Consider the following 442,659-nt stretch of genomic DNA (forward strand, 5'->3'; position numbering starts at 1 on the left):
CCGTCCTCGCTGGACAGCATGGCGCGTGCGCAACCTATCCTGCAGACCACGGCTTTCGGGGAAGGGCGCAACAAGATCTTCATCCGTGGCATTGCCGACAGCAGCTTCAACAGTTGGACGCAGCCCACGACGAGCATCTACTTCGGCGACGCGCTGTTGGGCTTTGGTAGCCCCACGCCCAACCTCAAGCTGCATGATATCGCATCGGTGGAAGTGCTGGAGGGACCGCAAGGCACGCTCTATGGCTCCGGCTCGATTGGCGGCGTCATCCGCATCATGCCGAACGCGGTCGATCTCGATCGCTATGCGGGATCGGTCACGGGAGGTGTCAGTGTTTCCCCGGATGCCACCACGGGCTGGGATGGCTCGGCCATGCTCAACCTGCCCCTGCTCCGTTCGGAAGCGGGCGTGCGGCTGGTGGCCTATCGCGAACGGGATGGTGGCTACATCGATGTGCCGGGGCTGGGGCACAACCGCAACGTGGTCGATGTGGCGGGAGGGCGCGGCGCGCTTGCGGCCCGGCTGGGCGATGGCTTCCGCGTCGAGGGCAGCGGGCTGTATCAGCGCACCGATGCGCGGGATGCCCCTTATGCCGATGCATCCGGCGCGCTTTCGCATCGTGCGGCGATCGCGCAACCCTATTCCAGCGAATTGGGGCTTGGCCGCCTCTATGTGGAATACAGCGCGCCGAACGGGATGCGGCTGACATCCACCGCCAGCCTCGGGGCGCGGACGGCGCTCGATACGTTTGACGCCACCACGCCGGGCTCCCCCCGGCGCGCGTATCAGACACAGCGGTCAACCCGCACGTTTTCTTCGGAAACGCGCTTGTCAGGACCGCTTGATCGGCCGGTTACGTGGGTGCTGGGGCTTGCCTATGAACGGGTGCGCGATGGCCAGTCGCGCTCGCTGGGCATGCCCGAGGCGCCGCCCGAACTGGACGAGCTGACTAATGTTACCCGCAGCGGATCGCTGTTCGGACAGGTGACCTTCCCCTTGCTGGGCGCGATCAAGGCGACGCTGGGCGCGCGTGCCACCACCGCGCGCACCGACAGCGAACCATCGCGCGGCGGCGTTTCCTCACCGATCAAGGGCAAAGGCGCCTCGCGTATCGACCCCACGGTGGCGCTGCTCTGGCCGGTCCTGCACGATCTTTCGCTCTTTGCCCGGTTCCAGACCAGCTACCGCAACGGCGGCGTTTCCGTGGCGCGCGGGGTCGGCAAGGTGTCGGAGTTCCAGGCGGATTCGATCGTGATGGGGGAGGTGGGGCTTCGCCGTTCGCGATCAGGGCCGACCGGGCTCTCGTTCTCCGCTGCGGCATCCTATGCCCGGTGGCAGAACGTCCTGGCCGAACTGGTGAGCGCGAAGGGGTTGCCCTATACCACCAACGTTGGCGACGCGAAGATCTTCGCGCTGGAAGCGATCGGAAACTGGGTGATCGTGCCGGGGCTGGAAGCGGAAAGCTCGGTGTTCTTCACCTCGAACCGCACGACTGGCGCGCTGCCCGCCCAGTCCGTCGGCCGCGACCGGCGGTTGCCGGATACGCCACCGTTTTCAGCCGCCGCCAGCCTGCGTTACGGCTGGGGACGTGGCATCACCACCTATCGGGCTGGATTGGACATGCGCTACGTCGGGCGATCGGTGCTCGGGCCGGGGGCCTTGTTCGATGTCTCGCAGGGCAATTATGCCGTGGCGGACCTCCATGCCGGGCTGCGCCGGGGGCCGGTCGATTTCTCTGTGGCGGCGACCAACCTCTTCAACACCCGTGCCAGCCGCTTCGCGCTGGGCAACCCCCTGCTGCTGTACAGGCGCGATCAGTCGGTGCCCGTGGAGCCGCTGACCGTGCGGTTCGGCGTGTCGGTGGCCTGGTAGGGGCGAAGCCGCGAAGGCGTTGGCTTTCGCGCGGTGCGGATTACCGCCATCGTGGCGCCATCTCTGGAAATTAACCGCAATTCTTCGCGGCTCCTCAATCGCTATTCCCCATGATTTTCCTGACACTTGGGGGATTTCACCATGCGCTCTACCATCGTGGCGGCGTGTGCCGCGTTCGCTGTTCTTCTGCCGGCTGCCGCCTCGGCGGAACCTGTGTTGCAGCCGATCCAGATCGGCGCGGAAACGCTGCGTTTCGACCAGGGCGTGCCGACGCTCGATCTGCAACGGCAGCAAGGCAGCGTCCAGATCCGGCCGCTGCCACTGGATCACGGCAGCCCGGCCTTCAGTGTCGCGGTGTTCAACGCTAGCCCGCGTTCGGCAAATTTCGGGATCGAGAACCTGACCGTGCAGGCCGGCGACAAGCCGGTCAGCGTATTCTCCGTCGACCAGCTTGTCAGAAAAGCGAAGTCCCGCGCGCGGTGGACGCAGATCGGCATCGCCATGCTGGGCGGAATCGCCGCCGGCGTGGCAGCGAGCCAGACCGATACTTATCACGGCTACATCCGCACGCCACGCGGGTCCTATGTCAGTTCCTACAGTGGCCCCAGCGCATTCGGGCAGCTTCAGGCAACTGCGCTCACCGCCGGCGCCGCGCATGGCATCGCGGCCGTACAATACAATCTGGACCGGACGCGTGATGTCCTGGGCGATTCGATCGTGCAGACCACCACGCTCTATCCCCAGCAGAGCTATGCCGGAAAGATCGTGCTCGAGAAGATTCCGCTGGATGAGCGGCCCGTGCGAATTTCCATCGTGGTGATGTGGAACGGCGAACAATATCCATTCGCTTTCCAGTTCGCCAAGGCGGGAACCGCTGCGCCCGTATTCCATGCCGTCGATTCGGCACCTGCCCAAGCATCCGCAGAGCCTTCCATGGCGGCAGCCGCCTACCCGGCCCGTCAGCCCCGGCCCGCACCCGCACCCGCATCCGCAACGGGCGGCGCCCGTTCGCAGGACATCAACGCGTTAATCACCAAGACAGCGCTCTACATGGAACGCCCCACCGAATTGGATGACGGCACCGTCATTTCGGAATTCGCCGTATCCGGAAGCGAGCTGCGTCTGACGGCCGCGCTGCCAAAGGGCATGGCCGAATTTTCCGATGGCACCCGCATGTCCGCAAGCCGGGCCATCTGCGGACGCCGCGCGTTCGTTCCGCTGTTGCAAGGCGGCGCCACGATACGGGCGACCTATTCTGCCAGCAGCAAACGGCGCGCCGAAGAAATCATCGTGACATCGAGCGATTGCGTCAGCTGAGGTGTCGGGGCCGGAATATGGTAGGCGGTGTCGGCTCGAATAAATTACATAACGTGCGGAAATAACATCGTTTTTGGACAACTGCTTTTGAGTGAGCCCCCATCGACCCACCCTAAAATTGTTGAAATGCGAAGGTGGAACAGAGGGCTCACATTTCCGCCGAGGCTGGCCAGCGGCCCAGATTTGTGGCCGTTGCTGATCTGATGCCGGCGCGCCGCGCCTTTACCTCGGTCAGGGCATGACGGGTTCGGGTGGCTGCGCAAGCCGCCAGTCATTGCCATGCCGGACCATGCCTTCGAAGGTGAAGAGATCGCTGTTGCGATAGCCACGCGCGGGCGGTTCGGCATCGGCGTTCATGGCCAGGCCGAGCATGACCTTGCGGAATTCGAAGATGGCCCGGTCGCTCGATCCCAGCCTGTCGTGGCTGCGGTCCGCGATCGGCCCCATCGATTCCCACATCGCCATGTCCTGCGTGGGGATGCCCTTGATGCCGGTGAAATCCCCGGCCTTCATCGCCGCGCGATCCTGCAGGTAGCCGTTCTGCGCGTTCCGGAACTTACGGAAGGTGACCGGATCGACGTCCACCCCGGGCACCGCGTCGCAGAACCGGCGCCAGTCTTCGGACGAGATGCCTTTCGTCTCGTGCCAGGCGATCCAGTAGAACATGCAGTTCACGTCATCGATCGGCACCAGCATTTGCGCCAGCTTGTAGCGGTCGGTCGGCGGGATCATCACCGTGAACGGCGCGACGAACAGCGTGGTGCGGACGTAGTCCTGCTGCTCGGGATCGTGGATCGGCGTGCGGATCGCGGCGTAGCGGAAGCCGAACGGCGCGCGCTCCACCTGCAGGCGTGGGGACTTGTCGGCCGAAGGGCGCAGCCACTGGCTGGCGGTGGCGGTCGATCCGCTGACGTCGGTTGCGGTCGGCATGTTGGAGGAATGCAGGCTGCTGCTGTGCGCGGAATCGATCGATCCTTCCAGCACTTGCGCCCAGTTGCATTCGGCGTGGATCTTCACGATGGCGATCCGGTCGTCCGGTGCCTTGGTCCACACCGGCGGGTCGAACGGCGCGGGGTTCTCCGGATCGCCCATCCAGGCCCAGACGAACCCGCCGGCCTCGCGCGCGGGATAGGCGCGTGTGCGTACCGCCGTGCGCAGGCGCGCATCGGCCGGCTCGGAAGCCATGTCGGTGACCTTGCCGTCCACGTCGAACTTCCAGCCGTGGTAAAGGCAGCGCAGCCCGCATTCCTCGTTGCGGCCATAGACCAGCGAGGCGCGCCGGTGCGGGCAGCGCTCGTCGAGCACGCCAATGCGCCCTTCGGTATCGCGGAACACCACCATGTCCTCGCCCAGCAGGCGGGCGCGGCGCGGGGTGCCGTCCGGCTCGGCCACTTCCTCGCTCATGCAGACCGGCATCCAGTGGCGGCGCATGACCTTGCCCATCGGCGCGTCGCCCTCGACGCGGCAGAGCAGGTCGTTCTGTTGTGGAGTCATGGCAATTCCCGGCAGGCATTGAGGCGCGCGGCGGCGCGAAAGGAGATATACTTTTAATACTAAGTAATTTGCAATTCAAGAGCGTGCCGGATATGATCCGCGCCGGGAGAGCGGCATGGGCTTGCGGGTGGCGGTGATAGGGTTGGGGCGCGGCGCGGTGTTAACCGTGCCCGCACTGGCCGCGCAGGCGCGGATCGAACTGGTGGCCGGCTGCGATCCCGACTCGGCGGCGCGGGCGGGGTTTGCCGCCCGCCACGGCGTGCCCGCCTGCGAGACGGTCGAGGCGCTGCTGGCGAATGCCGATTTCGACGCCGCCTATATCGCGTCGCCGCACGAGTTCCACGCCGCGCATACCCTCGCAATGGCTGGTGCGGGAAAGCACGTGCTGGTGGAAAAGCCCATGGCGGTGACGCTGGTCGAGGCGGCATCGATGATCCGCGCGGCCGAAACCGCCGGCACCGTGCTGATGGTCGGGCCGAGCCATGGCTATGATCCCCCAGTGGAGGCGGCAGCGGCGCTGGTAGCGTCCGGCGCGGTGGGGGGCGTCAGGCTGATCCATGCCTTCAACTACACGGATTTCCTCTATCGTCCCCGGCGCCCGGCCGAGCTGGATACCGAGCGGGGCGGCGGCGTGATTCTCAGCCAGGCGACGCACCAGATCGACATGGTGCGGCGGATCGCGGCCAGCCCGGTCACGTCGGTGCGGGCGTGGACAGGCGGCTGGGGCGCGCGCGCGACGGAAGGGGCGTTCACTGCGCTGCTGTTCTTCGCCAACGGCGCGGTCGCGAACCTGACCTATTCGGGCTATGCGCGGTATGACAGCGATGCGCTGGCTGGCTGGGTGGGCGAAATGGGCAGCGCGAAAAGCCCGGCGGCGCATGGGCAGGCGCGCGCGCTGTTGGCGGCGATCGACGAGCGGCAGGCCAAGGCTGCCCGCACGTTCGCGGCGGGCGCGGTATCGTCAGGCGCGTCGAAACATCACGAGCGGTTCGGCTCGGTGTTGATAACCTGCGAACAGGCCGACCTTGCCCTGACGCCATCAGGCCTCGACATCCACGCCGACGACGGCGTGCGCCGCGTGGCGGTTCCCTTGCCATCCATCCCGCGCGCCGGCGTGGCCGAAGCGTTCGCACACGCCGTGCTGGATGGCTGGCCGGTGCCGTTCGATGGCCGCTGGGGGCTGGAAAGCCTGGCGATATGCCACGCCATTCTCCTGTCCGCGCGCGAGGGCAGGGATGTCACGCCGTCCGAACTTCTTCCGAAAGTATCTGAAAGAACGCTATGAGCCGTCTATCGATCTCGCTCGCCTGCTGGAACTACGATCGTACCCAGGCGCTGGCCGACGGCACGATCCGCCCCGATGGTATCGATCTGAACATGCAGACGCTGGATGTGGAAGAGACGTTCTTCCGCATGCTGCGGCACCGCGAATTCGATGCGGCGGAAATGTCGCTGTCATCCTATTGCGTGTCGCTCGGCCGCGCCGATCCGGGGTTCGTGGCGATCCCGGTGTTCCCGTCGCGCCTGTTCCGGCACAGTTGTATCTTCGTCTCGGCGAAAAGCGGGATCGAGCGCCCGGAGGACCTGGCGGGCAAGCGCATCGGCGTGCCGGAATACCAGATGACCGCGCCGGTGTGGATTCGCGGCATCCTGGCGGACGAGTACGGGGTCGATCCTGCCAGCGTGACCTATCACACCGGGGGCGAGGAGCAGCCGGGGCGCGACGAGAAGCTGAAGCTCGATCTGCCGGAGCGCTTCCATCTGCGGCCGATCGGTCCCGGCCAGACGCTGTCGCGGATGCTGGCCGATGGCGAGATCGACGCGCTGCACACCGCGCGCACGCCCAGCACGTTCTACAGCGAACCGGACAAGGTCCGCCGCCTGTTTCCCGATTTCGTGCCGTTGGAGCAGGACTATTACCGCCGCACCGGTATTTTCCCGATCATGCATGTCATCGCGATCCGGCGGGACGTGTACGAAAAGAACCGCTGGATCGCGCGGTCGTTGCAAACGGCGTTCGAGGCGGCACAGGCGAAAGTATATGAGGAACTGCTGGTCACCGCCTCGCTCAAGACGATGCTGCCCTGGCAGATCGCGGCGGTCGAGGAAGCGGTGGCCCTGCTGGGGCGCGACTGGTGGCCTTATGGCTTCAAGGCCAACCGTGCCGTGATCGATACGTTCCTTCGCTATCACCACGAACAGGGCCTTTCGCCGCGCCGGTTGCAGCCGGAGGACCTGTTTGCGGAGGAATGCTTCGAAGCCTTCCGGATATGAAAAGTCGTGCCCTCGCGTGGCGTCGTCATCCGAAACGGACTTGTCCCGGTTTGCCGGCATTCCTATAAAGTTAGTAATCGAAGTATTTCAGCCGTTCCATGCGGGCGTTTCGGGGAGCTTGCGTTTGCGTATTGGAATCAGGGCTATGCGGCGGATTGGTGACATCCGATGACCAGTGCGCGCACGCTCTATGACAAGATATGGGACGCGCACGCGGTTGCGGCGGACGACGGCGATACGCTGCTCTACGTCGATCTGCACCTGCTGCACGAGGTCACTTCGCCCCAGGCCTTTGCCGGATTGCGCCGGGAAGGGCGGGCGGTGCGCCGGCCGGAGCGGGCGCTGGCGCTGTCCGATCACAATGTGCCGACCGAAGGGCAGTCCGCCGGGGTTGCCGCCGTCACCGACGTGCAGGCGCGCGCGCAGCTTGCGGCGCTGGCGGAAAACGCGGGAAGGCATGGAATCGAGCAGTTCCCGATGGGCGATCCGCGCAACGGCATCGTCCATGTGGTTGCGCCCGAACAGGGCCGCTCGCAGCCTGGCATTACGATCGTCTGCGGAGACAGCCATACCTCCACGCACGGCGCGTTCGGCGCGCTGGCGTTCGGCATCGGGACGTCCGAGGTCGAGCACGTGCTGGCGACCCAGACCGTGCGCCAGCGCCGATCGCGCAACATGCGGATCACGATCGATGGCCGGCTTGCCCCTGATGTCCAGGCAAAGGACATGGTGCTGTTCCTGCTCTCGCGGCTGGGGGTGGACGCGGCGTCCGGCCATGTCATCGAATATGCTGGGCCGGCCGTGCGCGCGCTGTCGATGGAAGGGCGCATGACGCTGTGCAACCTCAGCATCGAGATGGGCGCCCGGGCCGGTCTGGTCGCGCCCGACGAGACGACGTTCGCCTATCTGCAGGGGCGGCCGGCGGCTCCTGCAGGTGCCGCGTGGGACGCGGCAGTGGCGCGCTGGCGCGCCCTGGCGAGCGACGCGGAAGCGCGGTTCGATCGCGAGATACGATTCGACGCGGCGGAGATCAGGCCGATGGTCAGCTGGGGCACCAACCCCGCGCAGACCGTGGCGGTCGATGGGCACGTGCCCGATCCGGCGGGAATGGGCTCGCCGGCGGACGCGGCGGCGGCTGCCCGCGCGCTGGCCTATATGGACCTCGCGCCGGGCCAGCCGATCCGGGGTCTGCGCCTGGACCGCGTGTTCATCGGCAGCTGCACCAACAGCCGGATCGAGGACTTGCGTATGGTCGCCGCGATCGTGCGCGGCCGCAAGGTTGCTCCGCATGTGCGAGCGATGGTCGTTCCCGGCTCCGGGCTGGTCAAGCGGCAGGCCGAGGGCGAAGGGCTAGACGCGATCCTGCGCGAAGCCGGCTTCGACTGGCGCGAACCGGGCTGCTCGATGTGCGTGGGCATGAACGCGGACCGGTTGCAGGCCGGCGAGCGGTGCGGCGCCACATCGAACCGCAATTTCGAGAACCGGCAGGGCAGGGGTGGCCGCACCCACCTGATGAGCCCGGCCACCGCCGCCGCCAGTGCCATTGCCGGCTGCATCACCGATCCCGCAAGCCTGCCGTAGCAGCGGGGGGCGGGGTCAGGCGCCCGCTTCGAACCGGGTGATCGCGCGTTCGTGCCGCAGCGTGCGGGCAATGTCGTCCAGCCCTTCCAGCAGGGTGCGGCGGTCGTCCGGATCGACGTCGAACGGGATTGTCTCGCCCGAGGCCAGCGTGATCCGCTGTTCGCCAAGATCGACGGTGACCGGCGCGAGTTGCGACAGCGCGATCTCTTCGCGCAGGCGTTCGCAGGTGCTTTCAGGCAGGCGGATCAGCAGCAGCCCGTTCTTGCGCGCGTTGCCGGCGAAGATATCGCCGAAGCTGGGAGCGATCACGCAGCGGATGCCGAAATCGGTAAGCGCCCAGACGGCATGTTCGCGCGAGGAGCCGCAGCCGAAGTTGCTGCCGCCGACGATGATGCGCGCCTTGCGCCCTTCGCCGCGGTTGAGGATGAAGTCCGGCCGCTCGGCACCGTCGGGGCTGTAGCGCAGCTCGCGGAACAGATGGGTGCCCAGCCCGGCCCGGTCGAGCGCCTTCATGTAGCGCGCCGGGATGATCATGTCGGTATCGAGGTTGGCGAGAGGCAGCGGGATGGCAACGGCGGTCAGCCGGTCGAACTTTTCCATGGAGCCTTCCAGATAATTAGTATGCTAATTATAAGGCAAGGCGCGCATTGTCCATGGATAATGCGGCAGTGAAGCATTGCGGCGGGATTCCTGCCCCCTTAAGGACAGGCGTTCGCCGGAGTGCGTGCAACCCTGCAGGCTTGGGCTTTCGGGTTTGGCGAAGAGGAAGACGGCATTGGCCAGGAAGAACCAGACCTATCGGTATCCCGCGGAACATTACACCGTGCCGGAAAACAGCATCGGCTATCTGGCGCGCATCGTGTTCCGTTCGTTTTCGCGCCTGCTCGAGCGCAAGACGTTGATGCACGATGTTTCGGCAGGTCAGTGGCGGTTCCTGCGCCAGCTGTGGCGTGAGGACGGCATCACCCAGCGCGAGTTGAGCGAGCGCGTGGGCATGCGTGAGCCGACCACGGTGGTTGCCTTGAAGGGGTTGGAGAAAGCCGGGTTCATCACCCGCAAGAAGACCGCAGACGATCGCCGCAAGACCTTCATCCACCTGACGCCGCACGCCAAGGAACTGGAACTGATCCTCGCGCCGATGAACGCGGAAGTGCATGACGTGGCGACGCGCGGGATGACCGACGAGGAAGTGGAAACGCTGCGCGCGCTGATGCGCCGGGTGATCGACAATCTGGCCGAGGAAACATCCAAGCTTTCGGTCCTGACCGACGTGAAGGCCTGACTCGCGCGGCGATCAGCTCCCGTTTGCGACGTTGCTTCCCCAATCGGCCTCAAGCGCGGCCAGCATGTTCTCGAACCGGTCCTGGCCCAGCGCGCCGGCAATCTGTTCGGAAAGCGCATCCATAGCCTGTTGCGCGTCCTGCCGCATACGCTTGCCGGTTTCGGTGAGCGACACGACCATGTGGCGGCGATCGTCGGGATCGGGCTCCAGCGTGACGATGCCCAGATCGATCATCTGGCTCAGCGTGCGGTGAATCGCCTGCCGGGAAATGCCCAGGTTGCGGGCTATGTCGGAAGGGCGCACGATCCCGCTGACGATATTGGTCATGACCATCGATTGCGGGCGATTGACGTCTGGCCAGCCGCGTTCGTGAAGGCGCGCCTGAAGACCTTCATCGAGCCAGCAAAAGCGCTGGAACAGGGCGATGATAAGCTGGTTCGTGAGCATGGAGAGTGGTGGAAATCCCGAAAATTCGCCGTTTTGGCAGCGGCCGCACGCTAGGCGGCGTGGACAAATTCCGCAACGCCACAGTTGCCCTGAGACAGGCCCTGGCAAGGCGCGAGGCCGCAGGAAGAGGGGCCTCTTTCAAGGCCGCGCAACGCGGCCGGGGCCTGTCTCAGGGCAACCCCTTCGGGGCTGGACCAAAAGCCGCCATTTCAGCGTCGGCTCGGCTCGAAATATAGCCGATATTCCTTCGCCTCGCCTCCTCGAACTGGCGGCTTTTGCCTCCAGCTGTGGCGATGTGGAATTTGTCCACGCTGCCTAGAAGAACGATCCTGTGCAGGCAAGGCACGGTACTGTTGCATTCGCAATGTACTTAGGATACTAACTTTCTTGCGAAACAGCCCCGCTAGCATGGCGGGAACGATCGAGGGAGAGGCAGGGCCGGCATGGACGGGCTGATGCAGAATGTACCGCTGACGGTGGATCGCATCATCGATCACGCGGCGATGTGGCACGGCACGCGCGAAGTGGTGTCGCGCGATGCCGATGGGCATGTCAGCCGATCCAGCTATGCCGCGATCCATGCTGATGCGCGCCGCGTGTCGAACGCGCTGGCAGCGGCCGGGATCGCGCCGGGCGATCGCATCGCGACGATGGGCTGGAACAGCGGCCGCCACCTTGCCGCCTGGTATGGTGCCGCCGGGATGGGGGTGGTCCTGCATACGCTCAATCCCCGGCTGTTCCTGGAACAGATCGCCTATATCGCCAACCATGCGGGCGACCGGCTGCTGATCGCCGACCCGTCCACCGCCGATCTGGTGGCGCAACTGCTGCCGCAGGTGCCGTCGATCGAGCGGGTGATCTTCTTCTGCGATCGCGCGACCCTGCCGCAAACCGACTATCCGGCCATCGCCTTCGATGACTGGATCGCGGACCAGCCGGCCGAATTCGCGTGGGGCGGGTTCGACGAAAACGCGGCCTGCGGCTTGTGCTACACCTCGGGCACCACCGGCAATCCCAAGGGCGTGCTCTATTCGCACCGGTCGAACTACCTTCACGCCCTGATGACGCTGCAGCGCGACGCGCTGGCGCTGTCCGCGCGCGATACCGTGTTGCTGGTGGTGCCGATGTACCACGCCAACGCCTGGGGCGTGGTCTATTCCGCCCCGGCCGTGGGGGCGAAACTGGTCCTGCCCGGGCAGCGGATGGACGGCGAATCCATCTACAACCTGATCGAACAGGAAGGCGTGACCTATTCCGCCGCCGTGCCCACGGTATGGCAGATGCTGCTGCAATACGTGCAGGAGAACGGCAAGCGGTTCACCACGCTGGAACGCGTGACGATCGGCGGCTCGGCCTGCCCGGAATCGATCATCCGCACCTTCCGCGACGAATACGGCGTCGACGTGATCCAGGGCTGGGGCATGACCGAAACCTCCCCGCTCGGCACGGTTTCGGTGCCCAACGCCGCGGTCGCGGCGAAGCCGGCGGACGAACAGATGGCCTACAAGCTCAAGCAGGGCCGCCTGCTGTGCGGGCTGGAGATGAAGCTGGTGGATGATGCCGGCGTCCGCCTGCCGCACGATGGGCGCACGCCGGGCCGGCTGATGGTGAAGGGGCCGACGATCGCGTCCGCGTACTTCGGGGGCGATGGCGGGGATGTGCTGGACGGGGAGGGCTTCTTCGACACCGGCGATGTCGCCACGATCGACGGCGAAGGCTACATGCGCATCACCGATCGCGCCAAGGATGTGGTGAAATCCGGGGGCGAATGGATCAGTTCGATCGAGATCGAGAACATCGCCATGGGGCATCCGGCGGTCGCCAATGCGGCGGTGGTGGGCATCGCCCATCCCAAGTGGGACGAACGGCCCATCCTGCTGTGCCAGCTCCTGCCCGGTGCCCGCGCCGACGGGGACGATCTGCGCGCCTGGCTCGACGGGCGCATCGCGCGCTGGTGGATGCCGGACGATGTGCTGTTCGTGGACGAGATACCGCTCGGCCCCACTGGCAAGATCGACAAGAAGGCGATCCGCGCCGGCCTGACTGGCTATACCCTGCCGTTCGAGGTCACACGCTGAAAGCGCTGCACAACAAGACAACCGGGAGAGAAAACGATGGACCCCAACGGGATCGAGGGACTGGACGCTCACTTCATCGGCCTTGCATCGCCGACCGCCCCGCGCATCCAGGCGGGCGGGCATCCCTGCCAGGGCATCTACTGGACCGAGGCGGGCAAGCGGCCGAAGGTGGCGATCATCGCCACACACTACAACGTGGATTTCTCCGAGCACTACATCGCGCCCTATTTCGCGCGGCAGGGGTTCGGTTTTCTCGGCTGGAACACTCGGTATCGCGGGTTCGAGGATCAGTTCCTGCTGGAACATGCGGTGCTCGACATCGGTGTGGGGATGCGCTGGCTGAAGGAGGAGGCCGGGGTCGAGGCGATCGTCATCCTCGGCAATTCGGGCGGCGGTTCGCTGATGGGTGCCTATCAGGCCGAAGCCATCGCGCCGACCCTGACCGACCGGCTGCCCACTGTGGGGCAGGATGCGCTGGCGCAACTGGTGAAGGGCGATCTCTACATCTCGTTCAACGCGCATCAGGGGCGCCCCGAAGTGCTGACCGACTGGATGGATGCCTCGGTGATCGACGAGAACGATCCTGTCGCCACCGATCCGGAACTCGATCCGTTCAATCCCGATAACGGGCCGCCCTATTCCGAGGAGTTCGTCGCGAAGTACCGGGCGGGCCAGCGCGCGCGCAACCAGCGGATCACGGACTGGGCCAAGGCGGAACTGGCGCGGCTCAACGCTGCCGGCATTCCTGACCGCATTTTCCCGATGTTCCGCTGCTGGGGCGATATCCGTTGCGTCGATCCCGCGCTCGATCCCTCCGAGCGCAAGCCCAACTGGTGTTACCGGGGCGATCCCGCTGTGGCCAACCGCACGCCCAGCATCGGCCGGGCGAACACGCTCAAGACGTGGCTCAACATGTGGAGCCTAGAAACCTCGCCCTGCCAAGGCGCGCCGCACCTTGCCAAGCACGATACGCCCGCGCTGGTGGTGCAGGGGCTGGCCGATACCGGGGTGTTCCCCAGCGATGCGCGCAAGATCTTCGATTTCCTGGGAAGCAAGGACAAGACGATCGAACTGATCCCGGGCGCGCACTATTTCGAGGATTCGATAGCCGAGCGCCAGAACGCGGCCGATCTCGTCGGCGCATGGATTCGCGAAAAGCTGTGATGGAACCGGCGGTCGCGAACATCGTCGACGGGTTGCAGGCCGCCGGGTTGATCGGAGGCGCTGAGACGCCGGTGTTCCAGCCGCTTGCCGGTGGCGTCTCGTGCGATGTGTGGAAGGTCGATACGCGGGACGGGCCGATAGTGGTCAAGCGGCCGCTGCCGCAATTGCGCGTGGCGGCCGAATGGCTTGCCCCGGTCGAGCGCGGGACGAGCGAGGTGCGCTGGCTGAAGCGGGCGGCGTCGGTCGATCCCCGGATCGTGCCCGAGGTTCTGGCGGAAATGCCTGCCGATCACGCCTTCGCCATGCGGTTCCTGCCGGATTGCCCGGTGTGGAAGGACGAGCTTGTCGCTGGACGCGTGGATGCCGGGTTCGCGGCAGCGGTGGGGCAGAGCATCGCCGCCGTCCACGCCGCGACTGCCGGCAGCGCCTCGGACCAGGCCATGTTCGCTACCGACGCCATGTTCCGCGCGCTGCGGATCGATCCGTTCCTGCTGCATGTCGCGGCGAAGGAGCCGGCGCTGGCCGGGGCGCTGGAAGCCATGGCCGCCGATCTTGCGGCCAGCAAGGTGGCGCTGGTCCATGGCGATGTCAGCCCCAAGAACATTCTGGTCGGGCCGGATGGACCGGTGTTCCTCGACGCGGAATGCGCCGTATTCGGCGATCCCGCGTTTGACCTGGCCTTTTGCGTCACGCACCTGCTGCTCAAGACCGTATGGCGGGACGACGAGCGGATGCGGCAGGCGGCGGCCGCGCTGGTCGATGCCTATCACGCCGGCGTGAACTGGGAAGACCCCGCCGGTCTTGCGGCGCGGGTGGGGCGGCTGACGGCCGCGCTTTTGCTGGCGCGAGTCGAGGGCAAGTCGCCCGCTGCTTATCTCACTGACCCCAAACATATTGCCGCCGTGCGGGAACAGGCGAGGGCGCTGGTTGCCGCGCCCCGGCCCGTTGGCGCGCTGGTGGCCGACTGGAAAAGGACTGTTGCATGATTTCGCGTATCGTCTCCGTCACCGGTCGCCAGCTCTGGGATTCGCGCGGCCGCCCCACCGTGGAGGCGGAAGTCGCGCTCGCTTCGGGCGCGGTCGGCCGGGCGATCGCGCCCGCCGGAGCCTCGCGCGGGGCGCATGAGGCGATCGATCTGCGCGACGGTGGCAGCGCGTTCGGGGGCTTCGGCGTGAATCGCGCCGTTGCCGGAATCGGGGCCGAGATCGCGGGCGCCATGATCGGCATGGATGCGCGCGATCAGGCTGCGGTAGACCGCGTGCTGTGCGAACTGGACGGCACGCCAGCCAAGGCGCGGCTGGGCGCCAATGCCATCGTCGCGGTTTCGATGGCGGTGCTTCACGCGGCGGCGGCCGATGCGGGCGTGCCGCTGTGGCGCTACCTTGCGGACGGAAGCACGGTGCGCGTGCCCTTGCCGGAAATCCAGATATTCGGTGGCGGCGCCCATGCCGGGAGGCGGACCGACGTGCAGGACTTCATGATCATGTGCCCCCGCGCCGGATCGTTCCGTCGCGCGCTGGAAATCACCGACGAGGTCTATCGCGCAGCGGGCCGGCTGATGGAAGCGAAAGGACCGCTGACGGGCGTGGCGGACGAAGGCGGCTGGTGGCCGAACTTCGCCTCGAACGAGGATGCGCTGGATACGCTGACGAAAGCGATCGAGGCCAGCGGTCATCGCGCCGGCGAAGACGTTTTCATCTCGCTCGATATTGCCGCCAACGAACTGGGCGACGCTTCCGGCTACACGCTGGCGCTCGACGACCGGCGGCTTTCGGGCGAGGAGATGGGCGCGCGCATCGTGGAATGGACCGGGCGCTATCCGATCCTTTCCGTGGAAGACCCCGCCGGGCAGGACGACTGGGCCACGATGGCCGCCGTGACTGCCGCGATCGGAGACAGGGTGCAGGTTATCGGCGATGACGTGCTGGTGACCAATGCTGACCGCGTCGCGCGGGCGGGAGAGGCGGGCGTGTGCAACGCGGCGCTGATCAAGGTGAACCAGGTAGGCACCGTGACGGAGGCGAAAGCGGCGCTGGACGCGGCGCAGGCGCGGGGCTGGGGCGCGCTCGTCTCCGCGCGGTCGGGCGAGACCGAGGACGTGACGATCGCGCACCTGGCGACGGGTTGGAATGCCGGGCAGCTCAAGGTCGGCAGCTTCACCCGGTCCGAACGCATGGCCAAGTGGAACGAGGTGCTGCGGATCGAGGAGGCGATGGGCGGCGATGCGGTTTTCGCCGGCGCGTCCGCTTTCGCCGCGCCGATCGCGGCGGCGCTCGCATGATTGTCCTGCACGCCCGGCCCAGCCCCGGCTTCCGCGCGGCGGTGGATGCGGTGTTCGGTGCCGGCGTGGTGGTGCACGTCGACGAGGCCGAGGCGCTGGATGGCGTGGCCGATGCCATCACCGTGCTGTTGCATGTGCTGACGCCGGTGACGCCGCCGTTCATCGCCTCCGCGCCGAAGCTGCGGCTGATCCAGAAACTGGGCGTGGGCGTGAACACTATCGCGCTCGATGCGGCGCGCGAACACGGCGTGGCGGTGTGCAACATGCCCGGCACCAACAGCCAGGCGGTGGCGGAAATGGCGCTGTCGCTGATGCTGGCGGTGCTACGCCGGACCTGCTTCTTCGACGCACGCACCCGCGCGGGGGAAGGGTGGACGGCCGATCCCGCGGAACTCGACAGCGTGGGCGAGATTGCCGGGCGCAAGGTGGGCCTCGCCGGTTTCGGCAATTCGGCGCAGCGGTTGGCACCGGTGCTGGCAGCCCTGGGGGCGGAGGTGGTTTATGCCGCGCGCGCCCCGCGCGATGTGCCCTATGCCTTCTGGCCGCTGGAGCGGGTGATCGCGGAGTGCGACATCGTGTCGTTGCACATGCCGCTGACCGAGGAGACGCGCGGCGCGATCGATCCGCTGGCGATGAAGGCCGGGGCGGTGCTGGTGAACACCGCGCGCGGCGAACTGGTGGACGAGGCGCGGCTGGTGGAGGCGCTGCGATCGGGCCATCTGCGCGGCGCGGGGCTGGACGTCTTCGCGCAGGAACCGGTCGCGCCCGATACTCCCCTGCTGGCGCTGCCGAACGTGGTGCTGGCGCCGCACATTGCCTGGCTGACGCCGGAAACGCTCGTGCGCTGCCTTGAAGTCGCCCGGGAAAACTGCCGCCGGCTCGCCACCGGCGAGGCCCTGCTGCACAAGGTGGCGTGATGCCGGTTCCCGTCGTTCTCATCACTGGCCAGTTGCTGACCGAGGCGGTCTGGCAACCGCTGCTGGAGGCATGGCCCGATCGCGCGGTGATCGTGGCGGACAATCGCCGCGACGATACGATAGAAGGCTTCGCGCAGCGGCTGCTCGATACGGCGCCGCCGCGTTTCGCGCTGGTCGCGCACGCGATGGGCGGCTTCGTCGCCTTCGAGGTCATGCGCCGCGCGCCGCAGCGGGTGGAGCGGCTGGCGCTGCTCGCCACGCTGGCTTCGGCCGATGGCCCGGCGCAGACCGCACGGCGGCAGGGTTATATCGATCTCGTGGAAAGCGGCCGCTTTGCCGATGTGGTCGAGGAACGCATCCCGATCCTGTTCCCGGAAGGCCGTCGCGACGACGCGCGACTGCTTGGCATCGCTAGACGGATGGCGGCCGATACCGGCGCGGAAACCTTCCTGCGCCAGCAGCGCGCGATCATGGCGCGGATCGATAGCCGGCCGCGCCTGCACGAGATCGCGGTGCCGACGCTGCTGGTGTGGGGCGATGGCGACGGGATTACCAGCCGGGCGCAGCAGGACGAGATGCTGGCGGCAATCCTCGGGGCGAGGCTGGCGGTGGTGCCCGGCGCTGGGCACCTTGCCACGATCGAGGCGCCGGACGTGGTGGTGCCGCTGCTGACCGGCTTTCTTGACGGCACGGCTGGGTGATCGCAGACCGGATGCGAAACAAGGGGAGAGCGGAATGATCGATCTGGAAGCGATCCGGACGCTGGCGGATATTCCGACGGCGCAGGCGCGCCGGCGTGGCGAGGCCATCGCGGTGAAGTTCGGCGAGCGGGAGACCAGCTATGCCGCGCTCGATGCCCGCTCCAACCGCATCGCCAATGCCCTGATCGCTTCGGGTATCCGCGCCGGTGACCGGGTGGCCGTGCTGACCCGGAACCACGATTCATGGTATCCCCTGTTCTTTGGTGCGGCCAAGGCGCGGGCCTGTCTCGTGCCGGTCAACTGCCGTCTGGCGACGGCGGAGATCGCGTTCATTCTGGAAGACGCCGCGCCCCGCATCCTGTTCGTGGGTGAGGATTTCTGCGATGCGGCGCGGGCCGCCATCGGCGATCTGGAAAACCCGCCCACCGTGGTGGCGCTTTACGGCGCGGGCGCTGGTCTGGTCGCGCTGGAAGAATGGCTTGGCGCGGCGACCGACAGCCGGCCGGGCGATGCGCCGCAGCTCGATGACGACGTGCTCCAGCTTTACACCAGCGGCACTACCGGGCGGCCCAAGGGCGTCGTGCTGGCCAATCGGAACTATCGCAGTTTCCTGGAGATGGCGGCGGAGGTCGATGGTTTCGCCTATGGCGAAGACGAGACGGTGATGATCGTCATGCCGCTGTTCCACGTCGCGGGCACCAATATCGGGTTTTCCGGGCTGGCGCAGGGGGCGCGGCTGGTGCTGGTGCGCGATTTCGATGCGGCCGGGATCATCGGCCTGATGCAGCAAGAACGGGTGGCCCACGCCTTCCTGGCCCCAGCGATGATCCTGATGATGCTGCAGCGGCCGGAGGCGGCGGCGGCAGACTATGCGGCGCTGCGTACCATTGCCTATGGCGCGTCGCCCATCGCCGAGGACGTGCTGCGCCGCGCGCGCGCCACGTTCGGATGCGGTTTCGTGCAGTTCTACGGATCGACCGAATCGACCGGGGCCGGTTCCTGCCTCTCCCCGTCCGCGCACGATCTGCCGGGCAAGCTCACCTCGTGCGGGCGGCCGTGGCCCGGCATCGAGATGGCCATTCTCGACGCGGAAGGCCAGGCGCTGGCGGATGGCGAGATCGGTGAAATCGTGATCCGGGGCGGCATCGTGATGCAGCGCTACTGGAACCGCGAAAGCGCTTCGGCGGAAACGCTGGCGGGCGGCTGGCTGCATACCGGCGATGCCGGCTTCCGCGATGCCGATGGCTTCTATTTCGTGCACGACCGGATCAAGGACATGATCGTTTCGGGCGGCGAGAACGTCTATCCCGCCGAAGTGGAAAGCGCGATCATGGGTTGCCCCGGCGTGGCCGATGTGGCGGTGATCGGCGTGCCCGACGACAAGTGGGGCGAGGCGGTGAAAGCGCTGGTGGTTCCGGCGCCGGGTGCCGAGCCAGACCCCGCCGCGATCGTCGCCTGGGTGCGCGATCGCATCGCCGCCTACAAGGCGCCCAAGAGCATCGATTTCATCGCGGCGCTGCCGCGCAACCCTTCGGGCAAAGTGCTGCGGCGCGAGTTGCGCCAGCCGTTCTGGGAAGGCCGCGCCCGCGCCGTGGGGTAGCAAGGGCGATTGGCTTGAAAACTTGAGCGCGTGGAAGGCCCACCCCCAGCCCCTCCCGCAAGCGGGAGGGGAGAATATGGGGCAGCCCCTCCCGCAAGCGGGAGGGGAGTGAGACTTGCGCCGCCTCGGGCGGCGTTAGTCGCAGCGGGGTGGGCTTCCTGCGCTCAGTTCACCGGCACCGGCGTCCGCCCCACGATCATGCCTTCGCGCTTGGTGCCATCGGCCTGCACCGGATCATGCGCCACGTCGCTTTCGTCGAGCTGCTTGGTCCAGGCCGCGAATTCGAGGCAGACGCCGTCGGGGTCGAAGAAATAGACCGAGCGGACGAAGACATCGTCGTGCATTTCCGCCGAGGCCTGCATTGGCGAATTGTCGTGGTTCAGGATCGGCGTCACTTCCACGCCCTTGGCGATCAGGCGCTGGTAGTATTCGTCGAACTTTTCCGCGCGCACATTGAACGCGATGTGGTTCATCGATCCGTGCGCGGAAACGAAGCTGCCGCGCGTGGGCAGCGCGGCCGGGGCGGACACGCCGGGCGCGGCTTCGGGCGCATCGGGGAACCAGAAGAAGGCCAGGCTATCGCCATTGCCGATATCGAAGAAGAAGTGCTGGCCCCGGCCCATCGGCAGGTCGATGGTCTTGGTAAGCGGCATGCCCAGCACGTCGCGGTAGAATTCCACCGTTCGCGCCATGTCCTTGCACACCAGGGCAAGGTGGTTGACGCCCATGAAATCGAATTCCGAATTGGTCGAGGCCATCATCCTTCTCCTTTGGTTTTCTAGCCGGCACTGGCGCTGGGGCGGGCCTTCACCCGTTCGAACCAGCGCAGGATATTGGCGTTGGCGGGATCGAGCGGCTGCCCCACCGACACGCCGAAATCGAGGAAAGCGAACAGCACGATATCGGCCAGCGTAAGCGTGTCGCCGGCGATGAAATCACGGTCGGCGATCAGCGCGTCGAGCCATTTGAGGCCGTCCTGCGCAAGGGCCTTCAGGCCGGCGGCGGCTTCGGGCAGCACGCGCATGCGGGGTTCGAAGAACGCCAGACCCTCGGCATAGCGGAAGCCATTGGTCAGCGGCTCGCAGATCTTGAGATCGACCCGGCGCGTCCACATGCGGGTATTGGCGCGTTCTTCCGCCGTGGCACCGATCAGCACCGGATCGGGGAAGCGCTCTTCCAGATATTCGCAGATCGCGGTGATTTCGGCGATGGTCGCGCCGTTGTCGAGTTCCAGCGCGGGCGTCTGCCCCGCCGGATTGACGTCCGCGTTATAGGGCGCGCGCCGGTTCTCGCCCCCACGCAGGTCCACCGTGACCGTGGGGATCTCGATGCCCTTTTCCGCCATGAACATCGTCACGACGCGGGGGTTGGGGCCAATGGAATTGTAGAACTTCATGGGCTTCCTCTCGTCCGAATATATGCAATTAGCATTCTAAATGTCAACTATGTTGACGAATATGCCAGCTTCAGGCCCGGTCGCGGCCAGCGGACGCGGATGAGCGTTCCACTGGTCGAGGCCGTGATGAAGGCGTCGCGCAAGTCGGCGCCTCCAAAGGCGATGTTGGTTATGCCCACATCCGGCAAAGGGAGGAACTCGGAACCGCCCTGCGTTCCAAATATGGTGATGCCGCCTTCGATCATCGTGCCCACGCAGATGCGGCCGTCCTGTTCGATCGCCATGCTGTCGAGCAGCCGGAAGGCGGGGGGTGTTCCCACGAAGTGGCCGGGTGCCCATGGCGGCGGCGGCGCGAGCACGCCGGGGGCGATGACGTCCATCGCCCAGACGCGCGCCGTCATCGTTTCGCTGACGTAAAGCGTGCGGCCATCCGGAGACAGGCCGATCCCGTTCGGCCCCATCATGTCGGCGCGCTGGCGGGTGATTCTCGATCCGTCCGCAAGCGCGTGATAGATCGCGCCGTGATCGCGGCCTGTCGGACGCACATGCCCGTGGTCGGTGAACCAGAAACCGCCGTGCGCATCGAAGACGATGTCGTTGGGGCCTTTCAGGGGCTCGCCTTCGAAACTGTCGTAAAGCGTGCTGACGCGCCCGGTGGCGAGGTTCACCTTCTGGATCGAGCCGCAGGCCCGCGCATGGGCGGCATGGCCGGGGAACAGCAGCGGTCCGGCCTCGGTCCATTCGAAACCGCCGTTGTTGCAGACATAGGCGGCGCCGTCCGGCCCGATGGCCAGGCCGTTGGGGCCGCCACCCAGCTCCGCGACCGTGGTGGCGTGGCCGTCCGGTGCGATCCGCGTCAGCGTGCCGCGCGCGATTTCCACCAGCAGCACCGAACCGTCGGCCATGACCAACGGGCCTTCCGGGAAACGGAGGCCCGTGGCGACGGTTTCAGGTTCGCCGTAAGCGCTCATTCCCCGTTCGGGCGGGGCGCGCTGAGGAAGTCCGCCGCGCTGAAGCCTTCGGGCGCGGCCACTTCCACGATCGGGTCTTCGCGCGCATCAAATTCCATGCGCAGCGCACGGGTGATCACCGCGTGCATGTCGTAAAGGCACGTAATGTATGTGAATTCGAAGATCTGCTCGTCGTCCCAGAAGGTCTTGAGCTTGGCGAACACTTCCAGCGGCACGCGCCCGCCCGCCTGGCTGAGGCAATCGGCATAGGCGAGCACGGCGCGCTCCTGCTCGTCGTAGCAGTCCGCGACCGTCCAGAAGGCGATGGAGGCGATCTTCTCCTCGCTCACGCCCAGGCCGCGCAGCGATTTGCAATGCTGCGAGAACACGAACTGGCTGCCCTTGACCCATCCCGCGCGCGTCTGTCCCAGTTCGCGCAGGACCGGGTCGATCCTGCGGGACGGATGGCGATAGACAGCAAAGCCATCCACCGCGTGCTTGAAGATGTCCGGTGCCAGGGCATAGACCGTCCACCAGTCGCCCGGCGTGCCGGTGGCCGTGCCGGGTTCCGCAACGGGATCGCGATCGCCGAACAGGCGGTTGTAATAGGCGATGACGGTTTCGTCGTTCACTTCGGAACGGGGAACCTGGCGCAGCACGGGCATCGGGCTTCTCTCCTCAGGCGTTCGCGAACTTGCGGAAGGCGGCGACGTGGGCGGAATCGAAATATTCGTCCAGCCGGGTGATCTTGCCGTTTTCGACTTTGCACACGATGGCGCAGGGCAGGCGGACTTCGCCATCGTCGTGGGTGCGGCGGCCCTTCAGGACGTGCTGCTGCACGAAGCCGCCGGGAAAGGTCGTCAGCCGCCGTTCGGCATATTCGCGATCCTTGATCCGCGCGACCATGCCGGTCAGCGTCTGCGCGGTCTGGTCGCGCGTGACGATCAGTTCGTCAGTATTGTGCCAGATTTCCGCGTCCGGCGTGAAGCTGTCGCGCATCGTCTCGATGTCACCCGCCTCGATCGCGTCGAAAAAGCGCTGCGCCATGGCGCGGATGTCGTCCTGTTCAGCCATCGTTCTCTCCTGGTTTTCCGGCGCCGAACATGCGGCCGCCGTTCGCGGCGATCAGGCCGTCTATATCGTCGCCCTTGTAAGCCGGATCGGCGGATTCGCCGAAGGCGGACAGCATGTCGCGCGTGACGAGTTCGGCCATCGCCTTCCATTCCGGATGCGTGAATATCCAGAACTCGCCCGCTTCCACGGCGCGGACCACGCGCTCCCCTATGCGATCGGGCGGCATGCCGCCGGCCAGCACCCCCTGCATCGCCTGGCTGGTCGCCGCGGCCTTGCCCACCTCGCCCACCGCCGGGCGCAGATCGCGCGTGGTCTCGACGATGCGCGTGGCCGCCATGCCGGGCATCAGCACCGAGGTGCCGACGCAGCTATCGGCCAGTTCGTTGCGCAGCGCCATGGCGATGCCGAGCGTGGCATACTTGGAGCTGATGTAGGCGACCGAGATCGGCGGCGGCACGATCGCCACCATCGATGCGGTGATGACGAGGTGGGACGCCTCGCCCGAAGCCTTCATCTCGCCCAGGAACGTCCGGCAGGCATAGAGATGCGCGTGCGCGTTGACGGCATAGTTCCAGCGCCAGACATCGGTATCGTATTGCTCGAACGGACCCGAGCCACCGCCCACGCCCGCGTTGCTGAACAGGATGCGCACCGGACCGAAGGCGCGTGCCTTGTGGCCGGCTTCGGCCCAGCTTGCCTCGTCGGTAACGTCGAGCTGCAGGCCCATGGCGCGGGCGCCTGCGCGGGACAGCGCTTCGGCGGCGGTGGCAACGCGATCGGCATCGATGTCGGCCAGCACCACCGAGGCGCCCTTTGCCGCCAGCGCGCGGGCGGTCGCCAGCCCCAGGCCGCTGGCGCCGCCGGTGATGAAGGCCGTCTTGCCGGCTATGCTGGTCATGCGCGGAAATCCCGTTCGAGGTGGCGTGTCATCGCCAGTTGGGCGAAGCCGGCGGCGAGCGCGAAGGGCAGCAGCGCCATGAGCGCCCAGCGCAGGCTGTCCGCGCCGTGCAGCGTCTTCAGCCCGTCGCTGGCGATGCCGACGAACAGCGGACCAAGGCCGAGGCCGACGATGTTGAACATCAGCATCAGCACGGCGGCCGCCGTGGCGCGGGCGCGGGGCGGGGCAAGGTTCTGCACCAGCGCCAGCGCGGGCGCGACATAGGCGGTGCAGGCGGCCATCGGCAGCAGCAGCAGCGCCAGCGAAACCTGCCAGCTTCCCGCCAGCAACGCGGCGGCGAAGCTGGGCACGGTGACAAGACTCGCCAGCGCCGGAACGATGCCATAGGCGCGGGGCGAACGCCGCGCCGCCTGGCTGACGAGCCATCCGCCGCCGAGAATGCCGATGGCGAAAGTCACGCCGGCGGCCGGGGCGAACCATGTGGCCATGGCGGCAAGGGGCATGCCCTGCGTGCGCATCAGGAACGCGGGAATCCAGTTGAGCATGCCATAGCTGACGAAGGCCGCGAGACCGCTGCCGATCATCACCATCCGCAGCGATCGCCGGTGGACGAACAGCGCCAGCGTCTGGCGGACGGGCAGGGCGGCGCTGGGCATGTCGCCCTCCGCTCCATCCATCCTGCCGCGTGCGGGTTCGGGGACGGTCCAGATCAGCAGCGGCGCCACCACGATGCCAACCAGGCCGATCAGCAGAAAGGCATTGCGCCAGCCGATATGCGCTGCCGCCCAGGCGCCGAACGCCGCACCCACGAACACGCCGAACGGTCCATTGCAAGTGAACAGGCCGATCGCCAGAGGGCGCCTGTCGGGCGGGTAGAGATCGGCGATGACCGACAGCGAGGGGGCGGTTCCGCCGGCCTCGCCCGATCCCACCCCGAACCGCATCAGCGCAAGCTGCCAGAAGTTGCCGACCAGGCCGCAGGCCGCGGTGAACGCGCTCCATACCACGCAGGCGATGCCGATCAGTTTCACGCGCTGCCAGCGGTCGGCGATCATCGCCACGGGAACGCCCATCGCGGCATAGAACAGGGCGAAGGCAAGCCCGGTCAGCAGCCCGAATTGCGTATCGGTGAAATGGAGATCGGCCCGGATCGGCTCAACCAGCACCGACAGCAGCTGCCGGTCGACGAAGTTCACCGTGCCGATCAGGAACAGCATGGCCAGCGCCGTATTCCGGCGCAGGGCGGAAGGCTGCCCCAGCGGCGCGGCGCGCGCATCAAGAGCGGCGGCTTTCGTCAATGGCTCTCCCCAGCGGGCCGAGATTCTTCTCTTGCGAAAATACTTAGATATGTAAGTTTAACTGTCAATACGCTTTACGGTAAGTGGAGCCACTTGGGAGAAAAGGCATGGAGATCAAGGGTAAGTCCGCCATTGTGACGGGTGCTGCCAGTGGCATTGGCCGAGCCACCGCGGTCCTGCTGGCGCAGCACGGAGTCGCGCATGTCGCGCTGGCCGATGTCAACGGGGCCGGGCTGGAGGAAACCGCGCGGCAGGTGCGCGCTCTGGGGACGCAGGCCGGAGTCCACCGGCTCGATCTGGCCGACATGGCGGCCGTGGAGGCCTGGTTCCGGAACCATGGTGATGTCGATATCCTCCACAACAACGCCGGCGTGGTTTCGGGCGAGCCGCAGTTTCCGGAGGTCGACGTGGACCGGCTGCGCTGGATCGTCGATGTCAACCTGACCTCGCTGATCACGGCGACCCAGATCGTGGCGCAGGCCATGCGCGAGCGCGGCGGCGGGGTGATCGTCAACACGGTGTCGACGGTCGCATTGGGCACGGGCTTCCACGACGTGATGTACGCCACAACCAAGGCGGGCGTGCTGATGTTCACGACGGCCTGCGCCATGCTCAAGGACAAATGGAATGTGCGCGTGGCCGGGGTGCTGCCGGGGCTGACCGAGACGCCGATCCACGACACCACCGGAGCGAACGGGAAATCGGACTGGATGAAAGCGGTGCTCGCCAGCAACGAAAGCTGCCGACCGGAGGATATTGCCGAAGGCGTGATCGATCTGATCGCGGACGATGGTCTGCCGGGCGGGGACTGGGTGGCGATACGCCGGATCGACGGCCGCATCGAACGCGAATGGGCGCACGACCGGCCCGCCTGACCGGCCCGCCTGACCGGCCCCCCTGACCGGCCCCACCAACCGGTCTTCGCGTCAGCGCGCGGGGGCGTTCAGCATGTTGCGGCCGAACAGGTTGGACCACTGCTCCTCGTTCAGCACCGGTCGTGCGCTGGAAAGGTTGGCGGGATTCTCGACGCTGGTTCCGGCGATGACACCGGGCCGGGCCGCGATCCGGTCGAACCAGTCCTGCACCGCCGGATAGTCTTCCAGCGCAAGCCCGATCGCCCGGACCGCGCGCGCCCAGGGCCAGGTGGCGATGTCCGCCACGGAATATTCGCCGGCCAGGTATTCGGCCTCGGCCAGCCGCCCGTTGAGCACGTGCAGCAGGCGGACCGTTTCGTTGCGATAGCGTTCGACCGGGTAGGTCTGCCCTTCGGGCGCATAGCGGATGAAATGGTGCGCCTGCCCCTGCATCGGGCCGAAGCTGGCCATCTGCCACATCAGCCATTGCTGCGCCTGGCTGCGTCGGCGCGGGTCGGCGGGGAGCAACTGGCCGCTCTTTTCGGCGAGATAGAGCAGGATGGCCCCGGATTCGAACACGGGCAGCGGCGCGCCTCCGCCGATCGGGTCATGATCGACGATCGCGGGCAGCCGGCCGTTCGGGTTAATGCGGCGGAACTCGGAAGTCAGGTGATCGCCCGCCAGCACGTTCATCCGGAGCAACTGGTGCGGCAGGCCCGTTTCGGCCAGCATGATCGATACCTTGTGCCCGTTGGGCGTGGGGGTGAAGTAGACCTCGATCATCAGGATGCCCTTTCTTGATGCGACAGGGGTTCTTGATGTGACAGGGGCCGCCGCGCCCCAAGGAGAAACGCGGCGGCCCCTGTCAGCTGTGCCGGATCGTCAGAACTTGATGCCAGCCTCGACCGCGATGTTCCGGGGCGGTTCGAGATAGAGGATAGCGCGCGGTACGGCGGTGATCGGCGCCGGCAGGTTGAACGCGCTGCCGGTGGTGAGCTGGTTGGTCAGGTTCTTGCCGATGAAGGCAATGTGCCAGCGGTTTTCCTGATCGGCCAGTTGTACGCGCAGGTCGAGCTTGGCGTAACCCTTCTGCACGCCGAAGATCGGGCTCTGGTTGTCGGAGTCGAAGTATTTGGAACGGCCCGCGACCACTCCGGTCACGTCGAGCCGCAGTGCGTCCGATAGATCGAAGCGGGCATGGGCGGTCACGCTGCCGGTGAACTTGGAGGAATAGGCCACCGGATACCCCTTGAGGTTGTTGGTGGCGGGGGTGCAGGTCGTCGGTTGCGATGCCAGGCAGGCCGCGCCCGGATAGTCGTCGTACTTGATATCCTGGTAGGCGGCCGACGCGTTGATGTCGAAGTTGTCGATCGGGTAGAACGTGAACGATCCTTCCACACCCTTCGACGTGGCACTGGCGGCGTTGCCGGTCAGGTAGCTGGACGTTGCCGGCTGATAGACCGAGACCTGCAGGTTCTTGAACTGCGTGTGGTAGCGCGAGACGTTCGCTACCACCTTGCCGTCCAGCATCGTCGATTTCACGCCAGCCTCGAAATTCTCCGAGCGTTCCGGCTTGAACTGGAAGGTGGCGTTGGTGGTGCCCAGCGTGTTCGACACGAATCCGCCGGACTTCGAGCCACGGCCCCAGGTGCCATAGACCATGACGTGGGGCGCCACATCGTACTGCACGGTGATCGACGGATCGACGTTGCCTTCGCTGCGCTTTCCGGCCGCGCTGGAAATCGGGCGGATGGCGAAAGGACCATAGACGAGCCTGGACGCGAAATCGGCGTCCTTGCTGACATGGGTATAGCGCAGGCTGCCAATCACGCGCAGCGCCTTGGTCACGTTCACCGTGCCCTGGCCGAAGACCGAGAACGAGTCCGCCTTCTGGTTGAAGCGGCTGTCGATCCGGCCGAAGTAGGGGCTGCCGAACAGGTTGGCGATGTTGAAGCCCTGCAACTGATCCAGCCGGTAGGTCGAGTGGTCATAATAGGCGCCGACGATGAAATCGAGGAAGCGCCCGGTCGGCGAAAGCAGGCGCACTTCCTGCGAGACCTGATCGAAGCGTTCGGGGAAGCTGTTGTACACCGAATTGTTGGTGAACGCGCCGCCGCTGTTCGGGATCGTCTGGTCGAAGCCGTTGACGATGTTGGCCTTGAACCAGCTGTAGCCGGTGACCGAGGTCAGCGTGTAATCGCCGAGCTTGAGGTTGCCGGTGCCCGAGATCATGACCGACTTGGTCTTGGTCCCTTCATCGCCCAGCGCCGAACGATCGAGGTAGCGCGTGAGATGGGGCGCCTGCGCGCTTGTCAGCGGGCTGGAAACGGTGATCCCGCCGATCACGTCGCGGTTGGCGTATTCGGCCTTCACCGTGTAGTCGAAATTGCTGCTCGGTTCCCACTTCAGCGTCAGGCGGGCGACCTGCTGCTTGATCTGCGGATCATCGTGGTTGGTCGCCAGGTTGCGGATATAGCCATCCTGGTTGATGAACTTGTAGGCAAGGCGCGCGCTGAGCGTGCTGGTGATCGGCCCGGACACGTAGCCGGAAACGTCAGGTCCCTTGAAATCGAAGTTGTAGCTGGCGGTCAGGCTCGTTTCGAAGTGGCTGGTCGGCCCGGCCGAAACCACGCTCACCGCGCCGGCGGCGGTGTTCTTGCCGAACAGCGCACCCTGCGGGCCGCGCAGCACTTCGACGCGGGCAAGGTCGAAGAACGGAGCCTGTGCCTGCCGCGAACGGCCGGCATAGACGCCATCGACATAGAGCGAGACGGACTGGTCGAACGCGAAGTTGGCCGGCGGCGAACCGAAGCCGCGGATGTAGATCACGTCGTTGCCGGCCGTGGACTGCACGAACACGTTCGGCGTGTAGTTCATCACCGACTTGATGTCGTTGGAGTTGAATTCGGCCAGGCGCTGGCCGCTGACCACTTCCATGGAAATCGGCACGTCCTGCAGGTTCTGGGCGCGTTTCTGCGCCGTGACGATGATTTCCTTGGCGTCGGTCACGTCGCCCGAAGCGGTTCCTTCCGCTTCCGCCATCGCGGGCGTGGCGGCAGCGAGCATCGCCGTCACGGCGACCCCAGAAAACAGGAACTGTTTTTGAGCCTTCATGTTCACCCTCTCCCATTGAGGTTGTTCCGATCCGTGTCGTCTGGACCGTGAATCTGATTGACCCTTAGCATACTAATGTTTTATCGGTGTCCACCACATTTGAAAGAGAGGATTCGCGGCGTGACGCGGGAAACACAGACGGAAGTTCGCGGAATTCTGGCCAGCAAACCGCTTTGCACGGCGGAGTTCGAGGTTGCCGGCGGGTTGATCGCGATCGGTGCTTCGCCGTTCGGCGATCAACGCATGGGCTATGTGACCGGGGGAAGATTCTTCGGTCCGCGAATCGCGGGGACGATCCTTCCGGGCGGCGGCAACTGGTCTCGCGCCGGACGCCTGGGAGAAGACGCGTCCGTCGGCACGTTCGATGCGCGCGCGGTATGGCGCACGGACGAGGATGAGCTGATCTACCTGACCTACACCGGCGCAGCGTCATTCCCGATCCGGTGCGCGCCGCCTTCGCCGATCCGGCCGCGCCCGATGTCGATCCGGCGCGCTACTACCTGCGCATCGCCATGGTGTTCGAAACCGCGAGCAAGCGCCTGGAATGGTTGAACGGGGTGCTCGCGGTCGGCGTGGGGGAACGCACCGCCTTCGGGGTGCGGCACGTCATTCACGAAATCGGGTAGGAGGAAGCGACCGCCGCGTCAGGCTTCGCGGCCGAGCCAGCGCCGCAGGACGTCGGCGGTATCCTGGCCGACGGCGAGCGGTGCCGGGCGGCGAATGCTGCCGGGCGTGTCGGACAGCTTGGGGAACACGCCCTGCATGGTGACTTCGCCGAATTCGGCATCGTCCACTTTCACCAGCGCGTCACGCGCGGCAAAATGCGGGTCCGCCATCATGTCCTCGGCATCGTAAACGCGGCCGGCGGGCACCCCCGCCTCGATCATTCTCGCTTCCAGCTCCGCGATCGTCAGCGTTTTCGTCCATTCGCCGATCAGGCCATCTAGCTCGTCTTGCCGCGCGCCGCGCGCCCGGTGCGTGGCATAGCGTTCGTCGCTGGCCAGTTCGGGGCGGCCCATGGCGGCGGCCAGCCGGGCGAACACGCCATCCTGATTGGCGCCGATCAGATATTCCCCGTCGCGGCAGGGATAGACATTGGACGGCGCGATGCCGGGCAGCGCCGATCCGGTGCGCTGACGCTTGGTGCCGCTGACCGAATAGTCCGACACCGTCGATTCCATCACTTGCAGCACCGCTTCGTACAGCGCGGAATCGACGATCTGCCCTTGGCCGGTCTGGTTGCGATGGTGCAGGGCGGCCAGTGCGCCCAGGCAGCCATAGGTGGCGGCCAGCGTATCGCCGATCGACACACCCATGCGGGCGGGCGCGCGATCCGGATAACCGACGATCCCGCGCCAGCCGCCCATCGCCTCGCCAATGCCGCCGAAACCGGCGCGTGTCGAATAGGGGCCGGTCTGGCCATAACCCGAAACGCGCACGATGATCAGGCCCGGATTCGCCGCGCGCAGATCCGCGGGGGCGAGGTTCCATTTTTCGAGCGTGCCCGGCCGGAAGTTCTCGATCAGGATGTCCGCCCGCGCGATCAGGTCGCGGGCCAGATCCTGCCCCTCCGCCGATCTCAGGTCGGCGCCCACGGAATACTTGTTGCGGGCGATGACGCGCCACCAGCTCGGCTTGTCCCCCTGGCCCCAATGGCGCATCTGGTCACCGGTTTCGGGCGGTTCCAGCTTCACGATTTCGGCGCCCATATCGCCCAGCAACTGTCCGCAGAACGGCCCGGCGATGAGCTGGCCCATTTCGACCACCCGGATTCCCTCCAGTGCGCCAGCGCCGATGATCATGCTTATTCAATCCTTCCGTCCGATCCGACTGGTAGTGCAACCTGATCTGTGCTGAATATACTTAGAATACTATGTATTTATCAACCGTTTTTTGAAGGCGTTCCGGTCCGTCCAGTTCGGACATGTGAAAGCGATCGCTCCGCCATGATTGCTGCGGGAAAGCGCTGCTCCTGGGGGCAGGACGCATTGCTGGTGCGGTCGAGGCGTCCAAATCGCTAAGCCGAAAGCTGCTCGCGCAACGCGCCGCAACTACGGAATTTGTCCACGCCGCCTAGGAAGCAAGCAGGCCCCGTCAACCCTCGGCACATATCCCGGGAAAGGCCGGCGCCTGCGCGACCATGCTCGGCAGCTTGCGCCCCATCAACGTGGTAAGCCACGCGTTGGCCTCGACCATCTTCGCCAAATCCATGCCGGTGCGGATGCCCGCGCGCTTGAGCATGTAAATCACATCCTCGCTGGCCACGTTGCCCGCCGCGCCCGGCGCGAACGGGCAGCCACCCAGGCCGCCTAGCGCGGCGTCGACCACGCTGGCTCCCGCCTCGATCGCCGCCCAGACGTTGGCAAGCCCGGTCCCGCGCGTGTTGTGAAAATGCACGCGGACCGGCAAGGGCGCGATCGCCGCCGCCACCCGGCGGACGAGCCGTGCGACATGGGCCGGATCCGCCACGCCGATGGTATCGGCCAGCGCCACCTCGGCAGGGCTGGCTTCGGCCAGTGTGGCAGCCATGGCGACGACACGGTCCTCAGCGACCTCGCCTTCGAACGGGCAACCGAACGAGGCGGCGATGGTAACCTGTCCCTTGAGGCCCGCCGCCTGCGCCATGGCGACGATCGCGCGGGCGGCGTCCAGCGATTCCGCGCTGGTCTGCCCCTGGTTGGCGATGGCAAAGCGTTCCGAGGCGACGCAGACCGCGCCGAGTTCATGCAGTCGGCCGGTTGCGATGGCGCGCTCCGCCCCGCGCGCGTTGAGGACAAGGCCGATATAACTGGCACCCTCCACTTGGGGTAGGCCGGCGCAGACCTCTTCGGCATCGGCCATCTGCGGCACCCGCTTGGGATTGACGAAACTGGTCACTTCTATCCGGCGTGCGCCGGCATGCAGGCTGCGGCGGATCAATTCGAGCTTGTCCGCGGTGGTGACGAGCGCCTTTTCGTTCTGCAGGCCGTCGCGCGGACCGACTTCGACAAAATCAATCGCTGCGGTTGTCACGCCTTTCTCCCAACTTGTCTCGGCAAGGCCGTCTTCTTGGCCTCCGCAATTGTCAAGGCGTCGGCCTCTTCGTTGTCAAGCGCGCGGCGGTGAAGCCATTTCTCAGCCCCGCCGAGGGCGCGGAACACGTCCACCTGTTCGTCGACATTCCGCCGCATGTCTCGGTCAGCGAGTTCGTCCAGCGGGCCTGGCTAGGCCGAGTGTAGCTCGAATTTGCTGGATTTTCAGGGATGGTGGGAGGCGCTGTGGAGCGTGGTTCTGGTGGGCGGTGACGGGCTCGAACCGCCGACCCTCTCGGTGTAAACGAGATGCTCTACCAACTGAGCTAACCGCCCTATTTGACCGAATTCCTTGAAAACTAACGACAATCACTACGTTTCGTAAGTGCTATCGGGTGCCCTCGGATCGGGGTGGTCCGCAGATGGTCCGCAGACCATCTCGACGCGCCGTCCTCTACACTACGGAACAGCTTGGTCAACACCCGTTTTGCCTTTGGACAGTTACGCGGGTTGTAGTGAAGATAATTGCGGCTCGTCGTCCGAGCGAGTCCCCGGTGGCTGGGTAAGTGACCGGCGATTGCTGACAATTGCGAACCGGGGACGCCTTCGTCGTCCATGTAGGTCGCAACTGTGTGACGGATGGTATAAGGATTCACATCGTCACCGAGGCCGAGAACTCGACGCATATTCCTCCACCATGTTTTTCTGGATTTGACCGCTTCGTGGGGATTGCGGACCCAGTCTTCCAAGATTGGCACCAAGGGCTCAATCACGGGCACGACCGCGTTGCGTTTGTCGGTCCTGGCAGCTCCGTCCGGATGCAGGTCGATTATATCGGACAGCCATTGCTTTGCCGGGTCAAATGCCAAAGCTGGCCCCGGGCGCGACGCTGTCGCGATCATGAGCGCGATCCAGCGATAGGCTCCGAGATCTTCCGCCGCGTAGCCAAGCATGGCGCCAAGTTCCTTCGCTGTTAGCACCCGACTCCGCGGCGCGGAACGCAAGTTCCTATGGACCGAATGAATCTTAGGGACCGTGATTCGGCCCGCGTCTTCAGCATGATGGAGGGCGGCTCGCAGATCCTCGATATTCCTCTGAACGGCTTCGCCGCTCACACCCTTGGGATTGCGGTTGTGGTAGGCCTTGCCTCCCCAGTGCACCGTGTACTCGTGGACACCCATGCGCCAGCGCCGAAATCGATCGATCACGAGCTTGTTGAGGTCTGCAACCCTCACACCGGTCGTCAGTTCGTCCTGCTGAAAGAAGCCGATCCATGCCCGGAAGCTGCTTTTGATGGTATCCAAACGCTTCACGTCTGGTCCACGCTCCAAGATATAGTGACGGAAATGGGGTAGAAGTTCCGCATCGGCGCTATCCTGCTTCTGCATTGAGCGTGATTCGGCTTCAAATGACCGCAATACCGCCTTGGCTTTTTCTAGATCCCTGCACTTAGTGCTTCGATAGACAACGGAGCGCGCCTTCGTGGAGTAGCTGGCAATCTGCCAGACATCTGGCGATTTTCCATCTCGCCGCTTGGTGAGCCAATAGTCGCCGATGGTGTAGGCGCGATCCTCGGTTGCCATAGTTCTTGGTTCTCGATCTTTGCCAGTATGTCCAGTATGCCGAACTCAGCAAGTTGTTGTATTTGCTCGACTGAGATCGTTGCTCCTGTTTGGTTGCGAAGGGCACGCCTGAATTTCTGGGCGATGCTGTGCGCACTCACGCTGCATCTCCTTCCACTTCAGAGCGGGGGTTGGATTGGCTTTGAATTTCGCGACCGCCCCTGGGTTCGGAAGCGGGTGACACGATGTTCTTGGCTACGAAATCGTCGATGGCGTTCGCCGGCAGCAGCAGGCGCCCGTTGACGCGAATGTGCGGCAACTCGCGATTGGCGACCATGCGCCGCACGCGCGTCACCGACCAACCGCTTTGCTCAGCCAATTTTGGAAGGGTGAGGAATTGCATATGCTGCACCTCTGTAGTAGTTTTCAGATGTTGATATGATTTGATTCACGATTGTTGGAGTAACTCATGTTTGTGAGTTTCGTCAAGCCGGATTCTTGCGCAGGTGACGCTTGAGCATCGGCGGACGCTTTCTAGAGATCCGAAAAGCCCGCGGGCTGAACCAGGTAGACGTGGCCGCGGCCATCGATGTGTCGCACGGTGCCTTGGTGAACTATGAAAAAGGCCTACGTGAGCCGCCAGCTACCGCGATCATCGCCTTCAGCAGGACTTACAATGTCAATCCGAGCTGGCTGTTACTGGGCGAAGGCCGCCCAGAACAGAGCAGTCTGGATGACCTTCACAGCCGCTCGATCAACATCGCCTGGGCGTATCTGACGCGCGGAGGGGATACGGTCGAACGGGAGCATCTGATCAAACTGAGCAGCGCCCTATTCCAATACCTGATGGAACATGGCGATATCAGCGACACCATGTCCGAGAAGCTCCTATCGTTGAGTGCATGATATGAACAACGACAGTCGATTGCCCATTGCTGACGCCCGGGTGTTAGCCGCGATGCGCGCCGTCAATCCGCCGATCGAAAAATTGATGACCGATCGGCTATCGCTGCGCATCGAGGTTAGACGGACACAGCAGGAATTGGAAGCGGTTGATCGCCAGATAACCGAATTGCGGTACTTTCGAGAAGTGCAAATCCCGCGGTACATCGCCGTCGCGAAGCTTGTCTCTCTCGCTGCCGCCAGCATCCTGCTCGTTGCGCTGATCAATGCACTCTTTTTTGGCCTCATCGAGGTCAAAATCACCGGCTTCCTCCTTGCCTCTCTTATCTTACCGCTATGGATAACTGACCAAGCAGAACGGGCATTTGGGCGCTGGCGCTTGTTTCTTGGCCGCCCTCCTATGTTTTTTCCGGCGTCGGCAAATATCTGACTGTAGCTACGCCTTGCCGACTGGCGAAGGTGACGACTTGCCCCGTGGGAAATATTGACGCAGGTTGACTCAGCGATAACCGGACCTAGCCCGATCGAAAGATAGGGACCGTGTCTAAAACACTTTTGCTGCTTGCTACCGCCATTGTTGCGTCGGCTTTCCCGTCGCTGCTTGCCGCGCAGAGCATAACTTTCGAAGATTCCGGCGGTTCAAATGGCAAAGCCCAGCCATTTGCCCTCCGCATTCCTCTCCCTGAGCGAAAGCCCATACAGGATGGTCTCCCTAAGGAGGTGTCATTGCTGCCCGACTTCACCAGCATGGCAGACAGCATGCCTCAAGCGACCACCGCATTCGCAGCGGCCGGCCAAGCCATATGGACACCATGCTGATTCCGACGATCCCGGCCGCCCATTCCGATCTGATCCCGGTCACTGTTCCGATATGATGCCGGCCGGGTGAAGCCAGATCGTGGGTAATTATTGGCATGCAGGTTTTGAGTGGGTCAAGCGGCTTGAGCGTGGAGATTTCGGCGCATGGATTCGCCGGAGAGTTCTAGGCGATGGGCGTTGTGAACGAGGCGATCGAGGATGGCATCGGCGTAGGTCGGGTCGCCGATCAGATTGAACCAGCTGGCTACTGGGAGCTGGCTGGTCACCAACGTTGATCGACGGCCGTAACGGTCTTCGAGGATTTCGAGCAGGTGATGACGGGCATTGCCGTCGAGCGGCTCAAGCCCCCAGTCGTCAAGGATGAGCAGGTCGACGCGCGCCAGGCTCTTCATTCGGGCCGCGATGCGGCCGTCACCCTTGGCCAGCGACAAGTCATCGATCAGGCGCGGTAGGCGGGTGTAGAGCACCGAGCGATTGTCCCGGCAAGCCTGGTGGCCGATTGCACAGGCAAGCCAACTTTTGCCGACGCCTGCTGGCCCGATAATCGCGCAGTTCTCGTGGGCGGCGATCCAGTTGCCCTTGAGCAGCATTTCGAACAACCGGCGGTCGAGCCCGCGCGCAGCGCGGTAATCGACGTCCTCGGGAACAGCGTGGTGCCGTAGCTTGGCGTGTCGCAGGCGCAGCGCGAGGCGCCGGTCGTTACGCCAGGTAGCCTCGTGATCGAGCAGCAACGCCAGCCATTCGGCGTGGTTCAGGCTGGCGGCATCGCCGTTGTTGTCGAGGTCGGCGAAGGCGTGCGCCATGCCGGTCAGGCCGAGCTGGTTCAATTGATCAAGGGTTGGGTGTCTGAGCATCATTGTTCCTCTCAATGGTAGTATTGGGAGCCCCGGATGTTGTCGTGCAGGATCGGCTCGCGCTCCGGGGCTTTGGACACGGGCACCTTGTCGAGCCCCTTTTCGAGGATCGATTTGACGGAAGGATAATTGCGCGCCTGGATCTCCAGAGCGCGGACCGCGGCGGCTTCAAGCCGATCGGCGCCGAAGCGCTTGGCCAAGCCGATGATGCCAAGGCACGAGCGGTATCCCTGTTCGGGATGCGGCCGATCGTTGATGATGCGCTCGACCAACAGCGACAGCATCGGCCCGATCCGGGCCGCCTCGTCGCGGATCTTCGCGGGCGTCCATTCCAGATAGCGCCGGTGGCTCGAGGGCATATGCTCGGGCACAGTCGTGTGCCGGCCATTTCCGCTGCCACGCATGTGAACGGCAATGCGCTCGCCGCCCAGGAAGATCTCGACAGTGCGTGCGGTAAAGCGGGCTTCTACCTCACGGCGGGCGAAGCGATGCGGCACCGAGTAGTGATGCTGCTCGAGCGCGATATGGTAGTCGAGCCCGACCCGGCAGCGCTTCCACTGGGCATGGACCCAGGGCTCGGCAGGCAGCGGTTTGAGGTTGGGCGCGTCAACCTCATCGAACAGTTCGCGCCGGGTCTTCTGGAACTGGCGTAGCACGCGCCGGTCGTTGAGATCGGCAAGGCACTCGGCAATGCCCGCATTGACCTCGGCCAGACTGTAGAAGATCCGGTTGCGCAGCCGGCCCAGCACCCATCTTTCGACGATGCCGACGCAAGCCTCCACTTTCGCCTTGTCTCTCGGCTTCCGGCTTCGTGTCGGGAGCACCGCCGTACCGTAATGGCGGGCGAGGTCGGTGTAGCTGCGGTTGACCATTGGATCGAAGTTGCAGGCCTTGATCACCGCGACCTTGGCATCGTCGGGCACCAGCAACCGCGGCACGCCGCCGAAGAACGCGAACGCGGCGTTGTGGGCCTCGGCCCAGTCAGCAAACTGCTCCGTCCAGGTCGCGCACGCGAACGACAGGCTCGAGCCGCCCAGCACCGCCACGAACAGATGCGCGGCGCGGATCTCGCCGGTCCGGCGGTTGATCACGACCGGGACAGTGTCGCCCGCGTAGTCGACGAACAGCTTCTCGCCGCCGGCATGGCTCTGGCGCATCACCAGCGACAACCGGCCTTCCCAGTTGCGGAACAGCTCGCACCAGCGACTGTACCGATAACCGTCGGGATGAGCGGCGATGTATTCTTCCCACAGGACCTGCAGCGTCACGTGCTTGCGCTTCAGCTCGCGTGCCACCACCGACCAGTCGGGCTCGGATTGCTTGCGTCTGCCCGGCTTTACCCCGGCAGGCCCATAAAGCCGGGCTTCCAGTTCCGCGTCGCTGATCTCGGCCGGAACCGGCCAGGAAAGCCCCGAGCGCTCGAAGCGGACCACCATGTCTCGCACCGTCGAGCGTGCAATGCCCATCATACGGGCCACCTCGCGCATCGGGACACAGCCTTCCCGGTGCAATCTCAATACTTCGCGCACATCGCGCATCTTCGGCCTCCTCGTCGGCATCCAGTCCTCCCGGCTCACACGCAGCCGCAAGGATGGCCCAACGATCAGGCTTCTCATCCCCCGGCAGGTGGCCGGGAATTAATCGGAATGCCGGCCGGGATCAGGTCGGAATGCCGGCCGGGATCAAATCGGAATGGTGGCCGGCATGACCTCGGAATCCGCAGACACCACGATGGATGAAGAACTCCACTGCTGACGCAAACGCTGAAGCGCTATCTTGCCGGGCAGAGCCTTATGCCCCGAGCCCTCAACTAACTGAGCAAGCGGAACGCCGCAGGGCCACATGGTATTCCACCATGGTGCTCGCCGCATGCGAAGCGGGAGTGCCCACTCGCCTTTTCGATGCGCTCGTCATTCAGGAAAGCCGATACAACCCGGTGGCCGTCAGCCCCAAAGGCGCGGCTGGCCTTGCACAACTCATGCCCGCAAGCGCCCGTATTCTCGGCGTGCGCAACATTTGGGACCCGCGTGAGAACATGCGCGGTGGCGCACACTATCTACGGTCTTTGCTCGATGAATTCGGCCGCTTCGATCTGGCCCTCGCCGCCTATAACGCAGGCGCTGGCCGGGTCCGTGTCAAGCACCAGGTGCCGCGCATCGCCGAGACGGTCCATTATGTCTCGAACATTTTGGTGACGATGCAGCGCCAGATTTCAAGGTCGATGGAGGACCAAGGCTGGGGCCAGCACGAGTGAATTTGGATGGACTGTTGCGACCCGAAGGATGCAGTCCTGTCGTCGATTATGGTTTGATGACGGTCGATCAGAGCGTCGGCAGCTTCACGAAGTCATCCCGGCGCTTTCTGATCTGCTCTTGGTTGGCGACGAGTATATCAGCGAGCCAGTTCGCGAATTTCTCCTCGGCCGCCGCCGTGAGCGGTTCGATCGGAAAATCGGCCCCGGCGTCGACCTTGGAGCAAACCGGCGCGAACAGCCGCATGAGGATGCACAGGACAGGATCGTCATACGCGGTCCAATCGCCCAAGACATCAATGGCGATGACCGCTCGAGCGCGGTCAATGCCGAGCGCCTCGGACAATTGCTTGAGATCGACGAGGCGCAACGGTTTCTGCCCTGCGATGATCCGACCGAGCGCGCGGCGGCTCATTCCGGCAATCGTCGCGATTTCAACGAGTGAGCGCCCATCACGCTCGATCCGATCGCGGATCAGATCGCGCACACAGGCTGAATGAGGGTCATCCGGTGCAGCGAGCGGTTCGGTATTATATACTATAGTATAGCCATCAGTCGGAGGGATGTTTTCCGTCATGGTCGTCCTCAGCGCGCTGCGGCGTTAAACATAAACGGCGCGGCGGGGCGACTTTTGTCAAGTAGGTGGCGAAGTCCTTGCTTTGGCTCAAAGACCCTCATTCATCACATGGGCACAGGCGTAAATTGCCTCGATGACGCTGACAGTTCGTCCGAGGCGGTTACTGGCTTGGTCACGAAATTCCCGCAGCCTGGCATTCACAACCGAATCGACGCGGATGTTGACCTGTACTTCGCCGATCAAATTATCGAGATGGCAGATCGCATCCAACTCATTGTGCGGAATATGAAAAAGTTGATGCCTCGGTTCTGCCAAGACGGTTGTGAGCAGGCGTCGGGGCGAACACAGCTCCAACTCTCTGCATGACAAATTGTGCAGTGCAAGGCTGAGCGTCTTGAACGCTGTAGGGTTCATTTTCAGACGATGAGCCGTCTGCGACTTCGCTTCCTTACCGACCTCTGAATGTTCCTCGACCATTTTTACCCCCGCCCTCGATATCCCAACTCCCAACTGAAACGGCCCAATCATGGGCGCTTAGCGCCCCATGATGCGCATGTTCTGTATCCTACCCGTTCCGTTTGCGCCCGCCAGTGGGCGCTATCGAAACGCGTGTGGGCCGAATCGGGTCAACGATAGCGCCAGAAGCCCCATTTTCCTTGATTTATCGCCATTATGGCGAGACCTCACTTGTCGGTGAGTCCCCGACTGGCGGAGCTTTCGGATCGGCACAGGAACACATCACGTCCTGGCCTTCTCGAAAGGACTTACCCCATGACGTCCCTTGCTCTGCCCGCGCCCAAACGCGGATCGATCCTGCCCTACCTCGGCGTCGCCGTTGTGGCCGCCGCCATACTCGGCCCGGGCGCCGCCCTTGCGGGCACCGACACCTCGTTCAACACCGCGCTCACGCAGTTCACCAACTTCCTGTCCGGTTCGGGCGGCAAGGTGATCACCGTGCTGAGCCTCGCCGGTGGCATCGTCGGTCTGGCCTCGGGCCGCTTCTCTCTGGCGCAGGTCGCTGTGCCCGTCGGCACGGGCGTTGCCGCTGGCACCGGCGTGCCGATCGTCACCGCGATGGTCACCGCGACCATCTGACGAGAAGGCCGGCTGCGCGGGGGAATTGCCCCTCCCACACCCCCGCGCAGACCGGTCCGATCCCCCACAACCTCTTGTGACGGCGGGCAGCGATGGAACGCTATGCGATCCCCAAACATCTGGATGATCCCGAACTCATCGGGTTCTGGACGCTGGACGAGTTCCTGGTGATGGTCACCCCCTTCATCTGGGGCATTCTGGCTTCGCATATCGTCATCGGGCTGGTGTTCTCCACCGTGGCCTGGTTCGGTTATCGCAAACTCCGCGCCGGACGCTCGATGGCCTGGATCCTGCATTTTGGATACTGGCACCTGCCTGGCGAGTTTTTCGCCATGAAGAGCTTCCCGCCGTCCCATCTTCGCGTGCTGGCGGGCTGAGATGGACATCGATCTCGCCCACGACAAATCGCAAGGCATCCTGCGCCAGCGCAACGGTCTGGCGCTGCTCTCGCTGGTTCTCGGCCTCGTTGCGGTCGGCAGCGTGGTCTCTGCCGGCCACAAAGACCGCGAGGTCGTGCTGGTGCCGACCCTGCGCACCCCGCTCACACTGACCAGTGCCAAAGTCTCGCCCGACTATCTCGAGATGGTGACCCGCGATGTGGCGATGGTCGCCCTCAACCGTTCGCCCCAGAGCCTGACCTACTGGATGGATTCCATCCTCGAGGTGACTGACGATCAGGCCCGCGGCGAGGTCAAGAAGGCGCTGATGAAGGTGGTGGCCGAGCAGCAGGGCTCGCAGATCACCCAGTTTTTCACGCCCGATGCGATGCGGGTCGATCCCGACAAGCTGACCAGCACGGTCGGCGGCACGCTCCACACTGTGGTCGCCTCCAAGGAAGTGACCTCGGAGCATCGCACCTTCCGCTTCACCTGGACCTACAACGGCGTCTCCCTGAAGCTCAAAGGCTTCGGGATGATCGCCAAGCCGGAGGAAACGCCATGAGCGGTCCATTTCCCGGCGCCATCCCACAAGGGTTTTCCTTCATGGCCATTCTGGAATTGTCGGCAGGGGCAAGCCTTGCCCCGCGTCTTTGGTGGGCTGAGCGCGCCCTTGGCCTCGCCCTAATCGGTGTCGGCCTTGCGAGTGCGCCGCCCGCTTATGCCGATCAGACGCTGCTGGTGGCCGATAATGGCACGGTCCACTGCGAGGCCTCAGCCAAGGATCTGACCCGCATCTCGTTGAAGGATGACCAATTCGCTTCGGTCTCCAAGGTGCAGGCAGCCAATCCTGCCGACGACTTCCAGGTGGTCAACGAGCCGTTGCGCGGGGACATCTACCTCTCCGTCGCCAATGGCTTTTCCAAGCCGACGATCTCTTTCTTCGGCACCACACGCAAAGGCTTCGTCTACAAATTCATCTGTGCGGTCGGCGGCACCGATGCGCGGCAGGTCTTCATCGCCAATGCAGATGTCGAGCGCCCGCGCTCCATCGGGGAAGCATGGCCTGCTGGCCTATCGCCCCAGGATGCCTCGGCGCGGCTGATCGCGGCCATGTATGCCCAAAAGCCGGTCGAAGGCTTTGACATCACCTGGCGCACCCTGGTGCCGGTCAACATCGACACACTCTCGGTCCAGATGGTCGGGCAATATGTGGGGGCGAGCTACACCGGCAAGCTGCTCAAGATCACCAACCGCAGCGCCAAACCCTTAGTCCTGACCGAGGACAAGGTCGCGCCTGCCGACGCCATTGCCGTCAGCATCACCAATCCTCGTCTGGCTCCCGGTGAAGAGACCACCGCCTTCATCGTCCAGCGCAGCGGCCAAGCGGGAGAACACCCGTGAACACGCAAACCACGCAAAGCGGCGCTGTCACGCCTGCCTCGGGCGCTGACGATTTGGCCCGCAATACCGCCACCCGACGCCGCCAGCAGATCGCCATGTGGGGCATGGGCGGCGTATTAGTGGTGGCAGGCATGTGGTGGATCCTTGCCTCGCCCACACCCCAGACCGGCGGCGTCGACAAGAAGGACGATCCCAAGGCGATCAAGATCTCGACCGATGACATGGTCAACCGCTCGATGGCCGACAAGGAATGGATGGCCCTGTCGGAGAACCAGCTTTCGACGCAGGGCAACCAGATCAAGTCGCTGCAAGGCGATTCCGTCCGGCTCGACCAGCTCCAAAAGCAGATCGAGGATCTGCAGGGCCAGAACCAGTCGCTCAAGACCGACGGCTCGAAGGTACTCTCGGCCTATCAGACCGAGAACGACCAGCTTCGCTCGCAGATTTCCGCGCTCTCGACCCAGATGCAGCGCGCGACCGCCGGGCCGAGCGCGCTTTATGGTGCGGGTGCACCGCCGACCTATCAGCGGTCGTCCTCCATCCCCAGCGGATCGCCGCTAACGCCGCCATCCGGCGATCCGGCTCGCTCCGCGGTCGATCCTGCCAGCGGCCCTCGACCCAATGAGGTGAAGCTGCTCTCTTTCGGTAGCGATGCAGGCGGCACTGGCACACGCATCGTTCCGGGCAAGACGACCCAGCCCATCGTCTGACGAACGGCCTGCATGTGGGCTGCAAGCAAGCGCTCATCGCCCGCGACATAGGCCAACACACTGGCTGACTTGGGCATCGAGAAGGTCAGGTCGAGCCCCGCGCGCCGTCGCTCGGGATCGCCGATCTGTTCACCGTCGGGCAGCCTGCCCTTGAGGAGATCCTCGAAGACCTGTTTTTCCACCTCACCGGAAAGGCCGAGTTCAGCCGCTCCCCGGCCGCCCCAGCCACTCACCTCACTGGCGTGCTCGCCGACATAATAGTCGTCCTTGGCGAAATAGTTTGCGGCACCGCCTGCCGAGCGAACCGACGCAACCGACAGCACCGGTCAGAACCCCATATCCATGTCGTCACCGAGGTCGGGCGTCGGGTCGCGATCCACTTGGGCCGGGCGGTGGCTGTGCCTCTCGGCAGGGTCGGTGAAGGACTGGCCTGTGCGTTCCTCGATGGTGATCTGCTGTTCGCGGCGTTGGGGTGATGAGGCGCCGGTGGGCCTGGATCCAGATGTCTGGTCCTCCTTGCCCTTGTCATCACGAGCCGTGCCCGAACTCTCACGTCCCCCTGACGACCTCGAACCCCGCAGGCTGTCACGAAGACTGCTCCCGTCGCTGGAGGCAGTCGGGGCATCGTCATCGGTTTTGGCCGGGGAATTCCCATCAGCGCGCGTGTCGGCCTGAGCCTCTGCCGAGGTCATTTCGCGAGGATCAGCAACGTCAGGGGCCGGGCGCTCTGCGTCCGCATCCGGCTCACTGGCTGCCGATTCCGGCTCGGCCATGGCCTGTTCGCCCGCGCCAACGACAGGCGCCGGCCCACCATCACCGCCCGCATCCGCTGCCTCGTCATTCTCGCCGCCTCGGGGAACGTAAGCAGCCAGTTGCATGTCGGTCTTGCGCAGGAAGGGTTCAGCAATCTTGGGATAATCACGCCAGAGGAGGCGGATGCGTGCTGCCGGAAAGCCTTCAGGAAACTTCACATAGCCGTGGAGCGACGGCAAGTTCATGATGTCATCCGGGATAACCAGCGGTTTGACCTCAGTGCGCGGCGTGATGGTGGCCGCATCGCGTGACCGGCTTGCGCCGATCGAATAGGCCTCGTCCGTCTCGCGCACTTCACGGAAACCGATGAAGTTCGAGCAGACCTCGGCGGTGTTCTTGTCGGCGGTGGCGAGAATCAGCTTGGTGCGGGCGAGCGAGGCAAGATTGATCGCGCCTTCCTCACCATAGGTTTCCGCCAGTTTGTCGAAGCTGTGCATCCCCAGCACGAAGGCCCCGCCAAAGCCGCGGGCCGTCTGCAAGCCATGCTCGATCGCCGGCATCCGGTGGAGCGCGTGGACCTCGTCAAAGAGATACCACATCCGCAGATCGCGGGTGCGCGGCATCCCCATCAGCGCATTGACCGCCAGATCCATCCAGAGGGTGAGCAGCGCGCGGTTGAGCGTGAGATCGGTATGGGTCGAAGTGATGAACAGGATCGAGCCTGGCACCGGCTCTTCCTGAACCCAGCGCCGGATCGAGAACGGTGCTGGGCCGCCCGGTACAGGGTCGGGCAGGAAGCGGATGGCCTGGGCATTGGTGTTGAAGACCGCGCGGATCGATTCCGCCATGCGCGCCGCCTCGACCGCCGTCAGCGGACTGGCGATCGTGTTGGCGAGCTTGGCATGGACAGCCTTGAGGTCGGCCGACATGAGATGATGGGCGATGGCGCCATTGGTGGTCTCGCCCGAGGCCGCCAGCTTCACGCACATTTCGACAAAGAGTGTGCGCGCCGCCATCGCCCAGAAGGGCTCGGCATTGCCGCCGTCGCTGGGGATCAGGGCAGCCGCCGCCGAGATGTAATCGGCGTAGTTCTGGCAGTCGTTGAAGATGGTCCAGGGCGGGCAGCGCTGGTCCATAGGGTTGATTATGTGGTCGCGCCCTTCCTCATAGAAGGCCTCGACGAAAGCCCCGGTGAGGTCGAAGACCACGCAGCGCTGGCCCCGCTCGCGCGCCTCGGTCACCAGCTTGCGGAGCTGGGTTGTCTTGCCCGCGCCGGTGGTGCCGATCAGCATGGCGTGGGTCTGTTCGAGCCGCCAAGGATAAGCGATGCCCGCCATGGCGTAGGGAACGTGCAGCCCCAGCGCGACACGCTCGGCAATGGTGGCCGCAGCGACACGTTCCGCCACCATGGTCGGGTGACGCTCGGCCAGTTCGAGGGCGAATTCAGCTGCATTATGTGCGTCGATCTCGCCCGCCAGCACCTCGGCGCTGACCAGCATCGCACCGCGCTCGTGCCGCTCCTTGAGGATGTCCACGCCGATCTTCTGCGACAGGCGGACGAACCAGGTCGCCAGTGGGCCGCTGAAGAACAGCGAACCGGCCAGAGCCACGATCATGCAGCGGACGAATTTGGTCCAGGCTTGGGCGACATCGGGATAGCCCGGCACATCGCCGATGGTCATCGGTACGATGCTGTCGTCCGGCAGCGTCAGATTAACGCTGTGGCCGGGATCGAGGTCGACAAGGTTCCAGAAGTCAGCGAAGAGCCGCATCTCGACGAGTTGCACCTCATGCTCGCGCATCAGGAGGGCCAGAAGTACCGCCAGCAACAGGCTGAAGCTGAGCAAGGCCGCCAGCATTGGCCAGCGCAAGCCCTCCATCATCATCATGTAGCGCAGGCGAATGAGCTGCGATCCACGGGTGAAGGCCCCGACGTTGCGGACAATCTCGCCGCGCGCCGATTCATGCTCGACCGCGACAGGGCGCCGGTCGAAGCGGATGTCCCCGTCACGCGGCATGGTATTTCTTCGCGTGTTCGATGGCGAGGTCGAGAAGGCGATCGGCGTCCTCGGGGGCGGCCTTCTGGACTAGCGTATCAAGTGCCAGACTGCTGAATTCCAGGATGGTCACCAGTCGCGCGAAATCGAGCCCGTGGCCGCGCTCCGCGAAGGGCAACGCGATGTTGACGAGGTTGCGGATCGTCTCAGAAAACGAAGTCCCTTGTTTCTCGGCAAGGGCCTGAATGCGCTCGGCCTGACGGGTCGTCAGGCTCACGCCGTTTTGAATGTAGTCGGCCATTCTGCACCTCATTGGGCAGTGGCCTGATCCAGTTATCGCGTAGACAACTTACCCGTGAAAGGGCTGAATAACAAGGTATTCGGGCGCATTGCCGCTCTTCTGACACAGCACCATGGTGCATCACAATGCATCAAGAAATTTGTTCCTATAGAATGGGTTAGAGGTCGAATGCATCTCCATGCATGGTTTGCGCTGCCTAGGGGGTCGGCTGCATTCCGATGCATCCGGCGCTGCATCGATACAGCAGTATGCATGAGCGCATAACGCCATGATAAAACTGCCGATATTGACGTAAGGCGCCGCTGCAAATTTTGCGGTTAACCCGCGTACGGTGTGCCCAAAATTCCATCAGGAACTGGGCATTCAAGATTGTCCGTGGACGCTTGAGGATGTCTGCTGGTCACCGGGTTCCTGGCTGCGGCCTAGGCGCCGACCAGCCATCCGCATCATGGCAATTCAGACCAAGGACAGCCGGTCACCGAGCCGTTGAATGAGGTCCATCCGCTCGTGCAGGATGGCGACAATCAGCGGTGGATCGATGTCGCGCTTAAGGCAGAAGGCATAGTGATGCTCGCAGCGGGCCATCCACAGGCCGGGATGCATATCGCTCATGTCACGGTAGGAGCCCAAGCCTTGCGCGAGACGAGCGATGCCTTGCTCGAGCTTGGCCATATAGGCGCGAACTTGCGCATCGCCCCAATGCTGGCGGGTGTAGCGGACGATCGACCGGACATCAGCCTCGGCCGCCGCTGTCAGGACGTAACCGTGGCTCAAGAGGCTTGGCTCGTGCCCAGTTCCTCATCGACGATGGTACTGATGCTCAAGGCCGAGGTCTGACCAGCCAAACCTTGCTCGATGCGTTCGCCCAGCAGCGTCTGCAATTCGCGCCAAGCCTGATCGCCACTCGCATCAGCGGGGAACAGACGCTCGAGCGCATATTGCTTGATCGTCTTGCCTTGCAGGGCAGCCAGCGCCTTCAGGCTCTGATGCTGTTGACTGGTGATGTCGATGGTCAGGCGGCTCATGACGACCTCTTGGCGGCTACAACAAAGCATCATTACCGCAAATGTGGGTTTGTGGCCAGCCTCATCACCAGTAGATTTGGATCAGGCGCGCCGCACGGATAGACCTCTGGCCCTCGACAAGAGTTCAGGTGGCTTGCGGAATGGGGCAAGATCATCTATCTTACTTTCGTCTTACCAAGGGATAATGCCATGGGCATACAGGATCGGATTACGACCACCGTGTCCACCAAGGGGCAGGTTATTCTGCCCAAGGCGATCCGTGACCAGCGGTATTGGTCCGCTGGTACCAAGCTGATCGTCGAGGATACGCCCGACGGGGTTCTGCTAAAATCCATGCCGGTTTTCGCGACAACCAGCATCGAGGATGTTTTTGGCAGGTTGCATTCCAGCAAGCCTGCTTTGTCGGTTGACGATATGAATGCCGTGATTGCCGAGGAGGCCAAACGGCGTGCGCGCGATTGATACCAATGTCGTGGTGCGCCTGCTGGTGGCTGACGATGCTGATCAGGCTCAAGCCGCCCGCCAGATTGTGTTGGGTGGAGAGACGTTTCTGGGCGTGAGTGTTGTGCTTGAGACAGAATGGGTATTGCGTGCCGGATATGACTTTACCGCTCCGCAGATCGTGGACGCCTTGCGCGCGCTGGGCGGGCTTCCGGGCCTGACCATGGAAGAGCCGGAACAGGTTGCCATGGCGCTTGAAGGACTGGAACAAGGCATGGATTTTGCCGATGCTCTCCATCTGGCAAGGTCTGGTCATTGCCGCGAATTTGTGACCTTTGACCGTAAACTGGCCAAACGCGCCAAAGGCCTTTCCCGGGTCCCTGTCCTGCTGCTTTGATCGCACGATCAGGCGCGTGGGCCCGGGGTGGGGCTTGCCCCGCCCCTACGTCCGCGTGCCTCCTGCCATCGGAAAAAGAGAAGGAGGACGCCGCTGATGCGGCGCCCTCCCCCGGATTACTGGCGAAACGTCAGGCAGCGGCGCGCTGGTGACGCTGGGCGAAAGCGTGATGGGGCAGGTTTGCCTCACGCACGCGGCTCAAGAGGTTGGACTGGAGGCCCGAACCTTCGCAGATGATGGCGTGGACCGGTTTCAAATTCAGCAGTTGTTCGTTGCGAACGAAGCCTGCGCGCTTGCCCAGTGCCCGGTTGAGGGTGAAGCGGACGGTCTTGACGCCGCGCGCGGCAGCCCAGGCGTGAGCGATCTGGTCGCAACCCTTGTGCTGGGCGGTGGTGGCGAGGAGCATGTGGGGCACGCGGGCGTGGGTTTCATCAAGAGCCTGCCAGAGAAGTTCGTGGTCGTGCCAGTCGGTGCCGCTGGAGAAGATCACCACCGGGCCAGTGGGCGCGTGGTCTTCGCGGCGCTTGGCAGCGCGGGCGGCGAGGAAATCGCGGGCCTCGATCTGGCTGGCGGTCAGGCCGGAGGAAACGCGGGTGCCTTTGACGGTCGAGAACGGGCGGCCGGTTTCGACACGGTAGATCTCGCCGGCGTAGTCGCGCATGGCCTCCATCGCCTCGCGGCAGTCCATCAGGGTCTGGGCGATGCGCTGGGTTTCTTCCAGTTCGACGGCGTAGATTTCGGAAGGGTCAAAGGCGCGGGCCATGTCGCCCAGCTTCCTGGTGGCTTCGTCCTCCCGCTTCTCGATGCGCTGGGAGGTGACGTGGAAGCTGTTGACGATGCCCCATACGATGTCCTGGCCGAATTCCTCCATGCGGGTGCCGCGGAAGAGATCGAAGACGGTGCCGATGACCATTTCCATCGCGCCGCGCGCGGCCTGCGGGTCGGGCATGTCGGTGGCGGCGGGTTCGTCGTGAACCGAGAGTTGCGCCATGCTGCCTTGCTCGGTGAAGGCAGTGTCAAAGCCGGGGACTTCGATCTGCTCACGGTAGAAGGCAGAGAGGGCTTCGAAATTGGCGAATGCTTGCGTCATGGTGACCTCCAGAAGGCTTCTTGTTCGTCATCCTCGTGATGACGGGAGGTCAGGGGGCGAGCTGGACCAGCTTGTCAGGGACGTTGGCCGGGAAGCTGGCTGCGCCGGAGCATCGCGCCAAAAAGTGGGAACCGGTTTTTGGCATCAGCGATGCGACCACAAAGCGCTGCCAGACCCCGGTTGACGCCGCGCCAGCGGGGCGTGGGGGAGCCGATTTTGTGGTGGGCTGGCCCGCCGCAAAATTGGGGGCACCGCGCATCCTTGCACAAGCGCCCGGCCAGCTTGCCAGACTCGGACTACGAGAGAGAGAGATTGTTGGTTTCAGGGGTACGCTACGGTGCCCCAAGCGCCCCGCGCCAGTCGATCGTCACCCGAATGGGCCGAGACCCAAACGGGGCTCGGTGGAGCCCGCCTGCGGGCGGAATAGAGCGCGGTGACCGTGCCGCAGGCGCGGGCGCGGGCAGGCGCCTAGTGACATTCACGCCTTGCCGCTATTAGTCGAAAAATGCCGGCCTCGCCGCATCCGCTGAGAACGCAAAGGCTGCTGCTATATCGCTCTCGATGGTCCGCGCCCGCGAGAGTGGTGGCAAATCGTCAATGGCGAAGAAGCGAGCCTCAACGGTTTCCGCGCCCGGCCGGGTATCGCCGTAGCCATTCCGATCGCACAGGAAAAACATCTTGTAAAAATCGCGAACATCCGGCGGATAGCCCAATCCGGCCTTGTGCCGCACACCATAGAGCCTTCGCGCGGCAACTTGCAGCCCTGCCTCCTCGAGAATTTCCTTCTCGACATTTCGAGCGGGGGAAAGGCCAACATCGGCGAAACCGCCGGGCAAGGTCCACAACCCATCGCTACGTTCGCGGACCAGGAGAATTGAATCATCTTCAATCACCGCGCCGCGAACATCAACTTTCGGTGTCGCGTAGCCTCGCGCGAAATCCGAAACCAGCCCCTCGATCCGCTCGACTGGAACATTGCCCAGCGTGGCAAGCATTTCATTGGCAATCTGAGCGATCTCTTCATACCGCTCTCGGTCGAACTCATCACGTGAGTAATGGATCCCCGTCGATGCGATGGCTTGAAGTCGCTTGCCAAAGGTTAGCCATTGCGGTTCCATAATACCCTCCAGATGCAGCGGTTGAACATGGCATGTTTCGGGTCACGCGCAAGCTGGGATAGGCGTTCGCAAATCTCTGGAGCTCGGCGAGGACATCTCGAACAAGGTGTGGCAACGCCGTCACGGAAGTAGGTTGGGCACCTGTCGGTGCCCAACCGATCAGCATTCAATGCACCACCACATCGATGAGCAAACCGTCGAGGCTGTCGATCCCGCGCTCGCTGGCCACCAGGCTCCAGGCGGCGACCAGGTCGTCGAAATATTCCGCATCGACAAGGGTTTCGGCGCGAGCTTCGCCGAACTGGCTCTGTTCCCAGGCGAGGCCGTGCGCGGCGTCGGTGGACGAGGCTATGGCGTTGCCGAGATGCGCGGCGATATCGTAATCGGTGAGATGAGCCGATTGCGCCCGGATGCGGGCGACCATGGCGGGGTTGGTGACGGTGATGCCGCAGGGGACGCAGGCGAATTCATCGAAGGCCGAGGTGTAAAACATGGGCTTGCTCCCGAAAGGTGCTTGTCCGATTTTTGGGGGCGGCCCGCCATTGTTTCGCGATTTCTGCGAAATCGCTGGGGCGGCCCGCCCGTCTGGGTCAGATGAACTCGATCTCGTCAGCGACGATCTCGGTGTTGTAGTAGGTCCGCCCGTCCTTCTCGTTCCTGGTGTAGCGGATCTCCCCGGTGACAATCAGCTTGTCGCCCTTCTTCTTGTGGTTGGCGATCGACTTGCCGAGGCCGTTGAAGGCCTTGATGGTGTGGAACTGGTCGTAGGTTTCGGCGTAGCCATCGTCGCCCTTGACGACCTGGCCGTCCTTGATGACCGGCCTGCTGGTGACGAGGGTGAAGCTGACGCCGCCCTTGCTGTCGGTGCCGAAGCGGCTGATGTCGGAGGTGATGCGGCCGGACAGGAAAACCTTGTTCATTTCGATGTCTCCAGATCTTACCGGCGAGCCTTTCCCGCCGGGATGAACTGAAGCGCAGCCCGCGATTGAGGGGCCGCCGCACCGGAGCGCAGCGCAGGGAAACCTCCATTTTTCGAGTGGTGCGGGCGCCGACCGCAGGGAGGTAACTCGGTCGACAATTGGGGGTTGCGACGGTCCCGCGCGGGCGTAGTGTTCATCCCTTTTCTGGCGGGATGGCTTGCCGGTCAGATTGCCCGGAGATGTTCGACCAAGGTTGTGTTTGGCTGTCGGGCCGCCCTGAAATCAGGTGCCTTGCTTGGCGCTGCCAAGGGCCTGCTTGCCCGCACTCGCTTCATGCCACCGTTTCATGGTCGCCAGGCAAGAGGTCCAGAGCATGGCTTGGCTCCGACCCACAGGATTACACCCACGGCGTAGAGTCCGGCAGGCGTTCGCCAGCCACCGCAGGGCGACTGGTTGTCACCGGCGATGCTGCACTCATTCGAGACGAAGCGGACCCGCCACAACAGGCGTATAAGCTGAGTGCTGATCGTTCAGGCCTGAGCGGCAGCCTGCTGGTTGAGGGGGTTTTCGGGATCAAGGCATTGCAGAGCATGATCGATGTGCATGGCTGCCAGCAGATCTCCGGCGTCCAAGAGCCGTGCCTTGATCTCGGCCAGTGTCGCGGTAATCGCCTGATACTCGTCCCGGTCAAGCGATTGAAGATGATCGGTCATTGAAGGATGCCTTTGGCAGATCGGTCGAGGAAACACCGGTTATCAGACAAGCGTGACAAAACTTGCGCAAGCGGAGCTGATGATGATCGTCGGCCCGTGATGAGACGAAATGCCCAGAGAGGCTTGATTACATATTATAGTTGATAAACTCAAAGTGTGTAAATCGCGATCCTTGCATGCATGGACATGCGTAAACTGGTTGGCCGGAATTTCGCGCGCCTGCGTCGGGATCAAGGTCTGACTCAGGAGCAGGTCGAGGAGCGTTCTGGCTTCAGCCAGCAATATCTCAGCAGCTTGGAGCGTGGACGGCGCAATCCGACCGTCATCACGCTCTATGAGCTGTCCTTGGCGCTGGGCGTCAGCCATGTCGATCTGGTTCGCCCCGACCTCGAAGATCCCACCGAGCATTGAACGAAAATAGGCGACCCGTCGTGAGACGGGCCGCCCATAGGAACAAGCATCCTGGAGGTTGGCGTCAGGCCGCCTTGGCAAAACCCGGTTCGAGATCGCCGAAGGGCGAAGCGTCGCGGCGGTCATCCGCACCGGCGGCAAAGCCATCATTGGCTGCGCCCATCACGGCCGTTTCGGCGAAGCCAGCCTCCGCCCGACGACGCGGGCGCGACCAGGCGATGTTGAGCGCGCCATCGGCTTGCGAGAAGAGCGCGATCGACAGCGGGGCTTCAAAGCTGGGATCATCGATCTGGCCCTGAAGGAAGGTGTCACCGCCATTGTTCGCGGTCTTCTCCCACAGGCCACCGACGGGGATGAACTGGCCATTCTTGGCGCGGACCATCACGTCATACTTGGGGGCGGCGGCGTTGCTGGAATTGACCGGGCGCAAGCCCACCACGAGGTCGAGCGTAGCGGTCTGGATCTTGCCCATGTAAACGCCAGCGCCGTTGAGCTTCAGTTCACCGATATTCATGGCCGTATTCTCCTCTGGCCCGACACCCTCTTGCGTCCTGGGTGCCGAAGGTTGGTTCGCGTCTTTGGCCCCTTGGCCCCAGACACCCATCCTCAATCCCCTCAACTCCTCCCCGCCCGGTGGCCGCCCAGCGCCGCGCCGACGGAGCCGAGCAAGGCCTGCAACCCGACATGACGCCAAGCGCCGCAGGCAGGAGAATGATGCCCCCGAGCGAACATCGCCCGAGGCTTCGCAGCCAAGCCGTCAGGCCGCGTCGAGATAAGTGGGATTGTCGTTCGCCGAGGCCGACACACGAAAGCCGGAACGGCGCTGGGGGCGCAGCCAGGCGACGCTGTAGCTGCCGTCGCTCTGGCGAAAGGCGCTGATCGGCAGCGGCCGCGCCATCGAAGGATCATCGATCCGGCCTTGCAGGAAGCATTCGCCGGTCGTCTTCGAGGTCTGCTCCCACAGCGCGCCGATCTGGACGGCGGCGCCCGCTGGGCTGCGCGTGTAGATTTCGTAAAGCGGGGCATTGGGATGGTACGAGGTAACGCCGCGCAGGCCGAAGCTCATGGCAACGGTGAGCGTGGTGATGCTGCCGGTCAGCGCGCCGCGATCGTTAGCGCGAATGGTGCCGATGTTCATGCAGGTTTTCCTTTAGTGCCTGACTCGAAAGATCACCAAGCGTAGCAATATCTTGCGGTTCTGCGGGTGAGCATGCGGATGGAGGCGATTGTGGCCCAGGCGGTGGACGAGGCGATGGTTGTTTCCCAATCCTTGGCCAAGCGGCGGCATCGACCGAGCCATGCGAAGGTGCGCTCGACTACCCAGCGGCGCGGCAGAACCTGAAAACCCCTGGCCTTGTCGGACCGCTTGATGATCTCGATCGTCCACTGGCCCGAACCGGCGATGGCATCGCGGAGTTTGTCGCCCGCATAGCCGCCATCGGCAAAGACATGGCGCAGCCAGGGGAAGCGCCGCCGCACGGCCTTGAGCACATCGACGGCGCCATCGCGGTCCTGAATATCGGCGGTATGCACGAGAATGAAGATGAGGAAGCCGCAGGTGTCGGTCAGGATGTGCCGCTTGCGGCCCTTGATCTTCTTGCCTGCGTCATAGCCGCAAGGGCCACCACTTTCGGTGGTTTTGACCGACTGGCTGTCGACCACACCGGCACTTGGGCTTGCCTCGCGTCCTTCGATCTCGCGCAGGTTCATGACCAGTACCGTGTTCATCGCCTCGAGCAAGCCTGCGTTGCGCCAGACGTAGAAGTAGCGTTGGACCGTCGAAACCGGCGGAAAGCATTTGGGCAGAAGCCGCCACGCGCAACCGCTCGCCGCAATGTAGAGCAAGGCGTTCAGGACTTCGCGCATGTTTGTTGTCCGGCGCCGACCTCCCCGCTTGGCCGCAGGGATGAACGGCGCTGCCAAAGCCCACTCCCGGTCGGTCATATCGCTGGAATAACGCAATCCTTTTCGGCTATGCTCCTGCCGGGCAATACCAGTCCATGCCATCGTTCACTCCATCTCTTCGCAAAGAGGCGTGAATCACAACATACTGGTATTGCTCAACAACTTTCGGGGCGGGCTCTTAGCAAGGGCCCCGTCTTACATTCCAGTGGGCCGCAGGGTTGGATGCGTCTCTGGGCGCCTGCGCCCATGACACTCATCCTCCATCCGCTTCACTCGCGGGCTGATTTTATGGCTGTTTCTGATTGCCAAGTGAAACTTGGAACGACAAGATAGCAGCCCAATGACTGGTCTAGAAACAGGCCGGAACTAAAGCACTTATCGATGGAACTGTGTTCCATATAAGAAACAAAGGGTATCGTAGTGACTGCATCAAGCCCAGATTCGCCCCCTCCAGAGCAATCTCTCGAACAGTATGTCCAGGAGCTTGCCGAACGGGATGATCCATATCCCTCACATTTTATCAATAGCTTAAATGAACCTGGCCCTGCCTTATACGTACTATTGAGGGCAGAAAAGGCACAACTTAGCCCGGCTTATTCATGAGCCCGCTGCACTGGGGCGTGCCGGGTTTGATGTGTCGGTGGCCGCGTGATCCGGGCGCGCGGTTTCGGCGGCGTTTTTCGCCGCAGCAAAACCGATGGCTTTTCGAGGTTGATGGGCGATGGCTCGGGCTTTGTGCGGCACAGCCGCGCTGGCTATGTCGGCGCTGGCCGGAGACTGGTGGCGATGGCTTTGAACACGCCGGCGTCGGGGCATGCTGACGCGAAGGCGACACGGATGCGCGAGGCGGTCTCGATGACGCGGGCGGCGACCTTGAGCAGCCGCAGGCGCAGCGTTGCGAACTCGGCAGTGGCCAGAGAGGTGGCCTTGGGGATGGCCTGCTGGACGCGCCACATCAGCCAGTAGGCGGCGGTATGCAGGATGAGGCGCATCTGGTTGGCATTGGCCGAGCGGCACGAGGTGCGATCGCTGGCCAACTGGGTCTTGTGGCGCTTGATCAGGTTTTCGGCTTGGCCGCGCGCGCAATAGAGCGTGTCGTAAATGTGCTCGGGCGAGCCTTCTGTCAGCGAGGTGACGACATAGCGGATGTCCATGCCCAGCGTGCTGGCCTCAATCCGGGCGACGACGCGGCGTTGGCTCTTCCAGCTTTTGGCGCCGTAGCGGGTCTCGACATAGTTGCGCAGGACCGGATGTTGGGCCTGGGCCCGCTTGACCGCGCAGGCATCGGCGACGGCAACGATGGCCGGATCGGCCCGCAGCGCGGCGTTGGTCGGCAAGCCGAACACGTAATCGACCCCGGCCGCCTCGCAGAACGCCATGATCTCGGGACGGGCGTAGTGCCCATCGCCGCGGATGGTGATGTGGGTATCGGGCCAGTGCTGGCGGATATGACGCACCAGGCGCCGGATGTGGCCGGCACCTTCGGCACCCGACGGCGTCTTGCCAGTGCGCAGCAGCATCGCCACCGGCCGCCCGCTCGCGGTATCGTACACATGGATCGGCAGGAAGCAGCGCTCACCGTGATGTCCGTTCCAGAACGAGAGCTGCTGATAGCCGTGCACGACATCACACGTGTCATCGATATCCAGCGTCACCGCCGCCGGTGGGGCCGGATAGCTGGCACAGTAAACGCCGATCATCGCGACCATCATCCGGGCCAGTTCACGCGTGGTCGGTGCATTCTCCCAGCGGCTCATCGTCGGTTGGCTGGCCAGCCCCGCGCCCGATCCCGGCAACTTGCCCAGCGCCAGGCGGAAGCCCGGATCGTCGCGCAGGGCATCGAGATCATCGGCGTCCTCATAGCCACACGTGATCGCGAACACACGGGCACGCAGAATGTCATCGAGGCGATGGATCACCCGCGTCGGGTCACGCGGATCGGCGATGCACGCAGCAAGCTGCCGGCAGATCCCCATCGCGCGCTCGGCCTGCGCCAGCAGCAGAACGCCGCCGTCAGAGGTCAGCCGGCCACCGTCGAACGCGGTTGTGACCTTCTTGCCGCCAACCGCTGGAAACGAAAATCCCGGTGCGCTATCATCGCTCCCGGCGGGTGTGGTCCGTGGCATAAATTGCCTCGCTGAAGGACTGGTCTAGCCCGGCCTATTCATGAGACTGAGGTTCCGGGCTTGTTGGGTGGCGATGCGTTTTCGGTGATGTGATCCGGACGAGCGCCTCTGGCGGTGTTTTTCACCGCGGTGGGATCGATGGGCTTTTCGGGGTTAATGGAGGGGGGCTTGCGGTTCGGCGGCACGGCCGCGCGGGCTATGTAGGAGCAGGCCGAAGGTTGGTGGCGACGGCCTTGAACGTGGCGGCATCGGGGCATGCTGACGCGAAGGCGATGCGGATGCGCGTTGCGGATTCAATGACGCGGGCGGCGACCTTGAGCAACCGGAGGCGGATCGTTGCGAACTCGGCGACGGCAAGCGCGGCAGATTTTGGGATTTCTTGCTGGATCCGCCACAGGAGCCAGTAGGCGGCGGTGTGCAGAATGAGGCGCATCTGGTTGGCATTGGCCGAGCGGCACGAGGTGCGATCGCTGGCGAGCTGGGTCTTGTGCCGCTTGATCAGGTTTTCGGCCTGGCCGCGGGCACAGTAGAGCGTGTCGTAGATGTGCTCGGCCGAGCCTTGGGTCAGCGAAGTGACGACATAGCGGATGTCCATGCCCAGCGTGCTGGCCTCGATCCGGGCGACGACGCGGCGCTGGCCCTTCCAGCTTTTGGCGCCGTAGCGGGTCTCGGCATAGTTTCGCAGGATCACACGCTGCTCCTCGGCCCGCTTGACCGCGCAGGTATCGGCGACGGCGACGATGGCGGGATCGGCCCGCAGCGCAGCGTTGGTTGGCAGGCCGAACACGTAATCGATGCCGTACGCCTCGCAGAACGCCATGACCTCGGGGCGGCCATAGTGCCCGTCACCGCGGATGGTGAGGTGGGTATCGGGCCAGTGCCGGCGGATGTGACGCACCAGACGCCGGATGTGGCCAGCAGCTTCGGCGCCAGATGGCGTCTTGCCGGTGCGAAGCAGCATCGCCACCGGCCGGCCACTGGCGGTGTCGTAGACGTGGATCGGCAGGAAGCAGCGCTCGCCATGGTGCCCGTTCCAGAACGAGAGCTGCTGATAGCCGTGGACGACATCGCAGGTGTCATCGATATCCAACGTCACCGCCGCCGGCGAAGTGGGATAGCTGGCGCAGTAGATATCGATCATGGCGGCCATCAACTTCGCCAGTTCGCGCGTGGTCGGCGCGTTCTCCCAGCGGCTCATCGTGGGTTGGCTCGCAAGCCCGGCACCGGAGCCCGGCAGCTTGCCCAGCGCCAGGCGGAAGCCGGGATCGTCGCGAAGGGCGTCGAGATCGTCGGCATCCTCGTATCCGCAAGCGATCGCGAACACCCGGGCGCGCAGGATGTCGGGCAGCGCATGGATCACCCGGCCAGGGTCACGCGGGTCGGCTATGCAAGCGGCAAGCCGACGGCAGATGCCCATCGCGCGCTCAGCCTGTGCCAGTAGCAGGACGCCGCCGTCCGAGGTCAGCCGACCACCATCAAAGGCGGCTGTGACTTTCCGGCTGCGCACTGCTGGGAATCGGAATGGGTTTGCAGTATCGTCGGTCATGGCGGGGTGGCCTGTGGCATCTTCTGCCCTGCGGCAGGTTCGGCTTAGACACCCAGTTCCTAATTCAGATCAGAGGCTTATGCCACTCCCGCCAACCCTCTCGGCCCAACGCGGTGAATAAGCCGGGCTAGACACCCATTTTCCTACTGCAAAGCAATCGCTTACGCCACTCCCGCCAACCCTCTCACCCGCCGCGGTGAATAAGACAGGTTAGCAACCCTGCCCCTGCGCTCATTTCATTTGGCAAAGTCATTGAGGTTGAGAATCAGCACGCCTGTGTCAATCCAGACGACATTATCGATCTGATTGAGACACGATACGCGGACAATGACCCCGAGGCGATTGTCGAGCAATTCAACGACGCAATGAGCAGCGACGAAGACGATTATTGAAATTCCTGAAGCTCATTGATTGGAAATGGGCGCATAATAGTGGGGCGTGTGCAGCCCGCAAATGTTCTCTGGCGACCAGCGCAGATGTCCGCCGGACAGGAAGCGCCCGTCCTCCGGTTTCACGGTCACCGGCCCGTTGGCCGACACGTCGAAGAAGGTGCCATTGGTCGGGTCCATTGTTGCCACCCAGCATTTCTCGAAGGTCACGGGGCGGCTGAGGTCGAGCGCAATCAGCTCCGGGATCGGCACGATTGCGTAGAGGCAGAAGAGGAATGAGGTCGAGCAGGCATTGTCGATGATTTCGGCAAGCTGCTCGTGGCTGATGATCGGCGTGCGCCGCCGCCTTGCGTTGCGCGGCAAGGCGCTGTGAGCCGGATGGCGGTTGCCGCTGGCCTTGCGGAACTCGCCGATAGTGTAGCCGAGGTTGTTCAGCGCGAATTGCAGATTGGCGGTGATGGCCAGCTCGCTCGTCTCGGGCCATGGGCGGTGCGAGAAGACCAGAGCATCATCGAGCCAGCGCTCGGCGCTGAAGCGGAACAGCAATTCGCACCGGTCATAGCTGGCGAAGAGATCGGCCACGCTGCTGTCATCACGCTCGGCGGCGTGATCTTCCCAAGCATAGCGGACGGCGTCGATGGCATCGTCATCGTCATCCAGCCCAGCCTCTGCGAGGTTCGAGCGCAACTGGGGCGCGACCTCGTGATACCAGGTCTGGCCGAACTCCGCGGGCGGGAACTCGGCCTCCATGACCTCCTCGACGGCATTGCCGTCATAGCGGGCATCGATGATCTTCGCAGCCAAGGCGTTGAGGCTTTTGAGCGACCAGCAATCGGATCGATCCCGCCAGTAGCGAGTGTGCGGGAATTTCTCGGCCAGCGCCCCGATCCAACTTTCGCCAGCGGCGCTGGCCAGAAAGCCGGGATCGGCAAGCGAGCCCGGCGCGGGTAGTTCGGGAACGGTGAACATGGGTCTTGGGCTCCTTTCGGGTTCACCCAGCCATTTCCCTCTCGCCTTTGGTACCTGCTGATTGCCGCCAAGGACTTCAACGAGATCGCCCGGCCATGCTCTCGGCTACCGCGATCATATCGTGCCATTCCTGGCTACCCGGAGAAAACGCCCAGACTTGAGGCTTCTGATACCATGCAATGTCCTGGCGGAGGCGTTGCCGGTATGTCTTGGGGTTAAGCCCGAAGTGAGCAGCAATGGCCTCGGCACTGTCCAGGCTCGAACGAATTGGCGATGGGCGCCGCTCGGCCTGAATCGGCATGCTGATAGGCGAGCCTGATGTTGGCTCATTAGCAGATAAAGGATGGGCTACGCCCTCCAGCCTCGCGAGCACATCGGCACGGGCAGCCGAGATCCGCTGATGTTGCGCCGATTGCAAACAATTGGCGAGATTAAGCGGTGGGGCAAAGCGCCCGATCAATTCTGTCTCGAGGGGCTCCGGGTAAGAGCAGTGGTAAGGCGCCAGTTCCAGGTTCTCCAGCATCCAAGCCGTCAGCCGTTGCTCGGAGGCCGGCGCCAAGCTCCAGGTGTTTCGAGAAGCGGGCTTCACTACCAAGACAGGCTCGAGCGTCAATTTCTCCATGAGCAGAACCGCCAAGCTCTTTCGCGGAGAGTGATTTCGTGTCGACGCATTGAAATGGCAGCGACCTTTGAGGCCCTTACGGTTCGCTGCAAGACCGATGTAGAGCAAGCCCTCTTCACCGGGGGTGATGCCTTTCAGTTCAGCACCGTTGCGTAAGAACAGCGCATAAAGTCCATGGTCGTGATCGAGATTGAACTGCGATCTCGGTCCGCGATGCCAAGTCAGTGGAGATAGGGGGCGGTCGGGTTCCATAGTTTTTCAGATTAGGCCAAAAGGGGCGTATTTTCTATGGTCTGCGCTTGCTGCGCATCATGCTTGCAGCAATGGCCAGCCACAGGCAATGTTGAGTTATGTCCAAGCCTTATGATCCCTACGCCTACATCATTCGCGTCGAAGCCCGGATTGTCGGCATCGAGCCCGAGATCACTCGCACGCTGGAATTGCCTAGTGATCTCAATTTTGCGCAGCTTCACGAGGTGTTGCAGGCAGCCTTCGGGTGGACCGACAGCCACCTGCATCAGTTCCATGTCGGGGGCCTGACCATCGGCGCGCCCGAGGCCATCGAGGATTCCTCCTACGGCCCTCGGGTGTTCGAGGCGACCGAAGTCCAGCTCAAGGATCTGACCTTTCCCTATGAGGTCGATGCGACACTCACGATCACCTACCAGTACGACTTTGGCGACGATTGGCAGCACAAGCTCGTATTGTGCCGGGCCGAGCAGGAAGACGGCGTCAAGTATCCGCGCTGCACCACCGGCGAGCGGGCAGGCCCGCCAGAAGATGTGGGCGGATACCCCGGCTATGCCGACTTTTTGGAGGCATGGCTTGACCCCGAGCATGAAGAGCACAAAGCCATGCGTCTCTGGGCCGGCAAGAAGTTTAATCCAGAGCGTTTCGACCTTGAGGCGACCAACAAAGCCATCGGCAAAGCCATGCGTGCCTGCCGCGGCGATTACCGCCAGCGGCAAATTTGACTTGATGGTCAGGCCGCAGTCCTGGCTCCGCCACCCAGACGAAGCGCATCCGCCCAATCGTTGAAACCAGAAGGGCAGCGCTCAAGCCTGGAGGGCTGCTGGGGCGATTGCCGCGCCGCGATCGCAGCGCCTGCCGCCTGCATTCCCTCTTGATCGTTGTCAGGCAGGAGGACGACCTGCCGGATGCCAGAACCGACGGCGAAGCCAGCATAGTTGCGCAGACCAAAGCAGGTGCCAGCCTCGCGGCCTGTAAGTTGGCGATAGGCGCAGGCTGTCTCAAAACCCTCCGCGATACGCATGGTGTCGCCCGCGAAGCTGGCAGGCCAGGTTCCGCCACGCGAGTTGCCCAGCATCATGCGATGCGTGCGCTGGCCAGTTGCAGGGTCCAGAAACAAGCGTTGAATGGCAATCAGGCGCTGCGCTCGGAAGACGCCGACCAGCAAGGCTGGCAGGCGTCTGGGCGATGGGCCGCGCCCCATCGGGCAAGCAGCGTGAAACCGCACATCAGGCGGCTTCAAGCTGATGCCCCGGATCTCGAACAGATAGCGGTGAGCCAGTGTCCCCTCGATCGCCACCCCTTCGGACCATAGGTGCTGAAACGGCGCGGGCCGGTCATTGGCTGGCACGGGCAAGGCCCGCTGGCTGCCGACTTTATGCCCCAGCACATGCCGGACGGCCCGCATGACATCCGCGCCATCGCATCCGGCAAAGCAATGGACGAGGATCGAATGCCGCCCTTGCCGAATCGACAGGCTAGGCGTGCGATCCTCATGCGCCGGGCACGGCACCAGCGCATAGCGACCATTCCAATGACCTCCGAGGCGGGCGACGATGGCCAGCGTCTCAGCGGTGGGTTGAAAGCGCATGATCGAAGGCTCCTGAAAGGATAGGCTCAGCCGCGGCAATGGCGGCAGCCAGAGCCGTCGCAGCAATCGGCCCAGGCGCTGATGTGGAGGGTCGAGCCGTCCTTGAAGCGCGCCGATACACCCGTGGCATATTCCAACGTGCTGGCATCGCGATCGAGCTCGAAACGCCAGTCCTCCTCAAGTCGCGCCCAGACCTCGTAGATGTGGACGATGTTGCAGTTGAAGTCGGGAAAGGAATGGCGCGCGAGGTCGGCGATGGTGACCTCGGCGCCGAACCTTTCGTGGGCGCGGTCAACGACAAGCTGCCCGCACATCAGTAATCCTCGGGAAGCAGGATGGTCATCACCCGCGTGGTGATCGAGGCATCGGCAGGATCCTCCGAGCCGAACTCCATCGCCGCGTCGTAATAATCGATCTTCATCCACACCTTGCGGCCGAGAAACTCGATAGCGGCAAAGTCCCGCTCGGGGCTGTCTTCCGAGAAGGTGCAATGCCGAAAGGCCGCCATCAGGCGGGCTTGCAGGACAATGGTCTCCTCGGGCGCCCCTTCGGCCTCAGCCAGGCGTTCGAGGCAATTGCGGGTGATGACTACGCGAGCGCTGCGGTCGAGGCCAAGGCGGGTGCGGTCATTGAGCCGGGCAATCTGTTCCAGGCGCGCGTCAGCGCCCGCCGGCGTAGCGGTGGTCAGCATGATGGTTCTCCGGTGGATGGGCGTCAGGCGATGGGCGCGATGAGCGCGGCCAGCGCGGGATCGATGGCGAAGCCGAGCGCCATGGCAAGCGCAATGGCGGCTTCGATGTCGGCGGTGTTGATGTTGAAAGCAGCAGCGAAATCGCCCAGCGCTTCATGCGCCTTCGGCTGAACGCCGTGGAGTTTGCCCGTCATTTGCGTGACGGCGAAGGGCCAGCAATGGGCCACGCCGACAACGCCCTCGGGCAGGATCAGCAGCGTGTCGCCGCTGGAGATCCGATCATCGGTCTGGGTCGCGTCATAGGCATTACCGGTGCTGGCAAAGCCGTGAATGCGCCGGGCTGTGAAGGCGAAGCGTTCGCTGTCGGTGAGCATGAGGCGTAACCTTTCGGGCGAGCGGAATTGCTCGCACCGCCGCCTCCACCTCCACTCTTTGACACCCTGATTGTCCGGCGGATTGAACGCACCTTGCGAGAAAGGGTGCAAGCGCAGATTGGTCCATCAATTCGAGAGGAACCCCAATCTATTTATGGGGGATTTCTGGATGCCGGATCATCGCGATCACATAAAGTTGCGCTATGAAACAATTGTCACCGAATGGATGAGGGCGTTATTTTTATGGCCGACGAAACGCTGCTGACCCTGGCTGCCGATATTGTATCCGCCCATGTCAGCCACAATGCCGTTGCGGCTGACCAACTACCCCTGCTGATCCAGTCGGTCTATGCCTCGCTTGCGGGCTTGGGTCAGACCCCCGCGCCGGTGGAGGAGAAACGCGAGCCTGCCGTTTCGGTGCGCTCGTCGGTCAAGGCCGATGCCATCGCCTGCCTCGAATGCGGCGCGAAGATGAAGATGCTCAAGCGGCACCTGTCGACGGATCATGGCCTGAGCCCGGCCGAATACCGCGCCCGTTGGAACCTGGCCGCCGACTACCCCATGGTCGCGCCCGACTATGCCGCCAAGCGCAAGGAACTGGCGGTGAAGATCGGGCTTGGCCGCAAGCCGAAGGCGGTGGTCGAAACCGCGTCTGCGCTTGCACCCAAACCGAAGGCAACACGGCGCAAGAAACTGACTGTAGCGATTGACGGCTAACGCAAATCGGAGTCGCATGACGCGTCACTCACATCATTGACTGCCACAGGCACTTGCACAGTCCTGAATTCGTTCAGCAGAGCCCGCAAGGGTTCCTGCTGCTCAAGCAGCGCATCAAGGCAATCCGCGGCGCTATCGACAAAGGCATCGTGGTCTGGATCGCTCATGTCTAGCACTTGGGTGACAGCTTGCAGTATCCGGAACATGGCGGGCGCTCGGGTCATCAGGCGCAGGTTGGATAGCGCCTCGTCGTAGCGGCGGGTTCCGGCCTGCCGGACCGTGGCTATGCAGGTGTAGCTGTGGGTCAAAGGGTCGATCGCCGTGATTTCGGCAACCCAATCGAAAGGCCAGTCAGCAGTGGTGCGGCCAAGGCTGCCTTCGCGCCATTTGCCAGAGGTAGGCAGTCGGGGGGACATAGGGATCTCCTGAAGGAACGCGATCAGGCGGCTTCGAGCCAAGGCTGATCGATGGGTGTGTCGATGGGGACAAAGCCAAGGCGCTCGGCGCAGGCCGCAAAAGTCGGCGCGATGCTGGCGAGCCAGTGACGGGCCGGCACAGAGACATCGCTCCATTCGCAGCGGATGCGGTAGTCACGGTCGATCCGCTCGCCGATCCAGACAGCGGCTTGCTTGTCGAAGCAGGTCAGGCCGATGTCGGCATAGGGATTGCGCAGCAGCACCCTTTGCGCCGTCCCGCGCCAGCGGTGGACGGGCGCGAAGGATCGCATCTCTCGAACCATGCCGGTGCGGATCGACGCCACCATGGCTGTGTAGGCCCGAAGCCATTCGGCAGGCGGAATGCCTGACAATGGACGACAAGCAACCTGTGCGCCATCGGGCCAGAGGCGCGCGGGCGCTGTAGCCCGCCTCATGCAGCAATCGCCAGAGGCGCAATCGCAGCTTTGTGCGCCGCGTGGATCCAGTCGGCGGCGGCCTGCGCCTGCGCGGCGGCGTTGAAAATTGCCTTGGGATCGTGACGCAAGGCGCTCAGCCAACTTGCAAGGTAGGCGGCATGATCAGGCCGAGGCGTATAAGTGATGCCCAGATCCGCCATCAGGTAGCTGGCGCCTAGCTCGGCCACGAGTTCTTCGCGCGCGCGAATGCTGCGCTCCTTATGATAATCGCGCAGCGTCTCACGGGCTAACCTGTCCACATGTCCACTCGCGTGCGTGACCTCATGTGCGAGTGTGGACACGAGGTCGAGGTCATGGTCGAAAGCCGTGCGTTCGGGCATGAAGACCTTGTCGATGTCGGGGCGATAATAGGCGTCGTGCAGGCCGTATTCGACCGGGACGCCGAGCCCTTCGAGGAAGATCAGCGCATCGGCGACCGAGGTGCTGATGGGCGCGACCTCCTTCTCGGTGGCCTCCTCGGCGCCGTCCACCTGATCGAGGTTGAAGACGACGAAGCTGCGCGCGAAGAAGCGGGCGCGGCTGTCGCCTTCGCTGCCAGCTTCCACGGCGGCATCGCCGCGCTCGACCTTCTTCCAGAGGATGACGTGGGTGCCGATCTCACCCTTTCGAACCTGTCCGCCATGGGCGCGCCACTGCTGATAGGTCGCCCAGATGCCCGAGGCATAGCCGCAGGCATCGGCCGTGGCCCAGAGGACAAGGCGGTTGATGCCGGAATAGCGCCGGCCAGCCACGCTGGTCGGGCGCATGACCGGCGCGCCGGAATGGTGCCAGGGCATTCGCCATTCGCCCGCGCCGGATTCGATCGCGGCGACAAGCTGGGCGGTGACGGTGGCGTAAATGTCGTGACGGGGCTTCATGGAATGTTCTCCTCCTGATCCGAGCTGTGCTCACGGACAAGCGATCCTCCTCCCGCTCTGACGCGGATGGAGGATCGGTTCGGTGACTGTTTGAGGTTGAGGGTTAGGCCGCTTGATTGAGCGGGTCGTCGACATCGTTCTGGTTGGCCGCGTCGAGCGGCATGTCCCCGGCATCCTCATACCCGTCGTCGAGGGCTATCCCGCTGTCGATCAGATCACCCGCAACGCCGTCAAAGCGCATCGCATCGGGAACCCATGCGAGCGCCTTGGCCTTGATCTCCGGCTCGATGATCGTGTCGCCCGAACACAGGCGCGCGGCAGCCGTCGCCAGTTCAGACTTCTTCGCCGCCGCATAGCGCAGGGCGATTTCGGGATCGAACTGCCCGAGGATGCTAAGGATCTGCGCCTTTTTGATCCGGTCAAAGAAGTTTTCCGCACCCGGCCGCCAGTGCTGGGCCATGTCGATGCCGATCTCGGCGCCCAAGCGGCTTTGGAAGGTGCAGGCGTGCATGCCGCTCGCAAGGCTCGCCTTGAGGCTCTGACTGACGGCATAGGCGAGCCAACCCGCCTTCACGCCATCGTCCAGCGACCGGAAGGCGAGGAAGGAGGCGAAGCTGTCCTCCTCGCTCGCCCAGTCATTGGGCAGGCTGGCGCGCTGCTGTTCGAGTTCGGTCACAGCGGGGCCCGCCGGAATGCCGGTCAGGCCCGATGGCTCGTTGCGGTCGGTGATGCGGATGGTGCAGCCCGTGTCCGAATGGCCGAAATGGCCGGCGTGGTCGCGGGCCAGGCTGAAGATCGCGAGATCGAGCGCCAGCGCCGGATCATGGGCGATGTGGAGCGCCAGCACGTCGCGGCGATCCTTGGCCATCTGCTCTTCGAGCGAGCGTGGCAGGCTGGCCGAAGGCGCGAGTTCGTCGCCCTCGATCTCGTCGCCGCCCACGGGCTCGCCCGAAGCGGAGGGCCGCCGCGCGGGCTTGGCCGAGGTGTAGTAGGTTTCGAGGAGGCGCGGCTGCCCATCCTTGCCCAGCACGAGGAAGGTGCCGACGTTGGGCTTGTCCTCTTCGGGGATGAGCAATTCGGTGTCGGCAAGCCGATCATGCTCGGTATCGAGCGCATTGTATTCCGCCTCCAGCGCCTCGACATCATCGCCGTCATCGGGCGCGTCGAGGATCTCGGCGATCTCGGTCATCCGATCCGAGATTTCGTCCATGCGGGCCTGTGCTTCAGCGCTGGGCTCGGCCCGGCGCGGCCAATAGGCATGGAGATCCTTGGTTTCGTCATAGGTGACATGGGTGGCCAGCGTGGGCTTCACCCAGGCGAGCTTGGAGCCGAGTTCGGCGACCTCGGCCTCATACGCCAGCTTCTTGGCGGCGAGGTCCATGGCGAGATCGCCATCGAGCCACCAGCCTTCGCCCTCCGCGGCGAAAAGATCGCGCTCGATCCGGCCACCGCAAGCGACATACTCGGCCTCACCGAGAAAGCGCGCGATGGGATGATCGGCCGAGAGGCTTTCCTCAGCAATCGCGCGGCGGATCGCTTGGGGATTGTCGGCCTGCCAGCTCGTCGACAGACGCTCCCACGCCGCTGCCTGCCGCTCGCGGTCGCCGGTCGAACCATAGGCCATGGCGACATCGAGCGTGATGTCACCATCGGCGAGCGCCGCGAAGATCGGCTCGGCCAGATCGGCAAGGCGCAAGCGGCCCTGCACATGGCGAACGGTGACGCCGAAGCGACGCGCCACAGCTTCGGCATCAGCACCGCTATCGACGATGTCGCGATAGGCCCGCGCCTCATCCGCCGGCGTCATGGCTTCGCGGATCAGGTTTTCCGCGAGGCTGATTTCGCGCGCGACGGCATCCTCGTTCTCGCAAAGACGCACGTCGATGGCGTAATCCTTGGGAAGCACGCCGCGTTCGATCAACCGGCCGATTGCCCGCCAGCGGCGGCCACCGGCATGGACATCGTAGAGCGTCTTCTTACCCGCCGAGGGGCTGACGATCAGCGGCTGCAACAGGCCGTGTTCGGCAATGCTGGCGGCCAGGGCCTCAAGGCCCGCGTCGCCATTGGCCTTGCGAACATTGTTCTCGGAAAGACGCAGCTTGGCGTGCGTCAGGGTGGTGGACTGCATGATAGGGTCTCCCGCGCTGGGGTCGAGAGGCCCGGATCATGGAGACGCTTTCGCCTCCAGGGGGCCTCGCCCCCATGGCTTTCCCCTTTTCTCTGGGCGTTTGTTTCCTCACGGCGCGTGGGGCGCTAAGGCAGCAATCCGAACAGTTTGTATGGCCGATTCCCCCGTGCAGCCTTGCAAATGCGCCTCTTGAAAAATGACCTTTAAGGTGTATTAGAGATGCCGGTAAAGCGGACCCCGCACCATGACCTCAAAGCGATCCAGGCCAAGTTCGCCGATGTGGACACGCTTGAGATCACGAGCAAGGCGGCCCGCGATGCCCAGAAGATCGGCTATTCGCTCGAGGATATTGTCGATGTCGTGCAGGCGCTGGAACCGGGCGATTTCATCAAGTCCGAGACAGCGCACAACCCGCCGAACCATCGGCTGTGGCACGACACCTACAACATCCCCTGCGATGGCCTGTGGCTGTATCTGAAGTTTGCCGGCGAGACGCTGATCGATGTCGTGCTGACATCCTTCAAGGAGGTTTGAGATGAGCGAGACGCGAATTCACCCCGAGACGGGGCAGGAACTGCGCCGCGACACGCGCCCGCAGACGGTGTGCGTCGGCTCGCTCTCGCGCGTCGTCGAGGTGCCGGGCTGGTATCCCGAAGGCGATGGCGATGCCATTCATAGTGGCGAGGATCTGCGTGCCTATAACGAAGCGTTCAAGGAACTGCGCGAGGCCTATGCCGCCCGCATCAAGACCGTGCGCAAGAAGCTGGGCCTGACCCAGGAAGAGGCTGGCGTCATCATCGGCGGCGGCAAGCGGGCGTTCCAGAAGTATGAAAGCGGGCGCACGCCGCCGAGCGACGCGGCGGTAGGCCTGATCGAAATTCTGGCCCGTCATCCTGAGGAGGTCGCAACTCTGCGATCATTCCGCATGACGGCCCCGAAAGCCATTGCGCAGGATACGCGGCACGAAGGCTCGGCATTACCTGTTGGCAAGCGCATCAAGCGCGGCGTGCGCAACGCCGCAGCTTGAAGGCTTCTCTCTGAGCAGCCGCTAAGCCGCCAGTGCCGCCACGATGTCGCAGGCGCTGTTCACCGGCATGAACAGCCGGGTCTGATAGGCGATGATCTCGGTGAAACAGCCTTTGGCCTTCCACGAAGGCAAAGCGCGGGGATCAAAGCCGATGACCTCAAGCCGCTGTTCGCCATTCACACGCGAACGCTTGAGGCTGGTGCCAGACAAGGCATCGATAGGCACCACCTTACCTGCCAGCGCGGCCTCCACCAGTTGGTCGGGCGACAGCGCAATCCGATCACCGATACCCAGCTTGTCGAGCAGCATGTTGACCGCCTCGGCGGGCACGATGCGGCCGAGCAAAGACCGGCCATCCTGGGTGACGAGGCGGCGGACCTGCGCCTCATCGCCCAGCAGGTTCCAGATCGGCAGAAGGCGGCCGGTCGCAAGATAGAAGCGCTCGGTATAGGGTTTGGCCGCCAGATCATCGGCCTCAGTCTGCCAAGACTGCTCGAAGACCTCACGCTCGCAATCGTCCCAATGGCTCTCGGCAAGTTCGTCGGCGGTGAGCCAGCTTCGCCCACTAGGCCGATGCAGCGTGAAACTGGCAACTGGTGTGCCATCGTCCATCAGGCGCGTGCGATCTGGCATCAACAGCGCCACGCGCGAAGAGCGGCCATTGCGCAGCAGCCGGGTCTTGGGGCCGATGCGCTTCACGATCTCGGCAAGCGATGTGACCTTGGGCGCCCACTGCGCTTCGAGGGTCAGAAGCTGGGTCAAGGCGCCATTGGCATCCTCACGCAGGATCCGCTCCTCGATGATGGCCAGCTTGTCGGCCACCAAGGTCTCGACGCCGGCATCGAAGGTGCCTGCCTTGCGAGCCGCATCGATCCGCGCCTCAACCAGCCCCAGGAATTCATCGAAGACGGCGTTCTGGAGCGCGATGGGCAGCGCCAGAATACGGTTGAGCCAGCGCTGGATCGGCGGGCGATGGTCGAGATGAAACGCCGTTCACCACGACAATCGGTGGTGACGGGACGAAACACCGGAGCCGACGCCTGATGCGTTCGGTTGGTCCGGCCAAGCCCCTGGATGGCGCGGTCGGCGCGCCAGCCCGGCTCTAGCAGGAAGTGCATCCGGCGCTGCTGGTTCTTGGCATCAAGGCTCGCATGGTAGGAGCGCCCCGTGCCACCGGCATCTGAGAAGACGAGGATGCGCTTGGCTCTACCCATGAAGGCATTGGCATCGGCAAGCGACTGGTTGGCGGTGCGCGATTCAAGCCGCTGGCTGCCGTCGGGCAAGGTCACCAGGCGGCGCGTGCGACCGGTGATCTCGGCCACGGCATCGGTGCCGAAGCGAGAGATGATCGCATCGAGCGCGGGGACGATCGGCGGCAGTGCGCCCAGCAGTTCCAGCGTTTCAGCCTTGATCCGCAAGGCCTCCTGCGAATGCACCGGATTGCCCGCCTCATCGACCATCGGGCGTGAACGCTCATTGCCGTCCTCGTCCCAGTAGCTTTCCATGGCGCGGGTCGGGAACGCATTGTCGAGATAATCCGCCACGATTTCTTTGCAGTCGCAGTTTATGTCGAGCGTGGCGGCGAGAGACGCAGGTTTCCTTCGGTTTTCCATGATTTCACTCCAGATAATATGCGGGTTAGAGGGAGTGTTCGAAGACGGGTCAGGCCCGCCTTCGAACGTCGGTGAGCATTGTGATCAAGGCGTCGGAAGGCGGCTTGAAGCGCCCCGGCTTGATCGCAGGGGCACCGTGGGCTGCGAGAATCTGCAGCTTCTCTTCGGGATCGGCGCGCAAGTAGGTCTCGGTGCTCTGGATACTGGCGTGGCCGAGCCATAATGCGACCTTGCGAATGTCCCCCGTCGCCGCGAGCGTGTGCATCGCGCAAGAATGACGAAGCACGTGGGGTGTGACGCGCTTCCCAAGGATCGACGGCTGCTTCGTCGCTGCCGTCTTGACGTGCTCGGCCAATCGGAACGCAAATCCGTCGCGGGTCATCGGCTGCCCGTTGGCATTGAGGAAAATCTCGGTGACCTCAACTTGAGGCCGGATCGCAAGCCATGCGCGCAATGCGATCTGGGTCTCCTTCCACAGCGGCAGGACCCGTTCACGTCGCCCTTTGCCCATGATGTGCATGGTGGACAGGGAGCGGTCCGGGAAATCGCCCAGTTGCAGCGTTACGAGTTCCGACACCCTCAGTCCGCCAGCATAGGTAAGATGCAGCATCGCGCGATCACGGGTGCCGAGGCGTGTCCGGGGATCGGGTGTATCGAGCAAAGCCTTGATCTCGGCCCGGTCGAGGTAATCGATCAGCGCCTTGTCTGTCTTCTTGGTCGGGATTGCTCTGACACGGAGTGCCTGATCGAGGCAGGCTGGAATCCGGTACTCGATGTATCGGAAGAAGGATCGGATCGCGGCGAGCCTGCCATTGCGGGTCCGCACGCAGCTGCCGCGGCCGATCTCCACATGATCGAGGAAGGCCATGATCATGTCTGTGCCGAGATCCTCAACCTCGAGATCGGTCGGTCGGCGCTTCAGCCGATCGGCAGCGAACTGGACGAGGAGGACGAAGCAGTTGGCATAGGTCTTCACCGTGTGCGGGCTGACGGCGCGTTCGCGCGGCAGATGTTCCCGCAGATATGCCGAGAGATGGAGAGCAAGCGCCGTCATGCCGCTTCTCCTTGAAAAAGTTGCTCGCTTGCAGCCGCAATGTCGCGCAGCAGCACTGGCGTGGCTTCGAGATACCAGTACGTGTTGGCGATCGACGCGTGCCCCAGGTAGACACTGAGACCGGCCATGTGGTGGGCAATGGCCTCCCTGTCACGCGGGCAGGACTCAAGCGAGCGAACAGCGAACGTATGTCGCAGATCGTGGAGTCGCATGCCTGCCGTACCGGTTGCTCCACGATATCCGAGAAGCCGGGCCAACCTGACGAACACGACGTGGGCGCGCACCTTGTGCGGCGCCCGCCCCCGGATAGTGACGAACAGGTCATTACACTTGGCCGGGTGCTTCGCGCGGATCGCAATGTAGGCTTCGAGTGCTTGGCGCGTCGATGGCTGCAAGGCGATCAGTCGCTGCTTGCCGAACTTGCCGTTGCGGACGACCAGCCCATCCTCGACCAGATCGTTGCACTGTAGCGCGAGAGCCTCGGAAATCCGGAGACCTGTCGCCGCGAGCAGGCCGAACAGGTAATGGTACGTGTATGGGCTAATCGTGCCATGGGGCGGAACGTTCAATGCCGCCGCCATGATCGCCCGCACCTGGTCCGCTTCGATTATGGTCGGAGTGGGACGTGGCCGCTTCCCCCGGCCGAAAACGCCGACAGGCGGGACTTCGTTGTCTGGGTCCTCGGCATGAGCGAAAAGGCTGAAGTTACGAGCAGCGTCGTACCTATGGCGAGCCACGTTTTGCGAGCTTGCCGTGTGGCACCAGTCGTAGATGCGCTGCACTCGGGTGTGCCGGTCACCGAAGCGTTCAGCGAAAGCGGCGTATTGGCGCAGCAGTCGTTCCTGTTCCGAGAACTTCCGCCCCAAGCTGCGATACAGCGAGACGTATCTGGCAATCTGCGTGCTCAGCATGACGGTTCTCCCGGCCATGGCTGCGCGATTTTCATGAGCATCGGCAGGTCGACCTTGGCGTAGATGGCGGTGGTCTCGGGCGAGCTGTGGCGCAGGATCGTTCCAACGGACTCCAGCCCTGCGCCCGCGCGCAGCAAGTTGGTGGCAAGCGAATGCCGGAAAATGTGCGATCCGGTCGGCACGCCTTCGATCCCGCCGCGCTCATGCGTGCGTGCAACGATGCCGGCGATCTCCGCCGATGAGCGGAACGAACGGAACGGGGCTTGCGCGCGCACGAACAGATGCGGATCGGCGGTCTTGGGACGCGCCGTGGCAATGTAGTCCAGGATCGCGTCACCGACGTCCTGAGGCAATGGCAGGCGATCAGGCCGACGCGTCTTGCCCTTGACCGTCAGGTGGCCCGAGCGCCAGTCGATATCGTCGAGGTGCATATCCCGAATATCACCGGCACGCAGGCCAAGCCGGGCGAGCAGGAGAATGATGGCCTTGTCCCGAACTTCCACCGGGCGATCAGTCGGACATGCGCCGATGATCTGCTCGATCGTTGCCGGGTTAACGTGCCGGGGCAGCGTCGAAAGACGGTAGCGTTGCACTGATGGGATCGCGTGCAACAAAGCTGGACGGCAAATACCCTGCACGACCAGGAACCGAATATAGCTCCGTATTATCGTGACGAGCAGTGATGCCGAACCCGGCGTCTCCTTGCTTCGTTGTTGAAACGCCCGTCTGAGGACGGCTGCATCCCATTGTGAAGGCTCGCCGAGCATAGGCGCGAGCCGCCTGATATCGGCCCGGTAGCGCCGGATCGTCTCATCGGTCGCGCCGCGGTGTTGCTTGAGCCATGCCAGATATGCCGCCATGTGCGGGTCGTCATCCGACACCAGTTCGACTGAAGGGATGACACCGCGGTCGCGCAAGAACTCGACGAAGTGCCGAGCGCCTCGCCGCCGCCGCTTCGCGCCCGAGGCAACAAGCTTGCCTCGCTTGCGCCAGACCGGACATCGACAATCATGCGCGCCGTACTGGTCGATGATCGTGTCATCGATATCGGCCCATTGTCGTCGCGCAATGCGAAGCCAGGCCGCGAAATGCTCGGCCTCGGATCGATAGGACTGGGCCGGTCCTTGCGCGAGTTGCAAGCGATCGATCCCATCGAAATAGTCGGCGAGGTGCCGTGGCAGATCGTCGATCCCGTCGTCGACACCGACGTAGCCTTGATCCTCCAGGAAGCGGACGAAGCGCCTGACTCGCGCTGCAATGTCCGCCTTATAGACTGGCTGCTGCGCCGAATACCGGTGGCAACGGCACCGATGCTTCTCGAACCGCCGAACGGTCCGATCGTCGATCGTGCGGATCGCGATCCCATGCAGTTCCATCCAATGCAGGAAATGACGGGCCGCAGCGCCAAACAGAATCGCACTGCCTGACCTCTCGTCGAGCGACAGAGAGGAGAGGAATGCGGTGAGTAGAGCGTCGTGACTGGGCGGGTCTTCGACCCGGAGCCGGGCCGCTCGAAACGACAATAATGATCTTGATCGCATGTTGGTTCCTTCGACTTGTTCAGGTCGAGGGAACCGTAATTATCTGGAGTGAAATCATGGAAAACCGAAGGAAACCTGCGTCTCTCGCCGCCACGCTCGACATAAACTGCGACTGCAAAGAATATGTGTAATGTGGAGCTCCACATTACACATACTCGCGGGGCGAAAGGTCGAGCAGGATCTCGGCACGGTCCTCGGCGGAGAGATCGGCCAGGCGGCGGTCGAGCAAGGCCTCGGCGGTCGAGACCAGTTGGATGACGACGCTGTGGTCGGTAGCCAGCGCCTCCTCGATAGCGGGCAGCAGCGAGAGCAGCTTCATCGACAGTAGGAGCTGGCCAAAGAAGCGCTTCGAGCTCTCGAAGCGCGAGCGGGCTGCCGACAGCGCCTGGCCATTGAGGGTCTTGCCTTCGAGCGGATCGGTGACGCCCGACGCGCCCAGCGCAGCCTCAAGGTTGCGGTGGATGATCGCTTATCGCGAGGTCGCGATAATGCGCAGGAACGTGGCGAAGGCCCGCAAAGCTGCTGAGCATTTCGCCACGTCCTTCACATTATTTCACAAGGCATCGAGCCACTCCATCAGGCTGGCTTCTCGTTTCCACGAAGGTGGCACGTTGCTCGCCGCCGGCGCCCCTACCTGCTCGAGCGCCTTTCGTTTGGTCTCCAGATTGGCCTGTGCGTAGTGGTTGGTTGTATCGAGGCTGACGTGTCCCAGCCAACTGCGGATGACGGTGATGTCGACCCCGGCAGCGACAAGGTGAACGGCAGTCGCGTGCCGGAAGCTGTGCGGCGTCACATTTTTGGACCGAAGCGACGGCACGGTTTCTGACGCCTTTCCTACATAGGAGGCGAGTTTGAACCGCACTCCCGAGGCGCCCAGCGGCTCACCATATCGATTGACGAAGATCCGCTGATCTGGCGCGCGCGGGTGACGTTCCAACAACTTCCTGAGCAACGTCACGGTTTCCGGCCAGAGTGGACAGATACGTTCCTTGCGACCCTTGCCGTAAAGACGCACGAAGTTCGGTGCGTCGAACCGGATCGCCTCGGGACAGAGGTCGAGGGCCTCCTGGATGCGCGCGCCGCTGTTATATAGGAACGAGAGTAGCACGTGGTCGCGCATTCCCTCGATTGTCGACCGGTCGGGCTGAGCAAGGATCGCTTCGACCTCCTCCGGCTCGAGATAGCAGGGTGCAACGGTAGGCTCCCGCTTGAGCGGGACGGTCAGGATCTCGGCGCATTGCGCGATGTATTCGGGATCCTTGTCAGCCACGAAGCTGAAGAAGCTGCGGATCGCGGCGAGCCGGCAGTTGCGTGTACCGATCGTGCCCCTGCGCCCATGCTCGGTGTGGTGGAGGAACGCGCGAACCTCTCCGGCCGAGACGTCGGCCAGCATGATCCGCGCGACCCCGCCGCCCTTTCGCTCCGCGATGAACCGAAGCAACAACCGCCAGGTGTCGCGGTAAGACCGGATCGTATGGACAGATGCACTGCGTTGCTCAGCCAACCATTCCTGAAAGAACGCCCGCAACAATGCGGGGAAGAGATTGCCCTTCGTCATGACCGCGCCTCCATCGTGAGGCATCGGGCGCCGACGGTCCGGAACCGCTCGCTTGCTTCCTGCAGCAGGTCCTGCGTGACGGTGATGTAGACCAGCGTGGAGTTGATGTCCCGGTGGCCCATGTAGGTGGAGAGGAAGCGCAGTTTGTCCTGCGGATTGACGCCGGATCGATACCATTGAAGGATCCGGTTCACGACCATCGAGTGGCGCAGGTCATGAACACGCGGCCCTGTCCGCCCGGTCGGGGCCTTGAACCCGGCACGGCGCATGACGTTGGTGATCATCGTTGAGACCGTCACCGGGGTATAGCGATCATTGAAGTGCTCGTGCCAGAAGAGCCCGGACCGAGGATCCTGTGGGGCGCCAGCGCGCCGCCTTGCATCGATATAGGCCCGTAATTCGGCCATGACGCTGCCGGTTAGCGGCAATATCCTGGTCTTGTAGAACTTCGTTTCCCGCACTGTGATCGTGTCTGATTGAAGATCGACGTCACCCAGATCGAGCCCGGCGAGTTCACTACGGCGCAGTCCGGCACAATAGGCCAGAACCACCATGGTGTAGAGAACCATCGGCCGCAGCGGCGCGTCCGGCGACGGATAGGAGCGGGCAACGTCGAGCATCTGCCGAACGTCGGCCGGGCTGAAGATGTGCGGTCGTCGATGCTCTCGTGCCACTTCCCGCTCGGGACGGGCGTTGAAGCGTTTCGGTGGGATGCTGGGATCAAGGCGATACCGCGCCTTAGTCAGGAGGCGCCCGAGCTTCTGGCATTCAGCCGCGTGATTGCGGGTCAGCTTGGCAGTTGCCCAGCGCGCCAGCATCGTCTCAAGCGATGCCCCTGTCAGTTCCGGGGTCGCCTGGAGGAACCGATCGAACCGCAATAACCAGTGAGCCTGAGTCTCATACTGATACCCCCGGCTCCGCATCAACGCGACATGCTCACGCATGAAGTCCCCCAGCGAGCTGCCGAAGGGCGCGGGGCGTCGCAATGCGGCCAAGGCTCCGTCGGGATTTGCGGAAGCCAGCGCTCGCCAGATCGGCTTGCTTTGTTTGACGTTGTATTGACGGCGAAGCACGGCAACGGGATTATCTGCGATCAGCCCGATTTCGACGAGGTGGTCGAGGAAGCGATCGACAATGCAGACCTGGTTGAGCAGCGTCGGCATTCGCCAACGTTTTTCCATTTCCTTCAGCCAGACTTCGAGCATCTGCCGGTCGACCGCCGGATGACGCTGGGCTACATTCTCGAAGCTGCGAAGGAACCAGCGATAAGTCGGCCTGCTTCCCTGCCGGAACTGCGATTTTTCCAGGAAGGCGTCGATGACCGTGCGATCGGGATCGTGCCAGGCGCTCATGGCAGCACCTCCGATCCGGGCACGTCGAGCGCCACGGCTCGGAGATCATCTGTCGCCAGCTTGAGATAGGCGTTGGTGGATTCGGTGGATCGATGTCCGAGCACGTCGCCGATGATCTTTTGCGGGACCGACGCCCGCAGCATTTCGACCGCCCGCGCGTGGCGAAAGACATGCGCTCCTCGCTTTCCCGGCGGCTCGACGCCAGCGGCTGACAACCGCCCGCGGATCATGCCATACAGGTTTGTCATTGCGATATAGGGCGCGCAGGACCGGATGAAGATTTCCCGCCCCTCAACCTGGGGGCGCCCATTACGCAGATAGTCGAGGAGCGCCTCACCAACGGGCGCCAATAGCGGCAAGTAGGAGTACGCATTGGTCTTGGTGTGACGGATACGCAGGGCTTCTCCGCGCCAGTTCACGTCTTCAAGCCGAAGGCGACAGATCTCACCTTCGCGCAACCCATATGTGGCAAGCAGTTGAAGTACCGCAAAATCGCGCAGTCCCCGCGGCGATCCATCCTTCTTCGTCGCCGCCAGCACCGCGGCGATTTGGCGCCTGTCCAGCGTCGAGGGCACGTCTTCATAGGCGTAGAGCATGGGGCCGATGATGTGCGGCGTGAGATCCATCGGGATGCGCCTCGTCCGATGCAGATACCGCACCACCGACCGGAGCCGCTCAGCGACATCGGCCAATGATTTGCGCCGTAATCCAGGGGCGCGCATGTCCATGTAGAGATCGACCTCCCCGATGCTCAAGGTGTCGAGGCTGGCCGCCCCGCCCCGTTCGAACTGCCATCGCAGGAAGTTCCGTGCCTCCCACAGAAGCGCCGAGATGGAAGCGCTTGCCAGACCGCGCTCGTCGCGCAGCCATGCCTCGTATTCGCAGCAGATCGCCTGCCGATACGCGGTTTCCGGTTCGGTCATCTCTGGCTCGGGCGGCCATTTGCCTTGGGCAAGCCGGAGCAGTTTGTTGATCGATGTGCGGGGCAACATCTGCCAGCGCGCACAGGGAGGCCGCCCGTACTGGGCTTCGAAATCCTGAACTGCATAGGCAAGATACTGATCGACCTGCGCCAGCGTCACAGTTTCCACCTGCACGCCGCACTCGGCCAGATAATCGAGAAACGCGCGGGCGTACAGGCGATGGTTCGCTACGACCACCGGGTTATAATTCTGCGTCGTGAGCAAATTCGAGAGTTCGGCGATCAACTCGTCGTGCAATTTCAACATGCTTTTATCCTCAGCTGGTCCAGAGACCGCCGAGGTTCGCAATCAAAATAATGCGCAGCAACATCGCCCCGCATTAGGAGAATCCACGTCGCTGCCGCGTTCCTTCACATTATCGCGACCTCGTGATAAGCGATCTTATGCGCAGCTGCGCATAAGATCGCCCAGGCATCGGCATAGGCATCGAAATCCGCGATCTGGCGCGGGGTTAGCGCGTGTTCCAGGATGTTATATTCGACGCCAGCGTAGGAAAGCGCGCGCGCCGTATAGACGCCCATCGCCTTCAATTCGCGGGCGACCAGTTCCATGGCAGCAATGCCACCCTCGCGGATGCGGGCGATAAAGGAGTTGCGATCAGGGAACGCCGTGCCTTCGCCCCACAGCCCAAGCCGGACGGCATAGGCCAGATTGTTCACGTCGGATGCCCCCGTAGCCGAGGCATAGATAACCCGGGCGCGCGGCAGGCGGTTCTGCAATTCGACGCCAACGATGCCCTGCTGCGATCCCTTGGTCGCACCGAACCGTCCTTCACCACCTGCGACACCGCCCATCGCATGAGCCTCGTCGAACAGGATCACGCCATCGAAATCCGGGGTGAGCCATTCCAGCAATTGCTGGAGACGGGTCTTCTCGCCGGTGCCGCTGCGCAGCGTGGCATAGGAGGCGAAGAGGATGCCATCAGCCTGCCTGATCCTAGCCTCGGGCTTGATTTTGGAAAGACGCTGAATGTCGAGCGCAATGCCGCCCAGTGCCTGCCAGTCGCGGCGGGCATCCTCGATCAGGGCATTGCTCTCGCTGATCCAGAGATGGCGGCGGCGGCCGCGCAGCCATTGATCCATCAGGATCGAGGCGAGTTGGCGGCCTTTGCCAGCACCCGTACCGTCGCCGAGGAAGAAGCCGCGCCGGTAATTGGCGCCATCAGCATCCGGCACCAGCTCAAGCCCACGTTCTGGCACGCGATAGCGGCCGGGGAGATCAGACGATGTCGCATCGAGCGCGTGGACCAGCGTTTCAAGCTGGGCGCGGCTGAGAACATGGCCACGGACCACTTTGGCTGGAAGCTGGGGGACATAGTTCGGGGCCGGCAGCGCCACCGAGGCCATGGCCGCCGATTCCACCAATTGAGTAGGATGGTCAGCCGCATTCTCGAAGATCAGGCGCTGGGGCCGATAGGCGACATAGACGCCTACCGCCTGTTCGGCATCGGCGATTGTGTCGCGATGGGTGTAGGCCAGAGAAATGGCGTCAGTGGCATCGCTGGTGCAATTGGCTGCGGCCAGTTTCGGTGCGGCTGAGCGGAATCCGCCCAGTAAGGTGGGCGTGATTTTGGCAGGCGAAACTGGAAGTGTGGCCACGAGTGCCAATTCAGTTGCGACCCGACGGCGCGGTGGAACCTTCGAGAGGAGGGGCACCAGATCAGCAACAGTAGCCCGGTTGATCACGGCGGTGCTTTTGGGACCGGCGCGCTTGTCGATCACCAGCAGGCACACCGCGATCGAGGTGCCTTGTTTGGCAAAGGCTCCCTCAAGCCGGGCATGGAAGGCCACGCTCGCGCCTTGCAACGCGCGCTGGAACAGTTCCGCGCGGCGGCCAGGTGCCGCACTGCCGTGGTGGGATCATCCATCCCGGCAACATTGCGAGCAAAGGGTGGGTTCATCAGCACCACGCTCGGCCGATTAGCTAGATGGGCGCCAATGCGCGCGGCATCAGTCTGTCATTCAGCAAAACGCAGGGCACGCGCAGGGAAGCGGGCGCGGCGCTGGCGAAGGACGGATCATCCTGGCTTTCGGCGTCGCGGTCATTTCGAGATCGCCGACAAGATTGCGAATGGCGTTCCTCTGGCATCGGGCCTGATGCTCGGATTTGGCAGCGCCGCGCTGGTTGCGAACTTGATTTGCCTGGCGCTGCTCTGGTGCTTCCGCTGCGGAAATGTGAACATGTTGAGCATGTTCGAGTGCTCGCGCAGTGATGTCGCGTCGAACGTCGGAGTTCTCGCCGCTGCCGAATTGGTCGGCCTGACCGGCTTGGCTTGGCCGAACATCATCGGAGGATTGATCGCCGTGATCTTCCTGCGCTCGGCATGGCGCTTGTTGCGGGAAAGCTGGCCGGCATGGCGTGCCACAAAGGCACCGGCTCGCGAGTTTTTGCAATGACATGGAAACCTCTCCGTGGTAACAATATGAATCGTGCGAGCCTTTTTGCCTCTTCTAACATGCCTGATGCTGGTCCTCACCAGCTTCTCCGGTATGGCTCATGCTGCCGATTTGGCGGGGGGAAGCATCGCGGGCGTTGAGTTTACCGTTCATACCGCCGGGGACATCGACGAGGTGCCGTCGGATTCCGACAAGAACGTCCCGCACCATCACAATTACTGTCATGGGCATGACGTTGGTACCCCTGCGCGCACGACGATGGAACAGACCCACGTACTCACGGCGCCCAAGCCGACAATCTCCACCTCTGCGTCGCTCGATGGCCGCACTGGCATGGTTCATTTGAGGCCCCCTCAAGCCTGACGTCCGATTTGGGCGCGCGTTGGCGCGCCCCTTTCGATCATCGTCAGGAGTTTCATTTATATGCATCGTATCCTCGCGGCCATGCTGGCCGCAGCGTCGTGCGCCACTATGGCGCATGCGCAGGTCGGACCGTCCGCGCCTTCTGCGCAGGACGCGCCGGTCTACACGCTTGACCAAGCGGTCAGTGCAGCGGGCGGTTCGGCCCCTGCTGCCGAAGCGGCGACAGCCGCGATCGATGCGGCCCGTGCGGGCCGCACGGTCGCCGGACTGCGGCCCAACCCGGTTGTCCAGGGCCAGGTCGAGAACGTCATGGGCTCGGGGCCGTATCGTGGGGTCCGCAGCGCGGAATCCACGGTCGGCTTTGCAATCCCGATCGAGCTAGGCGGCAAGCGCGGCGCCCGCGTCGCGGTCGCCAACGCGCAATTGTCCCGGGCCGAGATTCAGGCCGCGATCATCGCGGCGGACGTCCGGCTTCAGGTGACACAGCTCTATGTCGAGGCGGTCGCGGCCGATCGACGGGTGGCGACGGCACGCGACCAGGCCCGGATTGCCAGCGACGCGCTGCGCGCCGCGAGTGTCCGCGTGCAGGCGGGGCGTGCCTCCCCGCTCGAACAACAGCGTGCTGACGTCGCTCGGATCAATGCTGATGCCAATGTCGAGCGGCAGGTACGTTTGGCGGAAGCGGCGCGAGCCAATCTGGCGCGCCGGATCGGTCGGCCGATCGACGGCGCGCTCGATGACACGCTGCTCGATCGGCTTCCGGGTACAAACGTCTACGGCCCGGTGGCGCCGGTCGATACGACCGGCACCTTGGCGTTGGCGGCTGCGAACGCGGATTTCTCCATCGCAGAAGCTGGTGTGCGGCTCGCGCGCGCCAATCGCGTGCCTGACCTCAATGTCGGTCCTGCGATCCGCCGCCTGGAAGCCACCAACGACATGGCGGCGGTGTTCACCGTGTCGATTCCGATCCCGGTGTTCAACAATGGTCGCGCGGCGATCGCACAGGCGACCGCGCAGCGGACCCAGGCGGATGCGCAGCGCCGCGTGACCGCGCTCGACATCGAACAGGCGATCACGGACGCGCAGGCGCAGGCGGCCAATGCCGCAACGACGGCTCGTGCGGCGTCGGGGCCAGCGCTCGCGGCTGCCCAGGAGGCCGCCCGCATCGCACGGATCGGCTATCGCGAAGGCAAATTCGGCCAGCTCGAATTGCTCGATGCGGAACGCACACTCGCCGACACGCGGGTCGCCGCGATCGACGCGCTCGCCAACTACCAGAATGCCCGCGCGCAAGTGGAGCGACTGACCGCTCGTGCGCCCAATGGGGGGAATCAGTGATGAAGAGCTTTTATCTCGCGGGCGCGGCGTCGCTCGCCCTGCTCTTGGCTGCCTGCGGCGGCAAGGATGGCGGAAACGAGGCAACTGCCGAAGGCGCAGCTGCCAATGAGACGGCAGCGGGCACGGAAAAGGGCGGTGCTGAAGGCGGTCATGCCGGTGAAGGCGTCGTCACATTGGGTGCCGACCAGATCGCCACAGCGGGCGTCCAGGTCGGACGGCCGATCATCGGCGGGGCCGGGACGATCGAGCTGCCCGCGATCATCGAGGGCGACCCACAGGGAACGCAGGTCGTCTCGGCCGCAATTGCGGGACGCGTGGTCGCGCTCACCCGTAACCTCGGCCAATCGGTCGGACGCGGCCAGACCATTGCGGTCATCGAAAGCCGCGAGGCGGCGCAGATCAAGGGCGAGGTCGAGGCGGCGCGGGCGCGGCTTCAGCTCGCTAATTCGAACCTCGCGCGCGAACAGCGGCTGTTCGCGCAGAGAGTCTCCCCTGAACAGGATCTGATCGCCGCCCGCACAGCGGCGACGGAGGCGCGGATCGCCCTGACGCAGGCGCAGAGCATGGTTTCGGCGGCGGGTGTCGGCGGCGGCGGGCTCAACCGGCTCGGCATTGCCGCGCCGATCTCGGGCCAGATCATTGCGCGCCCCGTGACGCTGGGACAAACGGTCGCGGCGGATGCCGAACTCTATCGCATCGCCAACCTGAGCCAGGTGTCGATCGCGCTTAATCTCAAGCCCGAGGATGCGGGCCGGGTGCGTCCCGGCAATACGGTGCTGGTGAAGGCGGCAGGCCGTCAGGCGACCGCCCGCGTGACCTTCGTGTCGCCGGCGCTTGATCCGCAGACGCGGCTCGTGCCTGCGCTCGCCACCCTCGACAATCGCGGTGGCGAATGGCGGGTCGGCGAGCCTGTGACGGCAGCCGTGCAGCTCACGGGCAGCGGCGGGAGCGGGGCGGTCCGCGTGCCGACGACGGCGGTCCAGAGTTTCGAGGGCAAGTCGGTCGTGTTCGTGCGCACGCCCACCGGCTTCAAGGCGACCCCGGTCCAGCTCGGCGATGCGTCGGGCGACACGGTGATCGTCCGGTCGGGCCTGACCGGCAACGAACAGATCGCCACCACCGGAAGTTTCACGCTCAAGGCCGAGATCGGCAAGGGCGAAGCGAGCCACGAGGATTAAGCCATGATCGCCCGTATCGTAACCTGGGCGGTCGAGAAGCGCTGGCTAGTCCTGCTCCTCACCGTCATCGTCGCCGCCATCGGCGCCTTTTCCCTCTACCGGCTACCGATCGACGCGGTGCCGGACATCACCAACAATCAGGTCCAGATCAACGTCCGCGCGCCTGCCCTCTCGCCCGAGCTGGTCGAGAAGCAGGTGTCGTTTCCAATCGAAACCGCGCTCGCCGGCACCCCCGGCCTGGAATATACGCGCTCGTTGAGCCGCAACGGCTTCGCGCAGATCACGGCGGTCTTTTCGGACGCGACGGACATCTATTTCGCCCGCCAGCAGGTGGGCGAGCGTCTGCGGGGCGTGCAAGAGAATCTGCCCGACGGCGTGAACCCTGAAATGGGTCCGATCGCGACAGGCCTGGGCGAGGTGTACATGTACACCGTTCGTCTCGATCATCGCGAGGACGACAAGCACAAGCCCGGTGAACCGGGCCAACAGCCCGATGGCAGCTACATCACGCCAGAGGGCGAGCGACTGACGACCGAAGAGGACAAGGCGACCTACCTGCGCACCGCGCAGGACTGGATCGTGACGCCGCTTCTGAAGACCACACCGGGCCTCGCCGGTGTCGACTCGATTGGCGGTTACGCCAAGCAGTTCCTCGTCGTGCCCGACGTGCAGAAGCTGGCCTCGCTCGGCATCACGCTGACGGACCTGGGAAATGCGCTGGAGCGCAATAACACCAGCGTCGGCGGTGGCTTCGTCAATCGCAATGGCGAAGGTCTGGCTGTTCGCTCGGATGCGCTCGTTCGCAATGCCAGCGAGTTGGCCAGGACCGTGATCGCGACACGTAACGGCGTGCCGATCACGGTCGAACAAGTTGCGACTGTGAAGACGGGTCAGGCGATCCGCATGGGTTCGGCATCGGAGAACGGTACCGAAGTCGTCGTCGGCACGGCGATCATGCGGATCGGCGAGAACAGCCGCATCGTGTCGACCGCGGTCGCTGAGAAACTGAAGACGATCAACGCTTCGCTGCCTCCTGACGTCGTAATTCAGCCGGTGCTGAACCGCACCGAGCTGGTCAATTCGACGATCAAGACGGTCGCGAAAAACCTGTCCGAAGGCGCGGTGCTGGTCATCGTCGTGCTCTTCCTGCTGCTCGGCAACTTCCGTGCGGCCCTGATCGCGGCGTTGGTCATCCCGATCACCATGATGCTGACAGGCTTTGGTATGCTGCGCGCTGGGGTCTCGGCCAATCTGATGAGCCTTGGGGCTTTGGACTTCGGTCTGATCGTCGACGGCGCCGTCATCATCGTTGAAAACGCGCTGAGGCGGCTTGCCGAACAACAGCATCATGAAGGTCGCTTGCTGACCGTCAAGGAACGGCTTGCGACCGTGGCAGCCGCCGCTCGCGAGATGATCCGCCCCTCGGTTTACGGGCAGGCAATCATCATCCTCGTCTACGTACCGCTGCTCACGCTGACCGGCGTGGAGGGTAAAACGTTCGGACCGATGGCGCTGACCGTCATCATCGCGCTCGCCTTCGCCTTCATCCTCTCTCTCACCTTCGTGCCGGCGATGATTGCGATCTGGCTGTCGAAGAAGGTCGAGGAGAAGGACGGCCGCATCATCACGTGGCTGAAGAAGCGCTACGAACCCGGTCTCGACCGGGCCATGAAGCGCCCGACGCTGACGATCGGGGCGGGTGTCGCGAGCCTTGTGGTGGCGGCGCTTGCCTTCACCACGCTCGGCTCGGTGTTCCTGCCGCAGCTCGATGAAGGCAATCTGCTCATCCAGTCGCTCCGCATCCCGGCAACGTCGGTCCAGCAGAGTCAGGCGATGCAGGTGCCGATCGAGCAGATGATGTCGAAGCAGCCGGAGGTGGCGTTCGTCTATTCCAAGACGGGCACCGCCGAGCTGGCGGCCGACCCGATGCCGCCGAACGCGACCGACATGTTCGTCATCCTGAAGCCGCGCAAGGATTGGCCGAATCCTGAGCTTCCCAAGGAGGAGCTGGTCAGCCGGATCGAGGGTAATCTCGCGAAGATCCCGGGCAATGCCTACGAGATCACCCAGCCCATCCAGATGCGCTTCAACGAGCTGATCGCCGGCGTGCGCGGCGACATCGCGGTGAAGGTGTTTGGGGACGACTTCAACCAGATGAACCGGACGGCCGAGCAAATCGCTGCGGTGCTTCGCAAGACGCAGGGCGCAGCGGACGTGAAAGTCGAGCAAACGACGGGTCTCCCCATGCTCGACATTCGCGTCAATCGTGACGCGATGGCGCGCCTGGGCGTCACGGCGCAGGACGTGCAGGACACCGTAACTGCCACGATCGGCGGTCGGACCTCAGGCCAGATCTTCGAAGGCGATCGGCGCTTTCCGGTCGTGATACGGCTCTCTGAAGCGCAACGGGCGGACATCGGCCTTCTCGAACAGGTGCAGGTGCCGTTGGCGGGGGGTGGCTATGTGCCGCTTTCCAGCGTCGCCGACATCAAGGTCATCGATGGCCCCAACCAGATCAGCCGCGAGAACGGGAAGCGGCGTGTGGTGGTGCAAGCCAACGTGCGTGGCCGCGACGTTGGATCGGTGGTTGCGGATGCGCAGGCAACGATCGCCAGCCAGGTTCGGCTGCCTGCCGGCACCTATCTCGAATGGGGCGGCCAATTTGAAAACCTGCAATCGGCGAGCGAACGGCTTAAGCTAGTCATTCCGGCCTGCTTCATCCTGATCCTGTTGCTGCTCTATGGCGCATTGGGATCGGTGCGAGATGCAGCGATCGTGTTCACCGGCGTGCCCTTCGCGCTGGTGGGCGGCGTCCTGCTGCTCTTCTTGCGAGGCATGGACTTTTCGATCTCGGCGGCGGTGGGCTTCATCGCCTTGTCGGGCATCGCGGTCCTCAACGGCCTCGTGATGGTCAGCTCGATCCAGGATCTGATCCGGTCGGGGCTATCTCGCGAAGAGGCGGCCCATCTCGGCGCAATGCAGCGCCTGCGGCCCGTCGTCATGACCGCGCTCGTCGCAAGCCTCGGCTTCGTGCCGATGGCGCTTGGCGAGGGCGCGGGTGCGGAGGTACAGAAGCCCTTGGCGACCGTCGTCATCGGCGGCCTGGTCTCGGCGACGCTGCTGACGCTGTTCGTGCTGCCGACGCTTTATGCCCGGTTCGGGCAGAAAATGATCAAGAAGCTCGATCACGACAATGAGAAGCATGAAGGGGATGACCACGGTCAGACCTTCGTGAACAACTTGGCCTGATGGGTGGGCGGGGAGGTCCGCGATCGCCCCGCTCATCTCTGGGAGATGGGGATATGCCTCGCACCATAACCAGCTCAATGCTTCACGGCGGGCCACTGCGCATCTGGTCGGCACTCACCGATCCGGATCATCGCCGGGCGTGGAGTCCGCTCGTATTTCTCGATGACCCGTCCCGGCTCGGCGACACGGAATGCACCTTCGCGATCCAGGGCATCACCCGGCCAATTCGGACGCCGGCCCGGGTCGATCAATCCGATAAACCGCACGCCTTCGCTTGGTCCTGCGGAATCCCCTATCTGTTCACGCTCGAAGAGCGGTACGAGCTGGCAGGGGACGATGGCGGCACCAGGCTAACGCATAGCTGCACGCTACGCGGGGCACTTTCCCTGCCGTTCGCGGCGATGATGTTGCGCCGCCTGCGGTCCCTGATGATCGAGGCTGACGAACGTCTCGCAACCTATCTGCGCTGGCGGGTGGGTCAGCCTGCCCGTGGGATCAATCGTCAGCGCGTTCCCTCTCGCTACAGGAGGAAGGCGCGATGATGAACTGGAAGCGGGCGCTGTCCGCCCTGGTCTTCGTTGGCGGACTCGTGGCTTGCTCGGAAAGCAAGCCGCCGGCCCCGCCGACCGAGCAGCAAATTCATTCGTCCGACAGCGCTGTGGCGACCGGGGAAATGGGCCGGCACCCGTATCGCTGTTCGGACGGGGAGCCGCTGTTCGTCGACTACAAGGATAGCGGACTGCAGATCGACTTGCGGCGCACCAACAATGGGCCGGCGATGACGCTGACCGCACCGGCGCAGGGCCTGCAATATGTCGGCGAGACGGCCACCGCGACCTTCAAGGGGTCGCAGCTCACAATTGTGGAAGGCGATGGCCGCACCCGGACCTGCGAGCGGGAGGGCACCCGATGAGCCGTTCCGTTCTCCGACGCATCGCACTGCAACGGGAGAGGAGCGATGTCTGACAGGTCGATCTCGAATGTGATGGCCATTCGCGCCGAAGTGATCGCGCGAAGCCGCGCCTTGCGCGAGCCGCAGCCCACGGTGCCGCCCGGCGTGACGCCGACCGCTCCGGCGTCGAACTTCGCCGACACCCTCAATGCTGTGGTCGCGAAGGTCAACGAGACCCAGGAGCAAGAGGATGTCGTCACCGAAGCATATGAGCGTGGCGAAACCACCGACATTGCAACCGTCGCGCTCATCCAGAGCCGCGCATCCATCACTTTTGAGGCGACCCTGCAAGTCCGAAACAAGCTGCTGTCCGCTTATCGGGACATCATGAACATGCCGATCGGATGACGATTGCAGGGAGATTAGGGCGTAACTGATATGATTGTTGGCACAAGGCCACGATTTAGACAAATCATTATCGAGGTTTGGAAGCCGCTCACGATCTTGTTCGTGTGGGACGTAGCCGTGACGGCATTCCACATGATGACCCCGATCAAGGAACCGCCTTTGCCGACGGCGCTGTTCGGCACTGCCATCGCGCTCTTCATGGGATTCCGGACCAACGCTGCTTATGCGCGTTGGTGGGAGGCGCGCACCTTGTGGGGCGCGCTCATCAATGCGTCGCGCAGCCTGGCCCGGATCACGCGCAGCCTGACCAAGGGGGAACCCGAGGGCAGTGAGATGCGGCACAACATCATCCTGCGGCAGATCGCCTTTGCGCACTCGATGCGCTGCCAGCTTCGCCGACAGTCGCCCTATGAAGAGATTGCCCGGGTCGCCGGAGCGGACGTCGCCGATATGGCGGTCGCTCGCCTGAACCCTGCCAACGCGCTCTTGGAGGACATATCGGGCATCTACGCCGACGCGCTCGCGGAAGGTCGGATTACCGAGATCCAGCAGGCAACTGTCGAGCGCGTCCTGATCGACATCGCCAATGCCGAAGGCGGCATGGAGCGGATCAAGAACACGCCGCTGCCCAATGGCTTTAGGTTCTTCCCGAACCTTTTCACGCGCGTGTTCTGCGTGCTGCTCCCGATCGCGCTGGTCGAATCCCTGGGCCTTGCCACGCCGATCGGATCGACGTTGATCGGACTCGTCTTCCTCGCGGTGCTAAGCATCGGCGAGGATCTGACCGATCCGTTCGCCAATAGCGTTCACGATGTCCCACTCACGGCCATGTGCCGCACGATCGAGATCGACCTTCTTCAGACGGCGGGACTGCCAGCCCCTGATCCGCTGACGCCCGATCACGGCGTACTGTGGTGAGGGCGATGTGCGCCTTGCGGCACCTGCCTAGCCTGACAGCCACGCGCATCGGCGCCGTTCTGTTTGCGGGTATGGTCGTAGGGGCGTGCAATCCCGCGCCGAGCGAACCTGTCGAGCCGGCACATGAAAAGCATCTGACGCCTCGATTAATCGCGCAGCGCATCATGTATTGCGACGATGGATCGCGCGCCGATGTCGACTTCATCGACGATGGCCTGAAGATGGCTGTCACTTGGCTGCCCAAGGGCAGAACCGAGATCCTGCGCGCCCAGCGAACCGGCGAAGAATTTCGCGGCGACCAGTCGCGGGCAGTCGTGGCGGGCGGGTCGATCGCCTTCATGCAGCGCGGGAAGATCCGCGTTTGTCACCGAACCCCGGAGGAAACATAGGATATGCAGGCATTGCTCTACACGCTTGCGCCTGTGTTGGCGGTCGTGCTCGGCGCGATCATCGCGAGCCGCACCAAGTTGAAGCCCAACCTTGTGGCCGGCCTCCAGCATCTCGCGGCGGGGGTCGTGTTCGCGGCGGCCGCGACTGAAATCCTGCCGCAGGTCAAGCATGAGGCGTCGCCCAGCGCGACGTTGATCGGCGGGGCGGCGGGCGTTGCGACAATGCTGGGGCTCAAGACATTCGAAGCCCGCTTCAAAGGACCGATGGCGCTGCTCGCCGCGATCGGCATCGACATTCTGGTCGATGGTCTGGTGCTCGGCCTCGCCTTCGTAGCGGGTGAGAAGGCGGGTTTCCTGCTGACGATCGCGCTGACGTTGGAAGTCTTGTTCCTGGGGCTGACGCTGACCGACGAGCTGGCGGAAACCTATCGCTCGCGCCTGCGCATCATCGTGATCGTCTCGGCATTGGCGCTGCTGCTGCCGCTCGGCGCGCTCGCGGCCGTGCCCGTCGCCACGCTGTCGCCGGTGATGGTCGCCGGCTTCCTGAGCTTCGGGCTGATGGCGCTGCTCTATCTCGTCACGGAGGAGCTGCTGGTCGAGGCGCACGAGAAACCCGACACCCCGCTCATCAGCTCGATGTTCTTCGTGGGGTTCCTGGCCCTGCTGACGCTTGAGGAGATTATGGGATGATCTCGAGCAATGACAACAAAGGCGGACAGGAGCGCCGCACCCTCTGGATCGTCCTGCTGCTGAACGCGGCGATTGCGGCAGGCTTCTTCGTCTCGGGCTTCTTCGCGGATTCGAGCGCGCTGATCGCCAACGGCGTCGACAACCTGTCAGACACCGCCGTGTACGCGCTGAGCCTTGTGGCGCTCACCCGGGGCCAGACATGGAAGACACGCGCCGCGGTCGCTTCGGGCGTCATGCTGCTGATCTTCGCGGGCGGTATCCTGATCGACGTTGGCCGGCGCTACCTTCAGGGCAGCGAGCCGATCGGACCGACCATGATGGTCATGTCGGCGATCGCCGGCGTCGTGAATTACCTCTGCCTGCGGCTGCTCCAGCGGCTCAAGGATCCGGACGTCAACCTACGGGCCGCCACCACCTTCAGCTTCAATGACTTCATTTCCAATGGCGGCATCCTGATCGCGGGCGTGCTGGTGCTGTGGCTGGGCACCAACTGGCCGGACCTTCTGGTCGGCTTCGCTACCGCCCTCATCGCCATCAAGGGCGGTGTCGAAATCCTGCGCGACGCGCGCGCCGAAACCAAGAAAAGCGAAAGGAGGTCGTCATGAACGACAAGCTCGAACTCGATATTCCAGTGCTGTTGCCGGACCTTCCTGACGCGGCCGATGCTTGCTTGGATCGTCTCGTATCAACCCTGTCGAAGCGCGAAGGCGTCGAGCGGGCGCATGTGATCTGCCTCGACGGCGACACGCCGGCGGCCCTGTGCATCCATTTCGACGCTGCCAAGCTGCCGCTGCCGCGCTTACGCGAGATGGTGCGCGCCGCGGGCGCCGAGATCACCGAACGCTACGGCCATGCGATCTGGCAGGTGACAGGGATCAGTCACGAACGGCGGGCGCGCACGGTCAGCGATGCGCTATGCGCGTTGCCCGGGGTGGTACAGGCAAGCGCCAGCACCAGCGGGTCGGTCCGGGTCGAATATGATCGCCGAGAGACCACAGAAGAGGAAGTGCGCGCTGCTCTTCGCAAGCTGAAGGTGAGGGTTGGCAAGCGGGTCGCCGCCGATGACCATGCCGGCCACGACCACGGCCCCGGGGGCCACGACGCGGGCGAAGAGAAGCACGGCCCCGGCGATGGTCACGACCATAGCCACGCCGAATTTCTCGGCCCCAATACCGAGCTGATCTTCGCGCTTGCCTGCGGCGCGCTGCTGGGGATCGGCTATGCGATCGAGAGGCTGGTTGCCGGCGCACCGGAGTGGCTGCCCACGGCCTGCTATGTCGCAGCCTATTTCTTCGGCGGATTCTTCACGCTGCGCGAGGCGATCGACAACCTTCGGATGAAGAAGTTCGAGATCGACACGCTGATGTTGGTCGCTGCCGCCGGCGCCGCTGCGCTGGGCGCATGGGCCGAAGGCGCGCTGCTGCTGTTCCTGTTCAGCCTTGGCCATGCGCTTGAGCATTACGCAATGGGACGCGCCAAGAAGGCGATCGAGGCGCTGGCGAAGCTCGCGCCCGAAACCGCGACCGTGCGACGCGACGGCCAGACCAGCGAAATCCCGGTCGAGCAAATGGTCGTTGGGGACGTTGCCATCGTCCGCCCGAACGAGCGCCTGCCTGCTGACGGCTTCGTCATCAAGGGCACCAGTGCGATCAACCAGGCCCCGGTGACGGGTGAAAGCATTCCGGTCGACAAGGTGCCGGTCGCGGACGCTGCGGCGGCGCGCGCCAAGCCCGACGCGGTAGACGCGGAAAGCCGGGTCTTTGCCGGTACAATCAACGGCGGCGGCGCGATCGAGATCGAGGTGACGCGCCGTTCCAATGAAAGCGCGCTCGCCAAGGTCGTGAAGATGGTGAGCGAGGCGGAGACGCAAAAGTCGCCGACGCAGCGCTTCACCGACCGGTTCGAACGGATCTTCGTGCCCGCTGTCCTGATCCTGTCGGTGTTGCTGCTGTTCGCGTGGGTGGTTGTCGATGAGCCGTTCCGCGACAGCTTCTACCGTGCGATGGCGGTGCTTGTGGCAGCAAGCCCGTGTGCGCTCGCGATCGCAACGCCGAGCGCAGTCCTGTCGGGCGTTGCCCGTGCAGCGCGGGGCGGCGTGCTGGTGAAGGGCGGTGCGCCGCTCGAAAACCTCGGATCGCTGAAGGCGATCGCCTTTGACAAGACGGGCACGCTGACCGAGGGGCGTCCGCGTATCACTGATGTCGTGCCCGTCGATGGCACCGACGAGGGTGAGTTGCTGGCGCTGGCCGTCGCCGTCGAGGCGCTGAGCGACCATCCGCTGGCCCAGGCGATCGTCAAGGACGGCCGCGAACGTCTGAACGATCGTGCCGTGCCGACTGCCGGCGACCTCAAGAGCCTGACCGGTCGGGGCGTCATCGCGCGCGTGGATGGCGAGACGGTGTGGATCGGCAAGGCCGAGATGTTTGGACGTGAGGGCATTCCGGCGCTGGGGCAGGTGGCGCAGGACGCGATCGCGAAACTGCGCGAGAACGGCCGCACGACGATGGTGGTCCGCAAGGGGGACCGCGACTTTGGCGCGATCGGCCTGATGGACACGCCGCGAGAAGCCGCCAAGACTGCGCTGCGCCGGTTGCACGAGATGGGCGTGTCGCGGATGATCATGATTTCCGGCGATCACCAGAAGGTCGCCGAAGCGATCGCCAACGATGTCGGGATCGACGAGGCGTGGGGCGATCTCATGCCGGACGACAAGGTTGCCGCGATCAAGAAACTCGCCGGCGAGGACAAGGTCGCGATGGTGGGCGACGGCGTGAACGATGCCCCGGCGATGGCAAGCGCTACGGTCGGCATCGCGATGGGCGCGGCGGGGTCGGACGTGGCGCTGGAGACGGCCGACGTCGCGCTTATGGCCGACGATCTGACCCACCTGCCGTTCGCGGTCGGCCTCAGCCGGCATACGCGCGGCATCATCCGGCAGAACGTCTTCGTCAGCCTCGGTGTGGTCGTCTTCCTCGTGCCTGCCACCATCCTCGGCCTCGGCATTGGGCCAGCGGTGGCGGTCCATGAGGGGTCGACGCTGCTCGTCGTCATCAATGCGCTCAGGCTGCTCGCCTACCGCGACCCGGTGGGGAAAACGGCATGACCTTGCTCACCATCGACCTCTATGGCGCGCTTCCCGAAAGCGAGCGACCGGCATCGGTGGATAAGACTGTAACCCTCATGTCCGTCGACCCGAATATCCCCTTCAGCCTCCAATCTGGATCAGGCGCGTAGAATAGGCAGGCGGCATGTTTGAAAGCTCATTCTAGGAGATGATGCCCCATATCGTCAGTCTCGCCGTTGCGTACGCGCTAGCCCTGCCGGTTGGTTGGGATCACGAAAGGGACGTTCGCAGCATAAGCATCCGAACGTTCTCGCTGGTTGCCATCGCCAGTTGCGGCTTCGTGCTGGTGGGCATCGCGATCCTCAGCCGCACGTCTCCGGCGCAAGCCAGGTTTCTCGAAGGGCCGATTACGGGTGTCGGTTTCATTGGCGGTGGCGCGATCCTGAAGAACGGCAGCAAGGCCGTCGGGCACGGCGACTGCGGCCAGCCTGTGCGCGACCGGCGCGCTCGGCGCGGCCGTCGGCTGCGGCCTGTATGATATCGCCGCCATCTTGAGCGCTATCACGTTCCTCACGCTACGGTGTTCTCGTCCGCTCACCTCTCGAAACTCAGCCTCGCCTTCTCGCGTGATCAGGGCTGGTTTATGGCGGTCTTCGTGGCCAAGATCGGTCTGGGCCTTGTCGTGTTCGCCTGGAAGCCGTGGCTGGGCCTCGCCTTCCTTGCCGCCTATGCGCTCTATGTACGGCAGGAAATGGCCGCGCCCGGCGACACCGAGGACGAGGCGCTTGAACCGCTCAAGTTCCAGCCCGGCCGCGCGGTGCCCACTACCGGCATGGCGCTGGCCCAGACGCTAGCCGCGCTGCTGGTGATCTTTGTCGCCTCGCGGGTGTTTTTTTCACAGCTGGAAAATCTTGGCCCCGCGCTGGGGCTTCAGCCGCAATTGCTGGCGCTGCTGCTCAGCCCCATCGCCACCGAGCTTCCCGAAACGATGAACGCGATCATCTGGGTGCGGCAGGGCAAGTATCCGCTGGCGCTGGCCAATATCTCGGGCGCGATGATGATCCAGGCGACGATCCCCACCGCTTTCGGCATTTTCTTCACCCCTTGGCATCTGAGCACGCCGCTGCTGGTGGCCGCCGGGGCCACCATGCTGGCCATTGGCGTGATGTATCTGGCGTTTCGGCGCGGCTATGTCGCGCGCTGGCTGCTGGCGAGCATGGCCGGGCTTCATGCGGGTTTTGCCGGGCTGCTGATCGCGCTTCACATCACCTGAATATGCTTGTGGGCGGTATCGTCGCGCTTGCCACATCCCCCCCTGGGGGATATGCGGGGACCATGACTGATCTTACCGCCCTGCTTGCCCAGAATACCGCTAATGGCTGGCTGTTCATCCCCAGCGCCATCGTTCTGGGTGCACTCCACGGGTTGGAGCCAGGCCATTCCAAAACGATGATGGCCGCCTTCATCATCGCGGTGAAGGGCACGGTGCGTCAGGCAGTGCTGCTGGGACTGGCAGCCACGCTGTCGCACACGCTGGTGGTATGGCTGGTAGCGATGGGGGGCATGTGGGCTTTCGGATCCTTCCGTGCCGAAGACACAGAGCCTTATTTCCAGTTGGCCTCGGGCGTGGTGATCGTCGGCATGGCCCTGTGGATGCTATGGCGCGCGCGGGCCGATTTGCATGCCGCCCATGCGCATGGGCACCATCATCATGACCATGACCATGGCCACGATCACCACCACAACCATGAAGCCAGCGAAGAGACCGTCCACGAATTGGAACTCGCCACGGGCGGATATGTCGATGCTCACGAAGCGGCGCATGCAGAGGATATCCGCCAACGCTTCGCCGGGCGTGCGGTTACCACCGGGCAGATCGTGATCTTCGGCCTGACCGGTGGCCTTGTCCCGTGCCCGGGGGCGATCACCGTGTTGATGCTGTGCCTGCAACTCCATCAGGTGGCGCTGGGGGCGGTGCTGGTCACCGGCTTTTCGGTGGGGCTGGCGCTGACCATGGTCACGTCGGGCGTGCTGGCGGCGCTGTCCCTGCGTCATCTGGAAAAGCGCTGGAGCGGCTTTGGTGAGGCGGTGCGCAAGGCACCGCTGATCTCTGGCGCAGTGATCCTCGTCATCGGATGCATCGTCGCGCTTGACGGGGCGCGCCATCTGGTCTGACTGGTGCCATGAGCCACGCCACCGACAAGGATCTCGTCAACCGCCTCAAGCGTGCCAATGGTCACCTTGCCAGCATCGTTACCATGATCGAGGAAAACCGCAGCGCGCTTGATGTCGCGCAGCAATTGCAGGCGGTGATCGCCGCGCTCGACAAGGCCAAGAGCAAGCTGGTGGCCCATCATATCGAGCATCACTTGACCGAGACGCTGGGCGATCTCTCGCCGGACATGCGCGACAAGCTCGCGCAATTGTCGGAGCTGGCCAAATACCTCTAAGGTCTACCAGCGCGAGCGCAAATCCTGTCCTTGATAACCGCGCCAGCCTCGTTCGCGTTCTGGGCCATGGGCTGCACCGCCCATTCATTGGGCAATATGATCGTAGCTCCAATCTGCCAATTGCGTAGGCAGACGAACGCCAGATCATCAGCGGTCAGGCGGCCTTTTCTGCCGCCTCACTGGCCTGGGCCTCGGCACACACCATCGCCACCAATGCCGACCAGCGCTTTACCGGATCGGTTGTTGTTGCGTGGCGCGCTGGCCTTGGCGGCAGTCAGTTGCAATGGAGCGCAAAGCGCAGCATGTTCATCGGGCTGGAGCAGGCGCTCTAACCGTGAAAGCAACCATTTGGCGCCGCCGAAAACGACTGAATGCGCCTGATACAATCATTCCCCGACCGGGCTTTGGCCATATTTACGCAGCACATCATCGAAAGCCTCGGCCATCAGTTCTTGAAGGCTAAGTCCATGTCTGCGGGCGCAGACATGCATGGATAGCGACATTTCGCGCGAGAAGTAGGCAGCTATGGCCTTGCGACCTGTGCGGCTGTTAGATTTGGCTGGGGTGTTGGTCGGTATGGATGTAGCGCCAGCCCCTCCAATGCCAAGCACATCGACCTTAGATTCCGGCTCTGGACTGGCTTTTGGCTTGTCGGCAAGATTCGCAAAGCGGCTCATTTGCTCACACTCCCTCATGTGCGGCGGTGGACATTGTCACATGTGTGATGGTCCACAAGTGTAGAGCGGTGATCTCGGCAGCAGCCTTGCCATTGGGTTCGAACTCAATCACCGAAGCGCCCGCTGCACTGGCATGGCGATAAACAGCCCGGTCCGGCAGGATGTACAGGCAAGCCTTGATGCCGAAACCCTGCACCAGTTCAACCGCCTCCTCATACATGCGCGGTGCATGAGGCGGACCAGCGGTAAAGACCACATAGGCAGGCTTGTCGAACAATCGCACCAGGCTCACCGTGGTCTTGATTGCTGCCAGATCAAAGGCGCTGGGACGGCAAGGGACTAGCACCAGATCGGCCACCTCGACCGCTCTGCTGGCTGCGCTATCGGCATGGGGCGGCGTGTCGATCACGATAAAGGTCGCGCCTTGGCGCTGGGCGGCCTCGGCCTTAGCCTGGATACGTGGCGGGGCGCTGTCGATCACCTCAGGCGCCTTGTCGGCGCGCCATGCGCCCCATTGGCTGGCAGTGGCCTGCGGATCGGTGTCAATAATGAGGGCAACGGCGCCAGCGGCTTCAGCGGCGGCGGCTAGGTTCACGGAAAGGGTGGTCTTACCCGAACCGCCCTTCTGGCTGACGATGGCTATAATGGTCATGGGGATTTCCTTGCCCGTTCACATGTGGACGTTTGGACAGGTGAGAGGCTGGACAGCATCACCCGTCAGGTGTGACGCGCCGCTCCACGCTGGCCATCAGCCTCGCGGTCAGATGGGCCATTGGGCCAGCCTGCGGCTCGGTAGTCTGCTTAGGCGCAGGGGATTGTGATGGCGCCTGCTGGGCGCTGCGCTCGGTGACACGGAACAGACCAGCGAGATTCACGCCTGCCGAGCCCGCCCGCCGCACCATGCCCGCCAAGCAGCGCGCTGGAGAGCCCACGCGATAGCGATGGCCCGGCGGCAGTTCGGCATTCCGGTCGATCAGCAACACACTAAGTGCTGCCCGTTCCCGGCCGAACTGCTGGCAAGCCCGGCCCCAGGTGCTCTGGGCGATGCCAAGCCGACCACAACTGCGCCACGACGCCTCGACGAGGTTGGGCCAGGTCGGCCTGCCCAGCGCCTCGACGATGCCACGATAGCTCTCGGTGGCCACCACCAGCGCGGTCACGGGCCGGATGCGCTCGAGTGGATCGCGTGCTGGCGCGGTACGCTTTCGTGGTGAGTTTTGGTTCTGTATATTGGGTGCGCAATTTTCTTCCGGCGCGTCGGAAGTTTTCAGTGCACGGGGATCGGGTTCCGGCCCAGAATCCGAACGATGTTCGATGGCTGCGAGCATGGCGGACAAGGCCTCTCGGATGGCGATTAGGCGGTCGATGTTGCTGATCCGCGCCGTGCGGCCGTCTGGCAGGATGGTCTCGGCCCGCTCACGCAGATCATCGTCACCCGCCTCGCGGATGCGCTGGCCCAACTGGCGGATCTCGGCACGACATTGTTGAATGGAGCGTGCTTGCAATTCCTGCGCCTTGGCCTTGGCTTGCATCTCGGCAAAGCGTTCGACCAGCGGGGCCAGATTGATGCCCGCAGCCCAGACCACGATCCCGTCCTGCCGGTCGCCAGCGCGCTCGCCGTTGATGCCGGCATTGCGGACGATGAAGCCTACCTTCTCCAACTCCCGCTCGGCGGAATTGATCGACCGTGGCGTCAGCCCCAAGGCTTCGGCAAAGCGGCAGGCTTGCGTCCAGACCGCGCAGATGCGGCCCGACAAGTAGTCGCCATCCATCGTCTTGAGGACGTAGTGCCGAACCAAAGCTACGGCTGTCGAAGAGAGCCCAAAGCCTGGCCTCGCCACCTGCTCAAACAGACGCAGCAGATCGAACCTGCCAACGCCTGATGGCAGGCCCCTATGGGAAAGGGTGGTACTCATAGCGCCCCTCCCCCACCAATGGCGCTTGCCACCGAGTCACGGGAGCGATAGGATTCCGCCATAACCGAACAGCTATTCCAACAGCCGCTGCGAAAGGTTGCCGCCCTTTCAGCGGTTTTTTGCTGACCTGACGGCGGCCCCTCACCCGGATCATGTTTGGGCTGTCCGTCGTCAGAACATTTGGCACAGATCGCGGCGTAAATTAGCGGAGAGCGGGCCTCGTCTGGGGTTTGATGTTAGGCGGCGAGCTTGCGGTGCTGCAAGCGGCGATATTCGATTGTTTGTTGCTTGATCCTTTCGCGCAGTTTGATGATGGCCGGTGCTCTGCCGAAGTAGGCGTCGGCGGGCGTCACGTTGGCCAGGCTTTCGTGGTATCGCTGGTGGTTGTAGTGCTCGACGAAGGCCTTGATCTGGGCTTCGAGATCGCCGGGCAGGAAGTAGTTTTCCAGCAGGATGCGGTTCTTCAGGGTCTGGTGCCAGCGCTCGATCTTGCCCTGGGTCTGGGGATGACACGGGGCGCCGCGGACATGGCTCATCTTCCGGGCCTCGATATATTCCGCCAGTTCGCCCGCGATGTAGCTGGGGCCATTGTCGGATAGCAGCCTGGGCTTGTGCAGCACCGTGGCGCTGTCGCAGCCGGAAGCAGCCAGGGCGAGGTCCAGCGTGTCGGTGACGTCCTCGGCGCGCATGTTGGTGCACAGCTTCCAGGCGATGATGTAGCGCGAGAAGTCGTCGAGCACGGTCGACAGATACATCCAGCCCCAGCCGATGATCTTGAAGTAGGTGAAGTCGGTCTGCCACATCTCGTTGGGCCGGGTGGTCTGGGTATGGAACTGATCGGCCGCCTTGATCACCACATAGGCCGGGCTGGTAATCAGGTCGTGGGCCTTCAACAGGCGGTAAACCGTGGCTTCCGAGACGAAGTAGTGCCTCTCGTCGGTGAAGCGCAACGCCAGCTCGCGCGGTGACAGCTCGCTGTGCTCCAGTGCCATCTCGATGATCTGGTCCTGCACCTCGACCGCGATACGGTTCCACACCCGGCTCGGTGCCGATGGCCGGTCTTCCAGCGCCTCCGGGCCGCCTTCGAGGTAACGGTCGTACCAGCGGTAGAAGGTCCGCCGAGCGACGCCGAGCTGATCCAGCGTGCGCTTGGCGGGCAGGTGCGACTGCTCGACGATCCTGATGATCTCGAGCTTTTCGGATGCGGGATACCTCATTCGCCGTCTTCCCCATCCGCGATCATGCTTTTTTTCAGCAGACGGTTTTCCAGCGTCAGGTCGGCCACGCATTCCTTGAGCGCCCGGGCCTCTCGGCGCAGGTCCTGCACCTCGCCGGTGGTCGCGGCACGGGCGGTGTCGCCGGCCAGGCGGCGCTTGCCCGCTTCCATGAACTCCTTCGACCAAGTGTAGTACAGGCTCTGGGCGATGCCCTCCTTGCGGCACAGCTCGGCAATGCTGTCATCGCCACGCAGGCCTTCGAGCACGATGCGGATCTTGTCCTCGGCTGAGAAGTGGCGCCGGGTCTGGCGCCGGATATCCTTCACCACCTGCTCTGCAGGGGCCTTCGCCGCCGATCTTGCATTGGAGGTTCTGGGCTTCATCTTCGTTCCTTCGTCACTACGACGAAGCCCAGAACCTCCTTAAATCACAACCTCAAATCTGTGCCATTGGCGCTGACGGGGGACAGTCTTGGCTGACCAGATTGCCGTACCACTGCGCGTCTCCGTCATAGAGGATCGGTACGACGTCCACGTCCAGCCCCGTTCCGCGAAACGAAACGGTGACTGAATAGGTCTGAGGCTGGACCTGATCAGGTGAAAAGTTTGGGAATGCCTTCCGAAGGCGCTCGGCAAGATAGGTTAGGAGCGCGCTGACAGAATGCGGTGCATCCGCCCCGCTAATGTAACAGGCCACATCGATGTCGTTGAGTGAGCGCAGGGCAGTGCCCTTTGCCAGACTACCCGACAGCATCATCTTGCGCAGCGTGAAGTCGGGATGCTCGTCGACGTAGGCCTCCAGCTTGTCGCGAAGCCGCTTCGCCTGTGCGCGATATTCCCTCGCTTTGTCCTGAGGAAGGTTCACTCGTTCTTCGGCAAAGCGCAAGATGTCGCGGTGCCCAACATGTTCTCGGGTCATCGAATCGTCTCCGGAGGCCCACGGTTCTTGACGTGGGCGGTCAGATGCGCGACTCGGGTTGCCGACCCGCTAGAAACAATATGGGTATAGATTTAATACCCGTCAAGGAACTATACATATGGCCGAGGATGAAAAGCGCCCTTGGACGCAAAGCCGTCGCTTCGAGTTCATCGAATGGAAGCTGTTCTGGGAAGGCGCGCTCAACCGGAGCGACCTGGAGGACACGTTCGAGATCTCGACGCCTCAGGCGTCCGTGGATCTTCGGCGCTATCGTGAGCTGGCTAGCGACAACATCGAGTATGACGCCACGAGCCGATCGTTTCGGCCAACGCCCGATATCAAGCCTGTATTCTTGAATGCCTCGGCGAATCGCCTACTGCTCCAGCTGAAAGCATGGCTGACAGGAGCCTTGCCGCGCCGCGAGGTTTGGTTCCGCGATCTGCCATCGATCGACATGGCGCCGGATATCGCCCGGAACGTCGATGTCGAATGCCTGCGACTGATCCTCGATGCCATTCGCAGCAAGCGCTCCGTGGAGGTCCGATACCAGTCGCTGACCAACTCGCGCACCCGGCGGATCGCACCCCATGCCCTGGCGTTCGATGGCTACCGCTGGCACGTTCGCGCATGGGCGTGCGATCGAGATGACTTCCGTGACTTCGTTCTTACTCGAATCGACAAGATCAGCGTTGGCCCCAAGGTGGACTTCGATCCTGCAGACGATCTGGAATGGAATACGAGAATCACGTTGGACCTTCGACCGCATCCCGGCCTTACAGAAGAGCAGGAACAGGCCATCCGACGCGATTACGCGATGGAAGGTGGAAGGCGTGAAATCGATGTGCGGCTATCCATGGCATACTACTTCATTAAGCGCATGAACCTTGATCTGGTTGATCTTCCCCCGGCAAGGGCGCAAATCTACCTGAAAAACTTGGCTGAAATAAATAAGGCCGTTGAAGAAGCTAGGGCCCAGGCGAAACAGCGGGTCACAGAACGAGCTGGCGGTCGAACGTCGATAGGAGAATAGCGACGATAAACCGCAGGTTTCAAGACGAACCGCCGCCTGATTCCTTCAACGCGGATACAGCGGACGTGCGACCCCATAGGTGGGACCGTCGAAATCGGCCGCTGATTCAGTCGGTTGGGTGCACCATTGTGGCAAGGTTTAGCGCTGTGCACCGGGTCTGCTTCGGGGAGCCGGACCGAGATAACCTGACATTTGGAAGCATTTGCTTTGATGGCCGCATCGCCTCAAATCCGACTTCTCGCCCCTGTGGTGGTCCAACTGAGATGCCTTCGCAGAAGGTGCTCGTGTAGGCTTAAATTCCCAACGGTGCGACATCATGAATATCGTCGGTGTCCGTCCCGCTGGATTGCTCCCACGGCGCGCAGCCGTGGGCCATGCTCAGCTAACCCTGAGGCTCTACGCAGCTGTGGTCAGCGTGCGTACTGGCATCGGGAGAATGTCCTCTTGGGTGACTACGTCTCCACTCGAGATCCCGTCGATATCTATGATAACGCGGCGCCCCATCTGCGCACCAGTGCTGACGAGTCGGCGGCACAGCAGGTCAGCTAGGGCTTCGTCCTCGACCGCGCAGATTATCTGGCGACCACCCTGCCGGATTGCCGCCAGTACTTCGACCAAGTGGAGCGCCCGGAAGTCATCGATGTGCTGCACCGGATCATCGAGAACTAATGTTGACCAACGGGACCAGGACCTTGCGAGATACACCGAGAGCAGGAAGGCAAGCCCCGCAGCCCGGCGCTGACCACTGCTGAAGACGAATTGCGGATTGAGATCGTCTCCGACCTTTAGCCTGTCTTATTCACCGCGGCGGGTGAGAGGGTTGGCGGGAGTGGCGTAAGCGATTGCTTTGCAGTAGGAAAATGGGTGTCTAGACCAGTCCTTCAGCGAGGCAATTTATGCCACGGACCACACCCGCCGGGAGCGATGATAGCGCACCGGGATTTTCGTTTCCAGCGGTTGGCGGCAAGAAGGTCACAACCGCGTTCGACGGTGGCCGGCTGACCTCTGACGGCGGCGTTCTGCTGCTGGCGCAGGCCGAGCGCGCGATGGGGATCTGCCGGCAGCTTGCTGCGTGCATCGCCGATCCGCGTGACCCGACGCGGGTGATCCATCGCCTCGATGACATTCTGCGTGCCCGTGTGTTCGCGATCACGTGTGGCTATGAGGACGCCGATGATCTCGATGCCCTGCGCGACGATCCGGGCTTCCGCCTGGCGCTGGGCAAGTTGCCGGGATCGGGCGCGGGGCTGGCCAGCCAACCGACGATGAGCCGCTGGGAGAATGCACCGACCACGCGTGAACTGGCCCGGATGATGGTCGCGATGATCGGCGTTTACTGTGCCAGCTATCCGGCCCCACCGGCGGCGGTGACGCTGGATATCGATGACACGTGTGATGTCGTGCACGGCTATCAGCAGCTCTCGTTCTGGAACGGACATCACGGTGAGCGCTGCTTCCTGCCGATCCATGTGTACGATACCGCGAGCGGGCGGCCGGTGGCGATGCTGCTGCGCACTGGCAAGACGCCGTCGGGTGCCGAAGGTGCCGGCCACATCCGGCGCCTGGTGCGTCATATCCGCCAGCACTGGCCCGATACCCACATCACCATCCGCGGCGATGGGCACTACGCCCGTCCCGAGATCATGGCGTTCTGCGAGGCGGCCGGGGTCGATTACGTGTTCGGCTTGCCGACCAACGCCGCGCTGCGGGCCGATCCGGCCATCGTTGCCGTCGCCGATGCCTGCGCGGTCAAGCGGGCCCAGGCCCAACATCCGGTCCTGCGCAACTATGTCGAGACCCGCTACGGCGCCAAAAGCTGGAAGAGCCAACGCCGCGTCGTCGCCCGGATTGAGGCCAGCACGCTGGGCATGGACATCCGCTATGTCGTCACCTCGCTGACAGAAGGCTCGCCCGAGCACATTTACGACACGCTCTATTGCGCGCGCGGCCAAGCCGAAAACCTGATCAAGCGCCACAAGACCCAGTTGGCCAGCGATCGCACCTCGTGCCGCTCGGCCAATGCCAACCAGATGCGCCTCATCCTGCATACCGCCGCCTACTGGCTGATGTGGCGCGTCCAGCAGGCCATCCCCAAGGCCACCTCTCTGGCCACTGCCGAGTTCGCAACGCTGCGCCTGCGGCTGCTCAAGGTCGCCGCCCGCGTCATCGAGACCGCCTCGCGCATCCGTGTCGCCTTCGCGTCAGCATGCCCCGACGCCGGCGTGTTCAAAGCCATCGCCACCAGTCTCCGGCCAGCGCCGACATAGCCAGCGCGGCTGTGCCGCACAAAGCCCGAGCCATCGCCCATCAACCTCGAAAAGCCATCGGTTTTGCTGCGGCGAAAAACGCCGCCGAAACCGCGCGCCCGGATCACGCGGCCACCGACACATCAAACCCGGCACGCCCCAGTGCAGCGGGCTCATGAATAAGCCGGGTTAGGCCGAAGGGCGGCAATTCGCCGCGCAGCGTCAGCAGCGCGAACACCGGCATTGGCAGCATCGACATTGGGCGATGCCGAGCCTGCAAGCTCGAGCACTTCAGGCAGCGTCAAGACAGAAGCGTTTGCGGGTGCGGACGTCTCGGCGCGAGCAGTAGGGATGCCCCCACCCGAAACGAGGATTGCTGCAGCGAGCGCACAGCCTAAGGGGTTCAACAGAGGTGGCATGAGACCCAAGAATTCAGAGGGTGAGGTTGAGTTCGGTCCGCGCGCGGCGGGCGAGCTCACACGGGCCAATGGCGAAGTTGAAGGCGAGACAGACCGTCAGCACCCGTCGCAGGGCGATATCGTGCTGCGTGCGTATCTCGTCGCCATTACACGCGTTGAGTGAAGAGGCGGATTCGGTCATGAAGCGCTTCTACAATCTCCAGCCACTGTAGAAGCAACCGCTAAACGCACACTCGAGGGTATGCTAGATTAGAGATTATCTCAGCAGGATGTGGAGAGCGACCGAGAGGACCAGCAATGCAAATCCGAAGGGCGACCCTGACTCGTTAAACCGGCTTGCACGTGACGCTTCTCGGAAGGCAAGTTGCCTCAAAGGCTTTCGATCACGCTGCGAAGCTTCTCGCGGACCATTTCTGCGGCGTGCTTCAGTTCCGGATTCTCGATGGCCATCATTGACGCGACAGGATCAATCGCAGCGACTTCAACCTTGCCTCCACCTACGTCCTGAACAACGACGTTGCATGGCAACATAGTGCCAACCTTGTCCTCAATCTGGAGCGCCTCATGCGCCAATTGCGGATTGCAAGCTCCCAATATGTGATAATTGCGAAAATCGACCCCGATCTTGTTTTTGAACGTATCCTTGACATCGATCTGGGTGATGATTCCGAAGCCATGCGATTTCAACGCTTCGGTGGCGTGTTGCACACCACTTTCGAAATTCGTCTCCAGGGTCTTGGAAAAATAATAGCTCATCAAGCTTTCCTCAACAGAAACAGGGAGACCAGGTTCTCCACTGGCGGCCTGAATATCAAGATTCAGGGCGTGCTGGACAGGAACTCGGCAATCGCCTGCCTGTCGGCGTCATCCAGGCTCGCGGCCATTCGGTTCATGACTGTTCCCCGGCGCTCGCCAGTGGCAAAGCGGTTCAACTGATCGACAACATAGGCCGCACGCTGGCCCTCGAGATTGGGAACATTTGCCGTACCTGGGCCCATCATTTCGCCCATGCCACCACCCATCATGCCGCCGCGGCTCATGCCCCTCATGGGCGTGCCGCGTGCGCTACCCGAGGTGTGGCACATCGCGCAGGAGGGCATGCGGGAATAGAACAGGGATTGACCTTCAGCGACCCGCCTTTCGTCCTTTTGTTCATCGGGCTTTCGAGTCTGTTTACTGAAATAGGTCGCAATATCGGCAATGTCGTCATATGCGAGCGCAGTTGCAGTCGGGCCCATAATGTCGGATTTGCGCGTTCCTTCCTTGAAGGCGCGAATTTCCCAGTAAAGATAGGGAAGGCTTTGTCCTGCCAATTTCGGAACATGGGGGTCTGGCCCGCCGTTCCCATCGGCTCCATGACAGGCGCCGCACTTTTCCTGTGCGATCTGTTGGCCTCGGGTGGCATTGCCAGAGATGGTGCCTGCCGCCTGTGTATTGCCCCCGCTCTGGCGTTCAGCCAACGCTTCGGCAGTCCCTTGGCGCGAGTCACAACCACTCACGAACGCGCTCAGAGCCAGCACGAGCCACAGCGAGTGACTGTTGCGGCGGTCGAAATCGCCCATTATCGTTTTGATGTTTATAGGAAGCACTGTCATAGGATTCACCCCAATCCCGCAATCCTAAGCCCCGAAATCGGCCTTCTTTTGCAGATATTCCTCCCGATCAATCTCGCCACTCGCATAACGCCGTTCGAGAATTTCGAGACTAGCGGGCAGATTTCTTGAGTCGGAGTTGTTGGACCAAAGCTTCAGGCCCAGGCGAATGAGGGCAACAACACCGGAAATCGCCAAAAGAAGCAGCAGAAGGGAGAAGATACCATGGAACATCATCCAGGTCCCCCAACTTGCATTCTGGCAGGCACCATTGGCCCACATCATGTCACTTGCCGCCAGGTACCAGTGCGTCGATTAACCTCAAAGCGTTGTACGAGTCCTTCCTTATCGACTGTCACGATATCCGCGATGATGATCTCGGGTGTGCTCATAACCACTTTTCCGGGTTTAAGACGTGGATTACCCATCATCGCAATGGAGCGCTCGATCGAACTCCTGACATCGTCGACAGAAAGATTGAGATTGGTTTGTGCTTGGCCATGCTGGCCCATCATGCCAGGCCCCATCGGCCCAGACCCCATCATGCCCATCATCCCGGATCCCATCATCATTCCGGATCCCATAGGGCATGGACTGACAGGAGGAGCTGACTGAGCAAAAGAGGTGCTCGCCAGAATGGCCGAACCGATGACAACTACGAGGCCAATTCGGCCAATTACGCTCACGCTTGGCATCGTATCACTCCTTCGCATCGCAACATCCGACTCCTGACGCAATGCCGACGCTACAACCTCCAGTCGCTGGAGGAGCAAGCATTGAATCCGTGCTTGAAAGATAGTCTTGAGAGTAGGGCACCGCGATTGTGGAAACACACAATGTGAAAAACCCACTCACATCGCGAGGTTTTGTGTCTCACTCCGTGTTGGGTAGGATAACACCGGCGATTGCCTCGATAACGCGGCAATCTGCGGCGCGGCCGCCATCACAGGAAGCAGCGACATCCACCAGTGCGCTGCGAAGCGTTTGCAGGCGGGCAATGCGCTCTTCTATGTCGCACAAATGCTGGCGCGCAATTGCCGCCGCTTCGCCGCAGTCGCGTTCAGGCTGATCCGATAGCGCCAGCAGTGAGCGGATTTCGTCGACTGAAAATCCCAGGCTGCGGCCATGGCGAATGAACGAGAGCCGCCGGACGTCCGCTGCATTATAGGTCCGCCTTCCAGATGCGGTCCGCATCGGACTCGGAAGCAGGCCGATGTCCTCGTAAAACCGTATTGTGTTGACCTTGGTGCCGGTTTGCCGTGCCAAGTCGCCAATTGCGAAACGCGCGGGGTCACTCATCTTAAGGCTCCATATTGCGAGCGGCTCGCAAAAACTGCTTGCTTCTATAGTAGCTGTAGATTGTATCGGAGAGGGATGAGCAAGCCCGAATTCGCGAATCACGCCCCGAAATCCATCAAGACCGCCGCCCGCATGCTGCGTCTGGCCGTCTTGGCAGTGTCGCTTCTGGTGGCGGGAACGGCCCCCGCCTTTGCCAACCCGAGCGATGAGGATGTCCAGACGGCCTGGCGGCTGCTCGACTATGTCGCGGTCGATTATGCGGGAGCAGTTGCCGACGGAAAGGTTAAGAGCCCGCAGGAATATGCGGAGATGACCGAGTTTGCCGGCGCGGTCGAAGCCAAACTTGCTGCCCTGCCGCCAGCAACGCAGAAGGCTGAGCTCTTGTCCGAGGCGAAAGCGTTTCGGGGTATGGTGGCGCAGAAAACCGCGCCGAATGATGTCGCGAAGTCCGCGCGGACGCTCGCCGCGCACCTGTTGACGGCCTATCCCGTCCCGCTCGCACCCGGCAAAACCCCTGATTTGGCGCGCGGCAAAGCGCTCTACGCGCAAAACTGTGCAGGTTGCCATGGCTTGAGCGGGGACGGTCACGGACCCGATGCAGCCAAGCTCAACCCCGTGCCGGTTGCCTTTGTCGATGCGTCGCGCGCCCGCGAAAGAAGCCCCTTTGCGCTCTATCAGGTGATCGGTCAGGGACTCGATGGCACTGCCATGCGCAGTTTCTCCGAATTGCCCTCACAGGACCGCTGGAATCTTGCCTTCTACATCGGCCGCTTCGCTTTCCCCGATGCCGGCAAGGGCGAGCAGCTCTGGAAAAGCGATGCCGCCTTGCATGGTCAGGTTCCCAATCTTGCTGCCCTCGCCGGGATGACGCCGTCCGTGCTCGGACGGCAGATCGGTCCCGACAAGGCTGATGCGGTCCTTGGCTATCTGCGGGCGCATCCCGAAGCCGTGAGCGAAGCCAAGGCCGGGTCGCTGACAGTTGCTCATGAAAAACTCCAGGCAAGCCTTGCCGCTTACGAGGCCGGCGACAGGGAGGCAGCCAAAAAGCTCGCGCTGTCTGCCTATCTCGACGGGTTTGAGCCCGTCGAGCCGGCGCTTGCGGCGCGTGATGCGACGCTGATGGGACGGATCGAGACCGAAATGGGCAATCTTCGCGCCGCCATCGGCCGCGGCGAACCTGTCAGTGCGGTCAAGGATCGCATGGCCGTCCTTGATGGGCTGTTCAGCGATGCCGAAGAGGTGCTGTCGCCCGATGCCGCCAGCACGGCGTCCACCTTTCTCGGCGCATTCACCATCCTGCTGCGCGAGGGCGTGGAAGCGCTGCTGATCGTGGTCGCCATGATCGCCTTTCTGCGCAAGGCGGATCGTGGCGAGATGGTTCGTCATGTCCACGTCGGTTGGGTCGCTGCCCTTGCCGCAGGAGCGCTGACTTGGGCTGTTGCAACCTTCTTCATTGGGATCAGTGGTGCAAGCCGGGAACTGACCGAAGGCTTCGGCTCTCTGTTCGCCGCCGTCGTCCTGCTGTCCGTCGGCATCTGGATGCACGGCAAGTCGCAGGCTGGGGAATGGCAGCGCTATATCAACGAGACACTCGGCAAGGCGCTGTCGCGGAGTTCAGCTTGGTTCCTGTTCGGCCTCACCTTCATTGTCGTCTATCGCGAGGTGTTCGAGACCATCCTGTTCTATGCAGCGCTAACCGCACAGGGGAACGGCGCGGTCATTTTGGCAGGAGCGGTCTCGGCGGTCGTCGTCCTGGCGTTGATCGCCTGGGCCATGCTGCGGTTCAGTGCCCAACTCCCGGTGGGCAAGTTCTTCAAATACAGCTCCTGGCTGATCGCCGTGTTGGCGGTCGTCCTCGCCGGCAAGGGCGTCTCCGCATTGCAGGAGGCGGGTATCATCGACATTGCCCCGCTTGCTCATACGCCCCGCATCCCGGTACTAGGCCTGTTCCCGACTTGGCAGTCGGTTGGCGCGCAACTGTTGACGATCGCAGTCATCGTGGCAGGGGGATGGTATAACGAAAGGCTGCCCCGCAAGGCGGTGGCGGCATGACGGAGTAGTCTCATGACCGATACTTGCTGCGGTTCAAGTTCAGCGCTCGTTTCCCGGGACGAGACAGTTCCGTCCGTGCTTTCGACTGCGCCTGAGTGTAGCAGCATCACTCGTCTGCGCATTGTGCAGATGGATTGTCCGACCGAAGAAGCGCTGATCCGCAAGAAGCTCGGCACCTTGAGCGAGGTTCAGGGGCTCGAGTTCAATTTGATACAGCGCATGCTGACGGTTGCCCATCGCACCGGGGCATTGCCCGCCGTCCAGACAGCCATTCGCGAACTCGGGATGGACGCCGAACTCTTCGAGCCGGCGGGCGATGAGGAGCCTCACGAGGAAGCCACCAAGCCGTGGTGGCCCTATGCCGGGGGCGGCCTTGCGGCGTTGGTCGCGGAGATTATTCACTGGTCCGGCTTGCCCGAATGGACAGTCGCGCTGGTCGCCTTGCTCGCCGTCGCCGTCTGCGGGCTCGATACCTATCGCAAGGGCTGGATTGCCCTGCGCCACGGCAATCTTAACATCAACGCGTTGATGAGCATTGCGGTGACTGGCGCGCTTCTGATCCGCCAGTGGCCCGAGGCGGCCATGGTCATGGTGCTGTTCGCCATCGCCGAGCTGATCGAAGCGAAGTCGCTTGATCGCGCGCGCAATGCCATTCGTAGCCTCGTCGACCTTGCCCCGGACCATGCCACCGTTCGTCAGCCGGACGGCTCATGGATCGATCGGCCCGCAGCGACGGTGGTGATCGGCGACCTAGTCCGGATCAAACCGGGACAGCGCATCGCACTCGATGGCACCGTCGCCAGCGGCCATTCTACGATCAATCAGGCGGCGATCACAGGCGAGAGCATGCCGGTCGAAAAGGCACCAGGCGATCAGGTCTTCGCCGGCACCCTCAATGAAGCTGGCTCCTTCGAATATGAAGTGACCGCCGATGCCGGTCACTCGACGCTGGCCCGGATCATCGAGGCCGTCGAATCCGCCCAAGGTGCCCGCGCACCGACTCAGCGTTTTGTCGACCAGTTCGCGCGCATTTACACGCCGGTCGTGTTCCTGGTCGCCATTGCCGTGGCCCTCGTTCCACCGCTGCTATTCGCTGCCAACTGGCTGGACTGGATCTACAAGGCACTGGTCCTGCTTGTGATCGCCTGTCCTTGCGCTCTTGTCATTTCGACTCCCGTGACGATCGTCAGTGGCCTCGCGGCAGCGGCACGCCGTGGCATCCTGATCAAGGGCGGCGTCTATCTCGAACAGGGGCACAGGCTTGCTGTGCTCGCGCTCGACAAGACCGGGACGATCACCCACGGCAAGCCTGCGTTGACCGATACCGTGCGGTTCGGCGCTGCAGAGGCGATCGATAGCCTAGGCATTGCTACCAGTCTCGCAGCGCGCTCGGACCATCCTGTTTCATTTGCAATTGCCGAAGCGGGCCGTAAGTCCAGCATCGCTTTGCTCGAAGTGACCGACTTTGCCGCGCTGCCGGGGCGCGGCGTGAAGGGCACGATTGGCGGCATCGACTATCTGCTCGGCAACCACCGCCTGATCCACGAAACCGGGGCATGCTCGCCTGCGATTGAGGCACAGCTCACCGAACTCGAAGCACAAGGCAAGACGGTCATTGTCCTGACCGATGGCAAGGAGCCGCTCATCCTCCTTGCCGTTGCCGATACCATTAAGGGCAGCAGCCGTGTTGCCATCCGGGACTTGCACGAACTTGGCATCGAGACGGTGATGCTGACCGGCGACAACTCCCGCACTGCGGCAGCCATCGCGCAGGAGGTGGGGATCGACAAGGCACTGGGCGACCAGTTGCCTGAAGACAAGCTCCAGGCGATTGAACGCTACATCCGAAATGGCCGATACGTCGGCATGGTCGGTGACGGCATCAACGACGCGCCGGCGCTTGCGCGCGCCGATATCGGCTTTGCGATGGGAGCCGCCGGTTCCGATACTGCCATCGAGACGGCCGACATTGCCTTGATGGACGATGACCTCAACAAGATCGCCCGCTTCGTGCGGCTTTCACGCAAAACGCGGGCCGTACTGATCCAGAACATCACCCTGGCGCTTTGTATCAAAGCTATCTTCCTGGCGCTGACGCTTGCGGGATACGGAACGATGTGGATGGCCGTATTCGCCGACATGGGAGCCAGCCTTCTCGTCGTTGCTAATGGCCTGAGACTGGTTCGTCAGTAGCACACACAGCAGCACCGCTTCGGGCTCGGCCATCTCCGCCAAAGGAATAGCACTGACATGACCGTTCCTTGCACAACAGGCATCGACACAGGCTTCATGACACTGGGCTATGCCAAGGTTGCCATATTGGGGGTTGTTCAGGGGATCACCGAACTCCTGCCGATTTCCTCGACGGCCCATATGCGCGTCGTCCCCGCCCTGCTGGGGTGGCGAGATCCCGGCTCGGCGTTTTCGGCTGCGATGCAATTGGCCGCGCTTGCCGCGGTTATCAGCTTTTTCTGGCAGGATGTGCGCAGCTTGGCGGTCAGTTCTGTATCAGCAATCCGTCAACGGCGGTTCAAAGATCCCGAGCTTTGCCTCGTAATCTGGATCGCTTTGGCGACGGTCCCGATCACGTTCGCAGGGGTTCTGCTGTCAGGCATCCTGAATACATGTAGTTCACCGCTACGCGCCTTGCCTGTGATTGGCTGGGCATGCATCGCTATGGCAGTGTTGATGGCCCTCGCGGAAATTCTATCACGCCACCGTCGCAGCGTTGAAAATGCATCACTGGTCGATGCACTGCTGGTCGGACTCGCGCAAGTCGGCGCCCTCATTCCAGGCGTCTCGCGTTCTGGATCCACCCTGACCGCAGCGCTCGCGCTCGGCTTCAGGCGCGAGGAAGCGGCGCGCTTCTCGTTCCTGCTGGGCATCCCGGCGATTGCTCTCGCCGGATCGAAGGAACTTTGGGAGCTCCACAAAGCCAATCTCGATATGCACGGTTGGTCGATTTTGGCGCTGGGCCTGATCGTCGCATCGATTTCGGCCTTCGCAGCAATCTGGGCGCTGATGCGCGCCCTCGAGCGTTTCTCGGCGTGGCCATTTGTTGTCTATCGCGGCCTGCTTGGCATCCTTTTACTCATCGCCTCGTCGAAAGCGTGGCTGATTTAACGCTGTTGCCCGTGATTTTGGCGGCTTGATCGTGCAGACGCCAACGCCGCCTTGCGGAGCGATCGTCACAACAGGATTTCCGCATCTCGGTTGATAGGCAAGCAGGACTCAGCCCAAGTGCAGAATCACGATGATGCTTGCAAACACAACATAGAGTAGCCCCATCGCGGCGAGGAGCCAGCGCGAAGCGTTACCCCGCCGAAACACGACATACATGATCAGGATTGCTGTCATTGTCGCCGCTGCTGCAACCAGGAGCGGCGGGGTCAGCAGCCAGGGCGTGAAGAACAATCCCAGCGCAGTCGGAACCGTCGCCTGGATCATCATCGCACCGGAGATATTGGCTAGCGCAAGCCGGTACTTGCCCTGCCGCACCCAGATCACCGCGTTCATCGTCTCGGGCAGTTCGGTCGCGATCGGGCTCAGCAGCAGCGCAAGCAACTGCGGCCTCAGGCCCAATACCGGCCCAAGAACCTCGAGCTGCGCCACGAAGGTGCGCGAGGCGTAGAAGATCACCACCAGCGCTACCAGGGTTTGCAGCACGGCTATGCGGGTATCAGGCTCCGCGCGACCTAGCTGAAACTTGAGAGGTTCGAGGCCTTCCTCGGCGTCGTCACCCTCGCCGCCAAGCTCCTGCCGGACGTAGAGCGCATAAGCGGCGAGGAACAGCAGGCCGAGCCATGGCTTCCATGTGTGCAGGGCGGTGACAAAACCAGCCACTGGAACGCCAGCGAAGTGCTGAGCGTGGCGGAGTAAAAACCGGCCAGTGGTAAGGCTGCCCTTTTGAGGGCGGCCGGGATGTATGCCGTGGAAGTTTACGCGAGTGTTCGGCAGTTTGTGTTTGTGCAGGGGCGCAGCCAGCGAGAGGCCGCGCGGGTCTTTGGATTAAGCCGGGAGACGATTGGCAAGATCTGCCGATTTTCACTGCCACCTGGCTATACGCGCACGAAGCCGGTGGAGAAGCCGAAGCTGGGGCCTTTGCTGCCGGTGGTTGACGCGATTTTGGAAGGTGACCGGACGGCGCCGGTCAAGCAGCGACACACGGCGAAGCGGATCTTCGAGCGGCTGCGCGATGAATATGGCTATGGCGGCGGCTACACGGTGGTGAAGGACTATGTCCGGCTGAGCCGGGTGCGTGGCCGCGAGACATTTGTGCCGCTGGCGCACCCACCGGGGCATGCGCAGGTGGATTTTGGCGAAGCGGTGGGCGTGATTGGCGGTGTGGAGCAGAAGATCCACTTCCTGTGCATGGATTTGCCGCAGTCCGATGCCTGTTTCGTGAAGGCTTTCCCGCGCGAGACGACCGAGGCATTTCTGGATGGGCATGTATCGGCCTTCGACTTCTTTGGCGGCATTCCCCAGTCGATCCTCTACGACAACACGACGATTGCGGTGGCCAAGATTCTGGGGGACGGCAAGCGTGAGCGCACACGTGCCTTCAGCGAGCTGGTCAGCCACTACCTGTTTTCTGACCGCTTCGGCCGACCCGGCAAGGGGAATGACAAGGGCAAGGTCGAAGGGCTGGTCAAATACGCGCGCCGCAACTTCATGACGCCCAAGCCGCAGGCGGCGAGCTATGACGCACTGAACGCGGCTCTTTTGGAGCGCTGTCATGCGCGGCAAGGCGAACGTGCTGGCCGCCATGCCCAGACCATCGGTGAGCGCATGGTTGCTGACGTTGCGGCGCTACGCCCACTACCGCCGGTGCCATTGGAGCCATGCGAGAGGCGCAGCGCCCGTGTGTCATCGACGGCGCTGGTGCGGTATCGCGGCAATGATTACTCGGTGCCCACAAGGTTTGGGTTCCAGGATGTGGTGGTGAAGGGCTTCGTGGACGAGGTGGTGATCCTGTCCGGCGCCGAGGAGATCGCCCGCCATGTGCGCAGTTATGGCAGCGGCGATTTTGTGGCCGATCCGCTGCATTATCTGGCGCTGATCGAGACAAAGCCGAATGCTCTCGATCAGGCGGCTGCACTGCAGAATTGGGCCTTGCCCGATGTCTTTGCCCACCTGCGGCAATTGCTGGAGGGACGCATGGGCCGCAAGGGCAAGCGCGAGTATATCCAGGTCTTGCGCTTGCTGGAAGCGATGCCCATGGCCGTGGTGACCCATGCTGTCACTCAGGCGATCCACATGGGCGCGATCAGCTTTGATGCGGTGAAGCAGATCGCACTGGCCAGGATGGAACGGCGGCCCGCCAGGCTTGACCTGACGACCTATCCCCACCTGCCAAGGCTGGATGTGAAGGTCACGCAGGCGGCTGATTATGCGGCTCTGATGCCCCAGGTCTCGAAGGAGATGGCAGCATGAGCCGGGCGCCCGATGACAACCTGCCCACCGGCACCACCGCTGGTGCGCCACAGGTGCTGCTGGCCCACCACCTCAAGCAACTCAAACTGCCGACCGTTTTGCGCGAATATGAGAAAGTAGCCCGGGAGTGCGCGCGTGATGGTGTCGATCATCCCCGCTATCTACTGCGCCTGATCGAACTGGAACTGATCGACCGTGAGCGGCGCACTGTCGAACGCCGGATCCGTGCTGCCCGGTTCCCGGCCGTCAAAAGCTTCGATACCTTCGACTTCACCGCCATCCCCAGCCTCAACAAGATGCTGACGCTGGATCTGGCGCGCTGCGAATATATCCTGCGGCGCGAGAATATCATTGCGCTGGGCAATAGCGGGACGGGCAAAACCCATGTGGCGCTCGCCCTGGGGCTGGCCGCCTGCCAGAAGGGCTTCACCGTGACCTTCACCACCGCCGCGGCGCTGGTGAACCAGTTACTGGAAGCCCGCGACGAGAAGCGGCTGCTCAAGATGCAGCGCGAGTTGGCTGCAGTGAAGCTGCTGATCATCGACGAACTGGGTTACGTCCCGCTCTCGCCCACCGGCGCGGAGCTGTTGTTCGAGACCTTCTCCCAGCGCTACGAACGCGGCTCCACCATCGTTACCTCCAACCTGCCGTTTGAGGACTGGACGCAGGTGCTTGGGTCCGAGCGCCTGACCGGCGCATTGCTGGATCGTTTGACCCACCACGTCAGCATCCTGACCATGAATGGTGACAGTTACCGCCTAAAGCAGTCAGCCAGTCGCCGTCGCGCCACTGCCAGCGGGGCGGAGCAAAACCAGGCCACCGTCGACGAAAACTGACCCATCAAAACGGCCAAAAGCAAAGGGCCCCGATCGGGGCCCTTTGCTTTGCACCTGCCGCAACATCAGTGGCCTACTTTTACTCCGCCACAGTGGCCGGTTTTTGCTCCGCCGTTGACATCCATGCAAACGCCAACATGCCCAGACCAATCTTGGCCAAGAAAATGGCGAGAAACCAGCCCTGGTCGGTGCTGAGCCGCTGGAACACGTGACGAATTCCGGGCGTGTCAGTCAGTTGCTTGCCCGTCAGCAACAGCATGATGCCGACGGTCGCATAAGCGATGGTAGACAGCGCCAATGGCCCGCCAAGCGCGGCGCCCACACCCAATTCTTTGGCCGCAGCGCTCGTGCCGAATGCCACCGCGACGAGGGTGACGACACTTTCTGGCAATGCCGTGCCGAAAGCTGCGAGGATCGTGCCAGTCGCCTTCTGGCCTACGTCAAATTTCTCGCCCACCCATTCGACGCCGTTCACGAAATACTCGCAGGCGAGATAGATGACGATTGCTGACCCGAGTAGCAGCGCAATCGTGAGCGGTGAGGCAGGCATTGCAAATTCCCGGGGCCGGATGCTGAGCACATGAACCGTGCACGCGCCCGACCCAGGCGCACGCCGATCCATGGTCTCGCCGAACCTGTAAGGCCGCACATGCCATGGCCGAAGCCAAGTTTGTTGACATGTGCTCCGCTGCGAATGCGGATGGCTACTCCCCAAGAGAACTATCCCTATGCGCACGCAAGTACGGGCTGTCAACCGCTCAAAGAGCGCGAAGACCCTTGCAGTTCCGGCCTAATGGAATAAGTATCTCACCTTATAATTTCTTTATTTAATTGTATAACTTCTAATTTATTGTAATTTTAATTGAAATTAAATGCAAATATGAAAAATATAGTCAATAATTAATTATTGAGATGCGTAAAATATAATACTTATGAGGATGGTGCCGGTTGACCACGCTCCACCCGCTCGGAATAGCGGTCGACCAACTGGTCGGCGTGCGGGCGCAGCAGCACCGTGAAGCGCACCAGTTCCTCGCACACATCGACGATGCGGTCATAATAGGCTGAGGGCTTCATCCGGCCCGCCTCGTCGAACTCCTCGTAGGCCTTGGCCACCGAGGACTGGTTGGGGATGGTGAACATGCGCATCCAGCGCCCCAGAATGCGCAAAGTGTTGACCGAGTTGAACGATTGCGATCCTGCGCAGACCTGCATCACTGCCAGCGAGCGCCCCTGCGTCGGGCGCATGCCCTTCATCGCCAGCGGCAGATGGTCGATCTGGGTCTTCATGATGCCGGTGATCTGGCCGTGACGCTCGGGGCTGCACCACACCTGTCCTTCGGACCACAGCGAATGCTGACGAAGCTCAGCCACCGCCGGGTGATCGTCGCCAGCCACCTGATCGGGTAACGGCAAATCCGAAGGGTTGAAGATCCGCACCTCACAGCCGAAATAGATCAGCAGACGCGCCGCTTCCTCCACCACAAGGCGCGAATACGACCTTTCCCGCAAGGAGCCGTAGAGTAGCAGGATGCGCGGCGGTGGGTTCATCGCGCCCAACCCCTCGGCGGGATGGCGGTGAGCATATTCAGGCTTGAGCGCAGGCAGGTGATCAGGATCGGACAGATCGAGCAGACGGGTGAAAGTCATGTCGATCATGACTCAAGCCTCCGCCGGCACAGTATCGGCAAACCAGCGACGGCCGAACCAGAATGCGACATTGACCAGCAAGATCAGCACCGGCACTTCCACGAGCGGACCGATCACCGCAGCAAAGGCGACCGGCGAGGCCAAGCCGAAAGCGGCAATGGCCACCGCGATCGCCAGCTCGAAATTGTTGCCCGCTGCCGTGAACGCCACAGCGGTGGTGCGCGGGTAATCGGCCGCGATCAGCTTGCCTATGAAGAAGCTGATTGTGAACTGCACGGCGAAATAGATGGTCAGCGGGATGGCGATGCGGATGCAGTCGCGCGGCAGGGTAAGGATCTCCCCCCCCTTCAGGCTGAACATGGCAACGATGGTGAACAGCAGCGCCACCAGTGTCACCGGCCCGATCCGCGGCAGGAATTGGGTTTCATACCATTCCACCCCCTTGGCCGAGACCAGGACGCGGCGCGTCAGGAAGCCCGCGGCGAAGGGAACACCCAGATAGATCAGCACGGCCTGCGCGATGGTGAGGAAGCTCACGTCGATGACGTGCCCGGCCAAGCCCAGCAGCGGCGGCAAAAATGCGAGGAAAAACCAAGCATAGACGCTGAAGAACAGCAATTGGAACACCGAATTGAACGCCACCAGCGCGGCAACATACTGGTTGTCACCCTTGGCCAGCTGGTTCCACACGATGACCATGGCGATACAGCGCGCTAGGCCGATCAGGATCAGGCCGGTCATATATTCCGGCTTGTCCGAGAGGAACAGCACCGCCAGACCAAACATCAGCACCGGGCCAATGATCCAGTTTTGCACCAGCGAGATTGCCAGAATGCGCCTGTCGGCAAAGACCTTGGGCAATTCCTCATAACGCACACGCGCCAACGGCGGATACATCATCAGCACGAGGCCAATGGCGATGGGGATGTTCGTGGTTCCGACGGACAATGCATTGATGGCATGAGGCAGACCGGTGAACGCGGAGCCCAGCCCAACCCCCAACGCCATGGCGAGGAAGATCCACAAGGTGAGGTATCTGTCGAGAAATGACAAACGGGGGCGACGGGATTGGGTCATCGATGATTTCCTTCGCAGCCCGACCGCATTGACAAGCGAAAGGCCGCAGTTGTTTTAGAGTCTCGCTTCTGGGAGGAACCCCTCCGACTTCAGTCGGATACTGGCTTCAGCCTTAGACTCGCTCGATAGCCTGTAACCTCGGAAAAAATGAGACAGCCCGTAGGGCGTTGAGTCTCATTTTTTCCGAGGTTACAGGCTATGGGCTACAAGAGCGGTTGTCACACGACTTTTCATCATCGCTACCATCTCGTCTGGGCACCGAAGTACCGTTACAAGGTGCTCATCGGCGATGTGCGCCTCAGGGTGCGCGAAATCATCAAGCAGGTATGCGACGAAATGGGCGTGACCATTGTCAACGGCGCACTGTCTCGCGATCACGTCCACATGTTCGTCGAAATCCCGCCGCACGTCTCGGTCAGCGACTTCGTGCGCCGTGCCAAGGGCCGGTCATCGCGTAAAATCCAGCAGGAGTTCGAACACATCCGCAAGCGCTATTGGGGACAACGCTTCTGGCAACGGGGCTACTTCTCGACCACCTCCGGCAACATCACCGATGACATCATCATCCGTTACCTGGACCGACATACCCACAAGGACGGCTTCAGCCCCTCCACGTGATCCTACCGGCGTCAGCCGGTTAGTCATTCAGAGTCTCGCTTCTGGGAGGAACCCCTCCGACTTCAGTCGGATACTGGCTTCAGCCTTAGACTCGCTCGATAGCCTGTAACCTCGGAAAAAATGAGACAGCCCGTAGGGCGTTGAGTCTCATTTTTTCCGAGGTTACAGGCTATGGGCTACAAGAGCGGTTGTCACACGACTTTTCATCATCGCTACCATCTCGTCTGGGCACCGAAGTACCGTTACAAGGTGCTCATCGGCGATGTGCGCCTCAGGGTGCGCGAAATCATCAAGCAGGTATGCGACGAAATGGGCGTGACCATTGTCAACGGCGCACTGTCTCGCGATCACGTCCACATGTTCGTCGAAATCCCGCCGCACGTCTCGGTCAGCGACTTCGTGCGCCGTGCCAAGGGCCGGTCATCGCGTAAAATCCAGCAGGAGTTCGAACACATCCGCAAGCGCTATTGGGGACAACGCTTCTGGCAACGGGGCTACTTCTCGACCACCTCCGGCAACATCACCGATGACATCATCATCCGTTACCTGGACCGACATACCCACAAGGACGGCTTCAGCCCCTCCACGTGATCCTACCGGCGTCAGCCGGTTAGTCATTCAGCTGGAAGAGATCGACCGAAGCCCCTCTCTCACGTCGATAATCAGATCAGGCAGCGCCTTCCATCTGGCCAATCTCGGACAGCTTCGCCTGAAGCTCTGCCTTGTCCATCGTCTCGAACGGCAGGGCCAGCAAGGCCTCGGCGCGCATCGATAGCCAGCGCCACGTATCCTCGAAGGCTGCGTCCTCGGCCGCCTCGCCTACCTCATCCGCTGGATCGCTCAGCCCCCAATGGGCCCGCAGCGGCGTGCCGGGAAACACCGGGCAAGCTTCGCCCGCGGCATTGGCGCAAACCGTGATGACGAGATCGATATGCGGCGCATCGGGCGCGGAGAACTCAAGCCAGCTCTTCGAGCGGAATGTGCTGGTGTCGATGCCGCGTCGCGCCAGCAGGCGCAGGGCACCGGGATGCGGCACGCCCTTGGGCTTGCTGCCTGCGCTGTAGGCCTGAACGCGGCCCGGTGCGAGGTGGTTGAAAATCGCTTCGCCCAGGATCGAGCGCGCGGAATTGCCGGTGCACAGCACCAGAATCGAAAACACAGGCTTGGTCATAGGTTCTCTCTCAGGCGCTGACGATGCGGTTGCCGTCGGCGTCGACCACCTGCTCCCCATCTTCCTTGGCAAAGGCGCCACGCTGGGATGCCGGGATCAGATCCAGCACCTCTTCCGAAGGACGGCACAATTTCACGCCCAGCGGCGAGACCACCAGCGGCCGATTGATCAGGATCGGATGCGCCATCATGGCATCGATCAGTTGCGCGTCGGTCAGATCGGCATTGCCAAGCCCCAGTTCGGCAAAGGGCGTGCCCTTCTCGCGCAGCAGCGCACGAGCCCCAATCCCCGCCCGCGCGATCAGGCTTTCAAGCATTTCGCGCGAGGGCGGGGTCTTGAGATATTCGACCACATGCGGCTCGATGCCGGCATTGCGGATCATCGCCAGCGTGTTGCGCGAGGTGCCGCATTCCGGGTTGTGGTAGATGATGATGTCAGTGATTTGCGTGGTCATTGTGCATCCTTGGCCATCTGGGTGGCGCCTTCTTCCTTGCCAATCTTGCGCACGCGCTGCTCGAGTTCGAGACGGGCGAGGCCAGAAGTCGGCAGCGATACAAACAGTTCGATACGGCGGCGCAGGTGGCTCATCGCCTTGTAGAAGGCGAGTTTTTGGCCCGGACCTTCAACCTGCGCTGGATCCTCGATGCCCCAATGCACGGTCATGGGCTGGCCGGGCCACACCGGACAGGTTTCGCCGGCCGCATTGTCACAAACCGTGATAACGAAATCCATCTCGGGCGCGCCCTCAGCCTCGAACTCGCGCCAATTCTTGGAACGGAAGCCCTCATGCGGGAAATCGTATTCCTTGAGCAGTTCGAGGGCCATCGGGTGAACCTCACCCTTGGGGTGGCTGCCGGCGCTGAAGGCGCGAAACCGGTCACCGCCCAAATGCGTGAGCAGGGATTCCGCAAAAATCGACCGGGCCGAATTGCCGGTGCACAGGAACAGCACATTGAATACACGTTCAGTCATGCGACATCCTCCTCTGGGTCATTGGCTGTAGCCATTGGCTGTGGGCAGCACATTTCTTCCGTTGTGCAGGGAACCCCGCCGCAGCAATTCTCGGTCAGATAGCCCATCAGAGCGTTCATCACGCCATAGTTGGCGCTGTAGATGATCAGGCGGCTTTGACGGCGCTGGGTTACAAGCCCGGCGTTCGCCAAGGCCGCCAGGTGGAAGCTCATCGACGACGCCACCAGACCCAACTTCTCTGCAATGGCCCCAGCGGGCATCCCTTCATCGCCAGCCTGCACCAGCAGGCGGAAGGCAGCGAGGCGATGCTCCTGAGACAAAGCGCCCAAGGCGCGAATGACCATTGCAGAATCCATGTCACATTCCTATATTTTGACTGTTATAGAAATATGACATTCGTTCGCACAGTCAAGAGGGCTTGGATCGCTTGCCCCCTTGATGGCCAAGTCGAGGATACCGCGATGAAGAAGCTTGAAGTCTACGATCCCGCCATGTGCTGCTCGACCGGCGTTTGCGGTCCTGACGTTGATCCGGCGTTGGTGACGTTTGCGGCGGACCTCAAGTGGGTGGCCGCACAGGGCGTGAGCGTGCAGCGCTATAACCTCGGGCAAGAACCGCAGGCGTTCGCCGCCAACCCGGCTGTGGTGAAGGAAATGGAAGCGGGCATGGACCGCCTGCCGATCATCGCTGTCGATGGCAGGATCGTCTCGACCGGCGTGCATCTCTCGCGCGAGCAACTGGTACGCAAGCTTGATCTGGGCACTGCCGCCGCGCCTGCCGATCAGGCTTCGTCTTGCTGCTCGCCCAAATCCGGTTGCTGCTGAGGAAATCTCCCATGCCCCTGCCTGTTCTTGAAACGCGCTACTCGTTCTTCACCGGCAAGGGAGGGGTTGGAAAAACATCGCTGTCCTGCGCTTGCGGCCTGGGTCTGGCCGATTCGGGCCGCAAAGTGCTGATTGTCAGCACCGACCCTGCCTCGAACCTGTCTGAAGTGCTGGGCACGGAACTCGGCTCTGATCCGACCGCCATCACTGGCGCCCCCGGCCTTTACGCGCTCGACATCGATCCGGAAGCGGCGGCGCGCGACTATCGTGAGCGTATGGTGGCGCCCTATCGCGGCATTCTGCCTGAAGCTGCAATCACCAGCATGGAAGAGCAATTCTCCGGTGCGTGCAGCGTGGAAATCGCCGCCTTCGATGCCTTTGCGAAACTGCTGGGTGTGCCCGGCGCCACCAGCGCCTTCGATCATGTCATCTTCGATACGGCCCCCCCACCGGCCATACCTGCGCCTGCTGACGCTGCCTTCGGCGTGGAGCGAGTTCATCGCCTCTTCCACTGGCGGTGGCTCGTGCCTCGGGCCACTCGCCGGACTGGAGCAACAGAAGGAACTCTATGCGGCAACGGTGGCGCATCTGGCTGACCCGACGATGACGACGGTGGTATTGGTCAGCCGCCCTGAACGCGCCGCGCTGCGTGAGGCAGAGCGCACGAGGGGCGAACTGGCGGAGCTGGGCGTCAGTAACCTTCGCTTGGCCCTGAATGGCGTATTTGTTGCGGAGGTGGCTGGTGACGCCATCGCCGATGCCATGACGGCGCGGGGGCAAGAGGCTCTCGCGCAGATGCCTGCTGGCCTTGCCGCTTTGCCGACAAGCGAGACGCCGCTGATGGCACTGGGCACTGTCGGGCTGGACGCACTGCGCATGTTGTCGAAGGGCACCACGTCTACACCAGCCCAGATGGGCGCGCTGGAGCCGATTGATTTGCCCGGGAGCCTCGATCCGCTGATCGATGAAATCGCCGCCTCGGGTCATGGCCTGGTGATGACAATGGGCAAAGGCGGCGTAGGCAAGACAACCGTCGCAGCACACATTGCCGTCGAACTGGCCCGCCGTGGGCACAAAGTCACGCTCTCCACCACCGATCCTGCCGCCCATGTGCACTATGCCGTGGCCGAGGACATTCCCGGCTTGACGGTAACCCGTATCGATCCAGTCGAGGAACTGGCCACCTATCGCGAGGAAGTGATGGCCAAGGCGGGAGCCAATCTCGATCCCTCCGGCCACGCCATGCTGGAAGAGGATCTGCGCTCTCCTTGTACCGAAGAAATTGCCATATTTCGCGCCTTTGCCCGGACGGTCGACGAGGGCGCTGGTCAGTTCGTCGTGCTAGACACTGCGCCGACAGGCCACACGATCCTGCTTCTCGACGCGGCGGAATCCTATCATCGCGAGGTCCTGCGCACGCAGACCGAAATGCCCGAGAGCGTGAAGGCACTACTGCCTCGGCTGCGCGATCCAGCTTTCACCCATGCGATCATCGTGACGCTGGCCGAGGCAACGCCGGTCCACGAGGCCGAGCGTTTGCAGAAGGATCTTGTCCGCGCGGGCATCAAGCCCTTTGCCTGGGTCATTAACCAGAGCCTGCTGGCAAGCGGAACTGCGCATCCCCTGCTGATGCAACGAGGTGCGCAGGAGCGAGGCTTTATCGAGCAGGTCAGGTTCGGTCTCGCAAGCCGCTGTGTGTTGATTCCGTGGGGGAGCGTGGGTTTAACGCAGTAACTTGACGGGTATCCTGCCTCAGGGATGACAGGGTAATGCCAGGCCGAAGGTTGCGCTTCAAATCGCAGTTGTAACGGTTATTCCCGAGCGTGGCACCTATCTGACATCGTTCGTAATCGAGAGCCGCTTCTCAGCGGGACCAACGAAGGCTGGCGCGGGCCGACCTCCGGCAGGAAGACGAAAAACTGGATTGCCTTCATTCCCCCACCGGGCTCTGCCCATACTTGCGCAGCACATCATTGAAGGCCTCAGCCATCAGTTCCTGAAGGCTGAGGCCATGCTTGCGAGCGCAAACGTGCATGGCCATCGACATCTCGGGCGAGAAGTACGCGGCGATGGCCTTGCGCCCAGCGCGGCTGTTCGATCTGGGAGGGGTGTTGGCCGATATGGAGGCACGAGCATCCGCTCCAATACCGGGAGTGGAAGGTTGGGCGTCCACCTTTGGCTTGTCAGCGAGATTGGCAAATCGGCCCATATGTTCACACTCCCTCTCGTTCGGTTGTGGACATGTTCACATGCGCGATGGTCCACAAGTGAAACGCGGTGATCTCCGCAGAGGCCTTGCCCTCAGGCTCGAACTCGATGACCGAGGCGCCTGCTGCGCAGGCATGCCGATAGACTGCGCGATCAGGCAGGGTATGCGGGCAAGCCTCGATCCTAAAACTACGAACCAATTCTGCCGCTTCCTCATACATGCGCGGCGCTTGGGGCGGGCCTGCGGTGAAGACCACAAAGGCTGGCTTGTCAAACAGACGCACGAGACTGACCGTGGTCTTGATGGCCGCGAGATCAAAGGCGCTGGGCCGGCAAGGGATCAGCACCAGATCAGCCACCTCCACCGCTCTGCTGGCCGCACTGTCGGCATGGGGCGGGCGTGTCGATGACGATGAAGGTCGCGCCTTGGCGCTGGGCCGCCTCGACCTTGGCCTGGATGCGTGGCGGTGCGCTGTCGATCACTTCGGGAGCCTTGTCGGCGCGCCATGCACCCCATTGGCTGGCGGTGGCTTGGGGGTCGGTGTCGATGATGAGGGCAACAGCGCCCCGCCGCTTCGGCGGCGGCAGCCAAATTTACCGACAGCGTGGTTTTGCCTGAGCCGCCCTTCTGGCTGACGATGGCTATGATGGTCATGACAATTTCCTTGCCCGTTCAAATGTGGACGTGTGGTCTTGTGAGGGTGTGGTCGTTTGGACAGGCGAGATGCTGGACAGCCTTACCCGTCAGGTGTGACGCGCCGCTCCACGCTGGCCATCAGCCTCGCCGTCAGGTGAGCCAACGGGCCGAGCGGTGGCTCGATGGCCTGCTCAGGTGGCGCGACAGGCGGTGGCGCCTGCTGGGCGTTGCGCTCCGTCGCCCGGAACAGCCCAGCGAGGTTCACCCCTGCCGAGCCTCCCCGTCGCACCATGCCCGCCAGACACCTTGCCGGTGAGCCCACACGATAGTGATGACCTAGCGGCAATTCGGCGTTCCGGTCGATCAGCAACACGCTAAGCGCCGCACGTTCCCGCCCGAACTGCTGGCAAGCCCGGCCCCAAGAGCTCTGGTCGATCCCGAGCCGCCCACAACTGCGCCAAGACGCCTCGACAAGGTTGGGCCAAGTCGGCCCGCCAAGCACCGCAACGATGCCGCGATAGCTCTCGGTGGCCACCACCAGCGCGGTCGCGGGCCGGATGCGCTCGAGCGGATCGCCCACCCGCGCCGTACGTCTTCGTGATGAGTTTTTGTCCTGTATATTGGGTGCGCATTTTTCTTCCGGCGCGTCGGAAGTTTTCAGTGCACGAGGATCAGGTTCCGGCACAAATTCAATGGCAGCGAGCATGGCGGACAAGGCCTCGCGGATGGCGATCAGGCGGTCGATGTTGGTGATCCGCGCCGTGCGCCCATCGGGCAGGATGGTTTCGGCCCGCTCGCGCAGATCTTCGTCGCCCGCCTCGCGGATGCGCTGGCCCAACTGGCGGATTTCGGCGCGGCATTGTTGAATGGCGCGAGTTCGCAGTTCCAGCGCTTCGGCCTTGGCCTGCATCTCGGCAAAGCGCTCGACCAGCGGGGCCAGATTGATGCCTGCCGCCCAGACCACGATCCCGTCCTGCCGGTCGCCAGCGCGCTCGCCGTTGATTCCGGCGTTGCGGATGATGAAGCCAGCCTTCTCCAGTTCCCGCTCCGCCGAGTTGATCGAGCGTGGCGTCAGGCCCAAGGCTTCGGCGAAGCGGCAGGCCTGTGTCCAGACGGCGCAAATGCGGCCCGAGAGATAGTCACCGTCCATGGTCTTGAGGACATAGTGCCGGACCAACGCTACGGCTGTCGAAGACAGGCCAAAGCCCGGCCGCGCCACTTGCTCGAACAGCCGCAGCAGGTCGAACCGGCCGACGCCGGCGGGCAGCCCCTTATGCGAGAGGGTGGTGCTCATGAGGCACCTCCCACGAAGACTGAACTTGCGCTGGAGTCGCGCAGAAGGTAGATTCCCGGAATAGCCGCACAGCTATCGATAACGCCGCTGAGAAGGGTTGCCGCCCTTCCAGCGGTTTTTCGTTTCAAAGGTGGCGGCTCGGGCCTGCTAACGGGGCGCAAAGAATGCGCCTCAGTTCGAGGGGGGTGGATCGCTGCATCGACCACGATGGATCGCCTTGTGATGCGAGTGCCCGCTGAATTAAAAGTGGTCCGCAGATGGTCCGCAGGGATGGCTTTGTTCGCCATATGAACCGGCTCCGTTCTTCAATGAAGAAACGGAAAACAGCCAAATTTTGGGTCTAATCCTCGGTGTAAACGAGATGCTCTACCAACTGAGCTAACCGCCCTTCGCGGGAGCCGCGCTCATGCGCGGTTTGCCCGGGGTAGTCAATCCCGGTTGGAGCGCCCGGTTTGGCGGTTTGACCCTAAAGGCGGATACGCGTTTCGAGAAAATCGAGGAATGCGCGGATGCGTGCCGACAGGCGATCGTGCCCGACGTGCAGCGCGTGGATGTCCTCGCCATCGCCGGGGTTGAAGGGGTTGAGCAGTTCGATCAGCCGGCCGGCCGCCAGATCGGCCGCGACATGGAAGCGGGCGAGCCGCGCGATGCCGCCGCCGGCCAAGGCCATCATGCGCACCACTTCGCCAGAGTTGCCCAGAAACCGGCCATCCATGACCTGATGCGCGGTTACGCCGTCGGTCCGGAACGGCCAGGAATCGACCGAGCGGCGGAAGCTGAAGCGCAGGCAGGTGTGGTGCTCGAGGTCCGCGGGAACACGCGGAGTGCCGTGGCGCTCCAGATAGGCAGGGCTTGCCACCACGGCCATCGTACTGTGCCCCAGCTTTCGCGCGCGCAGCGCGGAATCGCGCAAGGGGCCAACCCGGATCGCGATGTCCGCGCGTTCGTCGACCAGATCGACCATCGCGTCGGTCAGCGCCAGATCGAGCGTTATCGCCGGGAAGGCTTGCTGGAATTCCGGCAGGACCGGGATCAGGCAATGCACACCGAACGGAACCGAGGCGTTGATCCGGAGGCGGCCCGAAGGGCTTTGCCCGGTGGCCGGAAAATCGCGCTCCAGCTCGTCGATTTCCTCCAGCAGCCCGGCCACGCGCACGCGATAGGCCTCGCCTTCGGGCGTCAGGGCGAGGGCGCGGGTGGTGCGCGCGATCAGTTGTACGCCCAGCCGCGCCTCAAGGCGCCCCAGCGCCCGGCTGACGGCAGACGGCGTAAGCCGCAGTTCCCGCGCCGCGCCGGCCAGGCTGCCCTGTCGCGCCACCGCGAGGAACGTTTCCATTTCGCCGAGACGGTTGTCCATGAAACGACACTCGTGAATTGAAATCAATTCTAAAATACATCAGTGATGTCTAATCACAAGTTGTTCTAGCGCTTATGTACCATGCAACAATCCCGTTTCATGGAGACGCATGATGGATCTTAACCTTGCCGGAAAGACGGCTCTCGTCACCGGTGCCACGGCGGGCATCGGCCTTGCCATTGCCGAAAGGCTTGCCGCCGAAGGCGTTGCGGTTGCGATCAGCGGCCGCGATTCCGCAAAGCTGGAGCGCGCGGTACAGGCGATCGGCGCGAAGGGAGCGCGCGGGGCGTGCTGGCCGATCCGGCGACGGCCGAAGGTGCGGCCGCGCTGATCGCGGCGGTTCCCGACGTCGATATCCTCGTCAAACAATCTGGGGATCTACGAAGCCAAGCCCTTTGCCGAGATCAAGCGATGCCGATTGGCATCACATTTTCGAGGTCAACGTGGTGAGTGGCGCGCGGCTGGCGCGGCATTATTTCCCGCAAATGCTGGCGCGTGGCACCGGGCGCGTGATCTTCGTGTCCAGCGAAAGCGCGCTGGCCACCCCGCAGGAAATGATTCACTACGGGATGACCAAGACTGCGCAGCTGGCAATCGCGCGCGGGCTGGCAGAGCAGACGCGCGGCACCGGCGTGACGGTGAATGCGATCCTGCCCGGACCGACGCGCTCTGAAGGGATCGTGGATTTCATCCGCTCGGTCGTGGACAACAAGGATGCGCCCGAAGCCGAACGCGAAGCCGAGTTCTTCGCCCGGTTCCGCCCGCTTTCGCTGATCCGGCGGCTGATCGAACCCGATGAGATCGCGGCGCAGGTCGCGGTGCTCGCCAGCCCGCTGGGCGCGATCACCAATGGCGCTGCCGTCCGCATGGAAGGCGGGATCATTCCAACGATCGCCTGAAGCGCAATCCCGTGCCGTCGAACGGATTCGCGGCACGGGAAGGCGGATTATCGTCAGACGGCTTCGTACTGCGTTGCCTTTTCCTTGCGGACGGTGCGGCTGCTGCGTCCGTCGATCGCTACAGGCACTTCGCCGGCGATCGTCGCACGGCGCAGCGTGCGACGCTGGAGGCCGAAATCGGCGACGGCCCCGGTGCTGGGTGGACTGGTTATCCCAGAACGCCACATCGCCCGGCTGCCAGCGCCAGCGCACCACGTTTTCCGGTTTGGTGATGTGGTCCTGCAGGATCTGGAACAGGCGCTGCGAATCCGCCTGGTTCAGCCCGACAAAGCCTTTCACGAAATGGCCGAGCAGCAGGCTGCGCTGCCCTGACACCGGATGGACGCGGACCACCGGATGTTCGGTTTCGTAAACGGTGGAGGCAAAGACGTTGCGGTGCTGCGCGATGCGCTCTCGCTGCACGCTGTCTTCGCTGCCGCGCGCGGGATTGCCCAGCGCCGCCGCATAGTCATAGAGATTGGTGTGCGTGGCCCAGAGGGTGTTGACCAGTTGCCGCAAGGGTTCGGGCAGGCCTTCGTAGGCGGTTTCGCCATTGGCCCACACGGTATCCCCGCCGGCCTCCGGAATGGTGATCGAGCGCAGGATCGATCCCTTGGGATAGGCGTCGACGAAGGTTACGTCGGTATGCCAGCTGGACGCGGCGTAGCCTTCCTTGCTGTCGAGTTCGAGCAGGTAGCGCGATCCTTCGGCCACGGGCACGGTGGGGTGCGCCACCGGATCGCCGAACAGCGCGGCGAAGGCCTCGTGCCGGGCATCGTCCAACTCGTGCTGGTTGCGGAAGAACACGACCTTGTGGCGCACGACGGCATCCTTGATCGCCTGCACGGTGGCGGGATCGAGATCGCCGGACAGGGTCACGCCCCGGATTTCCGCGCCGATCGTGCCGGTGACGGGCACGATGTCGAGCGGGGATTTGGGATCGCGGGCGTTGGTGTAGGTGGTGATGGCATTCATGATGCAGTCTCCTTGAAACAGGGGGCAGGAGGGATCATTCGGCGGGCACGAGGGAGGCGGCGCTGGGTGCGGTCCCGCGCCTCGAGTTGTCGGCGAATTTCGGAGTGACGCTTCCCGTCGAGCGGGAAGCCAGCGACGAGCGCGGCCGACACTGCGTGAGCAATCGACGGACCGAGCGCGAAGACGAGCAGCAGGCCGTTCAGCGCCTGCGGCGTGTTGGTGGCGCTTTTGGGATCGAAGCCGAACCCCGCGACCAGCGGTAGAGCCAGGCCCACGGCCAGTGCGCTGCCCAGCTTTTCCGAGACGCTGAATACGGAGTAATAGAGACCGACACGGTCCTCGCCGGTTTCGGCGCGATGCTTGTCGGCGATGTCCGCCACCATCGAGCGGAGCATGATGTTGCCCGATCCCTGCGCCAACCCTTGCGCGAAGGCGAGGAACAGGACGAGGCCGAAGCGGTCGGGCGTGGTCAGCAACAGGCCGGCGTTGATGGCGGCCTGGACCAGCTCCGCCAGCACGGCCGTCCGATTTTTGCCGAGCCTGAGCGAGATGCGCAGCCAGATCGGGCCGGCCGCCATGCCGAAGATGTACTGGAACAGAAACAGCCCCGCCGCCCATTCCGGCCGTCGCAGATAGTAGGTTACGTAGAACACCAGCAGCACACCGCGGATGCCCTGTCCGGTGCGGACCGAAGCGTCGGACAGGATCACGCGGACCAGCAGGCTATTTCCGAACACCGCGCCCAGCGTCGTGCGCAGCGAAAACGGCGCCCGCGCCACCAGCTCCGCCGGGCGATCCGGTGCGGCGGTCAGCGTCAGCCACAGGCCGGGCAGGGCGGTGACGAGAACGAGCGCGCCGAACAGCGCCAGCCGCATCCGTCCGTCGCCCTGGAACAGGCGGTCGCCCACGGCGGCGACGGCCAGCGTCACCACCAGCGCCACCGCGACCAGAACGGTGATGTAGGCGGTGATCCGCGTGCGCTGATGATAATCGCTGCTGAGTTCGCCCGACCACGCGAGCAATGGTGTCTGTACGGCGGATGTGCCGGCATAGAACAGGAGCAGGCCGGTTGCGAGCCAGACGATGCTGCCGCCGGGCGGCGGGAAAGAACAGCAGGACGGCGCCCGCGGTGAAGGTCAGCCCACCCGCCGCGATCCATGTCCGCCGCCGGCCGAACCGCGCGCGGGTGTGGTCGCTCAACGTCCCGATCACCGGATCGAGCACCGAATTGATGATCTGGCCGGCCAGCATCAGCAGGCCCAGCGTGCCCAGCGACAAGCCGAAATCCTTGGCCATGATCGCCGGCAGATAGGCCACGACGGGTTGTGCCGCGGCGTAGATCGGCACGGCGATCGCGGCAAAGCGGATCAGGCGCCACGCCGATGGAGCGGATTGCGGAGAGAGTGTCATGCCGGGCCGTCCCTGGTTCAGGCCGCCGCTTCGGTGACAGCGGTGGCGGGGGGCGCGGCGACGGCGGGTCGCGCCAGCCTCAGATGATCGCGCAGGGTCGTGCCTTCGTACTCGGTGCGGAACAGCCCGCGCCGGCGCAGCTCCGGCAGGACGAGATCAATGAAGTCGGTCAGCCCGTCGCGCAGCGTGGGCGCGAGGATGTTGAAACCGTCGGCGGCGCCTGCCTCGAACCATTCTGCAGCGTGTCGCGATGTCGGCGGGCGTGCCGACCAGCACGAGATGGCCGCGCGCCGCGCTGATCCGGCCGACCAGCTGGCGCACCGACAGGCCTTCGCGCAGCGCCAGATCGTAGAGCAGCCCGCTGCCGGCTTTGCCAGCCTTCGGTGAAGGGTGGGGAGGGGGGCGGGCGCATCCAGATCGACCTCGCTGAGGTCCCAGTCGAGGAACGTCTTGAACCCCTGCGCGGCGGCCTTGACGTCGACGAAGCGCTGGAGCGCGTCGAACTTGGCCTGCGCTTCCTCGCGTGTGGGGCGACGTAGATGCTGGCACCAGGCATCACCAGCAGGCTGTCGCGGCTGCGCCCGGCGGCTTCGGCCTGGTCTTTCACCCCCTGCGCGAAGGCGACGGCCTCCTCGAGGGATTGCTGCGCGGTGAACACCACTTCGGCTGTAGCTGCGGCGAGCTTCTGTCCGTCGGCGGACGATCCCGCCTGCACGATCACGGGATGGCCCTGCACCGGCCGGCCCGATTGGAGCGGCCCGCGCACGCTGTAATTAGGGGCCTTGGTGGTTCAAGAAGCGGACCTTGGCGGGATCGGAAAAGCGCCCGCTTTCCTTGTTCCAGCACCAGCGGATCGTCATCCCAGGTGTCCCACAGGCCCCTTGACCACGCTGATATGTTCGGCCGCACGGTCATAGCGTTCGGCGTGGGCAAGCTGGTGCGACAGGCCGAAGTTGGCCGCTTCGGCATTGGTGCCCGACGTCACCAGATTCCAGCCCGCGCGGCCGCCGCTCAACTGGTCGAGCGCGGGCGAACTTCCGCGCCACATGGTAGGGCGGCATGTAGGTGCTGGATACCGTGGCGATCAGGCCGATCCGGCTGGTATGCGTGGCCAGAGCGGCCAGCAGGGTCAGCGGCTCCCAGAAATAGACCGGCGGGGCGTAGCTGATCGCCTCGGCGGACCCGCCCAGCAGGCCCACGTTGTCGGCGAAGAACACCGCGTCGAACTTGGCGGCTTCCGCCTTCTGCGCGAGTTCGCGGTAGAACTCGAAGCGGAAGGCGTCGTGCGGATCGACATCGGGATGGCGCCAGGCGGCGACATGGTGGCCGATGCTGTAGAGGAATGCGCCGAGGCGCATTTGACGGGGTTCGGCCATGGTCAGAATTTCCCGGAAAGGGTCACGCCCCAGGTGCGGGGTTCGCCCAGGATGGTGGATGATGGGGGTGTTGGCGCTGGCCGCGCCGAATGCCGCGGCGTAGCGCTTGTCGAACAGGTTCTTCGACCACAGCAGGATCGAATACCGATCGTCCTCGGTCCGCAACCCGATGCCGGCGTTGACCAGCGCATAGGCGTTCTGCCAGCCGTAGATCGAACGCGGATTGATCAACGCGGTGCGGCTGCGATAGCTGACGGTGGCGTAGCTCGTCAGCTTGAGGTTGCCGCCGATCGGCTGCTCGACGTTATAGCCGCCCTGCAGCACCCACTTGGGCGCGTTGGCGATCTGGTAGCCGGTGAGGCTGAGCGTCGAGGTCGCGCCGCCCAGCGCGGCCTGGAATTCCAGCGGCGCGGGGCGCGTTCGCATAGTTGAGGTACTTCGCGTCGTTATAGGCGCCGTTGAAGTTCAGGGTGAGGCCCGGAACCGGCGCGATCGTGGTTTCGAACTCCACCCCGCGCAGCCGCACCTTGCCCACGTTGGCAAGGTAGGAGCCGAGCGTGGGCCGCTGCGTATCGACTTGAGCGGCTTGATAGCCCTTGATCGTGTTGTTGTAGAAATTGACGTTGAGCGTCAGCTTGCGGTCGAGCCAGGTGGTCTTGAAGCCGGCTTCGAAGTCGAGCGACTTTTCCGGCTGGGTGATGATGACCGACTGCGTGAGCGTGGAGGCGGTGGTGTTCGCCGCGCCCGATTTCTCGCCATAGCTGGCCGAGCCATAGAGCAGGATGTTGTCGCTGACCTTGAACGACGGGTTCACCAGCCAGGCGACAGAATTGCGCGTATTGGCCGCGCTCACGGTGAAAAGGCCGCCTTCCGCTGCCGTGGTGCCGCCAAGACTGGCAAGAATGGTTGAACGGGCGGTGTTCAGCGCCGGCAGGGGCAGGGTGGCGCCGCCGGTGTAGGAACCTGTCACGTTTACCTGCTTGCGTTCGCGGGTGAAGCGCACGCCGCCGGTCAGCGAGAAGGCGTCGGTCAGGTGCAGCGTGGCCTGTCCGAACACCGCCCCCGCTGTCGATCTTGAGCTTGCCGCGCTTGCTGTAATCGACGCCGTCTAGGATCGCGGCGGGGGGTGGCGTTGCTGCCGGTCAGGAACGCGGCCGCGCCCGAATAGAAGATCGTGCGGTAATCGCTGACCAGGTCTTCGTGCAGGTAATAGGCACCCACCTGCCAGTCGAGCAGGCCGCCCTTGTTCGAAGCGAGCCGCAGTTCCTGCGAATACTGGTCGACATCGACGTCATAGCCGGCGCGGAAAATCGGCAGCGGCGTCAGGTCGCTGTCGTTGTAGGGGCGGAAATAGAGCTGCCGCCAGGCGCTGACCGAGGTCAGCGTTGCGCCGCCGAAGTCCCAGTTCAGCTCGTTCGAGATGCCGTTGGTGCGCGAGACCAGCCGCTGCTGCGAATTGAGATTGGCGTTCTTGGTGATGTCGAAGCTGGGCGTGTAGCCGAACAGCGTCTTCAGCTTGTTGGTCAGCTTCCGGCACGGACGGATCGCACCGTACCATCGAGGTTCAGGTTGGCGTTCACGTCGGCAGAGGCCGGGTAGAAGTTGTTGTATTCGCGCGTTTCGTAGTGCTCGACGATCAGGCGGCTGCTGATGTTGCTGGCCGGCGTGAACAGCAACTGGCCGCGCACGGACCAGCGGCTGTTGTCGAGATACTTGGCCCCGTCATAGGCATTGCGGATCCAGCCGCCGCCCTGATCGGTGGCGAAAGTGACGCGATAGGCCAGCTTGTCGGCGATGATCGGCCCGGTGGCATTGGCGCGCACCTGGAAGCGGTTGCGGCCACCATACGTGGCGTTGATGTTGAGTTCGGGATCGAACTTGGGCTTGGCGGTGCGCACGATCACCGCGCCGATGGTAGTGTTCTTGCCGAGCAGCGTGCCCTGCGGCCCGCGCACGACCTCGACGCCTTCCAGATCGACGAAATCGAGCCAGCTGAAGCCGACGTGGGTGAAGAACACATTGTCCACGATCAGGCCGACGCCGCCTTCGGCGCCGTCGTTGTTGGCGTTGCCGCCCACGCCACGGATGTAGAGGCCCGAAACGCGCGTGTTCTGCTGGATCGCGCCGAAGTTGGGGACTTTCACCGTATAGTCCGCCACGCGGTCGAGATGCTGGGCGTTGAGTTCGCCGCCGGCGATCGAGGAGATGGCGAGCGGTACGTCCTGCAACCGCTCCTCGCGGTGGCGCGCGGTGACGATGATCTCGTTGCCGGCATCGGCGGCTTCCCCGTCCGGCGCGGCGGTGCTGTCCGCGGGCGCATCGGCACCCGGGGCATCGGCGGCGGTTGCCCAGGCAGGTGCGGCGGCGAGCGCGATGAGGCTGACCGAAGCTGTGGCAAGGGCGCGCGAAAGGCTTCCGCGAAGCGCGGACGAAATGAAATCGGACATAGTTGATCCCTGAAACCTGAAGATGGAAACGGGCGTGCCGCACGCATGCGTCCGGTGGACCGGAACGCGGGGCATGGTGACCGCGTCAGTTATAAAGCGACGGTTGTATGGTTCGTGAGGGGCGCAACCGGCCGGGCGATCCGGCTCCCTCCGCGCGCAGGGCGCGGCCGGACACGGCGGGTTACGTCAGATAAAGCTCATGGCACGCATCGTATCACCTCATCACTTGGCGTGAGGGAACACGATGCCTGGCGCTGTCGCCCCAGCATCGCGCGCTTTAGCGGTTGGTAACGCGGAGCAAGCTGCTTCCCGATCAAATGCCGCGGACCAGGACCCTCTGAAGACACGGCCGGCCTGGTCACCGGAACCCGTGAGGGATGAATGTCTACTTATTTGGTTGAGTCATAAGCGTCAAGCGCAAGCTTTGCTTTTGCGCCGGACAGACAGGCTTTAGCGCCGCCTTGACAGGTTCCGACCTCAGGCCGGCGCGGCAAGGCTCTGCATACGCTTGAGATAGCGCGCGAGCACGTCGATCTCGAGGTTAACCTTGTCGCCGGGGGCAAGGCGCCCAAGCGTGGTGACCTCGGCGGTGTGGGGGATGATGTTCAGCGCGAAGTGCGCCGTGCCATCGGGCTGGTCGGCCACTTCGTTGACGGTCAGCGACACCCCTTCCACCGTGATCGAGCCCTTCGGCGCGATGAACGGTGCGAGTTCCTTTGGTGCGGAGATGCCGATCCGGTGCGAGGCGCCTTCGGGGCAGATGCCCACGACTTCGCCCACCGCGTCGACATGTCCGGTCACGATATGCCCGCCAAGTTCGTCGCCCAGCTTCAGCGCGGGTTCCAGGTTGATCGGCCGCCCCGCCTGCCATTGCGCGGGCGCGGTGCGGGACACGGTTTCGCCCGAGACGTCCACCGCGAACCACGCTTCGCCGGCCACGCCGCCCTTGTCCACCACGGTCAGGCACACGCCCGAACAGGCGATCGAAGCGCCCATCGCGATCTTCGCCGGGTCCATCGCGCAGGATACCGTCACACGACGGTCGCCGCGATCCTCGATGGCGATGATGTTGCCGATTTCGGTGACGATACCCGTGAACATGCGCGCGGCTTTCAGGCTGGAAGGGTGGGACGGAGACGGTGGTAGACGTCGAGCGTGTCGCTGCCAAGCTGGCGCCGTTCGGCCAGTTGCCAGCGGCCGTGCGCGTCGGGCAGCGCGGCCAGGCCGATATCGCCGATCGCCGCAAGCCCGGTGCCGATCACGATGGGCGCGCGGTAGAGCAGCATGCGGTCGACCATGTCGGCGGCCAGGAACGCGGCGGCGGCACCGGCCCCGCCTTCGACGAACAGGTATTGCGCCACGCCAAAGGCATCCGGCGCGGCAATGTCGGCCACCGCGCGCCACCCGTCCGGCGCAGCGCCGCGCGTCAGCACCCAGCGTTCCGGGCTGCGATCCTCCAGGCCGGGCAGGCGCACGTCCAGCCGCGGCGCATCGGCGCGCAAGGTGCCGCCACCGGCGAGGATCGCATCGGCGCAGGCGCGTTCGGCATGGACATGCGCGCGCGCCTGGGCGCCGGTGATCCACTGGCTGGTCCCGTCCGCCAGCGCGATCCGCCCGTCGAGCGACGTGGCGAGCTTGAGCGTCACGTGCGGCCGGCCCAGCCGGCTGCGAGTGAGGTAGCCTTCCAGTGAAGCCCGCGCGGCCGGGGACGAGAGCAGGTCCACCGCGATGCCCGCCTCCCGCAGCGCGGCCATGCCGTTGCCGGCCGTGCGCGGATCGGGGTCTTCGCAGCCGACGACCACGCGGGCGAGGCCCGAGGCCAGCACCAGCGAGGTGCAGGATGGGCCGCGCGCGCTGGCGTGGGCGCAGGGTTCCAGCGTGACGTATAGCGTTGCGCCGCGCGCGGCGGTGCCGGCCTCCGCCAGCGCCATCGCCTCGGCATGGGGGCGACCTCCCGGCTGGGTCCAGCCGCGCCCGACCACGCGCCCGTCGCGCACGATCATCGCGCCGACGGCGGGGTTGGGGCGGCTTAGCGGACGGCCGCGCGCGGCGATCGCCGCTGCCGCGTCCAGCCAGTCCTGGTCGGGCCGCTCAGCGTCAGGGCTGGGGGCTGGGCTGGGCACGATGCTGCTGGATGATCTTCTCGGCACGTTCCTGCTCGGCCTTCTTTTCGGCTTCGCGCTCTGCCTTGCCTTCCTGATACATCTTTTCCGTATCGATGCCCGTTGCCGCGCCGACGGCCTTGTACATCTGGCGGATGTTTTCGGCGTGGCGCTCCTCTTCCGCCTCTTCGGCGCGGGCCTTCTTCGTCGCGGCGATGTTGCCCGCGATGATCTCCTTGTCGGAGCGGTCCGCGCGCCAGCTTTCGAAGTAGAGCACCTTCGGCGGACGGGGCAGGCCGCGCCCTTCCTGCTGGACCATCAGGTAGAATATTCCGCCCGTCACGCAGGCGGCCAGCAACAGGCCGCGCGTGCGGTATTCGCTGGGCGCGCCCATGATCTGCCACAGATCCATGATCGCGCGCCGGGGCGAGACGTTTCGGAAGAAGTCCTTCATCGCCGCCTAGATAGGCGGTGGCCGCCGATTCCGCCAGTGCCCTGCGCCAGGATCAGCCGAACGGGCGGTAGAGCCCGCGTCCTTCGCGCTTCAGCCAATGGTTCGCCTCGGCGACGTTCCCTTCGAACAGGCGATCGAGTTCGGCGTGGAAGGCCGGGCTGTGGTCGAAGTGGCGCAGATGCGCGACCTCGTGCGCCACGACCGACCGCCGGACGAAATCGGGGGCCATGACCAGCCGCCAGTTGATCCGGATCGATCCGTCGGCGGCGCAGCTGCCCCAGCGCCGTTGCGCGCGCGACAGGGCGAGGCGCGGCACCGGGTGGCCTCCGCGCGCGCAGTAATGCGCCAGATCGTCGGCAAGCAGGGCAAGCGCTTCGCGTTCCAGCCAGCGGCGCAGCCGGCTTTCCAGCCCCTCGCGCGGGCCACCGAGGATGATCGCGTCTTCCCCGATGGATGGCCTGCGGGGGCCGTTGCATGCCAGTCGAGCCGACGCGCCACGCCCCGGAACGGCACCGGCGCGCCAGGTTCGAGCGTCTGCTGCGCGGGCAGGCGCGTCAGTTGCTGCGCCAGCCAGTCGGCGCGGTCCCGCGCGAAAGCCTCGGCATCGCCGACGCGGCCCCAGGCGGGAATGGAAACGCGGATTTCGCTGCCGTCGGGCGAAAGGCGCAGCGTCATCCGTTTTGCCTGCCGCAGCCGCCGGATCACGAGCGGCAGATCCTGCCCGCCGATCCGCAGGGTGCGCGGCTTCACCACGCGCGGCGCGGCGGGGCGGCGCAGCCAGTCGATCATCCCCCCGACGCCTGCCATACCTCTTCCGGCACGATATGTTCTTCCAGCGGCCCCGCGAGCACCTCGCTGACGGCCTTGCCCACGACGGAGACGCCCGCGCGGTGAACCGCATCGCGATCGCCCGAAATCAGGTAGTGCCACGCCGGCAGGGGCAGGCCATCGGCGCGCAGGCGATAGGCGCACGTCGCCGGCAGCCATGGCACTTCGGCCACGATGCGCGGGGTCAGCCGCAGGCAATCGGGCACCATCGCCTTGCGGTGGCGATAATCGGCGCAGCGCGCGGTCGAAAGGTCGAGCAGCCGGCAGGCGACGTTGGTGTGATAGACCGCGCCGGTGTCTTCGTCTTCCAGCTTGTGCAGGCAGCACTTGCCACAACCGTCGCACAGCGCTTCCCATTCGTCACGGGTCAGCGTTTCGACGGGTTTTTCCCAGAAGCGGTCGGCCAGCGCGGCCATGTCAGCGGACCCATTTCACAAGGTCGGCGGCGACGGCCTTCCCGTCCTTCTCGCCGGGCAGCAGCGCGATCGGCTTGCCGTCGGGCGCCATCAGATAGACGCCGCGGCTGTGGTCCATCAGATAGGCATCGGGCGCGGTGCCGGGGCGCTTCTGATAATAGACGGCAAAAGCCTTGGCCGCTTGCGCGACTTGAGCCTCGCTGCCGGTCAGGCCTAGCAGTTCCGGGCCGAAATTGGCGGCGAACTGGCCGACGACCTGCGGCGTATCGCGCGCGGGGTCGATCGTCACGAAGATCGGCTGCACCTTCTTCGCCAGGTCGGCGTGATCCTTCGCGAACAGGTGATAGCCCTGCATCACGTGCTGGAGATCGAGCGGGCAGACATCCGGGCAGAAGCTGTAGCCGAAGTACACGATGCGGTACTTGCCGGCGAAATCGTTGAAGTGAACGGTCTTGCCGTCCTTGTCGACAAGCGTGAAATCGCCGCCGATCGCCGCGCCTTCCAGCGGCGGGGTTTCGGTGGGGGTGGAACTGCCGCACGCGGAAAGCGTGGCGGCCAGGGCGGTTAGCGCTGCAAGGAAGATCGGTCGGGCCATGGCGGGACGGTTCATGCTCTGCTAACACGGGTTCCGCAAGGGGCGAGTCTGGCAGGCTCGCAGCAGAAGGAACAGGGACGTGAACACGCGGCGGCACAACGGGCTTCGATCGGCTTTCGCGGGACTGGCGATGATCGCCGGGCTCGGGCTGGGTTTGGGTCTCGCCGCGCCCGCGCAAGCGCAGTTTTCGGAAAGCTACAAGTTCCTCGAAGCCGTGAAGAAGAAGGACGGCGAAAAGGTCCAGAATGCGCTGAACGAGCCCGGCACCCAGATCGTCAACACGCGCGACGTCACCTCCGGCGAATCCGCGCTGCACATCGTGACCGCCCGCCGCGATCTGACCTGGATGCAGTTCCTGGTCGCCAAGGGCGCCAATGTGAACGTCCGCGACGTGAAGGGCACCACGCCGCTGGTGATGGCGGTCGATCTGGGCTTTGCCGAAGGCGTGGATTTCCTCATCAAGAGCGGCGCGCGCGTCGATGAACCGAACAACACCGGCGAAACCCCGCTGATCAACGCGGTGCATCGCCGCGACATGGCGATCATCCGCATGTTGCTGAAGGCGGGGGCCAACCCGGAGCGGCCTGACAATTCGGGCCGTTCCGCGCGGGATTATGCCGCGCTCGACGGCAAGAACAGTGCCGTGCTGGAAGAGATCGACAACGCCATGAAGGCCGCCAAGGCCGCCCCTCAGAAGCCCACCTACGGGCCTTCGTTCTGATCGGGCCGTGGCGATGACATCCGCTTCTGAATCGACGCTCGACGCTATCCGCCTGCAACTGGCGCCCCACGTGGCCGAAGCCGCCGTCTTCGATGGATGGGGCGAGGCCGCCGTGGCCAGCGCGGCCGATGCGGCCGGGGTGGACCCGGCGGTTGCGGCGTTCGCGTTCGGGGGCAAGCCCATGGCGATGATCGCGGCGTGGATCGCGCGCGTCGATGCCGACATGGCCGAAGCCCTGCCGACCGCCCGGATCGGCAACCTGCCGATCCGCGAGCGCATCCGCACGCTGGTGCAGTTCCGGCTCGATGCGCTGGCCGGCCGCGAGGAAGCGCTCCGCCGTGCGCTGGCGATCATGGCCATGCCGCAGAACGTGCCCACGGCCATGAAGCTCGGCTGGCACAGCGCCGATGCGATGTGGCGGCTCGCCGGCGATACCGCGACGGACTACAACCACTATACCAAGCGCGCCACGCTGGCGGCGATCTATGCCGCCACGCTGGCGGTCCATGCCGAGGACAAGAGCGAGGGCCATGCCGATACGCGCGCGTTCCTTGATCGGCGGATCGAGGGCGTGATGCGTTTCGAGAAGGCCAAGGCCCGGCTGACCCGCCCGCGCGAGGAAACCTTCAGCGTGATGCGCCTGTTCGGCCGCCTGCGGTATCCCGCGCGATAAGAGCCACTTGACCGGCGTCAATGCGCGCGGTGGCAAGGTCGCGCCAGTAGAGCCATGCTAATTTCAGGCTCCTTATTGCGAATGCCTTGCAAATGCTTTCGGCCTATGGCAGCGCCGTGAGCGTGACACTCGACCAGATCCCACTTGGAACGCCCGCGCGAATCGATTCCGTCGATTGGGACTTGCTCGTGCCCGAAGAGGCGGAGCGGCTGCGCGCGCTGGGGCTGGATGCCGGGGCGCATGTGCGCCTTGCCTATCGCGGCGTATTTGTGTCGCGCGATCCGCTGGCGGTGGAGATCGGCCGGATGACGGTGGCGCTGCGGCGCGTGCATGCCCGGGCGATGCATGTCGAACTGATCGGAGCAACGGCATGAGCCGCAACGCCTGTGTCGCTGCGCTGGTCGGCAATCCCAACGCGGGCAAGAGCGCGCTGTTCAACGCGCTGACGGGCGCGCGCCAGAAGATCGCCAACTATCCGGGCGTCACCGTCGAGCGAAAGGCGGGGCGCCTGATCCTGCCCAGCGGCGAACCGATGGAACTGGTCGACCTGCCGGGCAGCTATGGCCTCAACGCCACCAGCCCCGACGAAGAGGTGACGCGCAAGGTCATCATGGGCGAACAGGTGGGGCAGGCCCAGCCGGACGTGCTGGTTATCGTGCTCGATGCCTCGAACCTCGAACAGCATCTGGTTTTCGCGCAGGAAGTGCTGGAGCTTGGCCGCCCGACCGTGGTCGCGCTCAACATGGTGGACCTTGCCGAGCGCGATGGGCTGACGCTCGATTCGGCCGCGCTCGAAACCGCGCTGGGCGTGCCGGTGATTCCCACCGTGGCGGTACGACGGCGTGGACTGGCAGAACTGTCCGCCGCGATTGCGCAAGCACGCGATCGCGTGTCTGGCGAAACCGCGCCGCGCGCGCATGTCACGCTGCCCGAACGCCGGCTGCTGGCGCACGAGATGGCGCATGGCGCGATCCTTTCGGAAACCGCCAAGCATCGCATTCACGCCCGGATGGACCGCGTGCTGCTGCACCCCTGGCTTGGTCCACCGATCCTGCTGGCGCTGCTGTTCGTGGTGTTCCAGGCGGTGTTCAGCTGGGCTACGCCCTTTGCCGACGTGCTCGACGCGGGCGTTTCGGGCATTGGCGATCTGGTGAAGACCGCGCTTCCGCCCTCGCTTGCGCGCGATTTGCTGACCGATGGCGTGATCGCGGGCGTGGGGGCCGTGATCGTGTTCCTGCCGCAGATCCTGATCCTGTTCTTCTTCATCCTGACGATGGAGGCGACCGGCTACATGGCCCGCGCCGCCTTCCTGATGGACCGGCTGATGGCCACGGTGGGCCTTTCGGGGCGCAGCTTCATCCCGCTGCTGTCGAGCTTCGCCTGCGCCATTCCGGGCATCATGGCCACGCGCAGCATCACCGATCCCAAGGACCGGCTGACCACGATCCTGATCGCCCCGCTGATGACCTGTTCGGCACGCCTGCCGGTCTATGCCGTGATCATCGCCGCGTTCATTCCCCACCGCACGGTCGGCCCCGGCTTCGGCCTGCAGGGGCTGGTGCTGTTCGGGCTCTATGTGTTCGGCGTGGTGGGGGCGATGGTGGTGGCGCTGGTGCTGCGCCGGTCGGTGACGAAGGGCGCGGCCAGCGGCTTCATCATGGAACTGCCCAAGTACCAGCTGCCCACGGTGAAGGATCTGGCGCTCGGCCTGTTCCAGCGCGCGTGGATTTTCCTGCGCCGCGCCGGCACGATGATCTTCACGGTCACGGTGGTGCTGTGGTTCCTGCTGAACTTCCCCCGCGCGGGCGAGGGGCAGAGCCAGGTGGACGCCTCTATCGCCGGGCACATCGCCAACGGGCTGGCCGTGGTGGTGGAACCGGTGGGCTTCAACCGCGATATCGCGCTGGCGATCATCCCCGCCATGGCCGCGCGCGAAGTGGCGGTCAGCTCGCTCGCCACGACCTATGCCGTGGACAACGCGAATGACGAGGATGCGCAGGCGAACGCGCTGGAGGATCAGCTCAAGGAGCACTGGACGCTGCCGACCGCGCTGGCGTTCCTGGCGTGGTTCGTGTTCGCGCCGCAGTGCATGTCGACGATCGCGGTCACCCGGCGCGAAACGAACGGGTGGAAATGGCCGGCGTTCATGCTCGCCTACCTGTTCGGCCTGGCCTATCTGGCGGCGGGCGTGACCTTCTGGACGGCACGGGCCTTCGGGTTGGGTTGAAGCCCTTCCCGTTGTGGAAAGGACGGGGGGCGGACTCGCCCTGCCGCCGCGCATTGGCTAGGCCAGCCTCCACATTCACACGGGACACGATTCGATGGCAGGCAGCGTCAACAAGGTCATTCTGGTCGGCAATCTGGGGGCTGACCCGGAAGTGCGCTCGTTCCAGAACGGCGGCAAGGTCTGCAACCTGCGCATCGCCACGTCGGAAACGTGGAAGGACCGCAATTCGGGCGAGCGGCAGGAACGTACCGAATGGCACAGCGTGGCGATCTTTTCCGAAGGTCTGGCAGGCGTGGCCGAACGCTTCCTGCGCAAGGGCAGCAAGGTCTATATCGAAGGCCAGCTCCGCACCCGCAAGTGGCAGGACCAGTCGGGCAATGACCGCTACAGCACCGAAGTCGTGCTGCAAGGCCCCGGCGCGGTGCTGACCATGCTGGATGGCGCGCCCGGTGCCGGTGGCGGTAGCGGTGGGGGCGGCGGCTTCGGCGGTGGCCAGCGCTCGGGCGGCGGCGGTGGCGGCTGGAACGAAGGCGGCAGCAGTGGCGGCTCCTCGCGCGGGGGCGGATCGTCCTCGGGCGGTGGCTGGAACCAGGGCGGCGGCGGATCGTCCGGCGGCGGCTTCTCCGACGATCTGGACGACGATATCCCGTTCTGACCTTCCGAACCTCCCCGCTTCCGGGGAGGTTTTGCTATGTCCCGCGCGTATCGCCGTAGAGGTGGATGTGCAGCCGGTCGGTGAAGCGCCAGCCGGCCTTCATCGCGGCTTCGGCCAGCCAGGCGGACCGTTCGCGCAAGGGGGCGCTGGCGGTGCCTTCGGGCATCACGAACAGGCGGTCCGACGGAATGGCGTAATGCGCCTGCAGCGCCGCGATCTCATCCAGATCGTCGGGCGTGGCGACCACGAACTTGAAGAAGGCGCGCGGTTCGATGGCCCAGTGCGCCAGCCGTTCTGGCACCAGCGCCAGATCGGCTGGATTGCCCGAATGGGCGAGCTTGGGGCTGACGTTGTACTGGTCCACCAGCGCGTCCAGCGCCTGCGTCGGGGGCACGCTGCCGTTGGTTTCGATCTCCACATGCAGGCGGGGCCGCGCTTCCTTCAGGATCGTCAGCAAGCGGATGAGGGCGGGGGCCTGCAACAGCGGTTCGCCGCCGGTCACGACCAGCCGGTCCTGCGGATGGGCCAGCAGGCGCAGCGCCACGTCGCGCTCGTCCAGCGTGATCTGGTTCTCGCCGCGCTCGAAGGCGATTGCGTCACGGTGCGGCCGGTTGTCGCCGGTGAAGCGCCAGGTGTAGGCGGTATCGCACCAGCGGCAGGCAAGATTGCAGCGCGACAGGCGCAGGAACACCGAAGGGCGGCCGATCGACGGCCCTTCACCCTGCAACGAGGCGAAGATTTCCGGTTCGCCCGGCGTGGTGGTGGCAAGTGTCAGCATGGCGCGGGCCAACGGACGCAATCCAGCCTCCGTTCGGTTCGAGCGAAGTCGAGAACCGTCGCGCGGAGTGTCTCGACTGTGCTCGACACGAACGGAGCAGGCATCACATCACCCCAGCCGCGCCAGCGCAGACGCCAGTCGCTCGGCCTCGGCGCTGTGGTGCGCGTGATCGGCGCGGGCCTTCTCGACCGCCTCGGGCTTGGCCTTCTCGACGAACGCGGGGTTGTTCAACCGCCCTTCGAGTCCCTTCGCTTCCTTCTGCGCGGCGGCGAGCGCCTTTTCGAGGCGGGCCTTTTCGGCGGCGATATCGATCACACCTTCCAGCGGGATGACGATGTTGGCATCGCCAGCACCGATCTGCATCGCGGCACCGGCAGGGACCGGTTCGAAGCGGATCGACGAAAGCCGCGCCAGCCGGTCGATCGCCGGGCCGTTCGCCTCGATGATCGCGCGCGTGGCCGCGCTGGGTTCGGGCAGATAGGCGTCCAGCTTGGCCCCGGGCGCGATGCCGAGCTCGTTCTTGGCGGTGCGCAAGGCGGAAACCAGCGCGATCAGCCATTCGACCTCACGCTTCGCCGCCGCATCGACCGCCGTCTTGGGCTGGGGCCAGGCCGCCACGATCAGCTCGCCGGTGCGCGTGCCCGTCTTGTTCCACAGTTCCTCGGTCACGAAGGGCATGAAGGGGTGGAGCAGAACGAGGATCTGGTCGAGCACCCAGCCGGCGACGGCCTTGGTCTCGTCGTCGAACGATCCCTTGATCAGTTCGATGTACCAGTCGCAGAACGTGTCCCACACGAAGTGGTAGATCGCGTTGGCGGCGGCGTCGAAGCGCAAGTCGGCCATCGCCTTGTCGAGTTCGGCCACGGTGTCGACGACTTCGCCGATGATCCACTGGTTGACGGCAAGCTGCGGCACGATGCCGGGGCCGGTGTGATCGCCGATGCCGCCGGTGATGCCATTGCTCTGGCAGAAGCGTGCGGCGTTCCACAGCTTCGTGGCGAAGTTGCGATACCCCTCCACGCGCTTTTCATCCATCTTCACGTCGCGGCCCTGGCTTTCCATGGCGCACATGAAAAAGCGCAGCGCGTCCGCGCCGTACTGGTCGATCAGGCCCAGCGGATCGACCACATTGCCCTTGGACTTGGACATCTTCTGCCCGTCCGCCGCGCGGACCAGCCCATGCAGGTAGAGCCGCTTCCACGGCACTTCCTTCATGAAATGGAGGCCCTGCATCGCCATGCGCGCATCCCAGAAGAACAGGATGTCGAAGCCCGAGACGAGCAGGTCGTTGGGGTAGTGCTTCTTCAGCAGCGGCGCATCTTCATCCGGCCAGCCGAGCGTGACGAAGGGCCACAGCGCGGAGGAGAACCAGGTGTCGAGGACGTCGGGGTCGCGAGAGATTTCATACTTGAACGGGGCATTGGTGAGGCCGGGTTCACGCTCACTGCCATCGCTTTCCAGCTCGACGATGGCGTTCTGGAACAGCGGATGACTCGTTGCCTTCAACTCATCGAGATAGGCCTGTGCCTGCATGAGCGCCTGTTCTTCGGTTTCGGCGACAAAAGCTTTGAGGCCGACGGATGCGACCCTCGTCGCGCTCGCTTCGAATTCCGGCCCATACCAAGCCGGAATCCGGTGTCCCCACCACAACTGCCGCGAAACGCACCACGGCTGGATGTTCTCCATCCAGTTGAAGAAGGTCTTTTCCCAGGTCTTGGGCACGATCTCGATCGCGCCGGAGCGCACGGCTTCCATGGGTGCCTTGGCGAGCGTTTCGGCATCGACGTACCACTGGTCGGTCAGCCAGGGTTCGATCACCACGCCGCCGCGATCGCCGAACGGCGTCTGGATCGTGCGCGGTTCGGCGTCGTGGAGGACTTCGTTGCCTTCCTTGTCCTTGGTCACGTGCGGGATCAGGAAGCCGGCTTCCTTCATCCGCTCGACCACCAGCTTGCGCGCGTCGAACCGGTCCAGCCCCACAAATTCGGCGGGCACCAGCCCGTCCGTCGTCTGCACCACCTTCGCTTCGGCATCGAACATGTTGAGCATGTCGCCCGCCTTGATGCCGGCGCGGCGGCCGACGTCGAAGTCGTTGAAATCGTGCCCCGGCGTGATCTTCACCGCGCCGCTGCCCAGCTCCGGGTCGGCGTGTTCGTCGGCCACCACCTTGAACCGGCGGCCGGTCAGCGGCTGGACGATGTCCTTGCCGATCACGCTCTTGTAGCGCGGATCATCCGGGTGGACCGCCACGGCCATATCGGCCAGCATCGTTTCGGGGCGCGTGGTGGCAACCTCGATGTAATCCAGCCCGTCGTCGCGGGTCACGCCGTCAGCCAGCGGATACTTGAAGTGCCAGAACCCGCCCTGCACCTCGCGCGTTTCCACTTCGAGGTCGCTGATCGCGGTCTTGAGCTTGGGGTCCCAGTTCACCAGCCGCTTGTCGCGGTAGATCAGCCCCTGATTATAGAGGTCGACGAACACTTTCACCACGGCCTTGGTGAAATGCGGGTCCATGGTGAACTGCTCACGGCTCCAGTCCATCGAGCAGCCGAGGCGCCGCAGCTGGCGGGTGATCGTGCCGCCGGATTCGGCCTTCCATTCCCACACCTTCTCCACGAACTGTTCGCGCGTGTAGTTGGTGCGCTTGTCCTGCCGCGCTTCCATCTGGCGTTCGACCACCATCTGTGTGGCGATGCCGGCATGGTCGGTGCCGACCACCCACAGCGCATCCTTGCCGCGCAGCCGCTCGTAGCGGATCACCACGTCCTGCAGCGTGTTGTCCAGCGCGTGGCCGATGTGGAGCGATCCCGTGACGTTCGGCGGCGGGTTTACGATCGTGAACGGCACCGCTTCGGGCCGTTCGGGGCGGAAAAGCCCGTTCGTTTCCCAATGGCTGTACCAGCGCGCCTCGATTTCGGCGGGCTCGAAGGTCTTGTCGAGAGTCTGTTCGGTCATGGCGGGCGCTTTGCCAGCCGTTCCGCCCGCCTGCAAGCGCCGGGGCGCCAAACGGGATGCCATCCTGAAACCGAAACCACGCTTGAAACGTTGTGTCGCACGTCATGCACTTGTCGCCCCTGCCATTTTCCCGCATGAAGCGCATCCTATGCGGGCGTTAGCCGACTTCACGATCCAGCCCGGCGATGCCGGAACCGAAGAAGCCGGGGGCGCCACGCTGGCGTTCAGCGGCGAGATGCTGGTGTCCTCGGTCGGCGCGATCGATGCCCGGCTGCGCGCGCTGGACGAACCGATCGCCCGCATCGACCTTTCCGACGTGGAGCGCATGGACACCGTGGGCGCGTGGACGGTGTGGCGGCTGGCGCAGGAACAGGGCGCGGAGATCGTCGGCGCCCGCAGCGAAGCCGAACGCCTGATCGCCGCGGTGGGCCAGGCGGGCGAGAACGATTCGGGCGTCAGCGCCCCGCGCCTGCCGCTGTTCGAGCGCGTGCCGGGCAAGGTGGGCGATGCGGTGGTCGGGCTGGCCTGGGGCTCGCTGCAGGTGCTGGGCTTCCTGGGGCAGGTGGTGCAGGTCACCGGCACGCTGCTGCGGCATCCCGGGCGTTTCCGCGGCAAGGCGATGATCCACCAGATGGAGCTGGTGGGCGTGAACGCGCTGGCGATCGTGGGGCTGATGAGCTTCCTGGTCGGCATCGTCATCGCGCAGCAGGGCGCGGTCCAGCTCCGCCAGTTCGGCGCGGAAATCTACACGGTCAACCTTGTCGGCCGGCTGACGCTGCGCGAACTCGGCATTCTGATGACGGCGATCATGGTCGCGGGCCGGTCCGGCTCCGCCTTCGCCGCGCAGCTCGGCACGATGAAGCTGACCGAGGAGGTCGACGCCATGCGCACGATCGGCGTTTCGCCGATGGAAGCGCTGGTGCTGCCCCGCATTCTGGCGACGATGCTGATGCTGCCCTTGCTGGGCACCTATTCGGCCGTCGTCGGCATCATCGGCGGCGCGTTTCTTTCGGCCACGACGCTGGGCATTCCCTTCCTGACCTTCCTGGCGCGCATTCAGGAAGTGGTGCCGCTGCACGACGTGTGGGTCGGGCTGGTCAAGGCGCCGGTGTTCGGCCTGATCGTGGCCGTGGCCGGCTGCTATCAGGGGATGCAGGTCAAGGCCAATGCCGAGGAAGTGGGCACGCGCACCACGGCGGCGGTGGTCATGGCGATCTTCATGGTGATCGTGCTCGATGCCTTCTTTGCGGTGTTCTTCACCAAGGTCGGCTGGGGATGAGCGATCCCGATATCCTCATCCGCGTGCGGGGCCTCAAGAACGTGTTCGGTCCGCATGTGGTCCACGAAGACCTCGATCTCGATGTCCGGCGGGGCGAGATCATTGGCGTGGTGGGCGGTTCGGGCACGGGCAAATCGGTGCTGATGCGCGCTATCATCGGCCTCCAGATCCCCGAAGCGGGCGAGATCGAGGTGCTGGGCAGCTCGATCACCGACGCGCGCGACGATGACGATATCGACATCCGCTGCCAGTGGGGCGTGCTGTTCCAGGGCGGCGCGCTGTTCTCCACGCTGACCGTGGCCGAAAACGTCGAAGTGCCGTTGCGCGAATTCTATCCCGAGCTCAGCGACGAGCTGCGGCACGAGATCGCGCGCTACAAGGTGATCCTTTCCGGCCTGCCGGCGGAAGCGACCGCCAAGTATCCGGCCGAACTTTCCGGCGGCATGAAGAAGCGCGCCGGCCTGGCGCGCGCCCTGGCGCTCGATCCCGAACTGCTGTTTCTGGATGAACCGACGGCGGGGCTGGACCCGATCGGCGCGGCGGCGTTCGATCAATTGATCGCCAGCCTGCAGCAGACGCTGGGGCTGACCGTGTTCCTGATCACGCACGATCTCGATACCCTTTACGAAATCTGCGATCGTGTGGCCGTGCTGGCCGATAGGAAGGTGATCGCGGTGGGAACGATCCCGGAACTGCTGGCGCTCGATCATCCGTGGATTCAGGAATACTTCAATGGCCCGCGCGGCCGGGCCGCCAAGGCCGCGCAGGATCGAATTGCACCGCCGGGGATTGCCGCTCCGGTGGACGATACGGCGCTGGACGAGGCATAGGATACGGGAACACAGCCGATGGAAACGCGCGCAAACCATATCTGGGTCGGGGCCGTTACCCTCCTGCTGCTGGCCGGCATCGCCGCGCTGACGGTGTGGATCGCGCGCCTGAACCAGGGCGAACAGGATCACTACGACATCTTCTTCAAGCAGTCGGTGGATGGTCTGGCCAAGGGATCGGAAGTCTCGTTCTCGGGCGTGCCCTCGGGTCAGGTGGAAGACATCGATCTGTGGGAGAAGGACCCAGAATTCGTCCGGGTGCGGATCAAGATCAACAGGAAGGTGCCGATCCTGCAGGGCACGACCGCCAGCCTGCAGGGCAGCTTCACCGGCGTAACCACCATCCAGTTGCAGGGCGCGGTCAAGGGCGCGCCACCGATCGAGGAAAAGGGACCGGAAGGCGTGCCCGTGATCCCGACCAAGCGCGGCGGTCTTGGCGAGATTCTGGCCAACACGCCGCTGTTGCTGGAACGGCTGGCGACGCTGACCGAACGGCTGACGATGGTGCTGTCCGACCAGAACCTGAAGTCGTTCGAAAACATCATGCGCAACACTGACAAGATGACCGGCAACCTTGCCGCTGCCTCGCCCGATGTGAAGCGGGTGCTGTCCGAATTGCAGGCGACCTTGCGGCAGGCGAACTACACGCTTTCCAGCTTCGAGAAGCTGGCCGGATCGACCGACGCGATGATCAACGACGAAGGTAGCGGCCTCGCCAAGCAGTTGCGCCAGACGCTGAAATCGGCCCAGTCCGCGGCGGACGCGCTCCAGGCCACGCTGGATGATACGCGCCCGGCCGCGCGCCAGCTGAACGAACGCACGCTGCCTGCTGCCGAAGCCGCGATCCGCGATCTGCAGGCGACGACGCGGTCGCTGCGCGAAGTGACCGACAAGATCAACGACCGTGGCGTAAGCGCCATCGTCGGCAGCCCGAAGCTGCCAGACTACAAGCCATGAAAGGGACCATCGCGATGATCCGCAAACCGATCCTTGCCGCGCCGCTGCTCGCGTCTGCCCTCGCTCTGGCCCTTTCCGCCTGCGTCAACATCGGCACCAAGGTGCCGGGCACGCTGATGAGCCTGACGCCCGAAAGCGCGCCCGCCGCCGGCGCCGGCGTGTCGGGCAGCCTCTCCGGCGCGACCGCCGTGCTGGAGCCGGCGGCGGAGGCGCGGCTGGCGGTGCTGCGCATTCCGGTGCAGATCGACGATTCCAACGTCGCCTATCTCAAGGGCACGCAATGGGTCGAACGGCCGACGCGGCTGTTCCAGCGCCTGCTGGCCGAAACGCTGCGCGCCAAGGGCGGCAGGCTGGTGGTGGAGAACGACCTGGGCGTCAGCGGGCCGCGCCTTTCGGGCCGCATTCTCGACCTGGGCTACGACGCGCGCAGCCGGCGCGTGATCGTCCGTTTCGATGCGGTGAAGGAACTGCCCGGCGGCAAGATCGAGACGAAGCGTTTCGAACAGGACGTGCCGGGCGTCGCGCCGGAAGCGAGCGAGGTGGGGCCGGCGCTGAACAAGGCGGCCAACGCCGTGGCGAAGGACGTGGTCGACTGGTTCGGCTGATCCTGATTGGCAGGAAGGCGGTTTAAGCCCGCGCAAGTTCCGCGAAGCGGGTTGCCGCGCGGAACGCCGCGAAGCGCTTGTCGCGCCGGTCCTGCGCCTCGGCATCCTTGCCCCAGAGTTCGGCCTGCCAGTCTTCCTCGAGATTGGCGGCGTTCCACAGCGCTTCCACGTCCGCGCCCGGCGCGATCGCGGCAAGGCCCAGCGTAAGCGACGCGGCCAGGCTGGCGGTGTTGCGCAGCGCCGCCAGCGCGAAGGCGTCCAGCCCCTCCAGTTCGCCGGCGATGCGCTCGATCGCCTCGGGCGGCTGCGGCCGGTGCATCACGCCCGAAACGCGGTGGAAGCTCACGCCGATGCGCGTTTCCATGGCGGAGAGCAGCGGTTCCCACACCGCGCGCTGGCGCGCCGCCAATGGCTCGTCCGGCTCGGCGCGATAGCACAGCGTATCGGTTTCGGCATAAGGCAGCAGTTCGCCGATGGTGCGGGCGCGTTCGGGGGCGACCACATCCAGCGCGAAATCGGCCATGTCGCGCAGGTGGAAGCGGGTGCTGTCGATCTCTTCGCCCTGATCGGCCCACTCCGCTGCCATGGCCTCGGCCAGCGCGCGGGCGGGGACGATCTGGGGGCGTCCGCCGACGGTGCGGATGCCGCGCCCGTCCAGCGCCACGCGAAAGCCGCCATCTTCGGCGACAACGGTCACGTCCTTGTAGAAACGCTTCATTCGGGGCTCCGCCAGCGCTTTGCCAGCAGGGGTGGCAGCGCGAAGAAATCGGCAAGACCGGCGGCCATCAGGACATAGCCCGCCGCTTCGGGCAGGCCCGCCAGCCACCCGACCTTACGCGATGCGACAAGCGCGCCGGCCAGCACCAGCAGTGTGCCGGAAAGGCGGACCAGTTGCAGGATGGCGAAACGGGCGATGGCCGGGTCGCGCTCGGCGCTCATTCCATGCCTTTCAGCAGGGCGCGCAGTTCGACCATGGTGGTGGCCACCGCTTCGGCGCCCGCGTCGAACAGTTCCGCCGGATCGTGATAGCCCCAGTCCACCCCGAATGCCCGGATGCCCGCATTGCGCGCCATTTCCATGTCATAGGCGGTATCGCCGATCATGGCGGTGTGCGCGGCGCTGGCGCCGGTGGCTTCAAGGCAGGCTTCCACCATCGAAGGATGGGGCTTTGAGGGATGCCGGTCGGCCGTCTGCAGCGTAACGAAGTGCCCGGCAAGGCCATGGGTGGCCAGGCAATGGGCAAGGCCCCGGTCGCTCTTGCCGGTGGCGACGCCCAGCAGCCAGCCAGCGTCCGCCAGTTCTTCCACCAGCGCGGCGATGCCTTCGTAGAGCGGCTCAGCCGCGGCGCCGGCCTCGCGCCGGGCGCGGAAGGCGTCCTTGTAGTATCCGGCCAGCGCGGCGTGATCGCGGTCCCCGCCTTCAGGGTGCAGGCGGCGCATCGCCTCGTGCAGCGAAAGGCCGACGATCCTGCGGGTTGCCGCGCGATCGGGTGGAGTCAGGCCGGCGGTGGCAAAGGCCGCGTCCATGGCCGCGCAGATATCGGCCTGGCTGTCGACCAGCGTGCCGTCGCAATCGAAGATGGCAAGGCGCAAAGGCGCGTCGGACGTCATGGCACCAGCCTCCTCATCAGTTCGGCGATGGCGGGCGATCCTTCCGCCTCAAGCCCCGCCGCCACGCGGGTGCGTTCGTCGGCCGGCTTGTTCTGCGAAAGCTTGAACGTGGGCCGCCAGGCCAGCACTTCCATCTCGAAGCCCACGATCGCGCCCATCATCTGCCGCAGTTGCGGTTCGGGTATCTTGTCCATCGTCCAAGGCGTGGCATCGGCGATGCGCGCCTCATGCCGCGCGGAAAGCCCTTCCAGCAGCGCGCGCAGGCCATCCTGATCCATGCGCCGCACGCGCCCTTCCAGTTCCAGCGCCACGTAGTTCCACGTCGGCACCTGCGCGGCATCGGTATACCAGCGCGGGCTCACATAGCCGTCCGGCCCGTTGACCACCGCCAGCGCCATGGCGCCATCCAGGTGGCGGGTCAGCGCGTTGCCGCGCGCGAGATGGAACTGCACCGCGCCGTCGCCGGTCGAAAGCAGCGGCGTATGCGCCACGCGCGGCCCGTCCGGCGTGGTCAGGAACACCATGCCGAATCCGATTTCCGCTATCAGCGCTTCGTGCAGATCGCGATCGTCGCTGCGGAAGGCGGGGTTGGGATGCATCAGCGCTTGGGCGTGCGGGGCGATGGCGTCTTGCGTGCCGCCGGCTTCTTTGCGGCGGGCTTCGCGGCGGCGCGCTTGCCCGTCGGCTTGCGGCCGGTGGGCCCATCGGCCCGCTTGCGCCGTTCGCCGCGCCGCTCCTTGCGGTACTGCTTGGCATGGGCCTTGGCCGCGCGCTTCTGTTCGTCCTTCTCGTCGACCAGCTTGACCGGTTCGAGCGGGAGATCGCCATCCGCTTCGTCAAAGCCCAGCTGCGCCATGCTGGCCGCGAAGTGCTCAGGCAGCGGCGCGGTCACATCGATCAGGTCGCCTTCGGGATGCTCGATGCGCAGGCGGCGGGCGTGGAGGTGCATCTTGCGGCTGATGCTGCCGGTCAGGAACGCCGCCTGTCCGCCATATTTGCCGTCACCCACGATCGGATGACCGATCGCCGCCATGTGGACGCGAAGCTGGTGGGTGCGGCCGGTCAGCGGCTGGAGTTCCACCCAGGCCGCCCGGTTGCCGGCGCGATCGACCACGCGGTAGCGGGTGCGCGCCGTCTGACCCTGGCCGCTTTCATCGACCATCATCTTCTCGCCACCGGTGCCCGGCTGCTTGGCCAGCGGCAGTTCGATCAGTCCGTCCGATATATCGGGAATGCCCGTCACGAGCGCCCAGTAGATCTTCCTGGCCGACCGGCCGGAGAAGCGCTTGGAGAAGAATGCCGCGCTGCCGGGCGTGCGGGCGATCAGCAGGACGCCCGACGTGTCCTTGTCGAGCCGGTGGACCAGGCGCGGGCGTGGTCCCTTGTCCTCGGCGTAGGCGTCGAGCAGGCCGTCGACATGCTCGTGCGTGCCGCTGCCGCCCTGCGTGGCGAGGCCGGGCGGCTTGTTGAGCACGATCGCCGCGCGGTCCTTTTCCAGCACCATGGATTCGGCCAGCGCGATTTGCTCCTCGGTCAGCGGCTTGCGCGGCCGGGCGCCCTTGCTGCCCGCCAGAGGGGTGGTCCCGCCTGGCGGCACGCGCAGCACCTGGCCCTTCGCCAGCCGGGTATCGACATCGGCGCGCTTGCCGTCGACGCGGATCTGGCCGGTGCGCGCCCAGCGCGAAACCGTGGCGAAGCCCACTTGCGGCAAATGGCGCTTGAACCAGCGGTCGAGCCGGATGTCGTCATCGTCGTGCGCGATGGTGAACTGGCGGACTTCCTCGCTCATGCCGCTGCCCGCATCACGAAAAGGCCCAGGAACAGCCCGGCGATGCCCGTCGCCAGTGAACCCGCCGCATAAGCCGCGGCCGTGCCCATCAGCCCGCGTTCGAGCAGCAGCGCGGTTTCGAGGCTGAACGAGGAGAACGTGGTGAAGCCGCCCAGCACGCCCACCGCCAGCAGCAGCCGCCAGGCTTCGCCGGCCGCGCCATTCCGGGCAAGCCAGCCCGCCAGCAGTCCCATCAGCAGGCTGCCCGCGACGTTGATCGAAAAGGTGGGCCAGGGAAAGGCCGCGTTGGGGCCGACGATGCCCATCACGAGCCGTCCGGCATGATAGCGCAGCACCGATCCACCGGCGCCGCCAGCGGCGACCAGCAGCGTGGCCTGCAAGGTTGAGGGAGGATTCATGGTTGCGGCCTTAGACGTTCAGCGGCTCCGGGGGAAGGGCGGGGGAACGATCAGGGCGCGAGTTTGCTTGCCTTTCGTTTGACGCACTGCTAACGGGCCGCCGGTTGGAGCCGGTCCAGCATGGATTCGGCCCCGTTCGTGTTTCCCGAATCACGGTGACCCCCGCATGATAGGCGGGCTCTCGCCTGAAGCTGTTTGAGGTGTGTCGGTTTATGCAGATTCTCGTTCGCGACAACAATGTCGACCAGGCTCTTCGCGCGCTCAAGAAGAAGCTGCAGCGTGAGGGCGTGTATCGCGAAATGAAGCTGCGCCGCCACTACGAAAAGCCTTCCGAAAAGCGCGCCCGCGAAAAGGCGGCTGCTGTTCGCCGCGCCCGCAAGCTGGAGCGCAAGCGGCTGGAGCGCGACGGCGCCAAGTAAGGTTCGGGCGGCGGAAGAGACGTTGGTCTCATCCGCCATCTAGCCTCTTGCCGCGACGGCCCGGCTGGGCCAAGAGGGGCGCCGTCATCGCGGCGCCCTTTCGCACATCTGGCCCTTGCGGCCGATGGCGATTCGCGCCTTACCGCAGGGAGAGCCTCAGACCGGGGCGCTCAAAAGGGGAAGCAATGTCCGAAATCACGCGCGTTCCGCTGCAGCCTGTTGCGCAGGGATCGGTCACCAAGATCTGGCTTGGCGTTGCCGTGGCCGCTTTGATCGGGATCGGCGGGGCCTATGCCGCGCGGCCGCAGCACTTTGCGGCGGTCTATGTCGAGGCGGTCAAGCAGGGTGAAGGCGAATCGCCGAAGACGGGCGATGTCGCGCTGGTGAACTATGTCGGGCGGCTCGCGTCCACCGGCAAGGAATTCGATCGCGGCGAACGTGTCGCCATGCCGGTCGATGGGGTGATCCCCGGCTTCTCCAAGGGCCTTCAGATGATGAAGCGCGGCGGCAAGTACCGGCTCGAGATTCCGGCCGCCGATGCCTATGGCGATCGCCCGCAGACCAACCAGGGCACTGGCGAAGTGGTGATCCCGGCCAACAGCGATCTGGTGTTCGAAGTCGAACTGATCGATTTCAAGAGCGCCGCCGAGTTGGAGCAGCAACGCCGCGTCCTGCAGCAGATGCAAGGGATGCAGGGCATGCCCGGCGGGCCGCACGGTGGCCCGCATGGCGCGCCGCCCGCCGGGGAAGCCCCGCAGCGCTGATCGCGCGTCTCCGTCCGTTCGCTTGAAGGACGCCGCGCGCGATGCTAGCGCGCGGCGTCCTTTGTTTTTCCGTTTGTCCAAGGCAGGGAAATCCCATGTCCGTAGATACCGCCACGGTGGCGAAGATCGCCTCGCTGGCCCGCCTCAAGGTTACCGAACCGGAGCTTGAGGCGATGGTCCCCGAACTCAACGGCATTCTCGCCTGGGTCGAGCAACTGGGGGAAGTGGACGTCGCCGGCATCGAGCCGATGACCGCCGTGATCCCCAATACCCTGCGCCTGCGCGATGACGTGGTGAATGCCGATCCGCTGACCGGCGGCGGCATTCGCGATGCCGTGCTGGCCAATGCGCCGGCGGCCGAACACGGCTTCTTTGGCGTGCCCAAGGTGATCGAATAATGCCCAATAACGCAAACGAACTGACCGAACTTGGCATCGCCGCGATCCGCGAAGGCGTGGCGAAGGGCGAATTCACCGCCACCGAAGTCGCCACCGCGTTCAACGCGGCGGTCGCGGCGGCGCAGCCCGCGCTCAACGCCTTCATCGTCACCACCCCGGACAAGGCGCTGGACGCCGCCGCGAAAGTCGATGCCGATCGCGCTGCGGGCAAGGCGCTGGGCAAGATGGCGGGCGTGCCGATCGGCATGAAGGACCTGTTCGCCACCAAGGGCGTGCAGACCACGGCCGCCAGTCGCATCCTCGAAGGCTTCACGCCCGAGTATGAAAGCACGGTCAGCAGCAAGCTGTGGGATGCGGGCGCGGGGATGCTGGGCAAGCTGAACCTTGACCAGTTCGCGATGGGGTCGTCGAACGAGACCAGCGCCTTCGGCAACGTGATCTCGCCCTGGCGCCGCCCCGGCGATACCGCGCCGCTGGCGCCCGGCGGTTCGTCGGGCGGTTCCTCGGCCGCCGTCGCCGCGCGCCTGGCACCGGCCGCGACCGGCACGGACACCGGTGGATCGATCCGCCAGCCGGCGGCCTTCACCGGCATTTCGGGCATCAAGCCGACGTATGGCCGCTGCTCGCGCTGGGGCATCGTGGCCTTCGCCAGCTCGCTCGACCAGGCCGGGCCGATGGCGCGCGACGTGCGCGATTGCGCGATCATGCTGGAAGCGATGGCAGGGTTCGATCCCAAGGATGCGACCAGCCTCGATCTGCCGGTGCCCGCGTGGGAAGCGGGGCTCTCGGGCGACCTGCGGGGCAAGAAGGTCGGCATCCCGCGCGAATACCGCATGGACGGCATGGACCCGGACGTCGCGAAATCGTGGGACGACGGTATCGCCTGGCTGAAGGACGCGGGCGCGGAGATCGTGGACATCTCGCTGCCGCACACCAAGTACGCGCTGCCGACCTACTACATTATCGCGCCGGCCGAAGCCTCATCCAACCTCGCGCGCTATGATGGCGTGCGCTATGGCCTGCGCGAACTGCCCGACGGCGCGAACCTGCAGGACATGTATGCCGCCACGCGCGCGGCGGGCTTCGGCGCGGAGGTCAAGCGTCGCATCCTGATCGGCACTTATGTGCTCTCGGCCGGGTTCTATGATGCCTATTACACGCAGGCGCAGAAGGTCCGCACGCTGATCAGCCACGACTTCAAGAACGCCTTCACCGAAGTCGACGTGATCCTGGCACCGACCGCGCCGACCGCCGCCTTCGCGCTGGGCGAAAAGAGCGACGATCCGCTGGCGATGTACCTGAACGACGTGTTCTCGGTGCCCGCCAGCCTTGCGGGCCTGCCGGCGATGTCGGTGCCCGCCGGAGTGGACCGCAACGGGCTGCCGCTGGGCCTGCAGATCATCGGCAAGGCGTTCGACGAACAGGGCGTGCTGAACGCCGGACTGGCGATCGAGCAACGCGCGGGGTTCTCGGCCAAGCCGGCGAAGTGGTGGTAATGGACGTCACCCCGGCGCAAGCCGGGGTCTCGGGCCTGAAGGTCCGACCCAGATCAACGAGATCCCCGCCTGCGCGGGGATGACGGAAGAACGAGATGAGCAGCTATCGCATTCAGGGCGCAACGGGGGAATGGGAGGTCGTGATCGGCCTCGAAGTCCATGCGCAGGTCACGTCCAACGCCAAGCTGTTCTCGGGATCGGCCACCGCCTTCGGGGCCGAGCCGAACAGCCAGGTTAGCCTCGTTGACGCGGCGATGCCGGGGATGCTGCCGGTGCCCAACCGCGAATGCATCCGCCAGGCGGTGCGCACGGGCATGGCGATCAACGCGCAGATCAACAAGTGGTCGCGCTTCGACCGCAAGAACTACTTCTACGCGGACTTGCCGCAGGGCTACCAGATCAGCCAGCTCTACCACCCGCTGGTGGGCGAGGGCACGATCGAGATCCAGCTCGACGACAAGGACCCCGAAAGCACCAAGACCATCGGCATCGAACGCATCCACGTGGAGCAGGACGCGGGCAAGCTGATGCACGATCAGCACCCGACGATGTCCTACGTGGACCTGAACCGCTCGGGCGTGGCGCTGATGGAAATCGTCAGCCGGCCTGACATGCGCTCGCCGGCCGAGGCGGGGGCCTATCTCACCAAGCTGCGCACGATCCTGCGCTATGTCGGCTCGTGCGATGGCAACATGGACCAGGGCTCGATGCGCGCCGACGTCAACGTCTCGGTCCGCCGGCCGGGCGAACCGTTCGGCACGCGCACCGAGACCAAGAACGTCAATTCGGTGCGCTTCGTCATGCAGGCGATCGAGCACGAGGCGAACCGCCAGGTCGACGTGCTGGAGAGCGGTGGCAAGATCGTGCAGGAAACCCGCCTGTTCGATCCGGACAGCGGCTCCACCCGCTCGATGCGCTCGAAGGAAGACGCGCACGATTACCGCTACTTCCCCGATCCGGACCTGCTGCCGCTGGAACTGGACGATGCGTTCCTGGAGGAATGCCGCGCCAGCCTGCCCGAACTGCCGGACGCCAAGCGCCACCGCTACGAAACCGTGCTGGGTCTCTCGCCCTACAACGCCGGCGTGTTGACCGCCGACGTTGAAACCGCGCGCTGGTTCGAGAAGCTGCTGGCCGAAAGCGCGGGCAAGCAGGGCAAGGGCGAAGCCGACGTGGCGAAGCAGGCGGCCAACTGGCTGACCTCCGAACTGTTCGGCGCGCTCAACAAGCTGGGCCGCGGCCTTGAGGATTCGCCGGTCAGCCCCGAAGGCGCGGCCGAACTGCTGGCGCTGGTGGGCGATGGCACGATTTCCGGCTCGATCGCCAAGCAGGTGCTCGAAAAGATGCTGGAAACCGGCGACGGCGCCGCCGCCATCGTCGAGCGCGAAGGTCTGAAGCAGACCAGCGACACCGGCGCGATCGAAGCGGTGGTGGACAAGGTGCTGGCTGACAACGCCGACAAGGTCGAACAGTACCGGGGCGGCAAGGAAGCGCTGTTCGGCTTCTTCGTGGGCCAGACGATGAAGGCCATGCAGGGCAAGGCCAACCCGCAGCTGGTCAACGAACTGCTGAAGAAGAAGCTGGGGTAACGTTCCGGCCCGCGCTGTGCGGGCCGGAACCCGTCAATCAGGATTTGGCCGGCGTGCGTGGCGCCTTGCGTTCGTTGTTGGCGTATTCCTGGAAGTTCTTCTTGAACACGGCGACCAGCTCGTCGAGCGCGGCCACGGCGTCTTCGCCTTCCTTGGGCGGGAACAGTTTCAGGCCGTTGCCGCCCCAGGCCTTGTATTCGAAGGCGATCTTCTCGCCGGCCCCGAAATCGCGCACCATGAACAGGGTTCGCAGCGAGCGACCGTAAATGGCGGCTTTCTGGTAGAAGACGTCAGCCACGATCAACTCGGAATAGCACTTGCTCGGGGATTCCCCGCGGCGTGTCTTGACCGAGTTCATGGTGTGGCGGTCGACTGGTTGCGAATGCGTGATGATCGTGGTGCCGGGCGTCAGCTTCAGTTCCGTCCGCAGATCCAGCGCCTGCAGCGCATCCAGCTGGCTCGGACTGTCGAGGGCGCTGGCCAGCAGCGTGCGGTTGGTGGCATCCCGGTTGCCGTGGATCGCGGCATCCAGCAAGCCTCCGCCCAGCAGGCCGGTCGTCATTGAGGTCATTCGTTGCGCGGGCCAGATATGCAGTTCGCACCCATCCGCCGCGACATCGGCAGGAGGATGCGCAATGACCTCGACCGGAGCCGGAGCGGGTTGAGCCGTGGCGGTCTGGTCAGGCACGGCGGCCGCCGGGGCAGCCGCCGCCCCCTGTTCCTGTGCGCAGGCGTGCTGCACGCTGCCGGCAAGCAGCATCGTTCCGAGCACAAGGCCTGGATATTTCATTCGTACCCCCCTCTTATCCTGGTTCGGTCAATGTTTGCGCTTCGGCGGGGCGGCCAGCATCCTGCCGAAATCGGTCAGGCTTTTGCCAAAGGCCGCAGACAGTTCGGCGACAGCATCCGCAGGATCCGCATCGCTTTTTGCCGGCGGGAACTGGGTGAGTTTCTCGGTCGCAATCGTGCCGAACGTGCGGGTCGGCGTATCGCCGGCGTCAAATCTGCGGAAGCGCACGAGCGTCTTGAGATAGGCACCGCTGAAGACATCTGCCTGAAAGAAGACGTCATCGATGGCGAGTTCCGCGTAGCAGGGCGGACTGTTCGCGAGAATGCGGCCAACGGTGCCACGCAACACGCGGCTTTCCAGCGGCTGATCGTGCAGAACCGTCCGGAAGCCGGGCAGGCCGAGGATGGCTGGCAGATCCTGGCTGTTCAGGATTTCCACCTGTCGCGCGGTAGTCAAAGGCTGATCGGGCAGTTTCGGATAGCCAGGGCGGCCCTGGACGGAGCCGTCGACGATGCCGCCATGCACCCAGCCGTAGTAGGTAGAGCGCAACGGGCCGGATGGCCATACATGCAATTCGCAAAGGGCGGCGGCGGTGCCGGCGGTGCTTTCCGCCGCGTACGCCGCATGCAGCGGCGCCAAAACGGCCGCCAAGGCCCATAAAATCGTCCGCATCGTCGCCCCCCCCCTGCAACGCCCAGTATACCTGTGGCGGAAAGCCAACAATGCCGATTTTACCTATCGCGTTTGCCGCGCAGTACGCTGATTGGCGCCATCTTCACGACGACGCGGATGGACACAAGTTGCGCCCATCCGCGTAAGGAATCGTGGAGACTTCGTTCAGGCGCGCGTCCCGTTCATCGGGAAGGTGCCGAACATGCCGGCGGTGACCGAACCAGTCAGCGCGTCGCCATCGACGGTGGCCTTGCAGTCCAGCGTCATCGGCATCGGTACGGTCATCTTCATCTGCCAGGTCAGCGTGTTGCCATCGACCTTGCCGTTTTCCACCGCCATCGTGCCGGTGGGGCCGGCGTTGCTGCCGGTGAAGGTATCGCCGCTGACTTCGACGGTGAACTTGCTCGACTGATCGCCCATCGGCGTCTTGGTCACGCAATCATAGGTACCGGCAACAGACATGGTTCTCTCCCGTTAACGGCTCGCCGGCAAGCGCCGACGACGCCCTCTCATTTGCTACCTACATTGCTGTCAATAGCAAGCGATTCGACTGGCAGGCCCAGCGCTTCCAGTTGCGGCCGCACCTTGGCGGCATCGCCCACCACCACATAGACCAGCTTGTCGGCCGAGATTGCGGCGCGGGCGGCGGCGTCCGCCTGCTGCGCGGTCATGCTGCCATAGCGGCCGGCGAGCGTTTCGTAGTAGTTGTCGGGCCGCTTGTTTTCGATGATCGAACTCACGCCATCGAGCACCGAGCGCGAGGTTTCGAACATGCCGGGCAGTTCACGCGCGCTGCCGCTGGTAGACCACTTGATCTCGTCGGCGGTCACGCCCTTCGCGCCGAGGAAGCCGGTGAGTTCCTTGCGCAGTTCGGCAATGGCGGGGCCGGTCTGGTCGGTCTGTACCGGCGCGATGATGCGGAAGGGGACGCGGTCCTCCCTTTCGACCACGCCGCTCGACACGCCATAGGACCAGCCCTTGGTTTCGCGCAGGTTGGTGTTGATGCGTGAGAGGAAGTTGCCGCCGAAGATGTCGTTGGCGGTGCGCAGCGCCAGCAGGTCGTCGGTGCCCTTCGCGTCCAGCACTTCGCCCGTCATGATGACGGATTGAGGGGAGGCGGGCCGGTCGATCAGGATGATCCGCGGCTTCTGGACGGGAACCGGCACCGCGAAGTTCTTGACCGGGGCGGGTTCGGCCGGCGCTTTCCAGGCGCCGAAGCTCTTTTCCAGCAGTTTGGTGACTTCGGCCAGCGTGGTATCGCCGACCACGAAGACGCTGGCGGTATCCGGGCGGAACCACCGCTTGTGGAACGTGGCCAGATCATCGCGAGAGAGGCGCGCGACGACGGCCGGATCGCCGGTTCCGGTGGCGGGAATGCCATAGGGGTGCTGCGGTCCGTAGAGCGTCGGGTAAAGCACCCGGAACGCCAGCGAGGTGGGGTCCTTCATCTCGCCGCTGATCGCCGTGAGTTGCTGGGCACGCACGCGCTCGAGTTCGCGGGCATCCAGCGCCGGATGCTGGATATAGTCCGCCAGCAACCCCAGCGAGGCAGCGAGATTGGGCGTAACTGCATCGAGCTGGAACGACGTGGTATCGGGGTTCGCGCTTCCCGAGATGCTGGCGCCCAGCCGCTCGCGTGCCCGCGCGAACGCCGAGGAATCGAGCGTGGTCGTGCCTTCGTTCATCAGCTTGAGCAGCAGCGCTTCGGTGCCGAGCGCGTTCTTGGGATCGGCGGCATAGCCAGCGTCGAAGCTCACGCGCACCGATACCGCCGGCACGTCGGCGCGACGGGCGAAATAGACCTTCATCCCGTTGGGCAGGGTGGCGCGTTCGATCTTCGGGAACACCAGCGGGCTGAGCTGCCCCACGGGCGGAAGCTCCGACCGGTCGGGCGCGCTGGCCCCCGCGCCCGATGCCGAATCATCCGCAAAGCGCGGATCGCGCCAGAAGGCGGGGCGGGCGGACGGGCTCTTGGGATCGGTCAGGAAACCGCCACGGTGTTCGCCGCCTTCGGTGCGTGTGCCCGGCTCCACCGTCAGCGCGAACGTGGGACGCGAAAGCCATTTCCGGGTCACGTCGCGAACCTGCGCGGGCGTCAGCGCGGCCGCGGCGTCCAGTTCCTTGCGATAGGCGCCAGCATCGTGCTGGTAGAGCAGGCCTTCGGCGAGCGTGGGCGCCTTGCCGCTGCCGCCGCCCACCGATTCCAGCGCGCGGATCTGCCCGGCGGCAAACGTCGTCGCAGCGCGTTCCAGTTCGTCCTGCGTCGGCCCTTGGGCAAGGAACCGCGCCACTTCGGCATCGAGCGCGGCGCTGACCTTCGCCGGATCGGTGCCGGGCTTCACGTCGGCAAAGACCTCGAACTGCCCGCCCTGCGCGAAGATCGAGGTACTCGCCGATACCGATACGGCAAGCTGCTGCTGCCGGACGAGCGCGTCATCGAGCCGCGAGCTGGCAAGCCCGCCAAGAACCGCGCCCGCCATCTGCAGCGGCAGGTATTCCGGGTTGTCGAGGCCGGGGATCGTCCAGACGCGGTAGATGCGGGTGGTGGCGATCTGATCCTTGATCGTCTTGCTGACCGGCGCGGGCAACGTGGGCACCGGCACGGATACCGGCTGCACCGCCGGGCCGGCGGGAATGGCGCCGAACCATTTGGCGACCTTGGCCTTGGCCGTGGCGAGATCGATATCGCCCGCCAGCACAAGGATGGCGTTGTTCGGGCCGTAGTGGTCGCGGAACCAGCCTTTGACGTCTTCGAGCGAGGCCGAGTTCAGGTCGTCCATCGAGCCGATGGTGGAATGATGATAGGGATGGCCCGAGGGATAGAGCGTCTCCAGCTCCTCGTACTCGACCATGCCGAACGGCTGGTTGTCGCCCTGCCGCTTCTCGTTCTGAACGACGCTGCGCTGGTTATCGAGCTTTTCCTGGGTGACCGCGCCCAGCAGGTAGCCCATGCGGTCGCTTTCCAGCATCAGCGTGCGGTCGAGCGCGGCCGTCGGCACGGTCTCGAAATAGTTCGTGCGGTCGAACCACGTCGTGCCGTTCATGTCGGTCGCGCCGACCTGCTGCAGCGGTTCGAAGAAATCGCCGGGCGCATGTTCGGACCCGTTGAACATCAGGTGTTCGAACAGATGCGCGAAGCCGGTCTTGCCCTTCGGTTCGTTCTTGGAGCCGACCGCGTACCACACCGAAACCGCGACCACCGGCGCCTTGCGGTCGGTATTGACCAGCACCCGCAGGCCGTTGGGCAGGGTGAAGCTTTCGTAGGGGATGGTCACCCGGTTGACGAGATCGGCGACGGGGGCGGGCTTGATGGCCTCTGCCGGCGCCGGCTGCGCGGCGGCCGCGGGCTGCGTTCCGGTGAAAGCGAGAGCGGCGGCGATGGCGATGGCGGAGACGAACTGCGAAGCGGAATGCATGCGGGCCATGGGTTATCCTGTGGGAGACTCTGTATCCTTTGTAACCGTTTCAGAAACCGATGCCATACCGAAGCTGAACGGCGTTCGACGAACGACGTGTCCGTTCGTCGAACGCCGCTTGCAAACTTGCATACGCGAAAGGCCGGCCCGCGCGGGATGCGCGCGGACCGGGCTTCGGGATGCCTTGCGCCGTGGCGCGCGGATCAGAACTTCACGTTGATTTCAGCGCCCCAGGTGCGCGGATCGTTGAAGAAGCCGCTGATGCCGGCGGCGGCGCTGCCGGTCTTGTAGAACAGGTGCTGTTCGTTGAAGAGATTGCGCGCCCACAGCGCCACCGTCACCTTCGCGCCGTTCGCTTCCATGGGGATGTCGGCCAGCGCGATGCGCCCGTTGAACACCAGTCCGGATTCCCCCTTCACCTGCGGGTAGCGCACCGCGCGCGTGTTGTTGTCGTAGTTCGCGTCGGTGTAGTTGACGTAGAAGCCGGAGTCGTAGTTGCCGTCGAGGTGCAGCTTCAGCATCGCGCCGCCGGCCGTCACTTCGTGTTCGTAGTCGATCGATCCGCTGGCCGAATGCTTCGACGTGTAAACCTGGTAGATCGGCACCGGCGTGGTGATCGGCACGCCGCCGGTCTGCGGGAACGGATTGACTGTCGGCGGGATGTGCACGCTGTTGTAGGCATAGCTGGCCGACAGGGTCAGGCCATCCAGCGGCATCAGCAGCAGTTCGGCTTCCACACCCTTCAGGCGGCCCGTGCCGGGCGCGTTGACCACGTCGGTCGTGGTGCGGGTCGTAATCTGCGGCACGCCGTTGACGGTATCGACATAGAGGCCGCTGAAGTCGAGCTGGATGCTCTTGTAGGTGCCCGTGTAGGCGGCGATATTGAACCGGGCATGGCGGTCGAAGAATTCGGTCTTGGCGCCGATTTCGAACATCGACACCTTTTCCGGATCGAACGCGCGGTACGTCAGCGAGCGCGAGCTGGCGCCGCCGGAGCGGTAGCCCGTGCTCCACTTGCCGTAGAAGTGCAGGTCACGCGATGCATCGAGCGCCAGGTTCACCAGCGGATCGACGCGCGACCAGCTGCGATCGAGCGCGATCGGGCCGACCACGTTGACGCCGTTGACCGGGATCGAGGGGGCCGCGCCGTTGATGGTGAACAGCGATCCTTCCTTCTTGTCGCGCGTCCAGCGGGCACCGACCGTCAGGTGGACCATGTCTTCCAGCACCGGCGGGGTGTACGTCGCCTGGCCATAGACGCCGATGCTGGTGGTTTTGACGTGGCTGGCGCGCTGCGTCACATAGCGGCAGCTTGAAACCAGTGCCTGATCGCAGACGGTATAGGCGGTGCCGGCCGCGTTGGTGAACATCAGCGTGTTGGGCGCCTGCGCGCTGTCTTCCACGCGTTCCTGGTAATAGAGGCCGCCGGCCTGGTACTTCAGCCGTGGCACTTCGCCGATCACCTGCAATTCCTGGCTGAACTGGTTCTGCCGGAACGGCGCCAGGCTGTAGCGGCCGAAGGCGAAGTTCTGGAAGCTGGTGACCGAGGTCGGGCGCTGCATGCTGGTGGCGACGGAGCCGTTGTCGAACTGGCTTTGCGTCATTTCGCGATAGCTGGTGATCGACCGGAAGGTCAGGTTCGGCGTGGCGATGTATTCCAGGCCCAGCCGCCCGCCTTCGGCCTTGCCCACGCTCGCCTGCTGCGGCGCGCCGACCACGGCGGTGGACGCGCGATCGGGCTGCAGGATCAGCAGCGGGGACAGGACGTTGGCCGGCACCGCGGCCGATCCCGACGCGGAAACGGGCAGGCCGAGCGGCGCCGAAATCTGCTGCATGTACAGCGTGCTGGTCGCGTCATAGCTGTTGTCGTAAGACAGGTCGGCGCTGAAATTGCTGACCGGCTTCCACAGCGCTTCCACGTGCACGCCGTGCTTGTCATAGGAATTGAAGCCCAGCTGACCCGGCATCGGGTTCTTCACGAAGGGGTTGCGGCGGGCAATCACGCCATCGACCTTCAGGCTGATGTTCGCGAACTCCGGCAGATCGACATGGACTTCGCCCTTGTACGATCCATAGTTGCCGGCGCCGGCCGTGGCGTTCAGCTTGAACTGGCCGCTGGGCTTCTTGGTCACGATGTTGACCGCGCCGCCCATGGTGTTGCGGCCGAACAGCGTGCCCTGCGGACCTTTCAGGACTTCGATGTTCTCCACATCGAACAGCGCGGTGCCCAGGCCCTGCGCGCGGCCCATGTACACGCCATCGACATAGACGCCCACGCCCTGATCGCGCGCGGGCTGGTTCGAATCGGACAGCACGCCCACGCCGCGGATGTTGACGATCAGCGCGCCGGGGCGCGAGAAGAACGGGGCGACCTTCAGCGAGGGAATGGCGCCGTCACCCAGATCGAGCAGCGAGGTGACGTGGCGGTCGGCCAGGCCCTGGCTGGTCAGGACCGAAATCGCGATCGGCGTTTCCTGCAGGTTTTCCCGGCGCTTCTGCGCGGTCACCACGATTTCGGAAAGCTGCCCGCCGCCACCGGGCGCTTCGGCGTCCGGGCTTTGCGTATCGGCCGCCGGTGCGGCCTGGTCGTCGGACGCGGCCAGCGCGGGCGTGGCCAGCAGGGTGGCCAGCACAAGGCAAGAGGCGCCCAGCGCCAGGCGCGGTTGGAATGCGATCATGATTGTCCCCCTGGGATTCGAACCGCCCGACCCGATCGGGCTCCCGGGCGGCACCTAGGGGGCGCAGGTTGCAGTTCGGCGTTGCTCCGGTGACGGTGATCTGACCGACTTGTTGCGGTGCAGCATTTTGAGGCGCGTTAGGATGGGCTAACGCGTTGGGTGGGTGGGGTATTTCTCGGGAGGGGCGAGGATGTCACATTTGTAGCGCTATCTGGCGGAGTTTGATTTCCGCTACAGCAGCCGCGTGGCACTCCGGCTACAACGACGCCGACCGCGCGGACGCGCTGCTTTCGGGTATCGTTGGTAAGCGGCTTACTTACGCCCAATCTTGTGCGATGGCATGATGCCGAAGAAGACGCAGGCAGACAGCCAAGCGGAACAGAGCGCGAGGTTTCGCGCCGAGGTCGAACGCCTCGCAGCCGCTGGCGAACTAAATCCCACAGAGGCAACCCAAGCACTTGACGTGCTAGCCCGGCCTATTCATGAGACTGAGGTTCCGGGCTTGTTGGGTGGCGATGCGTTTTCGGTGATGTGATCCGGACGAGCGCCTCTGGCGGTGTTTTTCACCGCGGTGGGATCGATGGGCTTTTCGGGGTTAATGGAGGGGGGCTTGCGGTTCGGCGGCACGGCCGCGCGGGCTATGTAGGAGCAGGCCGAAGGTTGGTGGCGACGGCCTTGAACGTGGCGGCATCGGGGCATGCTGACGCGAAGGCGATGCGGATGCGCGTTGCGGATTCAATGACGCGGGCGGCGACCTTGAGCAACCGGAGGCGGATCGTTGCGAACTCGGCGACGGCAAGCGCGGCAGATTTTGGGATTTCTTGCTGGATCCGCCACAGGAGCCAGTAGGCGGCGGTGTGCAGAATGAGGCGCATCTGGTTGGCATTGGCCGAGCGGCACGAGGTGCGATCGCTGGCGAGCTGGGTCTTGTGCCGCTTGATCAGGTTTTCGGCCTGGCCGCGGGCACAGTAGAGCGTGTCGTAGATGTGCTCGGCCGAGCCTTGGGTCAGCGAAGTGACGACATAGCGGATGTCCATGCCCAGCGTGCTGGCCTCGATCCGGGCGACGACGCGGCGCTGGCCCTTCCAGCTTTTGGCGCCGTAGCGGGTCTCGGCATAGTTTCGCAGGATCACACGCTGCTCCTCGGCCCGCTTGACCGCGCAGGTATCGGCGACGGCGACGATGGCGGGATCGGCCCGCAGCGCAGCGTTGGTTGGCAGGCCGAACACGTAATCGATGCCGTACGCCTCGCAGAACGCCATGACCTCGGGGCGGCCATAGTGCCCGTCACCGCGGATGGTGAGGTGGGTATCGGGCCAGTGCCGGCGGATGTGACGCACCAGACGCCGGATGTGGCCAGCAGCTTCGGCGCCAGATGGCGTCTTGCCGGTGCGAAGCAGCATCGCCACCGGCCGGCCACTGGCGGTGTCGTAGACGTGGATCGGCAGGAAGCAGCGCTCGCCATGGTGCCCGTTCCAGAACGAGAGCTGCTGATAGCCGTGGACGACATCGCAGGTGTCATCGATATCCAACGTCACCGCCGCCGGCGAAGTGGGATAGCTGGCGCAGTAGATATCGATCATGGCGGCCATCAACTTCGCCAGTTCGCGCGTGGTCGGCGCGTTCTCCCAGCGGCTCATCGTGGGTTGGCTCGCAAGCCCGGCACCGGAGCCCGGCAGCTTGCCCAGCGCCAGGCGGAAGCCGGGATCGTCGCGAAGGGCGTCGAGATCGTCGGCATCCTCGTATCCGCAAGCGATCGCGAACACCCGGGCGCGCAGGATGTCGGGCAGCGCATGGATCACCCGGCCAGGGTCACGCGGGTCGGCTATGCAAGCGGCAAGCCGACGGCAGATGCCCATCGCGCGCTCAGCCTGTGCCAGTAGCAGGACGCCGCCGTCCGAGGTCAGCCGACCACCATCAAAGGCGGCTGTGACTTTCCGGCTGCGCACTGCTGGGAATCGGAATGGGTTTGCAGTATCGTCGGTCATGGCGGGGTGGCCTGTGGCATCTTCTGCCCTGCGGCAGGTTCGGCTTAGACACCCAGTTCCTAATTCAGATCAGAGGCTTATGCCACTCCCGCCAACCCTCTCGGCCCAACGCGGTGAATAAGCCGGGCTAGTGATGCGGAGTCGCAACAAACAATAGTTATTGTTAAATGGCTCCATGGACATAATTCGAATCGACAGAAGCCGTCTCCCGCAAGATGAGCACGAAGCTGCTCACTTCATCGAGACCAATTTTCTAGCCTGTCTTATTCACCGCGGCGGGTGAGAGGGTTGGCGGGAGTGGCGTAAGCGATTGCTTTGCAGTAGGAAAATGGGTGTCTAGACCAGTCCTTCAGCGAGGCAATTTATGCCACGGACCACACCCGCCGGGAGCGATGATAGCGCACCGGGATTTTCGTTTCCAGCGGTTGGCGGCAAGAAGGTCACAACCGCGTTCGACGGTGGCCGGCTGACCTCTGACGGCGGCGTTCTGCTGCTGGCGCAGGCCGAGCGCGCGATGGGGATCTGCCGGCAGCTTGCTGCGTGCATCGCCGATCCGCGTGACCCGACGCGGGTGATCCATCGCCTCGATGACATTCTGCGTGCCCGTGTGTTCGCGATCACGTGTGGCTATGAGGACGCCGATGATCTCGATGCCCTGCGCGACGATCCGGGCTTCCGCCTGGCGCTGGGCAAGTTGCCGGGATCGGGCGCGGGGCTGGCCAGCCAACCGACGATGAGCCGCTGGGAGAATGCACCGACCACGCGTGAACTGGCCCGGATGATGGTCGCGATGATCGGCGTTTACTGTGCCAGCTATCCGGCCCCACCGGCGGCGGTGACGCTGGATATCGATGACACGTGTGATGTCGTGCACGGCTATCAGCAGCTCTCGTTCTGGAACGGACATCACGGTGAGCGCTGCTTCCTGCCGATCCATGTGTACGATACCGCGAGCGGGCGGCCGGTGGCGATGCTGCTGCGCACTGGCAAGACGCCGTCGGGTGCCGAAGGTGCCGGCCACATCCGGCGCCTGGTGCGTCATATCCGCCAGCACTGGCCCGATACCCACATCACCATCCGCGGCGATGGGCACTACGCCCGTCCCGAGATCATGGCGTTCTGCGAGGCGGCCGGGGTCGATTACGTGTTCGGCTTGCCGACCAACGCCGCGCTGCGGGCCGATCCGGCCATCGTTGCCGTCGCCGATGCCTGCGCGGTCAAGCGGGCCCAGGCCCAACATCCGGTCCTGCGCAACTATGTCGAGACCCGCTACGGCGCCAAAAGCTGGAAGAGCCAACGCCGCGTCGTCGCCCGGATTGAGGCCAGCACGCTGGGCATGGACATCCGCTATGTCGTCACCTCGCTGACAGAAGGCTCGCCCGAGCACATTTACGACACGCTCTATTGCGCGCGCGGCCAAGCCGAAAACCTGATCAAGCGCCACAAGACCCAGTTGGCCAGCGATCGCACCTCGTGCCGCTCGGCCAATGCCAACCAGATGCGCCTCATCCTGCATACCGCCGCCTACTGGCTGATGTGGCGCGTCCAGCAGGCCATCCCCAAGGCCACCTCTCTGGCCACTGCCGAGTTCGCAACGCTGCGCCTGCGGCTGCTCAAGGTCGCCGCCCGCGTCATCGAGACCGCCTCGCGCATCCGTGTCGCCTTCGCGTCAGCATGCCCCGACGCCGGCGTGTTCAAAGCCATCGCCACCAGTCTCCGGCCAGCGCCGACATAGCCAGCGCGGCTGTGCCGCACAAAGCCCGAGCCATCGCCCATCAACCTCGAAAAGCCATCGGTTTTGCTGCGGCGAAAAACGCCGCCGAAACCGCGCGCCCGGATCACGCGGCCACCGACACATCAAACCCGGCACGCCCCAGTGCAGCGGGCTCATGAATAAGCCGGGCTAGGGATGCAAAGTGCAGCTAGGGAGTTTCGGCAAACGGCCGATCTCTATCTATTTGCTCAGGCACGGAAAAAACTCCTTTTGGGGGCTGATAATTTTCTGATTCAAGACATGATTGGCCTGACTACGATCGCCGGTAGAAATGGTGCTGTCGTAGCCAACAGTTTTGCCAAGTTGATGGAAGCGGTAAACGCGACTCAGGCTCCCACCATCTGGTCTTTAGCAGAGATGGCGGCGAGACGAGCAGGTACGAAACTTTTTTCGCAGTATTTTCCGGAAATTGCTAGTATTCGTACGTCAGCCGCACACCCTGGCGAACTGTCCAAGAGCAAGGCAGAATTATTTTCGCACAAATTGACTTCGCCTATTAAGACATCAGCCCTCCATAGCGGACCTGGAATATATATTTCCGATATGATGGAAACGCACGAAAATAGCCTTATATTTTCCGCAACAGTAAAAGGGAGAATGGTTTCTTACGAGCTTTCGATGCGTACAGCCGACGTCTTAGACTGTGTTAATGCTCAATATCACCGGGTGTTTCTGGCTCTGGAACCTCCTGAACTAGCCCGTATGCGAAAATGGCGGCAAGAAAGCGCTGAGCAACATCAGCGAGCCGAAAAGAGCCATCAACCGTGGTGGCGTAATTTGGTCCACTTGTGACCTCAACCCACGCTTCTTCCGAACTTTCTGCAAGTGCGTCTCTTACCAAACGCGCGTAAATTTCGTCACGCCTCACCACGCCCCCTTCCATGCTTGGGCACGTAAAATATAACAACGTCTGAAAATTTGACCCATGTCCTTGTGTTGCCCAAACGCAACACTATCTCTGGCGCAACAGGAGGACATTACACCCCATGAACCTCGAGAAATTCACCGATCGTGCCAAGGGCTTCCTGCAGGCGGCCCAGACCGTGGCCATCCGCATGAACCATCAGCGGATCACGCCGGACCATATCCTGAAAGCCCTGCTGGAAGATGGCGAGGGCATGGCGTCCGGGCTGATCCAGCGCGCCGGCGGCAATGCCGCGCTGGCGCAGGCCGAAGTCGACAAGGCGCTGGCGAAGATCGCGGCGGTGTCCGGCTCGGGCGCGCAGCAGACGCCGGGGCTCGACAACGATGCCGTGCGCGTACTCGACCAGGCCGAGCAGGTCGCCGCCAAGTCGGGCGACAGCTTCGTCACCGTCGAACGGATGCTGGTGGCGCTCACGCTGGCCACCACCACGGCGGCGGGGCAGGCGCTGAAGGCGGCAGGCGTTACCGCGCAGGCGCTGGAAGCGGCGATCACTCAGTTGCGCGGCGGCCGCACGGCGGACAGCGCCGGGGCGGAAAACGCCTATGAGGCGATGAAGAAGTACGCGCGCGACCTGACCGAGGCGGCGCGCGAGGGCAAGCTCGATCCGGTGATCGGCCGCGACGAGGAAATCCGCCGTACCGTGCAGATCCTCGCCCGGCGCACCAAGAATAACCCGGCGCTGATCGGCGAGCCGGGCGTGGGCAAGACCGCGATTGCCGAGGGACTGGCGCTGCGCATCGCCAACGGCGACGTGCCCGAATCCCTGCGCGACCGGCGGCTGATGGCGCTCGACATGGGCGCGCTGATCGCCGGGGCGAAGTATCGCGGCGAGTTCGAGGAACGGCTGAAAGCGGTGCTGGACGAGGTGAAGGGCGCCGAGGGCGAGATCATCCTGTTCATCGACGAGATGCACACGCTGATCGGCGCGGGCAAGACCGATGGCGCGATGGACGCTTCCAACCTGCTCAAGCCGGCGCTGGCGCGGGGCGAACTGCACTGCATCGGCGCGACCACGCTGGACGAGTACCAGAAGTACATCGAGAAGGACCCGGCCTTGCAGCGGCGGTTCCAGCCGGTGTTCGTGGGCGAGCCGACCGTGGAGGACACGATCAGCATCCTGCGTGGCATCAAGGACAAGTATGAGCTGCACCACGGCGTGCGCATCGCCGACAACGCGATCGTTGCCGCGGCCACGCTGTCCAACCGCTATATCTCCGACCGCTTCCTGCCGGACAAGGCGATCGACCTGATGGACGAGGCCGCCAGCCGCATCCGCATGGAAGTGGAATCGAAGCCGGAGGAAATCGAGAAGCTCGACCGGCGGATCATCCAGCTCAAGATCGAGGAAATGGCGCTCGCCAAGGAAAGCGACACCGCCTCCAAGGACCGGCTGGAGAACCTGCGCGAGGAGCTGGCCAACCTGGAGCAGCAGTCGTCCGAACTGACCACGCGCTGGCAGAACGAGCGCGACAAGATCGCCGCCGAGGGCAAGATCAAGGAAGCCCTGGACGCGGCGCGGATGGAACTGGAACAGGCGCAGCGCCAGGGCGATCTCGGCAAGGCGGGCGAACTGGCCTATGGCCGCATTCCCGAGCTGGAGAAGCAGCTGGCCGACGCGCATACCCAGTCCGAGAACGCCCTGCTGCGCGAGGAAGTGACGGCCGAGGACATCGCCGCCGTGGTCAGCAAGTGGACCGGTGTCCCGGTCGACAAGATGATGGAAGGCGAGCGCGAGAAGCTGCTCCACATGGAGGAGGAGCTTGGCCGCCGCGTGATCGGCCAGAAGGATGCGGTCGTGGCCGTGTCCAAGGCGGTACGCCGCGCCCGCGCCGGGCTGCAGGACCCGAACCGGCCGCTCGGCTCGTTCCTGTTCCTTGGCCCCACCGGCGTCGGCAAGACCGAACTGACCAAGGCGCTCGCCGGCTTCCTGTTCGACGACGACAGCGCGATGGTGCGCATCGACATGAGCGAGTTCATGGAGAAGCACTCCGTCAGCCGCCTGATCGGCGCGCCTCCGGGCTATGTTGGTTACGATGAAGGTGGTGTTCTCACCGAAGCGGTTCGCAGGCGGCCGTACCAGGTCGTGCTGTTCGACGAGGTCGAGAAAGCGCACAGCGACGTGTTCAACGTGCTGCTGCAGGTGCTGGACGATGGCCGGCTGACCGACGGGCAGGGGCGCGTGGTGGATTTCACCAACACGCTGATCATCCTGACCTCGAACCTGGGGAGCCAGTACCTCGCCAACCTTGAGGAAGGGCAGGACGTCACTTCGGTCGAACCGCAGGTGATGGAAGTGGTGCGCGCGCACTTCCGGCCGGAATTCCTGAACCGGCTGGACGAGATCATCCTTTTCCACCGCCTGGGCCAGGAACACATGGCGCCGATCGTCGAAATCCAGGTGGCGCGCGTCGCCGGCCTGCTCAAGGACCGCAAGATCGCGATCGACCTGACGGACGCCGCCAAGCGCTGGCTGGGCCGCGTCGGCTACGATCCCGTCTATGGCGCAAGGCCGCTCAAGCGCGCGGTGCAGCGCTACCTGCAGGACCCGCTGGCGGAAAAGCTGCTGGGCGGCGAGATCCCGGACGGCAGCACGGTGCGGATCGACGAAGGCGATGGCGCGCTGAACTTCAGCGTTTCCTGAACCGGACGCCGCTTCCGGCCCTCAAACGCCGGCCCTTGCACGAACGCCCTCTCCCGCCGGCCGGGAGGGGGCGTTTCGTATGGGAACGTCCATTCTCGCGCTATTTCATGGAGATGTAACCGGGAAAGAGAATTGACGGCGGCGCTTTCCTTTGCCTCATTCGCGGTGGGGCGGGGCTTCTAACCGGGGGATTTGGATGTTTGACAGGCGCTGGCTGGCCGCAGCGGCAACCACGATCATGCTCGCGGCCGGGGTGCCGGTTTACGCGCAAACGGATGCCGCACCGGCCGCGCAGCCGCGCCCCCCGCGCATCGAGACGAGCGTGCTGGCCAATCAGCCGTTCCTCAGCAATCCCAAGCTCTCGCCCGATGGCACACAGATCGTGGCGCGGATGAACGTGGCCGGCAAGGATTGCATCGGAGTCATCAAGATCGGCGAGAACAATCCCCGGATCATGGACCTGGGGAACGAATACGATCTCAACTGGTATCGCTGGGCCGGAAACGGCACGATCCTGATAAGCATGGGCAAATCGGTGCCGTGGGACGGCGACGATGCCTGGCAGACGCGGCTGGTGGCGTTCGACATCACCACCGGCAAGACCCGCTTCATCGGCGGCCGGGAGGAAGGGCTGGTCGGCGATGACGTGCTCTGGATCGATCCGGAAGGGCAGTCGATCCTGCTGGCCTATCAGAGCACGATCTATGACTACCCATCCGTGTTCACCGTCAATCTGGCGACCAACCGCCAGAAGCAGGTCGTTCAGGCCCGCACCGACATCTGGGATTGGTACGCCGATGAACAGGGCGTGGTCCGCGCCGGCTTCGGCTGGTCGGGCGATCGCTGGACGATGATCTACCGCCCGAACGCCACGGAATCGTTCCATACGGTGGTGAAGGCCAAGCAGGGGGACGAGGACGCCGGCTTCGATGCGTTCCGCATCTACCAGGGCAGCGATCTCGGCTACCGGATCATGAACAACGAGGCGACCGGGCGGTATGCGCTCTATCGCTTCAACTTCGCCACGCGCGAACGGGGCGAACTGATCCTCGACAACGTGTCGAACGACATCGACGATTTCGATACCTCGATCGACGGCGCGAACCCGCTGGCCGCATGGTACACCGACGACCGGCCCCGGGTGCACTGGTTCGACAAGACCATGCACGATGTGCAGGATGCGATCGACAAGGCGGTTGGCGGCATGCAGGCCTCGATCGTTTCGCGCAGCCGCGACGATTCCGTGCTGATGATCCATCTCGGGTCGTCCAGCAATGCCGGGCAATACTATTTGTACCGGCAGGACGCGGGCAAGATGATGCTTCTGGCACGCGTGAACGAGAAGCTGCGCTCCGCCGACCTCGTGCCTACCCGCTACGTGCATTACAAGGCGCGCGATGGTCTTGAGGTGCCCGCCTATCTCACCCTGCCGGCGGGGCGGGACCCGAAGAACCTGCCGCTGGTAATCCTGCCGCACGGCGGGCCTTACGACATCCGCGACGATGGCACGTTCGATCCTGAAGTGCAGTTCCTGGCCAATCGCGGCTACGCGGTGCTCCAGCCGGAATTTCGCGGGTCCGGCGGCTATGGCAAGGCGTTCTACGAGAAGGGTGAAGGCCAGTGGGGCCGCGCCATGCAGGACGATCTCGACGACGGGATGGACTGGCTGGCCAAGGACGGCACGATCGATCCCAAGCGGGTGTGCCTGATCGGTGCTTCCTATGGCGGCTATGCCGCCTTGTGGGGCGCCACGCGCAATCCCGAACGCTATCGTTGCGCGGCCAGTTTCGCCGGCGTTTCGGACCTTCCGCGCCAGCTCAAGTTCCAGATCGCGTTCAAGGTCAGCAAGCGGTACCGCAAGGACTGGCGGCGCACGGTGCAGGGCGAGGAGACGTTCGATCTCAAGACCGTGTCGCCGCTGTTCACGCTGGATCGCCTGCGGGTGCCGGTGCTGATGATGCACGGAACCGAGGACCAGCGCGTGCCCTACAAGCAGTCGAAACTGTTTGCCGACGCGCTCAAGCTCTCCGGCAAACCCTATGAGTTCTATACGCTGGAAGGTGAAGGCCACGGCTTTTCGACCAGCGCCAACATGCAGCAATGGCTGGACCGGCTCGACGTGTTCCTGGCGAAGTACAACCCCGCGGACTGAACGCGCGACGGTGCTTTGCTCTACTGGCCCTTGCGCGGCTGGCGCCCTGCCAGATCGGCTTCGCTGAGGCCGAGCAGCCGGGCAAGCTGCGCGCGTTCCGCCGCCGTCAGATCGGCATAGCGGCGCGGCTTGGGCAGGTTGGCGGTGGCGGCGGTCATCTTCTGGATCATCGCCGGCATCTGGCGCATGATCTGCGGCAGCAGCGCCTGCATCCGGCCTATGACGGCCGGGTCCATGAACATTGTCATCGAATTGCTGGCATATTCGCTGCCCGTGGGCGTGGCGAAGAAGCGGTTCAACTCGTCGAGCTGGGCGGCGGAGAAACGGCGGGCATAGGCTTCGGCCAGCCCTGCGCGCATGTCCGGCTCGAACTGGGGCATCATCGTGGTCATCTCGTCGCGCATCACGGTCATGGAAAGATCGGTGCGCTGGCGGAAGGCGGGATCAAGAATGGCCATGACTTCGGCCATGGTGCCCTTGCCGACTTTGGCCGCTTCCTCGGGCTTCAGGCCCGCCAGGCCGACGAGATCGCGCATCGGCAGCGCGGTCATGCTGTCGACCGATTGCCGGACGATGGTGTCCATCGTGCCGTTCATGATCTTGGCATAGGTGCCGGCCGGGAAGATGTGGTCGACCGTGGCGGTGGCGGCCTGTAGCCGCGCGGGATCGACGGGCGGCAGAGCGGGGCTTGCGCTCGCTGCGGGCGCGGCGCTTTCCTGCGCGATGGCGGCGGCGGGGGAAAGCAGCAGCGCTGCAGCAACGGTAGCGCGAAGAAGGGCGGACATCGGGGCCTCCGGATCAGGTTGGCCCCGCGTTAGCGCATCCGTGCGACACCATGAAGCGCGGATAACTCCGATGTGCCCAGGGTCAGGAGCCTAAGCCCCGATCAGGTGGAGCACCACCTTGCGGCGGTGCGGTGCCCGGCGGTGTTCGACCAGATAGATGCCCTGCCATGTGCCGAGCGCTGGGCGTCCGCCGGCGATCGGGATCGACAACGAAACGCCGGTCAGGATTGCCTTCAGGTGCGCCGGCATGTCGTCCTGCCCTTCGTCGTCATGGGCATAGCCCGCATTCTCCGGGGCCAGCTGGTCGAGCCAGCGCACCACGTCGCCACGCACTTCGGGCGCGGCATTTTCCTGGATGCACAGCGAGGCCGAGGTATGCCGGCAGAACACGGTGAGCAGCCCCGTCTCGATCCCTTGCGCGGCGACCCAGCCCGCGACTTGGGGCGTGATTTCGTGAAGGCCGCGGCCCGGCGTGGGAACGGCAAGTTCGGTCAGGGATTGGCGCATCGCGGTTTTCATCGCACCGGCTGGCCTTGCTGTCGAGCCGGTGTAGGATAAGGCCGACTTTCCGGAGTGACCCCATGACCGCCACGCGCCTTGAATCCGACAGTATTGGCGAAATCGCCGTCCCCGCATCCGCTTACTGGGGCGCGCAGACCCAGCGCAGCGTCGAGAATTTCCCTTTCGGTATGCAGGAAAGGATGCCGCTGGGCATCGTGTGCGCGCTGGCGCTGGTCAAGCAGGCGGCGGCGCGGGTGAACCGGCGGCACGGGCTGGATGCCGGGCTGGCCGACGCGATCGGCACGGCGGCGGGCGAAGTGATCGCGGGCCGGCACGACGATCAGTTTCCGCTGGTCATCTGGCAGACCGGCAGCGGCACGCAATCGAACATGAACGTCAACGAAGTGATCGCCGGGCGCGCCAACGAGATCCTGACGGGAACGCGCGGCGGCAAGAACCCGGTCCACCCCAACGATCACGTCAATCGCGGGCAATCGTCCAACGATAGCTTTCCGACCGCGCTGCATATCGCGGCGGTGCAATCCCTGAACGATGATTTGATTCCCGCGCTCGACCGGCTGTGCGGCGCGCTGACGGTCAAGGCGGAGGCATGGCAGGGTATCGTCAAGATCGGCCGAACCCATCTGCAGGATGCCACGCCGCTGACGCTGGGCCAGGAATTCTCGGGCTATGTCCAGCAGTTGCGCGATGCCTATCGCCGCTTGCGCGATGCGGAGGCCTTTCTGCTCCGTCTGGCGCAGGGCGGCACGGCCGTGGGCACAGGGTTGAACGCGCCCGAAGGGTTCAGCGAGGACTTCGCCGCCGAAGTCGCGGCGCTGACCGGTCGCCCCTATGTGACCGCGCCCAACAAGTTCGAGGCGCTGGCATCGAACGATGCGCTGGTGCAGTTCTCGGCCACGCTGGGCACGCTGGCGGTGGCGCTGACCAAGATCGCCAACGATATTCGCCTGCTCGGGTCCGGTCCGCGTTCGGGGCTGGGGGAACTGGACCTGCCGGCCAACGAGCCAGGTAGTTCGATCATGCCGGGCAAGGTCAACCCCACGCAGTGCGAGATGCTGACGATGGTGTCCGCGCAAGTGATCGGCAACCATCAGGCGGTGACGGTCGGCGGCTTGCAGGGCCATCTGGAACTCAATGTGTTCAAGCCGCTGATTGGCGCGGCCGTGCTGCGGTCCGTCCACCTGCTCGCCGTCGGCATGGACAGCTTCGCGGAACGCTGCGTGGAAGGCATCGAGCCGAACACCGGGCGCATTGCCGAACTGGTCGACCGGTCGCTGATGCTGGTAACGGCGCTGGCGCCCGCGATCGGCTACGACAACGCCGCCAAGATTGCCAAGCACGCGCACGCGCAAGGGTTGACCCTGCGGGAGGCGGGGCTGGCGCTGGGGCTGGTGGACGAAGCCACGTTCGACCGGCTGGTGCGCCCGGCCGACATGGTGTGATCGATCCTATTTGGATCGGACCGCCGGGCATACGAAACCGGGCGCGAGTGGCGCATCCCCGATTGTCGCGCTAGAGCGCTACCGGGGGACCGCCCGCCAACAGAGGAAGCCAATGCGCAAGTTCCTGTTGTTCCTGCCATCGCTGGCGCTGCTGGTGCTGGTGGCGCCGGTCGTTCGTGCCGCGCCCAATGCCCATGCTCTGCCGAACGTCTTGCCGAATGCCGCCGCCAAGCCCGCGCCGCAAGCGCCCGCGCGCCCGCCGCGTGGCACGATCGCGCTGACGTTCGACGATCTGCCCGGCCTGACCCAGCTCAACAGCCAGCCCTATGTCGATTACATCAACGTGATGATCCTGCGCGGCCTGCGACACTATCATTTCCCGGCGACGGGCTTCGTCAACGAAGGCAAGCTGGCGCTCGACCGACCGCGCCAGTTCGCCAACCTGCGGCGCTGGCTTGATGCCGGGATGGACCTGGGCAACCACACCTTCTCGCACAATTCGCCGAACCAGATCGGGGGGCGGGCCTATATTGCGGACATCGCGCGCGGCGAGCCGGTCATTCGCGAACTGCTCGCCGAACGCCATCGCCGGCCGCGCTGGTTCCGCTACCCCTATCTGGAGACCGGATCGCCCGAAGCGGTCAAGCGCGAGATCGAGCAGTGGCTGACCGAGCACGGCTACCGCAATGCGCCCGTCACCATCGACGCGGACGACTGGGAGTTCGCCGAGCCTTACGACGACGCCATCGCGCGGCACGACGAACCCCGCCGGCAGCGCATCCGTGCCACCTACCTCGCCTATACCGAACGGACGATCGGCTGGTATCGTTCGGCATCGCGTGCGCTGTTCGGCCGTGATATACCCTACGTCATGCTGCTGCACGCCACGCGGCTCAATGCCGACAGCATGGACGAACTGGCCGCGATCCTGAAGCGCCAGCGGCTGCGTCCGGTCTCGCTGGACCAGGTGATGCGTGATCCGGCGTACCGCACGCCCGATCCTTATAGCGGCAAGGACGGCATCGAATGGCTGGAGCGCTGGTCGATGGAGCTGCACAAGCCGCTGCCGTGGGACAGCTTCGAGGATGTGCCCAAGGCCATCCAGGAGGACTACAAGCGCGTGGATGCGGATCAAAAGTAGGGCGTTTCAGCCGATCACGTCGCGCAGCATCCACAGCGGCAGGTACGGGCGGGCGAGCGCCTTGTCGAGCGCGTAGGGCCACCACCCTTCGCCGAACGGGATATAGACGCGGACCGGCACGCCCTGCGCGCGCGCGATGGCCATGGTGCGCCGCATCGGCAGCCCCCGCAACTGTTCGAGTTCGCACGGCGTGCCGGCTGCGCGCAAGGTGCGCAGCGCATGGTCCGCCAGCTCCGGCTTGTGCGTGGCCACGGATACCGGGGCGGTTCGACCGGCCAGCGTTTCCACCAGCGCGCGATAGGCGTGGTCCATGTCGCAATCGGGCCAGTCGGGATCGGCCCATTCGCCCTTGACGAGGCGCAGGCGGGCGGTGGTGTCGCGCAGGCGCACCGCATCGTCCAGGCTGCGCCGCCAGCGCGCGGGAAGGACGCAGCCGGTGCCGGGGCGTGTCGGGAGCAGGGCCGCCAGATATGCGTGGATCGGTTCCGCGTCCTTCAGCGCGTGCGCGTCGAACAGGAAAGGCATGGCGGCGGTGCTCGCGGCCTGCGCGATGGCGGCAAAAGCCGGTTCGTCAAACGCCAGCGTTGGCAGCTTGGCGGAAAGGTACGGCGTGCCACCCTGCCCTGCGAGCAGCGCGATCACCGCGACGTTTTCGGCCGCGACGGCGGCGGGCTCCGCGTCCGGCCCCGGGATGTAACCCGTTGTTACCCCGATCCCGCGCCGTTCGAGCCGCCGCGCCAGCCGCGCGACGGATCGCGCATCCGGCGCGGACAGCAGGCGCCCCAGACGGCCGGGAAGGGCATAGCGCGCGTCACGCAGGGCGGCTTTCACGCCGCGCATCAGGCACCGGTTTCGGGAAACAGGCGCTGGCGCAGCCAATCGCCGCCGTCCACGGCCAGCGCCGTCAGCCCGGCGATGGAGAACGGATAGGTGCGCAGCCGCACGCACTCGTGGTGATCGCGCGTCCACAGTTCGGAGATCCACGGCTCGATATTGCCGAGCAGTTCGTAGGCGATCAGCCCGCGCGAGGCGGCGTATCGCAGCGTGTGCAGCATCAGCAGCGTTCCCGGAGAGCACTTGCCGAAGCGTTCGTCGTAGCCGATCTTGAACAGCCAGAAGCGCGCGGCGTGCTCGATCGCGAGCTGCATGGCGGCCGGCTGTCCATCGATGCGCACGAAGGCGACGCGGAACGTGCCGGCGGCACTGGCGGCGCGGAAGAAGGCTCGGAAGAAATCGGCCTTGGCGTGGTCACTGGCCATGGCCGTCCCTGCCTCCTTCTTCCAGCTATGCAGTTCGACATCGAGCGCCTCGTCGAACCAGCGGTCGAAGGTGTCTGGATCGGGCGCGTGGACCTCGTAGGTCACGGCACCCATGGCCGCGGCCTTGCGCGCGGCGCGGCGGAAGTCGGAACGGCGGCCGGCGTTGAACTGGTCTTCAGGGTGTTCCCACGCTGGTCCAAGCGTGATCGTGGGACAGGGCAGGGCGGACCGGACCGACACCAGTCCGCGCCCTTTCATCGCCGCGCGCAGCGTGGGGACGAGCAGCGACTGCGCCGGTATCCGGTCCAGCGAGACGGGCTGCGATTGCCCGGCGATGGCCTGGGCGAGCCGGTGCGCGGCTTCGGGGCTATCATAGAGCGCATCGCAAGGTTCATAGACCTCGCGCGCGCCGGGCATCCGCCAGCGGTGTGGTCGGCTGGAAGCATCGCGATACAAGGGCAGCAGCGCCGCCAGTCCCTCCCATCCTCGCGCGGCCAGTTCCTGCCCGCCGATCTCGTGGGCTACGGCGAAAACGTTGATGTCGGCGCCGGCCAGCATCGAACAGGCCAGCGCGGTGACGAAGGCCAATCCCTGCGTTGGCAAGGCGGCGGACGCTTCGAGCCGGGTCCATGCCGCGCAAAAGGCCGGATCGGCGAGGGCCGGGGTAAACGCCACCGTCTTGTACACGCGCGCGGAAGCCGACCGCGGCGCGGCCTCGCCATCGATATGCGGTTGCGTGCGGATCACTTGCCGTCCCTTCCGTCAGAGTGGCCTCTAACCGAAGGGGCTTAATTTTTCGCTGCGCGCCGGGTGGTGCAGCGGCCTGACAAAGGGGTGATCGCGCAGGCGCGGGGCCTGCCCGTGCGGGCTGTCAGTCGGCCCAGTAAAGCGCGGTGGGATTGTCGATCAGCAGCTTGCGCTGGAGTTCCTCGGTCGGGGCGATCCGTGGGATCATGTCGACCAGATGGCCGTCGTCGGGGATCTCAGTGTCCATGTTGGGGTGCGGCCAGTCGGTGCCCCACAACACGCGGTCCTGATAATCGGCCACCAGCGGCGCCACGGCGTCGGCAAAGGCGTTCCACGGATCGCCCGCGCCGCCTTCCTTGATCGCGTCGAGCCGGTCGGGGCAGGTGGCCTTGAACCAGATGTCCTCACGGCTGTCCAGAAAGGCGCGGAAGGCCTTCATGTCCGCGCCGTCCGGACCCTGCCGCACATCGGGGCGGCCCATGTGGTCGATCACCAGCGGCACGGGGATGGCGTCCATGAACGGGCGCAGTTCGTCCAGGATATCGGCCTCGAAATAGATCACCACGTGCCAGCCCTTGGGCAGCCGGTTGGCGACTTCGAGGAACTTGTCCTTCGGCGCGTCATCGACCAGCCGCTTGAGGAAATTGAAGCGGATGCCACGAATGCCGCCTTCGTGCAGGGCATGAAGATCGGCTTCCGAAATCGCGGGATCGACCACGGCGACGCCGCGCGCCTTGCCATCGGACTTGGCGATGGCATCCAGCGTGGCGGCGTTGTCGGTGCCATGGCAGCTTGCCTGCACGATCACGTTTTTGGTGAAGCCCAGGTGATCGCGCAGCGCGAACAGCATGTCCGGCCCGGCATCCCGCGGCAGGTACTTGGCCTTGGCGCTGAACGGGAACTGCGCCATCGGGCCGAACACGTGGCAATGCGCGTCGATCGCGCCGGCGGGCGGGGTGTAGCGCGGCTTGGACGGGTTTGTGTGCCAGCTCAGGATGCGGTCGGTCATGGTCTTACCCTCGGCGCGCGTCCTTCGACAGGCTCAGGACGAACGGGTGTTGAAACAGGAACAATTACCAGACTCCGCTCATGCTGAGCCTGTCGAAGGACGCGCGCTGCCCGTTATCCGAACACCACGCCGTCCATAAGCTTGCGCGCGGTGCGCAGCAGCGCGGCAGTGCGCACCGCGCCGGTATCGTCGGTTTCGAGCACGCAGCTCATTTCGCCGGTGGGATGCTCCACCGACAGCGTCTTGCGCACGCCGTCGGGGATCACGGCCACCTCGGCCGCCGGCGAACCAGGGATGAGGCAGGCAGTAGCGACGCTCACCGCCCCCAGCACGCCGATGGTGGCATGGGCGCGGTGGGGAATGAAGCTGCGCACGGTAACGGCGCCGCCGTTCTTCGGCGGGGCGACGAGCATCATCTTGGGGACGGACTTTTCCTTCACGTCGCCCAGATTCATGCGTTCGCCCACGGCCAGCCGGATCGCTTCGATCCTGGCCTTCAGCTCGGTGGCGTTGTCTAGCCAGTCCCGGTCCTCGTAACCGGTGATACCCACGTCCTGCGCTTTCATCACCACGCAGGGCATGCCGTTGTCGATCAGCGTCACCGGCACGCCATTGACCACATCGACCGCGTTGCCCGTGGGCAGCAGCGCCCCGCACGAAGATCCGGCGGTATCGCGGAATTCCAGCGGCACCGGCGCATGGGTGCCCGGCACGCCATCGATGGCGGCGTCGCCCGCGTACGTCACCTTGCCGCCCGGCGTCCGCACCGTGGCCACGGCGACCTGGCCGGTGTTTTCCATGAAAATGGCGACACGGGTTTCATCGCCGGTGGCGGCGACAAGGCCGCGCTCGATCGCGAAGGGGCCGATCCCGGCCAGGATGTTGCCGCAGTTCTGCGCGTCGGTAACGATCGCCTGATCGACGAAGACCTGCAGGAACAGGTAATCGACGTCGATCCCTTCGCGCGTGGACTTCGCTACCACGGCCACCTTGCTGGTCAGCGGGTCCGCGCCGCCCATGCCGTCGATCTGGCGCGGATCGGGGCTGCCCATCACGCCGAGCAGGAACGCATCGCGCGCGGCGGTATCGACGGGAAGGTCTTCCTTGAGGAAGTATCCGCCCTTGGACGTGCCGCCGCGCATCCACATGCAGGGGGCTGAATGAGAACTCATGTCAAAGCTCCGTTCGTGTCTAGCCTGTCGAGACACGTTGCGCGCGGCGTCTCGACTACGCTCGACGCGAACGGGGAAGGGGCGCTTGCGCGCGCCCCTTGTCTCATACGTACTTCAGCCCTTCCTTCTCGAGCCGTTCGCGCATCTTGTACATGTCCAGCCCCAGAACCCCGGCGGCCAGCTTGGCGCGCTTTTCGCCTTCGTTGGCTTCGCGCGCCTGCGCGGCTTTCAGCACGGCTTCGGCGTTGGCGCGGGGGACCACGCAGACGCCGTCGTCGTCGGCCACGATCACGTCGCCCGGATTGACCAGCGCGTTGGCGCAGACGACCGGCACGTTGACGCTGCCCAGCGTGTTCTTGACCGTGCCCTGCGCATAGATCGCCTTGGACCAGACGGGGAATTCCATCTCGGTAAGATCACGCACGTCGCGCACGCCGGCGTCGATCACCAGGCCGCGGCAGCCGCGCGCCTGCGCGCTGGTGGCGAGAAGATCGCCGAAGTAGCCGTCCTCGCACGGAGAGGTCGGCGCGAGCAGGAGGATGTCCCCGGCCTGGAGCTGTTCGATGGCGACATGGACCATCCAGTTGTCGCCGGGCGCGGCGCTGATCGTCAGCGCGCTGCCCGCGATGCGCGCGCCGCGATAGATCGGGCGCATGTAGCTGGCGAGCAGGCCGGTGCGGCCCTGCGCCTCGTGCACGGTGGCCACGCCGCAGGCGGCAAGGCCGTCGATCACGGCCGGATCGGCCCGCTCGATATTCTGGACGACGATACCCGACATATCCCGTGCTCCCAATTGCATGGCGTAATCTCGCCGTGTCCATGGGCCGCACGCGCCATGCCAGCCAATGCAATGTTTGGCGCGGGGCATAAGGAAATGCTAAGCGAGCGGAATGAGCGAGCGGCCTCTCAATATCCGCCACTTCGCCGCGCTGGCGGCCACGGTGCACCATGGCAGCGTAACGCGCGCCGCCCGCGCCATCAACCTGACGCAGCCGGCGTTGACGCAGGCGATCGCCCGGTTGGAGGCGGACCTCGGCTGCGCGCTGTTCGAGCGCGGCGCGGCCGGCATGACGCCGACGGAACCGGCGCTGTTGCTGGCGCCGCGCGCCGACGCGGCCCTGGCGCATATCGGTTCCCCGCGCGTGACCGGCACGCAGATGCGCGCGTTCCTGGCACTGGCGCGGGCGGGTAGCTATGCCGTCGCGGCCGAGGAGACCGGGCTTTCCACCGCTTCGCTGCACCGCGCCGTGGCCGATCTGGCGGTCGCGCTGGGGCAGCGGCTGGTCGACCGGCGCGGCCGTTCGGTGATGCTGACCCCGGCCGGGGAGCGGCGCGCGCGAGGGTTCGGCCTTGCCATGGCGGAACTGCGCGCGGGCCTTGCCGAAGTGGCGGCCTGGCAGGGCAAGGCTGCCGGGCGCATCGTGGTGGGCGCAATGCCGCTGTCGCGCGCGCGCTGGCTGCCGGAAACGGTGCTGCGCTTCGTGCGCGACTGGCCGGGGGTGGATGTCGCGGTGATGGAAGGCAGCCATGCGGAGTTGGCCGGCCCGCTGCGCGATGGCGAAATCGACCTGATGCTTGGCGCGCTGCGCGAGGCGGCCCTGCTCGACGACCTGGAACAGGAAGCGGTGTTCGAGGATCGTCCTGCGCTGGTGATGCGCGCGGGCCATCCGCTGCTGGCGCTGCCCGCCGTCGATGGCGCGGCGATGACCGCCTATCCCTGGATATTGTCGGGGCGCGACACGCCGTTGCGGCACTATTGGGAAGCGATGATGCGCGCGGTGGGGGCGGAGCCGCCGCACGTGGGCATCGAATGCGGATCGGTGCTGACGGTGCGCCAGCTGCTGCGGGGAAGCGATGCACTGACGCTGCTGTCGCCCGCGCAACTGGCGGTGGAACTGGATGCCGGCGTGCTGGCGATGCGGCATCCGCCGGTTCCGGTCACGCGCACGTTCGGGATCACCACGCGGCAGGGCTGGCGGCCCACCGCACCGCAGGCCGCGTTCGTCACGCTGTTGCACCAGGTGGCGCAAGCGGGTTTCGCATAAATTTATGCCCGCGCCCATCTTTGCATTTCCCGGCGCGGGCCTCTCCGCGCAGGAGGGCGATCGATGGATGCCACACTTGCCCTGATCGGGTTCGGCGAAGCCGGGTCCACGTTCGCCAAGGCCGCCGGCTGGGAAGCGGGCGCGCTGGCCTATGATATCGATCCCGCGCGGCGCGCGGTGATGGAGGAGGCCGGCGTCGTCGCCTGCGCCACCGCCGAATGCGCGCTGACCAGCGCGGACTTCGCGCTTTCGCTGGTGACGGCGGATTCCGCCCTGCCGGCGGCGCGCGACTATGCCGGGTTGCTGAAGGCGGGGGCGATCTGGTGTGACATGAATTCGGTGGCGCCCGACACCAAGCGCGCCGCTGCGAAGGCGATCGAGGCGGCGGGCGGGCGCTATGTCGACGTGGCGGTGCTGGCACCGGTCCATCCCGCGCGCATGAACGTGCCGCTGCTGCTGGCGGGCGAAGCGGCGGCAGACGCGGAAGCGCTGCTGCGCGAAGTGGGGTTCGCCAACGTGCGCATCGTGGGGGCCGAGATCGGCCGGGCGAGCGCGATCAAGATGATCCGGTCGATCATGGTCAAGGGCATCGAGGCACTGACGGCCGAGATGATGCTGGCGGCGAGCGCTGCCGGCGTGGTCGACGAGGTGCTGGCCTCGCTCGACGCCAGCGAGAAGCGGGAAAGCTGGACGGTCCGCGCCGCCTACAACGTCGAGCGCATGACCACGCACGGCATTCGCCGCGCCGCCGAGATGGAGGAAAGCTGCAAGACGCTGGAATCGCTGGGTATCGAACCGGTGATGACCAGCGGCACCGTGCGCCGCCAGCGCGAGCAGGCCGGAAAAGCAATTCCGTTCGCATCGAGCGAAGTCGAGATGCCCAGCGCGGGTGTCTCGACTTCGCTCGACACGAACGGAGGTAGGGTTGGGATTGGAGTGACGAGCGAATGACCATGATCATCGACTGCCACGGCCACTACACCGTGCTGCCCAAGGCGCACGACGAATGGCGCGAGAAGCAGAAGGCCGCGTTCAAGGCCGGGACCGAGTGCCCGCCCTATCCCGAAATCTCGGACGACGAGATCCGCGAGACGATCGAGGGCAACCAGCTGCGCCTGCTCAAGGAACGCGGCGCGGACATGACGATCTTCAGCCCCCGCGCTTCGGCGATGGCGCCGCATGTGGGCGACCAGTCGGTTGCGGTGAAGTGGGCGCAGGTCTGCAACGATCTGATCGCGCGCGTGGTGCGCCTCTATCCCGAAACCTTCGCGGGCGTGTGCATGCTGCCGCAGTCGCCCGAAGCGGACATGACCAGCTCGATTGCGGAGCTGGAGCGCTGCGTCACCGAGCTGGGCTTCATCGGCTGCAACCTCAATCCCGATCCGGGTGGCGGGCACTTCAGGCATCCGCCGCTGACGGACGAATACTGGTTCCCGTTCTACGAGAAGATGGTGGAACTGGACGTGCCGGCGATGATCCACGTTTCGGGTTCGTGCAACCCGGCGATGCACGCCACCGGCGGCTATTACATCGCGGCCGACACGATCGCCTTCATGCAGTTGCTGGAAGGTGACCTGTTTGGCCGGTTCCCGGCCCTGCGCTTCATCATCCCGCACGGCGGCGGCGCGGTGCCCTATCACTGGGGCCGGTATCGCGGGCTGGCGGACATGCTGAAGAAGCCCGGCCTCGACACGCACCTGATGAACAACGTGTTCTTCGATACCTGCGTCTATCACCAGCCGGGCATCGATCTGCTGGCCGACGTGATCGAGAACAAGAACATCCTGTTCGGATCGGAAATGGTCGGCGCGGTGCGCGGGATCGATCCGACCACCGGTTTCTATTTCGACGACACCAAGCGCTATGTCGATGCGCTCGCTATCTCGGACGCGGAACGCCACGCGATCTTCGAAGGCAACGCCCGCCGCGTGTTCCCGCGTCTCGACGCCAAACTGAAGGAGAGGGGCCTGTGAGCAACGAGAAAGACGCTGGCGAAAAGGCTCGGCAGAATATCCACGAATACCTGGCCGAGTTCGACGATATCCCCGGCACGCGGGTCTACACGGCCAAGCGCGCCCGGCGGGGATACTGGATCAACCAGTTCGCGATGAGCCTGATGAAGGCCGACAATCGCGAACGCTTCAAGGCCGATGAAAAGGCCTACCTCGACGAATGGAACATTTCCGACGAGGCCAAGGAAGCGCTGCTGGCGCGGGATTACAACCGGCTGCTCGATCTGGGCGGAAACGTCTATTTCCTGTCCAAGCTGTTTTCGACCGACGGGTTCAGCTTCGCCCAGGCCGTGTCGACGATGACCGACATGACATTCCCCGAATACCAGCAGATGATGCTCAACGGCGGCCGCTCGCCGGAAGGCAACCGTTCGATCAAGGGAGGCTACTGAGATGGCCCGTATTACCGCTGGCGTTGGCTCCAGCCACGTGCCGCTGCTGGGTGTCGCTGTCGACCAGGGCAAGTGGCAGGACGATTACTTCGGCCCGATCTTCAAGGGGTACGAATGGACCCGCGAATGGGAAAAGGAAACGAAGCCCGACGTGGTGATCCTGGTCTATAACGACCATGCTTCCGCCTTTGACGCGAACATCATCCCGACGTTCGCGATCGGTTGCGGTGAGCACTACAAGTCGGCCGACGAAGGCTGGGGGCCGCGGCCGGTGCCCGACGTGGAAGGCCACGCCGATCTTGCCTGGCACATCGCGCAGAGTCTGATCCTCGACGATTTCGACATGACCATCATCAACGAGATGGACGTGGATCACGGGCTGACCGTGCCGTTGTCGATGATGTTCGGCCAGCCGGAAAAGTGGCCGGTTAAGGTGGTGCCGCTGGCGGTGAACGTCGTCACTTATCCGGTGCCTTCGGGCAACCGCTGCTGGGCGCTGGGCGAGGCGATTGCCCGCGCGGTGGAAAGCTTCCCCGAAGACCTGAACGTGCAGATCTGGGGCACCGGCGGCATGAGCCACCAGCTTCAGGGGCCGCGCGCGGGCCTGCTGAACCGCGAATGGGACAACAAGTTCCTTGATCTGCTGGAAGCCGACAACGACGATGTGCGCCATATCCCGCACATCGAATACCTGCGCGAAACCGGCAGCGAAGGCATCGAAATGGTGATGTGGCTGATCATGCGCGGCGCGCTGGGCAAGAAGGTCAAGCGGCTGAACCGCCACTACCACATCCCCTGCTCGAACACCGCCATCGGGCACATCGTGCTCGAACCGGCGGACTGAAACGATCCACCCTGCCGGGCGGCTTTCGGGCCGCCCGGTCTTTTTTGAAGGAACTGACCCCATGCGTATCGCCCTCGCAGGCGCCGGCGCGTTCGGCGAAAAGCACCTCGATGGCCTGAAGAACATCGATGGCGTCGAAATCGTCTCGATCATCAGCCGGACCGGCGAACAGGCCGCCGCTGTTGCCGCCAAGTATGGCGCGAAGCATTCGTCCACCGAACTGGAAGACGCCTTGGCGCGCGACGACGTGGACGCCGTGATCCTGTGCACGCCCACCCAGATGCACGCATCGCAGGCCATCGCCTGCATGAAGGCGGGCAAGCACGTGCAGGTGGAAATTCCGCTGGCCGATAGCTGGGCGGATTCGCAGGACGTGCTGCGCGTGCAGGAGGAAACCGGCAAGGTCTGCATGGTCGGCCACACCCGCCGCTTCAATCCCAGCCACCAGTTCGTGCACAACCGGATCAAGGCGGGCGAGTTCAACGTCCAGCAGATGGACGTGCAGACCTATTTCTTCCGCCGCAAGAACATCAACGCCAAGGGCGAGCCGCGTTCGTGGACCGACCACCTGCTGTGGCACCACGCCGCGCACACGGTGGACCTGTTCGCCTATCAGGCGGGCAAGATCGTCAAGGCCAACGCGGTGGAAGGCCCGATCCATCCGGAGCTGGGCATCGCCATGGACATGTCGATCCAGCTCAAGAGCGAAAGCGGTGCGATCTGCACGCTGTCGCTATCGTTCAACAACGACGGGCCGCTGGGCACCTTCTTCCGCTATATCGGCGATACCGCGACCTATATCGCGCGTTACGACGATCTGGTGAACGGCAAGGAAGAGCCGATCGACGTATCGAAGGTCGCGGTCAGCATGAACGGCATCGAACTGCAGGACCGCGAATTCGTCAGCGCGATCCGCGAAGGCCGCGATCCCAACAGCTCGGTGGCCAAGGTGTTCGATTGCTACCGCGTGCTGGGCGAACTGGAGCAGCAGCTCGCGCAGGGCTGATTCTCCTACCGTTTCCTGGAAGGCTCGCTTCGCCGGTTGGTGAAGCGGGCCTTTCTGTTTGCAATGCTAACAATTGTGGTCTTTTCTCCGGTTGGCCCGCGGGCAACGGCGGGCGCAGGAGAAGGATGCAGTGATGGAAGCGCTCATCGCCTATTCGGGCCGCCGCTTCGCCCGACCGCGCTACTATGCCAACGCGCATGAGCGGGATGAGGTGGATATCGCCCCGGTGCCCATGCCGATGCACGATGCGCGCGCTGGGGGAACCGCGATCGATCGTGAGGGATTCCAGCTCGTCGCCCATCGCAGCGCCGTTTCCGATTTCGCGGACCGCGAACAGGTCGTTTCACTGCATATGCACGAGATCGCGGAGCTAGTTCGCGGGGTGACCGGGGCGGATCATGTCCACGTCGGCAGCCCCGGCCTGCTGCGCTTCAGCGAACGGTCGGGTCGGGCGGGCAGCCTCAACAATTCCATGCCGGCGCGCTTCGCGCATATCGACATTTCGGACGGGACCGCCGCGCTGTTCGGCGAACGCGGTGCTGCGGGCAGGCCGTTCGCGCGCTGCGCGCACTACAACGTATGGCGCGCGATTTCTCCCCCGCCGCAGGACGTGCCGCTGGCCCTGTGCGATGCCCGCACGCTGGCACGGGATGACCTGATCGAAGCCGATGCCGTGTTCGATGAGGAGGGCAAGCCGGAATGGTCGTTCGAAGGGCTGGTCGTCGCGCACAATGCCGCGCATCGCTGGCACTATTTCCCCGCGCTGACGCGCGATGAGGCGATCCTGTTCAAGACCAACGATACCGACGAGGGCAGGGCGCATCACGTTCCCCACGTGGCGTTCGACCTGCCCGATTGCCCGCCCGACGCGCCGCCCCGCGTCAGCATCGAAATGCGCGCGACGGCCTGGTGGTGGGCGTGATCCCGTCCGCTGGTGGTGCAATTGCGGCGCCCCGTGGCGCCCCCTTTGCAACAATGATTGCACCGCGCCGCTTAGAAGGCTATTTTCCCGGAAACGCTCGCTTGCCGACAAGCGTCAAAGCCAGGAGTCGCAGCCCGTTTCGTTTGAAGTCCGGACCCTGTTGATCACGCCCCACTTCACATCGCTGTACGAGCCGTTCGCCAGCGCCGGGTGTTTCAGGAAGGACTTCTGAACGGTTGGAGAGGAGGCCGATTTACCCGCTCAGCGGGAAGGCAGCTTCCAGGACCGTCGTCGCTTTCGCGGCGGCGGTCCTTTCCGTTTTGGCGCGGACGAAAAGCGCGAATGCTGCAGTTCCGCCCATTGCCAATCGTGGCGAGCGCCGTTGCGGAATCGGTTGGCATCGCCCGTTTCACCCTGTAAGGAGAAATAATAACAATTGTTAGGATGAGGATCGATGGGCGCTTTCCCGCAGACTCCGTATTTCACCGGCCTGAACGAGCCGGTTGGCCAGGAGGTCGAATTGAAGGGGCTGACGGTGGAGGGTGCGCTGCCGGCCGAAGTGCGCGGCAGCTTCTTCCGCGCGGTTCCCGACCCGGCCTATCCGCCCAAGTTCGCCAGCGATCACACGCTGTCGGGCGATGGCATGGTCAGCCGCCTGTCGTTCAACGCGGACGGCACGGCGGACTTCGCCATCCGCTTCGTGGAAACGGCGCGGCACAAGGCGGAAAAGGAATTGGGCCGGGCGCGCTTCGGCAAGTACCGCAATCCCTTTACCGATGACGAGGACGTGCGCGGGATCGACCGCACGGTCGCCAACACCACGCCGGTCTGGCACGCCGGCCGTCTGCTGATGGCGAAGGAGGATGGGCGCCCCTATCGCGTCGATCCCGCAACGCTCGAAACCATCGGTTCGCATGACTTCGATGGCGCGCTGAAGTCCGAGACGATGACCGCGCATGTGCGGATCGACGCGAGTACCGGCGAGCTGTTCTTCTATGGCTACGAGGCGGATGGCCTCGCCTCGAAGAAAGTCGCCTACTGCATCGTCGGCCCCGATGGCGTGCTGAAGTCCGAACAGTGGTTCGATGCGCCGTACTGCGCGATGATGCACGATTTCACGATCAGCGAGAACTATGCGCTGTTCCCGATCTATCCGACGACCGCCGATCTCGAGCGCATCCAGGCCGGGGGCGAACACTGGCACCACGAACCGGAACTCGCTTCCTGGCTGGGCGTGATGCCGCGCTATGGCAACGTATCGGAAATCCGGTGGTTCAAGGGGCCGAAGGGGTGCCACTCCTACCACATGATGAACGCGTGGGAGGATGAGAGCGGGCTGCTGCACTTCGATGCGTGCCTCAACAACACCAACGCCTTTGCCTTCATCCGCGAACCATCGGGCATCTTCATGGCGTCGCAGGAGGTCCGGGGCGCGCTGACTCGCTGGACCGTTGATCCCACCGCGGAGGGTGGCGACGTCACCGAAACGATCATCGGCCCTCCCGGCGATTTCCCGGTGATCCCCGCCGCGAAGCAGGGGCGCCGCTATGGCCATGGCTGGATGCTGTCGATGAATCCGGACCTGCAGGGACCGCCGCTTTTCGCCGGGCCGGTAGGCGTCAGCTTCAACCTGCTGGTGCGCCTGGACGGGATGGACACGGGCGCGCCGCACGTCTCGCAGGCGCTGCCCCTGCCGCCGCAGGCCGGCTATAACGAGCCGGTACACGTGCCGGCGAAGGACCCGGCGCATGACGGCTGGCTGGTCATGATCGTGGACCGGCAGGTCGGCGACAACAGCTTCGTGCACGAGGCCTGGGTGGTCGATGCCGGCAACCTCGCGGCGGGGCCCGTGGCGAAAGTGGCGATCCCCGCCCGGCTGCGCCCGCAGGTGCATGGCTGGTGGGTGCCGCAGGCGCAACTGGACGCGGCGACGGCGTGACGCGCATCGTCATCACCGGCGCTTCCGGCAACTATGGGCGAGGGGTGACAGACCGGCTGATCGCACAAGGGCGCGGGGCCGATCTGATCCTGATCACGCGCAAGCCGGAAAAGCTGGCGCACCGCGTGGCGCAAGGCTGCACGGTGCGTTATGGCGATTTCGACCTGCCGGAGACGCTGGCCGGCGCAGTGGTCGGGGCGGACCGGATGCTGCTGATCAGCGGCACGCGGGTAGGCGCGCGGGTGGAGCAGCACCGGGCGGCGATCGCGGCGGCGGCATCGGCCGGCGTGCGGCAGATCGTCTATACCAGCTTCGTCGGCATCGACGATCCGGCCAACCCGGCCGAAGTGCGGCACGATCATATCGAGACCGAACGGCTCATTCGCGCCTCGGGCTGCGGCTGGACCATGCTGCGCGACGCACACTATGCCGATGCGATGGTGCTGATGGCAGGGCCGGGCGTGATGCAGACCGGCACGTGGATCAGCAATGCCGGCGAGGGGCGCGAGGCGATGGTCTGGCGGGAAGATTGCATCGATTGCGCGGTCGCCGTGCTGACGGGCGAGGGCCACGAAGGCCGCACCTATGACATTACCGGACCGGAATTGCAGAGCTTCCGCGACGTGGCGGCGCTGATGGCAAAGGCCACCGGGCAGCCGTTGACTTATGAGCCGGTGGATGACGAGGCGCAGTACGCGATCTTTGACGCCATGGGCATTCCGCGCCGGCCCGTCGATGACCAGTCCGTCAACGGCATTCCGTGGAACAGCGATGACATGGTCTCGTTCGGCCGGGCGATCCGCGAAGGGTTCCTGGAAATCCGCTCCGACCACGTCGAGCGGCTGACGGGGCGCAAACCCCGCTCAACCGGCCAGATGATCGCGGAAAATGCGGAAATGCTGCGCGAGGCGGCGCGCAGCATTTCCGCCTGACAGGCCCTCTCAGAGATACTGCTTGTACAGCGCGAGCATGCGACCCCAGGCCTTCTCGGCCTGCGCCTTGTCGTAGATCGGCGCATCGATCGTGCACCAGCCGTGCTGGGCGGGATAGACCTCGATTTCCGCAGGCCGCTTCGCCGCGTCGGCCGCTTCGCGCAACCGCACCTTGTCGTCTGGCGCGCGGGCGTCATCGTTCTGCGCGATCGCGAAGAGGTAGGCCGCCTGCGTCTGCGCAAGCAGCTTGTGCGGGCTGTCGGGCGTGTCGTTGACCAAGCTGGCGCCGTGGAACGAAGCCGCCGCGCCGACCCGTGCGGGATTGGCCAGCGCGGTGCGGACGGTGAACGGCCCGCCCATGCAATAGCCGCAGGTGCCGATCTTCCGGCTGGTATCCACTTCCGCCTGCCCATCCAGCCAGGCGACGAAGGCAGCCGCATCGCGCACGGTACCCGCCGGAGTGATCGCCGCGATCATCGGCGCCAGCTTCTGCTGTCCTTCGGGCGATCGCCATTCCGACAGGCTGTTGAGAATGGGCGCCGGGCTGGAGCGATAGTAGTGGTTGACCACGAGCACGGCATAGCCGGCCGCGGCCAGCCGCGTGCCCATGGTCTTGTAGGCATCGCGCAGGCCGGCGATGTCGGGCCACAGGATCACGGCGGGATGCTTGCCGCCTTCGGGGTGGACGAAGAAGGCGTCGGCCTTGCCATCGGGCGTGGTGATCGTCACCGCGCGGCTGGCCGTCCTGATGCCGCCCGCGCCATCATGCGTCTGGGCCATGCAGCCGGGAACGATCGCCATCGCCGCCGCGCCCGCGCCCAGGGCGGTGAATTGCCGGCGGTTCAGCGCCAGCCAGCTTTCGTTATCGGCTTCCGTATCCTGATCGCACATCGTCTTCTCTCCGCGAAATCCCCGCCGATCGGAAGGATAGCGGCGAAGCCGCGCGGCGCAACCGATGGCCTTCAGGTGAGATCGGAAAGACCGATGATCCGGCCGGCCTTTGCCGCCTTGTTTGCCGCGCGGCGCAGGCGTTCGATTTCGAGCCGGGCGGGCGGCGCTTCCTCGTTGGGCAGGGCGTTCACGCTGTCCCGGAATATTTCCTCGAAATCCTCGCGGAACTCCGGATGCGTAAGGATCAGCGCCCTGTCTTCGACCACGCCCGCGAACACCTTGCGGCCGACTTCGTACGGGTCCATGCCGGCTTCGAAAGCCGTCCCGAACTGCTCCAGTTCGGCTCGGGCAACGGGGGCAAAGCCGCTATCGGCGAAAGTGTCGGGGCGCTTGAGCGCCGAATCCCATGCGTTGGTCCGGGTCAGCGCGGGGCAGCACAGCGAACAGCCGATGCCGTGGGGCGCTAGGTTGTAGCGCAGCGATTCGGTCAGGCCGCGCACGGCGAACTTGCTGGCGGTGTAGATGCCGGCTTGCGGCCCCGGCAGGAAGGCCGCCATCGAGGCGATGTTGACGACGTGACGCGGTCCCTCGGCCGCCTTGATCTTGGGCAGGAAGCTAACCAGTCCGTTAACCACGCCGCCGAAATTGACGCCCATGATCCAGTCGTAGTCGGCATAGCTCGCCTCGTCGGTGGGGCCGAACACGCTGACACCGGCGTTGTTCACCAGCACGTGCACCGCGCCGAAATGCCTTTCCACGGCCTCGGCCGCTTCGGCGAAGCCGGCGCGGTCGGTTACATCCAGCGGCACGAACAGCGGCTGTTCCCGCCCTTTATCGGCAAACCAGCGCGCGGTCAGTTCGCGATGGGCCTCGTTGCGATAGCTAAGCGCCAGCCGCAAGCCGGCATCGCTGAGCGCCTGCGCCACGCCAAGGCCGATCCCCGTGACGCCACCCGTTACGAACGCGACCTGGCCGGACCATTCCGAACCGTCTTTTTGGGCAAGCGCCATGTTTTCCTCTCGCAATGGTTCCATCGATTGTTATTGTTAGTGTTACATACAAAGATCGAAATTGGGAGAGTTGAAATGACGGATGTTGCTGCCCGCCTGGAGGCGCTGGAAAGCCGTGTGGGCTTGCTGGAGGACGTCAACGCCATCCGCCGCCTGCACTGGGCCTATGGCTATTACATCGACTTCAACCGCGCCGACGACGTGGCAGAGCTTTTTGCCGAGGACGGCGAGGTGATCTTCCTTTCGGGCATCTACCGGGGGCGGGAAGGCGCGCGTCGGCTCTATGGCACGTGGTTCCGCAGCCTGTTCCTTGCGCCGGGCGAGGAAGCGCCGGCCTATGGTTTCCTGCTCGATCATTTCCAGATGCAGGACATCATTACCGTCGCGCCGGACCGGCAGACCGCGAAGGGCCGGTTCCGTGCCGTGCTGTTTGGCGGCAGCCATGAAACGCGCGCCTTCAAGCCGCAGGGTTTGCCGCTCCAGTTCATGGAAGCGGGGATCTACGAGAACGATTACGTGCGCGAAGATGGTGTTTGGAAGATCAAGCGGCTGGACTACATGATGCAGTGGCAGGGCGAATACGAAGCCGGCTGGTCGAAGACCACCGCGCATCTCCAGCCCTTGACCGAATGCTATCCCGAAAATCCGTTTGGCCCCGATGAAATCCGCAGCGCGGAAATCCGCCAGACATGGCCACACCGCCATGATGTGCCGATGCACTTTGCGCATCCCCGGTTCGGTGCGGTGCTGGCCAGCAAGGCGACATCATGACCGACCTTGGGTGCGATCGTCAGGCGGGACTGTGACGGTCCATCCAGCCCGGAATACGCGCCAGCACGGCCTGCATGGCCCGGCCGAAAGCCATGCGCTCCGCCTTGTCGAGATCGACGAACAGGGCGCCGCCGACTTTCTCCATGGCGGGCAGGGTGCTGGCGAAAGTCGCCCGTCCTTGCGCGCTCAGCCGGAAAGGCTTTCGGCGGCGGTTCGCCGGATCGCTGCCGAGTTCGACAAGGCCGCGTTCCAGCAGGCTGGCCAGCGCGCGGCTGACATTCATGGGGGGCACTCCCATGATTTCGGACAGGTCGTGCCCCGCCAGTTCGCCTTCGCCGCCCAGCGCGAGAATAACGCGCAGATCGTTGGAACTGAGCGCGAGCGGCTCCGCTACGCCATCGCGCATCGGGCCGGCGATGAAGGTGGCCAGCTTCAGCAGGTCGATCAGCAGGGCCACGTTGTCGGTGCCGCCGGTCTGCGGATCGGGCGTGGCGGAAGCCTTGGAAGTCATGGCGTTGCCTATCGCCGCACCGGGCGCGAACGGCAAGAGGCGGCAGCCAGGCGGGTGGTGGTTTTGTGACTTTTGTGCATCAGCGCCGTTTTTGCGGCGACATGGTGCAGGAAGCGCTTGCCACGGGTAAGTTTGTATGCCTAACTAACAATTAGCAAGGCTGTCCCGTAGAGGATACTAACAGGAGAGGGGATATGGCAATCGCCAACCGTACTGCAGGAATCGTGCGTCTTTTTTCCGCGGGAAGTGCCGCGGCGCTGGCGTTTGGTCTCGCCATGCCAGCCTTCGCGCAGGAAGCGGCGCAGGCGCAATCAACATCCGATGAAGCCGCCGCGTCGCGTGAAATCGTGGTGACGGCGCAGTTCCGTTCGCAACGCCTGCAAGACACGCCGTTGTCGATCACGGCGGTTGATTCCAAGCTGCTGGAAGCTCGCAACCAAACCGATATTTCGCAGATCGCGGCCCAGGCGCCCAACGTACAGCTCACGCAGATGGGCGGGGCCTTCGGATCGTCGATGGCAGCCTACATTCGCGGCATCGGCCAGTATGACTTCAACCCCGCCTACGAACCGGGCGTCGGCATCTACGTCGATGACGTCTATTTCGCGACCCTGACCGGCAGCGTCATGGACTTGCTGGACCTGGATCGCGTGGAAGTGCTGCGTGGTCCGCAGGGAACGCTGACGGGCCGGAACTCCATCGGTGGCGCGATCAAGTTGTTCTCGGCCAAGCCCGCCGCGGAAAACAGCGGATCGGTCGAGGCGGCCTATGGTTCCCGCAACCGCATCGATTTGCGCGGAAGTGCCAATTTCAAGCTTGCCGAGGGGCTCTATGCCCGCGTTTCCGGGGTGTTCAAGCGCCAGGACGGCTATGTCAGTCAGATTGACTATGGCTGCGCGAAGCCGGGCAATGCCCTCGGTATCGCCGGCAATGCCTCCACGCCGTCGAACTGCGTTGTCGCCAAGCTTGGCGAGAAGAACTATTCGGGTCTGCGCGGGTCACTGCGTTACAATCCCAACGACACGATCGACTGGACGGTGACCGGGGATTACACCTACGAAAACCGCACCAATGCGGCGGGTGTGCTGTCCTATTCCAACCCGGCGAAATCGGACGGGATCGATTTTACCTGCGGCCGCTATTGCACCTATGCCAGTTTCTACCTTCCGGCTGGCGGGCAGGCCGCGCAAGCCTATACCATGCCCAACACCACGAAGTTCACGGGCTGGGGCGTTTCCAGCAATCTGAACATTTCGCTGAACGATTCGCTGAAGATCCAGTCGATCACGGCCTATCGTAAATATCGCGAACAGTTTGGCACCGATGACGATTACACGCCCGATCCGCTCATTGGCGGCGCCGGCTTCAACGATCTGCGCTTCCGCTTCTTCAGCCAGGAGCTGCGCCTTAACGGCAAGATCGGCGATATGGTCGACTGGACCCTGGGTGGCTATTACAACGACCAGCAGTCGATCTACTTCACCCGGCAGGACATCCGCTATATCGGCCACGGCGCGCCGCCGCTGTTCCTGCAGTTCCTGGGCAACGACCCGGTCAACGCCAACAGCAAGGCGGCGTTCGGTACGGTCATCGTCCGGCCCGTCGAAGGGCTGACGATCACCGGTGGTCTGCGCTACACCAAGGAGCACAAGGATTACACCTTCGTTCGCAAGAACTGGAGCGGCGGTCCGCTGGTCGATATCTTCGGTGTCGGCGCGCTGGATGGTTCGGTTGCCAAGTACGATGGCCACAAGGTCGACTGGCGTATTTCGGTCGACTATCGCTTCAGCCCGCAAGTGCTGGCCTATGCGACCGTCAGCACCGGTTTCAAGGGCGGTGGCGTGACCGCGCGCCCGTTCACCAAGGCGCAGGCGAAGAATGGCACCTTCACGCCGGAAACGCTGACCGCTTACGAAGGCGGCCTGAAGACCGATTTGTTCGACCGCAAGCTGCGCCTGAACCTTTCCGGCTTCTACAACGACTACAAGAATATCCAGCTGCCGATCGGCGACTGTTCGCTGCTTGATGGCTTTGCCGTGGGGACCGATCCGTTCCCCTGCGCGGCGATCCAGAACGCGGGTGACGGGCATATGGCGGGCGCCGAGGCCGAACTGAGCGCAAGCCCGATCCCCGGTCTCGATATCGATGGTTCGCTCAGCTATATCGACGGTTCGTGGTCGCGCATCGGGCCGACGGTGGGCGGATCGATCCGTCTGGCCGATCCGATCACCACGCCGAAGTGGCGGTGGAGCCTTGGCGTGCAGTACCGCGCCGATCTCGGTTCTTCCGGTTCCATCACGCCGCGCATCGACCTGTCGCATGTGGGCAAGCAGACGATCGGGCGCCTCGCGCTGGGCGGCGGTAACTTCGGGCCGCTGGATTACAACCCGTCCTACACGCTGGCCAATGCTCGCATCACCTGGCGGAACGCAAACGAGGATCTGTCGATTTCGGTGGAAGCGCAGAACCTGTTCGACAAGTATTACTACCTGCCGTTGCGGTTCCAGGCGCTCGCGTCGTCCGCCGGCACGGCCTATTCGAACGTCGGCCGGCCACGCGAATTCGCGGTGACGGTGAACAAGAAGTTCTGATCTTCCCCGGCGCACGAACGCCAGCGAAGGGGCGACCGGCAACGGTCGCCCCTTTTGCGTGGGTTGAGGGCTCGCTTGTGATGCGTTGGGGCGAAGAGTTGGGGCAGGGCGGCAACGATCAGGGGCGTTGCGCCCAGGCGGCGATGCGGCGTGCGTCCATCGCTCCGGAGATGCGGTCCACCTCGCGCCCGCCGGAAAACAGGATCATCGTCGGGATCGAACGGATGCCATAGCGCGCGGCCAGTGCCTGTTCGCGTTCGGTATCGACCTTCAGCAACCGTACCGAGGGTTCGAGTGCCTGCGCGGCCGAGGCGAAGGCCGGCGCCATCATCTTGCACGGACCGCACCATTCGGCCCAGAAATCGACCAGCACCGGCAACGTGCCTTTGCCCACGTGCCGGTCGAATGCGGCCAGCGTGGCGTTCACCGGCTGGCCGGTGAACAGCGGCGCCTTGCATTTGCCGCAGGTGGGATGCTGCGTCAGCCGCCCCTGCGGCACGCGGTTGGCCGCCGCACACCGGGGGCAGATGACGATTGCGGCATCGGTCGGGGACATACGGTTCGTCCGTTCTGGCAATCAGCCCTTTGCCGCGAACTGGTCATAGGCCTCGACCGCCTGCGCGGCATACATCAGGCTGGGGCCTGCCCCCATGTAGAGAGCCATGCCCATGGTTTCCATGACCTCTTCGCGCGTCGCGCCGTGCTTCACCGCCGCCTGGGCGTGAAAGGCGACGCAGCCGTCGCAGCGGATCGCCACGGCGATGGCCAGCGCGATCAGCTCCTTGGTCCTGCTATCCAGCGCGCCGGCGTCGGTAGCGGCCTTGGCCATCGCCGAAAACGCCTTCATCACCTCCGGCGTGCCAAGCCGCACTTCCTTGATCGCACCGGAGAGTTCGGTTGCCATCGCTGGCCAATCCTTGTGCATCGTCGCGCTCCTTCATCGATAGCTCGTTGTAAATTACAATTGACTTATATAATGTAATTACAATATTAGCAACATCAATTGTGAGGGCGCCGCAAATCGCCCTCCGGACTCGGAAGGGACGACGAATGGTCTTTGGTTTCGGAAAGCCCCGGCATGCGGAAATCGGCGCGACCGAACTCGCGGCGCTGCTGGACGATGGCAAGGCGATGGTGGTGGATGTGCGCGAGGCGGACGAGTTCGCTGCCGGTCATATTCCCGGTGCGGTCAACATGCCGCTGTCAACGTTTCAGGCTTCGCGTCTGCCCGATGCGGGCGGAAAGAAGCTGGTGCTGAATTGCCTTGGGGGCAAGCGTTCGGCCATGGCGCTCGACAGATGCGCGGTGGCGCAGGCCGCCGTCGATACACATCTTGCCGGCGGTTTCAACGCGTGGGCTTCGGCCGGATTGCCGATCAAGCGCTGATCGATCCGGCCGAACGTCTGGCAGCAAGGGGGCGTTTCGGGAATGCAGGCGGCGGCTCAGCCGGCCTTGCGGGCCTTCAACGCCCGCATCTCCTGCGCGCTGACCACGCCGTCGCGGTTGGTATCTGCGGCCTCGAAGGCAGGGGCGGGGCCGTCGACAAATTCGGTGCGGCTGATCCGTCCATCGTCATTGCGGTCGTAGACCTGGCGCAGCTTGACCAGACGATCGGAGTCCCACCGGCTGCGCATCAGCGCGGGCAGGTCATCGCGCGAGAAAGCGCCGTCGCCGTTGCGATCCATGCGTTGCCACTGGCTGACCCGCCATGCGCCCAGTTCGGCGCGGCTGATCGCACCATCCCCGTTGGCATCGGCTTCGCGCAGGCGATCGGCGGCGCCTTCGGGCAGCGCGGTCGCGCGGGCAGGGGTGGCATGGGCGAGGGTGGGGATCATGGACAGCGCGGCCAGCGCGATCGAAAGGGCTCTCATACGCTTTTCCTTTTGGCGACGGGAAAGGCGCGGGAAGCCGGAAGCTCCCCGCGCCGGACGGATACGGAAGCGCCGGGATCAGCGGCAGGGGATCGTGGCGCCAGAGGCATCGGTGCAGGTGCCGGAATGGACGGGTTTGCCCGTGGTGGGATCGATCGTGGTCGAACCCGAATAGGAATTGCCGGTCGTGGCGCTCGTCGCCTGGGTAGAGCGGCTGCCATTCCAGGTGCCGTCGGCGGAGCGGGTGAAGCTGCCCGCGCTGCTGGCGGACCCGCGCGCACCGCTGGCGGCGGCCTGTCCGCTGCGCGTTACGGTGCCGTCGGGCGAAACGGACGTGGACGAACCGCGATAGCCGCGGCTGCCGTTGGCGCCCCGGAACGCGCTGCCGCTGGCGTGCGTCACCGTGCCGTCGGACGACTGATAGGTGCCGTGGGCGCGTCCGGCGATGCCGCGTGGCCCGGCGACGCCGGTGGCCGCGCCGTTGGCGCCGCGAACGCGCACCATACCCTGCCTTGCCTCGGCGGCGGTGGCACCGGCAAGCAGGGTCGTGGCGGCGAGCATGGCGATCATCGTGTTCATGGTCTTGCGCATCATGGTCTGGTTTCCTTTGCGTGAAAATGAACGCCGTTGACTGGCGATGGCGAGGAAATGGCAAGGCGATGTGTCATGACAATGCCGACGAAGCGCGATGATGCGGCAAGGCGTGACACGCACGACGCGCTGTCACCATTTGTCACAGCTTGCGCGCTGGCGGCGGCCCGGCGGGAATGGCACAAGGCGGGGCATGAGCCACCGTTCGCCCCGCGTGCTTGTTGTCGACGACGATTCTGAACTGCGCGCGCTGCTGCAGCGTTTCCTGTCGGAGCATGGCTATGCCGTGCGCGCGGTGGACGGGGGCAAGGCGATGGACGCGGCGCTGCAACGCGAGCCGGCCGACGTCATCGTGCTCGATCTGATGATGCCGGGCGAGGATGGCCTGGCGGTGGTGCGCCGGCTGCGGGCTGCGGGCGATGCGACGCCGGTGATCATGCTCACCGCGCGCGGCGATCCGATCGACCGCGTGCTGGGGCTGGAGATGGGCGCCGACGATTACCTCGCCAAGCCGTTCCTGCCGCGCGAACTGGTAGCGCGGCTGGCCGCTATTTTGCGCCGGTTGGGGCCGGAGCGGACCATGACGCGTGACGAGGAGCGAGAGATCGGTCCGTTCCGCATCAACTTCTGCGCGATGACGGTCAGCCGCGATGGTGCGGTGCTGCCGTTGTCCTCGCGCGAATACGCGCTGTTCGCAGCACTGGCGCGCAGCGCCGGGCGGCCGCTCAGCCGGGCGCAACTGATCGAACGCGCGCTGGGCCGTGATGCGGAAGTGACCGACCGGGCCATCGACGTGCAGATCGTGCGCCTGCGCCGCGCGATCGGCGACGACGCGGCCGATCCGCGCCATGTGCGAACGGTATGGGGCGTCGGCTATGTGTTGACGGACGGGATGGCCGACCGGACGGCGGGGGGCTGAGGCGCGTGTTCCGGCGGCTGTTCCATCGCAACGTGGCGCTGCTGGTGGCGGTGGTGCTGGCGGGGCAACTGCTTGCCGGCTTTCTCGTCATGACGCTGGTGATCCGCCCGCAAGTGATCCGCGTCGCCGCCGTCACCGCTGACATGGTCACCGCGCTGTCGCAGGCGATGCGCGAAATGGACCCGGCTCGCCAGGCGGCGCTGATCGACGGGATCAACCGCGCGGGCAGCATGGCGGTGCGCCCGGCGGCGGACGTACCTTCGGACGGACCGCGCTTTCCCACGATGGTCGAGCGGCAGTTCACGCTGACGCTCGCCTCGCGCCTGCACATGCAGGACGAACTCGTCTGGCGCACCGATACGGGTGGGCGGCTATGGTTCCTGCTGCGCATGGGGCAGCGCGATTACTGGGTCAGCATCACGCCACCGCGCCAGCGTGGTGCGCTGGCCAGCCTGATGCTCGCCTCGTTCGTGGCGTTCGTGATTGCGATCGCCTGCGGACTGGCGTTGCAGCGCCGGATCGACCGGCCGCTGCGACAACTGGCGCAAAGCGTCGATGGCTACCGCGCCGATGGAGCCCAGCCGCCTCTCGACGTCTCCGGTCCGGAGGAAGTGGCCGCCGTGGCGGGGGCGCTCAACCGCATGACCGCGCGGATCGCGGGTCAGGAAGCCGAGCGGGCGCTGATGCTGGCAGGGGTCAGCCATGACTTGCGCACGCCGTTGACGCGGCTGCGCCTCTCGCTGGAAATGCTGCGCGGGCAGGACGAGGAGCTGGAGGAAACCGCGCTGCGGCAGGTTGACCGGATTGAGGCGATGCTGACCCAGTTCCTCGATTTCGGGCGGGGTTTCGAGAACGAGGCGCAGGTGCCGACCGACGTGGCCGGGCTGCTGGCGCGCGCGGTGGCGGATGCCGGGCTGGTGGGCACGGTCACGCCCGATGTCGCACCCGGGCTGACCTTCGCGCTGCGGCCGCAGGCGGTGGCGCGGGCCGTGGGCAACCTGCTGTCGAACGCGGCGCGTCACGGCGTGGCGCCGGTCATGATGAGCGCTGCGGAGCAAGCGGGGGCGTTGCGGATCACGGTCAGCGATGCCGGCGCCGGCATCGCGCCGACCGCGGGCGAACAGATGCTGCGCCCCTTCGCCCGCGGCGATAGCGCGCGTGGCGGCGAGGGGACCGGGCTGGGCCTTGCCATCGTCAGCCGCGTGGCTGCCGCGCATGACGGCAAGGTTACGTTCGGCCGCCGCAACGGCCGCTTCGCGGTAACGCTGCTGCTGCGCTCCGCCTGACCGAGGACATGATCGCGTTCGCGCAATTATGCGCGCGAGCAGGTTTGTGGTCCTTGCGATGGATGAAGGAGGAGCAGCACCTCGGTATGGTTCGGCAAGGCATCGTATATACTTCCGCGTGATAGCCTCCGCGCCGAAACTAACGCACCATCATGGCATCGATCCGGAACCGATGCAGTGCCAACTCTCCCGATCCCGCTATTGGCACTCCCAGGGCCTGATGTGGTCCCAACCTTGCCGGGCGGCCCCGAAGCTCCCCCCCTCCTGGGGGCCGCCCGGCATTTTCCATCTCCGAGATCGGATTTCGAACGGGCCAGTATCGCCACCGAACGGCTGGAGCGCGACTTCGCCGCACGAAGGCATTTTACCTCAGGCCAAAGCGCGCCGCGTGCGCGCGAAAAAGCCGCCCTCATGATGAGAGCGGCCTTTCCTGCGCAGTGTTCCGGTTTCGGGATCAGGCCTTGATAAAGGCCAGCATATCGGGATTGAGCACATCGGCGTGAACCGTCAGCATGCCGTGCGGAAAGCCCGGGTACACCTTTAGCTGGCCCTTGCGCAGCAACTTGATGGCAAGCTGCGCGGAATCCGCGATCGGGACAATCTGATCGTCATCGCCGTGCAGCACGAGCGTGGGAACGGCGATTGCCTGCAGGTCCTTGGTAAAATCGGTTTCCGAAAATGCCTCGATGCAATCGTAGTGCGCCTTGGCGCCGCCGATCATGCCTTGCCGCCACCAGTTCTGGATCGTGCCGGGATAGATTTTGGCCCCCGGGCGGTTGAAGCCGTAGAACGGGCCACTCGCCACATCGAGGTAGAACTGCGCGCGGTTGGCTGCAAGCGCGGTGCGAAATCCGTCGAATACCGACATCGGGGTGCCGCCGGGGTTCTTGGCAGACTGCACCATAATCGGCGGGACGGCCCCGACGAGAATGGCCTTGGCAACGCGTCCTGGCTTGGCGCGGGCGACGTAGCGCGCCGCTTCCCCGCCGCCGGTCGAATGACCGATATGCACAGCGTTGCGCAGATCCAGGTGATCAGTCAGCGCGATGACATCGGCCACGTAAGTGTCCATGTCGTTACCCGTATCGGTCTGGGTGGAGCGGCCGTGGCCGCGGCGGTCATGGGCGATCACCCGATAGCCCTGCGCCAGGAAGTAGAGCATCTGGGCGTCCCAGTCGTCCGCACTGAGCGGCCAGCCGTGGTGAAACACAATCGGCTGCGCGCCTTTCGGGCCCCAGTCCTTGAAGAAGATTTCCGTGCCGTCTGCGACCTTGATCGTTCCCATGGTCATGTGTCCTTTTGATGCGGCGTCGTGGAGTACGGCCGCCATTGCGGGATCAGGAAATAGCGCGAGCCCGAGTGAGAGGGCTGCCCCGCCTACCACCTGGCGACGGGAGAGTTCGAAATCGGATTGGCTCATGACGCGTCAGCCTTCGTGTTCCGTTGGAGCAAGTGCCGCGGCGGCGGCGTCCGCTGCGTGTAAACGAACCACACGATGCAGCCGCAGCGCAATCACACGCGAGTATAGGGCGGCTTTCGCCGTTCGTCCGCCGCCCTGGCCATGTACCTTTTCAGGCGGCTGCGCTGGCGGTGATCGCCGGAAAGTCGACGTCGGTCTGCGCCACGTTGTTGATGAGATTGGTGAGGAAGTTCTTGGCGACGTTGGCCACGATCTCCAGGATCTGGGCATCACCATAACCCGCTGCGCGCAGTTGCGCCAGGTCGTCATCGCCAACCTTGCCGCGCGTTTCCGCGACACGCCGGGCGAAATGCAGCGCGGCGGCAAGCTTGTCGTCCGCTGCCTCCCCGCGCTTTGCTGCCGCGATATCGGCCTCCGAGAGACGGGCGAAGGTGTGCCCGGTATAGGTATGGGCGGCGGTGCAGTATTCGCACCCGTTGACGGCCGCCGTGGCAAGGGCGATCCCTTCGCGGGTCTTCAGATCGAGCGTCTTGCCGAGCGCACCGTCGAAGGCGCCGTGGGCGGCAAGGACGGCCGGGCTGTTGGCCAGCACGGCAAAGAAGTTCGGGGTGAAGCCGAGCTGCTTGTGCACGGCATCGAGCGTCGGCTGGGCGGCTGCAGGGGCTTGGTCACGGCTGGTGATGGCAATGCGGGACATCTTCATTCTCCGTTGTGGGGAAGGTGGGTGGCCGGGGCGGTTTAGCGCCCCGGCTGGTGGAACTGTTCGGCCAAGGGTGTGGCCGATGCCGGATGTCCGCCGGTGATCAAAATGGTGTTGCCGGCCGGGTCCATGGGCCTTGTTCCCGAATGTGGTGGCGCTGGGTTTACACCGCAGCAGGTCCGAACAGGGCCAGTCTGAACCGAACTGCAGGGGTGGAACAGGCCTGCGATGGTTTGTCTTTCCCGTCCCTTGGTAGGGGGAGCAGGCTGTAAGAAGCCTCTTCTGGAAAACGCGACGGCTTTCAGCCTCGCGGCTTGCGGCAACGCCAGTAATGGGTCCTTACCTTAGCGGTAAGTGGCCTCAAGCTTGGCGAACTCGTCATCGCTCAGCACGATATGCAGTGCCCGAGCATTTTCTTCGAGGTGCGCTACGCTCCCGGTGCCCGGGATGGGCAAGATGACGGGACTGCGACGCAGCAGCCAGGCGAGGGCAATTTGGCCCGGCGTCGCCGCATGTGCCTGCGCGATAACGGCAAGGGCGGAGCCCGGCCCGGTCAGCGCCCCTGCCGCGAGCGGAAACCATGGAATGAATCCAATCGCGTGGCGCGTGCAGTAATCCAGCACACTTTCGCTCGAGCGATCGGAAAGATTGAAGCGGTTCTGCACGGTCGCGACCGGAAAGACCCGTTGCGCCGCCTCGATCTCCGCAACTGTTACCTGACTGAGCCCGGCATGGCGGATGATCCCTTCGTCGATCATGGCACGAACGGCGCCAAACTGCTCGTCACGCGGTACGCTGGGATCAATCCGGTGCAGTTGCCACAGATCGATCTGCTCTACGCCAAGATGCGTCAGGCTCCTGCGCGCCTGGGCGATGAGATAGTCGGGATCGCCGTGCGGCATCCACGCATCGGGGCCGGGCCTGCGGAGCCCGGCCTTGGTGGCGATGTGCATGCCGGGGGCGTAAGGATGCAGGGCTTCACGGATCAGCGGTTCGGAAACATCCGGCCCGTAACTGTCCGCCGTATCGATCAGGTTGATGCCCAGTTCGGGCACCCGGCGGAGCGTGGCGAGGGCTGCTTCCCGGTCGGTGGGCTGCCCCCATATGCCTGGCCCGGTGAGACGCATGGCGCCGAAGCCTAGCCGGTTTACCTCAAGTTCGCCGCCGATCCGAAACGTTGTGTTGTCCATCGCCGATCCCCTCATTCCGCCAGAATGGCGTTGAGAACACGCAACTGGGTGACGTCTTCCATGCCCGGAAGGCCGTTCTGGAGACCTATGCCCGATTGCTTGGCGCCGCCGAACGGAACGTCCAGGGGCAGTGCCATGTGCTGGTTCACCCAGATGGTGCCGGTCTGGATGCGGCTGGCCACGGCCATGGCCCGGTCGGTGTCTGTACCCCAGATGGTGCCGCCCAACCCGAAGTCGCTGGCGTTGGCCGCGGCCACCGCTTCGTCCACATGCTCGTAGGCCAGGACCGGGAGAACCGGGCCGAACTGTTCCTCCCGAACCAGCCGCGCCTGCTCGGGCAGACCGGTGACGATTGCCGGGCGGATGAAGTAGCCCTGACCGGTGGCGTCGCCGCCGGTCAGGAATCGGCCGCCCTGCGCGCGGGCGGACGCGATCACGTCCAGCACCTTGTCGAACTGCATGCGGTTTTGCAGCGGACCCATGGTGGTGGAAGGGTCCATGCCATCGCCCAGAACCGCCGCAGCGGCCCGTTCGGCAAGGGCCGCTGCGAGATCGGCTGCATGTCGGCGCGGGGCGTAGACGCGCTTGGTGGCAAAGCAGACCTGGCCTGCATTGATGAAGGCTGCGGCAAAGATGCGGTCTGCAACCTTGGCGATGTCGGCGTCGTCCAGCACGATGGCTGCGTCGTTGCCGCCGAGTTCCAGGGTAAAGCGCTTCAGCGTGTCGGCGGCCGACGCCAGCACCTTTTTGCCGGTCGGCGTCGAGCCGGTGAAGCTGACGTGGGCGACGTCGGGATGGCTGGTCAGCAGAGGGCCGAGGTCATTGGCATCCACCAGGGTCTGGAAGACGCCGGCGGGGAAAATTTCGGCAGCCAGCTGGCCGAGGAGAAGGGTTGAAAGCGGCGTGGTGGGGGCGGGCTTGGCGATCACCGTGTTCCCGGTAATCAGCGCTGGCCCAAGCTTGAACGAGAGCAGCGTCATCGGCCGGTTCCACGGCATGATAGCGACCAGCACCCCATGCGCGTAGCGTTGTTCGACGATGCGCTGTCCGGGAGTTTCGAGCAGCACGCGATCGGCCAGAGACTGCGTGGCGAAGTGGGCGATGGCATCGCGCGCGCGGCCCACCTCGAAGCGGCAATCTGCAATCGGGCCGCCGCGTTCACGGGTCAGGGTTGCTGCAATGGAATCGAGGTTGGCGGTGATCGCCTCGGCAAACCGTTCAAGGTACGGCCTGCGGCCTTCGTAACCCAAGGCTTCCCAGGCGGGTTGAGCGCGCTTGGCGGCCTGTATGGCAGCTTCGGCCTGAGCGGCACTGGCGCGCGGCGACTGCGCGAAGGGCTGGGCCATCGTTGGATCGATGACGTTGATGGTATCGGTGCCGTCGACCAGTGCGCCGTCGATCAGGAGGTGGTAAGGCATGGGGCAATTCCTTGGTGGCGCCGCCGTTGGCGACGGGACGTCTTGGTCGCCACCATGATCGGGTGCCGGCATTCGGCACAGCTCTACCGTGGTATGCCCTGCTGCGCGCAAAGTCTCCGTGGCTGCCGCTGCGCGCGGGCGACGCTTCACATCATCCCGTTGCGAATGGATTTGATCGCGGCAACAAGCTGCTGGGGATTGAAAGGCTTGCGCAGGAAAAGGCGCACGCCGGCATTCCGGGCCTGCCGTTCGATCACCGGCGTGGCAAACGCGGTGATCATGATCATGGGCATTCCAAAATCCCGCAGCGCATCGATCAGATCGAGTCCGGTCAGACCTGGCATCTGGAAGTCGGTGATGACGCAGAAGAAACTCGAGACATCGGCAGATTTAAGGAAATCGGTAGCCGACTTGAACGAAGCCGTGAGATAGCCGTGACTTTCCAGCATCCCTTCCAAAGCCTCACGCACGTCATCGTCATCGTCGACAATTCCGATTAGGGCCGGCATTTTCGGGGAAGGCCCAGGCACCAACATTGTCCTCTCGTTCGGGGCTGCTTGGCATTGCCAGGCCGGTGTTGCCGCTGGTGGTCATCGGCTACTTTGCAGCCAATTGATAGCAGTGTTGCGGCTGCATAGCTCTTGTTCTGTGGCGTCCCATACCGAGGTATGGGGCGCGGCGGCTGGCACTGCGGGCAAAGTCGATGTAGATTGGCGTCGCAATACAAGGCCGATCGGCCGGAAAGGCGATCCATGGCTACGGTCAGGGCAGCTCTCGTGCAGGAAGCATCGGCCCAGTTCACATCGCGGCAGCCGCTTGTCCTCGTCGTGGATGATGATCCCGACGTGCGCGCAAGCCTGCAGGACATGTTCGAATCCGTGAGCCTTGAAACGGCCGTGTTCGAATCCACCGCGGAGATGCTGCAGCATGGCATACCCGATCGGCCATGCTGCCTTGTGCTGGATTTGCGGCTGCCGGGCACCGGCGGACTCGAATTCCAGGCGCAGCTGCGGGAGATGAACCAGTTCGTGCCGATCGTGTTCATCACCGGTCACGCCGATGTCGCCACCTCCGTCAGGGCGATGAAGGCCGGCGCGATCGACTTCCTGCCCAAGCCCTTTCGTCAGCAGGAACTGCTCGACGTGGTGTCTCATGCGCTGCGGACCGAAGGTGAAAAGCACAGGGATGGCGGAGAGCGAAACACCGTGCGGCGGCTGGGCGAAAGCCTGACCCCGCGCGAAACGGATGTCTTGCGCGGGGTTGCGCGCGGCTTGCTCAACAAGCAAATCGCCTATGAACTCGGCATCACCGAAATCACGGTGAAGATGCATCGCTCAAGCGCGGGGCGCAAACTCAAGTCGATTTCGGTCGCCGATATGCTGCGCAAGATCGACCTGCTCGGCATCTAGGCGGACGCTGCCGATGGGTGGCACGGGTGCTTGGCCCTGCCGTGCCGGTAAGGGCTCCTGACCCTAAAGACGGAAGCCGAACTCCAACCCGAACGTGCGGGGCGGGGCCATGTTGCCGAGCGCACGGCTCGCGTCGAGATCGCCGGTGATGGAGATATTGGTGAATGCGCGCGTGTTCGTGAGATTGTCGACGAACGCGGTGGCCTGCCAGCGCCCATGCGCGGGGATCCACGTCGCGCGGGCTTTCAACCACCACCAGGCAGCCTGAGTGGCCCGCGCATCGCGAAAGGCGGTGAACCAGATCCGGTCCTGCCAGCTGGCATCGCCGCGCAGCCGCAGGATGGCGCCGCCACGCAGCGCAAAATCCCGTTCGGCATAGCCCAGTACGCGCCAGCGCGGCGCCTGGGGCAGCGGGTTTCCGGCAAGGTCTTGCGTGCCGAGGCCGGGCTGTTTGGTGTTGATGGTGGCGTAGCGCGAAAAGCGCGCGTTCAGCCAGGTCGCCTGCGCTGCGAACCGGAACTGCGGCCCGCTCGCGCCGCGCAGGCCCAGTTCCACGCCGTCGACCCTTGCGTTTGCCGCGTTGCGGATGAGCACGGAATTCGCGTCGACATCCTGCACCTGAAGGTCGCGGTAATCGTAGCGAAAGGCACTCGCTTCGATGTTCCAGTTCGGGCCGGCAAACCTGGCACCCAATTCATAGGACCAGATCTTTTCCGGGGCATACGGCGTGTTCTGCGCAGAGCCCAGGTTGAACCCGCCTGCCTTGTAGCCGCGCGTGGCCGAGGCGAAGATATGGCTGCGCCCCGAAAGCCTGTGGTCGATCACGGCCTTTGGTGTGAAGGACCGGAAATCGGCCGGAGCAAGAACCGAATTGTTCAGGGTCTGGAGGCCGGTGAAATCGAGCAGATTGCTCCCCTGGCGGCGTTCGCGCGTCCAGCGTCCGCCAACGGTGACTGTGGTGCGAGGCAGGATCGCGCCGCCAACCTCGCCAAACAGCGCGTCGGCAAGGGTGCGCTGGTTGCCGTTGGCGCGCAGCAGGCAGCAGTCGGCACTGCCCGTGCCGCCCAGCAGCGTAACGAGGTAAGGGAAGAAGTACTCGTTGCGAACCGCATTGTGTTCGATGTAGTGCGAGGCGCCGAGCCAGTAAGTGAGCGTGGCCGAAGGCGCCGAGCGCAGCGCCAGGTCAATGCTCCATTGCCGGGCGTTTTCTTCCTTGTACTGGGTTTCGCCCAGCACGGTGCTGTTCGACAGATCGTCGAGGTTTTTCGGATGCGTCTGGCGATAGGCTGCCGTCGCGCTCAATATGGTGCCCCCCAGATCAAGCTCGGCCCGGGCCATCAGGCCCCAGTTCAGCGGCCGGTTGAACGGCAGCACGGACGAGGCGATGGTGCGCGCTCCGACCGGGCCGACGATGCCTTGCGCAAGGCGCGCGAGGAAGACGGGATTGTTGCCATAACCCGGCCCGGCAAAGTGGAACACCACGGCGCGGTCATCAGCCCGGCTGACATCGGCGGAGAGGGCAAGTTTCAGATTGCTGCGGGCCTGCCAGTCCAGCCGCAGGCGGGCGCTCTGGTCGTGCTGGTCCTCGGCGCGATCAACGCGGTCCTTGCCGCTTGCATCGCGTCCGGTAATCAGCCGGGTGTAGCCGGCGTGATTGCTGCTCCCCACCGAAAAGCGCATTGCCAGTCTGTCGGTCAGCGGGCCGGCAATGCTGGCGAAGGCATCGGCGCGGGCATAGTTGCCGAACGCCACGCGCCCGTCGGCCTGCCAGTCCTGCGCGGGGCCGCGGCTCACCAGATTGATCGCGCCCCCCGTGGCGTTGCGGCCATAGAGCGTGCCTTGCGGGCCTTTGAGGATTTCTATCCGGTCGAGATCGAACATCGCCGATGCCGCTGCGCTCGGCCTGCCAAGATAGACTCCATCGAGATTGACCGCGATGCTGCTGTCAAATCCGCCCAGGAAGGTGACCGCGCCGATCCCGCGCACGAAGATCTGGCTCTCGCCCTGATAGGCGGAAATCTGGAGGCTGGGTTCGATCATCGCCAGATCGGCAAACGAGCGGACCGAACGGGCCTGCAACTGCTGCCCGGTCAGAACGGTCAGGCTGGCGGGCACGGCGTCTGCGGGCAGCGGGCGGCGCAAGGCTGTCACGACGATGTGGGAGGTATCCGTCGCGGTAGCGCTACTGCCGGGATCGGTGGCGGATGCTGCCGAAGGCGCCGCGAAGAAGGCTGCGACGAACAAGCACGCGCCGAGAATCGTGTGCCGCATTCCGGGGTTTCTATCGGTAAATCGGTCGTACTGCCATGGTCGTTCCAATGGGCCGCGATGCATCAGCGCAGCACGATGTCGCCGAGATCGATCGACACGACGAGCGGCTCGGCCATCGGTTTGCCATCGGCCTGACGCGGATAGATGCGGCGGCGGGTGGGAAACCGGATGCCCTGCACTTCGACATAGTCTGTGGGATAGTGGGCGCCCGGCGTGTTCCCGGCGATCTCGACGTCGTAATCGTGGCGCCGCAGCAGGCCGTCATTGCCGATGTAAAGCGTCTGGTGCGTGCTGTGGGTGGCGATGTGCGTGGGAAATGTCACCGCGAGGCGGCGCCATTGCTCCCCGCTTTCCTCCCAGGGTTCGATTTCCTGCGCCGTAACTCCCGGCTCGGCCAGCAGGAAGGGAAGCGTCAGATAGGTCCACATCGCGCAGCCGGCAAAGTAGGCCAGCTGCAGTTCGGTCCACGGGGTTTCGAGCGTATGCCCGGCAAACGAGGCGCGCGGGTCGGCCAGTTCTTCCACCACGGTATCCGCGCCGGACACCAACGCAACCCGATGCGGCGCGAACGCGGACTTGCGCGCCGCATCGCCGAAGGGCGCGTGCGAGGCCTGTTGGCGGGTCAGGTCTATGGTCACCACGGTATCGTCCAGCACGCCGCCGACCCCCTTGAGCGGCCAAAGCGCACCGCCTTGCGCGAGCCGCGCGGAAAGCGTGGTGAAGCGCTTCCATTGGACCAGCCCGCCATGGGCGGCAACGGTTGCAGAAGCGAGGGGATCCATAGCATGTCCTTCATTCGGCAGGGGGCGGCAATCGTCCGCAGGCTGCTCAGTGTCCGTCGAGAAACAGGAGGAGATGGGCCAGAAACAGTTCGGGATACTGGAACTGTGCCGCATGGCCAGCATCGGGATAGAGGACGAGTTGCGCATCGGGCAGATGCTGCTGGAGATGGAACGAATTGATCGTTGGCAGCATCACGTCGAGGCTGCCATTGACGACCAGCGTCGGGCAGCTGATCGCCGCAAGATCGGCGAAGCGTTCGCCGTGGGGCACAAGCCAGTCCCGTCCGGCGGCCACTTGCGCCATGATCGTGGCCATGCCGCTGGGCGGATCGACATCTTCTGTTCGTTCATGCCGGCGCTGCCAGAATGCCGCCGCGGCCGCGCGGCCCGCTTCGGAATGGCCGAAAAACAGCCAGGCAAAGTCCTCGAGGTTGGCGTTGCCACTGGCTCGCTGTGCCACTTCGGCCTGATAGGGCGTAGGTTCGCCGCCGCGCGGGCTGGTGCCTAGCAGCGCCAGCTTGCGCACGCGGTCGCCATGCTGCTTGGCATACGCCTGCGCGACCATGCCGCCCATCGAGAAGCCGAGCAGATCGAACGTGCGAAGTTGGAGTGCGTCGACAAATTCGGCGATGCATCCGGCCATGCCCTCGATCGTCGGTGGGGCGGTGCCCGTGGAACTGGCGACCCCGGCGTTGTTGACCAGGATGACCGGGCGTTTGCGGGCAAGGCCGTCGGTCAGCAAGGGGTCCCAGTGATCCATGCCTCCGGTGAAATGCTGGAGAAGCACGATGGGGTTTCCTCCTTCGTCGCCGAACCGACGATAGGCATAGCGCGTTTCGCCGACCACGACGTGCTGCGTCGGCGCTGTCTTGTGCTGGTTCAAGGGGTTCTCCTTTCGCGGAGAGCTTGAGCATGGCGGTTTGCGATCGCCAGACAGAACAAGGTAGGGGGAGGGCATACCAGCGCGCAGCCATCGCGGCCGAGCACCATATGGCTACAATGGTGTTCACGCACGGGCCGGGGACGCTTCCAGGCGGCTTCGTACTTGCTCAGGCGGCAATAGGGTTTGACGTTAGGCTTATGCGCTGCGGCGGCTTGTCAGGCGCGAATAGCGATGGAATGACAGGCAGATTGGGCGATGGGACCGATTGGCATGACCGACCGCAAATACAGCTATCTCTGGCTGCCTGGCGCCTTCTTCATGGCATGGGTGGTGTTTTTCCTCGACCGGGCCTCTGCGAATAATCTGCCTGTTTCCATTCTCCATCTTGTCGTAGTCGCAGCGGCCCTTGCGGGCGGCGGGGAAATCGCGGTTCTCGTCGGAGCGCCTGTCTGCATGGCGCTGGCTTTCGCCGCCCGGCTTCTGGCGCAGGCGGATCCGGCGCCGCTTGCTGCCGCAGCGCAGGCGCTTTTCCCCTGCATCGCGATCGGTGTTGTCGCATTCCTGTTGCTAAGCCAACGACGCCTGCGCGCGGCGAGCGCGGAGGCAGACCGCCGCCGGGCCGAGATCGAACATTTCCTCAACTCGGTCCCGTTCGTGCTGTGGCGGTCCAACCCGCGAGGTGAGATCGAATACCTCAACGAACACTGGACCCATGTAACCGGACTGGATCGCTCAAGCGTGCTGGCGAACGAGCGCTACAACGATGTCGTCCACCCCGATGACCTTCCCGCGCTTCATGCCGCGGTTCCCCATGCGGTCGCCACGCAGACCCTGACCGACCTCGAGATCCGCGTGCGCCAGGCCGACGGTTCGTATCGCTGGATGCAAATTTACGACAAGCCAGTCCGCTCACCCATCACCGGCGAGATCGAGCGCTTCGGCGGGCTTTCCGACGTACATCAAGAGGTAACCGCGAAGGAGGAACTGCAAAAGGTCCGCAACGAACTGGAAGAAAGCCAACGGGAATTGACAGTTTTTGCGGATTCGGTTCCCCAGTTGCTCTGGCGCTCGACGGCGGACGGGAAATGGGATTTTCTCAACCAGCGCTTCACCGAGATTACCGGCGTTGAACGAGAGGAAGGCATTGCCGGGCAAACCTGGCGCGAATGCGTCCATCCCGAGGATATCGGGCCATTGCGCCAGGTGCTGACGCGGTCACTGGAAACTGGCGAAGATATCGCCTGCCAGGTCCGTCTGCGGCACAAGGACGGCAGCTATCACTGGATGTCGATGGCACGCCGGGCGGTGCGGTCCGCCGAGACCGGCGAGATACTGCGCTTCTATGGCGGCGCGACGGACATCCACAACGAGGTGTTGGCCCAGCAGCGCGTCAACGACCTGATGGCCAACCTCGAACGCAGGGTCGCCGAGCGGACGGCCGAACTGCTGCGCACGGAAGCGCGCTATTCGAGTCTGTTCGACGTGGGCGGCATCAGCTTCGCCGAGATGGACTTCAGCCTGACCAAGCCCATCCTCGAACGCATCAAGGCGCAAGGCGTCCAGGATTTGCAGGCGTACTTCGACGAAAATCCGCAGGTTCTCGAGGAATGCCTGTCGAATATCAGGACCACGCGGGTCAATCGGGCGCTCGCCCAGATGATGGGCTATGCGGACCTTGCCGAACTGGCGGCCAACCCGCCCGCGCACAATGCCGAGGACGGCCGCGACGTCCTGATAAGCCAGCTCGAGATGGTCTATTACGATCAAGAGCATATTTCCGGGCAGACCGTGCTGATCGGCAAGGATTCCCGCCGGATACCCGTTCATTTCAACGTGAACCGGCTGTCGGACGACCTGCACCTGTCAAACCTCGTCGACCTTTCCGAACAGCAGCGGATCGAGGAGATGCGCCGCGCCGCGCAGGACGAACTGGCGCGGGCCAACCGCATTGCAACGGTGGGTGCCTATTCCGCCACCATCGCGCATGAACTGAACCAGCCCATCGCGTCGATGGCGATGGATGTGCAGACCACCGTGCGCTGGCTCACCGGGGAAACACCCAATCTTGAGGCGGCGATCCGTGGCATCGAGCGGCTGACCCGGACGGTTCACCGTGTTCAGGCGATTGTCGAGCACACGCGCGAGAGTCTTGCGCCGCGGCGCCGCGAATTGCGGCGCGTCGATATCAGCGCGCTGGCGCGGGCCACCTGTGGTCTGCTCGAAAGCGAGGTCAGGCGGGCAGAGGCGCAATTGGTGCTGCACTGCGATCCCGATCTTGCGCTCGTCCTCGCCGATCCGGTCGAGTTCCAGCAGGTGCTGGTCAATCTCATCACCAATGCGGCGGAGGCGATGCTGGCGGGGACCGATCCGCGGAAGATCACCGTCGAAATCTCGAACGCTTCCGAAGGCATCGCGGTTTCGGTGCGGGATACCGGTCCCGGTATCCCGGACGATATCCTCGACAAGCTGTTCGAACCGTTCTTTACCACCAAAGCGACCGGCATGGGGATGGGGCTGCAGGTCTGCCGCAACGCGGTGCAGGGCATGGGGGGGAACCTGCATGTGCGGAACGAGCCGGGCGGCGGCGCGGTATTCAGCTTTACGGTGCCGGGTATCGCTGCCCTGGACTGAATGCCAGGCTGGGCGGGGTCGTGCCGCGGCAGCGCTCCAGACGCTGAGCTTCGGAATGTTCATGCACTGGATCGTCTGGCCTTGCGCTTGCGACAAGCGCCTTTGCAGGCGTGCGCCGGCGTCCTTTAAGGCTTCCACTCCCCGCTGCCCCTTTTTGCCGGCCAAAACCATACACAGGTAGGTCTGTCCGCGGCATCCGATCTGGCGTAACCTGCCCGAAAATCGGAGGAATCAGGCGTGACGACCATTAACGTGAACGGCCAGCAGCGTGAGGTCAAAGTCGATGCCGAAACACCGCTGCTTTGGGTGCTGCGCGATGATCTGGGGCTGACCGGCACCAAGTTCGGTTGTGGCATCGCGCAATGCGGCGCATGCACCGTTCATCTGGATGGCGCACCCGTCCGGTCCTGCCAATTGCCGGTGGGGGAGATTGGCAACAAGCCGGTCACGACCATCGAGGCGATCGGCACGACCCCGGCCGGCGCGCGCATCCAGAAGGCGTGGCTCGATCTGGACGTGATCCAGTGCGGTTACTGCCAGTCTGGCCAGATCATGTCGGCCGCGGCCCTGCTGGCCAGCAATCCGACGCCCGATGATGCCGCGATCGACGCCGCCATGGCTGGTAACATCTGCCGATGCGGAACCTATGTGCGTATCCGCGAGGGCATCAAGGAGGCGGCGCGTCATGGCTGATCCGGCTCTCTCTCGCCGACAGGTGCTGCGCGGCGCGTCGCTTGGCGCCGGTGCGCTGGTGCTTGGCCTTACCGTCCGGGGCGTTTCGGTGGTTGCGGCAACCGGCGCGGCCCCCGCCTCCGCAGCCTTCGCCCCCGACGCCTTCATCCGCCTGGCTGGGGACGGGAACGTGACCCTGGTGATGCCGCAGACCGAGATGGGGCAGGGCATCTACACCGCTTTGGCGATGCTGATCGCCGAGGAACTGGATGTCGCGCTTGAGGCGGTCAAGCTGGAAGAGGCGCCGGCCGACGACGCGCTCTACGGCAATCCGATCTTCAAGGTGCAGGCCACCGGCGGTTCGACATCGGTGCGCGGCTATTGGCCGGTCATGCGCAAGGCCGGCGCCAGCGCCCGTGCCATGCTGATCGCTGCGGCCGCGCGGCAATGGCATGTGCCGGCGGCGGAATGCCGCACCGAACCGGGTGAAGTCGTCCACCAGCCCAGCGGTCGACGCCTCGCCTATGGCGCGCTGGCCGGACAGGCCGCGCGCGAGCCGGTTCCGGCCGATCCGCCGCTCAAGTCGCCAGAAACCTTCCGCCTTATCGGCCATTCGCAGCGACGCCTCGATACCGCGCACAAGGTCGATGGTTCGCTCCGCTACGGTATCGACGCAATGCCCGAAGGCGTGCGGTTCGCCTCGCTGGCCTGCGCTCCGGTGGTGGGCGGGAAGGTCGTGCGGGTCGATGATCGCCCGGCCAAGGCCCTGCCCGGCGTGCAGCAGGTGATCGTGCTTGATGACATGGTCGCGGTGGTGGCCGAAACCAGCTGGGCGGCGATGCGCGCGCTGGCAGCGATGGACATCACCTGGAACGATGGTCCCAATGCCGCACTGGGCACTGCCGACTTGTGGGCGGATCTGGAAAAGGCATCGCAAGCAGAGGCGCACGTCGCGCTGGATACCGGCGCAGCGGCGAAATTGTCGGGCGATGGCGTGATCGAGGCGCACTACGCCTTGCCCCTCCTGGCCCATGCCCCGATGGAGCCGATGAACTGCACCGTCCACCTCACGGCCGGAAAATGCGAGGTCTGGGTTGGCACGCAGGTGATGACGATGACGCAGCGGGCTGCCGCGCAAGAGGCTGGCCTCAGTCCGGAACAGGTGACGGTCCACAACCATCTTATCGGTGGCGGCTTCGGTCGCCGTCTGGAGGTGGACGGGGTCCGCAAGGCCGTGCGTATCGCCAAACATGTCGATGGCCCGGTCAAGGTCGTCTGGAGCCGGGAAGAGGATGTCGCGCGGGCGCCCTATCGCTCGGTCTATGGCGCCTGGCTCAAGGCCAGGATCGCGAACGGCAAGGTCGAGGCCTGGTCGCATCGCGTTGTCGGCCCCAGCGTGGTCGCGCGCTGGCTGCCACCCGCCTACGACGGCAAAATTGATAGCGATGCCGTCGATGGCGCGGCCGAGACGCCCTACGACATGCCCGCCCTGCTCGTGGACTGGGTCCGCCACGAACCACGCGGCGTGTACACCGCGTTCTGGCGCGGCGTCGGACCCAACATGAACGTGTTCGCCACCGAAAGCTTCGTTGACCGCGTGGCGCGCGAAGCGCGGCAGGACCCGCTCGCCTTTCGCCGCAGCCTGATCGGCAAACATCAACGCGCCCGCGCGGTGCTCGATCTGGCCGCGGAGAAAGCGGGCTGGGGCACGCCGCTGCCGGCGGGCGCGGGGCGTGGCATCAATCTGCAATACGTGTTCGGTACGTATCTTTGCACCGTGGCCGAAGTTGTCGTGGCCGAGGACGGCACGGTGGCGGTCAAGCGGCTGACCACGGCGGTGGACTGCGGAACGCCCGTCAATCCGGACGGCATCGTGTCCCAGATACAGGGCGGCATGGTATTTGGCCTTTCCGCCGCGCTCTATGGCCAGATCACCCTGGCGAACGGGCGGACGCAGGAAAGCAATTTTCACGACTACCGCGTCGTCCGCATCGACGAGATGCCGCAGATCGAGGTCCATATCGTGCCCAGCGCCGAGGCACCCGGCGGGATCGGCGAACCTGGCACGGTCACCGTCCAGGGCGCGCTCAACAACGCCATCTACGCCGCAACGGGCATCCAGCTCAGCCGGATGCCCGTCGATCCCTCCCTGCTAAGCAAGAGCGCCTGGCGATGAAAGGCACCCGCAAAACGATCTTCCTTGGCGCGATTGCGGCGCTTGCCATCGCGGGTGGACTTGCCTGGTGGCAAGTGGCCTTGCCGGGGCCGCTGGCGTTCGCGGGCGGCCGTCAGGTCGATCTGGCCACCTACCGCGGACGGTCGCCCACCGGGGTTCCATCTGAACTGGCGTCGGCTGATCCGCTCACGAAGGGCCGCTATCTGACCGAGGCCGCCGATTGTCAGGCCTGTCACACCGCCAAGGGTGGCAAGCCATTTGCCGGCGGGCGTGCGTTCAAGCTGCCGTTCGGCACGATCTACACCCCCAACATCACGCCCGACCGGGAGACCGGTATAGGGGCTTGGAGCGATGCCGAATTCGTGCGCGCCGTGCACAAGGGCATCGGCCGCGATGGCCAGCGGCTCTACCCGGCATTCCCCTACGCATCCTACGCCATGCTGACCGATGACGATGTGCTGGCGATCCGTCGCTATCTCGCCAGTCTGGCGCCGGTGCGGCAGGCAAACTTGCCCAACACTTTTAGCTTCCCCTTCAACCAGCGCTGGCTGATGGCGATCTGGGGAGCGCTGTTCAACCGCGAACCGGTGTTCCGTCCGGTCGCCGATCGCGATGCCCAGTGGAATCGCGGCGCCTATCTGGTCGAAGCGGCCGGCCATTGCGGCGAATGCCACACGCCGCGCACGCTGATGCAGGCCATGAACACCCGGCAGAAGTTCGCCGGCGGCGCCGCCGAAGGCTGGAACGCCTACAACATCACCGGCGATCAGGTGAGCGGCATCGGGGCGTGGTCGTCGGACGACCTCGTCAGCTATCTTGCGCGCGGGCATGCGCCGCAACGCGGTGTCGCCTCCGGTCCGATGGCCGAGGTGGTTGCATTGAGCACCGGGCGGCTGACACCTTCGGACGTTGCCGCGATCGCGGCTTATCTGCGGACCATTCCCTCCATTCGCAGCTCTGGCCTGCCCGCGATGGCCGGGCCGGCCAACCCCGTCGCTTCGCAAGGCCCGACGGGCAATCCTCACGGCAAGCGCGTGTTCGAGCAGGCTTGCGTCAGTTGCCACGCGTGGAGCGGCAAGGGAGCCGTCAGTCCTTTCCAGCAGTTGACCGGTATCCGGGGCGTCAACGATCGCACCGGCACCAATGTCGCGCTGATGGTGCTGAACGGCGGTGGTTCGGCGCATTCGCCCGGTCCCTACATGCCGGCCTTCCATGCCGCCTATTCGGACGCGGAGATCGCGGCGGTTGCCAACTACGTTACCGCCCGGTTCGGGACGCAGGCTTCGAATCTGACCGCGGCGAGCGTGCGGGAACTGCGAGAGCAGTGAGAGGGATCGCCCTGCCTTGATACATGTGCCGAATGCCGGAGCGGCGTTGCTGGAATGAAAGCGAAGCCCGCGATGAAGCTGTTTACCCATCCCGGCGCAAGTTCGCTCTCCGTCCATATCCTGCTGCGGGAGATCGGCGCGTCTTTCGCGCTTGAAGTGGTCGACGTATCGCTGAAGCGCCGACCGGACGGTTCGGATTATCGCGCCATCGCCCCCCGCGGGATGGTGCCGCTGCTCCTGCTTGAAGACGATACATGGCTGACCGAGAACATCGTGATCGCCCAATATCTATGCGAACGGTTCGGCCGCGACGATCTGCTTCCCGCCGCCGGCACGATGGAGCGCTACCGGGTGCTCGAATGGCAGAGCTTCACCGCCGCCGAATTGCATAAGAGCTTCGTACCGCTGCGCTGGCCGCTTGACGAACGCGCGCGCGCCGTTGCGCTGGAGCGGATCGAGGGCCGTCTTGCGCAGGCCGAGCGCGATCTTGTTGGCCCCTTTCTGACCGGGGCAACGTTTACCGCCGCGGATGCCTATTTCTTCGTGATCGCCAGCTGGACGCGGTATTTCAAAATTTCCCTGGCGCCCTTTCCCCGCATCGCCGCGCTGCTTCGCCTTGTCGGCCGGCGGCCTTCAGTCGCGGCGGCCATCGGGGCCGAAGGGCAGGGCCTTGTCACGATCGACGAGACCATCCCTCTGCCTTAGGTTTCGCGCGCGATTAGGGTGTCCAAGAGCGGGGTCGCCCCGCCGCCTGGCGAAGTTCGATCAGGACATGCATCAGTGCGCAGTGGCGCCACTTGAGGCTTCGCGTTGCGGATTGCGGTGTCCGTCAGTGCCATTGGGGGCACGCCTTTCGCCGGTTTCAAAGTGGCCCCCAAGGTGGCCCCCAGAATCACCCGCTTACGGGCGTGCAAAGGCGGACATCAGCGGTTAGGCCGATGCAGAATATGGCCGATTTCTGCCGTTTTTCAAGCTTTGGCGGGGTTTGGCGAACAGGCCAATGGTGCCCGGGGACGGAGTCGAACCGCCGACACCGTGATTTTCAGTCACGTGCTCTACCAACTGAGCTACCCGGGCATCGCTGCGGACTTTCCCTCGAGAGGGTGTCTGGCGAATGGAAGCGCGCCTATGGCGAAGCGCGGCTGGCTTGTCCAGCCCTGATTTGCACTTTTCACCTCTATCTGCCGAACGCCGGCGGGGACAGTTCAATCCTGCGCATCGGGATCGGCCGGCGGGCCGGGGAGGGCATAGCCATCGTCCAGCCATTGCACCAGATCGCGATCGCGGCAGCGGGTGGAACAGAACGGCGCGTGGGCTTCCACGCGGGGCTTGCCGCAGATCGGGCAGCGGCGTTGCCCGTTCACGCGGGGAGATGGTTTGAGGGTCATGCTGCGACTGCCTGCGCGAATCCGCCGTCGAGAGCAAGACCCGCGTCTTCGTGCCAGCGCACGATGCGCCCGGTGCGGCGGACCAGTTCGGCTTCCCATTCCGCCGGCATGGCCCTTCGGAGCGCCGGAGCGGCGGTCAGCAGCAGCACGCCGGGATCGGGGACCCGTTCCGCCTGGCGCAGCAGGGCGCGCAGCGCGGCACCGGCGGGGTGCCGGGCGAAGCGCGCGACCAGCGAGGGCCGTTCGAGCCGGGCGACGAGCTGGACGAAGCCGAAGCCGTTCATGGCCGTGCGTTCGCCCTTCCATCCGGCCAGCGCTTCGGCGAGAGCGGCATCGACGGCAAGGCGGTCCTTCCGGTCCGCCAGCGTCGGGAAATCGATGCCGATCGATCCGCCGATGTCCAGCCGCACGAGGGCGGCGGCAATCGCGGGGACGGCGGCGCGGGCCAGCATTGGCGGCGGCAATGTGCCGTCGATGTCGATCAGCGTCATCGCGGGCGTGGGGCTGACGAGGAGGCTGCCGCCGGCAAAGGCGATCTCTCCGCCTTGCGCCTGTTCCACCAGTTCGTGCCAGCCGGCTTCGTCAAAGGCGCGGTCCGTGACCGGCACCGAACGGACCGGCAGGGGGCCGGCGCGCAGGTCTTCCAGCAGGCTGGGTGCAGGGGAGGGCGCGGCGTCCGCAGCGGCGGCGCGTGCCTGCGGCAGCTTGGTGCGGCCTTTTTCCGCGATCGCGGCGCGGGTTACGCGCAGCAGCACCGTCGCGCCTTCCGTGACCGCCGGATCGAGGCCATCGACCAGCGCTTCACCGCCATCGGCGAACCGCGCGATCCCGCGCCGAGCGCCCTTGTGCTTCACGATCACCTGGGCCGGTCCGATGAAGCCGGGGCGTAGCGTTTCGCCCCAGTCGACGCGCGCGGCGATGATTTCGTCCCGGTCCACAAGGATCGCGCGTTCTTCGCCGATCCCGGCCTCGTGCAGCCATTCAGCCAAGCGGAAAGCCCGCGCGGCGCAGCAGCAGGCGGGTTTCGTAGAGCGGCAGGCCCATCACCCCGGAGTGGCTGCCGGAAAGCCACAGGCACAGCCCTTCCGCGCTGCCCTGGATGGCATAGCCGCCTGCCTTGCCGCGCCATTCGCCGCTCGCGATGTAGCCGTCGGTTTCTTCCTGCGTGAAGCGCTTGAAGCGGACGATCGTCTCGCTCAGCGCCTCGTGCAGGGTTCCGTCAGGCGTGACGGCGGCGACGGCCGAGAACACGCGATGGCGGCGGCCGGAGAGCAGCGCCAGGCAGGCGCGCGCGGTGGCTTCGTCTTCCGCCTTGGGCAGGATGCGTCGGCCCGCGCCCACCACGGTATCGCCCGCCAGCACCAGCGCGCCGGGCGCCAATGCGGCGGCGGCGCGCGCCTTTTCCGCGGCGAGGCGGACTGCGTGGGGGCGGGGCAATTCGCCCTTGCCCGGTGTTTCGTCGATGTCGGTGGCCAGCACCCTGTCGGGCGTCACACCCAGCCGTGCCAGCAGTTCGAGGCGGCGCGGGCTGGCGGAGGCCAGGACCAGGGGCGGCAGCGGGGAAGGCGGCGTCGGTACGCCGGCCATCAGTAGGGGCCGGGGCCGCCCCGGCCGGGCATGAAGCGGTAGGTGATCCGGCCCTTGGTCAGGTCATAGGGCGTCAGTTCCACGAGCACTTCGTCGCCCACCAGCACGCGGATGCGGTTCTTGCGCATCTTGCCGGCGGTGTGGCCCAGGATCTCGTGATCGTTTTCAAGGCGCACGCGGAACATCGCGTTCGGCAGCAGTTCCACCACCGTGCCGCGCATTTCGAGGAGTTCTTCTTTCGCCATCGGCGCTTTCGGATGCCTTTTCGCTTGGTTGCGTGTGTCGCAAGCTTGTCGGAAACAGTCCCGCGCGGCGCGCCCATAGCGTCCCGCGAGCAAAAAGGGAAGCCCATGCCGACGCCGTCAGGCGGCGCGGGTGGATGTGCCCGGTTTGTCCACCGCGCGCAGCGGCAGGCATCTCCCCAAAGCGGAGGACAGCGCTTATCTGGACCACCATGGCCCGCGGCTCCGTTCCCCCTGATCGGCAATCGTCCGAACGTTTCCACGAGGATAAGGCGACCTACGCGCTGCGCGGGTCGGACCAGCCGGATATCGACAAGGGCGTGGAGACCATTCGCGAGGTGGTGCGCACGCTGCCCGCCAAGCCCGGCGTCTATCGCATGCACGATGCGCGCGGGGATGTGCTTTACGTGGGCAAGGCGCGGGTGCTGCGGAACCGCGTCACGAACTACACCCAGGTGGAACGCCTGCCCAACCGCCTGCGGCGCATGGTGAGCCAGACCCGGTCGATGACCATCGTCACGACCAATTCGGAAGCCGAGGCGCTGCTGCTGGAAGCGCAGCTCATCAAGCGCTTCCGCCCGCCGTACAACGTGCTGCTGCGCGACGACAAATCGTTCCCGTTCATCCTGCTGCGCACCGACCACGCGTTTCCGCGCATCATGAAGCATCGCGGCGCTCGCAAGGCGAAGGGGAACTACTATGGCCCGTTCGCCAGCGCCGGATCGGTCAACACCACGATCAACGCGCTGCAGAAGCTGTTCCTGCTGCGCTCGTGCAACGATGGTTTCATGGCGCGGCGCGACCGGCCGTGCCTGCTCTACCAGATCAAGCGCTGTTCGGCGCCGTGCGTGGGGCGGGTCAGCGAGGACGACTATGCCGATCTGGTGCGGCAGGCCCGCGATTTCCTGGGGGGCAAGTCGTCCGCCGTACAGCGCGAGATCGAAGGGCAGATGGCGCAGGCTTCCGAAGCGCTCGACTTCGAACGGGCAGCGATGCTGCGCGACCGCTTGCGCGCGGCCACGTTTATCCAGGGCAGCCAGGCGATCAACGCGGAAGGCGTGGGCAACGCCGATGTCTTCGCCATGGCGGCGAAGGGCGGGCATATCGGCATCCAGGCCTTCTTCATCCGGGGCGGACAGAACTGGGGCCACCGCGCGTTCTTCCCCAGCCACACCGAAGGGCTGGAGGAAGCCGAGGTGCTTACCAGCTTCCTCGCCCAGTTCTACGAGGAGGTGCCGCCGCCCCGCCTGATCCTGGTCGACCGGGCGTTGCCGGAAGCCGATCTGCTGGCGGAGGCGCTGCAGGAGGCCGCCGGCGGCAAGGTCGAGATTTCAGTGCCGCAGCGCGGCGACCGGCGGCGGCTGATGGAGCAGGCCAGCCGCAACGCGGTGGAAGCCCTGGAGCGGCGTCTGGCCGAAACCGGCACCAAGGCGAAGATCAACCGCGAGATGGCGGAGTTTCTGGAATTGCCCGAGGTGCCGCAGCGCATCGAAATCTACGACAACAGCCATATCCAGGGCACCAACGCGCTGGGGGCGATGGTCGTGGCGGGGCCGGACGGCTTCCTCAACAGCCAGTACCGCAAATGGAACATCAAGGCGGCGCAATCCAACGACGACTTCGCGATGATGCGCGAGGTCTTCCGCCGCCGTTTCGCCCGGGCGCAGGAAGAAGACCCGGATCGCGAAAGTGGCGTCTGGCCCGATCTGGTCCTGATCGACGGCGGCAAGGGGCAGATGAGCGCGGTGCGCGAGACGCTGGAGGAACTCGGCATCGACGACGTGCCGCTGATCGCCATCGCCAAGGGGCCGCACCACGGCCGCGAAGGGCGGGAAGTGTTCCATTTCGCAGACGGGCGGGAGAAGACGCTGCCCGTCAATTCACCCGTGCTGTTCCACTTGCAGCGTCTGCGTGACGAGGTGCACCGCTTCGCCATCGGCGCGCACCGCGAAAAGCGCAGCCGCGCGATCACGGCCAGCCCGCTCGACGAAATCCCCGGCATCGGCCCGGCGCGGAAGCGGGCGCTGCTGCTGCACTTCGGCACGGCGGGAAAGGTGCGCGCGGCCAGCCTGGAGGATCTGCAGCGCGCGCCCGGCGTCAGCTCAGCGGTGGCCCAGACCGTGTACGATTTCTACCACCCGAACGGATAACCGGCCGAACGGATAGCACGCGTTCAGGGAAGGCTGACGACCGCGTTGTTGTCGGGAAATTCGGCGGCAACGGCATGGGGCAGGCCCGATGTTTTCCAGGCGGCCTTTCCATCCAGTACGGCCGGATCGCTGGCCACGCCCGCCACGGTGAAACGGGCAATGGCATAGGGCAGGCCTTCCGCACCGAGCGCGGATGGCGCGTCCATCAACTGGAAATGCAGGTGCGGAGCATCGGAATTGCCCGAATTGCCCAGCTTGGCCAGTACTTGCCCGGTATGCACGGCCTCTCCCGGATGGACGAGAACGCTCCCCGGCTGAAGGTGGCCGTAGAGGGCGTAAGCGCCGTTCCCCAGGTCCAGGATCACGGTGTTGCCGCTGATCGTCTCCACCGTCGGACGACGGCCTTCCTGCGGGTTGGCGCCGGCGTTCTCCGGCAGATCGTCGATGATCGAGACCACCCTGGCATCCGCCACCGCGAGCACGGGCGCGCCGTAGCCCGGATAGCTTTCGTTGCGGCCGGGGTCACCCGCGAGGAAGCGACCCTTGTTGTCGAGCCGGACCCAGTCGATCGCGAAGCGCTGCGCCAGATGCGCCCGCCCGTTGATCGCGTTCCACGAACGCCGGTGATCGGGCGCGGCCAGACCGTTGGCGGCCAGCCAGCCGTCGCCGGCAAGTGGCGGGGCGATCACCACGGCCGGCGCGTCGACCGGAGTGGCCGGGCCGGTCAGCGACCGTTCGATCGTCTTTCCATCGGGCAGTGTCAGCGAGAAAGTCAGGCGATGGCCCAGGCGCGCCGGCACTTTTGCGCCGGCGGGAAGCGCAAGATCGATGAACACCACGCCGGTCCGCCCGCCGGCCAGCGTACGTTCGGTGCCGGGCGTGGGTTCCGGGCCGATAGTGCCGATCATCGCGGCCAGATCGGCCGGAGCATAGTGGGCAAGTACCGTTCCCGCATCGTCGAGCAGGTCCAGTGCCGCCAGATCGATCGGCGCCGTGTGAAAGTTGGTGACGCGCAGTTCGTAAAGCAGCCGCGCGCGGCCATCGGTCACCACCGGCGCGGGTGCTTTGGGTATCGCCACATCGACGGGAAAGCCCGATAGCGCGGGGGCCTCTGCCATGGCGACGGAACCGCCGGTGGGCAGCGGAGCAAATGCCAGCAGGGCGAGGATGGGATAAGGCAGCTTCATCCCGCCATGCTCGCACAAGGCTCCGGCGGGTCAAGCACGCCCGTCGAAAGGTTGCGACGGCTTGTGGAATGGTGCGTGACGGTACCGGGTCAGGCCTTGGGCGCGATCGGCCGGATCATGCCTTCCTGCGCTACGCTGGCGACCAGCCGGCCGTCGCGCGTGTAGATGCTGCCCCGGTTGAACCCGCGCGCATGGTCCGCCCACGGGCTGTCGCAGGCATAGAGCAGCCACTCGTCGGCGCGGAAATCGTCGTGGAACCAGATCGCGTGATCGAGGCTGGCGCTCATCACGTTGCCTTTGTCCCAGCGCAGATCGTGGGGAAGCGTGCAGGTGCCCAGCAGTGTCATGTCGCTGGCATAGGCCAGCACCGCGCGGTGGATCTTCGGATCGTCCGGCAGAGCGGCCATGCTGCGGAACCAGGTGTTCGCGACGGGTTCCATCCGTTTCGCCGTGGTCCAGCGTTCCGGCTCCACCGGCCGCAGGTCGATCGGGCGTTGGCGCAGCACGAATTCCTGTTGAGACTTGGGCAATTTGTCGAGATGGCGGCGGCGCAGTTCACGCTCGTTGACCAGTTCCTCGGGCGCGGGGACGGCGGGCATCGCACTCGCATGGCGTACGCCCGGCTCCCGCCGGTGGAACGAGGCCAGCATGGTCAGGATCGGCTTACCCAGCTGGCTGGCGACGATGCGACGGTTGGAGAAGCTGCCACCATCGAGATCGCGCTCGACGCGGAAATCGATCTCGTAGTCCTCGTTGCCGCCGCGCAGGAAATAGGCGTGAAGCGAATGGACCGGGCGATCCTCCGGCACGGTGCGTTCGGCCGCCGCGAGTGCCTGTCCAATGACCTGTCCGCCGAAGACTCGGCCGACGCCGCCGGGCTTGCGGCTGCCAAGGAATCGGTCGCCGCCCAGATCATCAACGTCGAGCAGGCGCAGCAGGCCGCTGACAAGTTCCTCGCCGGAAAGCTGGGGGGCAGGGGATGCGTCGTTCATCGCGCTCCCATGCGCGAGCCTGCCGTTTACGTCAACGCAAACCCTTTGCCTTGGCATAAAGGCGCCAGCTGAAAGCTTTGGCCCTGTTGCTTGCGGGCCACCGGCCGGGCGCGCGGGGATTCAGGCCATTCCTGCGCAGCAGTCCGTTGAAGGCCCGCGCATCGGCTTCGGCAAAGCTCCATTCCGAACGCCAGGTTATCGATAGCGATACCGAAGGCGCGGGGCCGTTGCGCACGAAATGCGGTGCCATCACCGGCACGAACAGCGCCTCGCCGGGGGATAGCGCCCATTCGCGCCCGCCTGCCGCCAGCTCGTCGCGCCAGTAGAGTTCGCGCCCGCCGCCGGTGTGATAGGTCTCGTGCGTTTCGTCGGGGGCGTAGAAGGCATCGCCCGCCGGGAACATCGTCATCACCTTGCTGCCCATCAAGTGCAGCAGGATGTTGTGTTCCGGATCGAAGTGATAGGGCGTGACGCCATCGGGGCTGGTGACGAAGACGAAGCCTTGCGGCTTCAGCATCGCGCCGGTGCGGGCCTCGATCGTCGGGCGCAGTTCTTCCAGCAGGCTTGCCAGCAGTTCGCCATAGGCGGGCACCTGTTCGATGTTCTTGAGCGCCGCCCAGCTGCCGGTCGACGCGATGTTGCGGATCGTATCGCCGATGCCCAGGCCGTTGCCTTCGGCCTTCGCGCCGTTCAACCCGACGGGCAGGTCCGCGCGGTTGTATTCCACCGATGCTGCCGGCAGCGCTTCGGCCAGCGTCGCCAGCGCGTCCAGCGCCATCAGTGGGTGATCGCCCAGCCGGTGCGTCAGCTTGTGCGGTTGTTCGGGATAGGATGTGGCGAAGGCGGCGCGGGCTTCGTCGGTGAAGACGGGCAGGGCGCGGCTTGCGTCAAACGATCCGTGGTCTGGTTTCATGGGATGATCCCTGCGGGATTGCGGTTGAGTTCCATGGCCACCAGCCGTTCGAACGCGGCGCGGCGGGTTGTTCCGCCGATGGCGATGGAAATGCGGCCGATCGAGCGGCGTTCCATCCACAGCGAGTCGATCATCGGGTGATCGGCTGCGGCGCAACTGTCGCACCACGCAATATCTTCGCGTTCCAGCATGGCCAGGTTTTCCAGCTGGAGGAGGACGCCGGGCGAGAAACGGGCATAGCGTTCGTCGAAAGCGGTCTTGAAGGAAAAGGCGCCGGGCGCCGTCAGGAAGTTCGCCAGCATGGCGATCGGCTGTCCGTCAAGGGTGAGGCTCAGGCGTTCGAGCAGTCCACGATGGGCGGCATCGTTCATCGCCTCGCGGAACAGCAGTTCGGTTTGCGGCGCGCAGGCCAGCGCGCTGCCCGAACGGCCTTTCCAGCCTTCGGCTTCCAGCGTCAGGAATTGCTCGACCCACGAAGCGACCCGCTCGATTCCATCTTCGCGGTGGAACTCCAGCGCTCCCAGTTCGGACAGGCGGGCCTGTTGCCGGCGGTATTCCTTGCGCTTCTTGCCCGGCACCGCGCGCTGCAGGTAATCGTCGGGCGCAAGCCGGGAACACAGCAGCGCGCGTTCTTCCCGATGCACCAGCGCGATGCGCCTGCCCTGTTCCGCGCCGATCGCGTAAAGGCTGCCGATCAGGCCGTTGTCCAGCGGTTGCAGCGCAAGGTGCAGGAACAGGGCCGGACCGGCATTGGCATCGGCCCAGGCCAGCAAGGCGCGCCAGAATGACGGCTCGTCCCCGCGAGCGACCAAGGGCGCGCCCAGGAAGCAATTGGGGTGGAGCCAGTTGCCCAGATGCGGCAGCGGCCACCGGCCATAGCGCCAGGAAGGCGCCAGCGGCATCAGCCCGATCAGTTCGCCGCCCCTTTCCAGCCGGGCGATCCGAACCGTGCCTGCGGGGTCGAAACGGCGCAGAGCGGGCAGCAGATACCAGCTTTCGAAGAACGGGTTGGGCGTGGAGGCATCGCGCGCCAGGGCATCCCAGCGCCGTACCGCCTCGGCATCGACCCAACTGTTCCACGGCGCGACGATAAGCGCGGAATCGCCCGTGATGACGGCATGTGCCGGTGCTGGCGCAAGGCGCTGCCGGGATCGGCGTTCGATGAAAGGTTGCGCGCTCACGAAACTGTCTTCTGGCCCTGGGCTGCCTGCGGAATCAAAACCGCGTATCCGGGCTACCAGCAAGGACCGAAAGTTATGTTAATGATCGCACCGAAATGAAATGACCCCGCCCGTATGAACGGGCGGGGTCGCTTTCTCCCCGACTCGGGCCGGACGTTATGATCAGACCATGCTATGGCCTGCCAGCGCCGCAAGCAACAGCAGCGCGACGATGTTGGTGATCTTGATCATCGGATTGACCGCCGGACCGGCGGTATCCTTGTAGGGATCGCCCACGGTATCGCCCGTCACGGCCGCCTTGTGCGCTTCCGATCCCTTGCCGCCGTGGTGGCCGTCCTCGATGTACTTCTTGGCGTTGTCCCACGCGCCGCCACCCGATGTCATCGACAGGGCGACGAAGAGGCCGCCGACGATCACGCCGAGAAGCAATGCGCCCAGCGCCGCAAAGCCGTTGTCCTGCCCCGCGACCCACGAGATCACGAAGTACACCACGATCGGCGCGAGGACCGGGAGCAGAGAGGGCACGATCATTTCCTTGATCGCGGCCTTGGTCACCAGGTCCACGGTGCGGGCATAGTCGGGCTTCGAAGTGCCTTCCATGATGCCCGGATTGTCGCGGAACTGATCCCGCACGTCGACGACGACATCGCCGGCGGCCCGGCCGACCGCAGTCATGCCCATCGCGCCGAACAGGTAGGGCAGCAGCGCGCCGAGCAGCAGGCCGACGATAACGTAAGGATTCTCGAGGCTGAAATCGACGCTCAGGCTCGGGAAGAATTCGCGCAGGTCGGTGGTGTATGCGGCGAACAGCACCAGCGCGGCGAGACCGGCGGAGCCGATTGCGTAGCCCTTGGTGACCGCCTTGGTGGTGTTGCCCACGGCATCGAGCGCGTCGGTCTTTTCGCGGACCGAATCGTCGAGCCCGGCCATTTCGGCGATGCCGCCGGCGTTGTCCGTGACCGGACCATAGGCATCGAGCGCGACGACCATGCCGGCGAGCGCGAGCATGGCGGTGGCGCCATAGGCGATGCCGAGCGGACCGGCGAGCTTGTAGGTGATGATCATCGAGGCGACGATCGCCAGCGCGGGAAGCGCGGTGGCTTCCATCGAAATGGCCAGGCCCTGGATCACGTTGGTACCGTGCCCGGTGACCGAGGCCTTGGCGATCGACTTCACCGGGCGGTAGCTGGTGCCGGTGTAGTATTCGGTGATCCAGATGATCAGGCCGGTCAGCGCAAGGCCGACGAAGCCCGCGTAGAACAGCGAGCGGCCGGTGAACGCATAGTCATGGCCGAACGCCTGGTACGTGGTGCTGGCTTCCATGTCGCCGCCCAGCGCGTGGTTCATGGCGAACCAGATCGCCGGAACCGAGAGCAGGGCGGTAACGAAGAAGCCCTTGTACATGGCGCCCATGATGTTGTTCGAGGAGCCGAGCTTCACGAAATAGGTGCCGATGATGGAGGTGACGATGCAGACGCCGCCGATCAGCAGCGGGATCGCCATGAGCGCGTCGAGGTTGGCCGCGTTCTTCACGAGCAGCGCGGTCATGATCATGGTCGCGCCGATGGTGACGACATAGGTTTCGAACAGGTCGGCGGCCATGCCGGCGCAGTCGCCCACGTTGTCGCCCACGTTGTCGGCGATCACAGCCGGGTTGCGCGGATCATCTTCCGGAATGCCGGCCTCGACCTTGCCGACAAGGTCGGCGCCGACGTCGGCGGCCTTGGTGAAGATGCCGCCGCCCAGACGGGCGAAGATCGAAACGAGGCTGGCGCCGAGCGCGAGCGCAGTGAGCGCGGTGACGACGGTGCGGCTGTTGGCCGCTTCACCCGCGATGCTGGTGAGATAGTAGAAGAATACCGCGATCGCGAGGAGGGCCAGACCCGCCACCAGCATGCCGGTGATGGCGCCGGCGCGGAAGGCAAGGGTGAGGCCCTGCTGCAGGCCGGATTGCGCGGCGGCAGCGGTGCGAACGTTCGAGCGGACCGACACGTTCATGCCGATGAACCCCGCCGCGCCCGAGAGCACCGCGCCAAGCACGAAGCCGATCGCCGATACCGCGCCGAGCGAGACCGCCACGATCACCGCGACCACAACGCCGACAATGGCGATGGTGGTGTACTGCCGCTTCAGATAGGCTTGCGCGCCTTCCTGGATGGCGGCGGCGATTTCCTGCATTCTGGCATTGCCCGCCGGCGCACTGAGCACCTGGCGGCTGGTCACGAAGCCGTAGACGATGGCTAGTAACCCCAACACTATTGCAATTGTTACTAGGTTCACGAGAGCATCCCCCTTTATTGATCCGGCGCCTTTGTGTCCGGTTGCCCGTCGTTGCGGGTTGGGCGGGGAGGCTATAGGTTTATTCGCGCCTCGCAAGCGAAACGATGACCTGGATCAATTGTCGTAGGCGCCGTGGATATAGCCCAGCCGCCCGGCGGGAGGAATGCCGTCCACCAGCAGTGGATGCCGGCCTTGCGGCTCGACCGACCCGATACGCCAGGCGGGGCACGGGGGCGTCATGCGGCCCGGCAGGGTGAACAGCAGTTCGTAGTCGTCGCCCCAGCGCATGGCGTCAGCGGCGCGCGTGGCGGGCAGGGCAGCGGGGAGCGGCACCGCGTCGCCCGCGATCGCCAAGGTCACGCCGCTGGCTTCGGCCAGGCGCGCGCTGTCGATCAGCAGGCCGTCCGACACGTCCATCATGGCGCTGACGAGCGGTGCGAGCGCCTTGCCTTCGGCCAGGCGCGGCGCGGGACGGCGGAAGGCTGCGGTGTCGGTCGGGATGCCGCCTGCCTGCAGCGCTTCGAAGCCGAGCATGGCCGCGCCAACGGGGCCGGTCAGCCACAGCCCATCGCCCGGCCTCGCGCCGGCGCGGGAAGGGACCGGGCGATGCGTGGCACGGCCGATGGCGGTCAGCCCGATCGCGCGCCGTCCGGTTGCATTCGTCGCTGGCGCGGCCACGGTGTCGCCTCCCAGCAAGGGCGCATCGAAAGCGTCCAGCGCCTCGCGCAAGCCGGCAAGAAACCGCGCGTCATCGCGGCCAAGCATATAGCCCAGCAAAACGCCCGCCGGCACCGCTCCCTTGGCAGCAAGGTCGGACAGGTTGGTGGCGACGAGTTTCCACGCCACGTCCGCCATGTCCTGCGTGGGCAGCCAGTGCACGCCTTCGACCATCATGTCATGCGTCAGCACCAGGGCTTCGCCGCCGAACTCGAGCACGGCGGCGTCGTCGACCAGCCCGCGCGCCGCGGGATCGTACGCCATCGCGCGCAGCGCGGCAATGAAGCCGCTTTCGTCGAGAGAGAGGGGGGCAGTCACCCCTTTCCTTTGGGACGAGAGGGCTTGCGGGTAAAGGCCCGCGTGCTTCTCGCGGATCGCGAACCTTGCGGTGTGGGCGCTTGACCGTGGATCGCGCGCGGTTTAACCGTTCGATTAAATCATTTGCCCGAGAGGAGTCGGAAGATCATGGCAACGGCCTATATCGTGGATGCAGTTCGCACGGCCGGGGGCCGGCGTGGCGGCCGGCTCGCCGGGGTTCATCCCGTCGATCTGGCGGCGGCAAGCCTTGATGCGATCGTTTCGCGCACCGGCATCGATCCGGCGGCGGTGGACGATGTGATCATGGGCTGCGTCACCCAGGCCGGCCAGCAGGCGATGCAGGTGGGGCGCAACGCCGTTCTCGCCTCGAAGCTGCTGCCGCAATCCACTCCGGCGGTGACGATCGACCGCCAGTGCGGTTCCTCGCAACAGGCGATCCAGTTCGCGGCGCAGGCGGTGATGTCGGGCGTGCAGGACGTGGTGATCGCGGCTGGCGTCGAAAGCATGAGCCGCGTGCCGATGGGGTCCAACGCCACGTTCCACATGAAGGAAGGGCTGGGGCACTACAAGTCGCCGGGCCTTGAGGCCAAGTATCCGAACGTCATGTTCTCGCAGTTCATGGGCGCGGAAATGATCGTGCAGAAGCACGGCTTCACCAAGGACGATCTCGACCGGTTCGGGCTCGCCAGCCACCAGAAGGCCATCGCGGCGACGCAGGCCAATGCCTTCGCCAACGAAATCGTGCCGATCACGATCGAAACGCCCGAAGGCGAACAGCAGCACACCGTGGACGAAGGCATCCGTTTCGACGCGACGCTGGAAAGCATCGCCGGCGTGAAGCTGCTTTCCCCGGAAGGCTCGCTGACCGCCGCAACCTCCAGCCAGATCTGCGACGGTTCGAGCGCGGCGCTGGTCGTTTCGGAAGAGGCGCTCAAGCGTTACAATCTGACGCCCATCGCCCGCATTCACAGCCTGACCGTGACCGCTGGCGATCCCGTTATCATGCTGGAAGAACCGCTGTTCGCCACCGACCGCGCGCTCCAGCGCGCCGGCATGAAAATCGGCGACATCGACCTTTACGAAGTGAACGAGGCTTTCGCTTCGGTGCCGCTCGCCTGGCTCAAGCATACCGGCGCGGACCCTGAGAAGCTCAACGTCAACGGTGGCGCGATTGCGCTGGGTCATCCGCTCGGCGCATCGGGCACCAAGCTGATGTCGACGCTGATCCATGCGCTGCGCGCGCGGGGCAAGAAGTATGGCCTGCAGACGATGTGCGAAGGCGGCGGCGTCGCCAACGTCACCATCGTCGAGGCGCTGTAATCGTTTTCCGGGAGAGGATTGAGAACCATGAAGCTTGATAACACTGTTGCCGCCGTCGTTACTGGTGGCGCGTCCGGCCTGGGTGCGGCCACCGCCCGCGCGCTCGCCGCCAAGGGGGTGAAGGTCGCCATCTTCGACCTGCAGAAGGAAAAGGGCGAAGCCGTCGCGGCCGAAATCGGCGGCGTGTTCTGCGAAGTGAACGTGACGTCGGACGAAAGCGTCGATGCCGGTTTCGCCAAGGCGCGCGCGGCGCACGGCCAGGAACGCATCCTCGTCAACTGCGCCGGCACCGGCAACGCGATCAAGACCGCCAGCCGCTCGAAGGAAACCGGCGAGGTCAAGCACTTCCCGATGGATGCCTTCAACTGGATCATCCAGATCAACCTGGTCGGCACGTTCCGCTGCATCGCCAAGTCGGCGGCCGGCATGCTGACGCTTGATCCGTGTGACGAGTTCGGTGAGCGCGGCGCGATCGTCAACACCGCGTCGGTCGCCGCGGAAGACGGCCAGATGGGCCAGGCGGCCTATTCGGCCTCGAAGGGTGGCGTCGTCGGCATGACCCTGCCGATCGCGCGCGACCTCATGGGCGAAGGCATCCGCGTCAACACGATCCTGCCGGGCATCTTCAACACGCCGCTGCTGGCGGCCGCGCCGCAGAACGTGAAGGATGCGCTGGCCGCCTCCGTTCCGTTCCCCAAGCGGCTCGGCATGCCCGAGGAATACGCCAACCTCGCGCTCTGCATGATCGAGACGGGCTATTTCAACGGCGAGGACGTGCGGCTCGACGGTGCCATCCGCATGGCGCCGCGCTGATACCAGAACACGGGAAGGGCGCGGCAACGGACGCGCCCTTCCATCCCCGGGAGAGAACGATGACCGGCTATTCGCAGATCCTCCTCGATATCGAGGAGGGCATCGCCACGCTGACGCTCAACCGACCCGAGAAGATGAATGCCTTCACGGGCACGATGATGCAGGAAGTCATCGACGCGTTCGACCGCACTGATGCCGATGACGCGGTGCGGGTCGTGATCGTCACCGGGGTCGGTGATCGCGCCTTCTGCGCGGGGGCGGACCTCACCCCCGATGGCAAGGGCGGGCCGTTCTCCAGCGATGAACAGGTCACGGACCTGTCGGACCCACGGGTGCGCGACAGTGGCGGGCTTTTGACCTTGCGGCTCTACCGGTCGAAGAAGCCGATCATCGCCGCCGTGAATGGTGCGGCGGTGGGCGTGGGCGTTACCATGCAGTTGCCGATGGACATCCGGCTCGCGTCGAAGACGGCGCGTTTCGGCCTCGTTTTCGCGCGGCGCGGCATCGTGCCCGAAGCGGCGTCGAGCTGGTTCCTGCCGCGCATCGTGGGGCTGCCCCAGGCGCTGGAATGGACCATGACCGGCCGCGTGTTCGATGCCGAGGAAGCTTTGCGCGGCGGCCTCGTCCGATCGCTGCACGAGCCTGGCGAACTGCTCGATGCGGCCAGGGGCCTCGCGCGCGAGATTGCCGATAATACCAGCGCCGTGTCCGTGGCCATGACCCGCGCGATGTTGTGGCGCAATGCGGCGGCGGACCACCCGATGGCGGCGCACCGCGTCGACAGCCGGGCCATCTACACCCTGTCGCGCGGCAGCGATGCACAGGAAGGTGTGGCTAGTTTTCTTGAAAAACGCGCTCCCCGCTACCCCGGACGCGTTTCATCGGATATGCCCGCCTTTTATCCATGGTGGGACGAGCCGGACTGGGAATGACCGAGACGAACAGGAAACAGGACACGATGGATACGCCCGGCGCGCGCGAGTTGCTGCTCCAGACGGCTTCCGCGATCATGCGCGAAGGCGATCTGGTGGACATTTCCCTGTCCGAGCTTTCGTTGCGTTCGGGGCTGAACTCGGCGCTGGTGAAATACTATTTCGGTAACAAGGCCGGTCTGCTCAAAGCCTTGCTGGACCGGGACATGGAAGCCATCGTCCGCAGTGTCGATGCGCTGGTGACCAAGGACGACATGGCGCCCGAAGCCAAGCTGCGACGCCATATCTCCAAGGTCATCGAAACCTTCTACGCCTATCCCTATCTCAATCGCCTGCTGATGCGGCTGGTCCGCGACAGCGACGATGCGGAAGCGAAGCGGATCGCCGCGCAATACCTGACGCCGCTTCACCTCGCCTACGAACGGCTGATCGACGAAGGCGTCAAGGCCGGTGTGTTCCGGCCGATCGATGCGCAGCTTTTCTACTTCACGCTGACGGGAGCTGCCGACCGTTTCTTTTCCGCGCGACTGGTCCTGCGGCACTGCTTTGATCAGGATACGCTGACCGAAGAACTGCGCGACCGCTATCGCGAACATACCATCGACATCATCATGGCCGGTATTCTGGCGCGTTGAAACGCGCGATCACGGGAAGGACCAAGGCAGGCGGGCCGATGCCCGCCTAAAGAAAATGTCGTGCGACCGGCCGGCTTCGCTTGAATTAATGGCATCGCCCTTTTCGCAGACAACATTGTTTCGCTTGCGAGTCAGGTTGGTTTCATGTGAAGCGATCTTATGGCCGGAAAGCAGACCCGTCTCGATGAGTTCATACCCTATCGCATGGCTGTTACCGCCAATGCGGTAACCGATCTCATTTCCGGCGAATACAAGAACGAATTCGGCCTCAAGATCCCGGAATGGCGCGTGCTGGCGGTGCTGGGTGATGCGGGATCGCTGACCCAGCGCGAACTGGTGCGCGTGACGCTGATGGACAAGGTGGCTGTCAACCGCGCCTGCAAGGTGCTGGAAGATCGCGGGCTGGTCAGCCGCAGTCCCAACGTTGCCGACGGACGGTCGCATCATCTTATGCTTACCGAAGCCGGCCGCGCCATGTACGATCGTCTGTGGCCGCAGGCGCAGGAAATCTACGAGCGGATATTCTCCGCGCTCACCGAGCGCGAGACGCAACGTCTGCGCGTGATGCTCGACAAGCTGCTGAAGGCGGCGCGGGTAATCGAGGGAGAACGCAGATGAAGCTGACTTCGCTACCACAGGGCCGGGACGGCAGACTGATCATCGTCTCCAACGATCTGGCCTGGTATGCGGATGCGGACCACATCGTGCCAACCTTGCGCGATCTGCTCGATTCCTGGGATCGCAACGCTCCGGTGCTGGAATCGCTGGCGATTGAACTCGAACATGGCGCGATCCCGCGCAAGCGGTTTCACGAGCGCGAGGCGGCCGCGCCGCTGCCCCGCACCTTTGCCGCGTTCACCGGTGCGGTCCGGACGTCCAGCGACGATCTGCGCGGCGGCCGTGATCCGCTGACTTTGTCCGGGAACGGGCAGCCGGCCGAAATCGAGATCGGCATCGTCGCGGTAACGGGTGACGTGCCGCAAGGCGTTTCCGCCGCCGATGCGCTGGCGCGGATCAGGCTGGTTGGGCTGGTTGATGATCTCGTGCTGCGCGGGGCAGAGGGCGTGCCGGCACTGGCGGCGCGCCATTTTTCGCCGGTGTTCGTCACGCCCGACGGTCTGGGTGAGGCATGGCAGGGCGGCCGGCTGCACCTGCCGCTTTCGGTCGAGCGTGGCGCCGAACCGGTCGAGCGGCTTGCCAGTGATGCCGTGTCCGATCTTGGCGCGCAGATCGCACATCTGGCCACCACACGGCGGCTGTGCGCGGGGACACTGGTTGCCACCGCGCCGCTCGGCGTCGTGCCGGTCGCCGTGGGAGAAACGCTGCGGATCGAGGCGCGCGATGCCAAGGGACGTGCGGTGTTCGGCGCGATCGAGCAACAAGTCGTGCGCTTCTAGCCCGCATCGTCCCAGCACAAGCTGGGACGATGCGGTTTGCGGACGCTTACTTGCGGTTGATGAAGTTGTCGCTGATCGAACAGGCCGCCGGCCCAAGGATCACGATGAACAGCGTCGGCAGGATGAACAGGATCAGCGGCACGGTCATGATCGCGGGCAGGCGCGCGGCCTTTTCCTCGGCGCGCATCATGCGTTCGTGGCGAAACTCGGCGGACAGCACACGCAGCGCCGATGCCAGCGGCGTGCCGTAGCGCTCGGTCTGGATCATCGTGGTGGTCACGCCCTTCACCGATTCCAGGTTCACGCGATAGGCCAGGTTCTCGAAGGCCTGCCGCCGCTCGGTCAGGAACGACAGTTCGATCGCGGTCAGCGCGAACTCATCGCCCAGTTCGGGATAGGCGCGGCCCAGTTCGCGCGCCACGCGATTGAATGCGGCGTCGACCGTGAGGCCGGCTTCGGCGCAGATGACCAGGAGGTCCAGCGCATCGGGCAATCCCTTGCGGATTGCGGAGGTGCGCTTGCCAATGAGGTTCTGCACGAACAGGTCAGGCCCCTTGTAGCCCAGGATCACGATGACCGCGAACGCCATGAAGCGCTTGAAGCTGCCCCATTCGGGGAAGTAGTTGATGCCGTAGATCACCAGCGCGGCGATCAGGCCGAGCACGATCGGTCCGATCATGCGGCCAAGGATGACCGCGACGGCCCATTCCTTCTTGCGGATGCCGCCCTGCGCCAGCTTCTGCTGGATGGTCGCAAGCTGGCTGTCCTGCAGCACGCTCATCTTTTCGAGGAACGTGCGGATGATATCGGTTGTCTCGTTGCGGTGGACGATGCTCGCACGCTTGCGCGTGTTGGAGGTCACGATACCGGCCTTGAGCTGTTCGCGGCGTTCGTTCAGCGCTTTGACGCGCTTGGCCATCGGGTCCTTGACCGTGATCGCGGCGTAGATGGCGAGCATCACCGCCGCCGCGGCGACGCCGGCAAGGATCGAGCCGACGGCAAGGACGTCGAAGCCGAGGAGGGTGGGGCCGTGCGGGGCATCCATGGTGTGCGTTTCCCTCGCTCAGATCTCGAAGTTGACCATCTTGGCCATGATGAAGCCGCCCAGGCTGAGCCAGACCATGCCGCCCAGGCCGATGACGATCAGGCGTTCGTCGGTGAAGAATTTCAGCATGTAGGCCGGGTTGATCCAGTAAATCAGCCCGAACACGATGAACGGCAGCGAACCGATGATGTAGGCGGAAGCTTTGGATTCCGAGCTCATCGCCTTGATCTTGAGCTTCATCTGGGCGCGCTTGCGCAGCACGTCGGCCAGGTTCGCCAGCGTTTCGGCAAGGTTGCCGCCGGTTTCGCGCTGGATGGCCAGCGTGATGCAGAAGAAGTTGAATTCCGGAAGGTCCAGCCGATCGCCGGTTTCCTGCATTGCTTCGTCCATCGTCCGGCCCACCTTGATGCGGTCGGTTACCAGCTTGAATTCCTCGCCCACCGGGCCGGGAAGTTCGTTTGCCACGACGGTCAGCGTTTCGCTGATCGGCAGGCCGGAGCGCAGGCCGCGCACCAGCAGTTCCAGCGCATCGGGAAAGCGGGTGACAAAGGCGTTGGTACGCTTGTTGATCGCGCGGTTGACGATCATGTGGGGCAGGCCGGCACCAACAAGGATACCGGCGCCCAGGCCCAGCAACGGTGCCCCGGTCTTGAGCGTGGCCAGCGCCATGACGGCAACGCCCAGCCCGATCGAGGCATAGACGTACTGCGTCAGCGTCCAGCCCTTGCCCGTGCGGTGCAGGCGCAGCGCTAGGGCTTCGGACCGCGATGCCGATCCGGCGATGCGATAGGTGGTTGGCTTCCGCGCGGCCACGGCCTTGCGGTATTGCGCTTCCATCTTGTCGGAAGCGCTTTCCGAATGGCGGAAACGCACGGCCTGAAGCCGGCGCTGGCTTTCCTTGGCGGGCGAAGGCCCCAGGAAGAGGGCATAGCCGATGCCGAACAGCGCCAGCACGCCGAAGACGACGACGATCAGGGGCAGGGTGTTCATCGGCATCGGTTTCTTACCTCAAACCGCCACCTTCCGGCCTGTCGGGGGCGGAAAGGTGGCTTCATTGTCGTGCGCCAGGGCCGGGGCGGGATCAGGAGGCCGGGGCGGCCGCCTTGCCCTTCTTGGCCGCGAGCATCTTCTTCAGATCGAACTTGCTCAGCAGCGAAGCCTTGCCCGCCGCGCCTGCGGCAACGGGCTTCATGTCCGCATCGTCGCCCGCGTTGACGATCGCCTTGCCGATCTCGGCGATGACCGTCGTGGCCTTGATGTTGCGGTTGGCGCCCAGGAACGTCTGGCCCAGCTTGGCCGCGTTGGCGGCGGCCTTGGCGTCATAGGGGATCATGAAGTCGATCTTGCGTTCGATCGAGGCTTCGAAGTCCGTCTTGCTGATTTCGCCGATGCCGGCGTGGACCTTGTTGACCACCACGAGCGCCTGCGCGTGGGGCGCGTTGCCCTTCAGCCACGACAGCAGGCGGATCGCGTCGCGCGCGCCGGCCAGCGTCAGTTCCGTTGCCACGACCGCCACGTTCACTTCCCCCAGCAGGTGCGGGAAGTTGATCAGCATGTTGCGGGGCATGTCGATCACGGTCATTTCGAACGCGTGGCGGAATTCCTCCTGCAACTGCACGAAGGCCGCCCCGTCGGTCATCAGCGGCGCATTGATCGGCGCTTCCGCGGACAGGATCGCAAGATTGTCGTTCGCGCGGATCATCGCGCGTTCGATGAACAGCCCGTCGATGCGGCTGGGATTGTCGATCGCGTCGGTCAGGCCACGGCCCGGTTCGAGATCGAGCGTCAGCGCGGCGGTGCCGAAGTGAACGTCGAGATCGAGCAGCGCGGTCGGCATCTTCTGGTCGGAGCTGAACAGCCAGGCCAGCGAGGTTGCGATCGTCGACGCGCCGACGCCGCCACGCGTGCCGACAACGGCGGTCGAGATGTGGCGCTTGATCGCACCGGCATCGCTGGTCTTGGGCGCGGCGAAGATCGCCTGGGCCTGGACCAGCGCATCGCGGACCTGGTTGGGCGACAGCGGCTTCAGCAGATAGTCCTGGATGCCCGAGGCAACCAGATCGCGATAGAGCCGCACGTCGTTGACCTGGCCGACGGCGATCACCACCGTGCCGGGTTCGCAGACTTCGGCCAGCGCGTTGATGTCGGTCAGCGGATCGCCGCTTTCCGAAAGGTCGACCATAAGGATCGCCGGGCTGGCCGTGATCGAGAGCGACTGGATCGCGTTGCGCAGGCCGCCCTTGTTGCACTTTTCAGGCTGCCAGCCCATGTCGACCACGATCGACCGCAGGACATCCAGCGCCGCGTCGTCGCACATGAAGGCGGCGAACGTATCGCGATTGCCGTTCTTGAAGGGCGCGTTCATGGCTTAGTTCACTCCCGACTGGCTCGACTGCTGCTTGACGGTGGTGCCACCACCGCCCGTCGGCTTGGCGTCGCGATAGGTGCTGATGGCCTTGGTCGAGCTCATCACCACCGTATCGCCGGTGCCGGTTGCGCCGTGGACAAGGTGTTCCTTGTCCGCCACCATCGCGGCAAGGTTGGCGTTGGTCGCGCAACCGAAATTGGACGAAGCGCCATTGCCGAAATTGGCATCCGACTTGGCGGACCAGTCCGGGCAGCCGGGCACGCTGGCGGTGGTGCGGGTAATGACCACGCGCGCCATGCCCACCGGCACCACGCCCTCGGTCACCGGCGCGGTATCGGCCAGCAACAGCCCGAAGCGCGCGGCCACGGCCTCAACCGCCGTACGCGTCGCGCCCGACTGGACGGGATCATCCACCGAAACGCGGTCACCATAGCGGAGGCCCAGCGTCTCGAACCAGTCGGCCAGACGGCGCTGGTCCGCAACTGGAACGCCGCCGCCCGTCAGGGTGTTGACGTCGAACGTATAGAGGTTGCGCTCCACCACGGGCTGGTGAACGCTTTCGAGCGACCGGTTGGTCGGCATGCCGCCGCAGCCGGAAAGGGCAAGGCCAAGCGAAAGGGCGATGGCGGCCCCGGCGAGACGGACGCTGACAGGGCGGTTGGAAGTTACGGGCATCGGTCGTCCCTCTCTCAATTGATGCTGAAGCCGGGGGCGGGTGCCTCGGCGCTCTTGCCGGAACGACGGGCGTTGCGCGGTTCGGGCGCGGCCTTGTCGGCGGATGCGGAGGGCGCCGATGGCTTGTCCAGCGCGCCGACCTGCGAACCGGACTGCACGCTGCCCGGCTTTTCGGTGGGGTGCAGGCCCTGCTTGCCGCTGACGCTGTCGCTTTCCATGTTGCCAAGGATGCGCTGGACCTCGTTGGCGGTCTGGAAGCCGTCGGTCGGCAGTTTGATCTGGTTCGCGTCCACCGGGTTCACCAGATAGGGGGTGACGACGATCACCAGTTCGGTCTCACCGCGCTTGAACCCGGTCGAACGGAACAGCGTGCCCAGGATCGGGATGTCGCCGGCGCCGGGCAGCTTCTGGATGTTGTTCTGCGAGTTGCTGTTCATCAGGCCCGCGATCATGAAGCTCTGGCCCGAACCCAGTTCCACCGTCGTTTCCGTGCGGCGCACGGTCAGCCCGGGGATGGTGAAGCCGGAAATCTGCACGGCGCCCTGCGAGGACAGCTCGGACACTTCCGGGCGCACGCGCATCGAGATGCGGCCGTTGGAGAGCACCGTCGGCGTGTAGGACAGGCTCACGCCATAGCGCTTGTATTCGACCGAGGTCGTGCCAAGGCCCTGGCTCATCGGGATCGGGAATTCGCCGCCCGCCAGGAAATCGGCGGTCTCGCCCGACATCGTGGTGAGGTTGGGCTGCGCCAGCGTGGTTGCGAGGCCGACCGTTTCGGCCGCATCCAGCTTGGCCAGCATGCCCAGCCCGAACAGCTTGCCCGCCGCCGCCAGCGTGGTGCCGGTGGACGCGGGGTTAACCGTGGTGCCCGGAAGCAGCGCGACCTGCCCGGTCGACGGGTCGACGCCATAGTAGCTGACGCTCGAACCCACACCCAGAGGGGCGCCGGGATGGAAGGTGGAAGCAGCCGATCCCTGACCGATGCCGAACTTGAAACCGCCGGTGCCGTCGATCGAGGTGATATTCGACGTCAGCGACTTGACCACTGAGCGGCTGACTTCGGCGATGCGTACCTGCAAGTTGACCTGCAGGGGCGTGGCCAGCTTCAGGCGGCTGATGACCTGGGTCTTTTCACCCACGAACGCCTTCACCAGCCGTTCGGCCTCGGCCGCGTCTTCCGGCGCGCCGACGGTGCCGGTCAGCAGCACGGTGTTGTTCATCGTTGCCGTCGAGATCTTGGCGTCGGGCATCGCCAGGTGGAGCATCTGGTCCACGCTGTCGATATTGGTGCCGACGCGGACGTTGGCCGACCAGATCACGTCGCCCTTGCCGTTGCTGGCATAGACAGTGGTTTCGCCGCCGGCCTTGCCGAACACATAGAGCTGGTTCGTGGCCTTGACCTGCACGTCGGCAATGTCGTTGTTGGCGACGAACACGTCCGACATCCGGCCCGGCAGGGTGATCAGTTCACCGCGGCCAATGGCGATGGCGATGCTGCGTGCCGGGCTGGTCACGCTCTGGGCGCTTGCCGCGTCCAGTGCGCCTGCCAGGGCCAGCGGCGTGACGAGCAGCGCGGCCGGAAGCAGCGGGAAGGTGATGCGGGCTTTCATGGTCTTGCCTTTCGCCTGCGCGGGGATGTGCTGATCCATCTCAGTTTGCCCCTACCGCGACGGTTTCGGTGTCCTTGCCGCGGGTGATCCTGACGATCGGGCCGCGGTTGATGATGATCGGCGCTCCGGCCGGGGCGGCCATCGGGGGCGCGCCGGCGGCCATGCCGTGCGTTCCGAAGCCAGCCGGCACCATCGATGGCATGGTCTTGCGCTGGAAGCGCGAGACGTCGCCGCCGGTGACGAAGCTGGAACCGTTCTCGACCGGCTGGTGCATCGCCTGCTTGATCAGCTTTTCCTCGTCGGCCTTGGTGGCGCCCGCCGGGATCTTGACCTGGCCCGATGCCAGCGCCTGTTCCAGGTCGGCCGAATTGTCGGCGATCGAGCGGAGCGAGAGGCTGATCGTGCCCAGCGTCTGGGCGACGGCGATCTTTTCCGCGATCTTGGGCGTCACTTCGACCGTTACCGTGCCGAAGGTGTGGACGCGGGTTTTGCCGTCCACGGTTTCCTGTTCGGTCGACTGGTCGGTCGCCAGCACGCGCAGGTTCTTGAGGATGGTTTCCGACGTCTGCAGCGCGGCCTGATTTTCCGCACCCTTGACCGATTGCGTCAGGACAAGGTCGATATGATCGCCGGGGAACACGAAGCCGGCGACCGCGGTGTGGTCCGAAACCGCGATGGTCACGGCGCGCATGCCCGGCCCGAGCGCGGCGGCGAGGAAGCCGCGATCGCCCGGCGAGACGAGCGATCCGCGCGTTACCGGTTCGCCTGCCGTGATCGGCTGGCGCACCACGGTGCCGAGCATCTTCGCCATGTCCGCTTCGCCTTCGACGAAATAGGCATCCTGCACGAGATCCTTGGGCCAGGGCTGGTAGCCGATCGCATCCGCGGTGATGATCGTGCCCAGCGGCAACGCCCGCTTGGCTACCAGTACCTTGGGACCGCTTTCGATTTTCGCGGCAGCCTCGGCCTGCGGCGTCGGTGCGCCGCCTGAGAGCAGGCTCCTTGCCGCAAAGGCCGTGCCGATCGCGACGATCAGCGCCCCCACCAGCAGAAACAGCTTCTTTCTATCCATGGCCTTCTATCCCGCCCTCTTGTCCGGATTTGCGCCTTTTCAGGGAAATTGGTTAAAATTGGCCTATCCTGCCGAAACGGCTTGCAAAGCGGCCCAGTTGGTAGTGCCGATGATCCACAGCCCGCCGGCGGCGATCGCTACGCCGTAGGGGATTTTCAGCTTGTCCTTCTGCCGCCGCATCACGTGCCAGCCGCCCAGCACGATCGTCAGGATTCCTCCCGTCAGCGCCATGATCACCAGCAATTGCAGGAACAGCTTGCCGGGTATCCACAGCGCCAGCGCGGCGAGCAGCTTCACGTCGCCGCCGCCCATGACCCGCAATGCGAACAGGCCGGCGAGGATGGCGAAGGTTAACAGCGCCACGCCGATCTGCACGGCGATGTCCGGCCAGACATGCCAGCCCATCGCGAACCAGAACGCGGGCGCGGCCAGCGCGATGGCGGCGTTCAGCCAGTTGTCGATCTGGCGGCGACGGATATCGGTGAAAGCGGCAACCAGCAGCGCGATTGCCAAGGCTCCGACCAGTCCGTAAACGATGAAATTGCCCTGCATGGGCTATGCCTTACGCGACAACCACTTACCAAACGGTAACCAAGAGTCGGCGGGGATTTCCGTCGATTCTGGCCCGATGGGGATCGGACCTGCATGGCGGTGAACATCGATCGGAGAGCGATTCCCGCCGCGGCGACGGAAGCATGGTGGTCCGCGCGCGACGGCCATGCCATCCGGCGCATCGATTGGCAGCCGGCCCCGGAAGGCGCCGCCACCGTTCGCGGGTCGCTTCTGTTCATGCCGGGACGCGGGGATTTCTATGAAAAGTACCTCGAGACGCTGGATCACTGGCATCGGCAGGGCTGGCGCGTAACCGCGGCCGACTGGCGCTGGCAGGGCGCTTCGGGGCGGTATGGGGACAATCCCCTAGCGGGCGATGTCCGCGATTTCGGCGTGTGGATCGACGATCTGGCCGCGTTCTGGTCCGACTGGCGGGCGCAGACTCCGGGGCCGCACGTGATCGTCGGCCATTCGATGGGCGGGCATCTCGTGCTGCGGGCCGTCGTGGAACGGCGGATCGATCCGGTCGCGGTCGTGCTCAGTGCGCCGATGCTGGGGCTGACCACGCCTGGTCCTTCGGCGCTGCATCAGGCGTTGGCGCGCTTCATGTGCCGGATCGGCGATCCGGGGCGGCTGGCGTGGAAGACCAGCGAGAAGCCGGGCTCGTCCCCGGCGGGCCGTCATGTCCTGCTGACGCACGATGCCGACCGGTACGCGGACGAGCTGTGGTGGAAGGAACAGCGCCCCGCGCTGGCGATCGGGCCTGGAACCTGGCGCTGGGTGGAACGGGCGGTCGCCTCGATTCGCGGGATGGAGCAGCCGGGCGCGCTGGAAGCGGTCGACCTTCCGGTGCTGATCCTCGGCGCGCGGCACGATGCGCTGGTCGGCTACCGCGCAATCGCGCGGGCCGCAGCGCGGTTGCCGCGCGCGCAACTCGTGAGCTGGGGCCGTGAAGGCCGCCACGAGCTGCTGCGCGAGGTCGATTCCGTGCGCGATCGGGTAATCGCGACGATCGACGATTTCCTCGACCGCATGGCACCGGCTATCGCACGTTGACCCATCGAACGCTGACTTCAGGACTCTGCCGCAACCCGTGACCACCGAGACTTTCGATATTGCCGTGATCGGCGCGGGCATGGCCGGCGCCAGCCTTGCCGCCGAACTTGCACCTTACGCCCGCGTGCTGGTCATCGAGGCGGAGGATGCACCGGGCTATCACACCACCGGCCGGTCGGCGGCGTTCTGGGAGGAAACCTACGGCGGCCCCGGAGTCGTTCCGCTGACGATGGCGTCGGGCGGGTACCTGCGCGAGCATGGCTTCCTGTCGCCACGCGGGGCATTGAGCATCGCGACGGCCGAGGACCGGCACAAGCTCGAAGCCTATGCCGAAAGCTTCGGCGCGATGGGGATTCACATCGAATGGCAAAGCCGCGCGGCGATGGACGCGCGCGTGCCCGGCTTGCGCCCCGAGTGGGCTTTCGCGACCTGGGAGCCGGATTGTTCGGACATCGACGTAGCCGGGCTGCACCAGCATTACCTGGCCATCGGGCGCCGGGCCGGAACCGTGCTGCGTGTCCGCGCGCGGGTTTCGGCGGTGGAGCGCGAGGCGGCGGGGTGGCGCGTCGTCTGGGGCGAAGGGCAGGGTGCAGGAGCAGCGCGCGCGGCGATTGTGGTCAATGCCGCCGGCGCGTGGGCGGACGAGGTCGCAACGCTCGCCGGAGCGGCCCCGGTCGGAATCCTGCCCCTGCGGCGCACGATCGTACAGTTGCGCACCGATCCCGAAGCATTGGCCGACATGCCGCTGACGCTGGGCATCAACGGAGACTTCTATTTCAAGCCGCAGGCCGGCCGGCTGTGGCTTTCGCCGCACGACGAGATTCCCGATGTGCCGTGCGATGCCGCGCCCGAGGAACTGGACGTGGCGGTGGCGATCGATCGCTTCGAACATGTGCTGGACTGGCGCATCGCCGCGCTGGAGCGACGCTGGGCGGGCCTGCGCAGCTTCGCCCCCGATCGCTTGCCCGTCTATGGCTTCGATCCGGTGCGCGAAGGGTTCTTCTGGTTCGCCGGGCAAGGCGGATTTGGCATCCAGACCGCGCCGGCGGCGGCCCGGCTGGCGGCGCAAATCCTGCTGGGACACCCGGACGACGCGATGACGGCGGGGATCGACCGGGCGCGCTATGCCCCGTCGCGCTTCGCCATGGCTGCCTGACGGTCCGACGTTCGCAAAATCACCATTCCGGTGGCGATTGACGATAGCCTCTTTGCGCAGCCAAGCCGCGTGCTATCCCGTGCGCGGGGGCTGATCCTGACTGATCCAGCGCGAAGGAGCGGGTGAGATGGCGCATCGTTTTGAAATCCGGAAGAACAAGGCCGGCGAGTTCGTGGCCTATTTCTGCTACAACAGCGAAACCATTTTCTGGACCGAAGGCTATTCCAGCAAGGCGAGCGCGAAGAGCGCGATCGAATCGATCCAGAAGAATGGGCCCTCTGCGCCGGTGGAAGATACCACCGTCGCATAAGCGCTCAGGCGCAAAGCGCCGCGCGGCCGCGTTCAGGCGGCTTGCGCGGCGTCGCTGGCCAGACGGTCCACCCGTTCGTTCTCGGGGTGGCCGTCATGGCCCTTAACCCAGACCCATTCGATCTTGTGCGGCCGGGCGGCCGCGACCAGCGCGCGCCACAGGTCGTCGTTCTTGACCGGTTTCCTGTCCGCGGTCTTCCAGCCGTTTTTCTGCCAGCCGAAGACCCACTTGGTAATGCCGTCCAGCACGTACTTGCTGTCGGTATGCAGCGTCACCTGGCAGGGCTGCGTGAGTGCTTCGAGCGCCTTGATAGCGCCCATCAGTTCCATGCGGTTGTTGGTCGTCTCCTTTTCGGAGCCGGCCATTTCCTTTTCGTGTTCGCCCATGCGCAGCAGCGCGCCCCAGCCGCCCTTGCCGGGGTTGCCCTTGCACGCGCCGTCGGTGAAAATCTGGACGTGCTTCACGCGAAGACCCCGGCGTTGGCGGGATCGGCATAGAACGCCAGCCGGCGGGCGAAGGCCATCGGGTCCTTGCGCGTGACCAGCGCGTCGGCGGGCGTGTTCAGCCAGTCATAGGCGCGGCTGGCGGTGAAGCGGATCGCCGCGCCCTGTGCCAGCACCGGCAAGGCGGCGCGCTCTTCCGGCAACAGCGGGCGCACGCTCTCGTAGCCTTCGAGCAGGGCGGCGGAGATGTCTGCGTGAAACGCCTTGCCCGCGCTGTCGAAGCACCAGGCGGCGTGCGTCACCGCCACGTCGTAGGCAGTGGTGTCGTTGCAGGCGAAGTAGAAGTCGATCAGGCCGGTCACCCTCTCGCCCAGCATCAGCACGTTGTCGGGGAACAGGTCGGCGTGAATCACCGAACAGGGCAGACCTTCGGGCCATTGCGCGGCGAGCCGGGGCAGGGCTTCCTCCACCAGGTCGGCCAGCACGGGATCGATCGCGGAAAGGCCGTCATGCCCGCAGGCGTCCATCAGGCGCTGCCATTCCGCGCGGTCCATGCCGTTCGCGCGCGTCTGCGGGAAGTCGGCGGCGGCAAGGTGCAGTTGCGCCAGAGCCGCGCCGACGGCACGGGCCTGCGCCGGCGTGGGATCGGCGACGGAAACGCCCGGCAGGAACTCGATCAGCGCCAGCGCTTTTGCGTCGCGCACCTGATACAGCCGCCCGTCGCGAGCGTGGATCGTACGCGGCACGGGGCACCCCTTGGCCGCGAGGTGATCGAGCAGCGACAGGAAATAGGGCAGGTCGTCCAGATCGATGCGGAATTCGTACATCGTCAGGATGAAGCGCGCGCCCTTTCCGTTCGCGCCGGTTGTCTCGATCAGCCAGTTGCTGTTCGACACGCCTTCCGCGATGCCCTTGGCCGAAACGAGCTGGCCGATGTCGAAACTGGCCACGATATCGGCCATCGCCCCGGCGTCGAGGTGGGTATAGACCGCCATTGCCCGGCTTTCTCAGTTGGTAAGCTGGCGGGGCAGCTTGAACACCATGTTCTCCTCGTCGCGCACTTTCACCGTTTCCTCGGTGACGGTGCGCCACGTGGCGAGCAGGTCCACCACTTCGCGCACGAGGATTTCCGGGGCGGAAGCGCCGGCGGTAAGGCCCAGCGTGGTCACGCCCTCCAGCCAGGCCGGATCGATTTCCGCCGCGCGCTGGATCAGGAAGGCGCGTGTACCCTGCCGCTCGGCCACTTCGGCCAGGCGCAGCGAATTGGAACTGTTGGGCGCACCGATCACCAGAATCAGGTCGCAGGCATCCGCGATGGCCTTGACCGCCGCCTGCCGGTTCGAGGTGGCATAGCAGATGTCTTCGGCGCGGGGGCCGACGATGCGCGGAAAGCGCGTGCGCAGCGCGGTCACGATCTCGGCCGTATCGTCCACCGAAAGCGTCGTCTGGGTCAGGAACGATAGCGGCAGTTCGTCCGGGAACTCCAGCCGCGCCACGTCCTCCACCGTTTCGACCAGCGTGATCGCGCCGTCCGGCACCTGGCCCATCGTGCCGATCACTTCGGGATGGCCGTGGTGGCCGATGAACAGGATGTGACGGCCCGCCTCGACCTGCCGTTCCGCCTGCCGGTGGACCTTGCTCACCAGTGGGCAGGTGGCGTCGAGCCAGTCCAGCCCGCGCGAATTGGCTTCCGCCGGAATCACCTTGGGCACGCCATGCGCCGAGAACACGACCGACGCGCCATCGGGCACTTCGTCCAGCTCTTCCACGAAGATCGCGCCCTTGGACTTCAGCCCGTCCACAACGAAGCGGTTGTGAACGATCTCGTGCCGGACATAGACCGGCGCGCCATAGAGCGTGATCGCGCGCTCGACGATCTCGATCGCGCGGTCCACCCCGGCGCAAAAGCCGCGCGGCGCCGCGATCAGGAGCTTCAGCGGGGCCTTGGCTTCGGCCGCGTGGCCGGTGGCCGTCTCGGCCTGGTCTGGAAAGGTGGCGTTCATTGGGCGGGCATTAGCAGCGGCATCACGTTCCGGAAACCTCTCAAAGTCCGAGCATTGCCGAAAGGTTCGGGCGTGGCTAGAGGAATTGCGCTGCCCCGTGGATCATCTTGTCGGTTCGCGCGGACGCGGCATCGTCTTTTAAGGATTTCTGCGCTCATGACCGCCATCTTCCGCCGTGTTTCGAAGTCCGGTGTCGCCATCGGTTCGGCGATCGGCGCCGCCTTGCTGGCGGGCACGCTCTCCGGCTGCGTCAAGAGCAAGGGCGAACTGGTCGTTGATGACAGCGTGGGCGTGACCGCGCTGCGCGATCCTTGCCCGCGCGTGGCGATTCCCGAATATGCCGGCGACGTGACGTTGTTCTCCGATCCCAAGCGGACCGATTCGGGTGCGCTCGACGTGACCGCCTCGATCACCAACCTGCGCAGCACCTGCGATCAGGGGCAGGGTGGGGACAAGCTCTACACCATCGCCACGTTTGACGTGCTGGCGCGCCGTGCCGACACGCGCGGCGCGCGCCATGTCGAACTGCCCTACTTCTCGACCGTGATGCGCGGCGGCAACGTCGTCATTGCCAAGCGCGTCGGCACGGTGAGCATCGATTTCGCCGACGGGCAGGATCGCGCCACAGGCCATGCCAAGGCGGCGTCCTACGTCGATCGCGCGCAGGCGACGCTGCCGGAAGAGATTCGCAACCGCCTCAGCCGCAAGCGGCGCGCGGGCGATGCCGATGCCGCGATCGATCCGCTGGCGCAGCCCGACGTGCGTGCCGCGATCGCGCGCGCCACGTTCGAGCTGCTCGTCGGCTTCCAGCTGACCGACCAGCAGCTGACGTTCAACGCCACGCGATGACGCTCGTTGCGGGTCCGGCGGCGATTGCCGGGCTTGCAAAACCGCCGCGCCGCCGCAAAGGGGGCGCTGGATGATGATCGCCTCCGTGCCTGCGGGGGCGATCGCCCGTTTTTCGTGAGCCTTTTCCGATGTCCGATGTTCAAGCCAATCTTCACGCCGCCTTTGCCCGGGCGATCGACGCCGCGCTCGATGCGCTGGAAGCCGCCGGCACGCTGCCTGCTGGCCTGCCGCGCGGCGCGGTGACCTGCGAGCCGCCGCGCGATCCCGCGCACGGCGATCTGGCGACCAACGCCGCGATGGTGCTGGCCAAGCCCGCCGGCACCAACCCGCGCGCGTTGGCGGCCGCGCTGGTGGCGGAGCTGGAAAAGGAGCCCTGCGTGACCTCGGCCGAAATCGCAGGGCCGGGCTTCATCAACCTGCGCCTGACCGACGGCGCCTGGCTGGACGAGCTGCGGCTGATCGCGGTGGCGGGCGCCGGCTATGGCCGCTCGACGCTGGGCGGCGGCAAGGTCGTCAACGTCGAATACGTCTCCGCCAATCCCACCGGGCCGATGCACATGGGCCATTGCCGGGGCGCGGTGGTGGGCGATGCGCTGGCCAGCCTGCTCGAAGTCGCCGGCCACAAGGTCATCAAGGAATACTACGTCAACGATGCCGGCGGGCAGGTCGATGTCCTCGCCCGCTCGGCGCACGTCCGCTATCGCGAGGCGCTGGGCGAGGCCGTGGGCGAGATCCCGGAAGGGCTCTATCCTGGCGATTATCTGGTGCCCGTGGGCAAGGCACTGGCCGAGGAATTCGGCGATCGCTACGCCGCCGCCCCCGAGTCCGAATGGCTTGCGCCGTTCCGGCAGAAGGCGGTCGCGGCCATGCTGGTGATGATCAAGGACGATCTTGCCCTGCTCGGCATCCATCACGACCTGTTCTCGTCGGAGGCGGAGCTGCAGGCGGCCGGCAAGCCCGAAGCCGCCGAAGCCTGGCTGCGCGCGCACGATCTGGTCTATGACGGGCATCTCGAGGCGCCCAAGGGCAAGACGCCGGAAGACTGGGAGCCGGTGGAACTGCCGCTGTTCCGTTCGACGAAGTTCGGCGACGATCAGGACCGGCCGATCAAGAAGTCCGACGGGAGCTGGACCTATTTCGGCGCGGACCTCGCCTACCATTTCCAGAAGGCGGAAAAGGCTGATGCGCTGGTCGATATCTGGGGTGCGGACCATGCCGGCACGGTCAAGCGGATCAAGGCCGCCGTCGCCGCGCTGACCGGCGCGGAAGGCAAGCCGATCCCGTTCGAGGTGAAGCTGGTGCAGATGGTCCAGCTGCTGCGCGATGGCCAGCCGGTGAAGATGTCGAAGCGGGCGGGCACGTTCGTCACGTTGGCGGACGTGGTGCGCGAAGTGGGCAAGGACGTGGTCCGTTTCACCATGCTGACGCGCAAGCCCGATGCGCAGATGGACTTCGACTTCGCCCGCGTGGTGGAAGCGTCGAAGGACAATCCGGTGTTCTATGTGCAGTATTGCCACGCCCGGATCAGCTCGACGCTGCGCAAGGGCGCGGCCGAGGGCTTTGCGCCCTCCGCTGCCGATCTTGCGGGGCTGGGGCCGGAGGAGTTGGCGCTGGTGAAGCTGGCCGCGCAGTTCCCGCGTCTGGTGGAAGCGGCCGCGATCGCGCGCGAGCCGCACCGGGTGGCGTTCTTCCTCTATGATCTGGCGGCAGCCTTCCACTCCTACTGGAACCTTGGCAACGATCGACCCGAAAAACGGTTCATAGTGGCACAGGATGCCGCGTTGACGGCGGCTCGGCTTTTCCTCGCGGCGCAAATCGGGCAGGTTGTGCGCAACGGCCTTGCCATCCTTGGGGTGGAAGCGGCCGAGGAACTGTGAAGGGTCAGCGACGTGAACATGGCGGACGGGGAGCAGGACGGGCAGCACGAACAGCGCGACGGGGGTGAACATTCCCCCGCGTCGATGCCGTTCGACGCGACGGAGGACGCGGCCGAGAGCCCGGCTGGCGCGCGTCTGGCGCTGGGCGACGAACAGCGGCTGCCGTGGCTTGAGGGCGCGGATGACGTGGAATTCGATGACGAGGAGCCGGGCAACGGCCGCTTCATCGGTTTCGCGGTTCTCGGGCTGATCCTGCTCGCGGCGATTCTCGGCGGGGTCTATTGGGCCACGCACCGGGGTGGCCCCGCCGCCAATGCCGATGGCAGCCTGATTGAAGCGAGCCGCGAACCGTACAAGATCGCGCCCAAGGAGCCGGGTGGCAAGACGTTCCAGGGCACCGGCGATTCCAGCTTCAAGGTGAGCGAGGGCGAAAAGCCGGCGGCGAACCTTGCCGGCGGAGCGGCCCCGGCGGCTTCGGCGTCGGCATCGGGTTCCGCCACTGCGCCGGCCGCTACCGGTGCCAATGCGCCCAAGCCCGGCGCGGCCCCGGCCGCACCGGCTGCGGGGGGCGTGGGCGTGCAGATCGGCGCGTTTTCCAGCAGCTCCTCGGCCGAGGCCGCGTGGAGCAAGCTTTCCGGCCAGCACGAGGCGCTGAAGGGCCTCAACCACCGTGTGGTCGAAGGCAAGGCAGACATCGGCACGGTCTATCGCCTGCAGGCGCTGGCGGGCGACGCCGGGGCGGCCAACGCGCTGTGCGGCCGGTTGCAGGCGGGCGGCCTCAAGTGCCAGGTGAAGCGCTGATCCGGCTTTTCCCCGCCATTCCGGCAGCGAAGCCTTGCGGAATGGCGGGTTTTGGCCGAATCCTGCCGCATGGTTCCGGCGATCTTCGGCCTTTCGGGCCTGACTCTCACCGATAACGAGCGCGCTTTCCTCCGCGATGCCGATCCGGCTGGCTACGTGCTGTTCGGCCGCAACGTGGCCGATCGCGCGCAACTGCGGGCACTGACCGACGATTTGCGCGCGCTGCACGGGCGCGACCGCACGCTGATCTGCATCGATCAGGAAGGCGGCCGCGTGGCGCGGATGAAGCCGCCGGTGTGGCCATCCTATCCACCCGGCGAACGGTTCGACCGGCTGTGGGACGTGGCGCCGGCGACCGCGATCGAGGCGGCCCGCGCCAATGCCGAGGCGCTGGGGCTCGATCTGGCCGAAGCGGGGATCAGCGTCGATCTGCTGCCGCTGCTCGATGTGCGCCAACCCGGCGCGCACGATGTGATCGGCGATCGCGCCTATGGCTCGGAGCCGCTGCGCGTGGCGGCGCTTGGCCGCGCGGCGCTGGACGGGCTGGCGCGCGCGGGCCTGGCCGGGGTGATCAAGCACATGCCGGGGCATGGCCGCGCCACGGCGGATAGCCACAAGGAAATGCCCACGGTCGATGCTTCGGCCGAGGAACTCGACATCGATCTGGAGCCGTTCCGCACGCTGGCCGGGGCAGCGATCGGGATGACCGCGCACGTCCGCTACACCGCGTGGGATGCTGAAAACCCCGCTACGCAATCGCCGTTCGTGATCGGCGAAGTGATCCGCAAGCGCATCGGGTTCGACGGTCTGCTGATGACCGACGATCTCGACATGGAAGCGCTGGCGGGCAGCGTGCCCGAACGCGCCGCCCGGGCCATTGCCGCCGGGTGCGATCTGGTGCTCAACTGCTGGGCGAAGATGGACGACATGGTCGGTATCGCCAGCGCCACCCCGACGATCAGCGCGGCCGCGCAGGACCGGCTGGTCCGTGCGCTGCGGGACACGATCGATTTCGCTTCCCCTGCATCAAGGGAGCGGCACGCGGCGCTTGTCGCCCGGCGTGACGAATTGCTCGCGCTGGCGGAGGCGCACGCCTGATGGAGCAGGCCGCCGCCCCGCCTGCCTCGCTGTTCGATGGCGATGCGGTGTGGAACGGCGTGGCCTCGGCGGCGACCGAGGACGCTTCGCTCTATCTGGAGCTGGACGGCTGGGAAGGGCCGCTCGATCTGCTGCTGGACCTTGCCCGCCGGCAGAAGGTGGATCTCCGGCGGATTTCGATCCTCGAACTGGTAGACCAGTACCTCGGCTATATCGAGCGGGCCGAGGCGTTGAAGCTGGAACTGGCGGCGGACTACCTGGTGATGGCGGCCTGGCTCGCTTACCTCAAGTCGCTGCTGCTGCTGCCGGACGATCCGGAAATCCAGCCTTCGCCCGAGGAACTGGCGCTGCGCCTGCAATTGCGGCTGCAACGGCTGGGCGCGATGCGCGAAGCCGGGGCGCGGCTGATGGCGCGGGACCGGCTGGGGCGCGACGTGTTTGCGCGCGGTGCGCCGGAAGGGCTCCATGTCGATCAAGGGCGACGCTGGGAGTGTGACCTGTTCATGCTGATGCAGGCCTATGGTCAGGTGAAGGTGCGCACCGCGCCCGTGGTCCACATGGTGCGCGAACGCCCGGTGATGACGCTGGAATCCGCGCTCACCCGCGTGGCGACGATGCTAGGCGTGACCGTGGACTGGATGGACTTGCGCGCGTTCCTGCCGTCGCGGCGCGATCCCGCCTGGACCGATCCGCAATTGCGCCGTTCTGCGCTGGCCTCCAGCTTCGTCGCGGCGCTGGAACTGGCCAAGCAGGGGAGAGCCGAGATCGCGCAGGACGAAATGTTCGGGCCGCTCATGCTGCGGGCGGCGCAATCATGATGGAAGAACTGCCGGAGGATCGGGCGGACGGCCTGATCCATGCCCGGGGAGAATCGCCCGACGATCTCGTTCGCGCCGTGGAAGCGGCCCTGTTCGCATCCGGCGAGCCGCTGACGCCCCAGCAACTGTCCGCCCATCTCGGCGGCGCGCGGGTTGATGGCGCGCTGGAGCAGCTTGTCGCGCACTATGCCGGGCGCGGGATCGAACTCGTCGAGCGCGGCGGCTGCTGGCATTTCCAGACGGCGGCCGATCTGGCCCACCTGCTGCGAACGGAGCGCGAGGATGTGCGCCGTCTGTCGCGGGCCGCGACCGAGGCCTTGGCGATCATCGCCTATCACGAACCGGTCAGCCGCGCCGAGATCGAGGCGATCCGGGGCGTGCAGACATCGCGCGGCACGCTGGACGTGCTGCTGGAAGCGGGCTGGATTCGCGTCGCCGGCCGGCGCGAGGTGCCGGGGCGGCCCACGATCTATGCCACGACGCCCGGCTTCCTTGCGCACTTCGGGCTGGAATCGCGCCGGGACCTGCCGGGGATCGACGAATTGCGCGCCGCCGGCCTGCTTGACCCGGTGGACGATGTTTTCGCGGCCTTGACCGGGCATGATGACGAGGATCAGGCTGATGCCGAACCGGCCTTTTCCGACGTCGAAGACGAATCTTTGCGGCCTGATTGACTCTTTACGGCTTGGATTGACTGGCGATTCCGCACGAGATGTCCTATCTGGAGCGGAGAAGGAGATTTTACGATGGGTAGCCTGTCCCTACCGCACCTGATTATCCTCGCGCTGGTCGTTCTCGTGCTTTTCGGGCGTGGTCGCATTTCCGAAATGATGGGCGATTTCGGCAAGGGTATCAAAAGCTTCAAGCAGGGTATGACGGAAGAGACCGATCGTCCGGTAACCGCGCCGCCGCCGCAGCTTCAGCAGTCGACGCCGCCGGCGCCGTCCGCGCAGACCACTGCCGCTCCGGCGGAGCAGCACGGACCCTCGGGCAACGCCTGACACAGCCCGGATACCGGACCCGATCTGAACCATGTTCGACGTAGCGCCGTCAGAGCTGCTGCTGGTGGCCATTGTCGCCATCGTGGTGATCGGCCCCAAGGACCTGCCGCTCGCCCTGCGCACGGCAGGCCGCTGGATGGGCAAGATCCGCCGCGTCTCCAACCATTTTCGCGCGGGGATCGAAACCATGATCCGCGAGGCGGAAATGGAGGAAATGGAGCGCAAGTGGCGCGAACAGAACGCCGCGATCATGGCGCAGGATGCCGCGCAGGCCGGGGGGAAGGCCGCCGAAGGGCAGACGCCTGATGCCGCTGCCGATCAGGTCGCGGCGCCGGCCGTCATGCCCGAAGTCGCGGCGCACGCGCCGACGCCGCCGGTCGAACCCGCGCCAGCTGCTCCCGCATCTCAAACCGACGCACCCCGACTGCTATGATTCGCGATATCGACGAAACGCAGGCGCCCTTGCTGGACCACCTGCTGGAACTGCGCACGCGGCTGTTGCGCTGCGTCTATGCGCTGGCGGTCACGTTCGCGATCTGCTTCTATTTCGCGGACGATATCTTCGCGCTGCTGGCGCGTCCGCTGATGGAAGCGTTTCCGCCGGGGCAGGGCAAGCTGATCTACACCAAGCTCTACGAAGCGTTCTTCGTGGAACTGAAGGTTTCCCTGTTTGCCGCGTTCCTGCTGAGCTTTCCGATCATCGCCAACCAGCTGTGGGCCTTCGTGGCTCCGGGGCTCTATGCGCGCGAAAAGAAGGCGTTCCTGCCGTTCCTGATCGCTACGCCGATCCTGTTCACCGCCGGCGCCAGCCTGGCCTACTTCATCGTCATGCCCACGGCCTTCAAATGGTTCCTCGGCTTTCAGGGCGACAAGGGCGGGCTGCATCTGGAGGCGCTGCCGGGCACGGGCGATTACCTGAACCTCGTCATGCAGTTCATCCTGGCGTTCGGCATCAGCTTCCTGTTGCCGGTGTTGCTCATGCTGCTGAACCGCGCCGGGATCGTCACGCGCGCGCAACTGGTGGCGGCGCGGCGCTACGTGATCGTCGGGATCACCGCGCTGGCTGCCGTGATTACGCCGCCCGATGTCGTGTCGCAGCTGATGCTCGCCATTCCGCTGCTGTTCCTGTTCGAAGGCACGCTGGTGGTGATGCGCTTTGCCGAGAAGTCCGATGCGGTAGAAAAGGCGAAGCAGGAAGCCGCAGCCGCCGCAGGCGAACCGACCCGGCTTCTTCCCTGATTCCCTGATCGATTTCTCCCGCCCCTCTGCGTCATTTGAGCGTGGCATCGCTTGCCATGTGTCCGTCTGTTGCTAAGGACGCGGGAGTAGCTCGAAAGGCCACCAGGGATGAGCCTGACGTTGGCGGCGCTCTATGCGCTTGCACTGATTGGTATCCTGTTCGTCGTTGCCGCCCTGGTCGAAGCGCGCGCGGAAGCGGCGCGCAGCCGGCCGGCGCTGCGCCATGTCGCCTATACGCTGGCGCTGGGCGTCTATTGTTCGAGCTGGACGTTCTATGGCGCGGTCGGCAGCGCGGTGCGCGAAGGGTGGAACTACCTGCCGATCTACCTCGCGCCGTCGCTGCTGCTGATTTTCGCCCCGGCCCTGCTGCGGCGGCTGGCCGAAGCGGTGCACGAGGAAAAGGCCACCACCATTTCGGATTTCATCGCCGCCCGCTTCGGGCACGATCCCGGAATGGCGCGGCTGGTCACGCTGATCGCGCTGGTGGGCATCATTCCCTACGTCGCGCTGCAATTGCGCTCGATCGGCAGTGCCATAGCGGTCGTTTCGGGCAGCGACGTCGCGGTACCGGTGATGGTTGCCGCGTCGGTCGTGCTTGCCGCTTTCGCGATCCTGTTCGGCGCGCGGCGGTATGAAGTCGCCGGGCGAAGCGAGGGCATGTTGTTCTCGATCGCGCTGGAATCGATCATCAAGCTGGTGGCGCTGATCGTGGTGAGCGCGATCGCCGTCTATGTCATCGCGCAGGCGCCGCCGGAGCGGTTCGCTGTCGGATTGCGCGAAACGGCGGCGCGTTTCGCTCCCTCGCATCTCTCGTTCGAATTCGTGGTGATCGGCATGATTTCCGCGATGGCGATCGTGGTACTGCCGCGCCAGTTCTTCATGGGCCTGGCCGAAGCGCAGCAGCCCGATGACCTGCCGCGCGCGCGGTGGGGCGTGGCGGCCTATGTCGGTGGCATGGCGGTGCTGGTCCTGCCGATCGCCCTTGCGGGGCTTGTGGCCTTGCCGCCCGCCGCCGTGCCCGACCTGTTTGTGCTGGCGCTTCCCGATGCCGCAGGGCTGCACTGGCTGACATCCATCGCGCTGCTCGGCGGGATCAGTTCTGCCAGCGCCATGGTCATCGTGGACGCCACCGCGTTGGCGACGATGGTCTCGAACGACCTGATCTTCCCCGCCGTTCTGCGCAGCGAGACCGACGATGCCGCCGGCGCTCTGGGGCGGCGGATGATGGTGGTGCGGCGCTCGGCGATCGTCGGCATCGTCGCGCTGGCGCTGGTCTGGGCGCTGATGCTGTCGCCGCGCAGCTCGCTCGCCTCGATCGGGCTGGTCGCTTTTGCGGCGATGGCGCAGTTCACCCCGCATTTCGTGCTGGGGATTTTCGGCAAGGATCGCGATCCGGTTGCCGGGCGCGCCAGCCTGGCCGCCGGCTTCGCGCTGTGGCTGTGGACGCTGGCCATGCCGCAGGTCCTGCCCGAAGCGTGGATGACCGCGTTGGCCGGAACGTTGGCCGATCCCTTGCGCCTGCTCGGCATCGGCCATGCCAGCCCGCTGGTGCATGGCGTGCTGTGGAGCATGGCGGCCAACCTGATCGTGCTTGTTGCCGGGACGGCGGGGCGCGATCCCGGAAGCCGCCTGCCGATCATGTTGCGTGGCGCGCGGCCGGTACGCAACATCGGCGAACTGGCCGATCTGGTCGGTCGCTTCACGGGCGAGGAACGGGCGGAAGAGGAGTTTCCGGTCTACCGGCGGGCGCTGCCGGTCGATCGGCTGACGGCCCGACGGGCGCAGGACCTCATCGCCGGGGTGGTTGGAGTCTCGTCGGCGCGCACGCTCGTCGCCTCCGCGCTGGCCGGCGCGCAGATGAGCATCGAGGATGTGGCGCGGCTGCTTGACGAGGGCGGCCAGTCGCTCCGCTTCTCGCGCACGCTGCTGGCGGCCACGTTCGAGAACCTGCATTCGGGCATCAGCGTCATCGATGCGGACCTCAATCTGGTGGCGTGGAACACGCAATACATCGAACTGTTCAACTACCCGCCGGGGCTGGTGCGCGTGGGCGTCCCCATCGCCGACCTGATCCGCTTCAACGTCGAGCGCGGCCATTTCGCGGGGACGCCGGACGAGGAAGTGGAGAAGCGGTTGGCGCATCTGCGCGCACGCCGGACGTTCACGTCGGAGCGCGTGCGGCCCGACGGGCGCGTCATCCGGTCCACCGGTGGACCGATGCCGGGCGGCGGCTATGTCACCGCCTTCGCCGATACGACCGAGGAAGCTCGCGTGCGGGGGGAACTGCGGCGCACGTTGGAACAACTGGAAAGCCGCGTCGCCGAACGCACGCGGGAATTGTCCGAAGCCAATCGCCTGCTGGCCGAATCGACGCGCGAGAAGACGCGCTTCCTTGCTGCGGCCAGCCACGATCTGCTGCAGCCGCTTCATGCGGCGCGGCTGTTCGCTTCCGCTCTTGATCGCAGCGTGGAAGGCGGCGCGAAAATCATGGTCGCGCGGGTGGAGCGCTCGATCGTGGCGGCAGAAGACCTGCTGCGCGCGCTGCTCGATATCAGCAAGCTCGATGCTGGCGGCATCCAGCCCAGTCCCGAGGTGATTCCGCTGGCGCGCCTGCTGCGCGACATCGCCGAAGGCATTCGCCCGATGGCGGAGGAAAAGGAACTGCGGCTGACGGTGGGGCCGGTGTTCGGCGCAGTGGAAACCGACCCCGGCCTCCTGCGCTCCGTTCTTCAGAACCTGCTGTCGAACGCCGTGCGCTATACCGAGCAGGGCGGCATTCTCGTCGGCGTCCGCCGGCGCGGCACCACGCTGCGGATTGACGTGGTCGATACGGGTGTGGGCATTCCCGAAGACCAGCAGAAGGCGGTGTTTTCCGAATTTACCCGCTTGGGGGCGGTGGAGGCCGAAGGCCTTGGCCTTGGCCTTGCCATCGTGGAACGGATCGCCAGGCTGCTCGGCGTTCGCCTGGAGCTTGCGTCAACGCCGGGCAAAGGCAGCCGGTTCAGCGTGATCCTGCCCGCCGTCGCGATGCCCGACGAGGACGCAGATGCGCACACGCCTTTCAGCGCCGGCCGGCCGGTCCGCGCGCTGACGGTGCTGGTGGTGGACAACGATCCCGTCATCATCGAAGCTTCGGAAGCCCTTCTGGGCGGGAGCGGTCATACTGTGCTGGGCGCCGCGACTATGGCCGAGGCGCTGGCGCTGGTGGGGCGCGCGGATGTCGCGCTGCTCGATTTCCACCTCGATGGCGGGGAGGACGGCATTGCCCTGGCCGATCTGATCCACAAGGATCGTCCGGCCATGCCGATGGCGATGGTCACGGCCGAAAGCGGCGCGCAACTGCGCCGCCGCGCGCGCCGGCGCGGTATTCCGCTGTTCGTGAAGCCGATCGATCCGTCCGCGCTGGAAGCCTTCCTCGCGCGGGTCTCAATGCGCGAGGTCGAGCCCCAGTGACCGCGCGACCAGCGCGGCCTGCGTGCGGTTGCGCACGTCCAGCTTGCGCATGATCGCGGTCATGTGCGCCTTGACGGTGGCTTCACTCATACCAAGGTCGTGGGCGATCTGCTTGTTGAGTTTGCCTTCCAGCACCGCGAGCAGCACCTTGAGTTGAGTCGGCGTCAGGCCCGCCACCTCGCGGCGAACCTGATCGACAGGCTCGGCCTGCGGGTGAATCTCCTCGGGCCGTCCCAGCGCCTTCCGGATGGCATCCTCGATCACGGTCAGATCGGCATCCTTGCGCAGGAAGCCCACCGCGCCGAATGCGCGCGCCTCCTGCGCGGCGTTGGCGCCCTCGGCGCTCGACACCACCAGGATCGGCACATCGGGCTTTTCGGCGTGGAGCAGGGCGATCCCGGAATAGCCCACCGCGCCCGGCATCTTCAGGTCCAGCGTGATAAGGCGCAAGTCGGGCGCGTCGGCCGTCGCCTTCGCGGCGGCGGCCAGCGTGCCTGCTTCCAGGATTTTCGCTTCGGGCGCGACGTGGGCAACCGCGACCGTCAGGGCCTGACGGAACAGCGGGTGATCGTCGGCGATCAGGATCGTACTTATACGGCCTCCGCCAATTTCGGTCGATTGGCCAGAAGATGGTCCACGACCGAAGGATCGGCAAGGGTAGACGTATCGCCAAGGTTACTTACGTCGTTTTCTGCGATCTTGCGGAGGATTCGCCGCATGATCTTGCCGCTCCGCGTCTTGGGCAGGCCGGGAGCGAACTGGATCACGTCCGGCGTGGCGATCGGGCCGATCTCGTGCCGCACCCACTGGATCAGCTCCTTGCGCAGCGCCTCGTCAGGTTCGATCTCGGCATTGCAGGTGACGTAGGCGTAGATGCCCTGACCCTTGATCTCGTGCGGCATCCCCACCACGGCGGCTTCGGCCACCTTGGGATGGGCGACCAGCGCGCTTTCGATCTCGGCCGTGCCCATGCGGTGGCCGGACACGTTGATCACGTCGTCGATGCGGCCCGTGATCCAGAAGTACCCGTCCTCGTCGCGGCGGGCGCCGTCACCGGTGAAATAGAGGCCCTTGAACGTGGTGAAATAGGTCTGGAAGAAGCGTTCGTGATCGCCCCACACGGTGCGCATCTGGCCAGGCCACGAATCGGTCACGACCAGGCAGCCGTCGGTCGCCCCGTCCAGGAACGTGCCGTCGTTGTCGACCAGCGCAGGCTTCACGCCGAATATCGGGCGCGTGGCGGAACCCGGCTTCAGCGCCGTGGCGCCGGGCAGGGGCGTGATCATCGCGCCGCCGGTTTCGGTCTGCCACCAGGTGTCGACGATCGGGCAGCGGCCTTCGCCCACCACCTTGTGATACCATTCCCAGGCTTCGGGATTGATCGGCTCGCCCACCGAACCCAGCAGGCGCAGCGTCTTGCGGCTGGTCTTCTTCACCCATTCGTCGCCTTCGCGCATCAGCGCGCGCAACGCGGTGGGGGCGCCATAGAAGATCTCGACGCCGAACTTGTCCACCACCTGCCAGAAGCGGCTGGCATCGGGGAAGTTGGGCACGCCTTCGAACATCACCGTGGTCGCGCCATTGGCCAGCGGGCCATAGACCACATACGAATGGCCCGTGACCCAGCCGATGTCCGCCGCGCACCAGTAGATCTGGCCGGGCCGGTAGTCGAACACGTACTGGTGCGTCAGCGATGCCCAGACCGAATAGCCGCCGGTGGTGTGCAGCACGCCCTTGGGCTTGCCGGTGGAGCCGGAGGTGTAGAGGATGAACAGCGGGTCTTCCGCGCTCATTTCCTCGGGCGCGCATTCGGCGGCTTGCGTGGCGACGGCGGTCGCCCAGTCGACATCGCGGCCTTCGACCATGGCCACGGCGGCGCCGGTGCGGCGGAGCATGATCACGGTATCGACATCGGGGCACTGCTTGAGCGCTTCATCGACATTGGCCTTGAGCGGCACCTTCTTGCCGCCACGCAGCCCTTCGTCGGAGGTGAGCACGATGCGGCTGTCGCAGTCGATGATGCGGCCGGCGAGCGCGTCGGGCGAAAAGCCCGCGAACACGATCGAATGGATGGCGCCAATGCGCGCGCAGGCCAGCATGGCCACGGCGGCTTCGGGCACCATCGGCAGGTAGATCGTCACCCGCTCGCCCTTCTTCACGCCCTTGGCGCGCAGGAGGTTGGCGAAGCGGCAGACGTCCTCGTGAAGCTGGCGATAGGTGATGCGGCGTTCCGCATCCTCGGGGCTGTCCGGCTCCCACAGGATGGCGATGGCGTCGCCGCGTTCGGCCAGGTGCCGGTCCAGGCAGTTGGCGGACAGGTTCAGCGTGCCGTCGGCGAACCACTTGATGCCGAAATCGGCCTCGTGAAAGCTGGTTTCCTTGACGCGGGTGAACGGCTTGATCCAGTCGATCCGCTGCGCTTCCTCGCGCCAGAACGCGTCGGGCTCCTCGACGGAGCGGCGGTACATTTCCTGATAGCGCGCATCGTCGATCAGCGCGTTGGCCGACCATTCCGACGGAACGGGGTAGATGGCCTCACCCATACTCAGGCTCTCCTCACATAATTCGTTGCCGCAACCCTACCGCACGGGGCCGGAGCGGCGCGCCTAGACAATGGTCGTAGATATAAGACCAAGCTCCGGCTGGTTACCAGTTCCGGTTCAAGGAAAAACCTATCCGCAGTGCCTCGCCAGATGGGCACCGGGAGAGGGATTGTCCGAATGAGCATCAAGATCAGGGGGTCTGTTTGGCTGCTTGCAGCAACCGCGCTGGCGGTGCCCGGCATGGTCCAGGCACGTCCGACCAGCCGTGAAGCCGCACTCGAAGCGCGCCTGCAACGGCTCGAAGCCGAAATGACGCAGCTGCGTGCCGATCTCAAGAGCGCGCGCGACGAGCAGGCGGTCCATGCCGATCAGGCTATCGCGGTGCGGCAGACCGCCGAACAGGCGCAGGCCCAGGCGCTGGTCGCGACCCGCACGGCGGAAGCCGCCGCCACGAAAAGCGACGAGGCGACGGCCAAGGCCACCGCGCTGGCGGACGCCGCGCCGAAGCAGGGCTTCCGTTCGGGCAATTCCAACGTCGTCCTCTCGGGTTACATCAAGCTGCTGGCTAGCAGCGCGCGCTACAGCGGCGGCGACGATCCCAGCAATTCGCTGGGGCGCGACCTCTACCTGCCGCAGTCGATCCCGGTGTTCAACCCGGCCAGCCCGACCTCGCCGACGCGCGTGACCGATTTCACCGCCAAGCAGACCCGGTTCTGGGTGGATGCCAACACCAAGCTCGGCAGCCACGCGCTGAAGGCCTATATCGAGTTCGACTTCCAGGCCGCGCCGGGCACGCCACAGGCGCTGGGGCAGGGCACGCAGCGGACGACCAACGCCTATGACCTCGCCATGCGGCGCGCGTTCGTGCAGTTCGATCGGTGGATGTTCGGGCAGGAATTCACCAACTTCTCGAACCCGGCCGTCTATCCCGAAAGCACCGACTATGTCGGCGGCGTCGATGGCCTGATCTTCGTGCGCCAGCCGATGGTCCGCTACAGCCTGCCGCTCGACAAGGGGCTGACGTTGCACCTGGCGGCGGAGAATCCTGAAACAGCTTCGGCCACGGCGGGCGCCGCCGCGCTGATCGAGAATGGCGAGGACCACGCGCCCGATTTCACCGCGCGGCTGGAATATGCGGGCAAGTTCGGGTTCCTCGACGTTGCCGCGCTGGGCCGCCAGCTGCGCGTGGACAACGCGCGGACTGGCTTGGCCCACATCAGCGATTCGCGCGTGGGCTGGGGCATCAGCACCACCGGCAAGATATTCCTCAACGAAAAGCACACCAGCGACATCCGCTTCCAGGCGACCTATGGCGAAGGGATTGGCCGCTACCTGGGCCTGAACTTCAGCCCGGATACGGTGCTGCAGGCCAATGGCCAGCTCGGCAGCGTGCGCAACCTGGCCCTGTTCGGCTCGGGCCGCTTCGCGCTGAACGATCAATGGCGGGTGAACCTGATCGGCAGCTTCCAGCGCGTGAGCTACGCCGGCTATCTCAACCGCACCACGGCGGGCATCGCCATGTACAACCGCCAGGCGTGGAGCATCGCCGGCAACGTATTCTATTCGCCGGTCAAGAATGTCGACCTTGGTGTCGAATACCGCCATGGTGACCGGCGTCTGGTCAACGATCTGAACGGCCACGTCGATCGCCTGGATTTCGCCGCGAAGTATAGTTTCTAGAAGAAGTACTTAAAAATCATAACGATGCACGCGGCTCTTCGGGTCGAACAGCCGTAAAATAGACGTTCAGATCCTGTCTGGGACTGGGAGAGGCAATCATGGACTATCAGGAAATACCGGCGGATGCCGTCGGACTGCCAAAGCATCATCAGGCGACACACAGCGAAAAGCTGATCATCACGGCATCATCGCTGGGCACGGTGTTCGAATGGTACGATTTCTACCTCTATGGTCTGCTGACCTCGATCATCGCGGCCAAGTTCCTGACCGGGCTGAACCCGACCACGTCGTTCATCATGGCGCTGCTGGTCTTTGCGGCGGGCTTCATCGTCCGCCCGTTCGGCGCGCTGGTCTTCGGCAAGATCGGCGATACCTTCGGCCGGCGCTATACCTTCATCATCACGCTGGTGGTGATGGGGCTTTCCACCTTCCTGGTCGGCTGCCTTCCCACCTACGAGACGGTCGGCGTCGCCGCGCCGATCATGCTGGTCGTCCTGCGCATGTTCCAGGGTCTGGCGCTGGGTGGCGAATACGGCGGCGCGGCGACCTACGTTGCCGAACATGCGCCCAACAACAAGCGCGGGCTCTATACCAGCTGGATCCAGATCACCGCCACGGCGGGCCTGGCCATGGCGCTGCTGATCGTGATCACGGTGCGTTCGCCCGTGACCGGCCTGGGCGAGGATGCGTTCAAGGCTTGGGGCTGGCGCGTTCCCTACCTGCTGTCGGGTCTGTTCCTGGTGGTGGGCCTGTGGCTGCGCCTGAAGCTCCATGAATCGCCTGTGTTCCAGAAGATGAAGTCGGAAGGCACCGCCTCCAAGGCGCCGCTGACCGAAGCGTTCGGCGAATGGAAGAACCTGAAAGTCGTGCTCATCGCCTTCTTCGGCGCGATCGCCGGGCAGGCCGTGATCTGGTACACCGGCCAGCTCTACGCCATGTATTTCCTGGAAAAGATGCTCAAGGTGGATGGCATCCAGGCAAACACCCTGACGATCATCGCGCTGGCGATGGCCACGCCGTTCTTCCTGTTCTTCGGCTGGCTTTCGGACAAGGTCGGTCGCAAGCCGATCATCCTCGGCGGCGCGGCGCTGGCGGCCGTCACGCTGTTCCCCGTGTTCCATGCCTTGACCGACGCGGCCAACCCCGCGCTGGCGAAGGCCCAGGCCACGGCGCCGGTGAAAGTGACGGCGTTCCCTGGCGAATGCTCGTCGCAGTTCGATCCGGTGGGCGGCAACAAGTTCGACACCACCAGCTGCGATATCGTCAAGAACGCGCTCGCCAAGGCGGCGGTGAACTATGAGAACGTCGCCGCACCGGCTGGTGCCATCGCGTCGGTGACCATCGGCGGGGAAACGATCCTGGCGCCCGATCCGTCCACGGTTTCCGGCGACGACCGGAAGAAGGCGATCGCCGCCTTCACCGCCAAGGTCGCGGGTGCGCCTGAAGTGAAGGCGAAGCCGGCGGAGGGCGACAAGCCCGCGGTCGAAGCCAAGCCCGCCGTGGTGGGCGAGCTGGAGAAGGTCGGCTATCCAGCCAAGGCCGATCCGGCGCAGATGAACAAGCCGCTCGTCGTCGCGCTGCTGTTCTACCTCGTGCTGCTGGTGACGATGGTTTATGGCCCGATCGCGGCCATGCTGGTGGAACTGTTCCCCAGCCGCATCCGCTACACCTCGATGTCGCTGCCATACCACATCGGCAACGGCTGGCTGGGCGGACTGCTGCCGGCGATCGGTTTCGCGATGGTCGCGGCCAACGGCGATATCTACCACGGCTTCTGGTACCCGGTCGTGGTCGCGGCGGCCACTGTGGTGATCGGGCTGTTCTTCCTGCCCGAAACCTTCCGCCGGAACATCGACCAATGACCAATGGCGCCGCGCCTTGTGTTCGATCAAGGTGCGGCGCCGAACCCCTTGGTACGGGGACGGGGACAGGAGAGGTTCGACGATGAGCGAAGCCTACAGCCGCGCATGGCGCGACAGTATCGAGCAGCCGGAACGGTTCTGGTCCGAAGCGGCCAAGGCGCTGGAGTGGGCCTCCGCGCCTTCGCGCGTGTGGGACGAAGATGGCGGGTGGTTTCCCGACGGTACGCTCAACACCGCGCACAATTGTCTGGACCGGCATATCGCGGCGGGGCGGGGCGAAGCCGCCGCGCTGATCTATGACAGCCCGGTCACCGACACGGTCCGGCAGTATAGCTACGCCGAACTGCTCGAGGAAACCGGCCGCGTTGCCGCGATGCTGGCCTCGCTGGGCGTTGGCCGGGGAGATCGGGTGGTCCTCTACATGCCGATGATCCCCGAAACCGTGTTCGCCATGCTGGCCTGCGCGCGGCTGGGTGCGATCCATTCGGTGGTGTTCGGCGGCTTCGCGGCGCTCGAACTGGCCAAGCGCATCGACGACGCCACGCCCAAGGTGCTGCTGACCGCCTCCTGCGGCATCGAAGGCGCGCGCGTCGTTGCCTACAAGCCGATGGTGGACGAGGCGCTGGCGCTGGCGCAGCATCGGATCGAGCATGTCGTGCTGCTTCAGCGGGATCGGCTTGAAGGCACGCTGCACGCGCCGCGCGATCTCGACTGGCAGGCCCTGCGCGCCGCGACGGCGGCCGATTCCGTGCCCGCGCCGGTGCCGGTCGCGGCCGCCGATCCGCTCTATATCCTCTACACCTCCGGCACCACGGGCACGCCCAAGGGTGTGGTGCGCGAAAACGGCGGCCATGCCGTCGCGCTCGCCTGGTCGATGGCCAATATCTATGACATCGGCGCGGGTGACGTGTTCTGGGCCGCGTCCGATGTGGGCTGGGTCGTCGGCCACAGCTACATCGTCTATGCGCCGCTACTCGTCGGAGCCACGACGGTGCTGTTCGAGGGCAAGCCCGTGGGCACGCCCGATCCCGGCACGTTCTGGCGCACCATCGCGCGCCACGGCGTGAAGACCTTCTTCACCGCGCCCACCGCGATCCGCGCCATCCGCAAGGAAGACCCCGACGGCCGGTTCATCGACGAGATCGGTACCGGGCGGTGCCAGGCGATCTTCCTCGCGGGCGAGCGGGCCGATCCGGAAACGATCGCCTGGGCGGAAGGCTGCACGGCGCTGCCCGTGATCGACCACTGGTGGCAGACCGAACTCGGCTGGCCGGCGATCGCCTCGTGCTTCGCGCTGGGCGACCTGCGCCGCAAGCGCGGCAGCGCCGGATTTCCCGTGCCCGGTTATGATTTCACGATCCTGTCGGAAGACGGCCATCCCGTGCCCGCCGGTGAAAGCGGCGCGGTCGCGATCCGCGCGCCCCTGCCGCCCGGGGCCTTCCGCACGCTGTGGAACAACAAGACCGGTTACGAGAAGAACTTCCTGGCCTTCCCCGGCTTCTACGAGACGGGCGATGCCGGATACATCGACGCCGAAGGCTTCGTGCACATCATGGGGCGCACGGACGACATCATCAACGTCGCCGGGCACCGCCTGTCCACCGGCCAGATGGAGCAGATCGTCGCCGGGGTCGACGGCGTGGCCGAATGCGCGGTGATCGGCGCCGACGATGCCATCAAGGGCATGATCCCCGTGGCGTTCGTGGTGCCGCGCGCGGGTGCTGAGGGCGACGACACGATGCGCGACCGGGTGATCCGGGCGGTGCGCGCGGAACTGGGGGCGGTTGCCGCGCTGAAGACCGCGTTCGTGGTCCAGCAACTGCCCAAGACCCGTTCCGGCAAAATCCTGCGCAACCTGTTGCGCAAGATCGTCAATGGCGAGGATTTCACCACCCCGGCCACGATCGAGGACCCCGCGGTGCCCGATGCACTGAAGGCCGCGGTCGGCGGACACGCGCTGGTCTGAACCTTTCGCCCGGCCGCATCGGCGCGATGCGGCCGGGTCAGGGCCTCGGTCCGAAAGCGGCCATGAAGATGTCGGTGACGTTGCGCGCTTCGGTTTCGACAGCCGCCGGCTCAGGGGGTGGCGCGCCCCACAGGATGCGCCGGTGCATCCCGCCAAGGCACAGCGAGGTCAACGCGTCGGCCGCCAGCTGCGGATCGGCCTGGCGCAATTGTCCGCTGGCCATTCCATCCGCCATGAAATCCCGTAGCATCGCCAGCGTGGGGCCGGGCGCGCGTTCGAAGAACAGCTGACCCAGCTCCGGATTGCGTCCGCTTTCCGCCACGATCAGCCGGTGCAGGCGCAACGGTTCGGGCAGGGTCAGCTTTGCCATGAAGCTGCGCGTGAATTGCAGAACGGCCGAAGGCATGTCCTTAGACGGGCGCAACAGGTCGGCGAACTGCTGGCGATAGGCGGCGGTGGCCTCATCCAGCACTGCCGCGAACAGGTCTTCCTTGTTGGGAAAATAGCTCCACAGCGTGGCCTTGGAGCCGCCCAGTTCGGCGGCGATCGCGGACATCGAGGTGGCGGCATAGCCGTTGTCGAGGAACTGGCGCTTGGCCACTTCGACAATGGCTTCGCGCCTGTCGATCTTGCGCGCCTCGCGCTTTCCGGGAGCTTTCTTTGCTGACTGCGGCATGACCGTACTATACGGTACAGTTTTATGTTGACAAGACCCCGTGCGGCGTTAATGCCTAACCGTACCACAGAGTACGGTTTTCCCATGACTCATCACCATTCCCGTTTTCTTCCGGTGCTTGCGCTCGGCGGCTCGCTGTTGCTGGGTGCCTGCGCGTCGATTCCGCACCAGGGACCGGCGCCGACGATTCGCGCGGCGGACAGCTTTGCCGCCACGCGCGCGCTTGCCCCCCAGCCCGTGCCGGCGAACGGGGTGCCAGCTGCGGCCTGGCCCGAAGCCAACTGGTGGAACGTTTACGGCGACAGCCAGTTGACCGCGCTGATCGAGGAAGGACTGGCCGGCGCACCTGATCTGGCGGCGGCGGCGGCGCGCCTGCGCGCGGCGCGCGCCCTGGCGCAGCAGGCCGGCGCCGCACGCCTGCCGTCGCTGGGCGTGCAGGGCAGCGTGGGCGAAAACAAGCAGAGCTACAACAACGGTATCCCGCCCGCCTTCGTGCCGAAGGGGTGGAACGATACCGGGCAGGTCGCCGCCACGCTGGAATTCGACCTCGATCTGTGGGGGCGCAACCGGGCCGCGCTGGCGGCCGCCACCTCGCAGGCCGAAGCGGCGCGGATCGATCTGGAACAGGCGCGGCTGGTGCTGTCCACCAACATCGCCAGCGCCTATGCCGATCTTGCCCGTCTCACGGCGGAACGCGCGGTGCAGGCACGGGCGCTGGAACTGCGGCAGCAAACGCGCGCGCTGGTGTCCGACCGCGTGACCACGGGCCTCGATACGCGCGGCGAACTGAAGCAGGCCGATGCCGCTGTGCCGGCCTCGCGCGCTGATCTTGCCGCCACCGACGAAATGATCGCGCTCACCCGCAACCGCATCGCCGCGCTGGTGGGCAAAGGGCCGGATCGCGGCATGGACATCGCGCTGCCCGCCGTGGTGGCAACCGCGCGGGGCTTGCCGGTGGACGTCACCACCGACCTGATCGGCCGCCGGCCTGACATCGCCGCCGCTCGTGCCCGGGTGGAAGCCGCCGCCAGCCGCATCAAGGTGGCGCGCGCCGATTTCTATCCGGCGATCAAGCTGAGTGCGCTGGCGGGGTTTCAGGCGCTGGGCCTTGGCAACCTGTTCGACAGCGGCTCCACCTATGGGCAGGTCGGCCCCGCGATCAGCCTGCCGCTGTTCCGGGGCGGGGCGCTGCAGGGCCAGTACCGGCAGGCGCGCGCCACCTATGACGAGGCGGTCGCGAACTATGACGGCACGGTTGCCACGGCGTTCCGCGAAGTGGCCGACGCCGTCGCCAGCCGCAACGCGCTGGCGGCGCGCCTCGGGGAAAGTCGGCAGGCGCTGGCCGCTTCGGAGCAGGCCTACTCGATCGCCCGGCAGCGCTACGAAGGCGGGCTCTCCACCTATCTCAACGTTCTGACCGCCGAGCAGCAGGTGTTGCAGAACCGGATGGCCGTCGCCGATCTCGAAGCGCGTGCCTTCTCGCTCGATGTTGCCCTTGTCCGCGCGCTTGGCGGCGGATTTTCGATCACCCGCGCGGCCGCAGATACTGCCGCCAGCACTGCTATTGCCGCACCGAAGGATTCCTCCCATGGCTGAAGCCGATCCCGCCGTTCCGACCGAAGGCGCCCAGATTGCCCCTGCATCGGGCAACAGCGAGAAACGCCGCACGCTTCTGCGCGCGATCGCGGCGGCGGTGGTGCTGGCCGCCGTTGCCTACGGCGTGTGGTACGTGCTTGTCGGCAGCCACTATGTCGAAACCGACAACGCCTATGTCGGGGCCGACACCGCCAGCGTCACCTCGATGGTCGCGGCGCAGGTTGCGGGCGTTCCGGTGCAGGATACGCAAGTCGTGAAAAAGGGCGATGTGCTGGTGCAGCTCGACGATCGCGATGCCCGCATCGCGCTGGCGCAGGCCGAGGCGGAACTGGCCAAGGCCCGCCGGATGTATGGCCAGACGGCGGCGACCAGCACGGCGCTGGCGGCGCAGGTCGCCGCGCGCGAGGCAGACATCACCCGCGCCCGGGCGCAGCTTGCCGCAGCCGAGGCGGAGTTCACCAAGGCCCGGATCGATCTCGACCGTCGCCGCCGCCTCGCACCCAATGGGGCGGTGTCCGGCGAGGAACTGACGAGCGCGACCAACGCCTTCGCGGCGGCGCAGGCCAATCTCGAACTCGCACGCGCTGGCGTGGCGCAGGCCGCCTCCACCCGTGGCGCGGCCAGCGGGCAACTCGCCGCCAACAACGCGCTGATCGCGGGCACCAGCGTCGCCACCGCGCCCGAAGTCCAGGCCGCCGAGGCCCGCGTGGCGCAGGCCCGGCTCGATCTGGAGCGCACGGTGGTCCGCGCGCCCGTCGATGGCATTGTCACGCGGCGCAACGTCCAGGTGGGCCAGCGCGTCGCGCCCGGCGGTGTGCTGATGCTGGTGGTGCCGGTGGGTCAGCTCTATGTCGACGCCAATTTCAAGGAAGGCCAGCTTGCCAAGGTGAAGATCGGCCAGCCGGTCACGCTCACGTCTGACCTCTATGGCGGCGGCGTGACCTATCATGGCAAGGTGACCGGGCTTTCGGGCGGCACCGGTGCGTCCTTTGCGCTGATCCCCGCGCAGAATGCCACGGGCAACTGGATCAAGGTCGTCCAGCGCCTGCCCGTGCGTGTCACGCTCGATCCGCAGGAACTGCGCGATCATCCGCTGCGCGTGGGCCTGTCGATGACCGCCGAGGTTGACGTTTCCGGTAAGTGAGGAGGCGGTCCCATGGCCGGTTCGACTGAGGCTCCCGTAGCGATCCGTGGCGCCGCGCTGGCGATCGCCGGGATCGTGCTGGCGGCGTCCAACTTCATGGTCGTGCTCGATACGACCATTGCCAACGTTTCGGTACCGCACATCGCGGGCAGCCTTGGCATTTCCACCAGCCAGGGAATCTGGATCATCACGTCCTATTCCGTGGCGGAGGCGATCTGCGTTCCGCTGACCGGCTGGCTTGCCGGCCGTTTCGGCGCGGTGCGTACCTTCATTTTCTGCATGATGGGCTTCGGCATCTTCTCGATGCTGTGCGGCATGTCGCCCACGCTCGGGATGCTCGTCGCCTGCCGGATCGGACAAGGACTGTGCGGTGGGCCGCTGATGCCGCTGTCGCAGACGCTGTTGATGCGCATCTTTCCGCCGGAACAGCGCAACCAGGCGATGGCGCTGTGGGCAATGACCACGGTCGTCGCCCCCATTCTCGGCCCGATCTTCGGCGGTTCGATCAGCGATGCGTGGTCGTGGCACTGGATCTTCTTCATCAACGTGCCGGTGGTTCTGCTGTGCAGCTTCGGCGCGATGCGGGTGTTGCGCCCGGCCGAAACGCCGACGGAAGACCTGCGCGTCGACCGTACCGGCCTGGTGCTGATGATCATCTGGATCGGCGCGTTGCAGATCCTGCTCGATCTGGGGCGCGAGCGCGACTGGTTCGGCGATCCGCTGATCGTGGCACTGGGCATCATCGCGGTGATCTTCTTCGCGATCTTCCTGGCCTGGGAACTGACGGAGGAGCAGCCGATCGTCGATCTGCGCGTGTTCCGGCACCGGGGGTTCACGGTATCCACGCTGTCGCTGGCGCTGACCTACGGATGTTTTTTCGCAACCTCGGTCATCATCCCGCAATACCTGCAGGTCGGGCTTGGCTACACGTCCACCGATGCCGGCTATGCAACCTCGTTCATCGGCGTGGGTGCGGTGATCATGGCACCCATCGTCGGGCGGCTGGCGTCGAAAGTGGACCTGCGCTTGCTCGTTTTCGGCGGCATCCTGTGGCTGGGCATGGTGTCCTGGCTGCGGTCGGGCTGGACGGCGGATGCCGATTTCTGGACGCTGTCGTTCCCGCAGATGGTGCAGGGCTTCGGGATGCCGGCCTTCTTCATCGCAGCGACCGCGCTGGGCCTGAGCGCGGTGGAGCCGCGCGAAACGGCATCGGCGGCCGGGGTGATGAGCTTCATGCGGACGATGGCGGGCGCGATCGGCGCGTCCATCGCCACGACCTACTGGGACGATAGCCAGCGCGTCGCGCGTAGCGAGATCGTCGGGCGTCTCAACACCACGCAGACGGCGGACCGGCTTTCGTCGCAAGGTTTTTCGCTCGATCAGACGCGACAGGTCATCGCCAACATCGTCGATCGCGAAAGCCTGGCGCAGGCGACCAACCACGTCTTCCTGGTGCTGGCCGTGCTGTTCGTGGTGTCGGCCATGGTCATCTGGCTGACGCCCAAGCCAAGCCGCGAAGTGGATAGCTCGGCCGCGCATTGATCCGGGGCCGGGGCGGACGGTAATCGCGCCCGCCCCGGCCTTTCCGACGACTACAGCTTCCAGTTCACCTGCGCGGTAAACGACCGCTGCGGGAAGGGGTGGAACAGGTAGTACTTGTCGTTGTTGAGGTTATCGACGCCCAGCGCGAAGTCGAAATGGTCGTTCACGTGGAACACCGCGCGCATGTCGATCACGAAGTACTTGTAGAACCCCTGATAGGTGTTGCCCACCGTATCGCTGTTATCGAGCGTGGCGTAGTTGCGGCTGGCATAGCGTGCGGCACTGGTGAGCGAAAGCTTCTCGCTCGGCCGCCAGGTTAGCACCGCGTTCGCTTTCCAGTGCGGCACGCTGGGCAGCAGCCTGCCGACCGAGGCCGGAAAGGCGCTGTTCCGGCTGGTGATCGCGTCGGCATAGGTCACGCTGCCGGCCACGTCGAAGCCCGGCAGCACGTCGCGTCGGTCGATCGCCAGTTCCACGCCCCGCGCCCGCGTGCGGTCCACGTTCTGGACATAGCTGCTGGTGATCTCCGGCTTGTCGATGTTGGTCTGCGAGATCAGCGCGCCGTCGATCACTTCGTTGAACAGCGATACGCGCAGGGTGCCGTGGGCGTCCTGCTGCTCGATCGCCAGTTCGCCGCTGCGCGCGCGCTCGGGGCGCAGGTTGGGGTTGGGATTGGCGAACAGCGTACCGACCGTGGTCGCCTGATAGAGTTCGCCCACGGTCGGAAAACGCCACGCCTGTCCGAACGAAAGGCGCGCGGTCCAGTGCTGCGCGGGCTTCCATTCGAGCGAGGCCTTGGGCGAGAAGCCACTGGCCTTGCGCTCCGCCTGCGGCAGTGATTTGCCGCTGGCGTTCAGGTTGTAGCCGTCCCACGCGCGCCACCATTCCTGCCGCGCGCCGAGCGTCAGCGTCCACTGCGGGGTGATCCGGATCGCGTCCTGCGCCCACACCGCCAGCGTGCGCGTCTTGCCACGCGAAGCGGTGCTCAGCGCGCCTTGGGTGGCGGTATCGAGCCAGTTGCTCGCCAGGAAGGTCTGCGCCGCCAGTTTGTAGCGATCGCCATGCCCGCCGAAGCTGACCTCGTGCGCGCCGAGATGGAGCGCGGCCTTGGCGTCGAGCGTCACCCAGCCGGTGCCGTCCTGCCGCTGGATCGTGCCGGCCCCGCCGGCGAAGGCGGACGGCAGCTTGTTCACGGTCGGGCCGCTGGCGGCGGTGGACGGGCCGTTCTGGAGATCGTGCGCGTAATTGTAGAGCGTGCCGACAACCTGCCAGTCGATCGCCTTCGATCCGCCCTGCGCGGTCACCGCGTGCGAGAAGTGCAGCGCGTCGCGGGTATAGACGCCGGAATTGAAGCCGGTGGTCACGCCGGTGTTCGCGGTGGCGTAGGTCGTCGCGCCCGTGCCGTCGCGCAGATAGCTGTCCACGGTGCCGCGCGTCTTGTCGGTCCAGATGCCCAGAACGTAGCTGAGGCGCGTATTGCCGCCGAGGTCGAGCGCGGCCTTGGCCTTCCAGGTGTTCTGCTCGTGATGCTCGATGCCGCCGGCGCCCAGCACCTTGATCGCGGCGCCGGTGCGGTTGCGGTCGTCATAGGCGCCCGTAGTTCCCGTCGGCGCGGCCGTCGCGGTTACGATGCTCACCGGCTGGCTGTTCGCCACCGTGCGCGTGCCGCTCAGGAACACCGCCAGCGGGCCGAAGCGGTCGCCGACCGAACCGGCGAACTGCCACGTCGGCAGGGTCTGGTGCGTGCCATAGAGGTTGGACTGCTGGATATTGGTCAGGACCGAGGCGTGGGCTTCCAGCTTGTCGGGCAGGCGGGTGGTGATGTTGACCACGGTGCCGATGCTGTTGCCGGCATAGGCGGCCGAGAACGGGCCGTAGAGCACGTCGATCCGCGCGATTTCCTCCGGCGTCACCAGCGTCCAGCGGGGGCTGCCGTTGCCGTTGTTGTTAGCGATCAGCGCGGACAGGATCGCCCCGTCGGCGAAGATCAGGCTGCGCGCGCTGGAGCCGAGGCCCGAGGTGCGCGTGGCGATCGGCGCGAAGTTGTCGCCGATGTGCCGCTTGCGCACGACCAGGCTGGGCAGGTACTTGAGCGTATCCTCCACGCTGACCGCGTTGATCTTCTCGGCGATCAGGTCGGCGGTTACCGCCGCCTTGGTGGAAGGCGCGTTCTCGATCGTGGCGGCCTGCTTCTGCGCGATCACCAGAATGTCGGAACGGGGCGCGTCGGATGCCGTGGCGGCGTCTTCCTCCGCATGGGCGGAAATGGGGGTGAACGCCAGCGCGGTGGCCAGCGTGGAAAGGGACGTGACGAACGAAATCCTCATGGCGGATTTCTCCTCCGGTATCTTTGAAATGGCGGAGGCATGGCGCGGATGGGCGCAATCATGCTTTTCCGGAACATCGGCGCGCGTTCAGGCGCCGGGACGGACGGTCGGGTGCGACCGGCCGGTGTTCAGGAAAGCGCTGGCGGGCCGCGCAACGGCGGCTGGAGGCGTGCGACGCGCCGGATGACCGGTGCGGGAACGGCGGCGAAGCCAAGTGCCAGCACGAAGGCGATCGCCAGCGCCAGCAGGATGGGGTCCGCGCCGCCCAGCGCCGGGAAGGCATGGCCGGCAAACGGGCAGACATCGTGCGCCTTGGTGTTGGCGTCGGTGTTCTTGTGCGCGCCGTCGCGGGCGGGAATGCTCACCTGCGTGGCGGTGCGTTCGCCCAGCGAATCCGCGCAGACCAGCAGGGTGAAGGTCCGGGCCTGCGGCGCCACCATGTACCCCGCCGGCACCAGCGCCTTCATGCACAGCGCCAGCGCCACCAGGGCGGCGGCGATGGTGCGATGGCGCAGGAGAAAGGCGCGGAGCGATGCCATTGCGGCGGCCGTTAGTCGGTCACGGCGGGTTTGTCACGCACCCGCCGCATCTGCGCCCGCGTCCGGTCGCTCAGGCGTCGGCCCAGCGCCGCAGCAGGTTGTGATAGACGCCGGTCAGGCGGATGATCGAAGGATCGCTCTGCCCCACGGTCGCCCCCAGCGTCTGGATCGCCTGATCCAGATCGAACAGGCTGGCGCGCGCCGCGTCGTCGCGGATCATCGACTGGATCCAGAAGAAGCTCGCCACCCGACGCCCGCGCGTGACCGGTTCCACGCGGTGGAGGGAAGATGAGGGGTAGAGCACCGCGTGGCCGGCAGACAGCTTGACCTGCTGGACGCCGAACGGCGTTTCCACGGTCAGTTCGCCGCCGTCGTAGTTCTCGGGCGATTCCAGGAAAACCGTCATCGACAGGTCCGATCGCACGCGGAAGTTGGTCTCCTTCTGGATACGCACGGCATTATCGACATGGGTGCCGAAGGCCTGCCCGCCGGCATAGCTGTTGAACAGCGGCGGGAAGATTTTCAGCGGCAGCGCGGCGGCGATGAACAGCGGGGAGGCGCCCAGCGCTGCCAGGATCATGTGCCCCGCCTGCTGCGCCTCCGGCGCTTCCTCGGGCAGTTGCAGGTTGTTCTTGGCGAGCGCCGACTGGTAGCCGGACGTGGTGTTGCCATCGGTCCAGGGCGCGCGATCGATCAGGGAGCGGACCGCCGCGACGCCATCGGCATCCAGCAGGCCGGGAACGGGAATAAGCATGAAAAAGTGCTGCCTTCAGCCTTGCAGAACAAAGGGAATTTCGACGACGCCGCGCACTTTCACCGCCTGCCCGCCGCGCAGGGTCGGCTCCCAGCGCCATTTGCGCACGGCGGACAGCGCGGCATCGTCAAGCCGGCGGAAGCCGCTGCTGTTGCTGACCGAAATCTGTTCGACCGCGCCATCCAGCCCCAGGACCAGCGCGAGCACCACGGTCCCTTGTTCCTTGTGACGGCGGCTTTCCACCGGATAGCGCGGGGGAGAGCCGGCGACCATCCGTGTGCCGAGATCGCCACCCTGCACTGTGCTCGGCGCGGCGGGCGGGGCTGGCGGCGCGGGGGGAGCCGGCGGTGTGGGCGGGCCGGGCTGGATCACCGGCTGCGGCACCGGATCGATCGCGGCCGGGGTCGCGGCAACTTGCGGGATCACGATCTGGGGCAGCGGTTGCGTGGTGGGAACGGGCTGGGTCTGCGGCGGCTGCTTCGCCTGCGGCGGGGGAGGCGGCGCGAGCGAGAGCGTGACGGCCACCAGCCGATCTTCCTGATGCTTGGCGGCGTGGTGCTGCACGGTCAGCAGCCCGGCGACCGCCGCGATATGCACCGCCGCGGTGATAACGAGCGCCCGGGTGCTGAAACGGCGGCCTTCGCCATAGCGCGCGCGGGGGGTGGCGGGCGCTGCCGAACGGACGCCCTGCGTGCCGGACGCGACCAGCGTTATCCGCGCCTTCGCCGGCGCATCGCCCTGCATCGCCGCGTGGACCTGGTCCCACGAAAGCACGGTATCACCGTCCGCGATCAGCCCTTCAGCCTTGTGCAACACGATCTGCCTCCGTGACTCGCGCCGATCCGACGGACTTTGTCTTTAATGCGAATTACTCGCATATCATGCCTGTTGCAAATGCATATCAACAATGATTCAGATCAAAGTTGCCGCACGCCTGTCCCGAAACGACAAACCCCGCCGGCAGGGCCGGCGGGGTCGCTCCGGATAACGTGGCGTGCGATCCGGCGCGGATCGGATCAGAGCTTCACGTTCAGCGTGAACACCGCCGAACGCGCGTCGCCCGGCGTCGCCCAGCCGTTGTTGCGGATGCGCGTGTAATAGAGCGCGTTGGTGAAGTTCTTGACGTTGAGCTGCGCGGAGATTTCCGGCGTGATCGCGTAGGACAGATAGGCCTGATGCACCCAGTAGGCCTTCGAACGCAGCACGGTGGGAGCGGCCAGCGTCGGCGCGGCGAAGGCGAAGCTGCCCTGGTAGGTCGCGCCATAGCCCACGGTCAGGCCGAACGGCAGGGCATAGGTGGTGAACAGGCTGCCCGAATGCCTGGGCGTGTTGGCGAGTTCGGACCCCGCGCCGGGATCGGGATTGGCCGCGCTGTTGGCGCACCCGCTCGCGCCCGGATTGTTCAGGCAGAAGTCCGATACCGACTGGATCAGCTTGCCCTTGAGATAGGTGTAGTTCGCGGTGATCGACCAGTTGGGCGTGATCCGGCCCGAGGCGCTGAGCGCGATGCCATCCACGCGCGAATGGCCATCAAGCTGCTGATCGGGCACGATCGGATCGTTCGAGGCGACGGCGTAGCGGTCCCGTTCGTTGCGGAACGCGGCGGCGGAGAGCAGCAGGCCGCCGTCGAACAGTTCGGCCTTGGCGCCGATCTCGTAGTTCTTGGCGGATTCGGGCGAGATGTTGCAGGTCGCCGTCGAGCAGGAGCCGTTGACCGAGGCTTTCGACGGCGTGCGCGAGTTGCCGTAGGCGACATAGAGGCTGACCGCTTCCACCGGCTTATAAGTGAGGCCGAGGCGATAGGAGAACAGGTCGGCACTGTTGCGCAGCGTCGCGCCGATCAGGCGATCGCCCTTGCTGTAGGTGACGATCGGGCCGCTGGCGGTGCCCGACGGTCCCGAGCCGTTGAAGGCGGCGATCGCATCGGTGCGGTTGCTGCCCGATACGTGATCGTAGCGCGCGCCGAGGCTGAGTTCGAGAAAACGCCCGAGCTTGAGCGTATCGAGCGCATAGACCGCGTAATTGGTCTGTTCGCCGCGCTGATAGCTGGTGGGGGTGGTATTGATCGGCCCGGTATAGAGGTTGGCGCTGTTGGGATCGGCGATGCTGCCGAACGGCAGGTGGCGCGCCGTGGTGGTCCGGTCATAGGGATTGGTGCCGTCGGCGTTGCGCAGGGCCGATGCGCCGAACAATTCGAACTTTTCCCAGGAAGCTGCCGCACCCACGTCCAGCGTGTGCTCGATCCCGGCAGTATTGAAAACCGCCTTCAGGTCGATCTGGTCGAACATCAGCTGGTTGCGCGTGTCGCGCACGTTGCCCTGGGGGCCGGTCAGCAGGTACGATCCGGCGGGCACGGTGATCGCCACCGTGGCCGGGCCGCCGAACGAGGTCGCCGTCACCGGGCTGATTGCCGAAGCGGAAGTGGTGCAGGCGCCGCCCGCGGGCGTCACGCCGCTCGCCAGGCAGAAGGTGCCCTGCGGCGCGGTGGCGATGGAAAGCTGGCGCACGTCCTGCCAGCGGGCCAGATTGCGGATCGAAACCTTGTCGCTGAATTCGTGCTCGAACGTGGCGGTGAACTGGTCGACGTTGATCTTCTGCTTGTCCACGCCGCGCAGCCCGTAATAGCCCGAGCGGCTGACGCCCGCCGGCTTGCCGCCGGCGCTGGCGTAGTAAGGCACGCCGTATTGCGGGATATTGGTGTCTTCCTGGTGGTAGTATTGCAGCGTCAGGCGCGTCGGGCTGTCGATCCCGATGGTGACGGCCGGCGCGATGCCCCAGCGCTTGTAATCCTCCACGTCGCGGCCGGGCACGTCGTTCCTGTGCGCCATGGCGTTGAGGCGGAACGCGATCAGATCGTTGACGCGGCGGTTCACGTCCATGGTGCCGCGATAGTAGTTGTCGGTGCCGATGCCCGCGCTGAACACCGCGCTGTTATCGCCCTTGGGCCGCTTGGTGATCAGGTTGATGTTGCCGCCGACCGAGCCCGCGCCCGAGATCACCGAGTTGGCGCCGTTGGTCACCTCGATCTGGTCGACGTTGAACTGATCCGAGCGGGTGTACTGCGCGCTGTCGCGCACGCCGTCCACGGTGATGTCGTTGTTGGCGCTGTAGCCGCGCAAGTTGATGCTGTCGCCATAGCCGCCGCCGCCTTCGCCCGCGCCGAAGGTGATGCCGGGCACGGTGGAGAGCACGTCGCGCAGCGTCAGCAGGTTCTGCTGCTCGATCACGTCGCTGGTCAGCACGGTGATGGTCTGCGGCGTATCGCGCACGGGGCGCGTGCGCTTGGGCGATTCCAGCTTGCGGCCCGGCTCTTCGGTGATCGCGGTGTCGGTCACGGTCATGCCGCCCAGCTTGCGACCCTGTTCCGCTTCCTGCGCCTGGGCCGGGCCGGCGAAGGCCAGCGCGCTGACGCAGCCGAGCGCGAGGAACGATGCGGTCGACGTTGTTCTGGTCACGGAAATTTTCCCCCTTGGTTTGGAATTTCAAGGCCCGGATATTGCGATTAATTCGCAGAGTCAATTCTATTGATAATTATTTGCAACAATGCCAAAGGCTGCCGCAGACGTCGCGAGGCGCTAGTATGCCCGTGCTTGGGAATCGTGCGGGCTGGAGGAAACGTTGGACGGGATTCGGGTTATCGAGCGGGAAACCGGCGCGCAGGGCGGAGGCGATCCGCATACCGGAGGTGCTGGCGTTCCGCCGTCACCCGCCGCGCCGCGCCGCAAGTCGCGCAAGGCTCGCCAGTTCTGGCTCAGACAATTGCACACGTGGCACTGGATCAGCGCTGCTGTCTCGCTGGTGGGCATGTTCCTGTTCGCCATCACCGGGATCACGCTCAACCACGCCAGTTCGATCAGCGCGGAACCCAAGGTCGTTTCGCGGCAGGCCACGCTGCCGCCCGCCCTGCGCGGCGTGCTGGAAGCCGGCGCGCGCAAGGACGCGCCCGTGCCCGAACCCGTGGCGGCCAGCCTGGTCGGCCTGGTGGGACTCGACGTGCGCGGCCATGCCGCCGAATGGAATGACGATGAAGTCTATGTCGCCCTGCCCGGGCCGGGGCGCGATGCCTGGGTCAGCATCGATCGCCAGACCGGCGAGGTAACGTCGGAGCGCACCGATCGCGGCTGGGTTTCCTATTTCAACGATCTGCACAAGGGCCGCAATTCCGGGGCCGGGTGGTTCTGGTTCATCGACGTGTTCGCCGCCGCCTGCGTGATCTTCACGCTCACCGGCCTGCTGCTGCTCCAGCTTCACGCGCGGCACCGCCCGTCCACCTGGCCGCTGGTCGCGCTCGGCACGGCAATCCCGCTCGTCATCGCTCTCTTTTTCATCCACTGAAGGACTGTTCACGCCCATGCGAAAAAGCCTGATCCTCGTGGCCGGTGTCGTGGCCACCCCGGCCAGTGCCGGCACCTTGACGGTCACCGTCCCGCGCCTTTCGGTCGCCGAATACCACAAGCCCTATGTCGCGGCCTGGATCGAGCCGGCCGCCGGCGGCCCGGCGCGCACGCTGGCGGTGTGGTACGACGTGAAGAAGAAGGGCAACGAGCCAGGCACCAAGTGGCTGGCCGATCTGCGCACCTGGTGGCGCAAGGGCGGCCGCAGCCTGAACCTCGCGGCCGATGGCGTCAGCGGCGCCACGCGCGCGCCGGGCGCCTACCGCATTCCGCTGCCGGCCGATCTGCGCCCCGGTGCCTATGTCGTCCATGTCGAGGCGGCGCGCGAGAGCGGCGGGCGGGAACTGGTCTCCGTGCCACTGTCCGTGCCGGTGCGCGATGCCTCGGCCACCGGGCGTTCCGAACTGGGCGCCGTTTCCGTCACTGTCCGTTGAAAGAGCGATCGATGCCGAACAAGACCCTTCTGCTGGCGGTGGGCTCGCTGGCCTTCGCCGTGCCCGCGCAGGCACATGACGCCTGGTTCCTGCCCTCGGTCACCGTGTTGTCGGATACCAACCAGGGCATCACGGTCGATGCCGCCACCTCGTCCGTGCCGTTCGTCGCCAACCATGCGCCGCTGAACGTGGATGCGGTGCAGGTGCAGGCGCCCGACGGCACGACCGGCAAGATCGAGAACGTCGCGCGCGGCCGCTATCGCAGCACGTTCGACGTGCTGATCGACAAGCCCGGAACCTGGCGGATCGGCACCACGATGGATGCCGTGATGGGCAGGTTCAAGGTCAATGGCGAGGACTGGATGGTCGGCCGGCGGCGTGGTCCGGGCGGTCTGGGTGGTCCCGGTGCTGGTGGTCCTGGCAGGGGCGCCGAGGGCGGCAACCGCCCGCCGATGCCGCGCGCTGGTGGTCCGGGCGGTGGTCCGGGCGGTCCCGGAGGTCCGGGGGGCGAGGGCGGCGGGCCGCGCCGCATGATCGATCCCGCGCATATCGTCGCCAGCGTGGCCGACATTCCGGCGGGCGCGACCGATCTCGATCTCACCCAGAACCAGAGCCGTAACGAGTTCTTCGTCACGGCCGGCGAACCGACGCAGACCGTGCTCCAGGCCACGGGCAAGGGGCTGGAAATGGTGCCGGTCACGCACCCTGACGATCTCGTCACCACCGAGCCAGGCAAGTTCCGCTTCCTGGTCGATGGCAAGCCGGCGGCCGGTCTCAAGGTGGAATTCGTGCCCAATGCCCAGCGCTTTCGCGATGGCGATCATGCCCAGGCGCTGACGACCGGGGCGGACGGGGTGGTTATCATCAAGTGGCCGGTCGCGGGCTTCTATTGGGTGAACGCCAGCCTCACCGATGACAAGCCCACCACGCCGCGCGCGACCAAGCGCCGCCTGACCTATACCGCGACGCTGGAAGTCGTGGCGCCGTGACCATCGCGGCATCGACCGTTCCGGCGAGCATACGGATCGCCGTGCCGGAACGGATCGATGAAACGGCGTTGGCGCGCCTCGACCGGAGTGCGCCCGTGGTCGATTGGGAAGGCGCCACCATGGGCACGCGCTGGCGTGTCCGCGTGGCGCTGCCGGCGGGATACGATGCCGCGGTGCTGGCGGCGCGCGTCCAGGCCCGCCTCGACGGGATCGTGGCGGAGATGAGCCACTGGGAGCCGTCGTCGCTGCTGTGCCGCTACAACCACGCCGCGCCGGGAAGCTGGACCGCGCTGCCCCCCGATTTCGCGGCGGTGATCAAAGCGGCGCTGCTGGTGGCGGAACGGTCGGCAGGGGCCTTCGATCCCGCGCTGGGCCGGCTCACCGACGTCTGGTGGCTAGGGCCACGCCGGCCGGACGCGCCACCCGACGAGGCCACGATCGCGCGGGCGCTGGCGGCTTCCGGTTGGCGGCGCCTCGCGCTCGATCGGGCGGGCGAGGGCGTATCGGCTCGCCTGCGCCAGCCGGGCGGACTGTGGCTCGACCTGTCGGGCGTGGCCAAGGGCTATGCCGCTGATGCCGTGGCCGACCTGCTGGCGCGGGCTGGCATCGCCCATGCGCTTGTCGAAGTCGGCGGCGAATGCGTGGGGGCCGGGATGCGCCCCGATGGCGATCCGTGGTGGGTCGATCTGGAGACGCCCGCCGGCATCGCTCTGCCGCCGCTCCGCGTGGCGCTGCACCAGTTGGCGGTGGCGACCTCGGGCGATTACCTGCGCGGCGCGCACACGCTCGATCCGCGTACCGGCCATGTGCCGATCGGCGCGGCGAGTGCCGTCAGCGTGCTGCACCCCTCCTGCATGATGGCCGACGCCTGGGCAAGTGCGCTGGGCGCGGTCCCCATCGCGGAGGCGAGGGATCTGGCCGCGCGGGAGGGCCTCGCCGCGCGCCTGATCGCGCGCGACGGGGGCGAATGGCTCAGCCCGGCCCTTTCCGCGATGCTTTGACCGGCCGCCTCAGAAGAACAGCTTGCGCACGCTGATCATCACGGTCCGGCCCAGCGGATCGAGATAGGCAGGCTGATAGGCATAGGGCGTTGCGCCCGTGCCGTCGGTTACTTTCTGGCGCGTGTTCAGCAGGTTGTTCACGGCCAGGCTCACCCGCATGCCCCGCATCCAAGGGTGCTTGCCGATCAGGCCGGGCACCTGGGACGGGTTGGCGAAAAGCCGCAGGTTGAACGTGGCGAGGCTTCCGAAGTGCAGGTTGGCGCTGGGCGTGCCCGATGGATCGACGACGCGCGTCGCGCTTTGCCACTGGCCCGTCAGGCGCAGGCCGAATCCGCTGTGCGAAATGCCGGCCTGCACTTCCACTTCATGGCGCGGCTGGCCGGACTGGCTGCCGATCGTGCCGCCGTTCAGCAGGTCGATCGTGGGCTGTCCGGCGGCAAGGCGTGCCGTCTCGGTGAGATGCACCGAATGATAGACCGCGAAGGTGAGGCGGTTGCCGCCGCCTGGTCCGCCCGGGCCGCGCCCACCCGGACCGCCGAACCCGCGCGGAGGACCGCCTTCGCCGCGAGGAGGGCCGCCGCCGAAGCCGTCCTGCGGCGGCGGAGGCGGTGCGCCGGCTCCCTCCGCCCGGCGTTGCCGTTCGGCAAAGGCGCGCATGAACGCCGCGCGCATCGCGTCGGCCTGCGCTTTCGGGGTTTTCAGCGCTTTCGAGAAGTTGAAGCCCCAGCGCAGGACGCCGCTTTCCTGCCGGTCGATGTTCACGGGCGTGCCGATGATGCGGATCAGGTTGCCGTCATCGTCGCGGATGAAGCGGCTGGGGAAGGCGGCCTGCGTCGCCGCGGTCAGCGCGGGCAGGGCCATGATGCCGTTGTCGGTGCTGGCGTGGTTGTAATCGACCGAGAAGGTAATGTCCTTGCCGGTGAACGGCTTGAGCGTCAGGCCCAGCCGCCATTCGCGCTTTTCGGCGCTGAGCAGCGCGGTGTTGCCCCCGCTCACCCGCGTGACCAGCACGCTCTGCCCGGTGGTGTAATCGAACACCGGCACCTGCGGAGTGGGGATCTGAGGGTTGCCGATCTGCTGCATCGTCGGCGCGCTTTGGGTCGATGCGAACGAGGCGATCAGGCTCACCTCGCGGCGCGGCGTCCATGTCGCGCCATAACCATAGCTGGTCAGCCCGCCGAAGTCGGACAGGGTCTGCAACTGCACGTTGCCGTTCACCGAGAGCCGGCCCAGGAACGGTGAGGGGCTGTCGAACACCGGGACGTCGACGCTCAGCGAGGCTAGTCCGGTGGTGCGGTCGAGATCGGCTTTCTGCTGTGTCACCTGCGCGCGCACGGCCTCCGATCCGAAGCTGTTGAACGTGCCACCCAGCCGCGCGGTCACCGAGATGTCGCCCGCCGGCAGGCGATAGGGCGTGACGTTCGAGGTGAGGTCCGCCGTTACCGTGTCGGTCGTGCTGCGCGCCACGTCCGCCGGCACGCCGCGCACGCTGATGGTGCGGCCTTCGTCGTGGTCGTAAGTGGTCGTCAGCGTGTTGTGCAGGCCCCGGAAGTCTGCGTTCACAGTCGAGCCGATGTGCAGCGACAGATCCTTGGCGGTGCGCTGAAACACGTCGAGGTCCGGGGTGGTCGACGCGCCGATCAGCGAATGCTGACGATCCACCGTCATCTCGCCGTTCAGGCTGGCGCTGACCTTGGGCGAGAACGTATGCGCATAAGTCGCCGTCAGTGTCAGTTGCTCGTCCGAGGGAGCAAGCGAGCGCCGGGTGTCGCCCCCGGTGCTGGTGGTGATCCCGCGCTGGCTTTCGGCGAGCGCCGCCGTGTTCTCGTAATCGAGGTTGAGGTTCAGGCGGCCGTTGCGGCGGATGGTGAGGAGGCCCAGTTCGATTTCCGGGTTGTTCGCCCCGCCATCGGTGGTGAACTTGTCCTTGCCTTCCACGGTGATCGACTTGAACCGCCGCCGCAGCACGATGTTCAGCACCTTCTGGTTGGCGGAATAGCCATACTTGAGCGCCACTTCCTCGGGCAGCACTTCGGCGCGCTGGATAGCCTCGGCGGGGATCGTCGCGATTTCGCGGAAGCTGGAGACGCGCCGGCCTTCCAACAGAATCACCGGCGAGCCGCCGCGCGTGCTGGCCAGCTGCGGGCCGAGTTCGGTCAGCAGATCGTTGATGCTGCTGACGCCCAGGGCGCGGATATCGCCGCCGTTGAAGGTGAGTTCGGGCTTGATGTCGCCGATCACGCTGCCGCGCGGCCTCTGGCCCTGCACGACGATCTCTTCCTCGCCTTCATCCGCCGCCTGCTGCCCGCGTGCCTGAGCGGGCGCCTGAGCGGGCGCCTGAGCTGGCGCCCGAGCTGGTGGCTGTGCCGGTTCGGGCGCGCCGGACTGTGCCAGCGCGGGCACGGGCGACAGGATGGTGGTGGCCAGCCACAGGCCGGTCGGAAGACAACGCTGCATGGTACTCCCAGATGCTGTTCGGCCGCGCGCGCATAGGAGGCGCGCACGTCCCGGTCCGTGCTCGGATTACGGGAGACTTGTGTCAGAGCTTTGCTGGACCGCGCCTGAATTGTCGCAATTGGTCGCGGTCCCCGTAACGGGTCCCGACGCCAGGCAAGCTGCCGCTATTTCATGGTTTTTGCGACCTGCTCCGTGCGTTCCATCGCGCGTAGCACGTTGCCGCCGGCCACCTTGGCCACGTCGGCATCGCTCCAGCCGCGTCGCATCAGTTCGGCCAGCAGCGCGGGATAGGTGGAGACGTCCTCAAGTCCCTCCGGCAACTGGTTGCCCACGCCGTCGAAATCCGATCCCAGGCCAACATGGTCCACGCCGGCCACTTTCGCGATATGCTCGATATGATCGGCCACTTCGGCCAGCGTCACGCGCGGGGCGGGGTGCGCTTTGAGCCAGGCGGCATAGTCGGCCGCTGCCTTTTCCGGCTGGCCGATGTCCAGCCCGCCGAACGGCGGCGCGTTCAGACGGGTCTTTTCCGCCGCCGAATCCGCCGCCCAGCGCCGATAGGCGTCGGAGACATAGGGCAGCGCGTAGTTGACCATGACCACCCCGCCGTTCGCCGCCACCAGCTTCAGCGTTTCGTCCGAGACATTGCGCGGATGGTCGTCCACGGCGCGCGCGCCCGAATGCGAATAGATCACCGGCGCTTTCGACACGCGCAGCGCATCGCGCATCGTCGCTTCGCTCACGTGGCTGAGATCGACCAGCATCCCCAGCCGGTTGAGTTCCGCCACGATCTGTTCGCCGAACGGGGTCAGGCCATCGTGCTGGGGATTGTCGGTGGCGGAATCGGCCCATTCGATCGTGCGCGAATGCGTCAGCGTCAGGTAACCGGCGCCCAGCGCGGCATAGGTTCGCAGGATGGAAAGGTTGCCGTCGATCTGGCCGCCACCCTCGACGCCGATCATCGAGGCGATCTTGCCGGCCGCGTGCGCGCGGCGCACGTCCGCCGCCGTGCGTGCCAGCGCGAAGGTTTCCGGGTACCGGGCGACGATCGCCTTCACCAGATCGATCTGCTCCAGCGTTTCCTCGACCTGCTGCTGGCCCGGCAGATTGGCCGAGACATAGACCGACCAGAACTGCCCGCCGACCATGCCCTTGCGCAGGCGCACGATGTCGGTGTTGTAGGCCTCCGGGCTCTTGGACAGGTCGGTCAGGTCGATCGTCCAGCGCTTGTTCCCTTCGCGTTCGCGCAGCGTTTCCGGCCAGTCGTTGTGCCCGTCGATCAGTGGCGTCGCCCGCAGGACGCGCGCGACGCGGGCCTGGTAGTCCTGCGTTGCCGGCGCCGCGCCGAACGCGGGCGCCGTCAGCGCGGTGCAGGCGGCGATCAGGCCGAGAAGGGCGGAGCGGCAGGTGGAGCTTGCGGGCATGGTGTTCCAGTGGTTTGGGCGTGACGATGGCCGGATCAGGATGATCCGGATGATGCGCCGACCATACTCATGCGCGGCGCGATGCCAATGCAATCCTGCTTATACCCGGTGCACGCTGAGGGCTTGCATGGCGTGCGCGCCGGCGCCAATCAGCCGGAATGCGTATAGCCCTTTTTGAACCGGAAATCGCGGGGAATGTCGGCGCCGTGCTGCGGCTTGGTGCGTGCCTGGGCGTGGCCGTGGACCTGATCGAGCCGATGGGTTTCGTGTGGGATGATCGCCGCGTGCGCCGGGCCGCCATGGACTATATCGATCATGTTTCCATCGCGCGCCACGCCGGGTTCGATGCCTTCAGGGAGATCGCAGGATCAAATCGGCTGGTGCTGTTCACCACCAAGGCCAGCCAATCGGTCTACGATTTCGCCTTCGCGCCCGATGATATCCTGCTGTTCGGCAAGGAAAGCGCCGGGGTACCTGTGACGGTTGCCGATGCCTGCCAGGCGCGCGTGCGCATTCCGATGCGGCCGCAGGTTCGCTCGATGAACCTTGCTTCGTCGGCAGCGCTCGCGCTGGGCGAGGCGTTGCGCCAGACGCAGGCTTTGCCTGGCTGATCGACGGTGGGTGCGCATGGCCGTATGGTGCCGTCATCGGGCATTCTCCCGCGGAAAGGACTTTTCATGACGTTAGCCAGTCTCGTGGTGCCGACATACCGGCAGATGCTTGGCGCGCTATCCGGCTGGCTGGACAAGGCACGCTCGCAGTTGTCGGCTGATGGGGGGGAGGCACTTCTGTCCGTTCGGCTTGCGCCGGACATGTTTCCGCTCGCCACGCAGATTCGTTTCGCCTGCGTGCAGGCCTATGAAGGAGTGTTCCGTCTCGGCGACGAGGCGTTTACGCCGATCGTCGCTACGCTGCTGAACGAAGGGCGCAATGCCGGGGAGCAGCCGGGTTCGCTCGCTGAAGCGCAAGACCGGATCGCCGAAACCATCGCGTTTCTCGATGGCGTCGATACGGCAGCGCTCGATGCCGCGGCCGGACGGGCGCTGGCGCACGGCCTGCCCAATGGAATGATCTTCGACCTGACCGCCGAGCAATACGCGCGGGACTGGACCTTGCCGCAGTTCTATTTCCACGTGATGATCGCCTACGCGATCCTGCGCAGCGCCGGCGTTGATCTCGGCAAGGCGGATTACGTCGCGCACATGTTCGCCTATCTGCGGCCAGGGACGGTGCCCGGACAATAACGCGGCGGGATGGCGGTGGTGAAAAGGTGGTCGGGGAGATAGGATTCGAACCTACGACCCTCTGGTCCCAAACCAGATGCGCTACCAGGCTGCGCTACTCCCCGACACGCGCCAGCCCCTAGTTTTCCTGCACTTCCAGCGCAAGCGAAAAGCGTTGTTCGCGGAAACTCGCGGCAGAACAAGGCAAGAACCGGCAACAGGACTCCCGGAATAGTCCCGAACCATGGTGGCGCCGGGAGGCTGTGCCATGGATAAGGCCCGCATCTTCCTCGACTGCGATGGCGTGCTTGCCGACTTCGACACCTACGCCGAGGTATACTTCGGAATGCCGCCGCGCGCGTATGAGGAACGCGTCGGCTCAGCGCGGTTCTGGCAGGAACTGGAAAGCAAGGGAGACTTCTACCGCAACCTGCCTCTTATGCCGGACGCGCATGTTCTGGTGGATGGCGTCCGGCACTTGCAGCCGACGATCTTGACCGGATGCCCGCGCGGCAATTGGGCCGAAGCGCAGAAGGTCGCATGGGCACACGAGCATTTCCCCGGCGTCCCGGTCATCACCTGCCGAAGCGCAAACAAGCGCGACTACGCCAAGCCCGGTGATGTGCTGATCGACGACTGGCATCAGCACCGCCACCGTTGGATTGAGATGGGCGGCATCTGGATCACGCACACCTGCGCGGAAACGTCACTGGCGGCGCTTTGGGCGCACTATCCGGAACTGGAGACCCCTCATGCCTGATCCGAATATCGCGCCCGATGTGGGCGGGGGCAAGGCACGTTGCAGCGCCTGCGGTATCCCAGTTTGCATGACCTACGATGGGCAGTGTCTGAGTTGCCGATACCCAGACGATTGCGATGAAAATGGATTGGACGACGATCCGGAGCATTTCGAAGATTGCGGCCTGATGCCGAATGGGCAGTGCCTTAAGGCGGGCAGCGAGGAATGCGACTGGGAATGCGGGAGGTTGCGATGACCTCTCTCCCCGGTAGCAAGGGGCAGATGATGGCTCTGCTCGACAACGGGCAAGACCTCGCCGCATGCGAGCGTGAGATCGGCGCCCGCGTCGGACAACTGCTCACCCCGCTAACCCGCTATCGCAATCGTGAACCCAGCAGAAAGTTCGGCATTGATAACGGTGGTTTCAACGAGCTGGACGTTCCGGGCCTGTTTAGCCTTCTGGATCGAGAAAAACCGAACCGAGAACACTGCCTGTTTGTCGCGGTTCCGGACATCGTTTTCAGTGCCCAACGTACCCTTGAGCTATTTCATCACTTCGCTCCGCGGATGGCGGGGTGGCCACTCGCCTTGGTGTGCCAAGACGGCCAAGAGAACCTGCCGATCCCGTGGGACCAGATAGACGCGGTATTCATCGGCGGCTCGGATGGATGGAAGTGCAGTCGGCATGTCGAAGCGATCATGAAGACTGCGCATGTGCTGGGCAAGCATATCCACGCCGGCCGGGTAAACACGCCCGAGCGCTTCCATTGGTTCGAACAGCGCGGAGCGCATAGCGGGGATGGTACGGGAATGTCCCGATACACCCACATGCGCGAAGCCATTGCTCGGCGCGGGCAGGTCGCAACTCTATTCGATGGAGAGGCAGCATGAAGGTGCTGACAGGAGCAAGCGCCATTCTGCAGGTCGCGCACTACGGACCTGACGGGGCGCTGCATGGCCATACCTACGAGATAACCGGATGGTGGACCGGGGAGCCTTGCCAACTGGAGATGCAGAGCAGGCTCAAGGCGTGGGTGGCTAAGTTCGATCACCAACTCCTGCCGGCCAAGTTGAGCCGCGCTGAAAGCATCGGGCGCGAATGCCTGATGGCGCTGGGTTGTGCCGCCGTGGATGTCGATCGTCCGCTGGAGCGACTGTACGTGAGGATCGAAGCATGACCTCTCTCCCCGAAGGCTTCATTCCGCATGATGGCGGGCCGTGTCCTGTGGCGCCGGATACGCTGGTAACCGTGATGTCCAGAAATGGATGCGTCAGTAGCGGTCGTTATGCTCGGTTTTGGGACTATCCGCCTAGCTGGTGGCGCTGGCAATCTCTCGACCACGACAACGACATCATCGCCTACAAGGTGGAGAACCCCTCATGACAGAGACACCACATACGCCGCTGGAGAATTGCCCGTTTTGTGGATGGTCGCGAAATGAAAGCTATGCCGATGCGCCATGTGGCGACCGTCGCTATTGGACCGTGATCTGCGATCAATGCGAGGCGCACGGCCCTCCGTTTTCGGAATGCGGCGGCGGCGAGAAAGAAGCCATCGCCGCATGGAACACCCGCGCCACCCCCCTGCCAACAACTGCCAATAACCCGGAGACCGATGCTCACCGGGATCTGGTGGAGGCGTTGAACGCGGTGCTGGATACCTGCGGCGCGCGCGGCACGTACCATGCGTTCAAGTACGGTGACGCCATCGAACGTGCCGAAAGCCTTCTGGCCTCCCTCACCAAAGCAGAGGTGACCCATGGATAAGCAGACCTGTGCGACGTGCCGGTGGTGGGGAACCATGGGCAAATGCGACCTGCAATCAGGGATGCGCAAGATTGGGTCTGTCAGTTGGCACCAGCTTGTGACCACGATGCACAACGATACCTGCGGCGAGCATCAGCCCAAGGAGCCTACGCCATCCAAGGAAGGCGATTGCCCGGCATACCCCGGCCACCCCTGTCAGGTCGATACGACGATGGAGAGCGGGCCGAACAACTGCTTCCACTGCGAAAGGAAGATGTGATGGAATCTGCTATCACGCGCCCCGCCGAACCCGAGATTGGCCATGACGTTTGGTATCGTGGCTGGGAATGCGGCTACGATGTCAATGCTGCGCTTTGGTGCGGCGAAGGCTGGCGCGCCTACAATGGCGGCGTTGACATCGATGTGCCCAGAACCAGCGCAAAGACCTTTGAGGCATTGCTCGACGAGATCGATGCCGAGGAAGGCGGTGAAGTATGAGCGAGATCGACATCGAAGCGGTGCGGCGAAGCCTAAGGGCACAGGCGGCCCAGCGCCATGATCCGGTCCAAGAGGGGTATGCCTACCATGCACGCACCCTCTGCGGAAAAGCCGAAGACATCATCGACCAACTGTCCAAGGAAAACGAGCGGCTGAAAGCGAAACTGCTTGAGTCCGGCGAAGGTGCAAACGCGGTAGATCGCGAACTTGGTAAGGTGATGCGCGAACGCGACGAGGCGCTCACCAAACTCGCGGCCATGCAGGAGGCTATTGTTGAGGCGGTGAGGCGGGCGGAGGGATACGGCGTAGGCGAAGGGTCGCTTGCTGGGTTTATTACCGCAACCCTCCGCAAGCATCTTCCCACGCCTGAGCCTAAGCCGGTCGATCCGTTGGTGGAGGCGATGAAAGAAAGCCAGCGGTTCGTCATTCGCGAGGATGACGTTGATAAGCTCCGCGCCGCCCTGTCCGCCCGTGGCCTCGAAGTCCGGAAGATCGGGGAGGGCGCGGCGTGAGGGATATCATTCTGAAACTGCGCGTGCTGCTGGACTGGCTTCGCGGCACTTACGAAGAATGGCGCAAGGAGGTTTGGCGGCATGATCTGGACAGCCGGGCTTGCTGCGACGGCTACGAGTGCGGCTGCGGAGGATCATCCCGGCGCGACCTTTACACGTGGCATCTGACGAAGGACCCCAACCCATGACCCTCATCCCCCGCATAGAGCAGGCCTCGGCAGAGCAGGTGCGCGAGTTGCTGGAGGAGGCGTGGAACACGATCGCGCCCGGCAGGGGCGTTTCATGGGCACTGGCCAATGCACGCCGCTTCACCGTCATGCTCGACGCCGAAGCATGGACCAGCGCGGCGGAGATGCTGGTGCCTGAAACGCACTTTTGGTCAATCTGCATGAAGGGAGGGGCCACCGGGTTCAGCGCTTGTTGTCAAGCTCGCGGGGATGCTCTTGAGCGGTCCGACGCCGCCACCCCAGCCCTTGCTCTCGCCGCTGCGTGCCTGAGGGCGAAAGGCTTGCAGGCCGGATCCCATTCTGGTACATGCACGGCATGAACACGCAACTCCAACGACCGCGACCTGGACAGACATACTGGCGTCGGTGAAGCTTGTCCGCTGCACCCGCGTTATCTGGGTGTAGCTTAGTTGGTAAAGCGCCGGTTTTGGGTACCGGAGATCGGGGGTTCGAGACCCTCCACCCAGACCAAGTGTAGCAGGGTAGAGCAGCGGTAGCTCGTTTGGCTCATAACCAAAAGGTCGCCGGTTCGATCCCGGCCCCTGCCACCACTTTCCGCCCCTCAAGCATTGTGGCGATGCACCGTCCTCGTAACTCGGTGAGCGCGGTTCAATTCCGTGGTGGGGCACCAGCGTTGGTGTAGCTTAGAGGCCCAAAGCACCGGTCTCCAAAACCGGGATCGCAGGTTCGAATCCTGCCACCTTCGCCATTGCCTGATCGTCTAATGGTAGGACACGACGTTTTGGCCGTCGCAATCTAGGTTCGATCCCTAGTCAGGCATCCACCCCTTCCTTGCCCACCGCGCCGGAATAGGGTAGAGAATAGGGGCTGCGAAGACCCGAAACACCTTGGCCAAGCGAGGCGAGTAGGGGAAGGTCTTCTTGGCGAAGCGCCCGCCCTGATTAGCGGGTTCGTGGCAAGGGCGACGGGGCAGGATTGGGAGCATCCCGGTCGGAACCGTCGCCCAACCCCCTTCCAGAATCGTTCCGCTCATGTTCTCATGCGCGCATGGCAGACTATGGACGTCCTCAGCCGGCCGATCCCCTGTGGTATCGACGCGGATGGTTCTACCGCATCCAGTGCGATTGCGGGCGCAAGGTGATCCTATCGATGGATGATCTCTCGCGCTTCCACCGCCTGCCCGGCAAGACGCTGGTCTATGACGTGATCCGGCGGATGCGATGCCGGGAGTGCGGCCAGCGGCCGGAGTACGTGGACATCGCGCCCCGGCCGAAGTGGTGATGGTTAACTCTGCACCTTGAAAACGCCCAAGCGCTCCACCGTGACCGTCGCCGATCCCGCCGCCGTGAAGTAGAACCGCAGGCTACCAGTCATCCACCCACGGCTTCCGGAATTGATGGTCAGGCGCTCGGTCTCGCGTACCCAGCTATAGTTCCCGCTCGGTAGAGCACCGTTGGTTGCTGAGCCGGCATTGTAGCCGTCCTCCACCTGCCACGTCACGCCGCCACGATTGCTTTCCAGATAGACGCTGGCAGACTGGAAATTGCTTGCACCCGACGCAAGGCTCAACTTGGCGTTGGCGTAGAACACATCGCCCGGCTGTTCCGTAGGCGACGGGTTGATGTCGAAGAACACCCTGACCATGCCAGCCTGCGCCGTCGTGATCGCCAGTTGCAGCGCGTTGCCGTAGCTGCCGGCGCTATTCGTCGCCGTGATCCCGGTCGCGCCCGCCGTGGTGGCAGTGGCCGTGATGCCGGCAGGGACGTTGCCGGTCCAGGTGACATTCGTACCAGTGGCGACGCCGCCCGTGGTCGTGGTCCAGAGCGGGTTCGCAAACCACTGGACGGCACCGTTCGCATAGACCTCGCCCACCGAATGCACCAAACCATCGCACGGCGGCATCAGGCTGGATAGCAGGCTGGCGAATGCGATCCCTGCCGCGCTCGCACCGGCCATCAGGTTGATGTGCGTCCCGTCGCCCGAATAGGACGGGTTGAGCGTCATGGCCGATCCCGGAGAAAGGACGATCGATGCTACATCGAACAAAATAGCATTTTGGTTATTTCGGCAAAATTCGCGGATTTGGGCATTATATCGCCAAACGGCACCGCGCTGGGCAGTCGTGGAAAAGCCGTTCGCGCCGGTTTCCGTGATCAGGATGACCTTGCGCCCGGCGGCAATCCACGCCTGTACGAACGGCTTGATCGTGACATTCCAGTAGTCCACCGAATTGCCCGTGGCGGAAATGTCGTTGACCACGCCATAGACGATTGCCCACAGCGCCGAAGTCGCGAACGCCGCCGTCTGTTGTGCCGCCGCGAGATACTGGTCCGAACGCTGGCCGGAGGTGGCAAGCAACGCTTCGATTCGCGCCCGCTGGCCGGAAAGCGCAAACCCTTCGGTCAGGAAGTTGAAGGCGTTGCGCGTCTTGTTCGCTTGCCCGTAGGTCGCATACATCTGCGCAAGCCGGCTGTCACCGATCAGGACGATGCTGTTCGAGTTGTAGATGCGGGTGGCTGCCCAAGCGTTTGCAGCCTTGGTGTTGAAGCCGCGCAGATCAATATTCGACATTTTCGCCCCCTCAGTCCGTCAGCCCACACCGCACGGTGCAGGCATCATTGAGCGCGCGGACCCAGATATGGGCGGCGGTACCCAAAGCGATGGCGCTGTTTGTGGCGTTCAGCACGATCCCGTCAGTGCTGTTCGCAGCCGGCGCGGAGCCGCTGGACGTGAATTGCACCACAAGCGCGCCGGGGCCGCTGTTTTGAACGAACGACGCCGCATTCGCCATCCCCGCATAGGTGGCGACTAGGTCTTGCCACGTCGTCGATGCAGTCACATTGGCATAGGTCTGTGCCATAGCTCAGGGTTCCTTGGAGAGAGGGACGGCCACGCCCGATGCGATCAGGGATTGGGCGTCCTGATGCACTTGGGCGAGGCGGGTGGAGTTGGAGACGAGGAGGTCGAAGTCGGCTTGGGCGACGGCAACCATGCCGGGATCTTCACCGGGTCCGTCATCGACGGCGGCAACACGATCGGTTCCGGGCACACCGGGAGCGCTGACCGGACATCCAACGGCTTCGGGCCGCACGCGGTGAGCAGCAGCGTAAGCGAGGCCAGCGCGGCGGCCTTCCTCGTAATAGGTTTCGGACTGGACACGGGAGGTCTCCGCGATTTGCTTGGAGGTGACGGCGGGGGCATGGTTGGCGGCGATCTGGTCGGTGGTGGCCTTGGCCGTGGCAAGCGCGATCCGGGCAGCATCCGCCTTGCGCAGCGCCTCAAGCTCATGGACACGGCTGCGGTAGTGCGAGACGGCGATCAGGAGACCAGCAACGAGCAACAGGCCAGCGATGCCGGCGAGGACGCGCGGGGCTTTGATGGCCTGCCAGATGGGGGCGAGGAGGGCGAGCAGTGGCATCACTCCTGCTCTCCCTTTTCGACGGCAATGACCGGCATCACGCTAAGATCAAGGTTGGCGCTGTTTTCACCGCACCAGACCAGCAACGTCGCTGCTTTTCGGCCATGCGGCTTGGCGGTCCAATCGACGATGGAGGCACCGTCCCCCTGTTTCCGGGCAGACATGAAATTGCAGCGACCGGTGACGCCGCGAACAGCGCCACAGAGCGACATGACAAGTGCGTCCGCATTGCCCTTGCAGAATTCGCCCCACGGCACGGCCACGAGGTCGATATCGCGGTTCAGCGAACCGTGAACGGTAATCGCGTAGCCTGCATCCTTGGCCGCACGGCGCATGGGAGGGAGGATCAGCTCAAGCAGGGCGCGATTGTATGCGCCTTGAACGATATCGTCCGCGTCGGTTCGGTCCCTCATCACACAGCATCCTTGATGCACACCGCGCGCTCACGGGCGCGGCGCTTGACCAGTCCATCCACAACCCGGCCACCAGCCCGATTGAACCGCGTGAAGGCATCGCAGGCTGGGCCAATCTTGCCCTCGTTGACCAAGCGCCGCCCCGTGGACGTGCAATATGATCGCGTGCCGATGTTGTAGGCGAGCGAGACGGCGGCGAACCGTACGTTGTCGCGGCGGGGGATCGTCAGGGCGAGGCCGGGCGTGCAGCCCATGACATCGGAGGCGTGCGCGACAAGTTCGTCCTCAAGCATGACGGCGCATTGCTCTTCGGAAAACTGGTCGCGGATCGTGATCTTGCGGCCCTTGTAGCTAGTCAGGCCATCACAGGCCGTGGCCACCCCGACGATATCGAGATAGGCCTTCAGGTATTGCTTGCCACTGATATGCCGAACGGTCGCCTCGCCGTTTTCAGCGATCGATACCTTGACGGTGCGCCCGCTTTCGTCCTTCGGGATGTTTGTCAGCAGCAGGCCGGCCGTGACGGTGCCGACGACGGCAGCCAGCGTCAGCCGCTTCCGCCCCTTCGGCTGCTCCATAGGCTCAATCGGCATCGTCAGGCCCCTTCTGCTTCACGACGCGCGCGACCAGGCCAAGGACAAACAATGCCGTCGCCACGCCCTGCGCGTAGGGAACCGCCTGCCGCAGATCGGACGGCATCGAGTTCCATGCTTCGCTAACGAAGCCTGCGAACCCCATGAGCGCGATCCCTGCGCTATTGAGGCGGATGGACCAGTAGCGGTGCGCCTTTTTCCAGTCGTCGATGAGGTTCATCCGAATTTCCCGAAAAGATAGGTGACGGCAGCGCTAACCGCCGCTCCGATCACGGTTGAGATTCCGACCAGTACGCGCCATGCTCCACGCCGCTGATCTTCGCGCGCCTTGATTTCAGCGACATCCGCTTGCACTTCCCGAAGTGCGTTCTTGAGTTCTTCCATCCCCGCAACGATCGCCTTCTCAAGCCGGTCCATGCGATCCTTCATTGCGGTTACGTCGCCTTCCAGACGGCCGAGTGAGCGGTTCAGATCGTCGTTGCTGGTGGTCATCTCACTGGCCCTCCGCCCACCAATCGACGCCATCAAGCGTATTGTCGCCGCCGGTCACGGAGCCTTGGACGACGAACGTGATGCCGGTCCTTGCGAGCGAAACCCGCTGGAGCCAGTTGTCCCGCGTAGCCACACCGGTCAGGTTGATCGGCGTGATCGCATAGGAGACCAGCGCGTTCGGGAAGGCGGTCGGGAACGTGATCGTGTATTGATTGCCGGCCGAAATGGTTGCCGACAGCGTTCCGGACTGGCGCCAGCGGCTGACGGCGATCCAGTTTGCCGGACTGCCACCATCGGGATCGGTCGTGTTGCCGTCCGCTGTCGATTCCCACACCAGGCCGGGATAGGTCGCGGAATGCAGCCGCGCGAACTTCGGATAGCCGCCGGCCGCCGATGCCCAGGCGCTGTCATAGATCGCGGGGGCGCCGGCGCCGGCCCAGCGCGCCCATTGCGACAACTGCTTGAGCAGCCCGTTGAAGTCCTTGCCGTTCGGTGGGATCCCGCCAGAGCTTTCGGGCGTGAACGTCTCGGGCGGGAAGCCGTCATAGAGGCTCGCCGGGGCATCCGTGGGGCCGGGCGTCTGGTGCGCCTGCGGGATGGAACGGATATAGGATGCGCCCGCATTGTTCGCGAAAGGGATCGGGAAACGGGGAGGCATATCACTGAGGTTCATGTCACGGCGTCTCCACGTCGAACGCGACGCCGGCCGGCTTGGGCAATGCTCCCGACTGCGTGACGATCGCGTAATCTACTTTCGACAAGGCAGCGCCGAAGACATAGGTCATCGTCATATCGGTGTTGTCGCGGACATAGCTGTTCCCGTAGTCGGGAAAGAGCGTCATCAGGATCGCGTTGATCGACGGAATCGCGCAGTCGGTGATATTGAGCGCGGCTTTCGCAAGGATCAGCCGGCGATAGGCGATGTCGGTCAGGTTGTAGTTCGGGGTGAGCGAGCCACCGCCGTAGAAGATGCCGGACCCGAACGGCACGGCATCGCTCGATTGCGAGAAGCCGAGGAACGGGGAATCCGGCACATAGAGCGCGCGGGAGACGCCGACACGGCGACCGATGATGTCGAGACCGAAGCCTTGTGCCTGGTCGACATCCCACGTCCATGCATAGAACTCGTCAAGCGCTGCCTGCCGGTCCAGCGCGAAGTTCAGCGCCTCAACCAGCCCGACGATGACCGGGCTGTTCGCATACTGGCTGATGACGGTCTGCGTGCGGGCATCGAAATAGATCGCGGGATTGACCGAGGGATCGCCGGCATAGCCGATCGGTTCGGCCGAGACGGGAACGAACGAGGTCATGCCAGCGACACCGCGATATGCGCCGGGTCCAGCGTAGGCATTTCATTGATTTCGACAGCGACATCATCGCCGGTGGGCGACGCCGAGGTGCCGATTTTGATCGAGACCAGTTGCGCCCAACTTCCGAGGCTGGAAACGGCGGATGCGAACCGCAGGGCATAGAGCGTGCCGCCGATCCGCGCTTTCGGGCCGCCGTCACCCCCGGCGAACGCAAAGGCGATGGCATTGCGGATTTGTGTCTGCGCATCGGCAGGAACCGCGCCGTTATTGGCGATGGTGACCGCGAAATAGATCGGTAACGCACTCGGGCGTTCGAACGTCACATCATAGGAGGGGTAGGGCAGCGAATAGCTGGTGTCCTCGACGGTGACCGTGGTGTCGCCGTTATAGGCGCAGCCCGGAGCTTTCTTCGACCAGATGGCGCGCGCGACATCGGCATCCGTTCCACCCCACACGGCAACATAGACCGAGTTCGCCGCGATCGTCACCGAACCGATCGTGGTGCTGGTGTCGGTCGGGTTCTCGGTCACATAGGCATCGATCACGCCGGGAACTGCCAGAACCGTGCCCCGGATGGCTTGCAGGACGGCCACCGCGTTCTTGGCCACCGATGCGGTACGCCGGGCCTCGAACTCCGCAGCGCTTTCGACATCGCGCCCGATGACGCCGGCCGCCGGGTTCGTGATCGTATCCCAGCCGGACACGACGCGCATGATCCGGGTCAGTGTCCCCGAGGGGCAGGCGATGGGGCCGGTATCGATCGCCGCGAACGTGACCGATACCGAACCACTGATGGGGATCGTTGCGGCGCCAAGGCTCTGGTAGATCGTGCCATCGCTCGCCTGCGCCAGCGCCCCGGCCTCGATGACGGTTCCCGCCGCCCCGGTGCAGGTGCATTCGACGATCGTCGATGTCGCGGCGATCCGGTCGATATAGGACAGGCGCCCGATACCGTCCTGCATCCGGCCCGACGAAAAAGCGGGATCGGTCAGGTTGATGTATTGGAGCATCTGGTCGTTGCCGGCGGCGATGATGGCCGTGAGCGATGCCACAAGTTGGCCCTGCGGCGTCGCATCGCTTTCGTTGAGGCCGCCGCCGAACGCTTGCTGGAAATCAGCCCACACACCGGCCTTGATCGCGCTTTCCGTCGGCACGATCGGCCCGGCCGAACTGAACTGGATCGATGGAACATTGGTCGGCATCAGGACGCCCCCTGCTCGAACTGGACCTGACCGCCGACGCTTCGGGCGCTAATGCTGTCGAGATAGACCACGGGATTGACCACGCCGGGCACGCGGGAAGCGGCATCCGCGAGCTTCTGCTTGATGATCTGGACCGGGATGGGCTGGCCGAGGATCGATGTCAGATAGGGCAGGCCAATCGCGGTGTTGTAGTAGCACTCGCCCTCGAACACGCGGCATTCGCTGGCGACATCCTGCTCCAGCGCATAGGGCTCGGACGCGACGGCGATGTCACCGCCCGAGGTCAGGCACAAATCCCAGGTGTCGCGGTCAAGCAGGAGTGACGTAGCCATGTAACCTAGGTTACGACGCGATCAGGCCATGCCCCTTCAAAGCGTTGAGAATGGCGTTGATCGTGGTGCGCGCCTGACTGTCGATCGTGCTGCCCCCTGTGGGCGCCGTGATCGCCCCTTGCTGAGTGCCTACAACCTTGGTCCCGCCCACACGGTACTCGGTATCCGTGGTGACCGGCCCGGCGATGTCGACGAGATCGCTGGCTTGCAAGGCTACGGTCGGGGACTTGATCAGCACATTGTCATCGTCGCCGATTTCGATGACTGACGTTGCCTCGCCATCCGCATGGAAGCTGCCGAGGTAGATTCCATCCGACCAGTCGAACTTGCGCCGGCTGCCGGGGTTACCGATCGCGCCCGTCTTCTTCACGACCGAGATGTCGCTGTGACAGAAGGAGACGACGCCCTTGTCGCCGACGCGCGGCTTGATCCGGATTTCGCAGGTGCCGGCGCGCAGGGTCTTGACCGGCAGGCCATGGATCGTCCCGTGCGGGATGCCGTTGCCTTTGCCGTCGATCTGGTTGACCATGACTTGTACATCGACGGTATAACCACTGTCGCCCGAATGGACGGCCATGACCTTGACAGGGGCGGAGGTGGCCATGCCGTTCATGATCTGGCGGACGATGAAGGCGGTCTGGCTGGCGTCGTTCTGAGTATATCCTAGGTCGCCGAAGCCTGTGATGTTTTCGATCATGCCTTGTTGTCCAAAAAGCTGCACTCAACGTCTGTGAACCACTGGCCGTTTGGTATTTGGCTTTCGAGGCGGTGCGACATTGCGCTGATCCGCCATTCGCCATTGGCCGCCGTGAAGGCGCTTTCGATCCGCACTTTCCTGCCAAAGTCGAGGCTGGGATTGTAGATCGTCGTGAACTGGACGCCGCCTTGCGTGAAAGCGGGATAACCAACCAGTCCGGTATCTGGAGACACAAGAACAACCGCGCCATTCCGGGCCTTGTTGTTCGGCCAGACCGCAAGCACTTTCGTTCTGTCATCGATATCGAATTGGGCGTGAACGTCAGCACATACGGATTCGATCTGCGACCGGACGGAGCCGGGCTTGTAGGGATTCTCCAGTTGCCCCGTTACGCCGCTGTTCTCGAAGCTATAGCCTATCTGCTGCGCAAGCCCTGCGAGGACCATGGCGGCATCCACTGAGCCGGAATAGCTGGTGGGCGCGATAGGCTTGCTCAGGGGGAATTGGCCGGTGTCGGCAGAGACGTGGAACACGACATCCGGTTGATTGCGGCCATCGGCCCATGCTTCGCGCACGGTCCCTCCGAAGCACATTGACGGGGTATTCGCGCTGTCCCCTGCGAAAATGAACAGGTCGTTCCTGCGGTACTCCTGAAAGTAGGACTTCTGCGTCACCGTCAGCTTGTTCATCAGATCCAAGGACATGCCCCAGATTTGCACATCGGCGACCCACAGGAGGTTGCCGCCGCGAACAAGGTTGGCGCTGCACCGCAAGCCTTCGAGCAAGACGGTGTTCTGTCCCGCCGTGCCGAAGTCGCCCTGGCCAAGCGTGAATTGCAGGTTGATGATCCGTTTGGCGAACGCCATCAGCCTTCCCACACCAGCAGGAAGCGGGAGCCGAGACCGGCATATTCCGGATCGGAGCGGCCCTGCGTATCGATGAAGGCGAGATCGCCGGTAAAGCCCTGCCACGATCCGCGCACGATCCAGACGCGATCCCGGCAGAGGACGCCATAGACCACGGGCGCATCGTTCACGAACAGGTTGAAGTAGAGGCCGGTGCGCTTCTGATAGACCTCGATCCGGCAGGACTGGCTTGCAAGCTGGAGCGAAACCTTCTGCGAGGCCACGGCATCGAGCGGGATGGTAACCTGCGTCATTTGACCCCCGAGGTATCGACGGTGGACGTGCTGGGCTGCACATGACCATTGCTGACCGGATCGGCGCTGGCCGGGCTTTTGGTGGTCGTGAATGTCGCGGTGGCGTTCTGGCGGATTTCGACAAGATGCACTTCGGCTGTGATGAGGCCGGCGCCCTGCTCGCGTGAGCGGTCAATCGTCACGCGCGAGACATTGACGTTCAGGTACGCGCGTTCGGGCGTAACCACATTGTAGATTTCAATGTCGCCTCGGATTTCCTCGATTTCACGGATGAACGCCGCACGTTGGGTCAGATTGCCACCCTTCGACATAACCACGCGGACATCGAAGGGGAGGGCGACCTTATCGTAAGTCTCAAACGCGCCTTCCTGAAGCGGGTAGGTCGCGATCCTGTGTTCAGCATCATAACCGATGGCCACGACGCTATCGGCATGGACCACAAGCGCGCCGCCCAAGGTGTAGATACCCCATTGGTTCTTGGCCGTAGCCGTGACCGTGATGGAATCGCTGGAAAGCTGAGATTCCTCACCTTCCGTTGGAGGGTTCTCATCCCCTCGCTGGACTGTGGGGACGCCGGGGGTTGCCGGTACGTTGGGAAATTCTGGACCTGCCATCAGGGGTTCACCACTCTATCAGCCTGTGCAACGGCGTGACGCCTTTGGGCGGCTGCGCGGACATCACGGATCATCTTGTGGCCATCGGTCGCCTGCGTGTTCACCGTCATGTTTCCGATGGTGATGCCCCCGCCGCGATACTGCCGAAGGTATTGCGTGCCGCGCATCATATCGGCTCGCCAGTCTCGGGCGTTCTGCCAGTTTGCTCCCTGCGGACGCATGAAGTGCGTGATGTAGTTGTGCAGGGCCTCGTAGGGGCTACGGCTTCCCATGACCTTGCCGCCGCCTCGGTCGCCGCCGCGCATTTCCCAAACTAGGAAATCAAGCTGCTGGGCCAGAGTGGGATTCGGCCCAAAGCGCCGGAATAGCTCTTTCTTGCGGTCCCCGAGCCACTGGCCGATGCCAAAGGCGCGACCCATGTAGCCGCCGCCACGCGGCTGCCGAAGGCCGCCCTCCGCCTCAATGCCGGCTCGAGCCCCAATCGCTACATGAGCAGGCACTCCGCGTTGAATGAGACCGGCCACAATGGGATCATGACCGCCGGAGGTGGATGCGCCACCGGGAGCGGGCGCGCCTGACGGCGTTTTCCCCATGCCCATAGCGTTATCGAGGCTGTCCAGAATGCCGCCAGACTTCGCCCCAAAGTTGCGCTTGATCCAGTCCCCGAATGATCCGCCGATGGCGTCGCCGACGTAGTCGCCAGCGTTCTTGTCGCCGGTCCAAGCATCATGCGGGATACGCTTGTACCACGGGGCATCTTTGCCGGGGCCATTCCTGATGTACGACAGAAATTCACTCAGGAGATCGACGCCCTCTTGCAGGACGGGAACAAGTTCGAGCAGGACCGGAACCAACGCCTCTTGCAATTGCGAGTTCAACTCCGCTAGTTTTTGCTGAGCCTCCTCGGTCTGCTTGGCCAATTCCTCCTGCTTGTCGGCGCTTGCCTCAAACTTCCGCACCAGATCGTCGACGCTGGCTTGCCCCTTCTGGAGCAGGTAGATCGTCGATTGCGAAAGCCCGAGCTGCCCCGCGTAGTTGGCGAAATCCTCCTTGCTCATGCGCCCCGACGCGCCGGCAATCTTGCGCAGGATTTCACCGGGGTCAGAGTTCTGGAGGTCATCGCCCGTGACCCCCAGGCGGCCATAGATGGCGGCCTGCATCGGGTCCAACTGCCCCATGCGATAGGAATATTTCGAACGCTGAATCGTCTGGAGGCTGGCGTCGGCATCGCCTTCAGACCCACCGACAGTTCCAAATGCCTTACGCCATGCCCAAACCTGTCGAGTGGACATCCCGAGGGTCTGGCCCAAGCGATCGGCGGATGCGGCGCCCATCGCCATATCGGCTAGAAAGCCGGTGATAGACCGCGCGCCAAGGAAGGCCACGCCAAGGCCGACGACTTCGTTGCGAACCCCTTTCAGCGTTTCGCCCAGCCGCTTGCCGGACGTTTCCATTGCCGTGAAGGATTTCTTGTTCTCTTCCTTGAGGCGAGCGGTTCCCTCGTTGATCTCGCGCTCGCCCTTCTTGAAGCCGCTGGCATCAATGCCGAACGTGACGAAGAAGGCGTCGAGAATGTTGGTAGCCATCAGGCGCTCCGAGGTTGTAACCTCAAGGTAGCGCGCATTTCGATCTCAGAAGCCGGGAATGACCGCCTTCCATGTGCATTTGCATCCTTCATCCATTCCGGGCCAAGAAGGTACACCGTTGATCAATAACCCATCTCGAAGACCGTACCGCGTGCCGTTGGCACGCAAATGCTCGGCAGCGTTTGGACATAGACAGGGCGCGCCACTGTGAATCCAGATGCTCTCGGATATTCCGTTGCTGGCTTCTCGATTTATGCGCATCCTAACGGTGGCGCGATTGTTAAGAAATCGCGCAATTGCAGATGCTTGTCCCTTGTCGATGCCGGGCACATCCTGCTCTACCAGCCATCTCGTGAGGAGCGCCAGATCACGACCTTTCGAAATCGATTCCAGCGCGGCACCGTATAACGCTTCCCGCAATTGAGTGGGGATATACGGTAGGCCGTTGATGTCGGCGTATAAAGCCTTCTTTATGTCTTCGGACACACGCGACTTATCGAACTTAATCGACGGAATGTCGCTGCCCATGTGAGGGAATTTTCCCCAACGCCGGAAGAATCGAAACATGCCACCTCCTAGAAGGAGGTACGGTATGGGACCATACACGAGAGTCCAGCACGGTGAGGTCCAACGATCTCCTACCGGTCGCCCTTTTCGGCGGCATCATGCGCCCGGCGCTCATTCTCCGACGCCACCGAAATGATTTCCAGCAGGGCGTAAACGTCCTCTAGGCCGTAGTGCTGCTGGACATCTCGGAGAGAGGCTTTTCCGGATTCGATGACTGCGCCGCAGCTTCTTGGGACGTTGGCGTATTCTGCTGGTTCATATTGCGGAATGCCGCCATCAAATCCGAGAGGATGGCGGCGACCGAAAAACCCAGGTGCAGATCAAGCGCCTCCTGCCGCAGCTTGTACAGCGTCGTCACTTCCTCAATGTCGCCGTCCGTGAGTTCATCGGGCATGATGAGCGGGCGCGATGCCGGCCTTTGCGTGACGGGGTCAACTTTCTTCGGATCGGGGACGAACGACATACAAGTCATCATCTCGTCGAGCAGGGGCTTTGCGGCATCGAAAGGCAGTTTGCGCAGCGCCTCCAGCCCGATAGCGAACAAGCCAAGCGCGCCGGCCTGCAACGCGCCGTCTGGTACCTCTACCCCGACATTGGCCAGTGCCATGATCGCGCGCGTCGACCATTCCTCACCCGCCCATGCATCCTTTTCGACGATGAGGAACGACTTCCCCTTGTCGCGACCTTCGGCCTCGATAGTGACGATCTTGGATTTGCGCACGGGCGCTCCTTAGACGAAGGGGGAAGGGGAGACGCTTTCCCACTGCACCGTGAAGCGCCGGGGCTGGAGCGTGCGGCGTGCGGCGGGAATCGGCGAGACGCTGAACAGGAAGCCACGCTTCATGGCGTACTTCTTCTGCGAGGAAGGCAGGATGAGCGTTCCGGTCGCGATGAGCTTTTCCTTTTGCTCCCGCTCCCAGGTGTTCCAGTATTCGAACAGATCGATGCTCTGGCTGTCCGCCTGCAACGTGATGTTCTGCGAAATGGGCGTGGGAACCCAGCCCGCAGAAAGGCGTCCGTCAATGCCCATCGACGTTTCCGCCGGCTGAATGGCATCCATGTCCGTAATGTCATCGGCCGCGAAGCCCTGCAACCTGATGGGGCTGCTGAAAATGGGCGTTACCGAAATCAGCAGGATGCTGTTGGCGCTGGTGAGTGTACGCGTGTTCATCGCTGCCGCCCCTTACTGGACCATGACGCTGGAGAGATTGATTTCCTGCACCGACTGGCCATCGGTCCAGAAAACGATGATCGACGGCGAACCGCGGTTGGCGCGGACATCGGTGCCCGGATCGGCGACCTTGATGTACCAGCCCTGCTGTTCGATCGTGTCAGCCACGTTGCCGCCGGCAAGGTTGTTGACCTCGGCCTTCTGCTGCGAACTGAGCGCGATGCCGGAGCGGATCGCACCGAAGAACAGGGCGTCGTCGATCACGCCGCGCAGGGACGCCTCAATGGTGGCATAGCCCTCGGCATTGTACGGGATCGAGCCGACCGTGGTCAGGAGGTTCATGAGCGCAAGCTGGAACTTGTTGTTCATCCATACCTGGCTGACCCAGCTATCGATCCAGCCGAAATCGCCCGTGATCTGGCCGGGATAGAGGAACACGAACTGGTCGTTCGCCGTGGCGTAGCGACCGACGTAGTTGTAGCCGTTCGCCTTGAGGTTCGCGGCAATGGTCTGGTTCGAGACGCCGGGGATCACGGCGCCGGTCTTGAACGCCAGTGTCGCCCGCCCGTTTTCCTGCGCGAAATTGATGGAGGCGATGGCGCCCATCAGGAAAGCCGCGACATTGGCGCCGTTCGCGGGATCGTAGACCGGCATCGTCGCGCCGTAGCCGTTGGCGATGGCCAGCGCCGCGAACGAGGAATTGTCGCCCGAACCCGTGGTCGCGCTCGAATTGGTCCAGCCCGCATAGGCGTAGCGATCGGTCTGCGCATCCGCCCATGCCGAGAACAGGAGCTTGTCGGAATCGCTCGGCTCCCACGTCGTCGTGAAGCTGACAAAATCCTGCGTCGCGGCGATCACCGCATCCATGGTCGCGCCGGGCACCATGGCGTCGCTACCCTGCGAGGTGACGGCGCCGGTCGCGGCGGTCAGCTTGAGGCCGGCCGACAACGTGCCCGTGGCAAACGAAATGGTCGACGACGCCCCGGTGGCCGAATTGGTGAAGGTGAAGCCGCCGCTCACGCTGTCGTAGGCGACGACAAAGCCGGGCGAGGTAAAGGCCGCCGCAATGATGGTGGCCGCGTTCGAGAAGCTGGTGGCGGAACTGAGGTTGATCGTCGACGAGGTCTTGGCGCTGCCGTTGACCGTGATCGTCAGGACGCCGGAAAGCGCCTGGAGATCGGACAGCGACAGCGACGCCACGGAACCGCCGCGCAGATAGGCAGCGACGGCCGACGAGGCATAGCGCGAGAACCAGAGTTTGGCCGGCTTGATGTTCGAGCCGTCGTAGCCCGAGAAATAGGTCTGTGCCAACGCCGCTTCGGTGCTGAGCGCGCCGAAATAGGCCGACACGTCCGCCGCGCTGGCGAACGACAGGACCGAGCCGACAGGAATCTGCGCGCTCGTGGTCAAGAGCAGGCCGACGAGGTCAAGACCCGAACCGCCCGCCGTGATGACGCGGGGCAGGATGCGGACGATCGCCGACGCCGGAATGCTAGCTACCATGGGTTACCTCCGACAATGTCGTAATCAGCGTATCAGCGAACTCAGCGGGGACGGTGACCGTGATGCTCCCGTGAAGCGTGGCCGTCGTGGTCCAGCGCTGAATCCATTGCTGTTCGCCCGCCAGAAGCGGCAATTGTGCCGGCTCCGTGCAGTTCAGGGGCGCGAGGCCGATGTCCTTGAACTTCTCGACTGCCCATGCATCGCGGAACAGCGTGGCCACGACCTGCGCGTTGTCGGCGCTGAGCGGGCCAAAGACATCGATCTGGAAATCAAGGCTGGTCGACCTCTCGATGTCCTCGCTGCCGATCGCTGGGATAGGATCGGTTGGCGGGTCATAGGTGTGAACGTTCATGGCCATCTGCTGCCGGCGCATGTCCTGCATCAGCACCCAATTCGGCCCCGCCGGCATGGGCACGCGGTTGACCTGACCCTGAATGACCTCGGTGTTCGCCGGCAGGACCGCGAGCAGGAACGACCGCAACGCCGTATAGACCTGTTCCTGAGTGACGGAGGGCGTCATGCGGTCGGGTCCGACATCTGCGACGTGATCGCGACCTTGCACCAGCCGCTTCCGATCCAGCCCTCAAGCTGAGCCACCACAAGCCACGTCTGCCCGCGTACCTGCGCCGGTATCGTGGCATCAGATCCGAACACAAGGACATCGCCGCCCGACTGGCTGGACCTGTCCACGCTCGAAAGCTGGGTATTGGCGTAGACGCTGGCCTGACCGTTGCTGATATTCAGCCGGTCCAGATGCTCAAGCTCGCGCTGGGTCAGCGCCTGCACCTGCACCGTAATGGTCTCGTCGTCGGCATAGGACGGCACCTGCCGCCCGGCATCGTTGGTGGTGTAGCCGGTGCTGCGCCGAAGCGTGACCGGCAGGTTCGGATTGATCGCCGAAGTCACGCCGTTGGCGATGCCACGAAGGTTGATCACAGAACCTCCTTGTCGACGCTGTGCAGGAGGTTGCCGCTCCACGACAGGGGCTTTCCGGCCGGAGCCGTCGCGCCGGCAGCGACATCGCGCCGGGCTTGCTGGACATCGGCGAAAGTCACGCCTTCACCGGTCGGGAAGCGCTGCTTGAGCAGGTTCGTGACATCGGCGTTCGGGGGGCTGTCGGTGTTGACGATGGACTCGATCAACTGGCCCATCATGCCATTACCCATCAGTTCCAACGCCTGATCGGTGTCGTAGTTGCAGGACTTGAGGACGGTGGCGAACTTGTCCGCCCATTCGCCGCTGTTCTCGGCGATCATGTTCGAGAAGAACGGGCGCGCCGGGATGCCGGCCTCGGGGGCGCCGAAGTTGTTGATCGCTGCCACCGTGGGCACGTTGATGTCCTTGTCGGGATAGCTGGCGCTGTCGAGAAACCCGACGTTGACCTGCACCTTTTTGCCTAGCCGTTCGCCAAGCGCGGACAGGACTTGCTCGAACTTTCCGCCGCCGATTATCTCCGCCATGTCGACCCCGCCCACGGCTCGAAATTGTAGGGCTGCGGTGCGACATAGACGGCGCTGCGGTAACCCTTGGTGGCTTGCCAGAACGACAGACCGTAGCTGGTCTGTTGGAACCAGGCGGCGCTGCCGGGCACGTGACCAAGCTCGGTCGTTACCGACACCGAACCCTCGGATGCCGATGACACCCGCCCGACAAGCCCTGATGGCTTCCCGTCCGCGTTCAGGGCACCAGACAGGGCCGCGATGTGCGCGGTGGCCATGTTGAGCAGGACCAGCCGCATGGCTACGTCCTGCACGGGCGACGCGTCGGTGTTGTCGAGATACAAGCCGGCTTCGGCAAAGAACAGGGCGGCCCGCTGCTCGCTGACCGCCCCGAACTCCGGATATCTCAAGACCCACGCGGCGTAGTCGAACACCGCGATAGCCATGGGGTTACGCCTTCGCCGGCTCTACGCCGACTTCCGCATCGGTCTTCTGCTCAAGACCGGACTTCACCGACTTGGCGATTTCCTTGGATGCATCGGCCGCCTTGGCCGGCGCTTCCGCGAAAATGCTCATGTTCTTGAGCGGGCCGAACTCGGGCGTGACCTCGGCCTGCCAGAGATCGAACCATTCGGCGTCGACACCGGGCGTCAGGCCATAGCCTTCGATCAGGAAGGGCGTCTTGCCGTCGACAGGATCAATCGCCTTGGCGCCGGCAAAGACGACAGCCTTGCCTCCCGCTTCGGCGATGAAATCCCAGGGCAGCTTTGAGCAGACGGTGACAGTGTTTGCAGCGGCCATGGTTCAGGCTCCCAGCATCTGGACAAAGGCCATCGGGTAACGGATCGTGGTGCCGCCCGTGCCCGCCGACTGCTTCTGCTTCCAGCCCGATTCCATGTTGATCACGGGATGCATACGCATCTTTTCCGTGAACTGCGCCATGCTGACCGGAAGGGCGTTCAGCGTGCGCAGCTTGAGCTGGGTCAGGTTGCCGGAGGCGGTCGCGAACTGCGGAATCACCACGAATCGCACGTTCGGGAACGACTGCTGGATGATTTCCTTGACCGTCTTGCCGAAGTCGTTGGTCTTGGCGAGATACGGCTCCAGGGTGTTCGGGAAACCGAAATCCATTTCGCTCGACATATCCACAAGCGCAGGAAGGGCGGTTTGGAGCGCCGCATACTGCTTGAGGAAGTCGTTGTAGATTTCGATGACCGTACCGTTGGCCCACGCCGTGCCGCCCGCCGCCTTGGTGGTCGGCGAAATGGCGGCCGGCAGCGCCGGATCGTTCATGCCGCCGTAGCAGCGCAGGCCCGACACGCCGAAGAACTGGAACGTATTCTGCGCGCGCGCGATGGTGTTCGCCGACGATTCCGATTGCAGCGATGCCCAGTCAACGCGCGCCTCGCCGTACATGGCCAGTTCGCGTTCGCCCCACTTGGTGTGGGTCTGGAAATAGTGCGCCTGGCGCGTCACCCAGTTCGCGTTCGCGTTGGACTCGCCGCCTTCGTTGAAGTCACCATAGGCGGTGACGTGGCCCGAAAGCTCGGTCAGCGGGAACTTGAACTCGGTCGTGGTCCAGTCGCCCATCTTCTCTTCGCCGTAGAACTCGGCCGCCTTGGTCGGTGCATAAACGACCTTGATGGTGCGAGGATCGACGTAGGTGGTGAACAGCGACGGGACACCGGCATTCGGCGCGGTGAACAGCGCCGGCTGCGCGTCCATGGCAATCGACGTGCCCGCGCTCCGGTTGCGCCATTCCGGCGGCAGATAGTCGCGGACGCCATCGAGGATGATGCCATCCTGCGCCAGACGCGCGCGGTGTTCAGCAAGGCGTGCAGTCAGCATATCAGAACCCCTTGTCCGCAATGACCATGACATCGCCTGCGGCGCCCTTGGTCTTGACGTAGTAGCGCGTCTCATAGTTCGAGATCGTCGCGGTGACGGTGCCGGTGGCGGAAGCGTTCGCAGCCGCACCGGAGGCGTTAACCAGCGTCGCGGTACCAGCGCCGGCATTGACGGTGCCGATGAACGACGAGGCCGGAATGCCAGTGCCCGAGATCGGCATACCCGGTGCGAGATTGCCCCCGGTGAAGCTGATCGTCGCGTTGCCGTTGGTCGTGGTGACGGACAGCGTCGACGTGGTTGGCGTGCCCGCCGCGCCCACGGTCAGAGATCCATCGTAGTAGGAGGCGAAGACCTTCTGACCGGGCTTGGCGCCACCGCTCGGCACGGTCACCAGCGCATGGCCACCGTCGTAGAGGGTGACCTCATTGCCGGCCGGGATGACCATGCTGGACTCGTCCAGATAGCCGGTGATCGCCGCACGCCCGCTCGAACGGGTCACCAGACCCACGCGCGAGGATGCAAGCTGGTTGGGCTTGCCGTTCGTGACGACGCCGCTGTCATCGTCCGCCCATGCGAAACGCGCCATGGTGACGCCGGCCGATCCGGCAAGAAGTTCGCCAGGCAGCGCCGCAACGCTGGTGAAAGGATAGGTGACGAGCAGCGTGCCGGGCACGCCATATGCCTGGTTGAGGCTGACAGAGGTCTGGAAACCGGTCATGGCTCACTTGCTCCCGTAGAGTTCTTCGAAGCTGTCGTTCGCGCGCTTGACGGCGGCAGCATCGAATGCATGGGTCTTGGTCTCGCCCGGCTTCGGCAGCATCGCCACCATCGCCTTGTAGGCCGACTTCGGCACGTCCTTGAGATCGACACCGGCCGCATCGAGCGCGACCTTGTAGATCGATTCCGCGCTGTCATGGCCGATCAGTTCGCCGACGTGGGGGAAGACATCGCGCTTGGCGACTTCGATCGCGGCGACACGGGCAGCGCCGCGCTTTTCGGCATCGGCGATCATGCGCTTGACGGTCGCGCTGTCCATCGCCGGCTTGTCGTCCTTGTCCTCGCCGTCCTCATCCTCGGCCGCTTCCTTGGCGTCCTTGGGATCGGGATCGCCATCCTGGCCCTGCTTGTTGTCGTCGTCGTCGCAGTCTTCTTCGTCCTCGCACATCTTGTCCTCGTCGAGAGCAAGCGGCGTGATCGTGGAAATCGCGGCGACTAGATCATCCAGATCAAGCGCCTTGTCGGCGGCGAGATGCGGCTTCACCAGCTTGTGCAGCGCGGTCGCGACCTTCTTGGGCGCGCCATCCATGGCAAGGGACTTGCCGTCGACATCAGCCAGCGCCTTGGAAATATCCACCTTGGCATCGGCTGCAAGGCGCGGCCGGATAACGGCGGTCACAGCCCCCGATACCATCAGCGCCGTGCGAGACTTGAGCTTCATCAGTTCATCTCCGACCACTACATCCGGTCCCGCGCGCCCCTCGAACACGAGAGCAACGTGGTTCCCCATGATCTCACGCATTACACCGTCGTAACGCAAACCTTCTGGCGTCTCCCCGGCGGTCATGTCGGCGCGGTAGCGATAGCCGCAGGAAAGCTCCTTCTGGCGGCCTTCCTCGATCGCGTCCTGAGACTTGCCGGACCAGACCACGAGACTGTTGCGCAGGTAGGGGGCAATGAATTCGCTATCCGTCCCCATGGCGCCGATCTTGATCTCTCCGGGGATTTCATCATCCCACAGATCGGGGTTAACGGGCAGGTGTTCCGAAAGAAGCGGAACGCCGTTGAACGTGTCCACCGCCTTCGCCAGTTCCTCGGGATCGCGGTAGAGGTAATAGACCTTCATCGGGTCCAGCTCCAACTCCTCGGCTCCGGGGATCTCCGAACCGTAGTAGGGGCAGACGTTCGCCTTCGAGATGTTCGACACCTCGACATGCAGGAAGCCGTTGGCATCGCGGCGGCGCACAGAGGGCGCGCGGTCCATGGCGAGCAAGATCATTTCATCACCTCACACCTCATCGTTCCATCGGCATCGCGCCAGACCTTCCATTGGCCAGGCACTGCGATCCTTTGCGCATGGCCTGCGCGGACTTCGGCGATGGCTTGAGCGAGGGTCATGGCCACACCTAATTGTTGCCGCTAACGGTTTTGTTCGTGCCGGTGCCGTTGTCAGTCACCGTGCAGCCGCCAAGACCATTGTTCGTAATGTTGTAATAGTCTGCTGGCCCCGAGAAGACATTGACGGCTGCTGTCTGCCGATAAGTCGTCGTGTCCGCGTCGCGCTCGAACGTGCATCCCTGCACTTTGAAGTTACTAGGCGACACCCCTCCAGAAGCTACAAAATCGATAGCCGATCCATTCGATGACCGCCCGCGTTGATTGCGCGCCGCAGTAACCCCTATAAAATCAATGTAGCTGTTATCCTGGTACACCAGCGCGCCCCGGCCGCCATTACCGTACAACTGCCCTCCGCGCATTTTGACGTGCTTTGAGCCCGCAATATCAAGCCCGGAGTAATCAGCCATGGTGGTGTATCCGATATCGGACTTGTCGTGACCGGACGACGCAAACCACGAATTTTCTAGGTAAAGGTGCTGAGTGTTACGGATATAGCCCGCTGCCTGCGCTGGACTATCGAACAGAACGGAATTGATCTTGTTGTGCCATGGAGAAACCCCACGATTGTTGGTCCCGTCATTGCTTTCAGTGACAAAGCCATGTGTGCCGAGCAGAACTTCGCCATTTGCGGCGATAAAACCCTCCACGCCGCCCTTGAGGTGGATTCCTCCGTACCCGCCAGTTGACGATCCCGCGCTCATTTCGAAACCGTTCAGATGCACAGACAGCGCATCGATTGCCGAAATGCCTGCGCCGACATATTCGTAAACTTGCAGGGCGCTGATCTCGGCTCCAAGATAACTCACGCCGCCACGCAAAATCCGGATGCCATCATACACCCAGTTCAGCACCAGTCTGCTGAAATTGGCCCTGATACAATCCTCAAGATAAATCGCATATGCGCCGTCGACCGGAGTCGTGCTGTACCCTAGGCGAATGTTTCCTATCTCGACGTTTGCCCTGCCACTGGCATGAAAAATTGGAATATTATTGACAGTTGAGATTAGGCCAGTGGACCAGTTATTTTGGCCTTCTATGGTAATGTAGTCTGGCAAAGAAATTGTGTCAGAAACATAATAGTTCTGCCCACCAGCTAGTGACGGCAGGATGATTTTTGACGCCCCGCTGGAAATCGCTTGCTGAAGAGGAACCGTCACGTCCGGGCCCGCCCCTCCACCAACAGGGCCGGGGCTTACCTCATAAGGCGCATCCGTCACATAAACGACCTTGCTGAGTCGATCTCCAACTGTCTTGGAAATATAGGGAGCCGAAGGAGTGTGCGAAAATCCCGGTAGGCCGGCTCCGTCCTTTGACAGGAGCTTGGTGATGGAACCCTGAACCGTCGTGAACAGGGAGCCGCTGGAGCCGTCGTCGGCGCCGACGCGCGCGGAGCCGCCCTGCGATCCCACACCGTCAATGAAGTCCTGCACCTTTTCGCCGCTAGTAGTTCCCACGACGCCTGCGCCGGCATCGGTGGGGATCGCTGCAACAGGCTCAACGATGAGCATTGCCTGAGCAGCGGCATCCTGAGCTTGCGATGCCGCAAGAACCGCTTGATCTTTCGCCTCAATCGCTTCCTGCGACAGATCGGTTCCGCTGAAATCCGAGGCGAGAGCGACAAACGAGACCTGCGCGTTCTGCGGAAGGTCGACAAGGCCGTCGCCATTCGACGAATGGAGCGGCGTGCGGACAAGCTGGCTTCCGCTGGTGAGATACTGGCCCTGCCCGATTTCCCACTGCGAACCCGCCACGACCTTGTAGTTGTAGGTCTTGCCGTTCTGGAGCGCTTCAACCCCGCGATAGCCATCGACCGCAGAGCCAAGGGAAAGCGCCCCCGTGCCCATGCTCGTGACGTTCACCCTGACATTGTCGACAAGCGTCGCGGCCATGCGTTACTCCTCCGTAATCTCAGGATACGGGGAGAGCCGGGGTCAGGTATCGAAGCCGGGAATGACCGCCTTCCACGTGCATCGGCAGTTGATGGCCTGTCCCGGTAGCACGGGACCGAAACCGTCCTTGAAGTCGTGGCCTTCATCCAGCTTGAACCGCTTGCCGCTGAATGCCTTGTGCGCCGGGCGCGGCTCCCTGCCGCCGCCGCTGTGCAGCCAGATGCCTTCGGTAACGCCCACCTCTCGCTCGCGGATGGAGCGCATGGTCGCCGTGGCCTTGTTGTTCTGATCCCTCGCGATCAGGGCTGCCCGGCGCTTGCTGACGTTGAACTCCTTCTGGAGCGAGCGGGTCAGCGTCGCGAGGTCACGGCCCTGCGAGACCGACTGCATCACCAATGTCTCAACGCGGGAAAGGTGCTGCGTCGCGATCGATCGGATCAGGCCCACGTTCTCGGCTCGGACGGCCTCAAAGGCATCTCGCATCGGGCGCGTCATCTTGAAGCGGACAGACATCCCGCCTTGGCGCAACATGTTGGCCAGCGTCCTGTCACACCGCCCCCGGACAGCGGTCGCGAAGTATTCCGCCAGTGATTCCGAGAGGTCATCGAAGCGCTTGAGCCAGCGCTTGCCCTGCTTGGCGATGACCTGCTGCAGCGCCTTCGCCGGCAGATTGTCCGATGCCATGATGACGGTCTCTGGCGTGTTGCGCTTCCATTCCGCCGTGATCTCGCGCAGGATGGCGCGGTGCATGGCGTCGATCTCGGACCAGAGACGCGACTGGTATTTGTCGCGGATCGGTGCGGCCGGGCGGATCGTGGTGGCGGCCATGCTACTCTGCCTCCGCTGCGCCTTCATCCTCTTCGACATCGGTCATATCGGGGATCCCTGGAGCCGGCCCCGACAGGTCAATCCCGTGGTAAAGACTGGTCTCGTCGTTCTGGAGCCGCTGGCGCACCTCATCGGGATCGACCACACCGGCATCGACATAGGTCGCGTCCGCTTCGGCATCGGCCTTGCGAATGTCCGCCTTGTCCTTGTCCGACATCTCCCACAGCGGGTTGAACTCGAACGTGACGGTCGGATCGATCTCGTCGAACAGGGACAACTGGACCACTTCAAGTATGGTCTCCAGCACGGGCCGGACAACACGGTTCGAGAAGGCGATGATCTTGTCGTAGAAGACTCGGATTTCGCCCTCGGAACTGGCGTTGAGACCCGATGGCGTGATGCCGAGCAGGATTACCAGTGGGATGCCCGAGATGGCGGAAATCTGTTCGAGCGACTGCGCGACCATATCCGGCACGCCCGAAAGCTGCGCCGAGACGTTCTCGAACTCCTCGCTGTTCTTGTCGACGACGAACGTGCCGCGATTGTCGCGGGTCTTGTTGAAGAAGTCGACGCGGTTGAACAGCCCCTTGCCGGTCGGGTCTTCCTGCAACCGCTGGTCCATGTCCGTTTTCAGGACCATGACCGAGAAGCTGTGCAGGAGGTCCGAACCAGACTGGCGCGCGCGGAGCCAGTTGTCGACATAGGGCTTGCACATCTGCGTCAGGGACACGCCGCCGAACGCATAGACCGGCTTGAGCATGTTCGGCATCTCGTGCCCGACCATCGTCAGCAGGCGCGAGGCGTGGACGATCCGGCCCGACACATACCACGATTCCGGCCGGTAGAAGTTCGGGGCCAACGGGTTCTGCGCGTCGTAGATGCCGGGGTAGCTCCACATCGGCTCAACTTCGGTGATGCGGAGCAGGGGGCGCTTCGTCCCGATCTTGCCCTCGGCCACGATCAGCCGGGTTTTCAGTTCTGCGTCGCGGTCATAGTCGCCGAAGTCGAGAAACAACTGGATGCGCCCGAAGCCCCGCTCCTTGCGGATGGCGCCCTCGATGATCTGGCGCAGATCAAGCCGGTCGAACTCGGCTTCGATCTTCTTGCACTTCTCCTCGTCGCCGCTGAGCTTGATCCATTTGCGGGTGCAATGCTCCGCCCAAATCGAGCAGATGTGCTGGTATTCGCCGCGCTGGAACAGTTCGGCGAGGTAGGGATAGCCGAGGAAGCCAAGCCCCTCCGTGAAGCCCGACGCCATGGCATAGGAGGCCAGTTCGCCAAATGACGGTAGCGCGCTGTCCATCGCCATGCCCGATGGCATCATGCCCGGAGCGGGTTGCGGCCTGGTCCAGATGCGATCGGCGGTGAAAGCCTTTCCGCCGTGGCGTTCGGATTCCCAAATCGCGGCGGCGCTGATCGTCAGGCTGCGGCGCTCCTCCTCCGGCATGACCTGAGCCGCTTTGGTAAGCGCGGTGCTGCTGAACAGGGCGCGCCAAGCTGCGCGGAGACGCTGGAACATGGTCTTGTCAGTCCGGCGCGTACTGCAGCTTGTTGCCTTTCCCGTCGATCCACCATAGCCGACGCTTGCCCGAAGTCGTGGTGTCCTCATGCACTTCCGGGGCAGCGTAGCCATTGGCCATGGCATGGCGCGCAACGATCAAGCGGCCGGCTTCGAGCCAAACGTCGTTGTCGTTCATTTCGTTGACGCGAGCCGCGCTGGTGTCGAAATCGTCGAATGCCTTTGCCGGATGGAGCATGATAACCTCGCTACGTCGGTGTAAGGTCCATGTTACGCGCCATCGAACTGTGGTAAGGCCCCGGCGTGCTGAAACTCGCCGATCTGCTCCGGGAAGCCTTTATGGGCATGAAGACACGCGCCGAGCGGGAGGAAGTCCTGTTGAAAATCGGCGCCACCGCAGACGAGGCGAAAGCGGCCTGCGATGCACTGGAGGAAATGGAAGCGCAGACCGTGACCGAGGTGCTCTTGGACCTCGGTCCGGACTTCATGCAGCCCGCAAAGCCTCATCGCTGATTGTCGCGCTGCGTTGGCCCTCCCAATAGGCCATGACGACAGCGTCGGCGAGGTTATGCGACGGGATGCCGCGCTTCTTCAGCGACTTCTTACTCTCGACCTTCATGTGGCCGTTCACGCTCTCGCGCCGGGGCTGCGACAGTTCGGCCGCCAGCTTCTCGCGCAAAGGCAGGCCTGACGGTATCGAGATCAGCTGCTTTCGGTCGTAAGGTAAGCCATTTCGCGCCTGCCAAGTATTGCGGAAGCGGTCGGCGAGCAGCCCCCAGCCTTGCGCCTTGAGGTTAGCAAACATATCGCCGTGCGTCTTGCCTGGCATATATTCACGGTCCGGCCGGTCGGGCGACTCCGAAGCGGTCCAGCCATTGTATCGGCATGCACGGAACGGGATGCCGATGGAAATAGCCTTTGCCTTTGCCGCCGCCTCCAGCCGACGCAGCTCTCCCGGTACCGATGCACCAACGCCGATGTTGTCGATATGGAGCGTGTCGAGACCCTCGCGCATGACGATGCCGTGGGCATAATCAGCAGCGGCGTTCGGGTTCTCGTCGTGCCATTCCTCAAGCCCTGAGAGGACGCAACCGTAGCGCCACGCAATCGCGTTCGGATCCTGCATTTTCGGCGCCGCCACATCCCCCTCGACCCCGCCGCTGACGTCGAAGCCGCCGATTTTGCCGCCGGTCATAGGGAAACCGTCGATATGCAGGTGAGCGTCGATCGCTGCCTGCACCCACATCGGCTTGATGATCGACAGCGCGTTGTCGGCCACCGGCTCGCCCAGGTAAACGTGACGGTAAAGCTCAGGGTCGGAGAGCTGCATCAGCTCGGCGTCGTCTTGCAACTCGCGCGGGAATCGCGGGTTGTCGGTGAAGTTGATTTTCTTGACGATGCAGTAGGCGCGCCCGTCCTTTTCTGGCGGATACATCGGATCGGCCACGAAGCGCTGGTATGTGTTTTCAAGCGGGTTTTCGGGGTTGAACGACACCCAGATTTCCGAACCACTCTTGCGCATGGTCGGGATCAGCGCGCGCCAGCTTTCATCCGTGACTGGGTTGGCCTCTTCCAGCCATGCCGCGTCGAAGTCAGAAAAGCCCTTGAGCTTCTGCGTGTTCAACCGCGTAGCGCTTGCCTTGATGCCGCTGAACCGGATGCAGCCGCCGCTGGTCTTGCACTTGATCTCGGTCTTGAGGATTTCGAAGTGATCATCCAACCCGCGCCGCTCGATCTCAGCCACAAACTCCTGATAGACGCTATCGGCAATGCTCTCCATGATCTCGCGGAAGCACACCACGCGCCAGCCATGGTAAAGCACATTGCTGGTGAGGATCGTGCAGAAAGTGCGCGTCTTGGCACTGCCGCGCCCACCATACGCCACCTTGAAGCGCGCCGGTTGCAGGTAGTCCCGATAGGCCGGGAAGATGTCGATAACCTCACTCGTCATTTCTCAGTGATGTTGTACGTAGGCGGAGGGGGCAGATTGACGATGACGCTGGTTTCTGCATCCTTGAATGCCCCGACGCTGACATGCCGGCCGATCAGATCAATGCGCTTGATGCGCTCTGACAATTTCACCTTTCGGATAGAGCCGACCACAATGCCCTCGATCTTGATCTCCTCAACGTCGATGCCTGCGACGAGGCCCTTGCGCCAGATGAGCGGCCACTGGTGGACCGGCTTCAAGCCGCCGTGTTCGTCGTAGAGATCGGCAAGGTCTGCTTCAGCCTCAAGCTCAAGGCGTTGCAGCACCCAATCCGCATCGACGCGCGTCCGTTCCGACCTTGCCGTCTTTGCCGCTACGAGCGCCGATGAGACGTCAACATTCGTCAACAGCCTTCCTCCCTGCTGCTTAGCCGTCTTCGCGCTGTATCCTGCCCGGATCGCCGCCTGCGTGGCGTTCAGGTCGATAAGGTATTCTTCAATGAAGCGCTGCTGCTTAGGGGTAAGGGTCATTCTGCGTAACTCCGCAAATCCCATGCAACCGGCGCGCGACTTCCGCGCATGATTCCAATCTCGTTTCGCCAGCGGGTAATGGTGCTCAGACTGGCTCCGTAATGTCGGGCGCATTGAATCGATCCGATCAGCGGCAGCATGGTCATGAAATCGTTTGGTACTGGTCGCCTTGATGCAATGCCCATGCATCGCCTGCACCGGCTCAAGCTGTTCCGATTTATCTCTAACCCGCAGTCCTGGCATCGTCTTGCACGGTGAATAGCCATCATCACATCTCCACCGCAGACCAGCCCAGCCTCTCGGCCCGGCCCATCAGTTCATCATCCGTCAGCACCGAGAAATTCCGCTTCCAGTGTGATCCCTTGGCGTTCGGCTTCCCATCGGCGTCGCAGCGGTACACGGCCCCGAACTTGCGCAGGAAGTCCGCAGCCTGTCCCGCGACGGTAACGTCACGGTTGCACAGCAATGGCCGTTGCTGAAATCCCGAAGCGAACGGACGCGGCCCGGCGCTGGTGCGCTTGGCCCGCTCGTGCTTGCTCATGCTGATTTCGCGGCGCCAGCGGGTGACGGTGGAGAGGCTGGCCTTGAAGTGGCGAGCGGCACCGTGCGAGCCTAGCTTGAGCAGGACAGCGCGGAAGTCGTCCGGAACCTCGCGCTTGAGGCCGATGTGCCCGCAGGGACGACAATGCCCCCGCGATCCGCGGTTGATCACGCAGCCGCACGAAATGCAGTGCTTGACGATGGGCTTGCCGTGGCGCGGCTTTCCGCCCTTGTTGATCGCGGCCGGTCTGTTCCTGACCCATGTCCAGAGCGGTAGCGTGTCGATGTCCGCTGCGATGCGATCCTGGGGCAGCGTGATAGCGCAGGGGCGGAAGCGGGAACGGCGAGCCATGGCAAGAACCGCGATGTCAGGTTGAGAAACGGAAACGGCAAGCATGGTCACGCCACCCTCCTGGCCATCCACCGGTTGAACTCTTCGGGGGTCATGAGCGCCCTCGCGTCGCTTTCGGTCAGTTCGCGTTCGGGGAAGCGCCGGTTGAAGCGCTCCTCCTCCTCGGAGCGGGCTTTGGCCGCCGCCGCGTGTTCCTTGTTCGAGCGTTCCAGCATCCGTGAGACGGCGTGGAACCAACGCTTCCGTGTCACCTCGTCAGCCTTTCCCAACCAGAGATCGATGCTTTCCAGTTCGGCGGTCAGGTCGGGGAGGAACGGATATGCTTCTGCCCATTGATCGTAATCGGCCTTGTTGAGCCGGATAGTCCTGCCCTCGAAATGGTACTTGGGGGTAGGGGGGTAGAAGATGAAGATGAAGATGAAGGGGAGGGTTTTGAAACCGGGGTGGAGGGGGGTTTTTTATCCCCCCTTAGTTTTTCAGTTTCGGGGGTTTTATCCTTGCGCGGACGGCCGCCTTTCGATCCGTGAGAAGCCCCCTTGTAACCATGCGCGGCACCGGCAGAACCTCCGGCAGCGCGACGTTCCCTGGCATCTTCATCACGCACCATCCGGCGGCTGAAGATCATGCCATCGTCTGTTCTGGAGAACACTTTACGCGCCTCCAGTTCTTTGAGAAGTTTTTTGACAAGATTTGGCGTCTCCCCGATCAAACGCGACAGCATTTCCACGCTGATTTGTTCGCCATCGATGGTGAGGTGGCCATAGGGTTCCCCATCATGCATAAGCGTCAGCATCTCAATCCACAGGCCGCGCGCGGCGAGCGAACAGAGACGCAATCCGGCTTCGGTGCGCCAGTCGGACGGGTAAAACTGAAATGATGGGCGCTTGCTCATCGGTCACCTTTGATTTTGCGCCAGCAGACCCCGCAGAAATATTTCCACTCATTGGCCGAACTATAAATTTCGGCCCCCAGCGTGATATCGATCGCTTCCAGCACTTCGTTGATGCCCAAGCGTTCGATGAACGTTTTCATACTGGAAAATTTTGCGTGCGTGGTTTCGGTTTGCCCGCGCCAATGCCCAAAGGCCTGCCAGATTTCGTCCTCGACACGCTCCCTGCGTGCTGCAAGCACGGCACTGTAGCCTTTCAACTGCTCTTCGCGCTCGGCAACGTCAGCAGCCTTGTCCGCAAGCGATTTGGGTACGGCATCAAGAGGAGTGGCTGACTTGCCGCGATTGCAAGCAAAGCACGATGTGACCAGATTATCCGCATCATCCTCTCCACCAAGCGAGACCGGAATGACATGGTCAAGTTCCAAGACAACCTGTGGCGGATGAGCGCCGCAATACTGGCAAGCGAACTCGTCGCGCTTAAAAATCTCGAAGCGGAGACGTTTGGAAATTGAACGTGCCATATTCTTACCTCACCGCCTGATAGGGAGCATAGAACCGGCCCTTGGCGGTCCCGGTCGTGCCGTTGCGCCGCTTGGCCAGAATGAACTCGATAACGCCCCGGCAGCGCTCTAGCTGGCGCTCCCAGGTCTCGTGCTTTTCGGGATCGTCCTGCGGCTCGGTCTGTTGCAGGTAGTATTCTTCCCGCAGCAGGAACATCACTGCATCGGCGTCCTGTTCGATCTGGCCACTGTCGCGGAGATCTGAAAGCAAGGGCCGTTTGTCCTGCCGTTGTTCCACCGTGCGCGAAAGCTGGGCCAGCGCCAGCATCGCGATGTCATGATCCTTGGCGATGCCCTTCAAGCGCTTGCTGATTTCCGAGATCGCTTCGTAGGCGCTCCGGCCCTTGGTGTCCGGGTGCAACAGCTGCAGGTAATCGACGACGACGAGATCAAGCGAGACGCCACGGGCGGCCATCCTGCGCTTGTGCCGGCGCACCAGCATATCGAGACGGCCCACGGTCAGGCTTCCGGTGTCCACGACGGTCAGGGGCAAGCCAGAGAGGTATTCCCCGGCGCGGCCGATCATGCGGCGCTGAAAATCGTTCGGGCGGTTCTGGATCGCGGCGTAGGGCACGCGATGGCGCTCGTCGTCGAACAGGGCATCGGCGATCAGGCGCCCCGTCAGTTGCTCCTTGGACATCTCCAGAGTGACGAACAGGACGCCATGGCCATTGTCGGCGGCGCCACGAGCGTAGGAGCAGGCGACGGCGGTCTTGCCCATGCCTGGGCGTCCGGCAAGTATCGTCAGGCTCTTGGGGCGCGGGTTGCCGAGAAGATCATCCATTTCGGGGATGACGTTGCAGACGACGCCATTGGTCTCCGCATCCATCTCGGCCATGAACGACGCCACACAGTCCCCGGCATCGGCTTCAACCAGACCGGTTTCGGCGCGGGCGGATACGGCGGCATCGGCGCAGGAAGCGATTTCGGGAAGCGGGGCGGTCAGGTCCGAACACTTGGCGACGGCTTCGAGCAGCCCGGCGCGCATCCGGCGGCGATCGGCGAGGTCGATGATCTGCTTTGCCAGTTCGCGTTCGTCTAGCAGGCCGATTTCAATGACGCTGGTCAGCCGGGCGAGATAACTGACACCGCCGACCTCGGCCAGTTCAGGATCATCCTCGAACATGCCCTTGATGGCGACCGGCGAGACACCACGCCCAAGCGATGCCTGATGCACCAGCGTATCGAACAGGCGGCCATGAAGCGGGGAGCGGAAGTCCTCGGCGCGCAGGATGTCGGCAACGCGATCGATCTTGTTCGGATAGACCATTATCCCGCCAAGCAGGATGGCCTCGGCCTCGACATTCGAGATGTCAGCGGGCGCAGGCAATTCAGTCACGATAGCGGTCTGCGCGTTCATTGCACCGCCTCGAATGCGCGTTCAAAGCGCTGATAGATGTCGGCGCGGATTTTCTGCCACGTCGCGTTCTCACGCAGGCAGGCGACTTCGGCCTCAACCTTGGAGAGGCTGGCGTGGAGATCGAACGCTTCGTTCGCATCCTGTGCGCTGGTGGTCTGATTGCTCACACACCCTCCCCGATCTGGATTTCAACACGGCCGGGCTTGCAGGGCTCGGCAAACTCGAACACGGGGAGGAAGCGCTGGTCGTTGACCTTGAGCGCGTCGGCGATCCCGTCGAAGATTGGCTTGCAGCGGTTCGGGAAGTTCACGCGATCACCGCGCCGATCGGGCGGAATGAACCTGACACGCACAATGATGTCGCCCGTGGCCGGTGCCTGCGCCTTCGCCTCCTTGGCAGCGGCAAACGCCCATGCACGCCATTTGCGCACAATGGGGGACTTGCTGTACCAGTTGCCCTTGGCATGGCCGGAGAGCGACGAAGGAGGGAAGGGCAGGACGATCACCGGATTACGCCTCCGGAGTGCCGGAGTAGATCGGGAGGCCGGTCTGTTCGGCGACGGTGGCGAGCGCTTCGTTGAACGCGGTTTCGAACGTCAGGTCATGCCGCCACAGTTCGTACCAGAACACCGGCTTGCCCGACGCCAGGCGATAGCGAAGGCGCGCAATGATCCGGAACATTTCGGTCGAGCGCGCGAACACCGGGATGGTGATCGAGAACAGCTTGGGGAAATCGACTGGCTTGCCGTCAGCCTGCTTGTGTTCGGAAACGAACGTCAGTTGCGTCTCGCCCGACGTGAGATTTACCGCTTCGCACGATTCCGCCGTTTCGTAGATGCGGAACTTCAGCGAGAGATCGACAAGCCGCGTAGGCGATGCAACGGCGCCGTCCGTCGTGGCGCGGTTGGCCTTGGCGAACTTCTGCGCCGGCGCCGACCAGCTGGACACCGGATCATCAGACACATCGACAATGCGCGTTTCGAGGAACTGCGCAAAATCGCCCATGCCCATCGGCGTGTTGTTCTTGGCGATCCATGCCTTCCATTCTTCGGAAAGAGGGAACGCATAGCTGGCCCGGTGACGCATCGGCTGAGCGGGATTGACGCCGGCCGCGCCATTTTCCGGATGGTAATCGAAGATCGCGGTCAGCGACGGCTTGGTGAAATCATCGACCGCGTAGATCGCCGAATGCGCGAACTTGAAGCGGTTCACCACGTCGATGAACGACGGCAGTTGCGTCAGCGTCGCTTTGCCCGTCCGCGCGAGTGGAAAAGCGCGGTATTCATCCCAGGACGCGGCGGGGATCAGGGAATGCGCGCCGTTCTGGCCGATCGCAAACGGTGCCTGCGTGCCGTCGCGGGGATCTGCAATGTTCTCGATATTGGTGCGCAGATGGTCTTCGGCCTTGGAAAAGGCGGTGGCCATGATTTCGCCGGTGCGATCGGCGACAAGGTCGGTCTTGGTCTCAGTCATGTGTGGATTCCTTCTGTGCGCCTCAGCGCGTTCCGTGATTTGGGTGGTATTGGTATTGCTGCTCGGCAGCTTTTCTGGCGGCAATGGCATCATCCTTGGATTTGAACCGGCCAAGAAAATGCCGCTTTCCGTCATGCTGAATTTTGGCTGCCCAGCGGCCGTGCCGCTTGTCCCAATTGACGCCTAGCGCGCCGGACATGTTGTTCTGGCGCAGGCGTTGGTTGCGGCAATTCTCGCTCGCAGAAACGATCCGCAGATTTTCAGGTCGGTTGTCTGTTCGAATTCCGTTGATGTGATCGATTTGGCAGGCGGGCCATGGGGCGGCCCATGCTCCGGTCGAAAGCGCCCAAACGACACGATGCGCCACAACCGGAAAACCAAACAGGCGACCAGTCAGGTAGCCATTCGCCAGCTTTTTGGCGAAGGCAGACTTGCCCGCGAAGCGAGTATTCCATGCCCGCATCGAGCCTATTGGGCACTCGGCATCAGCGAAGTGCTCGATCATGCGTTCACGCCAGGTCAAACCTCCCGTAAGAGGATCAAGATCGACTAACTGTTTGAGTTGGTCGATTGTGACCGCTTCGCTGATGTCTCGCGCCATGATTAGGCAGACCGAACTTCAGTTGAAGGCAAAGAAACCTCCCTGATATTACCAAACAAATTTCCCTGGCGGGGCTTGTTCGGGCTGAGCCGGCCGTCAGACGTGAACCACGCCACGGTTGCGCCGTGCTTTTCGACTGGCAGCTTGAACGCCAGCGAAGGCGTCAGCACAGAGAATTCGCGGGTGGGGTCGAATTCCACTTCGATCGAAAGGGTAATCTTACCCTTTACCTTGCGGTTGCCATCGATACCGGCGGCTTCCAGTTTGGTCGCGAATTCCTTGAGCGGATCGGTGCTGTCGCTGTTGAACTGCCCGTCCTTGAGCATCATCAGCAGGTCGGACAGCGTATTCGCAGCAGGGTAGCGGCGGCCACCATCGGCGGCGGCTTCCTCGAACACCTCGCCGGTATCAGGGTCGAACTCGTCGGTCTTCATTGTCATACTCCACGGCGCGGGTTAAAAAGCACTGGAGCGCCGCGCCTTTGCGCCCCAAGGAAACTCAAAGGCGCGGCCTCACCGCTCAGACAACGGCAGAAACTCGGGCGGCGTCGGCAGGCCCATGGCGGTCCGCATTTCGAACGTGCGCTGACGGCGGCGCTCAAGCTCGTTGCGGGCGTGGATGCTGGACAGGACGCGCGCGGCCTCGGATGCATCGGGACGGCGGCGGAACAGGCGCAGGAAGTTCATGCGGATTTCCTCAGTGAACAGAACCGGCTCTTGCAGGTCGTGGCCATGCTGCCGGCGACACGACGGTCACATTGATCGCACCAGACCATTTCACTCGTGGCCGGAGTTGGCGCTGGCACCGCAACCGCCTTCAAACCTCGCGAAGGGATGACCTTCGTCGGGATCACGCGATTGATAAGCTCGCGGATCACGGCGGACTTCTCCCGAGACCCCAACACGTCGAGAAATTCGGCGATTTCGTAGGCCGACGCGGTAAGCGCGAAAACGCTCATGTCTTTGGGGGCGGTCATTGCCCGTCTCCCAGAAACAGCGCGGCCACCCGGCGCATATCGGCATCCGCGCAGTCCTCGAACATGCGGATGTTGTGCATCACCGTGGAATGATTCCGGCCGCCCAGCCACTTGCCGATCTGTGGCAGGCTGGCCCGGCCGCGCTTGTGCAGGATGTAGATGCAGACCCGGCGCGGGATCACGACGGGCTTTGCGCGCGACGGCCCGATGATATCGGCAGCCGTGACACGATAGGCCTGTGCGACCGCACGGACAATTTCATGCCACGTCACCGGCCCATTGGCAGGCGCAGGCAGTTCCGGCGCATCCAGGTGCTTGGTCTGGTCGCGGACGCGGCGCGGTTCCGGTTCGCGGAAGTGAACAACCGGTTTCAGCTTGGGCAGCGCCGCAATCTCACGTTGCTTCATCTGGACGGGCCGCACGCGGAAATCGTCGGGATCACCTTCGGGGACGCCCAGCATATCGGAAACACGCCGGTATTCGCGGACAGGCGCGGTCTCAGCGTGCTGCAGTTCCTCGATCTGGCGCAGCGTCGGCGCCCGGCCGTAGAAGTCCATGACGCGCGCGCGGATCGTGGATGCGTCGGTGATATAGCGGGCCAGTTGCGCGGCATAGGCGCGGGGGCCGTCCTCGCTGCGATCGCGCCGGATGCCACCATGGGCATGGTCGTGCAGGTGGGAAGTCGGGCAGGCGATGCTCATACGGCCTGCGCTCCCAGCTTGCGACGGATTCGGCGTAGGGTGTCGCGCGCCTGAACCGCAGTCAGACCGAGGCGCTCGCCAGCCTCACGGACCTCGATGCCCTGCGACAGCAGTTCGGCGAAATGATCGGTCTTGGTGATAACGGGCCTCATATCCCCCGCCTCCCCAGCATCGATCGCGGGTAATGCACCGCAGCATAATCCACCGCAGCCGCGTACATCGCGGGATCGAACGCGGTCTGCAAAAGGCCCTCGCGGCTGAAAACCGGCACCCTGACGCCATCGCAGTTAACGAGACGGAGGTGTGTTCGCTTATGACGCAGCGCAAAATCGGACATAGTTTCAGGCTCCTGTTTCGGGCAGGGCGGGGGAGTGGGAAATCTCGGGAACAGTGGAGGCGGCGAGCCGGGAGAGGATGGAGGCCGCCGCCTCCTGCCCTTCGGCGCGACCCGAGGGGCGATCATTGACCGCGCAAGGCAGCGCCCGGCGGGTGAGGTTGTGGCGCCAGTGCGTGAGCGCAGCGGTGCGCAGGATCGCGCGGCGCAGGTCGGACTTGGTGGCGCTCATTCCCCGCGCTCCCTGTCATGGACCCACTTAACCCAGCGATGGGTTGCCCAGACGATCGCAACGCACGCGACAGCCCAGATCAGGACAGCCAGCGCGACCCAGCCGATGATGTCAGCGCGCATGTTAGGCGGCGCTCCGAACATGAAGGAATTGAAGCAGCCTCTCGCCAATCCATTTCGTGTAAGCGGGAGGTATTGCCTGCGACAATTCGGCCATTGTCATCCAGTCGATACCCATGGCCTTTCGCGCCTCTTCGACCGGAAAGGTCAATCGGCTGCGATTTCTCACCACATTCATTTGTGGCGTACTGCCTGTTACGGTAATGACTTTCCGGCGGTGGTCATGAGCATGACCGCCGTAAACGCCGACGACAGAGCCTCCGTGATTGCACTGTGGCAGCAGGCCGACATTCCAATTAGTCTCGAAAAGGCGATGCCTGCGAAGTTGCGCGCCGCACGTGGTGGACAGGGCGAACATCGAGCCGCAAAGCATGATGGGATTATTCAGGGGCGCGCCAACCACGTTCTCCATGATCCATGGCTTGCCGCTGGATTTCAGCAGATCGCGCGTTTCTTCGATGCGATCGACGTGATGTTCCTGCCTTCCACTTACCCGCGAAATGCGGGAGTGGGCTTGGCAAGGAGGCGATGCATGGATGGCATCGAACGAAGCAATGAATGCGGGATCAAGGTTCAGACAATCTGCTTGAACGAACTCGAATGGATAACGGCGCTGCGGCTTTATATCGACGCCGACCACCTCGAATCCAGCCTGATGGTATCCCATTGCGGCCCCACCGGCGCAGCAAAAGAGATCAAGTATTTTGAACATCAGTACCTCGGCAGATCAGCCCCGATCGCCTCGCGCCACATGGTGCGGAGGGCGTACAGGGTGCGGATGATGGGGATATGGCGGAGCATTCACACCGCCTCCGGGGAGGTGCGGGGGTGGCTGTCAGTCCGAAAAAGTCGTCAGCGCGCACTTCGCCATCGGTCGCCTCGAAAATTCGCGCCATGACATCCTTCGTCGGAACAGACCCGTTACGCAGCCGGTTGACGGTTGATTGCTGGACGCCAATCAAGGTGGCGAAATCCACCTCCTTGATCGCCTTGGATTTGAGGTAGGTGTCTAGGGTCATAGCCCTGAATATGCATTCCACGCATAAATTGTCAACGCTCGAATATGCGTCAGGGCGCATTCCGAAGCGAGCGCGGCTCATGCATCATACGCATATGGTGCAGAAGCGGCGAAAAACGTATCTTCGCGAGTGGCGGAAGATGAAGCCAGGGCGAACCTTGGAGCAGGTCGCTGCCGAGTTACATATCACGCAACCACAGCTAGGACGGATTGAGCGCGGGGAGCAGCCATACAATCAGGACCTACTAGAGGCGCTGGCGGAAATTTATGGGTGCGAGCCAGATGAGTTGATTTGGCGCGATCCTACCAAAGCCGGATTGGTAGTGGATATGGTCAAGCGGCTTGATCAAGAACGCCAGAATCAGATCGCCGCCTTTATTCGCGCACTTGATGAAACGGCCCGAGATGGGACGAGGGGATGAAAGAAGGCGATGGCGCTGACGTAATTGGAAAATTGGTGGTCGGCGCGTGCGCCGTCATGTGCCTCGTAGCATACTGTTTGCAGCCGCTTGCGGAACGGTACGGCCTATTTTTCGCAATAGGCTGGACTGGCCTAGTTCTAACCGCTTTCTCTGGAAAGCGCTGACATCCCCCACCCCGCTCCGGCGGGGTTTCTTTTTGAGGGGTGGGAAGGTGTTTCCTACAAATCGACCTTTTGCCATGATCGAGGTTGGCGATTCGTGCCGCGCTAGATAAAATGCGTCACATGCATATTTCCTCTTGACGGGTTTATGCGTCACATACATATTTCCTCCACAGCCAGCGATGGCAATGGAGGCGAAGATGCAGACACCTACGAAACTGACGGCAGATGAGATCGCTCTCTGCGAACGGTTCGGAGAATTCCTGATTGCGCTGAACAAGCGCACTGGGATGAAGAATATCACCGTCAGCCAGCATCGAGCCGTTGGCGGATTTTTCTCCGCTTCGGTGCAGGATGCCTATAAGGCGTTTAGCTGCGGCTATAGCGCTGGCCAGTCGCTCGCTGACCGCCTGCAAGGCGCGGTCGATGCCTTCGCCGCAGCCAATCCCCCCGAGAAGACGGAGGAAGAGCGCGCCAAGGAACGTGCCGCCGAATTGCGGGCTGAACTGGCGCGGATCGAAGCGGAGCAGTCCGCATGATTCCGCTCCGCACCCCCATGGCGCAGGATATGGCGCGCGAGGAAGCGCTTGTGCCCGTCATCGCCACCGGCCGCGTATTTGCGACCTACATGCAGGCAGCCCGCCGCAATCTCGAAACGATGCTGCGCCTGTCCGAAGCGCTCCGTGATCCGGAGTTCGCCCGTGAAGCGCAACTGCTGCTCGACAACTTCAACGACTGCGCACGCGGTGCCGAGGCGCTGATTGCCGACAGCGAGGAGTTCGAGGCTTCCTACCGCGACTGCGATCAGTTCTGGCGGGACAGTTTCCATGCTGACCGCGCTGGACTGGGGGAAGTGGCATGACGGCGGCGCACATCCAAGGTCCGTGGACTGATGGCAATGAGGCTATTCTTGCCAAGGTTGACCGAGTGCGCCCGTGGGTCAGCACGATTTTCCGCAAGTGTCATGACGGCAGTGAGGCCAATGCCCTCGTTGCAATGTGCTTCGGCGCAACCATTGAAGAGGCCGTCGCACTCTCCCGCCTGATCGCCGCCGCTCCGGAACTGCTTGCCCTCGTCGAAAAAATCGATCGCTGGATACAGCGCTCCGAAGATGATGAGGATTGCGAGTACCTGAACGGCGAAGGCTGGGATGATCTTCGCATCCTGCAAGTCGTGGGCAGGGCCGCCATCGCCAAAGCGCGAGGTGCCGCATGAGCTTCGCTGCCCCCGTCCTGACCGCCGAAGCATCGGAAACCCTCTCCCTGCGCGACAAATGGGCGCGCGCCATTTCCGCCGACCGTGCGCTGAGCAATGCGCTTGCCGATCACGCGGCTGAGGAAACGATCGACCGGCTTTCCAATATCCAGTTCGACACCCGCGAGGCGCTTTACGATGAACTGGCCGCGCTGGGGATCGATCGCAAGCTGGCTGCTGCCGGCGGGGCGGTGCTGCTGTGATCCGCGCCGCTCTCCGCGACGAATGGCCCTGCGCTGTGGTGCTGCTCGCCATGATGCTCGTGTCCCCGTTTCTCGTGCTTGTTCTGGAGGCCTTCCGTGACTAACACTATCCCCACCTACACGTCTGAAAAAGCCTATCGCCTGATCGTCGCCAAGAAGGTGCAGGGCGAATACCACGTCACCGGCTCGCTCGACCTCAGCGGCTGCGACCTGTCCGGCGTCACGCTGCCTACCAGCGTCGGCGGATGGCTCGACCTCAGTGGCTGCGACCTGTCCGGCGTCACGCTGCCCACCAGCGTCACCGGCTCGCTCTACCTCAGCGGCTGCGACCTGTCCGGCGTCACGCTGCCTACCAGCGTCGGCGGATGGCTCGACCTCAGTGGCTGCGACCTGTCCGGCGTCACGCTGCCCACCAGCGTCACCGGCTCGCTCTACCTCAGCGGCTGCGACCTGTCCGGCGTCACGCTGCCCACCAGCGTCACCCGCTCGCTCGACCTCAGCGGCTGCGACCTGTCCGGCGTCACGCTGCCCACCAGCGTCACCGGCTCGCTCTACCTCAGCGGCTGCGACCTGTCCGGCGTCACGCTGCCCACCAGCGTCGGCGGATGGCTCGACCTCAGTGGCTGCGACCTGTCCGGCGTCACGCTGCCCACCAGCGTCGGCGGATGGCTCGACCTCAGTGGCGCGAAAAATCCCGATCCTCGCCAGTGGTGGCAGGAAAACGGTGATGCCACGCGCCGCCACTGTCTCGCTGTCTGCCCTGAAGATGGCTACGCCTTGGTTCAGACGGATACCGACAAATTCTTTGCCGGATGCCGCAAGGGACTGACGCGCGAACAGGCGCTTCGTCATTGGGATCGCAGCGACGCCCGCGCCAAACTGTTCCGCGATGCCATTCTTGCGAACGCGCTGGTCCCCGCATCATGACCGCCCGCGTCCACGTCCCCGTGCCCACCATGCGCCAGAGCAGCGTCGGCACCGCGCATCCACCCCTGTTCGGCGTGACGCCAACCCGTGCCTGGTATGCCGAGCGCATGGCCAAGCGTGCGCCGTGGTGGCGGCGGATCGCGTCGAAGTTCGGCGCGAAATGAGCCGCGCGCCCGCCACCTATGCCGATGCCCAGGCCGTCATGGCGCGCACCTTTCGCGGTGTCGATGCATCCGAGCCGGTGGCGGGCTTCTACAAGGTCCGGCTCGGCCGCGACACGATCATTCTCGGCGTTCGCCTCTGGTTCGGGCCGCCGCACGATCCCGAGACCGGCGAGGTTATGGACCGGTCGTGGCGCTGGCAGGCCGAGGCCAACGGCGAGCCGATCGACTTCGATACCGTATGGCCGAAGTGCGCCGGGGAACCGGTGACGGAAGCCGAATACCGCTCGCTCGTCGCCCGGCAGGCGTGGGCACGCCAGCACGCGCCGGACAGCGCCTACGCCGAGCGTGGCCGCAAGGTTGATCGGCTCTCCACCAGCACCCCTTTGCCTTTTTAGAGGAGCATTCCCCATGCCCGTTACCCAGCCTGTGTTCGATGACGTTGCGCCGTGGCCTGAACTGAACCCGCGCGCCGTGATCGGCGGGAACCAGCCGCCCATCGAGGAGCGCATTCCGGCCGAGTTCCGCGCCGCGCTGCTGGCCCAGCGCCCCGACTTCCTCCAGAAACTGGACGATCTTCTCGGGAAGCCGGCAACCGATGACGCTGAAGCCACCGAAGGCGCTGTGCATCGCGCCAAGTGCGACAGCGATGAAACGCTGGCCAAGTGCGCTTCGCTTCTGGCGATCCTTCGGGCGGCTGAGAAGCATGTCGATGCCGTCCATACCGCTGAAAAGAAGCCGTACCTTGAGGCCGGAAGGCTGGTTGATGGGCAGAAGAATGCACTGAACCAGCGGATCAGCGCTGGCCGCCAGATCATCGAAAACCTGCAATTCAAGTACGCCGCCGACAAGCGCGAAAAGGAACGCCAGCGGCTCCAGAAGGAAGCCGAAGAACGCGCCGCGCTTGAAGCGCTGGCCCGCGAGAACAACCTCGAAACCGCGCTTCCGCCCGCACCAGAGCCGGAGCCGGTCCCGATCAAGGCGGCGCCGATCCGCTCCGATGACGGTGCGACCGTTTCGCTCGGCGTCGAATACGTCACCACGGTCACCGATTACCGGCGCGCGTTCACCCATGTGAAGAACGACGCCAAGGTCAAGGAAGCCATCGACGCGGCGATCAAGCGCTACGCGAAGGCGATCAAAGCCACCGACAAGACCGAACTGGCCGGCGTGAAGATCTTCGAGCAGCCGAAGGTCAACAACCGCTGATCCCCACCCCCAAACCGGAGTTACGCCCATGCCCCGCGTCTATGTTGCCTGCAAGTTCCGCCCGACCGACGCCCGCGCGTTCACCTATTACTATGACGGCGAGGAGCCGTTGCAGGTGGGCGACATCGTGAAGGTGCCCGACCGTTCCGGCGATGGCTGGAAGCGCGTCGAAGTCGTGTCGATCACCGACGAGGAGCCGGCGTTCCCAACCAAGGGGATCATCGGCCTCTACCAGCCCGACCTCGAACCCGAAGCGCCGAAGGTGGCCGACGCCGATCCGCTCGCGGGCGACGTGAACCTGTTCTGAGGAGCCTGCCATGACCAGCATCAAGTTCAGCAACGACTACGGATATTCGCCGGCATCGCCCTTCTGGCTCGTGTACGCCGAGCAAACGACGGCGATCGAGCAGATCGTCGAGCGGCATCCGGACAAGGATTCCGCAGAACATGCGGCGGCCCGGTACGCGCTGGCGTTCCCCGGTCACCAGTTCCACGCGCTTGCCTGCGCGGCGACCGTCGAAACCGATCCTGTCGTGGTCGGCAAGCGGTTCGATCCGAGGCGCACGCCTCCCGTTGAAGCCGCGATCGAACCAAACCCTGCGTTCGCGGAGGTTGAGGTGCCGGTGGCGCTTCCGCACCCCGACGACGAACCTCTCTAAACCTTCAGCCCCAGGAGAACACCCCAATGAACGCCGTGTCCACGGTGAGCGAGTTCAAGAACGCGCTCACGACTTTCGAGGGGCAGATTTCGACCGTCTCTCGGCAACTGGCGGTTTCACTGCCGAGCCACATCAGCATCGAGAAGTTCCAGCGCACGCTCATGGCGGCGGTGAAGGCCGATCCCGAACTTCTGCGGGCGGATCGCGCATCGTTGATCAACGCCTGCGAAAAGGCGGCGCTCGATGGCCTTCTGCCCGACAAGCGCGAGGCAGCGCTGGTTATCTTCAAGCGCAACTACAAAGACGCGCAGGGCGCTTGGCAACAGGCACTGGACGTCGCCTACATGCCGATGGCCTACGGCTTGCGGAAGAAAATCCTTCAGTCGGGCGAAGTGACCGACATCACCGCAAAGGTGGTGTACCGCGCCGAAGTCGAAAAGGGAGCCTTCATCTACGAGGAAGGCACCGAAGCGATGCTGCGCCACCGCCCGTTGCTCGACATGAGCGAGGACGAGGCGAGCGATGACAACATCGTCGCGGTCTATTCGATGGCTACCTACAAGGACGGGTCAAAGTCCTACGAGGTGCTGAGGCGGTTCGAAGTCGATCGCGTGCGCGAGTGCTCGCAGACCGGCGCGACCAAGGACAAGAAGGGGCAGCCGCGCCGGCCGTCGGGGCCTTGGGTCGATTTCTACGCGGAAATGGCGAAGAAGACCGCCATGCGTCGCCACAGCAAGACGCTCCCGATGAGCGGCGACCTGATGGTCGATGTGGAAGGCCGGGAGCTGGACGCGGCCACGCGATCCACCGAACGGATGTTGTCTGTCGAACCACGAGGCCCAATTGCCCTGCCGACCAACGAGGAACTGGCGCAGCGCGAAGGGGTGGATCTCGAAACCGGCGAAGTGCTGGAGCGCAACCCTGCCACCGGGATGACCGAAGTGGACGAGGAAACCGCGCGCCAGCTCGACGCCAACGACGGTACCCTGTCCGAAGATAACCCGACCGCCGCAGAGGGACGCGCCGACGAACACCACGGCGACCAGCACGACGATGACCGCCCGACGCTCGCGCAGGCCACCACGTACATCAAGGAGGCCGGCACGATCATCGATTTGAACAGCCGGTTCAACGAGGTCAGCGGCTTTTTCGAGGGCGATGAACTGCTCGCCCTGACCGACGACAAGGCCGACCGCGCCAAGGCGCTCAAGGGAGGGAAGTGACCATGCTCTACGCCATCACTATCATCGCCTTTGCCGCGATTATCAACACGCTCGCCGCGTTCCTGTACCGCGAGCGCGCCCGCAATCGCAACCTCCGCAACAACTGCTACCTGACCAACGAGCGCGGCCATCGCGTCCGGTACTGGCAGGCTTCGGAGCAGGTGCGGCGGAAGGTGGAGGGGTAGGTGAGCAAGGAACTCATCGCCGCCACGGAGCGCGAGATCGCCGACTGGCATGGCGTCACGATGACGCACGAGCCGGACGGCGGGAAGCACGGGCGGATTTCCCTGCACTACGCCGGCAACAGCCGCTTGGTCATTATCGCCAAGACGCCGGGCGATCACCGGGCGCTACCGAACCATCTTGCCATCGTGCGCCGCGAACTACGCGCACTTGGCGCCGAAAAGGCAAGGATAGTGGTCGGCAAGCCCAAGGCCGAACGCCCGTTCAAGCCGCTTATCCCGGCAACACACAAGCCCTTGGAGGCATTGGAGACCGTCATCATGCAGACCAAAAACACCGAACAGAAATTCAAGGCCATTTTCGACGGGATCGAAGATCTGCGATATGGCGAAATGCTCCATTTCGCGGACCTTCTTCGGAAGGCATCGATCGCCATGAAACTCCGCCGTAGCGAAGTTCATAGCTGGGCGCGCACCCTGCAATTTGCCGTCAATGCGCACGAACATCGGTCGAAGTCCTAACCCGACCCGCCCCATCCTTTCGAAATACGCGAATTTGAGGTGATGTGAGCAATGACCCTAACCATCCTCCGCGCCTACATCGGCCCGCATCGCGAGATAGACGCCGATACCGAGCTTCTCTCGCTGGGCCTCACCGATGGCCACAAGGAATGCATCGCCGCCGAAATCGAAGACGCCTGCGGTGTCGAGATCAGCGAGGATCAGGCGCGGGCATGGCGGACCGTGGGGGATTTGCTGGGGGTGGGGGCGTGACCGCCCGCGTCCTGATCGGCTGCGAACGCAGCGGCGTTGTCCGCCGCGCGTTTCTGGCACGCGGCTTCGATGCGTGGTCTTGCGATATCGAACCTGCCGACGATGGCAGCAACCATCACATTCGCGGCAACGTTCTTGATCACTTGGACGATGGCTGGGATTTGTTGATAGCGCATCCGCCCTGCACGATCCTGTGCAATTCCGGTGGCCGCTGGCTCTACATTGGCGGGAAAAAGATCAATGGCCAGGATGAGGATCGCTGGGCTGAACTTGAGCAGGCTGCATCGTTTTACCGTGCGTGTCGCGAGCAGGGCGATATCCCGCGAAGGGCGATCGAAAACCCCGTCATGCACAAGCACGCTATCGCGTTTACAGGGCGTGGGTTCACTCAATTCGTGCAGCCGTGGTGGTTTGGTGACCCCTTTTTCAAGGCAACCGGTTTCGAGTTGATCAATCTGCCGAATCTTCAGCCCACCAACAAACTGACGCCACCGAAGGCGGGCACAGACGAGCACAAGGCGTGGAGCCGAGTGCATCGCGAGCCGCCCGGGCCGGATCGCGCGCGGAAGCGTTCGCAGACCTTTCCCGGCATTGCCGCCGCCATGGCTGATCAATGGGGTCTGGAATTGCGCGCCGCCGGCAGCGACGAGCCGGCTCAGATGGAGTTGTTCGGGGTATGATCCACTACATTCAGGAGGCAGTCCGCCTCGCTATCGGAGACCCGATCAAAGGCATCTGGCCGCGACTGCCCAAGGGTTGCGCGCTCTGGATCCGGAGGTCGGTTCGGGGTGAAGTTTTCCCGCACGGCGTCGTCAGTATCCGATCAAAGGGCCGAACTGGAGCCGCTGTCCGGGTTGCTCTGATGCGTGAGCTTCGGGGCAGGAATATTGTGCTTCCGAAGATTGATCGGCGTCGGAGGCGGCGATGACCGCCCCCTACACCTCCTGCGGAAAGCAACTCCTGCGCGGCAGGAAGCACATCGCTGATTGCTGCGATCCGGAGACGGCCGAAGCGCTGGCTATCCTGCTGAACAGTGCGGAAATCGTGTTCTGGAAGGATGATGAACGGATGGAACGCGCTCAAAGGGTACTTTGGCCGAATGACACGGACGAGGCCGGCAAGTTCACTGTGGAGGCGGTATGATCCGGGAGCTTCTCACCGAAGAGCAGGCGGCGAAGTCGCTGGGCATGAGCGCGCGGACCTTGCGCGGCATCCGGTCGAAGGGGATGATCCGCTACATTCGCACGAGTCCCCGCACGATCCGCTACACGCCCGAGGACTTGGACGAATACCTCGCGAAACAGACCACCCAGGACCAGCCGCAATGTCGCTCTACAAGCCGAAGAAAAGCAAGCACTGGCACTATGATTTCGTCATCAAAGGTGTCCGCCATCACGGAAGCACTCATGTTGCGTCGAAGCGCGACGCTCAGGCCGTAGAGGATGAAGTCCGCCGCAAGGCCATGCTGGGCGAGAAGGTCAAGCCTTCGATCGGTCTGCTGGCGGCCTGCGATGCATGGTTCGAGGCCAAGGGCAAGTTCATGCGGAGCGAGAAGACGGTGAAGTACCAGCTGGTGAACCTTGCCGATGGACTCGGGCCGAACGTGCCCTTGCAGGACATCGGCCTTGTCGAGATCGATCGCTACGTGGCCAAGCGCCGCGCGACCGTCTCCAACGCCAGCGTGAACCGCGAAATGGAATTGCTCCGCAGCGTCATCAACTGGCACCGGGCGAGGGGGTTCAGCGCCCCGGAGATCGCGTGGAAGGAGGCGATGCTTCGCGAGGCCGCCGTCAAGACCCGCGTGCTGTCCGATGCCGAGGAGACCGCGCTGTTCGAGAAGCTGCCGGCGAGCCTCAAGCCGATCGTCGAGTTCGCTCTCATCTCCGGGCAGCGCAAGGCCGAGATCGTCACCCTGCGCTGGTCCGACGTTGATCTGCAAGCAGGCCGCGCGACGGTATGGGCCAAGGGCCAGAAGCCGCACACGTTCCCGCTGACGCCGCGGCTGACCGCGATCATCGCCAACCAGCCCAAGGTCTGCCCACAGGTGTTCACCTACATCGCCGAGCGGGACAGCCCTCCGCGCAAGGATCGCGTCGCGCGCAAGAAGGGCGAGCGCTATCCGTTCAGCAAGCAGGGATGGGACCGCAAGTGGCGCCGGGCGCTCAAGGATGCGGGGATCGAGGGGTTCCGCTTCCACGATACCCGGCACACCGCCTTGACCCGCACGGGCAGCATCGAGGTAGCTTTCGACCTCGCCGGGCACTCGGACATCCGCACGACGAAGCGGTACTTCCACACGGCCGAGGAGAAGGTCCGCGAGGCCATGATTGCGGCCGAGTCCCGGACTATTCCCGAACCATCATCGACCAGCGTCGAAAAACTAAGGAAATCCGCCAATGCAAGATGATCGGATCTCTGGTCCCAAACCAGATGCGCTACCAGGCTGCGCTACTCCCCGACACCGGGTTGCCCTTAGGGATGGCGGCCGGTGGACGCAAGCGGGAATGCCGCGTCCATTCCCGCGCGGCAGCGACCGGTGGGACCGCGCGCGGGTGGGGTGGTGGGCCCGGCAGGATTCGAACCCGCGACCTAGCCGTTATGAGCGGCCAGCTCTAACCGCTGAGCTACAGGCCCGACCCCGGTGGAGGCGTTAGAGGGGAGGCGCGGTCTTGGCAAGGCGGGCTTGGGCGGGGTGGAGCGCCCATCCTGTGCAAAGCCGGGATCAGCCGGCGGCGGCCGTGATCTCGCGAACCGTCGTAGGCCTGATCCCGCGCTGGGCGAGATAGGTCAGGACGGTGCGCCACCAGTCATAGAACTGCGCCAGATCGTCGGCGTCGCGGACATAGGGCGTGTAGCCGGGGCACAGCGACGGGCTGTGGAACGAGAACACCAGGATCGGCAAGCCATCGTCGATGGCGATGTCCACGCCTTTCAACACCTCGTCCACGCTCACACCTTCGGGCGTCAGCGGGATGCGTTCCAGCATGCCCACGCGCGCGAGCAGGCCGCGCAGGCGCGGAACTCGCCACAGCATCGGATAGAGCGTGCGGCCCTGCTTGCGCAACATGCCCCAGAACACCGTGGTCAGCGGCAGTTCCATCAGGTTCGCGGCGCGATCGATCCAGTAGGGCGTCAGGGGGTGATCGCGAAAGTTGGGGCCGCCGCCCGAGCTGTAATCGAACAGCGCGCGGACCGAAGTGTCGATGGCGATGCCGGCGTCCGCCAGGATGCGTGCGCTTTCAGTCCCCACGCCATAGCGCCCGGCGCGGTAGATGCGCGGCGTGGAACCCAACCCGGTTTCGATCGCATCGCGCAGCGTGTTGAACTTGGCCCGTTCCAGCTCGCGCGGAAGATTGCCCGAGAAGCTGTTGTGAACGCTGACGGTTTCCTCGAAGGGCGGGCTGACCCAGGGGTGGAGTTGCACCCCGGCTTCGGCCTTGCCTGCCGCGATCGGGCCACCCATCACCTCGGCCGCGCGCGGGTCGGTAGCGATGGGATAGTCGACCAGGTAGATCGGGTTGACGCCGAAGCTTTCGCAGAACGTCTGGAATTCGGCGATATGGGGCACGTGGTCCAGGCCGAACCCGGTGCGGCTGAACGGCTGGCCCCAGTCGAACTCTTCCTCGGTATCGACCGTGACGATGAAGCGCTGCCCGAAGTCGGCCGCAAAGCGGACCATGTCCGCCTCTGCCGGCAAGTCCAGGATCGTCTTCATGCCCACGCTTCCCCCCGAGGGAACCGGACTGCTTCAACCCGCGCCGGCAGCGGGACCCCCCCGTTCGCTAAGTGCATGTTCGGGCTGGGTCAAGATGGGCAGGGTAACAATAATCTTGGACCCGCGCCGTTCCAGTCGTCCGCCCGCCGCGCGGGCTTCCGCCATGGCCAGGCGCAGCGCGAAGCCGTGGCCCAGCATTGCCGAAACGGGCTGGACGCCGCCGCGCCCCTGATCCGGTGCGAACAGCGTCTCGTCGTCGTGCAGCGCAAGCGAGGCGGTCAGCGGCAGGGCCAGCACCGCCGCGCCGTTTTCCTCGCTCAGCGTGGTGGCAAGCCGTTCGCCCGGCGCGGCGGAGGCGGCCATGACCGAGAACACGCGCCAGATCATGCGCTCAAGCTCGATCTTCGCCACGCCCACGGGGACCGGCGCGTCCGGCCGGGCGTAACTCAGCCGTATCTGCCGGGAAACGGTTGCCGGCTCCAGTTGCTTCAGCAGCCGGCCGACCAGTTCGGCAAGGTCGGTCTCGCCCGGTTCGCTTTCCAGCCTGCCGCTTTCCAGCTTCACCAGCCGTTCGATTTCCTCGAACCCCGCCAGCATCCGGGCCGCGTCGGCGGCGATGCTGGCGGCCAGCCCCCGGTACTGGTGCGGGGTTTCGCCGAAAAGCTGTTGCTGGATCAGCTCGGCAAAGCCCTGGATCGCATTGATCGGCGTGCGCAGTTCGTGCAGCACCTGCCGTAGCCGATCGGCGCTGCCATCGGGCACATCGTCGTTGGCGGGGCGGCCGGACGCCGTATCCGCACCAGCGGCTTGAAGCGCGGCCGGCCGGCGCAGCAGCGCGTGATAGCCGGTGAAGCGCCCTCCATCCCCGGAAAACAGCGGCGCGGCGTCGATTCGCCAGGCCCCGGCGATCAGCGGCGAACCTGTCAGTTCCATCCGCCCCGCGATGATCGGCACATGCTTTTCCGCCGCGCGGACGGTGGCGGCGTCGCAGCGCGCCGGCGCGCCCGGTTCGGTCGTGAACGGACGAAAGCCCACCAGCATCGGGCCAAGCCCGGCGCCCGCTTGCAGCCCCGCCTGGACGATCCCGCCCGAGGCATCGCAGCGCAGGTCGATAGCGGTGATGCGGGGGGGCGCCGTAGCGCGCGCCTCGTCGCTGAAGGGCAGATGCGGCGCCGTGGGATCGGCTGGCCCTGCGGCGGCATCGCGGTTGCGGCGGAATGCCTCGATTCGTCGGACGATCGCGCCGATGCCTTCGTTGCGACCGGGCTGCCCGTCCGTTTCAGGGGATGGGGGCGGAGTGCGCGCCGCTGGCGTCAAGACGGCGATCCGTTCGTCGGCGGCCTCGCCGATCGGCCAAGCGCCGGACTCGCTGGTCTGCGCGGGCGTGGCGGGAAGTGCATGATAGCCATCGGGCTGCGGCAGGCCGAAATCGTCGATGCCCAGCCGCGCCAGCAGCGCTTCCACTTTCGCGCCCAGATCGCGCCGGTGGCGCAGAAATCCGCGCGCCTGCACGGGCAGGGTAGGGATCAGATCCAGCCAGGCCTGTTCGGGCAGGCGCGCCGATCCGATCGCGGCCAGCGCCACGCGTGGTTCCTGCGCAGCAAAGCGCGCGACCAGCGCGGCATCGGTCAGGCGGGTCTGGCGCAGCAGTGTGGCGCGTTCGTCCTCGTCGAGCAGGATGGCTAGCGAATCCAGGCGTTCCAGCGCGGAATCATGCCGCTTTGCGCCGCGCGCGTCCTCGCGCCGCAGCAGGTCCACCAGCTGCAGGAACTGCGTTCGCGCCGCCGTCGGCCCGGCCGCGACGGTACGCAGCACGGTATCAAGGCGGTCATCGACGATCATTCCTGCTCCGATTGGCCCCCCGCGGACCGGAGAACGGCCAGCTACAGCGTCAGACCCTAACAAATCGTGGCGGATCGGGAAGCGGCATCATCGACCGCGTTGCATTGTGGGACGATTGCGATATGAAACAATAAAATTATCACCCGCCCCTGGATTAGGTGTGGAAAATTACCGCACCTGGCATGGATTCATGTGGTGACGATCGGGATGCTATAGGCATGGCAACTTTGGATGCGATTGACCGCCGGCTTCTCGCCGAACTGCAGGATGAAGGCAGGGTAACCAACGTCGAACTGGCGCAGCGCGTGGGCCTTACCGCCCCGCCGTGCCTGCGCCGGGTGCGTGCGCTGGAAGAGGCGGGGGTGATCCGCGGCTACCATGCCGATCTCGATGCGTCCAAGCTGGGTTTCTCGATCACCGTCTTCGCACTGGTCAGCCTCAAGAGCCAGGCCGAGGAATCGCTTCGCCAGTTCGAGGAGCATATGCGCGGCCTTGCCGAAGTGCGCGAATGCCACATGCTCAATGGCGAGATCGATTTCATTCTCAAGATCGTCAGCCGCGATCTGCAAAGCTTCCAGGAATTCCTCACCAGCAAGCTCACGCCCGCGCCCAACGTGGCGAGCGTGAAGACCTCGCTGACGATTCGCACCGCCAAGCAGCTCCCCGGCGTTCCGATGGACGAATAGGCTCCCTTCTCCCCGGGGGGAGGGGAAGCCTGAAGCTGGGCGGAGGAGCTTACCCCGCGACCACCTCGATTTGCGCGGTGTCGAGCGTGAACGAACCGTCCGGTTCGATCTCGAAATAGGCCGCCAATTCGCGCGATGCGCCCGCCTGCAACGATCGGATCGCCGCGCGATGCGGTTCGGGTGTGCGCATCCGCTCGACCCACGAGGGATAGTCCATGCGCAGCCGCCGTGTCTGCACCGCGCGCAGCAGGAAGCCGGCCGCAGTCAGCGCCTCGCCCCATTCGGTCACCGTATAGTCGCGGATATGCGAAGGGTCGCGCAGCAGTTCCACGGCCTGCAGATGTGTGTCGAGCGCGGCGGGGCCGGGGGAAACCACATCGATAAACACAGCGGTCGCGCCGGGCTCCAGCACGCGGCGCGCCTCGCGCAGCCCGGCGTGGAAATCCCGCCAGTGGTGGGCAGAAAAGCGGCAGCCCAGGAAGTCGAACGCGGCGTTGGCGAACGGCAGGGCTTCGGCCGGCGTGACGCAGGTCTCCAGATTCGCCAGGCGACGTCCGCGCGCGGTTTCCGCCACGGCGGCCATCATGTCGGTCGACAGGTCTGCGGCGATGACCGTCCCGGCATGGCGCGCCAGCCGATAGGCGACATGACCGCCACCCGCGCCGAGATCGAGCGCGTGGCGCGGGCGTGCGTGTTCCGCCAGCGCTTCCAGCGCGTCGAGATCCTCGCCGGCGGCGTGGACGGGGCTCTGCACATAGGCGTCGGCACGGGGACCGAACTGGTCCTGCACCAGATCATCGTGGGAACGGGTCATCTCTTGCTCTCCTTGTCCCGCAAGAATGCATGCATTTTACCCTGTTACAATGGATGCATTTATCCTGTTATACAGTGACCCATGTTGAGCGAGGAACAACGCCGCCTGCTCGGACGGTTCATTCGGTCGCACCGAGAACGGGTCGCGCCGTCGGTGCCCACGCGGCGGCGGCGGACGCCGGGCTTGCGGCGCGAGGAACTGGCCGCACTGGCGGGAATCGGCGTGACGTGGTGCGCGTGGATCGAGCAGGGGCGCGACATTCGCGTTTCGCCGGAAGCGCTGGCCCGGCTGGCCACCGCGCTGGCGCTCACCCCGGCGGAACGCGGTTATCTGTTCGAATTGGCAGGCCGGCGCGATCCCGACGCGCCGCGCTCGGAGCCGATGCCGCAGGCGCCGGGATCGGTCCGCGCGCTGGTGGAGGCGCAGGCCCATCCAGCCTACGGGCTCGACAGGGTTTGGAACGCTTGCTGCTGGAACGTGGCGGCGGAGCATCTGTTCGGCGGCTGGCTGGGGCCGGGCAAGCAAAAGAACCTGCTGCGCTATGCGTTCACCGAATCTTCGGCACGCATCCTCCTGCCAGACTGGGAAGACCGCGCCGCCCGGCTGCTGGCTGAATTCCGCGCCGACTATGCCCGCGCTCTGGACGATGCGGCGATGGCGCAACTGGTGGCGGAGATGAAGGCGGAATCCGCGCTGTTCGGGCGACTATGGGATGCCCAGTTGGTCAGCGTGCGCGAAGGCGGGCAGCGCACGTTCCTCCATCCGCTCGACGGCCCGCTGGCTTACGAACAGCATACTTTCGTGCCGGCGGAGCGGATGGATTACAAGCTGGTGGTGTTGTTTCCGGGAACGGGCGGATAGCGGACCGCCGAAGCGCCTGCGACTTTGTCAAATCCGCCGGCTTTAGCCCGCCGCGGCCGCCTGTTCATGGTGGCGGATCACTTCGTCGATGATGAAGCGCAGGAACTTTTCCGAGAATTCGGGATCGAGCTTGGCGTCTGTCGCCAAGGCACGCAGGCGCGCGATCTGGCGTTCCTCGCGCCCGGGGTCACTGGCCGGCAGCTTCTTTTCCGCCTTGTACGCGCCGACCGCCTGGGTGATGCGGAACCGTTCGGCGAGAATGTGGATCATCGCCGCGTCGATGTTGTCGATGCTCTGGCGGAATCCTGCCAGCACCGGATCGTCGCTCATTCCCTCACCTCGTCGTTTGTCGGCCCAACCCACGCGGCGAAACCGCGTGGTTCGTGCGCTAACGCGCAACTTGCGTCTTGCCAAGCCGCCGCCCCTCGGCCAATCGGACGGCGATGACTGCAACCGTCCATACGCTTCCCCGCAAGGCGGAGCCTTCGCTCGCCCCGATGATGTCGCTGGTCGCCGAAGGCATGAACAGCGTCAACGCCGTGATCCTCGATCGGATGCAGTCGCGCATTCCGTTGATCCCGGCGCTGGCCGGCCATCTGATCGCGGGCGGAGGCAAGCGGATGCGTCCGATGCTCACGCTCGCCAGCGCGGCGCTGCTCGGGTACGGCGGAGCGCGGCATTTCAAGCTGGCCGCGGCGGTGGAATTCATCCACACTGCCACGCTCCTGCACGACGATGTCGTCGATGGGTCGGACCTGCGGCGGGGCAAGAAGACCGCCAACATCGTGTTCGGCAATCCGGCGACGGTGCTGGTCGGGGATTTCCTGTTCAGCCGCTCGTTCGAACTGATGGTCGAGGACGGCTCGATCCGGGTGCTGCGCATCCTGTCCAACGCCTCGGCGGTGATCGCGGAGGGCGAGGTCGACCAGTTGACCGCGCAGCGGCAGGTCGAAACCACCGAGGAACGCTACCTCGCGATCATCAGCGCCAAGACGGCCGCGCTGTTCGCCGCCGCCTGCCGCATCGCCGCCGTGGTTGCCGAACGGCCCGAGGCGGACGAGCTGGCGCTCGAAGCCTATGGCCGCTACCTCGGCATCGCGTTCCAGTTGACCGACGACGCGATCGACTACGATTCCGACGCGGCCGAGATGGGCAAGGATCAGGGCGACGACTTCCGCGACGGCAAGATGACCCTGCCGGTGATTCTGGCCTATGCGCGCGGTTCGGACGAGGAGCGGGCGTTCTGGCGCGATGCGATTGCTGGCAACCGCACCGGCGATGCCGATCTGGCCCACGCGATCGCGCTGATCCGCAAGCATGACGCGGTGCTCGCCACGCGCGAACGCGCCCGGCACTATGCCCAGCGGGCGATCGACGCGATCGCCGCGTTCCCGGCAAGCGAGGCCAAGGCCGCGATGATCGAGGCGGCCGAGTTCGCGGTGGCGCGCCGGTTCTGACCGCGCGCCGTTCAGCGCGGTAGCAGGAACACCACATAGCCCCGGAAATGGGGATCGCGCGCCAGTGCGGGTGGGGCGCGCCATGCGCCGCCTTCCACTAGACCCAGCCGATAGGGGAAGGGCAGGCGCGCCAGCGAGCGGAGATAGGCTTCGTAGCCCGGTACCGTGCGCCGTCCCTGATAGGTTTGCAGCACCACGTCATCGACCACGCTGCCCAGCGCGGCCAGCGCCGCCGGATCGCCGCCCGCGCTCCAGTCCATCAGGCCGGTGATCGACAGCTTGTAGCGCCGGGGCAGCCGCCGCCGCGCTTCGGCGAGGAACGCGGCGTAGCGATCGAGCCCGCGCGTGCGCGCATCGAAATCGAGTTGCAGCCCGGCCAACCGGTTGCCCGCCGTCTGCCACCGGTCAAGATCGGCCAGCACCCGTCGCCAGACCGGTTCCTCCCAGTCCAGCCGTTCGAGCCGGACCACCAGCCAGATCTCGGCGTGGTGGACGTGCGGCACCGCCGGCCGCAGCGGCACGAACCGTGCGGGGCTGCCGGCGCGCACTTCGCCATCGAGCAGGTAGATCGTCCTGGCTTTGGCCAGCACCTCCGGCGCTTTCACGCCCGCCCACAGGAAAAAGGCATCGTGTTGCGCCGCGTCCACACGCCCGGGCGGCTGCCGCTCTTGCTCGGGCCGCTTGGCGCAACCGGCCAGCAGGCCACAGCATAGCAGCAGCGCGCCGAAAGCGCGGCCGATCCCGCGCGCCCTCACCAATAGACGCGCAGGCTGCGGGCCCATTGGCTGTTCGGGTATTCGCGCTTCAACTGGTCGAACCAGGCCTTGCGCTGGGCGATCGGAACCTCCTCGCCCCCGCAATCGCTGATGCCCGCCGGCGCGTAGCAGCGGATCGCGCGGTACAGTGCGTAGGAACGCTCGTCCGCCGCCGCCTGCCGGTTGGCGATGATCGCCGCGTAGATGGCGCTGCGCGTCAGCACCGCGCCGGCAAAGCGGCCGGGGCCGGAGGCCAGCGTGCCGTTGGCTTCCACCGGATCGAGCGTGGTGAAGCGATCGAACCCGTTCAGCCGCCAGAACTCGCCCAGGCACAGCCGCGCGCGGACATTGGCCGGATTCTGCGCGAGCTGCCCGGCGGTGGCGTCCAGTGCGGGGCAGGCCAGTTCGCCCGACCACTTGCCCTTGGTGAACACGCCGACCGGCACCGTGTCCCCCGTGCCGAAGTCCCAGATCGAAAGCTCGTTGCCCGCATCCGCCGGCACCAGCGCGCGATCGCGGCCGAAATCGGCATAGTGGCCTTGCGCCAGATCCTTGTGCAGCAGCGTGAACAGCGCGATCTGGCGCGGATGCGGGGCCGATGCCGGATCGACGGCGAAGCGGCGCAGCAGATCGGCGCCGGCCAGCCGCATCAGCAGCAGTTCGCGGATGCGATCGTCGCGCACGGGCGAGTTCGCATCGAACACCGCCTCGAACCGGCCTGCCTTCTGCCAGGCCAGCGCCAGCGCCAGTTCGGCCAGCGGACGCTGATAGGGATCGGACGCCGCGCCGATCAGCGCCTGCCAGTAACCCGTCTCGCCATTGCTACCCGCCTGTGCCATGCCCCGCAGCATCCGCGCGCTGAACGCTAGCGGCACGCTGGCCGGCTGCTGCGCGCGATCGGGCAGCAGCGCCGCGGCTTTGGTATTGTCCTTCGCGATGTAGAAGGCATGGGCGGCCTGGAGATAAGTGTAGAGATCGGGACGCGCGGCAAAGCGCCCCTTCTGGGCCGTCAGCGCGGCGGCGCTCAGCGGCGGTTGCTCCTCGCCGTCAAATTGCCGCATCCGCATGAGATCGATCACGGCCAGCAGCATCGGGCTGTCGACTGCCGCTTCCGCGTTTTTCTGGAGGATGAGCTTGTTGTCGATTTCCTGGATCAATGTCGCCAGTTCCGGGCTGTCCGGCGGGAGCGCCTGGAGCAGCCGTTCGTATTCGCGGCCAAGCCCCGCCAGATCGCCCGATAGCCACAGCGCGCGCCGGTCGAGACCCCGTGCCGAATCCGCATAGCGGCCTTTGGGATAGCGCTTGAGATAGGTGGCGATGGCGGCGCGGGCGCGCTGGAGCGCGGGCTTGTCGACCTTCTCCGGCCCGGTGAAATCGCCATATTCGTCAAAGCTGGCGGCCTGCGCCGCGTTCAGTTCCACGCGCAGCGCCATATAGGCTGCCGCTTCAGCGACCCACAGATCGCGCGCGCCGGCCAGTGCGGCGAACCCGTCGCGCGCCTTGTCCCACTGACCGACGTAGAAGGCGGTGGCCGCGTCGAGATATCCGGCAAATTCGCGCCCCGATGCGCTGGAGACCTGCCCGCGCCAGGCCGTGTCGAGCGCAGCGTCGGCATGATCGCTGATCTCGGAGCACTTTTCCGCCAGCGTTGCGCGCGCGCCGCGCAGCGCTGTGCGCTCGCCTTCGGGAATGCCCTTGGCGGCGGCGAGAGCGGCCTCGAAAGCCGTCTGCCCGGACGCCGCGCTGTTGCAACGGGAATTGAGCGGCTGATCCTCCGAAGCGGCCTCTTCCGCTCCGCTGCGCCCCGCGTACGTGTCGCGCAAGGTGTGCCAGCCGAAGAAGCTGTGACCGAAGCCGCGCTCCTCCCAAGTGGGCTTGGCATAGGCGATGGCCTTGCCCACCGGTGCTGTCCGGCGCAACAGGAACAGGTTGACGCGCGTATCGTTGCCCGGCGCCAGCAAGGCGCGGTTGCCGCAACTGAAACCGCTATCGGAAAGCGCCCAGACCGGATCGCACGAATAGTCCGAACTGGCGCCGGCCGGCCCCGCACCCGCCAGCAGAGCCAACCCCGCCACCCCGGCCCAGATCGCGATCCGCCTCTTGCCACGCATGTCCACACTCCCCAGTCGCGGTTGCGAGAGTAGGGGATTCGGCGGAACAAGGCAAAGCGGCAAGGCAGCCCAATGGATCGTCGGGGGCATCATCATGCAGCCAATCGCCACCAGTTTCGCCGCGTTTCCACGCCGGAATGAAGGGAGGCAAGAAATTGCGCAAAACCCATTGCGTTCCCCGCGCGCCCTCTGTAAACGGCGCCCCTGCCCACGGGGTAGGCCGCTTTAGCTCAGCCGGTAGAGCACATCATTCGTAATGATGGGGTCAGGTGTTCGAGTCACCTAAGCGGCACCATTTCGGTCCAAAAGCCCGAGTCCCTAGCACCGCCGCCTCTACGCCAGAGACGGCGGTGAGGGTGCGCAGCAACTCGGTGCGCGTGCCGCAGATTCGCACATCCGTCTTGCTGTGGACCTCGACCCGCTGGGCCACCGCCCGAATATGGTTTCGCGCATAGGAGCCATCGTCGTGGCGGAGCTTGCGTTTGGCGACCAGCGCGAAGGCGTGAAGGCTCTCGACCGTGATCTCCGGGCTGATCCGCTCAATGTGTGCGACCGCGCGCTCGGCATCGCCTCTGGCCTGGTCGCGGATGGTGGTCAGCTCGGCAATCCGCGCCTTGAGCGACGGATCGCCCATATCGACCAATCCATTCTCGATCGCTTCATAGAGCCGGGAAAGCTTGGTCTCGACCTCAGTCGCGCGCCGTTCCATCTCGGCGACGTGCTGGCGGCGCTCGGTCACCCATTCGTCGCGTCGGGCAATAAGCTGGTCCATCAGCACTTCAAGGCGCGCGGGATCGAGCAGCCGCTTCTCCAGGTGCTCGATCACCGCCTCGTTCAGCCGATCCATCGGAAGCGAGACGCCGGGGCATCCCGTCTTCCCTTTCGTCGCCTTGGTCGCGCAGGTGTAGTAGCGATACTCCTGCCCACTCCGGCTGGTGCCGGTGCGCAGCGTCATCGCGCCACCGCAACAGGCGCAGAAGCAGATGCCCGTCAAGAGCGTCGATCCGCCCACCGCCCGCGGCGGCATCATCTTCGGGCTGCGCGCTTTCAAGGATCGCTGCACGGCCTCGAACTCCGCCACCGTTATGATCGGCGGCACCTCCATGATGGCGTGCTCGGTCTCCGGCTTCGCGCGCCCCTTCTTCACGTCATAGGTGTTGAAGCGGTGCTCGCCGATATAGGTGGTCCGCGTCAGCACCTGATGGACCATGCCCTTGCCCCACCGACCGCCATAGCGCGTGCGGATATTATTCTCATTGAGCCAGCACGCGATCGCCATGACCCCGATCGGCCCGCGCCCATCCGCGCCTTCCAGCGCCAGCCGGAAAATGCGGCGCACCGTTTCGGCGTGGAGCGGATCGATCTCCAGCTTTTTCTTGATCTTCGCGCCGCGCTGCTCGGCCGCGACCGCGCGATAGCCGATCGGAGGACGGGCGCCATTCCAGAAACCCTGCCGGGCGTTTTCGTTCATCGCGCGCAGCGTATGCTTGCCGTTCTCCTTCGACTGATATTCGTCGAACAGCGTCATGATTTTCCGCATCATCTCGCTCATCGGATCATCGCCGAGAATCTGCGTGATGGAGACGAGCTGCACGCCGTTCTTCGCCAGCTTGCGGAGGTAGAACTCGAACTGGAATTGATCGCGGAAAAAGCGCGAGAAGCTATGGACCACGATCACGTCGAAGGGCGACGGCCTTTCCAGCGCCGCGTCGATCATTTCCTGGAAGGCGGGACGGCGATCGTCTGTGCCCGAAACCCCCGGCTCGACAAACTCGGCCGCGACTTCCCAGCCGTTCGAGTGGCAATAGCTCGACGTCTGGCGGCGCTGGTCCGGGATCGACAGATCGCTCTCGGCCGAACGCGGCGACGAGACGCGCAGGTAGAGCGCGGCCCGCAGCGCCGGTTGCACGGCTCCGGTTTCCGAGGGGGCGAGAGCAGCGTTCGTCATCGTTCGACCAATCTTTGAATAGTGTGCATCGGCAGCACGAGGCGTTGGGAATCTGGCAGGCGCACGAAGCCATTGCCTTCGTAGAAGGCTGCCGCGCGATCATTGATGGCGTCCACGACGAGTATCGACGAGCCAGCTGTCGCGGCCGTCGCCCAGACGCGCTCGACGGCATCGGCGATCAGGATCGCCCCAAGGCGTTCGCCCTGCCTCGCTTGCGACACCGCGAGCTGGCCGATCAGCGTCGCGGCGACGAGCGGGTAACGCGGGACATGCTTTCGCGCCGCTGCCGGAATGTCGCCCTGCGCGATGTTGGCCTGACTAAGCGTGTAATAGCCGAGAACCACGCCGGGATTTGCACGCTCGGCGAGAACGAACACACCAGCCGAGCGGCGGCGCATGTCCTGGCCCGCCTGCCTCCGCAAATATCGATCGAGACTGTCGATGCCGCAGGAAAATCCCTCGCGGTCGTGATGCGGCCCCAGCGGCTCGACCTGCAAATCCGCATGCGCCGTCATGATCAGGACGCAACCCGGCGCCGGTGCTCCTGGAGAGCGCGGATCAGCCGCTCGCTGGGCTCGGGCGGATTGATGAGCGCATCGAAGAACGCCGCGCGGTCGCGATCCGACAGCACGAGCGTTTCATGCTCGGCGATCGTTCGCCGCGCCGTGTCGGCTAGCGCTGTCACGCAAAAGTCGCTGACCTTGCGCCGCGTGAGGTGAGCTGCCCGCTCGATCAAATCCTTCGTTTCTTCGTCAATACGGAAGCCGAGCCGCTCGACGCGATTGGCTCTGGCGGACTCCGCTACGGCTTGTTTGCGCGGCATGGGACCGACTCCTGACTTATCCATTTCCGCTACAATGTACGTCACTTTGACGAACATTTCAACCCCTTTCCATTGGCCGTTTTAGGGGAGCGGCCCGAACAGGGCGTCCAGCTCCTCACGAAAAGCGCCTTCGATGACGCGCAACTCGGCATCGCCGATGGGAACCTGCTCGGGCCAGTCGTCGGTAACGACGATCGGCGCGCTGGCGGCATTCTTGCGCGCCGACGCGCGCGTCGGCTGCGGCTGCATGTAATCGTGCAGGTCTTCCAGCCCTTCCGACCAGCCGCGGGGTGCGCGGCGGCGACGTTTGCGAGAGAGTCCCATATTGCTCAAGCTGCCGCGCATCTCTCGGGAATCCAGCAAAATCGCCCTCGGGCGCATACATGCCGGACCCGTAGCAACGGCGGCGGGATTCGGCGCACGGCGGCGCAAGGCGGAAATAGCGAAGTGTAGCGTAGCAAAGATAAGTGCTCACGGCGGGATCGTGGATGCCGTGTGCAGCCCGGTTTGCTATCCTCCCGCGCATGGACTCGCGGACGGACACCGACACCGACACCGACAGAATCGACGAGGCGGTGCTTGCCCTGCTATGGCTCAACCTCAGCACCACCGGCACGGCCTGGAAAGGCTTCGACTGGAGCGCGATGGATCGACTGCACGAACGCGGGCTGATCTCCGATCCTGCGCGCAAGGCAAAGTCGGTGCATCTGACCGACGACGGCATGGCCGAAGCCGAGCGCCTATTCACCGCGCTGTTCGCTCGCCCGTGAATCCTGCCACGCCGACGCGAAAGCCATAACCCAGCCATCGCTGCTGGGTCCGCTGAAATACCGGGTGCAGCATTGTCTCCCGTCCTGCCTGCCCGACCGACCCTCGCGGCCTCCCTCGTGGCTTGATCTGATCGTGTCCACCTGGCGGCGCAACGGCGCCGGGCAGCTTTTTTCCGCCGCCTTCGGCTTTGCAGCGCGAAGCAAAAAAGCGGCCCTTTGGCCGTCCATAGGCCGCAAGCGGTGCGCAGCCGAACGTCCCCGATCTTCGACACGCCACGAGGCCGCGAAGGGCGCGGTCCCGAGTCAAGAAAGGACTGACGACATGATCTGCGGAAACTTCAAAGCGACCGATCGCGGCTTTCACGGCGAAATCCGCTTTTTCGGTCTCAGCGAGAAGGTGGAAATCCTTCGGATCGGCGACAAGGCAAGCGACAAGTCGCCCGACTATCGCATCGTTGCCGCCGACGATGAACGCGTGGAATTCGGTGTGGGCTGGCTCAAGGCCACCAAGGACCAGAAGCCCTACGCTTCGCTCAAACTCAATCCGGTCCTGGCGCCGGACGTTCATCTCCGGCTTGTCTCGACCGAGACAACGGGCAAGTTCGAGCTGAAGGTCGACTGACCGCGGAAGCGTCCCGCCAGCAATGGCGGGGCGCTTCCAGTTTTCCATAAAGGATCTGCGCCGTGCGAAACCGCACCAGCCATTGCATCGGCCTGCCACCGGACGATGCCATACTCGCTACAGGCGCCCGCCCAGCCAGATAACGGTAAGCCCAGGACTCCGCATCCTGGTCGACGGAGGCATCCATGCGCGCAAAGTGCAGGGGAAGCGTCCCACTTCTGCCCCCATTCCTACCTTGCCCGGCGTGTTTTCCACTATGGCCCTAGCCTTGCCGATCCCGCTTTGCCCGAAAATCCGTTCATCTCCCTCCCGGGCTGGTTGCTGATTAGCGCATCTGGCTTTGCCGGGCGCCTCATGCGGGAAGTGGCATAGCCACCAAGCAGAAAACCGGCGCCAGCGCCTACGGTTTCCGCAAGCGGACCCTCCGTTTTTCAGCTTGCCCGCGTCGCCCGCCAAAGCCTGCCTGATGCATCAGCAACGCCAGCACACAGGAGGCAGACATGAAAAAGGATTGGGCAAAGATTCGCAGGATCAACAAGGCCAGGGCCGACCGGAAGATGGCCGCCGAGCAGGCCAAGCCGGAATGGGAACGGAAGTGGGAAGCGCGCGAACTGGCACGCGCCCACGGATACATCCCCTACCTCAGCGATGAGGTTGCAGCCTACCGCGACCTGTAAGGCGGACAGCACCCGATGGCGCCCCACGCCATCGGGTTTTTTTGTGCCTCGCAGGATAGCGGTCTGGGGGGATCGAGCAGGGATCGGCCTGAAGGCCGCGCCGGTAATCCCGGCTGTCATTTGCTTTTCGCGCCGCCAAGGCGGCGCGATCGTTGCTAAGGACGTAGTCCTCGCGCCGGTCAAGGTAAGTGGAACCGTCCGGGGCGGTATCCCCACCTTCCGCGCTTCGCTTGTGCAGGCGGGTGATTCCCCTCCGCCCCGGCCGCCCTTGCCCCGTTGCTACCCTTGGCTCGCCGCCGGGCAGAAGTTCAGGCGCGGCATTCCGCTTCGCTGAACTTCAGAACCAAAGGATTTGAGATATGACCAGCAAGGCACAGGCTCCCCGCGATGTGATCTTCAACGGTGATTGCATTGAAGTGATGCAGGCTTTCGATAGCGGCACGGTGGATTTCATCCTGACCGATCCGCCCTATGTGACCCGCTACCGGGACCGCCAGGGGCGCAAGGTCGCCAATGACGATAACGGCCGGTGGCTGCGTCCGGCGTTTCGGGAAATGCACCGCGTCTTGAAGGATGGCGGCTTTGCGGTTTCCTTCTATGGCTGGAACAAAGTCGATTTGTTCATGGATGCATGGAAGGCGGCAGGCTTCCGCATCGTCGGCCATCTTGTTTTCCGCAAGCGTTATGCGTCATCGGCCCGCTTCCTTCGCTATGAACATGAGCAAGCCTATTTGTTGGCAAAGGGCAATCCCGTCCGTCCGACACGGCCTATCCCCGATGTGCTCGATTTTCCTTACAGCGGGAACCGCCTGCACCCCACGCAGAAGCCGGTTGAAGCACTGGCGCCATTGATCGAGGCTTTCACGCAGCCGGGCGACCTTGTCCTGGACCCATTCAGCGGTAGCGGTTCGACCCTTGCGGCAGCCCAGCAACTCGGGCGCGACTGGACCGGCATAGAACTGGACAACGGCCACTATCACACCGCCAGCAAGCGGCTTGCCGCGCGGCAGCATCGCCGGGCGGCCGCATAGGTCGCCACCCTTTCCCATCATTCGCGCCCGTCCCTGCGGCGGGCGCCACCCTCACAAGGAATTATATCATGCGCTGGATTATCACATCCGATCATATGGGCACTTCCCTTGCCGGGGTCGGTGAAGATGCCGAAGGAAGCATCGCCTATGCCGGCACGAACGAGGGCGACAGTTTGCCGATGGAGTTTCGACTCTATGACGCGCGCCATAAGCTTTGCTTTGAAGGGCGTTGCGGCGACATTGACGCCGATTGGTGGCACGGCTTTGAGCCGCTGATTTGGACCTGGAACGCATTTCGCTGCCGGCGGCTGACCTACCGCCGTGTTGACCGAAGCTGGAAAGAACAGCCGTTCTTGCCTTTCTCGGGCCGATATTGAGAACCGACAACCGACAACCGACAACCGGCTGCAGGTCCTGCCCGGAGCAGCGGCGGCCGCGCGGCCCATAGGTCCGCGCGGCCGTCATGGCGCGCGCTCGCCGGGCATCGCCCGGCTCGCAAGAGACAGTAGCCAGAACGGCGTCCCCGTCCTAAGAAAGACGTGGGCCGCTACGCGGCGGCCTGGGGCGTGGAAACCCCTGAATATCCGGTTGGGCGTCGGCCGTGACGGCGCCGCTATCCTTGACCACATGGTCGGGGAGCCTGTGACGTATACAACAGGCTTCCGGGCTAAAGGTCACAGGGACCGAGATATTCCGGTTTTCCAACTCCCCGATCAGGGTCAGGAGCGAAGTTTGCGGGGGCGCACCGCAGACGAACCGCTGCTGACCTGGAACCCGACCATTGCGGACGACGCGCGAAGCCATGCCCGCCGTGCGTATAGAATCGTCTCCGTTTCGGTCTAAAAGGTTAACGGGACTGGAGGAACGGGGGCGTTATGACCGGCAAGCATTTCAAGGATCGCGCGCCCGACGCGCCGCGGCTCACCGCCTATGACGAGGATCACCTCGCCGACTATATCCGCCTGCTCGATACCGACGACGAGGGCGCCGACTGGCGCGACGCGGCGGCGCATATCTTCGGGATCGATCCGGCCGCGGAACCCGAACGCGCCCGCGCGATGCATGAGAGCCATCTCGCCCGCGCGCGCTGGATGACCGAAGTGGGCTACGCATATCTGCTCGGCCCGCGCGCCATCGAATAAGTTAACATTCAGACCGAAATGGATTTTTCCGGTCGTGGATTCCGATGCGCGGCCGGCATCGCCTGGCGCGGCCTTCGCGCTGTCGGGATGCAGTGCTTCTCCCGATCCTCGGCGGTCCAGACTCCGCACAATGAGCGGCTGGAGAGGATGATCCCATGCCAATGACGCCCGAAGGGCGCGCGCGGCGTGCCGGCAATGCGCCGGACACGCCGGGCCGGGCCGAATTCGCCGCCGCGTTCCTGCAACGCAACCGCCAGTATCGCGCAGAGCGGGCGCGACTGAACCCGAACGCCCCGGCCAGCGAGCGAACGACGCTCGCCCGCCGCTGGGGGTTGTCCTTTCGCCTATCTGCCTGATGAGCTGTCGGGCACGGTGATCTGGCGGCCGGAACTCACCGCCGTCACCGTGATCCTCGACGCTGCGCCGGAAGGATATACCGGCGCCAAGGCGGTCGATCCGCTGGCGCTGGGCGCGCTGCTCGCCGACCAGGCCGGAATCGACGGCCGGCATGTCGTCGTCGCTGACGCGGCCGGCGAGCATCGGCTGTGGCTGCGCGATCCGACGCCCGGCCGGCCGCTCGCCGCGATCGTCCCGCTCGACAAGGACTTCATCAAGCGCATCCTCAGCCTGCTGCGTTTCCATCGACTCATGTCGGGCAAGCGAACCGGCCCATTGCCGCGCGGATGGCCGCTCACCCCGATCCGCGCGGCCCGGCTCGAGCTGATGCTTCGCGCGCTCGATCTGCGCCTCGCCGGGGCGACATACCGCCAAATCGCGATCGCGCTCGGCAGGGACGAGGCCGCGCATCTCTCGGCATCCGATTTCAAGAATTCGGACGCCCGGTCCTTCGCTTATCGCCTGGTGCGCGACGCCACCGCCATGATGAAGGGCGACTACCGCAAGCTGCTGCGCTTCCGCTGATAGCGCCCGCCGCATGACAGCGGCCGGGGGGTGGTCACATCGGCGCAGCTGCGAATCTTCGTTCCCCACCCTGCCGTGAGCACTTCGCCATGATCGCCTCCTGCCACCCCGCCTCGCAGGAGACGCCCCTTGTCCCGACCGCCCGTGACCCTTCCGCCCCGCTACCTGCGGACCCCCGAGGCGGCGCGCTTCCTTGGCCTTTCCGGCCGCACGCTTGAGAAGCACCGCTATTTCGGGAGCGGCCCGGCCTATCGCCGGATCGGCGGACGGGTGGTCTATTCGGTCGACGACCTGCGCGCCTGGGCCGACCTCGGCACCAAATATTCCACGTCCGACCCCGGCCAGAACGATCTCATGCCGCAGCGGGATGCGGCGATCACGCAGAGCCGCCGATGATGCCGCGCACCGCCTCCCGTTCCGGCGAGCGCGCCCAACTCGCGCTGTTCCCCTCGCTCGGGCGCGATATCGCGCCGCGCGATGCCCAGGACCTCATGGCCTGGCCGTTCTTCAGCCTCGCCAAGCGCAGGCGGGTGACGCCGATCGATTTCCGCATGGGCGCGACCTGGATATCGGTCGAGGCCGTGCCCGAACATGGCATGGCGACCATATGGGACGCCGACGTGCTGATATGGGCGGCGAGCCAGATCGTCGCCGCGCGCGACGCGGGGCTGCCGACCTCGCGCCTGATGGCGACGACGCCGCACGAAATCCTCACATTCACCGGACGAGGCACCGGCAAGGATCATTATGACCGGCTGAAGGCCGCGCTCGACCGGCTGCAATCCACCACGGTCGCCACCTCGATCCGCCAGCAGCACCAGCGGCGACGCCATCGCTTCTCGTGGATCAACGAGTGGCAGGAACGGCTCGACGGCGACGGCCGTCCGCTTGGACTGGAGCTGATCCTGCCGGACTGGTTCTATGCCGGCGTCGTCGACCGCACGTTCGTGCTCACCATCGACCGGGCCTATTTCGACCTAACGGGCGGGCTGGAACGCTGGCTCTACCGGATCGTGCGCAAGCATGGCGGCCAGCAGGAAGGCGGCTGGAGCTTCGACGTCCCGCACCTTCACCTGAAATCCGGCGCGCTCTCGCCCTTGAAGCAGTTCGCGTTCGAGCTGCGCGCCATCGTGCAGCGCCAGTCGCTGCCGGGCTACGCGCTGGCGATCGAGCGGGCGTTCGGCCGCGAGCGGCTGACCTTCGCGCCCGTGCCCGCCGATCCGTTCGAGAAGGCGGCGCGGGTCATGGGGCTGGCTGTGGATAACCGGCCATGAGACTCGGCCTATTGAAAACCGCCGGACTCGGCCGATTAAAAACCGCTGACTCGGCCTATAAAAAACCGGACCTCCGCACAAGCTTCTGGAATCGCTCGCGGAATCGGCTCTCTTCTAACTATGCTAACAGTAAAGAATACTTCGTATTCTTTCTAACGCGCTTTGGTGCTGTGGATAATTCGCGAGACGACGCGAAGTATCGGGCAGTAAATCCGCCGTCTCCCCTACGCTATACTACTACGCCTTTTGCGTGCGGCGATCAATCCCGGCACCGTGTTACGCGGCGCGGGCCGGAACCGCGGCCATGATCGCCGCCCAGCACTTCGGCAGCATCTCGGGCGGCAAGGACAGCCAGGCCGTCCTTTGCCGGATGGTCGAGCGGATCGAGCGCAGGGGGCTTGCCGCGTTCGGCAACCGCGCGCCGCGGTTCCTCTCGGCAGACAACGGCCACGAGAACCCGATCACGCTCGACCACATCGCGTATCTCGACGGCTGGCTGCGACAACGCACCGGCCTGTGTATCGAGACGGTCTCGGCGAACGACGTGCCGGGGCTCACAGACGCGGCGGCCTTCGCCCGCAAGCGCGCGATGCTGCGCGAGGAATGGTCGAAGGAGAAGCGGCGGACCCGCCATAAGGGCGCGTGCAACCAGCGCCGGGCCGCGTGGCAGGCAGGCAGGCTCACGAAAGGCCAATGGCTCGCCGCGTGCGAATGTCCCGTCCTGGTCTCGCCCCCGGTTCCCGATCATCTGATCGACCGCGCGCTCGAGCTGCTGCATCCCACCGGCATCCCGTTCCTCGACATGGCGATGCTGCACGGCCGGTTTCCCGGCACCAAAACGCGCTTCTGCACCGACGAGACCAAACTGATCCCGATGATGCATCGCAAGCGTCCGCTGCTCGATGCGGGGATCTCGGTCATCGACTGGATCGGCGAGCGCGCCGACGAAAGCCCGGCGCGGGCGAAGAAGCCGCCGATCCAGTCGGTGCGGCATCCCTCCGGCGCCCGCAAGGTGCTCTACCGGCCCATCTTTCGCTGGTCGGCGGCCGACGCCTTCGCCATCTCCGAGCGCCACGGACTCCGGCATAACCCGCTCTACACGATGGGGATGAGCCGGGTCGGCTGCTCGACCTGCATCATGGTTAGGAAGCGCGAACTGCGCGCCTGGGCCATGCGGTTTCCCGCGGAAGTCGATCGCGTGCGGGAGTGGGAACGGCTGGTCAGCCTCGTTTCGCGGCGCACCGCGATATCGGGAGCGCCGGCATCCCTGCTGCCCGCGCCGACCGTGCCCGGCGATCCCGCCGATCATGGACGTGCGACGATCGACAGGGCGATCGCGTGGTCGCGCACCAGCCGGGGCGGCCGCAACTACGACCTGTTCCTCGCGCAGGAGCAGCGCGACGCCGATGAGCACGGCCTGCTCTGCGACAGCGAATACGGGCTTTGCGAATGATGCGCGCGCTCGACCTGTTCAGCGCCGCGGCGGGCGGCTGGTCGCTCGGCCTGCACCGCGCCGGATTCGTCACCGTCGCCGCCTGCGAGATCGTCGAATGGCGCCGCATCCTCTACGCGGAGAACAATCCCCATGTCAGACTCTACGCGGATGTCCGGTCCCTCACGGCAGCTCGACTTGTTTCTGAACTTGGATTCCTGCCCGACATCATCGTCGGTTCGCCGCCGTGCCAGGACATCTCCAGCGCCAACACCAAAGGCAGGGGGATCGAAGGCGAACGGTCGGGCCTCTACCTCGAAGCCGTCCGGCTGGTCGGAGAGTGCCGCCCTCGCTGGTTCGCTTTTGAGAACAGCGCTAATCTGCGAACTCGCGGCGCTGACCGGCTGCTCCTTCTCCTGGAAACGCTCGGCTACGCCTGCGAACCGTGCGTGGTGGCTGCTGAAAATGTCGGCGCCAACCATGTCCGCAAGCGGTCCTGGCTTATCGGCTACGACCCAGGCCAGCTTGCCGACGCCGGTATCGCAATCCCAGCAAGGCGGCATCCGGCTGGAGGGTGGATCGGGCGCACGGACGGCCCTCAAGGAATCGGGTCTGTTCGACCTGTTTCGCGAGAACAGGCTGCCGACGCCGATGGCGACGGACGGGATGAGGGACGGCGCGGGCGGCGGCGCAGGATCGACATATCCGCTTCGCATGATCCTCGCGACGCCGCGCAAATCGGATGCGGACAAGGGCGGCCGGGGCGATGTGCTCAGCCAGTTGCAGGGCCATGCGAGCCGGCACGCGGGCATGATGCCGACGCCTGTCAAACCGAACGGCGGACGGAGATTGAGCCGGCAGGAGATCGAAACGGGACGCCGGGCGAACGGCGCGAAGGCGCAGATCGACACGCCGAACCTGTTGCGCCACGCGGCGGAAATCCTCCCCACCCCGACGAAGCGCGACAGCCGGATGGACGGCTGGAGTCCGGCCTACGATCGGCGGAAATCGCCGACGATGGACGCGGTGATGGACGGCGCGATGACGGATCGCGCGCCGGACAAATGGGCGGGCGCCCGCGCGCTGGCGGCGATGCTGCGGAGCCGTGGGCTGACTGGAACGGCGGCCTTGCCCATCACCTACGGCTGGATGATGGGCTTTCCGCCTGGGTGGCTGGCACGCGCGTTGCGATCGGCGCTGGAAAGCGGACGGCTGCGGCCAGCCTGATCGTCGAGGCGTTCGGCGACGCCGTTCTCCCGCAAATCCCCGAAGCCATCGGCCGCGCCATCCTGCGCACCGAAGCCGCGCTCGACGTCGTGCTCGGGCGAACCTCCCCCGACATCACCGGAGACGAACGATGAGCGATCCCGCGCATCCGCAGCGCATAGACTTCAGCGGGTTCGAAGCCGCGCTGCGCCGCCGCGCGGCGGAGCAGGCGCAGGCCGCCCGAACGCCGACAGAACCAACGGCGCTGGCATCGCGATCGCGGCTGACCGAAGTCGAACTGACCTGGATCGAAAAGAAGCTGGAGCACTGGATACGCTTCGGCCGCGTCGCGCAGGAACGCATCGTCACACGCCGGACGCGCGTCATGAGCTTCCGGCCGGGCGCGGTGTTTGCCTTCGTCCGCTGGACCGCCAACGACTATGGCACGATCGCCTCGCGCATCGACGTGGTGCGCGCGGTCACGCCGGGCGAGCCTTATACGACGCTGCCGTTCGTGCGGCCGGGCGGCGAAATCCTCCTGCACATCGAGAGCTGGCCCAAGGTCCAGCAGGTGCTCGCCGCGATCGACGCGGTGGAGACGGCGGGCGTCGATCCCTGCGACGCGGCGCCCGAGCACTGGCGCCACGTCCACAACCGCATCGCCGCGGGACACCAGCCGCGCCCTTACACGCTGGAGCGGCATCGCGCCTGGCTTCGCCGCAAGGAGATCGAAGGGTGACGCGCCGCCGCTACGTCATGGCGACGGCCACCGCCGCGTCCGCCTTCGCCGCGGCGTTCGTCGCGATCGCCGTCGCCGATCCTTTCCCGCGCGTGATCTGGAACGCCAGCGCCAGCGCGCCGATCGGGCTCTACCGCATCCATCCCGACCGCGATCCCGCTATCGGTGTGCTGGTCGCCGTCACGCCGCCCAAGCGGCTTTCCCGCTGGCTTTCGGCGCGCGGCTATCTGCCCGAGGGCGTGCCGCTGCTGAAGCATGTCGCCGCGAAAGCCGGGCAGCGCGTGTGCCGCATCGGCGCCGTGGTGAGCGTCGATAGCCAGTCCGTCGCCAGCGCCCGCGCGCGTGACGGCCGGGGCCGCCCGCTGCCGGTCTGGCGGGGCTGCCGCACACTGCAACCGGGCGAACTGCTGCTGCTCAACCCGTCCGTCCCCGACAGCCTCGACGGCCGCTATTTCGGCCCGCTGCCGGCGTCCGCCGTCATCGGCCGCGCGACGCCGCTGCATCTGCGCGCGCCGTCGCAATCGCCTTCCACCCCCGAAGCCAAGGAGATTGGCCATGCCGACGAATATCTTTGAACCCACCGCCAATGGCTATGCCGGGCGCGCCCGGTATTTCGGTGTCGACGAGCAGATCGTGCTGGTCGCGATCGATCCGGGCGACGCCGAGAACGCGCCCGATTACCGCGTCCACCTCGACGACGAGGACGGCCCGGAAGTCGGCGGCGCATGGAAACGGGTCGGCGAACGCGCGGGCAATTACATCGCGCTGGAGATCGACAGCCCGCTCTTCGGGGCGCCGTTCCGGCCGGTTCTGTTCCGCGCCGACGACGATGGCCGGACGTTCCGGCTGTCATGGAAGCGCCCCCGGCCGCGCGACGACCGGAGCTGATCGGTGGCTGTTTCGATCATCATCCCTTTGTTCGCGGAAAAGCCGCATCCCTCCGTCCCGCTCGGTCGCAGGCTGACCGGCGCGCGCAGCGAAGGTCAAGAGTCTGCCCCGGACTTGATCCGGGGGCGGCCCACGGCCGGCGCATCGCGCGCACCCTTTACCGCAGCGAGCACGCTGGCAGGCTGGCGTAAGAGCGGGGGCGGATTGGCCGTCCTGCTCGCGGCCCTGCTGCTGTCGTCCGGCATCGGGCCGAACGCTGTGCGGGCACAGGACACGCCGGCCGAACGCACGGCAGCCAGCCATCCCTATGCCGTTCACGTCGCCGACGCCGCGCGGCGCTTCGGCATCCCGGAAAGCTGGATATGGGCGGTGATGCGCGTCGAGAGCAACGGCGATGTCCGCGCGGTCTCGACGGCCGGGGCGATGGGCCTCATGCAGATCATGCCCGGCACCTGGGCGAGCTTGCGCGCGCGCCACGGGCTGGGACGCGATCCCTATGATGTGCGCGACAACATCATGGCGGGCGCGGCTTACCTGCGCGCGATGCACGACCGCTACGGCAACGCGATGGCAATGCTGGCGGCCTATAATGCGGGGCCGGGCCGCTACGACGAATATCTATCGCGCGGCCGTCCGCTGCCCGCCGAGACGCGCGCCTATCTCGCAAAGCTCGCGTCGATCATAGGCGGCGCGGACGACAGCCGGCTTGCTGCCGCACCGCCGTCCGATCCTTTTGCATGGCGCAGGGCTGCATTGTTCGCGGCGCGGCCGAACGGCGATCCGGCCGCACCGGAAACGTCGTCCGGCGAACGCGCGGCTGACATGCGCGCTGCGGTCGAACCGCCCGCGAACAGCCTGTTCGTCGCGCTGTCGGGGCGGAGGCAGCCGTGAAGATCGCCTATGCCGATCCGCCCTATATCGGCTGCGCGCATCTCTATCGCGATCATCCCGACTATGCGGGCGAGGTCGATCATCCCGCGCTGATCGAGCGGCTCCAGCGAGACTATGACGGCTGGATTTTGCATGCCGCCGCGACGCCGGAATCGGTCGCCGTGCTCGCGCCGCTCGTGCGCGAGACCGGCGCGCGGTGGATGGCCTGGGTGAAAGGCTTTGCCGCGTTCAAGCGCAACGTGCCGGTCGCTTATGCGTGGGAACCCGTCATCGTGAAGCCCGCGCGCAAGCCGGTCGTAAGCAAGCGGCTGGTCCTGCGTGACTGGATCGAATGCCCGATCACGCTGCGCCGTGGGCTTACCGGCGCGAAACCCGAAGTGGTCGCTCATTGGGCGTTCGAGACGGTCGCCGCGCGTCCCGACGACACGCTCGACGACCTGTTCCCCGGCACCGGCGCCGTCGCCGAAGCGTGGCGAACCTGGCGCCTCAAGTTCGCGCTGCCGGGCGATCCCGTTGCAGCGCCGCCGCGGCCGAATTGCACGGTGGCTGCACGTCGAGAGGCGAGCGGCGCGCCATGACCGCCCCCGTTTTCAGATTGCCCGGTTGGAAGGTGGAAGTGCCTGGAAGGGCAGGAAAAAGCCGAAGGAAGGGACGGCAAGATAGAAAGCGCGCCCCAAATTCGCTGAAAGCCTATGTCTTTCAACGATTTGGCGCGGGTACGTCGGTCGGCGAGCGTGCCGCTCGGAAGAAAAAAGCCAGCAAAATCAAAGCGCCGAATGGCACTATGGGCCATTTTCGGCGGAAAGCGGCCCGGCCGTGAGCGAGGACGAGGATTTCCGCGTCCGGCCGGGCAAGGTCAGGAACAGGGGAGCCGGCCAGGGCCGCAAGGCGCAAGGACTTGTCGTCCAGGTGCTCCGCGTCGCCGCGCGCAGCGGCGGAGGCCGGCGAACGGCCGGCTGGGGCGGATCGCGCCAGCGCGGGCAATCGAACTTCGGCCGTGGCCGCACGTCCTTCGCACGCAGCCGCCTGTTCGGATCGGGCCGGCGCGTGCTGGTCAAGATTGTCCCTGTCACCCGTTTCCACCGGAATGGACGGCCGAGGGCGCCGCTGTCCGCGCACATCGCCTATCTCAAGCGCGAGGGCGTCACCCGCGACGGATCGCCCGCGCGGATGTTCGACGCCAATGGCGATGGCGCCGACGATCGCGCCTTCGCCGATCGGTGCAAGGACGACCGGCATCATTTCAGGATCATCGTCTCGCCCGAGGATGCGGCGGACCTGTCGGACCTTCGCGAATATACCCGCGATCTCGTTCGCCAGATGGAAGCCGATCTCGGCACCAGGCTCGAATGGGTCGCGGTCGATCACTGGAACACCGACAACCCGCATGTCCATCTGCTGGTGCGCGGCGTCGATGACCATGGCGCCGACCTTGTCATCAACCGGGACTATATCAGCCACAATCTGCGCTCGCGCGCCGAAGAACTGGCCTGGGCCGAGCTGGGTCCGAAACCGGAGCATGAAATCCAGCGCGCGCTCGAACGCGAGGTAACGGCCGAACGCTGGACCAGGCTCGACGCCGAGATCGATCGCACGGCGGACGCACTCGGCGTCATCGACTTGCGCCCCCAGCAGCCCGGACTCGACGATCCCCAGGTCCGCCGCCTGATGATCGGCCGCTTGCAGCATCTGGAAACTATGGGGCTCGCAGCCGAGGCCGCGCCCGGTCAGTGGGCACTGGCGTCGGATGCGCAAGCCAGGTTGCGCGAGCTGGGCACGCGCGGCGACATCATCCGCACGATCGGCAAGGCGCTGAACGGTCGCGGCCTGCAGCGCCCGCTCGACACTTACGAGATCGTCAGCGCAGCGCCGCAAAAGCCCATCGTCGGCCGGTTGATCGACAAGGGGTTGCACGACGAGCTGCATGGCTCGGCCTATGCCGTGATCGACGGCATCGACGGGCGCACCCACCATGTCCGGCTTCCGGGCATCGAGGCGCTGGATCGCAGCCCGGATATCGGCGGCATCGTTGAGCTGCGCGCCGTCGGCCGGCCGGGCGATCCGAAGCCGTCCCTGTTCCTGGCGACGCGATCCGATCTCGACCTCGCGGCTCAGGTGAAGGCGAGAGGCGCGACCTGGCTCGATCATCGTCTGATCGAGCGCGGCCGTGGAGTGACGGCCGCCGGCTTCGGATCGGAGGTGCAGCGGGCGCTCGACCAGCGCACCGACCATCTCGTGCGCGAAGGACTGGCCCGCCGCTTCGGCAACCGCGTGGTCCTGCAAGGCAACCTGATCGAGACGCTTCGCCGCCGCGAACTGGACGCGACAGGTGCCGAGATCGCGGGCCGGACGGGGCTCGCCTACCGGCCTACCAATCCCGGCGACAAGGTCGCCGGCACATGCCGCCAGCGCCTCGCGCTCGCCTCCGGTCGCTTCGCGATGATCGACGACGGGTTGGGCTTCCGGCTCGTCCCCTGGTCGAACGACCTTGAACGCCAGCTCGGGCGCCAGATCGCGGGCATCGCCCGCAACGGCGGCGGCATCGGATGGTCATTGGGCCGCAAGCGCGGCCTCGCCCCCTGAAAGAAGGAGACTCTCATGCCCGCTACCAAAATCCTCTGGGGCCAGATCATCGCCGTCTTCCTGATCGTGGTCGCCGCGATCTGGAGCGCCACACAATGGACCGCGGCGGCGCTGGCGTATCAGCCCGAGCTTGGCGAACCCTGGTTCACGGCGCTCGGCTGGCCGGTCTATCCGCCCTACGCCTTCTTCTGGTGGTGGTTCAGCTACGACGCCTATGCGCCCGCCATCTTCCAGACCGGCGCCTGGATCGCCGCGTCGGGCGGCTTCGTGGCGGTCGCTGTCGCCATCGCCATGTCGGTCTGGCGCGCACGCGAGGCGAAGAACGCGGAAACCTATGGCTCGGCGCGCTGGGCGACCGAGGACGAGGTGCGTGCGGCCGGGCTGCTCGGCGACGACGGTGTGGTGCTCGGCAAGCTGGGCCGCGCCTATCTGCGCCACGACGGCCCCGAGCATGTGCTGTGCTATGCGCCGACCCGCAGCGGCAAGGGCGTCGGCCTCGTGATCCCCTCGCTTCTGACCTGGCCGGCATCGGCGATCGTTCATGACATCAAGGGCGAGAACTGGACGCTGACCGCGGGCTTCCGCGCGCAGCATGGCCGCGTGCTGCTGTTCGACCCGACCAACGCGGCGTCGGACGCCTACAACCCGCTGCTGGAGGTGCGGCGCGGCCAGTGGGAAGTCCGCGACGTGCAGAACGTGGCCGACGTGCTGGTCGATCCCGAAGGCAGCCTGGAGAAGCGCAACCACTGGGAGAAAACCAGCCACGCGTTGCTGGTCGGCGCGATCCTGCATGTTCTCTACGCCGAGCCCGACAAGACCCTGGCGGGTGTCGCCGCCTTCCTGTCCGACCCGGCGCGGACGATCGAGCAGACGCTGGCCGCGATGATGGCGACGCCCCATCTCGGCGAAGCCGGCGTGCATCCGGTGGTGGCCTCGGCCGCGCGCGAACTGCTCAACAAGAGCGACAACGAACGCTCGGGCGTGCTCTCGACCGCCATGTCGTTTCTCGGGCTTTACCGCGATCCCGTCGTCGCCCGGGTCACGCGCGCCTGCCACTGGCGCGTCATGGATCTCGTATCGGGCGAGCAGCCGGCGACGCTCTACCTCGTCATTCCCCCCAGCGACATCTCGCGGACCAAGCCGCTCATCCGCCTGATGCTCAACCAGATCGGGCGGCGGCTGACGGAGGAACTGCCGAGCGGCGCCAGGCGTCATCGCCTGCTGCTGATGCTCGACGAGTTTCCCGCGCTCGGGCGCCTGGACTTTTTCGAGAGCGCGCTGGCGTTCATGGCCGGCTATGGCCTGAAATCCTTCCTCATCGCGCAGTCGCTCAATCAGATCGAGAAAGCCTACGGGCAGGACAATGCGATCCTCGATAACTGCCATGTTCGGGTGAGCTTCGCGACCAACAACGAGAAGACGGGCGAGCGCGTGTCGAAGGCGCTCGGCACCAAGACTGAGATGCGCGCGATGAAGAACTACGCCGGGCACAGGCTCTCGCCCTGGCTCGGGCATCTGATGGTCTCGCGCTCCGAAACCGCCCGCCAGCTTCTGACCCAGGGCGAGGTCATGCAGCTGCCGCCCGACGAGGAAATCGTCATGGTGTCGGGCGTCCAGCCCATCCGCGCGAAGAAGGCTGCTTACTACGCCGATCCCCGTCTCGCCGCGCGGATCATGCCGCCGCCCGATCCGGCCGCATCGCCACCTCGGGAAATCCGTCCCGACGACTGGACGGGGCTCGCCGCTTCGGCCGATCCCGCCGAGATCGCGGCAATCATCCGGCGCCAGGAGGATGCCGCCAACAGCGGGCTGCGCCGCGAGCCCGAGCTTCCCGATCATGTCGCCATCGTGAAGGAGACGACGCCCGCACCGCCCGCGCAGGAGTTTTCCATCGTCGAGGACGAACCCGAGGATGCTGCGCGCCAGGCGGCGGCACGGCGGCGGATGCAGGGCGTCGCGCGGCAGGCGTCGCTCGATCCCGACGACGGCATCGAAATGTAGGAGATTCCCATGCGCGTGCGTCTCAACGTCTATTTTCCGCCCGAGCTGGCCCGTCAGGTCAGCGAGCTGGCGATCCGCCGCCGCATCTCGCGCTCGGCGATCGTGGAAGCCGCCGTCACCTCCTGGATGTCGCCGGACGGCGCCGACCGGATGGAGGCGGCCTTCGCCCGAAGGCTCGACCGGCTTTCGCGGCAGGTCCAGCGGCTCGAACGCAACACCGGCCTCACCACCGAGGCACTGGCGCTTTTCGTCCGCTTCTGGCTGGCGGTGACGCCGCCGCTGCCCGACGAGGATCAGGCGGCCGCCCAGGTCAAGGGCCGCAAGCGCTATGAGGGTTTTGTCGAGACGCTGGGCCGCCGCTACGCCAGCGGCAAGAGCCTGCTCGACGAAATACCGGAGGATATTGCAGGTCGTGACGGCGGCTCCACCGACACATGACAGTGCAGCGAACCAGCCGGGGCCGGCCATGCGCGAATCGGCCAGGTATCTTCACGAAATAGCGCGGGCGGAGAGCGGTGCTGAAAGCGTCAGACCGCAACGCGCACTTATCTGCCGCCGTCACTACTACGCCCTGACATAGTTGTTGCCTCGCGCGATTTCCTGTCTCTCTTGATGTGCCCCTGACGCCGGGCGGCGGTTCGCCCGGCCTAATTCAGGGGCCGTTTCTTGTCCGTCCAGCCGATCCGATCCGAAGCGAACACGCGCGGCGCGCGGATGCTGCGCACGGCGCTGGGGCCGTCGATCGCGGCCTGGCTCGACGATGCCGCCGTGATCGAGGTGATGCTGAACCCGGACGGACGGCTGTGGGTCGACCGGCTCGGCGAGGGCATCAGCGACACCGGCATGACGCTGGCCGCCGCTGACGGCGAGCGCATCGTCCGCCTGGTCGCGCATCATGTCGGCGTCGAGGTTCATGCCCGGTCCCCGCGCGTCTCCGCCGAGCTGCCCGAAGGGGGCGAGCGGTTCGAGGGGCTGCTGCCGCCCGTCGTCGCGGCCCCGGCCTTCGCCATCCGCAAGCCCGCCGTCGCGGTGTTCACGCTCGACGACTATGCGGCCGCCGGGATCATGTCGGCGGCCGAGGCGGCGGCATGCCGCGATGGCGTCGCCGCTCGCGCCAACATCCTCGTGGCGGGCGGCACCGGCAGTGGCAAGACCACGCTGGTCAATGCGCTGCTGGTGGAAGTCGCCAAGACCACCGACCGTATCGTCCTGATTGAGGACACGCGGGAGCTGCAATGCGCCGCGCCGAACCTCGTCGCCATGCGCACGAAGGATGGCGTCGTCTCGCTGTCCGATCTCGTCCGGTCCTCGCTGCGCCTGCGCCCTGATCGCATCCCGATCGGCGAGGTGCGCGGCGCCGAGGCGCTCGATCTCCTCAAAGCCTGGGGCACCGGCCATCCGGGCGGCATCGGCACGATCCACGCCGGAACCGCGCTCGGCGCGCTGCGCCGTATGGAGCAGCTCATTCAGGAGGCCGTCGTCACGGTCCCGCGCGCGCTGCTGGCCGAGACCATCGACCTGATCGCCGTGCTCGTCCGCGACGGGCACGGCCGCCGCCTCGCCGAGCTGGCCCGCGTCGAAGGGCTCGACGCCGCGACCGGCGACTACCGCCTCACGCCGCTCACCACCCCCCAGACCGGAGACCTGCCATGACCAACGACGCCACGCCTCTCAGGACCATGAAGGGCCGCCTGCTCGGCGGCACCGTGCTCGACCGCCTCGGCCATATCGGCATCACCGCGGCCGGGCTGCTCTACGCGATGCCCGCCCATGCGGGCGGATCGTCGATGCCGTGGGAGGCGCCGCTCCAGTCTATCCTCGAAAGCATCGAGGGGCCGGTCGCCAAGATCATCGCGGTGATGATTATCATCGTGACCGGGCTGACCCTGGCCTTCGGCGATACGTCGGGCGGGGCACGGCGGATGATCCAGATCGTGTTCGGTCTGTCGATCGCGTTCGCCGCGTCGAGCTTCTTCCTCTCGTTCTTTTCCTTCGGTGGCGGAGCGATGGTCGCATGACCGGCGCGGCCGATCATGGCGAGCCCATCGCGGGCTACTTCGCGCCGGTCCACCGGGCGCTGACCGAGCCGATATTGCTCGGAGGCGCCCCGCGCTCGCTCGCCATCGTCAACGGGACGCTGGCAGGCGCGATCGGGCTGGGCCTGCGCCTCTGGATCGCCGGCCTCGCGATATGGGCGATCGGCCATGCGCTCTCGGTATGGGCCGCGCGGCGCGATCCCCAGTTCGTCGACGTGGCCCGCCGCCACCTCCGCTACCCGACATGGATGCAGCCATGATGAGCTTGCGCGAATACAGGAACGGCGCCGCGCATCTCGCCGACTTCCTGCCCTGGGCCGCGCTGGTCGGGACAAGCGTCGTTCTCAACAAGGACGGCAGCTTTCAGCGCACCGCCCGTTTTCGGGGACCGGACCTTGATTCCGCCACGCCAGCCGAGCTGGTCGCCACCACGGCGCGGCTCAACAATGCGCTGCGCCGTCTCGGCTCGGGCTGGGCAATCTTCGTCGAAGCGCAGCGCACGCCCGCGCTCGACTATCCGGAATCGGACTTTCCCGATCCGGTCTCGGCGCTGGTCGATATGGAGCGGCGCGAACAGTTTCGCGAAGAAGGCGCGCATTTCGAGAGCGACTATTATCTGACGCTCCTCTGGATGCCACCGGCCGAGGACGCCGCCCGCGCCGAAACCTGGCTCTATGAAGGCCGTTCCGGCACGGGCGTCGATCCGTGGGAATTGCTCCAGAGCTTTACCGATCGCAGCGACCGGGTGCTCAATCTGGTCGAGGGCTTCGTGCCCGAGGTTTGCTGGCTCGATGACGGCGAGACGCTGACTTACCTGCACAGCACGATCTCGACCCGGCGCCAGCGCGTGCGCGTGCCGGAAACGCCGATGCATCTCGACGCGCTGCTCGCCGACGAGCCGCTGACCGGCGGGCTGGAGCCGAAACTCGGCGACCATCATCTGCGCACGCTGACGATCACGGGATTCCCGAGCGTCACCTTCCCCGGCCTGCTCGACGAACTGAACCGGCTCGCCTTCGAGTATCGCTGGTCGACCCGCGCGATCATGCTCGACAAGACCGACGCGACGAAGCTGCTGACCCGCATCCGCCGCCAATGGTTCGCCAAGCGCAAAAGCGTTGCTGCGATCCTCAAGGAAGTGATGACCAACGAGGCATCGACGCTGCTCGACAGCGATGCCTCGAACAAGGCGGCCGACGCCGACACTGCCTTGCAGGAGCTGGGCGCCGACTACGCCGGCATGGCCTATGTCACCGCCAGCGTGACGGTGTGGGACCGCGATCCCGCCATTGCGGCTGAAAAGCTGCGGCTGGTCGAAAAGGTCATCCAGGGTCGCGACTTCACCGTGATCCCCGAGGGCATGAACGCGATCGAGGCGTGGCTTGGGAGCCTCCCCGGCCACACCTATGCCAACGTCCGCCAGCCTCCGATTTCCACCATCAATCTCGCCCACCTGATCCCCCTGTCAGCAGTATGGGCGGGGCCGGAACGGGACGAGCATTTCGGTGCGCCCCCCTTGCTTTATGGCAAGACCGAAGGCTCGACCCCGTTCCGGTTTTCCCTTCATGTCGGCGATGTCGGGCACACCCTCATCGTCGGGCCGACCGGCTCCGGCAAGTCGGTGCTGCTTGCACTGATGGCGATGCAATTTCGCCGCTACGAGAACGCGCAGGTCTTCGCCTTCGATTTCGGCGGCAGCATCCGCGCGGCTGCGATCGGTATGGGCGGCGACTGGCAGGATCTCGGCGGGATGCTCGCCGACGAGGCCGGGGACGGCGTGCAGCTCCAACCGCTCGCCCATATTGACGACCCAGCCGAACGCGCCTGGGCCGCCGAATGGCTGGCGGCGATCCTCGCATCCGAGAATGTGACCGTCGACCCGCAGGCCAAGGAGCATATCTGGTCGGCGCTGACCTCGCTCGCCACCGCGCCGATCGCGGAACGGACCCTGACGGGCCTTGCCGTCCTGCTCCAGAGCCAGCAGCTCAAGCAGGCGCTCGCGCCCTGGTGCGTGGGCGGAGCATGGGGCCGGCTGCTCGATGCCGAGACCGAGCGGCTTGGCGAGGCCACCGTTCAGGTGTTCGAGACCGAAGGCTTGATGGAAAGCGGCGCGGCCCCGGCCGTCCTGTCCTACCTGTTTCACCGCATCGCGGGGCGGCTCGACGGCAGCCCGACGCTCATCGTCATCGACGAGGGCTGGCTGGCGCTGGGATCGCCCGCGTTCGCCAAACAGCTTTCGGAATGGCTGGTGACGCTGCGTAAGAAGAACGCCAGCGTCATCTTCGCCACCCAGTCGCTCGCGCAGATCGAGGGCAGCACGATCGCGCCCGCCATCGTCGAGAGCTGTCCGACCCGGATATTCCTGCCGAACGAACGCGCGGTCGAACCGCAGATCGCGGTGATCTACGAGCGGTTCGGGCTCAACGCCCGCCAGATCGAAATCCTGAGCCGGGCGACGCCGAAGCGCGATTATTACTGCCAGTCAAGGCGCGGCAACCGCCTGTTCGAGCTGGGGCTTGGCGAGGTCGCGCTGGCCTTCGCCGCCGCCTCTTCCAAGACCGATCAGCGCCGGATCGCGGAGCTGGTGGAGGCGCATGGCGCGCCTGCCTTCGCGGCCGAATGGCTGCGTCACCGCGGCTGCGCCTGGGCGGTCGAGCTTCTTCCCGAACCTCAACCCGATCCGCTGGCCGGAAACCGGGAAGATACCGGCCAGCTCCCCCTTGCCTTGAAGGACATGATCCCATGAAAGCCACCATCCTGCGCCGCGCCATGCTGGCCGGCGCGATCGCCACGTCCGGCATGATCGGCACCACCGCCGCGACGCCCGCGCACGCCCAGTTCGGCGGGATCGTCTATGACCCGACCAATTACGCCCAAAACGTGCTGACCGCCGCCCGGTCGCTCCAGCAGATCAACAACCAGATTCAGCAAATTCAGCAGCAGGCGACGAGCCTCATCAACGAGGCGCGCAATCTCGCTTCGCTGCCGCTCTCGACGGTCGACGTTCTCCAGCAGCAGGTCCGGCAGACGCAGCAGCTGCTTAGGCAGGCCCAGCGCATCGCCTACGATGTCCGGGACATCCAGAGCGCCTTCACCGACCGTTACAAGGGCACCGCGCTCACCGGCACCAACGCCCAGATGATCGCCAATGCGAACGCGCGCTGGGAGGACAGCGTCGGCGCGTTCCAGGACTCCTTGCAGGTGCAGGCCGGCGTCGTCGGTAATATCGAGGGCGCGCGCACCACGATGAACAGCCTGGTCTCGGCCAGTCAGTCGGCGACCGGCGCGCTCCAGGCCGCGCAGGCGGGCAACCAGCTTCTCGCCCTGCAATCGCAGCAGCTCGCCGACCTCACCGCCGCCGTCGCGGCGCAGGGACGGGCGCAGTCGCTCGACGCCGCGCGGCAGGCCGCGATCGAGGCGGAGGGGCGCGAACGCTTCCGCCGCTTCTTCGGCCGCGACTGACAGGAGAAGCCGCATGTCGCGCAATGCAAAGATCGCCGGTGTCGCCGCGCTCGGCGGCATCATGCTGGCCGTGGCGCTCGCGGGCTCGCGCGAACCGCATGAACCGCAGCTTGAAGCCGTCCTGCCCGTCCTTGAAGAAGGAGAGCAGGAGAAGCGGCTGGCGCGCGAACTGGAACGCTGCGCCACGCTCACCATGCCGGATTCCGGCTGCGAGGCGGCATGGGCGGAAAAGCGCCGCCGCTTCTTCGGCAAGGATGCCGACGCGCCCGCGCCGGGCGAGCATCCTGCGCTTCCCGCCGCATATGACAGCGACGGCAGCCGGGCTGACGAGGCGATCCGGCCGGAGCTTCCCGGCCCCTTTGTCCCCGCCGATCAGGCCGGGAGCACCGCGCCGTGAGTGACACCGGGATCGTCGATACCTTCCTCGACACCTTCACCAGCTACATCGACAGCGGCTTTGGCCTGCTCGGCGGCGAGGTCGGCTTCCTGTCCTCGACCCTTATCGCGATCGACGTGACCATCGCCGGGCTGTTCTGGGCCTGGGGCGCCGATGAGGACGTGATCCAGCGGCTGGTCAAGAAAACCCTCTATATCGGCGCCTTCGCCTTCATCATCGGCAATTTCCAGACACTGGCGACGATCCTGTTCGACAGCTTCGCGGGGCTGGGGCTCAAGGCGAGTGGCGATGCCCTCAGCCTCGCGGAGTTCATGAAGCCCGGCACGATCGCTGCAAAGGGTCTCGATGCGGCGCAGCCACTGATCGACGCGATGGAGGCCTATAACAGCCTCTGGTCGGTGTTCGCCAATCTCGCGATCATCGCCGTGCTGCTGCTCGCCTATCTGATCGTCGTCCTCGCCTTCTTCATTATCGCCATCCAGATATTCATCACCCTGATCGAGTTCAAGCTGGTGACGCTGGCCGGATTCGTCCTGCTGCCCTTCGCCTTCTGGAACCGCACCGCGTTCATGGCCGAAAAAGTGCTCGGCCATATCGTCTCCAGCGGGATCAAGGTGCTGGTGCTCGCGGTCATCACCGGGATCGGCACGACCCTGTTCAGCACGTTCACGGCGACGGTCGGTCCCGAACCCGACGCGCGGCAGGTTCTGGCGATCGCGCTCGGCGCGCTGTCGCTGCTCGGCCTGTCGATCTTCGGCCCCGGCATCGCCAACGGGATCGTCTCGGGCGGGCCGCAGCTCGGCGCGGGCGCGGCGGCCGGCACCGTGCTGGCGGCGGGCGGCGCGCTGGTCGGTGGCGCCGCCGCCGCGAAGCTCGGCGTCGGCGCTGCCGCCTCGACCATAGGCGCGACCGGGCGGATGGGTGCGGCAGCCGCGCAAGGCGGCGCGCGCATGGCGGGCGGCGCGGCGGGCGCCTACAGCGTCGGCTCGCTCGGCAGGAGCGGCGCGGGCGCTGTGGCGGGCGGCATGGCCGCTGTCGGACAGACGGCGGCGACCGGCGCCGTCAATGCCGCGCTCTCGCCGCTGCGCCGGATGGCCGGCAAGGCGAGCGCATCCATGAAGGACAACTTCCGCACAGGCGCCCGCGCCGGGCTGGGCGTCGCTCCCGCATCGGGAAGTCCCGCGCCCGCGGCATCGCCGGCAGCCCCGGCTTCCGCGCCGCCCGCATGGGCCTCGGCCATGAAGCAGCGCCAGTCCGCGACCCACGGCGCGACCGTCCTCGCTCACACGATGAAGGCCGGCGACAGCCACGGCGGCGGCGGCGGTCCCGACGTCAAGGAAAGGGAGTGATCCGAAAATGTTCCGACGACCCACCATCCGCTACGGCCAGACCCCCGAACCCGCGACGCCCTACCAGCGCGCCGCGCAGGTCTGGGACGACCGCATCGGTTCCGCCCGCGTGCAGGCGAAGAACTGGCGCCTTGCCTTCTTCGGCGCGCTCGCCCTGTCCGGTGGGCTCTCGGCCGGACTCGTCTGGCAATCCGCCCGCGGCCATATCGTGCCCTGGGTGGTGCAGGTCGATCGGCTCGGCGAAGCGCAGGCCGTCGCTCCCGCCGAAACCGGCTACCGCCCGACCGATCCGCAGATCGCGTTCCATCTCGCCCGGTTCATCGAGCAGGTCAGGGCGATCCCGGCCGATCCGGTCATCGTCCGGCAGAACTGGCTCAGGGCTTACGATTTCACGACCGACAAGGGCGCACTGGCGCTCAACGACTACGCGCGCGCCAACGATCCGATCGCACAGGTCGGCAAGGTGCAGGTCGCGGTGGACGTCTCCAGCGTGATCCGTGCCTCCGGCGACAGCTTCCGCGTCGCCTGGATCGAGCGGCGCTATCAGGACGGCAGTCTCGCCGAGACGACCCGCTGGTCGGCGATCCTCACTGTCGTTGTCCAGACCCCGCGCACCCCCGACGCGCTGCGCAAGAACCCGCTCGGCGTGTTCGTCAACGCCCTCAACTGGAGCAAGGAGCTGTCGCAATGACACGCATGTCCGCCCGCCATGCCGCCAGCGCGGTTATGTTATTGTCCGCAACCGCGCTGGCCGGCTGCGCCACCTCATCGGCGAAAGCGCCGAGCATCGCTTACGATGATCCACCGCGCGAGATCGCGGCCACGCCGGCCGCACAACCGCCACGCGTGGTCGAGGTGGTGACTATCCCCGAACCGCTGCCGCTTCCGGGCCAGTTGAAGCCGGTCACGCAAAGCGCCTCGCCGCGAGAAGCGACCGATCCGCGCCGCCGCGTCGGGGCCGCGAACGCGGCCGCCCGCGTGCAACCCACCCGCGACGGCTATGTGAACGCCATCCAGCAATATCCCTGGACCGAAGGCGCGCTTTATCAGGTATATACCGCGCCCGGCCAGGTGACGGACATCGCGCTTCAGGAGGGCGAGCAGCTCGTCGGGCCGGGGCCGGTCGCGGCCGGCGACACCGTGCGCTGGATCATCGGCGACACGGTGAGCGGCAGCGGCGCGACGGCGCGCGTGCATATCCTCGCGAAGCCCACGCGGCCCGACATTTTCACTAACCTCGTCATCAACACCGACCGGCGCACCTATCATATCGAACTGCGCGCGACGGCCTCGACCTATATGGCGTCGGTGTCGTGGACCTATCCGCAGGACGCGCTGATCGCCCTGCGCGGCGCAAACGCCGCCGCTGCCGCCTCGGCCCCCGTCGCCACCGGCATCGACATCGCGGCGCTCAATTTCCGCTACCGGATCGAGGGCGACCGCGTGCCGTGGAAGCCCGTGCGCGCCTTCGACGATTCCGCGCAGGTGTTCATCGAGTTCCCGGCCGGGATCTCGCAGGGCGAGATGCCGCCGCTGTTCGTGACCGGCGCGGCTGGCGACGCCGAGCTGGTCAATTACCGCGTGCAGGGGCGCTATATGGTGGTCGATCGCCTGTTCGCCAGCGCGGAATTGCGCCTGAGCGACAAGCGCACCGAGCGGCGCGTGCGAATCGTGCGCGACGGCGCGGACACGTCCCGCAGGGGGCGGTGATGGCCGATCCCACCAATACGCCCGTCCAGCCAGCGCCGCAGGCATCCCCCCAACCCGCATCCGCGAACCCCGCCGCCTTTCAGCTTCGCGGGCCTGCGCCGCGCGTCATGCGCCTTTCGAGGAAGGCGCTGGCGACGCTCGGCGTGGTCGCGGGGCTCGGTATCGGCGGCTCGCTCTGGTATGCGCTCGCGCCCAAAGGAGAACAGGCGGCGAAGGAACTCTACAATACCGACAGCCGCGCCGCATCCGAGACCATCACCTCGGGGCCGAAGGATTACGGCCAGGTCCCGAAGCTCGGCCCCAGGCTTCCCGGCGATCTCGGCGGCCCGATCGTCTCGGCGCAGCAGCGCGGGGAGAATGTGCCCGTGCCACCGGTCGGCGCGCAGCCCGATCCGCGCATCCAGGCCGCCGAAGCCGCTCGCCAGCGCATCGCCCAGGAACGCGATGCAGCCCGCACCAGCATGGTGTTCCTCGGCGGAAGCAGCGCCGGGACCGGTGCGATGCCGTCCTTGCCGAGCCTCGCCATCGCAGCGCCGGAGGCCGCAGCTCCGCAACCGTCAGAGGCTGCGCAGGGCGACCAAGCCGCCAAGCGGGCGTTCATGGCGCAAGCGACCAATCAGCGCACTGTCAGCGCCGAGCGGCTGACCGCGCCGGCCTCGCCCAACATTGTCCAGGCCGGCAGCATCATCCCCGCCGCGCTGATCACCGGCATCCGTTCCGACCTTCCCGGCCAGATCACCGCCCAGGTGACGCAGAACGTCTATGACAGCATCACCGGGCGCATCCTGCTCATTCCGCAGGGCGCGCGGCTGATCGGCGAATATGACAGCGAGGTCGCCGCGGGGCAGACGCGTGTGCTGCTCTCCTGGGACCGCCTCATCATGCCGGACGGGCGCTCGATCGTTCTCGAGCGCCAGCCCGGAACGGACGCCGCGGGATTTGCGGGGCTACAGGGTCGCGTCAATCAGCATTGGGGCAATCTGCTGAAAGCCGCCGCCGTCTCGACCTTGCTCGGCGTCGGCGCCGAGCTGGGGGCCGACAGCGAGGACGACCTCACCCGCGCGCTTCGGCGGGGATCGCAGGACACCATCAACCAGACCGGACAGCAGGTCGTGCGGCGGCAGCTCAATGTGCAGCCGACGCTCACCATCCGGCCGGGGCATCCGCTCAGGGTCGTCCTGACGAGAGATTTGATCCTCGAACCCATCGGAGCAACGCGATGACCAAACTCAAGCTGGGGCAGATCCCCGAGGACAAGCCCGTCAAGCTCGCCGTGGAACTGCCCGCGCCGCTGTTCGAGGATTTACGGCGCTACGGCGAGATTCTCGGCGAGGGCAGCCCGATCCCGCCCGCGCGCCTGATCGCGCCGATGCTGGAGCGGTTCATGGCCACCGACCGCGCCTTTCGCCGGCATCGCGCGCAGGGGGACTGAAAGCCCGTTCGCGTGGTCAATTGCCAAAGAACTTCTTGTGCCGCGCTCGGCCCTCCGCCTCGGTCACGGCCATCTCGGCATTGAAGCATTCGTCGCCGCGCGTCGAGCCTTCCGCGCACTGTGTCAGAACCTGCCGGGCCTCGTCGAGATGCGCCGCGAAATATTGCTTGCCGCGCGGCTCCGCGGGCGCGGCGACGGGCACAGGACTCGCGACCGCTGCTGCCGGTTCGGCCGGCGCGATCACCGGGCGCAGAACGAAACCCGCTCCGAACCCGACGATCAGCGTGACCAGCACGATGATGAGTGTCTTTCCCTGCGTCATGACGGCTCCTTTCTCCGGTTGCAAATCAGGCCGGCCGTTGGTTGCGATCCCGCCTGTTAACGTCGCATGTCACTGTCTCGCGCGGTCACGGGATGTCGAAGGACAGCGCATAGCGGTCGCGCACGAAGGCGAGGAAACGCCTCAGCGCGGGATTGGCGTTGTCCTTTCGCCAGTAGCCCGAATAGTTGATGAAGGCCGGTCCCTGCTCGCCCTGGACGGGGCGATAGATGACGTCGGGATAGCGAGCGCCCGTCGCGCCCTCGCAGACGATCGACACGCCCAGACCGCCGCCCAGCACGCTCAGGATCGCCTCGCGGCTGGCCTGATGCATCCTGATATCGGGAGGCTCGCCCGCCATCATCAGGCGGCCGAGCAGCAGGTCGCGGATTTCCGGGCCGGGATCGGCGGCAGGCAGCAGAAAGCGCTCGCGCCGCAAATCGGTCCAATGAACGGCCTCGCTTGCGGCAAGGGCATGATCTGCCGGCAACGCGGCCATGACACGCTCGTTCCACAACCCCTCACGCCGGAATCCGGCATGGCCCGCTTCGCCGACCAGGACCGCGATATCGATCTCGCCCGTATCGAGCCCCGCGAGCAGCGCGCCCCGGTCGGCTTCCACGCCGTCGATCTCGACATCGGGATTTGCCGCTCGCCAGCCCAGTATGGTGGCGCGCAGATGGCCGGCCGAGATCGCGCTGTTGTGTCCGATCATAAGTCCCCCCGCGCGGCCCTGGCCCGCCGCCCGCATCGTTGCCACCATCTTGTCCGCGTTCGCCACCATCGACCGCGCCGCGCGGATGAACTGCGCGCCGGCGAGCGTCATGCTGACGCCGCCCTGCGAGCGGTTGAAAATCCGTCCGCCGATCACCCGCTCCAGCTTCAGGATGGCCCGGCTCAACGTCGACTGCTCCACGTCCAGCACCCTGGACGCGCGATAGAAGCTGCCATGATCCGCCGCGGCGATGGCGTAGCGAAGTTGGCGAATGTCGAAAGGCATATCTATTTCTTCAATCCGACATGGTCAGTACAATCTGAATGGCCGATACCGAGTATAACTCGGTATCGGCTGTAGAATCCCAAGGAAGGCACTCTGTTTTTATGCGCTAGATTAGCCGCTTTATGTCGGCATACTGGCCTTGAGTTTCCAGAAGCACGGTCACTTCGGCATCACCCCGATTGCGCCAATACCAACCATGATTGCCGTTAAACGCAGCCGTAATTACGCCTTCGCCCCTGGAAAGGCCGCGCTTCTTTTCGTAGCTGATCGATTGTCCGCCGCCGTCACCGTGGAGGTCGACATTCACGGCTCCGCCTTGAACGGTCCAGACGAAGCTCGCCTTTTCCCCTCGTTTCATCACGAGCTTCACCTCTGCACCCTCGCCGGGTTTCAGAGTGACGCTCATCCGATCAGTCCGGCCCGGCGCAGCGTCGACTGCGGGCGGGGCGTCGGCGCTCTGCCCAGGGGCGATGGTTCTTCCTGATGCAGCGGCCTCGATGATGGCCCTGCTTCTGGCATCATTCGCGGCGGTATCAACTTTCCTGTCCGCTTCGGCCTCTTCGGCGAGTTGGCGCTTTATATCCCCCATATCAGTGAAAACCGAGCGCGCGGCCGATTCCGGTAGGATCGACACCATATTCGGCCGGGAGCACGATCGTGACGAGGAGCGCGACGGCTGTCACGGCAGCGATCACGGTCGAACGGATAAGCTGGCCGGATGACGGCAGTTCGGCTTGTGAGGGTATGGGCGAGTTATACATGGTTCAAATCCTTTGATCAGGCGACGACCCAGCCGGTGAGCTGATATCCGATCAGCACGAACCCGGCGGTCATCATCACGACGTTGGCGGTGTAGGCATGACGCCAGAAGCTCGGCGTTCGGCGCCAGAAGCCCATGATGATCAGAATGGCGGCGAGCGCGAGCAACTGACCGAGTTCGACGCCGACATTGAAGGCCAGCAGGTTAGGCAGCAGGCCGTCGGGAGAAATCTCATAGTCGATGATCTTGTTCGCCAAGCCGAAGCCGTGGCAGAAACCGAATATCAGCGTTGCAGCCTTGGTGTTCGGCTGGAAGCCGAACCAGCGTTGGAACGCCCCAAGGTTGTCGAGCGCCTTATAGACGATCGAAAAGCCGATGATCGCGTCAATAATATAGCTGTTGATGCCGAAGTCGAAGAAAACGCCCAGCAGCATGGTCGTCGAATGGCCGATCGCGAACAGGCTGACATAGATCGCGATATGCTTCATCCGATAGAGGAAGAAGATGATCCCGAACAGAAATAAAATATGATCGTATCCCGTCACCATATGTTTGGCGCCGAGATACATAAACTCCAGCAGGTGAACCCCGCTGATCTCCTGGATATAGCCCTTATCGCCTTCGGCGACGGCATGGGCGAAGGCGGTGCCGGTCCAAAGAACGAGGCTCAGCCCGGTCAAGAACAATAACAATAGGAGCCGGGAGGACGCACGTCGTCCGTGCGCCGGCTCAGTAAAAGCCTGTATCATGAGAATACCTGTCTATCTATGTGAATTGCCGCGCTGGCGCGGCGTCGCGGTCACATCGAGGACAGGTACTCCGGGGGGCGGTCCATAGGGTCGCTGTTGCGGCCGCTCAATATCGGTCCGGCCTGAGGTGGCCATCCCTGTTGCACAAGAGGGAGATCGACGCCTGACTGGGCAACACCGATAGGCGTATCATGGCTATGGTCGGCCGGGTTATGCCCATGCACATGGCCACGCACGCGCTCGCCATCATCGCCGTCGTCATGGATGTGGCCGTGGGCAGCGGATTGCTGCTTTAATTCGGCATGGCGTTCTGCCTCCGCAGCGAGCGTTTGCACTAGGGGCGTGGCGTGCAATAGCCTGACAAGCGGAAAGTTGCACAGCAAAGGCGAGCAGGCCCAACAGAAAGCGGCGGAATGTTTGACTTGAAAACAGTGTGGACATGGCTCCGTCGCTGTTCTTTCCCGGCTGCGTCGGTTAGAGATATTTAGAGATAGCTTGAAACTCAGCCATCGCCTTTTCGCCGTGCGCCGGATCGCCACCGATGCAGTGGCTGAGGTGATCCTGGATCAAGGTTCGCTTGGCGGTCGCGATCGCCTTTTCGACCGCCTGCAATTGCATGGCGATATCGGAGCAGGATCGTCCGTTCTCGATCATGTCCACGATGCTGCGTAAATGACCGGTAGCCCGGTTGAGGCGTTTGACGATTGCGGGATGGGTCGAGTGAGGATGGGGATGGGACATCTTCTTATCATCGTTACCTAAGGTCATGCTGTCGAGACGTAGTTTTCGGTTCACCGACCGCCAGGTAGGAATTTGATCATGATGCCACCGACCGAAAGAGCGATCGACACCAGTCCTTTATTGACCTTTTAACCGCAACGAGGATAAAGGCAAGTATCCCCCTGGGGGGATATGCCCGACTCGTTGGAAACCATGCTCGCCGTTCTTGCGAACCGAACCTACCGGCATCTGCTGCTCGCCCAGGTCATCGCCCTGGTCGGGACCGGCCTTGCGACCGTGGCGCTCGGCTTGCTGGCCTACGATCTCGCTGGCGGCAATGCGGGCGCTGTCTTGGGAACAGCTCTCGCTATCAAGATGGTCGCCTATATCGGGATTGCGCCCATCGCCGGGGCCTTTGCTGATCGCGTCCCGCGCAGGGCGCTGCTCGTTTCTCTGGACCTCGTGCGCGCGGCCGTTGCGATCTGCCTGCCCTTCGTGAGCGAGATTTGGCAAATCTATGTCCTGATCTTCGTGCTCCAGGCTGCCTCGGCGGCATTTACGCCGACCTTCCAGGCGACCATTCCCGACGTCCTGCCCGATGAGCGCGACTATACCCGCGCGCTCTCGCTGTCGCGCCTCGCCTATGACATGGAGAATATCACCAGCCCGATGCTGGCGGCCGCCTTGTTGACCGTGATCAATTTCCATTGGCTGTTTTCCGGCACGGCGATCGGTTTCATCGGTTCGGCGCTGCTAGTCGTTTCGGTCATTCTGCCGCGCGCCGAGCGGTCAGCAGATCGGCAGGAAAGCCTCTATGCCAAGACCACGCGCGGGATGCGTATCTACCTCCAGACGCCGCGCTTGCTCGGTCTGCTGGCGATTACCTTGTCCGCCGCCGCCGCCAGCTCTATGGTAATCGTCAACACCGTGGTCATCGTCCAGAGCTTACTCGGGATGGCCCAACGCGACGTGGCGCTGACTCTGGCAGCTTATGGTCTGGGTTCGATCGCCGCAGCCCTGCTTCTGCCCCGATTGCTCGACAGGATCGATGATCGAAGGGTTATGGTCGGTGCAGCTGTCGCCCTGTCTGTGGGCCTCGGCGCAATGACCTGGATCAGTATCGCCGTTCCGGTCGGTCCTTCGTACTGGCACATGTTGCTCGCTGGTTGGGTCGTGCTGGGGATCGCATATTCGATGAGCGTCACGCCTTCGGGGCGGTTGCTCAAACGATCGGCCAATGCAGAAGACAGGCCGGCGCTGTTTGCCGCACAGTTTGCTCTCAGCCACATATGCTGGCTGATATGCTATCCGCTGGTTGGTCAACTCGGCGCCAATATCTCCATGACCGCTGCGTTCGGTGCGATGGCGATTTTTGCAAGTGCGGGCACGATTTTTGCCTTGCTATTTTGGCCGTCTGACGACCCCGATGTCGTGCCGCACGAGCATGACGATCTACCGAAGGATCATGAGCATATTCGTCTATATCATACGGGCGACGGTGCCGCACACGCCTATATGATCGACGATCTCCACCCGCATTGGGCGAGGCGGGCATGAGGGCCGTTCGCTGTCTTGCGGGAAGGTCGGGATTGCCGATTTGCGCATTTGCCGATAGTAAAAAGAAGATGCGCCTCGGCCAACGCCATGTCCTTCATGCAAAAGCCGCCAATCGATACCTCATCGTTGGCGCGCTGTTGGCCATGCTAGCGATGCTCAACGTGCTCGGCTTGAATGCTTGGCACAGTTCGATGGCCGGCCATGATGAGACGAGGATCGAAAGCGCTCTTGTCCAGCATGATGACGATAGTCCGTCCATGCCGGAAGTCGATCTTCATAAGGCGACCCACACGGTCATTCATGGGTTGGCGGACATCGTGCCTAGCACTGGCATGACTGCTACTTTCTTCGCCGTTTCAGGCGACTGGTTCGTTTCCAAAGACTTCGTCATCAGCGGTCTTTTACCGGAAGCCCTTCTGCGTCCCCCACGAGGCTGATGCCGCGCGCCGACCGGCGTTCCGCAAGCATAACCTCAAGGAAAATCCAAATGACCGATTATATCGGCCAACGGCGCGTTCGCGTGGCGCTGTTTGGCCTGTTCACGGCGGCCGGCGGCCTGATGTGCACAAGTGTAAACGCGCAAACCGCCCCGCCTTTCGCAGAACTCTTTCGCGAGACACAGGAAGCGCCGCGTCAGGTGATCCTGGAAGCAGATGTCGAACGCGCCGAGGGCCTGGCCCGGCAAGCACGGGCACGGCCCAATCCCAGCATTGGGGTGATGACCGAGAACATCGCCGGTCAACAGCCCTATAGAGGTTTCGACCGGGCCGAGAGCACACTGCAACTCAACCAGGTCATCGAGCTGGGCGGCAAACGCTCCGCGCGCATTGCGGCTGGCGAAGCGGGAGTCGTAGCCGCTCGCGCCAGGAGCAGGGATGGTCGCCTGGCCTATGCCTATGATCTTGCCCGCGCTTACGGCGCGGCGGAGATCGCTGATCGACGAATCACTCTGGCGGAAGATGAAGTCGAGGAGGCCGAGACTGACCTGCGTGCTGTACGCGCGCTCGTTGGGGCTGGAAAGGAAGCGCGGCTGCGCAGCCTTCAGGCCGAGACCGAGGTCAATTCTTTACGGGCATCCGTGGACACGGCGAAGGCCGAGCGGGTCGGCGCCTATGCGCGCCTTTCCGCGCTTGCTGGTCAGACGACACCGTTCACTACCTTGTCCGAACCTCTCCTGGGAAGGTTCGAGGCGCGGTCCGGCTATGGTCCCGTGGACCCGATGCAGACCGCACCTTACCTCGCCGCCAAGGCTGAGCGAGAGGCGGCAGCGCATCGTGTGATCGTGGCACGGCGTCAAGCAGTGCCGGACGTGACGGCGTCAGTCGGCGTCCGTCGTTTGGAAGTCGACAAGGCCAATGCGATCATCGCGGGGATAACTGTCCCCTTTCCGCTGTTCGATCGCAATCGCGGGAACATTGCCGCCGCCCAGGCGGAGCTACGCGGCGCGGAAGCGCGGGCAAATGCTACCTTGCTAGAATTGGAAGCAGAAATCAGCGCCGCTGTCGCCCTCAACGAAGCGGCGGACGCGCGTGTCGCAGCGGCCGAACAGACGCTGCGAACGGCAGACGAGACCTACCGGCTTGCTCGCATCGCCTACGAGTCCGGCAAGTCGCCCCTGATCGAACTCATCGCGGCAAGGCACGGGCTGGGACTTGCGCGCGGGGTCGTTCTCGACGCTGCCGCTGCCCGCCTCGATGCCCGCGCCAATCTCGCCCGTCTCCAGGGCCTCACCATCACCGGAGAACCGGTCCAATGAACGACAAGAACCGCCTCTATGCCGGTGCCGCCCTTGGGCTGGTCGCCGCCGCCGCGCTCGGCTTCGGTGCCGCGCGCCTCACGCAGCCTTCCGCCTCTGCTCCGGCAGCAGAAACGGAGTCGCAAGCTTCGGCTGCACCAACCGATACGATAGCCATATCGCAGCAGGGCATCGCCGCGTCACAGATCGGCATTGCTCCCGCCGCGTCCGGTGAACTGGACGCGGCGATCCCGGCCGCCGCCACGGTTGAAGCTACGCCGGATGCCGAGGCGGTGTTGACCGCAAGAGCGCCCGGCACCGTGACCCGAATCTTCAAGCGGATCGGCGATCCCGTCGGGCAAGGTGAAACCCTCGCTCTCGTTGAGAGCCGGGATGCTTCGACGATCGCCGCCGATCAGGCGGCGGCGGCGGCGCGCGTCACGCTCGCCAACCGCCAGCTCGCGCGTGAGCGGGGCTTGCTGGCGCAAGGTGTGAGTCCGAGAGCTGACTATGAAGCCGCCGAAGCGAATCTCGCCGTCGCACAGGCCGATGCCCGCCGGGCGAGCGCGGCTGCGGGCGCAGCAAGGGTGTCGAGAGACGGCCGCTCGGTCGCGGTGGTGAGCCCGGTCAGTGGCCGCATCACGTCGGCTCCCGCCAATCTCGGCCAGTTCGTCGCTGCGGAAACCGAACTGTTCCGCGTTGCCGATCCGCGCCGTCTGCAAATCACGGCCAGCATTCCTCCGGCAGACGCCGGGCGCGTGCGCACAGGCGATCGCGTCGAACTCACCGTCAGCGACGGCCGCACCATCGAGGGCCGCGTCCGGTCCGCGACCGGCGTGATCGATCCGCAGAGCCGGGCAGCGACCGTCGTCATCGAGCCGAAGGGTGACGCGGGCTTGCTCGCTCCGGGGCAGCTCGTCCAGGCGCGCATTTTTGCGAGCGGCGGTGCCGTCAAAGATGGCGTTATGGTGCCGCAGGATGCCGTGCAGACGATCGGGGATCGCACCGTCGTCTTCGTTCGGACCCGTGACGGCTTCAAGGCGCAGACGGTCCAGGCCGGCAGCCGCAGCGGCGGGCTCGTTGCCATCGTCTCCGGCCTCAAGGCCGGGACGCCGATCGCCACCACCAACGCTTTCCTGCTGAAAGCCGAACTCGAAAAGGAGTCGGCGGAATGATCGCGCGTATCCTCAGCCTCTCGGTGAGGGGGCGATGGTTCGTCGCCTTCCTCGTCCTCATCATCGTCGGCATCGGCGCATGGCAAATCACCAAACTGCCGATCGACGCCGTGCCCGACGTCACCAACCGTCAGGTGCAGATCAACACCTTCAATCCGACGCTTGGTCCCGTCGACATGGAAAAGCAGGTCACGTTTCCGGTCGAAACCGCGTTGGCCGGTATTCCCGGCCTCACCCTGACCCGATCACTGACGCGCAACGGATTCAGCCAGGTGACGGCGGTATTCACCGACGACACCAACATCTATTTCGCGCGGCAGCAAGTGACCGAACGGCTCGCCCAGGCAAGGGATAGCCTGCCTGCCGGCGTCCAGCCCAATCTGGCGCCGCTCAGCACCGGCCTCGGGGAGATTTTCTTCTACTCGGTCGCCTTCCGCCATCCCGACGGGAAGGGCGTGAAGATCGAGAACGGAAAGCCCGGCTGGCAGTCGGACGGCAGCTATCTCACGCCCGAAGGCGAGAAGCTGACGACCGAACTCGCCAAGGCGGCTTATCTGCGGACGGTGCAGGACTGGATCATTCGCCCGCAGATGCGGACGGTGCAGGGCGTGGCCGGCGTCGATTCCAACGGCGGCTATGTGAAGCAGTATCTCGTCCAACCCAACCTCAATGCGCTGGCTTCCTATGGTCTCTCGATCACGGAGCTGGCAGACTCGCTGGAGCGGGCCAACCTCTCTGCCGGTTCCAATTACATTCGGCGGGCCGGTGAAAGTTTCCTTGTCCGCGCCGACGCACGCCTCAAGTCGATCCAGGACATTGAGGAGGCGGTCGTAGCCACGCGCGCCGGCGTGCCGGTGCGTGTGAAGGATGTCGGTCACGTCGAGATCGGTGGCGCGGTCCGCACCGGCTCGGGCCGCCGCATGGGATCGGAGGCGGTCATTTCGACCGTGCTGATGCTGACCGGCAGCAACAGCCGGATCGTTGCCACCAGCGCGGCAGACAAGCTCACGGAAATCAACCGGGCACTTCCACCCGACGTCTTCGCGGAGCCCGTTTACAATCGTTCCAAGCTCGTCAACGCCACCATCGCCACTGTCGAGAAGAATCTCGTCGAAGGCGCTTTGCTCGTCATCGTCGTCCTGTTCCTGCTGCTGGGCAATATCCGTGCAGCGCTCATCACCGCGGCAGTGATCCCGATCACCATGCTCATGACCGCTACCGGCATGAACAGGCTCGGCGTGTCGGGAAACCTCATGAGTCTCGGCGCGCTCGACTTCGGCTTGATCGTCGACGGCGCGGTCATCATCGTGGAGAACGCGCTCAGACGCCTTGCGGAGCGGCAGGAGCATGAAGGACGGCTTCTTACCCGATCCGAACGCATGGAGGAAACCACACTCGCCGCACAGGAGATGATCCGGCCGACCGTCTATGGCCAGCTCATCATCTTCCTGGTCTTCGTGCCGCTGCTCACCTTCCAGGGCGTCGAGGGTAAGACCTTCGCGCCGATGGCGATCACCCTGATGGTGGCGCTCGCGTCCGCCTTCGTGCTGTCGCTGACCTTCGTGCCCGCCATGATCGCGCTCGTGATCACCGGCAAGGTCAGCGAGACGGAGGTGAAGCCGATCCGCTGGTTCAAGGAGAAATACGCGCCACTCCTGACCAAAGCGGTGGCGCATCCACTGCCGTTTGTCGCCAGTGGCGCGGGCGTGTTCGTGGCGGCGATATTCGCCTTCGGCCTGCTCGGCGAGGAGTTCATGCCGCAGCTCGACGAGAAGGACATCACCGTTACCAACTTCCGCGTGCCCTCGGCCTCAATCGACCAGTCGACGCAGATGCAGCTTCAGATAGAAAATGCGCTGAAATCGCTACCGGAGGTGGCATTGGTCTTTTCCAAGAACGGCAACGCCGACCTTGGCACCGACCCGATGCCGCCCAACGCCTCGGACACCTATGTCATCCCCAAGCCCGAGGATGAGTGGCCGGCCGAGGTCAAGTCGAAGGAGGACATCCTTAAGCGAATCGAGGAACGGATGAAGCCGCTGATCGGCAATCGCACCGAGATTCAGCAGCCCATTCAGATGCGCTTCAACGAACTCATCGCCGGCGTGCGCGCGGATGTCGCGGTCAAGCTCTATGGCGACGACCTCGGCGCGATGAGTGCCCAGGCCAACCGGATCGCCGGTATCCTTCGCTCGATACCGGGCGCCGGTGACGTCAGCGCAGAGCAAACATCGGGTGCGCCGACCTTCGACGTTAAGATCGATCGGCAGGCTGCGGCGCGTTACGGCCTGTCGGTCGAGGAGGTGGCGAACACCGTCGCCGCCGCGCTCGGCGGGCGCGAGGCCGGGCTGCTGTTCGAGGGCGATCGGCGCTTCTCAGTGGTGGTGCGACTGCCGGACGCGCAGCGCGACGATCTGGAAACGCTTGGCGCGATTCCGGTCATGCTGCCCGCAGGACCGGGCGAGGTCGCGCGCTCGATCGCGCTGCGCGAGGTGGCACGGTTCAGCTACACACAAGGGTTGAACCAGATCAGCCGTGAGAACGGCAAGCGCATGGTCGTCGTGCAGGTCAATGTGCGCGGTCGCGATCTCGGGGGCTTCGTCACCGAAGCCCAGGAGAAGATCGGCCAGCTCAATCTGCCCGCTGGCATGTATACCGATTGGGGCGGCACGTTTGAAAGCCTCCAGTCGGCACGTTTGCGCCTGCTGATTGTGGTTCCGATCTGCTTCCTCGCCATTTACGCACTGCTTTACATGGCGCTCGGCGGCTTCGTGCCGGCGGCGATCGTGTTCTCGGCAGTGCCGATGGCGCTGGCGGGTGGGGTGTTTGCGCTGCTGTTGCGTGGCATACCCTTCTCGATCACGGCGGCGGTTGGGTTCATCGCCCTGTCGGGCGTCGCCGTGCTCAACGGCCTCGTCATGATGAGCGCGATCCGAAAGCGGCGTGACGATGGCGTCGATGAGGATGAAGCGATCATCGGCGGCGCGATGGAACGTGTCCGGCCAGTGCTGATGACCGCATTGGTCGCCAGCCTCGGCTTCGTGCCGATGGCGCTCGCCACGGGCACCGGCGCCGAGGTGCAGCGTCCGCTCGCGACAGTCGTGATCGGGGGCCTCATCACCTGCACGGCGCTCACCCTGCTGGTCCTGCCGGCGATCACTGCGCTCATGTCCCGCTACATGGCCGGGCGCGGGCAAAGGGATGAGCGCGCAGAGCCGCATGAGCCCTTGCCGGCCAACTAGCAAGAGGGGCCGGCGGCGAACCGCAAACGTCGTCGGCCCCTCGACACGAAACGAAGAGAGGACAGCGTTATGACAGCCAAATCCTATTCCTTGCTCCGTATCTTCACCGATGAACTGGCGATGAGCGGCGACCGTCCCGTGTTCGAGGTGATTCTGGAGAAGGCGAAAGCGCATAAACTGCTTGGAGTGACGGTCCTGAACGGGCGTGTCGGCTTCGGGCATTCCAAACTGATTCATGCCTCTGGCTTCCTCGATCGCAATGATCCCCTGGTCGTTGAAATCGTCGACGAAGACGAGCGCCTTCGGACGTTCGTGACGGAGATCAACACCATACGTAGCATCGGGCTCATCACGATCGCGCCGGTCGAGACATTGCTCGGCGCGCGCGACGATCAAGCCTGAAAAGGCCGTCGAGACGTCGGGAGCTGAGCCATGTTCACCGTCGAGAATGAAACCGTCATCCACACGTCGCTTCCGCGGGTTTGGACCGCCATCACGAGGTTTGACGATTACCCTCGCTGGCATCCTTTCGTCAGAATAACCGGTTCGCTGACGTCGGATACAAAGGTCGATTATTCGTTCCGCATGAAGACAGGCAATGCGCCTTTCCGAACCGTCGATGCCCGCATTGTAACGGTAGATGAGCAGCGGTGCTTTGCCCTGCGCTTCGGTCTGGGAAAGCTTTTCGCACTGGAGGAAAGCTACCTGCTCTCTGCAATCCCCCCAGGCGCGCGCGTGGTCCACAGTTTCCGCTGCACGGGGCTTTTATCCTTGCTGCCGCTCAAAGGTGCGAAGCGACTTTTCGGTTCGTTGCTCAGGGCCGAGGACCGCTTGCTCGCGCGGCATCTTGCGCTCCGCAGGCCGTCAACTGCACCCAGGCGTCGCGCCAGGAAGGGCTTTCGCTCCGGTGCTTAAAATCGAGATTGGTTCGGGCCTGCCCCTTGAGGTCTGAACCACGCCGCGGGCGCTCGCCCCCGCGCTCGCGGCGAAATGTCCCCTCAGGGTGCGGGAAACGGGAGCCTCTATCGGGCGAACGGAAAAATGAAGCGACAGGAGGCAGCGTTACGATGAGTGAGGCAGTTGAACCCCGGGAAGACGGTGCGACCTGGCGCGACCTGATGACACGGGAACGCTGGATCGAAATTGGCCGGATACTGCTTACCGGCACGGTGGCGCTGCTGTATTGGCAACAGCTTGTGCCGATCCAGGTGCTTTGGGCTGCGGTCGTCATCGGCCTCTATCCGCTGGTCAGGACAGGGCTCGCCGACCTCATAACTGAACGTAAGATCGGCACCGAGATCTTCGTGACGATCGCGACCATTGTCGCGATATTCGGCGGCGAAACTGTGGCCGGCGCCGTCCTAATGGTCATCATTCTCATTGCGGAGTTCATTGCCGACCTCAATACCGATCGCGCTCGCGCCTCGATCAAGGCGCTGATCGGGTCCGTGCCCCAAACCGCGATCGTGCGGGATAACGGGTCGGAGCGCACGGTGCCGATCGCGGCGCTCAAGGCGGGCAACATCGTCCTCGCGCGAACCGGCGAGAAAATCCCGGTCGATGGCGTGGTCGTCGGCGGGCGAGCCTCGGTCAACCAGGCACCGATCACCGGTGAAAGCGTCCCCCAGGACAAGACGGAGGGTGCAGAGGTGTTCGCCGGCACCATCGTTGAAGCCGGCGCGCTCGACATCCGAACCGAAAAGGTCGGCGGCGATACGATCTTCTCCCGCATCATCGCGCTGGTCGAAAATGCCGAAGCCGAGGCTGCCCCCGTGCAGAAGCTGGCCGACAAGGTCGCGGGATGGCTGATCCCGGTCGTGTTCGTCTTCCTGATCGTCGTTTTTCTGGTGACGCGCGACGTCTCCAAGATCGTGACCTTGTTGATCTTCACCTCGCCGGCAGAGCTTGGCCTGGCGACGCCGATCGTCATGATCGCCGCGATTGCCAGGGCTGCTCGCAGCGGCATTCTCATCAAGGGCGGGCTCTATCTTGAGCAACTCGCCAAGGCAGACGCGATCGCCTTTGACAAGACCGGCACGCTGACCGCCAACAAGCCGTTAGTGGTCGACGTCAAGGTGACCAATCCAGATTTTTCGGAAACGACACTGCTGCGGATCGCGGCCGCCGCCGATCGCCGCTCAGCCCACCCTTTGGCCAAGGCGGTGGTCGAGGCGGCCGCCGAGGACGGAATCACAGTGCCGGAACCGGAAAACTACGAGCAGGTTCAGGGTCGAGGCGTTAGGGCGACCGTGGAAGGCAGAACCGTTCTCGTAGGTAATCCGGCTTTACTTCGCGAGAACGGCGTGTCCATCGCCTATGCTGTCGAAGATCGGGATCGCACGCCCGTCCACGTCGCGGTTGACGGCCGGTTTTGCGGGATCATCTTCATCGCCGATACGCTGCGCCCAGGGGCGCGAGAAGCCATCGCCGCTTTGAAGGAAAATGGCGTCAGACATATCGTCATGCTGACCGGCGACAATCAGACGACTGCTAACGCGATTGCGAGAGACTTGGGTGTCGATGAGGTCAAGGCCGACCTGATGCCCGAAGACAAAGTCGCCATGATCGCCGACTTGCAGAAGCGCGGCTATAAGGTTGCGATGGTGGGTGACGGCGTCAACGACGCGCCGGCACTCGCGCGTGCCGACATTGGCATCGCCATGGGCGGCGGCGGCACGCAGGCGGCGTTGGAAGCCGCTGACATCGCACTGATGACCGACGACCTCGGCAAGATTGTTGGCGCGCGCACTATCGCGCGTCGCGCCTATCGGACCGTCCAGGAAAATCTCTGGGTCGGTGTCGGAGTGGTCCATGTGCTTGGCATCACCGCCGCGCTCATGGGCTGGATTGGACCAATCCAGGCGGCGTTCATCCATCTGGGACCAGACGTTCTCGTGTTCCTTAATTCGGTCAAGCTTCTGCGCGTCAGGATTGCGGAAGCATGATGGAGGGGTCTCGGCGTTGGCCACCGAGTGCTGAGTCCTTCGGGCATAAGTGCGGAAACAGTCCGCGCCATGGGCGTCTCACTGGATGCCCATCGCGAACGAGGCAGGGAGACTGAGGCATGCGACATCCGAGCGAACGGCATCTGGTGCAGCGGGTCGGCTGGCTGCGAGCGGCAGTGCTCGGCGCTAATGACGGCATCATTTCAACCTCCAGCCTGGTGGTCGGCATCGCTTCGGCCCAGACGAGTTCGTCGACGGTAATGCTGACCGGCGTCGCAGCGCTTATCGCCGGCGCAATCTCGATGGCGGCGGGTGAGTATGTCTCGGTGAGCAGTCAGGCCGATGTCGAAGGCTCCGACCGGCTGCGCGAAACGCGCGAACATGCATCAGACCCCGAGGAGGAACGCCGCGAACTGGCCGCTGTCTATGAAGCGCGCGGGCTTGCACCCGACCTCGCCGTCCAGGTCGCCGAGCAGTTGATGCGCAGCGATCCGGTCGGCGCGCACATGCGTGACGAGCTTGGCATCACGTCCGAATTGGCGGCACGGCCGATCCAGGCGGCACTGGCGTCGGCGGCAACCTTCTGCGCAGGTGCGATCATACCGGTGTTAATGGTCGGCGTGGTCCCGCGCGCCTCGCTGGTCATCGCAATCACGATCGCGACGCTCGTCCTCCTCGCCATTCTCGGCGCGATCGGCGCAAGGGCAGGCGGCGCGTCGATGTGGCGTGGCGCGGTGCGGGTGACCTTCTGGGGCGCGATCGCGCTGGCAGCCACGGCGGGCATCGGCCACCTGTTCGGCACGACTGTGCAGTGAAGGATGCGAACCGCTATGCCTTCTGTCGATCGCGATGATCGCTATAGCGGCGCCCTATGCCGGGTTGTTCGTGACAGCGTTCGTCGCCGCGACCCTGCTGCCTGCACAGTCCGAAATCCTGCTCTCGGCGATGGCGATCAGTGGGCGATACGATCTGCTCCTGCTGCTGTTAAGTGCGACGGCAGGAAACACGCTCGGTTCGCTTTTCAATTGGCTGCTCGGACGCGGTTTCGAACGGCTGCGCGACCGGCGCTGGTTTCCGTTCAAGGCCGCCACGGTCGAGAAGGCCGTTTGCTGGTATGCCCGGTGGGGCAAATGGTCTCTCCTGCTTTCCTGGGCGCCGATTGTAGGAGATCCGCTAACCTTTGCGGCCGGATTGCTACGCACGCCTTTACGGGTCTTCCTGCCGCTGGTGTTGCTGGCCAAAGGCGGGCGCTATGCCGTGCTGCTGATCGCGGTCGAGGCTGTGCGGTAATCTGCGAAAGCTGCTGCGTGTCGCCTCACCAAATTCAGCGCCCAACAAGTGGAAGTGTGAAGCATGGTTCGAAGATTTTTTGCGGACGCCCCTGATTTCAAATTGGATTTTGACGCACTGGTGGAAGCGCGGCGCGAAGCCGACGAGGATGTCTCGGTGGTCGTGCGCGAGGTGATCGCGGCTGTTCGCCGGGACGGCGACGATGCGTTGCGCGCCTATACTTGGAAGTGGGATCGGCACGACCTCGACCAGACCGGATGGACGATCGGCCGCGACGTTTGCGAGAGGGTGTTCCGCGACCTCGACCCTGACTTGCGTATGGCCCTGGAACTTGCCGCGCGGCGGATTGCCACCTACCATGAAAGGCAGTTGCCCACGGACAGCGACTATGTGGACGGTGCTGGCGTCCGGCTCGGCGCGCGATGGCGGGCAGTGGAAAGCGCCGGTATCTATGTGCCGGGGGGCCGAGCCACTTATCCCTCATCGGTGCTGATGAACGCGATTCCTGCCGCCGTTGCGGGCGTAAGTCGCGTGGTGATGGCGACCCCGATGCCCGATGGCATCGCCAACCCGCTGGTGCTGGCGGCGGCCTACCTCGCCGGCATTGACGAGGTGCGTCCGATTGGCGGTGCACAAGCGGTCGCCGCGCTGGCTTACGGCACTGGGTCGATCCCACGCGTCGATGTCATCACCGGTCCGGGCAATGCCTGGGTCGCCGAAGCCAAGCGGCAGGTTTACGGTGTCGTGGGAATCGACATGGTCGCGGGTCCATCCGAGATTGTCGTCCTGGCGGATGGAGCGAACGATGCGGATTGCATCGCCGCCGACCTTCTCAGTCAGGCCGAACATGATCCGACGAGCCAGTCGATCCTCATCACCAACGATCGGGCCTTCGCCGACCACGTCGCTGCGGCGGTCGAAGTGCAACTCGGCACCCTCGCCACTTCGGCGGTGGCGCGTTCCTCGTGGGAAGCGCATGGCGCGATCATTGTCGTCCCTGCTCTCGACGATGCCATACCACTCATCGATGCGCTTGCGCCCGAACATCTCCAGATCGCCACCCCTCGACCTCGCCATCTTTTTGACCGTGTCGCACATGCTGGCTCGGTCTTTCTCGGCCAGCATACGCCGGAAGCTATCGGCGACTATATCGCTGGCCCCAATCACGTCCTGCCAACAGGGCGCCGGGCGCGGTTCGCCTCAGGACTATCGGTGCTTGATTTCATGAAGCGCACCAGCGTTATCGAGCTGGACGAACGGGCTTTACGAGAACTCGGTCGTGCAGCCGTGACCCTTGCCGAGGCTGAAGGACTGCCCGCCCATGCTGCATCTGTGGGTCGCCGTCTTGAATGGAATAGCCGTTCTTACAATCGGAGTTAAGGTGCACGAACATGCGCTCTTCCCATTTGACGATGCAATATTGATGAACGCAAGTCCCTTTTGTTGCGAATGCGAATTGTTTGCGCTACGTGGGTGATGTTGAATTGGACCTTGGGCTTCTTAGAAGCAATCGAAATCAGGGATATATGCATGCGTTTTCGCTTGACGGGATTGACTGCGGCGGCTCTCGGCTCAAGCGGCTTTGGGGTAACGCCAGCTGGCGCGCAGACGATTGACCTTTCGTTCACGCTGCCGCGATTGTCGGTTGCCGAATATCATCGCCCCTATGTGGCGGTCTGGCTGGAGAAGGCGGGCAGCGCTCCCCGGACCCTCAGCATTCTCTATGATGTCGACAAGCGCAACAATGCGGGCGCCAAATGGCTGCGCGACGTGCGTCTTTGGTGGCGTGCTGCCGGACGAATGCTCAGTGTTCCTGCCGACGGCGTGAGCGGCGCAACCCGTCCGGCCGGATCGCATACGCTCAGCTTCACCGCCGGTCGGGGAGGTATGCCCGCGCTGACACCGGGGAACTATGTCCTCGTCGTCGAAGCAGCACGCGAGGCCGGTGGACGCGAAGCGGTGCGTCTGCCCTTCACCTGGTCGGGAACCCAGGCAACTGCATCGACGAGCGGCAAGTTCGAGCTTGGCCGCGTCTCACTGAACGCCCGGCGTTAAGGGGGAGCTATGCCTGTGAAGATGATCCGCACGTCGATCCTGTCGGCCCTCGCCATGGGAGCCGCGCTTGCGCCGATCGCTGTCGAGGCAGCGCCCCGGTCGTGGATGCTTCCTTCCGAGACCATGTTCGTCGGTAGCGGCGACGAATGGCTGACGGTCGATGCGGCCCTATCGACGGACCTCTATTATTTCGATCACGCCGTGCAGAATTGGGAACCGTTCGCGCTCGCGCCGGATGGCAGCAAGGTAGCGGTCGAGAACAGCGCGAAGGGCCGCCTGCGTCAGACTTTCGATGTCCATGTCGTGCAGCCCGGCACCTACAAGATCGCAATCGTTTCTGAATCGGTGAGCGGCAGCTACCTGCTGAACGGAGAACGGAAGATGCTTCCGCGCGGGACCACGCCTGCAACGCTCGCTCAAGCTGTGCCCGCCGGGGCGACCGATGTATGGAGCGCGGTCAATACGAGCCGCATCGAGACCTTTGCGACCGCTGGAGAGCCGACCACCGCGGTTTTCAAGCCGACCGGCAAGGGACTTGAGATGGTTCCGGTTACGCACCCTACCGAACTGGCGAGCGGCGAGGCTGCCACTTTCCAGTTCCTGCTTGATGGCAAGCCGGCGGCCGACCTTTCCGTGAGCGCGGTAAACGGTGGCGTTCGCTATCGCGATGGCATTCAGCAGCTTGATCTCACGACCGATGCCGAGGGCAAGGTCACGATCACTTGGCCGGACGCCGGTATGTGGTGGGTAAACGTCGCCAGCGGCGGTGGACGGAGCGCGGCCGGCCCCGGTGGTTCTGCGCCCCAAGCCAGTGCCAAGGCTGAACAGCCACTGGCTGCTGGTAATCTGCCCGGAGGCGAAGGAGCACCGCGCCCGATTGCGCCACCGCGGCCACGATCGTCTTATTCCATGACTGTCGAAGTTCTTCCGTCATAGACTCGACTGCGGCGGCGGCCCATCCGAATTGATTCGAATGTGCAAGCATTAGGGCGGTGTTACAGCGTAAATGTAGTGTTCATCATCGCGGGTCACCACATACCGTTGGTTTCCGCCGAAAATGACCTATAAACCGCCTTTGCTACGCCAGCGTAGTGACAACGGCGATCGATGACGGTCATGGAGTTCAAATCGATTGCGGAGATTCTGGCTACGTATCCGCGACCAGCATTCCGAAGGGACGGTGCAGTCTGACCGGCTTGATATTTGCTGGATCACAATGCCGATGCCCATCCGGGCACCGGCATTGCGTTTGCCTACGAGGTCGCCAACTTGGCCTTTGGCATGGGACCGATCTTCAGGCGGGCTGTCCAAGCCGTAATCGCCGGCAGCACCAGCCTGGCCTTCGGCCGCCGGCAGCATGACCGGGATGACGCCAAGCGTTTCAAGATCGTCGCGCTGGGCATCCGGCAAGCGGACCACCACCGCGAACCGCCGATCGCCCTCGAACAGGGCGATCGAGGGTTTCAAGGCAATCTCGCGCTACTTGTAGATTGAGCCAGCGGGCGCCGATGCTCATCAGGCGATGAGGAGTAATCTCCAGAACACAATAAGGTTCGTTTATCGATAAATATCCTATCCAGGGGGATGGGATGATGCGAAAGCTCATGCTAAACGCCACGCCATGACCTCTCTTGCAGACCTGCTTCAACAAAGCGCCGCCCATGCGTGGCTGTTTGTGCCTACCGCCATCTTGCTCGGCGCGCTGCACGGGCTCGAACCGGGCCATTCGAAGACGATGATGGCGGCCTTCATCATCGCGGTCAGGGGAACAGTGCGCCAGGCCGTGCTGCTGGGTTTGGCGGCGACGCTCTCCCATACGGTCGTGGTCTGGGTCGTGGCGCTCGGCGGCATGTGGCTGTTCGGCGGCCTCAACGCGGAAGCGACCGAACCCTATTTCCAGCTCGCATCCGGCGTGCTGATCGTCGTGATCGCCGCCTGGATGCTATGGCGCACCCGCCGCGAGCAGATTGCAGCCGAACACTATCACCACGATCATGGGCACCATCACGGCCACTCCCACGGCCACGGGCATAATCATCACGGCGATCACGACCACCATGAACATGAAGAATTCGAGGAAGCCGAGGAACGCGGCCTGGAGGTTGCGACCGGCGGCTTTGTCGATGCGCACGAAATGGCCCATGCAGAGGACATCCGGCGCCGCTTCGCGAACAGCAATGTCACCACCGGCCAGATCATCCTGTTCGGCCTGACCGGCGGTCTGATCCCATGCCCGGGCGCGATCACCGTGCTGCTGCTCTGCCTCCAGCTCCAGCGGCTCGCGCTGGGCGCCGTGCTGGTGTTGTGCTTTAGCATCGGGCTTGCCATCACCATGGTCGCGTCGGGCGTCATCGCCGCGATCAGCGTCAAGCAGGTGACGAAGCGCTGGAGCGGTTTTGGCGAGATCGTCCGCAAGGCGCCCTATGTTTCGGGTGGGGTCATCCTGATCGTCGGCCTCTATGTCGCCGTTCACGGATGGATCGCGCTACCGCATTGAGCAGGACATTTGCATGAGCCATGCCGCCAATCCCGATCTTCTCAACCGCCTGAAGCGCGCGCAGGGCCATCTCGCCAAGATCGTCGAAATGGTTGCCGAAGGCCGGGACGGCCTCCAGATCGCGCAGCAGATGCAGGCGGTGGTCGCTGCGCTCGACAAGACCAAGACACTGCTGGTCAGCGATCATATCGAACATCATCTGGAGGAACTGGTCGGGCCGTTGCCCAAGGCGACGCGCGACGAACTGGCTAAGCTGGGTGAACTGGCCAAATATCTCTGACGCCGCCGTGCTTCAGCGCTGGGGCTGCGCGAGATTCAGTTTGAGCGCCCAGATCGCGGCGGGATGACCATGGGCCGGAACCGCCACGAACAATCGGTCCAGCTCCGGCACATAGAGCCCGGTGCGTGCGCCGCCAGCAGTTTGCGCCCACGCGCTCTGTCCATCGGCGCCGATCACATCGACATGGCCGGCGCCGCAGACCAGCAGGATATGATCGCGCACCAGGAATAGATCGTCGGCATCACCGCAAGCTGATCCGAGGGAGAGCGTTTGGCCGCTCGCTGTATCGATCGTCGCCAGCGCCGCCGGGAGCCGATAGGCGATCACGATCCGGTTGCCTGACGGCTCGACCGCCATCGGGAAGTTAAGCCGGTGCAGTCCGGTCGGCCAGCGTGCCAGTTGTTTTCCCTGGTCGATGTCGGCCGCGATCACCGAGCCGTCATCGGGGATATTGATATAGGCGCGCGATCCGGACAGCCGAAACCCCTCCGGATGGCCGGGCAGCGCCAATCGGGCGAGAACCGTGTGACGGACGGGATCGATCGTGGCGAGGCCGCCCTTGCCATAGCCGACGATGACATGGCCGTTGCGCGGATCGACCCGCACATTGTCGGCATCGTCCTCAAGCGCGATCCGCGCCCGCTCGTGAAGCTCTGTGTCATAGAAGCGGACCGAGCCGTCACCGCAGGCGACCACCAATTCGTGGGTCGCCGGAAGCCAGGCGACGCCCTGCGGTTCGCCAAGGCCGGCGATGCGGCCGATGACCTTGCCGGCCTCAAGATCGACCTCATCGACCGTGCCGTTGGCGATCTCGGCAACGAACAGCCGATGGTCCGCCAGATCGACCGCCAGATGGTCGATGCGCCCCCTGGTGTCGGGGAGCGAGATCGTTCGCTCCAGCACGAGAGGGGAGTGCGGATCGGTCGGTTGTGCCTGGCTGCACCCCGGCAGCGCCAGCAGCAGTGCCGCTGCACATCCCCTCCAGGGTTTCATCGCTGCGCCCTAGTTCGCCGCGACCGCGACATGGCTGAGCGCGGCGGTCAACCCGCGCGCGAGCTTCTGCGCGTCGTCATTGGCCCAGAAGTGCATGAAGAACAGGCGCGGCTCGTCGTCGAGCATGTGGTTGTGGAGCGCCGTCACCTCGATCCCGTTCTGCCGCAACTCGCGCAGCACCGGATTGACCTCCGACGCTGTCAGCACGAAGTCGCCGGTGATCGCCGCCTTGCCGCCGCCGGTTGGCTGGAAGTTGATGGCGATGGCCGCGCCCATCGCGGGCGGTAACGCCATCCCACCATCGCGCGGTGCCTCGGCACGGGGAATGCCGAATGCATAGACGCCGCCGCCGATCTTGCCCTTGTGGCCCATGATGCGGTCGAGCGCGGCGGTGTCGAGGTCGATCGTCTCCGGCGCGGCGGGGCTTGCCGCCGGAGGCGCGGACAAGGGCGTGCCGCTCAGCGCCAGCGCATCGTGCAGCACCTTGGCGAGTTGCGCCGGATCGCCATGCCCGGCGATGTGCATATACATGGTGTGGGGTGTGTTCCGCAGCAGATGGTTGTGGAGCGCGGTGATCTCGATTCCGCCGGCGACAAGCTTGGCCATCACCGGATTCACTTCGGTATCGGTGAGCACCAGATCGCCCATGACCATCGCCTGACCCCCGCCATGCGGTACGAACGCCAGCCAGGAGCCGAGCGCCAGCGCCGGTTTCAAGGTCACGCCGTCGAGCACCACATGCAGGTCGCTGCGCGGCAGGCCGATGCGATAGACACCGCCCGGCATCTCGGCGCCCGGTTTGCCGATGGCGGTGGCGACCGCCTGTTCCCAGGGTTCAGCCGCCAATGCGGGCGAACTCAGAGCGAGAAGCCCCAACAGGCCGAACGTGGTGATACGCTTCATCATGATCTCCTTGAGCAGCAGCGGGATCATTGGACCACGCCTGACAGATAGAGGGCCGCACCGATCGCGGAACTTGCCGCGAGGACCGGGATCATCCCGACCTTGAACCGGAACACGGCTATCGCGGCGCCGGCGGCCAGCAGCGCCGCCGGGAGGTAAAGCGAGGTCAGAACCGGGAAGTCGAAGGCGAACCGCGCGACCCGGACCACCCGCACGTCCTGGAACAAGGTGTGGATCGCAAACCAGACGGCAAGGTTGAGGATCACGCCCACGACGGCCGCCGTGATCGCGCTGAGTGCGGCCGAGAGCGTCCGGTTGCCGCGCAACTGCTCGACGAACGGCGCACCCGCGAAGATCCACAGGAAGCAGGGCATGAACGTCACCCATGTCGTCAGGATCGCGCCCAGCGTGGCCGCGACCAATTGCGGCAATGCGCCCGCATCGCGAAACGCCGCGAGGAAGCCGACGAACTGCGTGACCATGATCAGCGGCCCCGGCGTCGTCTCGGCCAGGCCAAGGCCGTCGAGCATCTCGCCGGGCCTGAGCCAATGATAGGTGCCTACCGCTTCCTGCGCGACATAAGCCAGCACGGCATAAGCGCCGCCGAATGTAACCATCGCCATCTGGCTGAAGAAGGTTGCGATGCGCGTGAACACGTCATCGGGGCCGAGAAGCACCAGCAGCGCGATGACCGGCGCGAGCCAAAGGAACAGGAATGTCCCGGAAATCTTGAGCGACCAGCCAAGGTTGGGCTTGGCATGATCCGGCAGGCTTTCGCCGAGCGCGGTATCGCGGTCATGGACGACATTCCCGCCCGCGCTCCCATGTCCGCCGCCGCCCTTGAAGGCCGACAAGCCCAGCCGTCCGCCGACATAGCCGCCGATGCCCGCCGCTAGGACGATCAGCGGAAAAGGCGCATTGAGGAAAAAGATCGCGACAAAGGCGGCCGCCGCGATCCCGCGCATGACGTTGTTCTTGAGAGCACGCGATCCGACCCGCACCACCGCCTGGATCACCACCGCGAGGACCGCCGCCTTCAAGCCGAAGAACAACCCGGTGATCAGCGGCACATGGCCGAGCAGCACATAGAGATAACTGAGGCCCAGGATTGCGAGGAAGCCGGGCAGCACGAACAGTCCGCCTGCGACCAGACCGCCCTTGGTCTTGTGAAGCAGCCAGCCGATATAGGCGGCAAGCTGCTGCGCTTCGGGGCCGGGCAGCAACATGCAATAGTTGAGCGCGTGCAGAAAGCGCTCCTCACCGATCCAGTGCTTCTCCTCGACGAGGATGCGGTGCATTACCGCGATCTGGCCAGCGGGGCCGCCGAAGCTCAGCGATGCGATCCGCGCCCAGACGCGCACGGCTTCACCAAATGTGATGCCGTGATCCGGCGTGCCTGCTTCGCTGCCTACGGGCAGTTCCGTCACCGCGCCGCTCATGGCCGCACCTGCGCTTTGGCGCGGGCTTTCGCGGGCTGGTGCGAGACCCAATTATGGGTTTCGTCGGTCGCGTCGCGGCACCAGCGATAGAAGGCGTCGTAGAGGAGCATCCCGGCCTCGAGCTGTTCCTGATCGTCGGCATACATGCGCGACAGGCCGAGCGAGGCGGCAAGCAACCCGTCCGCTTCGGGCACGAGGTCGGGGCGGCCGGTATCGGCACCGCGCACGATCGGCGCGAGGCGTTTGAGTGACTCATGACCGCTGAGGCCGAATGCCTCGACCATGACGTCGAAGGTGCATAGCTCACCCCGATGGCTCCAAGTGACGCCTTCGCCTTCGATGTCGAAGGGAGCGGCGCCAAAGCGCTCGGCGACGCCCTGAACCTCGGAGGGCGCCACGAACAGGAAGATCGCGCTCGGATCGATGAAGCGGCGGATCAGCCACGGGCAGGCGATCCGGTCCACCTTGGGGCGACCGCGCGTCACCCAGACGGTCCGTCCCTCGGCATCGCGGGGCGGCAGCACGGTGTTCGGCACCATTGGAAGACCAGAGTTCGCCCATCCGGCCACACCGCCCTCCAGCGCCTCCGCTGACACGCCGTCGTGGCGCAGCCGGGCGGCGACGCCTTGGCTCAGCGATCCACCGTCCCGACAAGCAACAACGACCGACTGGCCGTGGAATGCTCGTGCCCAGGCGCTGACATCGCTGGCGGACCTTCGCAACGATCCAGGGATCAGCAGCGGTTCGGCCGAGAATTCCTCCTCGGGTCGAACGTCGATCAAAACAGGCCCGGTCGGAATACCGACCAAGCGAACGAGTTTATCCGGTGAGATCGTGTTGAGAACAGACATGATGCGTCCTTGTTGAAAGTAGGACGCGATTCTTGAGCCTGTCGCCTCGTGGGGAGACCGCGATCCCCATATTCAAATCATGGCAAATGCCGCATGGACGGTCAATCCTTTCGATGTGATGGTTTGCCGCAGGGTGATCGTTCCTCGACGGATGAGTAAAACGGTTCCTTTAGGTCATAGCGCTGGGGGCAATCCGGGGACGAAGGAAGGCGATCATTTGCGTTAAATGGCGGCTCTAGGGTAGTAGAAGCGGCGATTCATATTCATCGCTTTCGTCCGCCTTGGGGCACCATTTCCCCATTCGCCAAAGCCCGCTGAAGGTTGAAAAATCCCGGAAATCTGCCAATAAGAGCCATGGCTTAACGGGCAGTGCTTGCCTCTGTCTGTCGATATCGGACGATTCTGGGGGCCTATTGGTTTTGCCGAAATCAGGAGGCCCCCCAATGCGCCTTTCCGACTCTGCAATCCGCGTGTTGAAGCCCCGAGTGACGGCCTATAAGGTCTCGGACGAGAAAGGCCTCTACCTGCTGGTGACGCCCGTTGGTGGCCGACTTTGGAAGCTGAAATTCCGGACTGCGACGGGTGTCGAAAAGAAGCTGTCGCTGGGTAGCTATCCGGACTTGAGCCTGAAAGAGGCCCGCAACCGGCGCGACGAAGCTCGCCGGAATTTAGCCAACGGTATTGACCCAGCCGAAAAGAAGCGCCGGGACATTCACGCCGCCAAAGTCAGCGCGATGAATACCTTCACTGCGGTCGCCGAGGCATTCATCGCCAAAAACGAACGCGACGGACTGGCGCCCAATACTATCGCCAATCAACTGGCCACCTCTGATCCGACACGCGACCTGCGCGGCGCCTTGGCCAAACGACAGCCCAAACACCATGCCGCCATTCTGGAACCCAAGCGCGTCGGCGATTTGCTGCGTGCTATCGACGGCTATGAAGGGCAAGGTTTTCCGATCACGCGAATTGTCCCCTTACGTGTTTGTGCGTCCAGGCGAACTGCGAAGGGCAGAATGGCAAGAGATTGATCTAGAGGCGGCTGTCTGGCGCATTCCAGCCGCCAAGATGAAGGGCAGGCAGGGACACGCCGTACCACTCTCAAGACAAGCCTTGGCTTTGTTTGAAGCCGCAAAGGAACTGACCGGCGACGGACGTTATGTGTTTCCGTCGATCCGCACGCCATTAAAACCCATGTCGGAGAATACCTTGAATGCTGGGCTCCGGCGGTTGGGGTTTAGCAAGGATGAAATGACCGCGCACGGGTTTCGCGCGATGGCTAGCACCCTGTTGAACAAGTCGGGCAAATAGTCTTCGGATGCCATTGAACGGGCGTTGGCTCATAAAGACAAGGATGCAGTGCGGGCGGCGTACTATCGTGGAGCGCATTGGAACGAGCGCGTTGAAATGGCGCAATGGTGGGGAGACTATATTGATCAACTTCGCGTAGGGGCGACTGTCGTCAAACTCAGACCTCCTGACGCTATGAAGGGTTGAATTCATTTCATTTCGTCAGCGTCGGGAGGTCGACCGTCCCAAGGTGATGGGCGCCGCTTGTCAAGAAGGATCGGACCATGCCTGATCCGGTCGCCCAAGTGGCACGGTTGGAGGGCTGCGATGCTATGCATCGGGCCGACAATTCCGAACACACCTCACGCACGGGTGCATCCAGCATTTCTGCGGCGTTGACGGGATGCGGATAGCATCCCGTCAAACGGGAGGACACGGGAACGGCGCAATTGCGCCGTTCCTTGCGATGGCGAATAGCATCGCGCCGGGAGCGGCATCATGAGCGCCCGCGCCCAGACCGTGCGGCTTTCTCCGGCCCAGCACCGCACCATTGCCGGCTTCGCCCGGCAACGCGGATTGAGCGAATATGCCATGCTCGCGCGCGTCGTGGACCCGGGGCTGGCCGCCCTCGTCCAGGGGGCGGGCAGCGCGATCGACGCCCGCGAGATCGTGACCGAAATGGCACCGGTCAACGCATTAATCTGAGCCGAATGCGCGAGGTGCGGCTCGCCGTCATCGAAATCAACTGGGCACCTGCAAAACCGTTAAGACGCCGTCCAATTACGGCATCTAGCCTGTCTTATTCACCGCGGCGGGTGAGAGGGTTGGCGGGAGTGGCGTAAGCGATTGCTTTGCAGTAGGAAAATGGGTGTCTAGACCAGTCCTTCAGCGAGGCAATTTATGCCACGGACCACACCCGCCGGGAGCGATGATAGCGCACCGGGATTTTCGTTTCCAGCGGTTGGCGGCAAGAAGGTCACAACCGCGTTCGACGGTGGCCGGCTGACCTCTGACGGCGGCGTTCTGCTGCTGGCGCAGGCCGAGCGCGCGATGGGGATCTGCCGGCAGCTTGCTGCGTGCATCGCCGATCCGCGTGACCCGACGCGGGTGATCCATCGCCTCGATGACATTCTGCGTGCCCGTGTGTTCGCGATCACGTGTGGCTATGAGGACGCCGATGATCTCGATGCCCTGCGCGACGATCCGGGCTTCCGCCTGGCGCTGGGCAAGTTGCCGGGATCGGGCGCGGGGCTGGCCAGCCAACCGACGATGAGCCGCTGGGAGAATGCACCGACCACGCGTGAACTGGCCCGGATGATGGTCGCGATGATCGGCGTTTACTGTGCCAGCTATCCGGCCCCACCGGCGGCGGTGACGCTGGATATCGATGACACGTGTGATGTCGTGCACGGCTATCAGCAGCTCTCGTTCTGGAACGGACATCACGGTGAGCGCTGCTTCCTGCCGATCCATGTGTACGATACCGCGAGCGGGCGGCCGGTGGCGATGCTGCTGCGCACTGGCAAGACGCCGTCGGGTGCCGAAGGTGCCGGCCACATCCGGCGCCTGGTGCGTCATATCCGCCAGCACTGGCCCGATACCCACATCACCATCCGCGGCGATGGGCACTACGCCCGTCCCGAGATCATGGCGTTCTGCGAGGCGGCCGGGGTCGATTACGTGTTCGGCTTGCCGACCAACGCCGCGCTGCGGGCCGATCCGGCCATCGTTGCCGTCGCCGATGCCTGCGCGGTCAAGCGGGCCCAGGCCCAACATCCGGTCCTGCGCAACTATGTCGAGACCCGCTACGGCGCCAAAAGCTGGAAGAGCCAACGCCGCGTCGTCGCCCGGATTGAGGCCAGCACGCTGGGCATGGACATCCGCTATGTCGTCACCTCGCTGACAGAAGGCTCGCCCGAGCACATTTACGACACGCTCTATTGCGCGCGCGGCCAAGCCGAAAACCTGATCAAGCGCCACAAGACCCAGTTGGCCAGCGATCGCACCTCGTGCCGCTCGGCCAATGCCAACCAGATGCGCCTCATCCTGCATACCGCCGCCTACTGGCTGATGTGGCGCGTCCAGCAGGCCATCCCCAAGGCCACCTCTCTGGCCACTGCCGAGTTCGCAACGCTGCGCCTGCGGCTGCTCAAGGTCGCCGCCCGCGTCATCGAGACCGCCTCGCGCATCCGTGTCGCCTTCGCGTCAGCATGCCCCGACGCCGGCGTGTTCAAAGCCATCGCCACCAGTCTCCGGCCAGCGCCGACATAGCCAGCGCGGCTGTGCCGCACAAAGCCCGAGCCATCGCCCATCAACCTCGAAAAGCCATCGGTTTTGCTGCGGCGAAAAACGCCGCCGAAACCGCGCGCCCGGATCACGCGGCCACCGACACATCAAACCCGGCACGCCCCAGTGCAGCGGGCTCATGAATAAGCCGGGCTAGGGCCAAATCCTGCATAAGGATACCGACGCGGAACGCGATATCGCGGTGCTTCTGGCAAGCGGACTGCACAACAAGCAGGTCGCGTACATGACGAGCAAGGCGGAAAATACGGTCAAGGTCTACCGCGCACGCGTGATGCAGAAAATGGGCGTGACCACGCTGGTCGAGCTTGCTCGCCAGCTGCAACGGATCGGCATCGAAGAACGAAGCATACCTGACTGCCAGCTTCGTGGACTGGCATCGGAACATGCCTGCATCGTGTCTTAACTGACTAATAGATATCCGAAATCATCTCAGGTCGGCCCCCGCGAGGCGCTGATCTGTCATCATGCCCTTGCTAGGTCAGATGTCTTCTTCGACGCAACCATTCCCCCGATTCAGGTAGGATGGAGAATGAATTGACAAAATATATAAAATAGTGTCAACGGCGGAGCAAAAACCGGCCACTGTGGCGGAGTAAAAGTAGGCCACTGATGTTGCGGCAGGTGCAAAGCAAAGGGCCCCGATCGGGGCCCTTTGCTTTTGGCCGTTTTGATGGGTCAGTTTTCGTCGACGGTGGCCTGGTTTTGCTCCGCCCCGCTGGCAGTGGCGCGACGGCGACTGGCTGACTGCTTTAGGCGGTAACTGTCACCATTCATGGTCAGGATGCTGACGTGGTGGGTCAAACGATCCAGCAATGCGCCGGTCAGGCGCTCGGACCCAAGCACCTGCGTCCAGTCCTCAAACGGCAGGTTGGAGGTAACGATGGTGGAGCCGCGTTCGTAGCGCTGGGAGAAGGTCTCGAACAACAGCTCCGCGCCGGTGGGCGAGAGCGGGACGTAACCCAGTTCGTCGATGATCAGCAGCTTCACTGCAGCCAACTCGCGCTGCATCTTGAGCAGCCGCTTCTCGTCGCGGGCTTCCAGTAACTGGTTCACCAGCGCCGCGGCGGTGGTGAAGGTCACGGTGAAGCCCTTCTGGCAGGCGGCCAGCCCCAGGGCGAGCGCCACATGGGTTTTGCCCGTCCCGCTATTGCCCAGCGCAATGATATTCTCGCGCCGCAGGATATATTCGCAGCGCGCCAGATCCAGCGTCAGCATCTTGTTGAGGCTGGGGATGGCGGTGAAGTCGAAGGTATCGAAGCTTTTGACGGCCGGGAACCGGGCAGCACGGATCCGGCGTTCGACAGTGCGCCGCTCACGGTCGATCAGTTCCAGTTCGATCAGGCGCAGTAGATAGCGGGGATGATCGACACCATCACGCGCGCACTCCCGGGCTACTTTCTCATATTCGCGCAAAACGGTCGGCAGTTTGAGTTGCTTGAGGTGGTGGGCCAGCAGCACCTGTGGCGCACCAGCGGTGGTGCCGGTGGGCAGGTTGTCATCGGGCGCCCGGCTCATGCTGCCATCTCCTTCGAGACCTGGGGCATCAGAGCCGCATAATCAGCCGCCTGCGTGACCTTCACATCCAGCCTTGGCAGGTGGGGATAGGTCGTCAGGTCAAGCCTGGCGGGCCGCCGTTCCATCCTGGCCAGTGCGATCTGCTTCACCGCATCAAAGCTGATCGCGCCCATGTGGATCGCCTGAGTGACAGCATGGGTCACCACGGCCATGGGCATCGCTTCCAGCAAGCGCAAGACCTGGATATACTCGCGCTTGCCCTTGCGGCCCATGCGTCCCTCCAGCAATTGCCGCAGGTGGGCAAAGACATCGGGCAAGGCCCAATTCTGCAGTGCAGCCGCCTGATCGAGAGCATTCGGCTTTGTCTCGATCAGCGCCAGATAATGCAGCGGATCGGCCACAAAATCGCCGCTGCCATAACTGCGCACATGGCGGGCGATCTCCTCGGCGCCGGACAGGATCACCACCTCGTCCACGAAGCCCTTCACCACCACATCCTGGAACCCAAACCTTGTGGGCACCGAGTAATCATTGCCGCGATACCGCACCAGCGCCGTCGATGACACACGGGCGCTGCGCCTCTCGCATGGCTCCAATGGCACCGGCGGTAGTGGGCGTAGCGCCGCAACGTCAGCAACCATGCGCTCACCGATGGTCTGGGCATGGCGGCCAGCACGTTCGCCTTGCCGCGCATGACAGCGCTCCAAAAGAGCCGCGTTCAGTGCGTCATAGCTCGCCGCCTGCGGCTTGGGCGTCATGAAGTTGCGGCGCGCGTATTTGACCAGCCCTTCGACCTTGCCCTTGTCATTCCCCTTGCCGGGTCGGCCGAAGCGGTCAGAAAACAGGTAGTGGCTGACCAGCTCGCTGAAGGCACGTGTGCGCTCACGCTTGCCGTCCCCCAGAATCTTGGCCACCGCAATCGTCGTGTTGTCGTAGAGGATCGACTGGGGAATGCCGCCAAAGAAGTCGAAGGCCGATACATGCCCATCCAGAAATGCCTCGGTCGTCTCGCGCGGGAAAGCCTTCACGAAACAGGCATCGGACTGCGGCAAATCCATGCACAGGAAGTGGATCTTCTGCTCCACACCGCCAATCACGCCCACCGCTTCGCCAAAATCCACCTGCGCATGCCCCGGTGGGTGCGCCAGCGGCACAAATGTCTCGCGGCCACGCACCCGGCTCAGCCGGACATAGTCCTTCACCACCGTGTAGCCGCCGCCATAGCCATATTCATCGCGCAGCCGCTCGAAGATCCGCTTCGCCGTGTGTCGCTGCTTGACCGGCGCCGTCCGGTCACCTTCCAAAATCGCGTCAACCACCGGCAGCAAAGGCCCCAGCTTCGGCTTCTCCACCGGCTTCGTGCGCGTATAGCCAGGTGGCAGTGAAAATCGGCAGATCTTGCCAATCGTCTCCCGGCTTAATCCAAATACCCGCGCGGCCTCTCGCTGGCTGCGCCCCTGCACAAACACAAACTGCCGAACACTCGCGTAAACTTCCACGGCATACATCCCGGCCGCCCTCAAAAGGGCAGCCTTACCACTGGCCGGTTTTTACTCCGCCACGCTCAGCACTTCGCTGGCGTTCCAGTGGCTGGTTTTGTCACCGCCCTGCACAAAATAGAAATATTGAACAATTATAAAGCGAGGGAGGGGTATGGTGTTGAAACTATGGCATTGGGGTGCTGCCGCGCTCTTCCTTCCCGTTCCGGTGCTTGGATGCGAGGGGGCTTTACCCCAAACTTCAGTCCATCTACATCCACCTGTGCCTTTGAAACCCGCGTAAAACCGGAGTAATTTTGCGCCTGCTGACTACCGGCGATCGTGGCAATCCGGCCGCAGCCAGGGAAATTGGGGCCTCTCGCGCGTCAGCCAATGTGGGGCCCCCAATGTGGGGGCCTTTTCCCCCAGGTCTATCCTGGTGATGGCAAGCTCTGGCGACAGAAGTCTCGCGTCGATGGCCGAGAGAAGAAGCTTAGTCTGGGCGCCTATCCAGAAGTCGGTCTGGCCGAGGCCCGTCGACGCCGGGAATGGGCACGAGAGCAGTTGGCGATGGGCAAGGACCCATCGCGCGAGAAGCAGAAGGAGAAGCTGCGCGGCCAGGCGCTCAGCGCCTGCACCTTCTCCATCATCTCCGCCGAGTATTGCGAGCGCCGCCGGCAGGACGGGTATAAGCCCTGGGCGCCGGCAACAGCCAAGCGGTGCGAGTATCTGCTCAGTCTGCTCGACAACACGATCGGCAAGCTGCCGATTGCCGAGATCGGACCCGCCAATGTGCTTGCCGCCGTTCGTCCGATCGAGCGCAAGGGCAATCTGGAAAGCGCCTCAAGAACAATGCGGCTTGCTGCGCACGCTTTCGTCCGCCCAGGCGAACTACGTCATGTCGAATGGGCAGAGATCGACCCCGAAGCAGCTGTCTCGACGATCCCGGCGGAGCGGATGAAGATGCGCAGGCCGCACCACGTGCCGTTATCCCGCCAGGTGCAAGCCCTCTTCAATGAACTGCGCTCCGTCACGGGTTCGGCCCGCTGGGTATTTCCTTCAGTGCGCAGCCGACTGCGGCCCTTGAGCGAGAACACCTTGAATGCGGGTCTGCGGCGCCTCGGCTACCCGCCTTAACAATGCGTTTTCAAAGAAGCTGGACAACCACATTCACGCGCTGGCGCTCTACTTCGCGTTCCACAACTTCTGCCGTATCTACAAGTCGCTCAAGATCACGCCCGCAATAGCCGCTGGCGTGACCGATCGGCTCTGGTCGCTGGAGGACATCGTGGCGAAAATTGATGCAATGGCATCAGCTCCGGCTAAGCGCGATCCCTACAAAAAGCGCAACGCAGAAAATTCAAACTGAGACCCTACCCGTCGTGATGGGCAAACCCGCTATCACGGGAGAGTCGCGTGGGTTGAGCTAGCGTAGTATTCATCTTCAACGAAAGTCCACTAGAAGTGGGTAGCAGTCGAGATTCAGTTGACCTTCGAGGGTTTCGGCAAACAGGCGACTTTCATCCAGCAGTTCAAGATTGTCTCGTCAATTCGGAGGCTAGCCGTTTCAAAATATCCAGGAATATTGTGCGTTGGTCGCTGCCCACGATACGATCTATCTCTGCGTCATGCGCCAAAGCATGAGTTTCTAATTCCGCCAGGTGCTTTTCTCCATCCTGGCTCAGAGAAAGCCGAATGTTACGACGGTCGCTGTTGTCCCGCGTTTTTTCCACCAACCCTGCTTTCCCAAGTTCTCGCAGGGACGCTGTAAGGGTCGATTTATCGCGGCCTGCGGCGATACTAAGCTCGGTCTGGTTGATACCCGGATTGTCGTGGATGATGCGCAACAGTGAATACCAGCCCGGCCATATATGAGTGTCCCCAACGCGCCGCTCATAGGCAGCGAACGATGCCTCTTGTGCTATCCGTAGGTGGTAGCCAATGACATTGGAAAGACCTTCGGTAGCCCGCGTCGCACTATCGCCTCCGTCCTCATTTTGCAGTTCTGCCGAGAGTCCGACGTTCATCTACCTACCTTGCTTTAAACGATACGGTTCTGCCGCATATCAAACGCCATTAATGCCGCTGTACCATAAAGCGAAGGGGGATCAGAAATTTCTGCTGCACTGCACTCAATAAGAGTGGGTTGCGACCGCTGGACGGGCGTGATTCCGGATCCCTAGCAAAGCGATAGCGACGACGCACATGACAAGCGCGATCGACCAATGGAATCCCGCCGCCGCTCCCCAGCCGATTACGAGGGCTCCGAGCAAGGAACTGGCGATTGCGCCAGCCCTGCCGATGCCCGTGGCGGCTCCAACGCCAAATGCGCGAAGTGACGTCGGATAAATTGCCGATCCAAGCGCGTACAAGGTCGTCTGCACGCCGTTGATGAAGCCGCCCTCAAGTGCAAGCAGGGCAAAGAGCATGGGCAAGGAAAGGGTAGTGGTTGGCAGAAATGCGAGAGCGATGGCCGACAGGATGGCAGCAAACGCCATCGTCACCATGGTGGCCCGCGAGCCGAAACGACTTATGGCCCAACCGCCGCACAATGCGGCAACTACCCCGCCAAGGTTGAAGGCGACGAGTCCTCGGCTAGCGACGACGATGTCATGACCGTCTTCCGCCAAGAGTGTGGGAAGCCAGTTGAAGGCAGCATAGACGGACATCAGCGAGAAGAAGAAAGCGGTCCACAGGAGTATCGTGTCCCGCCTTAAACCCGCTGCCAAGATTGATCCTTGGAAATGGGGCATTTCTGCACTGGCGGTTCCCTTGGACATCGGCAGAGGCAGGATGTCCGACGGAGAGATGCCCATTCGGCGCAGGATGGCAGAGACCCGACCAATATTGTGAGGGGACCGCGCGAGAAAGCGGACGGATTCGGGCAGGGCCAGGACGATGATGCCACAAATCGCCAGTGTCACCAGGCCTGCACCAACGAACAGCGAGCGCCATCCCAGAAGCGGCATAATGAAGGATGCGGCGGTGCCGCCAATCACACCACCGAGTGGTACGCATACGATGGTGATGACCACGGCAAGGCTGCGGCGTCGCGCAGGCGTGAATTCAGCCGCAAGCGCCGCGACATTCGGAAAGGCTGCGCCGAGACCGATACCAGCGCAAAGGCGTAGAACAGCAAGCACGTCGGGACCGTTCGCTAGCCCGATCATCGCTGTAGCGATGCCGAAGAGAAGGACGCTGCCCACCAGTGCGGATTTCCGTCCTAGGCGGTCGCCGATGAGGCCGCCGCCGATCGCGCCGAAGAACATCCCGAGTTGCGCTGCGGCAAGCGCCAAGGAGAGGTCTGCCTTGGCCAATTTCCAGTCGCGCAGAATATCCGGCAAGGCGAACCCGAGCGCCTGATTGTCGAACCCGTCCAGCAGGATAGCCAGAGACACGAGACAAAGCAGGAGCTTCTGGTACGGGCTCCAAGGCGCCCTATCAATCAGGGTGCTGACGTTGGTTGCTCGGCCATCGCCACCCGCCTGATCCGCGCCACTGAGGATCACGACAGCCGAGCCTCGACCACGACGGAAAGGCCCTGCTTCAACGCTTCAAACGCCTGACGCAGTATCGCATCAACATCGCAGCCGGCGTCGATGACAAAGGTTGTCGCGCCGCCCGAAGCAGCTGCGATGCCACCATAATCGGGGGCGGGCGAGAAGCTGAGATCGAGATCGGCCGCTTCGCTCGCGTACCCGCTGGGGTGCACGGCCAGCGCGGAGTGTCGCGGCGCGTTCCACCCGTCGTTGTTGAGAACGATCTGTAGGAACGGCGCATTGTACCGGCGGGATATCCAGTGGACGCTGGAGGGTGTCGTGAACATGTAGGAGCCATCGCCCGTCACCGCCACGACGGTCGCATCCGGTCGGGCCAATTTGGCGCCAAGCGCAGCGCCGCCGTTCCAGCCAAGGGACCCGCCACCGCTCGCGAACATTGAACCGGCTTTCGTGGGTGCTAGATGATCGAAGACAGGCTGGTAGTTGGTGATCCCTTCATTGAGAAGGATCGTGTCGGCATCGACATGCTGTCGCAGCGCCGCCATGAGCCGCTCGATAGTCAGCCCGCTGCCCGATTGCTCCCGTTCTTCCAAAGCGCGCCGCCGTTCCGCAGCCATAGCGCGATAATGCGCCGCCCGTTCCGCCACGACGGTGTCCTGCAACGCAGTATCGTCAAGTGCGTGAAGCATCTCCGCCAGCGCAGTGCCAGCGTCCGCGCGAAAGCTGCCATGGGGCTCGATGTACCACAGAGGCATCTGCTCCTTCAAAGGATCGACATCGATATGATAGATGCGCGCGTCCTCCGCAGGACGGTTCTTCGTGGGAATCCAGGGGACGTCGCTGTCGATAACGAGGACGAGATCGGCTTCGGCAAGCGCGACGTTGCGGCTGGGCTCATTCCAGAAATTGCCCAGGTACATGGGATGGTCATGCGGAAGATTGACGTAGCTCGGCACCGACTCCATGACCCCTATGCCCAGCCGCGTGCTGAGTTCGGCCAGCGCTTCCACCGCGTCGCTATTGCGGCCAAGGTAGGATGTGACGATCAGCGGCCGTTTAGCTGTCGCTAGCGCATCAACCAGTTTGCGAGCATTTTTTGGGCCCAGTGACATGGGTTCCAGCGGCTGCCATCGATCCATATCGATTGTACGCGGTTCGCATTCCGCCTCCATCACTTCGCGCGCCATCATCAAATAGACCGGCCCTTTGGGATCGGATTTCGCGAACTGCATGGCGCGGTGCACCATCTGCTTCACGTTCGCGCCGGTACGGATTTCGTTGTCGTAGCGCATGTAGCCGCGGACCAGTCCGCGTTGGTCATGGACGTCCTGGATCCACTGGATGAACTCGTTGCGGCTCCCCACCATCTCGCCTTCCTGAGTGAAGGGTGAGGAGCCAGCGAAGATAAGGACGGGCACACGGCCCTTCGCTACGTTGTGGACAGCGCCCGCCAGCGCCTGCGTCCCGCATTCAACATGGATGATGACCGCCTGCGGCTGGCCACTAACTTGCGCATAGCCGTGCGCCATGCTCAGCGCCACCATCTCATTGGGACAGGTGATCATGCGCGGCACGGGATTGCCCATAGCCCGCGCTCTTGCAATCGCTTCAACCAGGCCCGGATGATCACTGCCCAAATTGACGAAAGCGTGTGTGATCCTCTGTTCGACGAGGGCTTCGAGGAAGGCTGTAGCGCTAGTATACATTCTTTACTCCGGCGCGCAGTGCGGCAGCAGACAAGGGAATCATGATGCGCGCGCGTTACGCGCGTCAATGCCCCGCAACAGGGCTACACAAGTATCAAGGGCCGGAACCGCGATGCCGTGGTGATGAGCCGCATCCACCAGCGCGCCCTGGATGGCGTCCACTTCGGTTCTCCGGCCAGCTTCCACGTCCTGAAGCATAGACGGTTTGTGATCGCGGTGATGGGTCAATGCGAAGGAAACGGAGGACCGAACTTCTTCTTCGTCGATCGTGATTCCGCTCGCCCCGGCAATCGCCACGCCTTCAGCGACCAGACGCATCGCGAGCGCGCGTGTGGGTTCGATATCCCCAATCTCCCCGACTGTGAGCCCGGTGAGCGCAGCAATACCGTTCAGCGTCGCGTTGAAGATCACTTTCGTCCAGATCGCCGCATCGACCGACGGCTCGGCCGATGCATTCAGCCCCGCATCCGCCAGTGCATCCGCGATGGAATGAATGACGGAGCGATCCGCGCCATCGAAACTCCACAGCTTGACCATGCCGCTTCCGCCCACATGGATTTCGCCGTGCCCCTTGAGATCGGCAGGCCAGTTGGTGATGCCCACCAGCACATGATCCGCCCCAACCTCCGCCGCGATGGCGGCGCCATTTCCAAGTCCGTTCTGAAGGGTGAGCACCACGCCCCCAGCACGCAGCAACGCGGCATTCTGGCGGATGGCGGGCACTGTATGGGTCGCCTTGGTGAAGACGATCAACAAGTCCGCCATATCTGGTGGCGCGGCCCCCGGCAGGAACGCCCGGCATTTCACGGCGGCGCCATTCTCGGTCACACCGTGCGCGTCGATTGCAGCGACGCGGGCGGCATCTACGTCGATGAGCATGACATCGTGCCCAACGCGGGCCAGGCGGCCGCCGAACAACATGCCCATGGCGCCCGCACCGATGACCGCGACCTTCATGGTTGCTCGCCCATCATTCCTGCTTTGTCGACACGGCGAAGATGTGAGATCACCACCCACCGCCCCACCGATAGGGCATGTCCTGCCGGATCACGTTGATCTCCTGAATTTTGCCGTTGGAAATCTTGAACACTTCCTGGATCAGCGTGTCATGAGGCCGGCTGAAAAGTGGAATGCTTTGGGGGTTGGGGCCAGTTCCAGGATTGGTAATAGGTACAGCTGGAGCCTTGGGCTTCGAAACCTCGATCACCATCGCGCCCACGACGACCCCACGCTCGACATCGACGATGGGAAAGCGCCGCTCCTTGATCTTGTCCATGTAGACGTAATCATCCATCTCGTCACACGGCCAGTTGTTGCCGAGCGGGTTCAGCGATGTCTGGTTGCCATTTTCGAAGCGGCGGCATTTGGGGGCCGTCTGCACAGCAGCACCGCTATGCTTTTCCAGCCCTTCGAAATAGCTGTCGGCGATAGCGATCAGTTGCTCGCGCGTGGAGCGGCTCTCTTTGGGCAACACCTCTTCGAAATAGGGGTTGGGCGCGGCGAGCCCTGGCACACCGCCAGCGGTCCGCGCACCAACGATCTGCTCGATCTCGGTGATCTTGCGGTTCTGCACCTTCAGGCGCAGCCAGTAGGGTCCGCGCGCACCCCCCTCCGTCACCACGCCCACCAAAGCAACTTCCCCTGTGCTGGGATCAGCCGAAATTTGCCGGTATGGAACGCCGTCGACCAGTTGCCAGAGATAGTCCGATTCAGCCTTGGATTCGCGCCCGTTGATGGTTTCCCGAGCGTTGGCGGAGATCGGTAGCGACGAGCGGTCATGTCGAGGCAATGCGTCGACATAGCTGTTCATCATTCCTGTCAGACATGCTCGATCGCAAGCCTGGGCAAGAGCCCCCTGACTTGCCATGCCGAGCAGCGAAGCGGCGATCGCCGTTTTTATGAGATTGCTCACGGAAAGTCTCCCATCTCGTTTTTGCTTCTCAAGCCCGAGCGGCGGCCTAATTCTCGTCGCCGCCGCTCGGGAGTCGGAGCGGCTCAGAATTTGAAGCGAATGCCTCCGGTCATGTAGAGACCCACCACATCGTAAAATTGCGTGAGCGTTGGCGAGCCACCCACGCCGTAAGTGACGTTGCCCGTCGGAGGATCGCGATCGAACAGATTGTTGGCTGCGCCGAATATCTCGACCCCTTCGAGCTTGCCGCCGAGGCGATAGGTGATGTTGATATCGGTGTACCAAACGGCGCCGATCCGGTTGCTCCCGATGAACGACGGGGAGTAGGTGGTGTCGATCTGGCGTGGGCCGACCCGGCGCTCCTGAAGCAACGCTGAAAAGCGTCCGATGTCGATTTTGGCGCTAAGCGTCGTCTGGAACGGGGTCTGATCGGCCCGATCCACCGGCGCGGAACCCTGAGTCGTGGTCTCGAGCTTCGCTACATAGGAACCCAGAGCGCGGATCGAGGCGCTTGCCGAAGTGCCGAAGACCGTGCCCAGACCAAAGCTGTAGTTCGCCTCGATGTCCAGACCACGCGTCTTGAGCGTCGCAAGGTTGAGGTTCGGCGTGGAGATCAACGAAATGGCGCCGTTGTTGCGGGTAATGAGGTTGCACACGGCAGCATTGCCGGCTGCGCACTGATCGACCGTCAGCTGGTTTGACAAGCGCCCGATCGCGTCTTTGATCTTGATGTCGTAATAATCAACCGAAGCGCTGAATCCGGGCAGGAAGCTCGGGGTGAAGACAATGCCAACCGTTTTCGTGTCGGATTTTTCCGGACGCAGATTGGGATTGCCGGGCAGCTGTATCGTCGCAGTGACGGCCGCGTTGTTATTCTGGCGATCAAGCACTGCGGCGATGGTCTGCGCCTGCGGCAGGTAAAGTTCACCAAGGCTGGGTGCGCGAATGTCTCGCGAGAGCGTGCCGCGGAAACGGACGTCGGAAACCGGTGCATAGTCCAGACCGACCTTGTAGGTCCACACCGTCCCTGCCGTGGAATAATGCGTTACACGGCCTGCGGCATTGAATTCAAGCGAATAGGCCCAGCTCTGATCCTTCGCCAGCGGCACCTGGACTTCGGTAAAGGCTTCGTCAACGTGGTAATTCGCATCAACCGGGGCGGAGTTGCCAAGGAAATATCCGCCTTGAACTCCGATCAGGCTGGCAGGGAAACCACGGGCGCCACCGCCATCCTGCCGGATGGTCGACAGGGGAGAAACCACCTGCGTCAGGCCTTCCCGGCGATGCTCGTAGCCGATGGCGACCTGCACTGGGCCGGCTCCCGTCGAAAACGGCGATCCGCGCAAGGTTGCCGCGGCCACATCCTGCTTGAGCGTCTGGTTGGCGAACGCGCTGCCCGAGACGTAGGCTCGCGCCGCTTGAGACGCGGAATTCACGCCAAACAGATTGATCGGGACGCATCCGTTGCCGGGGTTGGTGAGCGTCGAACGGCAGACGATCTGGTTATTGGCCGGATTAACCACGGCGTCCACGGCATTGTAGAGATTGGCCGTGATGATGCCGTTGCCGCCCGTGAAGTTGCCCTTCGTGGTGCCGTGCTGGAAATAGGCGTCCCAGTCCCAGTGCGCGCCCAACTTGCCCCGCGCGCCGAAGACCGCGCGATACACCTTAGTTTCAACCTGTTTCTGATAGATTCCCAGGTCCGCGTTCCACCGGCCCATCGTGAAGCTGTCGCCGGGCGCCATGGTCGCCTTGATATTTGCCGGCAGAAAAGCATTGTCGCCAAAGATGCGATAGGCTGTGCCATTGAAGCCATAGCTGTTGGCGCCAGCATTGTTCGTCGCATAGGTTCGCGCGAACATTCCTTCGGCAAAAAACTCCAGGCTTTGGGCGTCGCCATAGGCGACATGGCCGAAGGCGACTTTGGAATTTAGCGGCGTTGAAAGGGTGCCCGTGCCCGCCGCCGTCGCACCGTCGCCGCCCGACATCGAGCTGGCTGTGCGGTTCGTGCCGTAAACCATCGGGGCGGTCACACCGCCCGGCAGGAACTGCGTGCCTGCGAACGGGCCAGATGTGATGAGCCCGCCGTTGGTTGCAAACGGGAACCGGACGTCATCGCCAACGATCAGCGTGGGGTTGCTGGGCGAAGCAGGGTTGGCGCTGGTCACGCCCGGGTTGTTGATGAGGAAGCGCGCCCGCTCCTGCCAGCCACGACGCTTGCCGCCGATGTTGTATCCTTCAACCCCGGTATCGCGCGTGAAGTCAAAGCTGCCCACGATGCGGAGCTTGCCATCAAGGAACGATGTTCCGGCCGCAAGCGACACGCGCGTGGTCTTGCTGTCGCCATACCGGCTGATGCCTTGCGAGACGAGCCCCTTGATGCCCGTGAAGCGGTCATCGAGAATGAAATTGGTTACGCCCGCGACGGCATCCGAGCCATAGGCCGCCGATGCGCCGCCCGTCACCACTTCCACCCGCTTTACCAACAGCTGGGGAAGCAGGTTGATGTCGACCGCGCCGGTATCCTGGGTCGCCACGACGCGCCGGCCGTCAAGCAGCACCAGGTTGCGATTGATGCCTAGGCCGCGCAAGTTGAGATAGCTGTGCCCGGCATTGGCGGCAGCGCCACCTGCGGTGCGCGAATTGGAGCCGTTGAAGCTGGGCAGTTGCAGAACGCCCTCGGCGAGTCCCTTGGGCGAGGCCGCCTGAAGGTTGTCCCCACTCACGACCGTCACCGGCGTGGGCTGCGCCATGCCGCTGGATGCAACGCGCGATCCCGTCACCACGATTTCGGCCTCTGTTGCGGGGGCTGCAGCATCCTGCGGGTTGACAGCAGCATCCTGCGAGGCGGCGGTCGTTTGAGCCTGTGCCGTAGGCTGCCAAAGGCTCGCACTGGCCAACGCCATCACGCTCACTGAGCAAATTTTTCCGATGCGGGGGTAAATCATCCTCTTTCTTCCCTCTCCTGGCCCGGCGTCGTTGAAGCGCCGTCGTAGCTCCCATAGCAAATATTAGTTGGACGTCCAACAGTTTTTATCTATGGGCTTTTGGAGGGATAAAAGCAGGAGAGAGACGATGCCTGAATTCGAGCGCTTCAACCCAATTACCGGCGAAGTTGCGTCACGGGCGGAGGCGATGACCGTCGATGCCGTGCGCGCTATCGCCACGCGTGCGGGCGACGCGTTTCCTGCGTGGGCCGCGCTTGGCCCCAATGCGCGGCGCGCGGTTCTGTACAGGGCGGCCGATGCGCTCATGGCCAAGGAGAGCGCGTTCGTCACCGCCATGATGGACGAGGTGGGTGCCGCTGAAAATTGGGCCCGCTTCAATCTTGCCCTGGCCGCAGGCATCGTCAGGGAAGCCGCGGCGCTTACCACGCAGATTCAGGGCGAGGTGATTCCGTCCGACAAGCCTGGCTGCGTTGCGATGGCGATTAAGGAACCCGTTGGCGTGATACTCGGTATCGCGCCATGGAACGCGCCGATCATTCTGGGCGTCCGGGCCGTTGCTGTCCCGCTTGCGTGCGGCAACAGCGTCATTCTCAAGGCGAGCGAGCTCTGCCCCCGGACCCACAGCCTCATCGTCGAGTCGTTCGCGGAGGCAGGTCTCCCCGCTGGTGTGCTGTCCATCGTCACCAATGCTCCGCAAGACGCCGGGGACGTGGTAGGCGCCCTGATCGACGCGCCCGAGGTGCGGCGGATCAATTTCACCGGATCTACCACCGTCGGAAAGATTATTGCCCGCCGTGCTGCCGATCACCTCAAGCCCTGCCTTCTGGAACTCGGCGGCAAGGCCCCATTCCTGGTGCTGGACGACGCGGATCTGGGCGAAGCCGTGAAGGCAGCCGCTTTCGGCGCATTCATGAACCAGGGGCAGATCTGCATGTCGACCGAACGAATCATCGTCGTCGAATCGGTTGCGGATATGTTCCTGCAGAAATTCACCGACAAGGTCCGGTCGATGCGCGCGGGCAACCCGCGCGATGGTGCGGCGCCGCTCGGCGCGGTCGTCGACCGCAAGACCGTCGACCATCTGAACGACCTGATAGACGATGCCGTCGCCAAGGGCGCTACCGTCGTTACCGGCGGCAAGGCCAGCGATGTCATCATCCAGCCCAGCATCGTTGCGGAGGTCACTTCGACCATGAAACTCTACCGCGATGAAAGTTTCGGCCCGATCGTCGCCGTCATCCGCGCGCGCGACACCGATCACGCGATCGAACTGGCGAACGACAGCGAATATGGTCTGTCGTCCGCGATATTCACCGGGGACGCGGCACGGGGCCTGGCTGTCGCGCGGCGTATCCGGTCCGGCATCTGTCATATCAATGGTCCAACCGTTCATGACGAAGCGCAGATGCCGTTCGGAGGCGTCGGGGCATCAGGCTATGGCCGCTTCGGCGGACGGCAGGGTATAGACAGCTTTACCGAGACACGGTGGATCACGATTGAAACGCAGCCCGGCCAGTATCCCATTTGACGCGCGCCGCTGGCGGCAAGGATATCCCGGCCCATGACAGACATCAGTCATCGCAAACCCATTGGTGTTGGCTTGATCGGATATGGCCTAGGTGGCCGTGCCTTTCACGCGCCCTATATCCGAACCGCGCCCGACCTGTCGTTGCGGGCGGTCGTATCGCGCGATCCGGACAAGGTTCGCGCCGACATCGCGGACGTGGTGGTTCTGCCGAGCGTCGAGGAGATGCTCAGGCTGCCCGACATAGAGCTCGTGGTCGTCTCCAGCCCCGACCATCTCCACGCGGATCACGCGGTGCAGGCCCTTGAGGCTGGCAAGCATGTCGTGATCGACAAGCCGTTCGCTGCCTCGCTTTGCGACGCGCAGCGGGTCGTCGCGGCAGCGGAGCGGACGAGAGGCATCGTCACGGCTTTTCACAACCGCCGGTGGGACGCGGATTTCAGGACATTGCGGTCCCTGATCACACAGGGATTGCTGGGGGAGATCGTCCATTATGAAAGTCGTTTCGACCGATGGCGCCCGCAGCCCAGGACGGACTGGAAGGAAGCGCGCGAGGGCGGTTCCTGGATGGACCTTGGCCCGCACCTTCTTGATCAGGCCCTCGTCCTGTTCGGACCACCGGAAACGATCAGCGCGGACCTGGCCATATTACGCGGGAACGGGCCAGCGCCCGATTATTTTCATGTCACGCTCCGATATCCGCAACGGCGGGTCATCTTGCATTCGTCGAAGTCCGCCGTTGATCACGATCTTCGTTTTATCGTGCACGGCACCAAGGGGAGCTGGACCAAGAGCGGCACCGATCAACAGGAAGCGGCGACCCTCGCCGGTCATCTGCCTGAAGGGGAGGGCTGGGGGCAGGACCCTGTCAGCGGGCAGCTGACGCTAGCCGACGATGGGGTGAGCGCATACCTCAACGTAGCGGGCGATTATCGCCTCTTTTGGCAGGCCATGACCGCAGCTGTCCGGGGGGAAGGCCCCAACCCTATCCCGCCATCCGAGGCGATCACCGTCATGCAATGGCTGGATGCGGCTGTCGAAAGCGCGCGGAGCGACCGGCCCGTGAAAGTGTGATGGCCGGTAATCGATAGACAAACGATGAAGAGGCGCAGACGCGAGCCATCCTAGCGGCCAGACAGCGCCAGACAATGGAGAGGAACGAGCATGAAACTGGATATGCGTGTTTCCGTGGCACTGATCGTCGCGGCTTTCTTGCCGGCATCGGCCATTGCCCGGCCTGCGACGCTGATTGTCCGAACCGAGTCAGGCGTCGTGAGGGGCGCAAGCGAGAACGGCTCGATCGCCTGGAAGGGCATTCCTTATGCGGCGAGCGTAGCTGGCGACAATCGCTGGCGAGCGCCGCAGCCTGCCGCGAAATGGGCGGGCGTGAGGGACTCTACCGCCTATGGCGCAGACTGCATGCAAATTCCTTTCCCCAGCGACGCCGCGCCACTGGGAGCCACGCCTTCCGAAACATGCCTGTTCGCCAATGTATGGCGACCCAAGGCAGCCGGCGCCCGGCGCTTGCCGGTGCTGTTCTGGATCCACGGCGGTGGATTCGTGAACGGCGGTTCGTCTCCGCCGACCTATTCGGGCGCTCGCCTCGCGGCGCGGGGGATAGTTGTCGTCAGCATAAATTACCGGCTCGGCCGCTTCGGCTTCATGGCCAATCCGGCATTGGATCATGATGACGATCGGCGGCCCCATTCAGGCAATTATGCGGTGCTCGACCAGGTGGCGGCGCTGGAATGGACAAAACGCAATATCGCCGCATTCGGCGGCGATCCCAATGACATCACCCTGATGGGGGAAAGCGCCGGCGGCATGTCGGTCAATATGCTGCTCGCCTCCCCGCTCACCGAAGGCAAGTTTTCAAAGGCCATCATGATGTCAGGCGCGGACGGCCGCATGGGCGGGGACGCGACCCTGGCCGCCGCGCAGGAAAAGGCACGCGCCTTTGCCGACGCGCACGGCGCTCCTATCGATCCCGCCCGGCTCCGTAGTGTGCCTTCCGGGGATATTATGGACCATCTGAACCTCGCCACGCTTGGCAAGCCAAGCACGACCTATTCCGGACCTTATGTGGATGGTATCACCGTCAATGAGCCTCGCGCCGTCCTAGCGACGTCTGACCTTCGTCGGCTACGCGTCATGATCGGCGCGACAAGCTCGGACATTGGTGGCCCCTCGGGGCGCATGATCGCAGGCGCGCGAGAACTGGGCGGCCTGTTGGCGCGTCGGGGGGCAGCGGTTTACAGCTATTGCTTCTCTTATGTTGCCCAGTCATCCACGGCCAGGGGCGCCTCGCACGCGAGTGACATTCCGTTCTTTTTCGACACGCAAGACGTCAAGTACGGGAGCGCGACGACGGCGCGCGATAACGCCATGGGCAAAGCCATTGCCTCCTATATCGTCAATTTCGTCAAGAACGGGAATCCCAATCGATCAGGCCTTCCAGATTGGCAGAAGCTGTCCAGTGACGGCGCTGGCACAATCATGGACTTTTCGATTGACGGCATTGCAGCGCCCCGTTCGGGCGCTTGCTCTGCCTCCTAGACCAAGGAGCCCAATCATGGCGATGACCCCTTCGACCAGCAGTGATCCGCAATTTTCCGTGGAGTCCGCCGGCGGCAATATCGATGCGCCGGAATTGCGTTATTCCGTGATGGCCCTGTTCTTTATTTTTGGCGGCATCACGAGCCTGAACGACGTGATCATTCCTAAACTTAAGGAGCTTTTCACGCTCAGTTACACGCAGGCGATGATGGTTCAGTTCTGTTTCTTCACCGCCTATGCCGTCATAGGTATTCCGGCCGCGATGCTGGTGCGCAAGGTCGGATACATGCGGGGGGCCGCTGCTGGCTTGGTGATCATGATCGCAGGATGCCTCGCGTTCGTTCCCGCGTCGCAAACCGCGAGTTACGGGCTGTTCCTGGCCGCCTATTTCACGCTCGCCGCGGGTGTGGTGATCGTGCAGGTGGTAACTAACCCTCTGATCAGCCTGCTCGGCAAGCCCGAAACCACCAGCTCGCGCCTGACGTTCGCACAGGCTTTCAACTCGCTGGGGACAACGATTTTCCCGATCGCGGGTTCGGCTCTGATCCTTGGCGGCTTGGCGAAAGTCACCGCCCATGATTTTAGCGGCGAAGCACTCGACGCCTATCGTCGCGCGGAGAGTGGCGCGATCGTGTACGGCTATCTGGGGACTGCCGTCGCCTTGGCCGTCGTCGCGGGAGCCGTGTGGTTGTTCCGCAATCGCCTGCCGGTGGAGAAGGACGAAACCGGTGGTGGCTTTGCGGGCTTCGATCTGCTCAGACGCCCGCGCTTCGGTTATGGAGCGTTGTGCATCTTTCTGTATGTCGGCGCCGAGGTCTCGATCGGATCTCTCATCGTCAGCTACCTGGTGCAGGGGCATATCATGGCGTTGCCCGAACAGGCGGCGGGCAAGCTGATCGGCCTCTATTGGGGCGGCGCCATGGTTGGCCGTTTCATCGGATCTGCCGTCCTGCGCGTGCTTAACCCAGCGCTTGTGCTCAGCTTCAACGCCTGCGGCGCGATCGCGTTGATCGTCCTGTCGGTCACGACCAGCGGGCATCTCTCGGGCTATGCCTTGCTCGCCGTCGGCCTTATGAACTCGATCATGTTTCCGACAATCTTCAGTCTGGCTTGCGAAAAGTTGGGCGCACGAACAGCGGACGGATCGGGCATCATCAACGTCGCCATTTGTGGCGGCGCTATCGTTCCGCTCGCGGTAGGAGCTCTTGCCGATGCGTCCGGCGGAAATCTTGGCTTTGCGCTAATGCTTCCGGCAGCTTGCTATGCGACCATCGCTGGCTTTGGACTGTTTGCCCACAGGCGCGGCGGCGTTCCTACCTAGTCTATTGCAGACGGGACTAAGCTCAATTCGATAGTCGCGGTTAAGCGCGGTCCGCCACGCGTGACCGCGACTTCGCACTCTGAGGCCTGATTTGACCTAACCGTCGGTCCCCGATGAAGTATCTCGCCAACCAGCGGGGGCAGGTCATCGAGCAGGCGCTTGAGGAAGCGGTGGACGCGCTCGTCGACGTCCTTGCACAGCTTCGACACCGAGGGCTTCGAGATGCCGGTCATGCCCATGGCCTGAACCAGCTCATCGATGCGCCGAGTGCTGACGCCGGCGATCCACGCCTCCTGGATCACCGCGACCAGCGCCTTCTCGACGGTTTTCTGCGGTTCCAGAAAGCCGGGAAAGTACGCGCCCATCCGCAGCTTGGGGATATTGAGGTTAAGCGTGCTGAGCCGGGTATCGAGGCTGCGGTCGCGGTAGCCATTGCGCCACGTCGTGCGGTCGGCTGCTACCGGTGCGTTGTGACATAAATCGCCTCTAAATCGGTCGTTCCAAACCCATTGGAACGTCGTCAGAATTTGCCATTCGTTCACCAGTCAGTGTTTCAGGTCGATCGCGTTACCGAGCTGGTTGCGGAACAACTCGTCGCTGCCCGGCGCGGGTTCTTCCGGTGGCGCAGGCAAGCCGTATCGTCCCGGCCAGACCACGGAAGCACAGCCTGATTCGCGAGAAAAGCCCTTAAGTTCGCCGGCGGGCGCAATCGCAAGCTCTTCGCCTGATCGCCCCAATGCCTTGCAAATCCGATTTCTTGAAATCTACCAAAACTCTGGTGCCCCGGCAGGCTTGAGCATTATATAGGCTGATCGACTATCTGGATGGTCAAGCGCCAAGATAAGTCAACTACCAAAGACGAACCCGCCTTCCTTGACCGTCGCCAGCACATGCAAACGAAGAAGGTCTTCGGGCGAAATCGTCAGCGGATCCCCGTCGAGTATGACCAGGTCCGCCAGCTTGCCCGGCTCGAGCGTGCCTTTCAGCTTCTCTTCGTGAATTTCATATGCTGCATTCGATGTAACCTCCTGCAGCGCTTCGTAGACAGACACCCGCTCCTGCGGGCCGAGAATATCGTTGGAACGGGTGCGGCGCGTGGTGGCCGACCAAATCAGCCGAAGCATGTCGGGCATGACCACCGGAGCGTCATTGTGGATCGTCGGGCGCAGGCCGACATCGAAAGCATCGCGCTGCGGGGAAATCCGGTCGGCCCGGTCTGGCCCCAGTGTAACCTCGCGGTGCCAGTCGCCCCAGTAATAGGTATGGCTGGCGAAGAACGACGGCTCGATGTCCAGTTGCTTCATGGCCTGCAACTGATCGAGGCGTGCCGTCTGCGAATGGATCGCGATGGTACGCTTCAGCTTCGGGCCATCCTCGCTGTCGACCGCGCGCACGCCGTCGATCAGCTGTTGTATCGCGGCATCGCCGTTGACGTGGACAAAGACCTGCCGGTCATGAGCGGCCGCGGTGCGAAGCAAGGCCTTCAGCTGGTCGTCCGGGATCTGCCGATACCCCGCGTAATCCGCCGCGCGGCCTGGCGGTACGATATGATAGGGGTGGCTTAGCCAGGCCGTCCTGCCCTGGGGCGAACCGTCGAGGACGATCTTTATCCCCGCTGCCCTGAGATGCCCGGCATAAGGCGCGTTGAACGGCACCTGGTCGATGCCGGCGAAAGGCGCGGTCACCAATGGCAGGGCATGAACGTCAAGGAACAGTGCGCCCTGGCGCGCTATTGCCTGAAGCATAGCCCATGCATCGGGCGTGGTGGCGCCGTCCTGCGCCGTGGTCAGGCCGTTGCGGGCATAGATGTCCTGCGCCGCCTTCATTGCAGCGGCCTGCTGCTCCGGCGAAGGGCGGGGCAAGGTGTACATCACCCTGAACAGCGCGCCCTCCTCGATCACTCCGGACGCGGTTGCGCCATCGGCCTCCAACTGGACCACGCCACCTGGCTCAACCTTTCCGGGGTGCAGCAGCCCCGACATTTCCAAAGCCTTGGTGTTGAGCGCCGCAAGATGCCCGGAAGCGTGCACCGCAATGATCGGCCGATCAGCCGAAACGGCGTCAAGTTCCTGCCGCGTGGGATGGCGCCGTTCGGCAAGTTGCGCATCATCATACCCTGCCGCCACGAGCCAGCCATCGGGATGGGACTGAGCGTAGCTGCGCAGAGCTGTCTGCAGGTCCGCCATGGTGGAGACGGTGCCGACCGGCGGCGGGGATAGATGCGCCACTCCAAGCCACCTTGCCACCTCCGTAATGTGGCCGTGCGCATCGATGAAGCCCGGCAGGACGGTACGCCCCTTCAGGTCGATGCGCCTGGTCTTTCTGGTCCCGGTCGCTTCCACTTCGGTATTCGTGCCGACTGCCGCGATCTTGCCATCGCGCACCGCCAGGGCCTGCGCCCGGGCATTCGGCTGCGTCATGGTGATGATGTTGCCGTTGACGAAGATGGTATCCGCCTCGATCCGCGTGCCGGCCGCAACTGGTCCTGCGGCGACCAGAGACGCCGCCATGGCGAACCGGATGGCTCGGGACGGCGCCTTGGCCAACCATAGTGCGATATTGCAGGTTCCAGCCCCGCGACTGCCTGATCCAAGCATCTCTCTCCGCCTTCCTCCGGTCAACTTCGCGCCGGATGTTTCAGCCGCCCCCGGCCCCGAAGGGCCGGAGCGCATCTTCAGAACCGCATTCCCGCAGTCAAGCCATAGCGCCTCGGTTCAAGGGTGAAGATGTTGGTCACCAATCCTTGCGACTGATCGCCGATGCCAAATCCGGTGATTGCGCTGTTGTTGGCAAGGTTCTGGACCCAGCCCCGCAAGTACCAGCGATCCTCGGGACCATTGACCTGCACCTGCGCATTGATCTGGCTGTATCCGGCGACCCGGTTTATCGGGCCGTTGAAGATGTTGCCGTAGCTATCCCCGATATAGATCAGATCGGCGCGGGGCACGACGCTCAGGCCGCTGCCAAGGCCGATTTCGTATTGCACCCCCACGTTCCACTTGAAGTTGGGGGCCAGCGGCAATTGCTTTCCGCGGACGTTCTGCGCCAACCCGACGTTGGTGACTGAAAACGGCAAGGCTCCGGTCGGAGTGGAAAGCAGCGCGCGCAACGGTGCGCTGGGATTGGCGATGGTCGCGGCTAGGCTGGAGCAGAGGCTGAAGGCGCCGGTCGCGCTCACCCCGCTGCCCACTGGAAAGGCGCTCGGTCCGGCAAGCCCGACCGCACTGTTGACGAGCGATACCAGTTGGCGGGCGCCAGCACCGTTCCCGGCCGTCGTGGGCGTCACGACGCAATTATAAGCCGCGCTGATATCCTTGATGATAACCGCATCATCGCGTCCGGCGGCGGGATCACGCGGATTCTGGATGAACAGATCGCCCGTCACCCGCGTGTGCAGGTAGCTGAACCCCAGATTGATCGACAACGACCGGGTCGGACGAACAACGGCCTCCGCTTCCAGCCCGTAAATATCGGCATCCACGTTGTCGTTGACCGCCGTGCGGTTGATCGTGCGGGAAAGCTGCATTCCCTTGTACTGGTAATAGAACAGGGATGCGTTGAGCGACAGGGCGCCATTTGCGAAGCGGTTCTTGGTCCCGATCTCGAAGGCGTTGAGATATTCGGGTTTGAATGTCGTGGACGCACCCAGGCCCTGCGCCAGCGGTGGATTGATCCCGCCCGACTTGTAGCCCCGCGAATAGGACGCATAGATCATGTTGTCCTGGGTGATGCGGTAATCGAAGACCGCCCGGCCGGTCATCGCGCTGAAAGTCGCGCGCTTGACGGCGTAGCTTTCGCACCCGCTGACCGAACCATAAGCGCCCGCTATGGCCGCGCCGCTTGGCGAACAGGATGTCGAGGGATCGGCATCGAAGCCCGCAGCATAGGGCGAACCGAATGCGTCGGCGGTGCCGTAGGGCACCAGGAAGTTCAGAAGCTGGTTGCGGGCGCGATTTTCCTTTTGGTCGTGATTGTAGCGCAGTCCCAACGTCACTTTCAGGCGATCGTTCGGCGTCCAGTAGGCTTCGCCGAACAGGCCATAGCTCTTGAGCCGGAAATCGGGAGTGTAGTTGTCGTACATTGTCGGGCCGAGATAGCTCGGCGGCGTCGGCGTACCCGTGAGCGTGCGGCCCAGCGACGTGAGGGCGCCCAGAACAGCGCCGGCATAGTCCAGTTCAAAGGCGTTCACGTTGTAGTGAAAATCAGAGAGCCTGTTGTCGAGATAGGTAGCGCCGAGCAGGAAATTGAAGGGGGAATCGAATTTGCTGGTAAGCAGAAGCTCGGCAGACCAGGTCTTTGTCCGCAGCGAGGAACGGTCCGTCGTCACGGGGCTATCGCCGCACACCCGGTTCCCGCCGAACACCCCGGTATTGGAGGCAGTCGGAACCGAGGAACACAGCACCCCGGTCGGGCCGTTCGGCATGAGCGCCGCCGCCGCCGGTGCGAAATAGGCGGCGGAACCGGGAATGCCGGGAATGCCCGAGGTCGCATAGTTTTGCAGCGTGGCAAGGGCGCTGGCATAGGCGGAGCGGTTGACTACGGCCTGGCCCCAGTCCTGCGCCGAAGCCACCGCGCTCTCGCTGTACATTCCGGTCAGATCGAGTTTGATCTTGCCGAAGTCATGATGCAGCGAACCCTGGATCTGCGTTTCATGCGTTTGATATTGCGGATCGAACGACGTGTTAATGATCCGGGGATCGGACGGCTTGACCTGTCCTGAAAGCACGTCCGGGCCGGCAAGATTGGTAAGCCCCAGGGCACCGAAGGCCGCGCCCAGAACGGCGCCACCTTGGGCGCGGAACAGTTGCTGGGACGGCAGGGTGCCAAGCAGCAACCCGTTGGCGTTGACGTATTCGCTGCCACGGCTGTCGGGAAGGCAGCCCAGAACCCCGGTGGGATCGCGATGGCACAGCTGCTTCTGGCTGCGCATCCGATGGTCCTTTTCATTGAAATAGGACCCCATCAGGTCGATCGTGGTGTCCGGACCAACCTCCCAGCGGAGCGAGCCGCGCAGGCCGTACATGTCGCGATCGTCGATGCGATGGTTGTTCGCGAGGTTGAGCGTGTATCCATCGCGCTTGAGATAGAACCCGGCAAGGCGGACCGCGATCGAGTTCCCGATCGGCACGTTCAGCATGCCCTTCGTCTTGACCCCGTTGTAATTGCCGTATTCGCCTTCGGCACTTGCGACGAACTTGCCGATCTGCGGCCGCGCAGTGATGAAATTGACAACGCCCGAGGTCGCGTTGCGCCCGAACAGGGTGCCCTGCGGGCCACGCAGAACCTCGATCCGCTCCATATCGTAGAACTCGGTCTCGAACAGGCGGGTATTGGGTGTGGGCGATCCGTTGATGTGAATCCCGGTTGCTTGATCGCAGGTGGCGCCCACGCAGAGATCACCCACGCCGCGAATGGTGAAGCTGGAACTGGTGAAGCTGGTCTTCGTGAACGTCACGTTCGGCAGGGTCAGCATCAGGTCGCTGGTGTTCTTGATCTGCTGCCGTTCAAGCGCTTGCGCATTGAACGCGGAAACCGCGATCGGGATGACCTGAAGCGATTGCGCCTGGCGCTGCGCCGTAACGATGATTTCGCCGGTCGGCACCGCGTCGGCCCCGGCAACATCGGTATCCGAAGTCGCACCGGACGGCGCGACGGAGGGCACGGCGCTTCGGGCGGTCGCGGCGCCGGAAAAGGCAAGCAGGGCTGTGCCCGATAGCAGGCTGATGACTTGAGCTCTGGTCATTATATCCTCCCCGTTTGGCAACGAGGCCCGCCCCGGTGGATTTGAGCGCAACGCCCCAAACCCTCGCCAGGCGAGCCATGTGTCGGGGCTTTCTTGGAGCGATTATCGCGCTTTCGCCTGTCCGCGCCGCCTAATCACCGGTCATTTGCGGTTGATCCTCAATGCGCCGGAACGGGTGGGGTCAGGACGCACGCCGGTGCGGGAGCGCCGGTTGTCGCCGGTCAATGCCGATAGGCGCTCGGGGCCTTGCCCTTCCACCGCTTGAACGCGCGCGTGAAATTGCTGGCATCCGTGAAGCCCAGAAGGAACGCGATCTCCGTGATCGAGAGTTCATTCTGCTGCAGGTATCCCAGGGCCAGTTCGGAGCGGGTTTCGTCCAGCAGTTCGTGAAAGCTGGTGCCGCGATCGGACAGGCGCAGTTGCAGCGCGGTCTGGCTAAGCCCCAGTTCGCGCGCAATCCGGGCACGGGTGCAGTGCCCGCTGCTAAGTTGCTCGACAATCGCTGCGCGCGTGCGGGCAACGATGTCCGTGCGATTCAGTTTCGCCAGACATTCATTGGCGATCCTGTCATTGAACTGGGCGAGATCCGGGCAAGAGCCTGCCAGCAATTCATCGACGATCGCGGCATCGAATTCGACCATGCCTTCCGCACACCCGAATGCCGGCAAGGCTCCGAATGCTTCCAGGTAGGGTTGCGGCCCCCCGGCCGGGCAGGCGCGCATCAGGCAGACCTGGCCAGGTGCCAGCGGCTTGCCCAATAGCAAGCGCATGAAGCGGAACATGAAGGCCAGGAATGCGTCCTCGGTTTCACCACACAGGTTGGTGCGACGATTGAAATGCAGGATCACCCGGTCCTGCACCCTTTCCACGCGCAGCACCGCCGCTTGGGAAACGATCGCGAAGTACCGCTCGAGCCGGAGACAGAATTCCCACAGCGTGCGGCTTGCCATCAGGGCGTAGCCGAGCGCGTGAATGTTGGAAGCGTGAATGTAGCGGGCGACGCTGAGCCCGAAATAGGGATCTCCGGTCGTTTCCACGCACACCATGAACAGGCGCGTCACCTGCTCGCTCGTCAGACGTTCGAGCGGATCGTTTCTGTCTGCCGTCGCGATGCCGGCGCGAGCGAAAACCGGTTCGCTGGCCACACCTCCGCTTTCGAGCGCACGGGCTATCGCGCCGGTGTAGCCTGCGATGACGGAAGGCATCGAACTGGAATGCAGCACGGTGGTCGACATGACGACCAAGCTTAGCGCCGCCAAGATCAAACGCAAATGACCGACAATTGGGCGGGGCGGACAGGCGCGGTTTTCAGGTTCGCGGCAAGGAAAGGGCAGATCCCAGAACCGGAACCCACGCATGATCGAATCCGAACTCCTCGTCGAAACCCACGGCCCCGTGACGCGGCTTGTCATGAACCGGCCGCAGGCGATGAACGCGCTCAATCTGGCGATGCTCGATCGCTTCAGGGCGGAGCTTCCCCGGTTGGCGGAAGATGCTTCCTGCCGTGTTCTCATCCTGACAGGAACGGGGGGCGCTTTCTGCGCCGGCGCCGATCTCAAGCAAGCACTGGGGAAACCGCCCGCCCCGGGCGAAGCGGATTTTCTAGATCGCGCCCGCGAGGTGCTTTATCTGCTGGCCGCGTTTCCCAAGCCGCTGATTGCCGCGCTGAACGGGGTGACCATGGCCGGCGGGCTCGAACTGGCCATGTGTGCCGATATCATGCTCGCGGCCGAAAGCGCGCAGATCGGCGATGCCCATGCCAATTTCGGAGTCTATCCCGGCGGCGGCGGAGCGGCGGTGCTGCCACGCCTGGTGCCGCTCAATACCGCGATGTACCTGCTGTTCACGGGCAAGACCCTGCCAGCCGCCGATTTCAAGGCACTTGGGCTGGTCAGCGAAGTCCATCCCGAAGGCGAGCTTGGCGATGCCGCACTCAGGTTGGCCGCCGCGATCGCGCTGAAAAGCCCGATCGCGCTTCGGCGGATGAAGGAAGTGGCGCGGACGAGCGCCGACAAGTCGCGCGCCGATGCCTTGCTGCACGAACAGGTCATGCTGCGCGCGCACCTGCGCTCCGCCGATCTGGCCGAAGGTCTGGCCGCCTTTGCCGAGAAGCGCGCCCCGCGCTTCACCGGCCGATAAGGAGGCGCCCGATGACCCAGGTCTATATCGCCGGTGTGGGGATGACCCCCTTCGGCCGCCATCTCGACAAATCGATCCATGACCTTTCCAGCCAGGCGGTCGCGCTGGCGCTGCGCGATGCCGGGGCGACCGCCGCCGTCATCGAAGCGGTCTTTTTTTCGACGGCCACCAACGGTGCCCTGCAAGGACAGCATTCCATTCCAGGGCCGATCGCGGCCCGTCGGGCCGGGTTGAGCGGTGTTCCGGTATTCAGCGTCGAGAACGCCTGCGCTTCAGGCTCTTCGGCCTTCAATCTTGCGGTTCAGGCGATCAAGGCGGGGGCTGCGGATGTGGCTCTGGCGCTTGGCGCGGAAAAGATGAACGTCGCCGACAAGGCCCGGATGTCTGTGGAGAATCGATAAGCGCATATGACATTGGCGGTTGCAGGCAGTATCTGGCGGCCTTCGAGAACCATAAATCTCATTCGCAGAATCGGTTCTCGATTCGCCGGTGGCCCCCGAGAATCGATAAGTGATTCTGCCCCGGATTACTCGATGGTGTAGCCGAGCGCGCGATATCCGGCCTGACGCTTGGCGGCCATGCGTGAGAGCATCGGGACCGCATCGTCGACATAGTCATAGACGAGCACGTCAGTTTTCCCGGCGTGCCGCCGATGCAGGCGCCCGACATACTGCGCGAGCGTCCCTTTCCAGGAGATCGGCATGGTCAGGAACAGCGTGTCGAGACGGTCGTCATCGAACCCTTCGCCGATATAGCGGCCCGTTGCGAGGATGAGCCGCTCCTCGCTGTCAGGCACACGCAGTGCCGAGTCTGCCACCTTGCGTTCCGCTGCGCTCATCCCACCCCGCAGCACCACGAGATTACGCACGAACCGGGATAACCGGCCCTGCAGATATTCGAGATGGTCCTTGCGCTCTGTCAGGATTACTGGCGAGCGCTTCGCCTCCAGGGCACGGAGCACGTCATCGAAGATAAGATCGTTTCGGGCCTCGTCCTGCGCCAGCGCGGCATAAACCGCCGGCATCGGCGGTCTGTCCATGATCGCGAGCGGCTGCGGCAGCCGGAATGCTGTGCGTCGTTGCCGTGTGCGATGGGCGATCCCCCGGCGAGCGGCCTGGGTTCGCGCATCTACCCGATAGCGGATCGGGCCGCATTGCATGAAGATGATCGGCTGATGCCCATCCTTGCGCGCAACCGTGGCGGACAGGCCGAGCACGAACCTGGCCTTGGCGCGCCGGGCTACAAGTTCGAAGCTCGCCGCGGACAGGTGATGGCATTCGTCGACGATGAGGTGACCATAGTCGCCAACCAGATCCGAGACCTCGCCGTGCCTTACGAGGCTCTGTATCAGCGCCACGTCGATCACGCCCGTAGGCTTTCGCTTGCCACCGCCGATCGTCCCGATCAGCTTCGGATCGATATCGAGGAACGTTCGCAGCCGTTCGACCCATTGGCTGACCAGCTCCTTACGATGGACGAGCACGAGTGCATTGACCCGCCGCTTTGCGATAAGGTGTGCGGCCACCACCGTCTTGCCGAACGCCGTCGTCGCGGCCAGCACCCCGTCATCATGTGGATCGAGCGCCTCGACCGCCCTTTGCTGGGGTTCTTCGAGATCACCCTGGAAGGACAGGCCGTCCGGGAGCGGAGTCCCTGCCATTCGCTGGTCGTCGATCCTGACAGTGCTTCCATGAGCAGCTATAAGCGCAACCAGTTCGTCGAGGCATCCTCGCGGCAGCCCGATATGTTTCTGGTGAAGCTCCGCGCAGGAGATGATCCTCGGTTTGCCGAACGTCGGCAGGCGCATCGCCTGCGCCCGATAGAACTCGGGATTCTGGAACGCCGCGAGCCTGACGATCTGCGCGGTTAGCGCCGCCGGCAACCCAGTCCGGTCGATGTAGACCTGATCGCCCAGCACGATCCCAAGTGTCTCGGGCAGCGGTTCGGCCACAGGCAACAAGGGCGGCCGCCGGGACGGTGTCATCCGCCAGGGCTCGGCGGCATGCTCGTCCTCCACCGGCATCCGCACACCCAGCACCCGCCCGCGCATTTCCGCGTCGGCCACCATGCGCGCGGCGTCGTGCGCATCCAGCTGCGACAGCGAAGACAGGAACGCCCATTGATCGGGATAGGGGCGCAACTGCTCATCCACGAACAGGCTGTTTCCACGCCGGCGGGCATGCCCCTGCAGCGGCAGCGCGATCAGATTGCCGAACCCGCCGAGCGGCATGGTGTCCTGGCTCGGGAAGAAGCGATCATAGGAGCCGAACCCGATCTCCGGACGCCGCTCCATCGTGTCGGTCAATAGCGATGCGCCCAGCGCGCGGGCGGTTCGTGCCGGCACGGCGTCGGCGAAGAATATCCAGACATGGCCGCCATTGCCGGATCGGGATCGCTCGAGCGCGGCGGACACCCCTCGCAGGCGGCAGGTTTCCATCATGGCGAGCGCGTCCTCGGCCCAGCTCGCCTTGTCGAAGTCGGCCGCGAGGAACCGGCAGCTCTCGTCCGCAAGCAGCGGGTAAACGCCCGCCACAAAGTCGCCCGCGTCGGATCGCGATACCGCCCGCCCACGCAGATGTTTGTCGATCACCTCGTCCGTCACGGGCAGGAACGCCTGGTGCGCGCACTCGCCGCATTTGACCTGCGGCTTGTCACAGAGTCCGCGTTTCCACTCATTGCCGCAGGCGGGCGCATAGCCGCCGCGCCCGGTCTTGCGATTCTCCCAGCGCAGTGGGAAGACATCTTCACGACCGGCGAACAGCCTGCGGAACAACGCGACCTTCTTGCCTGTCGGCGATGTCGCAGTTACCGGAGGATCGGAGAACAGGGAGATCGCATCAGCTTTTCGGTGCTCGGTCGATTGTTGCGTCGCGACGGCATCCAGCGCTGCGATCACCGCCGCCCGCTCGTCATCCAGGGCCTTGAGCCGGGCCCGCAGCCGCGCCGCTTCATCTGTGCCGGCAGATCCGTTCACATCGCTGCAGTCGTTTCGGGCAACCGATCACGATAGACTCCACGGATCACTTTTTCGGCGCTCTCGCGGTGATAGAAGGGCTGCAGCTTTCGGCTTCCAACGATCGCCGGCACCAGACCGGCGCTTCGCAGATGTTGATGAACCCTGACGGCATGGGTAGCTTTGCTGGGGATACGCGCCAACTCGGCAGCACTGACGAAGCGCGCACCGAACGCTTCGACCTCCGCTCGCCGTAAGGCGGGCACGATCCTGAGCCGTGTCTGTTTCCTGTCGATTGTCAGCCATCCCATTTGTTTGAGCTTTGCAACCGTCGGGATGGTCACGCCGAGGTGGCGCGCGGCTTGCGCCATGAGCATGAACACCGGATCATCCTTATATTCGAGGCCGGCGATCACCGCGTCGGTATCGACCAGTATCTGCGCAATGCCTCGTTCGCTGCGTAAGCGGCCCGTTGCCCTGATCTGGCCGCGCAGCAGCCCGCCGATAATCGCCTCCGAGGACCGATAACAGATGCGCACGGCGCGCAGGATCGTCTCGCTGCCCGGTGGCGGCGCTGTGACGAAGGGCGCATCGCCGTGCAATGCAATGAGGAAGCGGTCGAGATCGGCCAGACGATACTGTGCCGGGATCGACGCTCCACCAAGCGGGAAGGCGCGGGGAAGATAGCGTCGCGTTATGAGCGCCTTGAACAGCCCGAGACCGACGCCGAGATAACGCCGTGCCTCCTCGGGAGAACAGGACTCGCGGAAGAAGGCCGTCAACGGCTCCTCGAGGGATTTCGGCACGACCATACCCCGGGCGTTGCTGGACAGCGAGTCGATCAACCTCAATGCCGCAGCTACGGTCGCGACCCGTTCAGCGGATACGCCGCAGAGCTTCGCCAGACCGCCTAGCGTGGTGAGATCGCCTTCTGTTGCGGGTTGGCGGAACAACATCGTGCCTGCTGTTATCGGCACATTCTTCACCACATGATTCTTGACGGTCTCCCGGATTGGCTCGAGAGCCGGATTGGTGGACAGGCCGAGCCAGTATTGCAGACGCCCATAGACACCCACGGGCGTCAGGCGCTTGAGCGGACATGCTGCCAGCATCCCGTCCAGCATCTTTTCGAACTGGTTGGGGAAGTCCTCGCAGACCGCAAAGCCCGCCGCCATGGTGCGGGCACGCTCCGCAGGCTCCTGCCGGCGCCAGCTGACGATTAATCTGCCCCAGCGTGCGACCGAGCCCACCCATTGCATGATCTCGGCGGCGTCCGCGAACGCCAGGCTGTCGAGGAACGCGTGGGAGATGCAGGGGCCATCGCCAAGCCTGCCGACAAGATAGGCATCGCCGATCTTGCCGTCCGACGTGATCGCTTCAGTACATTCCTGCGTCAGATCGTGCCCACATGTGCAACGCGCTGGTGACAGGTCCGAACGGCGGAACGCGTGCCGACAGGCAGGACATGTCGCCAGCAGCGCCCGACCATGATGAGGACAACTCGATACCTTCGCCAGATCCCACCAGGAGCGCCGCCACGGTCGACAGGCGACCGGCCCGTGACCCTGCTCGATATCCGATCGCATGCAGTCCGGGCAGATACGGGCGAAGTGACAACTATAGCTGATATTGCCGCTGCGGCTCACCAGCTCACCTGCAAGGACGCTCCCACCCTCGGTCTGCATTATCGAGTTACGAAGCAATGTTTCGAGCGGCACGCCGCTGAGCCGCGCGATATCGTGAAAGCGTCGCCCACGCTCCATATCCCGAACGAAGTCGGTCCGGTCGACCAGCGGCACCTGACGCGCAAATTCCAGCTGGGTTTCACAGCCATGCCGCAGGGCAAGCCGGTTGAACAGTGCCCAGCCTGGCTCGAACGCTGCCGGCCGCACCCGCAACGCAAGTCGAGTTGCCGATGCTGTCATAATCCCTCGCGCACGAAGGGCCGCAGGGGTTGCGCGCCGCTTCCGCGCAGCTTTGTGACGCGGCTCATATTCCTGGGCGACGGAGGTACGGTGTCGCGCAGCCAGATCTCGCGTAGGCGTTCGGCCGAACACAGGAAGGGGTTGTCGTGGCGGGCCGGGCCGCCGCTCGGAACTGACGGTTCATCCTCAAGGATCGCATCGAAGTCCAGCATATCCCTGACGTCGGGCTCATAAATCGGATGCCAACCCGCATGAACTTCTCCCAACAGGTTCAGATCGATCGACCGTCGGCCGATCGCCAGTGCCACGCTCAGCGCCTGGCTCAGATATTTGGAGACGATCCCGATCTCGCCGCCCGTCGCGACGTAGATGCGTTTCGCCATCTCATGCTTCGCGAGGCCGGACGCATCCGGCAACCCCATCATCTTCTCCATGACGCCAAGCACGCCAGAGAACATCGTGCGGCCGCTCCGGGTCGCCCAGTCATAGGGCTTGAGGATGATCGTCGGTTGCAACCGACGGCGCAGTTGCATCGTCTTCTCGCCCGGCACGGAGATGTCGAGCAGCCGGGGAAGACCCGCGATCACGATCTGGACTTTCACACGGTTGAGCAATGACTTGATGAACTCGGTCACTTCCGCCGTCATGTCGGGATTATTCTCGTTCACCATGTGATGCCCTTCATCGATGAAGATCATCTCGGTGCCCGTCTCCTCGGCATAGAAGGCGATCTTCTCGATCACCTCGCTGGTGTTCCAATGGTCCCGCGCACGATAGCCGTAGGCGCCGAGGATCGCCCCTACCAGCGCCCGTCGCGTCGTCCGTTCCGGTGCTTCAACATAAACAATGCGGCGGATATCGGCGTCCTCTGTGGCGCTGTCGGGATAGTCGGCCATATAGTCCTCGAGCGCCGTCGTCTTGCCGGACCCAGCAGAGCCGATGATGAGCAGGGCCCGGGCCTTGAAGCGTCGGCTGTCCTCGCGCGGGCGGTATCGGCCATGTAACTCGCGGATCGCCGCCTTCGCTTCCATGTGCCGCGTATGCGGGATCACCGTGGTCTCGAACGCAAGCACGGCGTCGGGCACCGCTGGCCGTGCCGATAACTTCGCGGCGCGATGATGTGTCATCGCCTCGGGTCCGACCATTGTGCAACCAGAGCCTCGATGTCCGCGTCGAGATCTATCACGGGAGGCGACGGCACCGGTGGCTGTTTCGTCGCACGTGGTGCGGTTTCTACCGCCGGTGCCTGCGTTCCTATTTCAGGCGGTCCCTTTTGGCCTTCGATCGGCGTGAAGTAGCGACCGTCGGTCTCGTACCGCGCTGCCCGCGTCTTGCTGCGGACTTTACTCGCCTCACTTTGCAGCTCTCCCGCCGTCTGTTCGGCAAAACCGCGCGCTGCTTCGAGATCGGCGACCGTCACCGGCGCATTCTTCGGCAGGCTTCGCTTTGCGATCGAGCGATGGATCTTGTGCTGATATTTGGAGACGCCCCGCGATATGCTCTGGTCGACACACGGGATCATCAGCCATTCGCCGCGCTCGTCGTCGAGCAGCCAGACCTCACCCAGATCATAGGGATCATAGCGTAACTCCCAGTCTTTTTCCAACCCGCCGCGGCGCGCCAGCAGCGGTTCGAGCTTCTCCCGATCAGCATAGAGCAGCCCCTCATATTGGATGCCGATGTTGGAGATGCGCCGGAAGAAGGTCTCTCCGGTCAGCCGTACAATATGGTCGAAGTCGGGAACTGGGCGCACCGGGTAAAGCGCGCTGAGTTCTCGCCAGCGCTCATAGGGCGTGCATTTCAACGTATCGTGGACGCTGTGATGATAGTCGTCGACGATCCACTTGAGGATACGACTACGCACATCCTCGAGCGACAGCCTTGCCCGCGCCACCGGATCATAGAGATCCATGGTCCGCGACAATGTCGTGCCTTCCTCATGGCTGAACACCTGCACGCCGATGGTCTGGAACACGCGCTCGACCGCGCCCTTCAACCATGGCATTTTCACCGGCAGATTGACGATGCCGATGTCGAGCATCCTGGCGGCCGACTGCAGCGATTGCGACCGGAACTCCTTGCCGTTGTCGCAGATCAGCCATTCGGGCACGCCGTGGCACGGCCAGTCATGCTCAATATCGGCGAGCCCGGAGAGATCCTTCTTCCACAGGGAATGGGCAAGCGCTCTCTGAAGTGAGGCATAGGACGGCGCCTCGAAGCTCAGATGCACCCCTATAATCATGCGGGTGGCGCGATCGAGAAGCGCGGTGAGCCAGGGCCGCCCCAAGGCGCGGCCGCTGTCCGGATGCACCACCACCAGATCGATCAGGCAATGATCCACCTCCACTTCTTCGAGCGGCCGTTCGGGCGGGCTCCGCCGCTCGAAGATGCCGAACTTCAGCCAGGCGGCGCGCCGGCCGAAGCGACGCTCATATTCCTGCCGCTCGGTATAATTGTCGCGGATAAACACGCGGAAGGTCCGGTCGCTGACCGCAGGAACATTCTGTTCGCGGCACAAATCGACATAGCGGCGATAGGCATAGTTCTTCCGCCGCCGCGGCATGCCCAAATACCAGACTTCGACGGCCTGCCGCATGAGCTTGTAGGTATCGGGATGATCGCCGTCCTCGCGCGCATAGCGGGGTTGGCGTGCCCCGCGCCGATGATAATGCGGGATCAGGAGCCGGACATCCCGGCCGTGCCGGCTCCATACGCTATACCACGCCCGCACTGTATAGGGATTGGGCCGGGCCGCTTCCTTGGTGCGGCGCGGCTCGCCGTTCCCTTTTCGCCGCTCCGCGGCCATCCGGGCCGCAAGCGCGGCATCCTCGCGTTCCCATTGTTCATGATGCGCGGCGAAGACAGCCTCAGCGGCAGCGGCATAGGCGCCCATGAGTGTCGGGTGCTCGCCGCGAATCGCGTCGACCATGCGTACATAGGTGTCCCTGCGCTCGGCCTCGCGGCGGATTTCTTCGGGCCAGAACTCCCAGGTTTTCTCCAGCGTCTCGGCGATCACCTTGGGCAGGCCGTCCGCATTGCAAGGATGATGCGCCAGCCGCCGGGCGCCATAGACGATGTCGATTTCATCGTCGCTCCATGTTCGCGCATCGCTGCCGCTCTGCGGTCGCAGAAGATAGCCACGGCGCTTGCGCTCGATCACCAACCAGAGCGCCACCTGACCTTGATCGTCCCGGATCGAGAGCGTGTCGCCTTGCTGGAAGCACATCGGCGTTGCGTTCATTTCGCATTCCTTCCCCGCATGAGGACCGTGTCGTCATCGAGCGGTCGATCGAGATCCACCACAAGCTCGCCGACTGCCACGAGGCCGAGCACAATGTTGACATGCACGGGTCGGCCGCCGAGTGCCTCGGCGGCTGCGCCCAGGTTCGACGGAAAGGGGAGGCGGGTGATTATGGTGTGTATCGCGAGGAGGTTTTCTGCCGCCAGCACCGCCACCGTTGCGCGCAGCCGTCGCGCATTCGATAAGCGTGGCTGTCGCCGGATATCGGTGTCGAGCCACATCTCGTGCCGGGCCCCACGTGCGACGCACTCAGCTTCGATTGCTGGCAACCGTCCGCCCAAGGTCGGATCAGCCGCCAATCGTGTGGCCAGTTTTACCTGCCGGTAGATGACTTCGCCGCTCACCGTCTCCAATCGGATATCGGGGGTGTAACGCCGCTGTCGGCCTGCTTCCGTCCAAACGAACGTTGCCGGTTGCACCCCGAACTGCGCAACATCGGGATCGAAGTCGAGAAGCAGCAGCGCATCGCGCTCGAGCAGGCTCTCATAAGGTAGCGCATCGCCAGCCTTGATCGACTGATACCAGCCCGTGCACGATCTTTGCCCCGGCCGTCCTGCCGGATTTCGGGCGAACCGCACCGTTGCGCCAGAACGCAAACGGGCAGATTTGTCGGTCACGCCGGCATCCACTATTCTCCTTGCGGGAACGACTCGAATTGCCGGTTCAGTATAACTGCTTCCGCAAAGGGCGTTAATCGGTTCCGCTCAGAGGATGTTCGCTGTGTTCGACAGTGGCTGGGACGTTGAAACGGTGGAGGCGAACAAGGCCACGTTGCTGGCGCTGGGCGCCGGAATGGAACCGCCGCCGGGAACGGTATCGGACAAGCCCTATAGCGTGTTCATGGATGTCTATGCGGCGTTCTGTCGCCAGCACATGCAGCGATATGGCACCACCCAGCGCCATATCGCCGCTGTCGCGGCCAAGAACCATCAGCATTCGGTCCACAATCCGCTCGCCCAGTTTCGCGACCCCATGTCGATCGAACAGGTCATGGCCGCACCGCCGATCACGTGGCCACTGACCCTGCCGATGTGTTCGCCGATCAGCGACGGCGCGGCCGCGGTAGTGGTATGCAGCGAAGCGGGCCTGCGCCGCCTCGAAGGCGCATCACGCCGGGCGGTGAAGGTGCTGGCCAGCGTGGTGCTGACGGGGATTGAACACCATCCCGACGATCGCGAAAGCGGCATTGGCTATCGTGCGGCCTTGCGGGCCTATGACCACGCCGGAGTGGGGCCGGACGCCGTCGATGTCGCCGAAGTGCACGATGCGACGGCCATGGGCGAACTGCTCAACGTCGAAGCCCTGGGGCTGATTCCGTTCGGCATGGCAGGCTCCGCCGCCGAGCGCGGCGAGTTCACCCTGGGCGGCCGTGTTCCGGTCAACACTTCGGGAGGACTGGAATCGAAGGGGCATCCCATCGCGGCGACCGGATTGGGGCAAATCCACGAACTGGTCACCCAGTTGCGGGGGGAAGCGGGCGCGCGCCAGGTCGAAGGCGCGCGCATTGCCGCTCATGAAAACGGCGGCGGCCTGCTCGGTATCGAGGAGGCGGTGGTCGCCGTGAATGTGTTCGCGAAAGGCTAATGGCGGTGGGCAAGGTCATCCAGTCAGACGAGCAGGCGATGGCGGTGGACGGGCTGCGCCGATTCCTTGCCGCTGAGGTCGATCCGCTGTTCAGCAAGGACTATCGCGACCGGTTCATGCCGCGCGATGTAATGGCTGGATTGATGCGGCGATTGTCCGACTTCGGGCTGGTCAGCGGCGTCGTCAGTCCAGCAGCGGGCGGTCTGGGACTGGACTGGCTGACCTCGCTGATGCTGTTCGAGGAAGT

Annotated in this window: 461 protein-coding genes, 9 tRNA genes, 13 pseudogenes and 1 riboswitch (2 of these 484 cut by a window edge); of the genes and pseudogenes, 233 read left to right on the forward strand and 250 right to left on the reverse strand. The window is 64.5% G+C overall.

The genetic code is table 11. From position 1 onward, the window contains the following. Together F1640_RS13285 and F1640_RS13290 are read left to right on the forward strand one after the other, a co-directional pair. On the forward strand, positions 1 to 1,872 hold the 3' portion of the coding sequence (locus tag F1640_RS13285) for a TonB-dependent receptor (RefSeq protein ID WP_194919619.1). It extends 423 nt beyond the left edge of the window; only the last 1,872 of its 2,295 coding nucleotides appear in the window; its start codon lies off the left edge, out of view; its stop codon occupies positions 1,870 to 1,872. 141 nt (positions 1,873 to 2,013) lie between these two features. Further along, positions 2,014 to 3,189: a hypothetical protein gene (locus F1640_RS13290; RefSeq protein WP_194919621.1), complete on the forward strand. Its 1,176-nt coding sequence runs from the start codon at positions 2,014 to 2,016 to the stop codon at positions 3,187 to 3,189. 231 nt (positions 3,190 to 3,420) lie between these two features. Here F1640_RS13290 and F1640_RS13295 read toward each other — a convergent pair whose 3' ends face one another. Beyond that, on the reverse strand, positions 3,421 to 4,683 hold the full coding sequence (locus tag F1640_RS13295) for a Rieske 2Fe-2S domain-containing protein (protein ID WP_194919623.1): 1,263 nt from the start codon (positions 4,681 to 4,683) through the stop codon (positions 3,421 to 3,423). Between the two features lie 115 nt (positions 4,684 to 4,798). On the opposite strand from F1640_RS13295, the gene F1640_RS13300 reads away from it, so the two are divergent. The 3 genes from F1640_RS13300 (at position 4,799) to leuC (ending at position 8,538) form a co-directional block, all read left to right on the forward strand. Then, entirely contained in the window at positions 4,799 to 5,968 is a 1,170-nt protein-coding gene (locus F1640_RS13300; RefSeq protein WP_194919624.1) for a Gfo/Idh/MocA family protein, read from the forward strand. Next, the gene (locus tag F1640_RS13305; protein WP_194919625.1) at positions 5,965 to 6,957 is read left to right on the forward strand and encodes an ABC transporter substrate-binding protein; all 993 of its coding nucleotides are present in this window, start codon (positions 5,965 to 5,967) and stop codon (positions 6,955 to 6,957) included. The genes F1640_RS13300 and F1640_RS13305 overlap by 4 nt, the downstream gene beginning before the upstream one ends. Positions 6,958 to 7,125: 168 nt before the next feature. Next, positions 7,126 to 8,538, forward strand: coding sequence for a 3-isopropylmalate dehydratase large subunit (gene leuC, locus F1640_RS13310; protein ID WP_194919626.1), 1,413 nt, complete (start codon positions 7,126 to 7,128; stop codon positions 8,536 to 8,538). Between the two features lie 15 nt (positions 8,539 to 8,553). On the opposite strand, the gene leuD is transcribed toward leuC, so the two are convergent. Further along, entirely contained in the window at positions 8,554 to 9,138 is a 585-nt protein-coding gene (gene leuD / locus F1640_RS13315; RefSeq protein WP_125954740.1) for a 3-isopropylmalate dehydratase small subunit, read from the reverse strand. Positions 9,139 to 9,313: 175 nt separating this feature from the next. Here leuD and F1640_RS13320 point away from each other — a divergent pair, with 175 nt between their 5' ends. Beyond that, positions 9,314 to 9,820 carry a MarR family winged helix-turn-helix transcriptional regulator gene (locus F1640_RS13320; protein ID WP_124807862.1) on the forward strand — a complete coding sequence of 169 codons (507 nt, stop codon included), beginning with the start codon at positions 9,314 to 9,316 and terminating at the stop codon, positions 9,818 to 9,820. A 12-nt stretch (positions 9,821 to 9,832) separates the two neighbouring features. Here the strand turns inward: F1640_RS13320 and F1640_RS13325 are convergent, their stop codons facing one another. Beyond that, the gene (locus tag F1640_RS13325) at positions 9,833 to 10,267 is read right to left on the reverse strand and encodes a MarR family winged helix-turn-helix transcriptional regulator (RefSeq protein ID WP_194919627.1); all 435 of its coding nucleotides are present in this window, start codon (positions 10,265 to 10,267) and stop codon (positions 9,833 to 9,835) included. 443 nt (positions 10,268 to 10,710) lie between these two features. Here F1640_RS13325 and F1640_RS13330 point away from each other — a divergent pair, with 443 nt between their 5' ends. Genes F1640_RS13330 through F1640_RS13360 form a run of 7 tightly spaced genes read left to right on the forward strand, consistent with a single transcriptional unit; the run spans position 10,711 to position 19,008 of the window. Continuing rightward, complete coding sequence (locus F1640_RS13330; RefSeq protein WP_194919628.1) at positions 10,711 to 12,345, forward strand: long-chain-fatty-acid--CoA ligase; 1,635 nt, start codon at positions 10,711 to 10,713, stop codon at positions 12,343 to 12,345. A gap of 36 nt (positions 12,346 to 12,381) precedes the next feature. Further along, entirely contained in the window at positions 12,382 to 13,509 is a 1,128-nt protein-coding gene (locus F1640_RS13335; RefSeq protein ID WP_194919629.1) for an alpha/beta hydrolase, read from the forward strand. Beyond that, a complete protein-coding gene (locus F1640_RS13340) occupies positions 13,509 to 14,495 on the forward strand; it encodes a phosphotransferase family protein (RefSeq protein WP_124807858.1) in 987 nt (328 codons plus the stop codon). The genes F1640_RS13335 and F1640_RS13340 overlap by 1 nt, the downstream gene beginning before the upstream one ends. Continuing rightward, entirely contained in the window at positions 14,492 to 15,790 is a 1,299-nt protein-coding gene (gene eno, locus F1640_RS13345; RefSeq protein WP_194919630.1) for a phosphopyruvate hydratase, read from the forward strand. Before F1640_RS13340 ends, eno begins: the two co-directional genes overlap by 4 nt. Beyond that, positions 15,787 to 16,707, forward strand: a complete 921-nt coding sequence (locus F1640_RS13350) for an NAD(P)-dependent oxidoreductase (protein ID WP_194919631.1) — start codon at positions 15,787 to 15,789, stop codon at positions 16,705 to 16,707. Before eno ends, F1640_RS13350 begins: the two co-directional genes overlap by 4 nt. Next, entirely contained in the window at positions 16,707 to 17,408 is a 702-nt protein-coding gene (locus tag F1640_RS13355; RefSeq protein WP_194919632.1) for an alpha/beta fold hydrolase, read from the forward strand. Before F1640_RS13350 ends, F1640_RS13355 begins: the two co-directional genes overlap by 1 nt. A 34-nt stretch (positions 17,409 to 17,442) precedes the next feature. After that, the gene (locus F1640_RS13360; protein ID WP_194919634.1) at positions 17,443 to 19,008 is read left to right on the forward strand and encodes a long-chain-fatty-acid--CoA ligase; all 1,566 of its coding nucleotides are present in this window, start codon (positions 17,443 to 17,445) and stop codon (positions 19,006 to 19,008) included. Positions 19,009 to 19,172: 164 nt separating this feature from the next. Here the strand turns inward: F1640_RS13360 and F1640_RS13365 are convergent, their stop codons facing one another. From F1640_RS13365 to F1640_RS13395, 7 genes are read right to left on the reverse strand one after another with little or no spacing between them, the layout of a single operon-like run. Next, positions 19,173 to 19,769 carry a VOC family protein gene (locus tag F1640_RS13365; RefSeq protein WP_124807853.1) on the reverse strand — a complete coding sequence of 199 codons (597 nt, stop codon included), beginning with the start codon at positions 19,767 to 19,769 and terminating at the stop codon, positions 19,173 to 19,175. Positions 19,770 to 19,786: 17 nt separating this feature from the next. Next, positions 19,787 to 20,404 carry a glutathione S-transferase family protein gene (locus F1640_RS13370; protein WP_194919636.1) on the reverse strand — a complete coding sequence of 206 codons (618 nt, stop codon included), beginning with the start codon at positions 20,402 to 20,404 and terminating at the stop codon, positions 19,787 to 19,789. A 47-nt stretch (positions 20,405 to 20,451) separates the two neighbouring features. Continuing rightward, a complete protein-coding gene (locus F1640_RS13375) occupies positions 20,452 to 21,375 on the reverse strand; it encodes an SMP-30/gluconolactonase/LRE family protein (RefSeq protein ID WP_194919638.1) in 924 nt (307 codons plus the stop codon). Continuing rightward, complete coding sequence (locus tag F1640_RS13380; protein WP_194919640.1) at positions 21,372 to 22,019, reverse strand: carboxymuconolactone decarboxylase family protein; 648 nt, start codon at positions 22,017 to 22,019, stop codon at positions 21,372 to 21,374. Before F1640_RS13380 ends, F1640_RS13375 begins: the two co-directional genes overlap by 4 nt. A 13-nt stretch (positions 22,020 to 22,032) precedes the next feature. Continuing rightward, on the reverse strand, positions 22,033 to 22,428 hold the full coding sequence (locus tag F1640_RS13385; RefSeq protein ID WP_194919641.1) for a nuclear transport factor 2 family protein: 396 nt from the start codon (positions 22,426 to 22,428) through the stop codon (positions 22,033 to 22,035). Continuing rightward, on the reverse strand, positions 22,421 to 23,326 hold the full coding sequence (locus tag F1640_RS13390; protein ID WP_194919643.1) for an SDR family oxidoreductase: 906 nt from the start codon (positions 23,324 to 23,326) through the stop codon (positions 22,421 to 22,423). Before F1640_RS13390 ends, F1640_RS13385 begins: the two co-directional genes overlap by 8 nt. Further along, the gene (locus F1640_RS13395) at positions 23,323 to 24,624 is read right to left on the reverse strand and encodes an MFS transporter (protein ID WP_194919645.1); all 1,302 of its coding nucleotides are present in this window, start codon (positions 24,622 to 24,624) and stop codon (positions 23,323 to 23,325) included. The genes F1640_RS13390 and F1640_RS13395 overlap by 4 nt, the downstream gene beginning before the upstream one ends. Before the next feature lie 107 nt (positions 24,625 to 24,731). Here F1640_RS13395 and F1640_RS13400 point away from each other — a divergent pair, with 107 nt between their 5' ends. Continuing rightward, positions 24,732 to 25,499: an SDR family NAD(P)-dependent oxidoreductase gene (locus F1640_RS13400; RefSeq protein WP_194919647.1), complete on the forward strand. Its 768-nt coding sequence runs from the start codon at positions 24,732 to 24,734 to the stop codon at positions 25,497 to 25,499. Between the two features lie 51 nt (positions 25,500 to 25,550). On the opposite strand, the gene F1640_RS13405 is transcribed toward F1640_RS13400, so the two are convergent. Together F1640_RS13405 and F1640_RS13410 are read right to left on the reverse strand one after the other, a co-directional pair. After that, on the reverse strand, positions 25,551 to 26,261 hold the full coding sequence (locus F1640_RS13405) for a glutathione binding-like protein (protein WP_194919649.1): 711 nt from the start codon (positions 26,259 to 26,261) through the stop codon (positions 25,551 to 25,553). Between the two features lie 99 nt (positions 26,262 to 26,360). Further along, positions 26,361 to 28,592 (reverse strand): TonB-dependent receptor, encoded by a 2,232-nt coding sequence (locus F1640_RS13410; protein WP_194919651.1) that lies wholly within the window; start codon positions 28,590 to 28,592, stop codon positions 26,361 to 26,363. Positions 28,593 to 28,667: 75 nt separating this feature from the next. Between F1640_RS13410 and F1640_RS26025 the strand changes: the two are divergent. After that, positions 28,668 to 29,218, forward strand: a pseudogene (locus tag F1640_RS26025) (DUF3237 domain-containing protein). Between the two features lie 18 nt (positions 29,219 to 29,236). On the opposite strand, the gene F1640_RS13420 reads toward F1640_RS26025, so the two are convergent. The 5 genes from F1640_RS13420 to F1640_RS13440 all read right to left on the reverse strand — a co-directional run bounded on the left by F1640_RS13420 (position 29,237) and on the right by F1640_RS13440 (position 33,568). After that, positions 29,237 to 30,394 (reverse strand): CaiB/BaiF CoA-transferase family protein, encoded by a 1,158-nt coding sequence (locus F1640_RS13420; RefSeq protein WP_194919655.1) that lies wholly within the window; start codon positions 30,392 to 30,394, stop codon positions 29,237 to 29,239. Positions 30,395 to 30,686: 292 nt separating this feature from the next. Beyond that, positions 30,687 to 31,604 carry a hydroxymethylglutaryl-CoA lyase gene (locus tag F1640_RS13425; RefSeq protein WP_194919656.1) on the reverse strand — a complete coding sequence of 306 codons (918 nt, stop codon included), beginning with the start codon at positions 31,602 to 31,604 and terminating at the stop codon, positions 30,687 to 30,689. 259 nt (positions 31,605 to 31,863) lie between these two features. Further along, positions 31,864 to 31,939 (reverse strand) — tRNA-Val (locus tag F1640_RS13430). A gap of 23 nt (positions 31,940 to 31,962) precedes the next feature. Next, complete coding sequence (locus F1640_RS13435; RefSeq protein WP_194919658.1) at positions 31,963 to 33,186, reverse strand: integrase; 1,224 nt, start codon at positions 33,184 to 33,186, stop codon at positions 31,963 to 31,965. A 136-nt stretch (positions 33,187 to 33,322) separates the two neighbouring features. Then, positions 33,323 to 33,568 carry a helix-turn-helix domain-containing protein gene (locus tag F1640_RS13440; protein ID WP_194919660.1) on the reverse strand — a complete coding sequence of 82 codons (246 nt, stop codon included), beginning with the start codon at positions 33,566 to 33,568 and terminating at the stop codon, positions 33,323 to 33,325. A gap of 110 nt (positions 33,569 to 33,678) precedes the next feature. Here F1640_RS13440 and F1640_RS13445 point away from each other — a divergent pair, with 110 nt between their 5' ends. After that, positions 33,679 to 34,071, forward strand: coding sequence for a helix-turn-helix domain-containing protein (locus F1640_RS13445; RefSeq protein ID WP_194919662.1), 393 nt, complete (start codon positions 33,679 to 33,681; stop codon positions 34,069 to 34,071). 1 nt (position 34,072) lies between these two features. Continuing rightward, positions 34,073 to 34,498, forward strand: coding sequence for a hypothetical protein (locus F1640_RS13450; protein ID WP_194919664.1), 426 nt, complete (start codon positions 34,073 to 34,075; stop codon positions 34,496 to 34,498). A 502-nt stretch (positions 34,499 to 35,000) separates the two neighbouring features. Here the strand turns inward: F1640_RS13450 and istB (F1640_RS13455) are convergent. Both istB (F1640_RS13455) and istA (F1640_RS13460) read right to left on the reverse strand, forming a co-directional pair. Beyond that, on the reverse strand, positions 35,001 to 35,741 hold the full coding sequence (gene istB, locus F1640_RS13455) for an IS21-like element helper ATPase IstB (RefSeq protein WP_194921074.1): 741 nt from the start codon (positions 35,739 to 35,741) through the stop codon (positions 35,001 to 35,003). Positions 35,742 to 35,752: 11 nt separating this feature from the next. Beyond that, a complete protein-coding gene (gene istA / locus F1640_RS13460) occupies positions 35,753 to 37,279 on the reverse strand; it encodes an IS21 family transposase (RefSeq protein ID WP_194919666.1) in 1,527 nt (508 codons plus the stop codon). A 317-nt stretch (positions 37,280 to 37,596) separates the two neighbouring features. On the opposite strand from istA (F1640_RS13460), the gene F1640_RS13465 reads away from it, so the two are divergent. Beyond that, positions 37,597 to 37,995 carry a lytic transglycosylase domain-containing protein gene (locus F1640_RS13465; RefSeq protein ID WP_194919667.1) on the forward strand — a complete coding sequence of 133 codons (399 nt, stop codon included), beginning with the start codon at positions 37,597 to 37,599 and terminating at the stop codon, positions 37,993 to 37,995. A 67-nt stretch (positions 37,996 to 38,062) separates the two neighbouring features. Here F1640_RS13465 and F1640_RS13470 read toward each other — a convergent pair whose 3' ends face one another. Then, positions 38,063 to 38,569: a helix-turn-helix transcriptional regulator gene (locus F1640_RS13470; protein ID WP_194919669.1), complete on the reverse strand. Its 507-nt coding sequence runs from the start codon at positions 38,567 to 38,569 to the stop codon at positions 38,063 to 38,065. Positions 38,570 to 38,656: 87 nt separating this feature from the next. Then, positions 38,657 to 39,046, reverse strand: coding sequence for a hypothetical protein (locus F1640_RS25305; protein WP_255530367.1), 390 nt, complete (start codon positions 39,044 to 39,046; stop codon positions 38,657 to 38,659). A 294-nt stretch (positions 39,047 to 39,340) separates the two neighbouring features. Here F1640_RS25305 and F1640_RS13480 point away from each other — a divergent pair, with 294 nt between their 5' ends. From F1640_RS13480 to F1640_RS13500, 5 genes are all read left to right on the forward strand, one after another. Then, positions 39,341 to 39,664, forward strand: coding sequence for a hypothetical protein (locus tag F1640_RS13480; protein ID WP_194919671.1), 324 nt, complete (start codon positions 39,341 to 39,343; stop codon positions 39,662 to 39,664). A gap of 92 nt (positions 39,665 to 39,756) precedes the next feature. Continuing rightward, a complete protein-coding gene (gene traL, locus F1640_RS13485; protein ID WP_008065174.1) occupies positions 39,757 to 40,041 on the forward strand; it encodes a type IV conjugative transfer system protein TraL in 285 nt (94 codons plus the stop codon). 1 nt (position 40,042) lies between these two features. Next, positions 40,043 to 40,606, forward strand: coding sequence for a type IV conjugative transfer system protein TraE (locus tag F1640_RS13490; protein ID WP_194919673.1), 564 nt, complete (start codon positions 40,043 to 40,045; stop codon positions 40,604 to 40,606). Beyond that, positions 40,603 to 41,445: a type-F conjugative transfer system secretin TraK gene (locus F1640_RS13495; RefSeq protein ID WP_194919676.1), complete on the forward strand. Its 843-nt coding sequence runs from the start codon at positions 40,603 to 40,605 to the stop codon at positions 41,443 to 41,445. The genes F1640_RS13490 and F1640_RS13495 overlap by 4 nt, the downstream gene beginning before the upstream one ends. Continuing rightward, on the forward strand, positions 41,442 to 42,155 hold the full coding sequence (locus F1640_RS13500) for a hypothetical protein (protein WP_255530368.1): 714 nt from the start codon (positions 41,442 to 41,444) through the stop codon (positions 42,153 to 42,155). Before F1640_RS13495 ends, F1640_RS13500 begins: the two co-directional genes overlap by 4 nt. Here the strand turns inward: F1640_RS13500 and mobF are convergent. The 5 genes and pseudogenes from mobF to F1640_RS13525 all read right to left on the reverse strand — a co-directional run. Next, positions 42,137 to 42,478: pseudogene (gene mobF, locus F1640_RS13505) on the reverse strand (MobF family relaxase); the annotation flags it as partial. The gene F1640_RS13500 and the pseudogene mobF sit on opposite strands and share 19 nt — an antisense overlap. A gap of 3 nt (positions 42,479 to 42,481) precedes the next feature. Next, the gene (locus tag F1640_RS13510) at positions 42,482 to 44,926 is read right to left on the reverse strand and encodes a type IV secretion system DNA-binding domain-containing protein (protein WP_194919677.1); all 2,445 of its coding nucleotides are present in this window, start codon (positions 44,924 to 44,926) and stop codon (positions 42,482 to 42,484) included. Beyond that, positions 44,916 to 45,206, reverse strand: a complete 291-nt coding sequence (locus tag F1640_RS13515) for a hypothetical protein (protein WP_194919678.1) — start codon at positions 45,204 to 45,206, stop codon at positions 44,916 to 44,918. Before F1640_RS13515 ends, F1640_RS13510 begins: the two co-directional genes overlap by 11 nt. 456 nt (positions 45,207 to 45,662) lie before the next feature. Then, entirely contained in the window at positions 45,663 to 45,980 is a 318-nt protein-coding gene (locus F1640_RS13520; RefSeq protein WP_008068522.1) for a type II toxin-antitoxin system RelE/ParE family toxin, read from the reverse strand. Continuing rightward, on the reverse strand, positions 45,977 to 46,231 hold the full coding sequence (locus tag F1640_RS13525) for an antitoxin (protein ID WP_008068523.1): 255 nt from the start codon (positions 46,229 to 46,231) through the stop codon (positions 45,977 to 45,979). Before F1640_RS13525 ends, F1640_RS13520 begins: the two co-directional genes overlap by 4 nt. 189 nt (positions 46,232 to 46,420) lie before the next feature. On the opposite strand from F1640_RS13525, the gene F1640_RS13530 reads away from it, so the two are divergent. Continuing rightward, entirely contained in the window at positions 46,421 to 46,693 is a 273-nt protein-coding gene (locus F1640_RS13530; RefSeq protein WP_018076143.1) for an AbrB/MazE/SpoVT family DNA-binding domain-containing protein, read from the forward strand. After that, complete coding sequence (locus F1640_RS13535) at positions 46,680 to 47,069, forward strand: type II toxin-antitoxin system VapC family toxin (protein WP_008068531.1); 390 nt, start codon at positions 46,680 to 46,682, stop codon at positions 47,067 to 47,069. The genes F1640_RS13530 and F1640_RS13535 overlap by 14 nt, the downstream gene beginning before the upstream one ends. A gap of 130 nt (positions 47,070 to 47,199) precedes the next feature. Here F1640_RS13535 and F1640_RS13540 read toward each other — a convergent pair whose 3' ends face one another. The 5 genes from F1640_RS13540 to F1640_RS13560 all read right to left on the reverse strand — a co-directional run bounded on the left by F1640_RS13540 (position 47,200) and on the right by F1640_RS13560 (position 50,910). Continuing rightward, a complete protein-coding gene (locus F1640_RS13540; RefSeq protein ID WP_194919679.1) occupies positions 47,200 to 48,159 on the reverse strand; it encodes a DUF2493 domain-containing protein in 960 nt (319 codons plus the stop codon). Positions 48,160 to 48,653: 494 nt separating this feature from the next. Further along, positions 48,654 to 49,277, reverse strand: a complete 624-nt coding sequence (locus F1640_RS13545) for an NUDIX hydrolase (RefSeq protein WP_018076144.1) — start codon at positions 49,275 to 49,277, stop codon at positions 48,654 to 48,656. Between the two features lie 166 nt (positions 49,278 to 49,443). Further along, on the reverse strand, positions 49,444 to 49,770 hold the full coding sequence (locus F1640_RS13550; protein ID WP_008068535.1) for a hypothetical protein: 327 nt from the start codon (positions 49,768 to 49,770) through the stop codon (positions 49,444 to 49,446). Between the two features lie 97 nt (positions 49,771 to 49,867). Beyond that, positions 49,868 to 50,197, reverse strand: coding sequence for a single-stranded DNA-binding protein (locus F1640_RS13555; RefSeq protein ID WP_008065144.1), 330 nt, complete (start codon positions 50,195 to 50,197; stop codon positions 49,868 to 49,870). A 530-nt stretch (positions 50,198 to 50,727) separates the two neighbouring features. After that, a complete protein-coding gene (locus F1640_RS13560; RefSeq protein WP_008068538.1) occupies positions 50,728 to 50,910 on the reverse strand; it encodes a hypothetical protein in 183 nt (60 codons plus the stop codon). A 180-nt stretch (positions 50,911 to 51,090) separates the two neighbouring features. On the opposite strand from F1640_RS13560, the gene F1640_RS13565 reads away from it, so the two are divergent. After that, positions 51,091 to 51,321, forward strand: a complete 231-nt coding sequence (locus F1640_RS13565) for a helix-turn-helix domain-containing protein (protein WP_008068540.1) — start codon at positions 51,091 to 51,093, stop codon at positions 51,319 to 51,321. Positions 51,322 to 51,385: 64 nt separating this feature from the next. Here the strand turns inward: F1640_RS13565 and F1640_RS13570 are convergent, their stop codons facing one another. From F1640_RS13570 to F1640_RS13600, 7 genes are all read right to left on the reverse strand, one after another. After that, the gene (locus tag F1640_RS13570; protein WP_008068541.1) at positions 51,386 to 51,835 is read right to left on the reverse strand and encodes a DUF736 domain-containing protein; all 450 of its coding nucleotides are present in this window, start codon (positions 51,833 to 51,835) and stop codon (positions 51,386 to 51,388) included. Positions 51,836 to 52,078: 243 nt separating this feature from the next. After that, complete coding sequence (locus F1640_RS13575; protein ID WP_008068542.1) at positions 52,079 to 52,459, reverse strand: DUF736 domain-containing protein; 381 nt, start codon at positions 52,457 to 52,459, stop codon at positions 52,079 to 52,081. Positions 52,460 to 52,491: 32 nt separating this feature from the next. Then, complete coding sequence (locus F1640_RS13580) at positions 52,492 to 53,328, reverse strand: IS5 family transposase (protein ID WP_036500702.1); 837 nt, start codon at positions 53,326 to 53,328, stop codon at positions 52,492 to 52,494. A gap of 653 nt (positions 53,329 to 53,981) precedes the next feature. After that, entirely contained in the window at positions 53,982 to 55,352 is a 1,371-nt protein-coding gene (locus F1640_RS13585; protein ID WP_066763960.1) for an IS1380 family transposase, read from the reverse strand. A 196-nt stretch (positions 55,353 to 55,548) separates the two neighbouring features. Beyond that, the gene (locus tag F1640_RS13590) at positions 55,549 to 56,898 is read right to left on the reverse strand and encodes an IS1380 family transposase (protein WP_194917264.1); all 1,350 of its coding nucleotides are present in this window, start codon (positions 56,896 to 56,898) and stop codon (positions 55,549 to 55,551) included. Between the two features lie 404 nt (positions 56,899 to 57,302). Next, entirely contained in the window at positions 57,303 to 58,256 is a 954-nt protein-coding gene (locus F1640_RS13595) for a hypothetical protein (protein ID WP_008068545.1), read from the reverse strand. Between the two features lie 76 nt (positions 58,257 to 58,332). After that, positions 58,333 to 59,130, reverse strand: a complete 798-nt coding sequence (locus F1640_RS13600; protein ID WP_157132619.1) for a GIY-YIG nuclease family protein — start codon at positions 59,128 to 59,130, stop codon at positions 58,333 to 58,335. Between the two features lie 98 nt (positions 59,131 to 59,228). Between F1640_RS13600 and F1640_RS13605 the strand changes: the two genes are divergently transcribed. Further along, a complete protein-coding gene (locus F1640_RS13605) occupies positions 59,229 to 59,852 on the forward strand; it encodes a plasmid pRiA4b ORF-3 family protein (protein WP_008068546.1) in 624 nt (207 codons plus the stop codon). An 8-nt stretch (positions 59,853 to 59,860) separates the two neighbouring features. On the opposite strand, the gene F1640_RS13610 is transcribed toward F1640_RS13605, so the two are convergent. From F1640_RS13610 to F1640_RS13625, 4 genes are read right to left on the reverse strand one after another with little or no spacing between them, the layout of a single operon-like run. Continuing rightward, the gene (locus F1640_RS13610; RefSeq protein WP_008068547.1) at positions 59,861 to 60,718 is read right to left on the reverse strand and encodes a toprim domain-containing protein; all 858 of its coding nucleotides are present in this window, start codon (positions 60,716 to 60,718) and stop codon (positions 59,861 to 59,863) included. Positions 60,719 to 60,744: 26 nt separating this feature from the next. Beyond that, positions 60,745 to 61,032: a hypothetical protein gene (locus F1640_RS13615; protein WP_008068548.1), complete on the reverse strand. Its 288-nt coding sequence runs from the start codon at positions 61,030 to 61,032 to the stop codon at positions 60,745 to 60,747. Beyond that, on the reverse strand, positions 61,032 to 61,409 hold the full coding sequence (locus F1640_RS13620; RefSeq protein WP_008068549.1) for a DUF3768 domain-containing protein: 378 nt from the start codon (positions 61,407 to 61,409) through the stop codon (positions 61,032 to 61,034). The genes F1640_RS13615 and F1640_RS13620 overlap by 1 nt, the downstream gene beginning before the upstream one ends. Positions 61,410 to 61,432: 23 nt before the next feature. Further along, positions 61,433 to 61,783, reverse strand: coding sequence for a hypothetical protein (locus F1640_RS13625; protein ID WP_008068550.1), 351 nt, complete (start codon positions 61,781 to 61,783; stop codon positions 61,433 to 61,435). 243 nt (positions 61,784 to 62,026) lie between these two features. On the opposite strand from F1640_RS13625, the gene F1640_RS13630 reads away from it, so the two are divergent. Beyond that, on the forward strand, positions 62,027 to 62,500 hold the full coding sequence (locus F1640_RS13630) for a MucR family transcriptional regulator (RefSeq protein WP_008068551.1): 474 nt from the start codon (positions 62,027 to 62,029) through the stop codon (positions 62,498 to 62,500). Here the strand turns inward: F1640_RS13630 and F1640_RS13635 are convergent. From F1640_RS13635 to F1640_RS13650, 4 genes are all read right to left on the reverse strand, one after another. Further along, positions 62,497 to 62,916 (reverse strand): hypothetical protein, encoded by a 420-nt coding sequence (locus F1640_RS13635; protein WP_050805626.1) that lies wholly within the window; start codon positions 62,914 to 62,916, stop codon positions 62,497 to 62,499. The two genes, F1640_RS13630 and F1640_RS13635, sit on opposite strands and share 4 nt — an antisense overlap. A 23-nt stretch (positions 62,917 to 62,939) precedes the next feature. Beyond that, complete coding sequence (locus tag F1640_RS13640) at positions 62,940 to 63,371, reverse strand: hypothetical protein (RefSeq protein ID WP_255530370.1); 432 nt, start codon at positions 63,369 to 63,371, stop codon at positions 62,940 to 62,942. Then, entirely contained in the window at positions 63,368 to 64,270 is a 903-nt protein-coding gene (locus F1640_RS13645; RefSeq protein WP_194919680.1) for an ArdC family protein, read from the reverse strand. Before F1640_RS13645 ends, F1640_RS13640 begins: the two co-directional genes overlap by 4 nt. A 103-nt stretch (positions 64,271 to 64,373) precedes the next feature. Further along, entirely contained in the window at positions 64,374 to 66,398 is a 2,025-nt protein-coding gene (locus tag F1640_RS13650; RefSeq protein ID WP_008067940.1) for a ParB/RepB/Spo0J family partition protein, read from the reverse strand. A gap of 219 nt (positions 66,399 to 66,617) precedes the next feature. On the opposite strand from F1640_RS13650, the gene F1640_RS13655 reads away from it, so the two are divergent. Both F1640_RS13655 and F1640_RS13660 read left to right on the forward strand, forming a co-directional pair. Next, positions 66,618 to 66,932: a type II toxin-antitoxin system MqsR family toxin gene (locus F1640_RS13655; RefSeq protein WP_008067945.1), complete on the forward strand. Its 315-nt coding sequence runs from the start codon at positions 66,618 to 66,620 to the stop codon at positions 66,930 to 66,932. A 1-nt stretch (position 66,933) separates the two neighbouring features. Beyond that, complete coding sequence (locus F1640_RS13660) at positions 66,934 to 67,425, forward strand: type II TA system antitoxin MqsA family protein (RefSeq protein ID WP_008067947.1); 492 nt, start codon at positions 66,934 to 66,936, stop codon at positions 67,423 to 67,425. A 21-nt stretch (positions 67,426 to 67,446) separates the two neighbouring features. Here the strand turns inward: F1640_RS13660 and F1640_RS25810 are convergent, their stop codons facing one another. From F1640_RS25810 to F1640_RS13705, 11 genes and pseudogenes are all read right to left on the reverse strand, one after another. After that, on the reverse strand, positions 67,447 to 68,247 hold the full coding sequence (locus tag F1640_RS25810; RefSeq protein ID WP_018076186.1) for a hypothetical protein: 801 nt from the start codon (positions 68,245 to 68,247) through the stop codon (positions 67,447 to 67,449). A gap of 63 nt (positions 68,248 to 68,310) precedes the next feature. Next, positions 68,311 to 68,388 (reverse strand): annotated as a pseudogene (locus tag F1640_RS25815) (hypothetical protein); the annotation flags it as partial. Between the two features lie 59 nt (positions 68,389 to 68,447). Then, positions 68,448 to 69,038: pseudogene (locus tag F1640_RS25820) on the reverse strand (strawberry notch C-terminal domain-containing protein); the annotation flags it as partial. Positions 69,039 to 69,087: 49 nt separating this feature from the next. After that, on the reverse strand, positions 69,088 to 70,092 hold the full coding sequence (locus F1640_RS13670; RefSeq protein ID WP_011540752.1) for a tyrosine-type recombinase/integrase: 1,005 nt from the start codon (positions 70,090 to 70,092) through the stop codon (positions 69,088 to 69,090). Further along, the gene (locus F1640_RS13675; RefSeq protein WP_011540751.1) at positions 70,089 to 71,003 is read right to left on the reverse strand and encodes a tyrosine-type recombinase/integrase; all 915 of its coding nucleotides are present in this window, start codon (positions 71,001 to 71,003) and stop codon (positions 70,089 to 70,091) included. Before F1640_RS13675 ends, F1640_RS13670 begins: the two co-directional genes overlap by 4 nt. Continuing rightward, positions 70,997 to 72,544 (reverse strand): tyrosine-type recombinase/integrase, encoded by a 1,548-nt coding sequence (locus F1640_RS13680; RefSeq protein ID WP_011540750.1) that lies wholly within the window; start codon positions 72,542 to 72,544, stop codon positions 70,997 to 70,999. Before F1640_RS13680 ends, F1640_RS13675 begins: the two co-directional genes overlap by 7 nt. Before the next feature lie 145 nt (positions 72,545 to 72,689). Next, a pseudogene (locus tag F1640_RS26030) lies at positions 72,690 to 73,013 on the reverse strand (methylase); the annotation flags it as partial. A gap of 84 nt (positions 73,014 to 73,097) precedes the next feature. Further along, positions 73,098 to 74,102 (reverse strand): site-specific integrase, encoded by a 1,005-nt coding sequence (locus tag F1640_RS13690; protein ID WP_095687245.1) that lies wholly within the window; start codon positions 74,100 to 74,102, stop codon positions 73,098 to 73,100. Continuing rightward, positions 74,099 to 75,454 (reverse strand): tyrosine-type recombinase/integrase, encoded by a 1,356-nt coding sequence (locus F1640_RS13695; protein WP_008832422.1) that lies wholly within the window; start codon positions 75,452 to 75,454, stop codon positions 74,099 to 74,101. Before F1640_RS13695 ends, F1640_RS13690 begins: the two co-directional genes overlap by 4 nt. Further along, positions 75,451 to 76,683: a site-specific integrase gene (locus F1640_RS13700; RefSeq protein WP_008832423.1), complete on the reverse strand. Its 1,233-nt coding sequence runs from the start codon at positions 76,681 to 76,683 to the stop codon at positions 75,451 to 75,453. Before F1640_RS13700 ends, F1640_RS13695 begins: the two co-directional genes overlap by 4 nt. Before the next feature lie 104 nt (positions 76,684 to 76,787). Beyond that, entirely contained in the window at positions 76,788 to 78,227 is a 1,440-nt protein-coding gene (locus F1640_RS13705; protein ID WP_194919682.1) for a strawberry notch family protein, read from the reverse strand. Between F1640_RS13705 and F1640_RS25315 the strand changes: the two genes are divergently transcribed. The 18 genes and pseudogenes from F1640_RS25315 (at position 78,216) to F1640_RS13790 (ending at position 93,772) form a co-directional block, all read left to right on the forward strand. Next, positions 78,216 to 78,833, forward strand: coding sequence for a cation transporter (locus F1640_RS25315; protein WP_179506092.1), 618 nt, complete (start codon positions 78,216 to 78,218; stop codon positions 78,831 to 78,833). The two genes, F1640_RS13705 and F1640_RS25315, sit on opposite strands and share 12 nt — an antisense overlap. Positions 78,834 to 78,899: 66 nt before the next feature. After that, positions 78,900 to 79,196: a hypothetical protein gene (locus F1640_RS13715; protein ID WP_018076104.1), complete on the forward strand. Its 297-nt coding sequence runs from the start codon at positions 78,900 to 78,902 to the stop codon at positions 79,194 to 79,196. Positions 79,197 to 79,256: 60 nt separating this feature from the next. Beyond that, positions 79,257 to 80,534 carry a TolC family protein gene (locus tag F1640_RS13720; RefSeq protein ID WP_008067835.1) on the forward strand — a complete coding sequence of 426 codons (1,278 nt, stop codon included), beginning with the start codon at positions 79,257 to 79,259 and terminating at the stop codon, positions 80,532 to 80,534. Next, positions 80,534 to 81,712, forward strand: coding sequence for an efflux RND transporter periplasmic adaptor subunit (locus F1640_RS13725; protein WP_004212877.1), 1,179 nt, complete (start codon positions 80,534 to 80,536; stop codon positions 81,710 to 81,712). Before F1640_RS13720 ends, F1640_RS13725 begins: the two co-directional genes overlap by 1 nt. Before the next feature lie 3 nt (positions 81,713 to 81,715). Continuing rightward, a complete protein-coding gene (locus F1640_RS13730) occupies positions 81,716 to 84,961 on the forward strand; it encodes an efflux RND transporter permease subunit (protein ID WP_194919683.1) in 3,246 nt (1,081 codons plus the stop codon). Between the two features lie 53 nt (positions 84,962 to 85,014). Next, entirely contained in the window at positions 85,015 to 85,503 is a 489-nt protein-coding gene (locus F1640_RS13735; RefSeq protein ID WP_194919685.1) for an SRPBCC family protein, read from the forward strand. Further along, positions 85,500 to 85,874, forward strand: a complete 375-nt coding sequence (locus F1640_RS13740; protein WP_194919687.1) for a hypothetical protein — start codon at positions 85,500 to 85,502, stop codon at positions 85,872 to 85,874. Before F1640_RS13735 ends, F1640_RS13740 begins: the two co-directional genes overlap by 4 nt. A 45-nt stretch (positions 85,875 to 85,919) precedes the next feature. Then, on the forward strand, positions 85,920 to 86,261 hold the full coding sequence (gene fliE / locus F1640_RS13745; RefSeq protein ID WP_194919688.1) for a flagellar hook-basal body complex protein FliE: 342 nt from the start codon (positions 85,920 to 85,922) through the stop codon (positions 86,259 to 86,261). Between the two features lie 30 nt (positions 86,262 to 86,291). Then, positions 86,292 to 87,179, forward strand: coding sequence for a bestrophin family protein (locus F1640_RS13750; RefSeq protein WP_194919689.1), 888 nt, complete (start codon positions 86,292 to 86,294; stop codon positions 87,177 to 87,179). A gap of 5 nt (positions 87,180 to 87,184) precedes the next feature. After that, positions 87,185 to 87,568: a hypothetical protein gene (locus F1640_RS13755; protein WP_194919690.1), complete on the forward strand. Its 384-nt coding sequence runs from the start codon at positions 87,185 to 87,187 to the stop codon at positions 87,566 to 87,568. Between the two features lie 3 nt (positions 87,569 to 87,571). Further along, positions 87,572 to 88,258 carry a ZIP family metal transporter gene (locus F1640_RS13760; protein WP_194919691.1) on the forward strand — a complete coding sequence of 229 codons (687 nt, stop codon included), beginning with the start codon at positions 87,572 to 87,574 and terminating at the stop codon, positions 88,256 to 88,258. Then, the gene (locus tag F1640_RS13765) at positions 88,255 to 88,863 is read left to right on the forward strand and encodes a cation transporter (RefSeq protein ID WP_194919692.1); all 609 of its coding nucleotides are present in this window, start codon (positions 88,255 to 88,257) and stop codon (positions 88,861 to 88,863) included. Before F1640_RS13760 ends, F1640_RS13765 begins: the two co-directional genes overlap by 4 nt. Continuing rightward, a complete protein-coding gene (locus F1640_RS13770) occupies positions 88,860 to 91,361 on the forward strand; it encodes a heavy metal translocating P-type ATPase (RefSeq protein WP_194919693.1) in 2,502 nt (833 codons plus the stop codon). Before F1640_RS13765 ends, F1640_RS13770 begins: the two co-directional genes overlap by 4 nt. Continuing rightward, on the forward strand, positions 91,358 to 91,492 hold the full coding sequence (locus F1640_RS25320; RefSeq protein ID WP_008067845.1) for a hypothetical protein: 135 nt from the start codon (positions 91,358 to 91,360) through the stop codon (positions 91,490 to 91,492). Before F1640_RS13770 ends, F1640_RS25320 begins: the two co-directional genes overlap by 4 nt. Positions 91,493 to 91,530: 38 nt before the next feature. Beyond that, positions 91,531 to 91,945 (forward strand): annotated as a pseudogene (locus F1640_RS13775) (MgtC/SapB family protein); the annotation flags it as partial. A 20-nt stretch (positions 91,946 to 91,965) separates the two neighbouring features. Continuing rightward, positions 91,966 to 92,595, forward strand: a complete 630-nt coding sequence (locus F1640_RS13780) for a sodium/calcium exchanger family protein (protein ID WP_008067852.1) — start codon at positions 91,966 to 91,968, stop codon at positions 92,593 to 92,595. Between the two features lie 62 nt (positions 92,596 to 92,657). After that, positions 92,658 to 93,497: a nickel/cobalt efflux transporter gene (locus F1640_RS13785; protein ID WP_008067856.1), complete on the forward strand. Its 840-nt coding sequence runs from the start codon at positions 92,658 to 92,660 to the stop codon at positions 93,495 to 93,497. An 8-nt stretch (positions 93,498 to 93,505) separates the two neighbouring features. Beyond that, complete coding sequence (locus F1640_RS13790; RefSeq protein WP_008067861.1) at positions 93,506 to 93,772, forward strand: metal-sensing transcriptional repressor; 267 nt, start codon at positions 93,506 to 93,508, stop codon at positions 93,770 to 93,772. A gap of 386 nt (positions 93,773 to 94,158) precedes the next feature. On the opposite strand, the gene F1640_RS13795 is transcribed toward F1640_RS13790, so the two are convergent. The 5 genes from F1640_RS13795 to F1640_RS13815 form a co-directional block, all read right to left on the reverse strand. After that, a complete protein-coding gene (locus F1640_RS13795) occupies positions 94,159 to 94,449 on the reverse strand; it encodes a ribbon-helix-helix domain-containing protein (RefSeq protein WP_081458645.1) in 291 nt (96 codons plus the stop codon). 4 nt (positions 94,450 to 94,453) lie between these two features. Further along, on the reverse strand, positions 94,454 to 95,101 hold the full coding sequence (parA, locus tag F1640_RS13800) for a ParA family partition ATPase (protein WP_008067863.1): 648 nt from the start codon (positions 95,099 to 95,101) through the stop codon (positions 94,454 to 94,456). Between the two features lie 58 nt (positions 95,102 to 95,159). Continuing rightward, entirely contained in the window at positions 95,160 to 96,365 is a 1,206-nt protein-coding gene (locus F1640_RS13805) for a helix-turn-helix domain-containing protein (protein WP_018076098.1), read from the reverse strand. A 236-nt stretch (positions 96,366 to 96,601) separates the two neighbouring features. Beyond that, a protein-coding gene (locus F1640_RS13810) for an IS3 family transposase (RefSeq protein ID WP_194919694.1) occupies positions 96,602 to 97,965 on the reverse strand; the annotation gives its coding sequence in 2 pieces (ribosomal slippage) (positions 96,602 to 97,615 and positions 97,618 to 97,965; 1,362 coding nt in all). 52 nt (positions 97,966 to 98,017) lie between these two features. After that, a complete protein-coding gene (locus F1640_RS13815) occupies positions 98,018 to 98,500 on the reverse strand; it encodes a nucleotidyltransferase (RefSeq protein WP_206694684.1) in 483 nt (160 codons plus the stop codon). A 118-nt stretch (positions 98,501 to 98,618) separates the two neighbouring features. Between F1640_RS13815 and F1640_RS13820 the strand changes: the two genes are divergently transcribed. Beyond that, a complete protein-coding gene (locus tag F1640_RS13820) occupies positions 98,619 to 99,530 on the forward strand; it encodes a YafY family protein (protein WP_194919696.1) in 912 nt (303 codons plus the stop codon). Positions 99,531 to 100,426: 896 nt separating this feature from the next. Continuing rightward, a complete protein-coding gene (locus F1640_RS13825) occupies positions 100,427 to 101,797 on the forward strand; it encodes an IS1380 family transposase (RefSeq protein ID WP_066763960.1) in 1,371 nt (456 codons plus the stop codon). A gap of 103 nt (positions 101,798 to 101,900) precedes the next feature. Here F1640_RS13825 and F1640_RS25325 read toward each other — a convergent pair whose 3' ends face one another. The 7 genes from F1640_RS25325 to F1640_RS13855 all read right to left on the reverse strand — a co-directional run bounded on the left by F1640_RS25325 (position 101,901) and on the right by F1640_RS13855 (position 105,086). After that, positions 101,901 to 102,035 carry a hypothetical protein gene (locus F1640_RS25325; RefSeq protein WP_255530372.1) on the reverse strand — a complete coding sequence of 45 codons (135 nt, stop codon included), beginning with the start codon at positions 102,033 to 102,035 and terminating at the stop codon, positions 101,901 to 101,903. 173 nt (positions 102,036 to 102,208) lie between these two features. Beyond that, positions 102,209 to 102,376 carry a hypothetical protein gene (locus F1640_RS13830; RefSeq protein ID WP_194919698.1) on the reverse strand — a complete coding sequence of 56 codons (168 nt, stop codon included), beginning with the start codon at positions 102,374 to 102,376 and terminating at the stop codon, positions 102,209 to 102,211. 188 nt (positions 102,377 to 102,564) lie between these two features. Then, complete coding sequence (locus F1640_RS13835) at positions 102,565 to 102,951, reverse strand: DUF302 domain-containing protein (protein WP_194919700.1); 387 nt, start codon at positions 102,949 to 102,951, stop codon at positions 102,565 to 102,567. A 62-nt stretch (positions 102,952 to 103,013) separates the two neighbouring features. After that, the gene (locus F1640_RS13840; RefSeq protein ID WP_194919702.1) at positions 103,014 to 103,757 is read right to left on the reverse strand and encodes a cytochrome c; all 744 of its coding nucleotides are present in this window, start codon (positions 103,755 to 103,757) and stop codon (positions 103,014 to 103,016) included. 57 nt (positions 103,758 to 103,814) lie between these two features. After that, positions 103,815 to 104,072 (reverse strand): SHOCT domain-containing protein, encoded by a 258-nt coding sequence (locus F1640_RS13845; RefSeq protein WP_194919704.1) that lies wholly within the window; start codon positions 104,070 to 104,072, stop codon positions 103,815 to 103,817. Continuing rightward, a complete protein-coding gene (locus tag F1640_RS13850) occupies positions 104,069 to 104,482 on the reverse strand; it encodes a hypothetical protein (protein ID WP_194919706.1) in 414 nt (137 codons plus the stop codon). The genes F1640_RS13845 and F1640_RS13850 overlap by 4 nt, the downstream gene beginning before the upstream one ends. Before the next feature lie 178 nt (positions 104,483 to 104,660). Continuing rightward, positions 104,661 to 105,086: a helix-turn-helix domain-containing protein gene (locus F1640_RS13855; protein ID WP_194919708.1), complete on the reverse strand. Its 426-nt coding sequence runs from the start codon at positions 105,084 to 105,086 to the stop codon at positions 104,661 to 104,663. Positions 105,087 to 105,218: 132 nt separating this feature from the next. On the opposite strand from F1640_RS13855, the gene F1640_RS13860 reads away from it, so the two are divergent. The 3 genes from F1640_RS13860 to F1640_RS13870 are packed head-to-tail and all read left to right on the forward strand — an operon-like array spanning position 105,219 to position 110,261. Then, complete coding sequence (locus F1640_RS13860) at positions 105,219 to 107,138, forward strand: cytochrome c/FTR1 family iron permease (RefSeq protein ID WP_194921438.1); 1,920 nt, start codon at positions 105,219 to 105,221, stop codon at positions 107,136 to 107,138. A gap of 12 nt (positions 107,139 to 107,150) precedes the next feature. Further along, positions 107,151 to 109,331, forward strand: a complete 2,181-nt coding sequence (locus F1640_RS13865; RefSeq protein WP_206694685.1) for a cation-translocating P-type ATPase — start codon at positions 107,151 to 107,153, stop codon at positions 109,329 to 109,331. A gap of 57 nt (positions 109,332 to 109,388) precedes the next feature. Then, entirely contained in the window at positions 109,389 to 110,261 is an 873-nt protein-coding gene (locus tag F1640_RS13870) for an undecaprenyl-diphosphate phosphatase (RefSeq protein WP_194919710.1), read from the forward strand. Between the two features lie 108 nt (positions 110,262 to 110,369). Here the strand turns inward: F1640_RS13870 and F1640_RS13875 are convergent, their stop codons facing one another. Next, positions 110,370 to 110,981, reverse strand: coding sequence for a sodium:calcium exchanger (locus F1640_RS13875; RefSeq protein ID WP_309229263.1), 612 nt, complete (start codon positions 110,979 to 110,981; stop codon positions 110,370 to 110,372). Between the two features lie 78 nt (positions 110,982 to 111,059). On the opposite strand from F1640_RS13875, the gene istA (F1640_RS13880) reads away from it, so the two are divergent. Both istA (F1640_RS13880) and istB (F1640_RS13885) read left to right on the forward strand, forming a co-directional pair. Then, positions 111,060 to 112,571, forward strand: a complete 1,512-nt coding sequence (istA, locus tag F1640_RS13880; RefSeq protein ID WP_066770782.1) for an IS21 family transposase — start codon at positions 111,060 to 111,062, stop codon at positions 112,569 to 112,571. Continuing rightward, positions 112,568 to 113,407 (forward strand): IS21-like element helper ATPase IstB, encoded by an 840-nt coding sequence (gene istB / locus F1640_RS13885; RefSeq protein WP_066770779.1) that lies wholly within the window; start codon positions 112,568 to 112,570, stop codon positions 113,405 to 113,407. The genes istA (F1640_RS13880) and istB (F1640_RS13885) overlap by 4 nt, the downstream gene beginning before the upstream one ends. A gap of 79 nt (positions 113,408 to 113,486) precedes the next feature. Here istB (F1640_RS13885) and F1640_RS13890 read toward each other — a convergent pair whose 3' ends face one another. The 3 genes from F1640_RS13890 to arsB all read right to left on the reverse strand — a co-directional run bounded on the left by F1640_RS13890 (position 113,487) and on the right by arsB (position 116,134). Further along, entirely contained in the window at positions 113,487 to 113,957 is a 471-nt protein-coding gene (locus F1640_RS13890) for a hypothetical protein (protein ID WP_194919711.1), read from the reverse strand. A 13-nt stretch (positions 113,958 to 113,970) separates the two neighbouring features. Continuing rightward, a riboswitch (yybP-ykoY riboswitch) is annotated at positions 113,971 to 114,122 on the reverse strand. A 215-nt stretch (positions 114,123 to 114,337) separates the two neighbouring features. Then, entirely contained in the window at positions 114,338 to 115,066 is a 729-nt protein-coding gene (arsH, locus tag F1640_RS13895) for an arsenical resistance protein ArsH (protein WP_194919713.1), read from the reverse strand. Between the two features lie 3 nt (positions 115,067 to 115,069). After that, the gene (gene arsB, locus F1640_RS13900; protein ID WP_194919715.1) at positions 115,070 to 116,134 is read right to left on the reverse strand and encodes an ACR3 family arsenite efflux transporter; all 1,065 of its coding nucleotides are present in this window, start codon (positions 116,132 to 116,134) and stop codon (positions 115,070 to 115,072) included. Between the two features lie 198 nt (positions 116,135 to 116,332). Between arsB and tnpA (F1640_RS13905) the strand changes: the two genes are divergently transcribed. Together tnpA (F1640_RS13905) and tnpA (F1640_RS13910) are read left to right on the forward strand one after the other, a co-directional pair. After that, the gene (gene tnpA / locus F1640_RS13905) at positions 116,333 to 116,752 is read left to right on the forward strand and encodes an IS200/IS605 family transposase (protein ID WP_194919717.1); all 420 of its coding nucleotides are present in this window, start codon (positions 116,333 to 116,335) and stop codon (positions 116,750 to 116,752) included. A 171-nt stretch (positions 116,753 to 116,923) separates the two neighbouring features. Further along, the gene (tnpA, locus tag F1640_RS13910; RefSeq protein WP_194919717.1) at positions 116,924 to 117,343 is read left to right on the forward strand and encodes an IS200/IS605 family transposase; all 420 of its coding nucleotides are present in this window, start codon (positions 116,924 to 116,926) and stop codon (positions 117,341 to 117,343) included. A 76-nt stretch (positions 117,344 to 117,419) separates the two neighbouring features. Here tnpA (F1640_RS13910) and F1640_RS13915 read toward each other — a convergent pair whose 3' ends face one another. From F1640_RS13915 to F1640_RS13930, 4 genes are read right to left on the reverse strand one after another with little or no spacing between them, the layout of a single operon-like run. Beyond that, a complete protein-coding gene (locus tag F1640_RS13915) occupies positions 117,420 to 117,923 on the reverse strand; it encodes an arsenate reductase ArsC (protein WP_194919719.1) in 504 nt (167 codons plus the stop codon). Positions 117,924 to 117,933: 10 nt separating this feature from the next. Next, a complete protein-coding gene (gene arsC, locus F1640_RS13920) occupies positions 117,934 to 118,377 on the reverse strand; it encodes an arsenate reductase (glutaredoxin) (RefSeq protein ID WP_194919721.1) in 444 nt (147 codons plus the stop codon). Then, positions 118,374 to 118,895: an arsenate reductase ArsC gene (locus F1640_RS13925; protein ID WP_194919723.1), complete on the reverse strand. Its 522-nt coding sequence runs from the start codon at positions 118,893 to 118,895 to the stop codon at positions 118,374 to 118,376. The genes arsC and F1640_RS13925 overlap by 4 nt, the downstream gene beginning before the upstream one ends. Then, entirely contained in the window at positions 118,892 to 119,251 is a 360-nt protein-coding gene (locus F1640_RS13930; RefSeq protein WP_194919724.1) for a helix-turn-helix transcriptional regulator, read from the reverse strand. Before F1640_RS13930 ends, F1640_RS13925 begins: the two co-directional genes overlap by 4 nt. Before the next feature lie 105 nt (positions 119,252 to 119,356). On the opposite strand from F1640_RS13930, the gene arsD reads away from it, so the two are divergent. From arsD to F1640_RS13940, 3 genes are read left to right on the forward strand one after another with little or no spacing between them, the layout of a single operon-like run. Then, the gene (gene arsD, locus F1640_RS13935; RefSeq protein WP_194919727.1) at positions 119,357 to 119,719 is read left to right on the forward strand and encodes an arsenite efflux transporter metallochaperone ArsD; all 363 of its coding nucleotides are present in this window, start codon (positions 119,357 to 119,359) and stop codon (positions 119,717 to 119,719) included. An 11-nt stretch (positions 119,720 to 119,730) separates the two neighbouring features. Beyond that, positions 119,731 to 120,315, forward strand: a complete 585-nt coding sequence (locus tag F1640_RS25730; protein WP_305082351.1) for a TRC40/GET3/ArsA family transport-energizing ATPase — start codon at positions 119,731 to 119,733, stop codon at positions 120,313 to 120,315. Then, the gene (locus F1640_RS13940) at positions 120,299 to 121,453 is read left to right on the forward strand and encodes an ArsA-related P-loop ATPase (RefSeq protein WP_309229264.1); all 1,155 of its coding nucleotides are present in this window, start codon (positions 120,299 to 120,301) and stop codon (positions 121,451 to 121,453) included. Before F1640_RS25730 ends, F1640_RS13940 begins: the two co-directional genes overlap by 17 nt. Before the next feature lie 196 nt (positions 121,454 to 121,649). Here F1640_RS13940 and F1640_RS13945 read toward each other — a convergent pair whose 3' ends face one another. From F1640_RS13945 to F1640_RS13960, 4 genes and pseudogenes are all read right to left on the reverse strand, one after another. Beyond that, positions 121,650 to 121,928 carry a ribbon-helix-helix domain-containing protein gene (locus tag F1640_RS13945; RefSeq protein ID WP_194919729.1) on the reverse strand — a complete coding sequence of 93 codons (279 nt, stop codon included), beginning with the start codon at positions 121,926 to 121,928 and terminating at the stop codon, positions 121,650 to 121,652. A 4-nt stretch (positions 121,929 to 121,932) separates the two neighbouring features. Beyond that, positions 121,933 to 122,582, reverse strand: a pseudogene (gene parA, locus F1640_RS13950) (ParA family partition ATPase). A gap of 82 nt (positions 122,583 to 122,664) precedes the next feature. Further along, positions 122,665 to 123,858 (reverse strand): helix-turn-helix domain-containing protein, encoded by a 1,194-nt coding sequence (locus F1640_RS13955; RefSeq protein ID WP_194919731.1) that lies wholly within the window; start codon positions 123,856 to 123,858, stop codon positions 122,665 to 122,667. A gap of 466 nt (positions 123,859 to 124,324) precedes the next feature. Continuing rightward, positions 124,325 to 125,215 (reverse strand): LysR family transcriptional regulator, encoded by an 891-nt coding sequence (locus F1640_RS13960; RefSeq protein WP_194919732.1) that lies wholly within the window; start codon positions 125,213 to 125,215, stop codon positions 124,325 to 124,327. A 112-nt stretch (positions 125,216 to 125,327) separates the two neighbouring features. Between F1640_RS13960 and F1640_RS13965 the strand changes: the two are divergent. Further along, positions 125,328 to 126,114 (forward strand): annotated as a pseudogene (locus F1640_RS13965) (SDR family NAD(P)-dependent oxidoreductase). A gap of 53 nt (positions 126,115 to 126,167) precedes the next feature. Here F1640_RS13965 and F1640_RS13970 read toward each other — a convergent pair. The 3 genes and pseudogenes from F1640_RS13970 to F1640_RS26035 all read right to left on the reverse strand — a co-directional run. Further along, a pseudogene (locus tag F1640_RS13970) lies at positions 126,168 to 127,128 on the reverse strand (TauD/TfdA dioxygenase family protein). Beyond that, positions 127,125 to 128,213 (reverse strand): MFS transporter, encoded by a 1,089-nt coding sequence (locus F1640_RS25330; protein ID WP_309229319.1) that lies wholly within the window; start codon positions 128,211 to 128,213, stop codon positions 127,125 to 127,127. Before F1640_RS25330 ends, F1640_RS13970 begins: the two are co-directional and overlap by 4 nt. 73 nt (positions 128,214 to 128,286) lie before the next feature. Then, positions 128,287 to 128,538: pseudogene (locus F1640_RS26035) on the reverse strand (MFS transporter); the annotation flags it as partial. A gap of 159 nt (positions 128,539 to 128,697) precedes the next feature. Between F1640_RS26035 and F1640_RS25340 the strand changes: the two are divergent. Beyond that, positions 128,698 to 128,925 (forward strand): hypothetical protein, encoded by a 228-nt coding sequence (locus F1640_RS25340; RefSeq protein WP_255530375.1) that lies wholly within the window; start codon positions 128,698 to 128,700, stop codon positions 128,923 to 128,925. Between the two features lie 187 nt (positions 128,926 to 129,112). Here the strand turns inward: F1640_RS25340 and F1640_RS26040 are convergent. The 10 genes and pseudogenes from F1640_RS26040 to F1640_RS14020 all read right to left on the reverse strand — a co-directional run. Further along, positions 129,113 to 129,523: pseudogene (locus tag F1640_RS26040) on the reverse strand (LLM class flavin-dependent oxidoreductase); the annotation flags it as partial. Continuing rightward, entirely contained in the window at positions 129,450 to 129,914 is a 465-nt protein-coding gene (locus tag F1640_RS25830; protein ID WP_309229320.1) for an LLM class flavin-dependent oxidoreductase, read from the reverse strand. The pseudogene F1640_RS26040 and the gene F1640_RS25830, both read right to left, overlap by 74 nt. 304 nt (positions 129,915 to 130,218) lie before the next feature. Beyond that, positions 130,219 to 130,971: a TonB-dependent receptor domain-containing protein gene (locus F1640_RS25350; protein WP_194919733.1), complete on the reverse strand. Its 753-nt coding sequence runs from the start codon at positions 130,969 to 130,971 to the stop codon at positions 130,219 to 130,221. A gap of 466 nt (positions 130,972 to 131,437) precedes the next feature. Further along, the gene (locus F1640_RS13990) at positions 131,438 to 132,361 is read right to left on the reverse strand and encodes a TonB-dependent receptor plug domain-containing protein (RefSeq protein ID WP_194919734.1); all 924 of its coding nucleotides are present in this window, start codon (positions 132,359 to 132,361) and stop codon (positions 131,438 to 131,440) included. Positions 132,362 to 132,838: 477 nt separating this feature from the next. Then, entirely contained in the window at positions 132,839 to 133,462 is a 624-nt protein-coding gene (locus F1640_RS13995) for a riboflavin synthase (protein ID WP_194919735.1), read from the reverse strand. 11 nt (positions 133,463 to 133,473) lie between these two features. Next, complete coding sequence (ribD, locus tag F1640_RS14000; protein ID WP_309229265.1) at positions 133,474 to 134,484, reverse strand: bifunctional diaminohydroxyphosphoribosylaminopyrimidine deaminase/5-amino-6-(5-phosphoribosylamino)uracil reductase RibD; 1,011 nt, start codon at positions 134,482 to 134,484, stop codon at positions 133,474 to 133,476. After that, positions 134,459 to 134,917 carry a hypothetical protein gene (locus tag F1640_RS14005; RefSeq protein WP_124807834.1) on the reverse strand — a complete coding sequence of 153 codons (459 nt, stop codon included), beginning with the start codon at positions 134,915 to 134,917 and terminating at the stop codon, positions 134,459 to 134,461. The genes ribD and F1640_RS14005 overlap by 26 nt, the downstream gene beginning before the upstream one ends. A 52-nt stretch (positions 134,918 to 134,969) precedes the next feature. Further along, positions 134,970 to 135,818 carry a M48 family metallopeptidase gene (locus F1640_RS14010; protein ID WP_309229266.1) on the reverse strand — a complete coding sequence of 283 codons (849 nt, stop codon included), beginning with the start codon at positions 135,816 to 135,818 and terminating at the stop codon, positions 134,970 to 134,972. Then, positions 135,703 to 136,161: a YcgN family cysteine cluster protein gene (locus F1640_RS14015; RefSeq protein ID WP_124807833.1), complete on the reverse strand. Its 459-nt coding sequence runs from the start codon at positions 136,159 to 136,161 to the stop codon at positions 135,703 to 135,705. Before F1640_RS14015 ends, F1640_RS14010 begins: the two co-directional genes overlap by 116 nt. Before the next feature lies 1 nt (position 136,162). Further along, positions 136,163 to 136,771 (reverse strand): SCO family protein, encoded by a 609-nt coding sequence (locus F1640_RS14020; RefSeq protein WP_194919736.1) that lies wholly within the window; start codon positions 136,769 to 136,771, stop codon positions 136,163 to 136,165. Between the two features lie 64 nt (positions 136,772 to 136,835). Here F1640_RS14020 and F1640_RS14025 point away from each other — a divergent pair, with 64 nt between their 5' ends. The 5 genes from F1640_RS14025 to ssb all read left to right on the forward strand — a co-directional run bounded on the left by F1640_RS14025 (position 136,836) and on the right by ssb (position 141,032). Further along, positions 136,836 to 137,477 (forward strand): ankyrin repeat domain-containing protein, encoded by a 642-nt coding sequence (locus tag F1640_RS14025; protein WP_223806444.1) that lies wholly within the window; start codon positions 136,836 to 136,838, stop codon positions 137,475 to 137,477. Positions 137,478 to 137,490: 13 nt separating this feature from the next. Then, on the forward strand, positions 137,491 to 138,150 hold the full coding sequence (locus tag F1640_RS14030; protein WP_194919737.1) for a COQ9 family protein: 660 nt from the start codon (positions 137,491 to 137,493) through the stop codon (positions 138,148 to 138,150). A 92-nt stretch (positions 138,151 to 138,242) separates the two neighbouring features. After that, positions 138,243 to 138,524, forward strand: a complete 282-nt coding sequence (locus tag F1640_RS14035) for a FeoA family protein (RefSeq protein ID WP_206694687.1) — start codon at positions 138,243 to 138,245, stop codon at positions 138,522 to 138,524. Continuing rightward, positions 138,521 to 140,377, forward strand: coding sequence for a ferrous iron transporter B (locus tag F1640_RS14040; RefSeq protein ID WP_194919738.1), 1,857 nt, complete (start codon positions 138,521 to 138,523; stop codon positions 140,375 to 140,377). Before F1640_RS14035 ends, F1640_RS14040 begins: the two co-directional genes overlap by 4 nt. A 94-nt stretch (positions 140,378 to 140,471) precedes the next feature. Beyond that, positions 140,472 to 141,032 (forward strand): single-stranded DNA-binding protein, encoded by a 561-nt coding sequence (gene ssb / locus F1640_RS14045; protein WP_125954766.1) that lies wholly within the window; start codon positions 140,472 to 140,474, stop codon positions 141,030 to 141,032. 34 nt (positions 141,033 to 141,066) lie between these two features. Here the strand turns inward: ssb and F1640_RS14050 are convergent, their stop codons facing one another. Both F1640_RS14050 and F1640_RS14055 read right to left on the reverse strand, forming a co-directional pair. Beyond that, entirely contained in the window at positions 141,067 to 141,810 is a 744-nt protein-coding gene (locus F1640_RS14050; protein ID WP_124807883.1) for a 7-carboxy-7-deazaguanine synthase QueE, read from the reverse strand. A gap of 108 nt (positions 141,811 to 141,918) precedes the next feature. Further along, positions 141,919 to 144,765, reverse strand: a complete 2,847-nt coding sequence (locus F1640_RS14055) for a valine--tRNA ligase (RefSeq protein WP_194919739.1) — start codon at positions 144,763 to 144,765, stop codon at positions 141,919 to 141,921. Between the two features lie 148 nt (positions 144,766 to 144,913). Between F1640_RS14055 and F1640_RS14060 the strand changes: the two genes are divergently transcribed. Genes F1640_RS14060 through F1640_RS14075 form a run of 4 tightly spaced genes read left to right on the forward strand, consistent with a single transcriptional unit; the run spans position 144,914 to position 148,436 of the window. After that, a complete protein-coding gene (locus tag F1640_RS14060) occupies positions 144,914 to 146,044 on the forward strand; it encodes an ABC transporter permease (protein ID WP_124807827.1) in 1,131 nt (376 codons plus the stop codon). Next, on the forward strand, positions 146,041 to 146,874 hold the full coding sequence (locus F1640_RS14065) for an ABC transporter ATP-binding protein (RefSeq protein WP_125954786.1): 834 nt from the start codon (positions 146,041 to 146,043) through the stop codon (positions 146,872 to 146,874). The genes F1640_RS14060 and F1640_RS14065 overlap by 4 nt, the downstream gene beginning before the upstream one ends. Positions 146,875 to 146,892: 18 nt before the next feature. Continuing rightward, positions 146,893 to 147,831, forward strand: coding sequence for an MlaD family protein (locus F1640_RS14070; RefSeq protein WP_125954787.1), 939 nt, complete (start codon positions 146,893 to 146,895; stop codon positions 147,829 to 147,831). Further along, entirely contained in the window at positions 147,828 to 148,436 is a 609-nt protein-coding gene (locus tag F1640_RS14075; protein ID WP_233497543.1) for an ABC-type transport auxiliary lipoprotein family protein, read from the forward strand. The genes F1640_RS14070 and F1640_RS14075 overlap by 4 nt, the downstream gene beginning before the upstream one ends. A gap of 22 nt (positions 148,437 to 148,458) precedes the next feature. Here the strand turns inward: F1640_RS14075 and F1640_RS14080 are convergent, their stop codons facing one another. From F1640_RS14080 to crcB, 6 genes are read right to left on the reverse strand one after another with little or no spacing between them, the layout of a single operon-like run. After that, positions 148,459 to 149,154, reverse strand: a complete 696-nt coding sequence (locus F1640_RS14080) for an ATP12 family chaperone protein (protein WP_194919740.1) — start codon at positions 149,152 to 149,154, stop codon at positions 148,459 to 148,461. Further along, the gene (locus F1640_RS14085) at positions 149,151 to 149,375 is read right to left on the reverse strand and encodes a hypothetical protein (RefSeq protein WP_125954789.1); all 225 of its coding nucleotides are present in this window, start codon (positions 149,373 to 149,375) and stop codon (positions 149,151 to 149,153) included. Before F1640_RS14085 ends, F1640_RS14080 begins: the two co-directional genes overlap by 4 nt. Next, positions 149,372 to 150,046 carry an HAD-IA family hydrolase gene (locus F1640_RS14090; protein ID WP_194919742.1) on the reverse strand — a complete coding sequence of 225 codons (675 nt, stop codon included), beginning with the start codon at positions 150,044 to 150,046 and terminating at the stop codon, positions 149,372 to 149,374. The genes F1640_RS14085 and F1640_RS14090 overlap by 4 nt, the downstream gene beginning before the upstream one ends. Beyond that, a complete protein-coding gene (locus tag F1640_RS14095) occupies positions 150,043 to 150,645 on the reverse strand; it encodes an FMN-binding negative transcriptional regulator (RefSeq protein WP_194919744.1) in 603 nt (200 codons plus the stop codon). Before F1640_RS14095 ends, F1640_RS14090 begins: the two co-directional genes overlap by 4 nt. Then, positions 150,645 to 151,835, reverse strand: a complete 1,191-nt coding sequence (locus tag F1640_RS14100; RefSeq protein ID WP_125954792.1) for an RluA family pseudouridine synthase — start codon at positions 151,833 to 151,835, stop codon at positions 150,645 to 150,647. The genes F1640_RS14095 and F1640_RS14100 overlap by 1 nt, the downstream gene beginning before the upstream one ends. Next, the gene (gene crcB / locus F1640_RS14105; protein ID WP_194919745.1) at positions 151,832 to 152,233 is read right to left on the reverse strand and encodes a fluoride efflux transporter CrcB; all 402 of its coding nucleotides are present in this window, start codon (positions 152,231 to 152,233) and stop codon (positions 151,832 to 151,834) included. The genes F1640_RS14100 and crcB overlap by 4 nt, the downstream gene beginning before the upstream one ends. 212 nt (positions 152,234 to 152,445) lie before the next feature. Between crcB and rpsU the strand changes: the two genes are divergently transcribed. The 5 genes from rpsU to gatB all read left to right on the forward strand — a co-directional run bounded on the left by rpsU (position 152,446) and on the right by gatB (position 156,899). After that, positions 152,446 to 152,652: a 30S ribosomal protein S21 gene (rpsU, locus tag F1640_RS14110; protein WP_091145878.1), complete on the forward strand. Its 207-nt coding sequence runs from the start codon at positions 152,446 to 152,448 to the stop codon at positions 152,650 to 152,652. Between the two features lie 185 nt (positions 152,653 to 152,837). Further along, complete coding sequence (locus tag F1640_RS14115; protein ID WP_124807818.1) at positions 152,838 to 153,416, forward strand: FKBP-type peptidyl-prolyl cis-trans isomerase; 579 nt, start codon at positions 152,838 to 152,840, stop codon at positions 153,414 to 153,416. A 95-nt stretch (positions 153,417 to 153,511) separates the two neighbouring features. Continuing rightward, entirely contained in the window at positions 153,512 to 153,814 is a 303-nt protein-coding gene (gene gatC / locus F1640_RS14120) for an Asp-tRNA(Asn)/Glu-tRNA(Gln) amidotransferase subunit GatC (protein ID WP_124807817.1), read from the forward strand. Next, positions 153,814 to 155,310 carry an Asp-tRNA(Asn)/Glu-tRNA(Gln) amidotransferase subunit GatA gene (gatA, locus tag F1640_RS14125; RefSeq protein WP_194919746.1) on the forward strand — a complete coding sequence of 499 codons (1,497 nt, stop codon included), beginning with the start codon at positions 153,814 to 153,816 and terminating at the stop codon, positions 155,308 to 155,310. The genes gatC and gatA overlap by 1 nt, the downstream gene beginning before the upstream one ends. Positions 155,311 to 155,405: 95 nt before the next feature. Further along, a complete protein-coding gene (gatB, locus tag F1640_RS14130; RefSeq protein ID WP_194919747.1) occupies positions 155,406 to 156,899 on the forward strand; it encodes an Asp-tRNA(Asn)/Glu-tRNA(Gln) amidotransferase subunit GatB in 1,494 nt (497 codons plus the stop codon). Positions 156,900 to 156,936: 37 nt separating this feature from the next. Here gatB and F1640_RS14135 read toward each other — a convergent pair whose 3' ends face one another. The 6 genes from F1640_RS14135 to F1640_RS14160 all read right to left on the reverse strand — a co-directional run bounded on the left by F1640_RS14135 (position 156,937) and on the right by F1640_RS14160 (position 166,443). Next, positions 156,937 to 157,689, reverse strand: coding sequence for a hypothetical protein (locus tag F1640_RS14135; protein ID WP_125954794.1), 753 nt, complete (start codon positions 157,687 to 157,689; stop codon positions 156,937 to 156,939). A gap of 27 nt (positions 157,690 to 157,716) precedes the next feature. Next, positions 157,717 to 158,361: a hypothetical protein gene (locus F1640_RS14140; protein WP_194919748.1), complete on the reverse strand. Its 645-nt coding sequence runs from the start codon at positions 158,359 to 158,361 to the stop codon at positions 157,717 to 157,719. Between the two features lie 165 nt (positions 158,362 to 158,526). After that, complete coding sequence (locus F1640_RS14145) at positions 158,527 to 158,823, reverse strand: hypothetical protein (RefSeq protein WP_124807812.1); 297 nt, start codon at positions 158,821 to 158,823, stop codon at positions 158,527 to 158,529. A gap of 47 nt (positions 158,824 to 158,870) precedes the next feature. Continuing rightward, a complete protein-coding gene (locus F1640_RS14150; protein ID WP_194919749.1) occupies positions 158,871 to 161,786 on the reverse strand; it encodes a pitrilysin family protein in 2,916 nt (971 codons plus the stop codon). 194 nt (positions 161,787 to 161,980) lie between these two features. Continuing rightward, positions 161,981 to 164,455: a TonB-dependent receptor gene (locus F1640_RS14155; RefSeq protein ID WP_194919750.1), complete on the reverse strand. Its 2,475-nt coding sequence runs from the start codon at positions 164,453 to 164,455 to the stop codon at positions 161,981 to 161,983. A 638-nt stretch (positions 164,456 to 165,093) separates the two neighbouring features. Further along, entirely contained in the window at positions 165,094 to 166,443 is a 1,350-nt protein-coding gene (locus F1640_RS14160) for an IS1380 family transposase (RefSeq protein ID WP_194917264.1), read from the reverse strand. 364 nt (positions 166,444 to 166,807) lie between these two features. Between F1640_RS14160 and F1640_RS14165 the strand changes: the two genes are divergently transcribed. From F1640_RS14165 to F1640_RS14180, 4 genes are all read left to right on the forward strand, one after another. Then, positions 166,808 to 168,178, forward strand: a complete 1,371-nt coding sequence (locus F1640_RS14165; RefSeq protein WP_066763960.1) for an IS1380 family transposase — start codon at positions 166,808 to 166,810, stop codon at positions 168,176 to 168,178. Positions 168,179 to 168,352: 174 nt separating this feature from the next. Beyond that, entirely contained in the window at positions 168,353 to 169,009 is a 657-nt protein-coding gene (locus F1640_RS14170) for a hypothetical protein (protein WP_194919751.1), read from the forward strand. A 194-nt stretch (positions 169,010 to 169,203) separates the two neighbouring features. After that, positions 169,204 to 171,783 carry an ATP-dependent chaperone ClpB gene (clpB, locus tag F1640_RS14175; RefSeq protein ID WP_194919752.1) on the forward strand — a complete coding sequence of 860 codons (2,580 nt, stop codon included), beginning with the start codon at positions 169,204 to 169,206 and terminating at the stop codon, positions 171,781 to 171,783. Positions 171,784 to 171,979: 196 nt separating this feature from the next. Then, positions 171,980 to 173,935: a S9 family peptidase gene (locus F1640_RS14180; protein WP_194919754.1), complete on the forward strand. Its 1,956-nt coding sequence runs from the start codon at positions 171,980 to 171,982 to the stop codon at positions 173,933 to 173,935. A gap of 20 nt (positions 173,936 to 173,955) precedes the next feature. Here F1640_RS14180 and F1640_RS14185 read toward each other — a convergent pair whose 3' ends face one another. Together F1640_RS14185 and F1640_RS14190 are read right to left on the reverse strand one after the other, a co-directional pair. Continuing rightward, positions 173,956 to 174,720, reverse strand: coding sequence for a DUF2059 domain-containing protein (locus F1640_RS14185; RefSeq protein ID WP_194919756.1), 765 nt, complete (start codon positions 174,718 to 174,720; stop codon positions 173,956 to 173,958). A 90-nt stretch (positions 174,721 to 174,810) separates the two neighbouring features. After that, positions 174,811 to 175,227: a secondary thiamine-phosphate synthase enzyme YjbQ gene (locus F1640_RS14190; protein ID WP_194919757.1), complete on the reverse strand. Its 417-nt coding sequence runs from the start codon at positions 175,225 to 175,227 to the stop codon at positions 174,811 to 174,813. 74 nt (positions 175,228 to 175,301) lie between these two features. Here F1640_RS14190 and fumC point away from each other — a divergent pair, with 74 nt between their 5' ends. Together fumC and F1640_RS14200 are read left to right on the forward strand one after the other, a co-directional pair. Then, on the forward strand, positions 175,302 to 176,684 hold the full coding sequence (fumC, locus tag F1640_RS14195; RefSeq protein ID WP_194919759.1) for a class II fumarate hydratase: 1,383 nt from the start codon (positions 175,302 to 175,304) through the stop codon (positions 176,682 to 176,684). Positions 176,685 to 176,796: 112 nt separating this feature from the next. After that, positions 176,797 to 177,825 (forward strand): polysaccharide deacetylase family protein, encoded by a 1,029-nt coding sequence (locus F1640_RS14200; protein ID WP_194919761.1) that lies wholly within the window; start codon positions 176,797 to 176,799, stop codon positions 177,823 to 177,825. A 6-nt stretch (positions 177,826 to 177,831) separates the two neighbouring features. Here F1640_RS14200 and F1640_RS14205 read toward each other — a convergent pair whose 3' ends face one another. The 5 genes from F1640_RS14205 to ligK all read right to left on the reverse strand — a co-directional run bounded on the left by F1640_RS14205 (position 177,832) and on the right by ligK (position 182,790). After that, the gene (locus tag F1640_RS14205) at positions 177,832 to 178,665 is read right to left on the reverse strand and encodes a proline dehydrogenase (protein WP_194919763.1); all 834 of its coding nucleotides are present in this window, start codon (positions 178,663 to 178,665) and stop codon (positions 177,832 to 177,834) included. Next, on the reverse strand, positions 178,665 to 179,831 hold the full coding sequence (locus F1640_RS25835) for a GNAT family N-acetyltransferase (RefSeq protein WP_194919765.1): 1,167 nt from the start codon (positions 179,829 to 179,831) through the stop codon (positions 178,665 to 178,667). Before F1640_RS25835 ends, F1640_RS14205 begins: the two co-directional genes overlap by 1 nt. Positions 179,832 to 179,955: 124 nt before the next feature. Continuing rightward, positions 179,956 to 180,840 carry an amidohydrolase family protein gene (locus F1640_RS14215; protein WP_124807800.1) on the reverse strand — a complete coding sequence of 295 codons (885 nt, stop codon included), beginning with the start codon at positions 180,838 to 180,840 and terminating at the stop codon, positions 179,956 to 179,958. A 113-nt stretch (positions 180,841 to 180,953) separates the two neighbouring features. After that, positions 180,954 to 182,012 (reverse strand): 4-oxalomesaconate tautomerase, encoded by a 1,059-nt coding sequence (locus tag F1640_RS14220; protein ID WP_194919766.1) that lies wholly within the window; start codon positions 182,010 to 182,012, stop codon positions 180,954 to 180,956. 103 nt (positions 182,013 to 182,115) lie between these two features. Next, positions 182,116 to 182,790 (reverse strand): 4-carboxy-4-hydroxy-2-oxoadipate aldolase/oxaloacetate decarboxylase, encoded by a 675-nt coding sequence (gene ligK / locus F1640_RS14225; protein WP_194919768.1) that lies wholly within the window; start codon positions 182,788 to 182,790, stop codon positions 182,116 to 182,118. Between the two features lie 112 nt (positions 182,791 to 182,902). On the opposite strand from ligK, the gene F1640_RS14230 reads away from it, so the two are divergent. The 9 genes from F1640_RS14230 (at position 182,903) to F1640_RS14270 (ending at position 192,104) form a co-directional block, all read left to right on the forward strand. Further along, positions 182,903 to 184,057, forward strand: coding sequence for a LysR family transcriptional regulator (locus F1640_RS14230; RefSeq protein ID WP_194919770.1), 1,155 nt, complete (start codon positions 182,903 to 182,905; stop codon positions 184,055 to 184,057). Between the two features lie 63 nt (positions 184,058 to 184,120). After that, positions 184,121 to 185,008, forward strand: coding sequence for an NAD(P)-dependent oxidoreductase (locus tag F1640_RS14235; protein WP_194919772.1), 888 nt, complete (start codon positions 184,121 to 184,123; stop codon positions 185,006 to 185,008). Continuing rightward, positions 185,005 to 186,030, forward strand: a complete 1,026-nt coding sequence (locus tag F1640_RS14240; protein ID WP_194919774.1) for an amidohydrolase family protein — start codon at positions 185,005 to 185,007, stop codon at positions 186,028 to 186,030. Before F1640_RS14235 ends, F1640_RS14240 begins: the two co-directional genes overlap by 4 nt. After that, positions 186,027 to 186,461 (forward strand): protocatechuate 4,5-dioxygenase subunit alpha, encoded by a 435-nt coding sequence (ligA, locus tag F1640_RS14245; RefSeq protein ID WP_194919775.1) that lies wholly within the window; start codon positions 186,027 to 186,029, stop codon positions 186,459 to 186,461. The genes F1640_RS14240 and ligA overlap by 4 nt, the downstream gene beginning before the upstream one ends. A 1-nt stretch (position 186,462) precedes the next feature. Continuing rightward, positions 186,463 to 187,305: a class III extradiol dioxygenase subunit beta gene (locus F1640_RS14250; protein WP_124807793.1), complete on the forward strand. Its 843-nt coding sequence runs from the start codon at positions 186,463 to 186,465 to the stop codon at positions 187,303 to 187,305. A gap of 61 nt (positions 187,306 to 187,366) precedes the next feature. Then, positions 187,367 to 188,311: a Gfo/Idh/MocA family oxidoreductase gene (locus F1640_RS14255; protein WP_124807792.1), complete on the forward strand. Its 945-nt coding sequence runs from the start codon at positions 187,367 to 187,369 to the stop codon at positions 188,309 to 188,311. Positions 188,312 to 188,444: 133 nt separating this feature from the next. Then, positions 188,445 to 189,233 (forward strand): CmcJ/NvfI family oxidoreductase, encoded by a 789-nt coding sequence (locus F1640_RS14260; protein ID WP_194919776.1) that lies wholly within the window; start codon positions 188,445 to 188,447, stop codon positions 189,231 to 189,233. Between the two features lie 454 nt (positions 189,234 to 189,687). After that, positions 189,688 to 191,172, forward strand: coding sequence for a carotenoid oxygenase family protein (locus F1640_RS14265; RefSeq protein WP_194919778.1), 1,485 nt, complete (start codon positions 189,688 to 189,690; stop codon positions 191,170 to 191,172). Beyond that, entirely contained in the window at positions 191,169 to 192,104 is a 936-nt protein-coding gene (locus F1640_RS14270) for an NAD(P)H-binding protein (protein ID WP_194919780.1), read from the forward strand. The genes F1640_RS14265 and F1640_RS14270 overlap by 4 nt, the downstream gene beginning before the upstream one ends. A gap of 9 nt (positions 192,105 to 192,113) precedes the next feature. Here the strand turns inward: F1640_RS14270 and F1640_RS14275 are convergent, their stop codons facing one another. Then, positions 192,114 to 192,995 carry a dienelactone hydrolase family protein gene (locus F1640_RS14275; protein WP_194919782.1) on the reverse strand — a complete coding sequence of 294 codons (882 nt, stop codon included), beginning with the start codon at positions 192,993 to 192,995 and terminating at the stop codon, positions 192,114 to 192,116. A 71-nt stretch (positions 192,996 to 193,066) separates the two neighbouring features. Beyond that, entirely contained in the window at positions 193,067 to 194,005 is a 939-nt protein-coding gene (locus tag F1640_RS14280; RefSeq protein WP_194919784.1) for an SDR family oxidoreductase, read from the reverse strand. A 75-nt stretch (positions 194,006 to 194,080) separates the two neighbouring features. Here F1640_RS14280 and F1640_RS14285 point away from each other — a divergent pair, with 75 nt between their 5' ends. Next, positions 194,081 to 194,776, forward strand: coding sequence for a nuclear transport factor 2 family protein (locus F1640_RS14285; protein ID WP_194919786.1), 696 nt, complete (start codon positions 194,081 to 194,083; stop codon positions 194,774 to 194,776). A gap of 19 nt (positions 194,777 to 194,795) precedes the next feature. Here the strand turns inward: F1640_RS14285 and F1640_RS14290 are convergent, their stop codons facing one another. Then, positions 194,796 to 195,287 carry a MarR family winged helix-turn-helix transcriptional regulator gene (locus F1640_RS14290; RefSeq protein ID WP_194919788.1) on the reverse strand — a complete coding sequence of 164 codons (492 nt, stop codon included), beginning with the start codon at positions 195,285 to 195,287 and terminating at the stop codon, positions 194,796 to 194,798. A 194-nt stretch (positions 195,288 to 195,481) separates the two neighbouring features. On the opposite strand from F1640_RS14290, the gene F1640_RS14295 reads away from it, so the two are divergent. Further along, a complete protein-coding gene (locus F1640_RS14295; protein WP_124807784.1) occupies positions 195,482 to 197,878 on the forward strand; it encodes a TonB-dependent receptor in 2,397 nt (798 codons plus the stop codon). Between the two features lie 118 nt (positions 197,879 to 197,996). On the opposite strand, the gene trxC is transcribed toward F1640_RS14295, so the two are convergent. Continuing rightward, on the reverse strand, positions 197,997 to 198,434 hold the full coding sequence (gene trxC / locus F1640_RS14300; RefSeq protein ID WP_124807783.1) for a thioredoxin TrxC: 438 nt from the start codon (positions 198,432 to 198,434) through the stop codon (positions 197,997 to 197,999). 21 nt (positions 198,435 to 198,455) lie between these two features. After that, entirely contained in the window at positions 198,456 to 198,803 is a 348-nt protein-coding gene (locus tag F1640_RS14305) for a carboxymuconolactone decarboxylase family protein (RefSeq protein ID WP_124807782.1), read from the reverse strand. 125 nt (positions 198,804 to 198,928) lie between these two features. Between F1640_RS14305 and F1640_RS14310 the strand changes: the two genes are divergently transcribed. Continuing rightward, a complete protein-coding gene (locus F1640_RS14310) occupies positions 198,929 to 199,264 on the forward strand; it encodes a rhodanese-like domain-containing protein (RefSeq protein WP_194919790.1) in 336 nt (111 codons plus the stop codon). Positions 199,265 to 199,320: 56 nt separating this feature from the next. Here F1640_RS14310 and F1640_RS14315 read toward each other — a convergent pair whose 3' ends face one another. Together F1640_RS14315 and F1640_RS14320 are read right to left on the reverse strand one after the other, a co-directional pair. Continuing rightward, complete coding sequence (locus tag F1640_RS14315) at positions 199,321 to 199,749, reverse strand: EF-hand domain-containing protein (RefSeq protein WP_194919792.1); 429 nt, start codon at positions 199,747 to 199,749, stop codon at positions 199,321 to 199,323. A gap of 78 nt (positions 199,750 to 199,827) precedes the next feature. Then, positions 199,828 to 200,343 carry a hypothetical protein gene (locus F1640_RS14320; RefSeq protein ID WP_125954816.1) on the reverse strand — a complete coding sequence of 172 codons (516 nt, stop codon included), beginning with the start codon at positions 200,341 to 200,343 and terminating at the stop codon, positions 199,828 to 199,830. Positions 200,344 to 200,533: 190 nt separating this feature from the next. On the opposite strand from F1640_RS14320, the gene F1640_RS14325 reads away from it, so the two are divergent. Both F1640_RS14325 and F1640_RS14330 read left to right on the forward strand, forming a co-directional pair. Continuing rightward, positions 200,534 to 201,259 carry a response regulator gene (locus tag F1640_RS14325; RefSeq protein WP_194919794.1) on the forward strand — a complete coding sequence of 242 codons (726 nt, stop codon included), beginning with the start codon at positions 200,534 to 200,536 and terminating at the stop codon, positions 201,257 to 201,259. 5 nt (positions 201,260 to 201,264) lie between these two features. Continuing rightward, on the forward strand, positions 201,265 to 202,545 hold the full coding sequence (locus tag F1640_RS14330) for an ATP-binding protein (RefSeq protein ID WP_309229267.1): 1,281 nt from the start codon (positions 201,265 to 201,267) through the stop codon (positions 202,543 to 202,545). A 454-nt stretch (positions 202,546 to 202,999) separates the two neighbouring features. On the opposite strand, the gene F1640_RS14335 is transcribed toward F1640_RS14330, so the two are convergent. From F1640_RS14335 to F1640_RS14355, 5 genes are all read right to left on the reverse strand, one after another. Beyond that, a complete protein-coding gene (locus F1640_RS14335; protein WP_206694859.1) occupies positions 203,000 to 203,830 on the reverse strand; it encodes an alpha/beta fold hydrolase in 831 nt (276 codons plus the stop codon). Positions 203,831 to 204,116: 286 nt separating this feature from the next. Further along, positions 204,117 to 204,662, reverse strand: a complete 546-nt coding sequence (locus F1640_RS14340; RefSeq protein ID WP_125954819.1) for a carboxymuconolactone decarboxylase family protein — start codon at positions 204,660 to 204,662, stop codon at positions 204,117 to 204,119. Between the two features lie 347 nt (positions 204,663 to 205,009). Continuing rightward, complete coding sequence (locus F1640_RS14345; protein WP_206694688.1) at positions 205,010 to 205,855, reverse strand: aldo/keto reductase; 846 nt, start codon at positions 205,853 to 205,855, stop codon at positions 205,010 to 205,012. 11 nt (positions 205,856 to 205,866) lie between these two features. Next, positions 205,867 to 207,345, reverse strand: coding sequence for an aldehyde dehydrogenase family protein (locus F1640_RS14350; RefSeq protein ID WP_309229268.1), 1,479 nt, complete (start codon positions 207,343 to 207,345; stop codon positions 205,867 to 205,869). Between the two features lie 74 nt (positions 207,346 to 207,419). After that, positions 207,420 to 207,809 carry a response regulator transcription factor gene (locus F1640_RS14355; protein WP_194919801.1) on the reverse strand — a complete coding sequence of 130 codons (390 nt, stop codon included), beginning with the start codon at positions 207,807 to 207,809 and terminating at the stop codon, positions 207,420 to 207,422. A gap of 216 nt (positions 207,810 to 208,025) precedes the next feature. Between F1640_RS14355 and F1640_RS14360 the strand changes: the two genes are divergently transcribed. Further along, entirely contained in the window at positions 208,026 to 208,682 is a 657-nt protein-coding gene (locus tag F1640_RS14360) for a response regulator transcription factor (protein WP_124807877.1), read from the forward strand. 63 nt (positions 208,683 to 208,745) lie between these two features. On the opposite strand, the gene F1640_RS14365 is transcribed toward F1640_RS14360, so the two are convergent. The 3 genes from F1640_RS14365 to F1640_RS14375 all read right to left on the reverse strand — a co-directional run bounded on the left by F1640_RS14365 (position 208,746) and on the right by F1640_RS14375 (position 212,618). Continuing rightward, entirely contained in the window at positions 208,746 to 210,953 is a 2,208-nt protein-coding gene (locus F1640_RS14365) for a TonB-dependent receptor (RefSeq protein WP_194919802.1), read from the reverse strand. Positions 210,954 to 211,015: 62 nt separating this feature from the next. Continuing rightward, positions 211,016 to 211,735, reverse strand: a complete 720-nt coding sequence (locus F1640_RS14370) for a hypothetical protein (protein ID WP_125954822.1) — start codon at positions 211,733 to 211,735, stop codon at positions 211,016 to 211,018. 46 nt (positions 211,736 to 211,781) lie between these two features. Continuing rightward, entirely contained in the window at positions 211,782 to 212,618 is an 837-nt protein-coding gene (locus F1640_RS14375) for an alpha/beta fold hydrolase (RefSeq protein ID WP_206694689.1), read from the reverse strand. Positions 212,619 to 212,888: 270 nt separating this feature from the next. Between F1640_RS14375 and F1640_RS14380 the strand changes: the two genes are divergently transcribed. From F1640_RS14380 to F1640_RS14400, 5 genes are all read left to right on the forward strand, one after another. Further along, positions 212,889 to 215,249, forward strand: coding sequence for a PAS domain-containing protein (locus F1640_RS14380; protein ID WP_158453946.1), 2,361 nt, complete (start codon positions 212,889 to 212,891; stop codon positions 215,247 to 215,249). A gap of 237 nt (positions 215,250 to 215,486) precedes the next feature. Next, on the forward strand, positions 215,487 to 215,942 hold the full coding sequence (locus F1640_RS14385; RefSeq protein WP_124807755.1) for a (2Fe-2S)-binding protein: 456 nt from the start codon (positions 215,487 to 215,489) through the stop codon (positions 215,940 to 215,942). Continuing rightward, positions 215,935 to 218,097, forward strand: coding sequence for a xanthine dehydrogenase family protein molybdopterin-binding subunit (locus F1640_RS14390; protein ID WP_194919804.1), 2,163 nt, complete (start codon positions 215,935 to 215,937; stop codon positions 218,095 to 218,097). Before F1640_RS14385 ends, F1640_RS14390 begins: the two co-directional genes overlap by 8 nt. Next, positions 218,094 to 219,425, forward strand: coding sequence for a cytochrome c (locus tag F1640_RS14395; RefSeq protein WP_194919805.1), 1,332 nt, complete (start codon positions 218,094 to 218,096; stop codon positions 219,423 to 219,425). Before F1640_RS14390 ends, F1640_RS14395 begins: the two co-directional genes overlap by 4 nt. 54 nt (positions 219,426 to 219,479) lie before the next feature. After that, positions 219,480 to 220,130 (forward strand): glutathione S-transferase N-terminal domain-containing protein, encoded by a 651-nt coding sequence (locus tag F1640_RS14400; protein ID WP_125954827.1) that lies wholly within the window; start codon positions 219,480 to 219,482, stop codon positions 220,128 to 220,130. Positions 220,131 to 220,426: 296 nt separating this feature from the next. On the opposite strand, the gene F1640_RS14405 is transcribed toward F1640_RS14400, so the two are convergent. The 5 genes from F1640_RS14405 to infA form a co-directional block, all read right to left on the reverse strand. Continuing rightward, a tRNA-Phe gene (locus F1640_RS14405) sits at positions 220,427 to 220,502 on the reverse strand. 128 nt (positions 220,503 to 220,630) lie between these two features. Continuing rightward, on the reverse strand, positions 220,631 to 220,813 hold the full coding sequence (gene yacG / locus F1640_RS14410; RefSeq protein ID WP_124807752.1) for a DNA gyrase inhibitor YacG: 183 nt from the start codon (positions 220,811 to 220,813) through the stop codon (positions 220,631 to 220,633). Beyond that, a complete protein-coding gene (locus F1640_RS14415) occupies positions 220,810 to 221,802 on the reverse strand; it encodes a ribonuclease (protein ID WP_194919806.1) in 993 nt (330 codons plus the stop codon). The genes yacG and F1640_RS14415 overlap by 4 nt, the downstream gene beginning before the upstream one ends. Next, positions 221,795 to 222,400 carry a Maf family nucleotide pyrophosphatase gene (locus F1640_RS14420; RefSeq protein WP_125954829.1) on the reverse strand — a complete coding sequence of 202 codons (606 nt, stop codon included), beginning with the start codon at positions 222,398 to 222,400 and terminating at the stop codon, positions 221,795 to 221,797. The genes F1640_RS14415 and F1640_RS14420 overlap by 8 nt, the downstream gene beginning before the upstream one ends. Next, entirely contained in the window at positions 222,400 to 222,645 is a 246-nt protein-coding gene (gene infA, locus F1640_RS14425) for a translation initiation factor IF-1 (protein ID WP_100866134.1), read from the reverse strand. Before infA ends, F1640_RS14420 begins: the two co-directional genes overlap by 1 nt. Positions 222,646 to 222,854: 209 nt before the next feature. Here infA and uvrC point away from each other — a divergent pair, with 209 nt between their 5' ends. After that, the gene (uvrC, locus tag F1640_RS14430; protein ID WP_124807749.1) at positions 222,855 to 224,792 is read left to right on the forward strand and encodes an excinuclease ABC subunit UvrC; all 1,938 of its coding nucleotides are present in this window, start codon (positions 222,855 to 222,857) and stop codon (positions 224,790 to 224,792) included. 23 nt (positions 224,793 to 224,815) lie between these two features. Here the strand turns inward: uvrC and F1640_RS14435 are convergent, their stop codons facing one another. From F1640_RS14435 to thiL, 6 genes are all read right to left on the reverse strand, one after another. Then, positions 224,816 to 225,979 (reverse strand): M23 family metallopeptidase, encoded by a 1,164-nt coding sequence (locus tag F1640_RS14435; RefSeq protein WP_194919807.1) that lies wholly within the window; start codon positions 225,977 to 225,979, stop codon positions 224,816 to 224,818. Between the two features lie 89 nt (positions 225,980 to 226,068). Beyond that, positions 226,069 to 226,971, reverse strand: a complete 903-nt coding sequence (locus F1640_RS14440) for an acyl-CoA thioesterase II (protein ID WP_124807747.1) — start codon at positions 226,969 to 226,971, stop codon at positions 226,069 to 226,071. Between the two features lie 31 nt (positions 226,972 to 227,002). Beyond that, positions 227,003 to 227,884 carry a transcriptional regulator gene (locus F1640_RS14445; protein WP_194919808.1) on the reverse strand — a complete coding sequence of 294 codons (882 nt, stop codon included), beginning with the start codon at positions 227,882 to 227,884 and terminating at the stop codon, positions 227,003 to 227,005. Next, on the reverse strand, positions 227,881 to 229,065 hold the full coding sequence (locus F1640_RS14450) for a GNAT family N-acetyltransferase (RefSeq protein ID WP_233497550.1): 1,185 nt from the start codon (positions 229,063 to 229,065) through the stop codon (positions 227,881 to 227,883). The genes F1640_RS14445 and F1640_RS14450 overlap by 4 nt, the downstream gene beginning before the upstream one ends. Positions 229,066 to 229,227: 162 nt before the next feature. Continuing rightward, entirely contained in the window at positions 229,228 to 231,345 is a 2,118-nt protein-coding gene (locus tag F1640_RS14455; protein WP_194919809.1) for a sodium-translocating pyrophosphatase, read from the reverse strand. Between the two features lie 114 nt (positions 231,346 to 231,459). After that, the gene (thiL, locus tag F1640_RS14460; RefSeq protein ID WP_309229269.1) at positions 231,460 to 232,380 is read right to left on the reverse strand and encodes a thiamine-phosphate kinase; all 921 of its coding nucleotides are present in this window, start codon (positions 232,378 to 232,380) and stop codon (positions 231,460 to 231,462) included. 147 nt (positions 232,381 to 232,527) lie between these two features. On the opposite strand from thiL, the gene F1640_RS14465 reads away from it, so the two are divergent. The 6 genes from F1640_RS14465 (at position 232,528) to F1640_RS14490 (ending at position 237,477) form a co-directional block, all read left to right on the forward strand. Further along, positions 232,528 to 233,700, forward strand: coding sequence for an acetyl-CoA C-acetyltransferase (locus F1640_RS14465; RefSeq protein ID WP_194919810.1), 1,173 nt, complete (start codon positions 232,528 to 232,530; stop codon positions 233,698 to 233,700). Positions 233,701 to 233,727: 27 nt separating this feature from the next. Next, positions 233,728 to 234,513, forward strand: a complete 786-nt coding sequence (locus F1640_RS14470) for an SDR family NAD(P)-dependent oxidoreductase (protein ID WP_124807743.1) — start codon at positions 233,728 to 233,730, stop codon at positions 234,511 to 234,513. Between the two features lie 59 nt (positions 234,514 to 234,572). Further along, the gene (locus F1640_RS14475) at positions 234,573 to 235,445 is read left to right on the forward strand and encodes a crotonase/enoyl-CoA hydratase family protein (RefSeq protein ID WP_194919812.1); all 873 of its coding nucleotides are present in this window, start codon (positions 234,573 to 234,575) and stop codon (positions 235,443 to 235,445) included. Beyond that, positions 235,442 to 236,080, forward strand: coding sequence for a TetR family transcriptional regulator (locus F1640_RS14480; RefSeq protein ID WP_124807741.1), 639 nt, complete (start codon positions 235,442 to 235,444; stop codon positions 236,078 to 236,080). Before F1640_RS14475 ends, F1640_RS14480 begins: the two co-directional genes overlap by 4 nt. Positions 236,081 to 236,239: 159 nt before the next feature. Then, positions 236,240 to 236,698 carry a MarR family winged helix-turn-helix transcriptional regulator gene (locus F1640_RS14485; protein ID WP_124807740.1) on the forward strand — a complete coding sequence of 153 codons (459 nt, stop codon included), beginning with the start codon at positions 236,240 to 236,242 and terminating at the stop codon, positions 236,696 to 236,698. Then, the gene (locus tag F1640_RS14490) at positions 236,695 to 237,477 is read left to right on the forward strand and encodes a fumarylacetoacetate hydrolase family protein (protein WP_124807739.1); all 783 of its coding nucleotides are present in this window, start codon (positions 236,695 to 236,697) and stop codon (positions 237,475 to 237,477) included. The genes F1640_RS14485 and F1640_RS14490 overlap by 4 nt, the downstream gene beginning before the upstream one ends. 46 nt (positions 237,478 to 237,523) lie before the next feature. On the opposite strand, the gene F1640_RS14495 is transcribed toward F1640_RS14490, so the two are convergent. The 7 genes from F1640_RS14495 to F1640_RS14525 all read right to left on the reverse strand — a co-directional run bounded on the left by F1640_RS14495 (position 237,524) and on the right by F1640_RS14525 (position 244,799). Next, a complete protein-coding gene (locus F1640_RS14495; protein ID WP_124807738.1) occupies positions 237,524 to 238,522 on the reverse strand; it encodes a type II secretion system F family protein in 999 nt (332 codons plus the stop codon). Between the two features lie 18 nt (positions 238,523 to 238,540). Beyond that, positions 238,541 to 239,512, reverse strand: a complete 972-nt coding sequence (locus tag F1640_RS14500) for a type II secretion system F family protein (RefSeq protein WP_124807737.1) — start codon at positions 239,510 to 239,512, stop codon at positions 238,541 to 238,543. A 91-nt stretch (positions 239,513 to 239,603) separates the two neighbouring features. Continuing rightward, positions 239,604 to 240,887, reverse strand: coding sequence for a pilus assembly protein CpaE (locus F1640_RS14505; RefSeq protein ID WP_194919814.1), 1,284 nt, complete (start codon positions 240,885 to 240,887; stop codon positions 239,604 to 239,606). A 3-nt stretch (positions 240,888 to 240,890) separates the two neighbouring features. Continuing rightward, positions 240,891 to 241,565: a CpaD family pilus assembly protein gene (locus F1640_RS14510; protein ID WP_124807735.1), complete on the reverse strand. Its 675-nt coding sequence runs from the start codon at positions 241,563 to 241,565 to the stop codon at positions 240,891 to 240,893. A gap of 14 nt (positions 241,566 to 241,579) precedes the next feature. Next, positions 241,580 to 243,214 carry a type II and III secretion system protein family protein gene (locus F1640_RS14515; protein WP_223806435.1) on the reverse strand — a complete coding sequence of 545 codons (1,635 nt, stop codon included), beginning with the start codon at positions 243,212 to 243,214 and terminating at the stop codon, positions 241,580 to 241,582. Between the two features lies 1 nt (position 243,215). Next, the gene (gene cpaB / locus F1640_RS14520) at positions 243,216 to 244,247 is read right to left on the reverse strand and encodes a Flp pilus assembly protein CpaB (protein WP_124807734.1); all 1,032 of its coding nucleotides are present in this window, start codon (positions 244,245 to 244,247) and stop codon (positions 243,216 to 243,218) included. Positions 244,248 to 244,310: 63 nt separating this feature from the next. Continuing rightward, positions 244,311 to 244,799, reverse strand: a complete 489-nt coding sequence (locus F1640_RS14525) for a prepilin peptidase (RefSeq protein WP_124807733.1) — start codon at positions 244,797 to 244,799, stop codon at positions 244,311 to 244,313. Positions 244,800 to 244,892: 93 nt separating this feature from the next. Here F1640_RS14525 and F1640_RS14530 point away from each other — a divergent pair, with 93 nt between their 5' ends. From F1640_RS14530 to F1640_RS14540, 3 genes are all read left to right on the forward strand, one after another. Then, the gene (locus F1640_RS14530) at positions 244,893 to 245,855 is read left to right on the forward strand and encodes an alpha/beta hydrolase (protein ID WP_194919816.1); all 963 of its coding nucleotides are present in this window, start codon (positions 244,893 to 244,895) and stop codon (positions 245,853 to 245,855) included. 37 nt (positions 245,856 to 245,892) lie between these two features. Then, positions 245,893 to 247,011, forward strand: a complete 1,119-nt coding sequence (locus F1640_RS14535; RefSeq protein WP_194919818.1) for an FAD-binding oxidoreductase — start codon at positions 245,893 to 245,895, stop codon at positions 247,009 to 247,011. Positions 247,012 to 247,138: 127 nt separating this feature from the next. Further along, the gene (locus F1640_RS14540; protein WP_124807730.1) at positions 247,139 to 247,321 is read left to right on the forward strand and encodes a DUF1508 domain-containing protein; all 183 of its coding nucleotides are present in this window, start codon (positions 247,139 to 247,141) and stop codon (positions 247,319 to 247,321) included. Between the two features lie 32 nt (positions 247,322 to 247,353). Here F1640_RS14540 and rnhA read toward each other — a convergent pair whose 3' ends face one another. Genes rnhA through ispH form a run of 3 tightly spaced genes read right to left on the reverse strand, consistent with a single transcriptional unit; the run spans position 247,354 to position 249,767 of the window. Then, on the reverse strand, positions 247,354 to 247,785 hold the full coding sequence (gene rnhA / locus F1640_RS14545; protein ID WP_124807729.1) for a ribonuclease HI: 432 nt from the start codon (positions 247,783 to 247,785) through the stop codon (positions 247,354 to 247,356). Then, positions 247,782 to 248,759: a homoserine kinase gene (gene thrB / locus F1640_RS14550; RefSeq protein ID WP_194919820.1), complete on the reverse strand. Its 978-nt coding sequence runs from the start codon at positions 248,757 to 248,759 to the stop codon at positions 247,782 to 247,784. The genes rnhA and thrB overlap by 4 nt, the downstream gene beginning before the upstream one ends. Positions 248,760 to 248,771: 12 nt before the next feature. Continuing rightward, positions 248,772 to 249,767 carry a 4-hydroxy-3-methylbut-2-enyl diphosphate reductase gene (ispH, locus tag F1640_RS14555; protein WP_125954840.1) on the reverse strand — a complete coding sequence of 332 codons (996 nt, stop codon included), beginning with the start codon at positions 249,765 to 249,767 and terminating at the stop codon, positions 248,772 to 248,774. Between the two features lie 156 nt (positions 249,768 to 249,923). Here ispH and F1640_RS14560 point away from each other — a divergent pair, with 156 nt between their 5' ends. From F1640_RS14560 to F1640_RS14605, 10 genes are all read left to right on the forward strand, one after another. Beyond that, positions 249,924 to 250,616, forward strand: a complete 693-nt coding sequence (locus tag F1640_RS14560) for a hypothetical protein (RefSeq protein ID WP_125954841.1) — start codon at positions 249,924 to 249,926, stop codon at positions 250,614 to 250,616. A gap of 128 nt (positions 250,617 to 250,744) precedes the next feature. Beyond that, positions 250,745 to 252,493 (forward strand): arginine--tRNA ligase, encoded by a 1,749-nt coding sequence (gene argS / locus F1640_RS14565; protein ID WP_194919822.1) that lies wholly within the window; start codon positions 250,745 to 250,747, stop codon positions 252,491 to 252,493. A gap of 18 nt (positions 252,494 to 252,511) precedes the next feature. Next, positions 252,512 to 253,294 (forward strand): SPOR domain-containing protein, encoded by a 783-nt coding sequence (locus F1640_RS14570; protein WP_255530557.1) that lies wholly within the window; start codon positions 252,512 to 252,514, stop codon positions 253,292 to 253,294. Between the two features lie 69 nt (positions 253,295 to 253,363). After that, on the forward strand, positions 253,364 to 254,392 hold the full coding sequence (gene nagZ / locus F1640_RS14575) for a beta-N-acetylhexosaminidase (protein WP_194919824.1): 1,029 nt from the start codon (positions 253,364 to 253,366) through the stop codon (positions 254,390 to 254,392). Then, complete coding sequence (locus tag F1640_RS14580; RefSeq protein WP_194919826.1) at positions 254,392 to 255,210, forward strand: ScpA family protein; 819 nt, start codon at positions 254,392 to 254,394, stop codon at positions 255,208 to 255,210. Before nagZ ends, F1640_RS14580 begins: the two co-directional genes overlap by 1 nt. After that, the gene (gene scpB, locus F1640_RS14585) at positions 255,207 to 255,884 is read left to right on the forward strand and encodes an SMC-Scp complex subunit ScpB (RefSeq protein ID WP_375336193.1); all 678 of its coding nucleotides are present in this window, start codon (positions 255,207 to 255,209) and stop codon (positions 255,882 to 255,884) included. Before F1640_RS14580 ends, scpB begins: the two co-directional genes overlap by 4 nt. Positions 255,885 to 255,956: 72 nt before the next feature. Continuing rightward, on the forward strand, positions 255,957 to 256,211 hold the full coding sequence (locus F1640_RS14590) for a twin-arginine translocase TatA/TatE family subunit (RefSeq protein WP_125954845.1): 255 nt from the start codon (positions 255,957 to 255,959) through the stop codon (positions 256,209 to 256,211). A gap of 31 nt (positions 256,212 to 256,242) precedes the next feature. Further along, complete coding sequence (gene tatB, locus F1640_RS14595; RefSeq protein ID WP_194919827.1) at positions 256,243 to 256,644, forward strand: Sec-independent protein translocase protein TatB; 402 nt, start codon at positions 256,243 to 256,245, stop codon at positions 256,642 to 256,644. Further along, positions 256,641 to 257,450, forward strand: a complete 810-nt coding sequence (gene tatC / locus F1640_RS14600) for a twin-arginine translocase subunit TatC (RefSeq protein ID WP_124807720.1) — start codon at positions 256,641 to 256,643, stop codon at positions 257,448 to 257,450. Before tatB ends, tatC begins: the two co-directional genes overlap by 4 nt. 108 nt (positions 257,451 to 257,558) lie before the next feature. After that, complete coding sequence (locus F1640_RS14605; RefSeq protein ID WP_194919829.1) at positions 257,559 to 260,903, forward strand: PAS domain-containing hybrid sensor histidine kinase/response regulator; 3,345 nt, start codon at positions 257,559 to 257,561, stop codon at positions 260,901 to 260,903. On the opposite strand, the gene F1640_RS14610 is transcribed toward F1640_RS14605, so the two are convergent. Next, a complete protein-coding gene (locus F1640_RS14610; protein ID WP_194921452.1) occupies positions 260,877 to 261,497 on the reverse strand; it encodes a response regulator transcription factor in 621 nt (206 codons plus the stop codon). The two genes, F1640_RS14605 and F1640_RS14610, sit on opposite strands and share 27 nt — an antisense overlap. Further along, on the reverse strand, positions 261,494 to 263,446 hold the full coding sequence (gene acs, locus F1640_RS14615) for an acetate--CoA ligase (protein ID WP_194919832.1): 1,953 nt from the start codon (positions 263,444 to 263,446) through the stop codon (positions 261,494 to 261,496). Before acs ends, F1640_RS14610 begins: the two co-directional genes overlap by 4 nt. 177 nt (positions 263,447 to 263,623) lie before the next feature. Between acs and F1640_RS14620 the strand changes: the two genes are divergently transcribed. The 3 genes from F1640_RS14620 to F1640_RS14630 all read left to right on the forward strand — a co-directional run bounded on the left by F1640_RS14620 (position 263,624) and on the right by F1640_RS14630 (position 268,954). Continuing rightward, positions 263,624 to 265,126 carry a DcaP family trimeric outer membrane transporter gene (locus tag F1640_RS14620; protein WP_124807716.1) on the forward strand — a complete coding sequence of 501 codons (1,503 nt, stop codon included), beginning with the start codon at positions 263,624 to 263,626 and terminating at the stop codon, positions 265,124 to 265,126. 98 nt (positions 265,127 to 265,224) lie between these two features. Then, on the forward strand, positions 265,225 to 266,988 hold the full coding sequence (locus F1640_RS14625; RefSeq protein ID WP_194919834.1) for an MFS transporter: 1,764 nt from the start codon (positions 265,225 to 265,227) through the stop codon (positions 266,986 to 266,988). Between the two features lie 82 nt (positions 266,989 to 267,070). After that, positions 267,071 to 268,954, forward strand: coding sequence for an AMP-binding protein (locus tag F1640_RS14630; RefSeq protein WP_194919836.1), 1,884 nt, complete (start codon positions 267,071 to 267,073; stop codon positions 268,952 to 268,954). 37 nt (positions 268,955 to 268,991) lie between these two features. Here F1640_RS14630 and F1640_RS14635 read toward each other — a convergent pair whose 3' ends face one another. Continuing rightward, a complete protein-coding gene (locus F1640_RS14635; RefSeq protein WP_124807713.1) occupies positions 268,992 to 269,630 on the reverse strand; it encodes a TetR/AcrR family transcriptional regulator in 639 nt (212 codons plus the stop codon). A gap of 84 nt (positions 269,631 to 269,714) precedes the next feature. Between F1640_RS14635 and F1640_RS14640 the strand changes: the two genes are divergently transcribed. From F1640_RS14640 to F1640_RS14650, 3 genes are read left to right on the forward strand one after another with little or no spacing between them, the layout of a single operon-like run. Further along, positions 269,715 to 271,226, forward strand: a complete 1,512-nt coding sequence (locus tag F1640_RS14640) for an efflux transporter outer membrane subunit (RefSeq protein ID WP_194919838.1) — start codon at positions 269,715 to 269,717, stop codon at positions 271,224 to 271,226. Next, a complete protein-coding gene (locus F1640_RS14645) occupies positions 271,219 to 272,370 on the forward strand; it encodes an HlyD family efflux transporter periplasmic adaptor subunit (protein WP_124807711.1) in 1,152 nt (383 codons plus the stop codon). The genes F1640_RS14640 and F1640_RS14645 overlap by 8 nt, the downstream gene beginning before the upstream one ends. 12 nt (positions 272,371 to 272,382) lie before the next feature. Then, complete coding sequence (locus tag F1640_RS14650; RefSeq protein WP_125954855.1) at positions 272,383 to 273,912, forward strand: DHA2 family efflux MFS transporter permease subunit; 1,530 nt, start codon at positions 272,383 to 272,385, stop codon at positions 273,910 to 273,912. Between the two features lie 50 nt (positions 273,913 to 273,962). Here the strand turns inward: F1640_RS14650 and F1640_RS14655 are convergent, their stop codons facing one another. The 5 genes from F1640_RS14655 to F1640_RS14675 all read right to left on the reverse strand — a co-directional run bounded on the left by F1640_RS14655 (position 273,963) and on the right by F1640_RS14675 (position 280,987). Next, positions 273,963 to 276,239, reverse strand: coding sequence for a TonB-dependent receptor (locus tag F1640_RS14655; protein WP_194919840.1), 2,277 nt, complete (start codon positions 276,237 to 276,239; stop codon positions 273,963 to 273,965). A 128-nt stretch (positions 276,240 to 276,367) separates the two neighbouring features. Beyond that, entirely contained in the window at positions 276,368 to 276,778 is a 411-nt protein-coding gene (locus F1640_RS14660; protein WP_194919842.1) for a hypothetical protein, read from the reverse strand. 70 nt (positions 276,779 to 276,848) lie between these two features. Continuing rightward, positions 276,849 to 277,532 (reverse strand): Fe2+-dependent dioxygenase, encoded by a 684-nt coding sequence (locus F1640_RS14665; protein ID WP_194919844.1) that lies wholly within the window; start codon positions 277,530 to 277,532, stop codon positions 276,849 to 276,851. A 15-nt stretch (positions 277,533 to 277,547) separates the two neighbouring features. Then, positions 277,548 to 278,348 (reverse strand): energy transducer TonB, encoded by an 801-nt coding sequence (locus F1640_RS14670; protein ID WP_194919845.1) that lies wholly within the window; start codon positions 278,346 to 278,348, stop codon positions 277,548 to 277,550. Between the two features lie 200 nt (positions 278,349 to 278,548). Next, positions 278,549 to 280,987 (reverse strand): TonB-dependent receptor domain-containing protein, encoded by a 2,439-nt coding sequence (locus F1640_RS14675; RefSeq protein WP_194919847.1) that lies wholly within the window; start codon positions 280,985 to 280,987, stop codon positions 278,549 to 278,551. A gap of 163 nt (positions 280,988 to 281,150) precedes the next feature. Between F1640_RS14675 and F1640_RS14680 the strand changes: the two genes are divergently transcribed. The 4 genes from F1640_RS14680 to F1640_RS14695 are packed head-to-tail and all read left to right on the forward strand — an operon-like array spanning position 281,151 to position 284,350. Beyond that, positions 281,151 to 281,867 (forward strand): PepSY-associated TM helix domain-containing protein, encoded by a 717-nt coding sequence (locus tag F1640_RS14680; protein WP_206694691.1) that lies wholly within the window; start codon positions 281,151 to 281,153, stop codon positions 281,865 to 281,867. Positions 281,868 to 281,883: 16 nt separating this feature from the next. Beyond that, positions 281,884 to 282,360 (forward strand): DUF2271 domain-containing protein, encoded by a 477-nt coding sequence (locus tag F1640_RS14685; protein WP_124807704.1) that lies wholly within the window; start codon positions 281,884 to 281,886, stop codon positions 282,358 to 282,360. 11 nt (positions 282,361 to 282,371) lie between these two features. Next, the gene (locus F1640_RS14690) at positions 282,372 to 283,349 is read left to right on the forward strand and encodes a DUF4198 domain-containing protein (protein ID WP_194919849.1); all 978 of its coding nucleotides are present in this window, start codon (positions 282,372 to 282,374) and stop codon (positions 283,347 to 283,349) included. After that, on the forward strand, positions 283,346 to 284,350 hold the full coding sequence (locus F1640_RS14695; RefSeq protein ID WP_309229273.1) for an FAD:protein FMN transferase: 1,005 nt from the start codon (positions 283,346 to 283,348) through the stop codon (positions 284,348 to 284,350). The genes F1640_RS14690 and F1640_RS14695 overlap by 4 nt, the downstream gene beginning before the upstream one ends. 9 nt (positions 284,351 to 284,359) lie before the next feature. Here the strand turns inward: F1640_RS14695 and F1640_RS14700 are convergent, their stop codons facing one another. Together F1640_RS14700 and F1640_RS14705 are read right to left on the reverse strand one after the other, a co-directional pair. Beyond that, positions 284,360 to 286,807 carry a TonB-dependent receptor gene (locus F1640_RS14700; protein WP_194919851.1) on the reverse strand — a complete coding sequence of 816 codons (2,448 nt, stop codon included), beginning with the start codon at positions 286,805 to 286,807 and terminating at the stop codon, positions 284,360 to 284,362. 164 nt (positions 286,808 to 286,971) lie between these two features. Next, on the reverse strand, positions 286,972 to 288,231 hold the full coding sequence (locus F1640_RS14705) for a dipeptidase (protein WP_194919852.1): 1,260 nt from the start codon (positions 288,229 to 288,231) through the stop codon (positions 286,972 to 286,974). Positions 288,232 to 288,389: 158 nt separating this feature from the next. On the opposite strand from F1640_RS14705, the gene F1640_RS14710 reads away from it, so the two are divergent. Then, the gene (locus F1640_RS14710) at positions 288,390 to 288,842 is read left to right on the forward strand and encodes a tRNA (cytidine(34)-2'-O)-methyltransferase (RefSeq protein WP_194919854.1); all 453 of its coding nucleotides are present in this window, start codon (positions 288,390 to 288,392) and stop codon (positions 288,840 to 288,842) included. 66 nt (positions 288,843 to 288,908) lie between these two features. Next, the gene (locus F1640_RS14715; protein WP_124807699.1) at positions 288,909 to 289,475 is read left to right on the forward strand and encodes a DUF1993 family protein; all 567 of its coding nucleotides are present in this window, start codon (positions 288,909 to 288,911) and stop codon (positions 289,473 to 289,475) included. Between the two features lie 27 nt (positions 289,476 to 289,502). Here F1640_RS14715 and F1640_RS14720 read toward each other — a convergent pair. Continuing rightward, positions 289,503 to 289,579 (reverse strand) — tRNA-Pro (locus F1640_RS14720). A gap of 143 nt (positions 289,580 to 289,722) precedes the next feature. Between F1640_RS14720 and F1640_RS14725 the strand changes: the two genes are divergently transcribed. The 14 genes from F1640_RS14725 to F1640_RS14790 all read left to right on the forward strand — a co-directional run bounded on the left by F1640_RS14725 (position 289,723) and on the right by F1640_RS14790 (position 294,418). Beyond that, positions 289,723 to 290,214 carry a hypothetical protein gene (locus tag F1640_RS14725; protein ID WP_194919856.1) on the forward strand — a complete coding sequence of 164 codons (492 nt, stop codon included), beginning with the start codon at positions 289,723 to 289,725 and terminating at the stop codon, positions 290,212 to 290,214. A gap of 231 nt (positions 290,215 to 290,445) precedes the next feature. Continuing rightward, on the forward strand, positions 290,446 to 291,084 hold the full coding sequence (locus F1640_RS14730; protein ID WP_194919858.1) for a hypothetical protein: 639 nt from the start codon (positions 290,446 to 290,448) through the stop codon (positions 291,082 to 291,084). Continuing rightward, complete coding sequence (locus tag F1640_RS14735) at positions 291,081 to 291,371, forward strand: hypothetical protein (RefSeq protein WP_194919860.1); 291 nt, start codon at positions 291,081 to 291,083, stop codon at positions 291,369 to 291,371. The genes F1640_RS14730 and F1640_RS14735 overlap by 4 nt, the downstream gene beginning before the upstream one ends. Next, entirely contained in the window at positions 291,368 to 291,577 is a 210-nt protein-coding gene (locus tag F1640_RS14740; protein ID WP_194919861.1) for a hypothetical protein, read from the forward strand. Before F1640_RS14735 ends, F1640_RS14740 begins: the two co-directional genes overlap by 4 nt. Beyond that, entirely contained in the window at positions 291,574 to 291,960 is a 387-nt protein-coding gene (locus F1640_RS14745) for a hypothetical protein (RefSeq protein ID WP_194919863.1), read from the forward strand. The genes F1640_RS14740 and F1640_RS14745 overlap by 4 nt, the downstream gene beginning before the upstream one ends. A 258-nt stretch (positions 291,961 to 292,218) precedes the next feature. After that, complete coding sequence (locus tag F1640_RS14750) at positions 292,219 to 292,437, forward strand: hypothetical protein (protein WP_194919865.1); 219 nt, start codon at positions 292,219 to 292,221, stop codon at positions 292,435 to 292,437. Further along, entirely contained in the window at positions 292,434 to 292,949 is a 516-nt protein-coding gene (locus F1640_RS14755; RefSeq protein WP_194919867.1) for a hypothetical protein, read from the forward strand. The genes F1640_RS14750 and F1640_RS14755 overlap by 4 nt, the downstream gene beginning before the upstream one ends. Beyond that, entirely contained in the window at positions 292,946 to 293,137 is a 192-nt protein-coding gene (locus F1640_RS14760) for a hypothetical protein (RefSeq protein WP_194919869.1), read from the forward strand. Before F1640_RS14755 ends, F1640_RS14760 begins: the two co-directional genes overlap by 4 nt. After that, the gene (locus F1640_RS14765) at positions 293,134 to 293,496 is read left to right on the forward strand and encodes a hypothetical protein (protein WP_194919870.1); all 363 of its coding nucleotides are present in this window, start codon (positions 293,134 to 293,136) and stop codon (positions 293,494 to 293,496) included. Before F1640_RS14760 ends, F1640_RS14765 begins: the two co-directional genes overlap by 4 nt. 75 nt (positions 293,497 to 293,571) lie before the next feature. Beyond that, positions 293,572 to 293,647 (forward strand) — tRNA-Pro (locus F1640_RS14770). A gap of 5 nt (positions 293,648 to 293,652) precedes the next feature. Next, positions 293,653 to 293,727, forward strand: a tRNA-Met gene (locus F1640_RS14775). Positions 293,728 to 293,733: 6 nt separating this feature from the next. Then, positions 293,734 to 293,807 (forward strand) — tRNA-Thr (locus tag F1640_RS14780). Positions 293,808 to 293,886: 79 nt separating this feature from the next. Next, positions 293,887 to 293,960, forward strand: a tRNA-Gln gene (locus F1640_RS14785). 224 nt (positions 293,961 to 294,184) lie between these two features. Continuing rightward, positions 294,185 to 294,418 (forward strand): hypothetical protein, encoded by a 234-nt coding sequence (locus F1640_RS14790; RefSeq protein WP_194919872.1) that lies wholly within the window; start codon positions 294,185 to 294,187, stop codon positions 294,416 to 294,418. A gap of 3 nt (positions 294,419 to 294,421) precedes the next feature. Here the strand turns inward: F1640_RS14790 and F1640_RS14795 are convergent, their stop codons facing one another. The 32 genes from F1640_RS14795 to F1640_RS14950 all read right to left on the reverse strand — a co-directional run bounded on the left by F1640_RS14795 (position 294,422) and on the right by F1640_RS14950 (position 318,070). Further along, positions 294,422 to 295,708: an SGNH/GDSL hydrolase family protein gene (locus F1640_RS14795; RefSeq protein WP_194919874.1), complete on the reverse strand. Its 1,287-nt coding sequence runs from the start codon at positions 295,706 to 295,708 to the stop codon at positions 294,422 to 294,424. Positions 295,709 to 295,718: 10 nt separating this feature from the next. Then, entirely contained in the window at positions 295,719 to 295,997 is a 279-nt protein-coding gene (locus tag F1640_RS14800) for a hypothetical protein (RefSeq protein ID WP_194919875.1), read from the reverse strand. Positions 295,998 to 296,000: 3 nt separating this feature from the next. Continuing rightward, the gene (locus F1640_RS14805) at positions 296,001 to 296,555 is read right to left on the reverse strand and encodes a hypothetical protein (protein WP_194919876.1); all 555 of its coding nucleotides are present in this window, start codon (positions 296,553 to 296,555) and stop codon (positions 296,001 to 296,003) included. Next, positions 296,555 to 296,968 carry a hypothetical protein gene (locus tag F1640_RS14810; RefSeq protein WP_194919877.1) on the reverse strand — a complete coding sequence of 138 codons (414 nt, stop codon included), beginning with the start codon at positions 296,966 to 296,968 and terminating at the stop codon, positions 296,555 to 296,557. Before F1640_RS14810 ends, F1640_RS14805 begins: the two co-directional genes overlap by 1 nt. Further along, positions 296,968 to 297,561 (reverse strand): glycoside hydrolase family protein, encoded by a 594-nt coding sequence (locus F1640_RS14815; protein ID WP_206694693.1) that lies wholly within the window; start codon positions 297,559 to 297,561, stop codon positions 296,968 to 296,970. The genes F1640_RS14810 and F1640_RS14815 overlap by 1 nt, the downstream gene beginning before the upstream one ends. Beyond that, complete coding sequence (locus tag F1640_RS14820; RefSeq protein WP_194919878.1) at positions 297,551 to 297,781, reverse strand: hypothetical protein; 231 nt, start codon at positions 297,779 to 297,781, stop codon at positions 297,551 to 297,553. The genes F1640_RS14815 and F1640_RS14820 overlap by 11 nt, the downstream gene beginning before the upstream one ends. Further along, positions 297,778 to 298,053, reverse strand: a complete 276-nt coding sequence (locus F1640_RS14825) for a hypothetical protein (protein WP_194919879.1) — start codon at positions 298,051 to 298,053, stop codon at positions 297,778 to 297,780. The genes F1640_RS14820 and F1640_RS14825 overlap by 4 nt, the downstream gene beginning before the upstream one ends. Before the next feature lies 1 nt (position 298,054). Continuing rightward, positions 298,055 to 298,726: a hypothetical protein gene (locus tag F1640_RS14830; protein ID WP_194919880.1), complete on the reverse strand. Its 672-nt coding sequence runs from the start codon at positions 298,724 to 298,726 to the stop codon at positions 298,055 to 298,057. Position 298,727: 1 nt separating this feature from the next. Then, positions 298,728 to 299,363, reverse strand: a complete 636-nt coding sequence (locus tag F1640_RS14835) for a DUF2612 domain-containing protein (protein WP_194919881.1) — start codon at positions 299,361 to 299,363, stop codon at positions 298,728 to 298,730. Continuing rightward, positions 299,360 to 300,565, reverse strand: coding sequence for a baseplate J/gp47 family protein (locus tag F1640_RS14840; protein WP_194919882.1), 1,206 nt, complete (start codon positions 300,563 to 300,565; stop codon positions 299,360 to 299,362). Before F1640_RS14840 ends, F1640_RS14835 begins: the two co-directional genes overlap by 4 nt. Beyond that, on the reverse strand, positions 300,565 to 300,897 hold the full coding sequence (locus tag F1640_RS14845) for a hypothetical protein (protein WP_194919883.1): 333 nt from the start codon (positions 300,895 to 300,897) through the stop codon (positions 300,565 to 300,567). Before F1640_RS14845 ends, F1640_RS14840 begins: the two co-directional genes overlap by 1 nt. Positions 300,898 to 300,907: 10 nt before the next feature. Next, positions 300,908 to 301,594: a Gp138 family membrane-puncturing spike protein gene (locus F1640_RS14850; protein WP_194919885.1), complete on the reverse strand. Its 687-nt coding sequence runs from the start codon at positions 301,592 to 301,594 to the stop codon at positions 300,908 to 300,910. Further along, positions 301,591 to 302,460 (reverse strand): hypothetical protein, encoded by an 870-nt coding sequence (locus F1640_RS14855; protein WP_194919886.1) that lies wholly within the window; start codon positions 302,458 to 302,460, stop codon positions 301,591 to 301,593. The genes F1640_RS14850 and F1640_RS14855 overlap by 4 nt, the downstream gene beginning before the upstream one ends. Beyond that, positions 302,460 to 302,753 (reverse strand): hypothetical protein, encoded by a 294-nt coding sequence (locus tag F1640_RS14860; RefSeq protein ID WP_194919887.1) that lies wholly within the window; start codon positions 302,751 to 302,753, stop codon positions 302,460 to 302,462. The genes F1640_RS14855 and F1640_RS14860 overlap by 1 nt, the downstream gene beginning before the upstream one ends. Next, positions 302,750 to 303,367, reverse strand: a complete 618-nt coding sequence (locus F1640_RS14865; protein WP_194919888.1) for a phage baseplate protein — start codon at positions 303,365 to 303,367, stop codon at positions 302,750 to 302,752. The genes F1640_RS14860 and F1640_RS14865 overlap by 4 nt, the downstream gene beginning before the upstream one ends. After that, positions 303,367 to 304,953, reverse strand: a complete 1,587-nt coding sequence (locus F1640_RS14870) for a phage tail tip lysozyme (RefSeq protein ID WP_194919889.1) — start codon at positions 304,951 to 304,953, stop codon at positions 303,367 to 303,369. Before F1640_RS14870 ends, F1640_RS14865 begins: the two co-directional genes overlap by 1 nt. A gap of 45 nt (positions 304,954 to 304,998) precedes the next feature. Continuing rightward, positions 304,999 to 305,481, reverse strand: a complete 483-nt coding sequence (locus tag F1640_RS14875; RefSeq protein ID WP_194919890.1) for a hypothetical protein — start codon at positions 305,479 to 305,481, stop codon at positions 304,999 to 305,001. Positions 305,482 to 305,680: 199 nt separating this feature from the next. Then, positions 305,681 to 306,241, reverse strand: coding sequence for a hypothetical protein (locus F1640_RS14880; protein ID WP_206694694.1), 561 nt, complete (start codon positions 306,239 to 306,241; stop codon positions 305,681 to 305,683). A gap of 9 nt (positions 306,242 to 306,250) precedes the next feature. Beyond that, complete coding sequence (locus F1640_RS14885) at positions 306,251 to 306,691, reverse strand: phage tail fiber protein (RefSeq protein WP_194919891.1); 441 nt, start codon at positions 306,689 to 306,691, stop codon at positions 306,251 to 306,253. A gap of 12 nt (positions 306,692 to 306,703) precedes the next feature. Beyond that, on the reverse strand, positions 306,704 to 308,194 hold the full coding sequence (locus tag F1640_RS14890; RefSeq protein WP_194919892.1) for a DUF3383 domain-containing protein: 1,491 nt from the start codon (positions 308,192 to 308,194) through the stop codon (positions 306,704 to 306,706). Continuing rightward, the gene (locus F1640_RS14895; protein WP_194919894.1) at positions 308,184 to 308,714 is read right to left on the reverse strand and encodes an LIC_12616 family protein; all 531 of its coding nucleotides are present in this window, start codon (positions 308,712 to 308,714) and stop codon (positions 308,184 to 308,186) included. Before F1640_RS14895 ends, F1640_RS14890 begins: the two co-directional genes overlap by 11 nt. Further along, entirely contained in the window at positions 308,711 to 309,130 is a 420-nt protein-coding gene (locus F1640_RS14900; protein ID WP_194919896.1) for a hypothetical protein, read from the reverse strand. The genes F1640_RS14895 and F1640_RS14900 overlap by 4 nt, the downstream gene beginning before the upstream one ends. Further along, positions 309,127 to 309,654: a hypothetical protein gene (locus F1640_RS14905; RefSeq protein WP_194919898.1), complete on the reverse strand. Its 528-nt coding sequence runs from the start codon at positions 309,652 to 309,654 to the stop codon at positions 309,127 to 309,129. The genes F1640_RS14900 and F1640_RS14905 overlap by 4 nt, the downstream gene beginning before the upstream one ends. Beyond that, positions 309,642 to 310,079: a DUF4054 domain-containing protein gene (locus tag F1640_RS14910; RefSeq protein ID WP_194919899.1), complete on the reverse strand. Its 438-nt coding sequence runs from the start codon at positions 310,077 to 310,079 to the stop codon at positions 309,642 to 309,644. Before F1640_RS14910 ends, F1640_RS14905 begins: the two co-directional genes overlap by 13 nt. A gap of 4 nt (positions 310,080 to 310,083) precedes the next feature. Then, positions 310,084 to 310,434 (reverse strand): hypothetical protein, encoded by a 351-nt coding sequence (locus F1640_RS14915; protein WP_194919901.1) that lies wholly within the window; start codon positions 310,432 to 310,434, stop codon positions 310,084 to 310,086. Positions 310,435 to 310,437: 3 nt separating this feature from the next. Beyond that, positions 310,438 to 311,481: a DUF2184 domain-containing protein gene (locus F1640_RS14920; RefSeq protein ID WP_194919902.1), complete on the reverse strand. Its 1,044-nt coding sequence runs from the start codon at positions 311,479 to 311,481 to the stop codon at positions 310,438 to 310,440. A 1-nt stretch (position 311,482) separates the two neighbouring features. Beyond that, positions 311,483 to 312,199, reverse strand: a complete 717-nt coding sequence (locus F1640_RS14925) for a hypothetical protein (RefSeq protein WP_194919903.1) — start codon at positions 312,197 to 312,199, stop codon at positions 311,483 to 311,485. A gap of 3 nt (positions 312,200 to 312,202) precedes the next feature. Next, complete coding sequence (locus tag F1640_RS14930) at positions 312,203 to 313,477, reverse strand: DUF2213 domain-containing protein (RefSeq protein WP_194919904.1); 1,275 nt, start codon at positions 313,475 to 313,477, stop codon at positions 312,203 to 312,205. Positions 313,478 to 313,604: 127 nt separating this feature from the next. Next, entirely contained in the window at positions 313,605 to 315,485 is a 1,881-nt protein-coding gene (locus F1640_RS14935) for a hypothetical protein (RefSeq protein ID WP_194919905.1), read from the reverse strand. Between the two features lie 42 nt (positions 315,486 to 315,527). Next, a complete protein-coding gene (locus F1640_RS14940) occupies positions 315,528 to 316,313 on the reverse strand; it encodes a phage minor head protein (protein ID WP_206694695.1) in 786 nt (261 codons plus the stop codon). A 1-nt stretch (position 316,314) separates the two neighbouring features. Then, positions 316,315 to 317,832 (reverse strand): DUF1073 domain-containing protein, encoded by a 1,518-nt coding sequence (locus F1640_RS14945; protein ID WP_194919906.1) that lies wholly within the window; start codon positions 317,830 to 317,832, stop codon positions 316,315 to 316,317. Positions 317,833 to 317,839: 7 nt separating this feature from the next. After that, on the reverse strand, positions 317,840 to 318,070 hold the full coding sequence (locus tag F1640_RS14950) for a hypothetical protein (RefSeq protein WP_194919907.1): 231 nt from the start codon (positions 318,068 to 318,070) through the stop codon (positions 317,840 to 317,842). A 65-nt stretch (positions 318,071 to 318,135) separates the two neighbouring features. Here F1640_RS14950 and F1640_RS14955 point away from each other — a divergent pair, with 65 nt between their 5' ends. Continuing rightward, complete coding sequence (locus F1640_RS14955; protein ID WP_194919908.1) at positions 318,136 to 318,345, forward strand: hypothetical protein; 210 nt, start codon at positions 318,136 to 318,138, stop codon at positions 318,343 to 318,345. Here F1640_RS14955 and F1640_RS14960 read toward each other — a convergent pair. The 18 genes from F1640_RS14960 to F1640_RS15045 form a co-directional block, all read right to left on the reverse strand. Beyond that, positions 318,317 to 319,783 (reverse strand): PBSX family phage terminase large subunit, encoded by a 1,467-nt coding sequence (locus F1640_RS14960; RefSeq protein ID WP_194919909.1) that lies wholly within the window; start codon positions 319,781 to 319,783, stop codon positions 318,317 to 318,319. The genes F1640_RS14955 and F1640_RS14960 overlap by 29 nt on opposite strands. Beyond that, the gene (locus F1640_RS14965; protein ID WP_194919910.1) at positions 319,780 to 320,292 is read right to left on the reverse strand and encodes a terminase small subunit; all 513 of its coding nucleotides are present in this window, start codon (positions 320,290 to 320,292) and stop codon (positions 319,780 to 319,782) included. Before F1640_RS14965 ends, F1640_RS14960 begins: the two co-directional genes overlap by 4 nt. Positions 320,293 to 320,560: 268 nt before the next feature. Further along, complete coding sequence (locus F1640_RS14970; protein ID WP_194919911.1) at positions 320,561 to 321,235, reverse strand: hypothetical protein; 675 nt, start codon at positions 321,233 to 321,235, stop codon at positions 320,561 to 320,563. Further along, positions 321,232 to 321,435, reverse strand: a complete 204-nt coding sequence (locus F1640_RS14975; protein WP_194919912.1) for a hypothetical protein — start codon at positions 321,433 to 321,435, stop codon at positions 321,232 to 321,234. The genes F1640_RS14970 and F1640_RS14975 overlap by 4 nt, the downstream gene beginning before the upstream one ends. Positions 321,436 to 321,482: 47 nt before the next feature. Next, positions 321,483 to 322,076 (reverse strand): hypothetical protein, encoded by a 594-nt coding sequence (locus tag F1640_RS14980; RefSeq protein ID WP_194919914.1) that lies wholly within the window; start codon positions 322,074 to 322,076, stop codon positions 321,483 to 321,485. Then, a complete protein-coding gene (locus F1640_RS14985) occupies positions 322,073 to 322,597 on the reverse strand; it encodes an HNH endonuclease (protein ID WP_194919915.1) in 525 nt (174 codons plus the stop codon). The genes F1640_RS14980 and F1640_RS14985 overlap by 4 nt, the downstream gene beginning before the upstream one ends. A 4-nt stretch (positions 322,598 to 322,601) precedes the next feature. After that, positions 322,602 to 323,996: a DnaB-like helicase C-terminal domain-containing protein gene (locus tag F1640_RS14990; RefSeq protein WP_194919918.1), complete on the reverse strand. Its 1,395-nt coding sequence runs from the start codon at positions 323,994 to 323,996 to the stop codon at positions 322,602 to 322,604. Beyond that, positions 323,993 to 324,163, reverse strand: coding sequence for a hypothetical protein (locus F1640_RS14995; protein ID WP_194919920.1), 171 nt, complete (start codon positions 324,161 to 324,163; stop codon positions 323,993 to 323,995). Before F1640_RS14995 ends, F1640_RS14990 begins: the two co-directional genes overlap by 4 nt. After that, positions 324,160 to 324,501: a hypothetical protein gene (locus tag F1640_RS15000; protein ID WP_194919922.1), complete on the reverse strand. Its 342-nt coding sequence runs from the start codon at positions 324,499 to 324,501 to the stop codon at positions 324,160 to 324,162. The genes F1640_RS14995 and F1640_RS15000 overlap by 4 nt, the downstream gene beginning before the upstream one ends. A gap of 4 nt (positions 324,502 to 324,505) precedes the next feature. Further along, a complete protein-coding gene (locus F1640_RS15005) occupies positions 324,506 to 325,468 on the reverse strand; it encodes a DUF2303 family protein (protein ID WP_194919923.1) in 963 nt (320 codons plus the stop codon). A gap of 22 nt (positions 325,469 to 325,490) precedes the next feature. Then, the gene (locus tag F1640_RS15010) at positions 325,491 to 326,069 is read right to left on the reverse strand and encodes an HNH endonuclease signature motif containing protein (RefSeq protein WP_194919925.1); all 579 of its coding nucleotides are present in this window, start codon (positions 326,067 to 326,069) and stop codon (positions 325,491 to 325,493) included. A 2-nt stretch (positions 326,070 to 326,071) separates the two neighbouring features. Continuing rightward, entirely contained in the window at positions 326,072 to 326,503 is a 432-nt protein-coding gene (locus F1640_RS15015) for a hypothetical protein (RefSeq protein WP_194919927.1), read from the reverse strand. A gap of 78 nt (positions 326,504 to 326,581) precedes the next feature. Next, entirely contained in the window at positions 326,582 to 326,755 is a 174-nt protein-coding gene (locus F1640_RS15020; protein ID WP_194919928.1) for a hypothetical protein, read from the reverse strand. Next, positions 326,752 to 327,045 carry a hypothetical protein gene (locus F1640_RS15025; RefSeq protein WP_194919930.1) on the reverse strand — a complete coding sequence of 98 codons (294 nt, stop codon included), beginning with the start codon at positions 327,043 to 327,045 and terminating at the stop codon, positions 326,752 to 326,754. The genes F1640_RS15020 and F1640_RS15025 overlap by 4 nt, the downstream gene beginning before the upstream one ends. Continuing rightward, on the reverse strand, positions 327,042 to 327,746 hold the full coding sequence (locus tag F1640_RS15030; RefSeq protein WP_194919932.1) for a helix-turn-helix domain-containing protein: 705 nt from the start codon (positions 327,744 to 327,746) through the stop codon (positions 327,042 to 327,044). Before F1640_RS15030 ends, F1640_RS15025 begins: the two co-directional genes overlap by 4 nt. Beyond that, positions 327,743 to 327,898 (reverse strand): hypothetical protein, encoded by a 156-nt coding sequence (locus F1640_RS15035; protein ID WP_194919933.1) that lies wholly within the window; start codon positions 327,896 to 327,898, stop codon positions 327,743 to 327,745. The genes F1640_RS15030 and F1640_RS15035 overlap by 4 nt, the downstream gene beginning before the upstream one ends. Before the next feature lie 189 nt (positions 327,899 to 328,087). Then, complete coding sequence (locus F1640_RS15040) at positions 328,088 to 328,312, reverse strand: hypothetical protein (RefSeq protein ID WP_194919934.1); 225 nt, start codon at positions 328,310 to 328,312, stop codon at positions 328,088 to 328,090. Positions 328,313 to 328,435: 123 nt separating this feature from the next. Next, entirely contained in the window at positions 328,436 to 329,143 is a 708-nt protein-coding gene (locus tag F1640_RS15045) for a DNA cytosine methyltransferase (protein ID WP_194919935.1), read from the reverse strand. A gap of 386 nt (positions 329,144 to 329,529) precedes the next feature. On the opposite strand from F1640_RS15045, the gene F1640_RS15050 reads away from it, so the two are divergent. The 19 genes from F1640_RS15050 (at position 329,530) to xerC (ending at position 339,031) form a co-directional block, all read left to right on the forward strand. Beyond that, a complete protein-coding gene (locus tag F1640_RS15050; RefSeq protein WP_194919936.1) occupies positions 329,530 to 329,871 on the forward strand; it encodes a helix-turn-helix domain-containing protein in 342 nt (113 codons plus the stop codon). A 361-nt stretch (positions 329,872 to 330,232) separates the two neighbouring features. Beyond that, entirely contained in the window at positions 330,233 to 330,571 is a 339-nt protein-coding gene (locus F1640_RS15055; protein ID WP_194919937.1) for a hypothetical protein, read from the forward strand. After that, complete coding sequence (locus F1640_RS15060; protein ID WP_194919938.1) at positions 330,568 to 330,894, forward strand: hypothetical protein; 327 nt, start codon at positions 330,568 to 330,570, stop codon at positions 330,892 to 330,894. Before F1640_RS15055 ends, F1640_RS15060 begins: the two co-directional genes overlap by 4 nt. Next, positions 330,891 to 331,247 carry a hypothetical protein gene (locus F1640_RS15065; RefSeq protein ID WP_194919939.1) on the forward strand — a complete coding sequence of 119 codons (357 nt, stop codon included), beginning with the start codon at positions 330,891 to 330,893 and terminating at the stop codon, positions 331,245 to 331,247. The genes F1640_RS15060 and F1640_RS15065 overlap by 4 nt, the downstream gene beginning before the upstream one ends. Beyond that, positions 331,244 to 331,489, forward strand: coding sequence for a hypothetical protein (locus tag F1640_RS15070; RefSeq protein ID WP_194919941.1), 246 nt, complete (start codon positions 331,244 to 331,246; stop codon positions 331,487 to 331,489). The genes F1640_RS15065 and F1640_RS15070 overlap by 4 nt, the downstream gene beginning before the upstream one ends. A gap of 96 nt (positions 331,490 to 331,585) precedes the next feature. Then, entirely contained in the window at positions 331,586 to 332,416 is an 831-nt protein-coding gene (locus F1640_RS15075) for a pentapeptide repeat-containing protein (protein WP_194919943.1), read from the forward strand. Then, the gene (locus F1640_RS15080; RefSeq protein WP_194919945.1) at positions 332,413 to 332,580 is read left to right on the forward strand and encodes a hypothetical protein; all 168 of its coding nucleotides are present in this window, start codon (positions 332,413 to 332,415) and stop codon (positions 332,578 to 332,580) included. Before F1640_RS15075 ends, F1640_RS15080 begins: the two co-directional genes overlap by 4 nt. Beyond that, complete coding sequence (locus F1640_RS15085; RefSeq protein WP_194919946.1) at positions 332,577 to 332,975, forward strand: hypothetical protein; 399 nt, start codon at positions 332,577 to 332,579, stop codon at positions 332,973 to 332,975. Before F1640_RS15080 ends, F1640_RS15085 begins: the two co-directional genes overlap by 4 nt. Positions 332,976 to 332,988: 13 nt before the next feature. Continuing rightward, positions 332,989 to 333,786: a hypothetical protein gene (locus tag F1640_RS15090; protein WP_194919948.1), complete on the forward strand. Its 798-nt coding sequence runs from the start codon at positions 332,989 to 332,991 to the stop codon at positions 333,784 to 333,786. A 28-nt stretch (positions 333,787 to 333,814) separates the two neighbouring features. Then, positions 333,815 to 334,093, forward strand: coding sequence for a hypothetical protein (locus F1640_RS15095; RefSeq protein ID WP_194919950.1), 279 nt, complete (start codon positions 333,815 to 333,817; stop codon positions 334,091 to 334,093). 10 nt (positions 334,094 to 334,103) lie between these two features. Next, positions 334,104 to 334,445, forward strand: coding sequence for a hypothetical protein (locus F1640_RS15100; protein ID WP_194919951.1), 342 nt, complete (start codon positions 334,104 to 334,106; stop codon positions 334,443 to 334,445). Between the two features lie 26 nt (positions 334,446 to 334,471). Then, on the forward strand, positions 334,472 to 335,668 hold the full coding sequence (locus F1640_RS15105) for a recombinase RecT (protein WP_194919953.1): 1,197 nt from the start codon (positions 334,472 to 334,474) through the stop codon (positions 335,666 to 335,668). A gap of 2 nt (positions 335,669 to 335,670) precedes the next feature. Beyond that, complete coding sequence (locus tag F1640_RS15110) at positions 335,671 to 335,853, forward strand: hypothetical protein (RefSeq protein ID WP_194919955.1); 183 nt, start codon at positions 335,671 to 335,673, stop codon at positions 335,851 to 335,853. After that, positions 335,854 to 336,372, forward strand: coding sequence for a hypothetical protein (locus F1640_RS15115; protein ID WP_194919957.1), 519 nt, complete (start codon positions 335,854 to 335,856; stop codon positions 336,370 to 336,372). It begins immediately after the preceding gene. A gap of 51 nt (positions 336,373 to 336,423) precedes the next feature. Continuing rightward, complete coding sequence (locus F1640_RS15120) at positions 336,424 to 336,624, forward strand: hypothetical protein (protein ID WP_194919959.1); 201 nt, start codon at positions 336,424 to 336,426, stop codon at positions 336,622 to 336,624. Further along, positions 336,621 to 337,304, forward strand: a complete 684-nt coding sequence (locus tag F1640_RS15125; RefSeq protein ID WP_309229274.1) for a hypothetical protein — start codon at positions 336,621 to 336,623, stop codon at positions 337,302 to 337,304. The genes F1640_RS15120 and F1640_RS15125 overlap by 4 nt, the downstream gene beginning before the upstream one ends. A gap of 244 nt (positions 337,305 to 337,548) precedes the next feature. Further along, positions 337,549 to 337,767 carry a hypothetical protein gene (locus F1640_RS15130; protein ID WP_194919962.1) on the forward strand — a complete coding sequence of 73 codons (219 nt, stop codon included), beginning with the start codon at positions 337,549 to 337,551 and terminating at the stop codon, positions 337,765 to 337,767. Beyond that, positions 337,764 to 338,063, forward strand: a complete 300-nt coding sequence (locus F1640_RS26045; protein ID WP_194919964.1) for a helix-turn-helix domain-containing protein — start codon at positions 337,764 to 337,766, stop codon at positions 338,061 to 338,063. Before F1640_RS15130 ends, F1640_RS26045 begins: the two co-directional genes overlap by 4 nt. Further along, positions 337,949 to 339,031: a tyrosine recombinase XerC gene (xerC, locus tag F1640_RS15140; protein WP_255530378.1), complete on the forward strand. Its 1,083-nt coding sequence runs from the start codon at positions 337,949 to 337,951 to the stop codon at positions 339,029 to 339,031. Before F1640_RS26045 ends, xerC begins: the two co-directional genes overlap by 115 nt. A gap of 151 nt (positions 339,032 to 339,182) precedes the next feature. On the opposite strand, the gene F1640_RS15145 is transcribed toward xerC, so the two are convergent. From F1640_RS15145 to F1640_RS15155, 3 genes are all read right to left on the reverse strand, one after another. Further along, positions 339,183 to 339,258: transfer RNA gene (locus F1640_RS15145), tRNA-Ile, on the reverse strand. Between the two features lie 88 nt (positions 339,259 to 339,346). Continuing rightward, positions 339,347 to 340,339 carry a polysaccharide deacetylase family protein gene (locus F1640_RS15150; RefSeq protein WP_194919968.1) on the reverse strand — a complete coding sequence of 331 codons (993 nt, stop codon included), beginning with the start codon at positions 340,337 to 340,339 and terminating at the stop codon, positions 339,347 to 339,349. Between the two features lie 33 nt (positions 340,340 to 340,372). Further along, positions 340,373 to 342,181 carry a sensor histidine kinase KdpD gene (locus F1640_RS15155; RefSeq protein WP_194919970.1) on the reverse strand — a complete coding sequence of 603 codons (1,809 nt, stop codon included), beginning with the start codon at positions 342,179 to 342,181 and terminating at the stop codon, positions 340,373 to 340,375. A 218-nt stretch (positions 342,182 to 342,399) separates the two neighbouring features. Here F1640_RS15155 and F1640_RS15160 point away from each other — a divergent pair, with 218 nt between their 5' ends. After that, on the forward strand, positions 342,400 to 342,867 hold the full coding sequence (locus tag F1640_RS15160) for an Lrp/AsnC family transcriptional regulator (RefSeq protein ID WP_124807696.1): 468 nt from the start codon (positions 342,400 to 342,402) through the stop codon (positions 342,865 to 342,867). Positions 342,868 to 342,916: 49 nt separating this feature from the next. Here the strand turns inward: F1640_RS15160 and F1640_RS15165 are convergent, their stop codons facing one another. Beyond that, positions 342,917 to 343,681: a class I SAM-dependent methyltransferase gene (locus tag F1640_RS15165; RefSeq protein ID WP_194919972.1), complete on the reverse strand. Its 765-nt coding sequence runs from the start codon at positions 343,679 to 343,681 to the stop codon at positions 342,917 to 342,919. Positions 343,682 to 343,762: 81 nt separating this feature from the next. On the opposite strand from F1640_RS15165, the gene F1640_RS15170 reads away from it, so the two are divergent. Continuing rightward, positions 343,763 to 344,542: a helix-turn-helix domain-containing protein gene (locus F1640_RS15170; RefSeq protein ID WP_194919974.1), complete on the forward strand. Its 780-nt coding sequence runs from the start codon at positions 343,763 to 343,765 to the stop codon at positions 344,540 to 344,542. A gap of 42 nt (positions 344,543 to 344,584) precedes the next feature. Here F1640_RS15170 and F1640_RS15175 read toward each other — a convergent pair whose 3' ends face one another. Beyond that, positions 344,585 to 344,872 carry a chorismate mutase gene (locus F1640_RS15175; protein WP_124807693.1) on the reverse strand — a complete coding sequence of 96 codons (288 nt, stop codon included), beginning with the start codon at positions 344,870 to 344,872 and terminating at the stop codon, positions 344,585 to 344,587. Between the two features lie 113 nt (positions 344,873 to 344,985). Between F1640_RS15175 and F1640_RS15180 the strand changes: the two genes are divergently transcribed. After that, positions 344,986 to 345,999 carry a polyprenyl synthetase family protein gene (locus tag F1640_RS15180; RefSeq protein ID WP_125954878.1) on the forward strand — a complete coding sequence of 338 codons (1,014 nt, stop codon included), beginning with the start codon at positions 344,986 to 344,988 and terminating at the stop codon, positions 345,997 to 345,999. Positions 346,000 to 346,010: 11 nt separating this feature from the next. Here F1640_RS15180 and F1640_RS15185 read toward each other — a convergent pair whose 3' ends face one another. Both F1640_RS15185 and F1640_RS15190 read right to left on the reverse strand, forming a co-directional pair. Next, a complete protein-coding gene (locus tag F1640_RS15185) occupies positions 346,011 to 346,754 on the reverse strand; it encodes a DUF3142 domain-containing protein (protein ID WP_309229275.1) in 744 nt (247 codons plus the stop codon). Beyond that, a complete protein-coding gene (locus tag F1640_RS15190; protein WP_194919976.1) occupies positions 346,751 to 348,865 on the reverse strand; it encodes a hypothetical protein in 2,115 nt (704 codons plus the stop codon). Before F1640_RS15190 ends, F1640_RS15185 begins: the two co-directional genes overlap by 4 nt. 219 nt (positions 348,866 to 349,084) lie before the next feature. Between F1640_RS15190 and F1640_RS15195 the strand changes: the two genes are divergently transcribed. Continuing rightward, positions 349,085 to 349,160 (forward strand) — tRNA-Thr (locus F1640_RS15195). Here the strand turns inward: F1640_RS15195 and F1640_RS15200 are convergent. The 4 genes from F1640_RS15200 to F1640_RS15215 all read right to left on the reverse strand — a co-directional run bounded on the left by F1640_RS15200 (position 349,131) and on the right by F1640_RS15215 (position 351,981). Beyond that, on the reverse strand, positions 349,131 to 350,813 hold the full coding sequence (locus F1640_RS15200; protein ID WP_124807689.1) for a recombinase family protein: 1,683 nt from the start codon (positions 350,811 to 350,813) through the stop codon (positions 349,131 to 349,133). The genes F1640_RS15195 and F1640_RS15200 overlap by 30 nt on opposite strands. Further along, positions 350,810 to 351,328, reverse strand: coding sequence for a GNAT family N-acetyltransferase (locus tag F1640_RS15205; RefSeq protein ID WP_060977324.1), 519 nt, complete (start codon positions 351,326 to 351,328; stop codon positions 350,810 to 350,812). The genes F1640_RS15200 and F1640_RS15205 overlap by 4 nt, the downstream gene beginning before the upstream one ends. A gap of 2 nt (positions 351,329 to 351,330) precedes the next feature. After that, on the reverse strand, positions 351,331 to 351,636 hold the full coding sequence (locus F1640_RS15210; protein ID WP_060977325.1) for a DUF1778 domain-containing protein: 306 nt from the start codon (positions 351,634 to 351,636) through the stop codon (positions 351,331 to 351,333). Positions 351,637 to 351,717: 81 nt separating this feature from the next. Continuing rightward, complete coding sequence (locus F1640_RS15215) at positions 351,718 to 351,981, reverse strand: hypothetical protein (protein ID WP_060977326.1); 264 nt, start codon at positions 351,979 to 351,981, stop codon at positions 351,718 to 351,720. A 179-nt stretch (positions 351,982 to 352,160) separates the two neighbouring features. Between F1640_RS15215 and F1640_RS15220 the strand changes: the two genes are divergently transcribed. The 31 genes from F1640_RS15220 (at position 352,161) to F1640_RS15370 (ending at position 378,199) form a co-directional block, all read left to right on the forward strand. Continuing rightward, positions 352,161 to 352,406: a DUF6429 family protein gene (locus tag F1640_RS15220; RefSeq protein ID WP_060977327.1), complete on the forward strand. Its 246-nt coding sequence runs from the start codon at positions 352,161 to 352,163 to the stop codon at positions 352,404 to 352,406. A gap of 133 nt (positions 352,407 to 352,539) precedes the next feature. Next, a complete protein-coding gene (locus F1640_RS25840; RefSeq protein ID WP_223806432.1) occupies positions 352,540 to 353,028 on the forward strand; it encodes a DUF736 domain-containing protein in 489 nt (162 codons plus the stop codon). A gap of 500 nt (positions 353,029 to 353,528) precedes the next feature. Beyond that, on the forward strand, positions 353,529 to 353,705 hold the full coding sequence (locus F1640_RS15230; RefSeq protein WP_155645922.1) for a hypothetical protein: 177 nt from the start codon (positions 353,529 to 353,531) through the stop codon (positions 353,703 to 353,705). A 359-nt stretch (positions 353,706 to 354,064) separates the two neighbouring features. Beyond that, the gene (locus F1640_RS15235; protein WP_060977329.1) at positions 354,065 to 354,736 is read left to right on the forward strand and encodes a DNA methyltransferase; all 672 of its coding nucleotides are present in this window, start codon (positions 354,065 to 354,067) and stop codon (positions 354,734 to 354,736) included. A gap of 68 nt (positions 354,737 to 354,804) precedes the next feature. Beyond that, entirely contained in the window at positions 354,805 to 355,113 is a 309-nt protein-coding gene (locus tag F1640_RS15240) for a hypothetical protein (RefSeq protein ID WP_060977330.1), read from the forward strand. Between the two features lie 498 nt (positions 355,114 to 355,611). Further along, on the forward strand, positions 355,612 to 355,878 hold the full coding sequence (locus tag F1640_RS15245) for a DNA -binding domain-containing protein (protein ID WP_060977331.1): 267 nt from the start codon (positions 355,612 to 355,614) through the stop codon (positions 355,876 to 355,878). Positions 355,879 to 356,033: 155 nt separating this feature from the next. After that, positions 356,034 to 356,234, forward strand: coding sequence for a transcriptional regulator domain-containing protein (locus F1640_RS15250; protein WP_075151006.1), 201 nt, complete (start codon positions 356,034 to 356,036; stop codon positions 356,232 to 356,234). A 16-nt stretch (positions 356,235 to 356,250) separates the two neighbouring features. Further along, on the forward strand, positions 356,251 to 356,799 hold the full coding sequence (locus F1640_RS15255) for a DUF2285 domain-containing protein (RefSeq protein ID WP_208597816.1): 549 nt from the start codon (positions 356,251 to 356,253) through the stop codon (positions 356,797 to 356,799). Between the two features lie 129 nt (positions 356,800 to 356,928). Continuing rightward, positions 356,929 to 357,195 carry an AlpA family transcriptional regulator gene (locus F1640_RS15260; RefSeq protein WP_060977333.1) on the forward strand — a complete coding sequence of 89 codons (267 nt, stop codon included), beginning with the start codon at positions 356,929 to 356,931 and terminating at the stop codon, positions 357,193 to 357,195. Continuing rightward, positions 357,195 to 358,073, forward strand: coding sequence for a replication initiator protein A (locus F1640_RS15265; protein WP_060977362.1), 879 nt, complete (start codon positions 357,195 to 357,197; stop codon positions 358,071 to 358,073). Before F1640_RS15260 ends, F1640_RS15265 begins: the two co-directional genes overlap by 1 nt. Before the next feature lie 304 nt (positions 358,074 to 358,377). Then, positions 358,378 to 359,526: a phosphoadenosine phosphosulfate reductase family protein gene (locus tag F1640_RS15270; RefSeq protein ID WP_060977334.1), complete on the forward strand. Its 1,149-nt coding sequence runs from the start codon at positions 358,378 to 358,380 to the stop codon at positions 359,524 to 359,526. Beyond that, the gene (locus tag F1640_RS15275) at positions 359,523 to 360,866 is read left to right on the forward strand and encodes a DNA cytosine methyltransferase (protein WP_062346144.1); all 1,344 of its coding nucleotides are present in this window, start codon (positions 359,523 to 359,525) and stop codon (positions 360,864 to 360,866) included. The genes F1640_RS15270 and F1640_RS15275 overlap by 4 nt, the downstream gene beginning before the upstream one ends. Then, complete coding sequence (locus F1640_RS15280; protein WP_082730629.1) at positions 360,863 to 361,450, forward strand: DUF2840 domain-containing protein; 588 nt, start codon at positions 360,863 to 360,865, stop codon at positions 361,448 to 361,450. The genes F1640_RS15275 and F1640_RS15280 overlap by 4 nt, the downstream gene beginning before the upstream one ends. After that, on the forward strand, positions 361,447 to 362,025 hold the full coding sequence (locus F1640_RS15285) for a S26 family signal peptidase (protein ID WP_060977336.1): 579 nt from the start codon (positions 361,447 to 361,449) through the stop codon (positions 362,023 to 362,025). Before F1640_RS15280 ends, F1640_RS15285 begins: the two co-directional genes overlap by 4 nt. After that, complete coding sequence (locus F1640_RS15290; RefSeq protein WP_060977337.1) at positions 362,006 to 362,338, forward strand: DUF736 domain-containing protein; 333 nt, start codon at positions 362,006 to 362,008, stop codon at positions 362,336 to 362,338. Before F1640_RS15285 ends, F1640_RS15290 begins: the two co-directional genes overlap by 20 nt. Before the next feature lie 3 nt (positions 362,339 to 362,341). Further along, the gene (locus tag F1640_RS15295) at positions 362,342 to 363,229 is read left to right on the forward strand and encodes a lytic transglycosylase domain-containing protein (protein ID WP_060977338.1); all 888 of its coding nucleotides are present in this window, start codon (positions 362,342 to 362,344) and stop codon (positions 363,227 to 363,229) included. Then, positions 363,226 to 363,807 (forward strand): hypothetical protein, encoded by a 582-nt coding sequence (locus F1640_RS15300; RefSeq protein ID WP_060977339.1) that lies wholly within the window; start codon positions 363,226 to 363,228, stop codon positions 363,805 to 363,807. The genes F1640_RS15295 and F1640_RS15300 overlap by 4 nt, the downstream gene beginning before the upstream one ends. Positions 363,808 to 364,045: 238 nt before the next feature. After that, positions 364,046 to 365,812, forward strand: coding sequence for a DUF3363 domain-containing protein (locus tag F1640_RS15305; RefSeq protein ID WP_060977340.1), 1,767 nt, complete (start codon positions 364,046 to 364,048; stop codon positions 365,810 to 365,812). Between the two features lie 15 nt (positions 365,813 to 365,827). After that, positions 365,828 to 367,813, forward strand: coding sequence for a conjugal transfer protein TraG (locus F1640_RS15310; protein WP_060977341.1), 1,986 nt, complete (start codon positions 365,828 to 365,830; stop codon positions 367,811 to 367,813). A gap of 9 nt (positions 367,814 to 367,822) precedes the next feature. Beyond that, entirely contained in the window at positions 367,823 to 368,251 is a 429-nt protein-coding gene (locus F1640_RS15315; RefSeq protein WP_060977342.1) for a CopG family transcriptional regulator, read from the forward strand. Between the two features lie 228 nt (positions 368,252 to 368,479). Further along, the gene (trbB, locus tag F1640_RS15320; RefSeq protein WP_060977343.1) at positions 368,480 to 369,466 is read left to right on the forward strand and encodes a P-type conjugative transfer ATPase TrbB; all 987 of its coding nucleotides are present in this window, start codon (positions 368,480 to 368,482) and stop codon (positions 369,464 to 369,466) included. A 26-nt stretch (positions 369,467 to 369,492) separates the two neighbouring features. Then, positions 369,493 to 369,831, forward strand: coding sequence for a TrbC/VirB2 family protein (locus tag F1640_RS15325; protein ID WP_060977344.1), 339 nt, complete (start codon positions 369,493 to 369,495; stop codon positions 369,829 to 369,831). Then, a complete protein-coding gene (locus F1640_RS15330) occupies positions 369,828 to 370,109 on the forward strand; it encodes a VirB3 family type IV secretion system protein (RefSeq protein WP_021244356.1) in 282 nt (93 codons plus the stop codon). The genes F1640_RS15325 and F1640_RS15330 overlap by 4 nt, the downstream gene beginning before the upstream one ends. After that, the gene (trbE, locus tag F1640_RS15335; RefSeq protein ID WP_060977345.1) at positions 370,106 to 372,595 is read left to right on the forward strand and encodes a conjugal transfer protein TrbE; all 2,490 of its coding nucleotides are present in this window, start codon (positions 370,106 to 370,108) and stop codon (positions 372,593 to 372,595) included. The genes F1640_RS15330 and trbE overlap by 4 nt, the downstream gene beginning before the upstream one ends. After that, positions 372,592 to 373,311: a P-type conjugative transfer protein TrbJ gene (gene trbJ / locus F1640_RS15340; RefSeq protein WP_060977346.1), complete on the forward strand. Its 720-nt coding sequence runs from the start codon at positions 372,592 to 372,594 to the stop codon at positions 373,309 to 373,311. Before trbE ends, trbJ begins: the two co-directional genes overlap by 4 nt. Before the next feature lie 13 nt (positions 373,312 to 373,324). Next, a complete protein-coding gene (gene trbK-alt / locus F1640_RS15345) occupies positions 373,325 to 373,708 on the forward strand; it encodes a putative entry exclusion protein TrbK-alt (protein ID WP_075151007.1) in 384 nt (127 codons plus the stop codon). Next, positions 373,705 to 375,057 carry a P-type conjugative transfer protein TrbL gene (gene trbL, locus F1640_RS15350; protein ID WP_060977347.1) on the forward strand — a complete coding sequence of 451 codons (1,353 nt, stop codon included), beginning with the start codon at positions 373,705 to 373,707 and terminating at the stop codon, positions 375,055 to 375,057. The genes trbK-alt and trbL overlap by 4 nt, the downstream gene beginning before the upstream one ends. Before the next feature lie 7 nt (positions 375,058 to 375,064). Beyond that, a complete protein-coding gene (gene trbF / locus F1640_RS15355) occupies positions 375,065 to 375,748 on the forward strand; it encodes a conjugal transfer protein TrbF (RefSeq protein WP_060977348.1) in 684 nt (227 codons plus the stop codon). Next, positions 375,745 to 376,767: a P-type conjugative transfer protein TrbG gene (trbG, locus tag F1640_RS15360; protein WP_060977349.1), complete on the forward strand. Its 1,023-nt coding sequence runs from the start codon at positions 375,745 to 375,747 to the stop codon at positions 376,765 to 376,767. The genes trbF and trbG overlap by 4 nt, the downstream gene beginning before the upstream one ends. Further along, on the forward strand, positions 376,767 to 377,990 hold the full coding sequence (locus F1640_RS15365) for a TrbI/VirB10 family protein (protein WP_060977365.1): 1,224 nt from the start codon (positions 376,767 to 376,769) through the stop codon (positions 377,988 to 377,990). Before trbG ends, F1640_RS15365 begins: the two co-directional genes overlap by 1 nt. Then, positions 377,987 to 378,199 carry a DUF2274 domain-containing protein gene (locus F1640_RS15370; RefSeq protein ID WP_060977350.1) on the forward strand — a complete coding sequence of 71 codons (213 nt, stop codon included), beginning with the start codon at positions 377,987 to 377,989 and terminating at the stop codon, positions 378,197 to 378,199. Before F1640_RS15365 ends, F1640_RS15370 begins: the two co-directional genes overlap by 4 nt. 16 nt (positions 378,200 to 378,215) lie before the next feature. On the opposite strand, the gene F1640_RS15375 is transcribed toward F1640_RS15370, so the two are convergent. From F1640_RS15375 to F1640_RS15395, 6 genes are all read right to left on the reverse strand, one after another. Continuing rightward, entirely contained in the window at positions 378,216 to 378,521 is a 306-nt protein-coding gene (locus F1640_RS15375) for a hypothetical protein (protein WP_060977351.1), read from the reverse strand. 85 nt (positions 378,522 to 378,606) lie between these two features. Then, a complete protein-coding gene (locus F1640_RS15380; RefSeq protein ID WP_060977352.1) occupies positions 378,607 to 379,518 on the reverse strand; it encodes a LysR family transcriptional regulator in 912 nt (303 codons plus the stop codon). A gap of 106 nt (positions 379,519 to 379,624) precedes the next feature. Then, positions 379,625 to 380,107 (reverse strand): transmembrane anchor protein, encoded by a 483-nt coding sequence (locus F1640_RS15385; RefSeq protein WP_255530379.1) that lies wholly within the window; start codon positions 380,105 to 380,107, stop codon positions 379,625 to 379,627. Between the two features lies 1 nt (position 380,108). Next, complete coding sequence (locus F1640_RS25360) at positions 380,109 to 380,279, reverse strand: hypothetical protein (protein ID WP_255530380.1); 171 nt, start codon at positions 380,277 to 380,279, stop codon at positions 380,109 to 380,111. Positions 380,280 to 380,295: 16 nt separating this feature from the next. After that, complete coding sequence (locus F1640_RS15390; RefSeq protein ID WP_060977354.1) at positions 380,296 to 381,027, reverse strand: HupE/UreJ family protein; 732 nt, start codon at positions 381,025 to 381,027, stop codon at positions 380,296 to 380,298. Between the two features lie 474 nt (positions 381,028 to 381,501). Continuing rightward, on the reverse strand, positions 381,502 to 381,768 hold the full coding sequence (locus F1640_RS15395) for a metal-sensing transcriptional repressor (protein WP_060977355.1): 267 nt from the start codon (positions 381,766 to 381,768) through the stop codon (positions 381,502 to 381,504). 192 nt (positions 381,769 to 381,960) lie between these two features. Between F1640_RS15395 and F1640_RS15400 the strand changes: the two genes are divergently transcribed. From F1640_RS15400 to F1640_RS15475, 16 genes are all read left to right on the forward strand, one after another. After that, entirely contained in the window at positions 381,961 to 383,304 is a 1,344-nt protein-coding gene (locus tag F1640_RS15400; protein WP_060977366.1) for an MFS transporter, read from the forward strand. 32 nt (positions 383,305 to 383,336) lie between these two features. Next, positions 383,337 to 383,741 (forward strand): hypothetical protein, encoded by a 405-nt coding sequence (locus F1640_RS15405; RefSeq protein WP_124811104.1) that lies wholly within the window; start codon positions 383,337 to 383,339, stop codon positions 383,739 to 383,741. Positions 383,742 to 383,791: 50 nt separating this feature from the next. Further along, positions 383,792 to 385,060 carry a TolC family protein gene (locus tag F1640_RS15410; protein WP_194919977.1) on the forward strand — a complete coding sequence of 423 codons (1,269 nt, stop codon included), beginning with the start codon at positions 383,792 to 383,794 and terminating at the stop codon, positions 385,058 to 385,060. Continuing rightward, entirely contained in the window at positions 385,057 to 386,214 is a 1,158-nt protein-coding gene (locus F1640_RS15415) for an efflux RND transporter periplasmic adaptor subunit (RefSeq protein ID WP_060977358.1), read from the forward strand. The genes F1640_RS15410 and F1640_RS15415 overlap by 4 nt, the downstream gene beginning before the upstream one ends. Beyond that, positions 386,211 to 389,456, forward strand: coding sequence for an efflux RND transporter permease subunit (locus tag F1640_RS15420; protein ID WP_194919978.1), 3,246 nt, complete (start codon positions 386,211 to 386,213; stop codon positions 389,454 to 389,456). The genes F1640_RS15415 and F1640_RS15420 overlap by 4 nt, the downstream gene beginning before the upstream one ends. Positions 389,457 to 389,525: 69 nt before the next feature. Next, positions 389,526 to 389,858, forward strand: a complete 333-nt coding sequence (locus F1640_RS15425; RefSeq protein ID WP_060977360.1) for a DUF190 domain-containing protein — start codon at positions 389,526 to 389,528, stop codon at positions 389,856 to 389,858. Between the two features lie 30 nt (positions 389,859 to 389,888). Continuing rightward, positions 389,889 to 390,371 carry an SRPBCC family protein gene (locus F1640_RS15430; RefSeq protein ID WP_062344279.1) on the forward strand — a complete coding sequence of 161 codons (483 nt, stop codon included), beginning with the start codon at positions 389,889 to 389,891 and terminating at the stop codon, positions 390,369 to 390,371. A 152-nt stretch (positions 390,372 to 390,523) separates the two neighbouring features. Next, entirely contained in the window at positions 390,524 to 392,401 is a 1,878-nt protein-coding gene (locus tag F1640_RS15435) for a cation-translocating P-type ATPase (protein WP_060978292.1), read from the forward strand. A gap of 119 nt (positions 392,402 to 392,520) precedes the next feature. Continuing rightward, complete coding sequence (locus F1640_RS15440) at positions 392,521 to 393,216, forward strand: VIT family protein (RefSeq protein WP_060978293.1); 696 nt, start codon at positions 392,521 to 392,523, stop codon at positions 393,214 to 393,216. A gap of 70 nt (positions 393,217 to 393,286) precedes the next feature. Continuing rightward, positions 393,287 to 393,691, forward strand: a complete 405-nt coding sequence (locus tag F1640_RS15445; RefSeq protein WP_223806831.1) for a YqaA family protein — start codon at positions 393,287 to 393,289, stop codon at positions 393,689 to 393,691. Positions 393,692 to 393,754: 63 nt separating this feature from the next. Continuing rightward, positions 393,755 to 395,071, forward strand: a complete 1,317-nt coding sequence (gene hisD / locus F1640_RS15450; protein ID WP_060978295.1) for a histidinol dehydrogenase — start codon at positions 393,755 to 393,757, stop codon at positions 395,069 to 395,071. A gap of 150 nt (positions 395,072 to 395,221) precedes the next feature. Continuing rightward, a complete protein-coding gene (locus tag F1640_RS15455) occupies positions 395,222 to 395,746 on the forward strand; it encodes a DUF2271 domain-containing protein (RefSeq protein ID WP_060978296.1) in 525 nt (174 codons plus the stop codon). Positions 395,747 to 395,755: 9 nt separating this feature from the next. Continuing rightward, positions 395,756 to 396,682 (forward strand): DUF4198 domain-containing protein, encoded by a 927-nt coding sequence (locus F1640_RS15460; protein ID WP_223811304.1) that lies wholly within the window; start codon positions 395,756 to 395,758, stop codon positions 396,680 to 396,682. A 267-nt stretch (positions 396,683 to 396,949) separates the two neighbouring features. After that, on the forward strand, positions 396,950 to 397,240 hold the full coding sequence (locus F1640_RS15465; protein WP_060978297.1) for a hypothetical protein: 291 nt from the start codon (positions 396,950 to 396,952) through the stop codon (positions 397,238 to 397,240). Positions 397,241 to 397,367: 127 nt separating this feature from the next. Then, positions 397,368 to 398,243 (forward strand): nickel/cobalt efflux transporter, encoded by an 876-nt coding sequence (locus F1640_RS15470; RefSeq protein WP_060978298.1) that lies wholly within the window; start codon positions 397,368 to 397,370, stop codon positions 398,241 to 398,243. Between the two features lie 13 nt (positions 398,244 to 398,256). Then, entirely contained in the window at positions 398,257 to 398,523 is a 267-nt protein-coding gene (locus F1640_RS15475; protein ID WP_060978299.1) for a metal-sensing transcriptional repressor, read from the forward strand. Positions 398,524 to 398,535: 12 nt separating this feature from the next. Here the strand turns inward: F1640_RS15475 and F1640_RS15480 are convergent, their stop codons facing one another. Genes F1640_RS15480 through F1640_RS15495 form a run of 4 tightly spaced genes read right to left on the reverse strand, consistent with a single transcriptional unit; the run spans position 398,536 to position 402,709 of the window. Further along, entirely contained in the window at positions 398,536 to 399,516 is a 981-nt protein-coding gene (locus F1640_RS15480) for a YncE family protein (protein ID WP_060978300.1), read from the reverse strand. Between the two features lie 9 nt (positions 399,517 to 399,525). Further along, positions 399,526 to 400,449, reverse strand: coding sequence for a DUF1259 domain-containing protein (locus F1640_RS15485; RefSeq protein WP_208597921.1), 924 nt, complete (start codon positions 400,447 to 400,449; stop codon positions 399,526 to 399,528). Continuing rightward, entirely contained in the window at positions 400,446 to 401,858 is a 1,413-nt protein-coding gene (chrA, locus tag F1640_RS15490) for a chromate efflux transporter (RefSeq protein WP_060978301.1), read from the reverse strand. The genes F1640_RS15485 and chrA overlap by 4 nt, the downstream gene beginning before the upstream one ends. After that, positions 401,855 to 402,709 (reverse strand): sulfurtransferase/chromate resistance protein, encoded by an 855-nt coding sequence (locus tag F1640_RS15495; protein ID WP_060978302.1) that lies wholly within the window; start codon positions 402,707 to 402,709, stop codon positions 401,855 to 401,857. The genes chrA and F1640_RS15495 overlap by 4 nt, the downstream gene beginning before the upstream one ends. Positions 402,710 to 403,152: 443 nt before the next feature. Here F1640_RS15495 and F1640_RS15500 point away from each other — a divergent pair. From F1640_RS15500 to F1640_RS15515, 4 genes and pseudogenes are all read left to right on the forward strand, one after another. Then, positions 403,153 to 404,206, forward strand: a pseudogene (locus tag F1640_RS15500) (tyrosine-type recombinase/integrase). A 291-nt stretch (positions 404,207 to 404,497) separates the two neighbouring features. Then, entirely contained in the window at positions 404,498 to 404,704 is a 207-nt protein-coding gene (locus tag F1640_RS15505; RefSeq protein ID WP_255530381.1) for a hypothetical protein, read from the forward strand. A 195-nt stretch (positions 404,705 to 404,899) separates the two neighbouring features. Then, complete coding sequence (locus F1640_RS15510) at positions 404,900 to 406,270, forward strand: IS1380 family transposase (RefSeq protein WP_066763960.1); 1,371 nt, start codon at positions 404,900 to 404,902, stop codon at positions 406,268 to 406,270. Between the two features lie 181 nt (positions 406,271 to 406,451). After that, positions 406,452 to 406,709, forward strand: coding sequence for a helix-turn-helix transcriptional regulator (locus F1640_RS15515; protein WP_255530566.1), 258 nt, complete (start codon positions 406,452 to 406,454; stop codon positions 406,707 to 406,709). Between the two features lie 272 nt (positions 406,710 to 406,981). On the opposite strand, the gene istB (F1640_RS15520) is transcribed toward F1640_RS15515, so the two are convergent. Further along, positions 406,982 to 407,821 carry an IS21-like element helper ATPase IstB gene (istB, locus tag F1640_RS15520; RefSeq protein WP_066770779.1) on the reverse strand — a complete coding sequence of 280 codons (840 nt, stop codon included), beginning with the start codon at positions 407,819 to 407,821 and terminating at the stop codon, positions 406,982 to 406,984. Further along, complete coding sequence (istA, locus tag F1640_RS15525) at positions 407,818 to 409,329, reverse strand: IS21 family transposase (protein ID WP_066770782.1); 1,512 nt, start codon at positions 409,327 to 409,329, stop codon at positions 407,818 to 407,820. Before istA (F1640_RS15525) ends, istB (F1640_RS15520) begins: the two co-directional genes overlap by 4 nt. 363 nt (positions 409,330 to 409,692) lie before the next feature. Here istA (F1640_RS15525) and F1640_RS15530 point away from each other — a divergent pair, with 363 nt between their 5' ends. Both F1640_RS15530 and F1640_RS15535 read left to right on the forward strand, forming a co-directional pair. Next, positions 409,693 to 410,436 (forward strand): integrase arm-type DNA-binding domain-containing protein, encoded by a 744-nt coding sequence (locus tag F1640_RS15530; protein ID WP_194919980.1) that lies wholly within the window; start codon positions 409,693 to 409,695, stop codon positions 410,434 to 410,436. Further along, positions 410,402 to 410,668 carry a hypothetical protein gene (locus F1640_RS15535; RefSeq protein WP_194919982.1) on the forward strand — a complete coding sequence of 89 codons (267 nt, stop codon included), beginning with the start codon at positions 410,402 to 410,404 and terminating at the stop codon, positions 410,666 to 410,668. Before F1640_RS15530 ends, F1640_RS15535 begins: the two co-directional genes overlap by 35 nt. Positions 410,669 to 410,831: 163 nt before the next feature. Here F1640_RS15535 and F1640_RS15540 read toward each other — a convergent pair whose 3' ends face one another. From F1640_RS15540 to F1640_RS15565, 6 genes are all read right to left on the reverse strand, one after another. Continuing rightward, complete coding sequence (locus F1640_RS15540; RefSeq protein WP_194919983.1) at positions 410,832 to 411,326, reverse strand: MarR family winged helix-turn-helix transcriptional regulator; 495 nt, start codon at positions 411,324 to 411,326, stop codon at positions 410,832 to 410,834. 105 nt (positions 411,327 to 411,431) lie between these two features. Continuing rightward, positions 411,432 to 412,808 (reverse strand): MFS transporter, encoded by a 1,377-nt coding sequence (locus F1640_RS15545; protein ID WP_194919984.1) that lies wholly within the window; start codon positions 412,806 to 412,808, stop codon positions 411,432 to 411,434. Beyond that, a complete protein-coding gene (locus F1640_RS15550) occupies positions 412,805 to 414,505 on the reverse strand; it encodes a thiamine pyrophosphate-requiring protein (RefSeq protein WP_194919985.1) in 1,701 nt (566 codons plus the stop codon). Before F1640_RS15550 ends, F1640_RS15545 begins: the two co-directional genes overlap by 4 nt. 39 nt (positions 414,506 to 414,544) lie before the next feature. After that, positions 414,545 to 415,462, reverse strand: coding sequence for a ketopantoate reductase family protein (locus F1640_RS15555; protein ID WP_194919986.1), 918 nt, complete (start codon positions 415,460 to 415,462; stop codon positions 414,545 to 414,547). Positions 415,463 to 415,511: 49 nt separating this feature from the next. Further along, positions 415,512 to 416,417 carry a hypothetical protein gene (locus F1640_RS15560; RefSeq protein WP_194919987.1) on the reverse strand — a complete coding sequence of 302 codons (906 nt, stop codon included), beginning with the start codon at positions 416,415 to 416,417 and terminating at the stop codon, positions 415,512 to 415,514. Between the two features lie 83 nt (positions 416,418 to 416,500). Beyond that, the gene (locus F1640_RS15565; RefSeq protein WP_194919988.1) at positions 416,501 to 419,365 is read right to left on the reverse strand and encodes a TonB-dependent receptor domain-containing protein; all 2,865 of its coding nucleotides are present in this window, start codon (positions 419,363 to 419,365) and stop codon (positions 416,501 to 416,503) included. 127 nt (positions 419,366 to 419,492) lie between these two features. Between F1640_RS15565 and F1640_RS15570 the strand changes: the two genes are divergently transcribed. The 4 genes from F1640_RS15570 to F1640_RS15585 all read left to right on the forward strand — a co-directional run bounded on the left by F1640_RS15570 (position 419,493) and on the right by F1640_RS15585 (position 424,767). Next, positions 419,493 to 420,893 (forward strand): aldehyde dehydrogenase, encoded by a 1,401-nt coding sequence (locus tag F1640_RS15570; protein ID WP_194919989.1) that lies wholly within the window; start codon positions 419,493 to 419,495, stop codon positions 420,891 to 420,893. A gap of 33 nt (positions 420,894 to 420,926) precedes the next feature. After that, the gene (locus F1640_RS15575) at positions 420,927 to 421,964 is read left to right on the forward strand and encodes an oxidoreductase (protein ID WP_194919990.1); all 1,038 of its coding nucleotides are present in this window, start codon (positions 420,927 to 420,929) and stop codon (positions 421,962 to 421,964) included. A 90-nt stretch (positions 421,965 to 422,054) separates the two neighbouring features. Then, a complete protein-coding gene (locus tag F1640_RS15580; RefSeq protein WP_194919992.1) occupies positions 422,055 to 423,446 on the forward strand; it encodes a carboxylesterase/lipase family protein in 1,392 nt (463 codons plus the stop codon). Positions 423,447 to 423,462: 16 nt separating this feature from the next. Continuing rightward, positions 423,463 to 424,767 carry a sugar MFS transporter gene (locus F1640_RS15585; RefSeq protein WP_194919994.1) on the forward strand — a complete coding sequence of 435 codons (1,305 nt, stop codon included), beginning with the start codon at positions 423,463 to 423,465 and terminating at the stop codon, positions 424,765 to 424,767. A 134-nt stretch (positions 424,768 to 424,901) separates the two neighbouring features. On the opposite strand, the pseudogene F1640_RS15590 reads toward F1640_RS15585, so the two are convergent. The 4 genes and pseudogenes from F1640_RS15590 to F1640_RS15605 all read right to left on the reverse strand — a co-directional run. Further along, a pseudogene (locus F1640_RS15590) lies at positions 424,902 to 425,219 on the reverse strand (transposase); the annotation flags it as partial. Between the two features lie 393 nt (positions 425,220 to 425,612). Next, the gene (locus tag F1640_RS15595; RefSeq protein ID WP_194919995.1) at positions 425,613 to 427,277 is read right to left on the reverse strand and encodes an amidohydrolase; all 1,665 of its coding nucleotides are present in this window, start codon (positions 427,275 to 427,277) and stop codon (positions 425,613 to 425,615) included. 164 nt (positions 427,278 to 427,441) lie between these two features. Continuing rightward, the gene (locus F1640_RS15600; RefSeq protein WP_194919996.1) at positions 427,442 to 430,510 is read right to left on the reverse strand and encodes a TonB-dependent receptor; all 3,069 of its coding nucleotides are present in this window, start codon (positions 430,508 to 430,510) and stop codon (positions 427,442 to 427,444) included. A 221-nt stretch (positions 430,511 to 430,731) separates the two neighbouring features. Beyond that, positions 430,732 to 431,868: an AraC family transcriptional regulator gene (locus F1640_RS15605; RefSeq protein WP_194919997.1), complete on the reverse strand. Its 1,137-nt coding sequence runs from the start codon at positions 431,866 to 431,868 to the stop codon at positions 430,732 to 430,734. On the opposite strand from F1640_RS15605, the gene F1640_RS15610 reads away from it, so the two are divergent. Next, positions 431,867 to 432,649: an enoyl-CoA hydratase/isomerase family protein gene (locus tag F1640_RS15610; RefSeq protein WP_194919998.1), complete on the forward strand. Its 783-nt coding sequence runs from the start codon at positions 431,867 to 431,869 to the stop codon at positions 432,647 to 432,649. The genes F1640_RS15605 and F1640_RS15610 overlap by 2 nt on opposite strands. Before the next feature lie 11 nt (positions 432,650 to 432,660). Continuing rightward, positions 432,661 to 433,050 (forward strand): beta-ketoacyl synthase N-terminal-like domain-containing protein, encoded by a 390-nt coding sequence (locus F1640_RS15615; protein ID WP_194919999.1) that lies wholly within the window; start codon positions 432,661 to 432,663, stop codon positions 433,048 to 433,050. A gap of 125 nt (positions 433,051 to 433,175) precedes the next feature. Here the strand turns inward: F1640_RS15615 and F1640_RS15620 are convergent, their stop codons facing one another. Genes F1640_RS15620 through F1640_RS15640 form a run of 5 tightly spaced genes read right to left on the reverse strand, consistent with a single transcriptional unit; the run spans position 433,176 to position 441,457 of the window. Beyond that, a complete protein-coding gene (locus tag F1640_RS15620; protein ID WP_194917675.1) occupies positions 433,176 to 435,623 on the reverse strand; it encodes a DEAD/DEAH box helicase family protein in 2,448 nt (815 codons plus the stop codon). Then, the gene (locus tag F1640_RS15625) at positions 435,620 to 437,527 is read right to left on the reverse strand and encodes a TniQ family protein (protein ID WP_194917677.1); all 1,908 of its coding nucleotides are present in this window, start codon (positions 437,525 to 437,527) and stop codon (positions 435,620 to 435,622) included. The genes F1640_RS15620 and F1640_RS15625 overlap by 4 nt, the downstream gene beginning before the upstream one ends. Further along, complete coding sequence (locus F1640_RS15630; RefSeq protein ID WP_194917679.1) at positions 437,524 to 438,654, reverse strand: TniB family NTP-binding protein; 1,131 nt, start codon at positions 438,652 to 438,654, stop codon at positions 437,524 to 437,526. The genes F1640_RS15625 and F1640_RS15630 overlap by 4 nt, the downstream gene beginning before the upstream one ends. Further along, positions 438,651 to 440,768: a DDE-type integrase/transposase/recombinase gene (locus F1640_RS15635; protein WP_194917681.1), complete on the reverse strand. Its 2,118-nt coding sequence runs from the start codon at positions 440,766 to 440,768 to the stop codon at positions 438,651 to 438,653. Before F1640_RS15635 ends, F1640_RS15630 begins: the two co-directional genes overlap by 4 nt. After that, a complete protein-coding gene (locus F1640_RS15640; RefSeq protein WP_194917748.1) occupies positions 440,765 to 441,457 on the reverse strand; it encodes a hypothetical protein in 693 nt (230 codons plus the stop codon). Before F1640_RS15640 ends, F1640_RS15635 begins: the two co-directional genes overlap by 4 nt. A gap of 91 nt (positions 441,458 to 441,548) precedes the next feature. On the opposite strand from F1640_RS15640, the gene F1640_RS25845 reads away from it, so the two are divergent. Then, complete coding sequence (locus tag F1640_RS25845) at positions 441,549 to 442,412, forward strand: thiolase family protein (protein ID WP_309229277.1); 864 nt, start codon at positions 441,549 to 441,551, stop codon at positions 442,410 to 442,412. Continuing rightward, positions 442,412 to 442,659 carry the 5' end (the start) of an acyl-CoA dehydrogenase family protein gene (locus tag F1640_RS15650; RefSeq protein ID WP_255530382.1) on the forward strand. 916 nt of this gene lie beyond the right edge of the window, so 248 of the gene's 1,164 nt are visible here — the first part of the coding sequence; its start codon is at positions 442,412 to 442,414; the stop codon falls past the right edge of the window. The genes F1640_RS25845 and F1640_RS15650 overlap by 1 nt, the downstream gene beginning before the upstream one ends.

This window comes from Novosphingobium sp. NBM11, from assembly GCF_015390225.1.
Taxonomy (GTDB): domain Bacteria; phylum Pseudomonadota; class Alphaproteobacteria; order Sphingomonadales; family Sphingomonadaceae; genus Novosphingobium.

Bases quoted from the DNA above. Each gene is read 5' to 3' on its own strand.
- F1640_RS13290 (WP_194919621.1), top strand. From the start codon at position 2,014: ATGCGCTCTACCATCGTGGCGGCGTGTGCCGCGTTCGCTGTTCTTCTG.
- F1640_RS13295 (WP_194919623.1), bottom strand. From the start codon at position 4,683: ATGACTCCACAACAGAACGACCTGCTCTGCCGCGTCGAGGGCGACGCG.
- F1640_RS13300 (WP_194919624.1), top strand. From the start codon at position 4,799: ATGGGCTTGCGGGTGGCGGTGATAGGGTTGGGGCGCGGCGCGGTGTTA.
- F1640_RS13305 (WP_194919625.1), top strand. From the start codon at position 5,965: ATGAGCCGTCTATCGATCTCGCTCGCCTGCTGGAACTACGATCGTACC.
- leuC (WP_194919626.1), top strand. From the start codon at position 7,126: ATGACCAGTGCGCGCACGCTCTATGACAAGATATGGGACGCGCACGCG.
- leuD (WP_125954740.1), bottom strand. From the start codon at position 9,138: ATGGAAAAGTTCGACCGGCTGACCGCCGTTGCCATCCCGCTGCCTCTC.
- F1640_RS13325 (WP_194919627.1), bottom strand. From the start codon at position 10,267: ATGCTCACGAACCAGCTTATCATCGCCCTGTTCCAGCGCTTTTGCTGG.
- F1640_RS13330 (WP_194919628.1), top strand. From the start codon at position 10,711: ATGGACGGGCTGATGCAGAATGTACCGCTGACGGTGGATCGCATCATC.
- F1640_RS13335 (WP_194919629.1), top strand. From the start codon at position 12,382: ATGGACCCCAACGGGATCGAGGGACTGGACGCTCACTTCATCGGCCTT.
- F1640_RS13340 (WP_124807858.1), top strand. From the start codon at position 13,509: ATGGAACCGGCGGTCGCGAACATCGTCGACGGGTTGCAGGCCGCCGGG.
- eno (WP_194919630.1), top strand. From the start codon at position 14,492: ATGATTTCGCGTATCGTCTCCGTCACCGGTCGCCAGCTCTGGGATTCG.
- F1640_RS13350 (WP_194919631.1), top strand. From the start codon at position 15,787: ATGATTGTCCTGCACGCCCGGCCCAGCCCCGGCTTCCGCGCGGCGGTG.
- F1640_RS13355 (WP_194919632.1), top strand. From the start codon at position 16,707: ATGCCGGTTCCCGTCGTTCTCATCACTGGCCAGTTGCTGACCGAGGCG.
- F1640_RS13360 (WP_194919634.1), top strand. From the start codon at position 17,443: ATGATCGATCTGGAAGCGATCCGGACGCTGGCGGATATTCCGACGGCG.
- F1640_RS13365 (WP_124807853.1), bottom strand. From the start codon at position 19,769: ATGATGGCCTCGACCAATTCGGAATTCGATTTCATGGGCGTCAACCAC.
- F1640_RS13370 (WP_194919636.1), bottom strand. From the start codon at position 20,404: ATGAAGTTCTACAATTCCATTGGCCCCAACCCCCGCGTCGTGACGATG.
- F1640_RS13375 (WP_194919638.1), bottom strand. From the start codon at position 21,375: ATGAGCGCTTACGGCGAACCTGAAACCGTCGCCACGGGCCTCCGTTTC.
- F1640_RS13380 (WP_194919640.1), bottom strand. From the start codon at position 22,019: ATGCCCGTGCTGCGCCAGGTTCCCCGTTCCGAAGTGAACGACGAAACC.
- F1640_RS13385 (WP_194919641.1), bottom strand. From the start codon at position 22,428: ATGGCTGAACAGGACGACATCCGCGCCATGGCGCAGCGCTTTTTCGAC.
- F1640_RS13390 (WP_194919643.1), bottom strand. From the start codon at position 23,326: ATGACCAGCATAGCCGGCAAGACGGCCTTCATCACCGGCGGCGCCAGC.
- F1640_RS13400 (WP_194919647.1), top strand. From the start codon at position 24,732: ATGGAGATCAAGGGTAAGTCCGCCATTGTGACGGGTGCTGCCAGTGGC.
- F1640_RS13405 (WP_194919649.1), bottom strand. From the start codon at position 26,261: ATGATCGAGGTCTACTTCACCCCCACGCCCAACGGGCACAAGGTATCG.
- F1640_RS13410 (WP_194919651.1), bottom strand. From the start codon at position 28,592: ATGAAGGCTCAAAAACAGTTCCTGTTTTCTGGGGTCGCCGTGACGGCG.
- F1640_RS13420 (WP_194919655.1), bottom strand. From the start codon at position 30,394: ATGATCATCGGCGCTGGCGCACTGGAGGGAATCCGGGTGGTCGAAATG.
- F1640_RS13435 (WP_194919658.1), bottom strand. From the start codon at position 33,186: ATGGCAACCGAGGATCGCGCCTACACCATCGGCGACTATTGGCTCACC.
- F1640_RS13440 (WP_194919660.1), bottom strand. From the start codon at position 33,568: ATGCAATTCCTCACCCTTCCAAAATTGGCTGAGCAAAGCGGTTGGTCG.
- F1640_RS13450 (WP_194919664.1), top strand. From the start codon at position 34,073: ATGAACAACGACAGTCGATTGCCCATTGCTGACGCCCGGGTGTTAGCC.
- istB (WP_194921074.1), bottom strand. From the start codon at position 35,741: ATGCTCAGACACCCAACCCTTGATCAATTGAACCAGCTCGGCCTGACC.
- istA (WP_194919666.1), bottom strand. From the start codon at position 37,279: ATGCGCGATGTGCGCGAAGTATTGAGATTGCACCGGGAAGGCTGTGTC.
- F1640_RS13465 (WP_194919667.1), top strand. From the start codon at position 37,597: ATGGTGCTCGCCGCATGCGAAGCGGGAGTGCCCACTCGCCTTTTCGAT.
- F1640_RS13470 (WP_194919669.1), bottom strand. From the start codon at position 38,569: ATGACGGAAAACATCCCTCCGACTGATGGCTATACTATAGTATATAAT.
- F1640_RS25305 (WP_255530367.1), bottom strand. From the start codon at position 39,046: ATGGTCGAGGAACATTCAGAGGTCGGTAAGGAAGCGAAGTCGCAGACG.
- F1640_RS13480 (WP_194919671.1), top strand. From the start codon at position 39,341: ATGACGTCCCTTGCTCTGCCCGCGCCCAAACGCGGATCGATCCTGCCC.
- traL (WP_008065174.1), top strand. From the start codon at position 39,757: ATGGAACGCTATGCGATCCCCAAACATCTGGATGATCCCGAACTCATC.
- F1640_RS13490 (WP_194919673.1), top strand. From the start codon at position 40,043: ATGGACATCGATCTCGCCCACGACAAATCGCAAGGCATCCTGCGCCAG.
- F1640_RS13495 (WP_194919676.1), top strand. From the start codon at position 40,603: ATGAGCGGTCCATTTCCCGGCGCCATCCCACAAGGGTTTTCCTTCATG.
- F1640_RS13510 (WP_194919677.1), bottom strand. From the start codon at position 44,926: ATGCCGCGTGACGGGGACATCCGCTTCGACCGGCGCCCTGTCGCGGTC.
- F1640_RS13515 (WP_194919678.1), bottom strand. From the start codon at position 45,206: ATGGCCGACTACATTCAAAACGGCGTGAGCCTGACGACCCGTCAGGCC.
- F1640_RS13525 (WP_008068523.1), bottom strand. From the start codon at position 46,231: ATGAGCCGCCTGACCATCGACATCACCAGTCAACAGCATCAGAGCCTG.
- F1640_RS13530 (WP_018076143.1), top strand. From the start codon at position 46,421: ATGGGCATACAGGATCGGATTACGACCACCGTGTCCACCAAGGGGCAG.
- F1640_RS13540 (WP_194919679.1), bottom strand. From the start codon at position 48,159: ATGACGCAAGCATTCGCCAATTTCGAAGCCCTCTCTGCCTTCTACCGT.
- F1640_RS13545 (WP_018076144.1), bottom strand. From the start codon at position 49,277: ATGGAACCGCAATGGCTAACCTTTGGCAAGCGACTTCAAGCCATCGCA.
- F1640_RS13550 (WP_008068535.1), bottom strand. From the start codon at position 49,770: ATGTTTTACACCTCGGCCTTCGATGAATTCGCCTGCGTCCCCTGCGGC.
- F1640_RS13555 (WP_008065144.1), bottom strand. From the start codon at position 50,197: ATGAACAAGGTTTTCCTGTCCGGCCGCATCACCTCCGACATCAGCCGC.
- F1640_RS13560 (WP_008068538.1), bottom strand. From the start codon at position 50,910: ATGACCGATCATCTTCAATCGCTTGACCGGGACGAGTATCAGGCGATT.
- F1640_RS13565 (WP_008068540.1), top strand. From the start codon at position 51,091: ATGGACATGCGTAAACTGGTTGGCCGGAATTTCGCGCGCCTGCGTCGG.
- F1640_RS13570 (WP_008068541.1), bottom strand. From the start codon at position 51,835: ATGAATATCGGTGAACTGAAGCTCAACGGCGCTGGCGTTTACATGGGC.
- F1640_RS13575 (WP_008068542.1), bottom strand. From the start codon at position 52,459: ATGAACATCGGCACCATTCGCGCTAACGATCGCGGCGCGCTGACCGGC.
- F1640_RS13580 (WP_036500702.1), bottom strand. From the start codon at position 53,328: ATGGCATGGACTGGTATTGCCCGGCAGGAGCATAGCCGAAAAGGATTG.
- F1640_RS13585 (WP_066763960.1), bottom strand. From the start codon at position 55,352: ATGCCACGGACCACACCCGCCGGGAGCGATGATAGCGCACCGGGATTT.
- F1640_RS13590 (WP_194917264.1), bottom strand. From the start codon at position 56,898: ATGACCGACGATACTGCAAACCCATTCCGATTCCCAGCAGTGCGCAGC.
- F1640_RS13595 (WP_008068545.1), bottom strand. From the start codon at position 58,256: ATGTTCACCGTTCCCGAACTACCCGCGCCGGGCTCGCTTGCCGATCCC.
- F1640_RS13600 (WP_157132619.1), bottom strand. From the start codon at position 59,130: ATGGAACCCGACCGCCCCCTATCTCCACTGACTTGGCATCGCGGACCG.
- F1640_RS13605 (WP_008068546.1), top strand. From the start codon at position 59,229: ATGTCCAAGCCTTATGATCCCTACGCCTACATCATTCGCGTCGAAGCC.
- F1640_RS13610 (WP_008068547.1), bottom strand. From the start codon at position 60,718: ATGCGCTTTCAACCCACCGCTGAGACGCTGGCCATCGTCGCCCGCCTC.
- F1640_RS13615 (WP_008068548.1), bottom strand. From the start codon at position 61,032: ATGTGCGGGCAGCTTGTCGTTGACCGCGCCCACGAAAGGTTCGGCGCC.
- F1640_RS13620 (WP_008068549.1), bottom strand. From the start codon at position 61,409: ATGCTGACCACCGCTACGCCGGCGGGCGCTGACGCGCGCCTGGAACAG.
- F1640_RS13625 (WP_008068550.1), bottom strand. From the start codon at position 61,783: ATGCTCACCGACAGCGAACGCTTCGCCTTCACAGCCCGGCGCATTCAC.
- F1640_RS13630 (WP_008068551.1), top strand. From the start codon at position 62,027: ATGGCCGACGAAACGCTGCTGACCCTGGCTGCCGATATTGTATCCGCC.
- F1640_RS13635 (WP_050805626.1), bottom strand. From the start codon at position 62,916: ATGTCCCCCCGACTGCCTACCTCTGGCAAATGGCGCGAAGGCAGCCTT.
- F1640_RS13640 (WP_255530370.1), bottom strand. From the start codon at position 63,371: ATGAGGCGGGCTACAGCGCCCGCGCGCCTCTGGCCCGATGGCGCACAG.
- F1640_RS13645 (WP_194919680.1), bottom strand. From the start codon at position 64,270: ATGAAGCCCCGTCACGACATTTACGCCACCGTCACCGCCCAGCTTGTC.
- F1640_RS13650 (WP_008067940.1), bottom strand. From the start codon at position 66,398: ATGCAGTCCACCACCCTGACGCACGCCAAGCTGCGTCTTTCCGAGAAC.
- F1640_RS13655 (WP_008067945.1), top strand. From the start codon at position 66,618: ATGCCGGTAAAGCGGACCCCGCACCATGACCTCAAAGCGATCCAGGCC.
- F1640_RS13660 (WP_008067947.1), top strand. From the start codon at position 66,934: ATGAGCGAGACGCGAATTCACCCCGAGACGGGGCAGGAACTGCGCCGC.
- F1640_RS13670 (WP_011540752.1), bottom strand. From the start codon at position 70,092: ATGACGGCGCTTGCTCTCCATCTCTCGGCATATCTGCGGGAACATCTG.
- F1640_RS13675 (WP_011540751.1), bottom strand. From the start codon at position 71,003: ATGCTGAGCACGCAGATTGCCAGATACGTCTCGCTGTATCGCAGCTTG.
- F1640_RS13680 (WP_011540750.1), bottom strand. From the start codon at position 72,544: ATGCGATCAAGATCATTATTGTCGTTTCGAGCGGCCCGGCTCCGGGTC.
- F1640_RS13690 (WP_095687245.1), bottom strand. From the start codon at position 74,102: ATGACGAAGGGCAATCTCTTCCCCGCATTGTTGCGGGCGTTCTTTCAG.
- F1640_RS13695 (WP_008832422.1), bottom strand. From the start codon at position 75,454: ATGAGCGCCTGGCACGATCCCGATCGCACGGTCATCGACGCCTTCCTG.
- F1640_RS13700 (WP_008832423.1), bottom strand. From the start codon at position 76,683: ATGTTGAAATTGCACGACGAGTTGATCGCCGAACTCTCGAATTTGCTC.
- F1640_RS25315 (WP_179506092.1), top strand. From the start codon at position 78,216: ATGGAAGGCCACGCTCGCGCCTTGCAACGCGCGCTGGAACAGTTCCGC.
- F1640_RS13715 (WP_018076104.1), top strand. From the start codon at position 78,900: ATGCTGGTCCTCACCAGCTTCTCCGGTATGGCTCATGCTGCCGATTTG.
- F1640_RS13720 (WP_008067835.1), top strand. From the start codon at position 79,257: ATGCATCGTATCCTCGCGGCCATGCTGGCCGCAGCGTCGTGCGCCACT.
- F1640_RS13725 (WP_004212877.1), top strand. From the start codon at position 80,534: ATGAAGAGCTTTTATCTCGCGGGCGCGGCGTCGCTCGCCCTGCTCTTG.
- F1640_RS13730 (WP_194919683.1), top strand. From the start codon at position 81,716: ATGATCGCCCGTATCGTAACCTGGGCGGTCGAGAAGCGCTGGCTAGTC.
- F1640_RS13735 (WP_194919685.1), top strand. From the start codon at position 85,015: ATGCCTCGCACCATAACCAGCTCAATGCTTCACGGCGGGCCACTGCGC.
- F1640_RS13740 (WP_194919687.1), top strand. From the start codon at position 85,500: ATGATGAACTGGAAGCGGGCGCTGTCCGCCCTGGTCTTCGTTGGCGGA.
- fliE (WP_194919688.1), top strand. From the start codon at position 85,920: ATGTCTGACAGGTCGATCTCGAATGTGATGGCCATTCGCGCCGAAGTG.
- F1640_RS13750 (WP_194919689.1), top strand. From the start codon at position 86,292: ATGATTGTTGGCACAAGGCCACGATTTAGACAAATCATTATCGAGGTT.
- F1640_RS13755 (WP_194919690.1), top strand. From the start codon at position 87,185: ATGTGCGCCTTGCGGCACCTGCCTAGCCTGACAGCCACGCGCATCGGC.
- F1640_RS13760 (WP_194919691.1), top strand. From the start codon at position 87,572: ATGCAGGCATTGCTCTACACGCTTGCGCCTGTGTTGGCGGTCGTGCTC.
- F1640_RS13765 (WP_194919692.1), top strand. From the start codon at position 88,255: ATGATCTCGAGCAATGACAACAAAGGCGGACAGGAGCGCCGCACCCTC.
- F1640_RS13770 (WP_194919693.1), top strand. From the start codon at position 88,860: ATGAACGACAAGCTCGAACTCGATATTCCAGTGCTGTTGCCGGACCTT.
- F1640_RS25320 (WP_008067845.1), top strand. From the start codon at position 91,358: ATGACCTTGCTCACCATCGACCTCTATGGCGCGCTTCCCGAAAGCGAG.
- F1640_RS13780 (WP_008067852.1), top strand. From the start codon at position 91,966: ATGGCGGTCTTCGTGGCCAAGATCGGTCTGGGCCTTGTCGTGTTCGCC.
- F1640_RS13785 (WP_008067856.1), top strand. From the start codon at position 92,658: ATGACTGATCTTACCGCCCTGCTTGCCCAGAATACCGCTAATGGCTGG.
- F1640_RS13790 (WP_008067861.1), top strand. From the start codon at position 93,506: ATGAGCCACGCCACCGACAAGGATCTCGTCAACCGCCTCAAGCGTGCC.
- F1640_RS13795 (WP_081458645.1), bottom strand. From the start codon at position 94,449: ATGAGCCGCTTTGCGAATCTTGCCGACAAGCCAAAAGCCAGTCCAGAG.
- parA (WP_008067863.1), bottom strand. From the start codon at position 95,101: ATGACCATTATAGCCATCGTCAGCCAGAAGGGCGGTTCGGGTAAGACC.
- F1640_RS13805 (WP_018076098.1), bottom strand. From the start codon at position 96,365: ATGAGTACCACCCTTTCCCATAGGGGCCTGCCATCAGGCGTTGGCAGG.
- F1640_RS13815 (WP_206694684.1), bottom strand. From the start codon at position 98,500: ATGACCCGAGAACATGTTGGGCACCGCGACATCTTGCGCTTTGCCGAA.
- F1640_RS13820 (WP_194919696.1), top strand. From the start codon at position 98,619: ATGGCCGAGGATGAAAAGCGCCCTTGGACGCAAAGCCGTCGCTTCGAG.
- F1640_RS13825 (WP_066763960.1), top strand. From the start codon at position 100,427: ATGCCACGGACCACACCCGCCGGGAGCGATGATAGCGCACCGGGATTT.
- F1640_RS25325 (WP_255530372.1), bottom strand. From the start codon at position 102,035: ATGTCGATGCTGCCAATGCCGGTGTTCGCGCTGCTGACGCTGCGCGGC.
- F1640_RS13830 (WP_194919698.1), bottom strand. From the start codon at position 102,376: ATGACCGAATCCGCCTCTTCACTCAACGCGTGTAATGGCGACGAGATA.
- F1640_RS13835 (WP_194919700.1), bottom strand. From the start codon at position 102,951: ATGAGCTATTATTTTTCCAAGACCCTGGAGACGAATTTCGAAAGTGGT.
- F1640_RS13840 (WP_194919702.1), bottom strand. From the start codon at position 103,757: ATGGGCGATTTCGACCGCCGCAACAGTCACTCGCTGTGGCTCGTGCTG.
- F1640_RS13845 (WP_194919704.1), bottom strand. From the start codon at position 104,072: ATGATGTGGGCCAATGGTGCCTGCCAGAATGCAAGTTGGGGGACCTGG.
- F1640_RS13850 (WP_194919706.1), bottom strand. From the start codon at position 104,482: ATGCCAAGCGTGAGCGTAATTGGCCGAATTGGCCTCGTAGTTGTCATC.
- F1640_RS13855 (WP_194919708.1), bottom strand. From the start codon at position 105,086: ATGAGTGACCCCGCGCGTTTCGCAATTGGCGACTTGGCACGGCAAACC.
- F1640_RS13860 (WP_194921438.1), top strand. From the start codon at position 105,219: ATGCTGCGTCTGGCCGTCTTGGCAGTGTCGCTTCTGGTGGCGGGAACG.
- F1640_RS13865 (WP_206694685.1), top strand. From the start codon at position 107,151: ATGACCGATACTTGCTGCGGTTCAAGTTCAGCGCTCGTTTCCCGGGAC.
- F1640_RS13870 (WP_194919710.1), top strand. From the start codon at position 109,389: ATGACCGTTCCTTGCACAACAGGCATCGACACAGGCTTCATGACACTG.
- istA (WP_066770782.1), top strand. From the start codon at position 111,060: ATGTATGCCGTGGAAGTTTACGCGAGTGTTCGGCAGTTTGTGTTTGTG.
- istB (WP_066770779.1), top strand. From the start codon at position 112,568: ATGAGCCGGGCGCCCGATGACAACCTGCCCACCGGCACCACCGCTGGT.
- F1640_RS13890 (WP_194919711.1), bottom strand. From the start codon at position 113,957: ATGCCTGCCTCACCGCTCACGATTGCGCTGCTACTCGGGTCAGCAATC.
- arsH (WP_194919713.1), bottom strand. From the start codon at position 115,066: ATGATCGACATGACTTTCACCCGTCTGCTCGATCTGTCCGATCCTGAT.
- arsB (WP_194919715.1), bottom strand. From the start codon at position 116,134: ATGACCCAATCCCGTCGCCCCCGTTTGTCATTTCTCGACAGATACCTC.
- tnpA (WP_194919717.1), top strand. From the start codon at position 116,333: ATGGGCTACAAGAGCGGTTGTCACACGACTTTTCATCATCGCTACCAT.
- tnpA (WP_194919717.1), top strand. From the start codon at position 116,924: ATGGGCTACAAGAGCGGTTGTCACACGACTTTTCATCATCGCTACCAT.
- F1640_RS13915 (WP_194919719.1), bottom strand. From the start codon at position 117,923: ATGACCAAGCCTGTGTTTTCGATTCTGGTGCTGTGCACCGGCAATTCC.
- arsC (WP_194919721.1), bottom strand. From the start codon at position 118,377: ATGACCACGCAAATCACTGACATCATCATCTACCACAACCCGGAATGC.
- F1640_RS13925 (WP_194919723.1), bottom strand. From the start codon at position 118,895: ATGACTGAACGTGTATTCAATGTGCTGTTCCTGTGCACCGGCAATTCG.
- F1640_RS13930 (WP_194919724.1), bottom strand. From the start codon at position 119,251: ATGGATTCTGCAATGGTCATTCGCGCCTTGGGCGCTTTGTCTCAGGAG.
- arsD (WP_194919727.1), top strand. From the start codon at position 119,357: ATGAAGAAGCTTGAAGTCTACGATCCCGCCATGTGCTGCTCGACCGGC.
- F1640_RS25730 (WP_305082351.1), top strand. From the start codon at position 119,731: ATGCCCCTGCCTGTTCTTGAAACGCGCTACTCGTTCTTCACCGGCAAG.
- F1640_RS13945 (WP_194919729.1), bottom strand. From the start codon at position 121,928: ATGGGCCGATTTGCCAATCTCGCTGACAAGCCAAAGGTGGACGCCCAA.
- F1640_RS13955 (WP_194919731.1), bottom strand. From the start codon at position 123,858: ATGAGCACCACCCTCTCGCATAAGGGGCTGCCCGCCGGCGTCGGCCGG.
- F1640_RS13960 (WP_194919732.1), bottom strand. From the start codon at position 125,215: ATGGACAACCGTCTCGGCGAAATGGAAACGTTCCTCGCGGTGGCGCGA.
- F1640_RS25340 (WP_255530375.1), top strand. From the start codon at position 128,698: ATGAAGTCGGTCAGCCCGTCGCGCAGCGTGGGCGCGAGGATGTTGAAA.
- F1640_RS25830 (WP_309229320.1), bottom strand. From the start codon at position 129,914: ATGGCCGAACCCCGTCAAATGCGCCTCGGCGCATTCCTCTACAGCATC.
- F1640_RS13990 (WP_194919734.1), bottom strand. From the start codon at position 132,361: ATGTCCGATTTCATTTCGTCCGCGCTTCGCGGAAGCCTTTCGCGCGCC.
- F1640_RS13995 (WP_194919735.1), bottom strand. From the start codon at position 133,462: ATGTTCACGGGTATCGTCACCGAAATCGGCAACATCATCGCCATCGAG.
- F1640_RS14005 (WP_124807834.1), bottom strand. From the start codon at position 134,917: ATGAAGGACTTCTTCCGAAACGTCTCGCCCCGGCGCGCGATCATGGAT.
- F1640_RS14010 (WP_309229266.1), bottom strand. From the start codon at position 135,818: ATGCGGTTCACCGCGCGGGCGTCTCCGTCGTGGGCAAGGCCGTCAGCG.
- F1640_RS14015 (WP_124807833.1), bottom strand. From the start codon at position 136,161: ATGGCCGCGCTGGCCGACCGCTTCTGGGAAAAACCCGTCGAAACGCTG.
- F1640_RS14020 (WP_194919736.1), bottom strand. From the start codon at position 136,771: ATGAACCGTCCCGCCATGGCCCGACCGATCTTCCTTGCAGCGCTAACC.
- F1640_RS14030 (WP_194919737.1), top strand. From the start codon at position 137,491: ATGACATCCGCTTCTGAATCGACGCTCGACGCTATCCGCCTGCAACTG.
- F1640_RS14035 (WP_206694687.1), top strand. From the start codon at position 138,243: ATGCTTTCGGCCTATGGCAGCGCCGTGAGCGTGACACTCGACCAGATC.
- F1640_RS14040 (WP_194919738.1), top strand. From the start codon at position 138,521: ATGAGCCGCAACGCCTGTGTCGCTGCGCTGGTCGGCAATCCCAACGCG.
- ssb (WP_125954766.1), top strand. From the start codon at position 140,472: ATGGCAGGCAGCGTCAACAAGGTCATTCTGGTCGGCAATCTGGGGGCT.
- F1640_RS14050 (WP_124807883.1), bottom strand. From the start codon at position 141,810: ATGCTGACACTTGCCACCACCACGCCGGGCGAACCGGAAATCTTCGCC.
- F1640_RS14055 (WP_194919739.1), bottom strand. From the start codon at position 144,765: ATGACCGAACAGACTCTCGACAAGACCTTCGAGCCCGCCGAAATCGAG.
- F1640_RS14060 (WP_124807827.1), top strand. From the start codon at position 144,914: ATGCGGGCGTTAGCCGACTTCACGATCCAGCCCGGCGATGCCGGAACC.
- F1640_RS14065 (WP_125954786.1), top strand. From the start codon at position 146,041: ATGAGCGATCCCGATATCCTCATCCGCGTGCGGGGCCTCAAGAACGTG.
- F1640_RS14070 (WP_125954787.1), top strand. From the start codon at position 146,893: ATGGAAACGCGCGCAAACCATATCTGGGTCGGGGCCGTTACCCTCCTG.
- F1640_RS14075 (WP_233497543.1), top strand. From the start codon at position 147,828: ATGAAAGGGACCATCGCGATGATCCGCAAACCGATCCTTGCCGCGCCG.
- F1640_RS14080 (WP_194919740.1), bottom strand. From the start codon at position 149,154: ATGAAGCGTTTCTACAAGGACGTGACCGTTGTCGCCGAAGATGGCGGC.
- F1640_RS14085 (WP_125954789.1), bottom strand. From the start codon at position 149,375: ATGAGCGCCGAGCGCGACCCGGCCATCGCCCGTTTCGCCATCCTGCAA.
- F1640_RS14090 (WP_194919742.1), bottom strand. From the start codon at position 150,046: ATGACGTCCGACGCGCCTTTGCGCCTTGCCATCTTCGATTGCGACGGC.
- F1640_RS14095 (WP_194919744.1), bottom strand. From the start codon at position 150,645: ATGCATCCCAACCCCGCCTTCCGCAGCGACGATCGCGATCTGCACGAA.
- F1640_RS14100 (WP_125954792.1), bottom strand. From the start codon at position 151,835: ATGAGCGAGGAAGTCCGCCAGTTCACCATCGCGCACGACGATGACGAC.
- crcB (WP_194919745.1), bottom strand. From the start codon at position 152,233: ATGAATCCTCCCTCAACCTTGCAGGCCACGCTGCTGGTCGCCGCTGGC.
- rpsU (WP_091145878.1), top strand. From the start codon at position 152,446: ATGCAGATTCTCGTTCGCGACAACAATGTCGACCAGGCTCTTCGCGCG.
- F1640_RS14115 (WP_124807818.1), top strand. From the start codon at position 152,838: ATGTCCGAAATCACGCGCGTTCCGCTGCAGCCTGTTGCGCAGGGATCG.
- gatC (WP_124807817.1), top strand. From the start codon at position 153,512: ATGTCCGTAGATACCGCCACGGTGGCGAAGATCGCCTCGCTGGCCCGC.
- gatA (WP_194919746.1), top strand. From the start codon at position 153,814: ATGCCCAATAACGCAAACGAACTGACCGAACTTGGCATCGCCGCGATC.
- gatB (WP_194919747.1), top strand. From the start codon at position 155,406: ATGAGCAGCTATCGCATTCAGGGCGCAACGGGGGAATGGGAGGTCGTG.
- F1640_RS14135 (WP_125954794.1), bottom strand. From the start codon at position 157,689: ATGAAATATCCAGGCCTTGTGCTCGGAACGATGCTGCTTGCCGGCAGC.
- F1640_RS14140 (WP_194919748.1), bottom strand. From the start codon at position 158,361: ATGCGGACGATTTTATGGGCCTTGGCGGCCGTTTTGGCGCCGCTGCAT.
- F1640_RS14145 (WP_124807812.1), bottom strand. From the start codon at position 158,823: ATGTCTGTTGCCGGTACCTATGATTGCGTGACCAAGACGCCGATGGGC.
- F1640_RS14150 (WP_194919749.1), bottom strand. From the start codon at position 161,786: ATGGCCCGCATGCATTCCGCTTCGCAGTTCGTCTCCGCCATCGCCATC.
- F1640_RS14155 (WP_194919750.1), bottom strand. From the start codon at position 164,455: ATGATCGCATTCCAACCGCGCCTGGCGCTGGGCGCCTCTTGCCTTGTG.
- F1640_RS14160 (WP_194917264.1), bottom strand. From the start codon at position 166,443: ATGACCGACGATACTGCAAACCCATTCCGATTCCCAGCAGTGCGCAGC.
- F1640_RS14165 (WP_066763960.1), top strand. From the start codon at position 166,808: ATGCCACGGACCACACCCGCCGGGAGCGATGATAGCGCACCGGGATTT.
- F1640_RS14170 (WP_194919751.1), top strand. From the start codon at position 168,353: ATGCAAAGTGCAGCTAGGGAGTTTCGGCAAACGGCCGATCTCTATCTA.
- clpB (WP_194919752.1), top strand. From the start codon at position 169,204: ATGAACCTCGAGAAATTCACCGATCGTGCCAAGGGCTTCCTGCAGGCG.
- F1640_RS14180 (WP_194919754.1), top strand. From the start codon at position 171,980: ATGTTTGACAGGCGCTGGCTGGCCGCAGCGGCAACCACGATCATGCTC.
- F1640_RS14185 (WP_194919756.1), bottom strand. From the start codon at position 174,720: ATGTCCGCCCTTCTTCGCGCTACCGTTGCTGCAGCGCTGCTGCTTTCC.
- F1640_RS14190 (WP_194919757.1), bottom strand. From the start codon at position 175,227: ATGCGCCAATCCCTGACCGAACTTGCCGTTCCCACGCCGGGCCGCGGC.
- fumC (WP_194919759.1), top strand. From the start codon at position 175,302: ATGACCGCCACGCGCCTTGAATCCGACAGTATTGGCGAAATCGCCGTC.
- F1640_RS14200 (WP_194919761.1), top strand. From the start codon at position 176,797: ATGCGCAAGTTCCTGTTGTTCCTGCCATCGCTGGCGCTGCTGGTGCTG.
- F1640_RS14205 (WP_194919763.1), bottom strand. From the start codon at position 178,665: ATGCGCGGCGTGAAAGCCGCCCTGCGTGACGCGCGCTATGCCCTTCCC.
- F1640_RS14215 (WP_124807800.1), bottom strand. From the start codon at position 180,840: ATGACCGACCGCATCCTGAGCTGGCACACAAACCCGTCCAAGCCGCGC.
- F1640_RS14220 (WP_194919766.1), bottom strand. From the start codon at position 182,012: ATGAGTTCTCATTCAGCCCCCTGCATGTGGATGCGCGGCGGCACGTCC.
- ligK (WP_194919768.1), bottom strand. From the start codon at position 182,790: ATGTCGGGTATCGTCGTCCAGAATATCGAGCGGGCCGATCCGGCCGTG.
- F1640_RS14230 (WP_194919770.1), top strand. From the start codon at position 182,903: ATGAGCGAGCGGCCTCTCAATATCCGCCACTTCGCCGCGCTGGCGGCC.
- F1640_RS14235 (WP_194919772.1), top strand. From the start codon at position 184,121: ATGGATGCCACACTTGCCCTGATCGGGTTCGGCGAAGCCGGGTCCACG.
- F1640_RS14240 (WP_194919774.1), top strand. From the start codon at position 185,005: ATGACCATGATCATCGACTGCCACGGCCACTACACCGTGCTGCCCAAG.
- F1640_RS14250 (WP_124807793.1), top strand. From the start codon at position 186,463: ATGGCCCGTATTACCGCTGGCGTTGGCTCCAGCCACGTGCCGCTGCTG.
- F1640_RS14255 (WP_124807792.1), top strand. From the start codon at position 187,367: ATGCGTATCGCCCTCGCAGGCGCCGGCGCGTTCGGCGAAAAGCACCTC.
- F1640_RS14260 (WP_194919776.1), top strand. From the start codon at position 188,445: ATGGAAGCGCTCATCGCCTATTCGGGCCGCCGCTTCGCCCGACCGCGC.
- F1640_RS14265 (WP_194919778.1), top strand. From the start codon at position 189,688: ATGGGCGCTTTCCCGCAGACTCCGTATTTCACCGGCCTGAACGAGCCG.
- F1640_RS14275 (WP_194919782.1), bottom strand. From the start codon at position 192,995: ATGTGCGATCAGGATACGGAAGCCGATAACGAAAGCTGGCTGGCGCTG.
- F1640_RS14280 (WP_194919784.1), bottom strand. From the start codon at position 194,005: ATGGCGCTTGCCCAAAAAGACGGTTCGGAATGGTCCGGCCAGGTCGCG.
- F1640_RS14285 (WP_194919786.1), top strand. From the start codon at position 194,081: ATGACGGATGTTGCTGCCCGCCTGGAGGCGCTGGAAAGCCGTGTGGGC.
- F1640_RS14290 (WP_194919788.1), bottom strand. From the start codon at position 195,287: ATGACTTCCAAGGCTTCCGCCACGCCCGATCCGCAGACCGGCGGCACC.
- F1640_RS14295 (WP_124807784.1), top strand. From the start codon at position 195,482: ATGGCAATCGCCAACCGTACTGCAGGAATCGTGCGTCTTTTTTCCGCG.
- trxC (WP_124807783.1), bottom strand. From the start codon at position 198,434: ATGTCCCCGACCGATGCCGCAATCGTCATCTGCCCCCGGTGTGCGGCG.
- F1640_RS14305 (WP_124807782.1), bottom strand. From the start codon at position 198,803: ATGCACAAGGATTGGCCAGCGATGGCAACCGAACTCTCCGGTGCGATC.
- F1640_RS14310 (WP_194919790.1), top strand. From the start codon at position 198,929: ATGGTCTTTGGTTTCGGAAAGCCCCGGCATGCGGAAATCGGCGCGACC.
- F1640_RS14315 (WP_194919792.1), bottom strand. From the start codon at position 199,749: ATGAGAGCCCTTTCGATCGCGCTGGCCGCGCTGTCCATGATCCCCACC.
- F1640_RS14320 (WP_125954816.1), bottom strand. From the start codon at position 200,343: ATGATGCGCAAGACCATGAACACGATGATCGCCATGCTCGCCGCCACG.
- F1640_RS14325 (WP_194919794.1), top strand. From the start codon at position 200,534: ATGAGCCACCGTTCGCCCCGCGTGCTTGTTGTCGACGACGATTCTGAA.
- F1640_RS14335 (WP_206694859.1), bottom strand. From the start codon at position 203,830: ATGGGAACGATCAAGGTCGCAGACGGCACGGAAATCTTCTTCAAGGAC.
- F1640_RS14340 (WP_125954819.1), bottom strand. From the start codon at position 204,662: ATGTCCCGCATTGCCATCACCAGCCGTGACCAAGCCCCTGCAGCCGCC.
- F1640_RS14345 (WP_206694688.1), bottom strand. From the start codon at position 205,855: ATGGACAACACAACGTTTCGGATCGGCGGCGAACTTGAGGTAAACCGG.
- F1640_RS14350 (WP_309229268.1), bottom strand. From the start codon at position 207,345: ATGCCGGCACCCGATCATGGTGGCGACCAAGACGTCCCGTCGCCAACG.
- F1640_RS14355 (WP_194919801.1), bottom strand. From the start codon at position 207,809: ATGTTGGTGCCTGGGCCTTCCCCGAAAATGCCGGCCCTAATCGGAATT.
- F1640_RS14360 (WP_124807877.1), top strand. From the start codon at position 208,026: ATGGCTACGGTCAGGGCAGCTCTCGTGCAGGAAGCATCGGCCCAGTTC.
- F1640_RS14365 (WP_194919802.1), bottom strand. From the start codon at position 210,953: ATGCGGCACACGATTCTCGGCGCGTGCTTGTTCGTCGCAGCCTTCTTC.
- F1640_RS14370 (WP_125954822.1), bottom strand. From the start codon at position 211,735: ATGGATCCCCTCGCTTCTGCAACCGTTGCCGCCCATGGCGGGCTGGTC.
- F1640_RS14380 (WP_158453946.1), top strand. From the start codon at position 212,889: ATGACCGACCGCAAATACAGCTATCTCTGGCTGCCTGGCGCCTTCTTC.
- F1640_RS14390 (WP_194919804.1), top strand. From the start codon at position 215,935: ATGGCTGATCCGGCTCTCTCTCGCCGACAGGTGCTGCGCGGCGCGTCG.
- F1640_RS14395 (WP_194919805.1), top strand. From the start codon at position 218,094: ATGAAAGGCACCCGCAAAACGATCTTCCTTGGCGCGATTGCGGCGCTT.
- F1640_RS14400 (WP_125954827.1), top strand. From the start codon at position 219,480: ATGAAAGCGAAGCCCGCGATGAAGCTGTTTACCCATCCCGGCGCAAGT.
- yacG (WP_124807752.1), bottom strand. From the start codon at position 220,813: ATGACCCTCAAACCATCTCCCCGCGTGAACGGGCAACGCCGCTGCCCG.
- F1640_RS14420 (WP_125954829.1), bottom strand. From the start codon at position 222,400: ATGGCCGGCGTACCGACGCCGCCTTCCCCGCTGCCGCCCCTGGTCCTG.
- infA (WP_100866134.1), bottom strand. From the start codon at position 222,645: ATGGCGAAAGAAGAACTCCTCGAAATGCGCGGCACGGTGGTGGAACTG.
- uvrC (WP_124807749.1), top strand. From the start codon at position 222,855: ATGGCCCGCGGCTCCGTTCCCCCTGATCGGCAATCGTCCGAACGTTTC.
- F1640_RS14435 (WP_194919807.1), bottom strand. From the start codon at position 225,979: ATGAAGCTGCCTTATCCCATCCTCGCCCTGCTGGCATTTGCTCCGCTG.
- F1640_RS14440 (WP_124807747.1), bottom strand. From the start codon at position 226,971: ATGAACGACGCATCCCCTGCCCCCCAGCTTTCCGGCGAGGAACTTGTC.
- F1640_RS14445 (WP_194919808.1), bottom strand. From the start codon at position 227,884: ATGAAACCAGACCACGGATCGTTTGACGCAAGCCGCGCCCTGCCCGTC.
- F1640_RS14465 (WP_194919810.1), top strand. From the start codon at position 232,528: ATGGCAACGGCCTATATCGTGGATGCAGTTCGCACGGCCGGGGGCCGG.
- F1640_RS14470 (WP_124807743.1), top strand. From the start codon at position 233,728: ATGAAGCTTGATAACACTGTTGCCGCCGTCGTTACTGGTGGCGCGTCC.
- F1640_RS14475 (WP_194919812.1), top strand. From the start codon at position 234,573: ATGACCGGCTATTCGCAGATCCTCCTCGATATCGAGGAGGGCATCGCC.
- F1640_RS14480 (WP_124807741.1), top strand. From the start codon at position 235,442: ATGACCGAGACGAACAGGAAACAGGACACGATGGATACGCCCGGCGCG.
- F1640_RS14485 (WP_124807740.1), top strand. From the start codon at position 236,240: ATGGCCGGAAAGCAGACCCGTCTCGATGAGTTCATACCCTATCGCATG.
- F1640_RS14490 (WP_124807739.1), top strand. From the start codon at position 236,695: ATGAAGCTGACTTCGCTACCACAGGGCCGGGACGGCAGACTGATCATC.
- F1640_RS14495 (WP_124807738.1), bottom strand. From the start codon at position 238,522: ATGGATGCCCCGCACGGCCCCACCCTCCTCGGCTTCGACGTCCTTGCC.
- F1640_RS14500 (WP_124807737.1), bottom strand. From the start codon at position 239,512: ATGAACACCCTGCCCCTGATCGTCGTCGTCTTCGGCGTGCTGGCGCTG.
- F1640_RS14505 (WP_194919814.1), bottom strand. From the start codon at position 240,887: ATGAACGCGCCCTTCAAGAACGGCAATCGCGATACGTTCGCCGCCTTC.
- F1640_RS14510 (WP_124807735.1), bottom strand. From the start codon at position 241,565: ATGCCCGTAACTTCCAACCGCCCTGTCAGCGTCCGTCTCGCCGGGGCC.
- F1640_RS14515 (WP_223806435.1), bottom strand. From the start codon at position 243,214: ATGGATCAGCACATCCCCGCGCAGGCGAAAGGCAAGACCATGAAAGCC.
- cpaB (WP_124807734.1), bottom strand. From the start codon at position 244,247: ATGGATAGAAAGAAGCTGTTTCTGCTGGTGGGGGCGCTGATCGTCGCG.
- F1640_RS14525 (WP_124807733.1), bottom strand. From the start codon at position 244,799: ATGCAGGGCAATTTCATCGTTTACGGACTGGTCGGAGCCTTGGCAATC.
- F1640_RS14530 (WP_194919816.1), top strand. From the start codon at position 244,893: ATGGCGGTGAACATCGATCGGAGAGCGATTCCCGCCGCGGCGACGGAA.
- F1640_RS14540 (WP_124807730.1), top strand. From the start codon at position 247,139: ATGGCGCATCGTTTTGAAATCCGGAAGAACAAGGCCGGCGAGTTCGTG.
- thrB (WP_194919820.1), bottom strand. From the start codon at position 248,759: ATGGCGGTCTATACCCACCTCGACGCCGGGGCGATGGCCGATATCGTG.
- ispH (WP_125954840.1), bottom strand. From the start codon at position 249,767: ATGAACGCCACCTTTCCAGACCAGGCCGAGACGGCCACCGGCCACGCG.
- F1640_RS14560 (WP_125954841.1), top strand. From the start codon at position 249,924: ATGACCGCCATCTTCCGCCGTGTTTCGAAGTCCGGTGTCGCCATCGGT.
- argS (WP_194919822.1), top strand. From the start codon at position 250,745: ATGTCCGATGTTCAAGCCAATCTTCACGCCGCCTTTGCCCGGGCGATC.
- F1640_RS14570 (WP_255530557.1), top strand. From the start codon at position 252,512: ATGGCGGACGGGGAGCAGGACGGGCAGCACGAACAGCGCGACGGGGGT.
- nagZ (WP_194919824.1), top strand. From the start codon at position 253,364: ATGGTTCCGGCGATCTTCGGCCTTTCGGGCCTGACTCTCACCGATAAC.
- F1640_RS14580 (WP_194919826.1), top strand. From the start codon at position 254,392: ATGGAGCAGGCCGCCGCCCCGCCTGCCTCGCTGTTCGATGGCGATGCG.
- scpB (WP_375336193.1), top strand. From the start codon at position 255,207: ATGATGGAAGAACTGCCGGAGGATCGGGCGGACGGCCTGATCCATGCC.
- F1640_RS14590 (WP_125954845.1), top strand. From the start codon at position 255,957: ATGGGTAGCCTGTCCCTACCGCACCTGATTATCCTCGCGCTGGTCGTT.
- tatB (WP_194919827.1), top strand. From the start codon at position 256,243: ATGTTCGACGTAGCGCCGTCAGAGCTGCTGCTGGTGGCCATTGTCGCC.
- tatC (WP_124807720.1), top strand. From the start codon at position 256,641: ATGATTCGCGATATCGACGAAACGCAGGCGCCCTTGCTGGACCACCTG.
- F1640_RS14605 (WP_194919829.1), top strand. From the start codon at position 257,559: ATGAGCCTGACGTTGGCGGCGCTCTATGCGCTTGCACTGATTGGTATC.
- acs (WP_194919832.1), bottom strand. From the start codon at position 263,446: ATGGGTGAGGCCATCTACCCCGTTCCGTCGGAATGGTCGGCCAACGCG.
- F1640_RS14620 (WP_124807716.1), top strand. From the start codon at position 263,624: ATGAGCATCAAGATCAGGGGGTCTGTTTGGCTGCTTGCAGCAACCGCG.
- F1640_RS14625 (WP_194919834.1), top strand. From the start codon at position 265,225: ATGGACTATCAGGAAATACCGGCGGATGCCGTCGGACTGCCAAAGCAT.
- F1640_RS14630 (WP_194919836.1), top strand. From the start codon at position 267,071: ATGAGCGAAGCCTACAGCCGCGCATGGCGCGACAGTATCGAGCAGCCG.
- F1640_RS14635 (WP_124807713.1), bottom strand. From the start codon at position 269,630: ATGCCGCAGTCAGCAAAGAAAGCTCCCGGAAAGCGCGAGGCGCGCAAG.
- F1640_RS14640 (WP_194919838.1), top strand. From the start codon at position 269,715: ATGACTCATCACCATTCCCGTTTTCTTCCGGTGCTTGCGCTCGGCGGC.
- F1640_RS14645 (WP_124807711.1), top strand. From the start codon at position 271,219: ATGGCTGAAGCCGATCCCGCCGTTCCGACCGAAGGCGCCCAGATTGCC.
- F1640_RS14650 (WP_125954855.1), top strand. From the start codon at position 272,383: ATGGCCGGTTCGACTGAGGCTCCCGTAGCGATCCGTGGCGCCGCGCTG.
- F1640_RS14655 (WP_194919840.1), bottom strand. From the start codon at position 276,239: ATGAGGATTTCGTTCGTCACGTCCCTTTCCACGCTGGCCACCGCGCTG.
- F1640_RS14660 (WP_194919842.1), bottom strand. From the start codon at position 276,778: ATGGCATCGCTCCGCGCCTTTCTCCTGCGCCATCGCACCATCGCCGCC.
- F1640_RS14665 (WP_194919844.1), bottom strand. From the start codon at position 277,532: ATGCTTATTCCCGTTCCCGGCCTGCTGGATGCCGATGGCGTCGCGGCG.
- F1640_RS14685 (WP_124807704.1), top strand. From the start codon at position 281,884: ATGCGAAAAAGCCTGATCCTCGTGGCCGGTGTCGTGGCCACCCCGGCC.
- F1640_RS14690 (WP_194919849.1), top strand. From the start codon at position 282,372: ATGCCGAACAAGACCCTTCTGCTGGCGGTGGGCTCGCTGGCCTTCGCC.
- F1640_RS14700 (WP_194919851.1), bottom strand. From the start codon at position 286,807: ATGCAGCGTTGTCTTCCGACCGGCCTGTGGCTGGCCACCACCATCCTG.
- F1640_RS14705 (WP_194919852.1), bottom strand. From the start codon at position 288,231: ATGCCCGCAAGCTCCACCTGCCGCTCCGCCCTTCTCGGCCTGATCGCC.
- F1640_RS14710 (WP_194919854.1), top strand. From the start codon at position 288,390: ATGCGTATAGCCCTTTTTGAACCGGAAATCGCGGGGAATGTCGGCGCC.
- F1640_RS14715 (WP_124807699.1), top strand. From the start codon at position 288,909: ATGACGTTAGCCAGTCTCGTGGTGCCGACATACCGGCAGATGCTTGGC.
- F1640_RS14725 (WP_194919856.1), top strand. From the start codon at position 289,723: ATGGATAAGGCCCGCATCTTCCTCGACTGCGATGGCGTGCTTGCCGAC.
- F1640_RS14730 (WP_194919858.1), top strand. From the start codon at position 290,446: ATGACCTCTCTCCCCGGTAGCAAGGGGCAGATGATGGCTCTGCTCGAC.
- F1640_RS14735 (WP_194919860.1), top strand. From the start codon at position 291,081: ATGAAGGTGCTGACAGGAGCAAGCGCCATTCTGCAGGTCGCGCACTAC.
- F1640_RS14740 (WP_194919861.1), top strand. From the start codon at position 291,368: ATGACCTCTCTCCCCGAAGGCTTCATTCCGCATGATGGCGGGCCGTGT.
- F1640_RS14745 (WP_194919863.1), top strand. From the start codon at position 291,574: ATGACAGAGACACCACATACGCCGCTGGAGAATTGCCCGTTTTGTGGA.
- F1640_RS14750 (WP_194919865.1), top strand. From the start codon at position 292,219: ATGGAATCTGCTATCACGCGCCCCGCCGAACCCGAGATTGGCCATGAC.
- F1640_RS14755 (WP_194919867.1), top strand. From the start codon at position 292,434: ATGAGCGAGATCGACATCGAAGCGGTGCGGCGAAGCCTAAGGGCACAG.
- F1640_RS14765 (WP_194919870.1), top strand. From the start codon at position 293,134: ATGACCCTCATCCCCCGCATAGAGCAGGCCTCGGCAGAGCAGGTGCGC.
- F1640_RS14790 (WP_194919872.1), top strand. From the start codon at position 294,185: ATGGCAGACTATGGACGTCCTCAGCCGGCCGATCCCCTGTGGTATCGA.
- F1640_RS14795 (WP_194919874.1), bottom strand. From the start codon at position 295,708: ATGTCGAATATTGATCTGCGCGGCTTCAACACCAAGGCTGCAAACGCT.
- F1640_RS14800 (WP_194919875.1), bottom strand. From the start codon at position 295,997: ATGGCACAGACCTATGCCAATGTGACTGCATCGACGACGTGGCAAGAC.
- F1640_RS14805 (WP_194919876.1), bottom strand. From the start codon at position 296,555: ATGCCACTGCTCGCCCTCCTCGCCCCCATCTGGCAGGCCATCAAAGCC.
- F1640_RS14810 (WP_194919877.1), bottom strand. From the start codon at position 296,968: ATGAGGGACCGAACCGACGCGGACGATATCGTTCAAGGCGCATACAAT.
- F1640_RS14815 (WP_206694693.1), bottom strand. From the start codon at position 297,561: ATGCCGATTGAGCCTATGGAGCAGCCGAAGGGGCGGAAGCGGCTGACG.
- F1640_RS14820 (WP_194919878.1), bottom strand. From the start codon at position 297,781: ATGAACCTCATCGACGACTGGAAAAAGGCGCACCGCTACTGGTCCATC.
- F1640_RS14825 (WP_194919879.1), bottom strand. From the start codon at position 298,053: ATGACCACCAGCAACGACGATCTGAACCGCTCACTCGGCCGTCTGGAA.
- F1640_RS14830 (WP_194919880.1), bottom strand. From the start codon at position 298,726: ATGAACCTCAGTGATATGCCTCCCCGTTTCCCGATCCCTTTCGCGAAC.
- F1640_RS14835 (WP_194919881.1), bottom strand. From the start codon at position 299,363: ATGACCTCGTTCGTTCCCGTCTCGGCCGAACCGATCGGCTATGCCGGC.
- F1640_RS14840 (WP_194919882.1), bottom strand. From the start codon at position 300,565: ATGCCGACCAATGTTCCATCGATCCAGTTCAGTTCGGCCGGGCCGATC.
- F1640_RS14845 (WP_194919883.1), bottom strand. From the start codon at position 300,897: ATGGCTACGTCACTCCTGCTTGACCGCGACACCTGGGATTTGTGCCTG.
- F1640_RS14850 (WP_194919885.1), bottom strand. From the start codon at position 301,594: ATGATCGAAAACATCACAGGCTTCGGCGACCTAGGATATACTCAGAAC.
- F1640_RS14855 (WP_194919886.1), bottom strand. From the start codon at position 302,460: ATGGCGTTCGCCAAACGGATCATCAACCTGCAATTCACGCTTGGCCAG.
- F1640_RS14860 (WP_194919887.1), bottom strand. From the start codon at position 302,753: ATGACGCAGGTTACCATCCCGCTCGATGCCGTGGCCTCGCAGAAGGTT.
- F1640_RS14865 (WP_194919888.1), bottom strand. From the start codon at position 303,367: ATGGCAGGTCCAGAATTTCCCAACGTACCGGCAACCCCCGGCGTCCCC.
- F1640_RS14870 (WP_194919889.1), bottom strand. From the start codon at position 304,953: ATGGCTACCAACATTCTCGACGCCTTCTTCGTCACGTTCGGCATTGAT.
- F1640_RS14875 (WP_194919890.1), bottom strand. From the start codon at position 305,481: ATGGGCAGCGACATTCCGTCGATTAAGTTCGATAAGTCGCGTGTGTCC.
- F1640_RS14885 (WP_194919891.1), bottom strand. From the start codon at position 306,691: ATGAACACGCGTACACTCACCAGCGCCAACAGCATCCTGCTGATTTCG.
- F1640_RS14890 (WP_194919892.1), bottom strand. From the start codon at position 308,194: ATGGTAGCTAGCATTCCGGCGTCGGCGATCGTCCGCATCCTGCCCCGC.
- F1640_RS14895 (WP_194919894.1), bottom strand. From the start codon at position 308,714: ATGACGCCCTCCGTCACTCAGGAACAGGTCTATACGGCGTTGCGGTCG.
- F1640_RS14905 (WP_194919898.1), bottom strand. From the start codon at position 309,654: ATGGCGGAGATAATCGGCGGCGGAAAGTTCGAGCAAGTCCTGTCCGCG.
- F1640_RS14910 (WP_194919899.1), bottom strand. From the start codon at position 310,079: ATGGCTATCGCGGTGTTCGACTACGCCGCGTGGGTCTTGAGATATCCG.
- F1640_RS14915 (WP_194919901.1), bottom strand. From the start codon at position 310,434: ATGGCCGCTGCAAACACTGTCACCGTCTGCTCAAAGCTGCCCTGGGAT.
- F1640_RS14920 (WP_194919902.1), bottom strand. From the start codon at position 311,481: ATGCTGACTGCACGCCTTGCTGAACACCGCGCGCGTCTGGCGCAGGAT.
- F1640_RS14925 (WP_194919903.1), bottom strand. From the start codon at position 312,199: ATGACCGGTTTCCAGACCTCTGTCAGCCTCAACCAGGCATATGGCGTG.
- F1640_RS14930 (WP_194919904.1), bottom strand. From the start codon at position 313,477: ATGATCTTGCTCGCCATGGACCGCGCGCCCTCTGTGCGCCGCCGCGAT.
- F1640_RS14935 (WP_194919905.1), bottom strand. From the start codon at position 315,485: ATGGCCGCGACGCTTGTCGACAATGTCAGGGTGAACGTCACGAGCATG.
- F1640_RS14940 (WP_206694695.1), bottom strand. From the start codon at position 316,313: ATGGCCGCCACCACGATCCGCCCGGCCGCACCGATCCGCGACAAATAC.
- F1640_RS14945 (WP_194919906.1), bottom strand. From the start codon at position 317,832: ATGTTCCAGCGTCTCCGCGCAGCTTGGCGCGCCCTGTTCAGCAGCACC.
- F1640_RS14950 (WP_194919907.1), bottom strand. From the start codon at position 318,070: ATGCTCCATCCGGCAAAGGCATTCGACGATTTCGACACCAGCGCGGCT.
- F1640_RS14960 (WP_194919909.1), bottom strand. From the start codon at position 319,783: ATGACGAGTGAGGTTATCGACATCTTCCCGGCCTATCGGGACTACCTG.
- F1640_RS14965 (WP_194919910.1), bottom strand. From the start codon at position 320,292: ATGACCCTTACCCCTAAGCAGCAGCGCTTCATTGAAGAATACCTTATC.
- F1640_RS14980 (WP_194919914.1), bottom strand. From the start codon at position 322,076: ATGAGCAAGCGCCCATCATTTCAGTTTTACCCGTCCGACTGGCGCACC.
- F1640_RS14985 (WP_194919915.1), bottom strand. From the start codon at position 322,597: ATGGCACGTTCAATTTCCAAACGTCTCCGCTTCGAGATTTTTAAGCGC.
- F1640_RS14990 (WP_194919918.1), bottom strand. From the start codon at position 323,996: ATGAACGCGCAGACCGCTATCGTGACTGAATTGCCTGCGCCCGCTGAC.
- F1640_RS15005 (WP_194919923.1), bottom strand. From the start codon at position 325,468: ATGACTGAGACCAAGACCGACCTTGTCGCCGATCGCACCGGCGAAATC.
- F1640_RS15010 (WP_194919925.1), bottom strand. From the start codon at position 326,069: ATGGCGCGAGACATCAGCGAAGCGGTCACAATCGACCAACTCAAACAG.
- F1640_RS15015 (WP_194919927.1), bottom strand. From the start codon at position 326,503: ATGAAGACCGACGAGTTCGACCCTGATACCGGCGAGGTGTTCGAGGAA.
- F1640_RS15020 (WP_194919928.1), bottom strand. From the start codon at position 326,755: ATGAACTTCCTGCGCCTGTTCCGCCGCCGTCCCGATGCATCCGAGGCC.
- F1640_RS15025 (WP_194919930.1), bottom strand. From the start codon at position 327,045: ATGACCGCCCCCAAAGACATGAGCGTTTTCGCGCTTACCGCGTCGGCC.
- F1640_RS15030 (WP_194919932.1), bottom strand. From the start codon at position 327,746: ATGAGCATCGCCTGCCCGACTTCCCACCTGCACGACCATGCCCATGGT.
- F1640_RS15035 (WP_194919933.1), bottom strand. From the start codon at position 327,898: ATGAGGCCCGTTATCACCAAGACCGATCATTTCGCCGAACTGCTGTCG.
- F1640_RS15040 (WP_194919934.1), bottom strand. From the start codon at position 328,312: ATGAGCGCCACCAAGTCCGACCTGCGCCGCGCGATCCTGCGCACCGCT.
- F1640_RS15045 (WP_194919935.1), bottom strand. From the start codon at position 329,143: ATGTTCAAAATACTTGATCTCTTTTGCTGCGCCGGTGGGGCCGCAATG.
- F1640_RS15050 (WP_194919936.1), top strand. From the start codon at position 329,530: ATGCATCATACGCATATGGTGCAGAAGCGGCGAAAAACGTATCTTCGC.
- F1640_RS15055 (WP_194919937.1), top strand. From the start codon at position 330,233: ATGCAGACACCTACGAAACTGACGGCAGATGAGATCGCTCTCTGCGAA.
- F1640_RS15060 (WP_194919938.1), top strand. From the start codon at position 330,568: ATGATTCCGCTCCGCACCCCCATGGCGCAGGATATGGCGCGCGAGGAA.
- F1640_RS15065 (WP_194919939.1), top strand. From the start codon at position 330,891: ATGACGGCGGCGCACATCCAAGGTCCGTGGACTGATGGCAATGAGGCT.
- F1640_RS15070 (WP_194919941.1), top strand. From the start codon at position 331,244: ATGAGCTTCGCTGCCCCCGTCCTGACCGCCGAAGCATCGGAAACCCTC.
- F1640_RS15080 (WP_194919945.1), top strand. From the start codon at position 332,413: ATGACCGCCCGCGTCCACGTCCCCGTGCCCACCATGCGCCAGAGCAGC.
- F1640_RS15085 (WP_194919946.1), top strand. From the start codon at position 332,577: ATGAGCCGCGCGCCCGCCACCTATGCCGATGCCCAGGCCGTCATGGCG.
- F1640_RS15090 (WP_194919948.1), top strand. From the start codon at position 332,989: ATGCCCGTTACCCAGCCTGTGTTCGATGACGTTGCGCCGTGGCCTGAA.
- F1640_RS15095 (WP_194919950.1), top strand. From the start codon at position 333,815: ATGCCCCGCGTCTATGTTGCCTGCAAGTTCCGCCCGACCGACGCCCGC.
- F1640_RS15100 (WP_194919951.1), top strand. From the start codon at position 334,104: ATGACCAGCATCAAGTTCAGCAACGACTACGGATATTCGCCGGCATCG.
- F1640_RS15105 (WP_194919953.1), top strand. From the start codon at position 334,472: ATGAACGCCGTGTCCACGGTGAGCGAGTTCAAGAACGCGCTCACGACT.
- F1640_RS15110 (WP_194919955.1), top strand. From the start codon at position 335,671: ATGCTCTACGCCATCACTATCATCGCCTTTGCCGCGATTATCAACACG.
- F1640_RS15120 (WP_194919959.1), top strand. From the start codon at position 336,424: ATGACCCTAACCATCCTCCGCGCCTACATCGGCCCGCATCGCGAGATA.
- F1640_RS15130 (WP_194919962.1), top strand. From the start codon at position 337,549: ATGACCGCCCCCTACACCTCCTGCGGAAAGCAACTCCTGCGCGGCAGG.
- F1640_RS26045 (WP_194919964.1), top strand. From the start codon at position 337,764: ATGATCCGGGAGCTTCTCACCGAAGAGCAGGCGGCGAAGTCGCTGGGC.
- xerC (WP_255530378.1), top strand. From the start codon at position 337,949: ATGTCGCTCTACAAGCCGAAGAAAAGCAAGCACTGGCACTATGATTTC.
- F1640_RS15150 (WP_194919968.1), bottom strand. From the start codon at position 340,339: ATGAAGACGATCCTGGACTTGCCGGCAGAGGCGGACATGGTCCGCTTT.
- F1640_RS15155 (WP_194919970.1), bottom strand. From the start codon at position 342,181: ATGATCGTCGATGACCGCCTTGATACCGTGCTGCGTACCGTCGCGGCC.
- F1640_RS15160 (WP_124807696.1), top strand. From the start codon at position 342,400: ATGGCAACTTTGGATGCGATTGACCGCCGGCTTCTCGCCGAACTGCAG.
- F1640_RS15165 (WP_194919972.1), bottom strand. From the start codon at position 343,681: ATGACCCGTTCCCACGATGATCTGGTGCAGGACCAGTTCGGTCCCCGT.
- F1640_RS15170 (WP_194919974.1), top strand. From the start codon at position 343,763: ATGTTGAGCGAGGAACAACGCCGCCTGCTCGGACGGTTCATTCGGTCG.
- F1640_RS15175 (WP_124807693.1), bottom strand. From the start codon at position 344,872: ATGAGCGACGATCCGGTGCTGGCAGGATTCCGCCAGAGCATCGACAAC.
- F1640_RS15180 (WP_125954878.1), top strand. From the start codon at position 344,986: ATGACTGCAACCGTCCATACGCTTCCCCGCAAGGCGGAGCCTTCGCTC.
- F1640_RS15190 (WP_194919976.1), bottom strand. From the start codon at position 348,865: ATGCGTGGCAAGAGGCGGATCGCGATCTGGGCCGGGGTGGCGGGGTTG.
- F1640_RS15200 (WP_124807689.1), bottom strand. From the start codon at position 350,813: ATGACGAACGCTGCTCTCGCCCCCTCGGAAACCGGAGCCGTGCAACCG.
- F1640_RS15205 (WP_060977324.1), bottom strand. From the start codon at position 351,328: ATGACGGCGCATGCGGATTTGCAGGTCGAGCCGCTGGGGCCGCATCAC.
- F1640_RS15210 (WP_060977325.1), bottom strand. From the start codon at position 351,636: ATGCCGCGCAAACAAGCCGTAGCGGAGTCCGCCAGAGCCAATCGCGTC.
- F1640_RS15215 (WP_060977326.1), bottom strand. From the start codon at position 351,981: ATGCGCGGCAGCTTGAGCAATATGGGACTCTCTCGCAAACGTCGCCGC.
- F1640_RS15220 (WP_060977327.1), top strand. From the start codon at position 352,161: ATGGACTCGCGGACGGACACCGACACCGACACCGACAGAATCGACGAG.
- F1640_RS15230 (WP_155645922.1), top strand. From the start codon at position 353,529: ATGAAAAAGGATTGGGCAAAGATTCGCAGGATCAACAAGGCCAGGGCC.
- F1640_RS15235 (WP_060977329.1), top strand. From the start codon at position 354,065: ATGACCAGCAAGGCACAGGCTCCCCGCGATGTGATCTTCAACGGTGAT.
- F1640_RS15240 (WP_060977330.1), top strand. From the start codon at position 354,805: ATGCGCTGGATTATCACATCCGATCATATGGGCACTTCCCTTGCCGGG.
- F1640_RS15245 (WP_060977331.1), top strand. From the start codon at position 355,612: ATGACCGGCAAGCATTTCAAGGATCGCGCGCCCGACGCGCCGCGGCTC.
- F1640_RS15250 (WP_075151006.1), top strand. From the start codon at position 356,034: ATGCCAATGACGCCCGAAGGGCGCGCGCGGCGTGCCGGCAATGCGCCG.
- F1640_RS15265 (WP_060977362.1), top strand. From the start codon at position 357,195: ATGCCGCGCACCGCCTCCCGTTCCGGCGAGCGCGCCCAACTCGCGCTG.
- F1640_RS15270 (WP_060977334.1), top strand. From the start codon at position 358,378: ATGATCGCCGCCCAGCACTTCGGCAGCATCTCGGGCGGCAAGGACAGC.
- F1640_RS15275 (WP_062346144.1), top strand. From the start codon at position 359,523: ATGATGCGCGCGCTCGACCTGTTCAGCGCCGCGGCGGGCGGCTGGTCG.
- F1640_RS15280 (WP_082730629.1), top strand. From the start codon at position 360,863: ATGAGCGATCCCGCGCATCCGCAGCGCATAGACTTCAGCGGGTTCGAA.
- F1640_RS15290 (WP_060977337.1), top strand. From the start codon at position 362,006: ATGCCGACGAATATCTTTGAACCCACCGCCAATGGCTATGCCGGGCGC.
- F1640_RS15310 (WP_060977341.1), top strand. From the start codon at position 365,828: ATGCCCGCTACCAAAATCCTCTGGGGCCAGATCATCGCCGTCTTCCTG.
- F1640_RS15315 (WP_060977342.1), top strand. From the start codon at position 367,823: ATGCGCGTGCGTCTCAACGTCTATTTTCCGCCCGAGCTGGCCCGTCAG.
- F1640_RS15325 (WP_060977344.1), top strand. From the start codon at position 369,493: ATGAAGGGCCGCCTGCTCGGCGGCACCGTGCTCGACCGCCTCGGCCAT.
- F1640_RS15330 (WP_021244356.1), top strand. From the start codon at position 369,828: ATGACCGGCGCGGCCGATCATGGCGAGCCCATCGCGGGCTACTTCGCG.
- trbE (WP_060977345.1), top strand. From the start codon at position 370,106: ATGATGAGCTTGCGCGAATACAGGAACGGCGCCGCGCATCTCGCCGAC.
- trbJ (WP_060977346.1), top strand. From the start codon at position 372,592: ATGAAAGCCACCATCCTGCGCCGCGCCATGCTGGCCGGCGCGATCGCC.
- trbK-alt (WP_075151007.1), top strand. From the start codon at position 373,325: ATGTCGCGCAATGCAAAGATCGCCGGTGTCGCCGCGCTCGGCGGCATC.
- trbF (WP_060977348.1), top strand. From the start codon at position 375,065: ATGTTCCGACGACCCACCATCCGCTACGGCCAGACCCCCGAACCCGCG.
- trbG (WP_060977349.1), top strand. From the start codon at position 375,745: ATGACACGCATGTCCGCCCGCCATGCCGCCAGCGCGGTTATGTTATTG.
- F1640_RS15365 (WP_060977365.1), top strand. From the start codon at position 376,767: ATGGCCGATCCCACCAATACGCCCGTCCAGCCAGCGCCGCAGGCATCC.
- F1640_RS15370 (WP_060977350.1), top strand. From the start codon at position 377,987: ATGACCAAACTCAAGCTGGGGCAGATCCCCGAGGACAAGCCCGTCAAG.
- F1640_RS15375 (WP_060977351.1), bottom strand. From the start codon at position 378,521: ATGACGCAGGGAAAGACACTCATCATCGTGCTGGTCACGCTGATCGTC.
- F1640_RS15380 (WP_060977352.1), bottom strand. From the start codon at position 379,518: ATGCCTTTCGACATTCGCCAACTTCGCTACGCCATCGCCGCGGCGGAT.
- F1640_RS15385 (WP_255530379.1), bottom strand. From the start codon at position 380,107: ATGGGGGATATAAAGCGCCAACTCGCCGAAGAGGCCGAAGCGGACAGG.
- F1640_RS25360 (WP_255530380.1), bottom strand. From the start codon at position 380,279: ATGTATAACTCGCCCATACCCTCACAAGCCGAACTGCCGTCATCCGGC.
- F1640_RS15390 (WP_060977354.1), bottom strand. From the start codon at position 381,027: ATGATACAGGCTTTTACTGAGCCGGCGCACGGACGACGTGCGTCCTCC.
- F1640_RS15395 (WP_060977355.1), bottom strand. From the start codon at position 381,768: ATGTCCCATCCCCATCCTCACTCGACCCATCCCGCAATCGTCAAACGC.
- F1640_RS15400 (WP_060977366.1), top strand. From the start codon at position 381,961: ATGCTCGCCGTTCTTGCGAACCGAACCTACCGGCATCTGCTGCTCGCC.
- F1640_RS15410 (WP_194919977.1), top strand. From the start codon at position 383,792: ATGACCGATTATATCGGCCAACGGCGCGTTCGCGTGGCGCTGTTTGGC.
- F1640_RS15415 (WP_060977358.1), top strand. From the start codon at position 385,057: ATGAACGACAAGAACCGCCTCTATGCCGGTGCCGCCCTTGGGCTGGTC.
- F1640_RS15420 (WP_194919978.1), top strand. From the start codon at position 386,211: ATGATCGCGCGTATCCTCAGCCTCTCGGTGAGGGGGCGATGGTTCGTC.
- F1640_RS15425 (WP_060977360.1), top strand. From the start codon at position 389,526: ATGACAGCCAAATCCTATTCCTTGCTCCGTATCTTCACCGATGAACTG.
- F1640_RS15430 (WP_062344279.1), top strand. From the start codon at position 389,889: ATGTTCACCGTCGAGAATGAAACCGTCATCCACACGTCGCTTCCGCGG.
- F1640_RS15435 (WP_060978292.1), top strand. From the start codon at position 390,524: ATGAGTGAGGCAGTTGAACCCCGGGAAGACGGTGCGACCTGGCGCGAC.
- F1640_RS15440 (WP_060978293.1), top strand. From the start codon at position 392,521: ATGCGACATCCGAGCGAACGGCATCTGGTGCAGCGGGTCGGCTGGCTG.
- hisD (WP_060978295.1), top strand. From the start codon at position 393,755: ATGGTTCGAAGATTTTTTGCGGACGCCCCTGATTTCAAATTGGATTTT.
- F1640_RS15455 (WP_060978296.1), top strand. From the start codon at position 395,222: ATGCGTTTTCGCTTGACGGGATTGACTGCGGCGGCTCTCGGCTCAAGC.
- F1640_RS15460 (WP_223811304.1), top strand. From the start codon at position 395,756: ATGCCTGTGAAGATGATCCGCACGTCGATCCTGTCGGCCCTCGCCATG.
- F1640_RS15470 (WP_060978298.1), top strand. From the start codon at position 397,368: ATGACCTCTCTTGCAGACCTGCTTCAACAAAGCGCCGCCCATGCGTGG.
- F1640_RS15475 (WP_060978299.1), top strand. From the start codon at position 398,257: ATGAGCCATGCCGCCAATCCCGATCTTCTCAACCGCCTGAAGCGCGCG.
- F1640_RS15480 (WP_060978300.1), bottom strand. From the start codon at position 399,516: ATGAAACCCTGGAGGGGATGTGCAGCGGCACTGCTGCTGGCGCTGCCG.
- F1640_RS15485 (WP_208597921.1), bottom strand. From the start codon at position 400,449: ATGATCCCGCTGCTGCTCAAGGAGATCATGATGAAGCGTATCACCACG.
- chrA (WP_060978301.1), bottom strand. From the start codon at position 401,858: ATGAGCGGCGCGGTGACGGAACTGCCCGTAGGCAGCGAAGCAGGCACG.
- F1640_RS15495 (WP_060978302.1), bottom strand. From the start codon at position 402,709: ATGTCTGTTCTCAACACGATCTCACCGGATAAACTCGTTCGCTTGGTC.
- F1640_RS15505 (WP_255530381.1), top strand. From the start codon at position 404,498: ATGAGCGCCCGCGCCCAGACCGTGCGGCTTTCTCCGGCCCAGCACCGC.
- F1640_RS15510 (WP_066763960.1), top strand. From the start codon at position 404,900: ATGCCACGGACCACACCCGCCGGGAGCGATGATAGCGCACCGGGATTT.
- istB (WP_066770779.1), bottom strand. From the start codon at position 407,821: ATGAGCCGGGCGCCCGATGACAACCTGCCCACCGGCACCACCGCTGGT.
- istA (WP_066770782.1), bottom strand. From the start codon at position 409,329: ATGTATGCCGTGGAAGTTTACGCGAGTGTTCGGCAGTTTGTGTTTGTG.
- F1640_RS15530 (WP_194919980.1), top strand. From the start codon at position 409,693: ATGTGGGGCCCCCAATGTGGGGGCCTTTTCCCCCAGGTCTATCCTGGT.
- F1640_RS15535 (WP_194919982.1), top strand. From the start codon at position 410,402: ATGCGGGTCTGCGGCGCCTCGGCTACCCGCCTTAACAATGCGTTTTCA.
- F1640_RS15540 (WP_194919983.1), bottom strand. From the start codon at position 411,326: ATGAACGTCGGACTCTCGGCAGAACTGCAAAATGAGGACGGAGGCGAT.
- F1640_RS15550 (WP_194919985.1), bottom strand. From the start codon at position 414,505: ATGTATACTAGCGCTACAGCCTTCCTCGAAGCCCTCGTCGAACAGAGG.
- F1640_RS15555 (WP_194919986.1), bottom strand. From the start codon at position 415,462: ATGAAGGTCGCGGTCATCGGTGCGGGCGCCATGGGCATGTTGTTCGGC.
- F1640_RS15565 (WP_194919988.1), bottom strand. From the start codon at position 419,365: ATGATTTACCCCCGCATCGGAAAAATTTGCTCAGTGAGCGTGATGGCG.
- F1640_RS15570 (WP_194919989.1), top strand. From the start codon at position 419,493: ATGCCTGAATTCGAGCGCTTCAACCCAATTACCGGCGAAGTTGCGTCA.
- F1640_RS15575 (WP_194919990.1), top strand. From the start codon at position 420,927: ATGACAGACATCAGTCATCGCAAACCCATTGGTGTTGGCTTGATCGGA.
- F1640_RS15580 (WP_194919992.1), top strand. From the start codon at position 422,055: ATGAAACTGGATATGCGTGTTTCCGTGGCACTGATCGTCGCGGCTTTC.
- F1640_RS15585 (WP_194919994.1), top strand. From the start codon at position 423,463: ATGGCGATGACCCCTTCGACCAGCAGTGATCCGCAATTTTCCGTGGAG.
- F1640_RS15595 (WP_194919995.1), bottom strand. From the start codon at position 427,277: ATGGCGGCGTCTCTGGTCGCCGCAGGACCAGTTGCGGCCGGCACGCGG.
- F1640_RS15600 (WP_194919996.1), bottom strand. From the start codon at position 430,510: ATGACCAGAGCTCAAGTCATCAGCCTGCTATCGGGCACAGCCCTGCTT.
- F1640_RS15610 (WP_194919998.1), top strand. From the start codon at position 431,867: ATGATCGAATCCGAACTCCTCGTCGAAACCCACGGCCCCGTGACGCGG.
- F1640_RS15605 (WP_194919997.1), bottom strand. From the start codon at position 431,868: ATGCGTGGGTTCCGGTTCTGGGATCTGCCCTTTCCTTGCCGCGAACCT.
- F1640_RS15615 (WP_194919999.1), top strand. From the start codon at position 432,661: ATGACCCAGGTCTATATCGCCGGTGTGGGGATGACCCCCTTCGGCCGC.
- F1640_RS15625 (WP_194917677.1), bottom strand. From the start codon at position 437,527: ATGACAGCATCGGCAACTCGACTTGCGTTGCGGGTGCGGCCGGCAGCG.
- F1640_RS15630 (WP_194917679.1), bottom strand. From the start codon at position 438,654: ATGACACATCATCGCGCCGCGAAGTTATCGGCACGGCCAGCGGTGCCC.
- F1640_RS15635 (WP_194917681.1), bottom strand. From the start codon at position 440,768: ATGAACGCAACGCCGATGTGCTTCCAGCAAGGCGACACGCTCTCGATC.